This window comes from Paenibacillus sp. FSL H7-0442, from assembly GCF_038593105.1.
Classification (GTDB): Bacteria; Bacillota; Bacilli; order Paenibacillales; family Paenibacillaceae; genus Paenibacillus; species Paenibacillus polymyxa_D.
In genome coordinates, this window is the sequence record NZ_CP151963.1 from 531,027 (window position 1) to 992,399 (window position 461,373).

415 protein-coding genes, 1 tRNA gene, 3 rRNA genes, 5 pseudogenes and 3 riboswitches (2 of these 427 running past the window's edge) are annotated in these 461,373 nt (G+C 45.4%); of the genes and pseudogenes, 291 read left to right on the top strand and 133 right to left on the bottom strand.

What is annotated here, in order from left to right; all coding sequences use genetic code 11:
• Positions 1-1,080, top strand: partial view of an NAD(P)H-hydrate dehydratase gene (locus MHH57_RS02340; protein ID WP_342434785.1) — the 3' portion only. Its footprint begins 525 nt before the window's first position; the window shows 1,080 of its 1,605 coding nt (coding positions 526-1,605); its start codon lies beyond the left edge, outside the window; it ends in the stop codon at positions 1,078-1,080.
• On the opposite strand, the gene MHH57_RS02345 is transcribed toward MHH57_RS02340, so the two are convergent.
• Complete coding sequence (locus MHH57_RS02345; protein ID WP_165148014.1) at positions 1,064-1,558, bottom strand: hypothetical protein; 495 nt, start codon at positions 1,556-1,558, stop codon at positions 1,064-1,066. The two genes, MHH57_RS02340 and MHH57_RS02345, sit on opposite strands and share 17 nt — an antisense overlap.
• 170 nt (positions 1,559-1,728) lie before the next feature.
• On the opposite strand from MHH57_RS02345, the gene MHH57_RS02350 reads away from it, so the two are divergent.
• Complete coding sequence (locus tag MHH57_RS02350) at positions 1,729-2,565, top strand: HAD hydrolase-like protein (RefSeq protein WP_029517887.1); 837 nt, start codon at positions 1,729-1,731, stop codon at positions 2,563-2,565.
• Between the two features lie 183 nt (positions 2,566-2,748).
• Here MHH57_RS02350 and MHH57_RS02355 read toward each other — a convergent pair whose 3' ends face one another.
• The 3 genes from MHH57_RS02355 to MHH57_RS02365 form a co-directional block, all read right to left on the bottom strand.
• A complete protein-coding gene (locus tag MHH57_RS02355; RefSeq protein ID WP_342434786.1) occupies positions 2,749-4,500 on the bottom strand; it encodes a methyl-accepting chemotaxis protein in 1,752 nt (583 codons plus the stop codon).
• 166 nt (positions 4,501-4,666) lie between these two features.
• Positions 4,667-5,698: a ribonucleotide-diphosphate reductase subunit beta gene (locus MHH57_RS02360; protein WP_029517885.1), complete on the bottom strand. Its 1,032-nt coding sequence runs from the start codon at positions 5,696-5,698 to the stop codon at positions 4,667-4,669.
• A gap of 20 nt (positions 5,699-5,718) precedes the next feature.
• Positions 5,719-8,052: a ribonucleoside-diphosphate reductase subunit alpha gene (locus MHH57_RS02365; RefSeq protein WP_029517884.1), complete on the bottom strand. Its 2,334-nt coding sequence runs from the start codon at positions 8,050-8,052 to the stop codon at positions 5,719-5,721.
• Between the two features lie 526 nt (positions 8,053-8,578).
• Between MHH57_RS02365 and MHH57_RS02370 the strand changes: the two genes are divergently transcribed.
• Together MHH57_RS02370 and MHH57_RS02375 are read left to right on the top strand one after the other, a co-directional pair.
• Positions 8,579-8,926 carry an MTH1187 family thiamine-binding protein gene (locus MHH57_RS02370; protein WP_013308518.1) on the top strand — a complete coding sequence of 116 codons (348 nt, stop codon included), beginning with the start codon at positions 8,579-8,581 and terminating at the stop codon, positions 8,924-8,926.
• A gap of 73 nt (positions 8,927-8,999) precedes the next feature.
• Positions 9,000-9,071: transfer RNA gene (locus MHH57_RS02375), tRNA-Thr, on the top strand.
• Positions 9,072-9,164: 93 nt separating this feature from the next.
• On the opposite strand, the pseudogene MHH57_RS02380 reads toward MHH57_RS02375, so the two are convergent.
• Together MHH57_RS02380 and MHH57_RS02385 are read right to left on the bottom strand one after the other, a co-directional pair.
• Positions 9,165-9,353: pseudogene (locus MHH57_RS02380) on the bottom strand (integrase); the annotation flags it as partial.
• 225 nt (positions 9,354-9,578) lie between these two features.
• Positions 9,579-10,574, bottom strand: coding sequence for a YiiG family protein (locus tag MHH57_RS02385; RefSeq protein ID WP_342434787.1), 996 nt, complete (start codon positions 10,572-10,574; stop codon positions 9,579-9,581).
• A 919-nt stretch (positions 10,575-11,493) separates the two neighbouring features.
• Here MHH57_RS02385 and MHH57_RS02390 point away from each other — a divergent pair.
• Positions 11,494-12,915: a transcriptional regulator gene (locus tag MHH57_RS02390; protein WP_340953987.1), complete on the top strand. Its 1,422-nt coding sequence runs from the start codon at positions 11,494-11,496 to the stop codon at positions 12,913-12,915.
• A gap of 182 nt (positions 12,916-13,097) precedes the next feature.
• On the opposite strand, the gene MHH57_RS02395 is transcribed toward MHH57_RS02390, so the two are convergent.
• Positions 13,098-13,616: a DUF3231 family protein gene (locus tag MHH57_RS02395; RefSeq protein WP_029516021.1), complete on the bottom strand. Its 519-nt coding sequence runs from the start codon at positions 13,614-13,616 to the stop codon at positions 13,098-13,100.
• Positions 13,617-13,770: 154 nt separating this feature from the next.
• Here MHH57_RS02395 and MHH57_RS02400 point away from each other — a divergent pair, with 154 nt between their 5' ends.
• The 4 genes and pseudogenes from MHH57_RS02400 (at position 13,771) to MHH57_RS02415 (ending at position 16,005) form a co-directional block, all read left to right on the top strand.
• Positions 13,771-14,019 carry a WGxxGxxG family protein gene (locus MHH57_RS02400; protein ID WP_029516020.1) on the top strand — a complete coding sequence of 83 codons (249 nt, stop codon included), beginning with the start codon at positions 13,771-13,773 and terminating at the stop codon, positions 14,017-14,019.
• A 542-nt stretch (positions 14,020-14,561) separates the two neighbouring features.
• A pseudogene (locus MHH57_RS02405) lies at positions 14,562-14,645 on the top strand (glycosyltransferase); the annotation flags it as partial.
• Between the two features lie 223 nt (positions 14,646-14,868).
• On the top strand, positions 14,869-15,750 hold the full coding sequence (locus MHH57_RS02410; protein WP_342434788.1) for a glycosyltransferase family 2 protein: 882 nt from the start codon (positions 14,869-14,871) through the stop codon (positions 15,748-15,750).
• 147 nt (positions 15,751-15,897) lie between these two features.
• Positions 15,898-16,005 (top strand): hypothetical protein, encoded by a 108-nt coding sequence (locus MHH57_RS02415; protein WP_023986758.1) that lies wholly within the window; start codon positions 15,898-15,900, stop codon positions 16,003-16,005.
• 220 nt (positions 16,006-16,225) lie between these two features.
• Here the strand turns inward: MHH57_RS02415 and MHH57_RS02420 are convergent, their stop codons facing one another.
• Entirely contained in the window at positions 16,226-16,867 is a 642-nt protein-coding gene (locus MHH57_RS02420; RefSeq protein WP_069010792.1) for a hypothetical protein, read from the bottom strand.
• Positions 16,868-17,288: 421 nt separating this feature from the next.
• Between MHH57_RS02420 and MHH57_RS02425 the strand changes: the two genes are divergently transcribed.
• Positions 17,289-18,344, top strand: coding sequence for an acyltransferase family protein (locus MHH57_RS02425; protein ID WP_342434789.1), 1,056 nt, complete (start codon positions 17,289-17,291; stop codon positions 18,342-18,344).
• A gap of 129 nt (positions 18,345-18,473) precedes the next feature.
• On the opposite strand, the gene MHH57_RS02430 is transcribed toward MHH57_RS02425, so the two are convergent.
• Positions 18,474-19,508, bottom strand: coding sequence for an SPRY domain-containing protein (locus tag MHH57_RS02430; protein ID WP_342434790.1), 1,035 nt, complete (start codon positions 19,506-19,508; stop codon positions 18,474-18,476).
• Positions 19,509-19,734: 226 nt separating this feature from the next.
• Here MHH57_RS02430 and MHH57_RS02435 point away from each other — a divergent pair, with 226 nt between their 5' ends.
• A complete protein-coding gene (locus MHH57_RS02435; protein WP_039270320.1) occupies positions 19,735-20,550 on the top strand; it encodes a DUF2935 domain-containing protein in 816 nt (271 codons plus the stop codon).
• Positions 20,551-20,684: 134 nt separating this feature from the next.
• On the opposite strand, the gene MHH57_RS02440 is transcribed toward MHH57_RS02435, so the two are convergent.
• The 3 genes from MHH57_RS02440 to MHH57_RS02450 form a co-directional block, all read right to left on the bottom strand.
• Entirely contained in the window at positions 20,685-21,584 is a 900-nt protein-coding gene (locus MHH57_RS02440) for an alpha/beta fold hydrolase (RefSeq protein WP_342434791.1), read from the bottom strand.
• A 147-nt stretch (positions 21,585-21,731) separates the two neighbouring features.
• Positions 21,732-22,097 carry a cupin domain-containing protein gene (locus MHH57_RS02445; protein WP_039270324.1) on the bottom strand — a complete coding sequence of 122 codons (366 nt, stop codon included), beginning with the start codon at positions 22,095-22,097 and terminating at the stop codon, positions 21,732-21,734.
• Between the two features lie 109 nt (positions 22,098-22,206).
• Entirely contained in the window at positions 22,207-22,749 is a 543-nt protein-coding gene (locus MHH57_RS02450) for a GNAT family protein (RefSeq protein WP_080658582.1), read from the bottom strand.
• Positions 22,750-22,925: 176 nt separating this feature from the next.
• On the opposite strand from MHH57_RS02450, the gene MHH57_RS02455 reads away from it, so the two are divergent.
• Positions 22,926-23,780 carry an aminoglycoside 6-adenylyltransferase gene (locus MHH57_RS02455; RefSeq protein WP_029516010.1) on the top strand — a complete coding sequence of 285 codons (855 nt, stop codon included), beginning with the start codon at positions 22,926-22,928 and terminating at the stop codon, positions 23,778-23,780.
• Complete coding sequence (locus MHH57_RS02460; protein WP_029516009.1) at positions 23,764-24,357, top strand: dienelactone hydrolase family protein; 594 nt, start codon at positions 23,764-23,766, stop codon at positions 24,355-24,357. Before MHH57_RS02455 ends, MHH57_RS02460 begins: the two co-directional genes overlap by 17 nt.
• 322 nt (positions 24,358-24,679) lie before the next feature.
• Here MHH57_RS02460 and MHH57_RS02465 read toward each other — a convergent pair whose 3' ends face one another.
• The gene (locus MHH57_RS02465; protein ID WP_029516008.1) at positions 24,680-25,369 is read right to left on the bottom strand and encodes a winged helix-turn-helix domain-containing protein; all 690 of its coding nucleotides are present in this window, start codon (positions 25,367-25,369) and stop codon (positions 24,680-24,682) included.
• Positions 25,370-25,467: 98 nt separating this feature from the next.
• Between MHH57_RS02465 and MHH57_RS02470 the strand changes: the two genes are divergently transcribed.
• The 3 genes from MHH57_RS02470 (at position 25,468) to MHH57_RS02480 (ending at position 29,407) form a co-directional block, all read left to right on the top strand.
• Positions 25,468-26,106 (top strand): flavin reductase family protein, encoded by a 639-nt coding sequence (locus MHH57_RS02470; RefSeq protein ID WP_165148038.1) that lies wholly within the window; start codon positions 25,468-25,470, stop codon positions 26,104-26,106.
• Positions 26,107-26,259: 153 nt separating this feature from the next.
• The gene (locus MHH57_RS02475) at positions 26,260-27,552 is read left to right on the top strand and encodes a homocysteine synthase (protein WP_165148041.1); all 1,293 of its coding nucleotides are present in this window, start codon (positions 26,260-26,262) and stop codon (positions 27,550-27,552) included.
• 190 nt (positions 27,553-27,742) lie between these two features.
• Positions 27,743-29,407, top strand: coding sequence for a CoA-disulfide reductase (locus MHH57_RS02480; protein WP_029516004.1), 1,665 nt, complete (start codon positions 27,743-27,745; stop codon positions 29,405-29,407).
• Here MHH57_RS02480 and MHH57_RS02485 read toward each other — a convergent pair.
• The gene (locus MHH57_RS02485) at positions 29,392-29,760 is read right to left on the bottom strand and encodes a VOC family protein (RefSeq protein WP_029516003.1); all 369 of its coding nucleotides are present in this window, start codon (positions 29,758-29,760) and stop codon (positions 29,392-29,394) included. The two genes, MHH57_RS02480 and MHH57_RS02485, sit on opposite strands and share 16 nt — an antisense overlap.
• Positions 29,761-29,924: 164 nt before the next feature.
• Here MHH57_RS02485 and MHH57_RS02490 point away from each other — a divergent pair, with 164 nt between their 5' ends.
• The 7 genes from MHH57_RS02490 to MHH57_RS02520 all read left to right on the top strand — a co-directional run bounded on the left by MHH57_RS02490 (position 29,925) and on the right by MHH57_RS02520 (position 36,319).
• Complete coding sequence (locus MHH57_RS02490) at positions 29,925-30,230, top strand: hypothetical protein (RefSeq protein ID WP_238794843.1); 306 nt, start codon at positions 29,925-29,927, stop codon at positions 30,228-30,230.
• A gap of 340 nt (positions 30,231-30,570) precedes the next feature.
• A complete protein-coding gene (locus MHH57_RS02495) occupies positions 30,571-30,693 on the top strand; it encodes a hypothetical protein (protein ID WP_342434792.1) in 123 nt (40 codons plus the stop codon).
• A gap of 98 nt (positions 30,694-30,791) precedes the next feature.
• Positions 30,792-31,100 carry a hypothetical protein gene (locus MHH57_RS02500; RefSeq protein WP_029516002.1) on the top strand — a complete coding sequence of 103 codons (309 nt, stop codon included), beginning with the start codon at positions 30,792-30,794 and terminating at the stop codon, positions 31,098-31,100.
• A 729-nt stretch (positions 31,101-31,829) separates the two neighbouring features.
• Positions 31,830-33,332 (top strand): HD domain-containing phosphohydrolase, encoded by a 1,503-nt coding sequence (locus tag MHH57_RS02505; protein WP_342425589.1) that lies wholly within the window; start codon positions 31,830-31,832, stop codon positions 33,330-33,332.
• Between the two features lie 175 nt (positions 33,333-33,507).
• Positions 33,508-34,953, top strand: a complete 1,446-nt coding sequence (locus MHH57_RS02510; protein WP_340954006.1) for an ATP-binding protein — start codon at positions 33,508-33,510, stop codon at positions 34,951-34,953.
• 46 nt (positions 34,954-34,999) lie between these two features.
• Positions 35,000-35,719 (top strand): NAD(P)H-binding protein, encoded by a 720-nt coding sequence (locus MHH57_RS02515; RefSeq protein WP_342425590.1) that lies wholly within the window; start codon positions 35,000-35,002, stop codon positions 35,717-35,719.
• Positions 35,720-35,938: 219 nt separating this feature from the next.
• A complete protein-coding gene (locus MHH57_RS02520) occupies positions 35,939-36,319 on the top strand; it encodes a RidA family protein (protein WP_013308546.1) in 381 nt (126 codons plus the stop codon).
• Positions 36,320-36,480: 161 nt separating this feature from the next.
• On the opposite strand, the gene MHH57_RS02525 is transcribed toward MHH57_RS02520, so the two are convergent.
• The gene (locus MHH57_RS02525) at positions 36,481-37,236 is read right to left on the bottom strand and encodes a tryptophan-rich sensory protein (RefSeq protein ID WP_029515996.1); all 756 of its coding nucleotides are present in this window, start codon (positions 37,234-37,236) and stop codon (positions 36,481-36,483) included.
• 242 nt (positions 37,237-37,478) lie between these two features.
• On the opposite strand from MHH57_RS02525, the gene MHH57_RS02530 reads away from it, so the two are divergent.
• The 3 genes from MHH57_RS02530 to MHH57_RS02540 all read left to right on the top strand — a co-directional run bounded on the left by MHH57_RS02530 (position 37,479) and on the right by MHH57_RS02540 (position 40,502).
• The gene (locus MHH57_RS02530) at positions 37,479-38,429 is read left to right on the top strand and encodes a bile acid:sodium symporter family protein (RefSeq protein WP_029515995.1); all 951 of its coding nucleotides are present in this window, start codon (positions 37,479-37,481) and stop codon (positions 38,427-38,429) included.
• 247 nt (positions 38,430-38,676) lie between these two features.
• Positions 38,677-39,801, top strand: coding sequence for an NADH-dependent flavin oxidoreductase (locus MHH57_RS02535; RefSeq protein ID WP_342427869.1), 1,125 nt, complete (start codon positions 38,677-38,679; stop codon positions 39,799-39,801).
• Positions 39,802-39,914: 113 nt separating this feature from the next.
• Positions 39,915-40,502, top strand: coding sequence for a GNAT family N-acetyltransferase (locus MHH57_RS02540; RefSeq protein ID WP_342434793.1), 588 nt, complete (start codon positions 39,915-39,917; stop codon positions 40,500-40,502).
• Here MHH57_RS02540 and MHH57_RS02545 read toward each other — a convergent pair.
• Both MHH57_RS02545 and MHH57_RS02550 read right to left on the bottom strand, forming a co-directional pair.
• The gene (locus MHH57_RS02545) at positions 40,432-42,090 is read right to left on the bottom strand and encodes a response regulator (RefSeq protein ID WP_029515992.1); all 1,659 of its coding nucleotides are present in this window, start codon (positions 42,088-42,090) and stop codon (positions 40,432-40,434) included. The genes MHH57_RS02540 and MHH57_RS02545 overlap by 71 nt on opposite strands.
• 7 nt (positions 42,091-42,097) lie before the next feature.
• Positions 42,098-43,912, bottom strand: a complete 1,815-nt coding sequence (locus MHH57_RS02550) for a histidine kinase (RefSeq protein ID WP_342434794.1) — start codon at positions 43,910-43,912, stop codon at positions 42,098-42,100.
• Between the two features lie 207 nt (positions 43,913-44,119).
• Here MHH57_RS02550 and MHH57_RS02555 point away from each other — a divergent pair, with 207 nt between their 5' ends.
• The 3 genes from MHH57_RS02555 (at position 44,120) to MHH57_RS02565 (ending at position 47,355) form a co-directional block, all read left to right on the top strand.
• Entirely contained in the window at positions 44,120-45,001 is an 882-nt protein-coding gene (locus tag MHH57_RS02555; protein WP_029515990.1) for a sugar ABC transporter permease, read from the top strand.
• A complete protein-coding gene (locus MHH57_RS02560) occupies positions 45,002-45,838 on the top strand; it encodes a carbohydrate ABC transporter permease (protein WP_029515989.1) in 837 nt (278 codons plus the stop codon). It abuts the gene before it with no gap.
• A gap of 221 nt (positions 45,839-46,059) precedes the next feature.
• Positions 46,060-47,355: an ABC transporter substrate-binding protein gene (locus tag MHH57_RS02565; RefSeq protein WP_165148071.1), complete on the top strand. Its 1,296-nt coding sequence runs from the start codon at positions 46,060-46,062 to the stop codon at positions 47,353-47,355.
• 82 nt (positions 47,356-47,437) lie between these two features.
• Here the strand turns inward: MHH57_RS02565 and MHH57_RS02570 are convergent, their stop codons facing one another.
• Positions 47,438-47,977 (bottom strand): dihydrofolate reductase family protein, encoded by a 540-nt coding sequence (locus tag MHH57_RS02570; protein ID WP_029515987.1) that lies wholly within the window; start codon positions 47,975-47,977, stop codon positions 47,438-47,440.
• A gap of 108 nt (positions 47,978-48,085) precedes the next feature.
• On the opposite strand from MHH57_RS02570, the gene MHH57_RS02575 reads away from it, so the two are divergent.
• The 9 genes from MHH57_RS02575 (at position 48,086) to MHH57_RS02615 (ending at position 58,359) form a co-directional block, all read left to right on the top strand.
• Positions 48,086-49,039 (top strand): YafY family protein, encoded by a 954-nt coding sequence (locus MHH57_RS02575; RefSeq protein WP_069010808.1) that lies wholly within the window; start codon positions 48,086-48,088, stop codon positions 49,037-49,039.
• A 157-nt stretch (positions 49,040-49,196) separates the two neighbouring features.
• Positions 49,197-52,322 carry a DEAD/DEAH box helicase gene (locus tag MHH57_RS02580; protein ID WP_342434795.1) on the top strand — a complete coding sequence of 1,042 codons (3,126 nt, stop codon included), beginning with the start codon at positions 49,197-49,199 and terminating at the stop codon, positions 52,320-52,322.
• Positions 52,323-52,342: 20 nt separating this feature from the next.
• Positions 52,343-53,068 (top strand): hypothetical protein, encoded by a 726-nt coding sequence (locus tag MHH57_RS02585; RefSeq protein WP_029515984.1) that lies wholly within the window; start codon positions 52,343-52,345, stop codon positions 53,066-53,068.
• 151 nt (positions 53,069-53,219) lie between these two features.
• On the top strand, positions 53,220-54,125 hold the full coding sequence (locus tag MHH57_RS02590; RefSeq protein WP_029515983.1) for a M15 family metallopeptidase: 906 nt from the start codon (positions 53,220-53,222) through the stop codon (positions 54,123-54,125).
• Between the two features lie 90 nt (positions 54,126-54,215).
• Positions 54,216-54,773 (top strand): hypothetical protein, encoded by a 558-nt coding sequence (locus MHH57_RS02595; protein ID WP_256026046.1) that lies wholly within the window; start codon positions 54,216-54,218, stop codon positions 54,771-54,773.
• The gene (locus MHH57_RS02600) at positions 54,773-55,111 is read left to right on the top strand and encodes a hypothetical protein (protein WP_069010810.1); all 339 of its coding nucleotides are present in this window, start codon (positions 54,773-54,775) and stop codon (positions 55,109-55,111) included. Before MHH57_RS02595 ends, MHH57_RS02600 begins: the two co-directional genes overlap by 1 nt.
• A 1-nt stretch (position 55,112) precedes the next feature.
• Positions 55,113-56,546, top strand: a complete 1,434-nt coding sequence (locus MHH57_RS02605) for a glutathionylspermidine synthase family protein (RefSeq protein WP_049816912.1) — start codon at positions 55,113-55,115, stop codon at positions 56,544-56,546.
• Between the two features lie 96 nt (positions 56,547-56,642).
• Positions 56,643-57,056, top strand: coding sequence for a DUF350 domain-containing protein (locus tag MHH57_RS02610; RefSeq protein ID WP_029515979.1), 414 nt, complete (start codon positions 56,643-56,645; stop codon positions 57,054-57,056).
• A gap of 226 nt (positions 57,057-57,282) precedes the next feature.
• Positions 57,283-58,359: a Gfo/Idh/MocA family oxidoreductase gene (locus MHH57_RS02615; RefSeq protein ID WP_342434796.1), complete on the top strand. Its 1,077-nt coding sequence runs from the start codon at positions 57,283-57,285 to the stop codon at positions 58,357-58,359.
• 215 nt (positions 58,360-58,574) lie between these two features.
• On the opposite strand, the gene MHH57_RS02620 is transcribed toward MHH57_RS02615, so the two are convergent.
• The gene (locus MHH57_RS02620; protein ID WP_069010813.1) at positions 58,575-60,044 is read right to left on the bottom strand and encodes an MFS transporter; all 1,470 of its coding nucleotides are present in this window, start codon (positions 60,042-60,044) and stop codon (positions 58,575-58,577) included.
• 164 nt (positions 60,045-60,208) lie between these two features.
• Between MHH57_RS02620 and MHH57_RS02625 the strand changes: the two genes are divergently transcribed.
• A complete protein-coding gene (locus tag MHH57_RS02625) occupies positions 60,209-60,634 on the top strand; it encodes a MarR family transcriptional regulator (RefSeq protein WP_029515975.1) in 426 nt (141 codons plus the stop codon).
• 94 nt (positions 60,635-60,728) lie between these two features.
• Here the strand turns inward: MHH57_RS02625 and MHH57_RS02630 are convergent, their stop codons facing one another.
• Positions 60,729-61,307: a TetR/AcrR family transcriptional regulator gene (locus tag MHH57_RS02630; protein ID WP_029515974.1), complete on the bottom strand. Its 579-nt coding sequence runs from the start codon at positions 61,305-61,307 to the stop codon at positions 60,729-60,731.
• Positions 61,308-61,495: 188 nt separating this feature from the next.
• Here MHH57_RS02630 and MHH57_RS02635 point away from each other — a divergent pair, with 188 nt between their 5' ends.
• On the top strand, positions 61,496-62,719 hold the full coding sequence (locus MHH57_RS02635) for an MFS transporter (protein WP_029515973.1): 1,224 nt from the start codon (positions 61,496-61,498) through the stop codon (positions 62,717-62,719).
• A gap of 17 nt (positions 62,720-62,736) precedes the next feature.
• Here the strand turns inward: MHH57_RS02635 and MHH57_RS02640 are convergent, their stop codons facing one another.
• Positions 62,737-63,165 (bottom strand): DUF3995 domain-containing protein, encoded by a 429-nt coding sequence (locus tag MHH57_RS02640; protein WP_029515972.1) that lies wholly within the window; start codon positions 63,163-63,165, stop codon positions 62,737-62,739.
• Positions 63,166-63,177: 12 nt separating this feature from the next.
• Positions 63,178-63,741 carry a TetR/AcrR family transcriptional regulator gene (locus MHH57_RS02645; protein ID WP_165148092.1) on the bottom strand — a complete coding sequence of 188 codons (564 nt, stop codon included), beginning with the start codon at positions 63,739-63,741 and terminating at the stop codon, positions 63,178-63,180.
• Between the two features lie 504 nt (positions 63,742-64,245).
• Between MHH57_RS02645 and thrS the strand changes: the two genes are divergently transcribed.
• The gene (thrS, locus tag MHH57_RS02650; protein ID WP_029515969.1) at positions 64,246-66,159 is read left to right on the top strand and encodes a threonine--tRNA ligase; all 1,914 of its coding nucleotides are present in this window, start codon (positions 64,246-64,248) and stop codon (positions 66,157-66,159) included.
• A gap of 154 nt (positions 66,160-66,313) precedes the next feature.
• Here thrS and MHH57_RS02655 read toward each other — a convergent pair whose 3' ends face one another.
• Positions 66,314-67,114 (bottom strand): GTP pyrophosphokinase family protein, encoded by an 801-nt coding sequence (locus MHH57_RS02655; RefSeq protein WP_029515968.1) that lies wholly within the window; start codon positions 67,112-67,114, stop codon positions 66,314-66,316.
• A gap of 277 nt (positions 67,115-67,391) precedes the next feature.
• On the opposite strand from MHH57_RS02655, the gene MHH57_RS02660 reads away from it, so the two are divergent.
• From MHH57_RS02660 to MHH57_RS02670, 3 genes are read left to right on the top strand one after another with little or no spacing between them, the layout of a single operon-like run.
• Positions 67,392-67,853: an S-ribosylhomocysteine lyase gene (locus MHH57_RS02660; protein WP_029515967.1), complete on the top strand. Its 462-nt coding sequence runs from the start codon at positions 67,392-67,394 to the stop codon at positions 67,851-67,853.
• Positions 67,854-67,858: 5 nt separating this feature from the next.
• Positions 67,859-68,629 carry an SDR family NAD(P)-dependent oxidoreductase gene (locus MHH57_RS02665; RefSeq protein ID WP_029515966.1) on the top strand — a complete coding sequence of 257 codons (771 nt, stop codon included), beginning with the start codon at positions 67,859-67,861 and terminating at the stop codon, positions 68,627-68,629.
• 29 nt (positions 68,630-68,658) lie between these two features.
• Positions 68,659-69,543 carry a MetQ/NlpA family ABC transporter substrate-binding protein gene (locus MHH57_RS02670; RefSeq protein ID WP_029515965.1) on the top strand — a complete coding sequence of 295 codons (885 nt, stop codon included), beginning with the start codon at positions 68,659-68,661 and terminating at the stop codon, positions 69,541-69,543.
• 40 nt (positions 69,544-69,583) lie between these two features.
• Here the strand turns inward: MHH57_RS02670 and MHH57_RS02675 are convergent, their stop codons facing one another.
• A complete protein-coding gene (locus tag MHH57_RS02675) occupies positions 69,584-70,423 on the bottom strand; it encodes an AraC family transcriptional regulator (protein ID WP_165148101.1) in 840 nt (279 codons plus the stop codon).
• A gap of 239 nt (positions 70,424-70,662) precedes the next feature.
• Here MHH57_RS02675 and MHH57_RS02680 point away from each other — a divergent pair, with 239 nt between their 5' ends.
• The 6 genes from MHH57_RS02680 to MHH57_RS02705 all read left to right on the top strand — a co-directional run bounded on the left by MHH57_RS02680 (position 70,663) and on the right by MHH57_RS02705 (position 80,014).
• Positions 70,663-72,846, top strand: a complete 2,184-nt coding sequence (locus MHH57_RS02680; protein ID WP_342434797.1) for an alpha-galactosidase — start codon at positions 70,663-70,665, stop codon at positions 72,844-72,846.
• A 121-nt stretch (positions 72,847-72,967) separates the two neighbouring features.
• Positions 72,968-74,752, top strand: a complete 1,785-nt coding sequence (locus MHH57_RS02685) for a sensor histidine kinase (protein ID WP_341038627.1) — start codon at positions 72,968-72,970, stop codon at positions 74,750-74,752.
• Entirely contained in the window at positions 74,745-76,295 is a 1,551-nt protein-coding gene (locus tag MHH57_RS02690) for a response regulator transcription factor (RefSeq protein WP_342434798.1), read from the top strand. The genes MHH57_RS02685 and MHH57_RS02690 overlap by 8 nt, the downstream gene beginning before the upstream one ends.
• Positions 76,296-76,382: 87 nt before the next feature.
• Positions 76,383-77,339: a sugar ABC transporter permease gene (locus tag MHH57_RS02695; protein ID WP_029515960.1), complete on the top strand. Its 957-nt coding sequence runs from the start codon at positions 76,383-76,385 to the stop codon at positions 77,337-77,339.
• Positions 77,340-77,353: 14 nt separating this feature from the next.
• Entirely contained in the window at positions 77,354-78,292 is a 939-nt protein-coding gene (locus tag MHH57_RS02700) for a carbohydrate ABC transporter permease (protein ID WP_342434799.1), read from the top strand.
• 42 nt (positions 78,293-78,334) lie between these two features.
• Positions 78,335-80,014 carry an ABC transporter substrate-binding protein gene (locus MHH57_RS02705; protein ID WP_342434800.1) on the top strand — a complete coding sequence of 560 codons (1,680 nt, stop codon included), beginning with the start codon at positions 78,335-78,337 and terminating at the stop codon, positions 80,012-80,014.
• A 258-nt stretch (positions 80,015-80,272) separates the two neighbouring features.
• On the opposite strand, the gene MHH57_RS02710 is transcribed toward MHH57_RS02705, so the two are convergent.
• Positions 80,273-82,195, bottom strand: a complete 1,923-nt coding sequence (locus MHH57_RS02710) for a glycosyl hydrolase (protein ID WP_342434801.1) — start codon at positions 82,193-82,195, stop codon at positions 80,273-80,275.
• A gap of 449 nt (positions 82,196-82,644) precedes the next feature.
• Here MHH57_RS02710 and MHH57_RS02715 point away from each other — a divergent pair, with 449 nt between their 5' ends.
• On the top strand, positions 82,645-83,439 hold the full coding sequence (locus tag MHH57_RS02715; protein WP_029515956.1) for a GNAT family N-acetyltransferase: 795 nt from the start codon (positions 82,645-82,647) through the stop codon (positions 83,437-83,439).
• A gap of 99 nt (positions 83,440-83,538) precedes the next feature.
• Here the strand turns inward: MHH57_RS02715 and MHH57_RS02720 are convergent, their stop codons facing one another.
• On the bottom strand, positions 83,539-84,432 hold the full coding sequence (locus MHH57_RS02720) for an AraC family transcriptional regulator (protein ID WP_342434802.1): 894 nt from the start codon (positions 84,430-84,432) through the stop codon (positions 83,539-83,541).
• Positions 84,433-84,589: 157 nt separating this feature from the next.
• Between MHH57_RS02720 and MHH57_RS02725 the strand changes: the two genes are divergently transcribed.
• From MHH57_RS02725 to MHH57_RS02735, 3 genes and pseudogenes are all read left to right on the top strand, one after another.
• Positions 84,590-85,198, top strand: a complete 609-nt coding sequence (locus MHH57_RS02725) for a DMT family transporter (RefSeq protein ID WP_342434803.1) — start codon at positions 84,590-84,592, stop codon at positions 85,196-85,198.
• The gene (locus MHH57_RS02730; protein ID WP_342434804.1) at positions 85,177-85,494 is read left to right on the top strand and encodes a DMT family transporter; all 318 of its coding nucleotides are present in this window, start codon (positions 85,177-85,179) and stop codon (positions 85,492-85,494) included. The genes MHH57_RS02725 and MHH57_RS02730 overlap by 22 nt, the downstream gene beginning before the upstream one ends.
• Positions 85,461-85,731: pseudogene (locus MHH57_RS02735) on the top strand (tRNA-binding protein). The gene MHH57_RS02730 and the pseudogene MHH57_RS02735 overlap by 34 nt, the downstream one beginning before the upstream one ends.
• Before the next feature lie 179 nt (positions 85,732-85,910).
• Here the strand turns inward: MHH57_RS02735 and MHH57_RS02740 are convergent.
• Positions 85,911-88,337 carry a UvrD-helicase domain-containing protein gene (locus MHH57_RS02740; protein WP_340884241.1) on the bottom strand — a complete coding sequence of 809 codons (2,427 nt, stop codon included), beginning with the start codon at positions 88,335-88,337 and terminating at the stop codon, positions 85,911-85,913.
• 310 nt (positions 88,338-88,647) lie between these two features.
• Between MHH57_RS02740 and MHH57_RS02745 the strand changes: the two genes are divergently transcribed.
• Positions 88,648-89,499 (top strand): zinc ribbon domain-containing protein, encoded by an 852-nt coding sequence (locus tag MHH57_RS02745; RefSeq protein WP_029515952.1) that lies wholly within the window; start codon positions 88,648-88,650, stop codon positions 89,497-89,499.
• 65 nt (positions 89,500-89,564) lie between these two features.
• Positions 89,565-90,353, top strand: a complete 789-nt coding sequence (locus tag MHH57_RS02750; RefSeq protein ID WP_029515951.1) for a TrmB family transcriptional regulator — start codon at positions 89,565-89,567, stop codon at positions 90,351-90,353.
• A gap of 7 nt (positions 90,354-90,360) precedes the next feature.
• On the opposite strand, the gene MHH57_RS02755 is transcribed toward MHH57_RS02750, so the two are convergent.
• Positions 90,361-90,993, bottom strand: a complete 633-nt coding sequence (locus MHH57_RS02755; RefSeq protein ID WP_029515950.1) for an NUDIX domain-containing protein — start codon at positions 90,991-90,993, stop codon at positions 90,361-90,363.
• A gap of 172 nt (positions 90,994-91,165) precedes the next feature.
• On the opposite strand from MHH57_RS02755, the gene MHH57_RS02760 reads away from it, so the two are divergent.
• Positions 91,166-91,459, top strand: coding sequence for a hypothetical protein (locus tag MHH57_RS02760; RefSeq protein WP_029515949.1), 294 nt, complete (start codon positions 91,166-91,168; stop codon positions 91,457-91,459).
• Positions 91,460-91,537: 78 nt separating this feature from the next.
• Positions 91,538-92,239 carry a histidine phosphatase family protein gene (locus MHH57_RS02765; protein ID WP_029515948.1) on the top strand — a complete coding sequence of 234 codons (702 nt, stop codon included), beginning with the start codon at positions 91,538-91,540 and terminating at the stop codon, positions 92,237-92,239.
• A gap of 82 nt (positions 92,240-92,321) precedes the next feature.
• Here MHH57_RS02765 and mscL read toward each other — a convergent pair whose 3' ends face one another.
• Positions 92,322-92,816, bottom strand: coding sequence for a large conductance mechanosensitive channel protein MscL (mscL, locus tag MHH57_RS02770; protein WP_029515947.1), 495 nt, complete (start codon positions 92,814-92,816; stop codon positions 92,322-92,324).
• Between the two features lie 151 nt (positions 92,817-92,967).
• Here mscL and MHH57_RS02775 point away from each other — a divergent pair, with 151 nt between their 5' ends.
• Both MHH57_RS02775 and MHH57_RS02780 read left to right on the top strand, forming a co-directional pair.
• Positions 92,968-93,411 carry a carboxymuconolactone decarboxylase family protein gene (locus MHH57_RS02775; protein ID WP_039270408.1) on the top strand — a complete coding sequence of 148 codons (444 nt, stop codon included), beginning with the start codon at positions 92,968-92,970 and terminating at the stop codon, positions 93,409-93,411.
• A gap of 18 nt (positions 93,412-93,429) precedes the next feature.
• Positions 93,430-94,383: a sigma-70 family RNA polymerase sigma factor gene (locus tag MHH57_RS02780; RefSeq protein ID WP_318627617.1), complete on the top strand. Its 954-nt coding sequence runs from the start codon at positions 93,430-93,432 to the stop codon at positions 94,381-94,383.
• Between the two features lie 184 nt (positions 94,384-94,567).
• Here MHH57_RS02780 and MHH57_RS02785 read toward each other — a convergent pair whose 3' ends face one another.
• The 5 genes from MHH57_RS02785 to MHH57_RS02805 form a co-directional block, all read right to left on the bottom strand.
• A complete protein-coding gene (locus tag MHH57_RS02785; protein ID WP_029515944.1) occupies positions 94,568-94,906 on the bottom strand; it encodes a hypothetical protein in 339 nt (112 codons plus the stop codon).
• Positions 94,907-95,164: 258 nt separating this feature from the next.
• Positions 95,165-95,848 carry an MOSC domain-containing protein gene (locus MHH57_RS02790; protein ID WP_039270413.1) on the bottom strand — a complete coding sequence of 228 codons (684 nt, stop codon included), beginning with the start codon at positions 95,846-95,848 and terminating at the stop codon, positions 95,165-95,167.
• A 554-nt stretch (positions 95,849-96,402) separates the two neighbouring features.
• Entirely contained in the window at positions 96,403-96,684 is a 282-nt protein-coding gene (locus MHH57_RS02795; RefSeq protein ID WP_029515942.1) for a hypothetical protein, read from the bottom strand.
• Positions 96,685-96,714: 30 nt separating this feature from the next.
• Positions 96,715-97,866: a glycosyltransferase gene (locus MHH57_RS02800; RefSeq protein WP_342425604.1), complete on the bottom strand. Its 1,152-nt coding sequence runs from the start codon at positions 97,864-97,866 to the stop codon at positions 96,715-96,717.
• 44 nt (positions 97,867-97,910) lie between these two features.
• The gene (locus MHH57_RS02805) at positions 97,911-98,948 is read right to left on the bottom strand and encodes a serine hydrolase (RefSeq protein ID WP_342425605.1); all 1,038 of its coding nucleotides are present in this window, start codon (positions 98,946-98,948) and stop codon (positions 97,911-97,913) included.
• A 364-nt stretch (positions 98,949-99,312) separates the two neighbouring features.
• Between MHH57_RS02805 and MHH57_RS02810 the strand changes: the two genes are divergently transcribed.
• The 3 genes from MHH57_RS02810 (at position 99,313) to MHH57_RS02820 (ending at position 101,490) form a co-directional block, all read left to right on the top strand.
• A complete protein-coding gene (locus tag MHH57_RS02810) occupies positions 99,313-99,501 on the top strand; it encodes a hypothetical protein (protein WP_007428354.1) in 189 nt (62 codons plus the stop codon).
• Positions 99,502-99,606: 105 nt separating this feature from the next.
• Positions 99,607-100,389: a type I methionyl aminopeptidase gene (gene map / locus MHH57_RS02815; RefSeq protein WP_238794841.1), complete on the top strand. Its 783-nt coding sequence runs from the start codon at positions 99,607-99,609 to the stop codon at positions 100,387-100,389.
• 588 nt (positions 100,390-100,977) lie between these two features.
• Positions 100,978-101,490: a GNAT family N-acetyltransferase gene (locus MHH57_RS02820; RefSeq protein ID WP_165148151.1), complete on the top strand. Its 513-nt coding sequence runs from the start codon at positions 100,978-100,980 to the stop codon at positions 101,488-101,490.
• Here the strand turns inward: MHH57_RS02820 and MHH57_RS02825 are convergent.
• Entirely contained in the window at positions 101,479-102,738 is a 1,260-nt protein-coding gene (locus tag MHH57_RS02825; protein WP_342434805.1) for a DUF438 domain-containing protein, read from the bottom strand. The genes MHH57_RS02820 and MHH57_RS02825 overlap by 12 nt on opposite strands.
• A 14-nt stretch (positions 102,739-102,752) precedes the next feature.
• The gene (locus MHH57_RS02830) at positions 102,753-102,980 is read right to left on the bottom strand and encodes a DUF1858 domain-containing protein (RefSeq protein WP_342434806.1); all 228 of its coding nucleotides are present in this window, start codon (positions 102,978-102,980) and stop codon (positions 102,753-102,755) included.
• Positions 102,981-103,215: 235 nt separating this feature from the next.
• Here MHH57_RS02830 and MHH57_RS02835 point away from each other — a divergent pair, with 235 nt between their 5' ends.
• Genes MHH57_RS02835 through MHH57_RS02855 form a run of 5 tightly spaced genes read left to right on the top strand, consistent with a single transcriptional unit; the run spans position 103,216 to position 107,572 of the window.
• Complete coding sequence (locus tag MHH57_RS02835) at positions 103,216-103,935, top strand: hypothetical protein (protein WP_029515935.1); 720 nt, start codon at positions 103,216-103,218, stop codon at positions 103,933-103,935.
• A gap of 41 nt (positions 103,936-103,976) precedes the next feature.
• A complete protein-coding gene (locus MHH57_RS02840; protein ID WP_039270421.1) occupies positions 103,977-104,378 on the top strand; it encodes a GntR family transcriptional regulator in 402 nt (133 codons plus the stop codon).
• A 41-nt stretch (positions 104,379-104,419) separates the two neighbouring features.
• On the top strand, positions 104,420-105,355 hold the full coding sequence (locus MHH57_RS02845; protein WP_185156356.1) for an ABC transporter ATP-binding protein: 936 nt from the start codon (positions 104,420-104,422) through the stop codon (positions 105,353-105,355).
• A 2-nt stretch (positions 105,356-105,357) separates the two neighbouring features.
• On the top strand, positions 105,358-106,260 hold the full coding sequence (locus tag MHH57_RS02850) for an ATP-binding cassette domain-containing protein (protein ID WP_029515932.1): 903 nt from the start codon (positions 105,358-105,360) through the stop codon (positions 106,258-106,260).
• Positions 106,253-107,572, top strand: coding sequence for an ABC transporter permease (locus tag MHH57_RS02855; protein WP_342434807.1), 1,320 nt, complete (start codon positions 106,253-106,255; stop codon positions 107,570-107,572). The genes MHH57_RS02850 and MHH57_RS02855 overlap by 8 nt, the downstream gene beginning before the upstream one ends.
• Positions 107,573-108,116: 544 nt before the next feature.
• Here the strand turns inward: MHH57_RS02855 and MHH57_RS02860 are convergent.
• Together MHH57_RS02860 and MHH57_RS02865 are read right to left on the bottom strand one after the other, a co-directional pair.
• Positions 108,117-109,124 (bottom strand): hypothetical protein, encoded by a 1,008-nt coding sequence (locus tag MHH57_RS02860; RefSeq protein WP_341071608.1) that lies wholly within the window; start codon positions 109,122-109,124, stop codon positions 108,117-108,119.
• 1,141 nt (positions 109,125-110,265) lie between these two features.
• Complete coding sequence (locus MHH57_RS02865) at positions 110,266-111,276, bottom strand: LacI family DNA-binding transcriptional regulator (protein ID WP_029515929.1); 1,011 nt, start codon at positions 111,274-111,276, stop codon at positions 110,266-110,268.
• Between the two features lie 1,300 nt (positions 111,277-112,576).
• Here MHH57_RS02865 and MHH57_RS02870 point away from each other — a divergent pair.
• The gene (locus MHH57_RS02870; RefSeq protein ID WP_342434808.1) at positions 112,577-116,389 is read left to right on the top strand and encodes a GH32 C-terminal domain-containing protein; all 3,813 of its coding nucleotides are present in this window, start codon (positions 112,577-112,579) and stop codon (positions 116,387-116,389) included.
• Between the two features lie 1,364 nt (positions 116,390-117,753).
• Here the strand turns inward: MHH57_RS02870 and MHH57_RS02875 are convergent.
• Both MHH57_RS02875 and MHH57_RS02880 read right to left on the bottom strand, forming a co-directional pair.
• Entirely contained in the window at positions 117,754-118,749 is a 996-nt protein-coding gene (locus MHH57_RS02875; protein ID WP_029515926.1) for a carbohydrate kinase, read from the bottom strand.
• Between the two features lie 22 nt (positions 118,750-118,771).
• Positions 118,772-119,806, bottom strand: a complete 1,035-nt coding sequence (locus MHH57_RS02880; RefSeq protein WP_029515925.1) for a LacI family DNA-binding transcriptional regulator — start codon at positions 119,804-119,806, stop codon at positions 118,772-118,774.
• A gap of 506 nt (positions 119,807-120,312) precedes the next feature.
• Here MHH57_RS02880 and MHH57_RS02885 point away from each other — a divergent pair.
• From MHH57_RS02885 to MHH57_RS02910, 6 genes are all read left to right on the top strand, one after another.
• Positions 120,313-121,197 carry an ABC transporter permease subunit gene (locus MHH57_RS02885; protein ID WP_230584986.1) on the top strand — a complete coding sequence of 295 codons (885 nt, stop codon included), beginning with the start codon at positions 120,313-120,315 and terminating at the stop codon, positions 121,195-121,197.
• Positions 121,198-121,211: 14 nt separating this feature from the next.
• Entirely contained in the window at positions 121,212-122,093 is an 882-nt protein-coding gene (locus tag MHH57_RS02890) for a carbohydrate ABC transporter permease (protein WP_029515923.1), read from the top strand.
• Positions 122,094-122,111: 18 nt separating this feature from the next.
• Positions 122,112-123,731, top strand: coding sequence for an ABC transporter substrate-binding protein (locus MHH57_RS02895; RefSeq protein WP_029515922.1), 1,620 nt, complete (start codon positions 122,112-122,114; stop codon positions 123,729-123,731).
• A 97-nt stretch (positions 123,732-123,828) separates the two neighbouring features.
• A complete protein-coding gene (locus MHH57_RS02900) occupies positions 123,829-125,400 on the top strand; it encodes a glycoside hydrolase family 32 protein (protein ID WP_081317544.1) in 1,572 nt (523 codons plus the stop codon).
• A 629-nt stretch (positions 125,401-126,029) separates the two neighbouring features.
• Entirely contained in the window at positions 126,030-126,218 is a 189-nt protein-coding gene (locus MHH57_RS02905; protein WP_141695469.1) for a hypothetical protein, read from the top strand.
• Positions 126,219-126,353: 135 nt separating this feature from the next.
• The gene (locus MHH57_RS02910; RefSeq protein ID WP_069010904.1) at positions 126,354-126,605 is read left to right on the top strand and encodes a hypothetical protein; all 252 of its coding nucleotides are present in this window, start codon (positions 126,354-126,356) and stop codon (positions 126,603-126,605) included.
• Positions 126,606-127,567: 962 nt separating this feature from the next.
• Here MHH57_RS02910 and MHH57_RS02915 read toward each other — a convergent pair.
• The 5 genes from MHH57_RS02915 to aiiA all read right to left on the bottom strand — a co-directional run bounded on the left by MHH57_RS02915 (position 127,568) and on the right by aiiA (position 132,088).
• Complete coding sequence (locus MHH57_RS02915; protein WP_069010905.1) at positions 127,568-128,179, bottom strand: TetR/AcrR family transcriptional regulator; 612 nt, start codon at positions 128,177-128,179, stop codon at positions 127,568-127,570.
• A 158-nt stretch (positions 128,180-128,337) separates the two neighbouring features.
• On the bottom strand, positions 128,338-128,529 hold the full coding sequence (locus MHH57_RS02920) for a hypothetical protein (RefSeq protein ID WP_069010906.1): 192 nt from the start codon (positions 128,527-128,529) through the stop codon (positions 128,338-128,340).
• Positions 128,530-128,558: 29 nt separating this feature from the next.
• Positions 128,559-129,947: an Asp-tRNA(Asn)/Glu-tRNA(Gln) amidotransferase GatCAB subunit A gene (locus MHH57_RS02925; protein ID WP_069010907.1), complete on the bottom strand. Its 1,389-nt coding sequence runs from the start codon at positions 129,945-129,947 to the stop codon at positions 128,559-128,561.
• Between the two features lie 45 nt (positions 129,948-129,992).
• Complete coding sequence (locus tag MHH57_RS02930) at positions 129,993-131,315, bottom strand: MFS transporter (protein ID WP_069010908.1); 1,323 nt, start codon at positions 131,313-131,315, stop codon at positions 129,993-129,995.
• A gap of 14 nt (positions 131,316-131,329) precedes the next feature.
• The gene (aiiA, locus tag MHH57_RS02935; protein ID WP_342435158.1) at positions 131,330-132,088 is read right to left on the bottom strand and encodes an N-acyl homoserine lactonase AiiA; all 759 of its coding nucleotides are present in this window, start codon (positions 132,086-132,088) and stop codon (positions 131,330-131,332) included.
• Positions 132,089-133,184: 1,096 nt separating this feature from the next.
• Here aiiA and MHH57_RS02940 point away from each other — a divergent pair.
• The 3 genes from MHH57_RS02940 (at position 133,185) to MHH57_RS02950 (ending at position 136,355) form a co-directional block, all read left to right on the top strand.
• Positions 133,185-134,342: a serine hydrolase domain-containing protein gene (locus MHH57_RS02940; protein ID WP_069010911.1), complete on the top strand. Its 1,158-nt coding sequence runs from the start codon at positions 133,185-133,187 to the stop codon at positions 134,340-134,342.
• Positions 134,343-134,417: 75 nt separating this feature from the next.
• Entirely contained in the window at positions 134,418-135,752 is a 1,335-nt protein-coding gene (locus tag MHH57_RS02945; protein ID WP_069010912.1) for an erythromycin esterase family protein, read from the top strand.
• Positions 135,753-136,076: 324 nt separating this feature from the next.
• A complete protein-coding gene (locus tag MHH57_RS02950; protein WP_080658578.1) occupies positions 136,077-136,355 on the top strand; it encodes a 3'-5' exonuclease in 279 nt (92 codons plus the stop codon).
• A 460-nt stretch (positions 136,356-136,815) separates the two neighbouring features.
• Here the strand turns inward: MHH57_RS02950 and MHH57_RS02955 are convergent, their stop codons facing one another.
• Positions 136,816-137,388, bottom strand: coding sequence for a DinB family protein (locus tag MHH57_RS02955; protein ID WP_165148181.1), 573 nt, complete (start codon positions 137,386-137,388; stop codon positions 136,816-136,818).
• 452 nt (positions 137,389-137,840) lie between these two features.
• Entirely contained in the window at positions 137,841-138,002 is a 162-nt protein-coding gene (locus MHH57_RS02960; RefSeq protein ID WP_250273189.1) for a hypothetical protein, read from the bottom strand.
• Between the two features lie 129 nt (positions 138,003-138,131).
• On the opposite strand from MHH57_RS02960, the gene MHH57_RS02965 reads away from it, so the two are divergent.
• The 4 genes from MHH57_RS02965 (at position 138,132) to MHH57_RS02980 (ending at position 143,120) form a co-directional block, all read left to right on the top strand.
• Positions 138,132-139,115, top strand: a complete 984-nt coding sequence (locus MHH57_RS02965) for a LacI family DNA-binding transcriptional regulator (protein WP_029515909.1) — start codon at positions 138,132-138,134, stop codon at positions 139,113-139,115.
• A 199-nt stretch (positions 139,116-139,314) separates the two neighbouring features.
• Positions 139,315-140,550 carry an MFS transporter gene (locus tag MHH57_RS02970; RefSeq protein WP_029515908.1) on the top strand — a complete coding sequence of 412 codons (1,236 nt, stop codon included), beginning with the start codon at positions 139,315-139,317 and terminating at the stop codon, positions 140,548-140,550.
• A gap of 11 nt (positions 140,551-140,561) precedes the next feature.
• Entirely contained in the window at positions 140,562-142,043 is a 1,482-nt protein-coding gene (locus tag MHH57_RS02975) for a sucrose-6-phosphate hydrolase (RefSeq protein WP_340954108.1), read from the top strand.
• 651 nt (positions 142,044-142,694) lie between these two features.
• Positions 142,695-143,120 carry a MarR family transcriptional regulator gene (locus MHH57_RS02980; RefSeq protein ID WP_039270457.1) on the top strand — a complete coding sequence of 142 codons (426 nt, stop codon included), beginning with the start codon at positions 142,695-142,697 and terminating at the stop codon, positions 143,118-143,120.
• 271 nt (positions 143,121-143,391) lie between these two features.
• On the opposite strand, the gene MHH57_RS02985 is transcribed toward MHH57_RS02980, so the two are convergent.
• Entirely contained in the window at positions 143,392-144,366 is a 975-nt protein-coding gene (locus MHH57_RS02985; protein ID WP_029515905.1) for a bile acid:sodium symporter family protein, read from the bottom strand.
• A gap of 115 nt (positions 144,367-144,481) precedes the next feature.
• Positions 144,482-145,363: a helix-turn-helix domain-containing protein gene (locus tag MHH57_RS02990; RefSeq protein ID WP_165178908.1), complete on the bottom strand. Its 882-nt coding sequence runs from the start codon at positions 145,361-145,363 to the stop codon at positions 144,482-144,484.
• Between the two features lie 136 nt (positions 145,364-145,499).
• Here MHH57_RS02990 and MHH57_RS02995 point away from each other — a divergent pair, with 136 nt between their 5' ends.
• The 3 genes from MHH57_RS02995 to MHH57_RS03005 are packed head-to-tail and all read left to right on the top strand — an operon-like array spanning position 145,500 to position 152,514.
• On the top strand, positions 145,500-148,856 hold the full coding sequence (locus MHH57_RS02995; RefSeq protein ID WP_342434809.1) for a DUF5107 domain-containing protein: 3,357 nt from the start codon (positions 145,500-145,502) through the stop codon (positions 148,854-148,856).
• A complete protein-coding gene (locus tag MHH57_RS03000) occupies positions 148,849-150,135 on the top strand; it encodes a cellulase-like family protein (RefSeq protein WP_342434810.1) in 1,287 nt (428 codons plus the stop codon). The genes MHH57_RS02995 and MHH57_RS03000 overlap by 8 nt, the downstream gene beginning before the upstream one ends.
• Positions 150,136-150,156: 21 nt before the next feature.
• A complete protein-coding gene (locus tag MHH57_RS03005) occupies positions 150,157-152,514 on the top strand; it encodes a beta-galactosidase (protein WP_342434811.1) in 2,358 nt (785 codons plus the stop codon).
• A 113-nt stretch (positions 152,515-152,627) separates the two neighbouring features.
• On the opposite strand, the gene MHH57_RS03010 is transcribed toward MHH57_RS03005, so the two are convergent.
• Positions 152,628-153,611, bottom strand: coding sequence for a glycoside hydrolase family 5 protein (locus MHH57_RS03010; protein ID WP_029515900.1), 984 nt, complete (start codon positions 153,609-153,611; stop codon positions 152,628-152,630).
• 475 nt (positions 153,612-154,086) lie between these two features.
• Here MHH57_RS03010 and MHH57_RS03015 point away from each other — a divergent pair, with 475 nt between their 5' ends.
• From MHH57_RS03015 to MHH57_RS03050, 8 genes and pseudogenes are all read left to right on the top strand, one after another.
• Complete coding sequence (locus tag MHH57_RS03015) at positions 154,087-154,653, top strand: 5'-nucleotidase (protein ID WP_029515899.1); 567 nt, start codon at positions 154,087-154,089, stop codon at positions 154,651-154,653.
• A 121-nt stretch (positions 154,654-154,774) separates the two neighbouring features.
• Positions 154,775-155,569 (top strand): Nif3-like dinuclear metal center hexameric protein, encoded by a 795-nt coding sequence (locus MHH57_RS03020; protein WP_069010920.1) that lies wholly within the window; start codon positions 154,775-154,777, stop codon positions 155,567-155,569.
• A 79-nt stretch (positions 155,570-155,648) separates the two neighbouring features.
• On the top strand, positions 155,649-158,003 hold the full coding sequence (locus MHH57_RS03025) for a glycoside hydrolase family 2 TIM barrel-domain containing protein (protein WP_342434812.1): 2,355 nt from the start codon (positions 155,649-155,651) through the stop codon (positions 158,001-158,003).
• A gap of 193 nt (positions 158,004-158,196) precedes the next feature.
• The gene (locus MHH57_RS03030; protein WP_209949381.1) at positions 158,197-158,853 is read left to right on the top strand and encodes a metalloregulator ArsR/SmtB family transcription factor; all 657 of its coding nucleotides are present in this window, start codon (positions 158,197-158,199) and stop codon (positions 158,851-158,853) included.
• Between the two features lie 5 nt (positions 158,854-158,858).
• Positions 158,859-160,142, top strand: coding sequence for an MFS transporter (locus MHH57_RS03035; protein WP_069010922.1), 1,284 nt, complete (start codon positions 158,859-158,861; stop codon positions 160,140-160,142).
• A 141-nt stretch (positions 160,143-160,283) separates the two neighbouring features.
• A protein-coding gene (locus tag MHH57_RS03040) for an IS1182 family transposase (protein WP_342434813.1) occupies positions 160,284-161,644 on the top strand; the annotation gives its coding sequence in 2 pieces (ribosomal slippage) (positions 160,284-160,854 and positions 160,854-161,644; 1,362 coding nt in all).
• A 263-nt stretch (positions 161,645-161,907) separates the two neighbouring features.
• A pseudogene (locus tag MHH57_RS03045) lies at positions 161,908-162,060 on the top strand (MFS transporter); the annotation flags it as partial.
• Between the two features lie 183 nt (positions 162,061-162,243).
• Complete coding sequence (locus MHH57_RS03050; protein WP_280921448.1) at positions 162,244-162,813, top strand: sugar O-acetyltransferase; 570 nt, start codon at positions 162,244-162,246, stop codon at positions 162,811-162,813.
• Between the two features lie 116 nt (positions 162,814-162,929).
• On the opposite strand, the gene MHH57_RS03055 is transcribed toward MHH57_RS03050, so the two are convergent.
• Complete coding sequence (locus MHH57_RS03055; RefSeq protein ID WP_336077950.1) at positions 162,930-163,481, bottom strand: XRE family transcriptional regulator; 552 nt, start codon at positions 163,479-163,481, stop codon at positions 162,930-162,932.
• Positions 163,482-163,594: 113 nt separating this feature from the next.
• On the opposite strand from MHH57_RS03055, the gene MHH57_RS03060 reads away from it, so the two are divergent.
• The 7 genes from MHH57_RS03060 (at position 163,595) to MHH57_RS03090 (ending at position 173,483) form a co-directional block, all read left to right on the top strand.
• Positions 163,595-164,176: a LysE family transporter gene (locus tag MHH57_RS03060; RefSeq protein ID WP_341162351.1), complete on the top strand. Its 582-nt coding sequence runs from the start codon at positions 163,595-163,597 to the stop codon at positions 164,174-164,176.
• 272 nt (positions 164,177-164,448) lie between these two features.
• Complete coding sequence (treC, locus tag MHH57_RS03065) at positions 164,449-166,188, top strand: alpha,alpha-phosphotrehalase (protein ID WP_342419432.1); 1,740 nt, start codon at positions 164,449-164,451, stop codon at positions 166,186-166,188.
• A 90-nt stretch (positions 166,189-166,278) separates the two neighbouring features.
• Positions 166,279-168,237: a PTS system trehalose-specific EIIBC component gene (gene treP, locus MHH57_RS03070; RefSeq protein ID WP_342434814.1), complete on the top strand. Its 1,959-nt coding sequence runs from the start codon at positions 166,279-166,281 to the stop codon at positions 168,235-168,237.
• A 76-nt stretch (positions 168,238-168,313) separates the two neighbouring features.
• The gene (treR, locus tag MHH57_RS03075; protein WP_342434815.1) at positions 168,314-169,063 is read left to right on the top strand and encodes a trehalose operon repressor; all 750 of its coding nucleotides are present in this window, start codon (positions 168,314-168,316) and stop codon (positions 169,061-169,063) included.
• Between the two features lie 210 nt (positions 169,064-169,273).
• The gene (locus MHH57_RS03080) at positions 169,274-170,014 is read left to right on the top strand and encodes a LytTR family DNA-binding domain-containing protein (RefSeq protein ID WP_341163729.1); all 741 of its coding nucleotides are present in this window, start codon (positions 169,274-169,276) and stop codon (positions 170,012-170,014) included.
• Between the two features lies 1 nt (position 170,015).
• The gene (locus tag MHH57_RS03085) at positions 170,016-171,317 is read left to right on the top strand and encodes an ATP-binding protein (RefSeq protein ID WP_341162347.1); all 1,302 of its coding nucleotides are present in this window, start codon (positions 170,016-170,018) and stop codon (positions 171,315-171,317) included.
• Positions 171,318-171,440: 123 nt separating this feature from the next.
• Complete coding sequence (locus MHH57_RS03090; RefSeq protein ID WP_342434816.1) at positions 171,441-173,483, top strand: serine hydrolase domain-containing protein; 2,043 nt, start codon at positions 171,441-171,443, stop codon at positions 173,481-173,483.
• Positions 173,484-173,595: 112 nt separating this feature from the next.
• Here the strand turns inward: MHH57_RS03090 and MHH57_RS03095 are convergent, their stop codons facing one another.
• From MHH57_RS03095 to MHH57_RS03105, 3 genes are read right to left on the bottom strand one after another with little or no spacing between them, the layout of a single operon-like run.
• A complete protein-coding gene (locus MHH57_RS03095; protein WP_342419436.1) occupies positions 173,596-174,795 on the bottom strand; it encodes a Ger(x)C family spore germination protein in 1,200 nt (399 codons plus the stop codon).
• Positions 174,788-175,891, bottom strand: coding sequence for a GerAB/ArcD/ProY family transporter (locus tag MHH57_RS03100; protein WP_342419437.1), 1,104 nt, complete (start codon positions 175,889-175,891; stop codon positions 174,788-174,790). Before MHH57_RS03100 ends, MHH57_RS03095 begins: the two co-directional genes overlap by 8 nt.
• Before the next feature lie 24 nt (positions 175,892-175,915).
• A complete protein-coding gene (locus tag MHH57_RS03105; RefSeq protein WP_342419438.1) occupies positions 175,916-177,595 on the bottom strand; it encodes a spore germination protein in 1,680 nt (559 codons plus the stop codon).
• A gap of 406 nt (positions 177,596-178,001) precedes the next feature.
• On the opposite strand from MHH57_RS03105, the gene nirB reads away from it, so the two are divergent.
• Both nirB and nirD read left to right on the top strand, forming a co-directional pair.
• Positions 178,002-180,431 carry a nitrite reductase large subunit NirB gene (gene nirB / locus MHH57_RS03110; protein WP_342434817.1) on the top strand — a complete coding sequence of 810 codons (2,430 nt, stop codon included), beginning with the start codon at positions 178,002-178,004 and terminating at the stop codon, positions 180,429-180,431.
• 39 nt (positions 180,432-180,470) lie between these two features.
• Positions 180,471-180,800, top strand: coding sequence for a nitrite reductase small subunit NirD (nirD, locus tag MHH57_RS03115; protein WP_342434818.1), 330 nt, complete (start codon positions 180,471-180,473; stop codon positions 180,798-180,800).
• A 68-nt stretch (positions 180,801-180,868) separates the two neighbouring features.
• Here nirD and MHH57_RS03120 read toward each other — a convergent pair whose 3' ends face one another.
• From MHH57_RS03120 to MHH57_RS03130, 3 genes are all read right to left on the bottom strand, one after another.
• Positions 180,869-182,215 carry an exosporium glycoprotein BclB-related protein gene (locus tag MHH57_RS03120; protein WP_340931285.1) on the bottom strand — a complete coding sequence of 449 codons (1,347 nt, stop codon included), beginning with the start codon at positions 182,213-182,215 and terminating at the stop codon, positions 180,869-180,871.
• Between the two features lie 234 nt (positions 182,216-182,449).
• Positions 182,450-186,346 carry an immunoglobulin-like domain-containing protein gene (locus MHH57_RS03125; protein ID WP_340931286.1) on the bottom strand — a complete coding sequence of 1,299 codons (3,897 nt, stop codon included), beginning with the start codon at positions 186,344-186,346 and terminating at the stop codon, positions 182,450-182,452.
• 48 nt (positions 186,347-186,394) lie between these two features.
• A complete protein-coding gene (locus MHH57_RS03130) occupies positions 186,395-186,736 on the bottom strand; it encodes a tail fiber protein (RefSeq protein WP_029515877.1) in 342 nt (113 codons plus the stop codon).
• Between the two features lie 247 nt (positions 186,737-186,983).
• On the opposite strand from MHH57_RS03130, the gene MHH57_RS03135 reads away from it, so the two are divergent.
• From MHH57_RS03135 to MHH57_RS03145, 3 genes are read left to right on the top strand one after another with little or no spacing between them, the layout of a single operon-like run.
• Positions 186,984-188,684, top strand: coding sequence for a spore germination protein (locus MHH57_RS03135; RefSeq protein ID WP_029515876.1), 1,701 nt, complete (start codon positions 186,984-186,986; stop codon positions 188,682-188,684).
• Positions 188,685-188,706: 22 nt separating this feature from the next.
• Positions 188,707-189,801, top strand: coding sequence for a GerAB/ArcD/ProY family transporter (locus MHH57_RS03140; protein WP_029515875.1), 1,095 nt, complete (start codon positions 188,707-188,709; stop codon positions 189,799-189,801).
• Positions 189,798-190,997: a Ger(x)C family spore germination protein gene (locus MHH57_RS03145; RefSeq protein WP_029515874.1), complete on the top strand. Its 1,200-nt coding sequence runs from the start codon at positions 189,798-189,800 to the stop codon at positions 190,995-190,997. The genes MHH57_RS03140 and MHH57_RS03145 overlap by 4 nt, the downstream gene beginning before the upstream one ends.
• A 68-nt stretch (positions 190,998-191,065) precedes the next feature.
• Here the strand turns inward: MHH57_RS03145 and MHH57_RS03150 are convergent, their stop codons facing one another.
• Positions 191,066-191,614, bottom strand: coding sequence for a PadR family transcriptional regulator (locus MHH57_RS03150; protein WP_069010937.1), 549 nt, complete (start codon positions 191,612-191,614; stop codon positions 191,066-191,068).
• Between the two features lie 166 nt (positions 191,615-191,780).
• On the opposite strand from MHH57_RS03150, the gene MHH57_RS03155 reads away from it, so the two are divergent.
• On the top strand, positions 191,781-192,272 hold the full coding sequence (locus tag MHH57_RS03155) for a phenolic acid decarboxylase (protein ID WP_029515872.1): 492 nt from the start codon (positions 191,781-191,783) through the stop codon (positions 192,270-192,272).
• Between the two features lie 103 nt (positions 192,273-192,375).
• Here the strand turns inward: MHH57_RS03155 and MHH57_RS03160 are convergent, their stop codons facing one another.
• The 3 genes from MHH57_RS03160 to MHH57_RS03170 form a co-directional block, all read right to left on the bottom strand.
• A complete protein-coding gene (locus MHH57_RS03160; RefSeq protein WP_029515871.1) occupies positions 192,376-192,822 on the bottom strand; it encodes a hypothetical protein in 447 nt (148 codons plus the stop codon).
• A gap of 270 nt (positions 192,823-193,092) precedes the next feature.
• Entirely contained in the window at positions 193,093-193,482 is a 390-nt protein-coding gene (locus tag MHH57_RS03165; RefSeq protein WP_029515870.1) for a winged helix-turn-helix transcriptional regulator, read from the bottom strand.
• 195 nt (positions 193,483-193,677) lie between these two features.
• Positions 193,678-195,021, bottom strand: a complete 1,344-nt coding sequence (locus tag MHH57_RS03170) for a glycoside hydrolase family 30 protein (RefSeq protein ID WP_342434819.1) — start codon at positions 195,019-195,021, stop codon at positions 193,678-193,680.
• A 210-nt stretch (positions 195,022-195,231) separates the two neighbouring features.
• Between MHH57_RS03170 and MHH57_RS03175 the strand changes: the two genes are divergently transcribed.
• The 7 genes from MHH57_RS03175 (at position 195,232) to MHH57_RS03205 (ending at position 201,048) form a co-directional block, all read left to right on the top strand.
• A complete protein-coding gene (locus tag MHH57_RS03175) occupies positions 195,232-195,912 on the top strand; it encodes a response regulator transcription factor (protein ID WP_061831262.1) in 681 nt (226 codons plus the stop codon).
• Positions 195,909-197,678 (top strand): HAMP domain-containing sensor histidine kinase, encoded by a 1,770-nt coding sequence (locus MHH57_RS03180; protein WP_340954120.1) that lies wholly within the window; start codon positions 195,909-195,911, stop codon positions 197,676-197,678. The genes MHH57_RS03175 and MHH57_RS03180 overlap by 4 nt, the downstream gene beginning before the upstream one ends.
• 23 nt (positions 197,679-197,701) lie before the next feature.
• Entirely contained in the window at positions 197,702-198,211 is a 510-nt protein-coding gene (pssA, locus tag MHH57_RS03185; RefSeq protein WP_029515866.1) for a CDP-diacylglycerol--serine O-phosphatidyltransferase, read from the top strand.
• Between the two features lie 22 nt (positions 198,212-198,233).
• Positions 198,234-198,728, top strand: a complete 495-nt coding sequence (locus MHH57_RS03190; protein ID WP_029515865.1) for a DedA family protein — start codon at positions 198,234-198,236, stop codon at positions 198,726-198,728.
• 90 nt (positions 198,729-198,818) lie between these two features.
• Positions 198,819-199,235 carry a phosphate-starvation-inducible protein PsiE gene (gene psiE / locus MHH57_RS03195; RefSeq protein WP_029515864.1) on the top strand — a complete coding sequence of 139 codons (417 nt, stop codon included), beginning with the start codon at positions 198,819-198,821 and terminating at the stop codon, positions 199,233-199,235.
• Positions 199,236-199,291: 56 nt separating this feature from the next.
• On the top strand, positions 199,292-200,299 hold the full coding sequence (locus MHH57_RS03200) for an AI-2E family transporter (protein WP_029515863.1): 1,008 nt from the start codon (positions 199,292-199,294) through the stop codon (positions 200,297-200,299).
• 188 nt (positions 200,300-200,487) lie between these two features.
• Positions 200,488-201,048, top strand: a complete 561-nt coding sequence (locus MHH57_RS03205; RefSeq protein ID WP_029515862.1) for an NADPH-dependent FMN reductase — start codon at positions 200,488-200,490, stop codon at positions 201,046-201,048.
• A gap of 87 nt (positions 201,049-201,135) precedes the next feature.
• Here the strand turns inward: MHH57_RS03205 and MHH57_RS03210 are convergent, their stop codons facing one another.
• Positions 201,136-201,330, bottom strand: a complete 195-nt coding sequence (locus tag MHH57_RS03210; protein WP_230585007.1) for a hypothetical protein — start codon at positions 201,328-201,330, stop codon at positions 201,136-201,138.
• 264 nt (positions 201,331-201,594) lie between these two features.
• Here MHH57_RS03210 and MHH57_RS03215 point away from each other — a divergent pair, with 264 nt between their 5' ends.
• From MHH57_RS03215 to MHH57_RS03225, 3 genes are read left to right on the top strand one after another with little or no spacing between them, the layout of a single operon-like run.
• Positions 201,595-202,767, top strand: a complete 1,173-nt coding sequence (locus MHH57_RS03215) for a radical SAM protein (protein WP_342434820.1) — start codon at positions 201,595-201,597, stop codon at positions 202,765-202,767.
• Positions 202,768-202,792: 25 nt separating this feature from the next.
• Positions 202,793-203,794, top strand: coding sequence for a radical SAM protein (locus tag MHH57_RS03220; protein ID WP_165148288.1), 1,002 nt, complete (start codon positions 202,793-202,795; stop codon positions 203,792-203,794).
• An 18-nt stretch (positions 203,795-203,812) separates the two neighbouring features.
• Positions 203,813-204,802 (top strand): AsnC family transcriptional regulator, encoded by a 990-nt coding sequence (locus MHH57_RS03225; RefSeq protein WP_340954134.1) that lies wholly within the window; start codon positions 203,813-203,815, stop codon positions 204,800-204,802.
• A gap of 180 nt (positions 204,803-204,982) precedes the next feature.
• Here the strand turns inward: MHH57_RS03225 and MHH57_RS03230 are convergent.
• A pseudogene (locus MHH57_RS03230) lies at positions 204,983-205,153 on the bottom strand (MFS transporter); the annotation flags it as partial.
• Between the two features lie 366 nt (positions 205,154-205,519).
• Between MHH57_RS03230 and MHH57_RS03235 the strand changes: the two are divergent.
• The 3 genes from MHH57_RS03235 to MHH57_RS03245 all read left to right on the top strand — a co-directional run bounded on the left by MHH57_RS03235 (position 205,520) and on the right by MHH57_RS03245 (position 207,653).
• Positions 205,520-205,891, top strand: coding sequence for an MmcQ/YjbR family DNA-binding protein (locus MHH57_RS03235; RefSeq protein WP_029515857.1), 372 nt, complete (start codon positions 205,520-205,522; stop codon positions 205,889-205,891).
• A 129-nt stretch (positions 205,892-206,020) separates the two neighbouring features.
• A complete protein-coding gene (locus tag MHH57_RS03240) occupies positions 206,021-206,647 on the top strand; it encodes a nitroreductase family protein (RefSeq protein ID WP_029515856.1) in 627 nt (208 codons plus the stop codon).
• A gap of 55 nt (positions 206,648-206,702) precedes the next feature.
• On the top strand, positions 206,703-207,653 hold the full coding sequence (locus MHH57_RS03245) for a ring-cleaving dioxygenase (protein WP_318627595.1): 951 nt from the start codon (positions 206,703-206,705) through the stop codon (positions 207,651-207,653).
• A 93-nt stretch (positions 207,654-207,746) separates the two neighbouring features.
• Here MHH57_RS03245 and MHH57_RS03250 read toward each other — a convergent pair whose 3' ends face one another.
• A complete protein-coding gene (locus tag MHH57_RS03250) occupies positions 207,747-211,112 on the bottom strand; it encodes an SNF2 helicase associated domain-containing protein (RefSeq protein ID WP_342434821.1) in 3,366 nt (1,121 codons plus the stop codon).
• Between the two features lie 309 nt (positions 211,113-211,421).
• On the opposite strand from MHH57_RS03250, the gene MHH57_RS03255 reads away from it, so the two are divergent.
• From MHH57_RS03255 to MHH57_RS03270, 4 genes are all read left to right on the top strand, one after another.
• A complete protein-coding gene (locus MHH57_RS03255) occupies positions 211,422-211,769 on the top strand; it encodes a hypothetical protein (protein WP_342434822.1) in 348 nt (115 codons plus the stop codon).
• A gap of 20 nt (positions 211,770-211,789) precedes the next feature.
• On the top strand, positions 211,790-213,067 hold the full coding sequence (locus MHH57_RS03260) for a hypothetical protein (RefSeq protein ID WP_069010945.1): 1,278 nt from the start codon (positions 211,790-211,792) through the stop codon (positions 213,065-213,067).
• Between the two features lie 62 nt (positions 213,068-213,129).
• Positions 213,130-213,402, top strand: coding sequence for a hypothetical protein (locus tag MHH57_RS03265; protein WP_029515851.1), 273 nt, complete (start codon positions 213,130-213,132; stop codon positions 213,400-213,402).
• A 75-nt stretch (positions 213,403-213,477) separates the two neighbouring features.
• Positions 213,478-214,566, top strand: coding sequence for a site-2 protease family protein (locus tag MHH57_RS03270; RefSeq protein WP_029515850.1), 1,089 nt, complete (start codon positions 213,478-213,480; stop codon positions 214,564-214,566).
• A gap of 153 nt (positions 214,567-214,719) precedes the next feature.
• Here the strand turns inward: MHH57_RS03270 and MHH57_RS03275 are convergent, their stop codons facing one another.
• Entirely contained in the window at positions 214,720-215,640 is a 921-nt protein-coding gene (locus MHH57_RS03275) for an AraC family transcriptional regulator (RefSeq protein ID WP_209949407.1), read from the bottom strand.
• A 295-nt stretch (positions 215,641-215,935) separates the two neighbouring features.
• Here MHH57_RS03275 and MHH57_RS03280 point away from each other — a divergent pair, with 295 nt between their 5' ends.
• The 7 genes from MHH57_RS03280 (at position 215,936) to MHH57_RS03310 (ending at position 224,186) form a co-directional block, all read left to right on the top strand.
• Entirely contained in the window at positions 215,936-217,942 is a 2,007-nt protein-coding gene (locus MHH57_RS03280; RefSeq protein WP_342434823.1) for a beta-galactosidase, read from the top strand.
• A 3-nt stretch (positions 217,943-217,945) separates the two neighbouring features.
• Entirely contained in the window at positions 217,946-218,131 is a 186-nt protein-coding gene (locus MHH57_RS03285) for a hypothetical protein (protein WP_342434824.1), read from the top strand.
• Positions 218,076-219,875 carry a histidine kinase gene (locus MHH57_RS03290; protein ID WP_029515847.1) on the top strand — a complete coding sequence of 600 codons (1,800 nt, stop codon included), beginning with the start codon at positions 218,076-218,078 and terminating at the stop codon, positions 219,873-219,875. Before MHH57_RS03285 ends, MHH57_RS03290 begins: the two co-directional genes overlap by 56 nt.
• Positions 219,872-220,939 carry a response regulator gene (locus MHH57_RS03295; RefSeq protein WP_341038686.1) on the top strand — a complete coding sequence of 356 codons (1,068 nt, stop codon included), beginning with the start codon at positions 219,872-219,874 and terminating at the stop codon, positions 220,937-220,939. Before MHH57_RS03290 ends, MHH57_RS03295 begins: the two co-directional genes overlap by 4 nt.
• Positions 220,940-221,158: 219 nt before the next feature.
• The gene (locus MHH57_RS03300) at positions 221,159-222,439 is read left to right on the top strand and encodes an extracellular solute-binding protein (RefSeq protein WP_069010949.1); all 1,281 of its coding nucleotides are present in this window, start codon (positions 221,159-221,161) and stop codon (positions 222,437-222,439) included.
• 38 nt (positions 222,440-222,477) lie between these two features.
• On the top strand, positions 222,478-223,362 hold the full coding sequence (locus tag MHH57_RS03305) for a sugar ABC transporter permease (RefSeq protein ID WP_029515844.1): 885 nt from the start codon (positions 222,478-222,480) through the stop codon (positions 223,360-223,362).
• Complete coding sequence (locus MHH57_RS03310; protein WP_029515843.1) at positions 223,359-224,186, top strand: carbohydrate ABC transporter permease; 828 nt, start codon at positions 223,359-223,361, stop codon at positions 224,184-224,186. The genes MHH57_RS03305 and MHH57_RS03310 overlap by 4 nt, the downstream gene beginning before the upstream one ends.
• Before the next feature lie 111 nt (positions 224,187-224,297).
• On the opposite strand, the gene MHH57_RS03315 is transcribed toward MHH57_RS03310, so the two are convergent.
• Positions 224,298-224,696: a hypothetical protein gene (locus MHH57_RS03315; protein WP_029515842.1), complete on the bottom strand. Its 399-nt coding sequence runs from the start codon at positions 224,694-224,696 to the stop codon at positions 224,298-224,300.
• Positions 224,697-224,869: 173 nt separating this feature from the next.
• Here MHH57_RS03315 and MHH57_RS03320 point away from each other — a divergent pair, with 173 nt between their 5' ends.
• Entirely contained in the window at positions 224,870-225,916 is a 1,047-nt protein-coding gene (locus MHH57_RS03320; protein WP_318627591.1) for a hypothetical protein, read from the top strand.
• A 283-nt stretch (positions 225,917-226,199) separates the two neighbouring features.
• Here MHH57_RS03320 and MHH57_RS03325 read toward each other — a convergent pair whose 3' ends face one another.
• The gene (locus MHH57_RS03325) at positions 226,200-229,499 is read right to left on the bottom strand and encodes a DUF5695 domain-containing protein (RefSeq protein WP_342434825.1); all 3,300 of its coding nucleotides are present in this window, start codon (positions 229,497-229,499) and stop codon (positions 226,200-226,202) included.
• Positions 229,500-229,650: 151 nt separating this feature from the next.
• Here MHH57_RS03325 and MHH57_RS03330 point away from each other — a divergent pair, with 151 nt between their 5' ends.
• Entirely contained in the window at positions 229,651-230,289 is a 639-nt protein-coding gene (locus MHH57_RS03330) for a pentapeptide repeat-containing protein (protein ID WP_029515839.1), read from the top strand.
• Between the two features lie 47 nt (positions 230,290-230,336).
• Here the strand turns inward: MHH57_RS03330 and MHH57_RS03335 are convergent, their stop codons facing one another.
• The 3 genes from MHH57_RS03335 to MHH57_RS03345 form a co-directional block, all read right to left on the bottom strand.
• Positions 230,337-231,965 (bottom strand): GMC family oxidoreductase, encoded by a 1,629-nt coding sequence (locus MHH57_RS03335; protein WP_029515838.1) that lies wholly within the window; start codon positions 231,963-231,965, stop codon positions 230,337-230,339.
• Positions 231,966-232,079: 114 nt separating this feature from the next.
• Positions 232,080-232,508: a DUF1259 domain-containing protein gene (locus MHH57_RS03340; RefSeq protein WP_039270545.1), complete on the bottom strand. Its 429-nt coding sequence runs from the start codon at positions 232,506-232,508 to the stop codon at positions 232,080-232,082.
• A 122-nt stretch (positions 232,509-232,630) separates the two neighbouring features.
• Positions 232,631-234,169 (bottom strand): PLP-dependent aminotransferase family protein, encoded by a 1,539-nt coding sequence (locus tag MHH57_RS03345; protein WP_069010954.1) that lies wholly within the window; start codon positions 234,167-234,169, stop codon positions 232,631-232,633.
• A 115-nt stretch (positions 234,170-234,284) separates the two neighbouring features.
• On the opposite strand from MHH57_RS03345, the gene MHH57_RS03350 reads away from it, so the two are divergent.
• The 8 genes from MHH57_RS03350 (at position 234,285) to MHH57_RS03385 (ending at position 240,883) form a co-directional block, all read left to right on the top strand.
• Positions 234,285-234,896: a pyridoxamine 5'-phosphate oxidase family protein gene (locus MHH57_RS03350; protein WP_069010955.1), complete on the top strand. Its 612-nt coding sequence runs from the start codon at positions 234,285-234,287 to the stop codon at positions 234,894-234,896.
• Between the two features lie 199 nt (positions 234,897-235,095).
• Positions 235,096-235,680 (top strand): TetR/AcrR family transcriptional regulator, encoded by a 585-nt coding sequence (locus MHH57_RS03355; RefSeq protein WP_069010956.1) that lies wholly within the window; start codon positions 235,096-235,098, stop codon positions 235,678-235,680.
• A gap of 114 nt (positions 235,681-235,794) precedes the next feature.
• On the top strand, positions 235,795-235,896 hold the full coding sequence (locus MHH57_RS03360) for a hypothetical protein (RefSeq protein WP_014599460.1): 102 nt from the start codon (positions 235,795-235,797) through the stop codon (positions 235,894-235,896).
• A 350-nt stretch (positions 235,897-236,246) separates the two neighbouring features.
• Positions 236,247-236,702 (top strand): MerR family transcriptional regulator, encoded by a 456-nt coding sequence (locus MHH57_RS03365; RefSeq protein ID WP_250243108.1) that lies wholly within the window; start codon positions 236,247-236,249, stop codon positions 236,700-236,702.
• Between the two features lie 40 nt (positions 236,703-236,742).
• Entirely contained in the window at positions 236,743-237,954 is a 1,212-nt protein-coding gene (locus tag MHH57_RS03370; protein WP_307352386.1) for an MFS transporter, read from the top strand.
• 27 nt (positions 237,955-237,981) lie between these two features.
• On the top strand, positions 237,982-238,410 hold the full coding sequence (locus MHH57_RS03375; protein ID WP_307352388.1) for a universal stress protein: 429 nt from the start codon (positions 237,982-237,984) through the stop codon (positions 238,408-238,410).
• 42 nt (positions 238,411-238,452) lie between these two features.
• Positions 238,453-239,871, top strand: coding sequence for an aldehyde dehydrogenase family protein (locus tag MHH57_RS03380; RefSeq protein WP_342434826.1), 1,419 nt, complete (start codon positions 238,453-238,455; stop codon positions 239,869-239,871).
• Between the two features lie 556 nt (positions 239,872-240,427).
• Positions 240,428-240,883: a DinB family protein gene (locus MHH57_RS03385; protein WP_342425638.1), complete on the top strand. Its 456-nt coding sequence runs from the start codon at positions 240,428-240,430 to the stop codon at positions 240,881-240,883.
• Between the two features lie 256 nt (positions 240,884-241,139).
• On the opposite strand, the gene MHH57_RS03390 is transcribed toward MHH57_RS03385, so the two are convergent.
• The 4 genes from MHH57_RS03390 to MHH57_RS03405 form a co-directional block, all read right to left on the bottom strand.
• Positions 241,140-241,934 (bottom strand): SDR family oxidoreductase, encoded by a 795-nt coding sequence (locus MHH57_RS03390; RefSeq protein WP_165148345.1) that lies wholly within the window; start codon positions 241,932-241,934, stop codon positions 241,140-241,142.
• Between the two features lie 84 nt (positions 241,935-242,018).
• The gene (locus MHH57_RS03395; protein ID WP_342434827.1) at positions 242,019-242,345 is read right to left on the bottom strand and encodes a DUF1330 domain-containing protein; all 327 of its coding nucleotides are present in this window, start codon (positions 242,343-242,345) and stop codon (positions 242,019-242,021) included.
• 116 nt (positions 242,346-242,461) lie between these two features.
• Positions 242,462-242,812 carry a nuclear transport factor 2 family protein gene (locus MHH57_RS03400; protein ID WP_069012151.1) on the bottom strand — a complete coding sequence of 117 codons (351 nt, stop codon included), beginning with the start codon at positions 242,810-242,812 and terminating at the stop codon, positions 242,462-242,464.
• Positions 242,813-242,900: 88 nt separating this feature from the next.
• Positions 242,901-243,812: a YafY family protein gene (locus tag MHH57_RS03405; RefSeq protein ID WP_342434828.1), complete on the bottom strand. Its 912-nt coding sequence runs from the start codon at positions 243,810-243,812 to the stop codon at positions 242,901-242,903.
• A gap of 177 nt (positions 243,813-243,989) precedes the next feature.
• On the opposite strand from MHH57_RS03405, the gene MHH57_RS03410 reads away from it, so the two are divergent.
• The gene (locus tag MHH57_RS03410) at positions 243,990-244,160 is read left to right on the top strand and encodes a hypothetical protein (protein ID WP_342434829.1); all 171 of its coding nucleotides are present in this window, start codon (positions 243,990-243,992) and stop codon (positions 244,158-244,160) included.
• Positions 244,161-244,174: 14 nt separating this feature from the next.
• Entirely contained in the window at positions 244,175-244,741 is a 567-nt protein-coding gene (locus tag MHH57_RS03415; protein ID WP_340954151.1) for an NAD(P)H-dependent oxidoreductase, read from the top strand.
• A 143-nt stretch (positions 244,742-244,884) separates the two neighbouring features.
• Here MHH57_RS03415 and MHH57_RS03420 read toward each other — a convergent pair whose 3' ends face one another.
• The 3 genes from MHH57_RS03420 to MHH57_RS03430 form a co-directional block, all read right to left on the bottom strand.
• Entirely contained in the window at positions 244,885-245,250 is a 366-nt protein-coding gene (locus tag MHH57_RS03420; RefSeq protein ID WP_342434830.1) for a hypothetical protein, read from the bottom strand.
• Between the two features lie 144 nt (positions 245,251-245,394).
• A complete protein-coding gene (locus MHH57_RS03425; protein ID WP_342434831.1) occupies positions 245,395-245,901 on the bottom strand; it encodes a hypothetical protein in 507 nt (168 codons plus the stop codon).
• A gap of 385 nt (positions 245,902-246,286) precedes the next feature.
• Positions 246,287-246,751, bottom strand: a complete 465-nt coding sequence (locus tag MHH57_RS03430; RefSeq protein ID WP_029515828.1) for an AbrB/MazE/SpoVT family DNA-binding domain-containing protein — start codon at positions 246,749-246,751, stop codon at positions 246,287-246,289.
• Between the two features lie 572 nt (positions 246,752-247,323).
• Between MHH57_RS03430 and MHH57_RS03435 the strand changes: the two genes are divergently transcribed.
• Positions 247,324-247,695 (top strand): MerR family transcriptional regulator, encoded by a 372-nt coding sequence (locus MHH57_RS03435; protein WP_029515827.1) that lies wholly within the window; start codon positions 247,324-247,326, stop codon positions 247,693-247,695.
• Positions 247,696-247,960: 265 nt separating this feature from the next.
• Positions 247,961-248,725, top strand: a complete 765-nt coding sequence (locus MHH57_RS03440; RefSeq protein WP_165148360.1) for a MerR family transcriptional regulator — start codon at positions 247,961-247,963, stop codon at positions 248,723-248,725.
• Between the two features lie 96 nt (positions 248,726-248,821).
• Here MHH57_RS03440 and MHH57_RS03445 read toward each other — a convergent pair whose 3' ends face one another.
• Positions 248,822-249,298 carry a hypothetical protein gene (locus tag MHH57_RS03445; RefSeq protein ID WP_069012145.1) on the bottom strand — a complete coding sequence of 159 codons (477 nt, stop codon included), beginning with the start codon at positions 249,296-249,298 and terminating at the stop codon, positions 248,822-248,824.
• Positions 249,299-249,388: 90 nt separating this feature from the next.
• Positions 249,389-249,868, bottom strand: coding sequence for a GAF domain-containing protein (locus MHH57_RS03450; RefSeq protein WP_029515824.1), 480 nt, complete (start codon positions 249,866-249,868; stop codon positions 249,389-249,391).
• A 272-nt stretch (positions 249,869-250,140) separates the two neighbouring features.
• On the opposite strand from MHH57_RS03450, the gene MHH57_RS03455 reads away from it, so the two are divergent.
• From MHH57_RS03455 to MHH57_RS03490, 8 genes are all read left to right on the top strand, one after another.
• Entirely contained in the window at positions 250,141-250,446 is a 306-nt protein-coding gene (locus MHH57_RS03455) for a hypothetical protein (protein ID WP_029515823.1), read from the top strand.
• Between the two features lie 224 nt (positions 250,447-250,670).
• Positions 250,671-251,267 carry a GNAT family N-acetyltransferase gene (locus MHH57_RS03460; RefSeq protein WP_029515822.1) on the top strand — a complete coding sequence of 199 codons (597 nt, stop codon included), beginning with the start codon at positions 250,671-250,673 and terminating at the stop codon, positions 251,265-251,267.
• A complete protein-coding gene (locus tag MHH57_RS03465) occupies positions 251,251-252,009 on the top strand; it encodes an energy-coupling factor transporter transmembrane component T (protein ID WP_029515821.1) in 759 nt (252 codons plus the stop codon). The genes MHH57_RS03460 and MHH57_RS03465 overlap by 17 nt, the downstream gene beginning before the upstream one ends.
• Positions 252,010-252,165: 156 nt before the next feature.
• The gene (locus MHH57_RS03470) at positions 252,166-252,753 is read left to right on the top strand and encodes an ECF transporter S component (RefSeq protein ID WP_029515820.1); all 588 of its coding nucleotides are present in this window, start codon (positions 252,166-252,168) and stop codon (positions 252,751-252,753) included.
• A gap of 60 nt (positions 252,754-252,813) precedes the next feature.
• Positions 252,814-254,373, top strand: a complete 1,560-nt coding sequence (locus MHH57_RS03475; RefSeq protein ID WP_069012142.1) for an ABC transporter ATP-binding protein — start codon at positions 252,814-252,816, stop codon at positions 254,371-254,373.
• Positions 254,374-254,545: 172 nt separating this feature from the next.
• Positions 254,546-256,060 carry an MDR family MFS transporter gene (locus MHH57_RS03480; protein ID WP_069012141.1) on the top strand — a complete coding sequence of 505 codons (1,515 nt, stop codon included), beginning with the start codon at positions 254,546-254,548 and terminating at the stop codon, positions 256,058-256,060.
• A gap of 610 nt (positions 256,061-256,670) precedes the next feature.
• The gene (locus MHH57_RS03485; protein ID WP_342434832.1) at positions 256,671-258,170 is read left to right on the top strand and encodes a glycoside hydrolase family 68 protein; all 1,500 of its coding nucleotides are present in this window, start codon (positions 256,671-256,673) and stop codon (positions 258,168-258,170) included.
• Between the two features lie 106 nt (positions 258,171-258,276).
• Positions 258,277-259,869, top strand: a complete 1,593-nt coding sequence (locus tag MHH57_RS03490; protein WP_165178973.1) for a glycoside hydrolase family 32 protein — start codon at positions 258,277-258,279, stop codon at positions 259,867-259,869.
• 176 nt (positions 259,870-260,045) lie between these two features.
• Here the strand turns inward: MHH57_RS03490 and MHH57_RS03495 are convergent, their stop codons facing one another.
• Positions 260,046-260,510, bottom strand: a complete 465-nt coding sequence (locus MHH57_RS03495; RefSeq protein WP_013369372.1) for a MarR family transcriptional regulator — start codon at positions 260,508-260,510, stop codon at positions 260,046-260,048.
• Between the two features lie 289 nt (positions 260,511-260,799).
• Between MHH57_RS03495 and MHH57_RS03500 the strand changes: the two genes are divergently transcribed.
• The 3 genes from MHH57_RS03500 (at position 260,800) to MHH57_RS03510 (ending at position 263,122) form a co-directional block, all read left to right on the top strand.
• Positions 260,800-261,234, top strand: a complete 435-nt coding sequence (locus MHH57_RS03500) for a hypothetical protein (RefSeq protein WP_103046978.1) — start codon at positions 260,800-260,802, stop codon at positions 261,232-261,234.
• A gap of 86 nt (positions 261,235-261,320) precedes the next feature.
• Positions 261,321-261,536, top strand: a complete 216-nt coding sequence (locus MHH57_RS03505) for a spore coat protein (protein WP_342434833.1) — start codon at positions 261,321-261,323, stop codon at positions 261,534-261,536.
• Positions 261,537-261,781: 245 nt separating this feature from the next.
• Positions 261,782-263,122 carry an amino acid permease gene (locus MHH57_RS03510; RefSeq protein ID WP_342434834.1) on the top strand — a complete coding sequence of 447 codons (1,341 nt, stop codon included), beginning with the start codon at positions 261,782-261,784 and terminating at the stop codon, positions 263,120-263,122.
• 20 nt (positions 263,123-263,142) lie between these two features.
• Here the strand turns inward: MHH57_RS03510 and MHH57_RS03515 are convergent, their stop codons facing one another.
• Positions 263,143-263,775 (bottom strand): LysE family transporter, encoded by a 633-nt coding sequence (locus tag MHH57_RS03515; protein ID WP_029515810.1) that lies wholly within the window; start codon positions 263,773-263,775, stop codon positions 263,143-263,145.
• 303 nt (positions 263,776-264,078) lie between these two features.
• Here MHH57_RS03515 and MHH57_RS03520 point away from each other — a divergent pair, with 303 nt between their 5' ends.
• The 6 genes from MHH57_RS03520 to MHH57_RS03545 all read left to right on the top strand — a co-directional run bounded on the left by MHH57_RS03520 (position 264,079) and on the right by MHH57_RS03545 (position 271,635).
• The gene (locus MHH57_RS03520; RefSeq protein ID WP_245231471.1) at positions 264,079-265,050 is read left to right on the top strand and encodes an SIS domain-containing protein; all 972 of its coding nucleotides are present in this window, start codon (positions 264,079-264,081) and stop codon (positions 265,048-265,050) included.
• A gap of 28 nt (positions 265,051-265,078) precedes the next feature.
• Positions 265,079-265,891, top strand: a complete 813-nt coding sequence (locus tag MHH57_RS03525) for a PfkB family carbohydrate kinase (RefSeq protein ID WP_029515808.1) — start codon at positions 265,079-265,081, stop codon at positions 265,889-265,891.
• A 95-nt stretch (positions 265,892-265,986) separates the two neighbouring features.
• Positions 265,987-266,700 (top strand): GntR family transcriptional regulator, encoded by a 714-nt coding sequence (locus MHH57_RS03530; protein ID WP_069012137.1) that lies wholly within the window; start codon positions 265,987-265,989, stop codon positions 266,698-266,700.
• Positions 266,701-266,835: 135 nt separating this feature from the next.
• A complete protein-coding gene (locus MHH57_RS03535; RefSeq protein ID WP_069012136.1) occupies positions 266,836-268,419 on the top strand; it encodes an amidohydrolase family protein in 1,584 nt (527 codons plus the stop codon).
• Positions 268,420-268,421: 2 nt separating this feature from the next.
• The gene (locus MHH57_RS03540; RefSeq protein ID WP_069012135.1) at positions 268,422-269,852 is read left to right on the top strand and encodes a YfcC family protein; all 1,431 of its coding nucleotides are present in this window, start codon (positions 268,422-268,424) and stop codon (positions 269,850-269,852) included.
• Between the two features lie 112 nt (positions 269,853-269,964).
• Entirely contained in the window at positions 269,965-271,635 is a 1,671-nt protein-coding gene (locus MHH57_RS03545) for a ribonuclease J (protein WP_069012134.1), read from the top strand.
• A gap of 157 nt (positions 271,636-271,792) precedes the next feature.
• Here the strand turns inward: MHH57_RS03545 and MHH57_RS03550 are convergent, their stop codons facing one another.
• A complete protein-coding gene (locus MHH57_RS03550) occupies positions 271,793-273,052 on the bottom strand; it encodes an NAD(P)/FAD-dependent oxidoreductase (RefSeq protein WP_176715743.1) in 1,260 nt (419 codons plus the stop codon).
• Positions 273,053-273,343: 291 nt separating this feature from the next.
• Between MHH57_RS03550 and MHH57_RS03555 the strand changes: the two genes are divergently transcribed.
• The 3 genes from MHH57_RS03555 to nadE all read left to right on the top strand — a co-directional run bounded on the left by MHH57_RS03555 (position 273,344) and on the right by nadE (position 276,570).
• Complete coding sequence (locus MHH57_RS03555; protein WP_039270619.1) at positions 273,344-275,083, top strand: ATP-binding protein; 1,740 nt, start codon at positions 273,344-273,346, stop codon at positions 275,081-275,083.
• A gap of 141 nt (positions 275,084-275,224) precedes the next feature.
• Positions 275,225-275,659, top strand: a complete 435-nt coding sequence (locus tag MHH57_RS03560) for a BrxA/BrxB family bacilliredoxin (RefSeq protein WP_029515801.1) — start codon at positions 275,225-275,227, stop codon at positions 275,657-275,659.
• A 101-nt stretch (positions 275,660-275,760) separates the two neighbouring features.
• Positions 275,761-276,570: an ammonia-dependent NAD(+) synthetase gene (gene nadE / locus MHH57_RS03565; RefSeq protein ID WP_025722646.1), complete on the top strand. Its 810-nt coding sequence runs from the start codon at positions 275,761-275,763 to the stop codon at positions 276,568-276,570.
• Positions 276,571-276,684: 114 nt separating this feature from the next.
• On the opposite strand, the gene MHH57_RS03570 is transcribed toward nadE, so the two are convergent.
• Complete coding sequence (locus MHH57_RS03570) at positions 276,685-277,512, bottom strand: alpha/beta hydrolase (RefSeq protein ID WP_029515800.1); 828 nt, start codon at positions 277,510-277,512, stop codon at positions 276,685-276,687.
• Between the two features lie 184 nt (positions 277,513-277,696).
• On the opposite strand from MHH57_RS03570, the gene acpS reads away from it, so the two are divergent.
• Entirely contained in the window at positions 277,697-278,101 is a 405-nt protein-coding gene (acpS, locus tag MHH57_RS03575) for a holo-ACP synthase (protein WP_029515799.1), read from the top strand.
• Between the two features lie 4 nt (positions 278,102-278,105).
• On the top strand, positions 278,106-279,338 hold the full coding sequence (gene mutY, locus MHH57_RS03580) for an A/G-specific adenine glycosylase (protein ID WP_069012132.1): 1,233 nt from the start codon (positions 278,106-278,108) through the stop codon (positions 279,336-279,338).
• Between the two features lie 250 nt (positions 279,339-279,588).
• Here mutY and MHH57_RS03585 read toward each other — a convergent pair whose 3' ends face one another.
• Entirely contained in the window at positions 279,589-280,482 is an 894-nt protein-coding gene (locus tag MHH57_RS03585; protein WP_165148399.1) for a TetR/AcrR family transcriptional regulator, read from the bottom strand.
• A gap of 125 nt (positions 280,483-280,607) precedes the next feature.
• On the opposite strand from MHH57_RS03585, the gene MHH57_RS03590 reads away from it, so the two are divergent.
• A complete protein-coding gene (locus tag MHH57_RS03590) occupies positions 280,608-281,186 on the top strand; it encodes a hydrolase (RefSeq protein WP_029515795.1) in 579 nt (192 codons plus the stop codon).
• A 94-nt stretch (positions 281,187-281,280) separates the two neighbouring features.
• On the opposite strand, the gene MHH57_RS03595 is transcribed toward MHH57_RS03590, so the two are convergent.
• Positions 281,281-281,505 (bottom strand): hypothetical protein, encoded by a 225-nt coding sequence (locus tag MHH57_RS03595; protein WP_141695485.1) that lies wholly within the window; start codon positions 281,503-281,505, stop codon positions 281,281-281,283.
• Positions 281,506-281,862: 357 nt separating this feature from the next.
• Positions 281,863-282,504: a TetR/AcrR family transcriptional regulator gene (locus tag MHH57_RS03600; protein ID WP_029515793.1), complete on the bottom strand. Its 642-nt coding sequence runs from the start codon at positions 282,502-282,504 to the stop codon at positions 281,863-281,865.
• A 230-nt stretch (positions 282,505-282,734) separates the two neighbouring features.
• Between MHH57_RS03600 and MHH57_RS03605 the strand changes: the two genes are divergently transcribed.
• Positions 282,735-283,622, top strand: coding sequence for an NAD(P)H-binding protein (locus MHH57_RS03605; protein ID WP_069011272.1), 888 nt, complete (start codon positions 282,735-282,737; stop codon positions 283,620-283,622).
• Between the two features lie 451 nt (positions 283,623-284,073).
• Here the strand turns inward: MHH57_RS03605 and MHH57_RS03610 are convergent, their stop codons facing one another.
• A complete protein-coding gene (locus tag MHH57_RS03610; protein ID WP_318627576.1) occupies positions 284,074-284,481 on the bottom strand; it encodes a MerR family transcriptional regulator in 408 nt (135 codons plus the stop codon).
• Between the two features lie 229 nt (positions 284,482-284,710).
• Here MHH57_RS03610 and MHH57_RS03615 point away from each other — a divergent pair, with 229 nt between their 5' ends.
• The gene (locus tag MHH57_RS03615; protein WP_318627575.1) at positions 284,711-285,655 is read left to right on the top strand and encodes an MBL fold metallo-hydrolase; all 945 of its coding nucleotides are present in this window, start codon (positions 284,711-284,713) and stop codon (positions 285,653-285,655) included.
• A 285-nt stretch (positions 285,656-285,940) separates the two neighbouring features.
• Here MHH57_RS03615 and MHH57_RS03620 read toward each other — a convergent pair whose 3' ends face one another.
• The gene (locus tag MHH57_RS03620) at positions 285,941-286,762 is read right to left on the bottom strand and encodes an AraC family transcriptional regulator (RefSeq protein WP_342434835.1); all 822 of its coding nucleotides are present in this window, start codon (positions 286,760-286,762) and stop codon (positions 285,941-285,943) included.
• A 174-nt stretch (positions 286,763-286,936) separates the two neighbouring features.
• Here MHH57_RS03620 and MHH57_RS03625 point away from each other — a divergent pair, with 174 nt between their 5' ends.
• Complete coding sequence (locus MHH57_RS03625) at positions 286,937-289,129, top strand: alpha-galactosidase (RefSeq protein ID WP_342434836.1); 2,193 nt, start codon at positions 286,937-286,939, stop codon at positions 289,127-289,129.
• A gap of 24 nt (positions 289,130-289,153) precedes the next feature.
• Positions 289,154-290,587: a PTS transporter subunit EIIC gene (locus tag MHH57_RS03630; protein WP_342434837.1), complete on the top strand. Its 1,434-nt coding sequence runs from the start codon at positions 289,154-289,156 to the stop codon at positions 290,585-290,587.
• Between the two features lie 179 nt (positions 290,588-290,766).
• Here MHH57_RS03630 and MHH57_RS03635 read toward each other — a convergent pair whose 3' ends face one another.
• Together MHH57_RS03635 and MHH57_RS03640 are read right to left on the bottom strand one after the other, a co-directional pair.
• Positions 290,767-291,258: a DinB family protein gene (locus MHH57_RS03635; RefSeq protein ID WP_029515787.1), complete on the bottom strand. Its 492-nt coding sequence runs from the start codon at positions 291,256-291,258 to the stop codon at positions 290,767-290,769.
• Positions 291,259-291,391: 133 nt separating this feature from the next.
• Complete coding sequence (locus MHH57_RS03640) at positions 291,392-292,006, bottom strand: superoxide dismutase (RefSeq protein WP_029515786.1); 615 nt, start codon at positions 292,004-292,006, stop codon at positions 291,392-291,394.
• 520 nt (positions 292,007-292,526) lie between these two features.
• Between MHH57_RS03640 and MHH57_RS03645 the strand changes: the two genes are divergently transcribed.
• From MHH57_RS03645 to MHH57_RS03675, 7 genes are all read left to right on the top strand, one after another.
• Complete coding sequence (locus tag MHH57_RS03645) at positions 292,527-292,952, top strand: GNAT family N-acetyltransferase (RefSeq protein ID WP_029515785.1); 426 nt, start codon at positions 292,527-292,529, stop codon at positions 292,950-292,952.
• A gap of 131 nt (positions 292,953-293,083) precedes the next feature.
• The gene (gene lepB / locus MHH57_RS03650) at positions 293,084-293,668 is read left to right on the top strand and encodes a signal peptidase I (protein WP_029515784.1); all 585 of its coding nucleotides are present in this window, start codon (positions 293,084-293,086) and stop codon (positions 293,666-293,668) included.
• Positions 293,669-293,706: 38 nt separating this feature from the next.
• The gene (gene rnhA, locus MHH57_RS03655) at positions 293,707-294,144 is read left to right on the top strand and encodes a ribonuclease HI (RefSeq protein WP_023986996.1); all 438 of its coding nucleotides are present in this window, start codon (positions 293,707-293,709) and stop codon (positions 294,142-294,144) included.
• A gap of 95 nt (positions 294,145-294,239) precedes the next feature.
• Positions 294,240-295,988, top strand: coding sequence for a tRNA epoxyqueuosine(34) reductase QueG (gene queG / locus MHH57_RS03660; protein ID WP_069011278.1), 1,749 nt, complete (start codon positions 294,240-294,242; stop codon positions 295,986-295,988).
• A gap of 107 nt (positions 295,989-296,095) precedes the next feature.
• Positions 296,096-296,350 carry a YneF family protein gene (locus tag MHH57_RS03665; protein WP_013308742.1) on the top strand — a complete coding sequence of 85 codons (255 nt, stop codon included), beginning with the start codon at positions 296,096-296,098 and terminating at the stop codon, positions 296,348-296,350.
• A 54-nt stretch (positions 296,351-296,404) separates the two neighbouring features.
• Positions 296,405-296,998 carry a GTP cyclohydrolase I FolE gene (folE, locus tag MHH57_RS03670; protein ID WP_013308743.1) on the top strand — a complete coding sequence of 198 codons (594 nt, stop codon included), beginning with the start codon at positions 296,405-296,407 and terminating at the stop codon, positions 296,996-296,998.
• 162 nt (positions 296,999-297,160) lie between these two features.
• Positions 297,161-298,006 carry a lipoate--protein ligase family protein gene (locus MHH57_RS03675; protein WP_341038725.1) on the top strand — a complete coding sequence of 282 codons (846 nt, stop codon included), beginning with the start codon at positions 297,161-297,163 and terminating at the stop codon, positions 298,004-298,006.
• Positions 298,007-298,210: 204 nt separating this feature from the next.
• On the opposite strand, the gene MHH57_RS03680 is transcribed toward MHH57_RS03675, so the two are convergent.
• Both MHH57_RS03680 and MHH57_RS03685 read right to left on the bottom strand, forming a co-directional pair.
• The gene (locus MHH57_RS03680; protein ID WP_342434838.1) at positions 298,211-299,590 is read right to left on the bottom strand and encodes a Fe-Mn family superoxide dismutase; all 1,380 of its coding nucleotides are present in this window, start codon (positions 299,588-299,590) and stop codon (positions 298,211-298,213) included.
• Between the two features lie 256 nt (positions 299,591-299,846).
• A complete protein-coding gene (locus MHH57_RS03685; RefSeq protein WP_029515779.1) occupies positions 299,847-300,884 on the bottom strand; it encodes an alpha/beta hydrolase in 1,038 nt (345 codons plus the stop codon).
• A gap of 300 nt (positions 300,885-301,184) precedes the next feature.
• On the opposite strand from MHH57_RS03685, the gene MHH57_RS03690 reads away from it, so the two are divergent.
• Positions 301,185-301,928 (top strand): IclR family transcriptional regulator, encoded by a 744-nt coding sequence (locus tag MHH57_RS03690; RefSeq protein ID WP_039270658.1) that lies wholly within the window; start codon positions 301,185-301,187, stop codon positions 301,926-301,928.
• Between the two features lie 155 nt (positions 301,929-302,083).
• Positions 302,084-302,196: riboswitch (TPP riboswitch) on the top strand.
• A 187-nt stretch (positions 302,197-302,383) separates the two neighbouring features.
• Positions 302,384-304,228 carry a phosphomethylpyrimidine synthase ThiC gene (gene thiC, locus MHH57_RS03695; RefSeq protein ID WP_069011280.1) on the top strand — a complete coding sequence of 615 codons (1,845 nt, stop codon included), beginning with the start codon at positions 302,384-302,386 and terminating at the stop codon, positions 304,226-304,228.
• A 122-nt stretch (positions 304,229-304,350) separates the two neighbouring features.
• Here thiC and MHH57_RS03700 read toward each other — a convergent pair whose 3' ends face one another.
• Positions 304,351-304,503 (bottom strand): hypothetical protein, encoded by a 153-nt coding sequence (locus MHH57_RS03700; protein WP_010348453.1) that lies wholly within the window; start codon positions 304,501-304,503, stop codon positions 304,351-304,353.
• A 508-nt stretch (positions 304,504-305,011) separates the two neighbouring features.
• Between MHH57_RS03700 and MHH57_RS03705 the strand changes: the two genes are divergently transcribed.
• The 3 genes from MHH57_RS03705 to MHH57_RS03715 all read left to right on the top strand — a co-directional run bounded on the left by MHH57_RS03705 (position 305,012) and on the right by MHH57_RS03715 (position 307,203).
• Complete coding sequence (locus tag MHH57_RS03705; protein WP_342434839.1) at positions 305,012-305,848, top strand: YitT family protein; 837 nt, start codon at positions 305,012-305,014, stop codon at positions 305,846-305,848.
• 324 nt (positions 305,849-306,172) lie between these two features.
• Positions 306,173-306,811: an SdpI family protein gene (locus tag MHH57_RS03710; protein ID WP_029515775.1), complete on the top strand. Its 639-nt coding sequence runs from the start codon at positions 306,173-306,175 to the stop codon at positions 306,809-306,811.
• Between the two features lie 44 nt (positions 306,812-306,855).
• Positions 306,856-307,203, top strand: coding sequence for a DUF1648 domain-containing protein (locus MHH57_RS03715; RefSeq protein ID WP_322251841.1), 348 nt, complete (start codon positions 306,856-306,858; stop codon positions 307,201-307,203).
• Positions 307,204-307,276: 73 nt separating this feature from the next.
• On the opposite strand, the gene acnA is transcribed toward MHH57_RS03715, so the two are convergent.
• Complete coding sequence (gene acnA / locus MHH57_RS03720; RefSeq protein ID WP_029515773.1) at positions 307,277-309,988, bottom strand: aconitate hydratase AcnA; 2,712 nt, start codon at positions 309,986-309,988, stop codon at positions 307,277-307,279.
• A 420-nt stretch (positions 309,989-310,408) separates the two neighbouring features.
• On the opposite strand from acnA, the gene MHH57_RS03725 reads away from it, so the two are divergent.
• The 14 genes from MHH57_RS03725 to MHH57_RS03790 all read left to right on the top strand — a co-directional run bounded on the left by MHH57_RS03725 (position 310,409) and on the right by MHH57_RS03790 (position 325,092).
• Positions 310,409-311,404 carry an amidase domain-containing protein gene (locus MHH57_RS03725; RefSeq protein ID WP_029515772.1) on the top strand — a complete coding sequence of 332 codons (996 nt, stop codon included), beginning with the start codon at positions 310,409-310,411 and terminating at the stop codon, positions 311,402-311,404.
• Positions 311,405-311,477: 73 nt separating this feature from the next.
• Positions 311,478-312,566 carry a D-alanine--D-alanine ligase gene (locus tag MHH57_RS03730; RefSeq protein ID WP_039270664.1) on the top strand — a complete coding sequence of 363 codons (1,089 nt, stop codon included), beginning with the start codon at positions 311,478-311,480 and terminating at the stop codon, positions 312,564-312,566.
• Between the two features lie 101 nt (positions 312,567-312,667).
• The gene (locus MHH57_RS03735) at positions 312,668-312,991 is read left to right on the top strand and encodes a hypothetical protein (RefSeq protein WP_013308754.1); all 324 of its coding nucleotides are present in this window, start codon (positions 312,668-312,670) and stop codon (positions 312,989-312,991) included.
• Between the two features lie 139 nt (positions 312,992-313,130).
• Complete coding sequence (gene uvsE / locus MHH57_RS03740; protein ID WP_069011284.1) at positions 313,131-314,132, top strand: UV DNA damage repair endonuclease UvsE; 1,002 nt, start codon at positions 313,131-313,133, stop codon at positions 314,130-314,132.
• A 174-nt stretch (positions 314,133-314,306) separates the two neighbouring features.
• Positions 314,307-315,173: an inositol monophosphatase family protein gene (locus tag MHH57_RS03745; protein WP_013308756.1), complete on the top strand. Its 867-nt coding sequence runs from the start codon at positions 314,307-314,309 to the stop codon at positions 315,171-315,173.
• Positions 315,174-315,212: 39 nt separating this feature from the next.
• On the top strand, positions 315,213-315,455 hold the full coding sequence (locus MHH57_RS03750) for a hypothetical protein (RefSeq protein ID WP_029515768.1): 243 nt from the start codon (positions 315,213-315,215) through the stop codon (positions 315,453-315,455).
• Between the two features lie 124 nt (positions 315,456-315,579).
• Positions 315,580-317,310: a histidine kinase gene (locus MHH57_RS03755; RefSeq protein ID WP_209018226.1), complete on the top strand. Its 1,731-nt coding sequence runs from the start codon at positions 315,580-315,582 to the stop codon at positions 317,308-317,310.
• Positions 317,288-318,847, top strand: a complete 1,560-nt coding sequence (locus tag MHH57_RS03760) for a response regulator (protein ID WP_340931313.1) — start codon at positions 317,288-317,290, stop codon at positions 318,845-318,847. Before MHH57_RS03755 ends, MHH57_RS03760 begins: the two co-directional genes overlap by 23 nt.
• 175 nt (positions 318,848-319,022) lie before the next feature.
• The gene (locus MHH57_RS03765; RefSeq protein ID WP_029515765.1) at positions 319,023-320,315 is read left to right on the top strand and encodes an extracellular solute-binding protein; all 1,293 of its coding nucleotides are present in this window, start codon (positions 319,023-319,025) and stop codon (positions 320,313-320,315) included.
• A 238-nt stretch (positions 320,316-320,553) separates the two neighbouring features.
• Positions 320,554-321,462, top strand: a complete 909-nt coding sequence (locus tag MHH57_RS03770; RefSeq protein WP_023987015.1) for a sugar ABC transporter permease — start codon at positions 320,554-320,556, stop codon at positions 321,460-321,462.
• 5 nt (positions 321,463-321,467) lie between these two features.
• On the top strand, positions 321,468-322,307 hold the full coding sequence (locus MHH57_RS03775; protein WP_013308762.1) for a carbohydrate ABC transporter permease: 840 nt from the start codon (positions 321,468-321,470) through the stop codon (positions 322,305-322,307).
• A gap of 113 nt (positions 322,308-322,420) precedes the next feature.
• Positions 322,421-323,533 carry a rhamnogalacturonan acetylesterase gene (locus MHH57_RS03780; protein WP_342435159.1) on the top strand — a complete coding sequence of 371 codons (1,113 nt, stop codon included), beginning with the start codon at positions 322,421-322,423 and terminating at the stop codon, positions 323,531-323,533.
• A gap of 72 nt (positions 323,534-323,605) precedes the next feature.
• On the top strand, positions 323,606-324,640 hold the full coding sequence (locus MHH57_RS03785) for a glycoside hydrolase family 88 protein (protein ID WP_342435160.1): 1,035 nt from the start codon (positions 323,606-323,608) through the stop codon (positions 324,638-324,640).
• A gap of 50 nt (positions 324,641-324,690) precedes the next feature.
• Entirely contained in the window at positions 324,691-325,092 is a 402-nt protein-coding gene (locus tag MHH57_RS03790) for a sensory rhodopsin transducer (RefSeq protein WP_342434840.1), read from the top strand.
• Positions 325,093-325,185: 93 nt separating this feature from the next.
• Here the strand turns inward: MHH57_RS03790 and MHH57_RS03795 are convergent, their stop codons facing one another.
• The 3 genes from MHH57_RS03795 to MHH57_RS03805 form a co-directional block, all read right to left on the bottom strand.
• Positions 325,186-326,145: a DMT family transporter gene (locus tag MHH57_RS03795; protein WP_029515760.1), complete on the bottom strand. Its 960-nt coding sequence runs from the start codon at positions 326,143-326,145 to the stop codon at positions 325,186-325,188.
• Positions 326,146-326,352: 207 nt separating this feature from the next.
• Entirely contained in the window at positions 326,353-327,669 is a 1,317-nt protein-coding gene (locus tag MHH57_RS03800; protein ID WP_274386683.1) for a glutamate-1-semialdehyde 2,1-aminomutase, read from the bottom strand.
• An 83-nt stretch (positions 327,670-327,752) separates the two neighbouring features.
• Positions 327,753-328,874: an LCP family protein gene (locus MHH57_RS03805; protein WP_340931315.1), complete on the bottom strand. Its 1,122-nt coding sequence runs from the start codon at positions 328,872-328,874 to the stop codon at positions 327,753-327,755.
• Between the two features lie 103 nt (positions 328,875-328,977).
• On the opposite strand from MHH57_RS03805, the gene MHH57_RS03810 reads away from it, so the two are divergent.
• From MHH57_RS03810 to bcp, 4 genes are read left to right on the top strand one after another with little or no spacing between them, the layout of a single operon-like run.
• Complete coding sequence (locus tag MHH57_RS03810) at positions 328,978-330,018, top strand: ABC transporter ATP-binding protein (protein WP_029515757.1); 1,041 nt, start codon at positions 328,978-328,980, stop codon at positions 330,016-330,018.
• The gene (locus tag MHH57_RS03815) at positions 330,011-330,805 is read left to right on the top strand and encodes an ABC-2 family transporter protein (protein ID WP_025718034.1); all 795 of its coding nucleotides are present in this window, start codon (positions 330,011-330,013) and stop codon (positions 330,803-330,805) included. Before MHH57_RS03810 ends, MHH57_RS03815 begins: the two co-directional genes overlap by 8 nt.
• A 4-nt stretch (positions 330,806-330,809) precedes the next feature.
• Positions 330,810-331,598: an ABC-2 family transporter protein gene (locus MHH57_RS03820; RefSeq protein ID WP_025718032.1), complete on the top strand. Its 789-nt coding sequence runs from the start codon at positions 330,810-330,812 to the stop codon at positions 331,596-331,598.
• Positions 331,599-331,640: 42 nt separating this feature from the next.
• Complete coding sequence (gene bcp, locus MHH57_RS03825) at positions 331,641-332,117, top strand: thioredoxin-dependent thiol peroxidase (RefSeq protein WP_029515756.1); 477 nt, start codon at positions 331,641-331,643, stop codon at positions 332,115-332,117.
• Between the two features lie 68 nt (positions 332,118-332,185).
• On the opposite strand, the gene MHH57_RS03830 is transcribed toward bcp, so the two are convergent.
• Genes MHH57_RS03830 through MHH57_RS03850 form a run of 5 tightly spaced genes read right to left on the bottom strand, consistent with a single transcriptional unit; the run spans position 332,186 to position 337,446 of the window.
• Positions 332,186-333,301 carry an endospore germination permease gene (locus tag MHH57_RS03830; RefSeq protein ID WP_342434841.1) on the bottom strand — a complete coding sequence of 372 codons (1,116 nt, stop codon included), beginning with the start codon at positions 333,299-333,301 and terminating at the stop codon, positions 332,186-332,188.
• Between the two features lie 17 nt (positions 333,302-333,318).
• Positions 333,319-333,555, bottom strand: coding sequence for a hypothetical protein (locus MHH57_RS03835; protein WP_029515754.1), 237 nt, complete (start codon positions 333,553-333,555; stop codon positions 333,319-333,321).
• Between the two features lie 29 nt (positions 333,556-333,584).
• The gene (locus tag MHH57_RS03840; RefSeq protein ID WP_029515753.1) at positions 333,585-334,694 is read right to left on the bottom strand and encodes an endospore germination permease; all 1,110 of its coding nucleotides are present in this window, start codon (positions 334,692-334,694) and stop codon (positions 333,585-333,587) included.
• Positions 334,695-334,699: 5 nt separating this feature from the next.
• Positions 334,700-335,908 (bottom strand): Ger(x)C family spore germination protein, encoded by a 1,209-nt coding sequence (locus MHH57_RS03845; protein WP_029515752.1) that lies wholly within the window; start codon positions 335,906-335,908, stop codon positions 334,700-334,702.
• Positions 335,905-337,446: a spore germination protein gene (locus tag MHH57_RS03850; RefSeq protein ID WP_029515751.1), complete on the bottom strand. Its 1,542-nt coding sequence runs from the start codon at positions 337,444-337,446 to the stop codon at positions 335,905-335,907. The genes MHH57_RS03845 and MHH57_RS03850 overlap by 4 nt, the downstream gene beginning before the upstream one ends.
• Before the next feature lie 195 nt (positions 337,447-337,641).
• Here MHH57_RS03850 and MHH57_RS03855 point away from each other — a divergent pair, with 195 nt between their 5' ends.
• Positions 337,642-337,875, top strand: coding sequence for a hypothetical protein (locus MHH57_RS03855; protein WP_029515750.1), 234 nt, complete (start codon positions 337,642-337,644; stop codon positions 337,873-337,875).
• Between the two features lie 6 nt (positions 337,876-337,881).
• Here MHH57_RS03855 and MHH57_RS03860 read toward each other — a convergent pair whose 3' ends face one another.
• Entirely contained in the window at positions 337,882-338,538 is a 657-nt protein-coding gene (locus MHH57_RS03860; RefSeq protein ID WP_342434842.1) for a DedA family protein, read from the bottom strand.
• A 145-nt stretch (positions 338,539-338,683) separates the two neighbouring features.
• Here MHH57_RS03860 and guaA point away from each other — a divergent pair, with 145 nt between their 5' ends.
• Together guaA and MHH57_RS03870 are read left to right on the top strand one after the other, a co-directional pair.
• Positions 338,684-340,222, top strand: a complete 1,539-nt coding sequence (guaA, locus tag MHH57_RS03865; RefSeq protein WP_013308777.1) for a glutamine-hydrolyzing GMP synthase — start codon at positions 338,684-338,686, stop codon at positions 340,220-340,222.
• A gap of 394 nt (positions 340,223-340,616) precedes the next feature.
• Positions 340,617-341,234, top strand: a complete 618-nt coding sequence (locus MHH57_RS03870; RefSeq protein WP_322251831.1) for a Type 1 glutamine amidotransferase-like domain-containing protein — start codon at positions 340,617-340,619, stop codon at positions 341,232-341,234.
• Between the two features lie 145 nt (positions 341,235-341,379).
• Here MHH57_RS03870 and MHH57_RS03875 read toward each other — a convergent pair whose 3' ends face one another.
• Entirely contained in the window at positions 341,380-342,510 is a 1,131-nt protein-coding gene (locus MHH57_RS03875) for a Gfo/Idh/MocA family oxidoreductase (protein ID WP_039270697.1), read from the bottom strand.
• 130 nt (positions 342,511-342,640) lie between these two features.
• On the opposite strand from MHH57_RS03875, the gene MHH57_RS03880 reads away from it, so the two are divergent.
• The 12 genes from MHH57_RS03880 to MHH57_RS03935 all read left to right on the top strand — a co-directional run bounded on the left by MHH57_RS03880 (position 342,641) and on the right by MHH57_RS03935 (position 357,033).
• Positions 342,641-343,486 (top strand): LysR family transcriptional regulator, encoded by an 846-nt coding sequence (locus tag MHH57_RS03880; RefSeq protein WP_069011293.1) that lies wholly within the window; start codon positions 342,641-342,643, stop codon positions 343,484-343,486.
• Between the two features lie 21 nt (positions 343,487-343,507).
• On the top strand, positions 343,508-344,179 hold the full coding sequence (locus tag MHH57_RS03885; RefSeq protein ID WP_342434843.1) for an SGNH/GDSL hydrolase family protein: 672 nt from the start codon (positions 343,508-343,510) through the stop codon (positions 344,177-344,179).
• A 153-nt stretch (positions 344,180-344,332) separates the two neighbouring features.
• Positions 344,333-344,803: a MarR family transcriptional regulator gene (locus tag MHH57_RS03890; RefSeq protein ID WP_341038743.1), complete on the top strand. Its 471-nt coding sequence runs from the start codon at positions 344,333-344,335 to the stop codon at positions 344,801-344,803.
• 19 nt (positions 344,804-344,822) lie between these two features.
• Positions 344,823-345,761: an NADP-dependent oxidoreductase gene (locus tag MHH57_RS03895; RefSeq protein WP_341038746.1), complete on the top strand. Its 939-nt coding sequence runs from the start codon at positions 344,823-344,825 to the stop codon at positions 345,759-345,761.
• Between the two features lie 40 nt (positions 345,762-345,801).
• Positions 345,802-346,191, top strand: a complete 390-nt coding sequence (locus tag MHH57_RS03900; RefSeq protein WP_220027006.1) for a nuclear transport factor 2 family protein — start codon at positions 345,802-345,804, stop codon at positions 346,189-346,191.
• A gap of 222 nt (positions 346,192-346,413) precedes the next feature.
• Positions 346,414-347,784, top strand: coding sequence for an NCS2 family permease (locus MHH57_RS03905; protein WP_165150799.1), 1,371 nt, complete (start codon positions 346,414-346,416; stop codon positions 347,782-347,784).
• A gap of 446 nt (positions 347,785-348,230) precedes the next feature.
• Positions 348,231-349,786: ribosomal RNA gene (locus tag MHH57_RS03910) — 16S ribosomal RNA — on the top strand.
• 342 nt (positions 349,787-350,128) lie between these two features.
• Positions 350,129-353,058 (top strand): 23S ribosomal RNA (locus tag MHH57_RS03915).
• Positions 353,059-353,210: 152 nt separating this feature from the next.
• Positions 353,211-353,327 (top strand): 5S ribosomal RNA (rrf, locus tag MHH57_RS03920).
• Together the 16S, 23S and 5S rRNA genes form the textbook arrangement of a ribosomal RNA operon.
• 212 nt (positions 353,328-353,539) lie before the next feature.
• Positions 353,540-354,532 (top strand): ketoacyl-ACP synthase III, encoded by a 993-nt coding sequence (locus MHH57_RS03925; protein ID WP_342434844.1) that lies wholly within the window; start codon positions 353,540-353,542, stop codon positions 354,530-354,532.
• 129 nt (positions 354,533-354,661) lie between these two features.
• Entirely contained in the window at positions 354,662-356,797 is a 2,136-nt protein-coding gene (locus MHH57_RS03930; RefSeq protein WP_340954258.1) for a DNA topoisomerase III, read from the top strand.
• Positions 356,798-356,895: 98 nt separating this feature from the next.
• Positions 356,896-357,033, top strand: a complete 138-nt coding sequence (locus MHH57_RS03935) for a hypothetical protein (RefSeq protein WP_016819760.1) — start codon at positions 356,896-356,898, stop codon at positions 357,031-357,033.
• Positions 357,034-357,214: 181 nt separating this feature from the next.
• Here MHH57_RS03935 and MHH57_RS03940 read toward each other — a convergent pair whose 3' ends face one another.
• Together MHH57_RS03940 and MHH57_RS03945 are read right to left on the bottom strand one after the other, a co-directional pair.
• Entirely contained in the window at positions 357,215-358,375 is a 1,161-nt protein-coding gene (locus MHH57_RS03940; protein ID WP_342434845.1) for a type II asparaginase, read from the bottom strand.
• 413 nt (positions 358,376-358,788) lie between these two features.
• The gene (locus MHH57_RS03945) at positions 358,789-358,917 is read right to left on the bottom strand and encodes a DUF4023 family protein (RefSeq protein ID WP_013308788.1); all 129 of its coding nucleotides are present in this window, start codon (positions 358,915-358,917) and stop codon (positions 358,789-358,791) included.
• Positions 358,918-359,111: 194 nt separating this feature from the next.
• Between MHH57_RS03945 and MHH57_RS03950 the strand changes: the two genes are divergently transcribed.
• From MHH57_RS03950 to purF, 11 genes are all read left to right on the top strand, one after another.
• Complete coding sequence (locus tag MHH57_RS03950; RefSeq protein ID WP_342434846.1) at positions 359,112-359,375, top strand: DUF1294 domain-containing protein; 264 nt, start codon at positions 359,112-359,114, stop codon at positions 359,373-359,375.
• Positions 359,376-359,522: 147 nt separating this feature from the next.
• Complete coding sequence (locus MHH57_RS03955) at positions 359,523-359,957, top strand: universal stress protein (RefSeq protein WP_061832065.1); 435 nt, start codon at positions 359,523-359,525, stop codon at positions 359,955-359,957.
• Between the two features lie 350 nt (positions 359,958-360,307).
• Positions 360,308-360,409: riboswitch (purine riboswitch) on the top strand.
• Between the two features lie 148 nt (positions 360,410-360,557).
• Positions 360,558-361,043, top strand: coding sequence for a 5-(carboxyamino)imidazole ribonucleotide mutase (purE, locus tag MHH57_RS03960; protein ID WP_014279837.1), 486 nt, complete (start codon positions 360,558-360,560; stop codon positions 361,041-361,043).
• Positions 361,040-362,215, top strand: a complete 1,176-nt coding sequence (gene purK / locus MHH57_RS03965; RefSeq protein WP_165150836.1) for a 5-(carboxyamino)imidazole ribonucleotide synthase — start codon at positions 361,040-361,042, stop codon at positions 362,213-362,215. Before purE ends, purK begins: the two co-directional genes overlap by 4 nt.
• A 2-nt stretch (positions 362,216-362,217) precedes the next feature.
• Complete coding sequence (gene purB / locus MHH57_RS03970) at positions 362,218-363,516, top strand: adenylosuccinate lyase (RefSeq protein ID WP_340884366.1); 1,299 nt, start codon at positions 362,218-362,220, stop codon at positions 363,514-363,516.
• A gap of 390 nt (positions 363,517-363,906) precedes the next feature.
• Positions 363,907-364,098 (top strand): hypothetical protein, encoded by a 192-nt coding sequence (locus MHH57_RS03975; protein ID WP_342434847.1) that lies wholly within the window; start codon positions 363,907-363,909, stop codon positions 364,096-364,098.
• A gap of 140 nt (positions 364,099-364,238) precedes the next feature.
• Positions 364,239-365,120, top strand: coding sequence for a phosphoribosylaminoimidazolesuccinocarboxamide synthase (locus MHH57_RS03980; protein WP_039272357.1), 882 nt, complete (start codon positions 364,239-364,241; stop codon positions 365,118-365,120).
• 58 nt (positions 365,121-365,178) lie between these two features.
• Positions 365,179-365,424 carry a phosphoribosylformylglycinamidine synthase subunit PurS gene (gene purS, locus MHH57_RS03985; RefSeq protein ID WP_007428837.1) on the top strand — a complete coding sequence of 82 codons (246 nt, stop codon included), beginning with the start codon at positions 365,179-365,181 and terminating at the stop codon, positions 365,422-365,424.
• A gap of 4 nt (positions 365,425-365,428) precedes the next feature.
• Positions 365,429-366,118 (top strand): phosphoribosylformylglycinamidine synthase subunit PurQ, encoded by a 690-nt coding sequence (gene purQ / locus MHH57_RS03990; RefSeq protein ID WP_039272358.1) that lies wholly within the window; start codon positions 365,429-365,431, stop codon positions 366,116-366,118.
• Positions 366,096-368,339 (top strand): phosphoribosylformylglycinamidine synthase subunit PurL, encoded by a 2,244-nt coding sequence (gene purL, locus MHH57_RS03995; protein ID WP_039272360.1) that lies wholly within the window; start codon positions 366,096-366,098, stop codon positions 368,337-368,339. Before purQ ends, purL begins: the two co-directional genes overlap by 23 nt.
• Entirely contained in the window at positions 368,324-369,805 is a 1,482-nt protein-coding gene (gene purF / locus MHH57_RS04000) for an amidophosphoribosyltransferase (RefSeq protein WP_029516033.1), read from the top strand. The genes purL and purF overlap by 16 nt, the downstream gene beginning before the upstream one ends.
• Before the next feature lie 300 nt (positions 369,806-370,105).
• Here purF and MHH57_RS04005 read toward each other — a convergent pair whose 3' ends face one another.
• Positions 370,106-370,276 (bottom strand): hypothetical protein, encoded by a 171-nt coding sequence (locus MHH57_RS04005; RefSeq protein WP_342434848.1) that lies wholly within the window; start codon positions 370,274-370,276, stop codon positions 370,106-370,108.
• Between the two features lie 246 nt (positions 370,277-370,522).
• Between MHH57_RS04005 and purM the strand changes: the two genes are divergently transcribed.
• The 15 genes from purM to MHH57_RS04080 all read left to right on the top strand — a co-directional run bounded on the left by purM (position 370,523) and on the right by MHH57_RS04080 (position 385,390).
• Positions 370,523-371,563, top strand: coding sequence for a phosphoribosylformylglycinamidine cyclo-ligase (purM, locus tag MHH57_RS04010; protein ID WP_209950368.1), 1,041 nt, complete (start codon positions 370,523-370,525; stop codon positions 371,561-371,563).
• The gene (gene purN / locus MHH57_RS04015; RefSeq protein ID WP_209950367.1) at positions 371,563-372,177 is read left to right on the top strand and encodes a phosphoribosylglycinamide formyltransferase; all 615 of its coding nucleotides are present in this window, start codon (positions 371,563-371,565) and stop codon (positions 372,175-372,177) included. Before purM ends, purN begins: the two co-directional genes overlap by 1 nt.
• A 130-nt stretch (positions 372,178-372,307) precedes the next feature.
• Entirely contained in the window at positions 372,308-373,855 is a 1,548-nt protein-coding gene (gene purH, locus MHH57_RS04020) for a bifunctional phosphoribosylaminoimidazolecarboxamide formyltransferase/IMP cyclohydrolase (protein ID WP_209950366.1), read from the top strand.
• A gap of 71 nt (positions 373,856-373,926) precedes the next feature.
• The gene (purD, locus tag MHH57_RS04025) at positions 373,927-375,192 is read left to right on the top strand and encodes a phosphoribosylamine--glycine ligase (protein WP_342434849.1); all 1,266 of its coding nucleotides are present in this window, start codon (positions 373,927-373,929) and stop codon (positions 375,190-375,192) included.
• 150 nt (positions 375,193-375,342) lie between these two features.
• A protein-coding gene (locus tag MHH57_RS04030; RefSeq protein ID WP_241113430.1) for an IS1182 family transposase occupies positions 375,343-376,703 on the top strand; the annotation gives its coding sequence in 2 pieces (ribosomal slippage) (positions 375,343-375,910 and positions 375,910-376,703; 1,362 coding nt in all).
• Positions 376,704-377,203: 500 nt separating this feature from the next.
• Positions 377,204-377,659: a DinB family protein gene (locus MHH57_RS04035; RefSeq protein ID WP_340884372.1), complete on the top strand. Its 456-nt coding sequence runs from the start codon at positions 377,204-377,206 to the stop codon at positions 377,657-377,659.
• Positions 377,660-378,004: 345 nt separating this feature from the next.
• Positions 378,005-378,415, top strand: a complete 411-nt coding sequence (locus MHH57_RS04040) for a haloacid dehalogenase (RefSeq protein WP_318628208.1) — start codon at positions 378,005-378,007, stop codon at positions 378,413-378,415.
• A gap of 175 nt (positions 378,416-378,590) precedes the next feature.
• Positions 378,591-379,337, top strand: coding sequence for an SDR family oxidoreductase (locus MHH57_RS04045; RefSeq protein ID WP_165149917.1), 747 nt, complete (start codon positions 378,591-378,593; stop codon positions 379,335-379,337).
• Between the two features lie 160 nt (positions 379,338-379,497).
• Positions 379,498-379,845 carry a winged helix-turn-helix transcriptional regulator gene (locus MHH57_RS04050; protein WP_019685981.1) on the top strand — a complete coding sequence of 116 codons (348 nt, stop codon included), beginning with the start codon at positions 379,498-379,500 and terminating at the stop codon, positions 379,843-379,845.
• A 512-nt stretch (positions 379,846-380,357) separates the two neighbouring features.
• Positions 380,358-381,035 carry a TetR family transcriptional regulator gene (locus MHH57_RS04055; protein ID WP_342434850.1) on the top strand — a complete coding sequence of 226 codons (678 nt, stop codon included), beginning with the start codon at positions 380,358-380,360 and terminating at the stop codon, positions 381,033-381,035.
• 99 nt (positions 381,036-381,134) lie between these two features.
• Positions 381,135-381,992 carry a transporter substrate-binding domain-containing protein gene (locus MHH57_RS04060; RefSeq protein ID WP_342434851.1) on the top strand — a complete coding sequence of 286 codons (858 nt, stop codon included), beginning with the start codon at positions 381,135-381,137 and terminating at the stop codon, positions 381,990-381,992.
• 85 nt (positions 381,993-382,077) lie between these two features.
• Positions 382,078-382,725 (top strand): amino acid ABC transporter permease, encoded by a 648-nt coding sequence (locus MHH57_RS04065; RefSeq protein WP_029517154.1) that lies wholly within the window; start codon positions 382,078-382,080, stop codon positions 382,723-382,725.
• A gap of 14 nt (positions 382,726-382,739) precedes the next feature.
• A complete protein-coding gene (locus MHH57_RS04070; protein WP_080710711.1) occupies positions 382,740-383,489 on the top strand; it encodes an amino acid ABC transporter ATP-binding protein in 750 nt (249 codons plus the stop codon).
• 53 nt (positions 383,490-383,542) lie between these two features.
• Positions 383,543-383,968: an OsmC family protein gene (locus tag MHH57_RS04075; RefSeq protein WP_029517152.1), complete on the top strand. Its 426-nt coding sequence runs from the start codon at positions 383,543-383,545 to the stop codon at positions 383,966-383,968.
• 183 nt (positions 383,969-384,151) lie between these two features.
• Positions 384,152-385,390: a serine hydrolase gene (locus MHH57_RS04080; RefSeq protein WP_039272374.1), complete on the top strand. Its 1,239-nt coding sequence runs from the start codon at positions 384,152-384,154 to the stop codon at positions 385,388-385,390.
• Positions 385,391-385,453: 63 nt separating this feature from the next.
• Here the strand turns inward: MHH57_RS04080 and MHH57_RS04085 are convergent, their stop codons facing one another.
• From MHH57_RS04085 to MHH57_RS04105, 5 genes are all read right to left on the bottom strand, one after another.
• Positions 385,454-386,431 carry an iron chelate uptake ABC transporter family permease subunit gene (locus MHH57_RS04085; RefSeq protein ID WP_342434852.1) on the bottom strand — a complete coding sequence of 326 codons (978 nt, stop codon included), beginning with the start codon at positions 386,429-386,431 and terminating at the stop codon, positions 385,454-385,456.
• Positions 386,428-387,432, bottom strand: a complete 1,005-nt coding sequence (locus MHH57_RS04090; RefSeq protein WP_342434853.1) for an iron ABC transporter permease — start codon at positions 387,430-387,432, stop codon at positions 386,428-386,430. The genes MHH57_RS04085 and MHH57_RS04090 overlap by 4 nt, the downstream gene beginning before the upstream one ends.
• On the bottom strand, positions 387,429-388,409 hold the full coding sequence (locus MHH57_RS04095) for a Fe(3+) dicitrate ABC transporter substrate-binding protein (protein ID WP_165149929.1): 981 nt from the start codon (positions 388,407-388,409) through the stop codon (positions 387,429-387,431). Before MHH57_RS04095 ends, MHH57_RS04090 begins: the two co-directional genes overlap by 4 nt.
• A 200-nt stretch (positions 388,410-388,609) precedes the next feature.
• Entirely contained in the window at positions 388,610-389,338 is a 729-nt protein-coding gene (locus MHH57_RS04100) for a response regulator (RefSeq protein ID WP_165149931.1), read from the bottom strand.
• The gene (locus MHH57_RS04105; RefSeq protein WP_340931352.1) at positions 389,331-391,004 is read right to left on the bottom strand and encodes a sensor histidine kinase; all 1,674 of its coding nucleotides are present in this window, start codon (positions 391,002-391,004) and stop codon (positions 389,331-389,333) included. Before MHH57_RS04105 ends, MHH57_RS04100 begins: the two co-directional genes overlap by 8 nt.
• Before the next feature lie 161 nt (positions 391,005-391,165).
• Between MHH57_RS04105 and MHH57_RS04110 the strand changes: the two genes are divergently transcribed.
• Both MHH57_RS04110 and MHH57_RS04115 read left to right on the top strand, forming a co-directional pair.
• On the top strand, positions 391,166-391,459 hold the full coding sequence (locus tag MHH57_RS04110; protein ID WP_029517143.1) for a putative quinol monooxygenase: 294 nt from the start codon (positions 391,166-391,168) through the stop codon (positions 391,457-391,459).
• Positions 391,460-391,503: 44 nt separating this feature from the next.
• Entirely contained in the window at positions 391,504-392,328 is an 825-nt protein-coding gene (locus tag MHH57_RS04115; RefSeq protein WP_318628212.1) for an aldo/keto reductase, read from the top strand.
• Positions 392,329-392,419: 91 nt separating this feature from the next.
• On the opposite strand, the gene MHH57_RS04120 is transcribed toward MHH57_RS04115, so the two are convergent.
• Together MHH57_RS04120 and MHH57_RS04125 are read right to left on the bottom strand one after the other, a co-directional pair.
• Positions 392,420-393,073 carry an SdpI family protein gene (locus MHH57_RS04120; RefSeq protein ID WP_318628213.1) on the bottom strand — a complete coding sequence of 218 codons (654 nt, stop codon included), beginning with the start codon at positions 393,071-393,073 and terminating at the stop codon, positions 392,420-392,422.
• The gene (locus MHH57_RS04125; RefSeq protein ID WP_029517140.1) at positions 393,070-393,381 is read right to left on the bottom strand and encodes an autorepressor SdpR family transcription factor; all 312 of its coding nucleotides are present in this window, start codon (positions 393,379-393,381) and stop codon (positions 393,070-393,072) included. The genes MHH57_RS04120 and MHH57_RS04125 overlap by 4 nt, the downstream gene beginning before the upstream one ends.
• A gap of 212 nt (positions 393,382-393,593) precedes the next feature.
• Here MHH57_RS04125 and MHH57_RS04130 point away from each other — a divergent pair, with 212 nt between their 5' ends.
• The 10 genes from MHH57_RS04130 to MHH57_RS04175 all read left to right on the top strand — a co-directional run bounded on the left by MHH57_RS04130 (position 393,594) and on the right by MHH57_RS04175 (position 403,886).
• Positions 393,594-394,205 (top strand): alpha/beta hydrolase, encoded by a 612-nt coding sequence (locus MHH57_RS04130; protein ID WP_318628214.1) that lies wholly within the window; start codon positions 393,594-393,596, stop codon positions 394,203-394,205.
• A gap of 72 nt (positions 394,206-394,277) precedes the next feature.
• Positions 394,278-394,502: a small acid-soluble spore protein Tlp gene (gene tlp, locus MHH57_RS04135; protein ID WP_025721177.1), complete on the top strand. Its 225-nt coding sequence runs from the start codon at positions 394,278-394,280 to the stop codon at positions 394,500-394,502.
• Between the two features lie 240 nt (positions 394,503-394,742).
• The gene (locus tag MHH57_RS04140) at positions 394,743-396,035 is read left to right on the top strand and encodes an ABC transporter substrate-binding protein (protein WP_342434854.1); all 1,293 of its coding nucleotides are present in this window, start codon (positions 394,743-394,745) and stop codon (positions 396,033-396,035) included.
• Between the two features lie 27 nt (positions 396,036-396,062).
• Entirely contained in the window at positions 396,063-397,025 is a 963-nt protein-coding gene (locus MHH57_RS04145) for a sugar ABC transporter permease (RefSeq protein WP_029517137.1), read from the top strand.
• A 3-nt stretch (positions 397,026-397,028) separates the two neighbouring features.
• Complete coding sequence (locus tag MHH57_RS04150; RefSeq protein ID WP_029517136.1) at positions 397,029-397,868, top strand: carbohydrate ABC transporter permease; 840 nt, start codon at positions 397,029-397,031, stop codon at positions 397,866-397,868.
• A gap of 210 nt (positions 397,869-398,078) precedes the next feature.
• Positions 398,079-399,365, top strand: a complete 1,287-nt coding sequence (gene ilvA / locus MHH57_RS04155; protein WP_039272546.1) for a threonine ammonia-lyase IlvA — start codon at positions 398,079-398,081, stop codon at positions 399,363-399,365.
• 222 nt (positions 399,366-399,587) lie between these two features.
• Positions 399,588-400,562, top strand: coding sequence for a glycoside hydrolase family 43 protein (locus MHH57_RS04160; RefSeq protein ID WP_342425667.1), 975 nt, complete (start codon positions 399,588-399,590; stop codon positions 400,560-400,562).
• Between the two features lie 201 nt (positions 400,563-400,763).
• On the top strand, positions 400,764-401,849 hold the full coding sequence (locus MHH57_RS04165; RefSeq protein WP_318628218.1) for an iron ABC transporter permease: 1,086 nt from the start codon (positions 400,764-400,766) through the stop codon (positions 401,847-401,849).
• Positions 401,849-402,874: an iron ABC transporter permease gene (locus tag MHH57_RS04170; RefSeq protein WP_340931360.1), complete on the top strand. Its 1,026-nt coding sequence runs from the start codon at positions 401,849-401,851 to the stop codon at positions 402,872-402,874. Before MHH57_RS04165 ends, MHH57_RS04170 begins: the two co-directional genes overlap by 1 nt.
• Before the next feature lie 64 nt (positions 402,875-402,938).
• Positions 402,939-403,886: an ABC transporter substrate-binding protein gene (locus tag MHH57_RS04175; protein WP_341071677.1), complete on the top strand. Its 948-nt coding sequence runs from the start codon at positions 402,939-402,941 to the stop codon at positions 403,884-403,886.
• A gap of 161 nt (positions 403,887-404,047) precedes the next feature.
• On the opposite strand, the gene MHH57_RS04180 is transcribed toward MHH57_RS04175, so the two are convergent.
• Positions 404,048-404,479, bottom strand: a complete 432-nt coding sequence (locus MHH57_RS04180) for a hypothetical protein (protein ID WP_340954302.1) — start codon at positions 404,477-404,479, stop codon at positions 404,048-404,050.
• A gap of 197 nt (positions 404,480-404,676) precedes the next feature.
• On the opposite strand from MHH57_RS04180, the gene MHH57_RS04185 reads away from it, so the two are divergent.
• The 3 genes from MHH57_RS04185 (at position 404,677) to MHH57_RS04195 (ending at position 406,956) form a co-directional block, all read left to right on the top strand.
• Positions 404,677-404,976, top strand: coding sequence for a hypothetical protein (locus tag MHH57_RS04185; RefSeq protein ID WP_029517129.1), 300 nt, complete (start codon positions 404,677-404,679; stop codon positions 404,974-404,976).
• A gap of 271 nt (positions 404,977-405,247) precedes the next feature.
• Positions 405,248-406,072 carry an alpha/beta fold hydrolase gene (locus MHH57_RS04190; protein WP_029517128.1) on the top strand — a complete coding sequence of 275 codons (825 nt, stop codon included), beginning with the start codon at positions 405,248-405,250 and terminating at the stop codon, positions 406,070-406,072.
• 92 nt (positions 406,073-406,164) lie between these two features.
• Positions 406,165-406,956: a class III extradiol ring-cleavage dioxygenase gene (locus MHH57_RS04195; protein ID WP_029517127.1), complete on the top strand. Its 792-nt coding sequence runs from the start codon at positions 406,165-406,167 to the stop codon at positions 406,954-406,956.
• 72 nt (positions 406,957-407,028) lie between these two features.
• On the opposite strand, the gene MHH57_RS04200 is transcribed toward MHH57_RS04195, so the two are convergent.
• Both MHH57_RS04200 and MHH57_RS04205 read right to left on the bottom strand, forming a co-directional pair.
• On the bottom strand, positions 407,029-407,952 hold the full coding sequence (locus MHH57_RS04200; RefSeq protein ID WP_029517126.1) for a hypothetical protein: 924 nt from the start codon (positions 407,950-407,952) through the stop codon (positions 407,029-407,031).
• A gap of 215 nt (positions 407,953-408,167) precedes the next feature.
• Complete coding sequence (locus MHH57_RS04205) at positions 408,168-408,686, bottom strand: DoxX family membrane protein (RefSeq protein WP_029517125.1); 519 nt, start codon at positions 408,684-408,686, stop codon at positions 408,168-408,170.
• Between the two features lie 248 nt (positions 408,687-408,934).
• Here MHH57_RS04205 and MHH57_RS04210 point away from each other — a divergent pair, with 248 nt between their 5' ends.
• The 3 genes from MHH57_RS04210 to MHH57_RS04220 all read left to right on the top strand — a co-directional run bounded on the left by MHH57_RS04210 (position 408,935) and on the right by MHH57_RS04220 (position 411,835).
• A complete protein-coding gene (locus MHH57_RS04210) occupies positions 408,935-410,029 on the top strand; it encodes a DUF3048 domain-containing protein (protein ID WP_165149957.1) in 1,095 nt (364 codons plus the stop codon).
• 188 nt (positions 410,030-410,217) lie between these two features.
• Positions 410,218-410,832, top strand: a complete 615-nt coding sequence (locus MHH57_RS04215) for a DUF47 family protein (RefSeq protein WP_007428879.1) — start codon at positions 410,218-410,220, stop codon at positions 410,830-410,832.
• A gap of 13 nt (positions 410,833-410,845) precedes the next feature.
• A complete protein-coding gene (locus tag MHH57_RS04220) occupies positions 410,846-411,835 on the top strand; it encodes an inorganic phosphate transporter (RefSeq protein ID WP_029517123.1) in 990 nt (329 codons plus the stop codon).
• A gap of 32 nt (positions 411,836-411,867) precedes the next feature.
• Here the strand turns inward: MHH57_RS04220 and MHH57_RS04225 are convergent, their stop codons facing one another.
• The gene (locus MHH57_RS04225; RefSeq protein ID WP_155271710.1) at positions 411,868-412,011 is read right to left on the bottom strand and encodes a hypothetical protein; all 144 of its coding nucleotides are present in this window, start codon (positions 412,009-412,011) and stop codon (positions 411,868-411,870) included.
• Between the two features lie 63 nt (positions 412,012-412,074).
• Between MHH57_RS04225 and MHH57_RS04230 the strand changes: the two genes are divergently transcribed.
• The 3 genes from MHH57_RS04230 (at position 412,075) to corA (ending at position 415,777) form a co-directional block, all read left to right on the top strand.
• A complete protein-coding gene (locus MHH57_RS04230) occupies positions 412,075-413,523 on the top strand; it encodes an amino acid ABC transporter substrate-binding protein/permease (protein ID WP_029517122.1) in 1,449 nt (482 codons plus the stop codon).
• Positions 413,516-414,244 (top strand): amino acid ABC transporter ATP-binding protein, encoded by a 729-nt coding sequence (locus MHH57_RS04235; RefSeq protein ID WP_029517121.1) that lies wholly within the window; start codon positions 413,516-413,518, stop codon positions 414,242-414,244. Before MHH57_RS04230 ends, MHH57_RS04235 begins: the two co-directional genes overlap by 8 nt.
• A 573-nt stretch (positions 414,245-414,817) precedes the next feature.
• Positions 414,818-415,777 carry a magnesium/cobalt transporter CorA gene (gene corA / locus MHH57_RS04240; RefSeq protein ID WP_069012880.1) on the top strand — a complete coding sequence of 320 codons (960 nt, stop codon included), beginning with the start codon at positions 414,818-414,820 and terminating at the stop codon, positions 415,775-415,777.
• Positions 415,778-415,783: 6 nt separating this feature from the next.
• Here the strand turns inward: corA and MHH57_RS04245 are convergent, their stop codons facing one another.
• Entirely contained in the window at positions 415,784-416,299 is a 516-nt protein-coding gene (locus tag MHH57_RS04245) for a tyrosine protein kinase (protein WP_342434855.1), read from the bottom strand.
• A 226-nt stretch (positions 416,300-416,525) separates the two neighbouring features.
• Here MHH57_RS04245 and MHH57_RS04250 point away from each other — a divergent pair, with 226 nt between their 5' ends.
• From MHH57_RS04250 to MHH57_RS04280, 7 genes are all read left to right on the top strand, one after another.
• The gene (locus MHH57_RS04250) at positions 416,526-416,816 is read left to right on the top strand and encodes a YerC/YecD family TrpR-related protein (RefSeq protein ID WP_007428885.1); all 291 of its coding nucleotides are present in this window, start codon (positions 416,526-416,528) and stop codon (positions 416,814-416,816) included.
• Positions 416,816-417,604: a CbiX/SirB N-terminal domain-containing protein gene (locus MHH57_RS04255; protein WP_069012882.1), complete on the top strand. Its 789-nt coding sequence runs from the start codon at positions 416,816-416,818 to the stop codon at positions 417,602-417,604. Before MHH57_RS04250 ends, MHH57_RS04255 begins: the two co-directional genes overlap by 1 nt.
• A 173-nt stretch (positions 417,605-417,777) precedes the next feature.
• The gene (locus MHH57_RS04260; protein ID WP_013308843.1) at positions 417,778-418,659 is read left to right on the top strand and encodes a diacylglycerol kinase; all 882 of its coding nucleotides are present in this window, start codon (positions 417,778-417,780) and stop codon (positions 418,657-418,659) included.
• A 221-nt stretch (positions 418,660-418,880) separates the two neighbouring features.
• Positions 418,881-420,596, top strand: coding sequence for a 23S rRNA (uracil(1939)-C(5))-methyltransferase RlmD (rlmD, locus tag MHH57_RS04265; RefSeq protein ID WP_342434856.1), 1,716 nt, complete (start codon positions 418,881-418,883; stop codon positions 420,594-420,596).
• Positions 420,597-420,609: 13 nt separating this feature from the next.
• Positions 420,610-420,906: an N-6 DNA methylase gene (locus MHH57_RS04270; RefSeq protein WP_245249115.1), complete on the top strand. Its 297-nt coding sequence runs from the start codon at positions 420,610-420,612 to the stop codon at positions 420,904-420,906.
• A 359-nt stretch (positions 420,907-421,265) separates the two neighbouring features.
• On the top strand, positions 421,266-422,255 hold the full coding sequence (locus MHH57_RS04275) for a tRNA-dihydrouridine synthase (RefSeq protein WP_209949973.1): 990 nt from the start codon (positions 421,266-421,268) through the stop codon (positions 422,253-422,255).
• Between the two features lie 53 nt (positions 422,256-422,308).
• On the top strand, positions 422,309-422,878 hold the full coding sequence (locus MHH57_RS04280; protein WP_342434857.1) for a hypothetical protein: 570 nt from the start codon (positions 422,309-422,311) through the stop codon (positions 422,876-422,878).
• 194 nt (positions 422,879-423,072) lie between these two features.
• Here the strand turns inward: MHH57_RS04280 and MHH57_RS04285 are convergent, their stop codons facing one another.
• Entirely contained in the window at positions 423,073-424,500 is a 1,428-nt protein-coding gene (locus MHH57_RS04285; protein ID WP_342434858.1) for an aminotransferase class I/II-fold pyridoxal phosphate-dependent enzyme, read from the bottom strand.
• A 190-nt stretch (positions 424,501-424,690) separates the two neighbouring features.
• Complete coding sequence (locus MHH57_RS04290; protein ID WP_342419529.1) at positions 424,691-425,647, bottom strand: AraC family transcriptional regulator; 957 nt, start codon at positions 425,645-425,647, stop codon at positions 424,691-424,693.
• 203 nt (positions 425,648-425,850) lie between these two features.
• On the opposite strand from MHH57_RS04290, the gene MHH57_RS04295 reads away from it, so the two are divergent.
• From MHH57_RS04295 to MHH57_RS04305, 3 genes are all read left to right on the top strand, one after another.
• Positions 425,851-426,870 carry a glycoside hydrolase family 88 protein gene (locus tag MHH57_RS04295; protein WP_039272416.1) on the top strand — a complete coding sequence of 340 codons (1,020 nt, stop codon included), beginning with the start codon at positions 425,851-425,853 and terminating at the stop codon, positions 426,868-426,870.
• Between the two features lie 12 nt (positions 426,871-426,882).
• Positions 426,883-429,057: a 1,3-beta-galactosyl-N-acetylhexosamine phosphorylase gene (gene gnpA / locus MHH57_RS04300; RefSeq protein WP_342434859.1), complete on the top strand. Its 2,175-nt coding sequence runs from the start codon at positions 426,883-426,885 to the stop codon at positions 429,055-429,057.
• 158 nt (positions 429,058-429,215) lie between these two features.
• Positions 429,216-429,587, top strand: coding sequence for a hypothetical protein (locus tag MHH57_RS04305; RefSeq protein WP_238437976.1), 372 nt, complete (start codon positions 429,216-429,218; stop codon positions 429,585-429,587).
• A gap of 91 nt (positions 429,588-429,678) precedes the next feature.
• Here the strand turns inward: MHH57_RS04305 and MHH57_RS04310 are convergent, their stop codons facing one another.
• Complete coding sequence (locus MHH57_RS04310) at positions 429,679-430,617, bottom strand: YafY family protein (protein ID WP_342434860.1); 939 nt, start codon at positions 430,615-430,617, stop codon at positions 429,679-429,681.
• A 142-nt stretch (positions 430,618-430,759) separates the two neighbouring features.
• On the opposite strand from MHH57_RS04310, the gene MHH57_RS04315 reads away from it, so the two are divergent.
• A complete protein-coding gene (locus tag MHH57_RS04315; protein WP_342434861.1) occupies positions 430,760-431,206 on the top strand; it encodes a VOC family protein in 447 nt (148 codons plus the stop codon).
• Between the two features lie 118 nt (positions 431,207-431,324).
• Positions 431,325-432,803 (top strand): YdiU family protein, encoded by a 1,479-nt coding sequence (locus MHH57_RS04320; RefSeq protein WP_342434862.1) that lies wholly within the window; start codon positions 431,325-431,327, stop codon positions 432,801-432,803.
• 103 nt (positions 432,804-432,906) lie between these two features.
• On the opposite strand, the gene MHH57_RS04325 is transcribed toward MHH57_RS04320, so the two are convergent.
• The 6 genes from MHH57_RS04325 to MHH57_RS04350 form a co-directional block, all read right to left on the bottom strand.
• On the bottom strand, positions 432,907-433,323 hold the full coding sequence (locus MHH57_RS04325) for a DUF4280 domain-containing protein (RefSeq protein WP_029517103.1): 417 nt from the start codon (positions 433,321-433,323) through the stop codon (positions 432,907-432,909).
• Between the two features lie 5 nt (positions 433,324-433,328).
• On the bottom strand, positions 433,329-433,859 hold the full coding sequence (locus MHH57_RS04330; RefSeq protein ID WP_176715766.1) for a hypothetical protein: 531 nt from the start codon (positions 433,857-433,859) through the stop codon (positions 433,329-433,331).
• On the bottom strand, positions 433,856-435,118 hold the full coding sequence (locus MHH57_RS04335; RefSeq protein WP_029517101.1) for a pentapeptide repeat-containing protein: 1,263 nt from the start codon (positions 435,116-435,118) through the stop codon (positions 433,856-433,858). The genes MHH57_RS04330 and MHH57_RS04335 overlap by 4 nt, the downstream gene beginning before the upstream one ends.
• A gap of 12 nt (positions 435,119-435,130) precedes the next feature.
• Positions 435,131-436,546, bottom strand: coding sequence for a phage baseplate assembly protein V (locus MHH57_RS04340; protein WP_341038786.1), 1,416 nt, complete (start codon positions 436,544-436,546; stop codon positions 435,131-435,133).
• A complete protein-coding gene (locus MHH57_RS04345) occupies positions 436,543-437,223 on the bottom strand; it encodes a hypothetical protein (protein WP_318628227.1) in 681 nt (226 codons plus the stop codon). Before MHH57_RS04345 ends, MHH57_RS04340 begins: the two co-directional genes overlap by 4 nt.
• Before the next feature lie 165 nt (positions 437,224-437,388).
• Positions 437,389-438,264, bottom strand: a complete 876-nt coding sequence (locus MHH57_RS04350) for an SDR family NAD(P)-dependent oxidoreductase (protein WP_340954341.1) — start codon at positions 438,262-438,264, stop codon at positions 437,389-437,391.
• A gap of 197 nt (positions 438,265-438,461) precedes the next feature.
• Between MHH57_RS04350 and MHH57_RS04355 the strand changes: the two genes are divergently transcribed.
• The 3 genes from MHH57_RS04355 to MHH57_RS04365 all read left to right on the top strand — a co-directional run bounded on the left by MHH57_RS04355 (position 438,462) and on the right by MHH57_RS04365 (position 441,186).
• Entirely contained in the window at positions 438,462-438,929 is a 468-nt protein-coding gene (locus tag MHH57_RS04355; protein WP_029517097.1) for a MarR family transcriptional regulator, read from the top strand.
• A gap of 48 nt (positions 438,930-438,977) precedes the next feature.
• On the top strand, positions 438,978-439,424 hold the full coding sequence (locus MHH57_RS04360; RefSeq protein WP_342434863.1) for a GNAT family N-acetyltransferase: 447 nt from the start codon (positions 438,978-438,980) through the stop codon (positions 439,422-439,424).
• A 382-nt stretch (positions 439,425-439,806) separates the two neighbouring features.
• Positions 439,807-441,186: an amino acid permease gene (locus tag MHH57_RS04365; protein WP_061831603.1), complete on the top strand. Its 1,380-nt coding sequence runs from the start codon at positions 439,807-439,809 to the stop codon at positions 441,184-441,186.
• Positions 441,187-441,766: 580 nt separating this feature from the next.
• Here MHH57_RS04365 and MHH57_RS04370 read toward each other — a convergent pair.
• The gene (locus MHH57_RS04370) at positions 441,767-442,807 is read right to left on the bottom strand and encodes an NAD(P)-dependent alcohol dehydrogenase (RefSeq protein WP_250267495.1); all 1,041 of its coding nucleotides are present in this window, start codon (positions 442,805-442,807) and stop codon (positions 441,767-441,769) included.
• Between the two features lie 339 nt (positions 442,808-443,146).
• Here MHH57_RS04370 and MHH57_RS04375 point away from each other — a divergent pair, with 339 nt between their 5' ends.
• The 4 genes from MHH57_RS04375 (at position 443,147) to MHH57_RS04390 (ending at position 448,990) form a co-directional block, all read left to right on the top strand.
• A complete protein-coding gene (locus MHH57_RS04375; protein WP_029517092.1) occupies positions 443,147-443,563 on the top strand; it encodes a MerR family transcriptional regulator in 417 nt (138 codons plus the stop codon).
• A gap of 384 nt (positions 443,564-443,947) precedes the next feature.
• On the top strand, positions 443,948-444,874 hold the full coding sequence (locus MHH57_RS04380; protein ID WP_029517091.1) for a hypothetical protein: 927 nt from the start codon (positions 443,948-443,950) through the stop codon (positions 444,872-444,874).
• Positions 444,875-445,010: 136 nt separating this feature from the next.
• Complete coding sequence (locus MHH57_RS04385) at positions 445,011-445,718, top strand: hypothetical protein (protein ID WP_029517090.1); 708 nt, start codon at positions 445,011-445,013, stop codon at positions 445,716-445,718.
• A gap of 422 nt (positions 445,719-446,140) precedes the next feature.
• Complete coding sequence (locus MHH57_RS04390; protein WP_342434864.1) at positions 446,141-448,990, top strand: S-layer homology domain-containing protein; 2,850 nt, start codon at positions 446,141-446,143, stop codon at positions 448,988-448,990.
• A gap of 100 nt (positions 448,991-449,090) precedes the next feature.
• On the opposite strand, the gene MHH57_RS04395 is transcribed toward MHH57_RS04390, so the two are convergent.
• Positions 449,091-449,765 carry an NAD(P)H-dependent oxidoreductase gene (locus tag MHH57_RS04395; RefSeq protein ID WP_209949987.1) on the bottom strand — a complete coding sequence of 225 codons (675 nt, stop codon included), beginning with the start codon at positions 449,763-449,765 and terminating at the stop codon, positions 449,091-449,093.
• 144 nt (positions 449,766-449,909) lie between these two features.
• Here MHH57_RS04395 and MHH57_RS04400 point away from each other — a divergent pair, with 144 nt between their 5' ends.
• Both MHH57_RS04400 and MHH57_RS04405 read left to right on the top strand, forming a co-directional pair.
• Positions 449,910-450,302 carry a helix-turn-helix domain-containing protein gene (locus tag MHH57_RS04400; RefSeq protein ID WP_068938572.1) on the top strand — a complete coding sequence of 131 codons (393 nt, stop codon included), beginning with the start codon at positions 449,910-449,912 and terminating at the stop codon, positions 450,300-450,302.
• Between the two features lie 193 nt (positions 450,303-450,495).
• On the top strand, positions 450,496-451,488 hold the full coding sequence (locus MHH57_RS04405) for an iron-hydroxamate ABC transporter substrate-binding protein (protein ID WP_081317626.1): 993 nt from the start codon (positions 450,496-450,498) through the stop codon (positions 451,486-451,488).
• Positions 451,489-451,604: 116 nt separating this feature from the next.
• Here MHH57_RS04405 and MHH57_RS04410 read toward each other — a convergent pair whose 3' ends face one another.
• The 3 genes from MHH57_RS04410 to MHH57_RS04420 all read right to left on the bottom strand — a co-directional run bounded on the left by MHH57_RS04410 (position 451,605) and on the right by MHH57_RS04420 (position 454,819).
• Positions 451,605-453,107 carry a stalk domain-containing protein gene (locus tag MHH57_RS04410; RefSeq protein WP_209949988.1) on the bottom strand — a complete coding sequence of 501 codons (1,503 nt, stop codon included), beginning with the start codon at positions 453,105-453,107 and terminating at the stop codon, positions 451,605-451,607.
• 213 nt (positions 453,108-453,320) lie between these two features.
• Positions 453,321-453,956 carry a cyclodeaminase/cyclohydrolase family protein gene (locus tag MHH57_RS04415; RefSeq protein ID WP_069012904.1) on the bottom strand — a complete coding sequence of 212 codons (636 nt, stop codon included), beginning with the start codon at positions 453,954-453,956 and terminating at the stop codon, positions 453,321-453,323.
• Positions 453,953-454,819: a bifunctional 5,10-methylenetetrahydrofolate dehydrogenase/5,10-methenyltetrahydrofolate cyclohydrolase gene (locus MHH57_RS04420; protein WP_029517626.1), complete on the bottom strand. Its 867-nt coding sequence runs from the start codon at positions 454,817-454,819 to the stop codon at positions 453,953-453,955. Before MHH57_RS04420 ends, MHH57_RS04415 begins: the two co-directional genes overlap by 4 nt.
• Positions 454,820-454,932: 113 nt before the next feature.
• A riboswitch (ZMP/ZTP riboswitch) is annotated at positions 454,933-455,017 on the bottom strand.
• A gap of 213 nt (positions 455,018-455,230) precedes the next feature.
• Between MHH57_RS04420 and MHH57_RS04425 the strand changes: the two genes are divergently transcribed.
• The 7 genes from MHH57_RS04425 to MHH57_RS04455 all read left to right on the top strand — a co-directional run.
• Positions 455,231-456,292 (top strand): fatty acid desaturase, encoded by a 1,062-nt coding sequence (locus MHH57_RS04425; protein WP_029517625.1) that lies wholly within the window; start codon positions 455,231-455,233, stop codon positions 456,290-456,292.
• A gap of 68 nt (positions 456,293-456,360) precedes the next feature.
• Positions 456,361-457,494, top strand: coding sequence for a sensor histidine kinase (locus tag MHH57_RS04430; protein ID WP_029517624.1), 1,134 nt, complete (start codon positions 456,361-456,363; stop codon positions 457,492-457,494).
• Positions 457,491-458,090: a response regulator transcription factor gene (locus MHH57_RS04435; protein WP_029517623.1), complete on the top strand. Its 600-nt coding sequence runs from the start codon at positions 457,491-457,493 to the stop codon at positions 458,088-458,090. The genes MHH57_RS04430 and MHH57_RS04435 overlap by 4 nt, the downstream gene beginning before the upstream one ends.
• Before the next feature lie 145 nt (positions 458,091-458,235).
• Positions 458,236-458,856, top strand: coding sequence for a deoxynucleoside kinase (locus MHH57_RS04440; RefSeq protein ID WP_029517622.1), 621 nt, complete (start codon positions 458,236-458,238; stop codon positions 458,854-458,856).
• The gene (locus MHH57_RS04445; protein WP_013308920.1) at positions 458,856-459,497 is read left to right on the top strand and encodes a deoxynucleoside kinase; all 642 of its coding nucleotides are present in this window, start codon (positions 458,856-458,858) and stop codon (positions 459,495-459,497) included. Before MHH57_RS04440 ends, MHH57_RS04445 begins: the two co-directional genes overlap by 1 nt.
• Before the next feature lie 197 nt (positions 459,498-459,694).
• Positions 459,695-460,696 carry a Gfo/Idh/MocA family oxidoreductase gene (locus MHH57_RS04450; RefSeq protein ID WP_029517621.1) on the top strand — a complete coding sequence of 334 codons (1,002 nt, stop codon included), beginning with the start codon at positions 459,695-459,697 and terminating at the stop codon, positions 460,694-460,696.
• A 248-nt stretch (positions 460,697-460,944) separates the two neighbouring features.
• Positions 460,945-461,373, top strand: the start of a protein-coding gene (locus MHH57_RS04455; protein WP_342434865.1) for a metallophosphoesterase family protein. 1,005 nt of this gene lie beyond the right edge of the window; the window shows 429 of its 1,434 coding nt (coding positions 1-429); its start codon is at positions 460,945-460,947; its stop codon lies beyond the right edge, outside the window.

Genomic DNA, 461,373 nt, shown 5'->3' on the forward strand with positions numbered 1-461,373 from the left:
GTACCGCTGGTGTCGGTAGACGTGCCTAGCGGCCTTGACGCCGACACAGGTGCACTGCACGAGCCGTGCATTCGTGCGCGCGTCACCGTATGCCTCGCCTACTTGAAGCGTGGGCTCGTCCAATATCCAGGCGCCGGGACCGCAGGCGATGTGGTGGTACGCTACATCGGTATTCCACCCGGCCTTGCCCGTGAGTGCGGCGTGCAGCTGCAGCTCTTGACCCGTGACACGCTGCGCGCTGCGCTGGACGTGGATGTAAGCCGCAGCCGCGTGCCGGATGGACACAAGGGCACCTACGGCCACGTTCTGGTCGCGGCTGGAAGCCTGCGCATGAGCGGCGCGGGCTTGCTGGCCGCACGTGCCGCCCTGCGCATCGGCAGCGGCCTTGTCACGTGGGCGGTGCCCGAAGCGCTGCTGCCGCGCGTCATTGGCGCCGCGCCGGAACTAATGCTCGCTGCCGCAGCAGCAGGCGGAGACGGCGAATGGAACGCCGACTCCGCAGACGAGCTGCTACAGCTCGCGCAGGCACGTGATGTGCTGGCCGTCGGCCCCGGCCTCGGCCGCTTTGCAGGGGACACCGGCTGGCTACGCCGCCTGTGGGAGGAATACGGCGGTCCGCTCCTACTTGATGCGGACGCCTTGAACATCCTCGCCTCGGCGGGGCCTGAGCTAGAGGCTTGGAAGCCGAGAAGTGCGGCAGTCGTACTGACGCCGCACCCCGGTGAAATGGCTCGTCTGCTGGGCATACCGACAGCAGAGGTGCAGCGTGACCGTATCACCCATGCCCGGGAGTACGCCCGAACACGTGGGGTCACGCTGGTGCTCAAAGGAGCGCGCACCGTCATCGCTTGTCCCGACGGAGCGGCCTACGTCAATACCACAGGCCATGTTGGGATGGCGACAGGCGGTGCGGGCGATGTGCTAACAGGCATCATCGCAGGTTTGCTGGCTCAGGGCTTGAATGCTTCGCAGGCAGCAGCTTTTGGCGTGTATTTGCATGGTGCGGCTGGAGAAACAGCCGCACGTCATCGCCAGCATCCTGCCTCTGTGATCGCTGGGGACATTATTGAAGCCCTATAGGCCATAGCAGCAGTGGCAGGAGGAAGGCCAGCATGATCTGTAATCCATATTCACGGTTCAGCCAGTGCCTTCCTCCATAATACAGCAGTGTAATCCCTGCACCTGCTATGCCGTTGCTCCATGAAATGCCCGTTCCGGCAGGCGACATCAAAGAACCTAGCAGGAGAAAGACACTGAATCCTGCAGCGAGGTATAGGGTGAGCTGCTCGGGCTTGCGAAGCCAGGGTAAAAGATCGCATAGCGCATCAGCGACAAGAGCGGCAGGAAGGGCAAAACCATAGGCCCACAGCTGCGCGGTCAGTTCACCACTATTGCCTGCTATAGTCAGAGGAACCCCTATTACTTCCTCTGTCAGATAGCAGTAGACCCATAAGAGACCAAAAACCAATCCTCCACAGGCCAGTTTATTCAGCGCATAACAACCAAGCTCCATCCGCCAAGGCATTTTGGAATTAAATTCATTCCAAGGCTGTCTCATGTTGCGACTCCTCCTCTGATCACACTCGGTATTCACAACCAATCAAGGAATTTATTTTCAATTACAATCCGCTTACCGTTTACGACATTTCAGTTTACGTTAGCTGTGTATCATGTTCCTAAGCAAAATAAAGATTGCGGATAGCCGCGGTACGGAAAGGCGGGGATTGCATGATACAGGCGGTTATTTTTAATCTCGAAAGTACATTGTTAGACCCCGGAGGACGAGGCTTAACCCAGGGAATGCGTGATATTTTCAGATGGAAAGGTATACAGGTAACTGAAGAACAGGTATCTCATGGGCGAGGAATGCCGATCCGGGATCATATTGCGAATGTGCTGGGACTTTCAGAGGTTCGGAAAAAATGGCTGGAGTGCTTTGGTGCGCATCCTGGCAGAGTGGATATTGAGCATATTTATCTTGAGCTTGTCCCTGTTCTCCGCTCCTTGATCCAAGGGGCTGAGCCTGCTATCGGTATAGATAGGGCGCTGCAGGAGTTGCAGGATCGTCGCATTCAGTCAGGTGCCACTGCATCCTGTCCAATGGAGATGCTCAGTCACGTATTTACGCCTGCGCAGTCACCCTATACGCTGGATTGTATGGTTGCCCCTTGTGAAGTTTCGCAGGGGAGACCTTATCCGTGGATGATCTATGAAATTGCACATCGCTTGCAGGTATTTCCGCTGAGCGATATTGTGAAAGTAGGAGATACAGCAGCCGATATGCAAGAAGGACGGAACGCCGGTGTATGGACGATTGGTGTCTTGAACCATAACGAAAGCGTGACGACCGTAGCTCAAACGACCAGCCATGAAGCGGAAGACAGAGTGGCTGAGGAACGGCGCAGACAGAGTGTATATGGTTTGAAAAGAGCAGGAGCCCACATCGTGATGAACTCGGTCGCTGACTTGCCGCGTATTCTGCGTGAAATCGAAATGCTCCAGCATACGGGAGGCTATCCTTCTTACACAAAACAGGTGAAAACAGCGGCGCTACCTCCATCATAAGAACGGGTATGATTCTGGGTTGCTTGAATACACACTTCTAGGTTATATGTATGCACCTACTCGGATAAAGGTGAACTCTGCTCGGCTTTCAAAACATAATAATGGAGCATTCGCTACGTTAGCGAATGCTCCATTTTAGTTTACTTTTTTTGTTTAGTTGAATCGAATCCAGCATCATATTTACTATTCAGCGTTTTTTACCCGGAACTGGTCGGCATGACGCTGCAGATTGTTTGATAGTGTGGTGAGATTGCGGGCTACTTCGGATAGTTCTTTTACCGCTAGGGCCTGTTTCTGAGCGCTTGCTGATACATCTTCTGTCATTCCGGCAGTCTGCTGTGCCGCGCTGGCTGTGTGATTTAAATGTTGATCTACGCTGTGACGTACCTCTTGCATCTCTGCCGTCAACTGAGCCAGATGTGCAGCTAACTCCTCAACTTCCCGTGAAACCTGGGTGACTTTGTCAACAGACTGTAGACATGCTGAAATTTGGGTTTCTTGTTCATTGACGGTCTTTATGTTTTCATCAAATTGATCACCCATTTGCTCAATTTGCTCAACAAAGCTGCTTAAGATTTCGTCGATTTCACGAATCGATATGGCGGATTGTTGGGCAAGTTGCCCCATTTCATGAGCGACCACAGAAAAACCCTTGCCAGCTTCGCCTGCACGTGAGGCTTCAATAGATGCATTGAAGGACAAAATCTGCGTCTGCTTTACGATGCCCTGTACCTGTTGACCGATGTTAGCTGCCTCGCGGGATTTTTCGGTTAACGCGTGGGACATGCGTTGCATCTGCTTGATACGCAGGGCGCTTTCTCGTCCTTTTTCTAATAACAGTTCATGCTCACTGGCTACCTGATTGCGAACCTCATTGAGATGATGGGCTGTATCCGTGAATTGCTGCACATGGCTTCCGACTTCATCCAGCGTTTGTCCTAATCGGTCAGATTGTTGAACTGATTCCACCGCTTGTTCTGCTTGGTTAATAGAGACATCGGCAATTTGCTGGAGCGTACGGGACAGTTCCTCAGTCTGATGGAGTGTCCCCTCCGTTGTCACGACGATATTCTTCGAAGCATGCTGGAGTGTACTTGAACTGCTTTGAATATCCACAATCATATTCGACATGGCTTCCACCATTTTGTTCGTCAATCCGCTGATTTCGCCTAACTGATCATAGGTTACTTGAGGCGATGTAACCGTAAGGTTGCCGTCGGCTACTTGCTCCAGTGTATTTTTAATAAATCTCACCTGACGCAGTATCCGCCGGGTTACCAGCATCATAGCCGTAATGGAGATGATCAGAATGATGGAGACAACAGGAATAACTAATCGGTAGGCCTCGGGCAAGGTATGTTCGTATACTTCAGTCACAGAGGACAGGGATCTATCGATTCCCAAATAACTAATGATGGTTCCATCTGTATCCTTAATGGGAGTAAAGGAGGAAAACATCGTCCCCCACTCAGGGTCCGTTGTAATATCTGTAGTCACTGTTTCCCCTTGTTTCAATTTCTCTTCCGTTTCTTTAAGGGTAAAACTTACAGGAGTTCCGAATGGACTGTAGTCTTTGTCGTCCCATGCGGCTCCATCTACCGTAATTTTCCACTCATTGCCCACACGGTTGTACATATAGATGTACAGGATTCCAGTTTGCAGCCTGAGCGTATTTAACTCGTTACGAAGTTGTTTATACTCGCTACTTTGCTCCGATGAATCCGTATTTAAGCTCTTGACTGCGGATTTGTCCAATAACTGGGCCGTGTTCTTTGCCAGCGTTTCATTATTTAGCTGCATGGTTGATAGAGAAGCATTCTGGATAGATTGATTGGTCGTCCACAGAACAATGACGCCAATCACTATTAAAGGAATGAGCAAGATGAAGTAGAGTTTGGATTGTAATCCCATTCTTTTTTTAACGCTTCTTTTCATAATATGCTCCTTACTATGTTTTTTTTACCTTCATATATATCGTGTACAAATAGGAAAATATGAATAGTTATTCAGATGTTTCATGATTTTTTTTGCGTATTTGCGTAAATTCTCATGAAAAAAGCCTTAGCCCGGTAAGTACCGAGCTAAGGCTGTATCTTATGACTTACAAATCGTCAAATCCGTTGTCATCTCCGACCTTGCCATAATTGCGTGATTTTGCTTCAAAGAAGTCCGTTTTTGTCGCATTCAGCGCTTCATCTGAGAATGGTTTAATCCAAGGCATACAGTTTACATCTACGCCTTCGTACGCTTTGTCCATACCAAGCAATCTCAGGCGCATATTTGCCATGTATTTGATGTAATCGCTCAGCTCGTTCAGGTCGATGCCGCGAACCTCTTTGAGCGTATAATGCGCCCAATTCGTTTCCAGCTCCACAGCGCGGTCAATCATACGATAGACATAGTCCGTATTTTCCTTGGTATTCAGCTCAGGGAAATCAGACAACAGCTGCTTAAACACTTCGGCAAAGAAGTAGCAATGCTGATTTTCATCACGCTGAATATACGAGATCATTTGGCTGGTTGCCATCATTTTCTGATCACGGGCCAAATTGTAGAAGAAAGCAAACGTACTATAAAAGAAAATGCCTTCCAGAATCAAATCGGCTACCATCGCTTGGAAAAAGGTTTGCGGGTTCTGCTCATCGCGGAACTCCTGGTAAATGTCCGAGATGAATGTGTTACGCTCCAGCAGGACAGGATCGTTTTTCCAGTATTCAAAAATTTCCTTCTGTTCCTGATCTGACACCAAAGAAGACAGAACGTAGGAGTAGGACTGGTTATGCACCACTTCCTGCTGCCCGATAATCGCTGAAATAGCTTCCAGTGACGAGTCGGTAAAATAGCGTTTTACATCCCCGACAAACATCGTTTGCATCGAATCCAGTACAGCCAGCAGGCCGATGTTAATTTTAAAGGTGCGCTGTTCTTCGGCATCCAGCACAGGGAACTGGGACGCGTCCTTGGACATCGGAATTTCATCTGGAATCCAGTGGTTCAGCAGTAGCACTTTATACAATTTGTACATATGTGGCATCCGAATATCGTTCCAATTCAAAATACCGGAGCTTTCGCCTTCAATAATACGGGTAGAGCGATTTGGCGCTTCCGTGTTAAAAATCTTCTGTAACTGCATGAGAGCTTCTCTCCTTTAGTTTAGGATGCGCAGCTATCACATTCTTCAATCGTCAGTGCGCGGCTGCGTACATAATAGGTCGATTTCATACCTGATTTCCAGGCATGGATGTGCAGCTCTAAAAATTCAGTTGCTTTAATATCAGGCCGTACATACAGGTTAAAGCTTTGGCCCTGGTCAATATGACGCTGACGTGCAGAAGCCATGTTGATCGAAGCGTGTTGATCCAGCAAGAAAGCCGTCTTGTAGTACCAGATAGTTTTTTCGTTCAAGTCAGGTGCAGGGTTAGCAATCTTGTAAGTTGTTTTCTCTTCATAGGAAAGCAGCTCATACAATGGATCAATGCTGGCGGTAGAGCCTGCAATAATAGACGTGGAACCGTTAGGCGCGATGGCGAACAGCCATGCGTTGCGGACACCGTTTTGTTGGACTTCTTCTGCAAGCTCACTCCACTCGGAGGTAGTGACAAATTTGCCTTCGCGTGTACCATCTGTATAGCCACGGGAAGTGAAATAGTGCCCGGTAGACCAGTCAGAGCCCTCGAATTTGGCATAACGGCCTTTTTCTTTCGCTAGCTCCATGCTGGATTTGACGGCCAGGTAGTTAATTTTTTCATACAAATGATCGTTATAGGTTACCGCTTCATCGGATTCCCAACGGATACCTTCCAGTGCGAGTAGATGATGCAGTCCGAATGTACCCAGACCGACAGCGCGATATTGGCTGTTCGTATATTGTGCTTGCAGTACTTCAATGTTGTTGATATCAATAACATTATCCAGCATACGTACCTGAATCGGCACGAGGCGATCCAGCACACCTGCCGGAACCGCACGAGCCAGATGGATGGAGTTCAGGTTGCACACCACAAAGTCGCCAGGAATTTTGGAAATAACGATGCGTGTTTGTCCGTCCTTGGTGACCAATTCTTCTTTTTCCACTACAGTTGCAGATTGGTTTTGCATAATTTCCGTACACAGGTTGGAGGAATACACCATACCATGGGCGCGGTTCGGGTTGGCCCGGTTTACCGTATCACGGTAGAACATGTAAGGCGTACCTGTTTCTAGTTGTGACTTCATCAGGCGCTTCATGATGTCGATAGCAGGCACCGTAATACGAGAGAGAATCGGATGCTGCGACGCCTCTTCGTATTTCTCGCGGAAGGTACCTGAACCGAAGGTTTCATCATAAAAATCTTCCAGTCCCAGTGGACGACCGTTGTCATCTTTCCAGCCCATTACTTTCTTCACTTCATGCGGACAGAACAGATTCCATTCGCCCCGTGCTTCGACCCGCTCCATGAACAGATCGGGCAGACATACGCCATGGAACACGTCATGTGCACGCATCCGCTCGTCACCGTTGTTCAGCTTCAGGTCAAGGAATGCGAGGATGTCCTTATGGAATACGTCCAGATATACGGCAATTGCACCTTTGCGAGTACCCAATTGGTCTACGCTAACAGCTGTATTGTTCAACTGGCGAATCCACGGAATGACGCCGGAACTTGTATTTTTATGTCCACGGATATCGGAGCCACGCGCCCGTACTTTACCAAGGTATACGCCGATGCCGCCGCCCATTTTGCTAAGACGGGCTACATCCGTATTGGAGTCGAAAATACCTTCCAATGAGTCGTCTACGGTGTCGATAAAGCAGCTGGAGAGCTGTCCGGCCACCTTTTTTCCGGCATTGGACATAGTTGGTGTAGCTGCTGTCATGTACATGTTGCTCATCGCCCAGTACGCTTCTTTGACCAGCTCCATCCGCTTGTCGGCAGGCTCTTGGTGCATCAGGTACATCGCGATGATCATGTAGCGTTCTTGAGGCAGTTCCATTACGCGTCCGTCAAAATCGTTGGCCAAATAGCGCTCAGACAGTGTTAACAGCCCGATATAATCGAACAACAGGTCATTTTTCGGCAAAATGGAATCGCCCAACTCATCAATCTGCTCCTTGGTATAGTAGTCGAGCAGTTCTTGACGGTAAATTCCTTTTTGGACCAAATCAGTGATCAGTGGATAAAAAGCGCCGTAAGGCTCGTCCGCATAGGATTTGTAACGGCGGTGAGTAGCCGCTTTTTTATACAAGGAAGTGAGCAAAGCACGTGCAGCGGCAAATTTCCAGTCCGGTTCTTCCTTACTAACCAATTCAAGGGCAGCCATTGCAAACGCGTTGCTAATGTCATCCCCCGTGACTTCGTCCCGGCGCAGCTTGCTAGTTACACCGCGAATGAGTCGATCCTTATCCAGCTTGTCCAGTCCGCTGAGTACACGGTCGGCATATACGGAGATGCGTATTTCGTCAAAAGCCAACTGGCGATTGTTTGGTTTGGTTACGAGTTGTGGCATAGGATTAATTCCTCGCTTTCCTGATTTGGAATCATACTTGGGAATAGGCATGAAAATGATCATGATGAGAAGATAATGGCGAAAAAAGCGATGGTCAGACAGCATTTGGGGGCTGTATGTAATCCAATAACATAGAAATAGCGATGTACCTGCCAATGAAGGGGGAAAAGATGGTTCCCGTACGATTTATCGGCTACATCACTATATTTAGACGTGTTATGAATATTTAACCCAACATATTGTGTGTAAAAACTTAAAATTTCAAATAAGTGCAAGGAGTATTATAGCAACATTCGAAGCCATACGTAAAGGAAAAGGAATGGAAAATCAAAATATACAGAGAAGTCGCGGGCTGTATTTGAATTGAGACAGTTTGAACGGTACAATGAATGATAAAGATGTTTCCTACAGAAACAAGCAGCATACATATGAACTTTTTTTGTGAAATAAGGCTGCTCGCTCTATCGGACTGAAATTTTAGATTTTTAAAGAAGCGACGATTTTAATTTTAGGGAGGAACCTGGCGATGGCTATTGCAGAAGTGACAGTGATCCCGATTGGAACGGGGAGTACAAGCCTGAGCGACTACGTTGCTCAGATGCAAAAAGTGTTGAAGACGCAAAAAGGAATTACCTATGAGCTTACCTCCATGAGTACGATTATTGAAGGTTCGTTGGACGATGTATTCACCGCCATTGCTGCGCTGCACGAAGCACCATTCCTGTCAGGAGCGAAGCGTGTTTCCACCTCGGTCAAAATTGATGATCGCCGTGACAAACCTTCCTCCAGTCACCAAAAGCTCCGTTCCGTCGCAGAGAAACTATCTGGCACCGCGACAGGAAATGTTACCGAACTAAATCCAAATCCTAGTTGAAAAAGTTGATGTAAGTGATTGATTTTTATGTAACTAAGAGTATAATAGTTTTTGTTGTCAGTTACACTGACCTGCTGGTGTAGCTCAGGGGTAGAGCAACGCACTCGTAATGCGTAGGCCGGGGGTTCAATTCCCTTCACCAGCATAGCTATAAACTCAAGCACAGCGCGGCTTCCAAGCTTTTTGGAGGTCGCGCTTTTTTGTTGGAGCGAGCATTTTTCTAACATTCTTCTAACCTTTAGTCTAGTAAAGTGGGTTCTTTAATACTTATGCTGTCTCCTGTAATTGAATCGCCAATGTTTTTTAACACTGCTTCTTGGAGATTCGGAAGAACATGTGAATAGGTATCCAGAGTTACATTGATAGACGAATGTCCAAGTCGCTCTTGAACGATCTTCGGATGAATACCAGCTTTGAGAAGTAAGGTTGGTTATTTTTACACTTTCAGGATTATGCGGTTTCAGAAATTAAAGCAGCATTTAAATCTTATTGTTAATGTGCCGGATAAGCTTTTAACCACCATCATAGCATTCACCCTCAAGTTACCATTGGAGGATTTTAAAGCAAAAGCTCTGCTAACCTTATGGTTGGCAGAGCTTGTTCGTTACCGGAACTCCGTATTTGTTTTCGCAGCCCCTATCGTTAGATACGCTTAATTTATTTCATTATATCGTTCGACTGCCTTGCTTAGCTTATAATTGAAATTCTCAGATGTGCCATCCGTAGTGTTCAGGAACTGGCCGTTCAGGTCAGAATCAGATACAGGTTCCTTCTTATTGATGCGTTCAATAATTTTCGAAGCAGCCGCTTTTGCCTCAGTGGCTGAATCAACATAGTTCCTGATACTGAAGCTGTTAATCCCTTCTTTTTGAACTCGATTCTTATCTTTTGAGATTGTCATGAGCGCACTTAGATCTGCGGTCATAATGTCGTATTTGGCTTTAAACTTCGTCATATCAAGCTGCAGCACATTGTCGGCGGTGATACCCTGCTCATCCATTTCAATGGCCGTAGCCTCGGCATCTATCATGAACTTCAAGGCATCATACCTGATCTGCTGGTCTGAATCTTTGAGTTTTTGCAGTTCAGCCAGACGCTGCTCGTTACCCAATTTTTGCATAGCCGTGAAGTATTGTTTGGAGACAGTCTCGTAAGCGAGATTGGCACTTACCAGCTTGGTATGCAGCTGTTTTCCTTTTGCGAAGTCATCATCCACGTAGCCTTTTGTATCATAGTAGGCTTTCATCTCGTCCAGGACGGACAACAGATCATTGATGACCGGTGTCAGTTTGATCACTACGGGATCTGCGTTCGCAAAAGCAGGTTGGCTTGCGGTATAGCCGTTCGCTTTATCAATAACTTCCCGCTCAGTTTCAGCAACGTCAAGCATGATGAAGCTGAAGTTCTTTTCGATTACAGGCTGTGTATCCACTCCGAACTTCTCGAAATAATGAACCAGAACCTCATTGATTCTGCCTGTCATCAAGTTATTCAGCCTCACATACGTATTGTATTTTTCGATTTCTTTGCTCTCGCCGGACGTAACGCCTGCAGTCGCTTGATTCACGGTGGATGTAATGGCAGAACAAGCGGACAACATTGCACCCAACATGATAATGGAAATAAAGAATAATGATAGCTTTCTCAAAATAGTGATTCCTCCGACTGAGTAATTTAACGTGCTCTTCTTTTGTAAGATGTCTGAATAGGAGAGAACAACTGACCTTTTCCGGGCGATTAAATTCCCTCTTCGCCGCATACCAATGTTAATTGTAAAACAATCTATTCAATTTTAAATTTATTTGGTGAATAGGTCTTGAGACTTGAGTAGCATAATTTTATAAATTTCTTTGTTGTTGACGATTGCTCTGCCAACTTCCTAAATGCTTATATTCCTCTGGTCTCAGTGGTGGTTTCCCCATTGGAAATATTCCTGAAATATGATGTCCCTTATTTCTTTACTAACCATAATCGTACTCCTCTCCTTCACATAAAAGATGATACCTTTGTTTACCTAGACGAACTCATTTTAGTACAATTTTGCTACATATTGGAATATCCTACCCGTTAGCTTAACGTCGCCGTTCAGACTAGTCTGCAACTTTTCAGTAGGCTGCTGTAATATGCCAGCTATGAAGGATCTGGAGATAAAGACAGGGAGGCGGATAATTCTACACTACAGGATATCGTCCTCTGGAGGACTGGAATCGCAATCAGAAGATATCATGCACGCAGGAGACGGAGAAGGGTACTTTAGAGAGCATTAGGCATCAATGCGTATGCCGGGGGTTCAATTCCCTTCACCAGCATTCTATGAAACTCAAGCACAGCGCGACTTCCAAGCTTTTTGGAGGTCGCGCTTTTTTGTGACTTTGGACAATCTTCTACGCTGAGGTCTTTTTAGTAGGATTATTATGCTAAATATAATTAGTTTTTTTGCTTTGTTTCATGCTAAAGGCCGAATTCTTACATTAGTTGCATAGTATATTGACAGATGGTCAATTTTGGTGAAAAATGAAGTTAGTTTTTAAAAAATATGGAATATTTAAGCGGAAGGTGGCTATGGCATGAAGCATACACCTACGATACGAACAGAATTAGACAAATACTTAAAACAAGAGAGCATGAGTCTAACGCAATTCGGGCATATAGCAGGCATGAATAGGGGAATAGTAAGCGCTATTGTGACGGGGAATAAGTCTATGTCTGTTAACCAGCTTGACCTAATTACTGAAGCTATGGGTTTACCGGAGGGCTACTTTTACGATTTATTCATAGAAAACTACATCATCGACACCCCACCGAATATGAGGCGAATCGAGCCGTTTTTGTTTCGCTGTGCGGAGTTGGACAAGTTAGGCGCGATCCGTCAAGTGGTGGGAACCATCATGGACAATCTACTCTATTCACCCAAACTATTTGAGATTGCAGAAATGTTATTAGCGCAGGGACGAAATGATGCTGCATTGCTGCTCTATGAGGGCGTAGCTGAAGCCGAGAAGTACCAACATTCTGAACGTTTAGCCATCTGTCAATATCGCATATTCACGATTCAGATTGGAGATGATCAAAGCCGAAATATCAAGGCAGCTATACTGTTTGAGCCTTATGTCGAGCGACTAGATGAATTAGATCAGCTTGACGCATTGAAGGATTTGGCTAACGTATATAGGTCTTTACGTAAATGGGACAAGGTTGATGAACTAGCCCGAAAAATGAGAGATAAAGCGGAAATCCAATATACTTTGAAACATGAACAGAAGAGTCGAGAGCGTAATGAATCTACTAAGAAGCTAACTCGTCCCTTGTTTGTATACATTTCTTATGCCGATTTATTGTGTGCGAGTGTCTGTGAAGCTCAAGGCAACTATCAACAAGCTCTAGAATATACATACACCTACGCTAATCTAGATTGGGTTAAAGAGACTGACGACGATACTCAACACTGGATTAGCTTGTTCAAAAGTTGGGCAGAAGGTAATACTTACGTATATAAACTGTTGTCAGGAGATATAAGTGTGCTTCAAGATTATGTTGAATATATTGCAGCAACATCCGCCACTAACGAGAATGAGAAAATCTCAAAACTGTTGAATGTTATAATTTCAGCAAACCAATATAGTATAGATGTAGAAGGTATACTTCAGCAATTTGAAGCCGAAATAAATGCTTTTGCACAACAGCAACTATCATCAGATGATATGTATACCCAACAAGTGATACCGGCTTATATCGCGTGGTTTGGTTACGAGTTATCTTATTATTATTTACATCGAGGTTCTTACATTGATGGTTTTAAACATTTGATGTATTCATTAGTAAGTTATCATACACTAAATAATGAGACTTGTTTTATAAACTGTTTGGGTTTGTTTTTACATTTTCGGGATTATGCGACTCCTGAAACCAAAGCAGCATTTTTAAATTTTATGGAAAAGGTGTGGATGACCAATGTTGAAAAAAATGGTACTGCTAATCATCGCGGCTAGCTTTTTGTTTATTGTTACTGTGCCGGATCAAGCCCTTAACCACCACAATAGTATTCAGCCTTACGTTACCATCGGAGGTGCTTAACGTAACAAAACCAATCCCCGCTAACCTTAACTGGTCGGCGGGGATTTTTGTTGAACAATCTAAGGGGAACAGTGTGTTGAGGAATCGTACTGGAAATTTAGGCTTTAACTGGTTCAGGTCTTTTTAATTGAAGAGGGGGAGGTATTAGCCAACCCTTTTCTTTATTCATTTTTAAAATACGAACTCCCAAAGCAGTTTTAGTTAGATGATATTTCGCAAATAAAGCCCCGATGTCTTCTCTAATGGATTGACCCATAGCTTGGCTGCAAGATGTCAATCCTACAGAGGTATCTAATGCGATTTTAGCTGCGATTTCGGGATCAGTAAACCTTGCACCAACCGGGATATCCTCAAGTTTCACAGGGGGTCTTTCAGGCAAAATAGGAGCTGGGGCAATCCCATTATCAGTAAGCATTGCGTCGCATTCTTGGATTTCCAGTTTAGCTTGATCAATAAGATCATCCAGTATTTTTTTGAGCTCTTTGTCTCCTGCGTGGTTTAAACATGCTTGGTAAAATGAAACGCTGCCTTTCGCTAACGCTGAAAACTGCCACACACTATAAACTTCTCCGTAATGCATGGGCTCGTCTTTTGGATTCCCGCTTAGGATACCCATTATAAAAACCACTCCTTTTTTAATTTTAATGATGTACAAATTTATGATTCCCAGTAGTGAAGATTTAATGTGTGTATAAGAAATAAGTTCAATTGGCATGCTAAATACATTAAAAAATTGATTGCAAACACAAATTTAAGGGAGTGGTTTAGGTATGTTGAAAAAAATGAAGATAATGGCTGTTGTTGCATTAATGATTTCAAGCTTTGGAGCGGCAGTAGCATTTGCTGAAAACAGTCAAAACAATATGGGCACAAACGACAATGGTAGAACACAAATGCTAACTACTACTAATAATAATGATAACGATAATAATAATAATTGGGGGTGGCTTGGTCTGTTGGGGTTAATTGGATTGGCAGGTTTAAAACGTCGCGAGCCTGAAAACCACAGTAAAAGATAATCGTAAACAACAACTCAAAAACAACTAAACAATCCCCGCTAACCATACTTGGTCAGCGGGGATTGTTTACTTTTAGATTCAACACACCGATCACCGAATAGCTATTAAGATTAACTAATCTTATTTTTCCGTGATCAATGTGAATTTAGAGTAAATGAAAGGACTCTGCTAATATATTGCCATAAGAGTCTTTATTTGATTACTCACTTACTTAAAGCGTCAGGGTATCTTTACTGTTTTATGGAGTAGTGGGTAATGCAGTTTCCTTCTCTTCATTATTTTTTTGAAGATCAATTACTAAGTATAGTACAAAAACAGGTATGGCAATCGAAGCTCCTTTTAATATATCCTCTATTGATTGTGATCTAACTGTAATAAATATTAGATACGACAAAGCAAGCGTGCCAAAAGTAATAAAGGAAGTGACGACATTTTTAAAATTTAAGAATTCTAATAACCATCGTACCAGTACTTTGAAAGGATATAATATAAGAATTAGTGCAAACAAGCCCATGAATACTTCTATCATATATTCCATTCCAACCGACAAAAACGAGATCCATATGATTCATTTAGCGGACATTCTGACAGAAGGCATTGTCAAACAGTTTCCTGAAAAATTTTAAGTGAGCGCTATAGACGCTGCAAAGCAGATTAGCTTTCTATAAATACCCCAAAGGGTGGCTATGGAAAGCTTTTTTTACCGAGAAGCCGCCTCAAAATATATTTCAATACATATACTTGGAGCATGAACATTCGAAGAAATAGTTTTCGAGAAAAATAGGGAAGTTGGCTTTTATGCAAAATAATATTTTCTAATTTTAAAATGTAGAATGGAGGGAACTTCTTGTGCCACGAGCTTCAGTTATACTTCCAGTTTATAACACTGTGTCCTTTGTTTGGGAAGCAATCCACAGTATATTAGCTCAAACCTATTCCGATTTTGAATTGATTATTATTGATGATGGCTCAACAGATGGATCCGCTTTTGTTATTTCACAAATAACAGATCCTAGAGTGGTTAAAATATTCCATAGTACCAATCAAGGTTTGGTTGCTACTTTAAACGAGGGATTCAATAGGGCAACTGGTGAATATATCGTTCGTATGGATAGCGATGATATTTCTACGCCAGATCGATTGGATGTGCAAATATCATTCATGGATCAAAATCCCTTAATTGATGTATGTGGTGCTGCTTTTACTACTTCTAGTGGAGGGGCACTTAAGGTGAATCCGGCTAGTCATGAAGAAATTAGAACATGGTTGTTATTTCATTGCTGTATCTGCCATCCTGCTACAATATTACGCAATAGCATGATACATCGGCTAAACATTCAATATGATAGTAGTTATCCTCATGCCGAAGACTACGAACTGTGGAACCGATTAGCCTGTCAGGTACAAATAGCAAACCTCCCCATAAGCTTATTATATTATCGTCAACATAAAGGACAAGTGTCCATTCAGCACAGAGCCATACAAGACGACACCGCTCGGAGAATTCGTCAAAGACAGTTTAGCCAGTTGGGCTTGGAATTATCAGATGAAGAGAATCAGATGATGCTGAATATTCTTGAGTTTAAAATTAATCCCTATGATTATAATTGCTACACTAAAGCTGTGGGATTTGCAAATTGGGTGTTAGATCAAAACCGTAAGTATCAGATTTACAATCAGGAACTATTAAGCATGGCTTTTTCGCGGTGTATATCTCATCTTCCATATTAACAAAGATATCAGCACGCGATCGGAAAGTATCCTAATATTCCGCTGGCATGCGTAAATGGAGTGTTTTTTATGTTTACCTGAATGCCCGGTCATAAAACATATTTACACATATATTAAGATGAAGACAAATAAAGGAGGGCTAAAGCTATGAGCGGATGTGCAGGTGCAGCTGTTTGCGGTGTGTGGACTTCTACAGCGGCTATTTTGGTGCTCTATATCCTCTTGGTTATCATCCTTAAATCATGTTGGGTTTAATTTTGCGAAAAGAATTGTATGATAATGACCCATCAATCAAGTTGAACGACCTTCTTTCATTCTGTCCGAAATTAGATTAGATAAAAAGCTCTGCTAACCTTATGGGTCGGCAGAGCTTTTTGCATTTGAACAATTTCCTAATCACTTTATTTAGCCGGATAGAGTCTCTATCGTTGTGTATTTAGTTGAATACTCGCTTAAGGGCTTGCATGATTAAAATTTATTGATTTTCTTTCGTGAGAAAAGAAGCTGCTAACAGTGTAGTATTCGTATAGCCACCTGAAATATTTTCATATGAAAAATTAGCGATAGGAACTCCAATAACTGTAGCAACGTCTCCTTCAAAAATTTCCCCACTTGCTCCCGGATAAACTGCCATTACTGTATTATCATTTTCATCACTAATATAAACGATAGCCGTTGTTCCTATAGGAATGTTATCTTCTTCTATATCTATTACATCGCCGCTTATTTTTACAAATTTGTTTAAGTATAAGTTCAAATTTTTATTTAAGTGTTTTGTTGTTACGGATTTGTCTACTAGATTAATGACTTTGCTTTTATCTGTGGAAGGAAATAAGTCACTGTTTTTAGCAATGAAGTCATAAGACGTTTGTTCCATAGAAGCTTGATCTTCTGTTAACATGGGGGTTCCATCTTTCATGAATTCAGCAAATAAATATTGTTTATCTGTGACCTGATTTGTAGAAGCTTGCTGAGCAGTATTTTCATTGCTTGCTGTTTGTTCAGTAGCAAAGGATGTACTTGAAGACCCAGACCTTGTCGTTGCTTCTTTGAAATTGCTTCCACAAGCTGTTAGAGCTACAGAAAGTAGAGCAATGAATAGAGCTTTTTTTAACATGACGAATTCTCCTGTGAGTGTCCTCATCGGTTGAGGTAGTTGCTCATTTTATCTTGTTACCTTTATTATCGAATATTAATGTTGAATACATAATACTTTTAAGTTTTAACAAAAAGGATATAAACAGTGGCTCAATCTATTTAAAGGCATTTTTTTTAGTATAGGATATCGGACGCACTTTATTGCTAAAAATTGTATAAATGACTCATTCTATCAAATTAGGCAATGTCACAAAGCCGGGGGTTATCCCCTTCACCAATAACTTACAAACTCAGGCATAGCGTGGTCTATAGGCTTTTGGATCCGCATTTTTTTGTATAAAAATGGAGGGTGTAATGGTGTTTAAAAAAAAAATATTTTATATTTTTTTGTTTGTGCTAATATATCTCTATTCAATTACAACTAGAAAAGAGGATATTGTGTGCACCATGACAAGGAATTAAAGCTTGCAGAAACAAATATTGCAAAAGGTATTGCTGTAATACTACTTTTGATCCATCACCTCTTCGCTTTTCCTGATAGATTAAAGTATGACTATGTTTCATTATTTAGTTTATTTCATGAAAGAGGGGAATTTTATGTAGGACATTTTGGTCAAATAGCAATATCTATTTTTTTGTTTCTAAGTGGTTATGGATTATATAAGAGCAATATTCAAAATCCACACCATTTAATGCAGAAAAGCTTTACAAGATTAAGTAAAATAATGATAAATTACTGGGTTGTCTTTTTGCTTTTTATTCCAGTAGGTCTATACTTCTTTGGAAATTCTGATAGATTTCAAAATAATTCAGTAATGGATTTTTTGCGGAATTTTATAGCCCTATCCAGTTCATATAATGGTGAGTGGTGGTTTTTATATGATTATATTTTGTTGCTATTAATTTTTCCGGTCACCTTCCAAGCCTTTCAACGTAATGCATGGGTAACTTTACTCATTTCCGGCCTTGTTTTTTATAATTCATATTCACAAGGAAATTATTACAGTATTATGTATTGGCAGTTGCCGTTTATGATAGGGTTGTTCTTTGCTAAATATAAATTGTATTCATGGATGAATAAGATTTATAACTCCATTATATTTAACAACATACTGTTTGATATTATAATAATTGTAGTGCTATTTCATTTTCGTACCACGAGTCAATTATTTGAGAAGACAACGATTGATATGATCATAGCTCCTGTACTTATCCTCGTTAGTATTCATTTAATGAATAAATTAAAACTAGCCAGACCTTTCGCTTACTTAGGTAAAAATTCAATGAATATTTGGTTAACCCACACCTTTTTTTGTTATTACTATTTTCAAAGTATTGTTTTCTTCCCCAAGGTATCTATCTTGATCTTGTTGTGGCTAACGTTGTTAACGGTACTTACATCAATTGTAGTTAACAGCATCATTAGTCTCATTAATAACAAAGTGTACACTAAAAATATTGATCTAAGTACAAACAAAGTTGGGGGCCAAATGTAGGTGTGCAAAGCTTTGGTCTAGGAAAATTGTATCATCCAGTATAGCAATGTAGGCGTGATTTCGAGATTAGGGTAATGGTGAAAAAAGGACTTCATTGGCATGTTAGCCGTATGAAGTCCTTCATCATGTTTATTTCGTTGAATATTCGCTTACTTCAAATGTGAGAATTTTATTGAAGATTACGTAGTCTTTGCGATTACTGAATGGACCTTTGTTGTTATTATGTTTGTCAATGGCAAAGAAAGAAGCACCTCTACCAGCATCTTTAGCGTCATACCATGCGATGAAGGCATTGAGTTCTTTTTTACTCAAATCGAATTCTTTATCAAATCCATTGTCCATCGTTACAGTCAGAATGGCGCGGTCACCAGTTGGTTGGGAGGCCCCATCTGTATCCGACGGATCGGGCTTAGTGGACGGATCCGGTGTAGTAGACGGATCGGGCTTAGTGGATGGATCCGGTGTAGTAGACGGATCGGGCTTAGTGGATGGATCCGGTGTAGTAGACGGATCGGGCTTAGTGGATGGATCCGGTGTTGTAGACGGGTCAGGCTTTGTAGATGGATCAGGCGTTGTAGATGTACCCGAATCTTGATAAGGTAAAAAACCTTCAGGAATAGGATATTTAAACTCACTAGCTCCGAAATTAGCCTCAAAAGCTATTTTCTGACCAGTTCCACTTAAAACCACAGGGAAAATCTGTGACCCCTCTAGTTCAGATGGTTTAATGGAATTAGCTCCGCGTGAAACCCCATTAGCGTACCAAACTATTTTATCGTTATCTAAGTCCAATGCAATGCCGATAACGTAATCAACTCCAAAACCATAATTGTAGGCTAGCTTTACTGGTGATTTGATGTTATTCCAAATTTCACCACTAGCCCCATAATATGCTTGATATTGTTTGTCCGATTCACCTGTTATTCCTACGAATGAAGCAACATTGTTGACCTTCACTTCCCAATACCATTTCCCATTTGTTTTCCCCACTGTCGCTCTGTCGCTTGTTGAAATCCCATCAAGAGTAGTTACTACAGACCCGTTTTTCCAAGTCACATTTGTAGTCTCAGCTTTTGTAACGGTAGGGAACAATGAGAACACCGAAGCTCCAATGAGAAGGGCTAACACTATTGTTCCTAGTTTTTTGAATATAATATTGTTCATGACTTCCTCCTAAATATATGTAATAACAAGTGAATTATAGAACTAGATTGGGAGAAATGTCCAAACATTAAATGATATAAATTCAAATATGAGTATTATTATGGAATTTAATTTGTTAACTTCAGAATTAGACTAATATGAGGCGTGGGATTCGATAATCATAATAACCTGGCATATCCCATATGACTAAGTAAGTGCTTTTTGCTCACATAGAGGAGGGATATGATTGGATGCATTCGTAGCGCGCTCATTAGATGAAATACGATTTTGGTCGAGGATTATGAAGGAGCATTCCTTTTTTCTGGGGTTAGGTTTTAGAGCGGAAGATACTCAACTTAAAACAGAAGCCAATCAGTTTTACGCTATTTTCGAGGATATCGAGAAAAGGTCGCATGAATTTAATAACAAGACAGATCCTTATACAATCAAAGAGTTTAATACGGAAGTTCAGAATGCGGCGACGAATATTTGGGCATTTAAGAGGATGGTACTGGGCCTTATATTACAATGCAAGCTTCCTGGACAAACCAATTTTCCTTTACTGGTAGATCACGTAAGTCGGGAAGCAAATTATTTCAGAAACCGTTTAGGAGAACTGAATTCAGGAACACTTGAACCCTTACCTGATGCTATTATTGACGAAAATGTATTTTTCTTAAAAATCATGGCCGATCACGCAAAATTTATAGGCCATTTACTTGATCCATCCGAACGTAAACTGGTTGAACAAGCTAGGGAGTTTAGTAATGATTTTGATATGCTAATGTTTCAAGCGATTGACCTAAGTCATATGCGACCACAGTCACAAACCGTTCCACTCCTGAGTCAATTTGTTGATGAGAACCGTGTCTCTGTGAAGTCCTTGCGTGATTTTAAGAAAACAGCGCGTGATTTAATCGACGAGTGCCGAATAAAAAGCATTATCCATCCTTTATTAGCCGATCATGTATTTCGTGAAGCTGAGAGGTTCCTTTTTATTCTCGATATGTTTGATCAATCCTTATCAGGTGTTAAGGTGAATAAGAGAGAAATCATGCACTGAGAGAGCCCAGCCAAAAGAACACAGTTTCTGTAAAATATCCAGTGGAAATAAAGCTTTAGACTGAACAAAAAATCAAACAGCGGCGGACCAAGACTTGAAAGATAAAGTCTTAGACAGCCGCTGTTGTCATCCAACTAACGTGTATGAGCATATAGAAAATCCAATATGTCAGCATTAAGTCCCCTATGGAAATGTTCGCGATCAAAGCCGGGAGGGTCTTGCGATGGGAGAAAGGCTGGAGTCCTCATCGATTTCGGGAAGGGACTCAGAAAGGAGAAATGTCCGGCGTTTTTTACTGTTTTGTATTGTACCTTCTTAGGGTCCAGCACGCCATCCAATATTATACGCGCGTGTAAAGAAGGAGTGTACTGATCCTTCTCTGCATCCATCATTAAGATAGGTAGATTAACCGTACGCAAGCTATCTTCAGCTCGAAACCAGACCGACGCTGGCGCTAGTAAAACGAGGCATTTTACTCGGTAATCTGGTGTAACCTCTATAAGCTGGGGCTTTCCGTCCGAGGTCTCGTGAGGAAAAGAAGTCGGCACGCCACCTGCCGCTGCTAATACCGTATAACCACCCATGGAATGTCCAATGAGCGACACAGCATTCTGTATCAAATTGTCCTTGAAAAGCATACTATCGAAAAACCAATCGGTGGCCATATTAAGATGTCTAGGTCTATAGATAAGATTCTGGGCAGTCCCTTCCAGACTATTATCATTTCGATTGTTAAATGGATGCTCTGGAATGCCGACAATAAAACCATTACGTGCTAAATACTGCGCCAAAATCCGATACACAAACGGTGTACTGCCAGTACCGTGAGAGATGATAACCAAAGGGAACCTTCCTTCCGATGGCCCTGCCTCTCTCGCCAACTCTAACTGGTATGGACCCAATCGCTCTATTTGTTCGGGTTCGTTCGTTGGATACATTACCATCATGGGAAATGTAATGCCTAGAGAGGAATCCTTTATTTCTACTTCTCGCCATCCTGCATAACTATTCTTAAATTCTGCGTTTCTTATCATCCACTATACTCTTCCTTTCTCGAAATTTTTGTTTAACTATCCCCCCTGCCCGTTGCTTAATGCAATAATAGACAGCTACGGAGTGCATACGCCCCATCTCCGATCAGCTTCAATTTTTCTTGTTCACTTCTAATTATTGCTATATATTCAAATCCAAGTATCATTGGCTGCCGTTAATTCTGACTCTGCTCCTCCAGTATTTACCACTCCCCTCGGCTCTACTAGCATGATATGGCACTCCTCATGGGCGAAAGGTTTATGTTCGACCCCCTTAGGTACAATAAACATCTCTCCCTGAGAAACTTGTACCCGTCCATCTCTAAAATCAATGAACATCTCACCTTCAAGTACAATAAAGACCTCGTCGGTATCCTGATGATCATGCCATACAAAATCCCCAACTATTTTCACCAATTTAAATTGATAGTCATTCATTTCACCAATAACTTTCGGAGACCAATGATCACTAAACTTAGATAACTTTTCATTCAGTTTGATGGATTGATACTTCATAATAACCTCCTTGGAATTTCCCGAAATTCAATTACAATAATAAGAATATTGAAATTTGGTACTTTTATCTACCACCTACAATGGTTAAATGATTGTTCACTCTGAAAAACTAGATATCCTCAGATGGATTTATAATCGCCAAAACCTGGTGATCCTCCCATTTTCCGTTGATCTTTACGTTGCTTCGAGAGATGCCTTCTTTGTGAAAGCCAGCCTTCTCAAGCACACGTATGGATCCTGGATTCTGGGGAGAGGCTTCCCCGAAGATCCGGTGAAACTTTAGCTCATCGAAGGCATAGTGAACCACTTGCTTCACCGCCTCCGTCGTATAACCCTTTCCGTTATATGCTTGGTCTAGACTGTATCCGATCATACAGCTCTGAAGCGGTCCTCTCACCACAAAAGATAGGCTTATGCTGCCTATAATCCGGTCGTCCTCCTTGTGGCATACCACGAAGGAATATTTCCGGTCTTCCATCATGTCGGCCTTGCTTTTAATAATCGTCTGGAGCTGGTGCTCCTCCGTATAGTACTTCTCTTGGTTGTTTGGCGAAAACTTCTCAAAGAATTCTCGATTGCGCTTGTACATTGCTGCCAACTCTGCGGCGTCCGTCTCCTCAGAGAACCGGATGTATACTCGCTGCTCCGACATCTGCACCATCCTTCCAAACTGTAATATTGAAAGAATTATATCACAGGATGAAGATTGGGAAATTGATTTGATGAATGGTGTATATCAGGCAGCATTCCTTTGAATGTTAACTAAAAATATATACCGTAATTATTGGATTGGATATAATGTTTTCTAAAAAAGGAGGATATATTGTAATGAATAATGCTTACGAAGTGCTTGAGGAGCGTATATCCGAATGGGGAATCTCTAATGAGGAAATTATTGCGGTTTATATCGTTGGGTCCCGGGCAAGAGAGGACAAGCCTTTTGATGAGTTTTCTGACTTGGATGTAGTCGTCTTTTCAACGAATCCAGATTACTATCTTCAAAATGATCAATGGTTACTAAACATCGGCAAAGTTTGGACCAGCTTTATGTTTCGAACGGCAAAAGGGGATCCGGAAAAACTCGTTCTCTTTGACCAAGGGGCTGAGGTTGATTTTCTATTCCGTCATATTTCTGATCTGGATCATATAATCAAAAATGGACGTATTCCTGAAGGATTTCAGCGGGGGGTCAGGATGCTGCTCGATAAGACGGGGAATGGAAATCAAATCATTTCTCAAACCACAACGATCCCGGATACTCCTCTAATATCTGAAGGTGCTTATCTACAGGTTGTTAACATGTATTGCTTCGCCTCTCTATATGTGGCTAAACAAATTTTGCGTAATGATCTGTGGGTAGCTAAGCAAAGAGATATGGACTGTAAACAATTATTGCTGCAAATGATAGAGTGGCATGCAAAAGCTGTACATGGATCGGAATATGATACTTGGCATGCAGGGAAATTCATGAATGAATGGGCTGATCAAGATGTTGTTACTGATTTGAAGAAATCTTTTGGGAAATACGATCCCAATCATAGTTGGGAAGCATTGGTCGTATCCTTAAAGTTGTTCAAACGATTATCCTCGGAAGTGGCAGCTAAGTATAAATACGCGTATCCGGATGAATTATTTTCCCATATTCAAAACTGGTTAGGGGGACAATATGATAAGCATAGATAAAAAGTCGAGCACCCTAATTGTTGTACTGCATGAGATTTATGGGATTAACAAGCATATACAAAATTTTTGTAGCCTATTATCAGATCAGGGTTATGATGTCATTTGTCCAAATTTACTAGGCAAAGAAACGCCTTATGACTATTCGCAAGAGGAAAGTGCCTATACCAATTTTATAGAAAATATAGGATTTGAACGCTCTTTCTATCATATCGAAAGTTTATTATTAAGTATTCGAGCTCGCTATAAAAAGGTATTTATCGTCGGCTTTAGCATAGGGGCAACGGTTGCCTGGCTGTGTAGTAAAGAAAAGTATGTTGATGGAATTGTAGGATACTATGGCTCTCGTATTAGGAATTATTTAGAAATAACTCCACATTGTCCAACACTGCTTTTTTTCCCACAGGAAGAACCATCATTTAATGTGGATGAGCTCATTTCAATTTTAGATAACCGTAATATCCGGGTACATAAATTCAGCGGACAGCACGGATTCAGTGATCCGTACTCTCCCCGATATAACGTACATTCGGCTCAGCAATCATTTAACGAAACGGTAGAGTTCTTCAAGAGAGGTTGATCAATGAACAGCTTCATCCAGCCCACACCTGTTTCATTACTCTGGGGAAACGCACAGTCTTGATATGCGGATTAGTCATATGTATACACATCATTGACTATGAAAAGGAGACGTATGTGGCTGTGGCTACCTTTTTTTCATAATACCATTCAACCTTCTCCGGCAGATGGGGCAAAAGCGGCGGATCAGAGCGGGAAAGCTTCTTAATTTATCCTGCTTACTACGACAGGAGTTAACTTTCAGGACTCCGCCATTGCTATTGCCCAATTCAAACAGTCTGCTTGATTTGAGGTAATGCGAAAAATAAAAGGACTCTGATGATCTAGTCGACCTCTATCGAAAATATCTCTTTAAAACCTCTTTTACCCTCGGCTGTAATACGTATCGCTCGGGTTGTAGGCAGACGCTCGATCCAATGTAATTCGAATAATCTGTCCAGAATAGCACTTCCTAAAGCACCGGCAAGGTGATGGCGTCGTTCACTCCAATCCAGGCATTTATGTGAGAAAGAGCGGCGCTTTTGTCTTGTTTTTGTAAGGTCAATCTGAAAGTCAGTGAAGAAAGTCTCTCCTTGGTCCGTAATATGAAGCCCGTCCTGATCCTCGGAAAGAATCCCCTTTTGCATGAAAAAATTCATGAGCTGTACGCCTAATTGACCCGCAACATGATCGTAGCAAGTTCTTGCCAACCGTATGGCCTCGTTTTCGGAGGCTTGTTTGAATGACTTGATTGGAACAGGTGGAGCTATGGATAAAAATGACTCCATCACCCGGGCAACTTCGGGGTCTTGAATGCCATAGTAACGGTGACGCCCTTGTTTTTCCACAGTAACGACGTGTGCCTCGGTCATTTTAGCCAGATGGAAGCTGGCCGTTTGCGGTTTGATGCCTGCCATATGGGCCAATTCACTTGCCGTGTGGAATCTGCCGTCTAATAAAGCGGTGAGTATAGCTGCACGAGAAGGCTCGCTAACAAGAGAAGCAATCATAGCTACATTTGACTTGGTACTCATGGCACGGTTATCCCCCTTTGTAATCCATACTTCGATGAAGGTTGAAATATTTATATTTTACAATAGGGAGGTAGATCTGAATAGAAGGAGAAGAGATAATGAACCCAACAAATCAGATGAATGAGATGAATCATACCCCAAACGTTAAAACGATTAACCCTAGCATTTTATATTACGGAACCCCTGTGATTTTACTCAATACGGTGAATGAGGATGGAACGACCAATATTAGCCCGATTTCCTCCTCGTGGGCATTAGGAGATTGTGTGGTACTAGGCATTGGAACAGGTGGCAAAGCATTAGAAAATATGGAGCGGCATCCCGAATGTGTAATCAATGTTCCGGGACCTTCCATGTGGGAAAATGTAGAACGTTTGGCTCCTTATACAGGTAAGAATCCTGTTCCAGCGGAAAAAAAGGAACATGGATTTATGTACCATAAAGATAAGTATGAGATCAGCGGACTCACTTCGATTGAGTCGAATAGGGTCAAGCCTGCCCGAATTAGGGAGTGCCCTATTCAAATTGAAGCCAAGGTGAGGGATGTAAGAATTCCTGACCATTCTCCTTATTTTGCTATCGTCGAAACTCAAGCCATACAGGTGCATGTTCATCAGGATATCATCCTCGGCGAGAACCATATTGATCCGACAAAGTGGAGTCCGCTCATCTATAATTTCCGCCATTATTTTGGTCTGGGTGAGCATTTGGGCAAAACCTTTCGATCCGAAACCTGATGCTTTAAATAAAATGATAATATCCTACCTGAATAATGAGAATTATCTTCCCAAATCGTTCTTTTTGTGCGAGAATAATTGAAAAATCATCCATGACTACGCATACAGGAAGAGACGATTCATACAGCACGTATAACAAGGGAGGAAATAATCATGTCAGAAGAACGCAAGCTGTCATTCGAAACTCTCGCTGTCCATGCCGGACAAGAGATTGATCCTACTACCTTTTCCCGCGCCGTTCCGTTGTACCAAACCACTTCATATGGATTTCGGGATGCCGAGCATGCGGCTGATTTGTTCTCGCTGAAAGAATTCGGCAACATTTATACGCGTCTGATGAATCCGACCACGGATGTGTTCGAGCAACGGATTGCCGCACTGGAAGGCGGGGCTGGCGCGTTGGCCACAGCTTCGGGAATGGCGGCGATTTCCTTCTCCATTCTGAACATTGCGGGAGCTGGAGATGAAATTGTATCAGCCTCCAGCCTGTATGGCGGTACATATAATCTGTTTTCTACCACACTGCCCAAATTGGGTATTAAGGTGCATTTTGTCGATTCGGATGATCCAGAGAATTTCCGCCATGCCATTACGGATAAAACGAAGGCCATCTTTGCCGAAACGATTGGCAATCCACAGGGCAATGTGCTGGATGTGGAAGCAGTAGCGGCGATTGCGCACGAATATGGTATTCCGCTGATTGTGGATAACACGTTCCCAAGTCCTTACTTATTGCGTCCTATTGAATACGGAGCGGACATTGTCGTGCATTCGGCAACGAAGTTTATTGGCGGACACGGTACGTCTATTGGTGGGGTGATCGTGGACAGCGGCAAGTTTGACTGGAAAGCGAATGGTCGTTTCCCGGGGCTGACTGAGCCGGACCCGAGCTACCACGGAGTTGTTTACACCGAGGCGGTGGGACCTATCGCATATATTATCAAGGCACGGGTGCAATTGCTACGGGACTTGGGAGCTGCCATTTCTCCGTTCAATTCATGGCTGCTGCTTCAAGGCTTGGAGACACTTCATCTGCGGCTGGAAAGACATAGTCAAAATGCCTTGAAGGTAGCGCAATATCTCGAAGGCCACAAGGATGTGGAGTGGGTAAGCTACACCGGGTTGCCGAGCCACCCGTCCTACGCATTAGCTCAAAAGTATTTGCCGAAAGGACAAGGAGCAATCCTGACCTTTGGTATTAAAGGTGGAAGCCAGGCGGGAAGCAAGCTAATTGCGAATGTAAAGCTATTTTCTCATTTGGCGAATGTAGGTGATTCCAAGTCTTTGATTATTCATCCGGCAAGCACAACGCACCAGCAGTTGAATGAGGAAGAACAGGTTGCTGCCGGAGTCAAACCGGAGCTGTTACGCCTATCTGTCGGGACAGAAGCAATAGACGATATATTGTATGATCTGGAGCAGGCGATCGCGGCCAGCCAGCAGTAGTAGCAGTAGACTCTTCTTAGACTAAGTGTGACAGAGCATTCGTGTAGCATCGCAAGTGATTTTTCGACCCAGATCGGTATTCGTTCAGGGTTGATCAGGCGGGGGGCAACCTCCGTCTTTTTTTGCGTGTTGACAACATACCCCCATAGGTATATATTATACCCCATAGGGTATATAAGGAGGGGAAGAAGTGGGTAGAAAAATAGTTATTATTGGCGGGGTAGCAGGTGGAGCTTCTGCTGCTGCGAGATTGCGTAGATGGAATGAGGAAGACGAGATTACTCTGTTTGAACGCGGAGAGCATGTTTCTTTTGCGAACTGTGGCCTTCCCTACTATATTGGCGGGGTAATCCCTGCGCGAGAGAAGCTGTTTCTCCAAACACCTCAAGGGATAAGAGACCGTTTTAATATAGATGTGCGGGTACTGAAAGAAGTGATACAAATAGACCGGGAGCAGAAGCTCGTCCATTTCCGCGATATGGTTACAGGGGAAACAGATGAGCAGCCATATGATATTGTGGTATTGTCGCCGGGAGCCAAACCGATGATACCGGACATTCCCGGATTACATGAAGCTATGAATCTATTTACATTAAGAAATATTCATGATACGGACGTTATTAAGGCATATGTAGATGAAAGACATCCAAAGCATGTCACGGTGATCGGGGCCGGATTTATTGGGCTGGAGATGGCCGAGAATTTGCGAGAGCGTGGACTTGCAGTAACTATTATTGATATGGGACAACAATTATTGAATCCGCTGGACCCTGAAATGGCTAAATTGGTAGAACAGCATATGAGACTGAACGGGGTGGAGGTGCGTTTAGAGGAAGGAGTCACGGCTTTTGAAGAGCAGGGTGCACAACTTCGTTTGACCTCCGGGGGTGTGCTTCAGACGGACATGGTTATTCTGGCGATCGGTGTTGTTCCTGAAAATGAGTTGGCCAAGCAAAGCGGATTGGAACTTGGTTTTCGCGGCGCCATCCAGGTTAACGCCCAACTGCAAACCAGCGATCCGGCCATTTATGCGGTGGGGGATGCCATCCAGGTCAAGGACCGCAATCATGGGTTTGCAACGATGGTATCGCTAGCTTGGGGAGCCAATCGTCAGGGGCGCTTGGCAGCGGATCATATTAACGGTCAGACAATTTCTTATGATGGGGCGCTCGGAACATCCGTCATTAAGACCTTTGCATTGACTTCAGCATCTACAGGTAATAATGAAAAAACATTACAGCGGCTGGGTGTTCCTTATCAGGCTGTTCATATTCATCCCGGTTCGCATGCTGGTTATTATCCTGGCGCATCACCCATCGCTATGAAGCTGCTCTTTAATCCCGAGAATGGGATGATCTATGGGGCGCAGGCTGTTGGAGCTGATGGAGCAGACAAAAGAATTGATGTCATTGCGACGGCTATTCGTGGTCATTTGAACGTCCGAGAACTGGCTGATATTGAACTTGCTTACGCACCTCCCTATTCTTCAGCAAAAGACCCTGTGAATATGGCTGGCTACGTGGCTTCGAATATCATGGATGGGCTGGTCCAAACGATACAGTGGCATGAAGTTGATGATTTTCACCGAAAGGGTGGTCTTATTATTGATGTTAGGGATGCAGTGGAGCTACAGGCAGGAGCCATTCCAGGTTCGATTCATATTCCTCTGGCCGAGATTAGAGAGCGGATGGCGGAAATCCCTAGTGATCTGGAGATCGCGGTATCCTGCCAAGTTGGTCTGCGAGGCTATATTGCGGCCCGAATTTTGATCCAATACGGTTATCGGGTGAGGAACGTTGATGGTGGCTATAAGACGTATTCGGTTATGGCTGAACGTGATCATCTCTTAAAATAGTTCATCACCCATCCAATCTGGTTGAGGTGATCTGTTACTTCGCCGTGCAGCGCACCAAAGAAAGTATCTTGTAGCTCCACGGTAACGGTACCCTTTTCTGCTAGTGCGTGGTAAGCCTGCTTAAGCTCGTCCTCACTTTCACAGTCGAGAATGATTTGTACATGCTGTGCTTTCAGCGGCTTACCGTAGGAATCCGAAAAATGGATATGACTGCTACCCAGGTGAAGTTCAGCGTGCAAGAGTCTGCCTTCCTGCTTGTTTAGCACTTTGATTTTTCCGCCTAAAACCGATTGGTAATAGTCAATTGACTGCTGCACGTCGTTTACAATGACAAAAGGGCTTGCACTTCTCATGGAATCATTTCCTTTCCTGTCTTTAATGTAGGATTGCTACTGTACATTATTTACGTTATTCGCAGAGTTTACCCCTTTTCTGATCAAATTATGGCTTGGTTCACTGTGTGACGTCTGTTACAATAGAAGAGGCATATACGAATGGATAGAAAAGAGGTTGAACAGTGGGCACTTCAGTGATTTGGGAAGCAGTTATATATTGGGTAATCTTGGTTATTTCCGCTCTGTGCGTGATCGCAGTATCTGGTAGTCGGAAGACGGCAAGCACGATTATTTTGGCGCCCGTTGTTTTATTCTGTACCATATTTATGATGCAGGGCTCGGTGTTTACTGCCATGCAGCACCCGACGATGGGGTCTAATGTGGGTTTGGGTATGGCATTTCTGACAACATGGGTAGTCAGCGGAATATTGTTTGCTGTAGCGCTTGTAATTGCTTTTATTAAATATAGCAAGAAGAACAAGGCGTAATTTAGCCCTAACCTCATATGAATAAAGGCTTTCGGTGATGTGCCGAAAGCCCTTTTTGTATTCCTTTTTAACCATGCAGGATGTCGCCGCTTATCTGCGTCTTCTCATAAGCAACACAACGATCAGCACGACGATGATCACGATCAATAGGAATTTCATATTCGATAACCTCCTTGGTCTGTCTCATATTTGGTATTAACCATTTTTAGTTAGTATGCACCGATGGATCTCAAGCAAGTATCTATTGTCGAGTTCTTGGGGAAATTTAGAATGTGGGATCAAAAAGAGGTTTACAGGCTTAGCTGGAAAGTGTATACATAAAGTAAGGGAGGCGATTGCCATGAGTGATCGTGCATTTCATTTGTTCTATATTATTTTCTTAACGGTTCTGGCACTTGGAAGTGTTGGTGGAGTCGCTTGGTGGCTGCGCTCTGTCGGTCGTCAAGAGAAGGAAAAAGGCTGAATTCAACATGGGAATACAAGCCCAGTGCATCTTCCAGTAGGAGGGTGCATTTTTATGTGTTATAATGGGAACATATGTTCTTTTTAGGAGGGAAGACGATGTTGCCAGATTTGGAACGAAAGCTGCTACGTATTTTGTATAATTATTTCGCCCAGCATCGCCACATGCCTACAATGGCGGAATTGACCGTAAAAACGGGCAAGCGAGACGCTGAAATTACAGTCGCCTTGCGACATATGGAACAGGAGCGCTACATCACTTGGGAAAACAATTCGGGTACCCAACATGTTGTTTTACTGGAAGGATGGGAGCGTCCCTCGACCCAAAGGCGCACTCAAGCCGAAACAAGACGTTCCACTACGCAAACGATGCCGACCGATGGTACAGAATATTGGACGAATTATTAAAAGGTATATAAAACTGGAGAATTAATGAGTTTTTAAGGTGCATATCATTTAGTTTTAAGAAAGCGAGACTATAATGACCCTATTAACCCCTTTTTGATCAAGCTATAGGCCCTGTCGATGTATCGACGGGGTCATTTTTTTGTTCATGATACGGTTTCCGTAAAATGAAAAATCCCCCGGGGATCATCCGGAGGATGGGTGCAGTTTGCATGTACTGCACAGCTTGCCCAAACTTCATCGTTTGATGGCATAATATATATTCAACCCCTGCTACCTTGCAATATATGGTCAGCATGTTCATAAGGGGCAGTGTGATTCCACTGTTCATTTTCCAAACGACAAAAGCCCTACCTCTCTTTCGTCCTTGCGGCTCCGATGACCGCGCCAGTGTGAATGTGAAAATCTTCGGCAAAAGCTCAAAATTCTACATTAGGGTTATACATAAAATTTGGAGAAGCTCCATACGGTGATTAGGAGTAATAGCTTGTTGCGTGGAATCTTATGGGGTTAATACATACTTTAATAGTATAGCAGGAATATATCTAAAACACAAGGTGTGTTTGGTTTCTTAATTAAGAATAGTATGATTTCCCATCTATAAATTGCAGACTAAAAGTCGTCTTCGTATTGTAAAATGCTCAAGCAAGAAGGTAAACTTTTGATGGTTGGACTCCGATATTGAATACACAAGATATTTTAGAGTGTACGGATGAAAAGAGGGGTAGCAATTTGCCGACCTATAAGCGCTTTATTCAGCATGTTATCCTGAACTATATTATAGGTTCGTTTATCGCTGTATTGTTGGTAGGTATGATTTTTGTATTTTCCACCTTAAATGTAGCCCACCATGAAATTTGGGGTCTTGTTAAAATTATTGCATTTTCCAGTGTTATTATGATTGCTTGTGAAACCATAGTGTTTCGAGTCCATTTGAGACCGGTTCATCGTTTTTTTCTAGGTAACCAGGAAACACTCAAGGATGTAGAAGCGGTGTATATCCGGGTTCATCATCTGCCTAATTTGTCAGTTTTACGTATTGTAGGACCGCATTTGTTAGGCTTCTCTATCCCGGCAACCGTCATTGCGTTATGGATGATACATACTGGACAACTTACTTTTCCCTTTTATTATGTAGGAATCGCCTGTATAGGAGCTTGTCTGGTCGCTTCCATGCACGCACTGGTTGAATTTTTCCTGACCATGAGAGCAATCAAACCACTGCTGGAGGAAATTCGGGATCGAACCTACCAGCAATATGGATTGAGCCTGTCCCTGCGAGGACGAGTCCTGCTATCGCTTCGGCATAAATTTCAGTTAAGTGCGACGCTCATTGGTGCTTTTCCTTTATTTTTATTTTGTTTAGCTACACAGATTCGCTTGGAACGTTTGGAGGCGGCGAATTCTAGTTCCTATTGGGCATGGGCGGGTGCGATTTTAATCTTTGGTGTAGCCTTTGCTTATCTGGGAGGCAGGTTGCTGACCCGTGAGATCGAACAGCCGATCCACCACCTGCTGGAAAAAATGAATGAAGTGAAGGAAGGCCGCCTGAACAGTAATGCCAGCGATTTGTATTCGGACGAATTTGCGGAGCTGGTCGAAGGATTTAACATGATGATTGAGGGCCTAAAGGAACGGGAAGAAAAGAACGGTCAGCTATTGGACAGTTACTTCGCCACCTTGGCGGCAGCACTGGATGCACGAGATGCCTATACCGCAGGACATTCTTTGCGTGTAGCTGAATACTCTGTACTCATTGGGCGCAAGGGAGGTTTGAATGAGGCGGACCTCGATTTGCTGCGCAAAACAGCCTTGCTGCATGATATCGGTAAAATCGGCGTGGCTGACGCTGTGCTACTCAAGGACGGCAAGCTGACGGACGAGGAGTTTGATCAGATTAAAATGCACCCGGTTATGGGGGAGAGCATTCTCCGGCAAGTTGAACCGGCTTATGCTATGGCCCCTTATTTGCCTGGCGTGCGCTCGCACCATGAACGTTATGATGGCAAAGGATATCCTGACCAGCTCGCTGGGGAAGATATCCCCTTATTTGGACGAATCATTGCTGTAGCGGATGCTTATGATGCAATGACGTCTAATCGCCCCTATCGGCAAGGTATGAAGGAAGAGAAGGCGGTTATGATATTGGAGGAGGGAAAGGGAACCCAATGGGACCCTTATTTTGCCGAATTATTTGTCAAGGAGTGGCGCCGGAACAAAGGCATCACAAGCTGATTCTATAGGTATCAGCACATTAGAGCGAGCCATTGAGGTTCGCTTTTTTATATAGGGAGCTAAGCATCTTTTGACATGTCGAAAGATGGGGCTTCATGTTATGATGTACAAGAAAGGCAAACGCGGTTAACATAGGCCTGGCATCCAATTTTTTGCGCTATGGGAGTGTGAGTCCATGCAATTTTCAATGATGTTTTTAATGAATTTAGGGATGCTGATTGCCGTTGCCTATGTGGCGAACGTGATTTATAAATATGGTTTGAGTCGTACCTCTTCGCGGTTCAAATATGTCAGCTCCGTGCTGCTAGTGATATTTGGCGGATGGGTCAGCTCTTGCTTTGGTTTTAACTTTAGTGAAACGGTTATTTTTGATCTGCGTTTTGTACCGCTGATTATCGCGGCATTGGTGTATCCCCGCTCCTATACGCTTATTATTATTGGGGTCGCAATCGGACTTACGAGATTTACCTTCGGTTTGCATATGGCGGCGTGGGTCGGCTTTTTGAATATGAGCATTCTGGGCGTCCTGTGCGCCGGATTGAACTACTGGATGCGGCGTTCCACCTGGCGTCTGATTATCAAGGCATCGGTGACCATTTTAGCGGTTAATATCGTAAATACGTTAAATATAGCCTGCCTGGGCGTCATTCCCTGGCGCTATTATGTAGCGGAGGTTGTTCCTCTGACACTGCCAATCGGCATCGTCCTCAGTTTTCTATTTGCTCTGATTTTACGGGACTTTCAGATGGAGCAACAGCGGAATCATCAGATTAAGCAGGCGAATGAGTTGTTATCAGAGCAGCGAGATGAGTTGCAGAAGACAAAGGTCATTCTAGAGGAACGTGCCAAGCAACTGATGATGGCTTCCCAATATAAATCGGATTTTATGGCAACGATGTCGCATGAGTTACGTACACCTCTTAACAGCATTATTAACCTGGCGCAGATTATCAACGAGCAGGGAAAGGAACTGGATGAGGACGAGTTATACCAGTACAGCGATCTCATCTATGCCTCGGGGCATGATTTGCTCCAACTGATCAACGACATTCTGGACTTGTCCAAGGTCGAGGCTGGACACATGGAAATCGTAAGTGAGCCGGTCAATGTGCGTGAAATTGCGCAGGTGATGATGATGCAGTTTGAAGTCACTGCGAAGGATAAAAACCTGGAATTCAGCTTAAAGGAGCATGAGCCTATACCGAATGAAATTCGGTCCGATTCCAAACGAGTACAGCAAATTTTGCGTAATCTGTTGTCCAATGCCTTTAAGTTCACTCATGAAGGACGTGTATTGCTGGAAATCAGTACACAACATCTGGATCGAAAGGGACAGGAGGGAGATTGGGTTGTATTTGCTGTAAAAGATACGGGCATCGGCATTTCCAAGCTTCAGCAACACGTTATTTTTGAGGCATTCCAGCAGGCGAACGGTTCCATTAATCGTAAATATGGAGGAACTGGGTTGGGATTGTCCATCAGCCGTGATTTTTCCCGCTTGTTGGGCGGGTTTATCCGTCTGGAGAGTGAGGAGGGCAAGGGAAGTACATTTTCCCTGTACCTACCGATGTGTCCGTCCAAAAGCAAGGAGGCGGACGAACAACCCTTTAAATTAACCTAATCGCAATTGTAGGAGCAGGAGCGTTATGGCACAAAGGAGGTCTATCATGGAACGTAAAGCGGTCGTTGTGGGTGCAACAGGGCTTGTCGGGGGTTATGTTGTACGAGAGCTGCTGGTGCAAAAGGAATACAACCGCGTCATGGTTATGGGCAGACGTCCGTTGGACATCAAGCATCCCAAGCTGGAGCAGGCGCTTATCGATTGGGAACAGCCACAGAAAGCGGCGTTCGCCTTCGAGGGGGTGGATGATGTTTTTTGTTGCCTTGGGACAACGATGAAAAAGGCTGGCTCCAAGGAGCAGTTCCGTCAGGTGGATGTGGACTATCCAGTGCTAGCTGCCCAGTTGGGCAAAGAGGCTGGTGCTGTACAGATGCTAGCTATCTCAGCGATGGGGGCCGATCCAGATTCACGCGTGTTTTATAACCGCACCAAGGGTGAGGCTGAAGAGGCACTTGCCGCTATCGGGCTGTCTGCGCTGCATTTGTTCCGTCCGTCGCTGATCTTGGGAGCGAGACCTGAACGACGTTTGGGCGAAGCCGCTGCCGCTGTTGTCATGAAGGCGCTGGACGGCTTGATGACAGGCAAGCTGGCTTCCTACCGTGCCATCCCGGCTTCAGTCATCGCACGAGCCATGGTACGGATCGCTCTTGCGCAGGCGAGCGGTGTACATATTTATCCGAACGACATTATTCGGGTCATCGGTGCGGAACTAACATCCGATGTTGAGGAAACTAGTTCAGGAACGGGTACGGATGTAAACGTGTAAAACCACGTCTAGGATTAAAAATGACAATAACGCCGCTGCTGCCCGATGATTCGGACAGCAGCGGCGTTATTTGTGTTTTATGGGTGGTCTGTATGTTGCGGCACATCGATCGTAATCTCTAATTCATCAAGTGCGTTAATCCGTCGCACGGAATAGTGGCTTTGGACTTCACATGCTATAATACGGTGAACCAGTATCAGGAAGGAGAATCCAACCCATATGAAAAAAACAATTGCTACTGAAAAAGCACCTGGTGCTATCGGCCCTTATAGCCAAGCGGTAGAGGCAGGCGGGTTTATTTACACTTCGGGACAGCTTGGACTGAATCCGGCAACAGGTGAGTTTGGTAAGGATGTACAGGAGCAGGCACGCCTGTCCTTGAGCAACGTACAAGCCATTCTGGAAGCGGCAGGCAGCAACATGAACCAGGTTGTGAAAGCGACTGTATTCCTGAAGGACATGAACGATTTTGTCAGCGTCAATGAGGTGTACAGTTCTTTCTTTGAGCAACCCTATCCAGCACGCAGTGCGGTGGAGGTAGCCCGTCTGCCTAAGGATGCACTGGTGGAGATTGAAGTCATTGCATTGAAGGGCGAATAGTCTGTACCCGGTGTAGATCACTCAACAAGCAAGCTTATAGATTTGATCAAAGTCTATACCTAATCATATTGGATAAAATGAATAAACAAAGCAAGCGAGCTTGGGCTAGATGATTCAGACCCGAACTCGCTTGTTTTTGCTAGTAGATATCAATAGTTTCTTTAATCCCGGTCTCGATTACGGGCAAAGAATAGCCATAGGGCGTACACCAGAATGATTGCTGCCAAGATCAATGCAGCCAGCCGTACATTTTCATGGTTCGGATGCTCGACGGCGATGGCGACATAGGCCCATACAAATACGAGAGGATAAATGCTGTCACGATAAGGAAAGCTGACCATGATCGCCAATATGGTGCCGATGAGCAGGATAATGATCGCCCATGTCGTATCACTGAGTCCCCAGCCACTCCATTCATTCTTTTCCAGTGCCACTGCAATATTGATAATAGTAGCAACGGATACCCAACCGAGGTTGAGGCTGAACGGTAGCTTGACGAACCACATTTCTCCGCGGGTTGGCTGAGGTGTGCGGGTACGTACATACACGACGCCCAAGGAAAGCAAGTATAAAATAATAACGATGACGCACAGTTCTACGTATACATACTGCCAGAGGAAAATCCAGATGATATTGAAAAGACAGCCTAGAATAAAAAAAATACCGATGGATTGAACGCTTGTCTTGGCTTGCCCTGTAGGTGTAGCTTGATACACAACAAAGCAGGCGAGCAGCACGTAGATGACCGACCAGATGGAAAAAGCGTAACCCGCTGGGGTGATCAAGGTAGGGTACATGTTGGATACAGCAGCAGTACTTCTGCCACCGATAGGAAGTGTAGAAGCCAGAAAGTTAATGAAAACGACAGCAATAAATACAATAATATTCCACCATTTATACGGATGGCTTCGTGACATTGGGATATCTCCTCCTCAACGAATGATGATCCAAAATGACTGACTGGTCACAATCTTCTACTATGAATATACCCACTTTACTTTCGAATATGTCGGAACGGTAAAAGTTTCTTGATCCCGGCATAATCATAAAAAGTGGTATGTATATGCAGTCATATGTAGTACAATGATAAAAATTTTAAGCACTATATAAGCTGTATTTCCTCAAATTCAACTTATATAGAAGTAAGGAGATAAGTTGAATGAATAGATTGGAGAAAGTAGGGAAATTTGTAGGAGGGACCTTTTCCATCTGGGTACTTTTATTTGCATGCTTGGGATTTTTCTTTCCTGCGGCGTTTACAGGGTTGAAAGGATACATACAGTTATTTCTGGGCATTGTCATGTTCGGGATGGGGCTAACTTTATCTGCGGCTGACTTTCGCGAAGTATTCCGGCGTCCAGTGGATGTGGCTATTGGTGTGGTCGGGCATTATCTGATTATGCCGTTTCTGGCCTTTGGATTGGCATTAGTATTGCAGCTGCCACCGGATATTGCGGTAGGTGTCATTTTGGTAGGCTGTTGCCCGAGTGGAACTGCGTCCAACGTAATGACGCTTTTATCCAAAGGCGACGTGGCGTTGGGGGTATCGATTGCTTCGGTGTCGACGCTGATTGCTCCACTGGCTACCCCAGCCATGATTAACCTGCTTGCGGGACGTTGGATGAATATTGATGCGAAGTCGCTGATCATGGATATTCTGATCGTGGTTATTGTCCCGATTGTGCTGGGTGTTATCGTCAAATCGCTATTTCGCAAGCAGGCAGAAGCCAGTGTCCAGGCGCTGCCGCTCATATCAACACTGGTGATTATGCTCATCGTGGCTATTGTGATTGCAGGCAGTAAAGGCAAGATTTTGGAGACAGGTCCGATTATTTTTGGTGTGGTTATTTTGCATAACGGAATCGGGTTCCTGCTTGGATATTGGTTTGCCAAGCTGTTCGGCATGGATCTTTCCAAGCGTAAAGCTGTTACGCTGGAAACGGGAATGCAGAATTCCGGACTGGGTGCTGCGCTGGCAGCAGCTCATTTTAACCCGATTGCTGCTGTACCGAGTGCGATTTTTAGCGTGTGGCATAATATTTCCGGCTCGTTGCTCGCGACTTGGTTTTCCCGCCGGGAGGAGAAGAAAAGCACAACCGGGAAGCATTAAGCTTTGTTAGTGGCTTGTGCCAAGTGGCTACGGTTCAGCTTTTTCGAACAGTTTAGGGATGGTCAGAAAGGATAGATTTGACTTTATAGTTGCGGATCATTATACTGTGGTTATTATAACCACTGTATTTAAGTAAGCAACAGTAGTTTGAGTCGTTATGGAGGAAAACTACATCGAATTCGTATTTGGCTTCATGCTCAACAGCCTTATATTATCTGATCTGATTTAACTGAAGGAGAGAGAAAGAATGAACCCAAAATATAATTCTCTATTTGAAGCTTTTACCCTGCCATCCGGTGTTACGTTGAAGAACCGTATTACCATGGCACCTATGACTAACTTTGCTTCCCACGAAAATGGTGAAGTGAGTGACGAGGAACTGGCATACTACCGTGAACGCTCAGGGGGTGTGGGCGCAGTTATTACCGCTTGTGTGTATGTAACTCCAGATGGTAAAGGATTTGTTAATGAGTTTGGTGCGGACAAGGATGAAATGATTCCTAGCCTGCGCCGTCTGGCAGATACGATTCATCAGGAGGGCGCGAAAGCGATCCTGCAAATTTATCATGGTGGCCGTCTGTGTCCACCGGATCAGATTCCAGACGGACAACCGATTAGTGCAAGCGCAGTAGCTGAGGAAAAAGAAGGCGCACCTGTGCCGCGTGAAATGACATCCGACGATATCCACCGCGTCATCCGCGCCTATGGCGAAGCAACTCGCCGCGCGATTGAAGCAGGCTATGATGGTGTGGAGCTGCACGGAGCGAACGGTTACCTGGTGCAGCAGTTCTTCTCCCCGCATTCCAACATTCGTACTGATGAATGGGGAGGAAGCCTTGAGAAACGATTGACCTTCCCGCTGGCGGTTGTTCACGAAGTGAAAAAAGTGATCGCAGAGCATGCGAAGCGTCCATTTATTTTCGGTTACCGCTTGTCTCCTGAGGAAGGACACACGCCAGGCATCACGCTGGATGATACGATGGTGCTTGTAGACCGTCTGGCGGATCAAGGGCTGGATTACCTGCACATTTCCGTAAATCATTTCTTCGGTGGTTCGTTCCGTGACCGTAGTGACGAACGGTCACGTACCGTTCTCATCCATGAGAAGGTAGGTAACCGTGTGCCGATTATGGGAGTCGGATCACTGAATACACCGGACGAGGCGCTTGCAGCACTGGAGACAGGTGTACCGCTTGTATCGCTGGGACGTCCGCTTTTGATGGAGCCGCAATGGGTTCAGAAGGTGCAAAACGGCACAGAAGATACCATTCGCACGACCTTATCCAAGCAAGCTCAGCAGGAGCTAGTCATTCCTGACTATTTGTGGGGTGTGTTGACGACCCTTCCAGGCTGGATGCCTGTTACAGACTAAATTTTGAATGATGGAGGTACCCTAGGCTGCTCTCATGCACCTAGGGTATTTTCCTATCTCGTGACCGCGAACACAACAATGATAGGAATAACTGAGAAAGAAGGAAACTGACAATGTTGCATGAAGCTAATGGCGCCATTTTGATGAAGTCCACCCATCCGGGGCTACAGATTCGACTGTTACAAGTAAATGATGCAGAACGTTTATTAGAGATCAGACGTGAAAATTTCGATTTTTTCAAACCGTTCGAGCCAGAACGGCCTGAAATTTACTTTACCCTGGAAGAACAGGCGCGTCTGATTTCCAACGGTTTGGAAGCGGCACAAGCCGGACAGGGATATACGTTTGGACTTTTTTTGCCGGAAAATAATAAGCTGATTGGCAGAATAGAGCTGTCGGGTGTCGCTAGAGGCCCCTTTCAAAACGCCAATCTGGGCTACTTTGTAGATCCTGCTTACCACGGACAAGGCTATGCTACTTCCGCAGTGAAGGATATTGTACGCTACGCCCTGAATGAGTTGGAATTACACCGTATTCAAGCTGGAGTGATGCCAAGAAATACGCCTTCCAATCGAGTGATGGAAAAGGCAGGATTTCGCCGCGAAGGGCTAGCTCTCAACTACTTGAAGATTAATGGTGTGTGGGAAGATCACGTGCTGTATGCGATAACGGCTGAGGATTTGCAGAATGGCGTCTTCTGAACTCGCCAGGCGTGACACCCTCCAGTTTTTTGAACACCTTGCCAAAATATTTTTCATCCTGATAACCGACCATACCGGCAATATGATGAAGGCGCAGCTTGTCATTCAGCAGTAATAGCTTTGCCTTGCCCATCCTGATCTGGCACAAATAGTCCGACAGATTAACCCCGTACTCCTGCTTGAATTTACGAGAAATATATTCCCGACTGAGGTAAAAGCGGCTCGCCATATCCTGTAGAGAAATGTCCTCGTCGTAGTGTGCATCCAGATAGCGGGCAATATCACGGATGGTCGGGTTGTTTGGACTATGGCTTGGTGTAAGTGCCTGACCGGCTGCCAGCAGTCGGTTTTCGACCTGTCTTTGCCATAAGGGCAACGAAAGCATGCCGCGGTTGTCGACCGGCAAGGCATGAATGGAGCCGGACTCATCTGCCATCTCCTCGCCATCGGTATCTCCAGGTCTGTCATTCAACCAGCGGGCCAGCATCCAGTCCAGCTCTTGATTCCAACTGGCTAGCTGCTCTGCTGTAACCGAAGGCAACTCGGCTACGGCTGCTATCCAGCGGCCTACCGCTATAGACACACGACTGGCATTACAGCTGAGCGCACTAAGCCGTAGTTCCTCTTCCATGTCAGGTAACTGGGGAAGACGAATGCTCTGCCGTGTCTGGGTACTCTGGTGCATCCAGTCGGCTTGCAACACATCCCGTTTCCACAACGCTTGCCTTGCCTCTTGGTAGGCAGTGGCTGCCGCTATGGGAAAGGCACCAAAAGAGCCAACCCCGATGTGCATGTAGCACCGCAAAGCGGTTTTGATTCCTGTATGAATATCCTGCAAGAGCTTTGACCAACGAGATGGATCGCCCCAATATAGCAGAATAATTTCGTCCATACGCTCCAGATGACGGAATGCAACTCCGGTTTGAGAAGATCCGAGAAATTCGTTGCAGATGTTAGTGAGGGAAAAGCTCAAAAGCGCACGCCGCGTTTTATATTTGTCCAGTATATCGGCATCCAGCTGAGTAGTACTCATCACAGCTGCATTACATATCTGAATAGCTGCGGGAAGACGTAGCTCCTCGCGTAAGGGCGTAATGGAAAGAGGGGTATTCGCTATCCCGGAAACGATTTCAGTCAGGAGCTTATCAGTATAGTGTGGCCTCATCCGATTGACTTCCATGGCCTGCATCGTCTGCCTGTTCCGGTCTTGCTCTGCTGTCCGCCAGGCTTGAGTGGCTTTTTTTACAGCCTCGTTAATCTCCACTGGATCCACGGGCTTAAGAATATAGTCCATGCCTCCCCGGCGGATGACCTGTCGAACCAAGTCAAAATCATCATAGCCACTGACCACCACGACTCTGGTTGCTGGGGAATTGACTTGAATCCACTCCATCAGTGCTATCCCATCCTTGCCGGGCATCCGCATATCCGTGAGTACAACGGGTGGGGAAAGGGCGGTAATGACCTCAATCGCCTGATCGCCCGACTCGGCTTCAATCACCTCGCTCACACCGCAAGCTTCCCAATGTACGAGCATCCGTATGGCATGGCGCACATGCTTCTCATCATCCACAATCAGGACTTTCATTGACAGATCACTCTCCCTTAATATGAATCTCCGTATGGGCTTCAGTGCGAATTTCGAGTGTGTACCGGACACCATGAGGCAGAATGTTGTCTACGCACAGGGTGTTAGAACCATCCTCCGAGTGAAGCTGAATACGCAATAGAACATTACGAAGGCCAATGGAGTCCTGCTCGCTAGTGTCTGGCTCCTCGTAGGCTTTTAGCGGACGTTTTAACATATGCTGGAGTTGCTCCAACTCGGCTTGTGGAATGTTAGTTCCGTTATTTTCCACTGTTATTTTCACAATGCCTTTCCGGATTCGGCTGCCTGTAATGCGAATTTCACCGGGCCCCAGCCGGGGATCGGCACCGTGCTTAAAGTAGTTTTCCACCAAGGGTTGGAGAATCATTTTAGGCACCCGATCATTCAGGACCTCATCCTCCCACTGGTAAGTGACTTCTAATTGCTCACCGAAGCGTTCCTTTTGCAAATCAAGATATTGTTTTACATGTTCGGCTTCTTCCTTAAGTGTAACGACCGTATGGTCCCTCATATTATAGCGCAGCATTTTGGCAAGGGAAGAGAGCAGCGAATAAATTCGCGGCACCTCATGCTGTAGAGCCAGGGTTCCAATAGACTGTAGCGTATTATATAAAAAGTGAGGATTAATCTGTGCCTGAAGCGCTTTCAATTGATGTGTCTTGTTAGCCAGCTCCAGCTTGTATTCCCGCAAAATGAGGTTATTGATGGTATCCATCATCTGTCTGAAACGGCGCGACAGTATTCCGATTTCATCGTTACTCATGGCCCGAATGTCTACATCCAGTTGACCGGACTGAATCTGGTTTATGTAACGAGTCAGTCGCTTAATAGGTGCCGTGATTTTTATCGAAATCCATAACGTGGCAACAATGGCAAGTAGCAATGCTGCGCCTGTAATGACCGCATTGATCTGAGTCAGGCGGGTAGCCCGTAAATACAGCGTACGATGTGGAATTTTCTTGACGAGTGTCCAGCCTGACAAGTTGGCATCCAGCTTGCCGTACACGTGCAGTGCTGTATCATCCTCAATCACTCCGTGCTCGCCTTCTTTAGAAATTCGATTGAGCAGGTCAGATTCCTTCCAGTGTGTTCCAATTGATGCTTCTTTTCCGCTATATATGATCGTTCCGTTTCGATCGATCAAAAACAGCTCCTCTGTATCCGCATCATACAATTGACGGCAAATACTGCGCAGCGGCTCCAGATCAACATCTATAGCCAGTACCCCAAGCGTCTCTGAGGCAGGAATGTTCCGAATCGCCCGATGAAGTGTAAATACTTGCTGCTCTGTGCTGTGCTCCGCATAGGAAACCGCCGAAAAGCCGTACAAATGCTTCATATGCGTGGGCTGTATGAACAGTCCGGAAGGCCCATAATGAATAAAACCGGTAAAGGGCTCCAGCCGGAATTCCCGTAGAGGAACCGTGCTGGTAATCAGCGTAGATTGCCCGGCCTCAAAAGAATGCAAATACACCTGGTCAATGCCTGACGTAGCATTCATCATCGTTTGCAGAGTGGTGTATATTTCAGCGACGGCCCGGTAATCATCCGGAATTTTGGCCAGATTACGCAGAAAATGAGGGTCATTATAGACTCCGATGGACGCGCGATTCAAACCCTGTAAATAGTTATCCAAATTCGTAATTCCCTGAAAAATAAGCCGCTCATTTTCTTGTGTGGCCTGCTCCCGCAAGGAGTGCTTGGTGAGAACGAAGGTCATGGTCATCGACAGCAGTAGCGGCAGGGTGACCGCAATGAGCAAAAACCAGATTAGGCGAGAACGAATACTGTAAAATTTCATGCAGTGAGCTCCTTTCACAATTCAAGGCGAGCCAGAGGTCAATATTTTCCCCCTTAATGGTTCACGATCCTACGTGTTCTCGAGAGCGCTTATTCGACATAATGAACATGTGAATCGCATATCCTTACGGCCCAAACATCATACTGCTGAAAGAAAGCCGTAAAGGAGCGTTCCAGACACCAATAGACAACATAAGGGGGGATCGGTTTGAATCGCGCCAAGTCGTCGCAATGGCTACAGCAATGGATTTTTGTAGGGCCGTCGACGTTATTTTTCGTTATCATTATTGTAATCCCTTTCATGCTCGGAATGTACTATTCTTTTACAGAGTGGAATGGAGTAGCCAATCAGGCAAAGTGGGTCGGGCTGGATAATTTCAGTCACATTTTATGGAATGATGACAAATTTGGGACAGCGTTCTGGTTTACGGTCCGTTTTACGGTGGTAGGAGTGGTGGCTGCGAATATTTTTGGCTTTCTGCTGGCGTATTTTCTAACCAAACCGTTGAAAACAAAAAATGTACTAAGGACCATCTTTTTTATGCCCAATGTGATCGGAGGTCTGTTGCTGGGCTTTATCTGGCAGTTTATTTTCGTCAAGGGATTTGCAGCAATCGGAGAGAGCACGAACTTGTCCTTCTTCAATCTGTCCTGGTTGGGAGATGAGATCACGGCCTTCTGGGGCATTGTAATCGTGTTTATCTGGCAAACTGCCGGGTATTTGATGGTGATTTATATCTCTTCCCTAACCAATGTGCCCCGCGATATGCTAGAAGCAGCCGAAATTGACGGAGCTAGTCGGATGCAAATTTTGCGGTCGATTATACTTCCTTTAATCATGCCTGCCGTTACGGTTTGTCTTTTCCTGGCGATATCATGGTCATTCAAAATGTTCGATCTTAATTTGTCACTGACCAAAGGCGGTCCCTTCGGGTCCACAGAGTCGGTTGCACTCAATATTTACAATGAAGCGTTTGTGAATAATCGTTATGGGCTGGGAACAGCTAAAGCACTCATTTTCTTTATCATTGTTGCTCTGGTTACGAGCCTTCAGGTACGACTGACGAAAAGTCGGGAGGTGGAAGCGTAAATGGAAACAAGCAAGCGCTACCGCTTTGGAACATGGGCGACCGAGATAGTGATGATCCTCGTCGCATTGTTATTCCTCGTCCCGTTTTACTTTTTATTCGTGAATTCGGTCAAAAGCTTTGGTGACCTGCTCACCGATTCTGCGGCCTGGCCACAAACCTTTGTATGGAGCAACTACGCTAGAGCGTGGAGCATCACACGTTTTCCCGAAGCTTTATGGAATTCATTCGTGGTTACGGTAGTTAGTAATCTGCTGCTCGTACTGATCAGCTCAATGGCAGCTTACCGAATGGTCCGGCGTCCGACGCGTTATAATCGAGTGTTGTTCAGCCTGTTCGTAGCTGCTATGGTTATTCCTTTTCAATCGGTGATGATTCCTTTGGTCAAGGTTGTAAGTACACTGGATTTAATGAACAGTATAAGTGGTCTGGTCATCTGTTATCTGGGATTCGGAGCTCCAATGTCGATCTTTCTCTTTCATGGATTCGTCAAAGGTGTGCCAGTCGAGGTGGAAGAAGCAGCTACGGTGGACGGCTGTACGCCTTACGGAGTGTTTTTCCGAATTGTGTATCCGTTGATGCTGCCGATGATGGTAACTGTTATTATTTTAAATACGCTCTGGATTTGGAATGATTATCTCCTGCCTTCTCTGGTACTGCAAAAGGCTGAGCTGCGCACGATTCCGATTGCGACCTATGCCTTTTTCGGACAATACACAAAGCAGTGGGATTTGGCTTTGCCTGCTCTGGTGCTGGGCATCTTGCCAGTCATCGCATTCTTTCTGGCTATGCAAAAATATATTATACAAGGTATTATGGCGGGTTCGGTCAAGGGTTGAGTGTGGGATGAGCTGAAAATGTACACGGTGTGCCACTCCGCAAACGAGGGTGCTTACCATCGCTGTTAGCCTCCAGATTTCCCTGAATAAACGAATAAAGGTGGGAATCTAGAGACAAAGGCGAGCGCTATCGCTTGTTCAGCACCATTCCGTTAGCTCCGTTTCCACATGAATTTTTCGAGTTCATCTGGTATGAATTTAGAATAGAAAGGAACATCAAAATGAAAACGCATACTTTTAAAAAGAAAGCTCAAGCATTAATCTTGCTTCTCGCGGCCTTTGCCCTGGTTTTGGCAGGTTGTAACAGCAGTGGCGGACAAAACGCAGGCAAAGAGGAAGTGAAGGAAAAAACCATTCACATTTTTCAATTCAAGGTAGAGATTGCAGAAGCGCTGAACCGCATGAAGGCGGAATACGAAGCGTCTCATCCAGGGATCAAGCTCGATATTCAGACCGTGGGCGGGGGCAGTGATTACGGAGCGGCTTTAAAGGCGAAGTTTGCTTCCGGGGAGCAGCCGGATATTTTTAACGTCGGCGGTTACCGCGAGCTGGATACGTGGCTGGAATATTTGGAGGACCTGTCTGACCAGCCTTGGGTTGGGGATGTGGTCGATGTCGCCAAAGAGCCGATGACCAAAGACGGCAAGCTGTATGGTCAGCCGATGAATCTGGAAGGATACGGCTTTATTTATAACAAGGATTTGTTCAAGAAGGCGGGGATTACGGAGACCCCTAAAACATTGTCCGAACTGGAGGGAGCTGCACAAAAGCTCCAAGCCGCTGGGATTACTCCATTTTCTAATGGATATCAGGAGTTTTGGGTGCTGGGCAATCATTTGCTGAACGTGGCATTTGCCAATCAGCCAGACCCTTCGGCCTTCGTTAAGGGACTGAATGATGGAACTGCAAAGATTCCGGGCAACGCTGTATTTGCCGAGTGGGTTAAGTTGTTCGATCTGACACTGAAGTATGGGAATACGAAGCCGCTCACGACTGATTACAACACGCAGGTAACGAACTTCGCCACTGGAAAGGCTGCCATGATGCAGCAAGGAAACTGGACTCAGGTCCAAATTGACGGAATTAATCCGAAGCTGAATCTGGGGATTTTGCCTATGCCGATTGGTGAAGACGCAACAGCCGGAGATAAGCTGTTTGTAGGTGTCGCCAACAACTGGGTGGTTAATAAAAATTCGTCTGTCAAACCCGAGGCGAAAGAGTTCTTAAACTGGATGGTAACATCCGAGCAGGGTAAAAAGTATATCACCAAGGAATTCAAGTTTATTCCAGCGTTCAAGAGCATCGAAGGGGCAGAGGCTGATATGGGCCAATTGGGTGCTGAAGTGGTGAAGTACAGTAAGGAAAACAAACTGCTGGGCTGGTTCTTTAGCCGCTATCCTGAAGGAGCACAGCAAGAATTCGGAAGTCAGATGCAAGCCTATGTGGCAGGTAAATCGGATGCTGGGAAGCTATTCGATGATTTCCAGAAAACATGGGAAAATTTGAAGACTAAATAAGAACAAAAGCACGCGATAAAGCCTTCGTATGTCAGGGAAATTGCATGATCCTGAACATACGAAGGCTTTTTTGCAAAATTAATTATATATGGTAATGGAGAAGAACAATATCCCCGCGGCGTTCTATTTCTTGGAGTTCAAACGTACTTGGTAGTGTTCCCTCTGGAAATAACGGTATTCCTTGTCCAAGCACTTTGGGAATGATCGCAATGATAGCTTTCTCCAGCAGTCCAGCTTGTAAGAAGGCCTGGACTAACTGGCCTCCACCGACTAGCCATACCGCACCTTCCGATTGTCCTTGTAGACGTGGAACCAGTTCAGTCAGAGCTTCGTCCGTAAATGTAATATGTGGCGCCTGCTGTTGCTCCGTTAATGCTCGTGTGAGCACATAGCATGGCTTTCCAGCATAAGGGAAATCATCTGAGAGCTTCAATACTTCCTCATACGTCAGTCTGCCCATCAGCACCGTACCAACGGTATCGTAAAAGTCGGCATATCCATTGTCCCCACCATCCCCTTTAACATCATACAGCCAGTCCACCGAACCGTCCGGCAAAGCGATATACCCGTCGAGACTCATGGCAATATACAGCACAACTGCGTTTGATTTCAAATCCTTCATAGTGTTCATTCACTCCTTTCTATATCCTAATGTTACAATGTATTTATGACATCGTATGTCGTAGTTAAACGGTCATTTTAAATTAATTTTTGATTAGAGGGGTACCTTATGAACGAACGCAGAATTGCTCTTATGAGGATACTGGATTCCCGAAAAAAATATACGGCGCGTGAGCTGGCTGAACGTTTTGGTGTCTCCGTCAGGACGATACAGAGAGATCTCGACTATTTGCAGCAGACCGGATTACCCCTTTATACCGAAATGGGTCCTCATGGCGGGTATCGGGCACTTCCCAATCGGCTTCTTCCTCCCCTTCATCTTGCTCGTGACGAGGCCTTGGGTCTTTTTCTCATGCTGCAACTGTTGGAGAACATTCCAGATATCCCTTTTGGCTCAGTTCGTGAGCATTTATCCGAGCACTACTATGCCGAACTTCCACAGGATGTGCAGGACAGTATCGATCAATTAAAGGAGTACATTTCTTTTCGTATGCTACCCACTCACGCAGAGTCACCCTACACCTCAATCATTTTGGAGGCTGCGCTGAATAAGCGCCGGGTGAACATGCATTACCGCTCCGCTTCCGGGGCAAAGTGGACTCAGGTATATCCGATTGGACTGTATTTTGATCACGGATATTGGTACATGCCAGCACATAGCAGAGACCGCATCATTTTGTATCGTTCAGATCGGGTGATCACAATAACGATGCTGGACGACACCTTGGACACCCTTCCTACACTTCAGGAATGGTTGGCTTCGGAGGATTCCCGTATAGGAATTCCGTCCAAAATAAAATTTACCGCATTGGGTGTCAGGCTGGCCGGATCAGATGCCCTCTTCCAAAATGTTTCCCATCAGGAAGGGCAGGCTCAGGAATGGCAGGGATATATTCCGGTCGAAGAGTTTAGATATGTATCCCGACTTTTGCTAAAATACGGGCCAGAGGCCGAGGTCGTATTTCCCAAAGAACTGCGTGTACAGGTCAAGCAACTGTTGCAAGACAGCCTGAACCCTTATCTGAAGGATGCAAAAGCAGATGATGAAGAAAAAGACAATTAATCCTGTAAATTGATTCTCTTATTTATAGTTAACCACATGAATATTTAAGGTTATTGACTTATGACTTTCCATTTATTTTTGTGATAAAGTTTTGAAAAGAGCCCGTTTTCGTATATGATGAAGAGTAATAATTCAAAAGGCTGGACGGGAGACAGATATGAATCAACCGCTTTATGGGATATGGCTCGGAGATGTGTTTTTTTGCTTTTCTGGTGAGACGTCTGAACCACGTATCGATGCGTGGAGCAGTGTAATTCGCAGGCTGACGCTAAAGGGAGACCTTCGGCCGTTTCGGCAGGCTGCGTTGCGCCTTGCCGAGGTACGAATACCGAACACTGCTCGTGTGGAAACCGCGGGCAGAGGTGGCAAAAGACGTTCCATGCTGGGGCGTACATTGGAGGGCTTGGCGCTGGAACCGCGCGAGACGATGGCACTGCTGACCCGCATGGACGAGAAGGGCTGTGCGGCATCGGGCATTACGCTGGGCGAGGAAATGCAATATTGGCAAAAAGCCGCTTATTTTGCGCTAGAGCTGATGCAGCGGGGCGAAATTACGCCATCGCTTACAGAGGCGCGTCCATCGGGACCGCGTCGTCGCGGTCCGGAAGCGGCTGTCGGGGTGTGGATTCCTCGTCTGTATCAAGAGGAGGACATACGCCGCTTTCATGAGCTGGCTGCTGCAATGCCGGCTGTTTGTATGGCGGCTCCTGCCGTTTTCGCGGGTAAGGAGCCTGAAACACGCGAGGATGCAGCCGGAATCGTGCTGTACTCCTTCTTGTGTGCGGTCATCCATGCGGAAACGACCGCGGTGTTGGCAGTATCAGACCGTGAGCTGGGACGATATCGTGCAGAGTATCGGCGCGGAGGATCGCCGCTGACAGAGCTATGGTGGAACAGTCTGCTGACAGGTTCCCGCCCGGTGGCGATTCAGGGAACGCCCGCGGAGATGGAGGAGCTGGTTCTCCAAGCGTCCTCTCTTAAGGGAAGCGCAATGCCTGTCACGGAGCGGGAAGACAAGGAGCCGATAGAAGGGCAACTGCGGTTGTGCCTTCGTTTGGAGCCTTCGCTGGAAGAGAGTGTGAAGGAATGGCGCATTACCTTTTGGGCAGAAAGCGATGCTGAGCCGGGGTTGCGACTGCCTGCTCTGGCACTGTGGGCGCATCCTGAACGCGATCTGGTTCGCGGCGGAATTGTATATCGTCAAGTGCAGGCGCAACTGCTAATGAGGCTCGGACAGGCTGCTGAAGCGGCACCTATATTGCAAGAAGCGTTGAACCGCCCTTATCCCGAAGGGCTGACACTGGAGCCGGAGATGTTCTTCCGCTTCCTGACGGAAGCCGTTCCCGCATTACAAAAGAACGGTATTACCGTGCAAATGCCTTCACGCTGGAGCCGGGAGGGCCGAAGACGTGCAGGCTTGCGGCTCAAAATGCGTTCGACAGAGCAGGGTGCCAAGCCGGATGGTGTGATTGCCGATACATCGACTGTCGGCATTAACCGCATGATTTCGTTTGATGCCGAGGCTGTGCTGGGTGATACAACTTTGACGATGGAGGAACTGGAAAGCATTGTCGCCGCTAATTTGCCGTATGTACGTCTCGGAGGGGAATGGATCGAGGTCGATCCTAAGGAAATTCGTCAGGTGCTGCGCTTTATCAAGCGCGGTGAGAACGGTGAGATGAGCTTGTCCGAATGGATGCATCTGGCCGCAGAAAATGAAAGTGCAGGCGAGGCCTCATGGAAAGGCTTGTCCATCTTTGGCGCGGAATCCGCCGGATTGCTTGCGTCTTTGGCTGAGGGCGGCGTACTTCGTTCGGTAGAGCCGCGACCTGTGCCAGAGACGCTGCACGGCGCATTACGGCCCTATCAAGAGCGCGGCTTTCAATGGCTGGCCGCGATGCGTGGATTAGGTTTTGGCGTCTGCCTTGCGGACGATATGGGGCTTGGTAAAACGATTCAGGTCATCACCTGCCTACTCGACGGTGGCATCGGCGCAGATGATCAACGTCCGGCGTTGATCATCTGTCCAACGTCCTTGCTCGGCAACTGGCAGCGCGAGTTGAAACGCTTTTCACCGGATTTGTCACTGTATATTCACCATGGAAACCAGCGACTCCACGGCGAGCTGTTTCAGGAAAGTGTACGTGAGTATGATATCGTCCTCACTACCTATCATTTGGCGGGACGGGACGGTAGCGATTTATCTGCGGTATACTGGTCCTCCATCGTGTTGGATGAAGCGCAATATATAAAAAATGCACGAACAAAGCAAGCACAAAGCGTCATGAAGCTGTCTGCTCCACATCGGATTGCCATGACGGGTACCCCGGTAGAGAATCGGCTGAGCGAGCTGTGGTCTATTTTTCAATTCCTGAACCCAGGTTACCTCGGTACGGCGTCTTCATTCCGCCAACGGTACAGTCTGGCGGGAGAGGAGCGGGGGTCTGCGTTGCGTGAGCTTCATCGCCTCGTCTCCCCGTTCATGCTGCGTCGACTCAAAAGCGACCCAGATATACGCAAGGATTTGCCGGAGAAGCTGGAGTTGAAATCCTACTGTGTACTGACACCAGAGCAGGCCGGATTGTATCGGGGCGTAGTGGATCAATTATTGGGAACACTGGATGGGCAGATCGGTATAGCTCGCAAAGGGCTTGTTCTGTCTTCACTGACCAAGTTGAAGCAGATTTGTGACCATCCGGGTCTGATCATTCCGGGTCGGGCTGATAGTGGTAAAACGCAAAACTCGGGCAAAATGGAGCGACTGCTGGAATTGGTAGAGACGATTCGCGAGAACGGCGAATCGGCGCTGATATTCACCCAATATGTGTCGATGGGAGAATTGCTGGTCTCCCGTTTGGCCAAAATCTTCGGGGAAGAGCCGTATTTTCTACATGGAGGACTGGCGAAAACCAGACGGGATGAAATGGTTCACAACTTCCAGCAGGGAGAAGGGCCGAATATATTCGTACTTTCCCTGCGTGCAGGTGGTGTGGGCCTGAACCTGACACGTGCCAGCCATGTCATTCACTATGACCGCTGGTGGAATCCTGCAGTAGAAAATCAGGCGACAGACCGCGTATTCCGTATTGGTCAAAGCCGCAATGTACAAGTGCACAAGCTGATTTGTCAAGGTACACTGGAGGAGCGAATCGACGAGCTGATCGAGAGCAAAAAGGCACTTTCCGAGCAGGTTGTCGGCTCCGGTGAACATTGGCTCACCGAAATGTCTGATGATGAATTGCGCGGTCTGATAGCGTTGCAAAATGATGTATGGATTGAGTGAGCAGAGAAAGGATGAAGGCGATGACGAGGCCGCGAGTGAAGCTGAAAGTAACTGACGGTCAATGGATAGCGGAATTAGACAGAAATGGCTTGGAAGGCGAATCAACGGGTGTACCTTCCGCACATGCTGTCCAATGGATGGGTCCAGCGCCTGTACTAAACCCCGAACAGCGAAAGGCATGGCTGGAGCAGCTAAAAGCAGATCCTTTGGACATCTACCGCTTTTTGCAAGGGAAAACCTGTCTATCGCTGGATGAGATCGTTCAGCTAGCAGCTGAGACAGCCACTTCCAGCATGGAGGATGGCGTGGGTGTAGTCGACGATGTGAAGAAGGCTCTTCAGACCGGGATGGAAAGCGAGCCGCAGACCTGTCTGGAATTGATCGGAATGACGCGGGAAGAGCTGCTGGAGTACGTATTCAGTGCTTGGGCCGGAGAGTTATCTCATGTGCAGGGGACATCCCCCGCGCTTGAGTCTACCTCGCGGCCGGAAGGCGGACGCAGTGGATCGGCTGCGATTAGCGAATGGATTGCCGAGTCAGCGGCAGAAGGAGCATTACATCGTCCCGGTGCAGGTTTTCATGCGATTGAGATTCATCTGCCGCAGAAGCTTGTTCCTAAGAAGGAAGCGGATATTACGGCTTTGCTGCCGGGTTTACCCCGTGCGGAAGAGGCATTGAAACTCATACGTGAACGGGTAGCCGAGCGGGCCCGAGCTGCAATTCCGCAAAAACGTCATACTCCGTAACAATTCGGGTATATACTTCCTTTTTCGAGTCTATTCGCCTTCATCGAACGGGATAACGGCTTCGAAGAGTGTCCAAAGTTCAGTTACAATGGGGGAACGGAAAAGTCACTGCAAGTCATGTATCAATTGCAATATTGGAGGAGATACCAGCATGAAACGACATATACAACAGACGCGCACATCTCAGCGATGGACCAAAGCGCTCATTCCAGGGCTGATCCTGCCAGGGCTATTACTGGCAGCCTGCCAGCAGGGAGGATCAGGTGGACAGGAAAGCGAGCCGTTAAAGTCATCTACAGCGGTACAGGAGAATGTGCAGCCTTCCACCCAGCCGGATGCGGGCAATGGCAGCACTAGTGCTGGACAAGCCTCTGCGGGTACAGAAAGTGGACAAGCCGACCCAGTGATGGCGTTGCGGAGCCAGAGTGCGCTGCAAGCCACGGTTAAGGAAGAGGATGGAACCGCGATTGTCACCAATGCGACTTCGGATACAGTCGTTGTGAACAAAAAGCGCAGCTTGCCTGTGGGCTATGTCCCAGACGACCTGGTGGAGCCGCAGGTGCAATTTTCCTTCGAGGGACCGCACGAAAAGCGGCATTTGCGTAAGGAAGCGGCAGAGGCACTGGAGAAGCTGTTCGACGGTGCGAAAAAGGACGGCATCGAGCTGCGTGCGGTATCGGGATACCGTTCCTATAAGCGTCAGGTGTCTATTTTCGACAACAATGTAAAGACAAAGGGACAGGAATATGCCTCTAAAGTCAGCGCTGTACCGGGTACGAGTGAGCATCAGACGGGATTGTCCATTGATGTATCCAGCCCAAGCGTAGGTAATGCGCTGGAGCAATCCTTCGGAGCTTCCAAGGAAGGCGAATGGTTGGAACAACATGCACCGGAATACGGATTTATTATTCGTTATATGAAGGGTAAGGAAGATGTGACCGGCTACGTGTACGAGCCTTGGCATATCCGTTATGTGGGAATAGACATTGCGGAGGATGTAGCCAAGCAGGGGATGACGCTGGAGGAATATTTCGACGAGAACAATATCAAGCTGTAGCAGCTAAAATCAAGCCGTAATCCTAGGGATTGCGGCTTTTTGTCGTGTTTTTCTTCCAAATTGAACCTTTTCAAGGTAGAATCTCGTATAGTGATCAACGACAGAAGCGCTTTGATTTGTTGCAAACCTCATGACAGAAGCGTACAGGAAGGGAAGGGAATCATCATTTATTATTCATTAACGTATCGCGAATGGTCGGAAGACACTCAAAAGGAACTGCGCAGCCTGACACGGGAATCCGTATCGGGAGATGAGCTGTTTCTACGCAAGCTTGTAGACGCTACGCGTCTCCATGACAAACTATGGTCGCATATCTCGAATGAAAGTGAGGGACATACGGATCATTCCGTCTATGTGACTGAATTTACAGGGGAACGTGCAAAGCCTTACGGTGCGTCTATCACAGACCTCGTGCTTGCCAGTGAGGGAGGTTACACTTCCACATACAGTGCAGTGTACTGGATATGGCATGAACCTGCATTCCGTAGTATGGATCAGCGGGAAGGTTCGGTATTTACTTTGGAGTTGGCCCAACGGCTATTAGATCACTATACAGTACTGGGTGGCAAAACATATGAATTTATATATTCGGTACTGGACCCTCAGCTGAAAAAGGTGCATCTGTTTGTGAAGGAGGTCGATCTGTGATGGAGCATTCTTGGGAAAAAATGAAATCCAAGCCCGGCTCTCGTACACGGATGGCGGCCTTTGCCCTGATGTTGGCTGTCCCGGCCGCTCTGACGGGTTGCGGTGACGACGAGTATTATGACTGCGATGAGCTTCCTATATCGGAACAAACGGCGTGTCGGGATTCAGGCAGCAGTGGGTATTACTATGGCGGATCGACTTATTATAGTGGAGGCTCCTCATACCATAGCAGTCGTTCTTCTTCCAGCTCATACCGCAAAAGCTCATCCTCATCTTCCAGCTCACACAGCGGTTTTGGCAGCAGCGGCTCACGCAGCGGCTTTTTCTCTGGGGGTTAAGATGAGCATGCGCACGATTCGGCAATTGCCTTATGAACATGATGAGCTTTTTAAGGGTGAAATCAGCCGTATCATCCCGTATCACCGCATGTATGGCAAGTCCTATTGCGTGCCGGCCTTAACGGTATATCGGGAAAGCGAGCTGGCAGAGCTTCAGGTTGCTTCTGAGGCGGTACATCGTATTTATCGCAAGGTTCAGCAATTCGTTCAGCGCTATATGCCGGATGAATACCTGGTGGAACGGTTGGGGATTCATCCGGGCTTGCTGCGTGCTGCACGTATGGAGGCCGAGCCGGATGGGATAACCCGCCAGGACTGGATTGTGGGGGAAGCGGGTATCAAGTGCATTGAGAATAACACCGATACCCCAACCGGAATTCCCGAGGTGGCTTATCTCGAAGGAAAGCTGCTAGAGGTGCTGAGTAAGGGAGGAATGTCGGAGGATGACAATGCACTACATGGACCCTCAACTGGAATGGACGAGGCGATTCAGTCTGCCTTGACGGAGCTCATTCATTTTTATAGCCGCAAGGGATTAGGGACAAAGGTGTATTTCACTTGCTATGACTGGCACATCGAGGATCAGACGAACACCAAATATATTATGCGTTTATGTGAACAAGCCGGATTCGAAGTCGTTTATGCTCCTTTGGAAGAACTGGAGATTATCCCGAATGAAGGATTGTATCACCGGGGAGAGCAAATCCGCATTCTCTATCGCCTGTATCCGCTGGAGTATCTAATTGATGACCGGGAGGAGAATACGGGGCTTGAGGTGGGGCAGGCGCTAATGGATATGGTGGCAGACGGGAAAATAGGATTAATCAACCCACCGCAGCATATCATTACCCAGAGCAAAGGGTTCACCGCAACCGTATGGTCACTGTATGAGCGCAATGAGCAGACACCAGAGTTCTGTGGTTTTCGTTTGTTTGACGATCGCGAGCTGGAGGTGATACGAACCTACCTGCTGCCTACGTATTTTGAACCCTCGGTGTTTATGCAAAATAAAGAGCCCTATGTGGCCAAAGGTATATGGGGTCGGGAGGGTAAAGGGACGCACTTGATTGAACATACCGAAGACGAGGAGAGACTAGAAGGCGTCTTGGGAAAGGTTCAAAATGCGAAGACCGACCATCCTGATCTGCTTCACCAAGCTGATGCCCCACGAACGCCTGAGCAGGAGGAAGCCGCACATGTTGCCGCTTATTATGAAGGACAGCCTAAGATTTATCAGCGGCTGTGGCCGATGCAGACCGCAGAGGTACAGACCGAGGAAGGGCTATTTCACGGCTATGTGTTAACAGGCATATTTGTAATTGGGGGGCGTTTTGCGGGTGTCCTGCCGCGAATCGGTGAAAAGGTAACAGGTGATATGGCCTACTATTGCGCCGCCGCCGTTGCCACCGTACATCCTAATCCGCCGGTAGTATAAGCTAAATTGAAAAATATACAATATTCGAACATATCTGTTTCATTTTCACAAGTGAGGATTTTGCAAAATCCTGAAGTATCATAAGGAGGAAAAAAATTGGACTCTCATATCAGTTTGGGCAACGCACTGGGCAATGTAGGTATCGGCCTGCTTATCCTGTTTGCCATCTTAATCGTAGGTTATTTTGTGTTCAGCTTACTGACACGTTATAACGATAATCAAGAAATCGCACACGGCAATGAGGCGGCAGGCATCTATATGGGGGCAAAGCTGCTAGGTCTGTGTATCATCGTGGGGATGGTGTCGTACAGCAGTCATTCATGGCTCGATATGCTGGCCTGGTCGGCTGTGGGCATTGTAGTGCTGTGTCTCGTCTATGTGATTTTTGATCTGGTGACGCCGCGTACCAAGGTGTGCGAGGAAATTGCCAAGGGCAATGTGGCTCTGGCACAGCTGCTGCGTTCAATCATCGTCGGGGTTTCTTTTGTGGTAGGTACATTTTTGATGTAGTCGATATAGAGAAGGAATACCAAGGATCTGCAACACCGGACAACGGAGCTGCAGATCCTTTTTTTATGAGACATTGTATTCACTACCGGCATCAGACTGTTGAATTAAGGGTTGCAACGATCACTTCCTGTGGGGACTATTCTACAAAGCAACGGGTGATACTGCATAGCAAAAGGAATTTGCTACAGAGTTCAAACCAAATTGAAGAGAAGGGAGTTCTGAACCTATGAGTACCACCACCTTCCCAACCAAACAAATTCGGATGGGTATCATTGGCCTGGGTCTTATCGCTGAATATCACATGAGATCACTGCACACCATCTCGGGGGTATCTATTGTGGCCGTTAGTGATGTGAATCCCCATCGCCTTCAAGCCATCGGAGAACAATTGCAACTGCCTACTTCCAAGCGGTACGCCCATTATGAAGCATTAATCCGTGACCCAGAGGTAGATGCGATTCTGTCGCTGACACCCAATGATGTGCATTTTGACATTATTCGTATTGCGCTGGAAAAACACAAAGCTGTACTGGCAGAAAAACCATTGACTCTCACATGGGAGGAAGCGGATCGGTTGAAAAAGCTATATACAGCGAATCCGGTGCCTGTGCTGGTTCACTATAAGCATCGCTACGGCGCGGCCTTCCAATATACCAAGCAACTGCTGGATGAGCAAAAGCTGGGTAAAATCTATAACATTCAATTCCGTTATCTAATGGATGCATTTGCGCCGTATCGTCAGCATCCGTATACATGGCGTCACAATTTGGCCAAGGCTGGTTCTGGAGTAGTGGGGGATACAGCCTCACATATCATTGATCTGGCCCGTTTTCTGGTGGGTGAATTTAAAAGTGTCGCAGCGCTGCTACATACCATTACACCCGAGCGGCTCGATCCGATCACGGGCCTGCCTGTAAAAGTGGATGTGGAAGATCTCGCTGCCTTTCATGGCATCGTAGGCGACAATACCGTGGGAACCTTTATCACACATAAAAATGCCATCGGCATACGGCACGATATCGAAGTCGATATCTATGGAGAACTGGGTACGCTGCACGCCAGCCTCAGTAATCCGGAAAGTATCCGCATTGTGCTGCGTGACCTAGAACACCCGGATGCCGAATACGAGACTTGGACTGTCCCTGCAATCTATAATCATACGGCCTATGAAGATTTTGTTGAGCTGGCAAGGGGAGAGTCTGTGGATCGTGCCCCCTTATTCGAGGACGGCTACAAAAACCAGTGGGTACTTGAGAAAATACTGCAATCATGGAAAGAGAATGGACGTTTAGTAGAAGTGTAGGGACCCGCAAGAGGGTTCCTTGGAAAGAGCAGCCATCTTGCGGTTTAGCAATTCAATTACCTGTAAAGACATCTTTTTCATCATTTTCGCATCGCAACGCTTATAGGGCCTTCGCCTTCACACTCCTTTACCATCAATTTTGTTCCGCATGCATAGTAATGTTTCATGTGAGCTCCACCCTTGTATCCCATTTTTAAAATTGTAAATATTACCTTTTATCCCTTTTCTTGCTGCGTTCTTACCCGTCTAGCCCCAATCAGCCGCCAGCCTGTTAACAATGCCGCCACAAGACAGATGGACGCAGACGTCATAAAGACTACATGCATGCCTGCCAGAAAAATTTCTGGATGACCCGGGACCAAGCCGGTGACCCGATAACCAGCCTCTTTACTCATAATATAAAAGAGGATTGATGTGGCCAAGGTGATCCCCACAACCATACCGACGTTGCGAACCAGCGAATTGACGCTACCGGCTGAGCCGAGCTGTGTGCGGGGTACCGTGGACATAATCAGCGAGTTGTTCGGCGATTGGAATAAACCACTGCCAATGCCCAGCATGGCAATCCACAGACCCACGAGCGGGATGGAGCTGCCTGCATGCAGTTGGGCCAATCCAATCTGGGCAATGACCATAACGACCAGCCCGGCGAATGTGAGCAGTTCAGACCCGATTTTATCGGAAAGCGCACCGCTGAGTGGGGCCACAATAACCATAGAGATGGGGAACAACATCAGCAGGAACCCGGCATGAAAAGGCGACAAGTTCAGCATATTCTGCGCATAAAAAGGTGAAATGATGTTAAAGCAAAAGTTAGCGACGAACACCAGAAAAGCACACAAAATACTGAGCGAAAATAACGGATTTTTGAATAGCGCGAGCTGTAGCAGTGGCTGTGGACGGCGAAATTCCAATCGAATAAACATGGCAAAAGCAACTACAGCCACCACCAGCGAAGCAACGATACGTTTGTCACCATACCCGACCTGTTGTCCCAGCAACAATCCGACGAACAAAGTGAGAATAAAAATAGCAAATACCAAGCTACCGGGAACGTCAATTTTATCTTTCAACTTGATCAAATCCTTCGGCAGAAGCTTCCAGCCAAGAAAGACAGCGACCAACCCTATCGGTACATTGACCCAGAAAATGTACTGCCAGCCGAGTGAGGAGACAATAATACCGCCCAAGCTTGGCCCGGCGATACTACCTAGAGAAACGAAGGTTCCAATGAGGCCAAGTGCTTTGCCCCGTTCATTGGAGGGGAAGACATCTGTCACAATCCCCTGGCTGTTTGCCATGGTCATGGACGCCCCAATCGCCTGAATAATGCGGGAAATCAGCAGCATAGAGAGTGAAGAGCTAAGACCACACAATAGGGAGCCAAGAATGAATACGACTGTGCCGATTTTAAATATTTTGATTTTACCGACGATATCTCCAAGCTTGCCAAAAAATAAAATAGCGGTACATATCGCCATTAAATAGGCGGTTGTCACCCATTCAATCTGTGCTACGGGTAAATGTAATGTGCGAGACAACACAGGAAGAGCGATATTGACGATGCTTCCATCCAATGTGGACATAAATGTAAACAGATTCAAAACAATTAAAATCAGCCAACGTTTCTTCTGGACTTCGATATTCTCTTGATAGGTTGTAGCCGTTGTAGCAGTTGAACTCATCATTACACCTCGTTATCGTTGACAATTTTCATTTAGTTGCACGCGCAACTAAATGAACGGTTCTAGTGTACAGCAAATTAGTTGCGTGTGCAACAATATTATTGTAAACTTTGCTTTGGTCCCAACTGGGGATGTGTCATTTTTAAGCCAATGAGGTGTATTTGATGAGAAAAAAACAACCGATTGGAAAGCTAATTTCCCACCTGTACCGTCGTAATCAAAAAATATTGTCCAAAAAACTGACTCCTTACGGAATCGGCAGTGGAGGACAACACAGCTTTTTAAAGCTCATTTTGCAGCGGCCGGGCATTACACAAGAGCAGTTGACGAATGAACTTAAATTTGACAAGGCAACCACGGCGCGCTCTGTGAAACAATTGGAGGAATCAGGCTATATTGAACGGAAAACAGACCCAAATGACCGCCGTTCCCATCTTTTGTCTCCTACAGCCAAGGCGCTAGAATTTTCCCCTGTCCTACAAGGAATATTGGACGAGTCCAATGTCAGCCTTGTCCACAATCTATCCGAAGAGGAAGAGGACCTTCTGATCGACCTGCTGCAAAAAATTAGTATAGACCCTGACGAATAAACAAATCAGGAACTAGCCAGAGGATCGTGGCAGGTAAAAGAAAAAGCAGCCCTCACAGAGGATACTCTGTGAGGGCTGCTTGATGCCACGTCATTCAGTCCAAACCAATTCCTTTGAACGCATTCATGACTAATTGTCGTACATAGGAGTCGTCTAATGGATAACCGGTTACCAACAATCGATAAAAAACGGGCCCATAAATGAGATCGATACATAATTCAATATCGAGATCCTCCTTCAATTCTCCGCGCTCCATTCCGCGCTCAATAAGAAGCCTGGCCTCAAGTCGCCGAGGGTGGAAATATCGGGTCCGGTATGCCTCTGACAATCCTGAATCAAGTTGCCCTTCGCCTATTAACTCCGTAATGATTTTACCCTCTCGACTTATTAAGAACCGCACTAAATTTGTGGCATGAATGAGAATATCATCTAATACAGAGCCCGTGTCGGGCACGGGCAATCTTGCTATGGTGGCTGACAGGAAACCATCCATCACTACGGCAGCTTTGTTAGGCCACCATTTATAAATGGTGGCTTTGCTAACTTTCGCTCGTTCAGCAATTTTTTCTACCGTAACCGCCCCAAAGCCTTGCTCCAACAGTAAATCATAGGAAGCGTTAAGGATAGATTTATGCGTCTCGACATTACGTGGACGTCCTCTTTTGCTCTGCACTGGAATGCTCACCTTCTTAATAGATATAAGTAACCACAAAAAATAAACTATACGTTCAGTATATCAAATACCATATAAAAATAAAAAGTTGATTTTGCCTATTTACAAAACGAAACGTTCAGTATATTATTTAACTATCGAATTAATGAACTATACGTTTAGTATTTAAATTAATGAGGAGGATTATCATGCAAAGAGAACAACAAGCCTTAGAAAGTAACCGTATCTCAAATTGGATGATGTTTTTGTTAGCAGCCGCATGCGGCCTTATTGTTGCCAACCTGTACTATGCTCAAACCCTTGTAGGACCTATTCATATTGCTATGGGTCTTTCTTCTACAGCCGCGGGCTTCATTGTCACCTTGACTCAAATCGGCTATGTGGTGGGATTGCTATTTATCGTACCGCTCAGCGACATTATCGAAAATCGACGGCTCATGGTCGTATCGCTAATCATTACAGTCTGTGCATTGGTTGTTGCCGCTTTTGCTACCAATGCCCCGTTGTTCCTGACCGCATCCTTGTTCATTGGAATTGGATCTGTGGTAGCCCAAATACTGGTGCCGTACGCCACCTATTTAGCATCCGAAGAGCAACGCGGCCGCGTTGTTGGGAATGTCATGAGCGGACTCTTGCTAGGCATTATGTTCGCACGGCCAGTAGCAAGCTTTATCACCAGCATCTGGGGGTGGCAAGCCGTATTTATTTTGTCAGCCATTGTCTTGACGCTGTTGACGATTCTGCTCTCGCGAGCTCTTCCAGAACGCAAGCCTGTGCCTACGGTATCTTACAGTAAATTGATTTTCTCGTTAGGTACTCTTCTAAAACAAACGCCTGCATTGCGTCGCCGTGCCCTCTATCAAGCCTGCCTATTTGGTGCATTCAGCCTATTTTGGACTGTTGTTCCTCTACGTTTGGCGGATGATTTCGGAATGTCCCAACAAGGGATTGCATTGTTTGCTTTAGTAGGCGTAGGTGGTGCGGTAGCTGCTCCGATTGCCGGGAGATTGGCGGATAAAGGCTGGAGTAAAGTATTAACCGGGTTAGCTATGATCATTGCAGCCTTGTCTTTTTTACTCATCTATCTTTTTCAAAGTCATTCGACGGTTGCACTCGTACTTCTCTTTATTTCAGCGATTACACTGGATATGGCTGTATCGGGAAATCTTGTACTTGGACAGCGTGTGATTTACTCCTTGGGAAGTGAAGCGAGAGGGCGTTTGAATGGATTATTCATGTCTATTTTTTTCATAGGCGGAGCGATTGGATCATCATTAGGTGGTTGGTCGTATGCGTTAGGAGGTTGGAATTTCAGTGCTCTGATTGGAGTCGTCCTGCCTGTGCTGGCTTTGCTGTACTTTTTCACTGAGAAAGAAACGAGTGGAGATGTGCGAAAGAAACAAACCACCTGATAGAGGTCAGCTTTAAGTTATGCCGTACGCAAAAACATAATGATTAAAATGGCTGTTCCCAAGAGAAAGCAAAGGGGCGAATAGAGCACACTGTCCCATTTTGCAAAAACGGTTCCTTTCTTTCTCTTGCAGAACCCTACCCATTTGAAATCTCCTATAGAACGTAAAATAAATACGCACGACAACAAGCCTGCACCGTAGGAATGAAAGGACCTGAAAAACAGGAATTGTGTAACTCCACCTAGTTCTAGGACGAACCAAGCGGCTAAAGCTAGTAAAATGGCAACGGTCGATGTCCCTATTTTGGAGGGTTTAAAGAGTAAATCCGTTCCCGTGCTTGGGATCGCTGCCTTAGCGCCTTTTTGTCCGCCGAATACCCAATATAAATGCATGCCGCTCAGTACCCATAGAATTCCGCCAACTGCCCATGTAAGTAATTCCAACATCCCACATCCTCCTTAATTGGGTTCATTCGAAATCCACTCTGTCCAAATCATGTGAATATGCTGTTGAATGGCTTCGTCACTTAATGTCTCTTGCTTGTGACGCTCATACCAGCCTAAGTAGTAATGGTACAACATCCATGATCTCTGAAAGGCTTTCTCTGCCTGCATTCCCTTCTGTATTAAAAGCTCTTTCATAAACTCCATTCTCATCTGTTCAACTTCATCGAGCAAGGAACGGTAACTATCATCCTTCAATGACAGTTTTCGCAGATAAAACAGAAAATCTCCTCGTTTCGTCTTCCCGAACATCTGGGTTAACAACTCTTTGATCCGCTCATCTGCAGCAGCATGGATGATGGACGCTGCAATCACCTGTTGTGTCGTCTGTTCCTTCCATGTCTCCACAATCTGTCTAATGTAGCTGCTGCGATTGTTAAAATACCAATAAAAACTGCTCTTACTGCACCCCAAAGAAACGGCCATTTTTTCAACTACGAGTTGATCAATTCCACCCTGTTCAAAACGTTCGATTCCTTTCCGAATCCATTGTTCTTCTGTGACAATAATTCTAGGCATCTCTCCTTCTCCCTTTCTGTACGGTGTCGTCTAGATAAGTGTATATTATAGTGTTTTCAGAGCTGTGTAAATATGGATACATAAACGCCCACTTGAAATACCTGCGAATTTGATCTATAATGCTGTAGCATATAGTGATATTCAAGGCATTGACCAAAGACATGATTTCCTTGAAGGGCCGTTCAGAGAGAAAAGACGAGGCTGAGAGCTTTTCCGGCAACCGCATGTGAAGTTACCCCTTTGTAGCCGTGACGTTGAACATGTAGCTGTGCAATCTGACAGTAACATCAGTAAGCGCCCACCGCTTTATCCCCGTTAACGGATACCAATGGAGGGTCACGTATGTCGTGTATAAGCATGTTCCGATGAACATAAATGTACGCATAGGAGCGGGCCGAACTAGGGTGGAACCACGAGCTGAACGCACTCGTCCCTTGAGGGAGAGAGGCGTTTTTTTGCGTTCAATTTTTGATATAGCACACAATTTGAATGGAGGCTTTAATCGTGAGTATTCAAGTGAAATTGCCGGATGGAGCCGTACGCGAGTACGAGCAGGGCGTAACGATCGCCGATGTGGCGGGTTCGATCAGCTCCGGGCTGAAAAAGAACGCCGTAGCAGGTAAAGTGAATGGGAAGGCTGTAGACCTGAACACCGTTTTGGACCAGAACGTTGACCTTGAAATCATTACGCTGGACGGTGCAGACGGTCTGGAAATTTATCGCCACAGTACAGCGCATTTGCTGGCACAGGCGCTCAAACGCATTTACGGTGAGAAAAATGTGAAGCTGGGTATCGGTCCGGTCATCGACAGCGGCTTCTACTATGACATTGATATCGAAAACCCCTTGTCCGTTGACGACTTGGCCAAGATTGAGAAGGAAATGACGAAGATCGCACAGGAAAATCTGCCGATTACACGTCGTGTGGTCAGCCGTGAGGAAGCCACTCGTATTTTTGGAGAGTTGGAAGACCCACTGAAGCTGGAACTGATTCGTGATTTGCCGGAAGAAGCGGAAATTACGATCTATGACCAAGGCGAATTTTTTGACCTGTGTCGTGGCCCGCATTTGCCATCTACTGGCCGCATCAAAGCTTTTAAACTGTTGAGTGTAGCGGGTGCATACTGGAGAGGCGATTCCAACAACAAGATGCTGCAACGTATCTACGGAACAGCATTCCCGAAAAAAGCACAACTGGATGAGCACCTGCATTTGCTGGAGGAAGCAAAAAAACGTGACCATCGCAAGTTGGGTAAAGAGTTGGAACTGTTCATGTTCTCCGAAGAAGCACCGGGTATGCCGTTCTACCTGCCTAAAGGTATGGTTGTCCGCACTGCATTGGAAGATTACTCCCGTGACATTCAACGTCTGCATGGCTATGAGGAAGTACGTACACCGCTGATGATGAACAACCGGCTGTGGGAACAATCGGGACACTATGAGCATTACAAGGAAAACATGTACTTCTCCGAAGTGGATGAAACTACATTTGCTCTGAAACCGATGAACTGCCCAGGGCATATGCTTGTGTTTAAAAATGAGCTTCATTCTTATCGCGATCTGCCAATTCGTATAGCCGAATTTGGACAAGTGCATCGCCATGAGCTGTCCGGTGCGTTGAACGGTATGATGCGTGTTCGTACATTCTGTCAGGATGATGCGCATATTTTTGTCACACCAGGTCAGATTGAACAAGAGATTTCAGACGTAATTAAGCTGATTAACGAAATGTATAGTGTGTTTGGCTTTGACTTCACAGTGGAATTGTCCACACGTCCAGATGACTTTATGGGCGAGCCAGCACTGTGGGATCAAGCGGAACAAGCTCTGCAAAACGTGCTGGATCACCTGGGCATCAACTACCGTATTAATGCGGGAGATGGAGCATTTTACGGTCCAAAAATTGACTTCCACATTCTCGATGCGCTCAAACGCAGCTGGCAGTGCGGAACGATCCAATTGGACTTCCAAATGCCTGAAAAATTCGACCTCACTTATGTGGGCGAGGACAACCAAAAGCACCGCCCAGTCGTTATTCACCGTGCCATCTACGGTTCAATTGACCGCTTCATGGGCATCCTGACTGAGCATTTTACAGGTGCATTCCCATTATGGTTGGCTCCTGTTCATGCGAAGCTGTTGCCAGTATCCGAGAACTATATCGAGACTGCTAATGAGATACAGGATGCGTTGCTGAAAGCGGGTCTGCGCGTCGAAGTGGATACTCGCAATGAGAAGCTTGGTTATAAAATCCGCGAGGCGCAACTAGAGAAGGTTCCATATATGTTCGTTATCGGGGAAAATGAAAAAACAACCGGTACTGTAGCGGTTCGTAAACGCGGCGAAGGCGATCTGGGATCACTCAGCATTGCGGACATCGTTGAGAAAATCAGCACAGAAATCCGTGAGAAACAGTAATATTTGATCGAAAAAATGTGTAAAAGAGCCATCAAAACCATGATGAACGTGGTTTTGATGGCTCTTTTTTTGTACATTACAGAATTCAGCGTAAGACTGAACCAACGTTTTTGCAGCCTCGACGGAATTCTTAAGTTATCTTACACACAAAAACTTAGCAGGTTTGTGGCCGTGAAGTGGCGTGATCTGCGGGGAGGGAGAGTGTCTTCATGGACGACTCTTCGGATGGTTTCTCCGGGGTTTCTTCCGCATCCTGTTCCTCGCTAAGCGATAAAATTTCGCCGCGCAACTTCAGCATTTTCTGATCCAGCTCGTAGGTTGCACGTGCGGCTTCGGTCAATCCATTAACGACATGTTCAGGCACTTTCTTATCGAACTTATAATACAAAATATGCTCCATACTGGCCCAGAAATCCATAGCCAATGTACGCAATTGAATTTCAACCTTGATCCAACGTGTGCCCTCAAACAGGATCAGTGGAATTTCCACAATGACATGCAGGCTCTGATAGCCGTTGGGCTTAGGATGGGCTATATAGTCCTTGACCTCCAGAATACGAATGTCTTCCCGAGTGTGTAGATGATCCATCAGACGATAAATATCTTTCACAAAGGCGCATACCACACGCATCCCCGCGATATCATGAATTTCACGCAATATATTGTCCAAGGTCACTTCATGCCCTTTGCGCCGAACCTTTTCCACGATGCTGTGGGGCTCTTTGATTCGGGTTTTAATATGTTCAATCGGGCTAAAACCGTCTAACAGTTTCCATTCCGTCTGGATCAGCTTAATTTTATTCTTTAATTCTTCCAGAGCCAGCTGATAAAGGACGGGAATCTTTCTCCACTCCTCTAGTTGCTTGGCGTCAACACTGTTTTGATCCAGCTGTAGCTGAAATTCCTGCAAGGGTAATGGGACAGCATTCAGGTGCTTCCAATCCGGTTCATTCACAGAGCATTCTCCTAAATGAGGCTTATGATGTCCTCGATCTTTTTCGTAAAAATGCATTATCGTATACATTGTACACTATGTCAAAACCTACAGGCAAAGGAGAGACGGACAAAGAAAAAAAGAAATACGACAAGAATTATAGTGGTAAAACCGAGTAATCCGATGTATAATTACAAAAATGCTGATTTGGAGCATTTAATTCTTTGAAAAAAATCACAAATGTAGAGTATCCATCATTAGATTAAAAATATAAATTACAGAAAAGAGGAAAAGAAAAATGGCAAAAGTAGAAAGTTTTCAATTAGATCACACGATTGTAAAGGCTCCTTATGTAAGAGCAGCGGGAGTAGAGCATGACGAAAAAGGAAGCACAGTACAAAAGTATGACTTGAGATTTTTGCAACCCAATGAAGATGCACTTCCGACAGCAGCTGTACATACGCTGGAGCACTTATTAGCCACGTATCTGAGAGATGAAATCAAAGGAATTATTGATATCTCTCCTATGGGATGCAGAACGGGGTTCTACTTGATTTTATGGAATGAACATGAGCCTGAGGAAATTGCACTCGCTTTGGAAAAAACCTTGAAAAGAATTCTGGAAACGACAGAGGTCCCGGCTGTTACTGCTTTGGAATGTGGGAACTACAAGGACCACTCCCTTTTCTCTGCGCAGGAATATGTGAAAATTGTATTGGAAGCAGGCATTAGCCGCGATCCTTTCGAAAGAGTATTGTAAAATCTATGATTTCGATTGACCTATCTCATCAGACAGCGGTAGTGACAGGCGGTAAGTCAGGCATAGGCAAGGGAATTGTAGAGCTTTTCATTCAAAGCGGAGCTAAAGTGATTTCTGCTGATATCTCTTATGAAGAGCCGTATAGAGTGGTCAATCCACAGTTGGTTGAAACTCAATTGGACATATCCAAACCGGATGATATCGAAAGATGGTGCGATTTACTAATCAGCGAAGCGGGAGTTCCTGATATATTGGTGAACTGCGCGGGTACTTCTACGATGGATTATGTCATTGATAGTGAGTTGGCTGATTGGGAGAAAGTATTTTCGATCAATTCAACCGGATTATACGTAACGTCCAAGCGTTTTGCCAAAGAAATGGTGGCTGCTCGTAAAGCAGGACGAATTATTCAAATGGCTTCGCAGGCTGGAAAAAATGGATATCGGGCGATGGGCGGATATTGTGCTTCCAAACATGCGGTTCTCGGCTTGACCAAGGTGATGGCCATTGAGCTTGCCCGGCAAAATATTTTGGTAAATGCGGTCTGCCCTGGCATTGTAGAAACGCCGATGAAGCATCGTGAACGGATTGAAGGAGGCGTCATTCGCGGAATGACCGCTCAAGAAATATACGAAGAAGATTGTTCACAGGTCCCTTTGGGGAGAACGGCCGAGGTGGAGGATGTTGCCAATGTAGTGCTGTTTCTGGCAAGTCCGCTCTCTGCATACATGACAGGACAAGCGATTAATGTTACAGGTGGAATGACGATGCACTAGCATACTAGCATGATCTGGGGGAAAACAACATGAGAAAATCGTTCGTTTTACTATTAGGGATTAGTTTATTATTAATTGCCGCAGGATGTGGTACTAAAAGTTCGGACAGCAATGGCTCCGGCGCCGCTTCCGGTTCGGAAACGCAAAAAGTAGTCATCGGATCCATGGGCTCTGACGCCCAGATATGGAAGCATATTGCCCAGTCCCAGGCCGCCAAGGATGCCAAGCTGGACATTGAAGTGAAAGAAATTAACGGTGGAATCGAAACGAACAATGCAACCAAAGAAGGCGAAGTAGACGTGAATGCATTCCAATCATGGGCGTACCTGGTTAGCTATAACAAAGAGAGCAAAGCCGATTTGAAGGCGATAGCCACAACCTATCTGGAGCCGATGGGGATTTATTCGCAAAAATTCAAAAGCATCGATGAAGTGACTGACGGGGCTCTGGTAGCTTTGGCAGATAACCCGGCCAATACGGCAAGAGGTTTGAAGTTATTGGAAGCCTCCGGTTTGATCAAGCTTAAGGCTGACTTTAATGATGCCTTGGGTACAGTCAATGATATTACTAGCAATCCTAAAAACCTGAAATTTGAACTCATTGATGACAAAACAGGCCCACGAGTGATTCAAGATGTAGGCTTGGTGCTGATTGGGAATACGATTGCTTTAGAAGGGGGCCTGAATGTACTGAAAGATTCCTTGTTCCATGAGGAAATCAGTCAGGCAACCAAAAATAATATTAACGTTCTGGTGACTTCATCTGATAAGGCAAATAACAAAGGGCTGCAAAAGTTAGCGGATCTCTATCATAACGAGGATACTCAAAAATTCATTAAAGATGAATTTGGCGGTACCAAAGTAGAAGTTAAAGAGCCGGTTTCTTATTTGGAAGGACAAACTACAACAAAATAAACTTATGAGGTCAGCCAGTTTTTCGGGTTGACCTCTTTTGTTAGTAGTCGGCTTGAGTTTGAGCATGGGTTTCGATTCGATAGTGTTTGGGGGAGAATCCCTTTATCTTTTTAAAAATTTTCGAGAAGAGTAAAGGATCGTTATAGCCGACTGAACGGGAAATATCACCGATCGAAAGTTCAGCGTTTCCCATCATTTCACATGCTTTGTTGATCCTATAGCGAACCAAATAATCCTGAATGCTTGTGTTCACTTGTTGTTTGAATAACGAACATAAATAGCTCCGATTGAGTCCGATAAAATTTGCAATGTGCTCAATGGTAATCTTCTGAGCATAATTCATTTCGATAAAATCCTTCACTTTTTCCACGTAAATTTCCGCCCGGCTTTCCTTTTGTTCAGGAGGTGTTACCGGGCCGAACTCTATAAGCTCCGATAACATTAGGCATAGCAGACCGGTCAGTCTGGTTTCCCGAGCTTTATGGCATCCACTTGATTCGTTCATGAGTTGCAAATACTGATAAATCAAATGGTCTCCTTCAAAGTTGAGGATTGGACGCGTCATCGTTAGGCCTGCTTGCTTGAGGAGTGTTTCTGCCAGTACCCCGTTAAAACCAAACCAGCAATAAGACCAAGGATTCACCACATCGGCTTGATAATAAGTGATGACTTGGGGGCAGATTAGAAACCACTGTCCTTTCCGCAAGCGATAACTGAACCCGCCAACCTCGAAGGTACCCTCTCCGTCCAAAACATAATGGAGCAAATAGTGATCTCTTATCGCAGGTCCAAAAAAGTGACTGGGTATGCATTTCTCTATACCAAACTGAGTTAGATACAATTCAGAGTGCTGTTTACTACGTGGCAAATACTCTATCACGGTAAAATCTCCTTATGTAAATTATCAAGCATTATAACATAAATAGTGAGCACCATGCCATGTACTTCATATCTAAAATTAATATATCATTTCTGTAGAACCTGCTGCTATATTGTTGGATCTTATCAAGCTTTACACCATATGAGCTTAGTTGATGCCTGCTACATAAAGATTCTTCTAAGTGCCTTTTTGGTGTGGATCTCCGATGATTATTATCTAAGAGAGGGGTTATTTTCCCAATGGGTATCATTGTTCAAGAGCAAACGGGGCTGTTTCATCTACAGTCGTCGGGCATGAGTTATATTATTCAGGTTGTGGATGGATTTCCTGTGCATGTATACTGGGGAGATAGGCTGAAGCATCGCGAATCAACGGCCGATCTATTGCCTCACACTTCTGCGACGGCTGGATTGGATCGGCTTCCGCAAGAGTATCCGCAGTATGGGAGTGGAGACTTCCGTACCCCGGCGTATCAGGTAGAACTTGAGGATGGAACTCGTATTACGGAGTTGAAGTACGATGGTTACCGTATCATGAAGGGAAAGCCATCATTAAGCGGGCTTCCGGCCGTATATACCGAGAATGAAGACGAAGCGGATACGCTGGAACTGGAATTAAAAGATGCCTTTTCAGGTCTTAAAGTGGTTCTTCTTTACACCGTTTTCGCGGATCGAAACGTAATCGCTCGTTCGGCTCGTTTGAGTAATGCGGGGGAAAAGAATCTTAGGCTCCTTCGTGCACTAAGTGCCAGTGTCGATTTTTCGGGTAAAAGCGATTTGGAATTCATGTATCTTTCGGGAGCATGGGCTCGGGAAGGGAATATTACCCGCAAACCAATTCTTCAAGGTGAAACCCGAATTGATAGTAAAAGGGGCATGAGCAGCCATCAACTCAACCCTTTTACTGCATTGGTCACTCGGGAGACAACGGAAAGCTATGGCGAGGCATTCGGCTTTAGCCTTGTGTATAGCGGGGGCTTTGAGGCGGGAGCAGAAATGGATTCATTTGGCTCCACACGGTTTAACATCGGCGTGAACTCCTTTGACTTTTCGTGGTTACTGAGCCCAGGGGGGAGTTTCCAAACGCCAGAAGCCGTTATGGTTTACTCCGGTCAAGGCCTGGGAGATATGTCGCGGACGTATCATCGCTTGTATCGGACTCGACTTTGCCGAGGGAAATATCGGGACGAAGAAAGACCTATTCTGGTCAACAACTGGGAAGCTACCTATTTTGACTTCAATGCAGATAAGTTGGTATCGATCGCGAAAGAGGGGGCTGAGCTAGGCATCGAACTATTTGTCTTAGATGACGGTTGGTTCGGAAAACGAGATTCCGACAATTCGTCTCTTGGCGATTGGTACGAGGATCGTCGGAAGCTGCCAGACGGACTTGCGGATGTCGCGAAACGTATCAATCAGCTGGGTCTTGAGTTCGGGCTCTGGTTTGAGCCAGAGATGATCTCTCCAGACAGTGAGTTGTACCGGGAGCATCCGGACTGGTGTCTTCACGTTCCGGGACGGAGGCGCAGCGAAGCCAGATGGCAACTAGTGCTGGACTATACTCGCAAGGAAGTGCGCGATTTCATCTACGATTCGCTGGCTGCCATTTTCTCCAGCGTGCCGGTTTCTTACGTGAAATGGGATATGAACCGCTGCCTGACGGAAATCGGTTCCGCTGCTCTGCCGCCGGAACGCCAATCCGAGACTGCCCATCGCTATGTTCTTGGATTGTATGAGTTATTGGAGCGCGTCACCACTGAATTTCCGCATATTCTTTTCGAGAGCTGTTCAAGTGGCGGAGGACGCTTTGATCCAGGCATGCTTTACTACATGCCTCAAGTCTGGACTAGTGATAATACCGATGCGGCGGAACGCCTGAAGATTCAATATGGAACTAGCCTTGTCTATCCTGTAAGCGCAACCGGGGCGCATGTCTCGGCAGTTCCGAACCATCAAGTTGGACGCATAACGCCCCTTGATTTTCGAGGTGATGTAGCCATGTCCGGGAATTTTGGATATGAGCTTGATCTCACGAAATTCACCGATGAGGAAAAAGAGACGGTCAAACGCCAAATCGCAGTCTACAAGCAGATTCGTGGTTTAGTACAGAAGGGTGACTTGTATCGCCTAAAGAGTCCGTTTGAAAATAACGAGTCGGCTTGGATGTTTGTTTCTGAAGACCAAGAGGATGCCATCGTCTACTATTTCCAAGTGATGGCTGTCCCGAACGCGCCTTGGCGAGCCCTCCGCCTTGACGGACTTAATCCAGAACTCGAATATGAAGTTCAGTCAGGAAATAGCGGGCAAAAGTCTATCCATGGGGGGGATAGGCTTATGAAGTTGGGGCTTCCTCTTGTCTACAGACAGAAAGACTATGAAAGTGGATGGTTCAGGCTCCGGGCAATAAGGTCCGGCAAGGTCTAAAGGATCAGTACAACAGTAAACTGCCAAAAGAGAAAAAACAATCGATTAGGTTATGCCCCTTTTTATATGAAAAGGGGCATTTTGCGCGTAGCAGCCGCACTGATCTGAGAGGGGGGAAGCCTTGTTTTTTATACGAATGATGAATGACATGAAACTGAGGAAGAAGATGACACTTACATTCATTTCGGTAGCCGTTCTTCCCTTGCTGTTATGCGGCCTGTTTTTGACTGGGAAGCTTCGAGATATTGTCATTAAGGACGCCTTTATGCAAGTATCCAACAATGTTGAAAGGGTGCAAAATCGTACAGAAGAACTGATTAATGTGCCACTGGACATCTCGTACCGGCTAACCAATGACAATCGGATGAAGAGGGTGGCCAGTCAAAAGTACGAAAGCGATATCGAAGTCATCCATGCATACCGGGAGTATACGGATATTCGTGATTACCTCCAGTTGTACAAAGAGATATCCGGCATCCGTGTCTATGTCTCTAATCCAAGAGCACTTAACAACTGGGAATTTATCCAGCCGGACGATAGCATCACAACCGCAGATTGGTACAAGGAGGCCATAGAGCAGAAAGGCTTGGCCGGATGGAATTTAATCGAGGATGAGAGGGACGGTTCCAATTATCTCAGTCTAATTCGTTCATTTTCAGTGGATTCACTAGGGCGGAAAGGGGTTCTGGTCATGAATGTAAACAAGCGCCAATTAAATTCAATCCTAGAGCAGGAATCGTTCCCTACCTTGATCGTGGATAACCGAAATCAGATCGTTGCGTCCAATGAAGCAGAGTTGTTCGGGAAGAATCTTTCTGAAATTCATGCCGACGAAAATATACTTTTCAATCAGGAAGGAAGTTACAACACGTTTATCAACGGAAAAGCATCAAAAGTGGTTATCGCAAATTTAATTCCACAGAACAGCTGGAATGGGCTTCGGGTCATTTCTATCTTTTCCGTTTCAGAGATCACCCGCGATGCCAATCAAGTGATATGGCTTGGCGGAATCGTGATCACGGCCAGCCTGATGTTTGCAGTCTTACTTATCTATGCTTCTGCTTCGCTATTATCCAGAAGGCTTCTCCGCTTGAGCAAACATATGACCAAAGTTGGCGCGGGCTCATGGGAAACATTTCTCCATATCGACGGAAAAGATGAAGTCGGTATACTATCAAGGCAATTTAACGCGCTCGTCAGCAGCGTGAACAATTTGGTGCAGGAGGTCCAAGAAACGAATCGTCAGAAAAATCTCGTAGAGCAAAGACAAAACGAGATCAAATTTAAAATGCTGGCCAGCCAGATTAACCCGCACTTTCTCTTCAATTCGTTGGAGTCCATCAGAATGGAGGCCCACATTCGCAAACAGGACGATATTGCTGAGGCAGTATGGCAGCTGAGCACGTTGCTTCGCAGCAGTCTGGAGGCTGGTAATGATAAGATTCCGCTACGCAAAGAACTTGAGCGGGTTAGCTGTTATCTTGATCTTCAAAAGTTTCGATATGAAGACCGTTTGAATTATCGTTTAACGGTTGATCCGAATTTGGAGGAGATGTTGGTCCCGCCGTTGATTATTCAACCTTTGGTGGAGAATTCTATTGTGCATGGCCTGGATAACCGAGCAGAAGGAGCTGTCATTGAAGTGAAAGTAAAGGAAATCCTGGAGGGGGTCCGAGTTATGGTACGTGATAACGGGGCCGGTTTCACGGCCGATCGTCTCGCTCTTGTACGGGAAGAGCTTGCTGCATCCCTACATGAACAGGAGGTCCAGCGGATTGGATTGCGAAACGTAAACGATCGTCTCGTCTTACTGTATGGGGCTTCTAGTGCCTTAAAAATCGAGAGCGAGCCTGGGAAAGGCACTTGTATTCAGTTTTTCATTCCTGGAGGGAATCCAAATGATTAAGGTAGTGATCGTTGATGATGAACCGAAGCTTCGTCAAGGCCTTCAAACGCTGATTCCATGGGAAAGTCTCGGATTTACCGTTATTGCTGCGGCAGCTAATGGAAAAGAAGCATTGAAAGTCATTGAGGAAAAGACTCCCGATGTCGTAATTGTCGATATCCGCATGCCGGTTATGGATGGTTTACAGTTGATTGAGCACTTGACATCTGACGGTCATCATTTGCATTTTATGATTCTCAGTGGATATGCCGACTTCGAGTATGCCAAACAAGCGATCAAATACGGGGTTGTCGGCTATCTCCTTAAACCGGTGGACGTCGCTGAAATGTCGGCCAACTTAAAGCGGATACGCGAGCGGATTGAAGAGGAGCGACTTCAAGGAGAGTGGCGTGAGAGGGAGATTATGAGTCGTGATTTTTGCCTGCATAGCCTGCTCATCCCGCAAGAGAAAACTGAGGATCCTGCCAAATTGAGAAGTAAGGCAAAAGAAGCGGATTTGTTGTGGACCAGCTATGAAGTCGTAGTCGTCTACCCGCGTGTTTCTGAAGTGGATCGTGCCGATGTGGTAAATCGGCTTTCGATTGAGTTAAAACCAAAGATAGAAGGGCAGATGATGGGGCTTGTAACTGTGATTCCCCCGTATACGGTTCTTCTGCTCAACGAGCTGCTGCGCGGGAGAAAACGACGTGAAAGTCTGTATAACGAGATTCGTAACGCCGTGGGTAATGGACGGTTCGTTGCTGCAACCGGAGGGGGAGTGTCTGTTCCCCAAGATATTTGCAAATCTTTTTTTAAGGCCCAGAAAGCAGTAAAACAAGCTTTTTTCAGCGAGAAGAACCGACTGATAGATCCGTATCCTCTCTTTTCGTCCTCGCTGGATTCTCCCCGATTGTCCGTCAATAAAGCCGAAGAAATGATGGAGGATTTCATCTTCCGCCTGTATTACAGTCTGGAGGTAGGAAACCAGGCTATAGTACTATCGTTGTTGAAAGAGGCGGCAGCATTTTTTCTCAAACAGGGGCAAGATGAGAAATCTGTTAAAGAATCCTTCTTCTTTCTGTCCAATGCAGTCATTCACAAGCTGACCGCGGGTTTCTGCATTGAGTTGAAAGAGACGGAAGCAGTTTCCCGCTTTTTGAATGGGATATACCAGCATGATAACCTAGATGATCTTTTGGAAGAGACCCACCGTTTCCTACTAGCATTGGGAAAAGACTCCGAACACCGTGGAAAGGAGCAGGAATTCAAGAAAATGATCGACTTCATTCATAGGCATTATGCGGACAATCTGAGGCTGGAAACGCTAGCCGGACTACTAAACTACAGTACCGCCTATTTAGGCCAGCTTTTCAAGAACAAGACTGGGGAGTACTTCAACACCTATCTGGACCGAGTCCGCATCCAAAAGGCCAAGGAGCTGCTGGATCAGGGAATGAAAGTATACGAAGTCGCTGAAAGCGTGGGCTATACAAGCGTCAACTACTTTTACAGCAAATTCAAAAGGTACGAAGGCCGTTCACCGTCGGAATATAGAAATCCATAATTTGTGTATGATTTTTTCCGAAATCCGTTGTATGGGCGCGGACTCCTCTCTGTTTTATGATGGATTTTAAGAGAGGGGATGAAAAAAATGAAAGCGGTAACAGTGGTTTCGGAAAAGGCATACAAAAAGACGGAGAGGAATGCTTGGAAGGTATTTAAAAGCCAGAGGTATCTTTACTACATGTCCATTCCGTTTGTTATTTGGGTTTTTGTCTTCCAGTATTTGCCGCTATGGGGCTGGACAATGGCCTTTCAAAAATATAAACCCGGTTTGAGTTTTTTTGAGCAAAAGTGGGTGGGCTTGGAGCATTTTCGTACTTTGTTCCGAGATGATCATTTCTACCAAGTGCTGCGGAACACGCTGGCTATGAGTCTTATGGGACTGATCGCCGGTTTTATCGTGCCGGTTGTCTTTGCTTTACTGCTCAACGAGGTTCGTATCCAGGTTATAAAACGATTTGTTCAGACGGTATCTTATCTGCCGCACTTTGTTTCATGGGTGGTTGCTGCAGGCATTGTCACCAAAATGCTTTCAGCGGATGGCGGTGTCGTGAATGATATGTTCATGGGTCTAGGCATCATCGAACAGCCGATCCAGTTTATGGCCCAAGGTAAATTATTTTGGTGGGTTGTAACCTTCGGAGACATCTGGAAGGAAACAGGTTGGAACGCCATTATTTATCTGGCTGCCATCGCCGGTATTGGTCCTGAATTATACGAGGCTGCGCGGGTCGACGGCGCTAGCCGATTCCGGCAAATGTGGCATATCACGCTGCCAGGGATCCGGCCGACCATTATCATCCTCCTGATTATGTCTATTGGTCATTTGCTCGGTACGGGATTCGAGAAACAATTTTTGCTGGGCAATCACCTGGTCATTGATTACTCTGAAGTACTTGATTTGTATGCGCTTAATTATGGTCTGGCGATGGGACGTTACTCTTTCGGAACGGCAATTAATATCTTTAATTCGGTGATAAGCCTGATCCTATTGTTTGCGGCTAACGGAATCTTTAAGCGCTATACCAACGAGAGTATTATGTAGGGAGGATAAAGGACATGGAGGCTGTCAAAAGCAGTACGCCAGTCGGCCGATTAAACAACTGGCTTAAGGCGAAATCACCACAAGATCGAATCTTAGAAGTCGTTGTTTATCTTTTCATGATTGTGGTAACCGTTCTAACAATCTATCCGTTCTTAAATGTACTGGCTATCTCTTTTAATGATTCGGTAGATACCATTAGAGGGGGAATCACCATCTGGCCAAGACAATTTACGTTGAAGAATTACGATTTGATTTTCACCTATGAGGGGTTAATCACTGGATTCAAGATATCCTTTCTGCGGACCGTCATTGGCACCGTAGCGGGCTTGGCCAGCGGGTCGATGCTTGCGTATACGCTTGCACGAAGTGATTTTCAAGCTCGAAGGTTCATCTCAATCTTTCTTGCCGTCACCATGTATGTTTCCGGGGGATTAATCCCAGGTTTTATCTTGATGAAGGAATTGCATTTAATTGATACATTTGCCGTCTATATTTTACCCGGCCTTGTAAGTGCGTTTAATGTCTTCATTATTCGTTCCTTCATTGATGGTCTGCCTTATGCGTTGCAAGAATCAGCTAAGCTAGATGGTGCCAACGATTTCATGATATACTGGCGCGTTATTCTTCCTCTTTGCAAACCAGCATTAGCGACCGTAGCGCTCTTCTTGGCAGTAGGGCAATGGAACTCTTGGTTCGATACTTATCTGTTTAATGGGTCTAACGAATCGTTGACGACCCTGCAATATGAATTGATGAAAATTTTGCAGAGTACTACAACGAGCGCAACCAATTCTCAGGATGCTGCCAATATGGCTGAGCGTATGGCACAAGTGTCTCCGGAATCGGTCAAAATGGCAATCACCATCATTGTTACAGTCCCGATTCTTATCGTCTATCCTTTTCTACAAAAGTATTTTGTTAAAGGTATGACGCTTGGAGCGGTAAAAAGCTAAAACGAAGCAGCAAACATTCATTATACAGGGAGGTTTCGCTCCATGAAGTCAAGAAAAAACAGAATGATCGTATCTTTCGTAATGTCACTGACTTTAGTGGCGACCCTTGCAGGGTGCAGCGGTAATAATCCGTCCGAGGCTACCAAGGCCGTAACAACGGGTGACATCACGCTTACTTATTTCTCGGAAGACTCCAGCACAAACTGGAATAGCATGAAGGATGAAGTCGGTAAGGTCATCGCTGAAAAAACTGGAGTAACCCTTGATGCTGAATTCGCTGTCGGTGACCCGGTCCAAAAGATTTCATTGATTGCTGCCACAGGAAACTATCCTGATTTAATCGCTGCTAAGGCGGATGTTGGCAAACTTGTCGATGCTGGCGCAATCATTGATCTGACGGATTTGATCGACAAGCATGCACCAAACATCAAAAAAATGCTGGGTGACAAGCTTGTTCGAACAAAGTACAGTTTGGACGACCCATCAATCTATGTGATTCCAACTTGGTCTGCTGTCGAAGAGAAAAAAATCAAACCCGACGTAGGATTTAAACTCCAACACCGTGTCGTCAAGGAAGCGGGATACCCAGACATTCGTACGGTACAGGATTTTGAAAAAGTCATTAAGGACTATCTAACCAAGCATCCGACGGATGAAAATGGCAACAAAAATATCGGACTGTCCCTAAATGCGGACGATTGGCATATGTACCAGGTAACGAACTCAGGATTCCAAACAACAGGGGGACCAGACGATGGTGAATACTACATCGATCAAAAAACACACCAAGCGACTTATCATTTCCGTCGACCGGAAGAAAAAGAATATTTTCGCTGGTTGAATCACATGAATGCCATTGGATTACTTGATCCGGAAAGCTTTGTGCAGAAGACTGACCAGTTTAAGGCGAAAGTGGCTTCAGGCCGCGTACTGGGTCTGGCCGATCCAGAATGGGACTATGGCGACGGACAAAATGCGCTGAAGGCGGAAGGCAAATTCGATCAGACTTACGGTCATTATCCAGTCACCATGGGCAAGGAGTACAAGGATACCAATTTCTGGCTTCCTGGCTTTGATGGGGGATACGGAATCTCAATCTCTAGCAAATGCAAGGATCCGGTACGCGCTATCCAGTTTCTCGACTTTCTAGCATCGGAAGAGGGGCAAGTCCTGAATAACTGGGGAATTGAAGGAAAGCATTACACGATGAAAGACGGCAAACGGACGATTACTCCGGCTGTACTTGAACGGATAAACAATGACAATGCGGCTTTCCAAAAAGAGTCTGGAATCGGTCTATATTGGAACTTGTCGGTCCATTATGGTGATGGCATCGAAGACTCAACTGGCAACTATTTCACTCGTAGTTATCCAGAACTGCTGACAGCGACTTACAACAAGTCGGAGAAGGAAGTTCTGAAGGCCTATAAGATCGAACACTGGAAAGATCTATTTCCGAAGGAAGAAGAATTCCAGCCGAGAGCATACGGAGCAGCATATACAATGTCTCTTCCCAATGACGATCCGGTTGTTATTCTTGGAGCCAAGATGAAGGATATTACATGGAAACGAATTCCGGAAGCTGTCATGACTAAACCGGAAAACTTCGACAAGGTTTGGGATGCCTATATGGCAGAACTAGAGAAAGCTGGAGTGCAAGAAATGGAACAATCCTTTACCAAGCATATCCAAGACCGAATTAAGCTGTGGTCCACGAACTAACTCGTTTCGCATAAAAGAACGGGGCCGTTTCCACTTTCCTGCCGGAGAGGAGACGGTCCTTTTTCATAATGGTCTCTTGGTTAGAAAAGTAGCTACATTAACGAAACGGGAGAATAAAATATGGAGCATTTGAGGTACAAATAAACAGCGGCTACCCTGGTTATTTTCAGAGGCGGCCGCTGTTTGTTAGAGGAAGACTACTTCGTTACTTTACGACGCTGGATGGGACGGTATAGTTACGGATACGTTTAAAGTAATTTACTCCGCTTCATTCTTGGACGAAGTAAATAGGTCTTGGGGAAGCTCATCCCTCGTGATCACGTAATCGCTGTTGAACACTTTTATGAGATGATCCAGGGAGTTATATTGTCCGTTGCGGATGAAGTCGCCTGTCCATGTGGTGAAAAAGAGCCAATGCGCTGAATATGTTTGAAGTAATTCAGGATCGCCAATCGGGCCGTTTTCGGACAGACCAACCAGCTTCTTGCCTTGCACGAGATTCACCAAGCTGTCATACTTGCCGATACTTGGGCTATAATTAGCCGCCTGGTTGTAGATATCCACACTTACAATATCGACGACATCGTCTCCCGGATACCACTCGGGGCTCTCAGAGTTCCATACCCAGATCAGGTTGTTCAGGTGATGGTAGTTTGTTAGGCGGTCGTACATGATATGGTACAGTTGCTTGGCGGAGTCTGGCCCTTGGGCGCCCCACCAGAACCATTTGCCCTCCGCCTCGTGCAGCGGTCTCCACAGCACCGGAACGTGAGCGTCTTGGAGACGTTTCAACTGAGCAGCAATAGCATCGATATCCCTTAGGATAAGCTGATACTCTTCCGACTCGGGATGAGTGAGCGCATATTGAACGTCGAATGTAGTAGCGTCCTTGTAAAACCCGCGCCACCATTCTTTGCCGGGAATATCATGCAGTCCCTTAGGAGCATTCCAGTGCCATGCGAATGTGACAATTCCACCTTCTTTGGCCCATTGAATCGCCTTTTCCACTTCAGTTGAGGTGGCGCCATGTTCGATGCGAGAGGGGGAATAATCCATCATGTCCGTTGATAACATCGCAGGATACTTTCCAGTTTGGTCTTTAATCCACTGGGCATCCTCAAGAGTGTGCTGACCGGAAAGAATATTGCTGCCGTAACTATCGACGAGATAACCCATAAGTGCCTTGGTTTCCGCAGTCGCATTCGGGTTTACTGGCTTTTTCTCAATCTGATGCAATTTCGGGGGGGACACTGCTGACAGCTTGACGTAGTCGATATGATATTGGTCCGAATCGACATTGAACTGTATGGTATTGTTTCCCGCACTCAGCATCAGTTTACCGCCAGATACCTCTGTGTAGCTTGCTGTTGTCGGGAGTGATGTTTCGCTGGTCTGGCCATTGACCACCAATTGAGTCTTTTTGTCTCCATTGGGGTTACTGTAACCGATTGCAAGATTGTAAAGCCCGCTTGAGGCTGCGTTATAGGCAAAGGTTAACGACCCTGTGCCTTTAAAGGCTGCGTAACCGGTACCGGAATAACCCGTATCAGCAGCTTCGATGCTGACCTCACCAGTAATGGCTCCTTCTTCGGCTTCCATTTTGCTTATGGCAGCAGGCAGATTGGCGAATTCAACCTTCACATACTCGATCCCGTAATATCCCCAGCCTCTTGAAAAAGTCAGCTCGTTTGTGCCAGCATTCAGCATGATCTTAGTTACCATTTTCTCGTTCACCGCCGCACCTTTCGGAGGAGCAGCCAGCGTTACGTTTTCAGCCATTGTGCCATTGACCTTGATGCTGGTATCCTTGGAGCCGGTGTCCGCCGGAATGTAGTAGCCGAGGCTCAGCCTATAAAGACCTGCTGTAGGCACGTTCACTTTAAACGTAGCCGTCCCGTCAGACTTTCCTGAGTTTGGGTCATAGTCATAAAAGAAGGATACATAGCCATCGCCTTTATAAAGCGTATCGCCGGTATAGGGTATATCCCGTTTTTCTACCCCGTAACCTTGAAGAATTGCATTTTTGGAGCTGACGACTATAGGAAAGGGGCTACCGTCAGTGACCAAGTGAGCTGATTCTGCTTTTGCTAGGCTTGGAATTAAACTGAGAGATACCAACAAAAAGGATAAGAGAACAAAACTGAGAATACTGAGAAACCTTTTTTTCCATGGGTCTGGCATATGACTCACTCCTTGAATTAGATGTTAACGCCTTAGTTAATCTGCAACGCATCGTACAGAAAACGCTTTCATAAGTGTGTACATATTAAGTACACTTTGAAGTAATCGATGACAGGTGATTAAGGACCAGCTTGCACTTTTAAACATTCCTTCTTCATTTGTATGCGTTTTCAATATTTGTCATTAATTTTTTCGGTGCCTCACCTCTCTTTAATTTCATCATAAATTAGACGCGAGGCAGGAACCATACAATGAATTTCGGGAAAAATCATCCTTAAATTATGGATTTTTATACTCGGGCGGCAAACAATTTATCTTTATAGAAATGTATAACCCAATATTTTTTAAGGCTATATGGAATAAGCGGGAAGAATAGTTTCAATTTGTGGTATCATGCCAGTAGGTATTCCACGCATAGGAAAAGTATGACTAATGAAAGGGACTAATAAATGATTTCTCATCGATTGCTTACCTACGAAACAATTAGTCAATTAACTGACCAGATTAATAGAGACCAACACTTGTTATTCTATAGCTATTTAAGTCAACGTAAGGAGCAGGCTAAATTTGTTGGTCAATATATAGACGACAAGCTGACGGCGGTCTTAGCATACTTTTGGGGGCTATCCTTCCCTGCTTTTTCTTTCCATTGCATAAATCGCGAGAAACTTAACTTTCCAGCTCTTATTACTTTTACTGAGGAAATCATTCAACTTAAGAAAAATACTGTTTGTGGTACAATCCTCTGTAATCGTGACCTTCAACTTTTTCGATCTCATGGTCTTATAATGGGTAACCCACAACGTTTTTTAACAATGAAGCATATGGATCAATCGAAACTGCTCGATTCAAACTGGACTGAGCTAGTTAAGGAAAATGACCTTTCAGATATAGTGGATTTATTACGAAATGGCGGCATGAAATTTTTTACGAGGAGCGAACTCGAACAATATCCTTTCCTTGGGATAAAGGAATGTGGTCATTTTATTGCCGTGGGCGGCTTCCACTTTTATGATTCTAAACTCGTTGAGCTCGGAAACATATACACAAGCCCTACCCACAGAGGGAAAGGCCTAGCAAAGCACTTGACGAGCCAACTTACAAAACTGGGCAGATCACTTTCATCAGATATCTACCTGGGAGTACTGAAGGAGAACCAAGCCGCTGTATATCTTTACGAGGGCTTAGGCTATGAGATCACGGCTGAGCAAACTATTGTTGATTTTAAGCTATCTATTGATTGACGAATTAGGCCGCTGTCGCGCGCCGATTGAGAAGTACAACGGAATATAGGTGACTGTTGGTATTAGAGCGGTATCACGCAACCAGAAAAGAAATAGCCCTTAATCCTTGATTTCATTTCTAAATTTCCGGAAATCTTTAGGTGTTCTTTCATGATGTTTTTTAAAAGATTGAATGAAGTGATTTACATGATTGAACCCCACTCTGTGGGCTATTTCAGTTATTGTAGAATCTGTTGAAATTAATAACTCGCTGCTTTTCTTGATACGGTACTTAATTAAATAGTCGTAAGGTGTCATATGAATGGTTCTCTTAAAACTACGAGTGCATTCCGAAATACTTAAATGTGCTACTTCAGCAATTTCTTGCAGTGTTATATTTTCTGAATAGTTTTGATGGATAAAGCTGAGCATCAATTGAAGTCTTTCCTGTTGCAGTTTCATGTGTTTAGGTGCTTCCTCCGAAGAAAGCGAAATGTTAGAAATTATGATGAACCATAATTGTACTGTTTTAATAGAAACCTCATATTCCCACCCCCAGTTTTTTTTTATATCAAATTTCTCTTTCATATCCCAAAGCATTTGCAGTATTTGAATTTGCCATTCAACATCTCCTTTGATTACTAATGACAATAAGAGAGAGTTTGTATAAGGCAGTACATAGTTTTTTTCCATCGCACTATCTGCATAAAAGGCCAGCAGCTTCTCCGGGAAATTAAAACTGACATATTGGCCGTTATGTGTAAGGTGCGTAGTAACGTGAAGAACACCTTTATTAATTAAAATGGCCTGACCTGTTTCTAATTCATGATCAATCCCGTTAACTTGGATTACTAGCTTCCCTTTGGTAACCAAAGTGATTTGTAGTTCCTCATGCCAATGTAGATCGTTAAATCCTCTACCTTCAGGACTACTTGCATGAATAGTATGGGTGTACATGATGTATGGAAATGAAACATCGGGATATAGAATGGTCTCATGCAATTGTTTTTCCATTTTAGCGAGGTCCTTTCTGATGACGATATTTCTATATAAATTAAAGATATAGTTACACAAAATAAATAAAAGTGGTGATATTATTATACCAGATCTTCGGCTTATCATTACAATCCTGTGCACAGGCGATTGGATAAGACCTCTTGGAGGCGTACATGTGAAAATAAATCAATCGTCGTTACCGTTTCATCCGTATATTTTGCTTTTAATCAGCATACTGTCTGTCTCTATCTCATCCATCATGATCAAATCTTCAGATACTCCAACCTCTGTGGCTGGGATGTACAGATTGTATATGTCAGTACTCATAATGCTTCCTTTTGTACCTTGGAAAATGTTCCGTACCTTAGAAATGAACAAAAAAGATTGGATTACCGTTTTCATAGCCGGTCTTTTTCTCGGGTTACATTTCTTACTCTGGATGGAATCTTTAGTATATACCTCAGTTGCGAGCTCCATGGTCATCTTATCTTTACAGCCTTTATTTGTAATGATGGGTTCATACTTTATGTTCAGAGACCGAACCAACATATTAACCATACTTTGTTTGATCGCCGCTCTTGTCGGTTCAATCATTATTGCTTGGGGAGACATAGGGATTTCGAGAGAGGCATTGATCGGAGATGGATTATCTTTATTGGGAACAATTTTGGTTTCAGCATATATGTTGGCAGGACAGAAAGTAAGTCACAAAATAAATGCAAATTTATATAGTGTTATTGTTTTTTTATTGGTGGCAGCGTCATGCTGGTCTACAATTTGTTGAATCATTATTCCTTGATTGAATATGACTCGTCGGAATGGATGTATTTCTTGTTACTTGCAGTAATCCCAACTATTTTTGGACAATATATTTTTAATCTGTTGTTGAAATCAATGGGTGCAACTACGGTCTCCGTTGGTATTATTGGAGAGCCTGTTCTTGCCATAATTCTCGCCTACTTATTCTTGGGAGAAATAATCTCTGCATTTCAATTCATAGGTGGAATCATGACTTTATTCGGTATGGGAATGTATTTTTGGGCAAAATCTTTAAAGTATACTACAGTTGCAAAATATTAAATTTGAAATTGATTTTGGCAAGATATCGGTGTAAAAACTTCGAGTGCGCAAATTACAGAAAGATATGTGGCTGAAGATATTATAGGGGAACAAATTATAGGTGTAGTCAACTTTCCACCTCGACGGATAGCAGGCTTTAACTCAGAGGTATTGGTTCTTGGAGGAATACCCGAAAAGGGGGATGTGATTCTATTGAAACCAGATATCAAACTACCTGATGGAACACCTATTGGGTGATAGAACGCTTGGATAATCTAACAGGACATGATCGTTCAATAGCAAGTTAAAACAGATAGTGGCAGGCTAGGGCTTTATTTTTAAGTCCTAGTCTGCCACTTTTTTATTTGGTCTGTCCAAATTTTATTTGATTTATTATTGGTCTGCACAATTCTCCATACCAGCTATACGCCGTATCCCTATCTGGCTGGGATGCTGCGTGTCCCCTCTGTCATCGGGGAGGCGCAGAGCGGGCACACTGGCGGCGTGCTTGTGCTAGCCGCGCTTGTACGGCGTCCGCTTGTTGTGTCGCGACGCATCCACGCTTTGCAAGCGCCGTCGGTACATTTCCACACGGGCACGCTGATGCGTGGCTCCGCCGGAGACCCTGCCACCGACGAGGTTGTCCGTGCCGTAGCGCTGCCTGGTCCCGGCCTGCTGCTCACGCGGGTCGCTGTGCCAGACGCTGGCGATCCAGCGCCAGCACGGCTGCCATACCCGGAAGCACCCTTCGCTTGGCCAAAGCTACTGCGGCGTGTTTCTGGCTTGGAAGCCTCAGGGGTGACCCCATAGGCTTCCAGCAGGAAGCGTGACACGGCGGCAGGCTTGCCATGATTAGAGGCGGGGGAGGTGATGTATAGCAACTCCTTCGCCCGGGTGACGGCCACGTAAGCGAGGCGGCGCTCTTCTTCAAGCGCTGCATCGTTATCCACAGCTGTAGTTGGGGCGGCGCCTGCCCGCCGATCCTCCGGCAGCTCGCTGTGCAGCGCCGAGCTGTGCGGCAGAATGCCTTCGCTGGCTCCGATCCAATATACGCAAGGGAATTCCAATCCCTTGGCGCGGTGGATCGTCATGAGCCGAACAGCATCGCTGTCTTCCTCTCTGCGCAGCGATTCCATTTGGCGGTGACGCTCGGAAAGCTCGTCCGCAAAGCTGACGAACGCCTCCACAGTGTCAAACCGCTTGGCTGCCGTTTCGAGCTCCTCCAGACTTTCTTGCATCGTTTCCTTATAATGAGTCCACGCGCCCGTATCTCCACTTTCCAAATATTTGTCATAAAAGACGCGCCGCATTTCTTGAATGGCATAGGCAGGTTTCATGGTAGTGAGACTGCGAATCAGACGAATACGCTCTTTCACTTGTTCACGCTGAAAATCACGTAGTCGATCCCAGCGGCTGAGATGAATCAGCGGGTATTTTTTAGCCTGCTGTTTCTCCTCGCGCATAATCCATTCCATCCCAGCCTCACGCGAGACGTACAGCGGCCCAAGGGTGCTCGGAATGGATTCCATACGTCGGGGATTTAGCGACAAGCGCAGGTGATCCATTAAAGGACGAATCAGGGACTGGTCATAAAATACAGCCCCTGCTCCGTACTGAATAAATGGGACATCCCGCATAATTAATTGCTCAAAAATAGATCGGCTTCCGCTGGCTGTCCGGTGCAAAATAGCGATATCCCGGTAGCGAAGACGACCTTCTTCTACCTGCCCGAGCAGATGAGTAACAATATGTCCCGCCTCTTCCTCAGGCCCAGATGGGGTGGCAAACTGTGGCGGCAAGCCCTCACGCCCGGCAGCCGCAAGACGTTTGGAGCGTCGATGAACATTTTTGGCGACAATGTTAGAGCCCAGCCCCAAAATCCGCGCATCGCTGCGATAATTAATATCCAGAGTAATGACCTTTGCATCCTTATAGACCTTGTCAAACTCCAGAATAGATTCCTGGCGTGCCCCATTAAAGGTATAGATCGTCTGGTCATCATCCCCCACAACCATCAGATTGCGATGTCGGGCAGCCAACCGCTGCACCATCTCATATTGGAGGGCATTCGTATCCTGAAATTCATCGACCATGATATGTGAAAAACGTCGCTGAAGCGGCTGAAGCACATCCGGGTCACGCAGTAGTGCGGAGGCACGCAGCAGAATATCGTCAAAATCCATTTTATTGCGCTCCTGTTTCCACGCTTCATAAGCGAGCATGGCACGCTTGGCATCCGATTCCTCGCGCACGGTTTCCGGCAGCTCGTCCGCGCTGCGGCCTTCCGCTTTCCAGGCGGAGAGGGCAGACAGCAGGCTTTCCGGCTGGAAAGCTTCGCTGAGCCCAAGCTGCCGCAGCATCATTTTCATGACGGTATGCTGGGCCTGCGTTTCACCGAACACTTCATCTTGCACGCCGCGATGACGCAGCATCGCCAAAGCGAATGAGTGAAACGTGCGTGCCTGAACTGCACGTGCAGCGGCAGGGCGCACACCGGGTAAACCCGCGATGCGCAGTTTCATCTCGGCAGCTGCCTTGCTGGTGAAGGTCACCAGCAGAATGGACGATGCAGGAACATCCCGCATCGCCATCAGGTAGCCTGCGCGGGCAGCCAGCACTGTGGTTTTGCCGCAGCCAGCCCCTGCAAGGGTCAGTAGGGGACCTTTGCCGTGGCGGACGGCCTGAATCTGCGGGCGGTTCAGGTGAATGCCGGCGTTCTCTAAAGCACGAAAATAGGCCGAGTCTTGGTCGGTATCGGGTACCAGCGTCATACTGGTATCCATGGAAGCACGACGTGCCTGAGGGCTCGACGTTGAATAAGGAACCCCGATGGGTCGGGGGTAAAAAGAAGGATTTGGGTCCATAATCCTGAAACCCCTTTCGTTCTTAAAATCTTCCATTTTCACAAATGGGGGTAGTTTTTGGTATGATAGAGTTCTAGTCAGCTTTAGCTGACGATAAGAACAAGGCGATGGACTAAAATAATGCTGAAATTCATGCGGATCTTGCCGAAGCGTCAGAACATCAATACGTTGACGCCAATGCCTATAGCCTTCAAACAGGCGATATGACCGCATTCCATTATACAGGAGTTCGAGGTTTGCCAACAGAAAAAAACTTTGGGATATACGGACGGTACAGTGAAATCCGGCTGGATATGGGGAGGAAATAACGATGAAGCTGATTCAACGTATAAAGGAAGGCGCTAATCGCGCAACAGAAAAGGCGCAGCATGCTGTCGAGATTAGTAAGATCAATTCACAAATTACAACGATCCAGCAGGAAATGGATGTTCATTTCTTGCGAATGGGTCAAATCTTTTACGAAGGTTATCGCGCATCCGACATGTCGGTGGCAGAAACCGAGATGACACAGCTATCCACTGCTTGTGATGAGCTTCAGGATGAAATTGACGAGCTGCGCAGTAGAATTGCAGAATTGAAGAACGCTCATTTATGCACCTGTGGAGCGGTTGTGCCTCTGGATGCGAACTTTTGCCCTAAATGCGGACGCAAGCTCAATGAAGGACAGGCTGCTTCCAAACAAGTAGCTGCTGTGCGTGAAGAGGTGCCAACGGACGTCTATTCTTTTGATCTGCGCAAGCCAGAGGTAGCGAAGGATGCTGCGCCTGCATACACGGAGTATGCAGAACATGAAGTAGTCGATCGACATGAACAGGAACAGGATGAGCGGTATGAAACACACGAACCAGCGGGACTAGACCGCGATTATACAGTGTCTGATTTTACACCGGAGGAAAAAGCGGCATTCGACGCTGAGTGGGAGCGCCGTCGTCAGGAAGATCTGGAAAAAGAACACCGTCGTCTTGAAGAATTGGCACGTGAGCGTGAGCGTCAGGAGGAGCTGGACGAGCGGATTCGATATTGGAAGGCCAACAACTCCGGGGCTGAGAAACCGGCAACGCCGTCTGCACAAGTACGTGAAAATGTAAAATGCCAAATCTGCACCGCAGAACTACCCAAAGGGTCCAAGTGGTGCCCGCGTTGCGGAGCTGAACAGATTTAACGCAGCCGAACAGGCTGCTGCAGGACACAGACATAACGCCGGGCAGCATAGGGGGAACAGAATATATGGAGCGTTTGCTGCATCATCTGCGGAATCTGGGTTTTACGGAAATGGAAGCCAAGGTTATGGTCGAGCTTTCGAGGCAAAATGCGGCTTCCGGCTATGAAGTGGCTAAGCGTCTGGGTGCATCACGCTCCAACGTGTACGCGGCTTTACAGCGTTTGGCCGGGCAGGGATACCTCAGAACCAGTGCGGGAGAGCCTGTACGTTACAGCATGCTGCCACCGGCTGAATTAACCCGGATGATCGAAGGACAAATGCAGGAGTCTCTACGTGCAGTGGAGAAAGAAATGCCACGAACAGAACCAACCAAGCCGACCTTTTATAATGCGGAAGGCGATCGGAAGGTACTGGAAAGTCTGACCCGTGAGTTGGAACGGGCAGAGCATGAGATTGTGTTGGACTTGTGGCGCGAGGAAGCCGAACTGCTGCGGACAGAGTTGGAGAAAGCCGAGAGTCGAGGTGTGCGTCTGCTCTGGTCCTGCGATAACGGAGAAAGCATGATGGGACCGTGGTTACCGCTTAGGTCTGGTACAGACGGACAGGAACCAGCAGGGCGTAAGTTTTCTTTTGTTATTGATCGGCGTTGGTGCATGCTGGGGATGCGGGGAGAGAATTGCCCGACACAGGCGCTTATTACCGAGCATCCGGTAATGACAGGCCTGCTGCTTAATCATTTTGCTCAGGATCTTATTCTGTATGAGCTGGAGCATGATATGGGCAGAGAACTGTCGACCCGGTATGGTTGGCGGTATGAAGGCATTATCGGCAAATATATGTCAGCTGGAGAATAGCTAAAGATTACCGGGTAGGAAGTTCCATCAGTGCCCGGCATATAGATGTAATATAGCCCGCTTTATGAGGCACGAATTGATCCGATGTGATCAGGCGGCGAGTTTTTTCTGGGTTCGGCCCTGACGTAATGCCTTGGGCTTCGATAAAGGGAATATAGCCTTCAAAAAGGGCCAGTGCTTGGTCAAGATCCGCTTCGTACAGTCCGGCTACTTCTTCTTGCTGGAGATGATAAGCTTCCAATGGCTGGTTCGATAGCAGTCCAAACACCGAGCTAACCTCCCGATCCCAAAAAGAGGTGCCCTGGGCGGTACCTTTGCTTTCATACCGAACGGTCATCAGCGGTGTTAATGAGGTAAAGGGAACATGAATGCCCAGTTCTTCCTCCAGCTCGCGAGCCGCCTGAGACATATCTTCGCCTGCCGTCAAATGACCGGCTGCTGTAATATCGTAGCATCCGGGGAAGGTATCCTTCGTATCCTGACGCTGTTGGAATAGCAAGCGACGGCCTGTAGAAGTGTCTCGTGCTAGCCAGCAGTGAAAGGTATGGTGCCAGTATCCCTTGGCATGTGCGTCTCGTCGGGAGGCTGTGCCAAGGGGGTTGTCTTCATCGTCGTAGATATCCAGAAGCTCGCTATTCATCGTGGTTCCTCCTATAGTAAGCAGAAATCAAAGGTCTACTTTACAGTATAACGTGTTTTCTGTCCTAACGATATGAAGGCGGGTGTGGAATGTGGAGTGGCATTTGGGGTATGCTGGGAACATAAGGATTTGAAACATCACATAGATTTATGATTGAAAGGAGCGATTTTACATGGAATGTATAGTACATTTTCGAGTCATGCATCCGGAGGAACCCAAGGAACTTCGCGGGTTGATTATGCTGGAAAGCGGGGGCAAGCCGGGGATTGATCAAATCACGGATATGTTCAAAAATATGGGCTATGATGTCCGCCCAGACAATCCGGAGGAATTGATTTTTAAACCAGTCGATGTCAGAGCCAATTATACATATATCCGGGTTATTGAGCTGGATACGGGTGAGGAAGTCTACCAGGAAGATAGGGATTTGCGCGCGATTTTGGAAACTTTGCTGAATAAACGTTAAACGTTAAAGACCAGGAGAACTAATCGATGAAATGAGATAAAGCGATCCTGTCGCCATTCATAGGAACGGAGAACAATGATGAGATTGTATATTATCCGACACGCAGACCCCGATTACCCCAACAACACCATAACGCCGGAGGGGCATTTGGAAGCCCAGGCACTAGCCAAGCGGCTTTCCAGTCACGGACTGGATCGAATTTATGCCTCTCCTTTGGGGAGGGCTTTGGATACGATGCGCTACACCGCCGACTCTCTGGGTATGACTCATGAAGTAGAACACTGGACGCAGGAGCTGGCTCTAAAGCTGGAGGAAACCCCATACGGCCGTCTTTCCCATTGGGATTTGCCTGGTGAAGTGATCCGTTCCGAGTTGCCCCTGCCGACTCATGACTCTTGGCAGGAGATTTCCTATTATCAGGGAACGCAAAGCCCTGAAACCTTCGAGCGGCTGAAGCTTCATTCCGATGAGTTCCTGAAACGGCAAGGCTTTGAGCGGGTGGAGGGCAGGTACCGGATTCTGAAGCACACTGAAGATCAGGTGGCGGTATTTTGTCATGGCGGCTTCGGGCTGACCTGGCTTGCTCATCTGTTGGAGTTGCCATTGGCCTTGGTCTGGTCCGGTTTTTGGATGCCGCCTAGCTCCGTAACCACGATCTTGTTTGATGAGCGCTCCCAAGAATGGGCAGTTCCCCGTTGCATCGGCTTCGGTGATGTTTCCCATCTGTACGCTGAGGGCTTGCCCGTTAGACCCCGTGGCATTATCACCAATTTCAACTAATTGAATTTTCCATACATGCCAAAACGGCTTAAGACGATAGAGCGTCTTAAGCCGTTTATTGTAGTCATATAAGTGGGTTGAGTCAGCGTGCTTCCACGTACCCTTCCAGCTTGGAAGTGCAATGTGCGCAACGGGTAGCGGCTACAGGAATTTCGGATAGGCAATGTGGACATTCCTTGATCGTTTTTTCCTGAGGAGGTTTTTCTTCCTCTTTGCGTTTCAGCATGTTAATCCCTTTGACCAGCATGAACACACAGAAGGCCACGATCAGAAAGTCCAGCAGGACGTTAATGAACTGACCATAGGCGAGGACCGCGATCCCTGCTTCTTTGGCCTGTGCCAAAGTCTTGCGTGTACCGTCACCATTTAAAGGATCAGCAGCTTGTAAAGCTACATACAAATCTGGAAAATTCATACCTCCCAGAAGCTTACCAATCGGAGGCATAATAATATCGTTTACCACAGAAGTGACAATTTTGCCAAACGCTCCACCGATGATAACACCGACCGCGAGGTCAATCACGTTACCCCGTACAGCGAATTCCTTAAATTCTTTTATAATACCTTTTCCGCTCATGTGAGTGCTCACCTTCTTTGCATAAAATCATTTATCTATAATACATGCTATGTCAATTGAGGGCAATTCCCAATTGATGTATTGCACTTTGTCACAAAATCACATGTTCATTTGTCTTCTATATGTAAACCAATAATGGAGGCGATGTATCGTGAGTTTAAGATTCAATCACAGAACAGTGAGTCCTAGTACGTTCAAGGCGATGATGGAGATGGAGAAATATATTTCCGGTCGTTTTACAGACAAAGTATTGTACGAACTACTGAAAATTAGAGTATCCCAAATCAATGGATGTTCCTATTGTCTGGATATGCATGCGAAGGATCTGCTCAAGCTGGGGGATTATGCTGACCACATTTTGCAGCTAGCCTTATGGCGGGAGGTTCCTTTGTTCACGGAAAAAGAACGTGTTATGCTTGAATTAGCCGAAGCGGTTACTCGTATCTCAGAACAAGGGGTACCTACAGATTTGTATAATCGGGTCAGAGAGCATTTTACCGAGGAAGAATACGTAGATTTGATAACCGCAGTTAACGTGATTAACAGTTGGAACCGGATTGCAATTGCAACGGGCATGTATCCGGGCATTCTTTAATGAACAGGGGGCTATGCTTTGTCTGGCAAAGAACATAGAATTGAACAAGAATCGGTGGATGTAAGTCTGGAAGAGCTGTATCAGAAATATCGCAAATATTCTTTTGCCATTGCTTATCGCATGCTTGGAACGGTTACAGATGCCGAGGATGTCGTTCAAGACTGCTTTGTCGAGCTGAAGGATAAGCCCCTGGATAATATACACAATCCCAAAGCCTATGTGGCCAAAATGACGATGAATCGGTGCCTGAATCTACTGAACTCTGCACGTAAGCAAAGAGAGACATATGTAGGACAGTGGCTGCCGGAGCCGTTGGGTGAAAGCGCAGATCTCCCTGCGGATTGGTTAGAGCGTAAAGATATGATATCTTACGCTTTTCTGGTTTTGCTGGAGCAGCTAAAGCCGATAGAGCGGGCTGTTTTTGTGCTGAGGGAAGCTTTTCAATATGATTACAAAGATATTGCGGAATTGCTGGGGAAGACGGAGAGCAACTGTCGTCAGTTGTTCAGTCGCTCCCGTCGTATTCTATCTTCCGGAGAATCTGCTTTTGAGGCTCAGTCCAGTCGCAATGTGAATAACTCATCCCGAATAAAACTACTAGAACGTTTTACAACAGCTTTTCTTGCCTACGATGTGACTGCTATGCTGGAACTACTGGCTGAACAACCTGTATTTGTGTCAGATGGCGGAGGTAATGTGCATACGGTGATGAGGCCGATGGTTGTACGCAAAGGTGTTCTTGCCCTGTTGACTTCTCGTCGGGTATTAACCGTTTTACGAGAAAGAGATGTGTGCCATACCGTCATCAATGGCGAGGTCCAGCTGGCATTTCTGGAAGACGGAAAAGTGAGAGAAACCTTATGTCTCATACTGACACCGGACGGGGAGCATATTCAGAATTTTTATTTAATGGTTAATCCAGATAAGCTGGGACACATCCATATAGACGAGGATTTTGCAAAAATCCCATAAGCGACTTCCAATGACTAAGATATAGATCGAAATGGTTTAGTTCGTCTATATCTTGCACTCCGGAGCGACTGGAATCGAATTTTTCAAAGTCCTGATAGGACAGAAGAAGCTAGTGTAAAAAAATGAACTGCCCAAACATAAAAAACCTTGATTCCTTGCTTAGGATCAAGGTTTTTTGCTGTTTTCATAACTGCCGGGCTTGATGAAGAGCCAGATCGCCTATCCAGGGAAGCTTGAGCCACTTTCCTTGTCCCGCACGAATTAACAAGATAATCCACAAGGCAAGGCCTGCCAGCGTTAGCAGGGAAGCGAAGAAAGGACCGAGTAGGGGGATGAATCCTACCAGCACATGTCCGATCATGAGGGCTACAAAAAGAAGTATGGATTGCAGTGCGTGAAATAATACGAATCGGCTTTTCTTTTCCAGCATGACAAAGGCCAGCGCGCCAATAAAGGCGAACAAATAGCACAGGACAGCTGCTATATTTTCATCCAATCCTGTGGAAGACTTATAGACTGACATGTCAGGCATATCCTCCTTTATAAAAGATTCAAGCTAAGTCTCCGTACTATACAAGCTATGAGGACAGGATTGAAGGATATGCCCGATCACGGTAAAAAAATTGGCTCTACACAAAGGATAAGCGGTCAAGCGAATGGATATACTCGAATTTGGCGATAACCTTTGGACTGCGCTTCTGTCGCATCGCCCACAAGCTTCGCAGATTCGATGTTCGACTGCAGCCAGACGAGCTTGCAGACTCATTGAACCACTTCCATCTTACGAATTGCCTGATAGTCTTTCCCGAGAATCCGTTTCGGTTCCCGCCAAACGTTTTAGAAACGTATTTCTCCAGTTTAAGGACAATTCTTCCACTTCGAGAATTTGCTTAATACCCTCGATATGATTCTTCTCTTGATGCATAATTCGATTGGCAAATGAAACCGTAATTGCTTTCGGATGGCGATGAAGGAGGGATAGTCCGTCGGCTTTAGAGGCAACTCCCTCTTCCAAAACGCGGAAGTAGAATCCCGTGTGGCCTGTTTGCTGTACCTTCAAGGGCATGTCCGGTACGCCGTACTTGATGGACAACTTGTAGCAAGGCTGTCTCGGTTGGCTAACTTGAACGATAGCTTTGCCAAGCTTAAAGACGTCTCCAATGCAAACGTCGGATTCTAGCAAACCCTTTATCGTTAAATTTTCCCCGAACGCGCCGTAATCGAGCGGTCTCCGCAATTCATTTTCCCAGAACGGATAGTGCTCGTAGGGATAGACGCATACAGCTTTCTCTTTACCCCCGTGATGAACTAGATCGCCCTGCCCATCCCCTTCGAAGTTTAGATAAGATAAATACAAATATTCATCTGTGGCCGACTTGAATATCCCCGTAGAAACGTCCTTCTGATTAAACTGGATCTGCTTGGGCATGCCGACATTAAGTGAAAGGATTTTAATAGATGCCATTCGGATCACCCCTACTCCAAATTTTGGTCAACGAGTTTTGCTAGATGCTTCTATATACCGCGTTCCTGCATATGTTCGCCCGCCTGAAGCGAGAATTTCTATGATGACTACGCCTTATTACATTTCGGTAATTCCTCTTTTGACTCTGTTCGTCCCCGTTTCCATTTTACACTCCTCTATGCGCTATTTGCGAATTTTCGATGAGTCTCCGTTAATGGGATAGAGTCCTTTTTGGGCAACTCATCGTTCCGGGAGCGATTTCTCGTTCGAACATACCCGATCTCGGTAAAAAAATGAATTAGAGAATGTGTATAAAAATACGAAAAAGGCTGAACGAAAAGAATTCGTTCAGCCTTTTAAACGGTTATGCACATGTTTTGCACATGTTGTATACACTTTATCCACCACATATTAATATTTATCCACAGAAATAACATTATTTATACACAAGTTGTGCACAATCTGTAGATAATATTACGATAATTCATACTTTGCACACAGTTTGTCCACAAACTATCAACATATTGGGTGTAATTGTGGATATACTTTCGTAATTATCGGTCACCAGTTTTTAAATGGCGGCGTGGATGTGTGATTTTACCCATTTTATTCTTGTCATCCTCTTTGGGGATAAGTCGTTCATCGGTACGTCCCTCGTGATGGTTATCAAAGGCATATTCGGTCATTTTCCACTCGGAAGTACCCAAAACTACATCAGCGGGAAAATGCTGGCCTCTGTGCAAATGCTGCTCATGTCCATCCTCATCAATATAAACACCGTCCACTTCTACCTTATCACCCGTTAGTGGGAGTAAATCCTTTCCTTTGCGTTCCATTGGTATCCCCTCCGTCTGGCTTATTCTCCGTTAATTTGTCCGGACGGAGGTTCTTTTATCCACAAGCTGATGCAAAATATCCTCGGCAATTTGGTCTGCGGGATGAGGTTTGCGAAGTAGCTTAATCGCCTGCGTCATCTCTCCAGCAAGAGAGGGGATGGAAATCAGGTCGAGACAATGCTGAATCAGCTCCTCCGTAGTGCGAGCAATCCGGGCAGCTCCTTTTTGCTGCAAATATAGAGCATTATTTAGCTCCTGACCGGGTACGGGCTTGAACACAAGAATAGGCAAACCGGATGCAATGCTTTCTGAGAGTGTAATGCCGCCCGGCTTCGTAATCACCAGATTGCTCGCACGCATAAGTGCTGGAACAAAGTCCACGAATCCATAGGTGTAAATGTCCGGGTAGTCTGCATACAGCGCATCCAATTCTGCCTTCAGTTGCTGGTTACGACCGCAGACGATGAGTAGCCGCAACTGAGGAAGCTGGCTTAATTGCTGACAGATATCCATTATGCCGGATAGCACACCATAGGCGCCAGCCATAATGAGTAGCGTAGTAGTCTCAGCCTGTAGGGGTGGGATTAGCTGTTCTTGAACAGGCGCTTCGTCGGCAGACATGTTATAAAAAGAAGCGTGGATCGGAATGCCCGTCGCGGCAATGCGTTCGATCGGTATTCCCCGCTGGGCAGCTTCCTGCTGCATATCCTCAGTGGCTACATAGTAGCGGTCAATATCGGGATGCAGCCAGCGCCCATGCAGATCGAAATCCGTAACCACGTTGACAATCGGCAAATGCATTCCCATTTTGCGACGTAACGCCGGAAGCGCGAGCTGCGGGAATGTATGTACTACGAGGTCGGGCAACTCCTTTTTCAGTGTGAGCGTAAGTTGACGCATTCCGAATGAATGCAACACATGGCCGAAGGCCGATGTAGCCTGCATACCGCGCGTGATGTTATAGACCCATCCGTAAAGCTGTGGAATGGTTTTGAAGCTTTGCATATATACAAATTTGGTCAGACTGTTCAACCAGGGATGAGATTCAGCCATTAGGTCAAGTAGTCGTACCTCGCAGTGTCCGAGTCTTCGCAAACTGTCCTTAATTGCCCGGGCGGCCTGTACATGGCCTTCCCCGTAACTGGCGTACAATATTAGAATTTTTGGTGGTGAGACTTCCATGATTGTTTAGCCCCCTATATTCAATAAGCACATTGAAGCTCATTTCAGGAACGTTCCAAGTTGAGGGAGGATACGGCTGGCAAAACGTAACGCTCCAGTAGTGTTCGCGGATTTTTCCAACGGCTCACCTTGCTGTCTGCTGTAAATACCGCGACTGCGTTCGCTTCTGGCACAAGATAAATTTGCTGTCCTCCATGTCCGTGTGCACACGCGTAGTTGATGCCGTGGAGTCGTCCTGTCCACCATTGGAATCCGTAATCCCCGAATTCTGGATAGCCTTCGACCTGTCGCTGTGTCGCCTGATGCAGCCAATCGGCCGGTATCAATTCTTTTTCGTTCCAGCTGCCTTGATGAAGGCAGCAGTCGCCGAATTTAGCCATGTCACGCGATGTCAGATATAGCCCGATATGTCCCATGGTGTAGCCCTCTGGATCTTGTGCCCAACCACTTCTCCCAAAACCTAAGGGTTCGAACAGATGCTGGAGAGCGTACGTATAGGCGTCAATCCCACAACAATGGGTCAGTAGCACGGACAACAAGTGCGAATCAACACTGCGATATTGGAATACACCGAGTTGATCCTCCTGTACAGGTAAGCGCAGGGCAAAGGACGGCCAGCTTTTGCTGCGATGAAAACGGTGGATAAAAGCTTCTCCGAGCTTTTTGCCTGTCTGCCAATACAAGCCGGATGTCATGGTCAACAGATGGCGAATCGTAATCTGCTCTAGCAGTGTTTCCTTCCGCCTAGGTAAATACTCAGGCAACAGCTTATGTACAGCCGTCTCTGGCCCGGGCATATCACCGCGAGCCATAGCTATGCCGATGAGCGTGGAAGTGAAGCTTTTGGTCGCGGATCGCAAATCGTTCAGAGAGCTTGCTTCATGACCGTTGTAATAGCGTTCCCAGATCAGTTTACCGTGGCGCAGCAGCAGGAAGCTGTGCATTTTAGGAAACTTGGCTTGAACTTCACGGTCTGCCTGATCAAGTAAGGAGGCATTGATGCCCTCCTCTTCACAAGTTCCTATGTTCAGGGCAGACATACGGGCAACAGGTGCAGTGAACAGCGGAGCATAGCGGCTCATCCTTTTCCCTCCTTGTTATGTTTATTTATTTTACCCCAAACACATACACTCCAAAAACCGATAAATAAGGTATACCCTCTGTGCAACAGCTGATGTAGTACCCCAAATGACATGATGCGTAAAAGATAGGTAAAATCAATGTAAATTTACTGGAAAGCTGAAAGCTGTATCTGAATATGTTATAATGGGGTAGTGATTCAGCCAAAAGAAAATCGGTTAATACAAGTGTCAGGTACATGCCTGCCTAAGGCGTTCCCGACCTAAGCTGCAATTAGACATACTACTTCACTGCATAAGGACATCAATACTTTTCGGCATTCTCTTCAACGGAGCACTTATTTTCAACGTTTTGGGAGGGAGTTACATGGCAACGAAAGGTCACAATGAAGTAAAGGAAAGTCTGCGGGAAATGACTCGAATTTTCCGGCCTAAGGATCCCAAAAAATTTGTAAAGGAATATGTGCGAAAATACCGGATTACAGGAGGGTATGAGGAAGAGTTGACCATGGTGGTGGAAAACGAACTCGGTCGCATAAATTCTTCAGTATCTTAAAGGGTTCGATTACCCGAAAAACTAGAAATACGACTTTTATAAACCGTCTATCCACAGAGGAGACGGTTTTTTTGTGTCTGCCCTGCATACAATGGGATAGGTTTAGTGTATTTGTATGCTCAAAGGAGGCGGATTCCAATAGAGATAGCGATACGAACACCGGAGGAAATCGGCTACATGAGGGAGGCCGGGCGTATTTTAGCAGATTGTCATCGTACGCTGGAAAGTCGTATTCTTCCGGGAATCACAACGCTTGAAATCGACGCTTGGGTGGAGCAGTTTTTAAACAAGCGCGGAGCCACGCCTGAACAAAAGGGCTATAAAGGTTTCCCTTATGCCACCTGCGCTTCGGTCAATGAGGTGGTGTGCCATGGTTTTCCCTCGGAGCGGGTGCTTCATGATGGGGATATTGTGACCATCGACATTGTGGTTAACAAGAACGGTTGGCTGGCTGACCGAGGATGGACCTATGCGGTAGGTAACATTAGCCGCCCGGTAGCGAGACTGTTGCGGCAGACCCATAAGGCACTGATGGGCGGTATAGAGGTTGCCCGCCCGGGGAGGACATTGGGGGATATCGGGCATGCTGTGGAAAAAGCGGCAGGCTGGCGGCGGTTCGGCAACGTCAAGCCTCTGATCGGGCATGGCATTGGCCGCCAAATGCATGAGCCGCCAGAGGTTCTGCACTACGGTCGTCCCAAAACGGGATTACCCCTGCGCGAAGGGATGGTGATTACCATCGAGCCGGTATTTACCCTAGGAACCGAGGGGGCCGTGCTCTGGGGGGACGATGGCTGGACCATCAGCACAGCAGACGGCAGTTGGGGAGCCCAATACGAGCACACGATTGCGATTACAAAGAACGGCCCTTATATTTTGACCTCGTAAAAGCGAGTTGTGCCATAGGGAGTCAATGTGCGGGTCCTTTGCATAAGGCTCTCTAGGTAAGTTTTTTTCAGGATGATGCATTCATCGGAAACAGCCATCACAATTCCCGCCACTTTGCCGTCCAGTCCTGGAAAAAAGCAGATACAGAGAATAAGCGCGAGAATTGCAAAGCTACAGAAAACAGCCTACCGATAAAGATAGGTTTGGTAGCATCACGATAATACGTATGGACGAGCTGAATGTCATCCATGCCGTTCGGTGCTTGTTAATAATAAGTCCCTGATATATGTTACGGACAGCTACCCATATGTATAGTAAAGTAAGAACCTGAAATACGTTCTTGGTAGGTTCGATCAATTCGGGGACACACCAAATACATATTGAAAGACCAGATTGCCTACGGGCGTCAACCCGATACTCCAGCCTATGATCAATACAGCTACAGCCACGAACGTACATAAAATGAAACAATTTTATTCAAGTCGAATCCTTCAGGAATGAATAGCAGTGAACATTTTTATTATAGATCAAGATTCGGATCGTCGGTATATGGAAAGTATAATATTGGAAACTAGGAGTGGAACTCACATGATCATCAGGGAAGCAACGATATCAGATGCCGAGGGCATCGCCAAGGTGCACGTAGATTGCTGGAGGACGACGTACAAAGAAATAATGCCTGCCCAGGTTCTGGAACAGCTTTCCTATGAGCAAAGAACAAAACTGTGGAATGCGAATCTATCCAGTGAAGACGGTCATCGGGTATATGTTGCTGAAAATGAGAAGGGGGAAATCATCGGATTTGTGAGTGGGGGTCCGGAAAAGTCAGGTGAATATCCCCCGTATGGGGGAGAAATAACGGCAATTTACGTTTTGAGTGAATACCATAGTTTAGGCTTGGGGAAGAGACTATTTTTACGTCTGCTTCAACATTTCAATAGTATGGATATTCACTCTGTGATCGTATGGGTGCTAGCAGATAATCCAGCATGTACCTTTTATGAAAGGTTGGGAGCCAAACTTATAGTAGAACAACATATTATAAGTTTGGGTGGCAAAAATCTGAACATGGTGGCTTACGGTTGGATACTATTCGGATAGAATACGCTTTTGTCCTTCCAAGGCACGAATGGGTGCGATATTTTGCGTAAATTCCAACGTTCCCAGATAGCGGCCCTCTGCATCATGGATGGCAAAATAACGAATGTAGACAAATTTATCCTTGATTGGAATCCAAAAATCTTCAACATCCTTGCGGCCTGCCTTAAAATCTTCCAGCAGCTTCTCAACGACATGCACGCTTTGGGGTGGGTGGCAATTCTGTACGGTACGACCAATGACGGCTTTCGTGCGCGCGAAGATTCGTTCCTTACCATGGGAAAAATAGCGAACAACATCATTTTCATCGATAAAGGTCAGGTCAACAGGTAGATGGTTCAACAGCAGTTCCAATTGTTGTACGGATACAATCCCTGTCTCGAATCGCACGAAGCCTTGCGGTGTTCCTGATGTGCCTTCCGTTTGCTCAAGGGCTTCTGCAGGCTCCTCTGCCCGTTCGGGTATCCATTCGCGTTCGGGGGCGGTCAGGCAGAATCCAATTTCCTCGCTTTCCCGGGCTATTTTCAGCCATTCATCCTCTGTCAGCTTACTGAGTGCCATCGGCAGCAAAATATTCTCTTCCTTGAATATCATTTCATTTACTTCACTCATGATATGGGCAAGCGCCTTCCCAATCTGTTCACGATCCCCGTTATATTCGGCGAGCAGACTCTTCGCTTCCTTAATCGCGGCACGAATGCCGTCGTCCACACCCCACATGACTTTGGTCGGGCCAAAAATTCCATAGCGTTCTAGATAAGGAAAGACCAAATTTTCTTTACGACTGTAGTGCTTGTCGAGGTCCATTAGCAGACTTAAATCCTCAAGCAGCTTGTAAATAACCTTGGGACTGTCCTCCTTTTGAAATTGCTCTGCATGCAATGCCAACTTAAAGTTGACCAGTCGTTCGATCTCCCGATTTTCCAGCTTGAATGTGTGGACAGGATGTCCCGGTTGTTCCTCCGGTCCTGAAGGACGGTGAATATCCTCAATGGAGCCCTTGAAGATCGAAGTATGCACGGAACAGAGCCGCTGAACTTCCGATACGGGAATTCCCTCCTCGGTCATCAGTGCGTGCTCCATAGCTGAAATTTCCGCCACACTTACTCCGCCAACAGCCTCTGCAAAACGCGCTTTCACCTCTTCGACGCTTTTCCCGGCATGTAATTCTTTTATAATTTCCTTCAGTGTTCGTTGACGTTCCGTTAATTCCTGTGCTGTATGTTCACGGTTGTTAATTAGCTCGCTCATGATCGTTAGCTCCTTTATTTTTGAATGGTAAAACCATATTGCAAAAACGTGCGTTCCACGGTTCCCATAGCTACTTTTTTCAATGCAATACCTTTGGACAATGTCATAAAACGACCTGCGGTTTGTAACATGCCAGGCTTGGCGATATCATGAAAACCCAGCTCTACCATAATGTCCTTCACTTCGGGATAACGGTTAACAAGGTTAAAAATCGGTTCATCCCAGTGCAGTATCTTATCCATTTGTTCATCCCCTTGATTGAGAACGTTTATCATTTACAGAGTATCATAGGTCCTGACGAGCTATTGTGATTGTACGCACAATTTACATTCAGGTATTGACAGTTGTAATTCATGGTTTATATACTGTGTATAAAGATATATACAGTAATAACACTGATTACTTTAATAATAACTTCGTATGAAGAGAGAACGAGGTCGTCATTACAGGCAGTGCAGAAGGGATCAGGATAAGAAAATGACAATCATCAAGCAGGCATGGAAGATTACCCGGCAGGATTTTCGCAACAATCCATATGTTATGCTGTGGACATTGCTGTTTATTGCGTATTTGGGATTTACCATGAGTTTTGCTGTAAGTGTGCATTGGGATGAACGTGGAAACTTGAGTCCGGTAGCCGATTTTATCATGCTGGTGTTGATTCCGTTTCTCGGATACATTTATAACCGCCGTGCATTTAAATATCTTCAGGAAGATTCCTATACGCATATGCTAGCCTTTTTCCGCACCTTGCCTATACCGATGAATGCGGTGATTATGAGTCGAATTCAACAGGCGCTTTTGGCGTTTGTTGTGAATAGTGTGATATTTTTCACTCTCTTGTTTACGTTGTCAGCTACGTTTCGGGTATATGCCAGTACAGGTTTCTTTGTATCGTTTGCACTTACCTGGATAGGCTACGGAATGCTGATTCAAGCCATTTATATTCATTTGGAATTTCTTAAAAAAGGTAAATCCTACTTTTGGCTATCCATTGTCATCATGCTAATTTGTGGGATAGTTACGATTATAGTTCGAGTATGTGGGGCCAATCTGGTATCGATAACGGCATTTTACAGCAAGGAATGGCAGCTGTTGTCTCCGGTGATGTGGGGAGCGCTGCTGGCAGGAGCTCTGGGTATGTGGATGTCCTACAGGGTGACACAGCGTAAGCTTATGAAACGGGATTTAACTTAGCGGTATGTGTACAAAGATAGATAAAAAGGGGGGAGAAGCAGGTGAATATACCAGTGCAAATTGATGAGAATAGCGCGGAACCGCTGTATGCGCAGATTGAAAAGCAACTTCGCTCACTCATCGTAACCGGACAGATTGCAGCGGGAACGCTGCTTCCCTCCATTCGGGAGTTCGCAGGGACGCTCCGCTGCAGCGTCATCACCGTCCGGCGGGTCTATCAGGATTTGGAGAACGAAGGTTTGCTTCGTACCCGGCAGGGAACGGGCACCTTCGTAGCTCTGGTCGAAGACGATAAGCGCTCAGGTTACCGCCTTAAAGCAGTGACCGAGGCGTTGGAAACGGCGATTGACACAGGCATCGCTGTACAGATGACAGAACAGGAATTGTTGGAGCTTTTCGCAGAAATGGTGAAGAGAAGGTATGAAGTCCAAGTGAAGGAGTGACGCCCGTGAAAAACGATGTAAACCATCATGTGGAAGTTCCTATGGGGATACAGATAAAAACACCCATTATTGAGATGAGCCAAGTCTATAAAACTCGAGGTAACCGGGAAATTGGACCGATTAATCTAACCATTGAACCGGGATATGTAGTCGCTTTGGCTGGACATAACGGATCGGGCAAAAGTACATTGATTCATCTGCTGACTCAGCTTATCCACCCGGATTCCGGTGAAATACGTTGGTTCGGTCAAGCGTATCCGGACGGCATGCCGGCAGATACACGACAATGGGTTGGGTATATGTCAGAGCAGCCGACCCGTGAGGAAGATCGACTCACAGCAGAAGCAGCAGCGGCGTTTCGAGCCTTGTGGTATCCCGGCTGGGATGAAACACGTTTTCAGCGTCTGATGGAACGATTTCAGGTTCCTCAGCATACGAAATTATCGCGCATGTCCAAGGGAGAGCGCCGTAAGTTTGAACTGGCTGCAGCCTTGGCGCCTCACCCTCGTTTGTTGCTGCTGGATGAGCCTTCGTCGGGTTTAGACCCTTTTGCCTGGAAAATCATGCTGGAGGAACTGCGGGATTGTATGGAGAACGGCAAAACGACGGTCATTATTGCCACTCATATCATAGACGAGATTAAGCGTTTGGCGGATTATATTGTCCTGATGCATGATGGCAGGCTGCTCGGCAAGCTGGAAAAAGACCATTTGCTCGAAAATAGCAAAGAAATGTGGTTTGAAGGCACACCGGAGGAGGCATCGGAACTTCCGGGTGTTGTAGAGATGGAGAGCGAAGGCGGATTGCAGCGAATTGTAACGTTGGCAGCCGGAGAGACCAGCGCCATCTTGGAACAAGCGGGCATCCGCCCCATCCGTGTGCGGCGTTTGGAACTGGATGATATTTTAGTACATTGGTCTGCGGGACAACTATCAGAAGATGCGGAGACATACACGCAGAAAAAAGGAGCGGAGTAATCATGAACATGCTGGAATTGAAAGAGGTCGTGAAGCAATATGGGAACCACACGGCGGTGAACGGAATTTCGCTGAATGTGAACGGTGGGGAGATTTACGGACTACTGGGAGGCAATGGAGCAGGCAAAACGACAACGATGCGCATGGTGCTCGGTCTGATTTACCCTGATGGAGGTAACATTCAATATGAGGGCAAGCCCTACAGCAAGGAGCTTCAGCGGACGATGGGCTATTTGCCCGAGGAGCGAGGGTTGTACCCCAAGGTGAAGGTGAGCGAGCAAATTAACTATTTGGGCAGGTTGCGCGGAATGTCGGCTAAGGAGGCGGACAAAAGTCTACGCTACTGGCTGGAGCGCTTTGGAGTGCCCGAATATTACGACAAGCGGATTGAGGAGCTATCCAAGGGAAATCAGCAGAAAATGGGCTTTATTGCCGCCGTTGTGCATCGCCCGACGCTGCTCATTTTGGATGAGGCCTTTAGTGGGCTTGATCCGGTAAACGTTGAATTGCTTAAGGATACGGTAAAAGAGCTGCGGGACGATGGGGCTGCGATTTTATTCTCGACCCACCGCATGGAGCATGTGGAGGAACTGTGCCGCCATATTACGATTTTGCATCGCTCAAATACAGTTGTGCAGGGAAGTGTGCAGGAGATTAAGGGCCGTTACCCGCGTGAAAAAGTTCGTCTCATCACTACAGGTGAAGTGAACGGACTGGAACAGCTGCCCGGCGTGCGCCGTGTAGAGCCTATGGATCGCGGCTGGATGCTGCATATTGAGCAGCCGAATGCGGCGAAGTTGGTATTACAAACGGCGTTGGAGCAAACGGATGTAGAGCATTTTGAGATCAAGGAACCTACGCTGAACGAGATTTTCATAAGAGAGGTGGGTGATTCCCATGAATAGACTGGGTACGGTAATCGGTTTTACGTTTCGTCAGAAGGCGAGAACCAAATCTTTTATCATTACAACGCTGGTACTGGCCTTGCTCATTACGCTTGGTATGAATCTGCCATATTTGATTTCTTTGTTTAAAGCAGATGGGACAGGAGGTTCGGGCACGACGGCAGCCGAGCATCATCGCTTGGGACTGATTGCCGGGAGCCGGATAGAAGTGGCGAATCAACTGGAGAAATTCACCAAGGAGCAATCCAACCCGGCAGCCATCTGGAAGCGTTATGACAACGTACAAACACCAGCCATGCAGCAAGCCTTGAAAAATGGGGAGCTGCAAGGTTACGTACAGTTCACGGAGCCTACCGACAAGGGAGACACGTTTCCTAAAGTGGAATATGTCTCTGTAGAAAAAGAGCCATCTCCTGCTGTAATTACATTGTTGCAGACGGGACTTCAGGAAGCTAAAGTCAAGGCCATTATGGGCAGCAATGCATTGACCAGCGATCAAATTCGCGAAATTAGCACACCTGTAATGGTGGATAGCAGGGAAGTAGACGGTCCGTCTGAGGCAGGGGGAGCCGTGGGGACAGAGAAAAAAGAGACCTCTATGATTAACTATGGTTTGGTCTACGTACTGATGATTTTATTCTTCACCTCCTCCATGATGACGGGGAATATGATTGCTGCAGAGGTGACATCGGAAAAAAGCTCACGTATCATGGAGATTCTCATCACAAGCGTCTCACCGTTGACCCAGATGTTCGGAAAAATTATCGGCATTTTCCTGGTCGGCCTGCTGCAAATTGCTGTCTTTGCAGCCGTTGTATGTGCCAACCTTATGCTGCCGCATAATAATGTCATTCTTAGCTCAGCGGGGCTGGATCTGTCGCAACTGAATATCGCGGTGTTGGGTTATGGTCTGGTATTCTACATCCTCGGCTACTTTCTCTACGCAGTACTGTTCGCCGCGGTGGGCTCCATTGTTAGCCGTACCGAGGAGTTGGGACAGGCGATCATGCCGATTACCGTGCTGTCACTAGCAGCCTTTTATATCGGTATCTTCAATATCGCCGCATCTGATACGATTTTCGTAAAGGTTGCCGGGTACATCCCATTTTTCTCGCCAACCGTCATGCTGTTGCGGATTGGTCTGGAACGGGCGAGCCTGCTGGAAATCTGGCTGTCACTTGGTATTCTGGTCGCCTCCATTTTGCTGTTCGGTTGGCTGGCCGCCAAGATCTACCGTACGGGTGTCTTAATGTATGGTAAACGTCCTTCGTTCAAAGAGTTAAGAAAAGCTATGAAGGCTTACAAGATTTAAATTTTTAGCAATACATGTGAGTGTGTGGTGTCATAATTAATGAGAATGTATTCATAATTAATGAGAAAAAAATTTCATAATTGATGAGAAATGAATATTTATACACTAGTATACATCGGTGGAGTTATTGTATGGTGTCCGAATATAAGAAGATGGCGAAGAAATAAACTATTTGAGGGGAATGATTTAAAATGACAAAAGAAAAGGATTAGTACTGTAAAAATAAAGTAATAGACTGGAGTCGTTGACTTAACAACGTTTTCGAATTGAAGAACCGTCAACTTTTGAGAAATAAGTTTTAGACTAATCCATTAAATGAAACAGCGGCAGAACAAGACCTGATAAATAAGGTCTTAGACTGCCGCTGTTGTTGTTAAACTAACGTTTCCCGTTAGTCTAACATTACATATTTAACTATTTATAAAGTTTTTTAAATCATTTTCTATAAAGTGATTTGGTTTCCATCCTTTTATTAGCTTATCTACTAAAAATGTATCTACCGCACTCAATGAAATTCCTAATAAAGTGCCAGCTCCTGAGCCACCTACTGTATTAAGTAAACCTGCACCTGTAAACAGCCCAACCTGATTGTTTTAGATGGTAATTTCTCAGCCCAAGTATTTGCATTATTAGCATTAAAGTATTCCTGTATTAAATTAGCTTCTGGGGGTAAATCACCAATAAACTCCTTGAATTTTCTACTATTTTCATATATAGATATATACTCTGAAAAAGTCTTTTCCCCGGAATTCAAAACTCCTCTAACATTTCCAGTTTTCAGTACAAAATTATTAAATGTTTCTATACTATTACTTCCACTAACGATTTTGTTATAAAGGGAATCAAATCTGTTCGCAATTAAGATAGAAGATGATGGGCTTAATTGGAAATCCGATGAGTGCTTTGACCATACTTCAAAGCTAGAAAAAGTCGAAAAATAACTTCCTAGAAATGAGAGAGGGTCAATTATCTCTTTACTAATATTATGTTCTAATTCATATCTTTTTAAAAGAGCATCATCTTCTATGATGTGTAATTTTAACTTAATATCTTTTGGAAGTTTCTTTAAAAGTAAAGGATTGGTCTTTATAAGGGAATTTTCTAAGTAATTTATGATTTGTTCTTCAGATTCCATTTCTTCTGCATACTTTTTTGTTGTTTCAAAATAAATATCATCTCTACTCATTAATCTGTAAAGTTTTCTTGCCAAAGGTAAGTCTGTAAAATGCCCATTAGGACTATTCAACCCACCTTTTTCCCACAAGTAATCTAAGTATGGGTCTACATCATCTTCATCCATTGAGGTAAACATTATTTCTGTTTTATCATCGTGGTGGAAAGTTCTAGTAACTGGTACAACCCAGAAATAAACTAATTCAATATTTTCTTTGTGTTCTTCTAAAAATGGAATAAATTCAGCAGGATGGACTTGTGAAAACAAACGATTTAACAGATTCTCATTGACGATTATTTTTACCTTATCATAAAAAATTGCTTTCTCTGCTATTGTCCCTAAATCGCAATCACTAGAAACACATATACTTTCAAACATTACAGCAACCTCCATATAATCCACATGGTATAATCTACCATTACTAATCTGCTGCATTAATTCAAGTACATTTATTCACAATCCATATAGTAATTTTAACATAAAGACTCAATAATAAATCACTCCCCCCTTATGAGGGATCAATATTTTTTACAATGCTACAAACATACTAGTTATTGAAATCTCATGGTTAACCTATCTGTCCGTTAGCTTAATGAAGCATCGTCAGTCTCTCTATTTTCTCAGTCTACAACTTTATTTGCTGAGTCTAACACTTTATTTTTTAGTCTAGAACGTTATTTTCTCCTGACAATTAAAATGCGCTGATGTTATTGAGTATTGTGGTACTACTGATTCTTTGGGATGGCTAATGAGTACAACAGGTTCAATACTAAAAGAAGCCAGGAGAATGATGGGCTCGGAGTCTTAAGTAGGATAAGAAAGTAAATAATATGTAATTTCTCCGAATAGGTAGGTTCAATTGCGAACCTACCTTTTTTCATTGAATACAGTTATAGCTATTTCTATAAATAAAAAAATTATTTGTATTATGCGACATAAGGACAATTTATTTTTAAATATATCTTTTAAGAAAATCTAATATAAACGTATTATTTATATCAGATTCATTTAAGTATAAACTGCTACTTATAAGCCTAACTTTACGCAAATGCAATAATTAGAAAGGAGATAGGGCTGAATTGTGAAGAGGTTTTTCGTCTTTTTAAAAATGAGATCTACGCTAAATGCTTCTCTTAACTCATTTTAATTTAGTTACCAAAATACCTTCTACAGTTCGGGCGCTTACTCATCTGAAAAATTCATTACACATCAAAACTTAATTAACGCGAAAAACATAACTTATTTGGAGGAATATCATTGAAAATCAAAGTGCTGATTCAATTTCTTATTTATTTATGTCTATATTGTAATGATAGAAGTACACTATGGTTATTAACTATAAGGAGCAAAAAAATAAAACATAAGAATGTGAGAAAGATTAATTTTTTAGTTTTGCTATCTCTCTCATTCATACTACCTTGGTATCTGAAAATCTTATTCATCTTACCTTGCTTAAAAATAACAGTGTATATGCTCTGAATAAAAATGGTTCCCTGTATCTTTGTTACATACAACTTGATTAGGAAGACTTCGTGGAGCCTCTATGAACGATGCATGTCTCAAGATGAATGGTCTCATTCCGTCGATCCGGCTGCTCCAATCGAGCCAACAAGGACTCAACGACGCGTGTACCGAGTCCGTACGGATAAGTATGTACGGTCGTGAGCGGAGGATCGATAATCTTGGCATTAGCAATATCGTCAAAACCTGTTACCTCGATTTGTCCAGGAACATCGATGTGCAGCTCCTTTAGCGCACGAATAACCGAAATTCCAATATCATCGTTGGCACAAACAAATGCTGTCGGAAGCTTTGGAAGCTGCTTCAACTGTTCAAGCATCCACTCAACAGATAGATAAGGATTGTTGTCCTCAAGCTTGATGCTGAACGTCTCTCCAGATGAAGCGCGATGCATCCGGAGGGCTTGATCGTAACCAAGCCAACGCTCATAGAAGCTTCGACAGTGATTGTGGTCTCCGATAAATCCAATCTCCGAATGGCCGCGTCCAATGAGAGAACGAGTAAGATTGTATGTCGTGCGGTGATTCTCCATCAAGAGGATGTCGAATTTGTGTGGAGAGTTCAACGACTCTGGCAAAAAATCGATAAATACCGTTGGAATGCCCGTGTTTAGAATAGTTTCAATATAGGCTTCTTGGAAGATCTCAATACAAACAATTCCGTTCACATTTGATTGGTTAATATTGGAGGGCAGTGTGCATGAATGGATATCCTCAGGATTGACAAGAGATAAGATCAGATTAAAGCCTTCAGCGCGCAGGGAGGTTTCCATTCCTTTAATCGTTTCAGAGTAGAAGCTGATGGCGTTAATGTCCCCTCGTGTAAGAAGAGCAATATTGCCTCCATTCATAAAACTGTAGTTTTTGTATTTCATCTCCGCTGCTTTTTGGATTACTCTCTTTTTTGTGCCCTCTGGAATTTGCGGATGGTTGTTGAGGGCTTTGGATATGGTATTTCGAGACAGCCCCATTGCATCCGCGATGTCTTGAACCGTTACTTTCTCAGCCATAATAAGCTCCTTTTTATCCTGCTTCATAAAATCTTAAATGATAAACAAAAATTTATTCAAATGTAAATGTGAATGTGGTTTTTAGCTTGAAAACAATTCTTTGATCTTGCATACTTCTAATAAACATTCCCCTCTTATACTACACTACTCTTTGCCTTTTTTGTAGTAAGAGTTAGATAAAAAAGATTCTATACTATTAGGATAAATCGGTGTTCTTCTAAGAAAAGAAAGAGAGCTAGACCCCTTCTCGTGAGGGTTTGCTATCAAGGAAATATATAAACTTAAACAAGTAACAGAGTGAGTGGGATTTTCATTGCTTTTTATTTTTGAAAGCGCTATACTTTTGGTTATATAAATTAATGTTTATAAATATTGATTATAAATGTAAACTTGATGAACAATTAAATGCACAAGTATAAGTATTTTGAGGGTAAGGATGGAGGTAAACTAAAATGAGCTCTGTATAACCGGCTGTGATTTTATTGAGCTTTTCCGCCGGATAGCCAAATTACAGATTCGCTACACAACTCCTAAGACGGGGTCGAAAATTACAAACACTGAGTATTCTGCGGCGGGTCTTGCCGTTCCCGTTGGCTGGGAAACCGATGTCAATGCAGCAGTTTATAGCGAGATTTAAATGGGGTGCTGCGTAAGGATTCCTACTGCTTGTAATATATCGTAGGTACGGGGAGGCGGTGTTAGTGTTTATTCGGAAGGTGGAATTATACATATACTTGTATATCCGAAGAGTGGACAAATGCTGACCGGACGGCATTCTGAAGATGAATTCGTTAACATAGGGACGCCTTGAAGGCCATTGAAGCCAGATGAGAAAAAGGACCACGAGCTGCCGTTGAACCATATCGCATTAGATATGGAAGCCTTCTATATTGCTGGTCCATAAACCCGTGTCATTTTACTTTTGTCAACTCACAAAATTTTTTGGGCGGCGTTATGCAGCTGCTGCTGATTTTCCCGCTGAACCGGTAGGTTGTGCTCCGGAACCTGAACGGTTATTTCAATTTAAGTGCCATCTTGGAGCATAAGGATGAGTATAGTGTTCCACCGGGCTCGGATATTATTGAAAATTAACAAAAAGGGAAAGAGAGAGGGGAGTCGGAGTTTGAACATTCCCAATAGTCTCGTTCAAATCCTAAAATAGAAATCACAAGTTCAAGCTCTATATATTTTATAACAAATTTAATATGCTATCCCGGCCAGTTACTGTGCTGTAACTGGCCGCCTTCTACTTTTTTGGTAGAAGATGATTATTCCGTAGAGTAGAAATGGAGGGTAATCGATGAAAAAGAAATTCAAAGCTGTGCTGCACATCCTCATGGTGATGGCTATTATTATGACTTCATCTGGAGTTTACGCCGCTAGTCCTGATACCGGCTGGGCTGCACGGGCGGAAGGTAACACAGGAAAATCGGAAAAGGAGGGTCTTTCTATTTTTGAAAACGTTATAAATCTAAATACAAATTTGACAGGATGGCAGGTAAAAGGAAATGGCAAGTGGGGAGATGCCGCAGAAGGGCTCCTGCTGACATCTGATCCGCAGGAGGACGTGATGGCCATCTCAGAAACAATAGCAGATGATTTCCTGTATGAAGCCGATGTTATGATCAAGGATATGCAAGCGGATGCTTCTTTGCTCTTCCGTTCCAATGAAGACGGATTGAATTCGTATATGCTTCAAATTGCACCGCAGTCCGGTATTATCCGTTTAAAAGATGCGGGCAGTGGAGCAGGTAAATTAAATGAAGAGCATCCGGTTTCGCTCAAGAAAGGGGAGATCTATCATCTCAAGGTAAAAGCTGAAGGGGCCTCGCTGAAAGTATATTGGGGAACTCAATATAAGCCTGTGATTGATGTTCAAGACAGTTCATACCGATCTGGCCGCCTTGGACTTCACGTCTGGGATGGGTCAGCCTTGTTCCAAAACATAACCGTTAGCGATCTGAAAGGGAATCTGGGTTTGGTACTTGTGAAAAAAGGACAGTGGCAGCCTGACCTCAGCGGCCAAAAAGGAACGTCTGTGAACCAGAGCAAGGCTCAGCAAATCTATAGCAGGCAAGCTGCTGACTTTGTATATGAAGGAACAATCGTTTTCCGCTCCGATGCTGCTGCCGCTCTAGCTTTCCGGTCCTCTACCGATGGAACACGTGGATATGAAGCTACTCTGGTGAAGGAAGGAGAGCAGGTCCGCGTATCGCTGACGAAAGCGGATGGAACTGCAATTGCAGGCTCAGAGCGACCTTATCCGAGCTTAGCGGGGGCGAAGCATTATGTGGAAGTAAAGGCAATGGGTAACCGGATTCAAGTTTTCGTGGACGGTTATACTCCACCAGCAATCGATGTAACGGATCATTCGTATTCAACAGGAAACGCCGGTCTTGTTGTGAAAAAGGGAAGCGCTTACTTTCAGGATGCTTATGTCACGGAGTCTAATAATTATTATACTGAAACCTATCGTCCCCAGTATCATTATACACCGATCCGTGGGTACGCCAGTGACCCGAACGGGTTGGTCTATTTCGAAGGTGAATACCATCTTTTCCATCAGGATGGAGGCACATGGGCCCATGCCGTCAGCAAGGATATGCTGAGCTGGAAACGTCTGCCGATTGCACTTCCGTGGAATGATTACGGGCATATCTGGTCCGGATCTGCTGTGGCGGATGTAACGAATACTTCAGGCTTATTTACGGATTCGGGCGGCAAAGGTCTGATCGCCTATTATACTTCCTATAACCCAGATGGTCCTAATGGCAACCAGCGCATTGGCCTTGCTTACAGCAAGGATCAGGGGCGTACGTGGCATTATGCCAAGAATCGTCCGATCGTGGTTGAGAACCCCGGCAAGAACGGGGAAGAACCGGGGGGATGGGATTTCCGCGACCCTAAGGTGATTCGCGATGACGAGCATAATCGCTGGGTCATGGTAGTGTCCGGTGGTGATCATATCCGGTTCTTTACATCGGCTAATTTGCTGGACTGGACGTTGACCGACAATTGGGGTTATGGAGATTATGTTCGTGGCGGTGTGTGGGAATGCCCTGACCTGTTCCCACTGGTCGTGCAGGAAACGTCAGAGAAGAAGTGGGTTCTCATGATCAGTACAGGGGCGAATTCGGCAACAGGAGGATCGGATTCTGAATATTTTGTGGGAAGTCTGACTGCAGAGGGGAAATTCGTAAATGACAATCCGGCAGGAAAGGTGCTGAGAACGGATTTTGGCAAGGAGTATTATGCATCCATGTCTTTCTCGGACATGACGGATGGGCGCAGAGTGATGTTGGCGTGGATGTCCAACTGGGATTATCCGTTCGCTTTTCCGACTTCGGGCTGGAAGGGGGGACTGACTGTTCCGAGAGAGGTTGCTCTGGTCATGACCCCCGACGGACTCCGTCTCGCCCAGGGTCCGATCAAGGAGATGGAACATCTGCGCAGCAGGCTGTTCTCTGTAACTGACAAGATGATCAATCCATCTTCTCCAAACCTGCTGAAGGGACTTGTTTCTGGAGCATATGAGATTGAAGCCGAACTGGAGATTCCGGCTGGAAGTAACGTAACAGAGTTTGGTTTTAATCTACGTGAAGGTGCGAATCAGAAGACTGTGGTGGGTTATAAGCCAGGCGAAAGTAAATTGTTCGTGGATCGCTCTGCTTCCGGAGCTACGGATTTCTCCAATCTGTTTACCACAAGACATGAAACGGGGATGAAAGCCGAGAACAAGCGGATCCAGATGCGGATTTTGGTGGATGAATCCTCTGTTGAGGTCTTCGCTAATGGAGGCAAGGTGGTTTTCTCCGAGGTCATATTTCCTGATCCGGCCAGTAGGGAGATGAGCTTCTATAATCAGGGTGGCAATGTGAAGATTGTTTCTCTGTCGGTAAACAAGCTTGGATCAGTGTGGAATTCGGATAACGATTCGCCACTACGGATTGCAATGGACACGGGTGACCGTGAACTAGGGATAGGGCAAAGCGAAACGCTGCGGGCGGCAGTGGAGAATGGGCCTGGCAATGGTGTTCACCCGCTGGAGTGGAAATCCAGTAATGCCAAGGTGGTAGGCATAAAGGGAGCCGGCGCTTCTCAGGCAACTCTTATGGCCAAAAAAGAGGGCGAGTCCGTCATTACTGTATCCACCCCGAATGGAAAGGCATCCGCCAGCCTTCTTGTAAAAGTCTCTGGCGGCGAGTTTCATACCAGTCTCAGCGGCTGGACCCCAGATCCGTCAATGGCTTCATGGGTACTCAGCAAGGATGGAATTCGTGGAAGATACTCAAGCGACGCGAATTATATGGCCCAGGAGCAGGCTGGGGATTTTACTTATGAAGCTGAACTGAAGCTTGGCACGTCCGGCGGGGCTGGTTCACTTCTGTTCCGTGCAAGCGAGGATGGGCACAGCGGCTACTACCTGAATCTAGATCCTAACATGAAGTCTATTCGCCTGTTCTACAAAATAGATGGACGATTCGAGGAACGACAGGTTCTGGCGAAAGTCCCGGCCTTCATCCAGCGAGGCCAAACCTATAAAATAAAGATTCAAGCGGAAGGCCCGCATATCGTGGTACATATGGGAGGACTGAAAATAATGGATCTGAAGGATGGGACCTTTGCCGAAGGTCATTTCGGACTTCATGTCTTTGGCGGCTCTGTCTCTTATCAGAATGTAAATGTGACAGGAGGGAAACCGGCCAAGTTGAGGGTATCAAGCCTCGTGAACGTAGCATTCCAAAAATCCATATATACAGCCCGCCTGGCAAATGGCGAAGCAGTTAGTGTACAGGATGCAAATGAAGCCTCGGATCAAAAATGGGTGTTTGTGCCGACCGGAGATGATGCAGGTTCCTATTCCATCCGAACGACCTCCGGACAGGCGCTGGATCTGGACGCGGAGCACAATAAAATTCAGCTCTATTCTTATTTGGGCTACAATAATCAGCGGTGGATTGTCCACAAAAATAGGGATGGTTCGGTTGTCATTATCTCAGTTTATCATAATAGGGCTTTGACCATATCCGAGGATGGTTCAAAGCTTACGTTAGAGACTCCTCCAACGGATGAAATGCGACGAAATAGGTGGAAAGTAAGCTCTGATTTTTAGTTCTATCCTGTAGAAAAGCCCCTTCGCTTGGCGTAGAGGGGCTTTTGGCAAAAGGCGGATTTGTTATTGTGTTCATGCAGCTTCAGCTTACTTCTGTCAGGTTAGGAAAATCAATTTCTTGCTGGCCAGGAAAGCGTCGAGCTTCTTTCGCTTTTCGTATCGCCAGCGAGTGATAGAGACTGAGTGATAGAGACATATGAACAAGACCCGTTGAGATGTCCATGCTGCAAGCACCAGATGTTGCTTGTGGTGATTTGGCATGCCGATTTGGACGGATTTATTATTATGTGCAACGAGAATATAAAAAATCAAAAGAAATGGTGGATAATAAATGATGATAAACCACGAGGCCAAGGGAGCGAATAGGATAAAATGAAATGGATTTGTAGGAGCCAAGGGAAAAGAGCTTTAGGTATGGATAGACTTTGTGTGGAATGTGGGACGGAATCGAATAAACCAAACATAACTTAATGATGGGGACATTATTAATGAATATGGATGATGAGAAATTACTGTAGTGCTTTCAGAATGAGACTTTTCCCCTTGTAAGAAACAATTTTTAGACAGGGGAATGATGTACTTTGAAAATTTCAGATCGAGTATTAAGGCTTTATCTAAATCACACTTACTTGGATTTGTGGCGGGGGCCTTACGGCGGTAAAAAGCACTATGACTAAGACGAAAGCCTCCAAGTGGGGAGTATTATTCTTCTGATGACCATACCTTTGATTATCAGGGCAAAGCTAACCCTCAGGACCATCCGGCAATTTTAAGTCACTTTATCGATTGGGAGTGGTTTTTCTTAGGTTGTGGGAACGATAGAGTCAATGGTTCTTCGGTCTTTGATGAAAGTGTTGAGTTCATTATTTTAGAGTTATAACAAATGGGTAAAAAGAAGCCCATTATCGTCGATACCTTTATGGAACCAGCATTTTTAAGAGGAATTTCGCCTACAACCAGGTTTTCTTTGTGTTTGCCGAAGATGGACTAATTCGATCAGAGTATTTAGATCGAGATCACCTGAGAGGCATGGAGGATTTATTTCCTGTTTTATTTGATCCACAATGTACAAGAAGTGAAACACTAAATACAGTTGTTAAAGCTTCAAATCACTACCTACAATAAGCACAGCAATGTGAATTAAAATGTTTTATGAAAACATCTGAGTCAAATAAAAATGGAATATTATCGGCAATCGAAAATATTTTGGTCTGTCTTAAATACAAGGAGCTACTACATAGGATAGTAGTAGTTTCCTTTTGATTAAACTCCCTTGATATGATTTAGTTTCCTCACTTCACTTTCCAAGGAATAACTAAAAAGGTGCCAGCGACCCTAGGATCGTCGGGACACCTTTGCTGTTCTTACAGTTCGATTTTTGTTTCACCCTGTTGCTCTATAAAATGCTTAACTTCTTCCAACGATGGCAAGGCTGCAATCGCTCCAACTTTAGTGCACACGATAGCGCCGACTTGATTGGCAAGTGTTATAAATTCCTGCTGTTGCTCCCAATCGGAGGTAAATGCCTTGGGCTGACTCAGCTGGCTGATTTGATACAGCATAGCTCCGACGAAGGCATCACCGGCACCGGTAGAATCGATCGATTTAACAGTAATACTGCTGATTAGCGAACGGGAGGTACCGCTTGAGATGAGAGTACCTTCTTTCCCCAAGGTAACTGCCACCGTTTTGGCTCCCAACCCATGCAAAAGATCCAATGAAGCATTGCGGTCAGTCAGCCCCGTAATGATATTTAATTCCTCTTCGCTTACCTTTACGAAATCCGCATTGTGTATTCCTCTTCTGGACAATGTTATAAACTCCTCCAGCCTATCTTTCCAGAGGTCCCCCCGGTAATTGGGATCAAAGGAGGTAAATTGCCCATTGGCTTTCGCTTCGTCCAATAAAGACAAATACGCTTCCCGGAAAGGATCGGCGAGCAAGGCCGTTGCCGAGCCAAAATGCAGAATGGCAGCCTGTCGAGTCCATTCTCTATCAATGTCCTGCAGAGACAGCTGACGGTCAGCTCCGCGGTTGAATACGAAATCTCGTTCGCCGTTAGCGGCAAGGGAAACAAAGGCCAGTGTAGTCGGTGTTTCCGGATCAAAAAGAAGCATGGAAGTATCCACATGCTGCTCCTCCAGCGTTTGCTTCAGGTAGATACCGAAGGGATCAGCACCGATTTTCCCCAAGAATGACGCTTTTCCTCCGAGTTTGGCTACGGCTGCGCTTACATTTGCCGGAGCACCGCCAGCCTGCTTGGAGAAATGCTGACCCTTGGCAAGATTAACATCAATATCCGTGCAGAAAAAATCAATGAGCAACTCGCCCACACAAAGAACCGTTCTGTCATTTTTCACTTTGATTCACCTCTTGGTAGATTTAGTTTAGAACAGGGGTCGAGTCCCGGTATACGATATCCGTTGCAACATGAGTCACTCGGTATGGCATGGTATTGTCTTTGATTCTGGACAATAACATTTCGGCTGAAATAATACCCATCTGACTACTGTAAATATGCACGGTTGTAAGATGAGGCTCGACAACCCGGGATTCCGAAGCATCATCGAACCCGCAGACAGCAACATCTTCTGGGACTTTAATCCCTTTGTTTTTTAAAGATTTGATCACGTTGATGGCAATGAAATCATTGGCGCAAATAAAGACGGAGGGACACTCCCTCAGAGCATCCAACTGCTGTTCCATCCAGTTCTCCTCTATAAAGAAGTTGCGGTCAGGCGCTACAATGCTATGGGCAGGATCTACGGCGATTCCTGCTTCTGCTAAGGCCCTATTAAATCCGGTCCAGCGTTCATTGAAGCTTTTGCAGTGATTGTAATCGCCTACAAAACCGAAGCTTTCATAGCCATGATCGATTAATTTCCGGGTAACACAGTATGTGCTGTGTTCATTTTCCATTAATACCAGATCCGCCTTCAATTCTGGATACATCATATCCGCAGCGCAATCAATAAAAATGGTTGGGATGCAAAGATCTGTGATCAGCTTGCTGTATTCCTTGCTGAACATTTCGATGCAGAAAATGCCAGCCACATTCGAAGGTTCAAAATTGCCGGGTAGGGTCATCGAATTGATATCATTCTCACGGACAAAATAAATGGATAAAGTATAGCCCTGTTTGCTGATTTCCTTCTCCAGTCCGCTGATCAACAAAGATCCAAAGTGTGAGCTATTAGGAAGATTACAGGTCAAAAGTGCGATATTGCCTTGTTTTTCAGAAGCTGTTTCCATATAAGAAAATTGTTTGTATTTAAGCTCCATTGCTTTTTTGACCACCTTGTCCCTAGTAACGGTGGGAATACTCTCCACTCCATTAAGCGCCTTGGATGCAGTGTTTCTGGAAATTCCCAAGGCATCAGCGATATCTTGTATCGTAACCTTTGACTTTCTCGTCATATTGTTCACCTTATTCTCCGAATTAAGATTCTTCATATTTCTAAATATATAGTATTTTCATGTTTTTAACAATGTATTTATTCAAATGAACAATAATGGTTTACGTTTGTTTATTTATATTGTGTATTTTTGATGTATTTTTGCTAAAAACATTATAATTATCTTGAAATACGCTTTTTGAATGAATTTTTCACCCGAATTATATTGACTAATTAAATGTACATCTGATAAATTGTAAGAGTGAAATATGTTCAAATGTAAATTGTAAGCCCATTCATTTTGGGAATGTGTAAAATTCTCGTTCTGTTGGAGGTGTGGATATTACAAGCAAGTATTTGAAAAACATCTTGGTTAATTATGTCAGAGAGATGACATAACATGGCTTATATTTTGTGTCGTATAACAAGCCGTGAACAGTAGGAGGGAAAATATTGGCAAATTCGATCGTTCAAAAAAGGGGATTAAAGGCTTCAGAAACAAAAAAAAGAAACCATTGGTTAAGCTATATGCTTCGAAATTATATATTGTATTTGTTTCTGCTTCCGTCCATAATTCTTACCGTCATTTTCAAGTATGTTCCCATGTACGGCTCGATCATTGCGTTTAAAAATTTCAGCCCAAGAAAAGGCATCCTCGGCAGCGAATGGGTTGGATTTGAACATTTTCAGCGGTTTCTTTCATCACCAAATTTTTATGACATATTAATGAATACGCTTAAATTAAGCGCTTACGGTCTTATTCTCGGCTTCCCAGTACCCATCATTCTGGCCTTAATGCTAAATCTGGTCAGAGGAGCGAAGTTCAAGAAGAATATTCAGCTTATTGTATACGCACCTAACTTCATCTCGGTTGTTGTTGTTGCCGGTATGCTGTTTGTTTTTCTATCGCCAGCTGGAATAGTGAACGCTTTGGTAACAACCTTCACCGGCAAGCCGATTGCTTTTATGACTGATCCTGCCTATTTCCGAACGGTATATATTTTGTCTGGTATATGGCAAACAGCGGGCTGGTCCTCTATCATTTATGTGGCCACCTTAGCCAATGTGGACCCGCAGTTGCATGACGCTGCAACAATTGATGGTGCTTCATTGATGAAGAGAATCTTCCACATTGATCTGCCAGCTCTTAAACCCGTCATGGCCGTCCTGTTCATTCTCGCTGCAGGAGGTATTATGTCGATCGGCTATGAAAAGGCTTACCTAATGCAGACGGCTCTGAACACACCTACCTCGGAAATCATCGCGACTTACGTATACAAGGTGGGGTTGCAATCCGGCGATTATGCTTATTCTACGGCAATCGGGTTGTTCAATTCCGTAATTAATGTATTCCTGTTGATTTTCGTAAATACCGTCGTCAAGAAGCTGAACGAAGGAGAAGGGCTGTATTAAAGAAGGAGGTATTTATGGATATTCATTACACCGGGAAGGACCGGATTCTGCTCATCATCAATTATATTCTACTTGGTTTGTTTGTTCTCGCTATTCTGTTACCGCTGGTTTATGTGGTGCTTTCGTCCTTTTTAACTCCAAATACCCTGATTACCAAAGGGTTTGCCATTACATCATCAGACTGGACACTCACGGGATATGCCAAAATCCTAAGCAACAGTGCCATGATCCGCGGTTTTTTTAATGCTATTTTTTATTCAGCAGCCTTTGCGTTCGCAACCGTATTATTTTCCGTCTTCGCGGCTTACCCGCTTGCGGTTGAAGAGTTGGTAGGGAAACGGTCCATTATGATCTTTTTCCTGATAACGATGTTTTTCGGTGGCGGTCTGATTCCTACCTATCTGGTGATTAAGGATTTAGGCATGTTGAATACGGTCTGGGCCATTATTCTGCCCGGCTCGATCAGCGTATTCAATATTATTCTGGCAAAGACTTATTTCCAGGGACTTCCGAAAGAACTGTTCCAGGCGGCGAGTATAGACGGAGCTTCCGAGCTCAGTATTTTCTTTAAAATCGTCCTGCCGCTTTCCAAGCCTATTATTTTTGTTCTAGCTTTATACGCTTTTGTCGGACAGTGGAATTCTTATTTCGACGCCATGATTTATCTGGATGATCCGAAGCTGTTTCCGCTTCAACTAGTACTGCGCTCCATTTTGATACAGAATCAGGTTCAGCCCGGCATGATTGCCGATGCGATGGCACAAGCGGAGCTTAAGAAATTGTCTGAAATGATTAAGTACTCTGCCATTGTCATATCAAGTTTGCCTTTGATTGTCATGTATCCATTCTTCCAGAAGTATTTCGAAAAGGGTGTCATGGTAGGTTCGATCAAATAACAAATCGGGGGAATAGAGATGAAAAAAACATTACTAACCTTGTCTGTGTTGGCACTTTCTACTTCACTGCTTGCCGGATGCGGCGGTTCGGGCAATAATTCTGCGGCATCCGAAGATTACAAGCTGGAAAATGTTACTCTGCCGCTTAAAGAGAAAGTTACTTTGCATTTTATGACTCAAAGCTCGCCGCTGGCACCTTCCGATCCAAATGAAAAGTTGATTTATAAAAGACTGGAAGAAAAAACAGGGGTGCATATCGATTTTACCAACTTCACCTCCGATTCCTTCATTGAAAAAAGAAACCTTGCTGTTGCCAGTGGAGATCTTCCAGATGCCATACTGGATGCCGGATATTCCGATTACGATTTGTTGAACCTCGGAAAGGATGGAACTATTATCCCTTTAGAGGATTTGATTCAAAAATATATGCCCAATCTGCAGAAGGTATTAAAGGAAGCGCCTGAGTACAGATCCATGATAACCGCACAGGACGGGCACATTTATGCCTTTCCTTGGATTGAAGAACTGGGTTCTGAGAAGGAGAGCATTCATTCTGTAAACGACATGCCATGGATCAATGTGGAGTGGCTGAAAAAGCTGGGACTTAAAATGCCAAAAACCACCGAGGATTTAAAAAAAGTTCTGCTCGCATTTAAAAATGGCGACCCTAACGGAAATGGCCAAGCGGATGAAATCCCGCTGTCCTTTATGCTCAATAACGGCAATGAGGACCTGAATTTTCTGTTCGGATCATTCGGTCTTGGGGACAACGGCGATCATACGGTAGTGACCAATGAGGGGAAAGTGGTCTTCACTGCCGATCAGGACGGTTACAAAGAGGGGATTAAATATCTTAATGAGCTGTATAAACTGAACCTGATCGACGAGGAATCATTCGAGCAGGATTATAACACGTATCTAGCCAAAGGTCAGAGTGAAAGATATGGCCTCTACTTCCAATGGGATAAGGCGAATATTTCAGGAGACAACGATAAATATGAACTGATGAATCCGCTCGCCGGACCAAGCGGTGAAGTCAATGTGACCCGCACGAACAATCTCGGCTTTGACCGGGGGAGAATGGTGATTACCAGTGACAACCAAAATCTCGAGCTTACGGCAAAATGGATTGACCAGCTGTATGATCCTATCCAGTCCGTGCAAGACAACTGGGGTACCTACGGCGACAAAACTCAGCAGAACATTTTTGAATACGATGAAGCGAGTCATATGCTGAAGCATCTTCCGCTTAAGGGAACGGCCCCTGTCGAGCTACGGCAAAAAACGAACATCGGTGGTCCATTAGCAATTCTTGACGAGTATTACGGAACGGTTACGACTAAGCCCGATGATGCAGTGGGACGGCTTAAGCTCATGAAGGAAAGACTCGTTCCTTATATGAAGGCTGACCATAATTTCCCGAAAGTCTTCTTCTCTCTGGAGGATCAGAAGCAGATCTCCACATTGGAAACCGATTTGTTTGCTTACGTTAACCGCAAGCGGGCGGAATGGATCAAGACGGGTAAAGTGGAAGAAGAATGGGCCGAATATAAAGCCGAGCTGTCCAGACTGGGGCTAGATAAATGGCTGGAAATCAAACAGAAAGGCTATGACAGATATCTCAAAGATCAAAGCTGAAACATTTAAATGGTAGTATTTCAAATTCATTTGCAAACGAGCAACTCAAATTATTATGTTAAATACCTTATCAACAATCAAGAGGAGAGCGGATACTATGAAAGAATTAAACCTAACGGACGACTATAGCGGCAGAAAGAGAAAAAGTAACTATAGTGAGACGTACAGGCCTCAATTTCATTATTCACCGGAGAAAAATTGGATGAACGATCCCAACGGCATGGTTTACTTTGAAGGAGAATACCACCTGTTCTACCAGCATACGCCCCATGATACGCAGCCTGATTTTGGCAACATGCATTGGGGGCATGCGGTAAGCAAGGATCTAGTGCATTGGACTGAGCTTCCACCAGCGATTCCACCTGGGGAGGACGGAGCGATCTTCTCGGGGAGTGCGGTGGTGGATAAGAACAATACCAGCGGATTTTTCAAAGAGGAAGGATCAGGATTGGTGGCCATTTATACAAATGAGGGCAACAAGGCTCAGCCTGGAAAACCGCAGGTGCAAAGCATTGCTTACAGCAAGGATAAAGGTCGAACCTGGACAAAATATGAAGGTAACCCGGTTTTATTTCCAACGGACACGCTAGACTTTCGTGATCCGAAGGTGATTTGGCATGATGAATCATCAATGTGGATCATGGTTCTTGCCGTAAGGGACCGTGTAGAATTTTACACATCTCCAAACCTGAAAGAATGGTCTTTTGCAAGCGAATTCGGTTCCGACATTCCACATATACACCGAGGGATATTTGAATGTCCTGATATATTTCGAATCCAAGTGGATGAGGATCCTAATACCACGAAGTGGATTCTGATGCTAAGCGTCGGGGATAGAAATGGTGTGAATCCAGACGATCCGGAACCACCGGCAGGCGGTTCTGGCATGATGTATTTTGTAGGCAACTTTGACGGTAAGTCGTTCACGCCAGATGAAGCGTTGGAATCCATCGATACTATCAAATGGGTAGACTATGGATCAGACTTTTACGCGGCCGTGTCCTGGAATGGCATTTCGAACGAAGACGGACGAAAGATTTGGATCGGCTGGATGAATAATTGGCGTTATGCTACCACGCTTCCTTCAAAGGAATGGCGTGGCAAGACATCAATTCCCCGGGAGCTACAGCTAAGGACTTATCCCGAGGGACTTCGCCTAATCCAAACACCCATAAATGAATTAAGTCAGCTAAGAAAACCGATTTTGTCTCTACAAGACTTGACGATTAAGCCAGATATGAACGTGTTGTCTGATATTTCCGCAGCCAAGGCAGAAATTATTGCAGAATTTGAAATCGGTACTGCTATGGAATTCGGGTTTAAAGTACGGAAGTCCGCCAATCAGGAGACGATCATCGGATATAATATCTCGAATGAGGAATTGTTCGTCGATCGGACGAAGTCGAGCGCCACTGATTTTCATTCAGATTTCACAGCAATACACAAGGCCACTATGAAGCCAGAGCATGAGAGGATACAGTTGAGCATTTATCTGGATTGGTCAAGTGTCGAAGTCTTCGGCAATCATGGAAAAACAATCATTTCAGACATGATTTTCCCGGACTTCGAAAGTAAGGGACTAGAACTCTACGCCATTGGTGGAGAACTGAGGGTCGTGTCGCTTCAGATCAATGATCTGGTAAGCATTTGGGGAAATGAGAATGTTTAGACAGTAGTTATGATTATCATTCCAATTGAAACGTTCTTACAACAGAACCCGTTAAGCAGCGGCTTGATTCGACGAAATGGTTACAGCCCGATTGCTTATATCCGTATCTAAACTGGTCTCCAAAACTAATTAAAGTATTATCTTATGCCTGGACACGTAACCTCCCGTCGGCTCACAACCGTACCGGGGGTTCGTATCCTTAGAAGTTAGCAGAAATCGAAAGACTAACACGGAGAATTTCATAATATAGTTTTACAGTGGTAAGAGGGCGTAAGAATCTTTCCTTGCATCTTACCTATAATAATATGATGATTGACAATAAGATCATATTCTTTTCCCAAGGGGGTACCTAGTTCTTGTTCTCAGTTTGGGACAAGAACTTGCAGTGGTTATGAAGTCGCCAATTTGGCGGCTTTTTGTTTTACAGATAAATGATATTGTCTCGTGTTAAGACAAGGGCAATTAAGCGTTTGAATTAAAATAATGGGGCTGGGTATGCTAAATTAGCAAATATGGAATTTCTTGATTTTCATGAAAGGGTGAGACCGTCATCATTCTGCAAAAGGTACTAACTTATCTTATTAAACCGGATATATGGTTAGGAACTTTTTTCCCATTTGCTCTTCCGTTTGGAGTATCAAGAGTATTTCAATGGTTGCATACAGGGAACGGGAGAAATTTACACTGGTTCAGCTTTGATCAAAAAAAGTTTCATGAAACAAGAAATACCTCAACTAGTCGTTCCTTTTACAGCAGATCTAAATCAAAATTTGCTGGTGATGAAAGAAATCATCGGGCATAACTCAGAGAGCCTCTGAAAAGAAATATTACTAAAGTTGAAACTGAAAGAAACCATCTGGCTAGACGTGAAGTTGAACTGTTGAAAGAGATAGATACTCTTAGAACGCAAAGAACAGAATACAGAAGAAAACTAAGAGCTAGATCCAAAGAGTTTGGGGCAGTTTTACAGTTCAGTCACAATTCCTAAGTTATTAACCCTTCTCGATGAAAGGCCTAAGCTTAGCAATGTGTTTGCATTCTATCAGTTAGATAAACTCAATAGAAGGTACAATAAACTAAAATTAGCAGCTAGAGAGGTATTAAAACAGGAAAGAATAAAAAGACTACGTGATGAAGCTTATAAGGAGAAAATGGCTGCTGGCTATAAAAAAGTTAACGGATATATCGTAAGTGATGAGAGATGACTGGTACCTCTATGATCCAAACAATATTGTATACCTCATAACAGACTCAAAAATTAAATTAATTGAAGATTTACCAGCTACTGCATCTTTGTATTTAATGATGGAACTGCATATGTTTTTTATATCCATTAACCGGCATTTTTTTGCCCTTTTTTGTATCTTTAGGGTTACTCGATGGTAAAATAATGTATACAAGTGGATGTATTTTTATGCATTTAAACAATGTGGATATTCTCATTAATTATGACACCACACAGTGAGTAACGGTAATAATTGAGACTGATTTGGTTGATAACCGAGACATTTTTGGGTATATGTTTGAGACATTTTTAAACCAGTAGAAACAAAGCCCCTTGTTTCTATTGGTTTTTTGTGTTTCTATTTACTCTATATATCCTATAAATGTTAACATATGGTATTATCGATATCGAATCCAAATTACGATCATAATTGATACTTTTCGTAAAGGTGGTTTGGTTATGGATTGGAGAAGTTGGACGTGGAGTTTGGAAGATGAGTTAATAAAATCCCCAAGTGTTGTACAAATCTCTTCAACTGCAATTTTGGAATACATAAGATGAAAACCTGCTTGTTCTCCATGGATTCTCAGGCTACTAAGCCTGCTGCTACGAAGCCTACAGGAAGTAGACGAAAGAGCGCTGCTGATGATAAGAAGACCGAATAAGGAGAGCGTGCCATGGAAGTCCGATCCGGACAATTCGCGTAGCAGCCATTGGCAGAAAAAAAGGGTTGTCCCATAAGTCATAAAAATGACTAGGGACGTCCTGTTCTCCAATTGTAAAACAATAAGAAACCGTTCCTGGGTAAAATGGAGGTACCACCCGACCATTTGAAAGGATATGGTTTCTTTGTACATTCAATATACCATTATGAGATAAAAAGAGGAGTTACGCAGGACTATTCCTCATCCATGTTATGTGGCTTTGTGGCCAGCCCCTCAATTAATGTCTATTAGCTCTTAAACCTTCAATAAATATGCGGTGTAATCCATCAAGAACTCGTTGGCTTGTAAAGCCCTCATCTTGGAGATGGTAATCGATATTGTGAAGCACGGCCAGCAGGGCTTCAATAGTATATGAAATGTCCACCCCGGATACGTCTCCCTGTTCAACGGCCTCATTTAGCAGATTTCTGCTTATATTGCGCATCCATTGACATAACGGGGATTGTAACGGACGATGCCCGGTTGAGGCCCGGCTGACCTCACAGAGCCAAGGAACTTTCGCCTCTAAAAAAGAGACATATCTTACGATTACATGGTAAAGCCGGTCCAAGGCAGCGGTTTCTGGGGATTGATCAAGAAATGCTTGAACTTCATCAAACAAAGGTTGGTATTCTTCATACGCGATCTCCTGACATATGTCGCCCTTATCCGAGTAGCGGCGGTATAGGCTTGCTTGTCCTACTCCAGCAGTCTTCGCAATCTGATGCATATTGACATTGTCAACGCCTTTTTTGATGAAAAGTTCTCTAGCCGCCGCCAAAATTCGTCTTCGGTTTAACTCCTCTCTGGGAATTTTCAGAGAGACAGATTGCGATTCTGAATTCACCATAAACATCTCCCTTCATCATTAATTTAACTGTTATTTAACACGAAAAACGGACAATATGTCCGTTTTTCGTGTATAGGACATGTTGTCCGTCTTCATAATTATAATACATTTCGTGAAAAATTAAAAATACATTCATTTGGGTGACCGATGAGCTTTTTTTATCTCTTGGTATAGTGCTTTTTGTAAATTGGAGGCAAATGCGGTTCAATGCCCGATAGGTCCAGTTCCTTTAAACTTGCGATCGTATGAATAAACTGCTCGTATGCTTTTTTCTTGTCGCTCGTCGTATCTGTTCCGGTTTCGGTTGATGCTCTCCTGCTAACTTCAGAGTTAAGTTGCTTTTGATCCATAGATTACCCTCCATCAAATATAGTCAGGCTTACAAATCCGGATGTCTCTTGTGCCAGTCTGTATTCATTTCATAAGTATTGCCGATACCTAGTACTGTCGCTTCTTCGAAGGGGCGGCCAATCAATTGCATATTAATCGGCAGACCGGAAGGTGAGAAGCCGCAAGGCATGCTCAAGCTAGGCAAGCCAGTCAAATTGGTCGGAACCGTAAATGAGTTCAATCTGAATACACTAGCTTCATCATCTGCACGCGGCGCAGTGATCGGTGTTGCCGGCGTCAACAAGATGTCGATTCCGGACAATGCATTCAAAAAATCATTGACAATTAGTTGCCGGGCCCGCTGAGACTGAAGGTAAATGGAAGCCGGAATATCTCTACTGCTTTCAAGAAACATTCGGACGTCCGGTCCATACTGTTCCAATTCTGTCTCAAGCCACTTCTCGTGGTACGAGTACATTTCCGTCATCATAATGGCCATCGTCGCACTTCTAACATGTTTGATCAGGGGCAGGCTAACTTCGATGATTTCTGCTCCCAGTTCTCGGAATTTATTGATAGCGGCCTTCATCGCAGCTTCCACTTCTGGCATCAAATCCTCGTAATAGTAGCTTGTCGGCAATCCGATACGCACACCCCTGAGACCATTCGGATACATCTTGATACCTGGCGCAGGCAGATCGACAGTCGATTCATCCTTTGGATCGAAGCCAGACATCACATCCAAGCACAGGGACGCATCCATGACACAGCGGGTCAACGGACCCGAGTGGTCCAATGACCAGGCCATTGGAATGATACCATACCGACTGACCCGACCGTACGTCGGCTTCATCCCTACGACACCGCACAAAGCAGCGGGTATGCGGATCGAACCTCCGGTATCCGAGCCTGTGCCCAGATAAGTAAGTCCAGCCGCTAAGGCAGAAGCCGAGCCGCCGCTTGAACCTCCCGTTACAAGTTCAGTGTTCCACGGATTGAGACAAGGACCGAAGTGTGGGCTAGTTGTTGTCAATCCCGCAGCGAACTCGTGAGTCTGTACTTTGCCTAGCAGAACTGTTCCAGCCTCATGTAGCTTAGCTGCAACCGTCGAATCGTAATCGGGGACGAAGCTGTTCAATATTTTTGAACCGGCAGTTGTTCGGATCCCTTTAGTGTAATATAGATCCTTATGAACGATGGGAATCCCGTGAAGGGGCCCTTTGTACCGACCATGCATAATATCGCGTTCCGATTGCTTCGCTTGTTCAAACGCCAGTTCGGACGTTTGGGTAACGAAAACGTTCAGTTTCGGATTCAAACGTTCGATGCGGTGAAGCGCATGTTCTGTAATCTCTACCGGGGATATTTTCCTTGTACGGATCCTCTCGGCCAGCTCATGAATAGCAGCAAAGGACAGTTGGAAATTTAATTTACTCATCTATTCATCCTCCGTATCTTTCGGACATGTCGTAAGTCTACTAAACTAATTACCATAGCTTCCGCTAGGATTTGCTTTTCTTGCGAATAAGTATGTCAGGATTGCCAACAGGGAAATGGTAAAATAAACAACAGAAAAAGGCATCTTTAGATCAATCAGTCGGCCGACCAGCGCAGGGCCGAATGCTCCGCCTAGGAGATAGGCCAGTGTGAAAATACCCATCCCCACACCCAGCTCAGCCGAACGGAGTGTCGTCGAAACTAAATTGCTGCTAGAGGTGAGGACACCGTTGAATCCAATCATAAGGATAATGATCAATAAAGCGTCGATCCATGGCGGCAAATGTACGGATACCCCCAGTAGTATAAATCCGCTGATGACGAGACTTTGCGATATGACAAGCACACGGGAGCTTCCGAAACGATCTGTCCAACTTCCGATCCGGGATCCGAGCAAGGCTGCACAGGCGGCACCGGGAAGCATCAGCAGACCGATTTTACTAGTTGGTAAATGAAAGGAGTTCTTCATCATGACAGGAAGAGTAAAGGTTAACCCCGTGTTGCATACGAAGGTAAGGAATCCAATCCCTAGAATTCGTCGGTAAGGAGCATTTTTCATGAAAGATGCATCGATAAATGGATGTTCTTTTTTCTGAATATGAGTACCGAACCATAGAAGAACTGCTGCTCCTGCAATGAGCATAAACCAATAGTTCGTAACCCCTAGCAATACCAACGCCAGTCCCGCGGAGAACAAAACAGCTCCGAGAAAATCGAATGAACCGCGGTCGTGTTTCTTGTCAGGAACATACTTGAATATCAAAGGGATAACAAATAGGCTCAGACTGGACACGATGAACAAAGCACGCCAGCCAAAGTATTGCTCTACGAAACCGCCGAACACAGGCCCGAAGCCGGAAGCAAAGGCAATTGTGGCGGATAAGGTTCCCAGCACCCGTCCCTTGACTGTAGGCTTAAAATACAGGGTTACTGCCGCATAAGACAGGGGAGAGATGGATGAGGCCCCTGCTGCCTGCAGTAGTCTTCCAATGATGACTTGCAAGTATGAAGCTGCAAAAAAGCCGATCATAGAGCCGAAAGCTAAAAGGATTAAACCAATGACATACAGCTGGCGAAAGGAAAAGGACTCCGTTAACTTGCCGTAAGTACCGGCGCCGATAGCCATCAAAATGCTGTAACCGACCATAACCCAGCTCACCTGCGAGGAGGTCAGGGCAAAGTCAGCGGAAATCGAAGGTATAGACAAATTAAACATGGTCATATTGATGTTTCCGAAAATAATGAGCAAGCAAAGTGTCCCCATTAACTTCCGCTCATTGCCGGATAAAGCCATTGATTGAGTATCCATAGCCTGTCTCTCCATTACAGGAAGTCAGGAAAGGTGCGGCATTTTTGCGCCTGATCTCTATCGTGTCCCAAGAAAACATAGGACGGCCGAACATCCTGAATTAACTCCTGCATGCGAGTAATCGATTTGGCAGCCATCTCTTGATCGAATGTCAAGAACGGTACGCTATTCTCGAAGTTCTCCCGAGTATAAGCAACATCAATTGTCAGTAGCACTGGACCCGACTTTTCCGTTGTGACAAGGACTGATTGATGGCCAGGGGAATGACCCGGAGTGAATAAAATTTGAACCCCCGGAATCAATTCATGGTCACCCTCAATGATTTGATATTGTAAATCGGGCAGCCTGCACTCTAATGGAGAGTAATCCTCATTGTTTATGGCCGCATCATACTCTGCCCTTTGAATAAGGATCGGCGTATTGCGGAAATGCCCGTTTCCCCCAGAATGATCCAAGTGTAAATGGGAGCTAATGACCATTTGAATATCGTCAGGTCGATAACCGACACGCTTTAACACATTTACGATCGAGTCGTCGTCAGACATGTTGGGGACGACGCGCCCTTCACGTCTAGTCCCCTTGTAGTAATCGGGATTGTTGATAAAAGCGTCGGGCATTCCCGTATCGATGAGTATCGGCCCGCTGGTCGTTTCCAATAGAAAAGACCACACAGGCATTCCGACTAATTTCCCGGGGGCAAGGGTTCGATTAACTGCCGATTGATCTAGGAAACATTCACCTACAGGTAAAAAATACAACTTTTTGATATTCATCCCAGTTTCACCCTTCATATTATAAATTCGGACAGTTTGTCCGTTTTGTTTTGATTATATCGGACAAATTGTCCGATGTCAATTTGTCATCGGCGGTTGGGCATCGGCAAAAGCCTTACACCTGCAACAATACGCCAAGCTAAAGAATGTCGCCTAGGTGGAGTGCAAAGAAACAACGGGGCTGCGTTTGTACCAAATGCTAACGAGAGCACGACAGGAGATTACTGTTGTAATCTATAAAAACAAGGATATGCTGAATGCCTGTTTGAAGATAATGGGCTTAAAATGATTGATTGTAGTCAGGAGATAACAATGTTTCGGTTCAGCCATCAATCCGGCGGTAGAGGAGAACATCCGGTTTGAAGTGTTGAGAAATGAATCGGGATTTGAAATTAAGGTTTTTGATCGATTGGTAAAGTTAGATAAGGAACCTTTTTCGACTGTAGATCAAGGGGACTGACCCCATAACGTGAGACAAATCAAAACACCTTCAAGAGAATCAAGCCATGTCGTAAGATATGGAGATAACCTTGGAGGTGTTTTTACGTTGGCAACGAGAGTGAGTTACCCCCTAGAAAAATGCAAGCGATTGAATTGAGATTGGCAAGAGTTCCGGTAAGAGAGGTTATGGAGCAACTGGGAATACGAATAAGACACAGCCAAATCACCAGCTTCACTGACAGCGACATCTGGATTGAGATATTCACTCCGAATAATATTAGGATTTTTAATAGTGTGACATTTTGACACTACTGTATGTGACAGAAAAATACTTAGAATCATAGAGGCAGTTTAACACATTAACAATAAACGAGGAGGGGAGATTTTCATTGTGTATGATAAAAAAATAAAGAGGCGTGAAAGGGGAAACAGGTATGACCTATTTATGAAAAACAAACCAGTAACAAGAGTGTTTTAAGGAAAAGAAGTAATTTCTAGGGTTAACATACATGTGAAAAAAAAGGAATTTACCGTTTGTTAGGACACAATAGCGTTTGTGAAAATAATAATGAGTAAAGATAATTGCAAATCCACTCTTGCCCTAAAACAGCAAATAACTGCCGATACAATATGAATAGAGGAGAAGAATATCTTTATGAAAAAGCATTGTCAAATTGCATCTACAGGTTTAGTCCTTTTAATGGCTGGAAGTTCTCTGTTATACACAACACCAACCTCAATTGTAAAAGCGGAGTCCATTCAAAATGTATCTAGTCCGTTACAAACAAGCACTCAAAGTGAACGTAATTCCGTCAAAGAGGCAATGCGGGATACATTGCAACTTGGATATCCTGGGATACTTGCTAAAACTTCTGAGGGTGGAAAAACATGGAGTTATGCCGCTGGGTTAGCGGACCTGAGCACCAAGAAACCAATGAAAACAGATTTTCGCTTTCGCATTGGTAGTGTAACGAAGACATTCATTGCAACAGTTCTACTTCAATTATCTGAAGAGAACCGCTTGAATCTAGACGACTCCATTGAAAAATGGTTACCTGGTGTCATTCAAGGAAACGGATATGATGGTAACCAAATTACTATCCGGCAGATATTGAATCATACAAGTGGTATCGCTGACTATGTAAATTCAAAAGACTTTGATTATACGGATACAAAAAAATCGTATACGGCTGAAGAATTCGTAAAGATGGGGATTTCTCTTCCCCCAGACTTTGCCCCAGGAAAGGGTTGGTCTTATTCAAACACAGGATACGTAATACTGGGGATCCTTATTGAAAAAGTAACTGGAAACAGCTATGCGGAAGAGGTTGAAAATCGGATTATTGAACCGCTTGATTTGTCAAATACATTCCTACCTGGCAATTCAAGCGTGATTCCAGGCACCAAGCATGCCCGTGGCTATTTCCAACTAGACGGAGCAAGTGAGCTAAAAGACGTTACTTATATTAACCCAGGTAGCTCGGATGGAGATATGATTTCTACTGCTGACGATTTAAACAAATTCTTCTCTTACTTACTCAGTGGTAAATTACTGAAGGAACAGCAACTAAAACAAATGCTTACTACAGTTCCTACAGATAGAGAAGGAACCGGATATGGTCTTGGGATCTTTGAAACTAAGCTTCCAAACGGTGTCTCGATATGGGGACACAAAGGTAGAGTTCTAGGGTTTACCACTTTTGCTGGTGGCACACTTGGAGGCAAGCATACATTGGTCGTCAATTTGAACAGCTTTAAAGCTGATAGTCCTGATCCATTTAAAAATATTTTACTTGCTGAATTTAGCAAGTAGGAAAAAAAAATGGTTTAAACTGGGCTCCTTAGAGCATGTCAAAAAACTAACAAGTAAGTATTTTAGGAGGGTATTATGAAAAAGAAAATGATTATTGCACTTGGTGTTTTTGCTATAATACTGACTAATTTTGTAGGAAGTACTTATGCAGACTCGAAAACAGGAGTTTCTGTTACAGCTCCCTACAATACAAATCAAATAACGGAATGGTTAGAAATGCATGCAAAGCCTTTAAAAACAACTAATCCAACTGCATCTTTTAATGATTTAAAACCACTTAAGAATATGGTAGGTTCAGCTTCAATTGTAGGTTTAGGTGAAGCTACGCATGGGGCTCATGAAGTTTTTACAATGAAACAACGCATTGTTAATTATTTAGTATCTGAAAAGGGATTCATCAACTTAGTTTTAGAAGAGGGATGGGACAGAGCTCTGGAGCTTGATCGATATGTTCTTACTGGTAAGGGAAACCCAAGCCAACATCTATCACCTGTATTTAACACAAAAGAAATGTTAGATCTACTTAGTTGGATTCGACAATATAATGCTAATCCAGAACATAAATCTAAAGTGCGTATCATTGGGATGGACATTCAATCAGTAAACGAGAATGTTTATAATAATATAATAGAATATATAAAAAGAAACAATTCAGATCTTGTGCCTAGAGTAGAAGAGAAGATAAAAGGTCTCATTCCTGTAACAAAGGATATGACTACTTTTGAGGGCCTTACAAAAGAAGAAAAAGAAAAGTATATTTCAGATGCTAAACAAATCAGTGCTTTATTAGAACAAAATAAAAGTTATCTGAACGGAAAATCCAAAGAGTTCGCATGGATAAAACAAAATGCTCGTATTATTGAACAGTTTACTACAATGTTAGGAGGAACATCCCCTGATAAACCATCGGATTTTTATTTGAAACATGATATTGCAATGTATGAAAATGCGAAGTGGACTGAAGAACATTTAGGGAAAACCATAGTTTGGGGACATAATGGACACGTTTCGAAAACAAATATGATTCCATTTATATACCCTAAAGTAGCTGGGCAGCATTTAGCAGAATATTATGGAAAACGGTATGTATCTATTGGAACATCAGTTTATAAAGGACAATATAATGTTTATAATAATGATGGTGAATTTGGCCCATATGGAATATTAAAATCAGATGATCCAAACAGTTATAATTACATTTTTGGACAGGTCAAAAAAGATCAATTTTTTATTGATTTACGTAAGGCGAACGGAGTGACAAAAACTTGGTTAAACGAACAACATCAAATTTTCGCTGGAATAACTAAAGAAGGCCCTGCTATACCAAAAACTGTTGATATATCATTAGGTAAAACGTTTGATATACTTGTTCAAATTCAAAAAGTGAGTCCATCTCAACTACATCAATAAATTTGTAATAATGTGGCTTAACGAAGTGTTGTATTGATGATAGTGTTAAGTGTCAATAGAGGTGTTTAAAAATGTCAGCTAGGTTATTCCATTAAAAGATCATTAGATGGAATAAATGTTTTCGAATTAGAGACGATGTTGGGTAGAAGCACATTATTATCAAGTTAACAAAATAAATCCGAATTGAAACAGCCTCTATCCTGCAGGTTCAATCTGACTGAGCACAACTTGCACGAGTCTGTTCATTTGTATCGGGTCTGCCCAAGGGCAGACTCTTTTTTGTACAAGAAAAAGTCCATCTTATAATCGTCAGCTTGTTTTTTTGTGAAAATAAGAGAAACAACTAGCAGCAATACAAAAAGCTCGAACCGTTCAGTTAGCCAAAGAAAATCAGAATATATCATTTTAGATGTGAAAACCACCGGTTTAGATGGCGACTCTGAGATCGTAGAGATTGCAATTATTGATCTTGACGAAAATCCTCTTTTTGAAACGTTAATCAAGCCGGTATCCCTCATTCCAGAAGAAGCGACCGCCATCCACGGAATCACAAACGAAATGGTTGAAAATGCTCCAAGCTCATCGCTAAAAGAAGAGTTGTAAAAGAGGATGCTAAAAATACGGGTTGAAGGAATACCTGAAGAGATTGATCAGTTTTTGGAGCACTTCGAGGACTATTACAGAGTGCTGAAGCGTTCAAAGGCTTATCAGAACAGAAACAGTGAATATGTTCGTGTTTATGTTGATGTAAGCAGTCCAAACGATCAGCCTCTAAAAGCTTAGAGGAAACAAATAGCCACGCCTTAGAGAAAGACCATTATTACTCCACACACTTTGCGGTTTGTACCATTTTCGCTGGTATTACCCCATTTTAACGTACATATTTTTATATATTGATAAAAGAATCAAAATTACAAATGTTGGATTTCGGTATACAACTTTATTGTCCGAAGAAAATAAAGTTTTAGACTGATCCGATAAATGCAACAGCGGCAGATAAGGACGCGAAAATAAATTCCTAGACTGGCCGCTGTTGTGGTCAACATTCAACTATCGTGTCCTGTTAGCCTAATAACTCTGCAGTTTGTAAGAAAGCGTCCAGCCGCTCCTTTTGAAGAAGATGATGACGGTAATGCATCTCCACCATCGTGAACCATTCGACCGCGTTTAACGCGCCGAAGGCTACGGCCGGATGAGTCGCCTTTCGCTGCAGCCGCTCTGGGTCTATGTTCTGTAGCGACGCCCCAATCTCATGCATGCGGCGCCTTGCTTCCTCCAGCTTGGCGACAAGCTGCTCCTTGCTTTCTGGCTGTGGGGGCGTATATTGCAAGTCGGCCGGTACTTGAATGCGAACCGGTGGGAAGCTCCCTTGCTCAAACACGGCATGACCGGCCTCCGTCTTCCCGTCGCCCTCCTCGTTGCCGCCACCGAGCGCCATGCACTGCTCCGCAAGACGGAGCTGCAAGTTCAGCGTGGAATGAGGCAGATGCAGGTACATTTGCCCAAGCGACCATTCGTTCTCGCTTGGCTTGCGACACAGTTCCGCCAGACTATACTTGTCCAGCTCCCGAACATAATGCTTCGAAATCTCGTCGAACCTTACCAAAGTATCCTTAATCCCTATGTTCTTGTTCATCAAGACCATCTCCTCGAATACTGAATTACTCTCATCATATGAGAGGGTTCAAGAAAAAAGCATATTCGTAGTTTATACCTTTAATACTTTATTTTCCAGTCTAAGACTATATTTTCTAATTACACGGGCGCAGTCGCTAGCGCGCCGATCGCAAAGCTGGACTTCATTCCGGAAGAGATGGGGAGCGCAACTGCAGTCGCGCATGCGGGCCGCGCGTCGCCAGTCTATAACTTATCTCAGTCTAGTTCTTTATTGTTTAGTCTAAAACATTATTATTCGCTAACAATTGACAATGAAGAAGTAGTATAACTTCGAGTCAATGAGTTCTCACTAATTATGAAGATGATCGTTGAATTATCATCTGACATGCATCTGAGGAAATGAGACTGCTTAGACTTTAGTTTACCATTATCATTAAAATTGAAATTGAAATGAATTTACGACAGAGCCTATTAAGCAGTGGCACGATTCGACGAAATGGTTACAGCCGCAGGCAATACGGTGTAAGCTTCTTCAGGAGGATTTTTGCTCATTTCTATGATGTAATAATCAACAAATTCGCTATCATATCCTTGTTTTTTAGCGTCTTCTTTGACCAGTTCTTCTGTCGCCAAGGAGATTCTTAGAGGGAGACAAATCTGAAGAATAATCCATAAGAATGCTCAAGCATGTTTTTTAACATTTAACCATGTTAAAATGAAAAAAATTAGAGATATGGCATGAAGAGAAGGCAGGGAGAATCAATGAAACCAAAACTTAACGATGTTGCACAATTAGCTGGAGTTTCACCGACTACGGTTTCTCGCGTACTTAATAATCGTGGCTATATCAGTCAAGAAACGAAGGATCAAGTTCATAAAGCGATGCAAGAGCTAAATTACTTTCCAAATGATGTGGCTCGGTCATTATTTAGTAAACGAACAAATCTGATTGGATTAATCATTCCAACTACAAGCAACCCATTTTTCGGAGAGCTGACTTTTCATATAGAGAATATTTGTGCGTCATTAGGCTATAAGCTGTTGCTTTGTAACAGTTTGAATCAGCTGGATAAAGAGGAATCATATGTGGATATGCTTATGCGAAATCAAGTTGACGGTATTATCGTTGGTACACACAATCGGGGTATCGTAAATTATGAACAGAAGAACATTGCCGTCATTGCGATCGATCGCTTCCTATCCGATTCAATCCCAGTTGTAGGATCGGATAATTATATGGGTGGAAAACTGGCGTCAGAACTACTTATTGAAAAAGGGTGCAAGCATATCTTACACATAAATGGCCCTGTTGAATTGGAAACACCAGCAAGCTTAAGAAGAAAAGCATATGAAGATGTGATGGAGCAGTATGGTCGAAAGGCAATTACCTATGAAGTACATGATCCCTTCCACCAACAGAATCACGACGAACCGATTAAACGCTTGCTCGATGAACATCCTGAAGTAGATGGATTGTTTGCGAGTAATGACTTGGTGGCTGCGTCTTTTATTGCTAAAGCAAGAAGAAGAGGAAAACGTGTTCCTGAAGATATTCGCGTAATTGGATATGACGGAACAGAAACAACCCGCAATCTTCTCCCTGAATTAACGACAATTCAGCAACCAATACAGGAGATTGCGAGATCTTCCATAGAGTTACTTATTAAAGAAATTGAAGGTGGATTCAGTGATGTCCCGCGAGAAACCTATCTACCAGTGAAACTGATTGAAGCTAGTACGGCTTAATACAATTTCCATAGTTTTCAGCATTGTGATAGAAGGTGGAGCTATCCTTATTAGAGTAATTGAAATCAAAGAGGAAAGCTCTTTTTCTTTCGAAAATATGTCAAGCGGTTGACATATGAAAGCGGTTGACATATAATCGATCTGTAAATACGAAAGTGCTTTCATTTACATTAAATGTTCAACTTGAGGAGCGTTCGATATGAGAAAGTCAAAGAGCATGTACTGGAAACTAAGTGCCTATTTCTTCTTTTTCTTCTTTACTTGGTCAGCAAGTTATTCATTGTTCTCCATCTGGCTAGGGCAAGAAATCAGTCTGAATGGTGCTGAAACAGGTGTTATCTTTACTGTAAACGCTATCTTTGCGCTATGTATGCAACCGCTTTATGGCTATATATCTGATAAAATCGGATTAAAGAAGCATATTTTATTTCTAATCAGTTCTTTGCTCTTATTTGTTGGTCCTTTCTATATCTTTATCTATGGGCCGTTACTTCAATACAATGTATTTCTCGGTGCCATTGCAGGTGGATTATACTTGGGTATTTCTTTTTTGGCAGGGATTGGAGCCATCGAATCTTATGTCGAGAAAGTCAGCCGAAAATATGACTTTGAATACGGAAAATCTCGTATGTGGGGCTCGCTAGGTTGGGCAGCAGCAACGTTTTTCGCTGGTCAGCTCTTTAATATCAACCCTAACATTAACTTCTGGATTGCATCAGTATCTGCTGTCGTTCTGTTTATCATTATGATGACAATTAAAGTTGAAATGACAGATTCCGAGATGGAGCGAGCAGAATCCGTTAACTTTAAGCAAATCGGCCATTTGTTTGCAAATAAGCATTTGTGGTTCTTCATTTTATATGTTCTTGGTGTTACCTGTATTTACAATGTGTATGACCAGCAGTTCCCGAATTACTTTTCATCGACGTTCTCAACGGTTGCATTAGGCAATCAAGTTTACGGTTACTTAAATTCCCTACAAGTGTTCTTGGAAGCAGGCATGATGTTCTTAGCGCCTTTCATTGTCAACAAAATTGGAGCAAAAAAGGGTCTAATATTGGCAGGGTTCTTGATGGCGTTCCGGATCATGGGTTCAGGCTTAGTTATTGGACCTTATGGAATCTCAGCTATGAAATTGATTCACGCATTGGAACTGCCAATCATGCTGATCTCCGTATTTAAGTACTTGGCTGCAAATTTCGATACGCGTCTGTCTTCGATCTTGTATCTGGTGGGATTCCAGTTTATGAGTCAGGTAGGAGCTTCGATCTTCTCGCCAATCGCCGGTATGTCTTATGACATTAGAGGTTTTGCAAATACGTACGTGATTATGGGTGTTTTCGTATTTGTCTTTACAACAATCTCAATCTTTACCTTAAAGAAAGAACCGAAAAAGCTGGATCCCAAGCCTAACAAGCATATTGAAACAGCATAGGAGGAAGAAAGATGAACACATATAATAACAATACGAAGCAAGCTGAGGAAGCATTGAAACAGGCAGAAGCGAAAATGAACAAGCGGTACCGATTAGGTTATCATATTATGGCACCAGCAAACTGGATTAACGACCCAAATGGATTAATTCAATTCAAAGGTGAATATCACGCCTTCTATCAGCATCATCCTTATGATGAGAACTGGGGCCCAATGCATTGGGGCCACGTGAAGAGTAAAGACCTTGTACATTGGGAGCATTGTCCGATTGCATTAGCGCCTGGAGATGCGTGTGACCTTGATGGTTGCTTCTCAGGAAGCGCAGTAGATAATAACGGCGAACTGACATTGATCTATACTGGTCATCACTATATTGATCAACCCAACAATATCTTTTTCCAAAATCAAAATGTGGCAGTAAGCACAGATGGCATTCATTTTACAAAACTAAGGCAGAATCCCGTAATCGCTGAACCTCCGACTGATAGCTCACAGCATTTCCGTGATCCGAAGGTATGGAAGCATGAGGATACATGGTACATGATCCTAGGTAACAGCACGAAAGAAGATCTGCCGCGTGTTATTCTATATACATCTCCTGATCTTAGGACTTGGACCTATCATGGTGTGCTTCTGCAGGGAGATAAGAATATGGGCTTCATGTGGGAGTGCCCTGATTTTTTTGAACTGAACGGTAAGCATATATTTATGTTCTCCCCACAAGGTATTGATGCGCAAGGAGATAAGTACAATAACTTGTTCCAGACGGGATATTATGTTGGCGAATATAATTATGATAGTAATGAATATAAGCATGGAGAGTTCATCGAGTTGGATACTGGTCATGACTTCTATGCTGTTCAAACTTTTCTAGATGATCAAGGTCGCCGCATAGCGCTTGGTTGGATGGATATGTGGGAATCGGATATGCCGACGAAAGCAGACGGCTGGTGTGGAGCAATGACGATCCCACGTTTAATTACGTTGGGTGACAATAATAAAGTACTGATGACTCCAGTTGAAGAAATGAAGTTACTTCGTCAAAGTAAACATGTTTTGTATCAATATGGCGCTATTTCTGGAAGTTACTTCAAGGAAGTTGAAGAAGACTTGCTTGAAGTTAAGGTAGTGTTCGACCTCACGAAGTCAAGTGCAGACCTGGTAGGCTTGAAGTTTCGTGGAACAGGTCGAGAAGAAACGGTTATCACATATTCTATTCCGGAGCAGAAACTAATGCTTAATTGTTCTAAATCAGGTAAAAAGACAGATGGAGTACGTCAAACAGCCTTCAATGCTGAGGGACAGCTGACATTGCATGTATATCTGGATCGTTCATCCATTGAAATGTTTGCGAATGAAGGGCAAGCTACGATGACAAGTCGCATCTATCCGGGTGAGAAATTGCTAGGCATAGAAATCATAACAGAGGGTGGAGAGGCGCTAGTAAATGGGCTGACATATTGGAAATTGAAAGATATATGGCAAGCTGAATAACTCAATGAAAAGATTGCAGTTCATATTATGTATACAGTAAAAGGATATGGAATCTATATATATCTTGATAGAGTGGTTGAAGGGGGAAATTCCCAAGGGACTGGTTCGAGAAGTCTTCAGGGTTCAGGCCAAGAGTTTTATTTGCAAAGTTCACCTTATTAAGTTGCTTTGAAACAAAAACAATTAAAAATAACACTAACAAGACGACACTGGATATGCAGTGTCGTCTTTTTGAAAGGCTACATGTGAAAATTGGTTGTCTGACTTCCTTTTGCTACGATCTACGTTGTTCTTCCATTTCGTCATGATGTTGTTACCGCTCACTTTGAAAATGCTATTCCTTTACATTCAACAGGTCGATTATGGTTAGATATCACCATGATTGACCTGTTTTTTGCTATCTTCACTTTCTCACATTATATAAGCTTAATTGCAGCAATGTATGTACATAGGAAGATAGTTAGGGTGGACTACTGTCAATAAAATCGACACTCTGAAACGAGAATCATTATGCTGCATTTGCATGCTGGTTCGGTGACGACGGATTGTAATATTCAAAATAGGTTATGGGTTTTGACCATTCCATTTAAGCTTGTTACAATAGGATAAACTTACTGGAAATACTTCAATATAGAATGGTGTGGTCTAAACTTGCAACATGAAAACGAACTTTTGGATGTATGGTTGTCTTTGTCTCACATCCATTCCACTTTAAATGATAAGTTAGAACAAGCCCTGCTACAAAATTATGATTTATCTTTGAAGGAGTTTTATGTTTTGGGTTTTATATCCAATTCCGAGGAAAAAAAATTACGACTGCAGCAACTTCAAGAATTGGTGGGATTAAGTCAAAGTGCGACATCGAGACTCGTAGTGAGAATGGAAGCCAAAAACTGCGGGGCTTTACAAAGACATACATGCGAGGATGATCGACGAGGTGTGTATACTCGGATTACGGAATTTGGTGAAAATAAATTCCAGCGTGCACTTCAAACCTTTAATCAGGTGTTACAATCAGAACTTCAGAAAGATGGAGTGAAGTCACAATTTCAAAATCTTACGCAAAAGCTGTTTTAGACTTTGCGACCTGTGTATATCGTTCTTAGTTTCCTTAGGGTAATATATGGCTTGAACGTTGTGCCGCGAAAGGCTCTTTACGGAAGCTAAGTTTATTACCCTACACGATTCAATAGTAATGTTATGAAGTGGAAAGTGACCATTTACATGATTGTGCATGCATATTTAAATTAGACTTTCAACCATGTACGTATAGAAACGCCCTTCCGAAACTAACTCCTCCTCATAAGGAGGAGTTTTATCATCTGGAACCACCGCTAACCCCCTTTGCTTAAGAAACAGAGGCCGTATTGCGCTTTTCCTTGGCGTTGCCGCGGTCGCGACGACTCAGCAGAAACCCGACCAGAGATGCTGTGGATTGTTGGAAAATCATCCCCAGTACAACCGGCAATGCTACCGGGGCCGGGAAATAGGTGATGGCAAGCACGGCTCCCGCGCTAATATTGCGCATGCCGCCGTTAAAGACAAGCGCCGTACGGTCTGCATTATTCCACCGCATCAGTCCTGATATCAGATAACCGATTGCATATCCAGTGGAAGCAAGGACGATTATGGATAGGCATACTCCGACAAGCTTAAGATTAAAATCGACCAGATAAGGCGCAATGACAGATCCGTTAATCATGACGACAAGAGCCATAGCCAGCTTGGAGAACGGTCCTAGCCGTGGTCCCCATACCTGCTTGATCTTCCCTTTGGTCCATTCGTTCAACACCATGCCGATTAGCGAAGGAACGACAATCATCCAGAATAGGCTCTGCATCATCGCCCAGGTATCGAGCTGCACATCCGCTCCGATCAGTAGGGACATGATGCCCGGCACGGCAAATGGGGCCAAAATCGTATCAATTAAAATGATCGCCAATGTCAGCGCTGTATTGCCTTTATAGATGTTGACCCACACGAAGCTGGAAATGCCCGTAGGGATAGCTGCACCAAGAATAAGTCCAGTAATCGTGTAAGGATCATCACTGAAGGCCAGATGTCCCAGCATCATGGCGAGAAGCGGCATGGCCAGGTGAAGAATAAACAGACAGGCGATCAGCGGACCAGGATGCTTGATCACATGGACAAAATCCTTAAACCCCATACTGATGCTGCCCGCGAAGGTCATGAATGCAAACAGCCAGGGAGAGAGTTCGGTATATTCTGACAACGGCGTACCGATTAGGACGCCAATTAGAATGCTGATTGGTGTAATTAGCGGCATAGCTGCATTTAGTCTACGATTCAACGTGAGGAGCATACAAAACTTCCTTTTTTAACCTTAAGTATAGACCTTGCACCCATGATTCGTAAATGATCTGTGACCTTGCGGTAGCCCGATAGAAGCAAATTTGAACGCTCCTGATGAACATAGATCAACCCTTCAAATTATTTCGGTATTTCAAAGGAGAGCAGCCCATTATTTTTTTGAATAGCCTGGAAAAGTAGTAAGGGTCCCTAAAACCGAGTTGTATGCTAATTTCTTTAATAGAAGCATTCGTCAAATCCAAAAGCTGACTGGCCCTCTGTATCTTCATTCTTAAATAGTAATCGACAGGAGAGTAGCCGGTGGATTGTTTGAATATCAAGTTCAGATGCTGCTTGGATACCTGAACATGCCGACTAAGCTCCTCAAGTGAAACGGTGGATTCCAATTGTTCACTCATATAGCGTGTTGCTTTATCCACATGACTCTGGTACGTACTGTCTTCCTTGCGAAATGCAACGGATACAACAAAACTCAGCAGATAACGGACAGTTTGCGATACTTGGACTAAATGTATAATGGAGTATGACTTGTTCAGTAAAAGGTCGTAACACTGATGAAATAGCTCCAGTAGTTTGACTTCATCACTGGCGGCCATCGAAACATACGTTTTAAAAGGCTCAAATAATGCCATAAAGTCATCCACTTGGTCCCCTTTAAGATGAAACCAGTAAATCGTCCAAGGATCTCCATCGTCAGCCCCATAAGCATGCGGCATGTCCCTAGGAATGTACGCAAAGCTTCGCTCCGCCATGTCAATCGTTAGGCCATCCTTTGTTCGTATCCAACCTTTTCCGCTGGCACAGTAGATGAATATATGAGAGTCACAACCGTGCATTCTTTCACGAAAATGATGGCGGGCATGGCTGAAGCAGCCTATGTCCGTAATATATAGATTTCTTGTAAGCGGATTCATATTTAATTTATCCAGCATATAGGGTGGAAGGACATATAACTTTTCACCCTCAAATCCATCAGCTTTCTTATTCATAATCTATCCATCTCCCAGCCGTAAGCGGCTCTAATGATGAAATACGTATATAATCCATCATAAACAGTGGATTGTCAATTGTCTGTAATGTCGCTTACTTGTAAGCTCTGAATATAAGGGCGACTATGAGGGAGTGATGGAATTGAGCATTTTCGATGCTAAGGCACGCGTGTGGGAGGAAACCGTGCAGATCCCTACGTATGGAATTGGCAAACCCGACAAAAATCCAATGTTTCTGGAGAAACGTGTCTACCAGGGAAGCTCTGGTCGAGTGTACCCGCATCCAGTAATTGATAAAATTGAGGATGAGAAGAAACTTGAAAATTACCAAATGGTTTTTCTGGAAAATAAGTATTTGCGCATTGAGATCATGCCTGAGCTGGGAGGCCGCATTTATCGTGCGGTCGACAAGACCAACGGTTACGATTTTGTTTATTATAACAGGGTCATCAAACCAGCGCTTGTGGGCTTATTGGGGCCGTGGATATCTGGAGGGATTGAGTTCAACTGGCCGCAGCATCACCGTCCCAACACTTATGGACCCGTTGAATACAAGTTGGAAGAACATGACGACGGAAGCGCAACGGTATGGGTGAGCGAAATTGATCGTATGTTCGGCACGAAAGTAACAGCTGGTTTTACACTACAACCAGATAAAGCATACCTTAAAGTTGAGACCCAGCTATACAACCGGACTGACGAGCCTCAAACGTTTCTATGGTGGGCCAATCCAGCCGTAGCGGTACATGAGCACACACAATCCGTTTTTCCTCCAGACGTATCAGCCGTGTTCGACCATGGAAAGCGTGATGTATCCCGTTTCCCGATCGCTACAGGCACTTATTATAAAATGGATTATTCTGAAGGTGTAGATATCTCCCGATACAAAAATATCCCTGTCCCCACTTCATATATGGCCTATAAATCGGATTACAATTTCATAGGTGGTTACGACCATATGAAACAAGCCGGGCTTTTGCATGTGGCCAACCATCATATCTCTCCTGGAAAAAAGCAATGGACATGGGGAAATGGCGAATTCGGCCAAGCATGGGACCGGAATCTAACAGACGAAGATGGTCCCTACATCGAGTTGATGACGGGGGTATATACCGATAACCAACCAGATTTCACTTGGCTTCAGCCGTATGAAGAAAAATCGTTCTCGCAGTATTTTATGCCTTACAAACATATTGGTATGGTCAAAAACGCTTCAATTGACGCAGCCGTTAATCTGGAATTAAATTGCAGCGAAGGGACAGCACAGATTGGAGTCTATGTAACTTCCTCATTTCGTGAGGCTGTTGTGGAATTAAGTAGTCAGCGGAAAGTTTATATTAAAGAAACCTTAGATCTGACACCTAATAAGGCCTTTATACAGAAGACAGTTATTTTGGCTGAGGATGAGGATTATGAACTATGCTTAACCGTCAAAGACGCGACCGGAAGGGAGCTGATTAGCTACCAGCCGAAGAAAAAGGAAGTTGAACAGATGCCGGCTGCCGCCGCCCCCCTGCCAGAACCGGAGGAATTAAGAACGAACGAAGAATTGTATTTAGCGGGACAACATTTGGAGCAATACCGTCATGCTACCTTTGAACCCGAGGCGTACTATCTTGAGGGCCTGAAAAGAGATAAAAATGACAGCCGCATAAATGTGGCATATGGTACGTTGCTTCTTCGTAGAGGGTTGTATTCAGAAAGTGAAGAGTGCTTTCGTAAAGCCATCTCGCGGGTAACCTGGCGTAACTCTAATCCCTATGACGGTGAGGCCTACTACCAGCTTGGTTTGTCGCTAAAACACCAAGAGCGGTTGGATGAGGCGTTCGCTGCATTTTATAAATCAGTATGGAGTGCAGCATGGCAAGACAGCGGATATTTCTCGCTGGCACAGATTGCGACAGAACAAGGGAACTATGAAGAAGCATTGGAGCTCGTGGAGCGTTCAATCATCCGCAATGCTCACAATTACAAAGCACGCAACCTGAAGTCGGCTATTCTTCGTAAGCTCGGCAGCTACGAAGCAGCAATAACCTTTTCCAAGGAAACGATGAAGCTCGATATCGCCGATTTTGGAGCTTACCGTGAGCAAGCATTATCTTTAGAGGCTCTCGGGTTACGAGATGATGCTAAAACGGTCTTCGCGGAGCTGGAAAAATGGATGCGTGGAGATGTGCATAATTATATAGCGGTAGCATCGGACTATGCGGCGGCGGGACTTTATGAGGATGCAGCATGTGTGCTGGAAGAAGCTCCAGAGCAGGCGAAAACATACCCTATGCTGTATTACGTTCAGGCCTTCTGCTATGCTAAAATCGGCAAGCATGAGCAGGTGAACAATGCTCTCGCTCAGGCCGCAGATGCAGTACCCGACTACTGCTTTCCTAATAGTCTGTTGGAGTTGGATGTGTTACAATTTGCAATTCGAACGAGACCGGGGGACGGAAAGGCGCATTATTACTTAGGTAATTTACTCTATGATAAGAAACGGCATCGGGATGCCATTTCCAGCTGGGAAGCGTCTCGTTCCATTGACGATACTTACCCCGTTGTTCACCGTAATCTTGCTCTTGGATATTTTAACAAACAAGGCCAAGTAGAGAAGGCTCGCCATTCGTTAGAGCAGGCCTTTGCGTGCAATACTTCAGACGCGCGTGTTCTTTATGAGCTTGACCAGCTGTATAAGAAGCTGAACATCAGGCCCAACGACAGATTGAACCTAATGGAGAGTTATCCGGGAATCATAAAGCTTCGCGATGATCTGTTTTTGGAATATGTAACCGTTCACAATGCGATGAAGCAGCATAAAATAGCGTTGTCCTTGCTGACAGGGCGAATATTTCACCCATGGGAAGGCGGAGAGGGGAAGGTAACTGGACAGTATAGGCTTGCCAAGGTAGAGCTTGCGAAGTCCGACCTGAGGTCTGGGCGGATTGAACAGGCTGTAAAAGGGCTGCGGGAGGCTTTAGTGTATCCAGAGAATCTTGGCGAAGGTAAGCTAGAGGGTTCCCAAGATAACGATATCTATTATTATTTGGGCTGCGCGTATGAGCTATTGAAATTAACAGATGAGGCAAGGCAGGCCTTTTCCACGGCCTCTCAAGGACTGGGGGAACCCATTGATGCCATGTATTATAACGATCAACAGCCAGATATGATATTTTATCAAGGATTGGCCTGGAAGAAACTTGGTTATGCGAAGGAAGGCATGCGTCGATTCAACAAGCTCATTGATTACGCCGAAAGGCACTTGTTCGAACCCGTGAAAATGGATTATTTCGCGGTCTCGTTACCCGACTTTCTCATCTTTGAAGATGACCTGAATATTCGTAATCAGGTTCATTGTACTTATATGAAGGCACTTGGTTTGCTTGGATTAGGGCGACAGGACGAAGCTATCTTGCATTTTGAATCGGTGCTTAAGCTGGAAGCTAACCATCAAGGAGCATTGAACCATATGGACTGGAGCTGGGAGGGGGAATCAAATGAGTAATCTCATGAGAAATGTACCGCGCAAATTGACGATCACCATGTGGGACTTTTCTTGGTATACAATGACGCAGGAAGGTGAGCCCTACAGCGATCTTGAGGCCCGTTTTAAAGAAGCGGTCGAAAGAGGCTACAATACGATCCGAATATGTGCTATGCCATTCATGTTGTTTACAGCGGATGGCAAACGTCCTGGACCCTTGGAGTTTGCTAACCTTGGGGAAGTAGGCCAGCGTACGCGTTGGTATAACTGTCGTGGCGGCGCAGTGCTGGACGGGCATGCTCATTTACTTGAACTGTTTAAACAAGCAAAGGCTCATAACTGTTACATTATGTTATCCTCTTGGGAATATCAGCAGAGTCCCAGCTTTCTGGCTCATGCTGAGCTTAGAGATGAATTAGCTGCATTACCTCCTAAGGAGAGATTCATGGCCATTGCAAAATCAATGGATCAGTTGATCCGTTTCGTCACAGCAGAAGGCTATAGGAACCAGATCATCTATACAGAGTTGCATAACGAAGTGGAATTTGGGCAGTTAAACGCTGTTGGGACGTCTGAAGGCATAGCCGAAACGAATGTACCAGCGCTTATTGAAGCCATGCAGCCCTATGTAGAAGAAGCGATTGAATATCTTCGCCAATGTCATCCCGATATTATGATGACGGCAAGCTATACGTTAAATGAAGCCTACCCTAAAGCTTACGTCGCGCGCAATATGCAGGTTGCCCATTTTCATCTTTATATTAAAGGGGTACTCAATGAGCTTATGGAAGCGGCAGCGCTTTATGATGAGTTGGCGCCGTTCCCCAATCCATTCGTACAATCCCTATTAAGAGAAGATGCTCCTCCATTTGCAAAGTGGACCCTGCCTCCGGAGCAGAATTGGCGGATGGAAGGCAATCCAGTCGGCATGAGGCTTATTTATTTACACGACTGGGTAGATCCCGACCAATGGGATTTATTTTTGTACGATCGGTATGGAGACCATAAAATTGCCATGTTGCAGAAGGCCGACACCCGCTTGGAAGAAATTCATGAATGGACTCGTCATTCCGGTATTCCAATAGTCATAGGAGAAGGTTATGTAGGCTACACGCCGCTGTATGCCCAATTTGAAGAAGGCCCAGTCGGCAAATTTATCGCTGAATATGTGTTGCGAAAAGGAATGGCACTTGGGTTCTGGGGAATGACCCTCTGCTCTAACTGTGCTCCCCATCATCCATTCTGGAATGATATCGCTTGGCAGCGCAAATGGAATCAATTTATCTTGAATTCAGATTAACGAGTGAGGGGAGTGAACTCCATGAGAAACTATCGGGTTACAGTCAAAGACGATCAAAAGCATATTGTTAAAGGACATATCAAACTTGGCGGCACCAATCCAAAAGGAGAGGAAATCGGATTCACCAACTATTTTATGAAGAAGGACGGAGAGCCCTTTTTCGGTATTTGTGGTGAATTCCATTATGCCCGTTATGATGAACGCTATTGGGAAGACGAAATCATTAAAATAAAAATGGGCGGCGTAAACATCATTGCCACTTATATTTTTTGGAACCTACATGAAGAATTTGAAGGTATTTTTAATTGGAGTGGGAACAAGAATCTTCGTCGTTTCATCGAGTTGTGCGGCAAACATCAGGTATACTCCATTATTCGGATCGGACCCTTCAATCATGGGGAAATTCGAAACGGCGGTATGCCGGATTGGTTATTTGGTCGACCATTTGAGGTTCGCTCTAATGATGAGGGGTATCTGTTCTATACGAGAAGATTGTATAACGAAATCGGTACCCAGGTTAAAGGGCTGCTATATAAGGAAGGGGGGCCGATTATCGGTACCCAAATCGAAAACGAACATCATCATTCATCTGCCCAGTGGGCATGGACTGTAGGAATTAATGATATGTGGTTAAACAGCGGAAGTGACGGTAACTCGCATATGTTAAAACTTAAAGAAATAGCTCTGGAAGCGGGGATTGATACTCCGATCTATACGTGCACAGGATGGGGAGGAGCAACAACTCCTGTCCCTGATATGCTGCCATTATGGGGCGGGTATGCCTATTGGCCATGGATCTACTACCAAGAGGGGCGTTTGGAAGGGATGGACGAGCATCCTGCGACACCGGAATACATTTTCCGAGACAAGCATAATAACAAGATTCCAAAGAGCTACAATTTTGAGCCTCAATATGCCCCTGAAGACTATCCGTACGCTTGCTGTGAAATGGGTGGCGGCATGGTTCAGTTTTATAAATATCGGTTCGCCTTTCCCTACCGTAGTGTTCCAGCGATGACTGTCATGAAGGTTGCAGAAGGCTGTAACCTGATCGGATACTACATGTATCATGGGGGTTCCAATCCTCGAGGTGAGGTTAACCCGTTCACAAATGATCTAGCCACCCCTAAAATATCTTATGATTTCAACGCCATGATCGGCGAATTCGGTCAAGTAAGAGAGTCATATCAAAGAACAAAGCTGCAACATTACTTTTTTTCAACGTTCCAAAAGCAATTCTCTCTAACAAAGACTATTCTGCCAGGGGATACGTCCCAGATGGACCCTTATGATGTGGAAACGTTACGATATGCAGTGCGATCCAGTGCCGGATCGGGGTACCTATTTCTAAATAATTTCCAAGACCATGTCGAAAATGACGACCTGTGCGATTTTAATGTGAGCATTGAGCTGCCCGAGGAAACGATTGTAATCCCTAGTCAAGGTGAACTAACGTTAGGACGTGATAGTTTTGCCATATTGCCATTTAACTTCAATTTAGATGGAATGAAGCTCAAATATGCTACGGCACAGCTGATAACAAGGATAGAAGAAGATGGAGAAGTGTATTATTTTTTCTTTGTACCAGAGGGCATGAAAGGAACGTATGCAATGGAGTCAAAAGGCATGATCAGTGCCACAATCGACAAAGGTTCGATAGAGCAATTCGATGGGAACACGATCATTAAGGTTGCTGAAGAGGAGGATAGTCTCATCCATCTGGTATCTGAAAGTGGCAAAAAAGTTGCCATCTACACGATGACTGATGAGCAAAGTCTTACATTTTGGAAGGTAAACATGCAAGGCCGGGACAGAGTCATTTTGACCAATGCCAATGTACTTGTATATGAGGGCGATCTAAGGCTGGAATCGACGGATCAAGAAATGGTATCCCTGAGTGTATTCCCTGATTTCGACGCCTCGATCACATCTATTACTGGTGGAGAGCTGCTAGACATAACAGAAAACAATGTATTTAAAACGTATCGTTTAAAGGCTCCTAAGCGAGAAATTCATTTCAATTTGAAAAAAATAAATGACGATAAACTTACTATTGATTTTGAGATAGATGCCTTTCACGGAATTAAGGAAGCTCTGCTGCGTATCGATTATACTGGAGATATCGGTTATGCTTTTATGGATGGCGAACTGATCAACGATAATTTCTGCAACCATACGACCTGGGAAATAGGCTTGAAAGCATTTGAGCATCGGCTCATCGAGCAAGGGTTGTACGTATATGTTTCCCCAATACGAAAAGGTAAGGTTCTCAACAGCAATACGACTATGGCTGGCTGGAAAGAGACGGCAAAGGAACGTATCGTAGATATCCGCGCAGTCAGCATCGTGCCTGTGTATGAAATTCGACTCACCGTATAACCCAGGAAGTGTAAGTTCAGAGACGCACAGTGGGTACTTTTAGTATAAAGTATAAAAATGTAAAAGCTCATGGTCGTTCAACCATGAGCCTTTTTTACTTTCTGATAGTACGTTTAGTAGATACCAGCCTTTTTCGATGTTTCTTTGATCCCGTTGCTTCCGTTAACTACAGTTTTCCCCCAATCCGTCAGATTGCCATTAGGTCCTGTTACAAGATCAAGGTAGGAAAGATTGGAACTATTACCATACCAGGACCAGGCTAACCAGCCTACTCCTTTGGATTGACCGTATCTCATGATTTCTGTCTCGTCGACGTCTGCTCCCTGGTGGTAACCGCCAAATTCGCCAATAATCAGAGCGAGTCCTTGATTCAGAACGTTATCAATATTGGTTCGAACAGTTTGAACATCTTTACCAGCGAACTCATACATATGGATGGAAAATACCGTATTCTTCAAAGAATCAGCTGCGAATACAGATTTACCAAAGTCATTGATAGATTGAGGATATTGTCCCCATCCGGCACAATCGACGATGAGTGTATTTTTGATACCTGCGTTTCTCAGCTTGGGAATCGCTTGCTTGTATCCATCAGCCCAACCACTTCCATTCCAAGAACCATACCATTCGTTTGCAATGTTTACGATAACCCGGTCTTCCTTGCCGATCAGAGCATCCTTTATGCTAATCCAGTAGTTCACAGCTGCATCCAAAGACGCGTAGTCGTCTTTGCCTGTAGCATCATGAACTTCAAGCACAGCAATCATTTTATGGTTGGAGACGAGAGAAATAATATCTTTCACGGAATTAATATCATCCTTGGTGTACTGGTTTCCGTTAGAAAGGACAATTCGGACGGTATTAGCACCTGTCTGGGCAATTGCCGGGATCGCTGTATAAAGATCGTTTTTGTACCATGTGTGAGCATGATTGACGCCTCTCATAACAAATGGCTTGCCTGTAGAATCATACAATTTGGTACCGCTTACATAAAATCCTGAAGCAGCTTCTACCTTGGAGAAAACTCCTCCTAAACCAATCATGATGAGCAAGCCGATCATTCCAGACAATAGTGATTTTCTTAACAATACCTTCATTTTTATTCCTCCCTAAATATATTATTCAACTTCCTGCTATACAGAGATGAAGTTAGGTATGTAAGTGTGTAAATAGCAGTAAGCTAAACACAAAATTAAGCGCTTTCAAATATGAAAAAAGTTATTTTTGTTATTCTATCATTTGTGTTTTTGTTATTCAATCGGTTATTTTGGTTATTTTTTTGTGTTTTTGAAGTATAAACACATGGATGTATTATTTAAGTGCTATTTTCTGTGGTTTCATTGTATTTATTGTTTATGTTTGTTTAAAATTTAGTTTATATTGATAAAAATAACCTAACTATATTTCTGTGATATTCCGAATTTGTGTAGGTTGACCTAACGTTTTTCTTGGTTAATTATTTTGAACAAAGGTGAGATCTATCGGACAGCAATACCTAAGCTTCACCGCGATATTAAATTATAGTATGATATTCTTGTGAAAAATTTTACCAGAGTGAATAGGGGCAAGCTGATGAGAAAACCAATCATTGCAGTCGATATGGACGATACCATCTGTCATCTCGTCAAACGAGCCATATACCATAACAATAGTGAATTTCCCACTCATCCGCTTCGTTATGAAGAAATGTTAGATTGGAACACCGATCATCTACGTCATCCCAAAAGCACGCATGATGTATTTTATGGGCGACCGGGTTTGTTTGAGGAACTTGAACTGTTTGACGATTATGTTGTAGAAGAAATGGAGAAGCTTTGCAATGCTTTTGATGTCATTATTGTGACAGCGGCAGAGCCCAAGACCGTCGTAGAGAAATGGAATTGGCTTCAAAGACATATGCCATTCATTCCGATCGAGAACTTTTTCCCATGTAAACGAAAGAACCTGATTAACTATGATCTCCTGATTGATGATGGCCCTCATAATTTAGTACCTGCGCTAAAGGAGGGGAAAAAGGTGCTTTGTATTCCTCATCCATGGAATCTGAGAGCAAGAGAGCAATATGAATTCCCCGTCATGACATCCTGGCAAGGAGCAAAAGAACGAATCGACTCCATTTTAGGAGTTCTGTATAAATAATAGAATTATTCGTAAAACAGCTGGCTCCTCTGGAACTGGCTGTTTTGCTAGAAAGAATAGCGCCTATGGCTGAAATAAAATGGTACAATTGCTATGCATTATCCATGAGGAGGGAACGTGTATGACCATGACTATGGGTCTGATTGTGAATCATCTGACCAAGGGAATAAGCCTACCCCACACCACCGTAGATCTGCTGGACCCAGGATCTGTAGATACTGAGGTGCAAGGAATTGTAACCGCTTTCTCCGCTTCACAGTACGTGATAGAACAAGCTATTTCTCTAGGTGCAAATTTTATCATTACACATGAAGGCATTTTTTATAGTCATCAGAGGATGCATGAGTGTCTACTACATGATCCGGTTTTTTCGCAAAAATCTCGCCTCATTGCCGATGCAGGTATAGGCATTTATCGGTTTCATGACACCATACATCGTTATCAACCGGATGGAGTGATGGTTGGGCTTCTTCAGGCGCTTGGCTGGCACAACTACATGGTAAAACAGCAGCCGACGGCCGCCATTTTGACTATTCCCGCTATGAAAGTTAAGGAGATCGCTGAATATATCAAAGCCAAACTACATATTCGTTATGTACGGGTGGCTGGCGAGGTTTCCATGCCATGTGAACGAGTGGGAATTTCAGTAGGATACAGGGGAGGTGGCGATCTAGCCATTCCATTATTTCTAAATGAAAATGTAGATGTAGTCATCGCCGGTGAAGGCCCAGAATGGGAAACACCAGAATATGTTAAAGATGCTGTCTATCAAGGGCACAGTAGAGCACTTATCATGCTGGGACATGCTGAAAGTGAAGCACCTGGGATGAAGTATCTCGCAGATGTGCTTTCCGCCCAATTTCCGATGCTTCCCGTACACTTTATTGAAGATCACCCGGTGTTTCAAATATTGTAATGAGAACACGTTTTTTGTGATGGTCATCCAGCACTGCTGTTATATCCGTTCATCCACTTTATGAAATGGAGGCGAGATCATGGGAAGCAGAGTGATTATGCCGTTCAAAACAGACTGGAGATTTATAGAAGGAAATTACGCGGGTGCTGAGAAAATGGACTACAACGATGAGCATTGGCGGCTCCTTCATGTCCCTCATGATTGGAGCATTGAAAAGTCCTTTGATCCACATATGCTGTATGGTGGCAATCAGGCTTATTTGCCAAGATGGTCTGTCGGATGGTACAGAAAGCATTTTAATGTGAAGCCCTCCTCTCCAAAACAGCGCGTATACATACAATTTGATGGCATTCACAGTAACAGTGAGGTTTGGATCAATGGGCATTTTGTGGGCAAGCGACCCTATGGATATGTTAGCTTTCAATATGATTTGACTCCATATATTCGGTGGGATGAGGAAAATGTGATTGCCGTCAAAGTGGACAATACGATTCTTTCACCTGACAGATGGTATTCGGGGGCCGGTATTTATCGTAATGTTTGGCTGATTTGTACGGATTATATTCATATAACCGAATGGGGGACTTACATTACCACACCTGAAATTTCGCCAGATGAAGCCAAGGTGACTGTCAGAATCCAGGTCACTAATCAACACGCGCATGCCGTAGAGTGTACGATTATGACTGAAATGCTGGACCCACAGGGACAGATCCAAGGAAAAGTGGAAAACCGAGTTACTCTTTCGAGCTGTGAAACGGGGGAAATAGAGCAAAAAACGCGAGTTTTAGAGCCAGAACTATGGTCACCGGACAACCCAGTGCTCTACGAAGCCCAGACGACGATCTATTGCGACAATACAGAGGTGGATCGTTATTGTACCTCTTTTGGCATAAGAGAAGTGAAGCTGGATACACAAAAAGGTTTATTTTTGAATGGGCACAGCTTAAAGCTAAAGGGAGTGTGCATTCACCATGATTTAGGCTGTCTGGGGGCTGCTTACCATGATACAGCCATGAAAAGAAGGCTGCAAAAGCTGAAGGAAATGGGCTGTAACTCGATCCGTTTTGCTCATAACCCGATGGCGCCCGAATTATTAGATTTATGTGACCAGATGGGGTTCTTGGTGGTTGATGAGGCTTTTGATAAGTGGAAATCTCTTTTCTATGAGCATTTATATGATGAGTGGTGGGAAAAAGATCTGGAGGCAATGTTGCTCAGAGACAGGAACCATCCCAGTGTTTTCATGTGGAGCGTTGGGAATGAAGTGGAAAACCAAGGGCAGCCATCCATGCTAAAAATGTTGGAGCAGCTCGTGGGTTTCTGCCATGAAAAAGACCCAACCCGATCGGTTACATATGCGCTTGAGCCGCATAATACACCGATCAGCTTGCGTGAGGGTTCGATTGAGGCCAAAGTGGAGCATACTAAGCAGCTGGCACAACGAGTGGATGTTCTGGGGTTAAACTATCAGGAGCAGTGGTATGAGCACTATAGGGCGGCCATGCCGGATATGCTTATCCTTGGAACCGAGACGTTTCCATACTATCGGGGCAAGGATAACCGGGTTAAAGGTTATTTGCTTATGAATCCCTGGTTTGATGTCGCTAATCATGATTATGTGATCGGTCAATTTGTTTGGAGTGGAATTGACTATTTGGGAGAAACGAGCTATCCCTCCAAAGGGTGGTCTTCGGGCCTGATTGATACTTGCGGATTCCGCAAACCAGTATCTTATCTCCAACAAAGCTTATGGTCTAATCAGCCTGTTGTGCACATAGCCGCATTTAACGAACATATGAAATCGGAATTTAATCCGACATGGACAATGCACTGGAAATCTCCGGCCATGGAAGATCACTGGACATTTCCTGACTACGGTGGAAAATTGATACGGTTGGTTATCTTCACCAATTGTGAGAGTGTGGAATTGATCGTGAATGATGAATTATACGGTGAGAGGAAGCTAGTGGATTACCCTAATCATTTAATCCTATGGGAGCTTCCCTATACACCGGGCAAAATCCGAGCTGTGGGTCGTAATGGAAACGAGAAGGTTTGTGAGCATGAACTGACTACTGCCGGGACTCCTTATGCTCTAAAGTTGGAGGCCGATCGGACGGTTCTACCTGCTGATGGGCATGAGATATCTCATGTGGAAGTAACCGTCATAGACCCAAACGGGATCACTGTACCTAACCAGGATGTTGAATTAACCTTTAAACTGCATGGTGATGGCCGCATCCTTGGAATAGACAATGGGGACCTCACCAGTGATGAACCCTACAAGGGGAATGAGAGACGAACACACAGAGGAAGGTGTCTTGTGGTTGTACAATCTGGGAATGTGGCTGGTGAGCTGTTGCTTCAAGCATCAGCAGATGGAGGGTTACTGGGAGGAACCAGGCTGAAAGTGGAACAAGAATATAAATGACAATTCAAGGTTGATTCAGTAAAGACATTGTATTTTAGCTTACGTATTATTGTTACTCTTGACCAGCTTCTGGGCTGGTCTTTTTTATTTTTATATATAGGTAGGTTTCAGAATTGACATAAAAATAAGAAAGTTTTATAATTTCGGTATTAAAGAAATTAATTGAATAGTTTAATGAATGGGGTGTTTAATAGTGAACGAACGAGATTTCAAAGATGGGCTTTTCACCGAATACGCACGGATCGGAAAATGCTTGTCCAGCCCGAAAAGGTTGGAAATTCTTGATATTCTCATACAAGGACCCAAATCAGTTGAAGTTCTATCTAAAATGACTTCGATGTCCGTTGCCAATGTTTCTCAGCATCTACAAACTCTATATCAAGCTAAGTTGGTTCAATCCAAAAAGCAGGGAAACTTTGTGTATTATGAACTTTCTGATTCATCTGTTTTGCACTTTTTAAATTCACTGTATGACCTGTCTGAAAAGCAGTTAATTGAAGTTCAGCACATTAAGGAGCAATTTTTGGGTCAATTCTCGGATGTTGAAGGAGTCACAATGGAAGAATTGGCAATGCGGATGGAAAAAGGAGAGGTCACACTTCTTGATGTACGGCCGCGAGATGAATATGAAACTGCTCATATACCGGGGGCTGTTTCCGTTCCAATTGAAGAATTAGCGGAGCAGTTATCTTTGTTGCCAGCCGACTCGAAGATTGTGGCTTATTGCAGAGGCCCGTATTGCTTAATGGCGGTTAGAGCTATTGCATTGTTGCAGGCTCGTGGTTTCGAAGCTAGACACTTGGATAAGAGTGTTCATGATTGGAACGACTTTATCAGGGGAGGAAGTTAGCCTTAATGAATTTGACGAATGCTTCGCAGAAGAGGCAAGCGCTTATCAATTCCTATGCGGAATCTTCAGATAAGCAAAGAAAACTGTATCGTCGTACGCTTATCACCGTTATTTTCTCTCAAATTTTTGGAGGCGCCGGACTTGCTGCCGGAGTAACCGTTGGTGCGTTGTTGGCGCAAGATATGCTGGGTACGGATAAATTTACGGGGATTCCTGCGGCACTATTTACACTTGGTTCAGCGGCTGCAGCGCTCCTCGTTGGTCGGTTTTCCCAAAGATTCGGCCGACGAATGGGGCTGGGACTCGGTTTTATTGCAGGGGGAGTTGGGGCGATCGGTGTCGTTGTTGCAGCCCTTATGAATAGTATTACCCTGCTTCTAGTCTCCCTTCTTGTTTATGGATCGGGAACGGCTACAAATCTGCAGGCTCGTTATGCCGGTACAGATCTCGCAAGTTCAAAGCAGAGGGCAACAGCTGCGAGTATGGCTATGGTCTTTACAACGATCGGAGCGGTAGCCGGTCCCAACTTAGTTAACGTTACCGGAGAGTTTGCGTTATCCATTGGAGTTCCCAGTTTAGCGGGACCTTTTCTTTTAGCGGCGGTAGCCTATACATTAGCAGGCATAATATTATTGCTACTTCTTCATCCTGACCCTTTATTGGTGGCCAAAGCAGTTGCGAATCAGGCGGCACAAGGAAGCCAGTCGTCTTCTGATCTTGAGGCTACTCGTGATGGTAGAAAAGGAATTATTCTTGGCGCTTTAATCATGATAATAACTCAAATTGTCATGGTTGCGATTATGACGATGACTCCCGTACATATGAAGCACCATGGACATGGACTCGGCGAAGTAGGATTAGTCATCGGTTTTCATATTGGTGCTATGTATCTTCCGTCTCTAGTTACGGGTATTCTTGTCGATAAGATTGGTCGTATAGCGATGGCGATGGCTTCAGCTGTAACGCTACTTCTCGCTGGCGTAGTAGCTGCGTTGGCTCCCACTGATTCGATGGTTTTGCTTATTGTGGCGCTTTCTCTTTTAGGGATAGGGTGGAATTTTGGACTGATTAGTGGAACCGCTTTGATTGTAGATTCGACGACAATATCTAATCAAGCTAAGGTACAGGGATCGGTGGACGTACTTATTGCTTTGGCAGGAGCTTCGGGAGGAGCACTGTCCGGGATGATCGTAGCAAATTCAAGCTATTCCATACTTTCTTATGCGGGAGGAATTCTGGCGCTGGCGTTACTTCCTATCATGTTATGGATGCGTTCAAAGAGAGCATAGACTAGCAAAAAACGACCTTATGGTCGTTTTTCAGGCTGTCGAGAAAGTCTCGACAGCCTATTTTATGTTAATTTTGTTTAAGACGACACCGCGTTAATGTTGTATAATATAGGTAACTATTGTAGAACGGATGGTGTTGATATGCTACGCTCCAACCGCGAAAAACAACAATCCTACGAATTTGTTTCCATCGAAGATCTGGTTCCTCAAGATCACTTGCTCCGCAAAGTAGATAAGTATATCGATTTTTCGTTTATCGATGATAAAGTTCGACCACTGTATTGTGCAGACAACGGGCGTCCTGCCATTGATCCTACCGTATTGTTTAAAATGATCTTTCTCGGTTATTTCTATGGCATTCGCTCAGAACGGCAACTCGAGCGAGAAATTCAGACGAACCTAGCTTATCGTTGGTTTCTGGGGTTGGGCTTAACGGATAAAGTTCCGGACCATACGACGATGAGCTGGAATCGTCGCACTCGCTTTAAAGACACCACGATCTTTCAAGATATCTTCGATGAAATTGTGCTGCAGGCGATCTCTCACCGAATGGTGGGTGGGCGTGTTCTCGTCACCGATTCCACACACGTCAAAGCCAATGCTAACAGGCACCAGTACACCAAAGAACAAGTGTTGCAGAATACTAAAGACTATATGGACGAGCTGAACGAAGCGGTGAAGGATGACCGGAGAAACCACGGAAAAAAGCCTTAAAATCCCGAGAGGAAGTGAACGAAGAAAAAGAAATTAAAGTGAGCAAAACAGACCCGGACAGCGGCTATATGATCCGTGATGGCAAGCCCGAAGGCTTCTTCTATCTGGACCACCGCACGGTGGATATGAAGTACAATCTGATTACGGACGTGCATGTGACACCGGGGAATGTACATGATTCTGTCCCCTATTTGTCCCGTTTGGATCGCCAAAGAGAACGTTTTGGTTTTCAAGTAGAAGCTGTTGCACTAGATTCAGGTTATTTAACAACGCCGATTTGCCGAGGTTTGCAGAACCGAAAGATTTTTGCCGTGATTGCTCACCGAAGATTCCATCCCAGACAAGGACTGTTTCCGAAATGGAAGTTTGAATACGATGCCAAACGCAATGCGTATAGATGCCCAGCCCAACAGGAACTGCCCTACCGAACGACGGACCGTAAGGGATACCGGCAGTATGCCTCTGACCCAGCTCAGTGCCAGCATTGCCCACTGCTAAGTCAGTGTACCCAGTCTCGAAACCACCGCAAAGTGGTGACTCGGCATGTCTGGGAAGACAGCAAAGAGTGGGTACGGAGCAACCGGCTGAGCCCATCTGGTAAAAAGCTGTACCGCAAACGAAAAGAGACGATTGAGCGAAGCTTCGCGGATGCCAAAGAGCTCCATGGGTTTCGCTATTGCCGTTTGCGCGGTCTTCCAAACGTCAGGGAACAAGCCCTTATGACGGCAGCCGTGCAGAACATGAAGAAGATGGCGATCCACCTAGCTCGCCTGGAGAAACAGGGGTAACCCCCCCTGCTTCTCCAGAGACCAGAGCATTATGATGTGAAAAAGAAACCCACGTCTCAAAATGACGGGGTTTCTCGACAATCTGAAAAAACGACCTTATGGTCGTTTTTTTGTGTTTACCTAACTGTCGGGGGGAAGCAGCCATAGTTCTCTTTTTGACAAATAGTTTGGATACGAATAGAATGACTAATTATGATATAACTTATTAAAACATTAATAAAAAGTGGTGATAAGTAGATATGTAAATGCCAGTAGAATCATCCATGAATCCTCGGGTAATTCGTAATATCTTGTTTTTGTTGTTCGCTTTACCGGGTGTAGCTTTTGCTTCCTGGGTATCTCGAACGCCTACTATACGGGGTAATTTACATGTCTCGACTGCCGAAATGGGAATCATTATTTTTGGATTAGCTGCATTTCTTTAGCGGGACTACTTATAGATCCCCCAGGCTTAGGGTTTTTAGGTGAACATGTTGGAACTTCTGCATGCCTTGATTGTAGTGCTTGTTGGCGTTATGGTCGCTGGTTTGATATCGGGTGCAGCCCAACCCATTGGAGTGAAAGAAAAAATCAGATTAAAAAATAAAGGGGATTGTCGCATGACTATGAAAACGGAAAAACAAAAGATGATAGATGGAGAACTGTATGTAGCTGCTGATCCTCAATTAACGAGTGAAAGAGAGTATGCGAGAAGATGTGTCCGTCTCTTTAATCAGACGACAGAGACGGATCGTGAGTACCGTGAAAAGTTACTTAAGGAGCTTTTCGGATCAACTGGTGAAAATATAGGCATGGAACCCAACATACGTTGTGACTACGGATACAACATCCATGTTGGAAATAATTTCTATGCCAACTTTGACTGTACCATTTTGGATGTTTGCGAAGTGCGCATTGGAGATAATTGTTTCCTGGCTCCAGGAGTTCATATTTACACAGCAACTCACCCCATAGATCCGTTTGAACGAATCGCTGGCCCAGAGTATGGAAAGCCTGTTAAGATTGGCAACAATGTATGGATCGGCGGGAGAGCAGTGATCAATCCTGGTGTTACGATAGGTAATAATGTCGTCGTGGCATCAGGTGCAATAGTAACCAAGGATATTCCAGATCATGTGGTTGTAGCTGGAAATCCAGCGCGAATAATTAAACAAATTGAAATCTCCTAAACAGCATACAGGCAAAGCATTTAATATTTGTTCCGATGATCCTATTAAAATAGCTCTTTATTTTAATAGGATCATTTAATTTAAAGACTAGTATGCTTATGGTCTTCAAGATTGAACTATACAGAGTAATAAATAATCATATTCATCCGAACTAGTGTTTCTCCTAGATTATAGTAAATGTGTGGGCGGTCTGCTTTAAAGCGGATCGAATCTCCAGCTTTAACCGTGTACATTTCTTCGCTGATTTTTACCACCATCTCACCCTCAAATACCGTAATAAATTCTTCTGTACCTTCACGGTGCGGCGCTGAACTCAGTTCCCCGCCTGCTTCAATCTCTACGGTGTAAACCTCAAAATTTCTACTTCCTTCATAGGGGAAAAACGGATATAACCTATAGTGATTATTTTCTTCAAGCACTTGTACTTTGCTTTTAGGAACGACTACCGCATCTGCAGGTGGTTCATTAATCAGAGCAGTGAAAGAGATTTTCAAGCCGTTCGCAATTTTCCATACGGTTGTAATCGAGGGATTAGATTCTCCGCGCTCAATCTGACCGAGCATCGTTTTACTGATCCCCGTCAGATCAGCTAATTTATCTAAACTTAATTTTCTTTCATTTCTTAGATGTTTCAAATTTTTACTTAAAATCAGATTAATATTCTCCATAATTCTTCGCTCCTATTGTGCTTTATAAAGAACATATTGTACAATCATAAAGTACAAATGTACGTCTCAACGTACATTTCATTCAATTATAACATACGGGAGTTGATTGTTGCATGCCGTTTATTCCGTTCCTTTCTTATGCACTTGTTAGCAGCTTTACGCCAGGTCCCAACAATATTATGTCTTTAGACAGTGCCAGGCGGTTGGGTTTGAAAAAAGCATTCCCATTCTTGCTGGGAGTAACAGCAGGCTGTTTCGCTATTATGCTGTTAGCCTGCTATTTTAATCTTGCTTTGTATCATTTTTTGCCACGAGTTAAGATCTGGATGAATGTCCTCGGCAGTCTGTACATGCTCTATCTGGCGGTGAAAATTGCAAAGAGCAAATCCTCTACGGACGATAATGATCACAATGAGGGATATTCCTTCAAATCAGGACTGTTGCTGCAATTTATCAATTTAAAAATCATTTTGTATGGTATTACGGTCATTTCAACGTTTGTAATGCCTTATGATGTATCATATATAGAGCTTATTACGATTTCATTACTCCTGACCTGTATTGGTTTTGTAGCTGTAGTGAGCTGGGCGATTTTTGGCGCTGTGTTTCAACGTTTCTTGAATAAGCATGAGCGTTCCTTCAATATCATAATGTCCTTATTGCTCCTTTATAGTGCACTATCGATATGGATGTAAATGAGCACCCTATTCATCAAAGAAAAGAAAGGTTCCTGACTATAGGCAGGGGCCTTTTTTCGTGTGAATTGAGCTTATTCTACGAGTCATAACATACAATCGAACAGAATGGATGAGTCTCCTGATCATTTAGCTGCAAAACGGGTATTACCTTAATAGATAAAGCTGTTGACAACTTGTATATACATGACTTAATCTTGTATATACAAGATGTTGAAAGCGTTATATTGTTTTTTACGCTACTTCATTTCGCAAGAAAGGAATGAGCATGAATGGAAGCAATGAACAAGACTTTAATTCCTCAAGATAAAGACTGGTGGCGTAAATCAGTAGTCTATCAGGTTTATCCCAAAAGTTTTAACGATACGACGGGCAAAGGAACCGGTGATATAAGAGGACTGACGCAAAAGCTGGATTATTTAAAAAAACTGGGTGTTGATATTGTCTGGTTGCAGCCTGTATATGTCTCACCACAACGTGATAACGGGTATGATGTAGCCGATTATTGCCAGATTAATCCCGATTATGGAACAATGCAGGATTTTGAAGAATTGAGCGAGGGAATCCGGGCACGTGGGATGTACTTAATGATCGACATCGTGGTTAACCATTCTTCCACAGAACATGCCTGGTTTCAGGAGGCACGGCTTTCTAAGGATAGTGAGTATAGGGACTACTATATCTGGCGTGATCCAGCACCCGATGGTGGACCACCAAACAATTGGGTTTCCAAATTTGGTGGACCTGCTTGGCAATATGACGAGACAACAGGCCAATATTTCCTGACACTATTTGATAAGACTCAGGCGGATCTAAACTGGGAAAATCCCAAAGTCCGTCAGGAAGTTGTCAATCTGCTGGAATTTTGGGCTGAGAAGGGAGTCAGTGGTTTCCGGCTCGATGTCATCAACTTGATCTCCAAAGATCAACAATTCTCGAATGATGATGGGAGCACGGTTCCTGGCGACGGACGTAAATATTATACGGACGGTCCACATGTGCATGAATACATTCATGAGTTACATGAGAAAGTATTTGCCAAACAAAATAGCGTCACTGTGGGTGAGATGTCCTCTACCTCCCTAGAGCACTGCATCCGTTATTCCAATCCAGAGAGAAAAGAATTGTCCATGACCTTTAATTTTCATCATTTGAAGGTGGATTACCCAAATGGACAGAAGTGGGAACTCATGCCATATGATTTTGAAATGCTGAAAAAGCTATTCTCGGATTGGCAAACGGGCATGCAACAGGGTGGCGGCTGGAGTGCATTGTTTTTTAATAATCATGATCAGCCAAGGGCAATCTCTCGCTTTTTGGATGATGGACAATACCATGCGGAAAGCGCCAAGCTGCTGGCAACCACGCTACATGGTCTTCAAGGTACACCTTATATATTTCAAGGTGAGGAAATTGGGATGGCCAACCCGCAGTGGGCAGACATTGAAGAGTTTCGGGATGTTGAATCTCTGAATATGTATCGTATTTTACAGGAGCAAGGCAAAAGTGCAGAAGAAGCATTGAATATCATTCGAGAGCGGTCTCGTGATAATTCGAGAACACCGATGCAGTGGGATGGCACTCGCAATGCGGGCTTCACTACAGGCACTCCTTGGATTAAAGTAGATGAACGATATCCACAGATTAATGTTCAGGCTCAGTTAGAGGACCCGAATTCTATTTACCACCATTATCGTAAGCTGATTCATCTGCGTAAGACGGTGCAGGTCCTTACCGATGGGAGTTATCAACGTTTGGACGAAGCTCATCCTCAGGTCTACGCCTATCAACGTAGCAATGAAGAGGAGACTTTGATTGTCATCTCTAATTTTAGCGAACAGGATACGCAATTCCGTATACCAGATTCATTTTATTCACGATTAAAAAATCAAGCGTTGGATGCGGCTGAGCTCTTAATTGGTAATACCCAGCACGCACCAGAGCTAAAACAAGTGATCTCTTTAACCCCATATGCTTCATATATGTGGATTGTTCGTAGACTTAGTGAATAGTATGGAGACATCTAGTAGCACCCCGGGCACGTTATTTTGATAACCGGGGTTGCTACTTTAAAATGAGCAAACGTTAAGGGAGTGGGCTAAATGGCGATTGAAAGATCACAGGTAGAAGACATTATAAAAGCCGTTGGTGGCAAAGACAACATAGAGGCCTCTACGCATTGCGTAACTCGTCTGCGATTTGCCCTTTATGATGATAAGCTGGTTGATAAAGATGCACTTGAACAAAATGATCTGGTCAAAGGCCAATTTTCTTCACAAGGACAATATCAGGTCGTGATTGGCCCAGGTCTGGTGGATAAAGTATATGACGAAATGATCTCCATTACAGGAGGTAGTCGGGCTTCTAAAGATGATGTCAAAAATGCGGCAAGCAAAAAACAAAATCCAATTCAGCGTGCCATCAAGACGCTGGCAGATATATTTATCCCCATCTTGCCCGCAATCGTGACTGCAGGCTTATTGCTTGGAATAAATAATATTTTGACAGGCAAGGGAATTTTCTTCGAAGGTATGGCTCTGGTTCAGGTCTATCCTCAATGGACTGACTTTGCTGCTATCATTAACACCATTGCCAGTACCGCTTTTGCATTTCTACCTGCCTTAATTGGATGGTCAGCCGTTGTCCGGTTTGGTGGCAGTCCTTTACTCGGGATTGTACTGGGTCTGATTCTGGTTCATCCAGATCTATTAAGTGCATACGGTTATGCGGATGCCGTTACCAAAGGAACCGTTCCGGTTTGGAATTTGTTTGGGTGGGAAGTGAACAAGATTGGTTATCAAGGACAGGTTTTACCTGTTTTAGTATCCGCTTACGTGCTTGCACAAATTGAAAAATTCCTAAATAAAAAGATAGCGGATTCATTTAAGCTGTTACTCGTGGCACCGATTACATTATTAATAACGGGATTTCTTGCTTTTACAGTGATCGGTCCGGTTACTTTTATGATTGGTAATGCTATTACGTCTGGTCTTGTATACGTTTTCGATTTGGCGCCTGCGCTGGGTGGCCTGATTTATGGAGGCTTTTACTCTTTGCTCGTGATAACGGGAATGCACCATACTTTCCTGGCGGTGGATGTGCAATTAATTGGTACGCAGGGTGGAACGTTCCTCTGGCCGATGCTGGCACTGTCCAATATCGCTCAGGGTGCCGGAGCATTGGCAATGATGCTGGTATTGAAGGAGCAAAAGGGAAAAGGGTTGGCTCTTACCTCTTCTGTGTCTGCTTTTCTGGGTGTAACCGAGCCTGCCATATTCGGGGTGAATATCCGATATAAATATCCATTCGTATTTGGGATGATCGGGTCCGGTATTGCAGGTATACTGCTCACCGTAAATCATGTGATGGCTTCTTCCATTGGTGTGGGCGGGATTCCAGGCTTCTTGTCTATTTTCCCAAACAACTGGGGTGTATTCTTCATCGGGATGGCGATCGTGTTAATTGTGCCATTTGCTTTAACTTTAATGTATGGCAAGTTGTTAACTAAGCGCCGTCAGGCTGCACCAGCCAATGATTCCGTACAAAAAGACTCGCTTCCGCAAAATACCGCAATAGATGTGCTTGAAGTGAGGACTCCCGTACGAGGACGTGTTGTACCGCTGGAACAAGTTCCTGACCCGGCTTTTGCCGAACGGCAGATGGGGCAAGGTATTGCAGTGGAACCGAAGGATGGCAAGATTCTTGCCCCATTCAGGGGAAAAGTTATTCATATCATGATGAAAAGCAAGCATGCCTTGATTTTGGAGCATTCGACAGGTGTACAGATTCTGGTACATGTGGGGATCAATACGGTGTCACTGAAGGGTGAGGGATTCACCATGCATGTGGAGACCAATCAAACCGTGGAGCAAGGACAACTACTGATGGAATTTGACCGTGATCTGATTCAGAAATCCGGATATCCCGTCATTACACCAGTCATTGTCCCGGATGGTCAGAGTATGATTGAATCGGTTGAAGAACTGCCAGGTGAGGCAGACGATTTGCAGTATACCTTAATGAGAATTCATTTGAATTCTTCATCAGGTCATAGGAATTAATTCAGATTCAATTCGCACAGTCTATTATAGTGAACAGGGAAGTGAAAGAATGCTACAATGAACGTGGTGATGAAAATTGACAAAGAATATATTTTTGCAAATTTATCAGGAGTACTCGGGACGAATCCAGACAGGCGAATTGGCTCCAGGCACTAAAATGCCGTCTGAAAATGAACTGGCCCGAGAGTATAACACTTCTCGTGAAACCGTACGTAAAGCACTTCACTTGCTTGCACAAAATGGGTATATCCATAAAATAAAAGCTAAAGGATCTTTTGTTCTGGATATTGGACGGATGGATTTTCCTATAGGAGGACTGGTCAGTTTCAAGGAAATGTCTGAACGAATTGGGCGTACATCACGTACCATTGTACATGAAAATCAGCTAATTCCAGTTCCAGATGACATAGCCAATCATCTTGAGATTGACAAAGACAAGTATTTGGTCTGGAAAGTTATTCGTGCGCGTGAGATTGAAGGTGAATGCGTCATACTGGATAAAGATTACTTTCGATCAGACATTGTACCTGTGCTTACCGAGGAAATTAGTCGTGGGTCCATCTACGAATATTTGGAGGGAGAGCTCCATCTTCAAATTAGTTATGCCAAAAAGGTCGTTTCCGTAGAAAATGCAGACGAAGAAGATCATAGGCTGATGGACCTTCAGAACTACACTCATGTGGTCGTAGTACGTAACTATGTTTATCTGGAAGACACCACGTTGTTCCAGTATACCGAGTCAAGGCATCGGCTAGACAAATTCCAATTTATCGACTTTGCCAGACGTTCCCACGGTGAAGACAAGAGAGCAGATTTTTTAAAATAACGATCAATAAAATAGTTAAGAAACCCCGTCTTTTAAGACGAGGGTTTCTTTTTTACCTTGGATGCAACTGCTGAGCAGCTTGTATACTGGCATTTGAGGGATTTGAATTTGCGTTTTATCCAAAAGCTGTTTATTGAATATTAAAAGGTTATATACTGTTTAGAATACAATTCCATGATCAATGCAATGGGAACGAGGTGTATGTTATTTATGTATAGAGTGGCTATCTGCGATGATGAGCACAAGCAGAGAGAACTTGTTAAAAATATGCTGATTACTTTGTCGATAAAGACCAGTATAGAATTTAAAGTTGAATTATTCGACTCCGGAGAACAGCTGGTATCTCATTATCAAAACCATGAGTCTCCATTCCATATCTTAATATTGGATGTTGAAATGAATGGCATGAACGGAATTCAAACCGCCCAAAAAATAAGGAGTTTAAATCACCTGGATGAACAGATTATTTTTTTAACGAACTACCCTGAATATATGGTGGAAAGTTTTGACGTAGTCACATTTCAGTATTTAATAAAACCGATTGCTCCCCATATCTTTGAGGAAAAAATGATAAAGCTGTGTCAATATTTTCAATCTCTAGATAAAAAATTCGTTATCATCAAGTCAGCTTATGAGGAAGTGCTTTTAAAATATGATGATATCATTAGTATTGAAGTGGTCAAAAGCTTAACCATAAAAAACAAACTGCATTTTGTAACCTCTACTCAAACCTATGATAGCAAAGGGATTCTTTCGGACTATGCTTCAGCATTAAAAGAACACAATTTTCTACAGATTCATCGTTCGATTATTATAAACTTAATTCATGTGAAAAAATTTGCTGGCGGTGATGTTTTGATGTCAAATGATGTGAAGTTACCTATTGGGCGTTCTAAAATAAAAGAAGTTAAAGATTTATATACCAAATTTATGATCATGAAGATGCATTAATATGATGGAATATAACTCCCTGCTTCTTAATCTTTGCGTTGTCCTTGTTATGTGCTTCCAAGTGAATTTTTACTTTAACTCGGTTTTTGATAAGTCCAATCGAAAGCCGAACAGATTCGTATACTTCATTATTTTTGGGTTGCTGGATTCCTTATATTTAAGTGTTTATTTGACTCCTGCGGTATCTTCGATTTTAGCATTACTTGTCATATTTAGTTTAGCGCAATCGTATACAGTGGAAATAAAGACAAAGATCATTTTTTCTATCCTTTATGCTGTATTGATAACCATCGTTAATTTTATATCTCTTTATATTTTATATGCTGTAGGCTCCGTTAAAATTAGCAACTTTAGCCATTTGAGTGGACAAGATCACTTGATATTCTCTAAGGTTATGTTACTCAGCTGCATTATCATGTTTGCTGTCATTCAGATTATACGTCTATTTGCCAAACGCAGAACCTTCCCTTTGCAGCATCGTTACTATATTTTATTTCTAATCGTTCCCATCATAAGTTTATACCAGGTCAATGTTTTATCTGTTTATAGTGAAAAGAATATGTATTATTTTGGTTCTATTATTGGCTTTATTTCCTTAAATGTTTTTATCATATATATTTTTGATAATGTCATTGAAAAATTTCAATTAATGCATGAAAATGCTCAATTACAACATCAGATGGACTACCAAGATGCTAACTACGAAAAAACGGTTCACAGCTTCAAAAATATAAAAAGAATCATTCATGATACACACCAACAGTTTTTGTATATTGAAGAATGTATCAAGAGAAATGAATTGGCTGAGGCGAGTGAACATATTAAGGTTACATTAAATAAAATCGAAGGAGCATATCAAAGAGTGAATACCGGTAATCTGGTTATAGATGCCCTTGTCACGAACAGCCTTAATATTGCTCTGGCCAATGGCATCAAGGTAGATACCCAGCTTAACTTGTATTCACAGAAAGTAAATATTGAACGTTATGACTTATGTGTCGCTCTGGGCAATATGCTGGATAATGCCATAGAAGCATCTAAAAGGGTCAGGATTGCGGATGATAGGTACATTCTTATTAAAATACATTCCAATGAGTCCGCGCTGTTCATTCACATCCTTAATCATGTGGAGAATGAAGTTGCCCATTTGCATAGTCAAAAATCAAACCCGGATGTTCATGGCATTGGCTTAACCAATATATCTAGAATATGTGACAAATACGGTGGGAATATGACCATTGAAACGAAAAATAAAGTATTCGATAATATGGTTTTATTGCCATTTTATAAGGACATTCCTTAGACATCATGTTGTTTAGGGATTGTTTTTTTCGTTTAAGGGTGTTTTTTTATATAGAATCCTCGTTCATTGTATGATCAGGTCAGTAATAAAGCCTGGTGAAGCTATAAGAGGAGGAAATATGGAATGAAGAAAATAATAGCTGTGTTCGTTTCTGCTATGCTTTTTGTACTGCCGATGACGAATACTTTTGCTCAAGGCACTGCTGAACCCATCAAGGAAAAGGCTCGCAGTCTAGCCTCGGAGCTGGTATCCAAATACGGTGCTAGCGGTGTGCAGTATGCCATTATGGACCAAGGAAACATTGTATTATCGGATAGCGTGGGTGTAAAGAATAAAGCAACCAACGAGCCGATCACCAAAGATACGATGTTCGGTATAGGCTCTACAAGCAAAATGTATGTATCTGCTGCAACGATGATGCTGGTCGATGCCCATAAGGTAGATATTGATCAGCCGCTAACAACATACATTAAGGACTTTAAAATGTCTGATGAAAGATACAAACAAATTACACCCCGTATGCTGTTAAATCATTCGTCAGGTCTTTACGGTGCTCACTATAAAAATAGTATGTTATTTAATGACAATGATACAGAAAATCATGATGAGCTCTTGCTAAGGTTGCAATCAGAAACTTTAAAATCAAACCCTGGCGAATATTCCGTATATACCAATGATGGATTTCAATTGCTTGAAATATTGGTTGAGCGGGTGAGCGGTCTAAGTTACACCGATTTCCTGGCAAAGCATATTAGTACACCTTTAGGTTTGAAATCTACCAAAACACCTCTCGATCAATTTGATAGACAAAAGCTGTCCAAAACTTATTTTCCTGCGGTTGAGGGGGCTTTACCGGTTGAAAATGCCAATGTCATCGGGACAGGGGGCTTATACTCCACCGCAGAAGAGGTGGCTATGTTTTCAGAAGTATTAACGGGGAACAGACCCGATATTCTATCTGTACAATCGGCGAAGTCCATGAAAAGTCATGAATATCGAAATGGAATATGGGTACCTGAAGAGACAAACAGCTTTAATTATGGACTTGGTTGGGATGCGGTTCAGTTGGCACCGTTTAGTGATTACGGAATAACTGCGTTATCCAAGGGTGGGGATACTGTTTTGTATCACTCTACTTTGATCACCATACCAGAGCATCATATTTCTATGGCTGTGCTTTCATCTGGAGGGTCTTCCATCTTAGATAGTATTTTTGCTTCTAACATTTTATTGGAAGTTTTAAAAGATAAGGGCATCATTAAAGACATCATACCGGAGAAAACATTTGAGCCTCCTGTAAAAGTGGAAATGCCATCTGATTTACTTTCTTATTCGGGATTATACGGTTCTGTGGGTACAACCATCAATGTAGAGATTAAAAACGGTGAGTTTGATTTACCTGCTTTCTTGGATGGATTCGTCCCGGCGCAACAATATGTGTATACAGGCAATGGACAATTCAAAAGCAATGATGGCAGTGTAGCCATAAGCTTTGACAAACAAAAAAACGGAAAAACGTATATTAAGGCTAACCTATATTTAAACTTTCCGGGATTAGGTCAAATGGTTATGGTGACTTATGAATATCAAAAGCTAGATGCCAATCCTGTAAATCCCATAGTTAAAAAGGCATGGGAAAACAGAAACGGGAAAAATTATTATGCTTTGGATGAAAAGATATCTTCCATATTTTATCTGGCCCCCTCATTTATAACGAAAAAAATATCCTTTGATCATGATGGATACGCAAGTGGTACTAAAATTGTGGATGAGAATAAAGCAGTAAATGCCGTTGAGATTCCTGTTATGAGTGGAAGAGATGCATTTGACCTGAATTTTTATACCAAGGATGGTTCGGAGTATTTAACCATAGATGGACAATCCTATATCAGTGAAGATGCTGTTAAACCTATCTTGGGAGGAAAGTCAGTGTACACCATACCATCTAATGGCCAAGCCACGTGGTATAAAATAGATAAAAACTCAGCCAATAAAACGATGACCGTTGATTTTCCAACAAGCGGAGGGTTCGCTGTCTATGATGAAAACGGAGCGGTTGTACAATTTTCAACTGCTAGCAATAACAATTCGGTTGTACTGCCCAAAGGTGGCTTGATTGTTTTGGGTGGCAATGCAGGGGATGTATTTAAAATCAATTTGAAATAAGCGTGTAGCCGCTTCTGGAAATTCAGGAACGACCGTTGCAGCGTTGGAGGTTAAGTAGATAACCGCGAATCTTAAGTCGAATTGGCCTTTATATAAGGCCAATTCGACTTTTTCATTCAGCAGATGAGCCTAAATCCGTAATGGATAATTTTATATCAAAGGTTACGGGTATTTTGCTGAATTTGTAATCCCAATCATCCTTTACTTTTTTCCACACCTGCGGTTTCTCAATATGCAAATGGTCACCAAAACCGGCAACATCGACTTTATATTCTGACTGTAATTTGTGCATAAGAGACTTAATCCTGCGAGTCACTTGTTTTTCAAACTCTTTCTCAGCCTCCTTCATGTTTTGTGTCTCAGTCGGGTCCGCTTTATCATCCCAGTTTTCGATTAAACGTCCTTTGGATTCAATTTTTACGTGAAACGAGATATCGTTGCCTTCGGTTACTTTAGTTGTTATTTTGCTTTTTACCGATTTGATTTCGTAAGTGATAGCTTCATTCCGCTTGTCATATGTTTTTACAGCTCCGCCCTTAACATCACCTGTAATCCATCCAATACTCTCCACGTCTTGTTGGTCCAAACTGCCTATCCAGTGACCGGTATCTCCTTTAATAATACCAGCACCTGAAAATTCCAATTCCCCATCGGATTCAGTGATGTTTTGCAATATATAGCTTTTTTTGGAATGCATCATCCCATCCAATTCAGACAAATTGACCCCCCTCATTACCTTGCTGGTTCTGAAATGGTTACGAAGCATATACAGAATATGAATGGATGGGACTTCTTCCTTATATTTGGTGACTAAAGTACTAGCTGCTCGTCCCTTGCTTAAAAAGACCAAACAACTCGGGCGAATATCATTATCACGAAGCGCAAAATCCATCAATTGCTGCATCGTCTGTTCTTTCGCCAAATCGGTGGCAACCACCATGACCTTTAGATGGTGGCCAATAACGGGGCGATCCAAACGGAGAGAGAGTTGGCGGAAGATTTCAAGCAAAGAATCTCCTGTGCCAGTTATGTTGTTATAGTTTGGCTCTTGTCCCCCTCCTCCGCCTTGTTGGTTTGGGCTTCCAGATGATTTTTTGGGGACGATTTGTACGCTGGCCGTAATTTTATTTTTCTTGAAGTAACGGCTGCCTTTCTTCTCCAGATCTTGTTCCAATGGAGTGAGCTCCCCCTTATCCAGAGAAATTCCTGTATATATGCTAAGTTCCTCTACTTCTTTGCTGCTCCAACAACCGACTTGAGTCACCAGAAGAATAAAGGCAAGCAGTACAGATAGGATAGGTCGTCTACACATTTTGCTTCATTCCCTTCTTCCTGATCATGAACACAATGGAGAGAAATACCGGAATCAAAATAAATAATATGATTCCTATATATCCGATCGCATCGCCCAGGCTAAACACTTCCATCATACGAACAGGAGTCATTGTGGAGATAAAGATTAGCGGGATTAAACCGAAAACCGCATAACGATATTTAAAACCAAACACCTGTGAAACACCTAAGGATGCATTGAAGAAAAAACTGCAGGAATTACAAAACATTTGCATCATCCAGATCACTAGCAGTGGAAACTCTAGACGTTCAAAAAGAAATCCGGGGATTTCAAAACTGCGCATCAAATTAATGGTAGGCCAAGTACTTGTCACAGTGGAATCTACCGATAGCCCGCCGATCACCATAACTACGGTCAAAAAGTACAAAATTAAAGGGATACTGATCCCCACTACCATGGCCTTAAATGCTTTCTCGGGGTGCTGCATAAAAGCGACCAGTGTCATGACGACTTCACATCCACTGAAAACAAGGATAGTTGATTTCAGCCCCTTGATGACGGGTAAAACCCCTTCACTCAATACGGGACGAAGATGATCAATTTCAAAAATCCTTAAGCTAAAGAGAAAACAAAAAAGCAGAAAGAAAAGACTGATTGGAAGTACAATCTGGTACAGTCGCACGATGGGATTAATGCCTCCAAAAACTAAATAACTCCCTACCCAGATAAATGGAATCACAATCGCCCAGATGGGTGTGCCTTCGAGCAGAAAAAACATGGTCACTTCAGCTAACACACGTATTTCAAAGCCGGCGATGATTATAAAGTATATAATTAATAGCACGCTTAAGATTCCTCCCGGAACAGTGCCTACAATTCTTCTGGAGTATTGATATATGGTGTTTCCGGGAAACTGTTGACTTAATTTCACCATGACCCAGACGACGAATATGACAATACCTCCACCGATGAGGACTGAAAGCCATGCATCAGGAGTCTGTACTTGTTCAGTTACACCCCTCGGCAGTGTCAAAATTCCTGCGCCCAATACGGTATTGGTCAGGAATACAGCCGCCTGCTTCGTTGTGATCTTGTCATCAGAGCGTCTAAACACAGTGGCTCCTCCTTCGTCTTGGCATCATGGTCTACGTTTGCGTTGCTGCGTTTTCATCATAACAGGTCTTCGTTTCATCAGAGATATAGGAGCCCGGATGTACACATCCTTCCAATCGCTTGGTCGCATGGGAGAAAAGGGAGTTACATACGGTACGCCAAAGCTTTTCAACTTCGTCAGATGGATACAAATCAACAGAAAGAACAATATGGTTCCGAGCATGCCCAGGAGTGCTGCGAAGAGCATTCCAACAAAACGCAAAAGACGCAAGGTAATGCCCGCACTGTATGTCGGTATCGAAAACGAAGAGATGGCAGTAACCGCAACCACAATCACCAGGAAGGGGCTAACAATGCCCGCATTTACAGCAGCGTCGCCGATGACCAAGCCTCCCACAATGCCCATCGCAGGACCAATGGGTTTGGGCAATCGGATACCGGCTTCCCGCAGAATTTCGATCGAAATTTCCAGAATCATGACTTCAATGACGGAAGGAAAAGGGACACCTTGACGGGTCTGAATGATGCTAATGACCAGCTTGGTCGGAATCAAACCGGGATGAAACGAAATAAAAGAGATATACAAAGCAGGACCCATCAGCGCTATGAAAGCTCCAAAAAATCGCAGCAAACGTAAAAGTGAACCTGGAATCCAGCGTTCATAATAATCCTCGGGAGATTGAAGCAGCATACTGAAGGTCACCGGGACAATAAGTGCAAAGGGAGTCCCGTCCAGAAGAATGGCTATTCTTCCTTCCAGTAATGCATTAATGACACGGTCGGGTCGCTCTGTGTTGTGAACCTGCTGGAACGGACTTAAATAATTGTCTTCAATGAGTTGCTCCACATAACCGGATTCAGCCAAAAAATCCATGTCTATTTTTGATATTCTGCGCTTTACTTCTTCAAGAAGATCCGGATTCACAATATCCTTGATGTACGCGACAACCAGATCCTTTTTGATTCGGCTTCCAACCTGGAATTTCTTTATTTCCAGATTTTTATTTAAGCCCTGGCGTCGAAGCATCGAAGTATTTTCACTTAATACTTCCGTAAAACCGATTCTAGGACCCCGAAGTAATGCTTCAGAGGTTGGTTCATTGACGGAGCGAATAGCGCCATTAGGCGAACCCACTAGTAGTGCTTCCTTCATTCCTTCAATTAATAAGGCGGTATGACCTAAAAGGATGAACTCGTACAGTTCCTCCATACTGGTAACTTCACTAATTTGCGTAAGTGGCATCAAGCTATCTTTTATAAAAGAGGTACTTATACTTTCCTGTTGGTCCTGCTGGCCCTGCTGGCCCTCAAACATCAAGACCTCCAATACCTGATTGCTCATAAGCTTTTCATCCTGCATACCTTCTATGAAGACTAATACGGACCGAGCATGAAATTTCTTCAACATAAACTCACGAAAATGCACATCACTATTTTCGCCTATAGACTCTCGGATCGAATCTAAATCGGAATCGTAATTCCCTGTAATTTTGGAGCTTGGTTCATGCTGTTGATCAGCATCGCCTTCGTTATGTTCGTCGGAAAGCGGACGATCAGAAGAATGTTTGGATTTTGCCCCCTTACTGCCGACAAACGAATAAATCGATGTGTTTATATAATAAATTCCTAAAGGAATAACCAACGCGAGGCCTGCTTGAAAGAGTGTACTCCAGCTTGGAATATAAGAAATAATTTTAGACCACATGATGATCACCTCCATACGATTCAATTCTAAGATACAAGTTGTCCCTAAAGTATTCCTTATAAAGGTTGTATTTACACATGAACTGGAAAGATTCGTTCGATGACCAGAGCAAATGATCATCAACTACACTATTTTTAAATCTAATCATTACGGCAGATCTCACACGAAACACTTCTGTTGTTGTTATAGAGCTATCTAGCACTGAGAGCCAGTGTAGAGAATGGAGCAAAATCCCTTGAAACGGAATAGGGAAATCCCTAAATATTCTTAATTTTAACTACATTGTGATTCTAGTCACATATAGCTCTATCTGCTGTATTAAAATAGAAGCATAAACAATATTCATTAGAAACGTAGAGATGTCGTCGGATAGGAAGTAGCGTCGAATGAATGGAGGAACCGGTATATGATAAACAGTAAAAAGAAGCTTGTGGTTATAGGGAACGGGATGGCTGGTATCAATACGGTCGAACAAATTTTAAAATTAACAGATAAATATGAAATTACAGTCCTGGGAAGTGAGCCGCATCCGAACTATAACAGGATCATGCTCTCTTATGTGTTGGAAGGTAGTAAAACAATAGATGATATCATACTGAACGATTTGCAATGGTATGCGGATCAAGGGATTACTTTATATACAGGAAAAATGGTTAAAAGTATCGACGGTGAGAACAAGAAGATTCTCACCGAAGACGGACTGGAAATTGATTACGATGTGGCTTTGGTGGCTACTGGTTCACAATCGTTTATTCTGCCTATTCCGGGTAAAGAATTACCGGGAGTTATTGGTTTCCGAGATATCGCCGATTGCTCGGCAATGCTGGAAGCGGCAAAGACCTATAAAAAGGCCGCTGTCATTGGTGGAGGTCTGTTGGGGCTGGAGGCAGCTAAAGGCCTGGTCAATCTGGGGATGGATGTTACGGTCGTTCATTTAATGGAAGATTTGATGGAACGTCAGCTAGACCGGGAAGCCTCTGCGATGCTAAAAGCAGAACTAGAACGCCAAGGAATCAAGTTTGCTATGCAAATGCAAACTTCGGAGGTGTACGGTCAAGATCGCGTACAAGGATTGCGGTTTTCAGACGGAAGCGAGCTGGAAGCGGATTTGGTCGTTATGGCGGTTGGGATCAAGCCTAATATTCAGGTAGCTGTGCAAAGTGGTATGGAAACGAACCGTGGTATTGTAGTCGATGATTTGATGAGAACCTCTGTGCCGGATGTATATGCTGTAGGGGAATGTGTTGAACACCGCGGAATCTGTTATGGTCTGGTAGCTCCGCTGTTTGAGCAGGGAAGTGTCATTGCCAAACATTTGGCAGGCGCGGAAACTGAAGGTTATATGGGATCGGTGGTTTCCACCAAGCTCAAAATTTCAGGGGTGGATGTTTTCTCAGCTGGCGAATTCATAACCCAGCCTGAACATACGGTGATTGTTGCAAAAGATGAGTGGAAGCGGACCTACAAAAAAGTGCTGCTTCGTGAAAATAAGATTGTTGGAACTGTACTGTTTGGCGATGTGAGCGAATCTGCTAGCCTGCAAAAATATGTGCGTCAGCAAACATTGATGACAGATGAAATATATGGACAGCTCATGGGTACTGGATGCAGCAATCACGGGTCGAAAACATCATCCGCTGAAACGATGGCCGATGATGAAATTGTGTGTGGCTGTAACGGTGTTACTAAAAAGGCCATTGTTGATGCAATTAATGACAATGGGCTGACTACAGTCGATGAAATTAAAGCATGTACCGGAGCAACTCGTTCTTGTGGAGGATGTAAGCCGGTCGTGGAGCAGATTCTACAATATGTTCTTGGAGACAGCTTCAAGACGTCAGCCAAGCAAGGAATATGTAGCTGCACAACATTGAGCCGGGACGAGATTGTGGAAGCGATCAAAACCAAAGGGCTGACAACAACGCGTGAAGTTATGAATGTACTGGGTTGGCATAATGATGAAGGTTGCTCCAAATGCCGGCCGGCGCTGAATTACTATCTGGGAATGATTAACCCGGACACCTATGAAAATGAGGGGGATTCCCGTTTTGTAAATGAGCGATTGCACGCGAACATTCAAAAGGATGGAACGTTTACAGTTGTTCCTAGAATGTACGGCGGTGTAACGACCCCAGAAGATTTGAAGAAGATAGCAGATGTTTCTCTTAAATACAACGTTAAGGTCGTTAAAGTAACAGGAGGACAGCGGCTTGATTTGATCGGTGTCCGTAAAGAGGATCTGCCTAAAGTATGGGAAGAACTCGATATGCCGTCGGGGTATGCCTACGCGAAGTCACTTCGTACGGTTAAAACCTGTGTTGGATCGCAATTTTGCCGGTTTGGCACACAGGACTCGATGGGAATGGGAGAAGTGTTGGAACGGAAATTCGAACGACTGGACTTCCCGGCAAAATTCAAATTAGCGGTTAATGGATGTCCACGCAACTGTGCGGAATCATGTACCAAAGATATCGGAATCGTAGGTAATGATGGGGGCTGGGAGATCTTTATCGGTGGTAATGGCGGTATTAAAGCACGGTTGGCTGATTCACTCTGTAAAGTGAAAACCGACGCCGAGTTGATTGATATTGTAGGTAGCGTAATGCAACTCTACCGCGAAACAGGACAATACCTGGAACGTACTTCGGAGTGGGTGGAACGGATCGGTCTGGAAGAGATTCAGAAAGCAGTCGTTCAGGATACAGCTAATCGCCAAGCTTTAGTAGAACGTATCGAATTTGCACTGCAACAGGCCGAAGACCCTTGGAAAAAGATCATCAATGATGAGGATTCACGCAAGAATTTATTCGAGGTTGTCACCCCGTCTATTGTGTAATTGTATCTAAAATGCCTGAGGAAGGGAGCAATCAAGCAAATGATCAAAAATGCCGAATGGCTTATCGTCGGTCACAGTAAGGATTTTCCGATCAGAATAGGACGTACCATCCACATCAAAGGTGTCGAAATTGCTGTTTTTCGCACTTCGGAGAATGAGCTTTATGCCGTTGAAAATATCAATCCTCATCCCAAAAGAGGTCCTCTTACAGAGGCGATAGTATCTGGTCATTATATCTATGATCCTTTATATGACTGGAAAATTGACCTGCAGACAGGCATCGTTCAAGAGCCTGATCACGGACAAGTTAAAACGTTCGCTGTTTGTGAAGAGGGAGAAGAAGTAAAAATATCGCTCGAAACGGTTTAGTTCATCTGATGGAATACAAATAAAAAGGGCTCAACAGGACAATCCTGTTGGGCCCTTTTCGGCTTGGATCAGGTAATGGTAATGCCTGCACTCGCATAACCCACCACGGTGTTGAGGAGGGAGGCTCCTGTAGCCGTTGCTGAGAAGACCATAAGTAGACGGGTCTGCGCGGTTACGGGTATAGCCAATTCGGTAGTAATACCACTAGAGATCGTTCCCAAAGCAACAATGTCAGTCAGTGGGGGAGTCAATATAACGGTAGCTCCGGGAATCGCTGTGAAGGAATTATTAGGTGTTGGGGAACTAAACAACTGGGCAGTAATGCTAACGGATGATGCTAAGAGGGTCAGAGCAGCTGTTGTACTGAAGTAACCAGCAATAGAGGTAATTACGCCATCCCGTGGTACGGAAAAAGCAAAGTTAATAAGCGGTCCTACAAGCGTACCTGTGAGGTCAATGGTATCGCCTACGAGGCCAATACCTGTAGCTGAGCTTCCGAAGCCGATCAAACTTGTGGTTCCTACCAGCCCACCAAGAACAGTTGTCAGTGTAGCAGGCCCTCCGGAAGCAAACGGGATGATGGCTCCCGAGCCGGTGGCTCCGGTAATCCCTGTAACGCCCGTAACACCCGTGGCCCCAGCGGGTCCGACAGCGCCAACCGCGCCCGGTAGACCATCGGCTCCCGTAGCACCCGTAGCGCCGACTGGTCCGGCAGGGCCTTCCGGTCCAGCGGCCCCGATAGGCCCAGCGGGCCCAGCGGCGCCCACAGGTCCAGTCGCTCCAACAGGTCCCGCAGGCCCGTCAAGGCCCACAGGTCCGGCCGCTCCGATAGGTCCGGGAGCCCCTTGTGGCCCTGGTCCACCTGCTGGTCCAGGCGCACCGCCGGGTCCCACCGGTCCTGGAGGTCCTGGAGGCCCTGGAACCCCTGGAGGCCCTGGGGGTCCTTGTGCACCGGGCTCCCCTGACAAGTATGTTTCACCTAATACGTTGCTAACCATCGTTCCAGCGATTCTGATCGCGTTGATTAAGCTGTCCTTAAGAGCAGGATCGAGGGATTCTTGTAAAACGATGGACAATAGCGCATCCAGCAATTGTTGCAGTGCAGTACCTACGCCGATCGGCGAGAAAGGTGTAGCTTCTAACGCAACAATAGCAAGCTCCAGCGCTGCCAGTAAGTCTGCCTTGGCCCCGCCGCGAAGCCTTAAGCTTTTCGCCAGAGACAACAGACGTCTTAAAACCTGTTGCAAGGAAGATACATTAGCCGCAGAAGGGTTTGCGAACACAATGGGGATAATCGCGGTCATTTCATTAATCAGCCTGAGAAGATCTTCGATACTTCTATTTACTCTTGTTGGTTTACAGTCTTCATCTTTTTTTGATGCACCACTGAACCTGAACGGTTTTTTATGTTTCATGCTCAAATATCTCCTCCTGATCGTTCTTCCTACAGTAGAGGTGACAGGTGGTTCATCGCCCCGTTTCGCAGATACTCATAATATATTTTCTGAAGCGAAAAGGGTGAATGACCAAGCAAAAATGATTGTTGAAGGCTCCTACATAAAATACACATAAAAAATACGGCCCCCCGAAAAGCTTGGAGGCCGCGTTGTATTGGCTATACTCATCTGATCTATGAAACTTGAAAATTCTTATTTAAGCATACGTACTAACAGTTCAGCCATCTCACCTCTGCTGATAGCCGCTTTTGGCTTGAGCGTTCCATCTGGATAACCGCTGATCCAGCCGGAGGATACTGCATTTTGGAATGCTGTGGAGGCCCACGCTGAAATCTGCTGCTCATCCTTGTAGGATTGCAGTGCAGTAGTGCTGGAAATGGATGTCTGATTCTGCATCGCGTGTGACAGGATCACCATCGCCTGTTCACGGGTAAGGCTTTCATCAGGTCCGAAAGTTTGAGCGGTTAGCCCTTGAATCCATCCCTGACGGTAAGCAGAATCCACAGCTGATCCAGCCCAGTGTCCCTTCATATCTGTAAATGAGGTAGAAGGGCTCTCATCTCCAGCAGTTCCCAATGCTCTGGTCAGTATGGCTACAAATTCTGCACGGCTTACAGCGCGCTCAGGACGTATGTTGCCGTCTTTATAGCCTTGTATCCAGCCTTTGTCTGCAAGAGATTGCAAGGACTTCGCAGCCCAATGGCCTTGTACATCTGGCCATACTTGAGCTAGCTCTTGCGAATCTGACGAATTGATTGGGGCATTTTGCACACGGGTATGACCGGTTTGAGGCTTTGCATCTGTGGCGATGGCAAAGGTACCTAACCCGGTCGTATTCAGACTCACACCCGACAAAATCCCTTTTGAATCCATTACAGCAGTACCTTTTAGAATCTCACGCTCGCCATTCTCATGAATAACAAGAATGGAGAACTGGGGCTCTGCATTGTGTAACTCACCTAAGGATTCGTTATCCAGCGGTAGAATGATGGTCGATGTCCCTGTCCCTGTCATATTGGCTTTGATGTCTGTAACCGGACCCATCAGCGTCAGGCTGGATTGTTGCTCAGCCCAATCACGGATCTGCTGTGCACGCTGTACATCTACCTGCTGGAATGACAATGTAACGTCCTGCTGACCTGAGGCCATGCTGGTTAAGGTGTCACTGGATATCCTCAGTGTTCCATATCGGGATATTACCGATGCACCCATCTTATCCCACTTATTCAGTAAAGAATGAGGAAGGAGAACACGACTCATTTGTTTTTCCTGCTCCAAACGAATGTCTGCGTATGCTTTGCCCTCACGAAGTGCTTGCTGTATCTGCTCATCCAGAAATGCCGGCGAAGGAACAAAGAGGGAGAACTCTTTCCCTTGTTCGGAAAATCCGATCTGTGGCACGAAAGTAGATAGATCCTCAGTCTTATCTTTGTTAGATTTGCCTGTATTCGCAATTACCTTGGCAGGAACGGTGACTTCTATGGCTTGCGTCAAAGCATGAGAACCATCACTTACCCTCATAACATCCAGCATGATAGTTACAACGGAAGGAGTACCTGCTTGAACAATAGTTCCGTCTGTACGCACGATGTCTGGCTGGCTACTGCTGCTGATGGTCACACGGAAACCATCAGGTACAACAGGCAACCTGAGCAATGTATCACTTGTTGTAGGAGGTGTTATGCTTGTGATGGAATCGGCAACGCGCTGCGCGGTTAACCCTTGCGGATACACTAGCCCTGACGGAGCGCTCTTCATGCCATTTACGTTCTGTAGCACATAGTAGGTGGCTCCTTCAGGAACGGGTATAAATGTATATCTACCCTCTCCGGAAGCAATTCCTTCCGCTATAAGCTCCTGCTGAGCATTGTACAGCTCAAGCCGTGCGTTCGGTAAGGCGCCTGTAACGATCACAGAGGCTATATCCTCATTGCCTGCTGCGGCTGTAACAGCACGAGGCAGCACGTTTATATGGCGTTCTGCAGGCTCTGCCGTCCAACCCCCGTTGTCGCTATAAGCATAGTTCAATACATATACACCAGGTACATTTGTATCAACATTCCCGCTACCTGAAAGCTCAGGGAGCAGGATATTGCCGTAAACACTGTCCAGTACGCTGGCTCCTGGATCAGTGAAGCTGTCGCCGGTTTCCAGAACAATTGGATTACTGCCGTTCAATCGTACGTAAGGTGTATTCGGCAATGCCTTCAGCACTGTGATCGTGAATGTTCTTTGTACAGAAGCTGCACCTTTAGAAATAATGGCAATTAATTGTACATTCGCATCACCGTCTGTATATTTAGGCCGATTCACCTGACCACTATTGCTGAGGATATCCGGTTGATCCGAAGACCAGTCAATCTGGGTGTCAAATGCTCCTGTACGAGGCAGAGCAATGGAATCCTTAATCCCTTGCGGATAATCCAAATTTAGTGTATTTGCTGCCAAATTTACGGCTTCATCAGCACTTACGGGCAGTGCGGGCACGAGCAGGCTGAATGTTTTTCGCAGCTCAACCCCGCCTCGTGACACAACTGCTTCCAGCGTGATGGTCTGATCGCCTTGCACATAGCTTGGGAATGTTACATGCCCCGTATGATCCAGGAACTGGGGCTGAGTCGATGACCATGACACCTGAACACCATTCAATGCGTCTTTTGGCAAATATACGTCTCCGGTTACTGTAGTCATTGGCAACTCAAGCGCCCTGTATGCTGCGTCAACGGCTTCTGTATCGCTCATGGGCAGACGGAATACATGCGCAGTAAAATTCTTTGTTTTCGTTAAGCCTGCAAGTTGCAGGGTAGCCGTTAGGATAACGTCAGTATCTCCACTACTATAAGAGGGTCTGGTGAGTGTTCCATCTGATGCAATGACAAGAGGTTTGGACGAGGACCATTCGATCTGCGTACCACCATAACCGGATAATGGGAGAGATATATTTTCTGTCAGCGCAGACAAATCGCCAAGCGAGAGGGCACCTGCTGCTTGATCCAATGTATCATGTGCAGTTATCTTCGGTACGGTAACTTCGAAAGTTTGAGTATCCGAGGCGGTTCCTTTTGCAATCGTAGCTGTCAGTTTTACTTTTCGGTCACCCAGATCGTACCGCGGGCGTGTGACAGCCCCCTCATTCGTAATGACGTCAGGAGTATCCGAACTCCAGCTCACCGTCGTATCATTCAATCCAGTGAGGGGTAGTGTCAGATTTTGAGATACCGAATCAGCTGTATCTCCAGATGCAAAGCCTAAAGCAAGAGCGGCTTTTGCCTGTGCAACTCTCTCGGCATCGGTAAGTATAATCACTTTAACCTCTGAGGGAGTGCTCTCCCCTTTAGCATTCACAGCCTGAACCGTATAAATTGCTTCACCTGGCGGCAAGGCTGAAGTGTCTATGAATTGGGTTAAGCTGCCTGTATAGAGCGTTACGCTATCTCGTATGACTTTGTATGATGTTGCATAAGGAACAGCATCCCAGCTTAACTCCACTGTATTTCCATTTTTGGTTCCTGCAAAATGGCCCGGAGCCTGTGGAATAGGCAATTGCTCCCCATAAGCTGCGAATTCCATGATGGAAGTCCATTGATTGTTTCTTGCATTTCCTTGATCAATAGTTAATCGCAAGTATCGTGTAGTTACAGGGGCAATGCTCTTTTCAACATTAGAGCTTCCATTATTCTGTACGGTATCAACAGTCACCCAATTAATTCCGTTGCTGCTTGTCTGCAATCGGAAACTGTATGGATCACGTTGATCGTTCCATCCATAATGGACACCCATACCTGTAACAACGTATCGATCTACGATATACCAATCTCTCAAGTCTACCTGGATCCATTTCTCACCGTTGCTAGCTTGATACCAGCGGCTTGTTGGCTCGATTGACCCATCTACCGCTCTGGAGGGATCATAGGGTTGCGTGTAACCGCTTGAGCTTACAGGCTTGTGCAACACTACATTTTCCCAACCGGCAGCATGTGCCTCATTCGTCCCTATGAGCAGGAACGCACCGCCGATGAATGGCAGCAATGGAACCAGCAACCGATAGGGTTTCAATTTGTTGCGTGTGAAGTTATTGCCTTCGAGCACGCTATCACCTCTTCTTTATTAAATAGCACACTATTGAGCGTATTCATCTTATGGGCGGGACGGGTATGCCCCTTCGGTTGCGATGTAGTAGTTTACATTTGGCAACGGGGAAGCTCCGCGCAAGTCAGGCAATGCAAATGTGCTCATTCCATCGCCGCCAAAATTAGTGCCCAGCAGGCTAAATAATGCTGAATTCTGAGCAATGCTCAAGATCTGGCCCTCGCATTTTAGCCAACCTTTAGGAGCGAACATGTACGGGTACACCGTAATTTCCCCAATATAAGGCTCATAACCTGCATGTGCCTGTTTGGGACTGATTGCCGTTCCACCTAACAAAATGACCGCTAACAAACTCAACACAGCGGTTTTCTTCCAAAAATGATTCTTCATACCTACAACTCCTTTTTAGATTCGAATAATGGACCACGAATTCAACAAATTTGTGACATTAGTCATAGAATGAATAGATATTATCATGGATTTCTACATTTGACACTACAGTTCATCTATCAAATTCACCTTTTTATTCCTTTTGTGAGCAAAGAAATTTATTCCATCCCACCTATCGTCCATGCATCTTTTTTCTAATCCAGGTAAATCTATATACAAATCCTATGGAAGTAAAGGAGGAAAGAACGTGTGGCAGGTCATCGGAACTCATATACCCAAATGGAACGTATGGATAGAAGCTGTCTTTTTGTTCATCATACCTTTGATTATTTTTCTGACGGTACGACAAATTAAAGCGATGGATGGTCGAGAGAGCAGACGTATGGAACGATTAAAGCTTCTAGAAGAAGAAGACCGTTCGGAGCAGGCAGATCGCAACCCGTCTGTAAGTGAGGCAGAGAAGGAAAAGGGAACCTTTACCGAAGATTATGAGGCGAATATAGAAAAAGTCAGACAAGCCGTCGCGGATATGGCAGATGTGAACGAACGATCTATTTTCCTGGGAAAACTGAACGCTGTAGGTACACTTTTTTTTGTGGATGGATTAACAGACAAGGTTGGCATGGATCAGAACATTTTAAAGCCACTGATGGATTGGGGCAGTTCAGGACAAGGCGGGGAGGATCTTCCGAGAGGAAAAGAGCTTCGGGATATGTTTATTCGTCAGGTCATGCTGGTATCGGAGACAGAGTATACGTTAGAGGTGCAGTTCTCCTTGCAAAAGGTGCTGTTCGGTTCTGTCATACTTATAATTCAGGGCATACCCGGCGCTTTTGTGCTGGGTACACCCAAAGGGAATACACGAGGGGTGGAGGACCCGATATCGGAATCGGTGCTGCGAGGACCGCGAGTCGGTTTTACCGAGACCCTCAGCGATAATACGGCAATGCTGCGCAGACATGGAGAAAGTACGGAACTGGCCATGTCGTCCTTCAAAGTTGGAAAAAGAGTGGAGAAGCAGTTGATGGTGGTGTATTTCAGAGACATTGCCGACCCGGAGCTTGTGGATGAGGTGAAGCGGCGGGTCCAAACCATTGATATGGATGAGGTATTGGAGTCGGGCTATGTGGAGCAGCTTATTGAGGATAATTTTCTTAGCCCCTTTCTGCAAATTCAAAATACGGAGAGACCGGATCGGGTCATGGCTGCATTGCTGGAGGGACGTGTGGCGATTCTGCTGGACGGTACACCTTTTGCGCTTCTTATGCCTGTAACGTATGGGATGATGCTCCAGTCCCCCGAAGATTATTATGAACGATGGATACCGGGTTCGCTTATACGATTCCTTCGTTTTATGGCAACTTTCATATCGTTGTTCGCCCCGGCGCTCTATATCTCCTTTATCTCGTTTCATCCCGGATTGATTCCAACCAAGCTGGTCATTTCCATTATCAGTGCGAGACAAGGGGTTCCGTTTTCGACGCTGGTTGAGGCCCTGATTATGGAGATTTCTATCGAAATTTTACGTGAGGCGGGACTTCGGCTCCCCAAACCCATCGGTCCAGCGATGGGCATCGTTGGCGGTTTGATTATTGGACAGGCCGCTGTTAACGCCGGGATTGTAAGCCCGATTCTCGTAATTGTGGTGGCCGTTACAGCGATTTCTTCCTTTTCAGCCCCTGTATACAGCGCTGGGATTTCCATGCGTGTCATGCGCTTTGGAGCCATGTTTACGGCGGCCACCTTCGGGTTGTATGGCGTAATCATGTTTTTCCTAATGCTGAGTATTCATATGGTTAAATTACACAGCTTCGGTGTGCCGTTCCTGAGTCTAACGGTCCCCCGTTCGTTGAAGGACTGGAAAGATTACTTCATACGAGCACCGCTGCAATTTATGAAAAATAGACCCATTCTTTTGAAGCATAAAGACCCTAAGCGACAAGGATGAGCTCAACACAGGAGGGAGCAAGATGGCCCGTGGGAAAAAAGCGGATAAAATTACAACGTTGCAGACAACGGCAATTGTGGTTTCCTTTATGCTGGCTGCCGGGTTGCTTACCCTTCCCAGAGTAGCAACTGAAGTTGCAAAAACACCGGATGCGTGGATATCTGTCATTTTAGCAGGGGGGGGCACTTTCCTGCTCGGATGGATTATGATCAAACTAAGTTCAAGGTTTCCAGAAAGTACCTTTTACCAGTATGTTCAGCGGATAACAGGCAAAGTCATTGGCAAAGGGATTGGTATGCTGATTGTTATTTATTTTGTTTGTATAGCCGCATTTGAAATCCGATCTGTGGAGGAAGTAACGTCGTTCTTTCTGCTTGAAGGCACTCCGGCGTGGGCAATTTCAGCACCTTTTATGTGGCTCTCTCTGTACCTATGCATGGGAGGAGTAAGCTCGTTAGGGAAAATATGCCAATTAATATTCCCGATTACGACGGCTATCTTTTTGTTGATATGCTTGCTGAGTTTAAATATTTTCGAATTGAATAATTTGCGTCCTGTCTTGTCGGAGGGGGTGATGCCAGTGGTTAGAACGCTCAAGACTACAATCCTGACATTAACGGGGACAGAGTCCTTGCTGATTATTTTTTGTCGGATGGAAAAACCCGAGAAAGCAACCAAGGCAATCGGACTGGCGATCGGGATCGCGGTCGCTTTTTATACAGCAACGCTGATCCTGTGCATTGGCGCTTTTTCGTTCGAAGGAGTCTTGAGCAGAACCTGGCCATTTTTAGATTTGGCTCGCAGTTTTGAAGTGGAGTACCTGTTATTGGAACGGTTCGAATCCTTGTTGTTGACCATTTGGATCATGCAAATTTTTTCCACATTTAGTATTGCTTTTTATTGCGCTTCGCTCGGAGTTTCTCAAATTTTGAATAGCTCTTATTCCAAGACGCTGTTCATTTTGCTTCCGATCATCTACTTCCTATCCCAAATTCCCAAAAATCTGAATGAGTTATTTTCTTTTGGAACGATCCTGGGGAATGGAGCTTTTGTTTTATTCGCTCTGCTTCCACTGCCACTTCTGCTTATTTCTCGCTGGAGGAAGGTGCGGTCATGATGAGGGCACGGTCGGGATTACTCGGAATGACCGCACTCCTAGTATGTTGTACACTTTCAGGTTGTTGGAGCAGCTCGCCGGTGGAGGATCTAAATCTGATGACAGGTATTGCTATGGATGTAGAGGCAGAATCTTCGCAAGAAGAGCAAATTAATCGAAAAGGAGGAGATTATCCAAAAAAAGAGTTAATCACTGGAACCTTCCAATTTGTCATCCCAGAGGAAAGCGGAGGCTCCAATAGCTCCTCCCCGCAAGCTAAAAAATTTTTTAATATTACGGAAACGGGGGATTCCGTTTTTGAAATGCTCAGAGAAATTTCATTGCGGACCAATCGACCTCCCATCGGGCAACATTTGAAAACGATTATTATCAGCTCCAGTCTGCTTCGCAAGATTCCGTTGTATGAGCTGCTGGACTTTTTCTTGGGGGATAATGACATTCGGCCCAGCGTACAGCTACTGATTAGTACAGACAAGGCGGGGAATGCGCTTCAGGAGAAAATTCCTGGTCAGATTCCTGCTTATATATTAAAGGATATATTCCAAAACCGTAAACGGAACGCGCGGTTGATAAAGCCCATGGCTTTGGCTAAAGTGATCGGACCCATGAAGGGTGAAAGAAGCTTTATATTACCTAATGTCATTACGGCGGAGAATGAAATCAAGCTCGCAGGTGCGGGAATCATCAAGGGAAAGACACAAACCTACGGTGGTTATCTGAATGAGTCGGAGGTCGAGGGTCTTATGTGGATCAAAGGCCAATTGGATGGAGGCGTGCTGAAAAGCAGCGATCCGAAAACCGGTAAAAATATAGCATATGAGATCAAAGCGGTGAAAAGCAAGATCAAGGCCATCGTTCAGGGGGATGACATTTCCTTTCAGGTAAAAATGACCTCAGAGGGACGCATTTCGGAGGTGCATATAAAGAATGAAAATTTGCGTAGCAACAATGTGCTTGGACAAGAAGAGAGTCTCTTTCAGGAGAAAGTGAATTCATTAGCTGAACAAACGTTAGCTAAAATGCAAAAGCTGAAGGTTGACGTCGGAGGTTTCGGAGAGGCCTTGAGGATTCAGCATCCTAAAGTTTGGCGTAAGGTCAAAGAGGATTGGGATACCACTTTTAGTACCATTCCTGTACGGTTTAGCACAGATATCCATATTGAAGATTACGGCTCTTCGATTACGACGGCAGACTAGTTTGCACGTACTTATTTTAGAAAAACCTTCAATACCACGAATCTACGTGACGTTGAAGGTTTTTTAGGCTATTCAAACAGGGACAGTGTTTCTTCCAGCCACGTAATATAGCTTTCTTCCCGATTAATGGCACGGCTCAGCACCAGATAATGCCCGAATTGGTTAGAGCCGGGGGATTGAAGATTCTCGTCCAGCTGTTGGAGGGATTTTTTACTTTCGTACAGATACTCCAGCTTTTCTTTACGTTTGGCAATCTGGTCCTCGAACAATCGCTTGTTCTCTTCCTTGGGGATGGCCGCTGAGAAATACAGCATAAGCATAAACTCATCTTTTTCCGTTTCCGGTAACTCCTTGGGGCTTAGCAGCCATTCGGTCAGCTCTTGGGTTCCTTTGGGGGTAATGCAGTACAATTTTTTTTCCAGCTTGGCTCCTGTAATGGAGGTCCGATATTCAATGAGTCCCTCTTCGGTCAGCCTTTTGAGCTCGGGATAAATCTGACTGTGCTTGGCGCTCCAAAATTGTCCGATTTCCTGCTTGAATTGGCTCGTAATATCGTAGCCGCTCATTTCCTCTTTGTGAACCAGGCCCAAAATGGCATATTTTAAAGTGCGTTTCAACGTAGCTCTCCTCGTAAAACGGTATTTGACACTAGTATACCACAGTGCTACAATTTATATGTAGTTAAAAACATGTTTATATTTACATGTTTGAATTGAATATTTATTATCTTTGGTATCCCATTCAATTCATGAAAAATTATAATTTAGGAAAGAAGGATGCAAGATGGACAAGTTTATCGGCAGCCACATGATTTACACCTATGAGAATGGTTGGGAGTATGAAATATATATTAAAAATGAAGATACGATCGATTATCGCATTCATAGTGGTATGGTAGGTGGCCGCTGGGTACGTGATCAGAAGGTCAATCTGGCGAAACTGGTGGAAAACGTGTATAAAGTATCGTGGACCGAACCGACAGGCACTGACGTGTCTCTGAATTTTATGCCTGAAGAAAAACGTATGCACGGCATTATTTTCTTCCCTAAATGGGTTCATGAGCATCCGGAAATCACTGTGCGCTACCAAAACGATTTTATTCCGCTAATGGAAGAATCGCGTGAAAAGTATGAAACGTATCCAAAGTATGTGGTGCCTGAATTTGCAGATATTACATTCATCGAAAATGCGGGTGTGAACAACGAACAATTAATTTCCCAAGCACCTTATGAAGGAATGACAGACGATATTCGTGCAGGTAAGCTGCAAGTGTGATCAACTCTGTGCTGAAAGTGTAAAAGCCTGGCCTGTGATAAACAGTCTCAGGCTTTTTTGCATGAACTGGAAAGTAGATTGCTAATGGAGTGGTGGACGATATTTAGAATGAATAGTAGACCAGGCCATGCTCGATGAGATACGAACGACTAATCCGAGGGGGGAGGATGGTCGCTAATGGGGAGAGAATGTGCAGGTTCGCATGGGCAGTCAGATCGGATAAGGCAGATAGAGCCAGCTCTGTTTTATCAGGCCCCCAGTGATCAGCGTGGTGCTGAATATATTGCTCAGCCTCGGTTAAGGACAGACCCTTGAGTGAGGTAAACACGGAAGCCCAGCGGACGAGGTCAAAGGCGCCTTTAATTTCAGGTAACTCATATTCTGCCAGACCTTGAGCGCCGTTACACGACATAGTAAGCAAGCCACAGCAATGGTGTTGATAGGGTTTCGAGTCAGGAAATTGACGATAATCGTATTGAATCATTTCCATGGAACCAATGCGTAATTGGGTCGCTTGGGACGTTGTGGGCTGGGCAAGCGTCATGCTCATGCTAGAATGGCCTCCTTCTCGAGTTCACTGTAAATAGGGATGGAAGAATCATACGTCACAGCGGATGTAATGTAAATCACGAATACAAGTGTAAAATGAGGATATGTAGCGGAAAACGATCTTTAATGCCAATGGAAACGGATACTTGCATCCATATCTTTTATTATCTTGGAGAATGTCTTTATATCACAAAAAAACAACCCCGGATCTTCCCAGGGTCGCCTCTACGAGAAATATAGTTTAGCATTTCGCAAAATGCTTGTTTGCTGGTCACACGGGTGTGACGTCTTGAACCGCTTCTTCTTCTTTCCAAATCACGTTCTCGCGATAGTTTGATCCCCAATCGTACATTGCTCTCAGTACCGGAATCAGGCTTTCGCCATGCTCTGTCAGTGAATATTCCACATGCGGAGGGACGACAGGATAGACTTTACGTAGAATGAGTTTATCTTCTTCCAGCTCGCGCAATTGGTTAGTCAGCATTTTTTGCGTAATATGGGGAATCAGCTTCTTCAATTCACCAAACCGCTTGGTGCCTTCCATACCGAGATGCCACAAAATAATCAGCTTCCATTTTCCACCGATGACCGCGAGAGTCAATTCCTTATCACAATTAATCAGCTTCAAATCAATCCGGTCTTTTACAGTAGTGATATTCATCGACCTCCTGTCCATAGTTATTCCAAGTATACTATTTATAGTTACTATACGCAAAAGGATATACATCCATTTTGGAAACTATGCATACGTATATGGATACAGATCGACTGGACAGTGAAGCATGATGATTACGCAGGACCGGAAAACAGGAACGTAATATTCCTAATATATGCATAATTCCAGAAACCTGCGGCGTTAAGAAGGAATCACGATCGTATTAAAGGACTCTGGCTCCAGCTCCAAGCGGTGTGTTGTTTTTCCGAGAGACAGATTCAGTACACGTGATTCCTTGAACGGATTGGCGATGACTAGCACTCTTTGCCCGTCTGTATTTTGAAAAGCAACTGCATTTCCAGTCCATGAGCCACGAAGTCCGATGCGTCGGGCACCCGGTAATACAAAATGAGAAAAATGCTTCATAACATAATACTCTGGATTCAGGACAGGTTTTCGATCCGTTGGATCAACGGTAATCATCGAATTTTGCTCCCAGCCCCATGTGCTCTTGCCTTTCGGTTCCAAAACCATATTCCAGTAAATATAAGCATTCACACCATTGGTGAAGTAGTGTTGGTACAGATTATATACATATTTGGCGTAGTCCCATGAGTTCTCTCCGTTACCGCATTCATTTTCGGTTTGCATGTAACGAAGCTCAGGATAACTGGCAACGGTGCGCTGAATGGCATTTTTGCCTGCCCACTGGTAGCCTACACCTTTAATATATTTGTAGGCCTGGGGGTCACTTAACACGGTATGGGCATACTCATCGAATCCGGTCGAAGTCTTTTTCATTAATTCCTCCCACGGATCGGGTGCGTTAATGGTGCCCAGCCAAATTTCCGTATCCAGTCCGTGTTCCTCAAAAGTAGGACCCAAATAGTCGCGAATAAATTCACGCAGTTGCTCTCCGGTCCATACACAGGAAGGAAACTTCTGATCGGCAATGACTTCATTTTGAACATGAATCTGATGGATCGTAATCCCTGCCTCCCGGTAAGCCTGAACAAATTTGACAAAGTACAATGCATACGCTTTCAAAATATCCTTTTCCCAGCGCAGCGTGCCGTAATTGTAGGCTTTCGGTGATTTCATCCATGTCGGCGGACTCCAGGGTGAAGCGAACAACTTTAAGTCCGGATTGAGTTGTAACGCTTCTCGAATAAAAGGAATGAGATACTGCTGATCGCGCTCGATGGAAAAATGCTTCATCTCCACGTCGCCGTCTGTTTCATTGTGGCTATACCATTCCAGCGCGTAGTCACTCGCTCCAATAGGAAGTCGGCATATCGTGAATTTGTGCTCGCCCTCTGGGTGAAAGAGAGAATGAAGCACCCGATCTCGGTCGTCCTTTTCCAAATGATTCAGGGCCACATAACCTAATTCATTAAAACAGCCACCAAAGCCTTCTACAAGCTGATATGTTTCTCCTGTAAGGATTAGGTTGGCACTCTCTTGGGTATCGGTCAAATGGTGAGCTTGGGATTGCCAAGCTTTAGCTTTGGAAGTGGAAAACCACTGAATGGTTTGATTGCTCATGTGTTACCCTCCTGTCAGGCTTTTTGTATCTCAACTTATTATAGGGTAGGATCTTAGAGGAAGAGATGGTCTGAGCGATGACAAATTTGCCCTAATCCAAGGTGAAATTTGCGGATGAGAACTTTTGCTGATAAGAAGTGTCAAGAACACATAAAGAACACATGTCTTTGATATACTGGTGTCCTAGAATGACCGAAAGAGGGAAGTCGATTGAAGAAAAGAGTTCTTCTTGTCGAGGATGAAATACGTATTCGTGAAGTGATTGCGGATTATTTTAAACAAAATAATTGGGAAGTCTATGAAGCAGGCAATGGAAAAGATGCACTTATCTGGTTTGATTCGGTGCAGCCTGACCTGATTATACTCGATATTATGATGCCGGAACTGGATGGTTGGGAGGTGTGCCGCCAGGTGCGCAGCCGTTCAGGTGTGCCGATCATTTTGTTGACAGCCAAATCCGGTGATGATGATAAAATATTAGGCTTTGAACTAGGAGCCGATGATTACGTGACCAAACCTTTCAGCCCCAAGGTGCTGATCGCCCGCGCCAACGCGCTGATGAAACGGGTGGAAGGACATGTGCAGCCAGAGTCGCATATCTTGCGGTTCGGTAGTGCCATTCTCAACACGATGGCTCATCGGCTTGAGGTGGATCAGGCGGAAGTCGAGCTGACGCCGAAGGAGTATGAGCTGCTGCGGCTGCTTATACATAATAAAGGCATCGTTATTTCACGGGATGCGATACTGAACCGAGTATGGGGCATCGACTTTGAAGGAGATACACGAGTTGTCGATACGCATATCAAAAAGCTGAGAAGCAAGCTGGGACGTGAATCACGCCATATCCGCACGGTTTTTGGTACAGGCTACAGGTTTGAGGAGGAAGAATGAACAAACGGGGAGTTACCTTTAAGTTGTTCATTATGACGGTTGTGTTTTTCCTGTGTTTTTACGGTATGGTGATTTTAAGTCAATTGTTGTTTTTTGAAAATTTTTATCAGAAACAGAAGATTGGGCGTGTGGAAAGTCGTTTGCAAAGCTTCGGTCAAAGTTATGTCCAGGAGGCTTGGGGATCGGGCAGGGTTTCGCGTGAGGCAGCTCGTTTTATGCTTCAGAATAAAAACCAGTTGGCGATTGTAACGCTGGACGGCAAAGTAAAGCTGGATGATGCGTTTCATATCAATGTAAGAAAAGCAGATGGTAAAATCGTTAAAATATCGCTGTCTCTGTTTATGAGTGAGTATGGAGATGAGCTGAGAGCTGCCCGGATTCAGCCTGGCGATACGGTAACGGTTGAAGGTGAGGGATTGGGAACGGAAGGCATATCCTCCGCCAATTTAATTTATCCAACCGGCATACAGAAGCTTGGCTTCAAAAGTATAGGATCAACTTTGGAAGAGGCAAGCACAGGTGGCAGTGTAAGGTTTTCCGGTACGGTGACAGAGATTGTACTGCCGGATCTGAAAACATGGAGTCAGCGACAAGGTTTACTGTTTAGTGCGCTGGAGGAATGGTTCCCTTTATCACAGTCGCATCTGGAGAAGCTTAAGAATTTCGAAGTGTTGGAGGAAGATTGGACGGAACCTTGGACAGGGGTACGCAATGCAGTTATAGTCCATCCTGTTCGTCAGAGCACAGGCGAGATCGACCTCCTGTTCACTGTGACATCGTTGCAGGAAATCAGTGAGACGAATGAGGCTTTGCGCTGGTTTTATCTGTACTTAGGGATCGGAGGATTTGCACTCATTCTAATTTTGTCTCTGTTCTATTCTCGGATGGTGACCCGTCCGCTCATTGCTTTGAATAATACCGCCAAGCGGATGGCTAAGCTCGATTTTACAGCCCATACACCAATCCGGCAGAATGATGAACTGGGCAGCTTGTCCTACAGCATGTATACCCTGTCCCAGAACCTGGACACCGCTTTGCGCGAGCTTCAGGAGGCCAATCAGCAATTAGTGGAGGATATGGAACAGAAGCAGAGGATGGAGGCTGTGCAACAAGACTTTTTTGCCAACGCTTCTCATGAACTGAAAACTCCGCTGAGTATCATTAAAGGCTTCGCAGAAGGATTACAAGATGGGGTTAGCGCCGGGAAGCAGGATCATTATATGAAAGTCATTGTAGAGGAAGCGGACAAAATGGAGCGATTGGTCAAAGATATGCTGGACCTCGCCAAATTGGAATCGGGTACTCTCAAGCTTCGCAAGATGACCTTTATCTTGAGTGAGCTGGTGGAGGAGGTCGTGGACAAGCTATTCCATTTGTTGAAGGAGAAAAAGCTGGAAGTAGTCATTATCCCCGCCAATGAGATGCCGATCCATGCCGATGTAGGATGGATGGAACAGGTGATTATCAATTTTGTTGTCAATGCCATACGACATGCTGAGGAAGGAAGCTCAATCACGATTCGTATCGAAGGTGATGGGGAAATCAGTTCCTTTTCCATTGAAAATAAAGGTGAGACCATTCCTGATGATCAACTGGAGCAGATATGGGATCGCTTTTACCGGGCTGAGCTGTCCCGAAGCCGCCAGACAGGTGGGACAGGGCTCGGGCTGTCGATCGTCAAACGAATTTTGGATTTGCACGAATTCCACTTTAAGGTGGAGAATACCAAGGACGGCGTCCGTTTTGTTGTTATATTCGGAGGCTAAGCTATGGCAAAGGAGTTAAGAGTATGAAATGGAATTGGTTGCCCTCACTATGCACGATTGCAAACCTGGGGGCAGGGGTCTTATCCCTGTATTTCACGATTCATGAGCAATACATGACCGCCTTTATTCTCGTGGTGGTGGCTGCTTTGTGGGATGTATTAGACGGTTTACTGGCAAGGCTGCTGCATTGTTCCAGTGATTTTGGCAAACAGCTCGATTCGCTGGCGGATGTGGTCTCATTTGGGGTTGCCCCTGCTTTCTTGATCTTGTTATACAAGCTGGGAGATACCCATTGGGTAGGACCACTTGTGGCTGTTTTGTTTGTCATATGTGGTGCGGTAAGATTGGCAAGATTCAACCTAATGGCTTTTAGTAAAGGCTTTGTGGGTATGCCGATTACGGCGGCGGGAGTGATTTTGTCCTTTATGTTTTTATGGAGTGAGCATTTGAAGCCGGGGTTGTTGCTTGCGTTAATGGTAGTGCTGTCGTTCCTGATGGTTAGCCGTATTCCCTTCCCGTCCTTCAAAAAATAATCGGTCAGGAGGTGGCGCTCCTATGGAATGGGCCATCAGCATGATTACACAATACGGATATATCGCTATTTTTGCTCTTCTTGCTCTTGGGATTATTGGCCTACCGGTTCCAGATGAAATTATTATGGTGTTTGTCGGCTATTTATCTTCTATTATGGTACTGAATTATTCGGTGTCTATCTTAGTCAGCTTCATCGGTGCAATGACAGGGATGATGATCAGCTACACGCTAGGCAAAAAGCTGGGCCAGCCCTTGGTGGATAAGCACGGCAAGTGGGTTGGATTGACACCGAAGCGATTTGCAAGAGTTAAGGGGTGGTTTGCGCGCTTTGGGTTGTGGACCATTTTGTTTGGTTATTTTATCCCAGGAGTCAGACATGCAACAAGCTATTTGTCAGGGCTTAGTGCGATGCCTGTCCGAAAATATATGCTGGTGGCAAGCGCAGGTTCTCTGATATGGACGCTTATTTTTATCTCCATTGGTTATATTGCAGGGGCGAATATAAACTTTCATTAAGGTGACCCCAAAAGTAATGTAGCATTTTTCACGTATACCACCGATAATATAAATAAAGATGATATTGTACAACCAGTGAGGGGATCTGTATTGAATGCATTAATGAAGTATATTGAGAAGTTACCTGGTTTTCTGCAAATGATCTTAAATATCTCGCTATTTCTGGTCGGGCTGATTTTAAGCTTCTTACTTCTAAAAGAAACATGGTCCATTTTTTCTTATGTTTTTTTGTACACAGAGGCCGACAAAAATTACTATGAATTCACGGAAGAGCTGCTTGTATTTTTCTTGTATTTTGAATTCATAGCATTAATAGTTAAGTACTTTAAAACCAATTTTCATTTTCCATTACGTTATTTCATCTATATTGGGATTACGGCCGTCATCAGGCTCATTATTGTGGACCATGATGATGCTAAAAATACATTCTGGTGGTCCATTGCTATTCTAGTCATGGTAGGTTCTCTATTGATCGCTAACAGTAAATTGTTAAAAAGAGAAAGTTAATGCCGGGAAAGATTGCAAAGGGTGACAGTCAAGTGGGAGAGAGGGAATAAAGACGAATGGTAAGAAACTGGATGAATCATGCGGGCGTCAGGCGGATAGCCGTCCTTGCGATAATCGTTTTGCTGTTGTTTATGTTAAGAAGCATGATGAATATTATGTTGTTAACACTGCTGCTTACGATCTTGATTGGCAGTATATATAACGGAGTGAATAAGCTGGTCAAGCGGTTTGTCAATGTACCGTCAATGGTCGTACTGCTACTGGTGTATGGTCTGCTGATCCTGATTATGGTGTGGGGCGTTTACCGAATGGTGCCGCTAATCATTGTACAGGTCAAGCAGGTGTATCTCATGATTCAGCAAGCGTATATGTATCCTGATCGTAATCAATGGAACGAAACGATTATCGAATTTATGGACACACTGAATGTTCAGCGGCTATTTGAGCCTGGCCTGAGTGCAGTAATGAAGGTCAGTCAATTGGGAACACAGCTTCTGGTGTCAATTATTTTGAGCTTGTTCTTCCTGATGGAAAAATCCTATATTACACGCTTTACAGCTACGTTTGTAGATAGCAAGCTGGGCTGGTTTTTCAAGGAAGTGGGTCATTTTGGCCGTATGTTTCTGGGTACGTTCGGGAAGGTATTGGAGGCTCAACTGCTGATTTCACTTATTAACTGTATATTGACCACGATTGCGCTCTGGATTATGGGCTTCCCTAATCTGCTCGGTCTTGCGCTCATCATTTTCGTACTGGGATTGGTTCCGGTGGCAGGTGTGTTTATCTCACTGGCACCGCTCGGCCTGATCGCTTTCAGTGTCGGTGGCATTCAATATGTAATTTATCTGGTTATATTGATCGTGGTGATTCATGCGATTGAGGCCTATTTCTTAAATCCGAAGCTGATGTCATCCAAAACGAATTTACCGATTTTCTTTACCTTTGTCGTACTTATTTTCTCTGAGCATCTGATTGGAATTTGGGGCTTGATTGTAGGTATTCCGTTGTTTGTTTTCTTCCTTGATCTGATTGGGATAAAACGCAAGCAAGAGAAGGATACTTGATTCAGCAATACAGATTCCGCCCTAGTATAGTGACTATTGATATATCACAAATGCCTGCGAAACCGCAGGCATTTTTTTATTGCCCTTTTGTTCACAGGAAAAATCGCTGACGCTCATCCACTTTTTAATTCTCTTGTTAGCTATAGTACACTGAATATGCAAGATCAGATCAAGTTCGGAGAAATGAGATGATACGGTTGGAACAGAAAATTAAGGTATTGGCTATATCGGGTAGCCTTCGTCAAAAGTCCTCCAATACAGCACTTATGAAGGCTACTATGGGGCTGGCTTCTGAAAATATGATGTTCACAGTCTATGATGGGTTGGAAGATCTCCCGCATTTTAACCCTGACTTGGATGTAGATGAGGGGCCAGCTTCCGTAAGAGGGCTACGGGAACAATTGAAACAAGTGGATGGAGTGCTGATCTGTACACCGGAATATGGAAATGGGGTACCGGGTGCTTTGAAAAATGCCTTGGATTGGCTTGTATCTTCAGGTGAATTTGTAAATAAACCAACAGCGGTCATTAGCGCGTCACCGTCTCCTATGGGCGGCCATCTGGCGCATGCCTCGCTGCTGCTCACATTGCAAATGATCAACGCAGAGATTGTGGAGAATGGAAAGGTCATTATTCCGCATATCACATTAAAGCTGAACTCAGAAGGCATCATTACAAACGCTGAAACTAGACAGGAAATGGAGGCATTACTTCAAGGGCTTGAGCAAGCATGCAGAGGACAGGTATAGGAAAATCCAAAGCAGATCCTTCATCATAGAAGGATCTGCTTATTTGAATGGCCACCTACTACATATTCAACGGCAGGAATTCACCAGTTATCTAATATTAGTTGTGTCCAGCAAACGCTCATAGACCTTTAATCGGGCATACACCGTTTCAAGTATCGGATATGACATATTACGATTAGCCAATGCCAGAAGTGTTCCGCTCATGCTGGCAACAAATATATACTTTTGCCAAATTTCACGCTGAATGTCATGGCTGTGTGTAACCGTGAAACCTGCTAGCACTTTTTCAGCTGTAAGAAAAAATCATTTCGGCCACGACCTTTTTGATACCCGCAGCATTACGGGTAAACGTACCTAAAAGCGATACTCATATCGCTACTTCGGAAGCATAAGCTCTAATAAGACGCCGTCAGACGTTTCTTCTTATTGCAGACCCAAGCATTAATGCGGCGCGAGAGCAAGATAATAGCGCATATCCTTATTCTCACAAGTTATCTTAAGATAAAAAGAACTGGTATCTAATTATAGGGAGATGAGGGAACGGAAATGATTAATGTAACGAAACTACTTACCGGTATGAAGGGAGAAGGCGATGACCTTCGTTATACCATTAAGCCGGGCCACAAACCTCATGGCGTTTCTGCGGGCAGAGGGCCTGTCGTCGTATGGAATTCGACACGGGCTTGCAACTTAACCTGTAAACATTGTTATGCGAATGCCTGTCCTGCCCATGATCCCGATGAAATGTCGACGGAGGAAGCTAAGGTATTTATTGATAATCTGGCCGCCTTCCAGGTGCCGGTACTGCTTTTTTCCGGTGGAGAGCCTCTGATCCGCAAAGATATTTATGAGCTGATTTCTTATGCGTCAAGCAAAGGGCTTCGGCCGGTAGTATCGACCAATGGCACATTGATTACCATGGACAGAGCGAAGATGCTAAAAGAAGCAGGGGTTAAATATGTCGGTGTAAGCCTGGATGGGCTGGAAGAGCGCCATGATGAATTTCGCGGGCGAAAAGGAGCCTTTAAGCAGGCGCTTCAGGGTATCCGAAACTGCTTGGTCATCGGCCAGAAGGTAGGGGTCCGGTTCACGATCAGCAGACATACATATGAAGACTTGGATGGTGTCCTTGATTTGATCGAGCGGGAAAATATTCCTCGGGCCTGCTTCTACCATCTCGTCTATTCCGGCCGCGGGAGCGCCCTGCAGCAAGAGGATGTTACCCATGAACAATCCCGGCATGCTCTTGACCGGATTATGGCTAAAACGGTGGACCTGCATGGCAAAGGCAAACCGGTGGAATTGCTCACCGTTGATAACCATGCGGATGGCGTTTACTTATACCAGCGGATGATGGAGCGCGACCCGGAGCGCGCAGCTGAACTGCTTGGCTTGCTTCAGAGAAACGGCGGCAACCGTTCCGGAATAGCCATCGGCTGCGTGGATTGGCACGGCAACGTCTATCCCGATCAGTTCACGAGAGATATCGAAATCGGTAATATCCGCAAGCAGAAATTCAGCGAGATTTGGCGTGATGCCGCTCATCCGCTAATGGTCGGCCTGCGCGACCGTAAACCGCTGCTAAAGGGACGCTGCAGAGAATGCAATTGGCTGGATATCTGTAACGGGAATTTCCGGGCCCGGGCTTCGGTAAGCGGTGATTTCTGGGCGGAGGACCCATCCTGTTATTTAAATGGCCGTGAAATTGGAATCGTATAACACTGGAAAGGAAGGCTGAATACGCATGCTCGTTTCCTGGAATGTGACCAAGAAATGCAATTTATACTGCGAACACTGCTATCGCGACTCGGGGCCGACATCGTCTGTAGAAGACCAGCTAACCACGGAGGAAGGCATCCGGCTCATTGATCAGATCAAGCAGGCTGGATTCAAGCTTCTCATATTCAGCGGCGGCGAGCCCTTGATCCGTGAAGATCTCTGCGAATTGATCGAGTATGCCTCGTCTATCGGCCTTCGTCCCGCACTTGGCAGCAACGGCACGCTTCTGACCGCCGCCAAAGCTGCGGAGCTGAAAAAAGCAGGGCTGGGGGGCATTGCGATCAGCATAGACAGCGCCACGCCTGAGTATCACAACCGGTTCAGGAATGCGCCAGAAGGCTGGCAGCAAGCATTGGAGGGCATTCGTTATGCCCGGGAAGCCGGGCTGAGAGTGCAGATTAACATGACGCTGACCGAGGGAAATATGGATGACTTCGTGCAGGTTGCCCAGCTTGCCGAGGAGCTTCATGTGTCCTCTCTGCACCCATTCTTTCTCGTCCCGACCGGACGGGCCGTCCATATCGAAGAAGACGGGCTGAAGCGGGAACGGTATTACTCGGTTCTGCGCAGTGTTCTGTCCAAACAGAAGTCAACATCCCTTGAAATCAAACCGACATGCGCTCCCCAGTTCATGCCGCTTGCCAAGAGCATGGGGCTGGAAATGCGGTACACGCGCGGTTGTCTGGCCGGGGTCTCCTATTGTTCTGTGCTGCCGAATGGCGAGGTGCATATTTGTCCGTACCTGCCGGTCAAGGTGGGGAATGTTCGCGAGCAGCCTTTTGATGAAATATGGCGGGATAATCCGGTGTTTCGGGATTTAAGGGACTTCAAGAAATATGAAGGAGAATGCGGCTCCTGCCCCGATGTGGGCATTTGTGGCGGCTGCCGGGCGAGATCGTACTATTACAGCGGCGGCAATTTCATGGCCGAAGAGCCGTGGTGTTACAAAAGATCGGCGGCGCTGTAAGCTGGGGAGGTGGGAATAGTGGACCTGGATTCGAACGACCGGAAGCTGCTGAATCGGCTGCAAATCGGGCTTCCTCTGGTCAGACGCCCTTGGAATGCCATTGCGGAGGAACTGGAATTACGCCAGGAAGATGTGCTTCAAAGGCTTGAAAGGCTGAAGAAAGAGGGATTCATCCGGCGGATCGGCGGGGTGTTTAATCCGGCGGGACTGGGATTTAGAGGCTGTTTGTATGCGATGGCAGTCAGGGAGGAGCTTTTTTACCAGACCGCTGCTGTCATCAACAGGTATAGAGGCGTAACCCATAACTACCGCCGGCGCAGCAGGCTCAATATGTGGTTCACGCTGACTTCCCGGACCGAGGAAGAACGGGGGGCTATTCTTGAAACGATCCGTGAAGCGGCGGGAGGGCCGCTGCTATATGAGTTTCCCTCCGAGCAATTATTCAAACTAAAGGTCTTTCTGAATATGGAAGAAACGGCTGATGCATCAGCCATTACACCCAGCCCGAACTTGAATGGAGTCGCAACCTCCAAACAGGAACCATGCAAAATAGAAATAACGGATGTGCAGCTGATCCGCGAACTGCAGGGAGATCTTCCGTTGTCAACTGAACCGTATACCGAGATTGCCAATAAGACAGGTTGCAGCTTGGAAGAGGTGTTTCTGCGCTTGCAGGCACTGCAGGCAGGAGGAGCACTCAAACGAATCGGAGCCGTTCTAAAGCATAGGGAAGCGGGATTTTCAGCAAATGGCCTGTTCATCTGCGTACTTCCTGAGGAGCATATACCTGAGGCAGGAAAAAGGCTGGCCGATTATTCGGAAGTCAGCCACTGCTACAAGCGCCGGACGCACCCCGATTGGCCGTATAATTTATACGCCATGATTCATGGACCCGATGAAGCGTCTGTTCGGAAAGTTGCGGAGCAATTTGTTCGGCGGGAAGACATCAAGGATTACGATATTCTGTTCAGCACGGAAGAATTGAAGAAAACGAGCTTTTCGATCTAAAGCGCTTCTTATATTCACACGGATGCCGTCTCTTCAAGGACAGCGTCCGTTTTTCGTGTTGACAGGTTAACGCTCTTTGACTATATTGAGTTTATTCGTAATGCTTACAATTTTACATAGATCGGAAGTACCGAGCGTGCAGTCTGAAAGCATCGGCAAAGGCCCCGCTAATCTTAATGAACTGACCCCTAGATCCTGTGCAATTTGTGGCAGTAATCCAGCAGGCAGGCTTTCTGTAAGAATGCAGATGAATCCCGCCATGGCTAAAGCCAGCAACCCGACCCACGGGAGACGTTTGGAAGACGACACATTTGCACCGCCTTTTCTTATAAGAGCAGTGTTTGAGTTCACGAAAAAAATCTCCTTTATTTATTTTTTGCCGCTTAAAAAAGCTTTCGCTTCCGTATAAGCTTATATAAATAAAACACTTTTTTACATGGATGATTAAAGGGGGATGAAGTGAATTAAGAGGAAAATAGGCGCTACCTTATTGCGCCTAACAGTAGTCATTATTATTTTTCGCGAACCAGTTATCCTGTCCCATATAGAGCCAATCCGAACAGTGTGTGCGACGGTATCCGTAGTGGTTCACCTTTAGCACAGTTCCCCTAAATGTAGCACGGACTTAGTGTATATGTAGCGTATGAAGGTGATATAATAGGGCGCAAATAGGTAGGTTCGTAGAACAAATAACTCGGAACAGAGGAGAGAAGGCTGGTGTTTGAGCAAATTGTAGCATATGGTTTGAGCCAAAAAGAGGCCGTTAAGGATTACCCGTTTGGTGCTGATCCCCTGGTACTCAAAGTAGGGGGCAAGATGTTTGCTCTCCTGACTGAAAAGGATGGTATTAGCCATGTATCCTTGAAATGTGATCCAGTCATTGCGGTAAATTTGCGTGAACAAAACAAGGCGATTAAGCCAGGCTATCATTTAAATAAAAAGCATTGGAATACGATTGAGGTTGATGCTACCTTCCCACTGGAGGATTTGTACAGCATGATCGACCATTCGTATGAGCTGGTCTTCAAGAGCTTAACCAAAGCGCAACGTGAAGCGATTACGATGAGAATACGGGCAACGGATCTGTAAAGGGCTGAGTGAAGCCCTTTTTTTGTATCCAAAAATACTTATAGTTTTACTTGACAGAAATCACAAATAGATATATTCTTAATTTAAAGATAATTTATTTGAAAATAATATCAAGGAGTGGAACTTAACATGAGCGAACTGGTGAATATTATTCAAGAGAGAAGATCAGCTTCTAAATTTATTCCTGATGTTACTATAGATGCAAAAGAACTAGAAGAAATATTTCAGTTGGTGAAGTTTGCTCCATCGGCTTTTAATTTACAGCATGCGCGTTATATCGTAGTGCAGGATGCGGATACCAAACAAAGACTGCATGATGAGGCAAGTAAGCAGTATAAAATATTAACGGCTTCGGCGACCATTGTAGTGTTGGGGGATACAGAAGCTTATACCAAGGTAGCTGACCTCAACGAAGGATTCCTGAACTTAGGTGTCCTGAGCAAGCAGGAATATGATAGTACAGTGGAATCGGTAACTCAGTTTTATCGCGAACGGGGGCCTGTCTTCCAGAGAGAAGAAGCGATCCGTAATGCCAGCCTGTCGGCTATGCAATTTATGCTGATTGCCAAGGACAAAGGCTGGGATACTTGCCCGATGATCGGTTTTGATCCGGCGAAGGTGCAGGAAGTATTGAATATTCCAGAGCAATTTGTACCCGTGATGATGATTACCTTGGGTAAAGAGGACGAATCGGGTCAGCGGGCACGGGGATACCGCAAGCCGGTTGGACAATTTGTCAGCTACAATGGATTTTGAAATTTGTAAATCATTTGTGTAAATAAATCAACATGTTAATGAAGGAGTGATAAAGATGTCATTGAAAACCGCTGGAATTCACCATATCACGTCCTTTGCAGGCGACCCGCAGGGCAACGTTGATTTTTACGCAGGCGTACTTGGTCTGCGATTGATTAAAAAGACGATCAACTTTGATGCTCCAGAAGTATACCATTTGTACTTTGGTAATGAAGAGGGCAGCCCGGGAACAATCATTACTTTTTTTCCAGCTCCGGGTACACGCAAGGGTAAGATTGGAGGCGGACAGGTTGGGATTACGACGTATGTCGTGCCATCCGGTGCTTTGGAATACTGGGAAAACCGTCTGCACAGCTTGAAGGTATCTTTCACGAAGGCTAATCGTTTTGGCGAGTCATTCATCCAGTTCCGAGACAACGAGGGCTTACATCTGGAGTTGGTGGAGCGGGAAGGTGGCCCGTTGAACACGTGGACAGCCGGGGGTGTGCCTACGGATAAAGCGATCAAGGGCTTTGGCGGGGCGGTACTGTACAGTGCGGATTCCAAACATACGCAAGGGGTGTTGGAGAACGTCCTGGGGATGACTCTCATCGGAGAAGACGCAAATGCAGGCTACATCCGCTATCAGACGACAGGTGATCTGGGCAACCTGATCGATATTCCGGTCAAAGATGTCCCGTGGGGGAATGGCGGTGCCGGTACGGTTCACCATATTGCCTGGCGCGCGCAGGATGATACGGAGCATCAAGCGTGGAACGAATGGGTTCACCAGCAGGGTTTTGGGACTAGTGGCATTGTAGATCGCCAATACTTCAATGCCGTATACTTCCGCGAGCAAGGCGGTATTCTATTCGAGATCGCAACCGATCCGCCCGGATTTACGGTGGATGAGGAATTGAATGAGTTGGGGCACAAGCTGATGCTGCCTGAATGGTATGAGCCTCAGCGCACCCAGATTGAGTCTAACCTGGTTCCCATTGAACCTAGAGTATTAAAACAGGATTAATCTGCTCGATCCAAACAATCATATTAAAAGCAAAAAGGTCCAATACGGGAAGATTTCTACCGTGATTGGACCTTTTTGTGCATGTGGAATTAGCTAGATCATGAGCAGTTCGCGAATCTCCAGCTCGGTCAGTGCCGAAAGGGTTTCTTGCCCCGGCTGAATGACCTGGTCGATCATGTTTTTCTTTTTTTGTTGCAGTTCATACATTTTATCCTCTACCGTACCTTGGGCGACGAGACGAATAACCTGCACGACTTTTTTCTGGCCCATTCGGTGTGCGCGGTTGGTAGCCTGCTCCTCTACAGCGGGATTCCACCATAGATCATACAGTATGACTGTATCTGCGCCGGTGAGGTTCAGGCCAGTACCTCCTGCCTTTAGGGAAATCAGGAACAGCTCGCGTTCTCCTTCGTTGAAGCGACTGCACAGTTCGACTCGTTCCATAGCGGGAGTCTGCCCATCCAGGTAAAAGTAGGGCACTCCTTCTCGAGCAAGCTCGCGTCCGATCATTTGAAGCATCGTGGTGAACTGTGAAAAAATGAGCATCCGTTTCCCGGAGCTGAGACATTCCGTAATGATCTCCAACAGCTGTTCAAATTTGGCGGAGCTTCCCGTATATCCTTCGATGAACAAGCCAGGATGACAGCAGAGCTGACGAAGCCGGGTTAGACCTGCGAGAATTTTGATCCGATTTTTCTGAAATCCTTCCTCGTTGAGATGCTTTAACGTTTCATGCTGGAGCTTGGCCAGATAGGCCGTATACAGCTTTTTCTGATCTGGCAGAAGCCGGGATACCTGCACGGATTCGATTTTTTCCGGCAGCTCCTTGAGGACATCACTCTTGAGACGGCGCAGCAAAAAAGGACGAACCCGCTTGGCAATCACATTTCGAGGCAGGTTGTGAAACGCTCTTTTCCCGCCGGGAAATAACGCAGGAAATACAACGTCAAAGATGGACCACAGCTCTTCCAACGTATTTTCTACTGGCGTTCCTGTCAGGGCAAAACGGTAACGAGCTTTTACATCCTTAACAGCCTGTGCCGTCTGGGTGGCATGATTTTTGAAAGCCTGTGCCTCGTCCAGAATGAGCGTATGAAACGATGGCTTGCTGTACACATCTGCATCGCGTCGTAGCAGCGGGTAGGACGTAATGACGACGTCATAACTGGCGGCATCCCGTATGATCCGGCCGCGTTCTTCCGGGCTGCCATCTGCGATAGTAACGCGGATATGTGGAGCAAACTTCTCCAGCTCATTCCGCCAGTTGTACACCAGTGATGCAGGGGACACGATCATGGCTGGAAGCTGCTGGTTGCGGATTTCCGGCAATACTGAGACAAGGAAGGCGATACTTTGCAGCGTTTTACCCAGCCCCATATCATCTGCCAAAATGCCCCCAAAACGGTAATGCGCCAATGTCTTAAGCCATTGAAAGCCGTAAACCTGATAATCTCTTAAGATTGGGGCAAGCATGTCTGGAACTGGAAAGTCGAGATGGTCTGGGTTGCGTATATTTTCCAGTAGCTGGCGAAAGGTTTTACCCAAAGTCAGGTTTTTCCCATGATCGTGAGGATCAATTAAGTACAGTCCTTGCGTGACGGGAACACGAATTTGGGCTGCATCCAGATCACTTTTGCGGATACCTGTTTCATTCATGAACCGAATCAATTCCTTGTATTCCTCTGTTTCCAGCGGCAGCAAGGCACCATTCGGCAGACGGTGATATTTCTGTTTTTCCTCTAACGATTTGAGCAGTTTGCGAATTTCCGGTTCCGGTATGCCCTCCATATCAAATTTAAATTCAAGCCAATCTGTACGTTCATCCCACTCCGCGCGTATCCTTGGGGTAGGCAGAGTATTGTTTATTTTTGCTTTGACTGCACCTGTAGCATAGACGTCCAGCAGCTTTTCCAGTTGCGGAACCGTATGGTACAAAAAATCATACTCTGCATCTTCATCTTCCATAAAATATCCGCTGTCTGTTCTGGCAAAGGAGCTATGCTCCATCAGCTCCAAAATCCGTTGCTCCTGTTCTCCATCACGTATCAGAATTCGGTCGTTACCAGGCGTTCGTGCATCTGTTTCCAGCGGGTTGATGATGATATCCCCATATTGGAACTCCAGCCCTGCCAGCAGCTTGTCTCTTACTCGGTCCAGATACAGCTTGGCCTTCAATGGCTGCTGTGTGACCCGATCTGAGACGGAACGTGTTATATGAACACGTCCGAGCTTCATTAACCCGGGTACAACCTTGTCCATAAAAGATTCCATCTGCTCTGGCGCGATCTGAACTTTTCGCCTGTGATGTACTTCTACCATCCGTTTTAGCTCGGACAAACGCCGTAAGGGGTCGGCTTTCTGTTTGACAAGCTTGCCATCGGCAATGACGACACCATAGTCTTCCATGATGGTCAAGTCATCCAATCCTTGTATGCTTAGCTGGTAGCCTTCGGTTTCGGCCTCAGCCTCATCAAATTCAAATTGCAGCGGAAGCATCAGGTCGGACTGGGGAATACCCTCGTTCATGTTTCCGTGAATTTCAAAGTAGACGCCCTGTGCTGCTGTCAGCAAGGGGAGCAGCTTTTCCCAAGCCGCAGGCGGGATGAGGAGCATTCGCTCGCCGCTCATATGACTACTGGAAGATGAATACGTGCCTGAGGTTTCCCGAATCATACGCTCATGGTGGCACACCTGGGATAATTGCTGGAGAATAGCGTCATGTTCAGGTCGGAAGCGGTACAGCTCAGGCTCGTATGAGAAGCTTTTCGTGAACATGTAGCTATCCCCACGGTCGATACTCTGCAGAAACGGACGGATTTTCTGGACGATATATAATCGTTTGGGACCGGCCTTCATTTCCACACCAAACATATATTTTTGGTAACCGTAGGCAAAAGGTCGGATCACGAACTGAAAATCCAAGACCGCGCGAGTATCCAGTAGGGTTGGTGTGCTGCGAAGCGGTCGCTTGCGGCCAAATAGCTTTAACATGCTGTCGGTCAGCTGGAGATCGCCTTGTGTGATGTCAGAGGATCGTGCTGTTCTAGCAGTGTGATCATATGAAGCATCTGTAGATGTGTACATCCCGTCTGAATCCATGCTTCCTGCTGTATCTGGGGCAGTACCGGGATGAAGTCTGGAGGCATAGGAGCGCACAGACAGACTCTTTCCACGGCGTATATCATGGGCGTTAAGGAGAACAGCTGCGATATGTTTACAATATCGACCGGTGTTCTGAAATGTGCTACAGGTGCATTCTGCTCGGATACTTCCATTGGATCGGATCATCGCCGCAACAGCATAAAAGCTGCTTCCTTTGACCGTAGCTTCGTATACCCCTTCATCATGATCTATTTGTGTAAAGGCCACTCTTTTGGCCCGGTAATAGGCATCCCCGTCGTCATAAGCGGCTTGACTGCATAGTTGTCTGATGGCTCGTCGGGTAAGTTCAAAACTCATGGTTCGTAATCCTTTCCTGGGTTATTCCGTTTTCTTACATGATAACAGAACAGACAGGAGGATGGACATGTGGGGAATGTAATTGAAAAATATGGATGATATTATACGAGAAATAAAACTTATCAGCTAAGAACGGAAGGTTTCCACACCGATTTGATACCGTAGACTTAACCCTATCCCATGTCTTATGGCGTATTGATTGTCTTTGGAAAGAAAAGGTACAATTTATAAAAGGGATTTTGTGGATATAAAATGGATGTTACGCATATGAAAGGGATGATTAGGATCAGTCACCGATATCTAAAAGGAATGATGGTGTTGATAGCCCTTATTTTAATACTGGGAGGATGCCACAAGGTGAATAAAGACGAAGATGCTGAACTGATCAGTAAGGCGAAAGCTACGGCTGTTCAATATTTGAAGGAAAAATACGAACTAGACGTTGAAATCACATATGCAAAAAAATTTCCTCCTTATGTAACAAACAAGGTAGATATAAGTGGCAATGTAATAGGTCATGCAGAAGAGGATTTTACGATTTCTGTAAACTATGAAAATCAGGAAACTTCGAATTTTGCTATAAGTCCCGAGCTAAAAAAGGTGCTTATTGAAAATGGGACTTATCCAGGCTTTCAAGATAAAAAGAAAAATCACTAGATCAGAGGAGTGTAAATAGTATGAGTTCACTTCAAGTAAGTGACGAAACTTATAAAATAATGTCTGAAATGGCCTATAAAAAAATGAAAAAAGGTGCTGAACCATCAGAAGAACTCCCCGGCTGGAAAGTGTTAGACACGCTCGATCGCGAGGATTCGGGACTTGCCGCTGTCACATTTTACAACGAAGAAACGGAACAGGCCGTTATCGCCTATCGTGGGACGGAAACGGATGATCCACAGGATCTGTATAACGATGTGACTCTTGCACTTCCTGAAATTAACCGCAAAATTCACGGTAGCTTGAATATTCATTCAGATGAATATAATGAAAAAATGAAAAAAATGGACGACGCTTTAGGGTTCACGGCGTTTAACAACTGGATGGGAGAGAAAGAAAAAAGCGTAGATAAGGCTTTGTTCGGCAGCTCGAACCAGTTCTATCAGGCAGAGGACTATGCGAAGGATATACAAAACAAGTACAAAAACTACAACTTCTCGCTAACTGGACATTCGCTGGGAGGAGGGAATGCACAATATGTAGCTGCTTATACAGGGTTAAATGCGGTTACATTCTGTGCGCCTTCGGTCATTTCCAGTCTGACACCGGAGTACAGAGAGAAAGCAGAAAATGGTGAGTTTGACCATCAAATTACGAATTTTCTGCATCCCAGTGATATGATAGCTAGCTTTATTGGGGGAGGGTACGATCTTCACGTAGGAGCTTCCTACCATATTGACAATAATTATCAAACAGCTAATGAAGGCTTAGGACTAAAAGAGAGAGTGGACAACACGTTGGGTGGGCCTTCCTATCACTCACTCAATCATTATAAGTTTGATAAGAATGGCTATGTATCCAACCCGCTATATGATCCTGTAACAGGCGAACGAATCGCGGAATCTCCGCGTATTCCATCTGACTTTAACCTAATGGAAACGGTGGATGGCTGGATACATCAATTAGGACAGACCTTAACTCAATTCCAAAAGGCAGCGCTGGTAACGGCGGCAACATCTGCTTCAGCAGGTACGATTCAAGTCATGCCGGAGCATCTACTCGCTGTAGCTGAAAAATGGAAGGCGAATGCACAACAATGTGATGCAGATTTCCAACGTGTCAGAGCCAGGCTTTCACGCTATTTGCACAGTAGTCAGAGTCGGCGGTTGCAGCCGATTGTAACACAGCTTGACTCCTCCATGATGGAATTTAGTCAGTGGCATTTACGGACGACTAATGAATTTCTTTACAATCTCGAGTACAAAATAGAGCAGTTTATCCAGGCAGATATTAGCTAATAACGCTAATAACAAGGTACTAACGATATAGAAAAATGAATACATAGGAGGTGGCCAGTAATTTGAACGGACAATTACGGGTCGAACTGGAAGAGCTATTGCTTGCCGAAAAGGAGCTGACCTGGCTACTCGCCAAACTTCGCACAGATGAACAAGCGGCACGTGTATTATATGGGCGTCTGCATGAATGGACTGGGCATTCGGCCAATGCTATCAGAGACCAAATTGAAGCTTTTTTTGTCGGGTTAACGAACAGAATTCATACTTTAGAGCAACAAAAGGCAGAGTTAATTCAGTATGTTGAATTGATGAAACGTACAGACGCTGTACAGTAATGAAGGTAGAGAAGTTTTTACAAGCTGCACATAGCAGGATACAATGGAAGTGTTAGAGAAAGGAGACGGATACTTTTGCAAAATGAAGAGAAAAAGACCGATTCCAAATCCGGCTCATCCAAATGGTACCTTGGTAGTGCAGCAGCATTGCTTCTTCTGAAAGGCAAGTCGTTACTTGCCCTTTTAAAATTCAGTAAATTTGGCGGTGCGCTGATATCTATGGCGATAACGATTAGCACATATGCGATCATTTACCCGTGGGGATTTGCGGTCGGCTTCGTGTTGCTGTTGTTTGTACATGAGCTGGGACATGTATTGGCCGCCAAGCGCAAGGGGCTTCCCGTATCAGCACCATTATTTATTCCTTTTCTCGGTGCGCTGATCACCATGAAACGTCAACCTTTGGATGCGCAGACAGAGGCTTATGTGGCCATGGGCGGCCCGTTACTGGGGACGATTGGGGCTATGGCAGTATACGCAGGAGCCTATGCAACAGACAGTCCCCTGTTGTATGCGCTCTCGTATGTCGGCTTTTTCCTGAACCTGATCAACCTGCTGCCGATTCATCCGCTCGACGGAGGACGGATTTCCACGGCAGTGACGCGTTGGCTGTGGCTGGTGGGTCTATTGGGTGGAATTGTAGTCGTAGTATATTTAAAATCCTTTTTATTTTTCTTGATATGGGCGTTCTTTGCCTACGATTTGTACAAAAAATATGTTAAACGCAATAAAGAAGAGGCTAAGGTCCAATCCTTTTTGCAAAAGCCACTGGTGAACGTACAGCATCTGTATGAACAAGGATATCCGCTGCCTGGACCGGAGCACACGCGCAGATTATCTTTTAATACCTACTCGGATTTAGAGGGGCAGCAATATGTGACGGTGTATATGGAAAGTCTGGATGTGGAGCAGACACTTCTGCTGCCACAGCAGTGTCTTGTCCAGGATGTATGGCTGAACGGTGTGGAACATATACCGACGCCGGATGCGTACCAGCTCAGATTGCTGTGTGGGATTGATTATATTCCGTTTGAAAATGATAAGTATTACGAAGTACCCGCATCATCGCGCTGGAAATTCGGCATCGGTTACTTGGCTTTGGCCGTATTCCTGATGGGGATGATGTATGTGGTGCACCAGCATATAGGGGATATTAGGCTGTGATCCGAATGATGAGAGCTTGGTGAAGATTTTAGATCATTAAGGCAACGGTACAGCTTGTAGAAAATAGAGACAAAAGAGCGCGACAGCCGCAATATTCGGTGTCACGCTCTTTTTTTGGGTTGAATAACACGGTGGAGCCTTTGCTATCCGTCCTTATATCTTAATCCTTTGTTCATTAGTAATCGGTTTTAACGTTTGGCGGTATTTAAGTGGGCTGGTGCCTGTCCAGCGCTTGAACTGTCTGCTGAAATGAGCCAGACTGGAGTATCCGAGCAGGGAAGCTACCTTGTTGAGTGGTAGATTGGGCTGCTGGATCAACACCTTAGCTTCATGCAACTTGGTCTCCGATAGATAGTGACGTGGTGAATAGCCGTATACCTTGCGGAACACTTCCTGGGCATAGCCAGGACTGATCCCGAGAGAAGCCGCCACATCTTCAAGTCGGAACGCTTGCTCGCCAGATTCATCTTCCCGATAAGGCTTAAACCTCGATTGAATAGCTTCCATGATGGCCTTGGCATATTGAACGGATGAAGGCGCAATTCTGGGCTCCAAACTGGTAGATATCATTTGCGAGAATATCCCGAATAGCTCAAATAAGGCAATCTGCATGCGAAAACGGTCTGCTGTCGTATATTCTCCGCTTTCCCGCACCATGCCAATCCAGCTATGGACAACCTTTTGCAGCTTGGCATTCGTTTCAGTACCCGCCGGAAAAAAGAGCTGATTGCTTTTAATCATTTCCTGACGGAATAATGGATCATCGACATTAAAATGAGAGCTAAAATAGTACATGCCGTTTGGGGAAACACACTGACTCACATGTTTAAAACCCGGCGGAATGATTAAAATATCACCTTCTCCAACCGAATATACGTTATTTTCCATAATCGTTTCCTGACGACCTTCTAAAATGAGTGCAATTTCAAAACCGATATGAGATTCCTCCGGCATGCACCAATCCGCTTGGACCCGGTGAATATGGGCGCCAAAAAATTTCACATTCCAGTCAATAATGGGCAGCCATTGGCAATCATGAAATAGAGATGGATCAACATCAGGATTTAATATCATCAGATCACCTTCGATTAGGGCAAATTTTACACCGCTTAGACAATCTCATTGTATCTAACATTTAACTATAATAAAAGAGCGCTTACAAATACTATTGTATAAGCTTTTATATAAAAGAAAGTGCTTATATATAGACATTTTGAAAGTGATGCGGATTATGTTGACATATCTGTTTCAATTATCAGTACTCTATTTGTACTAGCCCGTATATGGAATGCACTTAGTGCTCCGATCTTCGGAGTGGCTGGAATCGAATTTTGCAAAATCCTGATGAACCTAATTGGAGGACGACTTGATGAAAAAGCTACTGTACGGTGTTGCCTATTATGATGAATATATGCCATATGACCGTTTGGACCAGGATATCCAAATGATGAAGGATGCGGGCATCAACGTGGTGCGGATTGCGGAATCCACCTGGAGTACGCATGAACCGCAAAATGGCGTGTTTGATTTTACTTCTGTGGATCGGGTGCTGGACGCCATGCATAAGGCGGGCATTGAAGCCATTGTGGGGACGCCCACCTATGCCGTACCCACGTGGCTGGTGAAGGAGCATCCCGATGTATTGGCGACAACGCCTCAAGGTCCGGGCAAATATGGGGCTCGCCAGATTATGGACATTACGAACCCGGTGTACCTGTTCCATGCCGAGCGAATCATACGCAAGCTAATCGGACGGGTGAGTCAGCATCCGGCGGTCATTGGCTTTCAGACGGATAATGAGACCAAGCATTACAACACGAGCGGGCCCAATGTGCAATTGCAATTTGTGAAATATCTGCGGGAGCGGTTCGAATCGCTGGAGGAGCTAAACCGCAAATTTGGTCTGGACTACTGGAGTAATCGTATCAATAGCTGGGAGGACTTTCCTTCGGTGGTCGGAACGATTAATGGAAGTTTGGGCGCAGCATTTTCCCAATTCCAGCGTAAGCTGGTGACGGATTTCCTGGCATGGCAGGTCGCGCTGGTGAATGAATATAAGCGGGAAGACCAATTTGTTACACAAAACTTTGATTTTGAATGGAGAGGTCATTCCTTTGGTGTTCAGCCAGACGTGGATCACTTTGCGGCATCGCAAGCCTTTGATGTGACTGGGGTGGATATTTACCATCCATCACAGGATGACCTGACTGGAATTGAAATTTCTTTTGGTGGCGATGTGGCGCGTTCGACGAAAAATAACAACTATCTGGTGCTGGAAACGGAGGCGCAGGCTTTTACCCACTGGGTTCCCTATCCGGGGCAATTGCGTCTGCAAGCGTTCAGCCATCTGGCTTCTGGGGCCAATATGGTAGCTTACTGGCACTGGCATTCCATTCATAATTCCTTCGAAACCTACTGGAAGGGTCTGCTTAGCCATGATTTTGAACCGAATCCTGTGTATGAGGAAGCACAGACCATAGGGGAGGATTTTGCCAGATTGTCTCCGCATTTGGTTAACCTGAAAAAGAAAAATAAAACGGCGATCCTGGTCAGCAACGAAGCGTTGACGTCGATTGACTGGTTTAAATTTAATATGAGCAGCCCGTTGAATTACAATGACATCGTACGCCGTTTGTATGACGAGTTGTATAAACTGAATATCGGGACGGATATCGTTCATCCAGGTACAGAATCGTTTGACGACTATGATCTCTTGATCGTCCCGGTTCTTTATTCTGCCCCAGACGCACTACTGGAGAAGCTGAACCGATATGTTGAAAAAGGTGGTCATGTAGTATACACATTCCGAAGCGGATTTACCGACGAGCATGTGCAGGTGAGAACGTCCCGGCAGCCGGGCGTGATTAGCGAAGCCTGCGGCATTCATTACAGCTTGTTCGTGGAGCCAAAGAAGGTGACGCTCAAAGATAATCCTTTTGAGGTCGCACCAGAGGACAATCAGGTAGATACGTGGATGGAGCTGATTACCCCGATGACTGCCGAAGTATTGGCCTATTACGATCACCCGCATTGGGGCAAATATGCCGCGATTACGCAAAACCGCCATGGTCGGGGAACAGCGACCTACATCGGCTGTATCGTCAGCTCGGCGGTCATCCGCGAACTATTCAGCTCTGTAGCCAAAAAGGCAGGAGTATGGGGACTGGATCAGGAAACGTCTTATCCGATCATTGTTAAATCTGGCACGAATGAGTTGGGACGGACAATCCGGTACTATTTTAACTATTCCGAACAAGCAGGCTCGGTAGTGTATCCGTATGGAGACGGCAAGGAGTTAATCGGGGAGCGTACAGTTACCCAAGGACAAACGCTTTCATTAGAGCCTTGGGGTGTTATAATTATCGAAGAAGCGTAAATGATGATTAATGAGCTGAAACTGACTTACGAATCATTTCATATAGGTATTCTCCGGGAGTATCCGGTAAATGAAGCGCCCCTGCGAATTGCGGGGCGTTTTCGCATATGGCTGAATAGAGGAGTGCATCGCTATGCCAACCCGAGCAGTCCGCTGGTTCCGGGCGCTGACGGCCCCGTATCGACGTAGCATTCAGCTCAAGCTGATCTTAACGATGGTTGTTCTATCTGTGCTGCCGGTCATTGCTGTCACAGTGCTGGCTGCGGAGAAAAGCAGAGCGTCTATGGAAACCGAAGTGGTAGAGACGAACATGTCCAATATGAAATGGACGGGAATTTATATCAGCGACCAGCTAGATCGTCTGAATCATCTGATTTACAGCATTCAGATCAGTCCTGATCTGAGCGATTATTTGAATGAGCGCGAGCCTGACAATCTTTCAAGCCAATTTAATGCCCAGCGAAAAATGCTGAATACGATGGCGAATGTGTATTATTCGGCCGGAAGTCATGTGATCGGCATCCAGCTTTATTCGAAGCAATCGCAAACCTTGTTTACCTTCAATAGCATGCAAAATGAAATTACGACGGTGAGCGGTATTCCCCCACAGTATGCCGAGATGTGGCAAGCGAATAAGGATTATTTGATTCGCCCAAGCTCTACTGACCCGGAACGCTTTACTCTGACGCGCAGTATTCGGCGTTTTGAAGACCAAAAGCAGACGGGAGCTATTTCTTTGGATGTATTGTGGTCTCAATTCGATCAGACGCTGGGCCTGCTGGGACGAGGGGATCAGCATCAAGTGTTGATTACAGATGCAGATGGCAGGGTTATGTATCCAGCACAGGCTCTTCAGTCGCCTCCTCCTGCAGGAGTGCTGACAGCTCTGCGTGACGTTAAGCCGGGCCCCGGGATGATTCAAACTGCTGAACATTATGTGTTCTATAATGATCTGGATGTAGTTGGGCTGAAGCTGGTCAAAATCGTACCCACTTCCTCCATTAACCACAGCGCCTTTTCAACGATGCTGTATGGTATCATCGTCGGCGTGATTTCAATCCTGGTTTCCATCTGCATTGCCGTTTTCATCGCATGGCGGACTGCACGTCCGATTGTTCATTTGGCACGTTCCGTACAGGAGCTGGATATGATCAAAGGGCCGGTTGGACAGCCAAGTACACGTCCGGATGAGATAGGACTGCTGGAAAGAAGTCTGCATGGGATGGCAGGCCGAATCCGCGAGCATATCCAGACAGAATACAGTATCAATTTGCAAAAAAAGACGGCTGAATTGAAAGCGCTCCAGGCACAGATTCATCCACATTTTCTGCAAAATACACTGCAAATGATCGGGAGTATGGTATTTTCTCAAAAGCCAGAGGACACCTATGAAGTTATTCGGTCGCTGAGTGAGATGTTCCGTTACGTGGTACGGGAGCCTCAGGATTTGGCCTCTTTACGCGCAGAGCTCGACCATGTAGGGCATTATATGCGCATCCAACAACGTCGATTTCCCCAAAGATTAGTGTTTCAGGTGGAGACGGAAGAACAGGCGATGGATATTCGTCTGCCTAAGCTATCGCTTCAGCCATTGTTAGAAAACGCGTTTCAGCACGGTCTTGACCGTAAGGCAGGGGCATGGCGAATGGGAATTCGAGTGGAGATTATGAGAGAAGATGTGTGTATTACGGTTTGCGATAATGGAAACGGCATGACCCCGGACAAGCTGGAAAAAGTACGGGCAAAGCTGGAAAACGCGTCGGAGGAACCGATCTGGGCGCAGGGTAGTCATATCGGATTGAGCAATGTGTCTTCACGCATACGGATGAATTTTGGAGTGCACTACGGAGTGATGATAGATAGTGAGCAGGGTGTTGGTACACGTGTTACCATCCGCATTCCATTCATCTCAGCAGAGGAGGGAAAAGTATGATCAGAGTATTAATTGTGGACGATGAGCCGTGGAATCGCGATATTCTGAAGACATTTGGCACATGGGAAAAACTCGGAATGTTGGTAGTGGGTGAGGCTGAGGACGGAGACGAGGCGTTCAGACTAGTCGGGGAGTTAGCTCCCCATATTGTGATTACGGATATGCACATGCCGGGTGCGGACGGAGTGGAGCTGCTGCAAGCGCTAAATAACCATTGTCCTGATGTAAAAATCATTGTCGTGAGCGGATATGATGACTTTGCGTATGCCAAACATGCCATCCGTTACAAGGCCGTCGATTATTTGTTAAAGCCAGTCAATCCTGCCGAGCTGAATGCAGTGTTGCTCAAATGCAAAAACGATCTGGAGGTCAAGGCTGCTGAACAGCAGCAAGAAGCGACGGAGCTGGATTATGAGTTTTTTCACAAGCTGACCCGGTATAAGCAACTGCTGCGTCTTTATTTTAATGAGTTGAACTGTGACGGGGTGAACCTAACCTGCAGACAGGTTATGCAGGAGCTGGAGAGTTATGGAGCGCCGAGTCCACCTATGCTGGGCAGGCTGGTGCAGGAGCTTCTTTCCCTGCTGAAAGAGCTGGCAGCGGATAACGGGCTGGATACTTCTACGGCAAAGGCAGGATTTCTACTGTCGCAGGATGCCGTATCCTCTGTAGAACATGCGCTGGAATTCGTATCGTCGTGCTATGTTCAGGAACTGGATCAGCTCATTCGGCAGCGGAAATACAAAAACAAGCTGAATTTAGAAGAGGTACGGCGATATATCGACAGTCACTTTGCTGGGCCGATTACACTGGAGCAGTTGGCGAAAAACTTTTTTGTGAGCAAGGAGTATATGAGCAAGGTATTTAAGCAGGAGTATGGTCAAAATGTAACGGACTATATTGTAGCGCGAAGAATGGAAAAGGCGCGAGAATGGCTGGTCAATAAACAGGTTTCAATTAAAGCAGTTGCGGAGATGGCAGGATATGAGGATGTGTCTTATTTCTATCGGGTATTTAAAAAGCATTTTGGCATGGCACCCGGTGAAATGAGGAAGGAAGTTTAAAAAAGTCCAATCCAATAAGCTAAGGGTGTCCAATGGCAGAAGTGACCTCCCATTCTATAATGAAAGCGTATACAAAACAAGTTGTACAAAGGAATTTGGCCTTTAGGAAGTTCGCACAGAGCTGAATAGAGGTTGAAGACCGGCGGCATAGCTGCTTTGAATAACAACTGATTTGCCGGTGGGTAGCAGTTATTTTCAAAATAGGGGAGGTCATTTTTTATGAAAATGTGGAAAGGTGTATTGAGCACAATGCTGGTTGGCACGTTATTGGCCGGGTGTGGAGCGAATTCTTCAGGCAGTGACAGCAGCGGTTCCGGTGGAGACGGCAAAACGGTGAATCTCAAAATGTTTATTGCTCAGCCCCGTTTGAAGGAGCACTACGATAAATACATTAATGCGTTCGTAGCGAAAGAGAAGAAAGATAAAAATATCGACGTTACGGTTCAACTGGAGATGCCGCCTGCGGACAACGCTGCACAAATTTTGAAGACAAGACTCGCATCCAACGATGCGCCGGACGTATTTGCATTGCACGCGGTGAATGAAATCCCTCCGTTTTATAAAGCGGGCTATTTGGAGGATTTGTCCGGTCAGCCTTTTGTTAACAAATTGATGGATAGTGTGAAGCCTTCGGTAACAACCAAAGACGGAAAGGTCGTAGCGGTTCCTTTGGAGACGATCTCATGGGGCTACTTGTACAATAAAAAGATATTTAAGGATTTGGATTTGCAGCCGCCGGGAACGTTAACCGAAATGAAGGCAGTGGTCGAGAAGCTGAAAGCGAATAATGTGAAACCGTTCCTGTTGTCCTACAAGGAATCCTGGATTCCACAGCTGTTCGTGCCGCTGACAGCGGGTGCGATGATGAACACACAGAATAAGGATTTTATCGACCGGATGAATCAGGATAAAGGCTCTTTTTCCGAAATGAAGAGCATGTTCGATATTATTGATCTGGTGAATAGCAACGGTACGGACAAGGCGCTGGAAATCGGTGGGGATGATGGATCGGCTGCGTTTGCCTCGGGTAAAGCGGCGATGTGGATTCAGGGACCGTGGTTTGCAGAAACGATTTTAAAATCGGATCCGAAGATGGATTTTGGGGTAGCACCGCTGCCGATCAATGACGATCCCAATGCGACACTGATTAATTTGTCCACTTCGACTTCGCTGGCTGTATCCTCTACAAGCAAGAATAAGGAGGTTGCGCTCGATTTTGTTAACTATGTGCTGGATGACAAGGATTCCAGTGCGTTCTATGAAGCATTGAAATTTAACCCGATCTCCAAAGTGCATACGTTTAAAAGCTATCCTTGGGTTAATGACGCTACCGAATACGTAAAAGCAGGCAAGTCGTACCAAGATCCATCGATCCCGCAAGCGGTCAAGGACGAGGCAGGCAAATCGCTACAATCCTATTATGCGGGTCAGCTCTCGCAGGATGATGTCATTAAGGCGCTGGATAAGGCATGGAAATCGTATAACAAAGTGAACAAGTAACGGTAACCTACAGAATTACACCAGGAGGGAGAGACTCCATGCCTTTTAAAATCTATAAAAAATACGTCATGCTACTGGCGTTTACAGCCCCGGCGCTGATCTTTTATGCCATCTTCCTGCTCATTCCAACGATCAGCGGCATGTACTACAGCTTTACAGACTGGAACGGATTGAATCCCAATTACAGCTTTATCGGCTTGGGGAACTTTGTGGAATCGTTGAAAGAAGACCCCGATTTTCTCAATTCCCTTTGGTTTACCCTTAAATACGTATTCGTCATGATTGTGCTGCAAAATGTACTGGCGCTGGCACTGGCAGTGTTGATTGAGTCGCGTACACGTACCAAAGGATTTTTCCGGACGATATTTTTTATGCCCAATATGATCAGTACCATTATTAGCGCATTTATGTGGACATTCGTTTTTTCCTCCGTGCTGCCACAGATCGCCGAAAAGACGGCTATCGCCTTTTTGGGCCAATCGTGGCTGGGCGATCCGAAAGTATCTTTCTTCGCTATTATTATCGTGTCGCTCTGGAATGGTGTCGGTTATATGATGATCATCTATCTGGCTGCGCTTCAAGGCGTGCCACAAAGCTTGAAGGAAGCTGCGATTATTGACGGGGCGAACGCATTTCAGACATTGCGAAGTGTGACGATGCCGATGATTACTCATGCGATTACGATCTGTTTCTTCCTGACGCTGAATGGTGCCTTCAAGGTGTATGAGGTCGTATACGGCTTGACTGGCGGGGGTCCGGGACGCAGTACACAGGTGATTACGATGAACATTTATGAGGAGGCGTTCTCCAACAACTTCCGTTATGGTTATGCGAGCGCCAAATCTGTTATTTTGTTCGCGATTGTTCTCATTTTCACCCTGATTCAGCTGCGTGTCATGAAGAAGAGGGAGGTGGAGGCATGAGGTTGAAGAAAGCCAATTCCTTGCTGATTACGCTGATTTTGTGCGTGGGCGCAGTCGTGTCCTTCTTCCCGATCTACATGGCGGTAATTAATTCGTTTAAAACACAGGGTGAGATGTTTGCATCCTTTACAGCGCTGCCGACAAAGCTTCATTTTGAAAATTACAGTCAGGCTTTTCATCAGACTCATTTGCTAAACAGCGCTCTGAATTCCACGATTATTTCTTTTATCGGCATTGGTGGCATTGTGATCTGTTCGGCGCTGGCAGGCTACAAGCTGTCTCGTACACAGGGGAAACTGAGCAGTGCGATTTTCTTCCTGTTTGTCGCGTCGATGCTGGTGCCGTTTCACTCCATTATGATACCGCTTACACGAATGGCAAAAGATTTGTCCGTTCAGGGTAGTACGTACGGTTTGGCCCTGATCTATATCGGCTTGGGTGTGAATATGGCGATCTTTTTGTATCATGGATTTGTCAAATCCATCCCGCGTGAGCTGGAAGAATCCGCGCAAATGGACGGTTGTAATGAGTTTCAGACGTTCTTTCGCATTATATTTCCTTTGCTGCTGCCGATTACAGTTACTATCGCGATTTTGGATTTTTTGTGGATTTGGAATGACTTTTTGCTTCCATTGTTGATGCTGACGGATGTGAACCATTACACCCTGATTCTCTCGACCAATATGCTGTTTGGAGAGTACAACAAGGAATGGTCACTTATCCTGGCCGCACTCGTGCTGACCTCCATCCCGGTTATCCTGATCTATGCATTCTTTCAGAAATTCATTATGGAAGGAATCGCGGAGGGAGCGGTTAAGGGATAAGGTGGAGATGTGGGTAGGCGGATCATACTTCCCATCATCCCCATGACATAAATACCAAAGCCTTCCTATAATTAAGGAAGGCTTTGGTTTTGGAACGACGCACATCCAACGTTACTTCGAGAAAATACTTATAATAAAAAATAAAAGCGAAATGATGATCAAAGTTAGATATATACTAGAAACCCGTTTTCCGATTGTAGCTCCAAACTCTTTAGGATTTTTATATCCAATGATTAAACTGGGAATAAAAAAAATACTGGATAGATAAATGGTGTAGTGAAACCTAGTATTATCGACAGGATTGGACCATGCGGACAATCCAAAAAAGGAAAGCAACTGGTCTCCCAATATGTAATCGCCAAATTCAAAAGAAACAGCCATGCCAAGAAGAGATAACAGCAGTGAAAGTGATCCCCAGCCTACTTTTTTTCTGTTTTTTCTCAACAATTCAAAGATAATTAGTAAAATTGCAATTGCTTGTATGCTGTATGTTAACATGATTGAAAACATAAAGTACCTCCTTGAACATCAGAATCAAATGATAAGATGTCAATTTCGGAAATAAGTGTACCATTTTATGGTATGTTTTCATATGCCTTTCAATACAGCGATCGTAAGATCAAATGGAACGCGAAGCGGCCTTAGCCATACAATATTTCATCTGAATGTAAAAGGAGATGATTATGTTGGCTACCTTCTCGGCCGCGCTTCAAGTAAAAAAGCGGATGGCCAAGCGAGTCTTAAAAATGTCCGGTGTCCACGGCATTGGCGTAGGATACAGGGACCCTGCCCATCCCAAAAAGGGAGCCGCTGTCATTGTGTACACGGACCGTTTAGCGTCGGCCTCTACTGGACTCCTGTCGGCCACCGCATTAGGAAAGAAAACGAACGTTCCAGTCCGAATTGTAAAGACTGGAAAGATCAGAGCCAATGCTACGGACTACAGAATGCGCATACGCCCGGTCATCGCCGGCTACAGTGTCGGGACGATTGAAGGCTCCGGTACAACCGGACTCATCGTTGCCCCAACTGGAGCGCCGGCTACACGTTATCTTTTTAGCAACAACCATGTCCTCAATCCCTCCAATACAGACAATCGGGAGGCTACAATTCAGCCAGGCGGAGCCGATGGGGGGACGGTTGCTCAGGATCGTATAGGACGGCTATATCGTTACGTACGCTTGAATCCCACCGGAACGAACCTGATTGATGGGGCGCTTTCGCTTCCGACCCGTAACAACCTGCTCAATCCGCGTTATGCCACAGTAGGAGCGATTCCGGGTCATGTGACCGCTTATCGCATAGGGGATAGGTTGAAGAAGGTAGGGCGTACGACCGGGCGGGTCAATGGCACGGTAGAGTCCGTCTATACGGACCTGCAAATCAATTATGGTGGAGAGTTGGGCTTACTGACCTTCGAAGATCAGACGGTTATTAGAGGTACGACTCCTGTATCACTACCCGGGGATTCTGGCTCTGTATGGCTCAGACAGTCTGATAATTATGCAGCTGCGGTTAATTATGCAGGCACGGCAGATGGTCGCTTATCCATAGCCTTTCCAGTGCAGTGGGCCATGCAGGTATTCAACACACGGGTAGCCCGCCCCAACGGGGCAGGCAGGGTGCTGAGGGTAGATACAGGATCTTCCCCTCGCTCCTATACTAGACAACTCACCAGTGAGGAACTGGCTCGCTTAAGACCAAGAACGACACGCATTAGACGGAGCTAAACGCCCTCCCGATGGAAAAATTGCCGCTGATCGTCCCGGTAAGGCGTCAATTTAAATGCTTTCCATAGGGCGGATCACTTCGGAAGCATCACCTCCCCGGATTTCACCCCTGATTACAGAATTAATATAAGAAATCCGGGGTGGAGGCAATGAGAAGCACCAGCAGAAGTAATTCACGATCCCAATCATTTACGACGCAAATGATTCACGACACAGATGATTCACGGTACAAATCATTCACAATCTAAAACGTTAATGGCATGAAATGAATGCATAATGCATTCTAATCTGCCCCCTCAGCATATGCTTGGACTCCCACATCAGGGGCTGTAATGATGCTACTTGCCGAGGCCAAGCCCCGGATTTCCTGAGCGGTCAGGGCTCTGTTGTAAATGATCAGTTCATCTACTGCGCCGTTCAGATAGGGATCATCAAACTGGGATTTTCCAATATAGTTCCGGTCTGTCAGTCCAAGGCTGGAAGGATTCAGCGTCATGTTCGTGTTACGCGTCCCCTCTACACCGTCCACATACATCGTTCCAGTATTGCCTGACAAAGTCACGGCGACATGCTTCCAAACCCCTGTTGCTAGCTCCGGCGCATTCAACTGTTGTTCCTTTCCGTTCCCCGAGATAGTGATAGCGAAGCGCATACCAGTTCCCTCGGCCTTAGGTGTCAAAAACATATACCGATCCGTGCCTGCTCCAAAATCAAACAGGCGTGCCCAGCCGTTATGCGTGTTCACCCGTACCCACGCGGCAATGGTAAAGTCATTGAGGCTGCTAACGATACCACCGGGCAGGCTAGCATAGGCGTCTGTACTGTTAAAGTGCAGGGCATTGCCTTTCCGTCCGGCTCCCCACGAGCCTCCATTTACACTGGCCTGCTGTCCATAACCTGACGAATCGGCTGCGGTAGATCCGGCCGTTTCGTCAAATTCATAACGGGCTATGATGTCTCCAGCGGGAGACGGATTACCTGTACTCGACTGAATACGGATATCATAGTTGGCTGCCGTACCGATATTCAGTCTGACCGTGATCGCAGAGCTGTTAGCAGCCGTGACTGATCCGGTTTTTGTGCCGTCTACGAGCACGTCATACGTACCTGCCGCGAGTCCGGTCAAGCTCATAACGGTAGTATGAGTCGTGCCTGGGGTCATATTTTTCAGTGTCAGGCGCATGTTGTTCTTGGACTTGGACACGATGGCCAAGCTATATTGATCCCGGTTCAACTCCAGACTCAGCTTCTGGGTGATCAGATGCAGACGTTGGAATACGCCGTCTTTTGGAGTAACCGTATAGCTGTTATTGCTTTCTGTAACGTCACAGCCATAACCGAACAAACCGAATATGGGATCGACAGCAACATCCGAGCTTAGAATTTTAATGGCTCCAAACAGCCCTAGATCGGCTTCCCCGGACATGCCACGCCATCCGTTAAAGAGAGGGCCGCCGTCCAGACCGAGTGCGCCATAATTGCCTTTGCCCGCCTGATATGTCCACGATACCGCCCCGATATTGGCAGGATCAGAGCTGATCTGTCCCGAGTTAATCGCCCCGATGTTCGCCAGCTTGGCGGCATAGGATAGACGCTGATCCACTTCAGGCTTGGACGAATAACGACGTGTCCAGTCATCCATCGCATAGCCGGCCAGTGAGGTCGTGTACTGGAAGTTCCACCAATTCTCTCCGGTAATGGTGACCGGATTGGCGTAATAGTACCAGACAGGCATATGACCGCGTGCAGCACGCGTTTTGGCGTTGATTTTGCTCATCATCGTCGTGTTGTTGTTCATTTTGGCGAGTGTATATACGGCTTCTTCGCCTGTATTGTCATAGTTATACTCAGAGCCATAAGGATAGGTGGTATTCTTGAAATTGTTGTACTTGGTAGCCATTTTGGCAATCAGGTCGTTAGCCTCGGTGGTCAAGCCTTCTTCCTGAAGCGCTTTAATAATATCAGGTGTAGTTAGCTCACCCATGAGTCCCGTGTTCCAGTTATAGGCAACAGGGCCTTCATACAACGCTTTAAAAATATGATAAGCACGTAGCAAATATGTGTTTTTGCTATTGCGATAGCTGATCAGGTTGGGATACAGCTTGGCAAGTTTATACATGCTAAAAAACGTATTATAAATGTGCGGATAGGCATAGCCCCGGTACGTTGGTGTCGTATTAGGCTGCGGCATCAGGAAATCAGGAACCAGATAATCGCTATGATGGCCTTCCATCAAATTCGTCCAGATGGCCACTTCCAAATAATCATCGACTGCCTTGATCTCAGATGCCACGGGCTTCTGAACGTTTTTCTCCGCCAGAAACTGACCGTGAGTTAGCCCCCAATCGTCACCCCAGCCCCAGTAACCAGCAAAGCTGTTGCGTTTGGCCTTGTACTGCATCATCCAGTCATCAAAGACCTTATCCCTCAGGTCGCCCGGAACGTTCCATTGGGTGCTGTTGACCATGAAGGTAGAGTGACGCTGAAGTGCAGCTTCGATTGGCTCGATGGCATAGAACTGGAGAACGGTTTTTTCGCCGTTACCATAGTTAACCGTAATATTGTTATGTCCCAGTCGTCCCAGTGTAAGTTCATATATTTTATGGTTTGTAGGGGCTGTTTCCAGATAGCTGATGGTCGTTTCCGACGGATATTGCGCGGTGACAGAGGTAATGGATTTGCTGGTATGCAGATCGAATTTAGCCTTGAGATTGGTTGGGAAGATCATACCCGGAACCACGGTCACATCCACATGTCCCTCACTGTACAGCCTGTCCTTTACGGCCTGCTCGTCCGCTACCTTGTAAAATTTAAAAGCATACGTTTTGCTTTCACCAGGAGCCAGCGACAGACTGGTGCTTCCAAGATAGCCACGGTTGGTGCTCTTGATGACATTGGAGTGGATATAGAACACATTCAGTCCTTCAGACCAGCCCCCTTGCTCCATAGCCCATGTGCTGCCGGGATGCTCCTCAGTTCTCCAATGGTCCTGATATTCGAGACCAGCCCCCGTTGAGGCATCAGGGATTAGTAGTACATACGGTCCGATGCCGCTAGGTCGTCCAGCGGTAATAAAGGAACTGTTATGGCCTACAAAGGAGTGTGAGAGTACTCTGGTTTCATAAATTTGTTCATTATTGCCACCCGACCAGTACTCGTTAAACGGAAGTGGCAGTCCCCAATCTCCGATCTCCAGCGTTTGATTAGAGCTGTTCGTTACTTTCATTTGCCAGTGCAAATAATCGTTAACCAACGAATAAGTTTCATGTAAAATGAAATTACGTATTCCCTGATGGTTTGATGAATTCTGATAGGCTACCTGGACACTGTTTCCAGAAGAGGTGATCTGGCGCGCATCAGCAGAATTGCTTGTCCATGCCCGAGTCCACGCTCCGTTGCCGAGACGATAGGTGAACATGAGTTCACCCAGCCATTGATGATCCGACGTATTCTGTTTAGGTGCGTTGGAGCTGTTCATAACATAGTTGGTATTAAAAGTGTCCCCTACCAGTCGCAAGGAAGAGAGATCCCCGTAATCTCCGACAGAGATGGAGAACACTTGATTAGATAGCTGTACTGCCATGTTATCAACCTCCTAACAAAGGTTCGTGAGCGTGCTCACTACGTTAATATATGTGTGAGAAATACTTTTGCTACCCTATGTATGAGAATTGATAGAAAATAGATTCATATAGATATCCTAGAGGGCTCTCAATCGTGGAGGTAGAGATATAATGAAAAATAAAATGGAGTTGCCAAAGATTCCTGCGGATTTACCCGTATTAAATGAAGAAATGCGCTCCATACGATCCAAAGACGAACTCAGTATAGGGTCTGTAGAGGATATCATTTTGGACAATATGGAAGCGGTTAAGGTTTCATTAGAGAAGATGACTTTTAAAAATGTAACGATCATGGAATCGTCATTGCCGGAAAGTGAATGGACAGACGTTATTTTTGATAAATGCGATCTATCGAATGTTAATTTTTCAGGTTCCTTTATCCATCGGGTAGAGTTCAGAAACTGCAAATTGCTCGGAACGGATTTTTCGAGAAGCAGGTTCCAAAACGTTCGTTTTTCGGATTGTTTAGGGGATTATTCGATGTTCCGTTTTGCTAATTTCAAGCAAGTTGGTTTTGAGGATTGTTCTTTGATAAGTGCAGATCTGTATCATTTAACACTACAAAAAACCTCTTTTGCCCGTTGCAATCTGGATCAAGCCACCCTGTCGGGGTCCAAGCTCAAGGGAATTGATCTCAGTGATTGCGAATTTGATGGATTACAAGTAGAGATAGAAGACTTGAATGGCTGCATCATCTCACCGCATCAGGCTTCATCCTTTGTGGGCCTTTTGGGGCTAGTAATTAAATAAGGGGATATATTCGAGTCATCCGCCGCAAATGACGAACGAGTCTCAGGCTACTCTTCATATTCTTCATATCGTTGCCGTCTTAACTTTCGAGCGCGTATATTTTTATCCAGCAGCTTTAATTGTCGTGCTATGGTATATCCTATCAGGTATGCAGCAGCGGATGTGTTGCCATCGACCGTGAAGGGGATGATGGAAGCATCGGCAACGATTAAATTTTTGACTCCATGCACGTTACCTCTGCGATCCACGACGCCTCCTCTATTTAATGGGGCCATGCGAAGAGAGCCTTGCTGGTGATGATTATGGCCAAAATTTTGCTTGATAAACTCCTCCAGGTTAGAGTCGTTGTCAATAACGTCAAGCGTAGGAGAAACGAGCTGATATGATGGATCAATGGCCGTCAGCTCTGCCGCTATGTTTTTGACATAATTTTTATATATGTTTTTCACCGCTTCCATGTCCTCGGGATTCGAGAGAAAGCCTTCATCTGCAAGCACGATTTTCAGAGGGTCGTTGTTTTGCAGTTTGATCGATCCCCGGCTTGCAGGGCGTAAGTAAATCAAACCTAAGGTAAGCATGCCTTCCGAACCTATACCTAGCATTTGAACCGCCCGACGATGGTCCTCCGTTCCATTGGGATCAGGCAAGAAGGCTCCACCCGTATATAGAGCACTTGGATCATTAGAAGGCAGTGCGCGATCCTTGGGATTGGTTGAGAAGGAGGCAAAGTTCAGAGTATGGTTACGCAGGCGTTTGCCTACATTGGGATTATTAAATACTACATGAATCCCTTTGTCTTTAAGCGATTTTTCAGGTCCGATTCCGGATAGCATTAATAACTGGGCGCTGTTAATGCCTGCTGAGACGATAACCTTCTTCCGCGCATAAGCTCGTGTACATATTCCTTCACGGAGGAATTCCACTCCTACAGCGCGCTTGTTAGTAAAAAGAACGCGCAAAGTTGTTGATTTAAAGAAAACCCTCAACTTCCGGCCGTTTACGCCCTGTCCGGAAGAAGTCATGATGCCTGGCGAGAGAAAAGCGGTTGAAGAGCTTTCCCTGTGTCCATTTGGTTTTTGGAACAACTGCCATCGGGTAAAGGGACCAAGGGGAGTTTTAGGATCGTTATAATCGAGGATTTCCGGAAAACCTGTAGCACGTTCAATGGCCAAGGTTAGTTTTTGCGCCATAGACGTGGGATTTACAGGAGCTTGCCTGATATCAATCCGTCCGCTATATCCGTGAACCCTTGGATTATTCGTTTCTCCATTATATTTTTCTAGTTTTTTGAATCGGCGAATGGCTCTTCTAGGTGACCATAATGGGCCTAAAAGTTTTTCCCATTCTCTAAATACAGCCGAAGTAGGCCGTACATACTGCTCGCCGTTAATTGAAGAGCCACCGCCTAGCAGCCGTCCTGTGGTCCATTCGAATGACCGATCGTCTACTCCATTTTGTGGAATGCCTTCCCCTTGCCAAAAGTATTCAGGGAAAAATTGTTCCTCCAGCTCCGGGGCAAAGGTAGAGTCCCTAATGGGTTTATCTTTATCGTTATTTTCCCCTGCTTCCAGCACAAGAACCGATGTTTGCTTATCATCCGTAAGGGTTTTCGCTATTACAGCACCCGCAGGACCTGTTCCTACGACAATATAATCAAAGATTAATTTGTTTTTCATAAAGCTCTCCTTTTAGATAAATGGGCTAATGTAGAATATTAATCTGTTTTGTCCTATGTTCCGCCCATAACAAAAAAAGACCCGCCAAAGCGGATCTTTGCATTTATTGATAGCTTACTTTTTCTTAATAACCGGCCGTACAGGCTTCGTTGTCAAGACATTAAGCGCGTCACGCACTTCTGTGGCGAAAACAAGCGGTTTTTCTACTTTTTCGAAGTGGATGTACCAGAGATTGGGGTTATCAAATAGCCAGTGATTGTGCAGTGCCGTCACTTTGATATCATGTTTACGAAGTCGAGAAATAAACGGATTAATTTCTGCGGTCAAAATCACGGTTTCACCAAGACATAAACCTTTTCCGTTACGGCCAATACTTTCGAAAGAAAAAGCTTGGGGTATGGCAAGAAAGGATCTGGCCCTTTTCCCTAAAATGATCGGCTTGATGTTATTTCTGACTGTAGATGCAGTACAAACTCCGTTGATGATTTGAGGTGTTGCTTTTAATATAGCTGCAAACTGTCTACAAAGCGGACTAATTGCCATTTCTCTCACTCCAATTCTTTTAAGTTACTAGCATCATATGAAAAAGTAAGGGAATGGAAAGGGCAATTCTTCTTTATCGTTAGTCTAATTTGCTATATACAAAGCGCGAATGGAGTACCTTTTTAAAGCCTCAGCTTTGCTCCGTGATACTCATGTTTGATACTGTCCCATGCCTGGCGCAGACGGTTAAACCCTTCAATAATTTGTTGCTCCGATAGATGGGCAAAGATAAAGCAAGCTGATGGAGGTCCCGGTGTCAGTTGGTAATCAGCGGCATCACGCCATGTGACTCCGTAAAATCGTGCTGTCTGCATCAAATGATGATACTGGGCAGAATCATGCTTCCAGATGGCATAGGCATGTAGTCCGCAATTGTTCTGATGCCAGTGAAACAGTTCATTCAACTGCTGTATTTCCCGCTGGAACACGTCGTAGCGAGACCTGTATATGCGAGTCATCCGACGCACATGGCGAACGTAGTCGCCGCGCATCATAAAACGTGCCAGTGCGCGCTGTTCCAAGCGGGCAGGCGGCAGGGGATCGTATAGTCGTTTGGCAGCTGTCAGCGCTTGGGCTAATTCAACGGGCAGGATTGCAAACCCGAGCCGAAGGCTGCTGAACATGCTTTTGGAAAAGGAACCGACATAGATGACACATTCTGCGCAATCCAGTGCTTTTAACGGTTCAATGGGTCGTCCTGCCCAGCGGAATTCACTGTCATAATCGTCCTCAATGATCCACGCTCCCTTGGATGCTGCCCATTGCAAAATATGTTGACGTCGTGTTAATGGCAAAACTGCCCCGGTTGGAAACTGTCGTCCAGGTGTAACAAACAGCAATTTGGAATCCCAATCCTGTGGGACAATTCCGTGTTGATCCATTTCGGCAGCGAGTATCTGTCCGCCTGAGGCAGTAACTGCACGGTAGATGCCGGAATAACAAGGATTCTCCAATACAATTCGATCTTGTTCATGAATAAGCAACTGACTTAATAACGTGATTACTTCCATGGAACCACTGCATAATACGACTTGATCCGGGCTGGCCGTAATTCCGCGTGTTCTGCCAACATGATGGCAAATCGCTTCACGTAGCCATTCATCACCGCTCACTGGCGCAGTAGTTTCGTCAGCCGAGGGCTTTTGCAGATCTTTTCCAGCGGCAGTCAGTGCGCTTTTCCATGCGATCTGTGAATTGCCCTCCAATACAACTTCTCCTGCCTGAAAAGAAATCAAAGGCTGTTGTGCACGGTCTCTATCTGTAGCAGAAACAGGAGACGACTGTAAGTTTCGTTCCCTTTCGATCTGCATGATTCGTTGTCCCCATGCTGACAGCGTAGGGGATTTTTGCTTGGAAACGGGTGGATTCTGATTCTGCAGGCCGATTTGAGATGGGTTTGGTAGCACCGCTGTCTGTTGCATAACAAAGGTTCCTCTGCCTACTGCCGAGTCTACATATCCTTCTGCCAGCAGCATATCGTATGCTTCTTTAACACTCCCTCGCGAAATTCCATACATCACAGCCAGATCACGAGTGGAAGGCAGACGCGTACCACTCGCAAGGGAACCATTGAGGATTCCCTCACGAAGAGCATGATACAATGCCAAGTATTTTAGATGATATTTTTGAAGCGCGCGCTGATATGCAATCGTAATATCCATACTCTTCTCCTTCGATTGGGCCACTCACTTTCGTTCATATTGGGTCTTTTTATGAATCCATTTTCAACATAATCTGAAATGTATCATTGGTCAATAGATGGAGGGAGAGTTCTCTATGAGAAGGAAAGAATTTGCGGTGGCAGAACTAGAGGAAATAGAGCAGTTTCTAAGCGAGGTCAGTTTCGGATTTTTAGGCATGAACAGCGAGGATGGTTTTCCGCGTGTGGTTCCCTTGAATTTCGCTTATGGAAATGGCGTTTTTTATATTCATGGCAGCCGTGCTGGAGAAAAGATGGAACAGATGAAAGAGGATAATCGGGTTACTTTTTCAGCCGCCAAAGAATATGCGCTCATTCCATCTTATTTTACGGATGAACATATGGCATGTCCGGCGACTTCATTTTTTAAAAGCATTACCGTTCGTGGTCATGCGGAGCATGTAGTGGATTTGGAAGAAAAAGCATCGGCCTTTTCCATTTTTATGAGTAAGCTGCAACCGGAAGGCGGGTATGACACGATTGATGCTAGCGATTCTCGGTATGCTTCACGTTTGAAAGGGGTCGCTCTGATCAAAATTGTACCGGAGGATTGGACCGCCAAGTTTAAATTCGGTCAAAATGTCAAAGATCAGGAACGTCAGCAAATTATCGACGGCTTGCAACAACGGGGGCTGGATGATGATCTGACGACGATTGAGATGATGCGCAAATATTGTCCTCATCACTGAGCGTAATAAATCCTGCTCGCTCGCCATCAGATTGGTTAATTATACCTTGTAGGGAGATGCCCTTGATTTTCCGAAACTTTCAGTCCTTCCGTATTAGGACTTTTGAAGGAAAGGTATATATCATCCTCAAGCCCGTTGTTCTTACTGCAAAGGAACTTTATAATACGATAGATTTGTGGCGTAAGGGGGCAAGACCGTGATGGGAGCAGGAGTCAGAAGTCGGGAGAGTCGACGGTTGTTACTGGAAGCAGGGGCTGAAGAGTTCGCTCAGACGGGGTTTTATCAGACAAAGGTAAGTTCGATCGCGGCACGCGCAGGATTGACGCAGCCGGATTTTTATATTCATTTTGAAAGCAAGGAACAGATGTATGATGAGCTTGTGGAGAGCTTTCGTACTTTGGTGAATGAAACGGTTCAAAGCATGAAGATAGGTCCGGATCAAAGCGAAGCTGAAATTTTGCAACGGGGACAAGTGTTTCTGGAGGCTATTTTTCGCGTGTTGTCTAACAATCCGGCGATCACCCGTGTCGGATTTTACCAGGCGGCAGACTCGGTGCGCATTAAGGCGGAAATGGCCGAGCATATCAAAAAGCATCTGCTGGCTGCGCAACGATGGGGCTCGTGCCGTGAGGAACTGGACCCTGAACTGATAGCAGAATGCGTGATCGGCTTGATTGAACGGCTGACGTTAACGAAATTGTTGCCTGGACGTGAAAGTCCGTCTGTACTTGCCAAGCAGGCACGAAACCTCCTCTATCACGGCATGCTCGGGTCCGAAGAATAACAGGACTATACAATACCAAACCTAGATTTGGGCGGCAGGCGCGGCATTTGTCCCTATCATGAATGATGGCATAAGCATAAGATGCTCTTGTAAACCATGAAGGGAGGAATCACCATGTCTGGAGTAGGCGCTGGTTATGGAGCTTTTACATCTACAGGAGCGATTCTGGTACTTTTCATTCTGCTCGTTATTATTTCCAAAGCATTCGTCATCTAATTCGTAGCTCATGAATCTGATTTCGGGCGATTTGTTGTAATCGACAGAGGGAGGAGGAACTTAAGATGGGTGAAGTAGAAAGAGGTTGCGGTGGTGGCGGCTACAACATGTTTACTTCCACTGGTGTTATTCTGGTACTCTTCATTTTGCTGGTTATCATCACACGTACCATTTTCATCTAAAGCTATATTCATGGGCTTGAGCGCCGATGCTTCGGGTCTATGACCGTGCTAGTCAAAACAGGAACCGTCTCCAATAGAGGCGGTTTCTTTTTATATCAAAGTTTACGTTGACGTTAACGTTATATAGGCGTAGTATTTATATATAATCTTTTTCATAAGGTGGGTGTCATGGTTACGTATAAAATTGATGAGGTCGCCAAGCAAAGTGGTCTGACGAAGCGAACTATTCGTTATTATGAGGAGATCGGATTATTGCCCTCCCCGCAACGCAGTGAAGGAAATATGCGCCTGTATACGCAGGAGGATGTGGATTTACTAAAAAAAATAGTGAGTGCCAAGGAAGTACTTGGATTCTCCTTGCAAGAGCTTCAGCGTTACATGTCCGCAGCGGAAATGCTCAAGGGTCAGCGGGAGGAATATCGCGAGCGAACGGAGCATTTGCAACCGAACGAGCGACGGGCCATGTTGGAGGATATGGAAGGTACACTGAACGAACAGTTGGAATTAATGGAGGGAAAAATCAACAGCATCCGTTTGCTCCAGACTGAGTTGGAGGAGTTGCGGGTCAGGGTTCGTGAACGCAAAATCCTTTTGGATGAGGAACTTGATCGCGACCCATCATAGCAAGAACATTTACATTCAGATGTGGAGGTAACATCATATTATGAGTTCACAACATGCATTACCTGAAGAGTTAAAAGAACGCTCAGGCTTGCTGTCTCAGCCCAAAGCGGTATGGGCGGTCGCCTTTGCCTGTGTTATTTCATTTATGGGTCTGGGATTGGTCGATCCGATTCTTCCGGCCATTGCTGATCAGCTTCATGCTACGAAAAGCCAAGTGTCGTTGCTGTTCACCAGCTATAATCTGGTAACAGGCGTCGCGATGCTGATTACAGGCGTCGTATCTAGTCGATTGGGTGTCAAATGGACACTACTAACAGGGATTTTGTTTATTATTGTGTTTGCCGGACTGGGCGGCACGGCCAATACAGTTGGCGGAATTGTGGGTTACCGTGCAGGCTGGGGTTTGGGGAACGCTTTGTTTATCGCAACAGCATTGTCTGCGATTGTTGGTCTGTCCACTTCTGGAACAGCTAAAGCAATTATTTTGTATGAAGCGGCATTGGGACTCGGGATTTCAGTGGGTCCGTTGCTGGGCGGTGAGTTAGGTTCCATTTCCTGGCGCGGTCCCTTTTTCGGTGTAGCCGGACTGATGGTAGTGGGATTTTTGTTCATTACGTTTATGCTGCCTTCGATTCCAAAGCCCAAAAAACGCGGTTCCATTGCCGATCCGTTCAAAGCGCTTAGTTATCCGGCTTTGCTCACGCTCGGCATTGTAGCATTGTTATATAACTTTGGATTTTTTACGTTGATGGCGTATTCTCCATATGTAATGCATCTGGACGAGCATGGTTTGGGTTATGTGTTTTTTGGCTGGGGAATTATGCTGGCCTTTACCTCGGTGTTTGTAGCACCGAAGATTCAAGCACGCTTGAGCGTGGTATCTTCCATTAGTATCATGCTGACGCTGTTTGCCATTGATTTAGGTGTTATGGCGATTGGGACGGTAGCCGGTTCGCCAACGACTGTCATTGTCGCCGTCATTGTAGCTGGTATTTTCCTGGGGATTAACAATACATTGATTACAACTGCTGTTATGCAGGCTGCTCCAGTGGAGCGCTCGACAGCATCTGCGGCCTACAGCTTCATGCGGTTTTTGGGCGGGGCCATTTCGCCGTGGCTTGCAGGGAAGCTGTCAGAGTGGTACTCAGCAGAAACCCCGTTTTATTTTGGAGCATTGATGGTACTGATTGGTGTAGCTGTGCTGGTCGTACGTCGTCGACATATGCAGGATATTCAGGTAGATGCACACTAACATTGAACTTCTGGGGAGGAAAAGAGGATGAGCAAATTCAAACAGATTCTGGTTGCGATTGATGGTTCGGAACATGCTATGAAGGCGTTGGAGACCGCCAAAACGTTGTCCAAGCAGCTTCAGGGGAACCCGCATCTGACTGTATTGCATGTAAACCCGGCTTTATCCATGAATGAGCCCCCGATTGGGGTTGATGTGGATGAGCGGATCGAAGAGGAAGGTCGTCATATCCTGGAACCTGCATCCGACTATTTAAAGGACGCGGACATCCCTTGCCGTATGTTGGCGGGTCATGGTAATCCGGCGAGTGTCATTTGTGAAATTGCAGATCAGGAAAAGGTGGATCTGATCATTATGGGAACACGGGGAAAAGGACTGGTTTCTGAAATGATACTGGGCAGCGTGAGCCATCATGTGATTCAGCATGCACCTTGTCCGGTGCTGACGGTAAAATAGATGGTAAAAGAGACGTTAATATAGAGAAAAGGAGGATAAAGCATGCAGCAGCATTTATTTATTGATGGAGAATGGAAGGCAGCTTCATCGTACACGACGTTGAAATCACCGTACTCCGGGGAAATCATTGCTGAGGTGGCAGAAGCCACGCCAGAGGATACCAAGGCTGCTATTCAGGCGGCCTCTGATGCACGCTCGGAGATGCGGGCCATGCCAGCGCACCAGCGATCATCCATTTTGGAGAAGCTGGCTGATCTGCTGGAAGAGCGGCGTGAGGATGCAGCGCGCATCATTGCACGCGAAGCGTCAAAACCATGGAAAGCTGCGCTGGCGGAGGTTGACCGGACGGTGCAAACCTACAAGTTCGCAGCTGAAGAAGCCAAACGGATTCACGGGGAAACCATTCCGCTGGATGCCGCACCGGGTGGCGAGGGCCGTATGGCCTACACGCTCAAAGAACCTGTAGGAGTAGTAGGAGCTATTACACCGTTTAACTTCCCGATGAATCTGGTTGCTCATAAAGTGGGTCCCGCGCTGGCAGCAGGCAATACGGTCGTATTAAAGCCTGCGGAGCAGACGCCGTTGTCGGCTTACTTGATTGCGGAGCTGCTGGAACAGGCCGGATTGCCTGCGGGCGCTCTTAACGTGATCAGCGGCGATGGCAAAACCATTGGCGACGTACTTGTCACTGATCCGCGCGTCAGCTATATCACCTTTACCGGTAGCCCGGCGGTCGGTACAGAAATTCGCTCCAAGGCTGGCTTGAAGCGGGTGACGCTGGAGCTGGGTTCCAACGCTGCCGTTATTATCGACCGTGATACGGATGTGGACGCGGTCATCGACCGTTGTGTGAGTGGAGCCTTTGCCAATCAAGGGCAGGTGTGCATATCAGTTCAACGTATTTACGTTGTCGATGAACTGTATGATACCTTTGTATCCCGATTTATAGAAGCAACTCAACGTTTAAAAATGGGAGATCCGCTAGAGCCGGACACGGATGTATCCGCGCTTATTTCAGCCAAGGATGTCGAACGTGTCCGTGAGTGGCTGGAAGAAGCGGTTCAAGCAGGTGCGAGAATCGCTCTGGGTGGCCAAGCCAAGGGAGGTATTTTGGAGCCGACGGTTTTGCTTAATGTGGACCCGACTTCCAAGGTATCCTGTCGTGAGGTGTTTGCTCCGCTTGTGCTGATTCATTCTGTTGGCTCTATAGATGAAGCCGTAAACCATGTGAATGATTCGATCTATGGCCTGCAGGCGGGAATTTACACACGTAATATCACGACCGCGCTGGATGCAGCAGACAAGCTTGAGGTTGGCGGCGTGGTGATCAATGACATTCCAAGCTTCCGTGTCGACCATATGCCATATGGTGGTGTGAAGCAAAGTGGCACCGGACGCGAAGGCGTAAAGTATGCCATGGAAGAAATGCTCGAGACAAAGCTGATCGTTATTAAACGGTAAGTAGTTATATAAAAGCCTATCTGATGGACATAGATAATACGTTTTGCGTATGTCTGTTCATTAGATAGGCTTTTTTGGCACCTTCTTCGTGATTGTCAGATGAAAATAAAGTGTTTTCTTATTGCTTAGATTAAGATAAGGCTCCTTTAAATCACTACTGCTACCCGCGTATGTTCTTTAATTAATATTTAAAAATGGAATATAATGAAGGATGGTCGTAGCCCCAAAAAGACAATAACAAAATAGACCTAGCCAAATGATTTTTTAAAAAAGGCAGTGCCTGAGAAGGGTTATGAAATTAAAGTATCAAAGATCTTTCAAGGCTAAACGTAAAATGAGGATGGTGCAGCAACCAGAGTAGGCTTAATCTCCCATGAGTGCTTCCCAAAAGGGAGCGACAAGCCACTAAACCCTTTGAAAATGCACGTTTCTCCTTGGAAGTTTACAGCAACAAGGAATTCACCCCAAAAAAGGTTGTTTTAGTTCATTCAAATGATTAAACTAACGGTTAACAGTAGGTTCAAGTAATCGATGAGATGAAGAGGGGGAAACCGAAATGAAGACGATCAAGTGCATGATGGACCACCTGTACTGGGCGGACGGACGCATCTTGGACGCGCTCGAGGAGAGTGAGACGAAGAACAAGGACCTTCTGAAGCTGGTTCGGCACGTCGCGGTCGCGGAACGAGTCTGGCTGTCCCGATTGCCGGACAAGGGCAGCGCGCAATATTCGTTGTGGGAGGAAGCTGAAGACCTGTCGGCGATCCGGACGATGTTCGAAGAAAACGCCGAACAATATCGTGTCTATATCGAAGGGCTCGAGGAATCCGAGTTGGATGAGATGATCGACTATGCGAACCAGAGCGGGGTTCCGTTCCGAACGTCCGTCCGGGACAGCCTGTTGCAGGTCCTCTTACATGGACAATATCACCGGGGACAGATCAACCGGGCACTTCGGATCGAATCGGCAGAGCCTGCCCAAGTCGATTACATCACGTTCGCGAGGCTCTGAAAAGTTCCGCAATGAGAAGGAATGGAAACGCAGTAAAACCGAAATATCCTACTGCACAAGAAATGGCAAAGGTAACTCAGGATGAACTTAGGCAAACTCTAATTGCGATTGGAGCAAAATCGGCTGCTACAAAGCCTCCACGGTTTTAGCAGAGCTGTTTAGGATCAAAGAGAGCCCACACCCTTATAAATTGGAAAATTAATTTGCTTCCAAATACGGTTATGGGCTTATTGATAAAGCGTATTTAGCTTGAGTTTTAGACCGTTGGTACTGTTCCGCCGTCAATATTATATTCACTTCCTGTAATAGAAGCGGCCCGGTCAGATACCAGAAAAGCAACAAGCTCAGCGACTTCTTCTGGTAGTCCTGGACGACCAATTGGAATTCCTCCCAACGAGTCCATCAGTTGCTTTAATGCACTTTCTCGGTCACCTGTCGTCTCAGCAATCCGATCAATCAAACTTTGTGCTGCCTTCGTTTCGATAAAGCCTGGCGCAACTGTATTAATACGAATGCCTTGAGGCGAAAACTGCTTGGCTAACCCTTTGCTGTAAGTAGTTAAAGCTGCTTTGGCTGCAGCATAAGCCAATGTTGCATCATATAGCGGCAAGCGACGTTGAATGGATGAAATATGAATAATAACACCGGCTTCCTTTTCAACCATAGCCGGCAGCAGTCCACGGTCTAAACGGACAGCAGCAAACAGATTGGCGTTAAAAGTTTGCTGCCAATGCTCGTCTGTCAAGATAAGGGCTCCCCCGGATGGGGCTGACGAGCCTCCAACATTGTTGACAAGAATATCTACACCGCCTAGGCGCTCAAGAACGCTGGTTACCACTTTATCTACACCTTCAGGCGTACTAATATCGGCTGGAATAAATAGATCCGGATTTTCTAAATTAACTGGAGTAGTTCGAGCCGTAGTAATTACAGTAGCACCTGCAGCCGTAAGTCTCTTAGCAATAGCCTCTCCCATTCCTTTGGTACCGCCTGTGACCAAGGCCTTTTTACCTTTAAACTCACTTACAATGTTTTCTAATTGAAAACTCATGCGAATAATTCCTCCTGATTTTCACAATGTGGTTGAGAACTACCTCTAGGTATCTTCACTCCGAGTTCACTTGTTTTGCGAACCTTACACACTATCGACAATGATACCTCGGTACCGCCCTCCGCGCAGTCGATGCTTTAGGGCTTTTTGATAGGCTGGACTAAAGTACCAAGCTTGTGCTTCCTTAAAAGTGGGGAATTCCAGGATGGCCAACCCTTCAATATCGGGTCCTTCGAGGACCAGGTATGCGCCATACATTGCTAGGGGTTTGACGGAATGTCCCGCCAAACCTGCCGGTGCCAACTGAGAATAGAGTTGGAGTTCAGTTTGATCGGTACTCTGTTCACGTATAAAAACAACATAAGCGGACATATACGGTTTTCCCTTTCTTGTTTTTTCAGGATTTTGCAAAATTCGATTCCAGTCGCTCCGAAGTGCAAGATATAGACGAACTAAACCATCTCGATCTATATCTCGTTCATTGGAAGTCGCTTATGGGATTTTTACAAAATCCTCTTTTAATTACTTTATGGGAGTGTAATAATCAGTTCTTTAATTTTATTGTTGTTTACTAGAAATTGATGTTTAAGTAGGAGTGGGTCGGGAAGATTCGATTTATCAAAGTCTCCGTCTACTTTCGCAGTTACGACGACGGTATTATTTGTGTCATCCATATCCATGATCTCGAAGGTGACATTCGGCTCCAATATTTCTGCTTCACACCATGATTTTATGGCTTCCATACCTTTGATTTCGCGATGATTATCCAAGATCAACGCATCTTTATCGAAAGCGGAAGTAAATGTTTCAAGCCGGGATTTGTTCGCTGATGTAAAGTAAGTTTCTACTGCTGGTGGCATGGGTCTATGTGGATTCATTGATTCTTCAACCTCCTATGGTGAGTATGTTGTGAGCGATAACTTCAAACTCATCATAGCAGTGATAATATGACTACATGGTGTCATATTATAGAGGATCATTTAAATTTCTTTTCATCGTTTCTAAATGAGACAATATTCTTGTACGTACTTGTTCGGGGCTAACCTTTATAAGGAGGGGACCAAAGGACAGCAGATAACTGTCCAGCCAATTGCCTACGGGAAATTGTGCCGTGACGGTATAAGAGCCGTCTTCCTTCTGAGTAATTGTTTTCTCGGCAAATTCATCGTATACGCGGTAAGCACCTTGAGCAGAAATGTGAAGAGTTACTTCAATGGTATCAAGCAAATTGTTCATTTTTGTATCTGTAGATGCTACGACCGTTCTTGGCTCATAACTAATTTCGGTAACTGCAATCTCTTTCATTCGGCTAATCTTAAATACACGATGACTTTCGGTATTTAAACAGTAACCTTCCACATACCAGGATTTATCTTTAAACAATAGCTTGGCAGGTTCGACGCTACGATAACTCTGTTCCCCGGCGACGTTATAATAGCGGAACTTTATAACATGGTTTGTAATTATTGCGTTGCGAATGAGTGTAAATAGCTGTCTTTGACTGTTTTGGCTTCCCCATGGCGAAAAATCTACCTCGATCCAGTTACCCATGTCTTTTTTAAAAAGCCTACTCAATTTGTTCAGCACTTCTTCTACCTGTGGGATGGTAGCGGTGGCCACACTCTGAAGGGCCATTAAGATATCATCTTGTTCCTGCTCGGACAGTAAAGAGGTGTTAAAGACATAACCCTCCATCAATGATATTCCGCCACCCTTGCCTCTACTGCTGTAGATGGGAATCCCAGCTGCGCTTAAGACATCTATGTCCCGATAAATGGTTCGTGTGGAAACCTCAAAATGTTCTGCCAATTCATCAGCAGTCACTTTTTTCTTATGGAGTAACATATAAATAATTTCAAAATGTCTGCTTAGTGGCATACGCTTCACCTCTCTAGGAGCATACACCTAATAACATGGCATTATAAAGTCATATTAAGTGATTGTTTGACACCACACCCTAATGGACATCAACTGTGGGACCAATCTTTTATATAAAGTTGAACAAAAAGCACTTGCAAAGTAAAAAGGAATAAACTATACTGAGACCAATCATTAGTGATTGATCAATCACTAACTAAATTAACAAGCAATGGAGGTGCTATTCATGAGCAGGATACCGCTCAAGGTTACTCAAACGTATCTTTATCGGAACTATGGATTGAGCATATTCAGTTAGTTGAAGGTGTACAAAATTTAGTAATTGATCAATCACTTACTTTGAAGTAAATGGAGGAAAACCAATGAAACATCTTATTATTTACGCACATCCATCTGAGGGAAGTTTTAATCATGCGATTTTGAACACAGCAGTCGAGGGGCTAAAGCAAAAAGGACATGATGTGGTTGTTCGTGATCTATATGCAATCAATTTTCAACCTGTGGTTAGCAGTAGCGAGGTCATTGGAGACATTGGAGAAGATGTTGTACGGGAGCAGGAGTATTTGCAATGGTCAGAGGTAATCACCTTTATTTATCCTATTTGGTGGACGGGGATGCCAGCTATTATGAAGGGATATATTGACCGCGTATTCTCCTACGGATTTGCTTATAAATATGTAAATGGAGTGCAGATGGGACTGCTCAAGGGAAAGAAGGCTATTATTCTCAATACGCAGGGAAAATCACGTGCGGAATATGCCAGCATTGGTATGGATCAAGCACTTCGCTTGACGTCCGACAAAGGCATATTTGAATATTGTGGACTTGATGTCATGTATCATCTATTTTTTGAGTCGGTACCCCAATCTGATGAAGATACGCGTAAAGAGTGGCTTAACCAGATTGCAGACATGGCTAGCAGATCCTAATATTTATGTTCAGAGCCAGTGGCTAACCCAAAAGGCAACGCGTGCATTTGCAGGCGACGCCTTTTGGTTGGTCCAACATTGAATGTGTTCCAATCGACAACTCGCTTATGACAAGTGGCAATTGCTACAATAAGGGTTGAATATTAGTTTTTCCGATTTTTCCGATTGGCGCTACGAGATCCACTGGAAGGCCACTGTGATCCACTACCTTGACCATGTTGAGGCCACCACTGTGGTCCGCCGCTCTGACCGCCGCCTTGACCATGAGGAAGCCAATGCGATCCACCGCCTTGGCTTCCACCCTGACCACCGCTTTGTCCTGGAACAGAAGGCATGCTTGGATAAGGGCCTTGAGCCTGACTGATTTGAGTAACATCAATATAAGACTTTGTGCCATTAGGATATAGCACTAACATAGATTTGTTAGCGGGATCTACGCTTTTTACAAAAGCAACGATCTGTTGACCGTTCACAGTAAATATTCCCCATAAATTAACAAAATTGCTCACTTCAGTAGTGGTCGCGAAATGTGGTTGTTACGGCCCCATCGAACGATGAGAAGAATGTTTTGACAAGGCATCATATGTGCAAACGTACTCGTTGGAATGGGCAATGTTGCTACAAATCGAGATAATGCATCTTAGAGAATTTAGTTAATCAATTGAAACAATTTGCCATGCGCCATCTTTATCTTTTTCAAAGTAGAAGGTATATCGTATATCGGGTGAATATCCTTCTTCATTATTCAGCCGTTCCCCTACAACGGGTATCAATGTCCGATTATTTTCTTTTATAGCTCCAGCAATACCAGTAAACTTCACCGGATGATCGAAGAGGTAATCGTGACCTGTTCCAACGTCTGGACCGAGCGTAGCATGGAATTGTTCCAAATCTTTTGACACGAAGGCAGCTATTACTGCTTTGAGTTTTGTTATCATGGCATCTTCAATTAGAGGATCTTTAACATCATTCCATTTGATCTCGTCTAAGCTTTGCAGGGCGGCTGGTTGATCTGTTCCTTCTTTGACTACCGTTTCTGAGGTTTTTGGTACTGTTTCATTGGTAGATGTATCTGTTGTTTCCTGCTTTCCACAACCAGCAAACACACTTACACTTACGGAAAGTATAAGAATAGAAAAAATTTGAGCAGGTTTGTTCATATTAGGTTCACACATCCTTTCTCTATCTATAAAACGAATACTATTTTTTTATGAGGAGAAGATGTAATGAAATGACGAAAAACTGACGAAAAGAAAAAGTATAGGATGTTTTACTACAGAAAAATGAATAAATAAATGAAATGACCTTCTCTAATTAAAGAAGGCCATTTTTTAATTCAGGAACCAATATTAAATGTAGCACTGCCTTTTGCTATAGGCGTTCTCGCTTGTAAGTCATTCAGTGGGTCTTTATACCTGGTTTGGAATTTTCGCATGGACGTTTTTGCATTTTGTCGGTTAGCTATGATGCTGCGTATCACGGTTCAAAAGTAGCTGTACATGATGAAATCACTGGTGTATATCTATGTAGGGTATCAAGCTGTGGTTATAGCATTTTTTTGAGCTGGGATATACGGGCTTGGGAAACCTCAAGTATTTTGGCATATTCGTGCTGTGCTGCATTGGGGTGCTTTTGCATTAATTCTTTTAGACTTTCGATCATCTGTTGTGTCGATCGCCGCAGACGTTTGGACTCTTTATTAGATCGTTGTGAGTTGGATAAAGCTGATTTGGCTGGTCTTAGGACTGGGCTGAAATTTACCCCCTTCTTTAAACTCTCAATACATTCCCCGCAAATAAAGCTGTCTCTAAAATAAGTTAATTGTTCTGTTGAACCACACATTTTACACGTCACCCCAGTATATTTTCGAAAGGCGAGAATACCAGTTTCCTCATCTGCAAAAATCTCAACAGGATCACCCACATTATAATCCATGGAAATTCGCATTTCTTTGGGAATAACGATACGGCCTAACGCATCTAGGGGACGTGTCATACCTGTACTTTTCAAATGATAACCTCCTTTTTTATATCCTTATAATACTAAATAGTTATGATAAAAAAGAATAGGCTTAGAGAAGCAATCGCATATATTTAGTAAACTGTTGAAAAGTATACAAGTAATTACCAATATGTGTTTATTTATTGAGGGGTGTGTGAGGGTAATTATAAAGAATTACCGATATATATTCATAAATAATATTCTAGTTGGCAATAAAATTTTTAGTAATACCGGATAAGGAGCAAGCTGTGGTGGCAATCGATTCCCATGCTGTATGAGGTGGCGTTTGGTGTGTAGAATTGGATGCAATATAAGGCGGTGCGGGTATGAACTCGATTAGCACGTGAAGGTCTTCAGACCGACCAGATTGTGGACGATATTATCAGCCATGTTGACGATTTTGGTTACGAGGCACAAATGCCCACGTTCTATTTTCTGTCCGGACTGACGGGCAATAAGAAGGTTGCCTCGCTGCTGTAAGGTAGTAGGAATCTTAATTTTGCACTCTTTACTATGAAAACTTATACTTATCGTTAAAGCTGACTTGAAGAGAAAATATAAGAATGAGGAGGGGAATAACCATGTACTCCATTAAAGAAGTTCAAATCAAGAGCGGATTGCCCGCATCTACCCTTCGTTATTATGAAAAAGAAGGCATATTACCTGATGTCGGTCGGGATGAAGGGGGAAGAAGGGTATATACCGAAAAACAAATCGATTGGATCAGGTTCCTTATGGCTATGAAAGATACAGGGATGACCATTGAAGAAATTAAGGCATACCTTGAGCTAAATGTAAAAGGAGAAGCCACAATCCAAGAGAGAAGAGATTTCCTTGTAGCCCACAAAAAGAAGGTGGAGGAACATGTGGCACAAACGCAGCACAATTTGGAGAAAATTATTCAAAAGATAGCTTTTTATGATCGTGTGGTTATGGGAAAAAGCCTCTCTTAGGTATCGTTTGATCTGTAAATAGTGGTTAAGTCAAATCGAATATATGGAGCCCCCAGCATATTTGAAAATGCTCGTTGGTGGGCTTTTTTTTGCATAGTTATCTAAAGATGCCGATTGTAGGTCGCAAGTATGAAAAATGGTTGGTAAATGAGCGGTTCACAATGCGCTTATAGGGTAAAAGTGTAGTACCAAGGTGGGCAAGTGGGGGCGTTGACTCTCACGCCACGTGAGACTGTAGACTGTCAAGCAAGGGAGGTGAAGCGGAATGGCTTATACGGTGAAGGAAGTATCTAATCTGTCGGGAATCAGCGTACGAACCTTGCATTATTATGATGAAATAGGATTGCTGAAACCGCATCATATTGGAAATAATGGATATCGCTATTACGAACAGGAACAACTGTTGAGGCTTCAGCAAATCATGGTATATAGGGAACTGGATTTGCCTTTATCTGAAATTGGAAATATGCTGGAGCAAACCAAGGAACAAAAGGCCGAGGTTTTGCAAGAGCATCGAGCCAAGGTCGAGGCCAAAGTCTTCCGCTTGCATACTCTCCTACAAACCATCGACGAAACGGTGGCTCATTTGAAAGGGGAACAAGCAATGAAACCAGAGCAAATGTACCAAGGGTTTAACCCGGAAAAGCAGGAAATGTATGAACATGATTTGACAGACCGTTATGGTCAAGAGGCTCAGAAAACAATTCAGGAGAGCAAGACGGCGACGGAGAACTGGAGCAAAGAGGATTATTTGGATTCGCAGGCAGAGGCTGACCAGATTCATCGACGGCTGGCTGAAGCCATGAATAAAGGATTGAAGCATAACAGTGAAGAAGTACAGGCGCTGATCCGCCGTCATCTTCAATGGGTAAGCCGATTTTATACTCCTACCGCAGAAATTTATAGCGGGCTGGGAGACTTGTATGTCGAGCATGAGGATTTCAATAAAATGTATGAAGGCTATCGCCCCGGGTTGGCTGAGTATTTGCGAGACGGAATGAAGGTGCTGGCAGAACGGGAATTAAACTAGCAACAGCTGAGAAAGGGCTTAAATGATATGAAAAAGAGGTGAACAACAAGCCGATCTGACGGCCTGCTGTTCACCCTTTTTTTTGTGTAAAACAGCTTACATGCTGCTTGGTACTGTTCTCATGCCTTGCTGACTGCTGTTTCCGAACTGCTGCATGTTACCACTGCCTGCAAAATGCTGTCCGGTCGTCCCCATATGCTGCGGAAAGCTGTGATTCATGTGGCTTCCTGCACTAAAGGTGGATGGTTGCATACTACGGGAAGCATAGTTATCGCCAAATCCAGGCTGAGTCATTTGGCTACTCGAGCGGATAGTGTTTTCCAGCTGACTACACAGTTGAATAACTTGTTGGTATTGTTGCATAGCTTTTTGGTGGTCCTGGATTGCGGTTTGGATCATTTGAGCTGCATTACGTTCACGTTGCATCAGGTTTTCAAGGCTGGATGCATTTTGTTGCTCTTGTTGCAGCAACTGCTGATACATGGCGGTTCCTTGCTGTGTTTGTTGTGCCAATTGCTGAATAATTTGTTCACATTGATGAAGTTGTTGTTGTGGAGCCATGTTGTTGAACATTGATCATCAATCTCCTTCGCCGGATAGTTTTGGGTTTCAGACCCTCCTATATTGTGGCGAAGGAAGACGATATATATGCGCTATTTTTGGTTATAGGCTGGCTAACAGAATAGCCGTAAATTCCTCTAGGAATACACGATCTTCGTGATCAAAACGACCTTTAAGTGGGCTGTCAATGTCCAGCACTCCTATCAGCTCCCCATTCTTGACAAGGGGAATAACGATTTCACTATTGGAAGCAGCGTCACAGGCAATATGTCCTGGAAACGCATGTACATCATCTATAACAAGCGTTCGTTGTTCTGCTGCTGCGGTACCGCATACGCCACGTCCCAACGGAATCCGTATACATGCAGGTAAGCCCTGGAAAGGACCAAGTACAAGCTCAGTGCCATCATAAAGATAGAAACCGCTCCAGTTAATATTTGGAAGGAAGTGACCGAGTAATGCTGAAGCATTTGCCAGATTAGCAATGGTATTGGATTCATCATGAATCAGTGCCCGGAGTTGCCCGAGAACGGATTCGAATTGTTCATGACGTGTGCCTTCGTAAGGTATAGTTTGAAACATGTAGAGTTCACGCTCCTAACATTAAATTTTCACATGAAGTGCTGTATAAATAGCCAAAAATAGGTAATTATGCAATTCGCTTTTACCATTGGTTAATTAATTTAAGATATAACGATTGTGTATATTCAGTCAAGTGGAAAACTATACGTTTTAGCGGGGCAAACAATATCGAAAGTAATTCAGCAAGGGTTGCCCTCATCTGTTTCCAGCTTATCCACTATGGGTAAAAACAGTGTAACATGGTTGGCTTAGGCCAGAGAGGAGTTACAATTATGCATGCAGATGTTCAGAACTTGTTTATCCGTATACAGATGCTTTCTTATGCACATCAGAACGATCTCACGATAAGAGATATTCAACCTGTGTTGGAAGAGCGCGGTTACCGTGTAGGAGAACGTGAGGTCAAGCAGGAGCTTGAAAACCTGACGCAGGAAAACTTTCTGACACCGCATGATGATATGTACAGCATTACCGGTGCAGGGATCGATGAATTACAGGAAATTCAGTCGATGCTGGACGTACTGTACAAGGATGTTGTGAAGAAAGCGACACGCACCACTACCCGTGTCTCTTCTTAAAAGGCTTAGATGCTCAATACTTTTGATTCGGAAGACAAGCTCTCAAACGGTTTAATCTCTTATAAAATAGAAGATGCCCTTCTAATTCCTAATCCTAGGAACAGAAGGGCATCTTCTATATATATAAGCTTCTCAGCTTTAAATAAGGTTGTGTTTGTTGAAGGTGTGTGCTTAAATGTAGCGTATATTTATTGTCATTTTAAATGCTGGAAGGATGATTGAACATGTGTGCATATGCATGTAAGGGGCATATACCACCGCAGGAAAGTTCGCGTCTTCGGCTGCGAAGGATGGAAAGCGGGGATGCGGCTACGATGTTCGCTTGCTGGTCTGACCCGGAGGTTCACCGTTATATGAACCTTTCTGGTATGTCAGGGCGTGAGGACGCAGAGGATATGATTGAGCTGTTGAATGAGCTGGCGAAGACGGAGGATGCGCTGCGCTGGGGAATAGAGCTGAAGGAGAACGGGAAGTTGATTGGAAGCTGTGGTTTTAATTATTGGCAGACAGAGGGAGCTTATAAAGCTGAGATTGGTTATGAGATAGCCAAGCCTTATTGGCGACAGGGTTACATGACCGAGGCGCTAAGCTTGGTGCTGTCATTCGGGTATAACACGATTCGGTTGAATCGGATCGAAGCGCTGGTGGACCCGCGCAATACAGGCTCGCAAGCTCTGCTGTCCTCGATGGGCTGGACACAGGAAGGACTGTTGCGGCAGGTACAGCATACATCTACAGGCTTTAAGGATATGCTGATGTATTCTTTACTGCATGAAGAATGGCTCAGACTGGAGGCACAACGAAATGCTGTTTCAGTATAACGGCGGTTCATCACCACTGCACAGACTAGGGCCGTTAAGTAAGCTAATATGGGTGGGATGCTTTAGCCTCCTGTCGATGGTTTGGGATTCGACGCTGCGGGAAGCAGTTCTCTTGGCTGTACTGATTGCTGTGGCTGGCTTGGGCGCACGTTTGACCTTAGCACGCCAGCTTCGGGCTATGTCATTCCTGATTGGGTTAGGCATCCCATATTTTATATTGTCTATCCTAGCGATTCGAGAAGGACATCCCGTGGCTTCATGGGGACCCATTGTCATTACAGCAGAGGGACTGGACATCGCAGGGGCGTTAACGTTGCGGATTTTTGTGTTGTTTTTGGCGTCTTATATCTATCTCTCGACGACCGATCCCCGAGATTTTGTGCAGGCATTGAATCTGCGCTTGCGTGTTCCTTATCGGTTTGCGTTCGGTATTTCAGTGGCACTGACGTTTCTCCCCTTATTGGAAGAAGAAGGGCGAACCATTATGGCAGCACGGCGTGTTCGTGGACAGGAACCACCACGAGGGTGGAGCCATCGGTTATCATGGTGGAGCGGGTATGCGGCTGCCGTGTTGGTGAATGCTGTAAGACGGGTTCAGCAGACGGCGCTGGCTATGGAGGGCAAAGGTTTCGGTGCTTATGCGGAACGGACTTATCTTCGTACACTGAAGAATGGGCGTTTAGGCAACTTATGTGCTGTGACTGCTGTAGTAGCTACGGCTGTTTTAGGGTGGAGCTTATAAAGTGAAGCCTCTTATTTTTAGTCTTATTGTCAACCTATGAAATATAATTAGGTTGACAATAAGACTGCAGATGAATACATTTATACAGTAGCAGCTTGTATAAGGATCAGAGCTGCAATCTTATAGATTAGATAGGGAGAGGAGTCAAGAATACATATGAAGGAATCTCGTATGTTTGCAAAGTTTACAACGCTGGATATCGTACTCATGGCGATGCTGGCCACGTTGAACGGCGTCATGACCGTGTATTTGTCGCTCATTAACAAAACATTAAACAGTCTGGGAGGGCCTATCGCAACTTCCACTATTGTCGGTCTGTACATGATATACGGTTTGTTGGCCTATTATATTATTCGTAAGCCGGGTACGGCGGTTATTGCTTATGCTTTTGGTGCGGTAGTGCAGTCTTTTATGGGCTCTGCCTATGGAATTGCTTCTATTATTGCGGCGGCTGTCTGCTATATGATTGCGGCTGAGTTGGTATTTGCCTTGTTGCGGTATCGGCGCTGGAACGCAGTTTCGCTGATGCTAGTGGGTGGGGCTATGGTTCCGCTGTGGTTTATTGTGGCAGCCAATATGTTTGGCTATATGCATTGGGGGTGGAAGGTGCTGACGATTGCACTGGTCGTTCGTATCCTGAGCGGCATTGTCCTGTGTGGTCTGCTGACGAAAGTGCTGGGCGATGCCTTAAATCGTACGGGACTGTTAAAACGGTTTGAACTAGGACGCGCTTCACGTGCATAGCCGTGGGTGGCTATGCATGTGGTTATATCTTCAACAATGGGGATCGAGGATATTTCAGTTATGAATGAACATAGCGATTATAATTCGAACAGTAAAATAGCCGTATCCTTGAAGAATTTTGGCTATCGGTATGATGATCAGGTGGAGCCAGCGTTACATGGCCTGACACTGGACATTGCGGTGGGCGAGCATGTAGCCATTGTCGGAGCCAGCGGAAGTGGAAAGTCTACGCTATGCCAGCTGCTTCATGGCGGGTTATCCCGTTCTGGCGAGGGCGAACGAACGGGTGAGTTGACCGTGTACGGGATGGACCCCGATACCGCTGATTTGGCTACTGTCGCCACCACTGTCGGCGTCGTGCTTCAGGACCCGGATGCCCAGCTGGTGCAGGGAATCGTCGAAGACGAGATTGCTTTTGGGCCGGAGAACCTGCGCGTGCCTCCGGCAGAAATAGCGCAGCGCATTGCCGCTGCGCTGGAGGCCGTCGGCCTAGCTCCCGAGCGCGACTCCTTCGTGCGGCGCCTCTCGGGAGGCCAGCGCCAACGCACCGCGATTGCTGCGGTACTGGCGTTGGAAGCGCCGCTGGTCGTGTTCGACGACGCAGCTGCGCAGTTAGACCCGCCGGCTGTCTGCGACTTCGTCCTGTTATGTCGGCGGCTCCATGCCGAAGGCCGGACGGTAGTTACCGCGTCCGGCCGCATAGACGATGGCGCGCGGGCAGCGCAGCGCATCATCGTCCTGAAGGGCGGGACCGTGCAGCTGCAGGGTCCGCCCGAAACGCTGCTGCGCGAACATGGTGCGCAGCTGGCCGCCTTGGGGCTGCTCCCCTCTTCCGCAGAGAGGGGAGACGTGCCGCGTGAGCCGGGCGCGAAGCCCGGGTCAGCGGCGGACCGCGCTGGACAGCCGTTGCTGGAGGTGAAGGGATTGCCCTTCACCTACCCCCGCAGCCAGCGCCCGGCGCTCAAGGGCGTGAGTCTTGCCCTTGCGCCTGGCGAACGAGCCGTGCTGTTGGGCGAGAACGGCTCAGGTAAAACCACGCTCGGCAAGCTGCTCATGGGCCTACTCCCCGCACCGAAGGGGTGCATGTGGTGGGAGGGGCAGGATATGGCGAAGCTGCCCATTCACCAGCTGGCTACCGAAATCGGCTATGTGTTCCAGCAGCCAGAGCATCAGTTTGCAGCTGCAACGGTGTGGGAAGAGTGCTTGTACAGCGTTCGCGCCAAGCTTGGTTTACGGACCCGGGAGCCAGTTCCCGCCGCATATGTGGAACGGGCGCATCACTTGCTGGCTGCCGCCAGGCTGGAGCACAGACTGGATGCCTCCCCGTATCTGCTAAGTGGAGGCGAAAAAAGGCTCTTGAGCGTTGCAGCACAGTTTATCTTGCCCAAAAAGCTCTACATTCTGGATGAGCCTACCGCAGGAACGGATTACGAAGGGGCGAATATTCTGCTCCGTATGTGCACAGAGCAGTCTACCGAAGGCGCGGCATTCCTGATCATCACCCACGATATACAGGTAGCTGAACGCTTTGCCAGCCATGTTCTTCGTATGGAAGAGGGGTATCTCTATAAAACGGAAAATAGCTGGAATGATCATACGATTACAGTTGACAAAAATTAAGGATATGTAGACAATAATATATATACATCGTACAAAACAGGCGGCCTATATAGGCCGCCTGTTTACGATTATACAGTGCGGGTAATCATCCATCTGAGAGGGAAAACTGCACAGATACAACACAGTTTTTATAAGGAAAGGATTTGTGATTTGCTTGGGAGACGATAAACCTATGAAGCGCGGACTCGTGCTGACAGGTGTTCTATTGGCCACTTTTTTGGCCGCAATTGAAGGAACGGTTATCGGTCCAGCGGGACCGACGATTGTTAGTGAACTGGGCAGCGTGAATTTGCTCAGCTGGATTTTTACGGCATATTTACTGACGATGGCTGTGACCACACCTATTTTCGGAAAGCTTAGCGATTTGTTTGGCCGAAAACCCATTTTTTTAATCGGCTGTTCGTTGTTTGTACTTGGCTCTTTACTTTGTATGATAGCTGGTACTATGGAGCAGCTTATTATCTACCGGGCCATTCAGGGGATTGGTGCGGGTGGTGTCATTCCTGTTACCTTTACCATCATCGGTGATATATACAAAATGGAGGAACGTGGCAAAGTCCAAGGCATGATCAGCTCAGTATGGGGAATTTCTTCCCTGATCGGGCCACTCTTGGGCGGTTATGTGGTCACCTATTTTGGTTGGGAGTGGATTTTCGGCTTTAACGTTCCTTTTGGATTGCTGGCTATGTACTTCATCGCCCGTTACTTGCGTGAACAGGTAAGCAAGCGTACCGCACGTATCGACGTACCCGGAGCGGTTACCTTTACCATCGGGATGACGGCTCTCTTGCTCGTATTGGCACTGGGCGGACAGTATATCGGTTGGGCTTCTCCTGAATTGCTGGCCTTGGCTGCCGTAGCCATTTTGTTCCTGATTCTGTTTTTGGTTATAGAAAAACGCGCTCAGGAACCGATGGTGCCACTAAAGTTATTTCGGATACGGGATATCGCTTTTTCCTGTGCCGCAGCCCTGTTAGTCAGCACCCTGCTGATCGGATTGACTAGCTATCTTCCACTATGGATTCAAGGTGTATACGGTGGGGATGCCGCTTCATCTGGTCTCGCATTGGCTCCAATGTCCATAGGCTGGCTATTTGGCTCTATGATCGGAGGACGCATTTTGCTGACGCTGGGCTCGCGTCGAACCTCATTGATTGGACTGACCCTGATTGTATTGGGAGCCTTCGTCATGACCTTGATGGGCCAAACGGCTCCTATCTGGCTGCTCTTCCTGTCTACATTGTTGTATGGACTGGGATTCGGTTTCTCGATAACTGTGTTTACGATTATTGCCCAGTCCTCGGTCGGGTTCCAGTTGCGTGGCGCGTCTACAGCTTTGAATACATTCCTGCGCACGTTGGGGCAAACGATCGGGGTTGCTGCCTTCGGTTCATGGCTGAATTATCGCATTGCTGCCCAGACAGCAGAAGGACAGCTTACACAGCAAGGGGTTACGCAGGAGGATATTAACGGTCTGCTTGCACCTCATGCTTCACAGAGTCTAAGTGACAAGGTTGCCGGATTGCTTCGTTCTGTACTGGAAAACAGTCTGCATTCCCTGTTCGTTATCATGGTCGTTATTGCAGTGATTAGCTGGTTTGTCGTGCTCGGACTGCGGAACCGTCCGCCGGGTACGGAAGAAGAGGCAGATCAGCGCGTAAAGACACCACAAAGAGAACACGCATAAAAAATAATATAAATCTTTCATTATAAAAGAGATAGCCCGGACCTTTGAATAAAAGTCCGGGCTATCTCTTTATTCAAAGGTCTCTCCTCCTAATGATTCAACAAAAAAACACCTCGCATAGGACCAATAAATTTCCCAGCATACAAAAAGGAAATAAAAATCCCCTTGAGACTGCGATATATTCATATGGTATAGGTAACAAAATAGTAAAAAAGTCTTAAGAAATTGTAACAAAAAATTTGTTTCTGGATGGAGCTGTAGGGTACTAAGGAACTATTTTTTTGAACCCGCTTACAAATTGGGCTTTGTATGATTTATTTTAGAATGATTTTGCATGTGAATGAAGCAACCAAGCTAGCAATATGAAACACGGAAAAAAATCAAGCAGCAAATTTTTCTGAATGTAATAAGAATGAAAAAAAAGGGATTTTCAGAAAATTACTAGGAAAATATGAGGATGAAATTCATAGAGTAACCTGTTTTCTTATCTCACATAATAGGGCTTTTCAGTCTATATCAATCGTTTGACATACCATATAAAATGGCCCTATCAACCAAAAAGTTGGTTTTCAAATCTAGAAGCATAATTAGATTAAGGGAGATGGAGTACTTGAAGTTTAACAAATGGTTCAGTAAAGCAGCCACTGCAACAGTAGCAACTACCTTGCTGTTAGGAGGCGGCGTTCAGGCTTTTGCCGAGGAAAATGATGCATCTGATCTCAAAACAGACAATGCATTTACGCAAATTACGCGTAATGACATGCTGAATATTTTCAAACAGCAAGGCAAAGAGAAATATGAGGTTCCGTCCTTCGATGCGTCTACAATTAAGAATATTCCTTCTGCTATTGGTCGCGACAGCTCAGGCAAGCTGACTGATTTTGATGTCTGGGACTCTTGGCCGTTACAAAATGCCGATGGCACAGTAGCCAATTACAAAGGGTATAATATCGTTTTTGGATTGGCAGGCGATCCTAAAAGAGCAGAGGATACATTTATATATCTGTTCTATCAAAAAGCGGGTAATACCTCGCTGAGCGGCTGGAAAAATGCCGGAAGAGTATTTAAAGACAATGATAAATTACTTGCCAACGATCCGATTCTAAAAAATCAGTCAGAAGAATGGTCCGGTTCTGCTACGTTAACCTCTGATGGACAAGTACGTTTATTTTATACCAGCAGACAGCCCTTTGAGCCAAATAACCAACTATACGGCAAACAAACCTTGAGCACGGCTCAAATTAATGTCTCTCAGCCTGATGACAAGACACTGAAAGTAGATGGAGTCGAGGATTTGAAATCGATCTATGACGGTGGAGATGGGAAAACCTATCAAAATGTACAGCAAAGCGTCGGAATAGATATGGACAACCATACGTTTAGAGACCCTCACTATGTCGAGGATCAAGGCCACAAATATATTATATTTGAAGCCAACACAGGAACAGAAACCGGCTACCAAGGCGAAGATTCGCTTCAAAACCCAGCTTATTATGGCGGCAATAAGAAATTCTTCACGGAAGAGCAACAAAATTTGTTGCAAAGTCCCAAGAAAAAGGGAGCTGAGCTGGCTAACGGCGCACTGGGCATCGTTGAATTGAATGATGATTATACGTTGAAAAATGTAATGCCTCCTTTGATTGCTTCCAATTTGGTAACAGATGAAATTGAACGGGCAAATGTGTTCAAAATGAACGGTTTGTGGTATTTATTTACGAGTACGAGAGGTTCCAAGGTGACTGTAGATGCGATCGGTGACGATGATATTTACATGCTGGGTTATGTTTCTACTTCCTTGACAGGGCCTTATAAACCCTTGAATGGAACCGGTCTCGTTCTTCATCAGGATCTGGATCGTGATGATATTACCTGGACGTATGCCCATTTTGCTATCCCGCAAGGCAAAGGCAATAACGTAGTCGTGTCGAGTTATATGACCAATCGTGGGCTTTTCCCGGATCACAAATCTACTTTCGCGCCAAGCTTCCTGCTGAATATTAAAGGCTCGAAAACGTCTGTTGTGAAAAACGGTATTTTGGAGCAAGGGCAAATCACGATTGATCCAGAAAAGGACAAAAAAGAACCCCAAAATGAGTATGGCAAGAAATAAGTAGGTATAAGCAGTATGTCCGAAGGCGGCGGCTTGGTAGCAACCCGATCTGTCGTCCATCGGACGATACATAACGGTGCAATGAGAGGTAAGGAGGATCGTCATAATGAGAAAAAAAGCTCCCAAGAGCATTTGGATACGATCCGTTGTAATCATCACAGGCTTAACTATATTTATAGCTATGGGTTGGAGTATGTACCAACAGGATGCAGGCAAACCCCAAAAATCTGCTGCAACTCCCAAAAATCAAGCGAATCAAAGTAAGCAAACAACACCGACCTACCGGTCAGCCTATCATTTTACCGTTCCGGATAAGTGGAAGAATGATCCTCAACGGCCTATTTATATGGATGGAAAATATCATTATTACTATTTATATAATCGTGATTATCCCAAAAAGAACGGTACAGAATGGCGACATGCCACATCAACCGATCTGGTTCATTGGAAAGATGAAGGGGTGGCGATTCCAAAATATACGAACCCGAATGGAGATCCTTGGTCCGGTTCGGTCGTGATCGATGATAATAATACCGCAGGTTTTGGAAAAGGCACGCTGGTAGCCATTGTGACACAGCCCTCCGCAGATGGCGGAAAGCAGGAACAATTTTTGTGGTACAGTAAGGACAAAGGCAAGACGTTTACTTCTTACCGCAACAAGCCTGTGATGTCCAACCCCGGTACAAAGGACTTCAGAGATCCCAAAATCATCCGAGATACTCAACGTAATCAATGGGTGATGGTCATGGCAGAGGGAACGAAGATTGGTTTTTATGAGTCTGATAATTTAAAGAATTGGCGGTATACGAGCGGCTTTCAAACGGAAAATATTGGGCTTGTGGAATGTCCTGACCTTTACCGGATGCGTGCGGATGATGGAACCTATCAATGGATTCTAGGTGTGAGCGCCAATAGCAAATCAACAGGCGGACCCAACACGTATGCCTATTGGACGGGAGATTTTAATGGAGAAGCATTTCTCCCTAATCACAGTGAACCTGAGTGGCTGGATTATGGGTTTGACTGGTATGGTGCAGTTACGTTCGAGGAAGGAAAAGACAAAGATAAATATAGTCACCGTTATGCTCTGGCCTGGATGAATAATTGGGATTATGCCAATAACACGCCTACCCTAAAGGAAGGCTTTAATGGAATGGATTCGATTGTTCGCCAAATTCGACTGAAACATACGGCAGATGCTGGATATCGTTTGGTTTCACAGCCGGTACCCAATTTGGAGCGATTCCAAACATCCAAAAAATCATTAGGAACGATTAAAGTAGAGGGTGCTCACCGGCTTCCGGTAGCAGGCGATGCCTATCAGTTAGAGGCGGATGTATCTTGGTCCACGATTAAAAATGTAGGATTGAGGCTTCGAGAGTCGACGGATGGCAAGCGTCATGTCGATGTGGGTGTCTCAGTAGACGGTCAATACTCCTACGTAAATAGAGCCAACACCGGGCAGCCGGATCAGAGTGGAAAATATGTGGAGAGCAAGGCGCCTTTTGATACTAATAAGAAAAAGGTTCACCTGAACATTCTCGTCGATAAAACCAGTATTGAAGTGTTTGTCGATGGTGGAGAAGTAGCTTATTCCTCTTTAATATTTCCACGGTTAGAGGATCAGAGAATCACTCTGTTTTCCGATGGCGGTCCAGCAATTTTTAATAATGTAGTAGTCAAACATTTTAGTCGATAGCAGGTACTTATGCTGCTCGTAAGCTTGGGCATATTTCGCTCTATCCAGGTATATAAAAAGTCCACCCATGAATATAAGGGTGGACTTTTCTCTGTAAATCTAAATTTTCGTTTTAGCACAGCTATAAGATTGTTCGTTTATTCACAAACGATTAGTTGCTAAAATTACTATTCATTCTATTTGTGATAAGGTGACAAGTTATCAGCGCTACGGCCCAATTTTTTGAGCAAGCCGATGAGTTGATCTCTTTCGGTTTCACTGATTCCGCTAAAGGCACGTTCAATCTGACGTGTATAATCAGGATAAATTTCGTCCATGACACGTTGTCCTTCGTCCGTCAATTCTGCATATATAATCCGACGATCTTGGTCGCACGGGTGACGGTGCAAATAACCGCGGCTTTCCAGCTTGTCAATAACATAAGTGACATTTCCGCTTTGCAGAAGCAGCTTTGCTCCAATTTGTTGGATTGGCTGCGCGCCCTTGTGATATAAAACTTCCATCACGGCGAAGGCCGTTGGGTTGAAGCCCACCGTTTTGATGCCAGCAACCGCATGTTCGTTTACACTTTTGAATGACTTGGCAAACACGCTATACAAATGCATGGATTGCTGTGTCACCAATGTTCGGTAATCTATCATCTTCATTCCGCCTTTATGTATGGATTTGGGCATCCTTTGACCGCTCGGCTCGGATGACCGGGCAACCATACCCTTGTTACTAGCATAAAGGGATTTACGTAGCGAAAACATGCGATTTGTCACAGTAGCTGCTTTTTTAACTATTTAATTTCAAAGCTTTAAAGTAAATTTTTGAAAAATAAAGGTTTTGAATGTAAAAATACTGTTCCGCTTGGTTATATTAAAAATAACATACCTAGCTTGATGAACCCCAATTAACCAAATAGCTACTTCAGAGGAGATGAAACACATGGATACAGGTTCTTTCCGTTTTCAATTTCGTGATCCGCAGCAAGCTGCCCAAGCCTGTGAAACATTAAAGGAAATTGGATACTCCGCCAGCACAAATGGTGACACAGGTCTCAGTGTTCATATTGAGAACCAGGATGTGCTGTCTGCATTGGAAATTTGCCAAGCCTATGAAGGAAGCATGATTGAGGTAGGGACTCTTTTCTCTAAACCGGATGAATATCCCGGTTTGCAAGGAAATATAGGTGTACAACATCCAGGTTATAGCCCGGAAGATTGGATTATCCCGGCACACACGATCAACGAAGACTGGAGCGAAGCTTATAAAAATGGCTCCTCTCAAACGTACACTAATACGATGGAGGAGCACAACGTCAGCTCTGATCAACAACCTGAAGACGAAGTGGATGGATTTTCTGGAAGCATCCATATCTGATTTTGTCCTAAAAGTCATGATTAGAATTTGAGTCTTCACTGCTCAGCTCCTATTAGGATAAAGCTCCTATAAGACCATTAATTATTGTGGCTTTGAAGGAGCTTTTTTTGTGTGAGAAAAACTCAGTTAGAGCTTTACCAGAATTGAAATTCTGTAGGATATGTAGCAAAGCTGTTAATCTTCATGAACAAATTTTTAATTATATGAAGAACAATGGTTACTATAACGCTTATGATCCGGATCAGCAAATACAAATGGATATTCAAAATGCAGACAAAGCACTTTCTTTGTCTAAATTTTGATAATTAATTAACGCAATAAAAGAATTATTTATTTAGTCCCAAATGAAGTCTCTGGTTTTATGTAGAAAAAGTATCAGCAAACCTTAAACGAGTTTGCTGGTGCTTTTTTATTATATAAATAGTCACGCTAATCCTAGAAATCACAAATAACGAAATGAATTGCTGTCCACATGAAATATGGTGAAGAAGGCAAACATAATATCGGAGAACTAGGTCTCAATATCAGGAATAGGGTGATTTTCATTATGGGCAAGTCTTCAGCTGTTAAGCAAAAAGATCAAAAACTAAAATGGTGGCAACTTAGCTTATTAGGCGTTGCAGGTACCATTGGTACAGGATATTTCCTCGGGTCCGGCTTAGCGATTTCCATCGGTGGCCCAGCCGTACTCATTGCATACTTTTTGGCAGCGGTGGGAACGTATGTGGTGTTTGACGCCCTTTCGCGCATGACGGCAGATCATCCAGAACAGGGCTCTTTCCGTTCCTATGCCCAAAAAGCATTTGGTAATTGGGCAGGCTTCGGTAGTGGCTGGGTGTATTGGTTCTCAGAATTGCTTATCAATGGGAGCCAACTAACGGCGCTATCTATATTCTCACGCTTCTGGTTTCCTCAGGTACCGATGTGGATTTTTGCGGCAGGCTTCGGGATTTTAGGGCTTGTGATTGTTTTTTTTGGTAACAAGGGTTTTGATCGAGTTGAAAATGTATTGGCTATTATTAAAATGGCAGCTATTGTTATGTTTCTGGTCTTGGCCGTTGCTCTTTTGGCAGGCTGGATCGGAGGAGGAAAATATAATCCAAAGTTCCCCATCAGTTACAAAGACTTTTTTCCTACCGGCGGTATGGGATTATGGTCATCTTTTATTTTTGCCTTTTATGCATACGGAGGTATTGAAGTGCTCGGAATAATGTCTAATCGGCTTCAAAAACCGGAGGATGCACCTAAAGCAGGAAAAGTAATGTTGATGACGCTCGTTGTAGTATATGTGCTTTCGATTGGTCTGGCTGTGTCTATGGTACCCTTAAGTGCCTTTAACCCGAAAGAAAGTCCATTTGTGCTTGCGCTGAGCAGCGATCATCTGGTTTTTGTACCTCATTTATTTAATGGAGTGCTTATTATTGCAGGGTTCTCAACAATGACAGCGTCCCTATATGCAGAGACATCTATGATGATTACACTTGCACAGGAGGGAGATGCGCCCACATTGTTTTCACGGAAGTGGAAGGGCAAATATCCTCTGTATGCACTTAGTTTGATCTCCGTTGGATTAATCTCAGCCATCGTAATGTCGTTGCTGCTGCCGGGAAAAGTGTATGAATATATTACAACAGCTGCAGGGTTAATGCTGTTGTATAACTGGTGCTTTATTTTGCTGTCTTCAGGTAAGTTACTGGAATCGAGCACATCTAGCAACATTAAACGCTGGGTTGGATTATTGTTGATAGCTATGGCTGTGGTCGGATCCTTTTTTCATAAGCTTAGCCGTCCTGGGGTTTACATCAGCTTACTTCTGGTCTTGTTCATTGCAATATGTGACCTCATTGTACAATGGGTTCGCCGAAAGCACGCCAAGGAATCTCGTTAACTTTGTCAGGGAGTTAATCGTCAGTGTAAAAAAAGTAATTGAAATGCCTGTACACCAAAATAAAAACCAAAACCGATAAGAGATAATCCAGACATCCAAGAGATGGTTTTAAGTAATCCGGTTTTTAGAAACCTCCGGAAAATACTTGAAGCGGCTGCCATGGTTACGTCCCAGAGTAACACACCTAATACAATCGCTCCGCTAAAGATCATTAGCTGTTGTACTGGATATGTATTAGCGACGTTGGCCAGTATGGACCCGTAAATGCCAAGCCAGAAAAGGATGGAGAGAGGATTAAATAATGACATCAGGAAGCCTGCCAAAAATGAATTGGTTAAGGTATTGCCATTTCCCCTTAATTCAGATTCTGAAATCACACCTGCATTTTTGATGCTTTCAACACCTGTATACACAAGTACGAAAAAACCAAATAACCATAAAAAAGCTTTAACAAACGGGGCATTGAGAAGGTGGATCATTCCCAAATAGACAAGCAGCATATAGATTATATCTGCGGTTATTGCCCCAAGCCCGATAAACCAAGCATGCCAAAATCCATTCTTAATACCTCGATCCAACTGTGCAGCATTAATCGGCCCAATGGGGGCCGAAAGTGACAGACCGAGAAAAATATAACTGATAAATGTATTAATGGTGTTTTCCTCCTTGATTTTTTATGGGCTGTTATGTACTTGTCTACTTTAGTTTATTCGGACAAACCCATGGGTAAGACCAATTTTTTGCGTATTTTGTAGGTGTAATCTCGTTATGACCAAACACTCAATAAATCAAATCCCAATAGGAGCTCTAATTCTTCGACAAAAGGATTAGAGCTTTTTGAATGCAGAGTATTAAAAGTTCATTGAATAAATGGGCTTGACACTTTTGGTGAAAGCGCTTATATTTATCCCATAAACAATACGTTATATAACGTTATATAAAAAGGAGAGGTAAAAATGATGAATGTACAACAGACGGTTCAGACGATTTATGAACAATCAAGTGGAGAGATTTCTGAGGTTTATTTAGTAGCTTGCGGGGGCTCATTAGTCGATATGTATCCCTCAAAATATTTCTTGGATAGTGAAGCAAAGAAGCTGGTAGCAGGCATGTATACAGCAAATGAGTTTGTGCACGCGCTGCCAAGACGATTAGGTAAAAACTCAGTTGTCATCGTGTGTTCCCATGGAGGAAACACGCCGGAATCGGTTGCGGCTGCTAAATCAGCCAAAGAGAAAGGCGCTTACACCATCGGCTTAACCCACAATAGTGAAGCGACACTGCTCAATTACTCTGATTATTCATTCCTCTACGAGTGGGGAGATGAGAGCGATGTCAAAAATAACCCGATGGCTATTATTTTGGAGCTTACTGTTGAGCTGCTTCAAGTCGCTGATGGCTATATGCATTATCAAGCTTTCCAGAACGGCTTGGGAGCAATCAATGGAATTATTAACAGGGCCAAAATACAAGTCGAACCGCGTGCCACTGTATTCGCTGACAAATACCGCAATGAAGATCTCTTCTATATCCTGACCAGCGGAGCTTCTTATGGACATGCCTACGGATTTGCTATCTGTTCTCTAATGGAAATGCAATGGCTTCATGCGGCTTCAATCCATTCCGGTGAATTTTTCCACGGTCCGTTTGAAGTAACGGATAAAGAAACTCCATTTATTCTGATGATCAACGAAGGACGCACACGGGCATTGGATGAGCGGGCACAGACTTTCCTGAATCAATATGCCGAGAAAGTAGAAGTAATCGATGCGAAGGAGCTTGGAATCGGAACCATTGCTGACGAGGTTGTCGAGTTCTTTAACCCGGTTTTATTTTATAGCATTGTATGTGTTTATCGTGAAGCACTCGCAAATGTACGCAATCACCCACTGGAAACTCGCCGTTATATGGGCAAAGTAGCTTACTAAGCGCACTTACCAACAGGAGGAAACCATCATGAAAGTTCTAGGCATTGGCGATAATGTGGTAGATAAATATGTTCATCTGCGCATGATGTATCCTGGCGGCAATGCGCTTAATTTCAGTGTGTTTGCCAAAAAAGCGGGAGTAGATGCAGCCTTTATTGGAGTATTCGGGGATGATAACGAAGCACAGCATGTAGAACACATTCTCCGTGAGCTGGAAATCGACATTTCACGGTGCAGATATCACAGCGGTGAGAACGGCTGCGCACGTGTAACCCTGGAAGACGGGGACAGAGTATTTCTGGGCAGCAATGAGGGAGGAGTTACACGTCTCCACCCGCTGAAGCTGAGTGAAGATGACAAGGCCTATGTTGGCGGGTTCGACCTTATTCACACGGGCTTGTACAGTCATACAGGGCACTTGCTGCCTGAATTGGAGACGTTGGGAATCCCTCTTTCTTTTGACTTTTCAGATGATTTCGTAGATGAACAGGTCGAGAGATATATTGCGTACGCCGATTTTGCATTCTTCTCTTGCAGCCATATGACGGATGAAGAGACACAGAACTATATCCGCTCCAATCGAAAAAAAGAGGGGCAAATTCTGGTAGCCACACGCGGCGGAGATAGATCTATTGCCTATGATGGTACCAAGTTCTATTTTCAAACGCCTGATTCCGTGGACGCTGTGGATACGATGGGGGCAGGAGACTCCTATATCACCGCCTTTTTACTGAGTTTTTTGAAAAAGGGTAATATTCAGGACGCTATGGCAGAAGGATCGAGGGTTGCCGCCCAGAGCTGTCTGGTAGAAGGTTCATTCGGATACGGCGTCCGTTACTAATTATTTTTTTCAAATATCTTCACTTGTAAGAATATGTAACATTTGATACTCTAAGTGGGAGTAATATAACGTTATATGACAAGTGAGGGTACATTATGTTGAATTCAGATCAAGCAGAGCCATTATATATTCAATTACAAAAAGCGGTCAAAACTGCTATTCATAATGGAACATATACGCAGGGAAGTCGTATACCGACCGAAACTGAGCTAAGCGAGACCTACAATGTAAGTCGAATTACCGTAAGAAAAGCGATTGCCGAATTGGTTCATGAAGGTTATCTGACCAAACGTCAAGGAAAAGGAACCTTTGTCAATGTACCCAAAATTGGGCGGAAGATTGAACATGTGATCAGCTTTACGGCTGCCTGCAAATCCAACGGCCTCTCTTCACACAGTGTGGTCACAGAACGTGAAATCAGAGAAGCAGATGAGGAAATTGCACATCAGTTGCAGCTGCCACAAGGAGAAAAAGTGTTATATATTCAGCGCCAAAGATACGCCGGTGATCGACCGCTCATGCTGGAGAATAATTTTTACCCTTATGACCGATTTTCTTTTCTAATGGAAGAGCAGTTAGAGGGCTCTGTATATGAGCTATTGCGTCATAAATACAGCATCGATCCTAACCAACCGGGAGAGACGATATTACAAATCGCTTTGGCGGATGAATACCAGGCAAAGCTGCTAGAGACAGCCATCGGACAGGCGTTGTTCTACATGCATACGATTATTTATGATCAGCATGGAAGCCCCGTTCATGTAGGTAAGCAGTACATCATTGGGGACCGTTATCAATTCTCAATATAAATCCGTTGCCTGTTACGTAATGTTATTCAGGTACGGCGCAGCTTCTGCTTCCACTCCATGAGAGAAGCAGAAGCAATGTTATAACGTTATATTACGTTATGTTATGAAGCGGATAAATAATGAGGAGGTGAAACTGTGCAAGGGAAGAAGGACACATTAGCGGACAAGGTTCTACTGTCAAATGCTATTTTTAATGGCTTAGAAAATGAAGCTTCGCCTGGGTTTATTGCACTGCGGGGAGAATGTATTGCAGCAGTGGGGCGTCCCGAGGAAGCACAAGCTTGGATAGGAACTGAAACGGTTGTCTGTGATTTGGGTGATGCTTTTATCATGCCAGGAGTTCATGACAATCATGTATTTTTTACCGGATATATGTCGATGCATCGGGGCGTGGATTTGACTCATGCAGCCTCGATTGGAGAAGCAGTGGAATCCATGCTGCAAGCGGCAAACAATCTTCCGCCAGGGAAAGATGTAACCGCTTACGGTTGGAGCGAGGAAAGATGGGGCAAGCTGCCGGAACAAAGCTTGTTGGACGAGATGTTCCCTGATCGGGCGGTAATTGCCATTAACCTAAATAAAAGCTACTGCTGGATGAACCGACTGGCTCAGGAGAAATATCAATTTTTGCCGGATCAATGCAGTGCTGAGGCACGCGCTTTGCTACTCCAAGCCATGATGCAGGATCGCAGCCTTGTCAAACAAGAGTTTGTGGAGTTTTGCCGCCTGCTGGCTGCACGAGGAGTTACTTCCATAAAGGATATTGGCTTTGACCGACATAGCGAGCTACTGCCGATTCTAGAAGAATTGAAAGAAGCAGGAGAACTGCCACTCCGATTTCATTTTTCGCTTGAACCCGTTGTTGAACCGTTGGATGTTGGCACCGGTATCAAGTATAAAGCACTTTATAATGGAGACCTTATTCGTTTCCAAGGATACAAGCTGATGCTTGACGGCGTTGTAGCCGATCATACAGGGGATATGTTGGAGCCTTACGCAGATATGCCTGAAGTCACGAATTTAAGAACGGTTGATTATGAAAAAATTGAAGCCTCAGTTCTGGAAGCAGACAGCCAAGGTATCAAATGCTGCCTAACTGCAGAAGGGGATGCTGCAATTCGCCAGGCAGTATCGATGATTGAAAAATGCCGCGAACAACAAGGTAATCACCTTATTAGACATTCGATCAGTGATCTAGAGTATCCTCATCCAGATGATCTGATTAGAATGGGCGAGAACGAAATTTTTGCCGAAGTCTACGCCCAAATCCTGCTACTGAATCCTTCTTACGAGGATGCTTATATGTCTGCTGTGGTAGGTAAAGACAATGAAAACCGCTTTTATAATTATAAATCCATGCTGGAGGCTAACGTGCCAATAACCATTGGGACTGATCTGCCTTTATTTATCACTAGTGTCCCTGATTCACTGTATGCAGCCTCTCACCGATTATTCCCGGATGGCTCGCCTGCAGGAGGCTGGTATCCTGACCAAGGGATGCCGCCATCCGAAGTTTTAAGGGCATGGACCATTAATGGAGCCAAACATTGTTATATGGAAGAGGTTACAGGTACGCTGGAGGCTGGAAAATATGCTGACATCGCCGTTTTTGATCGCGACCTCCTTAACGCATCCGCTAGCGACATCAGGGATGCCCAAGTGATATTGACCATTATGGGAGGGAAGGTTACGTATAACCATTCTTGGAATGAGGGATAAACATGAACATCAAGAATAAGAAATGGAAATTATCCTTACCCCATAGCTATACTTTAATATTTTTGATTATTATTACGGTCGCTGCGTTGACATGGATTGTACCCAGCGGACAGTTTGAGCGTCATGAAGTGACAGTGAACGGTGTGACCAAAACGGCAATCGTTTCGGGAACCTATCACACTGTACCCAAAACGGGTGAGAATGGTGATTTAAGACAGGGAATCCCCCAAATCCTTAGCGCCCCGATTGAAGGGATTATCAATGCCGCCGATGTGGTCTCTTTTGTCCTTATTGTAGGCGGCTCCTTCGGGATTATACTGCAGACGGGAGCCATCGATCGTGCCCTGACAGCCCTTGCCAGACGTCTGAAGAATAAGGGGATTTTGCTTATTCCAATTGCCATGGTTATATTCAGTCTCGGAGGCTCTACCTTTGGGATGAGCGAAGAAATTATTCCGCTTTATGCAATTTTTATTCCGTTAATGTTTGCCCTAGGCTTCGATTCTATGACTGCTATTCTCATTCTATTTCTGGGAACGCAAATTGGCTATGTTGGTTCGACTGTGAATCCATTTTCAGTATTGATTGCCCAGGGAATCGCAGGAGTGGAGGGGAATCCTCAGCTCTGGCTGAGATTTATTGAATGGCTTGTATTTACTATGATTTCTATTGCCTTTACGATGTGGTATGCGCACCGGGTTAAGAGAAATCCGGAGAAATCCATTGTTTTTCAGAGTGATATTATAAATCGCGAGCAATTTATAAAAGAGAATACAGGTGAGGACGTCGTCTTCACGTTTCGGGACAAATTAATTATAGGTGGATTTATTGTAACGCTGGGAGCCATTGTCTGGGGAATTTTGGCCAAAGGCTGGTATATGACTGAAATCGGCGCCCTTTTCTTCGCACTCGGTCTTTTTGTCGGGGTAGTCACCAAAATGAGCCAGAAGGAGATAGCTGAGAATTTTGTAAAAGGGTGTGGAGAATTCATCTATGCTGCAGTGATTATAGGTCTCGCTCGCGGAATTCTGATCATCGCCGAGCAGGGTATGATCATTGATACCGTATTGAATGCACTCGCAGGCATCCTGGAAGGATTGCCAAATTACTTGTTCACAACCATTATGTTGGTTGCACATAATATTATTACTTTCCTGGTCCCATCTTCTTCGGGGGAAGCAGCACTAACTATGCCTGTACTTGCACCGCTTGGAGATCTTGTAGGCATCAATCGTGAAGCCGTCGTCACAGCGTACCAGTTTGGTAACGGGTTAACCAATCTCATTTCACCGACAGGTGGAGTTCTGCTAGCAGGATTGGCCATTGCCCGGATCAGCTTTGGACAGTGGCTGAAGGTAATCTTCAAGCTATTCCCCATCCTGTGGTTAGTTGCTGCTATTTTCGCTGCTATTTCGGCTGCGGTGGGTATCTAATATATCAAGTGAGAACCCCTGTCTTTTAGAGACAAGGGTTTCTTTTTGTGTATAAGTTTACGTGGAAAATGAATAATATGGATAGCATTTTTCTAAGGAGGAAATAAACTTGATGTTTGATGATAATAGATTACTCATTGCTGCTCTAGGCGGTGTGAATGAAATCGGGAAAAACATGTATTTCATCCAATACGATCAGGATATCGTCGTAATTGATTGTGGTTCGAAGTTTCCTGATGAGAACTTGCCTGGTATTGACCTTATTGTGCCCGATGTCACCTATCTGCTGGAAAATCAGGATAAAGTCAGAGCGCTCATTGTGACTCATGGGCATGAGGATCACATCGGAGGTATTCCCTATCTGCTCAAGCAGATTAACATGCCCGTTTATGGGACAAAGCTCACCATCGAATTAATTAAGATTAAGTTAAGGGAACATAACCTTTTGCGTGATGCCGAGCTTCATCTTATAGATGCGGATTCAACCGTTCAAGCGGGAACGATTCAGGCATCCTTTTTCACCACGGTTCACAGTATCCCGGATTGCCTGGGTGTCTTTTTTCAGACACCGGAAGGAAATGTGGTCCATACCGGCGATTTCAAATTCGATATGTCTCCCGTAAGCGGACCTTTTCCCGATCTTCATCGAATGGCTGAAATAGGAAAGAAGGGGGTGAAAGTGCTGCTCTCCGAAAGTACAAATGCGGAAAGGCCAGGATTTACCCCTTCAGAACGTTTGGTTGGCGGGCATATTCTAGATGCATTTGCCAGAGCCAAACAGCAGGTGTTTATCTCCACGTTCGCTTCTAATGTTAACCGTGTCCAGCAAGTCATTGACGCGGCTGTGGAAACAGGCAGGAAACTGGTTTTACTCGGACGCAGTATGATAAATGTGGTGTCAGTGGCCAAGGAGCTGGGCTTCTTGCATATGCCTGAGGATTTGCTGATTGAGGCGGGAGAAACAGAGCGGTTTCCCGCAGAAGAAATTGCAGTTTTATGTACCGGAAGCCAGGGAGAGCCGATGGCCGCATTGTCACGTTTAGCCAATTCCCTGCATCCCAAAATCGAAATTTTGCCTGGTGATACGGTCATCATTGCTGCGGGAGCCATACCGGGGAATGAGCGAAACCTATCCCAGGTCATTGACAACCTGTATGTGCTGGGTGCCCAGGTTATTTATGGATCAGGCAGCTCTACAGGAATGCACGTATCCGGTCATGGTAGCCAGGAAGAACTGAAATTAATGATGACTTTGATGAAACCACAGTATTTGATTCCTATACATGGTGAATTCAGAATGCTGTATCAGCATCGTCAACTAGCGGAGTCTGTGGGGATTCCGATGGAGAATGTATTTATCGTCCATAACGGTGACACGATTCAAATTGAAGAGGGAAGGGCATCCCTGGGCCCTAAAGTACCAGCCGGCAATAGCTTGGTAGACGGGTTGGTAACCGGTGACGTAGGTAATATTGTCCTGCGTGACCGTAAAAAACTTTCTTCAGACGGAATGCTGATTATTGTGATGACGTTGAGTAAAAATGAGAAGCAAATGCTCGCAGCGCCAGAGGTCATTTCAAGAGGCTTTGTATATGTTAAGGATTCCGAAGAGCTCATGAGTCAGATCCACGACACGATTATGTCCACAGTGAACGAGCTAACAGAAATCGAAATGAGTCAGTGGGGACTGATTAAGCAGATGTTAAAAGATGATGTTGGTCGGTTCATTTACAATCAGACGAAGAGAAGACCCATGATTTTACCTATCATTATTGAGGTTTAAGATAGCGGCAAATGTCAAAACAAGATGGATATTGTTCTTTACGCCATTTACAAAAAAAGACTTAAATCAGAAATACAACTGATTTAAGTCTTTTTCATTTCCTTTTCCTATCTCCCCCAAAAAATGAGGATGCAGTGGTGGTATGCAGCGCAGCGTCTTAATCGCTTACGGCCGCTTGTGTCCCTGCTGTATGCCCTGTCGTAAACGCCGCTGTAATATTATAACCACCTGTGTAACCGTGAATATCGAGAATCTCACCGCAGAAGAACAATCCAGGCATCAGCTTGGACTCCATCGTTTTCGGATTAATTTCCTTCAAATTCACACCGCCCCCGGTAACAAATGCTTCCTTCAGAGAGAGCGTACCGTTCACACGGATTGGAAACGCCTTAATGCGATGAGCAAGTTCTTGCCATTGCTGCTTGGGAATATGATCATAGGTCAAGTCCTCACGCAGTTCGGCTTGCTGGAGCAACAATGGAATCAAGCGTTCCGGTAAATAAGGCTTAAGCACGTTTTTGATCGCTTTTTTAGCATCGACCGATGCCAACTCCAGCGTCTCACGGTAGACTTCATCGGCATGTTTATGAGGCTGCAAATCGAGAGTCAATAACACCGTGTTTACCTTATCTTTTTTCATTCCCTTGACGACAAATTGACTGCACCGCAAAGCAGTTGGGCCAGATAGACCGAAATGTGTAAAAATCATATCTCCTTCATGGACGACAACTTTCTTTTGCTTCGCATTCCATACGGTCAGACTGATGTCGCGTAAGGATAGTCCCTGAAGCTCTTTCGTCTGGATGAACGTTTCGCCTGAGGTCAATGGCACCTCTGTTGGATACAGCTCCGTAATGGTATGCCCCGCTTGTTCTGCCCATGCATAGCCGTCACCTTCCGAGCCGGTATGCGGGACGGACTTGCCACCGACGGCTACAATGACATTACGGCTATGTAGGATTTCACCGGAACGCAGCCGTACCCCAGCTGTATGACCTTCTTTGTAAATAACCTCTTGAACAGGACGACTTGTCCGAATTTCGACTCCTTGAGAGCGTACCTTGTTAATCAAAGCATCGACTACTGTTTTGGCTTTGTCCGTCACTGGAAACATACGCCCATTGTCTTCTTCCTTTAAGGCTATACCCAGCTGTTCAAAAAAGGCGATGATATCCCGATTGCCAAAAGTCGCCAGTGCACTGTGCAGAAAACGGCCATTGCCGGGGATGTGCCGAATGAGTTCGTCCAGCTCTTTGGCATTCGTGACATTGCAACGGCCTCCACCAGAGATCCCCAGCTTTCGCCCGAGTTTATTTCCTTTTTCAAGTAAAAGCACCTTGGCGCCCTCACTGCTGGCAGCGGCAGCAGCCATTAATCCGGCTGAGCCGCCTCCGATCACAATAACGTCGTAAGTCATAAACCTCTTCCTTTTCGTCGACAAATTTTCAAAAAATTCAGAACGGCGTAACCAATTTTTCATCATATCGCAATACCGTCATTTTAGATAACCTAAGGGCACGGTAAACGTGTATATTTTTCAATTTACAGGATTTTAAAACGCGTAAAAACGATCTTCTTATATACATCTGGTATTTAGCAGATTTTGTCGTTCTATACCGGAATTTTAACACATATATTGTAATATATTGTAGCCTGTGCTTTAATTCAACTAACGGCGTCAAGGAAAGATGATGAGGGGGAGAAGTCCTTGTTAATTGCGTTGAAGGAAAGTGTGCTCCAAGTTCTCCTTGCCGTTATATCGGCGGGTTTTTTCTCTATATTAACGGATTATGGGGATAAGAAAAAGGTTTGGGGCGGCAATCTGCTTCCTGGACCCACTCAAGGAATACTGTATTTGTGTTGCTTACCAGCCATATTGCTATGTACACTCTTTCAATATCAGTCTCCGTATGGTCTACCTTCTAATCTCGGTATTATTCCCCTTGCTGTTGGCATCATGTACGGTAGACGTCGCACTGCCTTTGTGCTCGCTGCTTCCGCACTGATGGGTGTCCTGATTATAGCCCAGTCGACAGAAATGTCCCCAATGTATGTGGGCACTGGTTTTATCCTTTTTCCTTTTATGCTCCTGCATGTCAAGTTTTTTCAAAGAGGAACATTGCTGGACAAAAAGCTCCTGATCTCTGCATATGTTGTGGCTGATATGCTGTTTAAGGCGATATTTCCGCTACTGTGGGGCAAACAGGATGTTTCTGTATACATTCCTGACTTACTTACAACGTTTTGGAATATGGGTGCAGGGGTGCTGGCAAGTTTTACGGTCGTGAGTCTAATGCATAATGCCTTTGAGAAACTGACGCTTCGGCGTGATGTGACTGAGTTTACGAGCAAATACTTAATTGAAGTGGATAAGCTGCGTCAAGTTATGGATTTGATGCCGTTATCTCTTGTTACTCTGGACAGCGAAGAACGAGTTATACATATGAACAAAACGATGCTGGAACTCTATCGAAACTACGATCCCTACATTACACTGCCTGAGATAGTGGGTCGTCCATTGAGCACGTTATATGGTTTTGACACTTTACCTGTGGTTAACGAACGAGTTGCGAAAGCATTGGAAGGAGAGGCGGGTGCTGATTTTATAAATGTTACTCCCAAAGTATTCTTCTCCAGTTTCCTTCCTATTCGGGATAAACATGTAAACCAAACGACAGGCGTCATTATCGCCCTGCAAGATATTACAGAGCTTGAGACGCTGCGCAGTGAGCTGGGCAATTTCGAGAGGCTCAGCCTGGTTGGACAGATGGCAGCGGGCATTACTCATGAAATACGTAATCCGATGGCGGTTGTGCGTGGTTTTTTACAGCTTATGCGTGAGAAAAGCCCAGAATCCCTCAACCATTATTACCGCATTGTGATGGAGGAACTTGACCGGGCGAACGGGATTATTAACGATTTTCTTTCACTGGCCCAGAATCGAATTGTCGAGAAGGAGCAATGTCATCTGCATGATATTATTCGCGAACTGACGCCTTTATTGTGGGCAGATGCGAATCTGAGGGGGCAGACGATTGATCTAAAGCTGGAGGATCATGTGACGATGCTGCATTTGAACCCTAAGGAAATAAAGCAATTGCTGCTTAATTTATCGCGTAATGCGATGGAAGCCATGGGGGAAAAGGGAGTGCTGACCATTTCTACTCATGAGGAAGGGGATTTCGTGGAACTGGAAGTAAAGGATACAGGGCCTGGAATTTCGCAAAAACAGCTTGAAAAGCTGTTCCAACCTTTTTACACCACCAAAACGAAAGGTACAGGTCTGGGTCTGGCCTTATGTCAAAGTATAGTGGAGCGTCATCACGGTACGATTGCCGTAGATTCGGTGGAGGGAATGGGCACGCAGTTTAAAGTTCGATTGCGCAGAACCGTCCCGACTTACCGGGATCATTCTGAGCCTCCTGTCATGAGTCCGATACAGAAATAATCGTTCAAAAATATAGCCGGATTTTTGCAAATTACGTGAAAAAGATTGTATAATGAAATTTAGATGTCCATGCCTTTACTACGGCAAAGGATGAAATTAGAAACGTACTATACATGATTTTCGGAAAAGGAGTGAAAGAATATGTCTATGTCTTTCGATCAATATATGAGAGATTCAGTTCAGCCGATGCGCGATGAACTGACGAATCTTGGGATTCAGGAACTGCGTACCTCTGAAGATGTGGAGGCCAAGCTGCCTAATAGTAAAGGAACAGTGCTGGTGGTTGTGAACTCGGTATGTGGTTGTGCCGCAGGCCAATGCCGCCCGGGTGTGGGTGAAGCACTGAAGCATGATATTACGCCAGATCATCTGTATTCGGTTTTTGCCGGACAGGACAAGGAAGCAACGGCAAAGGCTCGCGAATTTTTCGCACCTTACCCACCGTCTTCCCCTTCTATCGCGCTGTTGAAAGACGGCGAGCTGGTTCACTTCATCGAGCGTCATCAGGTGGAGGATCGTTCGGCAGATCAGATTGCTGCTGATTTGACCAGTGCATTTGATCGTTTTTGCCGGTAAGACTGCTCAAGCTATGCCCCGCATTTTTCGCCTGCGAAACTTGCCGGGGCTTTTGCATGTTGGCTTGTGAAGGAAATTCCTAAAAAAGAGGTGCTTATCTGATGAGTTTGCAGGAACAGATTATTGCTGAATTGGGAGTACAGCCTACGATTAACGTAGAGGCAGAGGTCCGTAAGCGTGTGGATTTCCTCAAGTCGTATGTAACGAAAACGGGAAGCAAAGGGCTGTTGATCGCCATCAGTGGCGGGATTGACAGTGCCGTAGCAGCTGCTTTGTGCAAGCGCGCTACAGATGAATTGACGCAGGAACAAGGAGACGAATACAAAACGTTGGGTGTATTCCAGCCATACGGCCAACAGGAAGATATCGAGCATAGCTACGCGGTTGCCAAAGCGTTCGACCTGAAATATGCCGGGGAAACGAACATTAAGGAAGCCGTGGACAAGGTTGCCGTGGAAGTGGAGCATACGTTAAAGGATATTGGTCTTGAGCGTTCGATTACTCCGCAAGTGAGAGGGAATGTAAAGGCAAGAACACGGATGGTGGTTCAGTACGCACTTGCGAATGAGCTGAATTTGCTCGTCGTTGGCACAGATCACGCTTCCGAAGCCATCACAGGCTTTTATACCAAATGGGGCGATGGTGCGGTCGATATTACGCCACTTAGCACGCTGAACAAACGTCAGGTGCGCTTGCTCGCCAGCTATCTCGGAGTTCCGCAGGCCATTTTGGACAAAGCGCCTACAGCTGGATTGTGGGAAGGCCAGACGGATGAAAAAGAACTGGGGATCTCCTACGAAGCAAACAGTGACTATCTGGAAGGCAAGGAAATTGACCCGGCGGCACGCGAAAAGCTGGAAAGCTTCTTTACACGTACTGCGCATAAGCGGACAAGCATCCCGGGAGTCTAAGCATTAATCATTATGTAATTTTAAAATGCTCAAGCGAGGATTTTGCAAAATTCTGAAGTAAATAAATGCGGCGATCCGCCCGGCGGATCGCCGTTTGTATTGAAGGGGTAATAATTAATTGGCGATCCACTCAATGAAGCGGCGGGTTTCGGTAATCGCCTGATCCAGTGGAAGACTGCCTCCCTGGAATGGATGAACGGTATTAAAGGTATGATTGCCGCCTTGAATTTGTACCCATTCGATGTCGGGACGAACGGATGTGAGCAGGGCAGAGCCTTCTCGTAGACGTTTGGAATCTTCGGTTCCCTGGATCAGTACAGCTGGGAGCTGGCTGTTGGCAAGTCTGTCTACAATGGCAAAACGCTGGCGATTTTGTTCCAGGTCTTCCAGAATGATAGCATCCAGCGGGAGCTGTTGCCCGGTTCTGGCGTTCTCCACATAGCTGCGTCCCTTGGCGCGCATTTCTTCTTTTTGCGGTAAAGTAAACAGATCAAGATCTGTCACGCCATTCCATGAAATGACGCCAGCAATCTCGCCGGGATGATCTAGAGCATATACAAAGCAGCTTCCCGCGCCTCGGCTATGACCTAACAGAAACAACGGCAATTCTCTGAACTCATGACGGGCTCTCAGATTGGATAGCAATAGTTCCAAATCCTCTTGTTCGCGGCTATAGGTGTTGCGTGCGAACTTTTCCAGCTCGGTAAAATTCTCCAGATCCTCACCTATGCCATTATGTGAAAAGTTGAAGGTCACAACATGGTTATCCATACTCAATGCTTCTGCTATATAGGGGAACATGCCCCAATCCTTAAATCCTTTGTAGCCATGAGCGATGATGAGCAGGCTTTTGGCTGTATTTTTAGAGGGAAACCAGGAAGCCCGGATCACCGCATCTGTTCCTGCTTCGGTACCTGCTTCAACAATAATGGTTTCTGACATCCTATCCTTCCTTTCTACGGGGATTTTTTTAAAATGGGCATATCAGCTGAATTTCAAACATTCATCTATAGCCTTTCTTATTTTAACATATTTTGGTGCTGTTTTTACGCCTTTGTGACTCGCCAGGGTGTGGACGCACTGTTACAATAGATCCAGTAAAGTATAAAGGACGGAGAATACCCAAATGATCTACGGAATTGGACATGATGTGCTGGAAATAAGCCGTATGGCTCATATTTTGGCAGGTAAATATGCAGATGCGTTTTTGAATCGAGTGCTGACCCCGGCAGAACGCGAGCTTGCTGTGGAACGCAAGGGTAGACTAACGGAGTTCGTAGCAGGGCGCTTTGCTGCCAAGGAAGCGATAACCAAAGCCTTCGGTTGCGGAATTGGGCAAATCATCGGGTTTGGCGATATGGATATTTTACCGGAACCTGGGGGGAAGCCAGTAGTTTATTTGTCTTCATCCGCGTGGGATCGACTGAGATTGCCGAATACAGGTGACTCAAATTACAGCATTCACTTGAGTATTACACATCAGCCTAACATTGCCTCTGCTTTTGTGATTGTCGAATATAAGGAGACGTGATGTGATGACTACAAATACATTGGAACAAAAGCGTTATTTCAGCTTTGAACTGTTGAATTGGTATACGCGTAACAAACGCGATTTGCCGTGGCGACGTCATCGGAATCCTTTTTATATCTGGATCTCGGAAATTATGCTTCAGCAGACGCGTGTCGATACGGTCATTCCGTATTTTAATCGCTTTATTGCACGCTTTCCTACGATTGAAGCGCTGGCGGAAGCACCCGAGGAGGATGTGCTTAAGCTATGGGAAGGACTGGGCTATTATTCACGGGCTCGGAATTTACAAACTGCGGCAAAACAAGTAGTTGAGCTTCACGGAGGGCAGGTGCCAGATGATACACAAGCTGTTGCTGCACTGAAAGGAGTAGGCCCGTATACGACGGGGGCGATTATGAGTATCGCCTTCAATCGACCAGAGCCTGCTGTGGACGGGAATGTGATGCGTGTGCTGTCGCGTTATTTTCTCATTGAAGAGGATATTATGAAGGGCAGCACGCGGGCGCATATGGAAAGTCTGGTACGGGAGCTGATTCCCGAAGGAAGAGCTTCTGATTTTAATCAGGCTCTAATGGAGCTGGGCGCACTGGTCTGTACGCCGAAGTCGCCTCATTGTCTGACCTGCCCGGTCATGGAGCATTGCTCGGGCAGGCTGGCAGGTCGCGAGGAGACACTGCCAGTCAAGACCAAGGCAAAGCCGCCGCGGCTGGAGCCGCGCTCCGTCGCTCTCATCGAGGGCAGCGGAGCGAACACCGGCCGTCTGCTCGTACGGCAGCGCCCGGCCAAGGGCCTGTTGGCCCGCATGTGGGAGCTGCCGCATGAGCTTGCCGGACCGGAGGGGTACAACGGTCCGGTGCCAGATGAGCCAGCCATGGACCATCTGGCGGCTCATTTGCTGGCAGAGGGCGTGCTTGCGCGCCCGGTGCGGTTTGTACGTGAGGCGGAGCACACGTTCAGCCACATTCACTGGAACCTGCGTGTGTTCCAGTGTGAGGAGGTCGCCGCCCCTGCCGGGGAGGCGGGAGGCCCCCCGCTGGCTGCCGAGCAGCGGGCCAGCTACAGCACCGGAGCGAAGCCAGGTGCGTTAATTGCGCTGGCTGAGCAGGCGGAGCACGCGCATAATGCGCTGCCAGCGGGGTACCGCTGGATCAGCGAAGCGGATATGGCCACCTTGGCGTTTCCCAAGGTGTTCCTCGATCTGATCACCGAGTATTATGCGAAGCAAAAAGAGAACTGATGTTAATGAAATAACTGTCAGTAAAAGACAAAGTGTTTAATTTATCCTATAAAATGGAAACGGCGACAACTAAGGACGAGAAAATAAAGTCCTAGACTGTCGCTGTTTCCCTTGAACTAACGTTTCCCGTTAGCGGAATGCTCGCTAACCGTAACAACATTAGACGTACCTTTCTCGCGTATTGTTCTCTCCACCCCTAGAGTCTTCGCTCTTGTCCCCAATGGGGTTAGATTTGATTTCACATAACAAGCTATCTCCCCCTACCTGAATAAATAATATTCCTTAACTGGATGACCTGACTTTTAAGCTCTTTCTCTCTCTCCAAAAAGTAGAGCGAAGCTTGCAGCAACGGGAAGTTCGGTTCCGCTTTACGAGTTTCGTTCTGGATAAAATGGTAAACCTCTTTCAACTCCGAACGATGTTTTGCGCCGGATGGAAGAACATTAAGGGCCGAATCCATCTCCCGGAACAGCTCGGTAAGGAACTGCTCTCTCTCCCCTTGGCGGTCCTCGAGCCCCCAGCTTAAATACCTCTCGAACGAAGCCTGTTTCAGCAGAGGCTTCAGGTTAGAGGCCATCATATGCTTAACGAGCACATTGAGCTTATCCAAAATGAACCTTGCCGTTTCCTCAAGCGATAGAGACTTTTCTTCATAAACGATCCAAAATAAGTACTCCTTCAGAATCGCACGATAGATGGAAACCAAATCCCACAGGAACGGATAAATTTCTTCGCCATAAACCTGTATCAAGCACTCTTTATGCCATCGGATGAGCCGCCCTCTAACCTTGTGTCTAAGCGGCTGGAACTTGGGATCCTGTTGGATGGGGAGCTCCGTGAATTCGATCAGAATATGCTTGTATTCCATAAAATAACGGAATCGCAGAATGATCTGCTGCAGAAACTGCTCTTCTGGCGAGAGTTCGGGAAAGCGTTTCAGTTCATCGACTTGATCAAAATAGGCGTTATGGCATTGATCAAACACCTCGCTGAAGAGGTCTTCCTTGGAAGGGAAATATTTATAGACTGATCCTTTGGCAATACCGCAATCCTCGGCAATATCCTGTATCGTCGTCGAAAGAAACCCATGTTCCTTAAAAAGCTTCATCGCCGATTTTAAAACCTCTTCCCTTGTCACACTCATAAGAAAAATCTCCCCCTTGACTATTCATGAATGATAGTACAAAATACGGAACATGAAGTCAAATGACTATATGTTCGCGTAATTAGACATACGGTCAAATCGAAGAGATGAGGAGAACATACAGAATGGAACGATTATGGGATCCACAAAAAACAGCGTTGGTTGTTATTGACTTGCAAAAGTGGATAGGAAATCAATACGCCCCTTATTCTGCTGAGCAGGTAGTGTCTAACGCCGCAGCCTTGGCAGATACTTTCCGTGAGCAAAGCTCAATGGTTGCACTGGTCCGGGTATCTAGTAAAGATTTGAAGGATATCCCGCGTCCTAAGTTGGATTCGCCTGGACCACCCCTGAATCTGCCTGAAGGATGGGATCAAATCGTCCCGGAAATGCGGGTCACCGAGACAGACCATATCATCACGAAGAAGCAATGGGGGGCTTTTTACGGAACGGAGCTCGACCTTCAGTTGCGCCGCCGAGGAATTGATACCATCGTCTTATGCGGCATCGCTACTGAGTTGGGCGTTGATACGACTGCGCGGGAAGCGTTTATGCATGGGTATCAGCTGATTTTGGCGATTGATGCTATGACTGGATTTTCCGAAACCGGGCATGATTACGTAAAAAATTTCATTTTTCCACGCATCGGGCGTACCCGGACAACACAGGAAATCCTCTCTGCCCTTTCAGGCAACTGTTTATAGTTGAAAAAATGACTTTCCCATTTCCCGTGTATTATTTGACCGAATACACGAAGAACGCCACAGCTTGAAACTCGCTTTGCGTTTGCTGGGAATCTCATCTGGCCATACTTAAAGGACGATTATGTGTTCCCAGGGTGCACATATTGGCTGACGGCATGGGATACGACCTGCTGCACCAAATATACAAAGTAACCGCTGAATGATATAGAGCGAACGGCTCGTCGCAATTGGCACGCGCTTCTTGTATAGCAACCAGCATGAGTTCCGCAGTGCCCAATGGGACGAGTACGCCTAGTGGCGCAGCGCTAATGCTAATCATAATTGCCAGTGGAATTGGTGGTGCTCTTTTAAACGGTCTTTTCCAATCATGAGCTGCGCTTTTATTGTCTTTCGTAAGGCCATACGATTTATCGAAAGCTTTAAACTATCCTGCCCGTTAGTTAAACAAAGGCAGCCGATCACTATGATCGGCTGCCTTCTTGTCTTTTATGAGCTATCGTTTTCCGTTAGCATAATGACTTACTGTGATACGGTTCACCGTGCTGTTTGTAACGGCAAGTTTAATGGTCATCTACACGGAGGGCCTTCTTAGCGTTATAAGCTACAAACTTTACAACGATTACTCAGATAACGGACGACAGCATCAATAAGAGCAAGTCGGGAGAAACGAACGCGTTCACGAAATGGTTTGTAAAATACGAATGATTTCTTTTTCGATAACGGAATCGTCAACAGTATCCAGATACTCAGGACTAATCACTTGATACTGTTTCATCTTATAAAATTCCATAACGGCTTGTTTCAAGGTGAGATCATACCATTGAATACTAAAGGTCGGTTCCATAATGCGCCGAAGCGTAGCATCGTCTTGAACTAAGGACAGCGCAACGTGCATTCTGTTAAAAATCTTTTTATCCATACCGGATTGAAAAAAAGATTGTAAATTTTTAATTCTATTTTGTTGAGCAACGGAAATATTTTCAAAAAGTCGTGGATAAAATTCCTTAAGGTCTTGCAGGAACAAATCGGATAAATAAATAACACCTATTAACGATTCCAGAAACGTTTTTTGAAAGCGATCAATATATGAAACGGAATCATCATATACAACGGTGTCAGCCTGCTGCAAGTACTGAATTCCATACTCTACAACCTGTTCGATGATTTCATCTTTGGATGAAAAATGCTTGTAAAGCGTCACTTTACTAATATCCATATGTTTTGCGATATCGTCAATTTTCAGTTGGCTGAATCTGGTTCTTCTAATTACAGGTTTGATTTTATTAAGATATTGATCTGCGCTCATGGGTTTTCTCACGATTGAAGCCTCCTCTACCGCTCGTCAAATCATATTATATCAAAATAGAGGTATCAATAAACAATGTTTAAAAAGATTATTAAATTAACTAATTTTATTAAATTAGTTTACTTAGTTTATTTATCCGATGTATAATCTCTCTTGTAATGAATATCCAATCAAGGAAGGGATAACGGTCCCAATAAGCGATATCCATTTCTCGAAATCACATTAAAAAAGGAGATTACACAATGAAAATCACAGTTCTCGGCTCACTCGGCAATATTAACCGCAACTACCTCCCATCCCTAATCGCAGACGGCCACGATGTTACCGTCATCACAAGCTCCAAAGATCGTATCGCCGACATCAAAGCGCTCGGTGCCAAACCAGCGGTCGGCTCAAACCTCGACGTCGAATTCCTCGCGCAGGCTTTTGCAGGTAGCGACGTCGTCTACCTCATGATATCAGGTATCAATTATGCCTCTGGCACCGACATGTGGCAGACCGCCATTGATCTTTCTGAAAATTATAAGGCCGCTGTGCTAAAATCAGGCGTAAAAAACGTCGTCAACCTCAGCTCAGTCGGCGCCGACAACCCAAACGCCGGCATTCTCTACAGCTATCATTTTGCAGAAGAAGCGCTAAACTCGCTTGAAGACGTGAACGTTGTCCACATCCGCCCTGTCGGCTTTTACAGCAATCTTTTTGCCGACATGCAAAGCCTAAAAACCCAGCAGACCATCTTCAGCCCAATTTCAGTTGACATCCCACAAGGCTGGGTCAGCCCCGTTGATATCGCGGACGTCGCTTACGCCCTGATTTCTCACACCCCATCGGGTAAAAGTGCGAAGTTCATTGTTAGTGACTGGGCCACAGGTAACGACTGGCTCAATGCCCTTGCTGAGAATGGTATCGAGGCCAAATACCAACAAATCACCGTTGAAGCTCTTGCTGAGAATATGAAAAAAATCGGCTTCCACGAAAACACTGCCAATGCCTTTGCCCAAATGAACCGCGCCTGCGAGAACGCCGACGAGTTCTACGTCAGCCTCCGTGCCACCGACTACCACCTCGGTAAAGTCAAGGTCGAAGACTTTGCAAAAGTTTTTGCAGATGTGTATATTAAATCTGTTTAAACAGCGAGAATATTGTTTAACCTGCGGATGAGAACGCGCCTAAGTGCGCTATTTCTTTCGATAACTTGAGACCTCGAATAGGGTTTACTATGACTTGGTTTTGACATATAAAGAACAAAGCTCGCTGAAGTGACAGCGAGCTTTGTTCTTTATTGATGAATGCGCACAAAAAAATAACCTTACCTGTGATAAGGTTCATATCGATTGACTTTAAACTAATCTGCTCGTTAGCTTAATGAAATAGCGTCAGTCTAATGTAGTGTAGTGCTTAGGAGAAAGAAAATAAGCCCCTCACTTTGATTTGGAGGTTAAATCATTTCCAATTAATAAAGGGATAGGCTCTCTTTGGCATTAAATAAGGCGTGGTAAAAGCCAATTCATTGAGCTATCGTTTCCCGTTAGTTCAATCAATTCTGTTGCCATCGTATATGCTGGTGATGAACCAAGTTTCCTACATTACTATATCGTCTTTCATAAGTTTTTGGTACAGGGCTATCTTCTCGTTGGCAAGGGAAATCATGCGCTCAAGTTCCTGTCGCTTGGATTCCAGTTCCATCAGATGCTTCTCAAGAATTTCTATCCGTATGTGTAAGGCAGGAGTAAAATTAGCAAGTTCTTCCCCTTGTTGAATTTTATCCAGTACACATCCGTCACGAGTAAATTCCGTGATCTCCTCAAGCGACAATCCCAATTTTTTCAATCTAATTAAACATTGTATATATGAAACCTCACTTTCGGTATAAATACGTGTCCTTCCATTTCTTCGATTTGGTTCCTGTAGCACTCCAATTTTTTCATAATAGCGAATCGTATAAGGAGTTAACCCCGTTCTTTCTGATACTTGGCTTATAGTAAGCATTGTTTTATATGTCACTCCTTTTTTCTAAACCAAAATTTAAAACTATTATACATCTTTAAGTCAATTTGAAGTCGATATTTGCACCTCTAACTTCATTTCAAAGTTTGTGCTTGATTTCTAGTTGACTCTAACTTGTAAGCTAAAGTTGCTATTGATATACATGAAAACAAAAAACAACCTAAAGATAAAAGGAAATGGTGTCAAACTTATTTTGATGGAGGTATAAACAATGAACAACAAATATTTCACGATTCAACAAGCAGCGGAAGGTATCTGGGGTGCTATTTCGGTACCTGGTAGTGGTTCTCTGGGGAATGCGGCAATTATTGACCTTGGGGATTTGACCGTTGTTGTGGACACAACCAACCTACCGCATTCTGGTGCTTTGTTACGTCAATCCGCAGAGCAATTAACGAATAAACCAATTAAATATGTGATCAATACTCATTTCCATGGAGATCATGTCAACGGCAATCAGGAATTCATGGAAAGTGATTTTATATCTACCGTTTGGACAAGAGATTTGCTATCTGAAATGGGTAAAGTGAATATTGATCTAATGCAACAAAACATTCAGAAGTTAATAAATAGCCTGCATCAAGTACATTCACAAGAAAAAAATCCGCACATGTTAACCGAAATCGGTTATGATCTTTCTGTGCAGAGAGCTCTATATAATGCTATCCCTTCCCTTCGTAGAGTGATACCCACGATAACTTTTGACGATAAACTAGTTATAAAAGGAGCAAAACGCACTGTCGAAGTTTTATCCTACGGAGGCGGCCATTCTTTAAGCGATGCCGTTGTTTACGTGCCTGAAGAACGAACCTTAATTGCTGGTGATTTAATAACCAACAAGACGATTCCGGTCATGCCATACGGTAATCCATACGCTTGGATACGCATCCTAAAACGCATTCAAAGAGATCTGAAGGTAGATACTGTTATTCCCGGGCATGGAGATGTGTCCACTCCAGATAAAATTCTAGATGTCATTCGCTTTTTAGAAAAAACGATCGCTTATGTGTCTGAAGCTGCGACGAGCGGAAAACCAGAGTCTTACTGGTTAAATGAAGGTGTACTAAATGGTTATGAAGATTGGCATCTAGCTCAGTATTTCAGATGGAATTTTCGCTGGCTCTTCAATACAATGCTTGTTCAAAATAATAGATGAGACACAACTAGAACTCCCTTTAACTCCACCAAATTCAAAAGGCCAGTTCTGAATGTCAAACCGGCGGTACGTTTGGGTATTTTCAAATGTAATTGGCAGTCTACTTGTTAGGTTAACCTGCTCGTTAGCTTAATGAAGCAACGTCAGTCTAATACTTTATTTTTCAGTCTAGAACTTTATTTTCTTTTGACAATAGCGGCAGTATGGACATGAGGTTGATCCATGCTGCCGCTATTTTTCTGTTTTCTGGGAGGAATATGCCTAACTTACTTGCGAGCGAAGGTGTTATTTTTGGTGATTTTTTCGGTATTCGGATGGAGTTACCTTGTTGACCGTTTTGAACATTTTGGAGAATAGGAGTACATCTTTATACCCTACAGACCGAGCAATATCTCCGATTTTAAGGGAAGTATTTCTTAATAGGGAGCACGATTTTTCCATCCTCAAATGTAATAAAAATTCCTGCGGTGACTTATTTAGTTGCTGTTTAAATAAACGATGTAAATACGAACGGTCAATTGAAATGTACTTGGCAATATCACTTACGGTAATGAAGTGTGAATAGTTTTGTTGAATGAAGAGAAGCGCTTCTTTAATATACCGCTGCTGTCTTACCTCAGGGTTGACTTCCTGATTAGGGTAAAGTTCAAACATCAGATACAGAAATTCATACAGCTTGGATGCAAGCAACAGGTCCTTGTTGGTTTTCAGCGTAGAAGAAACCACGATGCTCTCCATACAGCGGGCAAGGCTGCCCTCCGTTTCAAACCGGAAAATGGGATTGTCCCTATGGATACAGGTCCGGCTTAGATATTCTTTTGCTTGCACCCCATTAAAACCAATCCAGGCATATTCCCATGGGTCGAGCTCATCCGCTTCGTAGTAAATTAAAACCTTCGGTTCAATAAAGAAAGCATCGTTTTTCTCCAAATGATAGATTTTATCGTTGACTTTAAAGATCCCTTTTCCTTTTAAAATAAAATGCACCATATACCCGCTTCGAATGGCTGGACCATAAGAGTGTTTGCTGGTACAGCTCTCTTTGCCACATGTGTATAGATTGAGATCCAGATTGTTATAGGAATGATTGGAAAAATGCGAACTCATTTGGTTTCACCCCTTAATTCATCTCTGCATATTATCACACTGTTTCATATAGAGTCTACATTATTCCATATAATTATTAAAACTATTCAATTATTATTAGAATGTAAACGATAAGCAAACAACATAATTTATAATTTTGGGAAATCGTACTATTAGCGCTATAAGGGGGTTGCTATGGCTATATACATCGATAAAGAGAAGCTTCTATTCCATTTACAAGGTAGCAATACAAGTTATGTCATGCAGGTTATACGAGGTGGTTATTTATCCCATTTGTATTGGGGAAAGAAAATTCAGAACTATCGGGGGAGCAATAGAATCATCTTTATGGATAGAGGATTTTCGCCCAATCCCGATGGCGAGGATCGAGCCTTTTCACTGGATACCATCCCGCAAGAATATCCGTCATTTGGGAATAGCGATTTCAGGATTCCTGCGTATCAGATTCAATTGGAGAATGGTTCTACCGTGACCGATTTCCGGTATAAAGAACATCGGGTTTTCCAAGGCAAACCAAAATTGAAAGGGCTTCCTTCTACGTATGCAGAGGATGATGGCGAAGTAGCAACACTGGAAATCGTCCTTGAAGACCCATTAATTGATGTAAAGGTTGTACTATCCTATAGCCTATATCAAAAGCGGGATGTCATTACCCGTTCAGTCCGTTTCGAGAATGAAGGTCGGCAACAGCTAAAACTGCTTAGAGCGTTAAGTGCTAGTGTGGATTTCCGTGATGATGAATACGAGCTCATTACCTTGTACGGTGCGCATAATAATGAGAAAAATATAGCAAGGCGAAAAATTGTACCCGGAATTCAAATGGTAGACAGCTGCCGTGGAGCTAGCAGCCCTCAACAGGCACCCTTTATGGCACTTGTAAGAAAAGGGACAGATGAAGAACAGGGTGAAGTGTACGCCTTTAATCTGGTGTATAGCGGGAACTTTACGGCCCAGACTCAGGTAGATTCCTATCGGAACACAAGAATCACGATGGGGATTAATCCTTTTGATTTTACATGGCTGCTTGAACCAGAGGAATCGTTCCAAACGCCAGAAGTGGTCATGGTATACACCGAAAATGGCTTGGGCGGTATGTCGAGAATTTATCATGATTTATACAGGAACAGATTATGCCGTGGGCCTTTTCGTGACAAGGAGCGGCCGATCCTGATTAATAACTGGGAAGCTACCTACTTTAACTTTGATGCCAACAAGATTGAGCAGTTGGCGAAGGAAGCTCAAAGTGTGGGAGTGGAGCTGTTTGTATTGGATGATGGGTGGTTTGGAAAACGAGATGATGACAATACTTCATTAGGCGATTGGGTGGTGGATCGTCGCAAACTTCCAGATGGATTGCCGGATCTTGCAAACCGCATTCGAAATCTGGGTATGGAGTTTGGTTTGTGGTTTGAACCTGAAATGGTATCCATAGACAGCGACTTATACAGAAAGCATCCCGATTGGTGTATCCATGTCCCTGATCGTCCGTATACGTTGGGAAGAAATCAGCTTATGTTGGATTTATCGAGGAAGGAAGTGTGTGAATACGTTATTAAATCGGTTTCCGATATTTTATCGGATGTTCCAATTACTTATGTAAAATGGGACATGAATCGTCACATGACGGATGTGGGTTCGGCAGCCTTGCCACCTGAGAGACAAAGGGAGACTGCGCATCGTTATATCCTGGGACTCTATAATATTATGGAAGAGCTTACATCAAAGTTCCCCAATGTCTTATTCGAGAGCTGTTCTAGTGGAGGAGGCCGTTTTGATGCCGGCATGCTCTATTACATGCCTCAGACCTGGACGAGCGATAATACGGATGCCATTTGCCGACTGAAAATTCAATGGGGAACAAGTCTTGTCTACCCGCCAATTACCATGGGGGCACACGTTTCCACAGTACCCAACCATCAAGTGGGTAGAATAACTCCCTTGGAGACAAGAGGTTATGTCGCCATGGCCGGGAATTTAGGATATGAGCTGGATTTGACGACATTAACCGTTGAAGAAAAAGAAGTGGTGAAAAAACAGATAGCTATATATAAAGAAATGAGATCGCTCATTCAGTTTGGAAATTTTTACAGAATGATTAATCCGTTTGATGAAAATGAAGCCGCATGGAGCTTTGTGTCAGAGGATCAAACGGAAATGGCGGCCAGCTATTTCAAGGTTTTATCCCAACCCGCTGCCGCGATTAAAACGTTAAAATTCAAAGGTTTGAATCCAGACTACGTTTATAGAAATGTAGAAACCGGTGAGCTGTTCGGCGGTGATGAATTAATGCATGTTGGCATAACGCTTGCCAGGGTGAAGCAGGACTTTTTAGGCATGTTCTGGAGATTTGTTAAAGAAGAGATCTGATTCAGCTAGAGGAGGGTTTACTAGATGGAAGCAAAAGAAAAGCGGTATAAGCACATTTCTCAAGAAATTTTAAAATATATCGGTGGTGAAGAGAACATTATCGGTGTGGCCCATTGTGCCACAAGATTAAGAATTGTACTTGAGGACAATGAAAAAGCGGAATTAAAGAAGATTGAAGATATTGATCTGGTTAAAGGTGTTTTCATAGCGGGGGATCAACTGCAGATCATTTTTGGAGCAGGGTTGGTCAATAATATATATGCCGTGTTCTCCAAACTGACCGGAACAGAAGATATGTCATTAAGTGATGTCAAAACGAAGTCCGCACAAAAGCAAAATCCTTTTCAAAAAGCCATTAAATCGCTGTCAGATGTTTTCATTGAGATCATGCCGGGAATTCTCGCCGCCGCATTGTTAATGGGGATAACCGGGCTGTTAGGTCAGAAGGGGTTATTTGGTCCTAAATCGATTGTGGAGATGTATCCAATTTTTCAAGGGATTAATCGCTTTGTTCAAATCGTTTCCACGGGTATTTTCACCATCCTGCCGCTGCTTGTTGTTTATTCTGCAACCAAGAGATATGGCGGTCGTCCTATTCTGGGGCTTGTGCTGGGTGCGATTATGCTGCATCCGGCCCTGGCGGATGCCTTTGAGGTAGCTAAAGGGAGTCAAAATCCGGAATCGATCAGTCTTTTCGGCCTTCCCGTACAGTTGGTTGGATTTCAGGGTGGTATTATTATTGCTCTAATGATGGGATACGTGGTAGCCAAGTTGGATCAGTTTTTTAACAAAAAGGTTCCAGACATGATTAAATTATTTTTGGCTCCGTTGCTGACGGTCTTTGTTTCTTCCCTGCTATTGTTTACGATTATCGGCCCTCTTGGGCGAGAGTTGGCCAGTCTAGTCACCGTTTCGCTGCTTTGGATGACGCAAAATCTTGGAATATTCGGTTTTATGTTTTTTGCAGGCATTCAGCAGATCATTGTTATTACAGGTTTACATCATGTTATGGGTGCGGTAGAAGCGCAGCTGTTAACCGATACAGGCAGAAATTTTATCAACCCATTGGCATCAGTAGCTTTGATGGCTCAAGGGGGCGCCGTTTTGGGGTATATTCTTTTGAATCGCAAAGACACTAAAGTTAAAGAAATGGGTTACTCTGCATTCGGGTCTGTACTTTTTGGAATCTCGGAACCCGCGATCTTTGGGGTCACTTTAAAGTATAAGTTCCCCTTAGTTGCTGGATGCCTCGGAGGAATGGTTGCGGGAGCATATGTATATTTAAGTAAACTGACAGCCATAGGATTCGGAACCACGGCTCTTCCGGGCTTTGCAATTGCAGCGTCGGATAATCACGGTCATATCAATTATCTTATCGCTCATCTTATTGCCCTGTTATGTGGAGCATTATTTACATTGGCTTACGGTGCTATCAAGAGCAAGAGGTCACGAGCCTGAACCAAAAGAACATTAGCAGGTTGAAAAAATTAAGCTTTTATGAAAACGGTTAAAGGAGAGAATATTTGTGGAATGGACAAGAGAGCATAGATGAAAAATTAAAAGGGCCGTCCTCCGTCGTTATAAACGACCGAGGATGGCCCTAACTTTACATAGGTATGCATGTACATTCGTTAAAGCTAATCGATGCCACCATCGCTTTCAATCAGCCCTTTGCCGATTACATTGGCCGAAACCGGAGGCTTGCCGAGCTCCCGAGACCATATGGACAACTGCCCAATATGGTGGATTTGGTGGGCAATGACATGGCGCATCACCTCGCCCCAGGCATCCATTACAATTCTGCCGTCCGGGAGGTGATCTTCAAACCTTTTCCGTTCCAGACCATCATGCCAGGCGAGCACGAACGGCTCGACATTGAGTCGAAACTTCGCATCCAGCTCACGGACCTTGTCGAGCGTATCATACAGAGAGAAGTCCTCCTGAAAGTCGGGTTTGCCCTGAATCGTTTGAATCCAGCTCCACTCCACATCAACGATATGAAAGAGTGTCTTTAGAATGCCGCCGACTCCGCCGACGCGTTGTTTCAGTAATTCCTCCTGCGACACCTCTTCACACCAGCGGTACCATTGTTCCCGAATCATCCAGTTGTAACGAAAAAAAGTCTGCATCCATCAACCTCCAGAGCCATATTTGAGAATCATCTCCACCAGTTTACCATGGAATGCCAAAAGGGCTGTCTCATTCGTAGAAAATCTACTTTTGAGACAGCCCTTATTATAGGATAAGAATGTTGCTACTTGCTTATTTCTTTGCAGCCGCGTAACGTTTGTTGACTTCATCCCAGTTGATTACATTGTAGAAAGCTGAAATGTAGTCTGGGCGTTTGTTTTGATATTTCAGGTAGTAAGCATGCTCCCAAACGTCCAGTCCAAGTACCGGAGTCAGACCTTCAAACAGCGGGCTATCTTGGTTTGGAGTGCTAGTGATCGCCAGTTTGCCGTCTTTGCCGACAACCAACCAAGCCCAGCCGCTACCAAAACGAGTTGTAGCTGCTTTAGTGAAGTCTTCTTTAAATTTGTCATAGCCGCCCAGTTCATTGTTGATTGCTTCAGCAATTGCACCTGTTGGCTGTCCGCCACCGTTAGGACCGATAACTTCCCAGAACAGGCTGTGGTTGTGATGTCCACCACCGTTATTGCGAACCGCAGTGCGGATGCTTTCTGGAACGCTGTCCAGATTAGAGATCAGATCCTCCAGGCTTTTGCTTTGCAGTTCGGGAGCGCTCTCCAGAGCTGCGTTCAAGTTTGTAACATATGTGTTATGGTGACGATCATGGTGAATTTCCATTGTCTGTGCATCAATGTGCGGTTCCAGTGCGTCTTTTGCGTAAGGAAGTTCTGGTAATTGAAATGCCATAGTAAATCCCTCCTGGTTATATGGTTGGGTAAGTGTTCCTATGTAATAATACCCTCGACAGTTATATTAAACCGCATTCAGCCTATTTAATCAACATTTTTGTTTGTAAAATAGCAAACTGGGCAATACGGCCTGGTAGATAGCATGTCCAAAAACCCGCTTAGAATACACAATACATAGGTAATAAGAGGTAAATTGTGAACATTAAAATGTAAACGCTTTATATACAGCGCTTACATGAGAAAAAGGGATGTATTCCGTCAAAAAGTATGGTTTAATGGTCAAGGAAGCAGAAATTTCGGCTTTTTTGTCGTCTGCTATAATCTGTCATGTCTATGACATGACGAACTTGAGGGCATACACCCTTTTCCTGTTCTTCATTTCATATATAGCAGATCGTATGCATTTTTATCATAATGCCTTGTGATTAACACCATGATAAGAAATTTAAGGATTTATGTAAAAATGACGGTGCTGTCTCAATTTTTTTATTATGCTTACGAAAAGGGAGATATTACTTATGCACGTTCGTTCCTTTCAATTAAGTGATGTGAACTCAGTAACGGAACTCATGCAAATTGCCTTGTCAGAGGAGTGCTACAAAGAGACGGTGAAAGCATTTGCCCGTCAGCTTTCGTGGGATTCCGGTTTGATTATCGTTGCAGAAGAAGAGGGAGAGATCGTGGGTGCTTTGATCGGCACGATCGATCAGAATGATGGTTGTTACTATCGTATCGCTATTCACCCGGATCGTCGTCGGATGGGAATCGGCAAATCGCTTGTGGAGTCCATGGAGCAGCGTTTTCAGCAACGTAAGGTTAGCCGTATTTGGGTAGCAGGGGACAAGCATAACAGTGTGGCCATGCCTTTGTACGAAGCGATGGGCTATGGAGCAAGCCAGATTTTACAGGCTTTTCAGAAGCTGAGTATTTTGGCGCCTCATTAATTGGAAATCGAAATAAAGAGAATTGAATAACATTAAGTATAATATTTACATTTAGAGCATATCTGAGTAACCGTTGCAATCGGGTACGGGATATGCTTTTCTATTTATAACAGGGTTGAGGAGGTTTAATTATGGACGCTTTGGCTCCTTCGTCAGGCCCGCCTCCCTCGCCGGAAACGTCCAAACAAGCAGGTCGCTCTGGTTACATACGCGATTGGTTAGTCACTCTTCTGATCGCTATGGTCGTCTTGCTGCTTCTGAACCTGTTTGTATTTAACTTGTCCACGGTTAGAGGACATTCGATGCAGCCGACGCTAATGGAAAGCCAGCATTTGTTCGTTAACAAGCTGGTTTATAATTTTCATGATCCGGGCAGGGGGGACATTGTGATTTTAAAAGATCCCGATTCCAAGCTGTCGAGCCCAAGATTTTTAGTGAAAAGAGTCATAGGTATTCCCGGAGATGTAATCCGAGTTGAACATAATCATTTGTATGTGAACGGTGAACTGCTAAATGAACCTTACACCAACTCTGACGTGGAGGATGGTGATTATGGTCCTTTTACGGTGGAACCGGGGCACTTTTTTGTCATGGGAGATAATCGCCATACTGCAGCAAGCAAGGATAGCCGCTATTTTGGCAGCATTAAATCTCAAGATTTACTGGGACGTGCAGAATTTATATTTTGGCCGATATCTGAGTGGAAGTGGCTATAGAGCAACTAAAGTCTGAAATCAAGGAAAGGAAGAGGATGATGAAAGAAGTGATGGTATATACCGACGGTGCTTGTTCGGGAAATCCGGGTCCTGGGGGCTGGGGGATCGTTCTGCTGTATGGGGAGCATCGTAAGGAGCTGTCAGGTGCCGAGAAAATGACGACAAACAACCGTATGGAGATTAAGTCCGTGATTGAAGCACTGAAGCTGCTCAAGGAGCCTTGCCATGTGAAAGTACATAGTGACTCTGCCTATGTCGTCAATTGCTTCAAACAGGGCTGGATTAAGAACTGGCTTCGTAATGGCTGGCGCAACAGTAAAAATCAGCCAGTGGAGAATAAGGAATTATGGGAAGAGCTGTGGGAACTGATGGGTAAGCATGAGGTTGAATATGTGAAGGTTAAGGGGCACAGTGACAACGAACTGAATAATCGTTGTGATTTTCTAGCGACCAGTGCTGTTAAAAATTTACGGTAGCATCTGCTGCTATTTTCTGTTGAAATTTGAGATATGAGAATTTTGCAAATTCTCATATCTGTAATGATAAAAAGTGGAAGAGAGGTGAGTATCGGATGCAACGCGGATTGACTCAGGCGGCTGCCGGAACCGCTTCGACTTGGGCTTCGCTCAAGCAGGAAATTATTGAGGCGGCTCCAGGGCTGGGTATCGACTCCATCGGGTTCGCATCCGCCGACCCCTTTCTGTCTCTGAAAGCTATATTGGAAGAGCATCGTGCGAAAGGCTATGAATCCGGCTTTGAGGAGCCAGATATTGATAAGCGGATCTACCCGGAGCTGTATGGCTCACAGCCTGCATCTCTGATTGCTATTGCAGTGGCGTATCCTTCCAAAATGAAGGACCCGCCGAAGTCGGACAAGGGGAAGTACCGTGGTATTTTGGCGCGTTCAGCCTGGGGGAAAGATTATCATCTGGTACTACGCGAAGCGATGGAAAAGCTTGAGGCTTTTATAAGCGAGCGGGTGCCTGATGCCATTATGAAAAACATGGTGGATACCGGAGAACTGTCGGATCGAGCCGTTGCGGAACGCGCAGGGATTGGTTTTAGCGGCAAAAATACGATGATGATTTCACCGACACTGGGATCATGGATTTATCTGGGGGAGCTGTTGACGAACATTCCTTTCCAGCCAGATGAACCGGTTACGGATGGTTGCGGAGAGTGCACCAAATGTTTGGATGCCTGTCCTACGGGCGCGCTTGTAGGTCCTGGACAGCTGAATGCCCAGCGGTGTGTGTCCTTTTTGACGCAAACCAAGGGCTTTTTGGACGAGGAGTTTATGCTGAAAATAGGGAATCGGCTGTATGGATGTGATACGTGCCAAATCGTATGTCCCAAAAATCGAGGCCTTAACTGGGATCATCATCCCGAGCTTACACCCGATCCTGAAATTGTGAAGCCGTTGCTGCTGCCGTTATTGGATTTGAGCAATCGCGAATTTAAAGACCGATTTGGTCAAAGTGCGGCGGCCTGGCGGGGGAAGAAGCCGATTCAACGCAATGCAGTCATTGGTCTTGGCAATTTCAAGGATGTTAGCGCGGTGCCCAAATTGACGGAGGTTTTATTGGATGATCCGCGTCCCGAGCTGCGAGGCACGGCGGCGTGGGCTTTGAGTCGAATAGGAGGGGAAAACGCTATGACAGCGATCAAGCAAGCATCAGAGAAGGAACAACATGAGCAAGTACGCGAAATGATCGCACAGGCGCATTCCAAGCTAGAGGAACAAGAGCAGGCAGAAGAGCTAAAGGCATCTGAATTATCAAAATCAGAAGTAACGGCCGGGGATTCACAGAGTCCAACCACCATTTATTATGATGAGATGGAGACACCTGTGGGCACGTTAACGCTGTGCGCTACGGATCGGGGGCTGTGCCGAATAGACTATGGCGTTTTTCATGCGAAGGAAGCACTGCTTCAGCAATGGGCCCGAACATGGATTGGGGAATATGTCTATGTGCAGGAGCCGGAAAAGCTGCGCGAAGCTGCGGACCAACTGCGTGAGTATTTTGCCGGAGAACGGCGGGAATTTAGTATAGCTTATGATTTGAGAGGGACTCCTTTTCAAGAGCAGGTGTGGCGTGCACTGCAAAATATTCCGTACGGACAAAGTGTGTCCTACAAAGATATTGCGGAATCGATCGGACGAGCCAAGGCAGTACGTGCTGTGGGTGGAGCCAATAACAAAAATCCGTTACCCATTCTGTTTCCATGTCACCGAGTATCGGGTGCTAACGGAAGTTTGGTCGGTTATGCTGGAGGCTTGCCAGTCAAGACGAAGTTGCTGGATTTGGAGAAACAATAAGGACATATGTTTGCAAAAAGTGATTTGCTAGCTGTCCCATGTTTTGCTATGATAGGTTCGTGTGTAATTCAAGATGTTTCATATAAATATACAGAGGTGACGACTTCGTGGTGTGGAATATTGTCATTCCGATTATTACCCTGATTGCTGGTTTGGTTGGGGGATTTTTCATCGGTGCTTATTATCTTCGTAAACAGCTTGAAAAGATGCAAAACGACCCTGAAACGCTGCAAAAAATGGCTAAACAGATGGGTTACAACCTGAATGGGAAACAAATGCAAAAAGCCCAGCAGATGATGAAGAACCAACAGTTCTCCAAAAATCAGCCTGGTCCGCGTAAAAATCAGGGCCGTCGGAAATAATGAGCAACGTGAGTACGGATGCCGCATGAGGTTGCTGCATAGAGGAGGATTACTGTGGCTGGCGTAAAAGATTATATTAACCGCAAAGCTGCGGATAACCGGGATAAAATCGAGTACCATGTGGAGCAGATTTTACAACTGATCGGTGAGGACCCCAAGCGTGAAGGGTTGTTGGAAACACCGGCACGCGTTGCGCGCATGTATGAGGAAATATTTGCGGGTTATGAGGTTGATCCCCGGGATGCGCTGGGTGTGACATTTGACGAGAATCACGAGGAGCTTGTGATCGTGAAGGACATCGTCTATTACAGCCAGTGTGAGCACCATATGGCTCCTTTCTTCGGAAAAGTGCATATCGGCTATGTACCCAGCGGCAAAATTGTAGGATTGAGCAAGCTTGCACGCCTGGTAGAGGCAGTGACCCGCCGATTGCAGGTACAGGAGCGTATTACTTCACAGATCGCTGATATTTTAAATGAAGCGGTCTCCGCTCACGGGGTTATGGTAGTCGTAGAAGGCGAGCACCTGTGCATGTGTGCAAGAGGTGTCAAAAAGCCTGGTAGCAAAACAGTAACGTCTGCGGTACGCGGTACGTTTCGTGATGATGCAGCGCAGCGCGCAGAGTTTCTGTCGCTGCTTAAGGATTGATCGAACATCGCAAGACGTTTATGTGATGAACAAAAAAGGGTGGTTTACGCATAGGCGTAGCCACCTTTTTTTGTTAACATCAGATATAAACGACGGGATAGCCGCCTTAAAATTACGATTAGCCTATGGATAACAGTTATTTTTATAGATAGGGGATAACGTATGGAGAATGTACATAGATCAACAGAAAAAACAACAGCTTTGCCTGAGTTGCAGTGGTTTGAAGCACCACTTGCGGACACTCAGGAGGACGTTTTGTCTCCGCTGGCTTGGGAGGAGCTGGCCTGTCGGCAAGTAGGGAAAGGAGCTGCACCCATTTTGCATCTTTGGCGGCATCCGTCAGCGCTTGTGATCGGTCACCGGGACCGCAGGCTCTCTTACGCCCCACAAGCGATGGAGCGAGTGCGCAACGCGGGAACTTCGGTATGCGTACGCCCCTCAGGTGGAGCAGCCGTCATGCTGGACAGGGGGGTGCTGAACCTGTCCTTGATCCTGCCGAATCCACAGCGGGCCATCAGCCTGCATGAAGATTTTCGGCTCATGGCAGGGCTAATTGCCGATGCGCTGGTTCCGTGGTCTGGCGAGGCGCAGACCGGAGAAATCCCCGGGTCCTTCTGTCCCGGGGATTACGATGTCAGCGTCCGGGGCCGCAAGTTTTGCGGCATTGCACAGCGACGTCAAGCCAAGGCGTATATCATCACAGCCTTCGTGATGATTGAGGGCAGCGGTGCAGAGCGTGCACAGGCGGTACAGCAATTCTATACAGAGGCAGCCGGAGATACGTCGACAGGCGTGCAGCAGCAGGATTACCCCCGGGTGAATCCAGCAACGATGGGTAGCCTGGCAGAGCTGGCTGGAGTGCCGTCTGTTGAGGCGTACACGGCATCTTTGCGCCGTGTCGTCGAGAGCCAGACAGCCATTTCACCTGCCGATAGCTGGCTGGTACAACCGGAAGGATGGACCGAACAAATGGCAGCGCTCAGAGAGCGATACGATTTGCAGGTGTAGTTTGTCTTTAGCTTAGAAGCCTATTAGTGCGTGTTCAAAAAGTCGGCTTTTCAGGACCGAGAAAGTTGGATGAAGCTAGGGACTGAGTAGCGGAGCGTAGACAGATCTACGTGAGCAACGGAAGGCCCGGCTGAATTCAAGATTCGACGTCGAATCCGCTTCTTGAATAGCTTCGTTATGGAAAGACGACTTTTTGAACAACCTCTAGAAGGGTTGCCATCTCAGCTTGGAGGCTTGATCGTAGCGTGCTTCCACTTCAGGCCAGTTAACGACATGCCACCAATCCTCAATGTATTTGTTGCGCTCGTTTTGATGCTTTAAGTAATATGCGTGTTCCCACACATCTATCGCCAGCAGCGGAATGGACTCCCATTGAGTCAGATTCTGGTGCTTTTCGGCCTGCAAAATTTCAAGCCGTCCCGCGCGCGGACTCCATACCAGGATCGCCCAGCCGCCACCCTCGACCTTTTCGGCTGCCGAACTGAATTGTTTTTTGAATGCATCGTAGCTGCCAAAATCTTTTTTAATCTGTTCAGCCAGCGGTCCGCTTGGGTTTCCACCGCCTTGAGGACTCATGATCGTCCAAAAAAGAGTATGCAGATAATGGCCTGCGCCGTTGAATGCCAGTTCGCGTTCCCAATGTTTTACGAGATCAAAATTACCTGTTTTTCGGGCTTCTTCCAGCTTCTTTTCCGCTTTATTCAGGTCATTCACATAGCTCAAATGATGCTTGTCATGGTGAATGCGCATCGTTTTTTCATCAATATACGGTTCAAGCGCATTATAGGGGTAAGGGAGCGGTGGGAGTCGATGTCCTCCAATAGGAACCGACCGGCCGATTGAGGTTTTTTCCGTTGCCGAAGGTTGAGCCTGGCTGGATTTGACGCCTTTAGTCGTCCATGTGCCTTCTCCCCTTATGCCTGCCTGACGTTCTCGAAACGCTTCCTCTGGGTAATTCTCACCCTCTGTCGCTACATGATACAACCCAGCAGCCCTTGCGATGGAGCCAGGTTCTTGAAAGGGGGTTGTCGAGATCAGGAAATATTGGCTTTCATGTGCCGCGTGTAATACAACTCCAGCGGATTTTGGCTGCTGACGCAATGCATGACTGTGCTCGCTCAGCAGACCGAGCTGCCGTACATACTCCTGTGACTGGCGGTTTGCGGTTTGTAGCAAATCGTCCAATCGACGATTTAATTCTTGTGAGTCAGGCTGAGCGTTTAATGCTGACTCTGACGATGGCATCTTTACAGATGATGATGCGTCTAATCCCCTTGACTGTTTTGGAGGTTCAGTGAATTCGTGTGTATGTGCTTGTGGGGCAGCCGACAGCTGTTTCCATTCCTGATGCCACGCTTGATCTGCCGGATCAAGTGCGCTCCGTTGCTCTTCAAGCAACTCTATGGCGGTGCGTTCCGTCTGTTCGAATACAGTCCGCCAATCATCCAGCAGCCGTACATAAGTAGGCTCCAGTTCCTCGGTAGCGGATTTAATCACTTCCACATGCCAACTTTCCTGCTGCTTCCAATGCCGAATTTCCTCCAGCACACGTAAGGGCAGGAAAGACCCATAAGTACTCAGCATCGTTTTATACCTCCCGTATCCCACTATGGCTATCCGGCGGATCTGGCAGATCTGCCCTGGATGCATACGTACCCAGTATATTCGCTGTCCTATCGGGAATATGTCTATGAACTCGCTTAATTTGGTCACATCTGTTACGTAGAACAAGAATACCATGGTAAACGAAAAAGAAGCCCAGCTACGGCACGGGTTAGTGTCCGTAGGCAGGCTTCTTCAAGGTGAAGAATTAAATACAGTTTTTTTGAAAAATAATTCTTTACTTTGTAGTCGTTTGTTTGTGGGCATCAGCGATCGTTTTCTTGTCCTCCAGCTCCTGTACACTGCTTAGAAACGTCGATACCCGCCGTAGATATTCACGGGGATGCTCTCTGAAAATAAGCTCATGTATTCCGTTTTTGACAATCCATACACTGGAAAGTGGGTTGGTTTGATTGGCAGCGAGCTTTTCCGCAATAGGATAAGGAGCCTTTTCATCCTGTGTACCATGCACAAACATGATCGGGAACGGATAGTTTTCCTTTTTAACCTCCTGATATGGAATCTGATGCAAGCTGGTGCCGTTCAAGACTGGAAACAGCAACTCCAGAATTTCCAAAGACGGATGTCTTGGCAGGTTAATTTGATTGTGAATGTTATGGTACAGCGTATCCGGCTCCAACAGGAAAGTGCTGTCCAAAATCATTGCGTCCACATCCTTGGTTTGCAAGCCCGCCTGAAGAGCGGTTCCTGCCCCCATGGAGAAGCCCCATACGATAATCTCCGACGAGCCGCGTTGCTTCGCAAGCTGGATCGCTCCGAGAAGCTGCTGGGATTCCGCTTTGCCTCCGGTTGCGACTGATTTGCTGTTTTGTGACGCGAATCCATAATCGAACATGACCACATTAAAGTTCAAACTGTGGGCATAATGCGCCAGATCATACATGGGAATCCAGCTTTCTTCGCGGTTAGCTCCATAACCATGGCTGAAAATAATCGTTTTCCGCGATTGATCCGCCGGGATATACCAGCCTTGTACCATGCGGCTACCATCCTTGGCAGGGAAGCTGACTTCCTCATAAGGCATGTTTTTGGCCTGCATCGGATTAGAGTACAGCGGCGCGACGGTAGGATTCGTAAGTACCCATGCGATGTAAGCATGCAAGGCAATAAAACAAAACAACAGAAAAAAAACGACCGACAGCAGCAGAGCAATCACAACGTGCTTGAACCGCAGCAGACGGGGATTAAAGAGTGGGGTGGACGGCTCCTGAACAGCGGTCTGTAGCTGAGAGTTGCGCTGGGATGTAGAAATCATGTAAGAGCCTCCTTATATAAAATTGATCTTCGTTTCAATAGAATTTAGGTATAATTCCACTTGAAAATGATAGTGTATATCCGTATAGATACCTATTATCGTATGATGGGGGTTATCCAAAGTCAACGCCTGAACCGGAAAAGTAAAAATGATGCAAAGAATTGTCGATGTTTGTTCTCGTTCTGTAATATGGTTGTCACAAAAACATCGGTTTACAGTAGCCGCGACTATTCTATATAATTTATGTAACCATGTTTCATAGTGTGAAACGAATATGGATACAAGAGGAGCGGTTCACGAATGGAAGACCGTAAATTAACCGTTCGCGCTGTAGAGCGTGCACTTGATATATTGCTGTGTTTTACCGCAGATTCGGATCTTGGCCTAACGGAGATTGCCTCCAAAATTGGTCTACATAAAAGCACGGTTCATCGGCTGCTGACTACGTTGGAGGATCGGGGCTTTGTCGTTCGGAATGCCGAAACGGAAAAATATCGACTTGGCTTCCGCATTTGGGAGCTATCCACACATTTGTCCCAAAGTGACGAGCCGGCGGTGTTGTTACAGCCTGCAATGGAAGGACTGCGTGACCGTCTGGGCGAAACGGTCAGCTTGTACTTACGGGACGGCAGCATGCGTATTCGCATACAAGCCGTGCAGAGCAATCAGGCGATCCGCAGGGTTGCGCCTGTGGGTGCGCGTATGCCGCTGGCTGTAGGAGCCTCCAGTAAGGTGCTGGCTGCCTTTATGCCGCCGCAGGAGCTGGAAGCCCTGCTAAGCGGGAATGAATGGCCGCCCTCGGTAGACGCGGAGGTCTATAAAGCCCAGCTGCAGGACATTCGCGAGAAGGGCTATGCGACCAGCTATGAAGAACGGGAGCCAGGGGCCGCTGCTGTGGCAGCACCAATTGTGAACCGGAAGGGACAGGTCACTGCGGCTTTATCTGTATCCGGTCCGGTCAGTCGGCTTGCACCCGAGACGCTACATGACTTTGCTCCGATTTTGATCGAAGCGGCGAAGGAAATGGGGCTTATGCTTCCGTAACAAGAATGAATGCAGTTGAAGCAAGCAAAGTGATTTGATGAGGAGCGTCTTCTTGCTAAATGAAACCTAGAAGGGTTGCCAAAGCCATAAATTTGAAGTAGTCTGATAAGGATGGCGGGATGTCTGTTATGTCCGCCTCATGTGAATAGAAGTATCGCAGTTACTGGGGGAGCCTGTAATGCCGGGCTGAGATGGAATCGTGTAAGATTCCGGACCCTTTGCACCTGATCTGGATCATACCAGCGTAGGGAAGTAATCGGCCATTGAAATGTATACGCAGCTGCTGTCTACGGTGACGCATTGGAATAGGATTATTCCACATGTGCACGGTCTGGATAGCTGCCTCGTTAGATTAGCCGGTTCCCTCGGGAACCGGCTTTTTTGCATAGATCAGCGCCACCCTGGGAATGGTTCCGGATCGGTGTGTCATTTCATCGAAACAGGAGGAATGGACAATGAAGCCGACAGAAGTAGAAGGAACAAAAGGAACAGAATTTAAATCAGCAGAAGTAAGGTTGGCAGGAACAAGGGAAGTTGGGGTAGAGAAGACAAACGGGGAGCAAGCCAGTGGGGTAACGCCCTTTCCAGGGAGCCGTAAGGTATATATTCAAGGCTCGCGGCCGGACATTGCCGTCCCAGAGCGGGAAATTGCTCTTCATCCTACACATACGCCGCAGGGCACGGAGCATCATGAGCCATTGCGTGTGTACGATACGAGCGGTCCCATGACTGACGAAGCCTATCAGGTCGATATCCGTCAGGGCCTGCCTCCATTACGGCGAGCTTGGGCACTGGAACGGGGCGATGTGGAGGCTTACGAGGGACGCGCCGTCAAACCGGAGGATAATGGACTGAAACCTGGCTCCAAACGGGAGACAGTTGAATTTCCCGGCGTGACCAACCGTCCGCTTCGTGCTTCGCAAGGTCGTACAGTGACGCAAATGCATTATGCACGGCAAGGGATCATTACGCCCGAAATGGAATTTGCGGCGATCCGCGAAGGGGTGGAGCCTGAGTTTGTACGGCAGGAATTGGCGGCTGGACGAGCCATTTTGCCTTCGAATATCAATCACCCGGAAAGTGAGCCGATGGTCATTGGGCGTCATTTTCACGTGAAGATCAATGCGAACATTGGTAATTCTGCGGTTACCTCCTCGATTGAGGAGGAAGTGGAGAAAATGACCTGGGCTGTGCGTTGGGGCTCGGATACAGTTATGGACCTATCCACAGGCCGTAATATCCATACCACACGTGAATGGATCATTCGGAATTCTCCTGTACCGATTGGAACTGTGCCGCTGTATCAGGCACTTGAAAAGGTGAACGGCGAAGCAGAAGCGCTGACGTGGGAGTTGTATCGCGATACGCTGATCGAGCAGGCGGAGCAGGGAGTGGACTATTTTACAATTCATGCGGGTGTATTGCTGCGGTATATACCGATGACGGCGAATAGAATGACGGGAATTGTGTCCCGTGGCGGGTCGATCATGGCAGCCTGGTGCCTTGCGCACCATCAGGAGAATTTTTTGTATACACATTTTGAAGAAATCTGCGAAATTATGAAAGCCTATGATGTGGCCTTTTCTCTCGGGGATGGTCTACGTCCAGGTAGTATCTATGATGCGAATGATGAAGCACAGTTTGCAGAGCTGGAAACGTTGGGCGAGCTAACGCAAATCGCATGGAAGCATGATGTTCAGGTCATGATTGAGGGGCCGGGACATGTCCCTATGCATAAAATCAAAGAGAATGTGGATTTACAAATGGAGATTTGTAAGGAAGCTCCTTTCTATACCTTGGGACCGCTCACGACGGATATTGCCCCCGGATATGATCATATTACCTCAGCCATCGGGGCGGCGATGATCGGTTGGTTCGGGACGTCCATGCTGTGCTATGTTACGCCTAAGGAGCATTTGGGTCTTCCGAATAAGGATGATGTCCGTGAGGGTGTCATTACCTACAAAATTGCGGCACATGCTGCCGATCTGGCGAAGGGCCATCCACGGGCGCAGCAGCGGGATGATGCTTTGTCCAAGGCACGCTTTGAGTTCCGCTGGCGGGATCAGTTCAATCTGTCGCTTGATCCCGAGCGGGCCTTGTCCTACCATGATGAAACGCTACCAGCAGAGGGAGCCAAGGAAGCACATTTTTGCTCGATGTGCGGCCCAAAATTTTGTAGTATGCGCATCACGCAGGACATTCGCGCCTATGCAGCGGATAAGGGGCTGAACACCGAAGAAGCAGTGGCCGCTGGGATGCGTGAGAAGGCAGAGCAGTATCGGGATGGCGGTCAGTAAAACGAATGTGTGAGTTTAGGAACGCATGAATCAAAAAAAGCCGTGGTTCTCTACAGTCGATGTAGGAAACTACGGCTTTTTGGCTTATGTAAAGCGAGTCATGCAACCGGATAAACGGCGCCTTATTTTTTACCCATTTTTTCATTCAAAATGTCCTGAAAGCTGAGCTTCTTCTCCGAGCTATCTTCTTTCTTCTGCATACTCACCGCGTTGGCACGTTGGTATTGGTGGTGAAAGGGCATCAGGGTGTGGACGGTTAAGTTCATTGTATTCATGTAGATCATTCCTCCAATTCCATATTGTCAAATTCAGATTGAGTTGCTTAGGACGTCTGTATAGGACTATTTGTATGTACTTGATGTCGCAATGCTATGTAGGTTGCTTGGTTATGTTTCAATCATTATACCCACATTTTTTCAAAGTAAAACGCTTTTGACATAAAACAGGAAGATGGTCATGTGTGTTCAAAATGCCGATTAGGAGGATGGTCGTTTTAGGGGAAAATGTGCCTAGGTCTAAAACAAGGGCTTGAGGCCCGTTTTCTTAGTTTAGTAGTCGGGATTGTGTTTTTTTGTCGAATAACCTTGTAAAAGGAGGGTTTTGCGGACTCCTCAAGTCAGGATTGAGGCAGTCTGGTGGCGAATTAAAGTGTCAAAGTTGTATTGACTTTATGTTTGGTAGTAGATACCATGAACTGGTTGTCAGCGTATTTTGACAACAAGAGTCAGCCAATCGATCTGGCGATTCATCCTTTGAAATGTTAGAGAGAGGATTAGAGCATATATGAAAAAATGTATTGCAGACATCGCATTTATTATTCTGGGTGCGTTTTTTTTCGCGCTAGCTGTTAATCTGTTTGTGATCCCGAATGAGTTTGGTGAGGGAGGTGTTACAGGGGTCACAATCATCCTGTACTACCTGTTTCAGTGGTCTCCCTCGATCGCTAATCTGGTGATTAATGGCTTGCTGCTGATTGTCGGATATAAATTTTTAGACAAGAGAACGACCTTGTACACTATCATTGCGGTCGCTTTTAACTCGCTGTTTTTACATTTAACAGTCAACTGGCGGATTGATTCGCATGAGCCGACGATTAATGCCGTTTTTGCCGGAGTTTTGGTGGGGGTCGGCATTGGCTTAATCGTACGGGTAGGTGGCACAACGGCGGGAACGGTCATTTTAGCTCGGATTGCCAACAAGTATCTGGATTGGAATATCAGTTATGGCCTGCTGTTTTTTGATTTGATTGTCGCATTCTCTTCCTATTTTATTATTGGCCCGGAAAAATTGATGCTAACTATTGTTATTTTGTACGTTGGTACGAAGGTGATGGACTTCATGATCGAAGGACTGAACCCCAAAAAAGCGGTCATGATTATTTCGGAGCACCAAGATAAAATTGCCGAGATGGTCATTACGAAAATGGATCGTGGAGTTACTGTCCTGTCAGGCCACGGTTATTACACTAAAAATCCAAAAGAAGTGCTGTATATCGTCATTAGTAAACAAGAGGTATCGGCGCTTAAAAAGATAGTGAAAGCCATCGACACAGCAGCGTTTATCACCATTCATGACGTGCGGGACGTGTTCGGAGAAGGTTTTCTGGATATTTCGAAGTAACTGGTGGTGTGAAGATAAGGTTATAGGAGAATAGGGTAGGAAGTCGGTCCTGAGGGATCGGCTTTTTTGCTTTGAGATGTTTATTTTAATAATCGAAATAGAGTAGATAGATAATAACTTCTTTTCGAAACAGAAGAAAAGCTATTTTTTGTAAAAAAATATTGTGAATGTGACTTTGATCTCTTATTTTTTTGAAAAATATGCATTATGATTTGACAATAATATATATTTTATTAAAATATATTCATTTTTTATAATGAAGTATTATAAATACACTTACTTCTAAAATCAACTGAGAAACAGTTCCAAGTGAGGTTGTTTTGAGTGGAGAATAACTATGATTTAAAAAAAGAATTTAAAAAGCCGTGGATTCAGATTTCTATTTTATTTATTATATTGCATTTTATAAATTCATTTATTATATTGCCTTCAATGAACCCGCTAAAGCTCCCTTTAGCTTTTTTTATTGTGTCATCAGGAGCGATGATTATCTCTTTTCTTATTGTTGTCTTGTATCCAAAATTCTCGAAACATAGAGAACAATTTTCTGAAAATAATTTGGTTCCATATCGTAAAATATGTTCCAGTGTGTTTGTTGTTCTAAATTTTATTTTTCTTTTTTTAATGTTACTGTATTCAAATGCTATTTACTTCAGTCCCTTAAATATAGTTTTATTGGTTTCAGCGATATCGCACTTAACAGTAGGTATCACATTCACTAAATTAACACCTAACCGTTTAATTGGTTTGAAGTTCCCATGGCTGCTTTCGAATGAAAAGGCATGGAAGAAGACGCATCGTATCTCTGCTTATATTTGGATAGCCTTTGGCTTAATCGGGATCGCTATAGGATTAGGACAAGAAGTTAATGTGTATATGGTGCTCGCTTCTTGTTTACCGACGATGATTAGTTTTGTTACTTCTCTCTTTCTAAGCCATAGGTATAAAAATATAGACTGCTGATATCTGTATAATGCGGATCGATTTAGCATATTAGGGGGATTTCCATGAGAAGTAAATTAAATTTTTCTAATGTATTGTCTTTTCTTATTTCTGTTTTGCCTTTCATTATCTACCTTTTCATGTATCCGAGAATGCCTAGGAATGTAGCAATCCACTACAATTTCAATGATGTGGCTGACCGTTTTGTTGACAAATCCTCCCCTGAGGTATGGTTGTTGTGTGGAATCAGCCTCATATCTTTTATGATTATGCTTATGCTCCAACCCTATTTCAGTCGTCAGTTCAAGAGCGAAGAAGGCTCTGCAATCATGGAAAGCCTGCCTGGTCTCTTCACACTCCTTATAACCCTAGTGTTCTCAGTTCTCGGCATATGTTTCCTTTTAAAGGCTTAAATCATATAAAAAATCCCCTCTCAATGTGCAGTTTCCACTGCATTTGGAGGGGATTTTGTTATTTATACGCTCTTTACTCTTGAATCATTTGACGCAATACGGTTTGCAGAATACCACCGTTGTGGTAGTAGTCGATGTCGACGGTGCTGTCCAAACGAGCAATTACTGGGAATTCGAACTTCGTGCCATCCTCGCGTTTAGCCACAACCGTAAGCTCTTGACCAGGCTTCACGTCATTGTTAATGCCGAGAATGTCGAAGGTTTCACGACCATTGAGGCCCAAGCTGGACCAGCCATAGCCTTCCTGGAATTGCAGAGGCAGTACACCCATGCCGACCAGGTTACTGCGGTGAATCCGCTCGAAGCTTTCGGCAATGACAGCCTTAACGCCCAGCAGAAGCGTACCTTTGGCCGCCCAGTCACGAGAGCTGCCTGTGCCGTATTCCTTACCAGCGATGACGATCAGGTTCTGATCGGCTGCCTGATATTTCATGGACGCATCATAGATGGACATTTCCTCATCCGTTGGCAAGTATTTGGTCACGCCGCCTTCAGTACCTGGAGCCACATTGTTGCGGATACGGATGTTGGCGAATGTACCGCGCATCATGACCTCGTGGTTACCGCGACGGGAGCCGTAGGAGTTGAAATCCTTGCGTTCCACGCCATGCTCCTTCAAGTACAGTCCTGCCGGGCTGGAAGGAGCAATGTTGCCTGCTGGTGAGATATGGTCCGTCGTGACCGAATCATTCAACAGGGCAAGCACACGGGCATTACGGATTTCCTTGATATCCTGCACGCCATCCTGAAGTTTTTCAAAGAATGGTGGATTTTGAATATAAGTTGATTTTTCATCCCATTCATACAGTTCGCCTTCAGGAACCGGAATGGAGTTCCATTTTTCATTGGCAGTAAATACATTTTCATATTTGCGACGGAACATATCCGGGCTGAGAGACAGGCTGATGGCTTCCTTGATTTCCTCGGAAGTGGGCCAAATGTCTTTCAGGTAGACAGGCTGATTGTCCTGATCGTAACCGAGCGGATCATTCACCAAATCAATGTTCACTGTACCTGCCAGCGCATAAGCGACAACCAGTGGCGGTGAGCCGAGATAGTTGGCTTTGACCTGCGCATGCACACGGCCTTCAAAGTTCCGGTTACCGGAAATAACTGCGCCAACCGTTAAATCATGGTCTGTGATAGCTTGACTCACTTCGTCAGGAAGTGGGCCGGAGTTACCGATACAGGTTGCGCAGCCGTAGCCTGCTACATGGAAGCCGAGGGCTTCGAGCGGTCCGATTAATCCCGCTTTTTGCAGGTATTCCGTCACGACGAGGGAGCCTGGCGTCAAGCTTGTTTTAACATAGCCTGGCTTTTTGAGCCCACGCTGCACTGCCTTTTTGGCCAGCAAGCCCGCACCGAGCATAACGCTTGGATTGGAGGTATTCGTGCAGCTTGTGATAGCCGCAATAACGACTGCTCCTGTACCTAACTCGCTGGTGGAGCCGTCCGGATGGGTCAGCGGAATCTTCTGTGCGATTTTTTCATCGCTCAGTCCATAGCCGCCCTTGTCCACTGGGGTACGAATAATGCCTTCAAACGTTTCTTTCATGCGGCCAAGCTCAACACGGTCCTGCGGACGTTTGGGTCCGGCGAGACTCGGTACAACCGAGGCTAGATCCAGCTCAATGGTATCGCTGAACACAGGGTCCGGTGTATCGGATGTGCGGAACATGCCTTGGGCCTTGTAATATTCCTCTACGAGGCTTACTTGCTCATCGGAACGTCCAGTGCTGCGCAGGTAGGCCAGTGTTTCCGCATCGACCGGGAAGAAACCAATCGTTGCGCCGTATTCCGGTGCCATGTTGGCAACTGTCGCACGGTCAGCCAAGCTGATGTTAGCCAGACCAGGCCCGTAAAACTCTACGAATTTGCCGACTACGCCTTTTTTACGCAGCATTTGTGTAACAGTGAGCGCCAGATCGGTGGCGGTAGAGCCTTCCGTCAGACTGCCTGTCAGCTTGAAGCCAATCACATCGGGAGTGACAAAATACAGCGGTTGCCCCAGCATACCCGCCTCTGCCTCAATCCCGCCGACACCCCAGCCAACAACACCAAGGCCGTTAATCATCGTGGTATGGGAGTCTGTTCCTACGAGGGAATCTGGAAAGACGACCGTTTCACCGTCAATGGTTTTGGTAGCCGCAACGGAGGCGAGATATTCCAGATTGACCTGATGGACGATACCTGTGGATGGCGGAACGGCGCGGAAGTTGTTGAACGCCGTTTGCGCCCAGCGCAGAAAACGGTACCGCTCCTCGTTACGTTCAAACTCTACATTAATGTTGTAATCCAGCGCATCACTGGTACCGAAAGCATCGACCATGACCGAGTGGTCGATAACGAGATCGACGGGAACGAGCGGATTGATTTGCTTCGGGTCCCCGCCTGCTTTTTTCACCGTATCACGCATAGCTGCCAAATCGACAACCACGGGGACACCGGTAAAATCCTGTAGCACGATGCGTGCAGGAATGAACGGAATCTCCTTGTTGGTGTCCCGATCCTCAGCCCAGCCTGTCAGCTGCTGTACATGTTCTTCAGTGATGGCGCGTCCGTCAAATTGGCGAACCGCGGCTTCCAGCAACACTTTAATGGAGAAAGGCAGCTTGGCGATACCGCTTTTTCCTTGTTCCTCCAGTGCCTTAAGACTGTAGTAGCGATAAGGCTTCCCGTTAACTTCCAGACTACGGGCGATGGAGAATTGATCTTTTCCTGACATAAGTATTACCTCCTTGAAGTGAATGCTTGGGGGAAAATAGGGATGTCGTTTTTTCGACGTCTTGCCCAGTTGGTTTAAATTGGTTGCGTTCTCAATTACATCTTCAGTGCTTCTTAACGTGTTAGAGGTTGTGATGAATGCAATTTGTTTCATTAGATGAAACGTGATTTCAAAATGATTGCTTTTGGATTAAGTATACCGTTTTCAGACAGTTCCGTAAAGTTTTTTTGGCCTAAATGATGCGTTGCAGATTGGAAAATAAAACGTCCCGCTCCCTCGCGTTTCGATGTTCATACCAAGCTTTAGAGATTCATACTTATAGATAGAGAGCATTTCAGACCAGAGAGGCAAGAAAGGAAGTTATACATCATTCCGGTTATCCCCGGAAAAGGATAGCGGGACGAATATGGAGGGATTGGGATGGGGGAGCGGGAATGGAAACAGGCCCTTTTTGCTTACGTGAATCAATACAATCGCAGTGAAGTGAATGGTGTACCGCAGCCGGATGAGTATCTGGAGGTGGGGCAGCGGATGGAACGAGCAGCACGTGCAGCCAGATTGGAGCAGTGGTACAACGAACGGGATGCTGTTCCCCTACGCAGCGAGACACGCGCCAAGCCGCTACGAATGGTGCAGGATACGCCGGATGAGGCTGTGGTAGATGTACAACTGCATGTCCGACTCTTTTATGAGAAGGGCGGGATGACTCACCGGGAGGATCGGATTGAACGGGAGCGTCTGACGTTCACACGCGAGGGTGAAGCCTGGCAGGTAGCGAGAATTGAGCGAGATCCGGCAGAAAGGAAGCCAGCGGGGGGAGAGGTTCCTTTTGAACAGGCTTCGTTTAATCAGGGAGGGAGTTTGCCGCTGCTGAATCGCGGTGTGCTGGGCTTTGGTACGTCCGCACGTCCCAGCCGATATCGCCGTGAAGAAGCAGCGGCTTATGCAGATCAGTGGTGGGATAGCTTTAACCCAGAGTTTGAAGGTTTTGATGTGGATTGCACCAATTATATCTCGCAATGCCTCTTTGCAGGGGGCGCACCGATCCACTATACTGGTAAAAGAGAATCGGGCTGGTGGTATAAAGGACGGGTCGCCGGACGTGAGCTGTGGAGCTACAGTTGGGCAGTTTCCAACAGTCTGGAGCGGTATTTGGGCTCCAGCTCATGGGGTTTGACTGCTGAGCAGGTGAGTCGACCGGAGCAGCTCATGCTGGGGGACGTCATTTTTTACGATTGGGATGGTGACGGAACCTTTCAGCACAGCACGGTGGTAACGGCCTTTGATGCGGGCGGCATGCCGCTAGTCAATGCGCATACGGTAAGCTCCAGACATCGTTATTGGGACTATAAAAATTCGTATGCGTGGACCGACAACACGGTATATCGCTTTTATCACATCGCCGACTATTTTTAAATGAGATGATGGATAACAGGTATAGTGACGCAAATCAGTCATAATGACGAAAGTAGGAAAGCGGAGGATAGGCATGGCAAATCAAAAATTGACCGTAGGGCTGGTGTACGGTGGCAAATCGGGCGAACATGAGGTTTCGCTGCAAACGGCGTATGCGGTAATGAACGCATTTAACTATGAGAAATACGAGATTATTCCTTTTTATATTACGAAGGCTGGCGATTGGCGTAGAGGGGCGCTATTAAGCGCTCCTCTGGCTTCTGTAGAGCAATTGAAGCTGGAACGTGCAGAGGGCGGTACCAAGGCGGCATTAGATACGTTGTTCGGCAAGCTGTACGGAGAGCAGACGCTGGATGTGCTGTTTCCGTTGCTGCACGGCACCTTTGGCGAGGACGGAACGATTCAGGGTCTGTTCGAAATGGCGGATATGCCTTATGTCGGTGCAGGAGTGTTGGCTTCGGCAGCAGGTATGGATAAAGGCGTCATGAAGAAGCTGTTTGAGCATGCAGGATTGCCGCAAGTGAAATACTGTTATTTTAATAGTACACAGTGGGCCCAAACCAGTCATGATCTGGTACGTAATATGGAAACCGAGCTAGGTTATCCTTGCTTTGTCAAACCGGCCAATCTGGGATCAAGTGTCGGTATTTCCAAAGCCAGCAACCGAGAAGAGCTGGAAAAGGCTGTAGATCTGGCTTTGCAATTTGACCTGAAGGTGATTGTCGAGGAGTACGTCGATGCCCGTGAGATTGAGGTCAGCGTACTTGGCAATGACGAGCCGATTGCCTCGGTACCGGGTGAAATTGTATCGTCGAGTGATTATTATGATTATGCTGCCAAATATACGGATGGCCAATCGGAAATGCTTATTCCGGCACCGTTGGATGAGGAAGTGGCAGATCGTATTCGTGAAGCCGCATTACAAGCATTCCGCGCGCTGGAAGGCTGCGGGATTTCCCGTGCCGATTTCTTCGTCAGACGCTCGGACGGACATATTCTTATTAATGAAGTGAATACGATGCCTGGTTTTACACCGTTCAGTATGTATCCATTATTGTGGAGAGAAACCGGCGTATCCTATGCAAGTCTGCTGGACCGCATGATTGCTCTTGCACTGGAGCGTTATGAGCGCAGGTCCGCATTGCACTACGAGAACTCATAAAAGAAACAAAGGGGAGCTGATCACTCTCCTTTTTGTTCATATATATGGCACTTACTTGAGCATTTCACTAAACCCTTAATGATGAAAGGTGGCGGCTACACATGGGCTTTCAAACTGAATTTAACTCCGTATGCAAATTCAAGAGCGAACAAGAACTTTACGAACTGCTGGAATACGGACGTGGCAAAATGGTTAAATCCGGGCTGCGCGTGTTTCCGACAGGCCAGAAGGTCATCGCTTACAGCGTGGACAACGTGGCAGTAGCCATCGTGCAGATTGTGGGCTGTATCGCCGAAATTAATTTCCAGGGCGATGAAGTGACCGAAGTTGAAATGATCCTCATTCGTAAGCTGAATGATGAGGAATCAAGAATTCAGACCGCATTGGCGGATGAAATGTTTTTTGGAGCACAGCAGCAATCCTAGCTGTTTGCTTCTTGCAATTTGTGCGATAACACCGAATCAGCATGTGCTTTTCCGGGTATGATCAGTAGAAAAGGGTTTTAGGTCACAGAACGAAAGCGGCCTTACCATCTACTGCGAACTACTGAAAGGAAGACACCCTATGATCGTAAGGTTAGGTTATGTAGCCATGTCGGTTACCGTGCAAAATGCATCCCCCTCTAAAACCATGACGATGGCCAGCTTTAACAAGATTGGAGACCGAGAAGCTGCGATCCGCAAGCTAGAACGGATAGCAGCTGAAAATCTCCATAATACATTGAGGCTGCTGCGCCATAATCGCGCGAGTGATATCCAGGTCTATCGTTTCTCATCCAAGCTGATTCCGCTCGCGACCCATCAGGATCTGCGGGATTGGAACCCGTTTCAGGCGCTTGCTGCTGACTTTGCAGAGGTTGGGAACTATGTCAAGGCGAATAGGATGAGGGTATCGTTTCACCCCGATCATTTTACAGTGTTAAGCACTCCCCGTCCTGAGGTGTTGGAGAGCTCCATTAATGACTTGAAGTACCACAAAGCGATGCTGGAGGCCATGGGGCTCGGTGCCGAAGCCAAGAACAACATTCATATTGGTGGTGCATACGGAGATAAGGTGACCTCAGGCCAGCGTTTTGTAGAGCAGGTTAGTGCTCTGGATCTTTCGTTAAGAGAACGGTTGACGCTGGAAAATGATGATAAAACATTCAATGCGGTGGAAACACTGGAAGCTTGCAAAATAACGGGCTTGCCGATGGTTCTCGATATTCATCATCAATGGGTCAATAACGAGGGTGAGAAGCCGTGGGAGCTATGGCCGGACATATTGAATACCTGGAAAGGGGAATTGGCCCAAGCCGGATCTTCTACTGATCATCCATTGCCGCCAAAAATTCATGCCTCCAGTCCCAAAAGTGAAAAAGACCCTCGTGGTCATGCAGACGGTGTTCTGGTGGAGCCGTTGCTGACCTTTCTGCGCAATATTGCTGGATATACGGATCGGATTGATGTCATGCTTGAAGCCAAGCTTAAGGATGAAGCGTTATTCGGATTGATGAATGAACTGCGCCTTCAGGAAGATAATGGGGTCAAAGTGCTGGATGGGGCTTCCGTAGAAATTATGCCTTAGAAAGTAGTATTTTGCGGATAAATCTCTCATTTGGGGAAACTTTATGCAGTTTATTGTGTATACTAGAATGTGTAAACTAGCAAACTTGTACTGAAACAGAGATGGTTAAGAGACTGTGCTGTAGGCCAGCTTCGTAAACCACGTAACAATGATATAGAAAGTAGAGTGAACACGTTGAACGAACATGAAAACGAAAAGGTTCCCTATATCGTATCAGGAAAAAGCTATACTGCCGTGGCTATTAACGCGGCATCCAAAGCCGGGGAATGGATTAAGAGCAGGCTGGGAACTGTTGAACATTTGAATACCAAACAGTCTCCTACGGATCTAGTGACCGAGGTAGATAAAGGTGCAGAACAGATGATTCGCAGACTGATTCTGACCCATTTTCCCGATCATGCGATTTTGGGTGAAGAGGGTGTAGAGCCGGGAGCCGAAGCTTCGGCCCGCGCACTAGAGGCTGCCCGTGAAGAGGAATATTTATGGATTATTGATCCGGTAGATGGCACGACCAATTTTGTACACAGTCTGCCGTATTACAGTGTGTCCATTGCCTTGGCCCATCGTGGAGAGGTGATTGTCGGGGTTATTTATGATCCGTCCCGTGATGAAATGTTTGTAGCGGAAAAAGGAAAAGGCGCATATGTACATGGTAATCGCATGCAAGCCTCAAGAGAAGAAACACTGGGAGATAGTCTGGTGTGCATCGGCTTCCCGCCAGATCGTACGTATGCACAACCGCTAAATATGAAAATCACGCAGGTTCTTACACCTCAGGTACGCGGCATTCGGGCGCTGGGCTCGGCAGCATTGCATCTGGCTTATGTGGCGTCGGGACGGTTATCGGCCTATTGCGAAATTGGTTTGAATGCGTGGGATGTAGCAGCGGGCGCTTTGCTGGTGCAGGAATCAGGCGGTACCATTACCGATACATTGGGCAGACCTTATGACCTGAGTGTACGGCATATTGCAGCTACGAATACAGCTATTCATTCTCAACTTATTCAAGTGCTGAAAGAAGCAGACGCAACCGGGTTATAATTCTACGTAGGGACCATCACCCTAAAGGAGGAAATCGCGATGAGTCAATCCGAAGAATTGGAACGCCAGCTCAGTGAACTGCTGACGGAAGGCGAAATTCGTGAGAATGAGGCCCAAAAGCGGGAACGGCTCAGCCCTAAATATGAGGTGCGGGTTCAGACTCATATCGATCCCATTGTTGAGGAAACGCGTAAATACCGGAGTATGGCACGGGAACTTGATGACCGATACGACGAATATATGAGCAAGGCGGACAAATCGAAACCAACCGATCAACGCTAAGCAAATGCAAATACCTCTTGCCGAATGACCAAGGCATGGGGTATTTTGTATGTTATAAAGGAGGCGACAATCACTGATTACCTACTTTAAAAGCGCTTACAAAAATGCTGGAATCCATCATAAAATGGTACTGCTGATCACGGTGCTTATGCTGGTTAATTTTGCAGTTGTTGCAGTCATACTTAAGTACGTATTTCACATTTATGATAATCAAATGTACAAAAAAACATCCGAAGTACTCAATATTTCTTCAATCGGTATAGAAAATGAGCTGAAGGATGTGGAAAAAGTTACTTTCAAGGTAACAACGGACGAGCAGCTTCAACGTTATTTGCTGCAATTGGAAAAAGAGAAATCCCCTTATGCCAAAATGGTGCTGCGTAAAAAAATAACGAATAGGCTTGTCGCCTTTGCCGGCTCTGAAACCTATGTCTATTCTATGATGGTCATCGACAAAGAGGGACAGGTCATGAGTGCGGGCAACCGCGAAGGTATTCCCCAAGAGCTTCGATCCACCCTGTCGGAGCTGGCAGACGAACATGACGGTTCCAATGCATGGTATGCCGCAGGTCATTCCTCCTTGCTGGCAGCTCGGCAGTTCAAATCCTTTACCGATTCCAATTTTACGCTGAATGGGCTCGGAACGCTTGCGATTCGTGTACGAATTGACCGGATTGTAGCGGACCGTGTGCAAACCTCCGGTCGTGACGGACAACTGATGATTACAGATGGAAGGCGGATGATTTATCCCGAAACACCACTTTTGAGTGAGAGTGATATTCAGGCCGAGCTGGGCCGGAAGCAGCCTTACGGGATTGCGACCTACTCAGGAGGAACCTTTTTCGCTGCTCAAATCAAATCTTCTTATACGGATTGGACGTATTTGCATATGACCCCCTTCGATGATATGTTTCGCAGCATTACGATTATCAAAGAAGTTGTAAGCGCTATTTTTGTCATTATGCTTCTTATCGCATTGGCTCTGGGGGCTAGATTGTCAGGGAGCATTACCAAACCGATCGTTCAATTAATCCAGAACATGCGTAAAATAGAAAAAGGCGATCTCGACCGTTTGGAAGAGGAAGCACTTGGTGCGGTCCCCCTTTCCACACAGGATGAGGTAGGCTTGCTTCATCGAACGTACAAGAAAATGATTCGCCGCATTCGTGAGCTCATTAATGAGAATGTTGCCAAGCAGCTATTACTGCGGGAAACAGAGCTAAAGGCGCTCCAGGCCCAGATTAATCCACATTTTTTATACAATACATTAGAGTCCGTGAACTGGCTCGCCAAGGCCAATAAACAGGACCGGATTTCAGAGATGGTGGAAGCACTTGCTTTTCTACTGCGCAGTGCGGTCAGTTTTGAGGAGCAGCTGATTCCGCTTCGAAAAGAGCTGGATATTGTAAGGAGCTACGTAACGATCCAAAAAACACGTTTTGATGAACGTCTCGTTTTCCATCTGGATATTCCGGAAGAACTGATGGATGCACAAATTCCGAAGCTAACGCTTCAGCCCTTGGTGGAGAATGCCATTCATTATGCGCTGGAGCCGCGAATTGAACCCTGTCAGATTGCTATTATTGCGAGAGAAAGCGAGGGTGCTCTATTTCTGCGAGTTGAAGATGACGGACCGGGAATGACGCCGGATTTCTTGGAAAAGCTGCGAAGCGGGCAGGTTACGACTCGTGGGCAGGGCATTGGACTTACGAATATTCAGGAACGGATTAACCTGACATTTGGTACACCTTGGGGGATAGAGCTGCATAGCGAGTCAGGAACAGGAACGTCGATTCATGTCTGTATTCCATATGTGAAAGGGGATCAGGGTCGTGTACAAGGTGCTACTGGTTGATGATGAGCGTATGATTTTGGAAGGCATATCACAGGTGGTTGATTGGGGGAAAGCGGGCACGAGATTGGTTGGCACGGCACGTAACGGGATTGAGGCTTATGATCAGATTCAAGCCAGCCCACCTGATTTTGTGATTAGCGACATCTCTATGCCAGGACTAGACGGTATCGGACTGGTTGCCAAAACGACGGAGCATTTTCCAGACGTCCGTTTCATTCTGTTGTCTGGCTACAAAGATTTTGATTATGCCTGTCGGGCCATGCAATACGGGGTGAAGCACTACTTGTTGAAGCCATGCAATGAGCGGCAAATTCATGAGGCTCTGACCGAGTTGGGACAGGAGCGGGAGGAGCAGGAAGAACGCAAGCAGTTTGTAAACCGGATGAAGCTAGATTTTCAGCGTATGCTGCCTCATGTGAAGGAACACTTTTTGAAGGAGTTTATTTCCTATAAAACTTACGGTAGCCGCGATATCGCATTTTATGAGCGGTTATTCGGAATTGAATTGCAAGATAAGCAGGTTCGAATGCTGCTGCTGCGGGTGGAGGAATCCCATGAGCCGGAGCATCTGTTTGCATTGCAAAATATAGCGGCAGATTTGATGGATGATGTCTTGCTCAGTACGACCATGCAGGGGCAATTGCTCATCGTGCTGGAAAGCGAGGATGATACGTCACGGTTTATGAAACAGATTGAAGCGGTACGTGCGACATTTCATCGCTTTTACAAACTGGAGGTAACGGTCGCAGTTAGTGAGTCGGATAGTATGCAGCATTCACGGGGGATGTACCGGGAGACACTGCATTGTATGAATCACCGTTTTTACACCGGGGAGGGCAGTCTGATTACGAAAGAGGATTTAGCGACTGAGGATACCCGGGAGATGGCAGATTTGGAGCTGGACGAGGAAAAGTTCGGTCTGCTGATCAAGGCTGGAAATACGGTGGAGGTTGCACAGGAAGTGGATCGGTTATTCGGTATTTTGTCCCGGATGAAGCTGGAAATCTCTGTGACCCGCTCTTATGTGCTTCAGCTCTATGCCGCTATGATCCGTATATGCCCTGAAGAAGAGCGTGCGGCGTTTACGAGCCGAATGGTGGTGCTGGCAGAGCAAAAAACGCTGGCATGTCTCAAATCTTTTGTACAGGAAGCTGCCGAACGAATGACCGCAATCTATTATAAAAGTAATGTGTATCGCCAATCTTCTACCGTTGATAAAATGATCACTATTATTGAGCAAAACTACAGAAAATCCGATTTGTCGCTGAACGGAGTGGCAGGCCAAATGCTGTATATGAATTCCGACTACTTAGGGAAGATTTTCAAAAAGGTGACTGGGGAAAACTTCTCACACTACGTCAATCGTTATCGGATCGAACGTGCGGCTGAGCATATTCGAGAGACAGGAGATGTAAAGGTGTTTGAGCTGGCCGAATGGTTCGGCTTTGGCGGGAACGCGCAATATTTTAGCCAGGTGTTCAAAAAATGGGCAGGTATGACGCCTTCCGAGTACATTAAATCACACGAGAGGGGATGAGCTGATGGAGTCCCACTGTTTTTTAAACCCAGGAAACCTGATTTGTGTATTCCAATGCTTCTCAGCTTTTGGGAAAATAACAACAGGAGCTAATGTAAACGCTATCAAAAATGCGTAAATACGTTGTCACTTGTAATTTGGCTCCTTTCTAGAACAGCGAAAAGGGGAGAGATAGGTGGGCAAAAAGGGATGGTTTCTGATTATAGCTATGCTGCTCGTTTTGACGACAGCATGTAGCGGAGCGGACGGCGGCGGCAATTCGGGCACAAGTGCAGACGGGAAAGTAAAGTTACGTATCGCTTGGTGGGGATCGGATACGCGTCATGAATACACGCAGAAGGTCGTTGATTTGTATAAGCAGAAAAATCCTAATGTAACGATCGATGTGGAATATGCCTCTTTTGATGACTATTGGAAAAAGCTCGCCCCACAGGCTGCGGCTAATCAGTTACCGGATATCGTGCAAATGGACATTTCGTACATTAGCCAATATGCAAAAAATGGTCAACTGGAGGATCTCGCGCCTTACTTAAATCAAAAAATTCAGGTCGCTGACGTGAACGAAAATGTACTCAGTACCGGCGTAATAGCAGGAAAGCAATATGGTATTCCAACAGGTGTCAATGTTCTGGGTTTCCAGTATGATCCGGCGCTGCTCAAAAAAGCGGGCATAGACAAAATTCCTGACAACTGGACATGGGATCAATACAAAGAAATGGCTTTAAAGGCAGCTTCCAATAAAGTATACTTTGACAGCTCAATGGCTGCCGATATTTTCTTCCACTATTATTTGCGTACGCAAGGAAAGACTCTCTACAATGCGGAAGGGACAGGATTGGGGTATGACGATGATAAGCTGTTTGTTGACTTCTTCAGCGGATTGGCTGATCTGATTAAGAAGGGAGCGACCCCGCCTCCTGAAATTATGAACCAGACCAAGGGGATTCTTGAGGAATCCGATATCGTAAAAGGAACAGGCATCGGTATTTGGCAGTGGTCCAATCAGTATGTAGGTTTACAGCAGGTTGTTAACCGCCCCATGGCACTGGCACCAATGTTTGGGCCGAATATGGAAAAAGGCGTATACATGCAGCCTACGATGTACTGGACGGTTGCTTCCCGTTCACAGGTGAAGGATGAGGCCGCAAAGTTTATTGATTTCTGGATGAATGATGTGGAAGCGAATAAATTGATTAAAGGCGAACGTGGCGTACCGATTTCCTCCAAAATCAAGGAAGCTGTTGCGCCAGAGTTAAGCGAGCCTACGAAGCAGGTGTTTGAATTTGTAGCTTCCATGGAGCCGAAGGCTTCTCCAATGAGCCCGCCGCCGCCAGTCGGATCGCCGGAAGTGATTGCGACTCTGACCGATTATATTGAGCAGGTCAATTTTGGACAGATGACACCAGAAGACGCAGCGGCCAAATTCCGGGCTGATGCGAATACTATCCTTGCGAATAACAAGCAATAATGAGCGCAATGTGACCTTTAGGATATCTGACACTGTTTTAGCATAAGATCGATATGATCGAAGGAACGTTTCGTTAAGTTAACCGTGCGTAGTCCAAAGCATGATTGCGCACGGTTGATTCGACGAACCAACTGCATAAGCACCCTTTGCAGACATCACAATATTATTCACATAACAACGAATTATTAATATTATAAAGTTTTGCTAATTCTTTAAAATGCAACAGAAGGGAGGCTTGATGAGCTTGCGAAATCATCAGAGCTTGAAAGCCAATATGACCGGATATGCGTTTATCAGCCCGTTTATTGTGGGCTTTCTGGCGTTTACGTTAATTCCAATGTTTATTTCGCTGTATCTGTCCTTTACCACCTACAACCTGTTCACCCCGCCCAAATGGATTGGTCTGGGTAACTTCGAAAAAATGTTCACAGGCGACCCGAAATACTGGAATTCGATCAGGGTCACGTTTACGTATGTATTGGTCGGTGTACCGTTGCGACTGATTTTCGCGCTGTTTGTGGCTATGATTTTGAATACCAAGTCGCGTATGGTCGGCACCTATCGGACAATGTACTATCTGCCGTCGATTATCGGAGGTAGCGTTGCGGTATCCATTATGTGGCGGAACATTTTCAGTAATAACGGCATAGTGAACAGCCTGCTTTCGACCTTAGGGGCGACTCCGGTGAAGTGGTTTGGTGATCCGGATGCTTCGCTTACGATGCTAATCACCTTGTCCGTATGGCAATTTGGCTCCTCCATGCTGATTTTTCTGGCAGGTTTGAAGAACATTCCTGTTGAATTGTACGAGGCGTCCAGTGTAGATGGCGCTAAGCCAGTACGAAAATTTTTCAGTATTACGCTGCCGTTGCTTAGCCCCATTATTCTATTTAATCTGATTATGCAGACGATCAGTGCCTTTATGACCTTCGTCCCGGCTTATGTTATTTCTAAGGGCGAAGGAGGCCCGATGGATGGAACGATGCTGCATTCACTGTATCTGTTCCGGCAGGCGTTTATGTTCAGCAATATGGGATATGCGGCAGCCATGGCTTGGGTCATGCTCATTATGATTGGGATACTGACAGCGATTTTATTTATAACCTCCAGATACTGGGTATTTTATGAAACGGAAAAGGGGCGCTGATACCGATGGCATGGAAAACGGTCAAATGGCCAATTTATCACATACTGGTTGCTGCACTGGCGCTCCTGATGCTGTATCCCGTGTTTTGGATGCTGTTCAGCTCGTTTAAAGAAAGTCGGACGATATTCGTCACGGCATCCTCGCTTTTCCCTACAGAATGGATCTGGCAAAACTATGTAACAGGCTGGAAAGGAACGACTGGCTACAACTTTGGCACGTACATTCTGAACTCGCTCACGATCGTGGTGATTTCAACGATTGGAGCCGTGCTTTCCTCCTCATTGATCGCATTTGGCTTTGCGCGCTTGAAATTCAAAGGACGTAACTTGTGGTTTGCTTTGATGATGGTGACGCTTATGCTACCAGGGGATGTGGTACTGGTACCGCAATATATTATTTTCACCAAGCTCGGTTGGATCAATACGATCTTACCGTTGGTGGTACCCTCCTTTTTCGGGATGCCGTTCTTCATCTTTCTGATGGTGCAGTTTATACGAACGATTCCAGGAGAGTTGGATGAAGCGGCGACGATTGATGGATGCGGCAAGTTCCGGCTGTATTTTAGAATTATTTTACCCTTACTCAAGTCGTCGTTGGCTACAGCGGCAATCTTCTCTTTCTACTGGAAGTGGGAGGATTTGCTAGGTCCGGTACTGTATCTGAATTCGCCGGAGAAATATACCGTATCTATTGCACTCAAGATGTTCCTCGACAGCGAGTCGGCTTCCAACTGGGGAGGAATGTTCGCGATGTCTATCCTAAGCCTGCTTCCAGTTATCGCTGTATTCTTCGCATTCCAGAAGCAAATTGTAGAAGGAATGAGTACAAGTGGTTTGAAGGGATAAGATCCAAAATCCATAGCGTGAGGATATGAGGCTTACGAGTGGAAATGGAAGGTATCCGGGTTTATACAATTGAATGGTTGGGATTTGAGGGCGATGGCTGAGAGGTGAGTAAATTGTGGAAGTTTGATTTTGGTCCGGGGGAACCTGCGGATGGCTACAAGGGAGTGTCTCCGGATTGCGTATATACAACTGAACAGGGCTATGGCTTCGAGACTACGGAGCATGTGTACGGTCGAAAAAGGCAGTGTGCAGCTAAGGATGCACGCACGCAGCTACGAAGCAGCTTTTGTATTCCACTGAACGCTGCATTTGTTGCAGATGTGCCAGACGGGATGTATCTCGTCACTATACTGGTCGGCGATTCGCAGGCGGAAACGCTCACGCGACTCAAGGCTGGTGAAGGCAAGCACATGCTTCCCCCGGTACAGACGCTGCCGGGCCAGTTCACCGAAGCCCTGTTTGCGGTGCCAGTCCGGGGTGGCAAGCTGCGCCTCACCGTATCAGGCACCGCGCCACGGCTCAATGCGCTGGAGATTGCGCCAGCGCCACAGACCCTCCGGCTATTCCTAGCCGGAGATTCCACGGTTACGGATCAGGACGCATCCGGTTATCCGTATACTGGCTGGGGCCAGGCTTTGCCCGCCCTGTTCAAGCATGATGTCTGCGTGGATAATCATGCCGTATCGGGAAGAAGCTCCAAAAGCTTTGTGGACGAAGGACGGCTGGGTGCCATTTTGGGCGAAATAAAGGCAGGAGACTTCCTGTTCATCCAGTTCGGCCATAATGATCAGAAGCCTGACCCGGAGCGGGCTACAGAGCCTTTTACAACCTACAAGGAGCGTCTTCGCCTCTACATCGACGGCGCAAGAAGCCATGGGGCAACCCCGGTACTGGTCACGCCCGTACATCGTCGCTATTTTAATGAGGATGGTACGCTATCTGACACACATGGTGACTATGTAACAGCGGTTCGTGAGCTGGCGGAAGAAGCGAATGTACCGTTGATTGATTTGTCTGCCCGCACGCAGGAGCTATATGAGCAGCTGGGCCCAGAAGAGAGTAAAGAGCTTTTTATGTGGCTGCTGCCTGGTGAATACATGAACTTTTCCGGCGGCTTAGAGGATAACACACATTTTCATGAGAATGGCGCGGTTCGTATTGCAGACATGGTGGTGGATGCTGTGAGGGAGCTGGATCTGCAACCGCTACGCATGTATTTACGTTGAAGGACGACCTAATCATATACGGGCGTCAAGGAGGTAACTCACGTGAAACTTACCAAAGGGGGAGACGTGGAAATGCCTGCATTGATATTTGATGAAGAACAGGTTAAGCAGGTGATCGACCGGGTAGTAGAACGCACATTTCAAATGCACTACAGCTGGGATTGGCCGGGTGGAGTAGCCTTTTACGGAGTATGCGAAGCGTATGAAGCGACAGGGAACGAAAAGTATTTGATCCAGCTGAAAGAATGGGTTGACGAAAATATCGAGGATGGGCTTCCATCTCTCTCGGTGAACGGCGTTTCTGTCGGGCACTGTTTGTTGACGCTTCATCAGGCTACAGGTGAGCAAAAATACCTTGATATTGCCATCGAGATGGCAGAATTTTTGGCCAAAAAAGCGGAGCGGTTTGCCGACGGCATTTTCCAGCATACGGTAAACTCACTTCACGATGTATTTCCGCAGCAAGCATGGGTGGATACGATGTTTATGGCCGGTTATTATTTGCTGCGCATCGGTCATCTGTTGGGCAACAAGGAGTATTGGGAGGATGGGGTTCGTCAATATCACGGGCACGAAGAATTTTTGCAGGACCCGGATACGAATCTGTATTATCACGGCTGGGATCATGCAAATCAAAGCCGGATGTCAGGAATATATTGGGCGCGTGGCAATTCATGGGCAGCTCTCACGATGGCAAAAGCGCTGAAATTTGTGGAGGTGCAGCATCCATCTTATATGATCATCGATGGCTCGCTGCGTGACCAGCTCAATGCACTGGTGCGGCTGCAATCCCCCGAAGGGCTGTGGCATACGGTGCTGAACGATGATACCTCTTATCTGGAAACCTCGGGCTCGGCAGGAATCGCGACTGCCTTGCTTATGCAAGGGCGGTTGTTTAACAAATACACACAAAAGGCGATCGATGGTATTCTTTCCTGCATTAAGGAGGACGGCACAGTAACGGGGGTATCCGCTGGAACTGCTGTGATGAACGATATTGACGGCTATCGAAACGTCCCCTACAAACGCATTCAGGGCTGGGGTCAGGGATTGGCGCTTGCTTTTCTGGCGCAAGTGTTGCGTACCAAGGAAAATCCGTACGGCTAGAAGAAGGGGCAAATCGCCAAAAAGTATTATGGGTAAAGGAGGCTAATAGTATGGGAGAAGCTGAACTTTCTCAGGAAAAGGCTACTAATCAGCCGCGAGGCAGCCTGTTCTGGGTCATCCCAGATGGGTATATTCCACCGGAAAGTCGGGGAGAGCTGCTCAGTCATGAGAGTATATGCGTGCTGAATTGTGGGAGCCGTGTGGCAAATCTGAGTATAGACATCTATTTTGAAGACCGCGAGCCATTGGAGGGATTGATCGAGGTGGTGGAAGGAAGACGAACCCGTCATATCCGAACAGCCTCGTTGGAGAAATCCGGCGAACGGATTCCCACAGGCATTCCTTACGCAATTACGGTCACTAGCGATGTGCCCATCATCGTACAATATAGCAGATTGGACACGACACAGCCGGAATTGGCGTTAATGAGTGTCATGGCGTACCCTATTTAATCCGACGAAGACTAAGAAGTGAAAAAAGAAATCTCCCGGCTGGAATTGTGCAGCTGGGAGATTTCTTTTTTTGCAGGCAATGAGTGTTTATTTTTAGCCCGTTTTTTGTGATTTTGCCGAAGTTGTTTTGATCGGCGTGAAGTTTTTTCGCCCTCCAAAATTGGTACCCAGCACGCCGATAATGATCATCACAGCCCCAACAATGTGATAGTAGGCGAGCTGCTCCTTCAAAATGTAAGCACCGGCAATCATGGAAATGAGGGTGGATAAATTACCGATCACACTCATTTTGGAGGCTTCGATCCACTTCAAGGCAAAGCTCGATAACAGTGAGGTGACGAGGGTAGACAGAATGCCCAGATAAATCAGTGCCATCCAATAACCAGGCTTCACCAGTGGAGCGGTATAGGCGCTCATGGAGCCGTCTATGGCATGATATCCCAGTGCCACCACGTTAAAAACGATACATCCCAAAATAGAGGTAACGTAGGTCAATTCCATGGGGCTGTACTTTTGTGTTAAGGGCCGTGCCAGTACATTATAACCGGATAGGCATATCGCAGAGAGCACGAGCAGAAGAATACCGCCATAGCTATTGGACGCTAGCGGTGCTCCGCTTTTCATTACAAATATAAAAACCACACCAAAGACAGAGAGCAGTAAGGAAATCTTTTGGACTACTGTTGTACGCTCTTTAATAAAATAAGAAGCTAACAGCAACGTAAAGATGGGAACGGTTGCTTGAATAATTCCACCTTCCGATGAAGAAGTGCTCATCAGCCCGAAGGCTTGCAGTGGAAAATACACTAATGGCGAGAGCAGCGCCAGTGGTAAAATGCGCAGAATGTCACGCAATTTGATGTTGAGCTTAATCCAACCAAGCAGCACTGGAACGGTCAAAGCGATAAAAGACAGCGCAAAGCGGTGGGCGATCACATCCAGCGGGCTCGCCTCTGTGACCGTCAATTTTACAAATAAAAATGAAAATCCAAGTATAGCTGCATAGCTGAGAGCTGCCAGATAGGCGGCTCCATTTCTGGAACGACTGTGCATAATAAACCTCCGTAATCATGACCTTAACCTGTTGTTCTCTCAATATACCCGGAGGGCATAACATGATACAATCCATAAAATCTACAACTGTACGGGTACAGTTATAAAATAAAAAAAGCCGGAACGAAGTCCCAGAGGTCGAATACCCTTCCCTAAGACTACTTCCAGCTCTTATTAAAATTCATATTCTATCACTTACTGCTGGGTTTACTTCCCTTGTGACATCGCACGGAACGAATCGTCCGCCGCTTCCAGCGTAGCATCTACATCTTCGTCCGTATGCGCTGTTGTGAGGAACCAGGCTTCGTACTTGGATGGTGCCAGATGAATACCGCGATCCAGCATGTGACGGAAGAAGGATGCAAACGCTTCGCTATCCGTATCCTGCGCCTGCGCGTAGTTCGTGATCGGATGATCACAGAAATGCGTCGAGAACGCTCCACGAATACGGTTGATCGTCAATGGCACGCCATAGCGTTCGGCAGAGGACTGAATACCGTCCGTCAGCCTCACAGCCAGACGTTCCATCTCTTCATACACGCCTTCTCCTTGAAGGACTTCAAGGCAGGCGATGCCTGACGAGATGGACGCCGGGTTGCCTGCCATCGTACCCGCCTGATAAGCCGGGCCGAGTGGGGCAACCTGCTCCATGATCTGTTTGCTGCCACCGTAGGCACCAATTGGCAGACCACCACCCATGATTTTGCCCAGCGCGGTCAAATCTGGCTGAATCGCATCATGGTTGTCCAAACCTGCATACGTTTGGGTAGAGCCGAAGTGGAATCGGAATGCGGTAATGACCTCGTCATAAATGACGAGTGAGCCGTTCGCACGCGCCATGGAGCACAACCCTTCCAAATAACCGGGCTGCGGCATGACCATGCCGAAATTACCGACAATGGGCTCGACCATGACTGCCGCCACATCGTCGCTCCAGCGCTCCAAAGCTTGGCGCAACGCGTCGAGGTCATTGAATGGCACAGTAATGACCTCGCTCGCAATGTTGGTTGTAATGCCTGCACTGTCAGGTATGCCCAGCGTGGAGGGTCCGGAGCCAGCAGCTACAAGTACCAGATCCGAGTGACCATGGTAGCAGCCGGCAAATTTGATGATCTTGTTCCGCCCAGTATAAGCCCGTGCCACACGAATCGTCGTCATGACTGCTTCTGTGCCGGAATTCACAAACCGGACCTTGTCCATAGAAGGAATGGCTTCCTTCAGCATCTTGGCCAGTTTGATTTCCAATACCGTTGAGGTTCCGTATAATACGCCGTTCGCGGCCGCTTCGCTGATCGCCTTGGTAATATGGGGGTGAGCATGTCCGGTAATAATAGGGCCGTAGGCCGCCAAATAATCGATATACCGATTATCATCCTCGTCCCAGAAATGAGCGCCTTGAGCGCGTTTCATGAATACTGGAGCACCGCCGCCCACAGCTTTAAAGGAACGTGAAGGGCTGTTAACGCCCCCGACAATATGCTCCAGGGCTTCTTTATATAGTGCTTCGGAGTTTTCCCGTTTCATCATCAAAAACTTCCTTTCCGTTCATTAAAATAGGGTATACACACGCCAAAGGGCAGCGTTCACGGCTGCCCCTGCATACATCATTATAGCTCTTTTTGACCTGTCTTTGTTGTTGATTGTTTGGAAGCATTCTCATCACTGGCTTTACTGCCCCCTGTAAAAGAAGCTTTATCCGTCTTGGTAGACGATGCACTGTCTGGCTGTTTTGTTTCGGTCTGATCCTTATTTTGTTCCTGTGTTTGTGTGGGTGGATTATTAAAAATATCCTGCACATACGTTTTCAGTTCTTCCGGATCGCGGACAGTAAGAACTGCCGCGCCGCCCACATTCTCTTCTCCGAGCATCTTCATCGGTGGAACCTGTTCGCTGCCTGCGAAGTTGCTTTGGTACCCCACATTCGCCAGCTTCCACATATCGTTAACACTGAGATTCGTGTCAATGAACGGGTTAACCTGCTCTAAAATGTTCGGCAGGTTGGCGATGGAAGTCGTGGTCTGCATTTTCTGGGCTACGGCCTCCAAAAATGCGCGTTGCCGTCCTGATCGGGAGAAGTCGGACATCGCATCGTGGCGGAACCGCACATATTGAAGCGCCGTGTTGCCATCCAGATGCTGCATACCCTTTTTCAAATCAATGTCGTACTGATGTTTATCTGCATTACTTGTATAATGCATATCCTTTTCCACTTCAAAATCAATCCCGCCTACGGCATCCACCAGTTTGATAAAACCCTGGAAATCCGTGTACACATAATATTGCACCGGAATGCCTAACAGATCGCCAGCCGTCTTCATGGCTGTGTTGGGTCCGTGAGTAATGGCGGTATTAATTCGATTTTTTCCGTAACCGGGAATATCCACGTACGTATCACGCAAAATAGAGAACAGGTGGATTTTTTTCTTGACGGGGTCCAGTGACACGACCATCATGCTGTCTGATCGGGGGACTTCCCCTTTCTGGATACCGCGCCCATCGACACCCATTAGCAAAATATTGACCATATCGGTACCTTCCCACTTGGGCGGTTCTGGCGTACGAACCTGATCGACCTGCTTTACATTTTTGAAGGGGGAGTTAGCACCCTCTTTATGCAGATTATCCAGCTGATTATAAATAGATGTAAAATAGTACACGGCAAAGCCGACAATCGCGACGATTACCACGGCTAGAACCGACCATATCGTCCTTTTGGTTCTGCTTGTCATGGATGCTCTCCCTTTCGCTTTTCAGTTCATTACATTATAATTTCTTTTTGGAGCACAATCAATTTAACTATGGATTTTACAAATCCTGATTGAGAGGTATAACATGCTGGCAATAGATGTGCAGGATCTGCGCAAAACATTTAAGGTTCAAAAAAATCGCGAGGGCTTAAAAGGCGCCTTCCTTGATTTATTTGCCCGCGAATACAACGAGGTAGCCGCGGTCAAAGATATATCTTTCCGTATTCCGCAAGGAGAAATATGCGGTTATATCGGTGAGAATGGCGCCGGAAAGTCCACCACGATTAAGATGCTGACAGGCATTCTCGTGCCGACATCGGGACATCTCAAGGTGGGCGGTTATGTCCCCTATGAGGAACGTGAGAAATTTGTAGGCAACATTGGTGTTGTTTTCGGTCAGCGCAGCCAGCTTTGGTGGGACATCGGTGTGATCGAGTCTTTTCAACTACTGCGGAAAGTATATCAGGTTCCGGCTACTGACTTCAAACGCAGGCTGGATGAGCTGGTGGAGAGACTGCAATTGCAGGATCTGCTAAGCCGCCCGGTACGCAAGCTTAGTCTCGGGCAACGGATGCGCTGTGAGTTGGTAGCAGCCTTGCTGCACAATCCGTCTATTGTTTTTCTGGACGAGCCGACCATTGGGCTTGACATTATGGTGAAGTCCGAAATCCGCGAGTTTCTGAAGGACATGAACCGGGATCACGGTACGACTATTTTGCTGACGACCCATGATTTGCAGGATATTGAAGCGCTGTGCTCGCGCGTCATTATGCTGGATGATGGGAATATCATTTATGATGGTGGTCTTGAGGATCTGAAGGCGCGTTGGGGTACAGGTCGAGAAGTACGGTTCCAGTTCGGCACATCGACCCAATTGGAGCAATTACAGGCATGGACTGCTGATATGCCATTGGCTTGGACGGTGGATAATGATTTGGCTGCCAAGGTATGGATTCCTCTTCATATTAATGTATCGGATGTGCTCGCTTGCGTAGTCGGTCGCACGGACATTACGGATATCAAAATCATTGAAACCAACACGGATGATATCGTCCGCAGTATCTATCAGTCTGGCTCGGCGGAACGCCAGGGCAATCCGGTAGTGGAGGCCAAAGTTCATGCTTAGCGTATACACCGATTTTATTCGTATTCGATTTCTCACGATGCTGGCTTATCGTGTGAACTATTATTCAGGAATCCTTATTTATTGCATGAATATTGGCGTGTATTATTTCACATACAAAGCGATATATGGCGATGCGGGTAGCATTGGAGGCTTTACCGCTGCTCAGATGACGACGTATGTAGCCGTATCGTGGATGGCGAGAGCCTTTTATTTTAACAATCTGGATCGTGAGATATCGACGGATATTCGTGATGGAAGCATTGCAATTCAGATGATCCGACCTTATAACTATGTACTTGTTAAATTTATGCAAGGACTCGGCGAGGGAATGTTCCGTTTTCTGTTGTTTATGATTCCAGGTATGGCGATTGCGTTGCTGCTATTTCCGGTGAAACTTCCCACGGATCCGGTAGCCTGGGTTGGTTTTCTGGTCATGCTGTTTTTCAGCTTTATGATCAACACTCAGATCAATATTATTACGGGATTAACGGCCTTTTTTATCGAAAATAATGAGGGCATGATGCGTATGAAGCGCGTAGTTGTAGATCTGTTTTCTGGATTGATTTTGCCAATTAGTTTGTTCCCAGGCTGGCTGGCGACAATCGCCCAATGGATGCCGTTTCAGGCAATTACCTATTTGCCGGGCTCTGTATTTACGGGACGTGTAAAAGGCGTTGGCATTTGGAATGTACTGGGTATCCAAATCATTTGGCTGGTCGTTCTGCTCGTGCCGATGATCATCATTTGGCGACTGGCGCGCAGACGTCTGTTCGTGCAGGGAGGGTAAGCCGATGATGTACTATTTGGGTCTCATTAGCGAATATTTAAAAAATTACATGAAGTCACGGCTCACCTATCGGGCCGACTTTTGGGTAGAAGTTATTTCAGATCTGTTGTTTCAGGCCACGAATCTTATTTTTATCCTGGTTATTTTTATGCACACAGACAGTTTGGGTGGCTGGAGTGAAAATGAAGTCGTGTTCGTTTATGGATTTTTTATGGTTCCTTACGGACTATTCAGCTGTTTCGTCAACCTTTGGAACTTTAGCGAGCGTTATATTGTAAAAGGTGAACTCGACCGGGTAATGACCCGTCCTGCGTATAATCTGTTCCAGATTTTCCTTGAAAATGTGGACCCGCCCGCACTGGTCGGCTCAGTGATCGGTCTGATTATTATGGGGATCAGCGGGGCACAGATGGACTTGGCTATGGAGTGGTGGTTCATACCGGCGCTGATCATTTTGAGCCTAAGTGCCGTGGCGATCTATACGGGGATATACACCATATTGACTTCCCTTTCGTTTTTTTCGGATGCGCCGACAGGAATTATTCCGCTCATGTACAATATTCAGGGCTACGGACGTTATCCAGTAACGATCTATAACCGAGCCATTCAGGTTGTGCTGACTTGGATACTACCGTTTGCTTTTGTTGGCGTATATCCAGCCTCCCTGTTCCTTCACCGAGAGGACATGCGCCATATGGCGCTCTTAACTCCTGTGATGGGAATTGTCTTTCTGACCTTGGGCTTACTGGCATGGAACTGGGGAATTCGCCGCTACAGAGGGGCAGGCTCATAGGTCAGGTTATATAAGAACCCCCACAAGATAGGAGATGATGAGATGTCCGCGGCATTTACCGTTATTGGACAAGCGGCACCGGATTTTGAATTGCCTGGCAGTGAGGGAAAGCATGTTAAGCTGTCAGATTATCGAGGCAGTAGGGTGTTGATATATTTCTATCCCAAGGACTTGACCTCTAGCTGCTCGACACAGGCTTGTGATTTTCGGGATAAACATACGGAGTTTGAAGGTTTGAACACGGTGATTCTGGGGATAAGCCCTGATCCACTCAAGCAGCATGACAAGTTTATTGCCAAGTACGGACTCCCTTTTCAGTTGTTATCTGATGAAGAGCATCAGGTCGCTGAGACGTATGGTGTATGGCAGCAAAAACAGATGTACGGCAAGCAGTACATGGGCATTGTTCGGTCTACGTTCCTTATTGATGAAAATGGTATCTTAGTTCACGAATGGCGTGGTTTAAGAGTAAAAGGGCACATTGATGCTGCGCTGGCATACATTCAGGATATGGCGTAAGTGAAGAACAAAAAAACCTTTTGGAATCGGATTATGCTTCTTTAAGCATCGGTTTCAAAAGGTTTTTGTTAATTTTTGGATACGTCCTGTCGATGCTTCCACTTTTGCTTGCAGAAATAAACACCCCATAAAACAAGCGGAATGATCAAGCCGTTTGTATAATGCCAGGTAGACATGGGATAAACAAGAGTTCTTACATAATAAAACACATTTGGGGTTATCAAAATGGTCATACCAAACACAAGCGCTCCTGCGGGGATGACAAAGGGGCGGATATTAGAAATTCGGAATAGCTGGGTTGTTCCGAAAGTAAACGCGTAAAAGAAAAGGACACCTTTGAAATAGGCAGCAAGTGCCCAGGTTAAAGTTACTAACGATTCGACTCGTGTAATATAATTGAGCTCGTTAATCTTTGTTGTGAGAGCAGAAGAAATGTATGGACTATAATTGGTCACAAAGGGACCAACGACAAGGAGAGAGAGAAGCAGAAACACGCTAATCAGGAATCCGCCTATAAGAGAGGCGAGCAACATGTCCTTTTTAAAATGGGCTTTTTTGTTTACATAAGGAAAAACCATGAGCATAATAGACATTTCGGCAAAAGGCATAGCCACGCCTGGAACCATTCCTTTAGCAACAGGAGCTAACCCGTTTTCCAAAACAGGCCGTACATTAGAAAGCTGAATTTGTGGCAGGAGTGCAAGGATCAGACCGGAGAAGATTAATATATATGCTGGTAATAGCATCTCGCTAACACGACCGAAAACTTCAATTCCCATTAGCGCAGTAAGCACCATTAGGGAAATTCCCATAACGAGCATGACATGCAGAGGGGTTTGTACAAATAACTGGGTAGTCAGGTAATCGCCTACCTCTCTAGCAATAAGAGCGGTGTTCATTAAAAAATAAAACAAATACCAGCAGGAGACAATGGTTCCGAATACAGGCCCGAAAATTTTACGGATCGCTTCAATAAGTGTAAGGCCCGGGTAGAGTTCATGGACACGAAGGAGCACGTAAATAATAATTAAACCTAACGGTATGGACAGTATAGAGCTGATCCAGGCATCCTGATGAGCAATATGCGTAATCATAGTCGGATAAATTAAGAGCATATCCCCGATTAAACACATAAACATAAGGACAGTCACTTGCCGAACACTGATACGTTCTTTTTTTGACATTTGTGGCTGCCTCCCTTCTAAAAGCCAAATACATGTGAAATAAAAGCGTTAACAGGGTTATAGATGATCTCTATCAGAATCAGCGGACTTGGCGTAACCTCTAATTTGGCAGCAAGAATACTAAGCCATGTGCCTAATCCGAGCATAACGATGTACACGAACATATCCTTAAAGCGATGCTTTCGGTACAAGCCTGGCAAATCTTTGGCAGCGATGGCTAAGCCGATACAGATAATGATAGTGGTAATCAGCATGTCGATGCTCCTTCCTTTGAGGGTGAGGCTCAACCAGATCCCAGGCTATGATTGCCTTTCGATCTCAACTTGTATACGACAAGCAGCAGTAAAGGCAGGACAACGGAATCCGTCAAATCCCAATAAATCCAAGCGTGGACGATCGTATCCAGATAATAAGTAATGTTGGGTGCCGACACGATAATCAGACCAAACAGGATCATAAAGCTAGGGCCAAGAAAGGTCCGTACATTGTCTAATCGCAGTAGCTGAGTCATTCCTAAGGTAAAGGCATAGAAGTGTAAAATGGTTTTAACAAAGGTAGTGATAATCCAGGCTATGCTCATCATGGATTCAACTCTCTGTAAGAAATTTCCTATGTTGATTTTTTTAGATAGCGTATAAGAGGTATACACACTATGTTCGGTTACAAAAGGGCCCAGAACCATGAGAGAAACCAAGAGTAGTACGCTTAACAGAACGCTGGCAGTAAGTCCGGCTAGCAAAACCGATTTTTTTAGACCCGGTTTTTTGTTCACATAGGGAAAAATCATGAGTAAAAAAGCTAATTCTCCGAATGGGTAGGACAGTGCAAATAGGCTGCCTTCCATAATCTTGGGAATACCTTGCTCCAGCATAGGCTTAAGCTGCTGACTTTCACATTGGGGAAGCAAGCACAGGATTAAAAACAAAGTGAAAGCCAAGCATAATGGTAATAAGATTTGAGCCGTACGAGCAATAGGCTCTAATCCCATATACATCCCCCACATAAGCGCAAGAATTAAGAGTAAATTGATAACAGGCAGAGGCGTCATAACATAAGTCTGGCTGTTCATAAAATCCCCGACCTCTCTTAAATAAATCGCGGAATTCATTAATAAATGGAACAAATACCATATCGAGATGAGGGAGCCTAGCCACGGTCCCAAAATTCTCTGGCAGAGTTGAATAAAGGTGAGATCAGGATATAGCTGATGTACCCGCAGGAGTAGCAGTAATACAGCCAATCCTGCTGGGATACTTAGGAATGAGCTGATCCAGGCATCCTGCTTGGATATGCTTGTAATGAGGGAGGGATACACCAATACGCAGTCTCCGATAATACTCAAAAATACGAGTACGGCTATATTTCTGATGCTGATACGCCCTTTCTCCTCCACCCAGCTCACTCCTTCATTTGTTTTTGGAATGATTCAAACAAGGAACCAATTTTTTTAATCTTTGTCTGTGCCTTATATTCAATCTGTAAGTCCATAAATGGATTTTCTTTTTCTTCTTTTAGTCTTTTCCAAAGCTCGGGTTTGGACTGGTGAATCAGTTGACCAAAGCCGAAAATGTCTGACTTAAACTCATGCCGAACGGTCTCTACGGAATGTTTCATAATTTCAACAATTTTTTCATTGCTTGCGGCTTCAATTTCTTTAATATCGTCCATACTGTCTAGCTTCATATGCTGGCAGTTGACTTCTCGTACTGTGCTGTTGTTGGTAACTGATATAGAGATAACAGGTTCTCCATCACGAATGATTACTTTTTTTTGAGTGTCGCTACTCAAGGTTAATAGGGCAATGTTACCCCCACCCTGACAATCGGTGTGCCCCGTTGTAGACTCCACTTTATCCCTGATGTAACTGAGCCCTTTACTGTCAAGTTCATTGATCCATCCCAGCAATCGGTCTTTTTTGAATACACCATTACCCGAAAACCGCAATATGGTTTCAGGCGATATACTTTTGGTGGCATCCATACCTTTTTCATTGGTCGACTCTATATCTCCCACAGCTTCCAATGCGGGCAGAGTGGACTGGATGTCGGGATTAACCAGATCGCTAAGAAGTTGATCCATGGTTACTTTGGTAGCAGGAGCCCAGGTTTTGGTTAAGGTATCTAACGAAGCAAATAATTTATTTGCCGGCAACTTTTCCATTGGAGTGGGGATCTTTAACATCGTAGAAGCCTTGTTATTCTTGGCTATCGCAATATAAAAGTCACTTCTTGTGAAAGGCTCTCGCATCATGGCTTCAATCGCATCAGCAATTCCCTTTCTCGCATACTCCTCACCTAAAATCAGCATACGAATATGAGATAAGTAAATGGCGCGCGGACTTGTATTCGTCATTTTTTCAATGGCCTCTTGAATCGTGGGTGCAGTGGCCTGATAAGTAACGACTGGAGGGCCTGCACTTGGTGAAGATTTGGAAGCTACAGCAGAAGGAATGACCACCTGAGCGGTTACCTGATACTGGTCTCCTTCCATATCCACACCGATCCCAATAGCTATGCCCAGCTCATTTAATTCTTGGCGATCCCAGCAACCACCTAACAGTAATGCAATCAGGCCCCAGACGAAGAACAAATGTATGGTCTGCTTCATGGTTGATCCCTTCTGGTTTTTGATTTATTACCGATCCGTCTTTTTTTCGTTTTTTGGCGGATCGTATTTTGGATAGAGATGGATTGAGGACGCTTCGTCATATGAGGCCAAGGCAAGCGAAACAGCGTATCTTTCATATCGCTTTCCACATAGGGGCCAAACGGACTCATGTAAGATACTCCAAACGATCTCAGACTGGTCAAGTGCAGCAAAACTACGATTAACCCCATCAATATTCCAAGAAGCCCAAAGGCTGCGGCTAGCATCATTAAGGCGAAGCGTATAATACGAACCGCTATCGACAGGCCGTTTTCTGGAATAACATAGCTGGAGATGGCGGTGATTGACACGATAATGACCATAGCCGCCGAGACAACCCCCGCATCCACGGCTGCTTGCCCAATGACCAATGTGCCTACAATAGATACAGCCTGTCCGACTGTCCTCGGAATTCGGACTCCTGCTTCACGCAAAATTTCATAAGTAATTTCCATGAGCATCGCCTCGACAAAGGCTGGAAACGGTACGCCTTCCCTTTGTGCAGCGAGACTGACCAATAAGTTTGTAGGAATCATCTCTTGATGAAAGGTAGTTACCGCGATATAAACTGCCGGTGCAAGCAAAGCGATAAAAAAGGAAAAGAAACGCAGCAAACGCAGCAACGTGCTGATATCAGCACGTTGGTAATAATCCTCTGCCGACTGGAAAAATTGCACGAATAGCGCAGGAATCAACAGAACAAAGGGTGTCCCGTCCACCAAGATAGCAATCCGCCCCTCCAACAGGCTGGCAGCGACCGAATCCGGACGCTCGCTGTTATAAATGGTGGGAAACGGAGTGAAGGATTCATCCTGAATTTCCTCTTCGATGTAACCCCCTTCCAAAATTCCGTCAATATCAATTCGGTCCAAACGTTCTCTCAGTTCCTGAATAACCCCTTCGTCAGCAATTCCTTTGATATACATCACGGACACATTGGTATGAGTGACTTGACCGATCTGTCTTGTTTCCATCCACAGGCGCGGATCGCGGATTCGCCTACGAATTAGAGCGGTATTGGTACGTAAATTTTCGGTAAAAGCCTCCATTGGACCCCGTACGACACTTTGGGATTGGGGTTCGCTAACACTGCGATCCTCCCAACCGACCGCATCAATCCATATGCCCTTGGCGTATCCGTCCAGCAAAATGATAATACCGCCAGATAGCATCTGGTTGAATAAGGCATCCATTTCGTCCACACTACCTGAGTTACCTGCAATCAAAACTTGATTCTTCAAATAGTCGAATGGTTCTGCGCCCTCCGGTACATGATGTTCATTTACTCGCATCAATGAACGGAGAACGGAATCATGGAGCAATTGAGTATTGACCAGACCATCAATATAAAATAGAGCTGCTGGCCATTTTTGCATCCATAATAGCTCTTTAATGATTACATCTCCGCTGTTTCCAAAGGAGCTTTCGATATGATTCACATTATCCTTCAAGTTAGAGGACACATGAGTAAGTGGACAACTTTTATTCTGATTTGGCATACGTAAAATCCTCCGATATTGGAGTTTGTTGGCTTAGTATGCTCTGAATATATGAATTTATGCCTTGCGATTATAGAAACGAATGCAGTCTGACATTCGCGATTTGCTCCGGTGAAGGGAGGACTGGTATGTCTTTTGTTGCTGGGGATTTTACTTATGGATTAAGCGGTAGTTGGCTTGCGGGGTAGGGGCCATTTGTCTGGATACATTATTAATACGGGAGACCCCATTGTATTTACAGGGTCCATTGTTGGGCATGCTGACGGCGTAGAGTCAAGGAATCATCGGAGTTCTATGCTTGGTGCAGGGGTGGCGATTGAAATGATGGAGCCGCGTACGTTGGGTTTGGCTGGAGGTGCGGGGTTTATTGTGATATCTATCGTGATTTTGATGTATTATGCAAGGACTCGTAGCCGCAAGGCAGCATGAGTGTGATTACTTCGTGTCATCCTTGTTGCTGGTTTTCACCGACTTTTCGGATTTGCGTAGCGAGGTAAATAGGAAGCTTCTCCACCGGTAAATAATATACAGCAGGATTATGAACCCAACGACTCCCGCAATTCGCAGTGCATACAGCTCTACCAAATGGAAAATGGCATCCCATTGGGGACCAAACAGCTTGCCGATGCTTAGAAAGAGGATGACCCAGAATAAAGCGCCGCTGTAAGCATATAAGACAAATTTACGGAAAGAAAGAACAATAATTCCGGCAAAATAACCGGTAAAATGCCTGACACCGGGGATGAAATATCCAAGGAAAATAAGCCAGTATCCATATCGTTGAAACCATTTTTGTGTTTTCTGAAGCTTGTCCGGCGATAACAAAACCCATTTACCATATTTCTGAATAAAGGGGAGTCCAGCCCACTTTCCGATAAAGTAGGTAATAGTCATACCGATGGTCGTGCCCAAAAAAGCTAGCAGCATCAGTTTACCGAAATCCAGGGTACCGGCATAGGAGAGATATCCCGCATAAGCCATGGTGGTTTCCCCGGGAAATGGTAAAGCAATAAACTCAAGCAGCAAGCCGAAAAAAAGGACGCCGTAGCCGTATTCTTCGAACAATTGCGCGATCCACTTCAGCACATCCATCGTTTACACTCCTACGAACAGATTGAGTATTTTAGAATCAATTCATTTTAACAATCTTTTCATGCCCACTCAACTCCGGTTGATTTCTTGACGTCTTGTTTTATCGTTGCGTATAATGAAACGAACAATTGAGGGAGGCACGGTAATGAATAAGCCTAATGAAATCGTTGTAGTTCTTGATTTTGGAGGACAATACAACCAGTTAATCGCAAGAAGAATTCGGGATCTCGGCGTATATAGCGAGCTCCTTCCATACAATACGCCTGCGGAGAAGCTGAGAGAGCTGGCGCCAAAAGGGATTGTTTTCTCAGGCGGACCTTCCAGCGTATATACAGACAATGCTCCTCAGGTGGATCGGGCAATTTATGACCTGGGCATTCCTATCTTTGGTATTTGTTATGGCATGCAGCTGATGGCTCACCAACTGGATGGTAAGGTAGAACGTGCGGGCAAGCGTGAGTATGGCAAAGCAGACGTGCAATTCAATCAGGATGCCCGCTTGGCTAAAGGACTGGATTCTCGTCAAACCGTATGGATGAGCCATGGGGATCACGTAACAGATCTGCCAACCGGCTTTACACTGGATGCAGGAACAGAGAGTGCGCCGATTGCCGCGATGAGTAACCTGGAGCGGAATCTGTATGCGGTGCAATTCCATCCAGAGGTACGTCATTCCGTTCAAGGTAACGAGATGATCAGCAACTTCCTATATGAAGTGTGCGGTTGTGAAGGCAACTGGACGATGGAGTCGTTCATTGAAGATCAGATTCGCGAGATTCGTCAACAGGTAGGCGACAAAAAAGTATTGTGTGCTTTAAGTGGTGGCGTGGATTCTTCCGTTGTAGCGATGCTTATTCACAAAGCGATCGGTGACCAACTGACGTGTATGTTCATAGACCATGGATTGCTGCGCAAGGGTGAAGCCGAAAGTGTAATGGAGACGTTCGTTGGTAAATTTGATATGAAAGTTGTCAAAATTGACGCACGTGAGCGCTTCTTGTCCAAGCTGGCAGGAGTCGATGATCCGGAACAAAAACGTAAAATCATTGGTAACGAGTTTATCTATGTGTTCGAGGAAGAATCTTCTCAATTTGACGATTTTACTTTCCTGGCACAAGGTACGCTGTATACGGATATTGTAGAGAGCGGAACTGCAACGGCACAGACCATTAAATCCCATCATAATGTGGGTGGTTTGCCGGAGAACATGAAGTTCAAGCTGATCGAGCCGTTGAATGCCCTGTTCAAGGACGAAGTGCGTAAAGTCGGCGAAGAATGTGGACTGCCAGCTGAGATTGTATGGCGTCAACCATTCCCAGGTCCGGGTCTTGCCATTCGTGTACTGGGCGAAGTGACAGAGGACAAGCTAACCATTGTTCGTGAGTCGGATTACATTTTGCGTGAGGAGATTGCTAAAGCCGGTCTGGACCGGGAAATCTGGCAATACTTCACCGCTTTGCCGAATATGAAGAGTGTTGGCGTTATGGGCGATGCTCGTACGTATTCTTACACCGTAGGTATTCGTGCAGTAACCTCCATCGACGGTATGACTGCTGACTGGGCGCGTATCCCTTGGGATGTGCTGGAGAAAATCTCCGTTCGTATCGTAAACGAAGTGGATAACGTGAATCGTATCGTGTACGATATTACTTCCAAACCACCAGCTACGATTGAGTGGGAATAAGCGTGGAGACTTCCGCGCCGTAACCATGAATCCTTTAAGATTTACCAATACAACATCAGGACTCCTCCGTATCGGCGAAGTATCGCTATGCGGTTGGAGTCTTTTTTACGGGGGCAAGCAAGGACGGGATATGAAGTCATTTGTGGTTGCAAAACGGAATATGAAGCTAAAAAAAGGAGATATTATTCAATGGTAATGTATCTCTTTTTTTATATGGTTTTATTAGATTCAAGCTATAAATAGCTTAAATCAAGTATGAAATTAAACGTTCACCTCTTTTTCATGTCATGCTCTAATGGTGTCATGTTTTGATACTAATATATTTTATAATGTACCTAGGTTAAATTGTTACATATCTCGTTTCATTAAACGTTGTTCTAAGGAGAATAAAGAGATGAAAAAATTATTTCTGTCGTCCTCATTTAAGGATGTTGCACCATGCTTAGTCCATTTCGCTGGTGAAAACTTAGAAGGAAAAAAAGTCACCTTCATCCCAACCGCGAGTATTCCAGAGAAAGTTAAGTTTTATGTGAATTCAGGGAAAAAAGCATTAGAGAATTTAGGATTAGTCGTGGATGAAATCGAAATCAGCACAGCACCATTGAATGAAATAGAGAGTAAAATTAGAGAAAATGACTATATTTATATTACCGGAGGCAACACATTTTATTTACTTCAAGAGTTAAGAAGAACCGGGGCTGACAAAATCATTGCTGATGAAGTTAATGCAGGGAAGTTATACATAGGCGAATCGGCAGGTTCGATGATTTTATCACCGAATATCGAATATGCCCAACTTATGGACAATGTGCAGGAGGCGCCTGCTTTGGATTCCTTTGTTGCGCTCGGGACCATTGAATTCTATCCAGTCCCCCACCATACGAACATCCTGTTTAAAAAAGCGGTGGAGAACATCATTGAGGAATATGGCAGCCAATTAAATTTATATCCAATCAGCAACGCGGAAGTTATTTTGGTTGAAGGTGACAGGATAAAAGTTGAGAACACATGACTTCATTAAAAAAAGGTAATTTTTCTGGAGGGAAGTCCACTGCATTACCACCATCGAGTGGAGTAGGGTTTTAACTGATTACAATATAAAGAACATTCAATTCCACATCATCGTGGTACTGAATGTTCTTTTTTATAATTCTACCTTACCATACAATCTTTTTCCCGGTTGCAGCCGATTCCTCGATGCGATCCAGTAGCTGATGCAGCTTTAAGGCATGGTTGAAATCAGGAGCGAGACGGGTGCCCGTCAAAATATCCTCGGCAAATACATGATGAGCCTTGGCTACATTCAGGGTTACCCCTTGTTTTGGAAAATCCAGTCCGCCATCAGGCTCAGCAGTTACACTTATTTGTTCAAACGCCCCATTAGGACCATGACTCTGCGTACTGCTTGGATCGTACGCAAGTTTTTCGAGTGTCAGATTCCCAAATTGAACATGCCCAAGCGTAGGATTCTGTGTCAAACGCAAAATGCCCTTTTTCCCCTGAATCTCTATCTCAAACTTAGAATTCACTCCGCCCTGAATGTGAACGGATATCGGCGCCCCCTTGTCCAATAGTCCGTGAATCAGAATCTGATCGGCTGTATCCTTGGAAATGACTTCACCCGTTTCCTGAATAGTGGCTTCATTATAGCGAGATGATGTGATGGCCGATAGCTCGCGGAATTCGCCAACGATGTATTGCAGCGCATCCAGAGAATGCCCGCCGTTAATCGTTAGTAGATTAGCGCCATTGGCTCTGTTCAGCAAATAAGCAGTGTCCTGATTTACTTGTCCACCTTTGCCGGAAGTAGCTACTTGCATATGGCAGGATAGAATTTCACCAATCTCTCCGCTCTCCACCAACTTTTTCATCGTTTGCACTTCAAGATCTTGCCGTGCCTGCAAGCCGACGGTATGATGAATGCCTGCCAGTGCCGCCGCCTTGACCATTTCAGCAGCTTCCGCAGTGTTTGCCCCCAAGGGCCATTCACAAAAAATATGCTTTCTCTCATGAATTGCCGCCATCACCGCCTCATAATGATGGGGAACTTTTACGCTCACCACGACCATGTCTACATCCTCGGAAGCTGCGAGCTTTTTGGCATCATCAAAAGCCAGTGCCGCACCTACTTCTTCTGCACTTTGTCGTGCACTCTCCATACGGGAGGTACCGACGGCAGTGATATCCAGGTTTGAGTGCTTGAGCAACGCCGGAATATGCGTTTGACTAGCCCATTTATTATTCATCGAACCTCCTACGATACCTGCACGAATCTTCTTTATTACCATGTTGCCATACCTCCTAATTTTTAAATGAGGGTGGAAAGTAGCGTCCAAGGTCAATATAATACACCTAACTCATAAATAATAATGCTTGTTTATGATATAGGTATCATTTTATTTGATGGGAGGTGAAGGGATGGATATTGAAAATATGCAGGCATTTGTTTCGGTGGCAGAGCTGAGAAGCCTGACAGAAGCTGCCCAAAAGCTGAATCATCTGCAATCGAATATGACGGCTAAAATAAAGAAGCTGGAGGCCCATTACGGCACAGCGTTATTTTACCGAAAGCCCCGGGGTATGGAGCTGACACCTGCAGGAGAAATCTTATATGCTCAGTTCAAGCAAATGTTGTTGCTGTGGCAAGACACGGAGATGAAAATGAGACCGCAGGAGGAAAAGCTGCGCATCGGTACGATGCAGTCCATTGTTGCGGGGGAAACAACAAGGGCGCTTACGAAGGTATACGAGCTGTACCCGCAGGCCTCGGTTACATTAAAAACCGGAACCACCACGGGAATGGAACGATTGATTCTCGACGGCGAACTCGATATTGCTTTTGTTACAGGGTATCCCGCTAACCCGTATATTCATTATCAAAAATTATGCCGTGAAGAACTGGTACTGGTGGGGAAAGGCATACATGAAGGCTCGGATCTTAAACAGGTACTCCAAGGAGCGTCTATTATCATATTGTCGGATGGCTGCCTGTACCTCACGTATTTAGAGAAGATGTATCAGGACATGCAATTGACCCATGGCGAGGTTGTGGAGGTTGGTGTGTTTGAAACGATGGTACAATTTTCCTTGATGGGAATGGGAATCACCCTTATGTCCAAAAGGCTGGCGCGGCAATTCAAAGTAACATCCTATTTGCCCGCTCCCCCAACCTTTGGCTACATGGATACATATTTAATAACCCGGCCAAATCACGAAATGACAGCGATTGAACATAAATTTATCGAAATCAATAATACGATCTAATAGAGTAGGAGTGGAATTAGATTGACAAATAATCAGGGCAAGTACCAAGGTAGCCATGCCGTATTCCTGGGCGATAGTATTACGTTTGGATATGAATTACGTGATGGAGAAAAGCCATACCCCCACCTCGTGAGTGATGTATTAGGATTCCAAACTTTTGAGAATCATGGCATATCCGGCAGCAGTGTAGCCAGCGGTGGCTTTGAACCGATGTGTGAGCGTTATGAGAAAATGAACCCTCATGCGGACGTGATCTTTTTTATGGGGGGAAGAAACGATTTTTCGATGGGAGAAATATCGTTCGGTAGCTTGGATACGCCATCGACAGAAACGCGTACGTTTTATGGTGCGCTCAAGCATATTGCCGAAGGATTAATTAACCGTTACCCGGACAAGCTGATCGTCTTTTTGACCCCGCCTCACGGATCAAGTGATACCGTTCCTGAGCATCTGCCTAATGCTATCACAGGTCAAGTCTATAGCGCGTATGCACAGGCCGTGAGAGAAGTGGCCTCACTGTATTCTTTCCCGTGCTGCGATCTGTGGAATATCGCTGGAATTCAACCACTGTTGCCTGTGCATAAACAGATGTACTTTACAGGGGGAAATGGTATCCCTGACGGCCTGCACCCGAATCAGGCAGGCCACGAGCGGATGGCGGCTCGTATTATCGGATTTATGAATACACTGTAATGTATGGACTATTTCATCGTTTCATCGAATGACCTTAACTACAATTCAAGAATGCTCAGGCTATTTGTTTAGCTTGAGTATTCTTGAATTGTAGGATTTGTCTATATAGACTTGTCTCAGGACTTGTTTATTTTTAGTGAGGGTGTATAATACTTGATGTATCAATTGATAGGTCAAGTATTAGGAGGATGGTTTGTCATCGAACATTGCTCTGAAAAAAGTCAGTTGTTTTATCGCATGCATCTTTTGTGTAAAGAAATGAATAACGCTTTTGAAGCACAGTTAAAAACCAGTTTTACCAAGGTTGAAATTTTGTATCATATTGACCATCGTCAGGAACTAAGCCAGCTAGAGCTCCAACATCTGCTCGTTCTGGATGGTGCAGCAGTGACTCGACATCTACGAAGGCTGGAAGAGGAAGGTCTGATTTTACGTAGTAAAAAAGAGCAGGATAAGCGTGTGACCTATATACGTTTGACCGAATTAGGGGTTCAAGAGCTGCAAGTTTTGTCAGAGCAAAGACAAGCCTTCCAGGAAAAGCTGCTATGTAAGTTTACAGATGAGGAAATTGTGGCTTTGACAGATGTACTACAGCGTATGTCTAACAATGTGAAGAATATATAAATGTGAGGAGGAAATGAATATGAAAGCCATCGTTATAGATCAGTATGGAAGCAAGGATGAATTGAAAGAAAGAGAAGTGCCTACTCCTACACCACTGGCTCATCAGGTTGTAGTCAAAGTGGCGGCTACCTCCATCAACCCAATTGACTGGAAGTTGCGTGAAGGTTACTTAAAACAAATGATGGATTGGGAGTTCCCGATTATTTTAGGCTGGGATGTAGCCGGCACTATTTCGGAAGTAGGCAGCGAGGTCACCGATTGGAAAGTGGGAGATGAAGTGTTTGCACGCCCGGACACCACACGGTTCGGTACTTATGCCGAGTATACCTTGGTGGATGATCACCTGTTGGCGCGTAAACCTGCCTCAATTTCTTGGGAGGAAGCCGCTTCTGTACCTTTGGCGGGGTTGACTGCTTGGCAGGCGCTTTTTACACATGGTCAACTGACCAAAGGGGAAAAAGTATTAATCCACGCAGGTGCAGGTGGCGTAGGCATGTTTGCTATCCAGTTTGCCAAACAAGCCGGAGCCTATGTCATTACTACAGCCAGTGAGCGTAATCATGAATTGCTTGCTTCATTGGGAGCCGACCAAATCATTGACTATCACACAACTCGTTTTGAGGAAGTTTTATCTGATGTGGACGTGGTGTTCGATACGATGGGCGGGGATGTTCAGAAGAATAGCTTTAAGGTAATGAAAAGGGGCACTGGACGGATCATATCCATTGTGAGCAATTTTGACGAAGAGCTGGTAAAGGAGTACAACGTAACGGTCAAAAATATATGGCTGGAGCCCAACGGACAGCAACTGCAGGAAATTGCCGACCTGTTGGAGCAAAAGAAAGTAAGATCGGTAGTGGGAGCGACGTTTCCTTTTTCGCAAAAAGGCTTATATGATGCACACGCTTTAAGCGAAACCCACCATGCTGTTGGAAAAATTGCAATAACCTTCTCATAAGGATGAATACACATATACAGCACGAATGGAATTGCGCACGATGAAGATTTTAGAAGATTATTTTCACTACTATGATTTAGCAAAAGATGACGAGAAGAGTAGAGAGCGATTAATTAGCCTTTTTTCTGAGAAGATTGAGTTTGTATTGAATGGTGATCGAAAACAAGGTATGAACAGTTGGAAAAGCTTCTTGAATATGTTCTTTGAGGGATCGCTCGAAATCAAGCATATGTATGAAGGTTGGAAACCTGTACCCAGAGAACCTGATACCTATCAAACCAAATGGGCAGTGTGTGGTAAAAAAGCAACAGGCGAAGTTTATACACTTACTGGAGTGGACAAGGCCCGGCTGGATGCGGAAGGTAAGATCGTTTATCTGGAGAATATCCCAGACACAGCGAATGCATTTGATAAGTACAAAAACATCTGATTCCCTTAAATGATAACCCGTTAGCTGCATAATAGCTTGCGGGTTTTATATTTTCCGAACAATACATATATGTTTAATTTGTAACATTCGCTTTTTCTGTTGACAAGCAGTAGGTGAGAGCCTAAAATAACGAATGTAATAATATAGCGCATTGAATGCGAATATTACTTCAAACGAACGACAACAATACGAGTATGCTTTGCGTAGGAGGAATTACGACTCATGGAGCGTTTCTTTAAATTAAAGGAACATGGCACGAACGTCCGCACAGAAATTATAGCGGGGATTACTACTTTTATGACCATGGCTTATATTTTGGTGGTCAACAATACCTTTTTAGGTCCGACTGGAGCAGGTATGCCCAGTGAAGCTGTCTTTTTTGCGACGGCCGTAGGTGCAGGTTTGGTTACCATCCTGATGGGGTTATTCGTTAATGTGCCGATCGGCATGGCGCCGGGTATGGGCTTGAATGCTTATTTTATGACTGTAGTCCTGAGTTCTAATGGCATGATTACTTGGCAAGCGGCACTTGGCGCTGTATTTATATCCGGTATCGTCTTTCTGATTTTAACCGTGACACGAGTAAGACAGATGCTGCTTGTTGCGGTTCCGGAAAATTTAAAGACAGCTATTACAGTGGGTATCGGCTTGTTTATTACGATTGTCGGCTTCAAGCTTTGTAATCTGGTTATGGTGAGTATCGTTCCAGGGACAGATGTTGGTCAACCGGTTCCGGGTCATGCTTTTAATTTAATTTTGGGAAGTCTGGTACATCAAAAGGATGCACTGCTGGCCCTAATCGGATTGCTTATTATCGCAGTACTGATGGTCGTTCGGGTTAAAGGTGCATTGCTGATTGGGATCGTAGCTACTACATTAATCGGTATTCCGATGGGAGTAACGAATCTGAGTAGCTTGACAACAGGCAACTGGATTCCTGATTTCAGTAATTTGGCTGTAGGCCAGTTAGACTTGAAAGCAGCTTTGCATATTGGTCTGTTTGATATCATTTTCATTTTCACATTTGTAGAGTTGTTTGATACGTTCGGTACCTTGGTAGGTACGGCTACTCGCGCGGGTATAATGAAAGATAAGAAAAAAGGCGAGAAAATTATCGGTAAAGCGATGCTGGTGGATGCTGTTGGCGTAAGTACCGGTGCTGTATTGGGTACAAGTACGATTACAGCATTCGTAGAAAGCTCCGCAGGGGTAGAAGAAGGCGGACGTACCGGACTGACTGCTGTAACGACAGGTGTTCTGTTCTTGTTGGCCCTGTTTATTGCACCGTTGGCTCTGGTTGTGCCTTCTGCCGCTACTGCTCCAGCTCTGATTATTGTTGGGGTCCTAATGATGAGTCAGGTTCGCAACATCGACTGGGATAACTTTCTGTTGGCGTTTCCTGCATTTTTGACTATCGTGCTGATGCCTTTCACAGGTGGAATCGCGAATGGTATTTCTGCTGGTATCCTGTCTTACGTTGTACTGGCTGTATTCAGTAATCTATTTACCAGCAATAAAGTTAAAATTCACTGGCTCATGTGGGTGCTTGCTATTATTGTAGTAATCCGCTTTGCCTTTATGGGCTCAGAATAATCAGTAGATATAGAACAAAGAACCTCTTCCTGTTGCTTAAGGGAAGAGGTTCTTTGTTTGTAGTTAGACGCAGATAGATACAACGGAGCTATTATATAGAAGGAAAATGAATAATATATAAAGTATTATGAATTTCACATAATAAATGCTTGCAAACGGGATGTGTATATGGTATATTCTAATTCCGGCCAAGAAATACAATATTGCGAGCGAGTGTTACAAAAAACGTTTTAAAAAAATGCTTGCTAAGTTGGTTCGGACATGATATGATATAAGAGTTGATGAAGCGACGTGCTGAATTAACAAAATGAATGTTTGATCTTTGAAAACTGAACAACGAGTGAGTAAAACGATTTTGTTCGCAAAATCAAACAAGAGATATTTTTTATCTCGTCAGTTTCAAAATGAGCTTATCGCTCTTTCTATAAACCAGCTTCGGTTGGTCTTTAATGGAGAGTTTGATCCTGGCTCAGGACGAACGCTGGCGGCGTGCCTAATACATGCAAGTCGAGCGGGGTTATTTAGAAGCTTGCTTCTAAATAACCTAGCGGCGGACGGGTGAGTAACACGTAGGCAACCTGCCCACAAGACAGGGATAACTACCGGAAACGGTAGCTAATACCCGATACATCCTTTTCCTGCATGGGAGAGGGAGGAAAGACGGAGCAATCTGTCACTTGTGGATGGGCCTGCGGCGCATTAGCTAGTTGGTGGGGTAAAGGCCTACCAAGGCGACGATGCGTAGCCGACCTGAGAGGGTGATCGGCCACACTGGGACTGAGACACGGCCCAGACTCCTACGGGAGGCAGCAGTAGGGAATCTTCCGCAATGGGCGAAAGCCTGACGGAGCAACGCCGCGTGAGTGATGAAGGTTTTCGGATCGTAAAGCTCTGTTGCCAGGGAAGAACGTCTTGTAGAGTAACTGCTACAAGAGTGACGGTACCTGAGAAGAAAGCCCCGGCTAACTACGTGCCAGCAGCCGCGGTAATACGTAGGGGGCAAGCGTTGTCCGGAATTATTGGGCGTAAAGCGCGCGCAGGCGGCTCTTTAAGTCTGGTGTTTAATCCCGAGGCTCAACTTCGGGTCGCACTGGAAACTGGGGAGCTTGAGTGCAGAAGAGGAGAGTGGAATTCCACGTGTAGCGGTGAAATGCGTAGAGATGTGGAGGAACACCAGTGGCGAAGGCGACTCTCTGGGCTGTAACTGACGCTGAGGCGCGAAAGCGTGGGGAGCAAACAGGATTAGATACCCTGGTAGTCCACGCCGTAAACGATGAATGCTAGGTGTTAGGGGTTTCGATACCCTTGGTGCCGAAGTTAACACATTAAGCATTCCGCCTGGGGAGTACGGTCGCAAGACTGAAACTCAAAGGAATTGACGGGGACCCGCACAAGCAGTGGAGTATGTGGTTTAATTCGAAGCAACGCGAAGAACCTTACCAGGTCTTGACATCCCTCTGACCGGTCTAGAGATAGACCTTTCCTTCGGGACAGAGGAGACAGGTGGTGCATGGTTGTCGTCAGCTCGTGTCGTGAGATGTTGGGTTAAGTCCCGCAACGAGCGCAACCCTTATGCTTAGTTGCCAGCAGGTCAAGCTGGGCACTCTAAGCAGACTGCCGGTGACAAACCGGAGGAAGGTGGGGATGACGTCAAATCATCATGCCCCTTATGACCTGGGCTACACACGTACTACAATGGCCGGTACAACGGGAAGCGAAATCGCGAGGTGGAGCCAATCCTAGAAAAGCCGGTCTCAGTTCGGATTGTAGGCTGCAACTCGCCTACATGAAGTCGGAATTGCTAGTAATCGCGGATCAGCATGCCGCGGTGAATACGTTCCCGGGTCTTGTACACACCGCCCGTCACACCACGAGAGTTTACAACACCCGAAGTCGGTGGGGTAACCCGCAAGGGAGCCAGCCGCCGAAGGTGGGGTAGATGATTGGGGTGAAGTCGTAACAAGGTAGCCGTATCGGAAGGTGCGGCTGGATCACCTCCTTTCTATGGAGAATCGTTTCCTGCGATGGAAACATTCAAATTAGCAGGTACATGTACCTGCGACCGGATATTCAATTCGGTTCATCACATTCGTGTGAATGAAATGAATATCCTGAACTTACTCACTCGTTGCTCAGTTTTGAGAGCTCAAACTCTCAAAAAAAGCTGGTTGTTTACAGCTTTGCACCTTGAAAACTGGATACCGAAACGAAATTGCGTTTTAGAATATTCCTTTAAGCTGATCTTGTGTAAACAAGTGAAATAAAGGTAGCTGCCTTGAATTTCATTCACACGTAAGTGTTGAACCGAAATTCAAAGCAAATCGTATTTACGATGTAAATACTAGGTTAAGCTACAAAGAGCACACGGAGGATGCCTAGGCGCCAGGAGCCGACGAAGGACGTGGCGAACAACGATAAAGCCTCGGGGAGCTGTAAGCAAGCTTTGATCCGGGGATGTCCGAATGGGGAAACCCGGCTGTCTTCATCGACAGTCACTTTCTGCTGAATACATAGGCAGAATAGAGGCAGACCAGGGGAACTGAAACATCTAAGTACCCTGAGGAAGAGAAAACAATAGTGATTCCGTCAGTAGCGGCGAGCGAACGCGGATTAGCCCAAACCAAGGAGCTTGCTCCTTGGGGTTGTGGGACGTCTCACATGGAGTTACAAAGGAACCGGTTAGATGAAGAGGTCTGGAAAGGCCCGCCAGAGAAGGTAAAAGCCCTGTAGTTCAAAACTTGTTCTCTCCGAGACGGATCCCGAGTAGTGCGGGGCACGTGAAACCCCGTATGAATCCGGCAGGACCATCTGCCAAGGCTAAATACTCCCTGGCGACCGATAGTGAAGCAGTACCGTGAGGGAAAGGTGAAAAGCACCCCGGAAGGGGAGTGAAATAGATCCTGAAACCGTGTGCTTACAAGAAGTCAGAGCCCGATCTATGGGTGATGGCGTGCCTTTTGTAGAATGAACCGGCGAGTTACGTTCCCGTGCAAGGTTAAGGTGAAGAGCTGAAGCCGCAGCGAAAGCGAGTCTGAATAGGGCGAATTGAGTACGTGGACGTAGACCCGAAACCGGGTGATCTACCCCTGTCCAGGGTGAAGGTGCGGTAACACGCACTGGAGGCCCGAACCCACGCATGTTGAAAAATGCGGGGATGAGGTGGGGGTAGCGGAGAAATTCCAATCGAACCCGGAGATAGCTGGTTCTCCCCGAAATAGCTTTAGGGCTAGCCTCGGAAAGAAGAATCGTGGAGGTAGAGCACTGATTGGGTGCGGGGCCCGCAAGGGTTACCAAGCTCAGTCAAACTCCGAATGCCATAGATTTAGTTCCGGGAGTCAGACAGTGAGTGCTAAGATCCATTGTCGAAAGGGAAACAGCCCAGACCATCAGCTAAGGTCCCCAAGTGTGTGTTAAGTGGGAAAGGATGTGGAGTTGCACAGACAACCAGGATGTTGGCTTAGAAGCAGCCACCATTGAAAGAGTGCGTAATAGCTCACTGGTCGAGTGACTCTGCGCCGAAAATGTAACGGGGCTAAACACACCACCGAAGCTATGGCTTGATGCATTGCATCAGGGGTAGGGGAGCGTTGAATGCGGGTTGAAGGTGTACCGTAAGGAGCGCTGGACTGCATTCAAGTGAGAATGCCGGTATGAGTAACGAAAAGATCTGTGAGAATCAGATCCGCCGAAAGCCTAAGGGTTCCTGAGGAAGGTTCGTCCGCTCAGGGTAAGTCGGGACCTAAGGCGAGGCCGATAGGCGTAGTCGAAGGACAACAGGTCGAAATTCCTGTACCACCGTAATCCGCTATGAGCGATGGGGTGACGCAGTAGGGTAGTGACGCGGACGGATGGATGTCCGTCTAAGCAGTGAGGCTGATGTGTAGGCAAATCCGCACATCGTTAAGGCTGGGCTGTGATGGGGAGCGAAAATTGTAGTAGCGAAGGTCATGATCTCAGACTGCCAAGAAAAGCCTCTAGCCAGGAGAAGGTGCCCGTACCGCAAACCGACACAGGTAGGCGAGAAGAGAATTCTAAGGCGCGCGGAAGAACTCTCGTTAAGGAACTCGGCAAAATGACCCCGTAACTTCGGGAGAAGGGGTGCCTCGGTAGGGTGAATAGCCCGAGGGGGCCGCAGTGAAAAGGCCCAAGCGACTGTTTAGCAAAAACACAGGTCTGTGCGAAGCCGCAAGGCGAAGTATACGGGCTGACGCCTGCCCGGTGCTGGAAGGTTAAGGGGAGTGGTAAGCTCGCAAGAGCGAAGCTATGAACCGAAGCCCCAGTAAACGGCGGCCGTAACTATAACGGTCCTAAGGTAGCGAAATTCCTTGTCAGGTAAATTCTGACCCGCACGAATGGCGTAACGACTTGGGCGCTGTCTCAACGAGAGATCCGGTGAAATTTTAATACCTGTGAAGATGCAGGTTACCCGCGACAAGACGGAAAGACCCCATGGAGCTTTACTGCAGCTTGATATTGAATTTGGGTACGATCTGTACAGGATAGGTGGGAGCCGTCGAACTTTGAGCGCCAGCTTGAAGGGAGGCATCCTTGGGATACCACCCTGATCGTATCTAGGTTCTAACTTGGTACCGTAAACCGGTGCGAGGACAGTGTCAGGTGGGCAGTTTGACTGGGGCGGTCGCCTCCTAAAGAGTAACGGAGGCGCCCCAAGGTTCCCTCAGAATGGTTGGAAATCATTCGAAGAGTGCAAAGGCAGAAGGGAGCTTGACTGCGAGACCTACAAGTCGAGCAGGGACGAAAGTCGGGCTTAGTGATCCGGTGGTACCGCATGGAAGGGCCATCGCTCAACGGATAAAAGCTACCCTGGGGATAACAGGCTTATCTCCCCCAAGAGTCCACATCGACGGGGAGGTTTGGCACCTCGATGTCGGCTCATCGCATCCTGGGGCTGAAGTAGGTCCCAAGGGTTGGGCTGTTCGCCCATTAAAGCGGTACGCGAGCTGGGTTCAGAACGTCGTGAGACAGTTCGGTCCCTATCTGTCGTGGGCGTAGGAAATTTGAGAGGAGCTGTCCTTAGTACGAGAGGACCGGGATGGACGTACCGCTGGTGTACCAGTTGTTCCGCCAGGAGCACCGCTGGGTAGCTATGTACGGAAGGGATAAGCGCTGAAAGCATCTAAGCGTGAAGCCCCCCTCAAGATGAGATTTCCCAGTATGTAAGACCCCTTGAAGACGACGAGGTAGATAGGTTGGGGGTGGAAGTGCAGTAATGCATGGAGCTGACCAATACTAATCGGTCGAGGGCTTATCCTAAAGATAAAACGCAAATGAGTTTCGGATCCAGTTTTCAGGGTGTAACCTTGAAGGTATGTACAAGTGACATACGACAAGCGCATGGCTATTCATTCACACGATAAGTGGTGAACCGAATAACCGTACGGAAGAATTTGCGTAGCAAATTCATGTTTGGTGGCGATAGCGGAGGGGTTCCACACGTACCCATCCCGAACACGACCGTTAAGCCCTCCAGCGCCGATGGTACTTGGACCGCAGGGTCCTGGGAGAGTAGGACGTCGCCAAGCAACAAGCAAAAGAGACTATGATCTTCATAAGATCATGGTCTTTTTTTGCGTTAAAAGGCAGTGGGATTTTATTTAAATTGAGCTTGTTATAAGTTTAACTGGATAAGTGGATATTAACTAGTAATAAGAAGACGGTTTTAAAATAATTTAGTACCAGGTATTAGTATCTGGTGTTATAATGTGAATAAGGATTACAAAGGAGAGTGATCAGATTGTTGAATTCAAAAGCTAAGCTTACGGCCTTTGGCACTTATGTACCTGAACGGATTTTGACGAACGCTGACTTGGAGAAGCTTGTGGATACCAGTAACGAGTGGATTGTACAGAGAACGGGTATGCATGAAAGACGCATTGCGGCTGAAGATCAATATGTATCTGATTTATGCATACAAGCTATTACACGTATGATTAACCTGTATGACGTAAATATAAACGATGTTGAGATGATCATTGTAGCGACGAGTACACCTGATTACTACTTTCCGAGCACGGCTTCACGTATTCAGGCTCATTTTGATATTCCGAATACAGGGTCAATGGATATTAGTGCAGCATGTGCAGGTTTTTCCTATGGACTTCATTTGGCAAATGGCCTTATTACGGGTGGTCTGCATCGTAAGGTGCTGGTAGTGGGAGCCGAAACGTTGTCCAAAATTACAGATTATACGGATCGGACGACGTGTATACTTTTTGGAGATGGTGCAGGGGTTGCGCTTGTTGAATATGACGAGGATGAAGGATCATTTTTAACTTCAGATATAGGTACTTATGGGCATGGGGGAGCACATCTTTACCGTGTGGGACTATCTGATCATTTAAATGGAGAGAAGCTGCAAGACCATGGATTTATTGCGCAGAATGGACGTGAGGTTTATAAATGGGCTGTTCGCTCTGTTCCAACTGGAATCGAACGATTATTGGATAAGGCAAATATGAAGAAGGAGGATCTTGACTGGTTTGTACCTCATAGCGCTAATTTGAGAATGATCGAGTCCATATGTGAAAGAAGTACAGTACCTTTGGAAAAAACGCTGACAAGCGTAGAATTGTATGGTAATACATCGGCGGCATCCATCCCGTTGGCTTTGCAGTGTGGTTTGGATGATGGACGTTTACGGTATGGACAACATGTGTTGTTATATGGATTTGGCGGAGGCCTCACCTATGCGGGTCTGCTATTAAAATGGAGTGTGCCTGATTTGTAAGTTATCTTAACCCATGTAGAAGTAATAGCAATAGTATGTACGATCATGTTAATAAGAGCCGTTGGTATTAGAATTTATCGTAAGATGGCAGGATGGTATAATTAACACTATGAGAGAAAGGAGCGTAACATGAAGGTATTGGTATTGGCAGAAAAACCGTCCGTGGCCAGAGAGATTGCACGTGTGATGGGTAGCCGCGAGAAGCATAAAAGTTATATAGAAGGACCCCAGTACGTGGTGACGTGGGCACTGGGACATTTGGTCGGCTTAGCAGAGCCGGAGGATTACGATTCTAAGTATGCGACCTGGAATTTGGAGGACCTGCCTATTCTTCCGAAGAGTTCAAAGTTAAAGGTGCTGCGCGAAAGTAATCATCAGTTCAAAGCTGTGCAGCAACTCATGAAGCGGCAGGACATTGGAGAGCTTATCGTGGCAACAGATGCTGCTCGCGAAGGAGAATTGTTGGCACGCTGGATCATCCAAATGGCAAACTGGAAAAAGCCCTTCCGGCGCTTATGGATCTCTTCGCAGACGGACAAGGCGATTAAAGCAGGTTTCGCAAAGCTATTGCCTGGTCAGCAGTTTGATCGTTTATATGAATCGGCTCGCTGTAGAGCTGAAGCAGACTGGATGATTGGTCTCAATGTAACTCGCGCGTTGACTTGTCGTTATAACGCCCAACTTTCGGCGGGAAGAGTCCAAACACCAACGCTGGGGATGATTATGGAGCGTGAGAAAGAAATTACCGAATTCCGTTCTCAGGAATATGATACTTTGACGGCGGACTTCGGCGATTTTCAGGCAACTTGGCGGGCAGAAAACGGGGATTCACGCATGTTTGACCGTACTCAAGCAGAGACTTTGCGCCGTAGGCTTGAGGGGGCCAAAGGCACAGTTGCCAGTGTTAAAAAGAGTGAAAAGAACGAGCCTCACCCGCTGGCGTATGATTTAACGGAGCTGCAAAGAGATGCTAACCAACGTTACGGCTTTTCGGCCAAACAGACGTCCAATCTGCTTCAGCGTCTGTATGAGCAGCATAAGCTGGTGACCTATCCACGTACGGACAGCCGTTATCTGACATCCGATATGGTGGATACCCTTAAGGAAAGGCTCAGTAGTGTAGCAGTAGGTCCGTATGCTTCCTTGGCACGCCCGCTATTGCGTAACAACCTGCCGATCACAAAGCGAATTGTGGATGACAGTAAAGTTACGGATCATCATGCGATTATTCCTACTGAGCAGACATTATTACTTAATCAGTTAAGCCCGGAAGAACGTAAGCTGTATGATCTGATTGCACGACGGTTTATCAGTCTATTCTATCCACCTGCACGTTATGATGCTGTAGCCGTATCAGTTACGGTGGAGCAGGAGACGTTTCACGTAAAAGGCACAACGGTAAAAGATAGCGGATGGCGTGCTGTATATGACGCGAACCATTATGATATGGATGATGAAGAAGCAGAGGATCGGGAAAACAATGGACGGGGCGTTATTTTACCTGAGCTGCAAAAAGGAGATTCCGTCCGGTTACAGCGTTGTCTTGTACGAGCTGGGCGAACGATGCCGCCGAAGCGGTATACGGAAGCAGCCCTGCTCGCTCAGATGGAAAAGCATGGACTGGGTACTCCTGCTACTCGTGCCGATCTGATTGAAAAGCTTGTCAGCTCGGATACGATTGAGCGTCAGGGGAACGTGATGCATCCAACCGGGAAAGGTAAGCAACTGATTGAACTGGCAGCTCCACAGCTTCGAACGCCTGAGCTGACGGCACGTTGGGAAGCGGAGCTGGAACGGATTGCTCGTGGTCAAGGACAACCGGAACCGTTTTTGAATTCTATTCGTGCTATGGCGAAAGAACTGGTTTCCACTGTGAAAAATAGCAGTGCGGAGTACAAGCCTCATAATGTGACGAATAGTCATTGTCCAGATTGTGGTACAAAGCTATTGGAGAAGAAGGGTAAGAAAGGCAAGTTCCTTGTATGTCCAAGTGCGGATTGCGGTTACCGTCGTTCAGGGGAAAAACGTTTGTCCAATCGACGTTGCCCGCAGTGTCATAAGAAAATGGAAATGAAAGAGGGCAAAGCAGGATTGTATGTAAGATGCCTGCCCTGCGGCATTACCGAGACGTTGGATAAGGACAAGCAACGGGTAAACAAACGGGAACAGCAAAAGCTAGTAAGACAATTTGAAAAGCAGGAATCTTTTGGCTCCAGTTTGGGTGATTTGCTAAAAGCTGCGATGGAACAAAAGCAGGGCAAATGACAGATGACCATAAGCGCTGCAGTCAACATAATCAGTAGGTGCATGTCGGTATAAAAACGATCACTCCTTGGCATGGTAATCCGAGGAGGTGAGTATTTATGCCCAAACATAAACCGCTTAAAATCAATAATCAGCAAAATAAATCAAGCATACTGGAGGAGGAAATTGCTGCTCATCCAGAGAAGCAAGCGAAATATCCTCCAAGCTTGAATGGGATTCCCAAACAGCAGTCTTGATGCTGCGTGGGAGGGACGATGGATTACTGTATAGAACCAAGACGATTGGATATTAGATGAAGTAGTTATTAATGCTAGACTTGTCTTGCAAAAAAAAGCAGCAGTTACGGTGATCAACCGTAATCGCTGCTTCTTTTTCATAATAAGGATGTTGTATTTATTTGATTTGGGATAAATGTTCTTAGTATTCATTAAAGAAGGATTGAATTTGGTTAACATCGTGTGTTTGGGTCAAAGCAAGCATGAGCAAAATCCGTGCTTTTTGCGGATTGAGTGAATCGGTTGATACAAAGTTCGATGCCGCGTCTTTTGTTGACGGGGATACCACTCCACTTCCCACGCGGCTGGAGCGGGCAATGATTACTCCTTTTTTACCTGCGGCCTCTGCGCCTTCTGAGGAGGTCTTGGACAAGGAACCATTACCGGAACCAGCTACGACAATCCCCTTGGCACCAGCTGCTACGGCTGCATCATACAGATAGCGACCATTGTTTTGATATTCGTATAAAATATCTACTTGTGGCAGTTGAGTCAGGTTAGAGATGTCGAATACAGAAGAAGTCGTATGCTTGTGTGTGGATTTGTTGTAGTAGTACACTTGATCACCCACAACAGCTCCAAGGTATCCCTGCTCTACAGACTTGAACGTATCGACTGCTGTTGTGTTTGTTTTGGTAATGTATCTTGCTGCACCGATACGGTCGTTCAACAGGACGAGTACACCCTGACCTTTAGAGGCCGAAGCCCCGGCGACTTTCACTGCATTATAGAGGTTGAAGGGACCATCGGCACTGATCGCAGTAGCTGGACGCATAGAGCCAACGACAACCACAGGCTTATCGCTTTTGATAACAAGATTGAGGAAATAAGCTGTTTCTTCTAATGTATCTGTACCATGTGTAATGACAATGCCATCTACATCGTCTTTGGCAAGCAGTTCATTGGTGCGTTTGGCAAGTTTTAAGAGGATCTCATTATTAACGTCGGGGCTACCTACATTAACAACTTGCTCACCACTGACATTTGCAATACTTTTCATCTCAGGAACGGCATTGATCAAGGTTTCCACACCCAACGCGCCTGCTTTGTAGCCGGTTGTATCCGTGTTGACGGCAGATGATCCTGCAATGGTCCCTCCTGTGGCAAGTATTTTAATATTGGGTAAATGATTGGTTTGAGGATTTCCGGATTTGTCCGACGTTGTAGTAGTAGAAGTAGGGGCAGTTGTACTGGTTGTAGCTGCTGTCGCAGCGTTGGCGGTAAATCCACCACTCCATAAGGTACTTCCGAGAATAAAGCTAGCCAACAGGGGAATCATCGTCATTTTTTTCATGTTAGTCATATAAAGCTCCTCTCCAATCTTAAACCTAATATTAATGATAGATTAACTGACAAATATTTTGTCGAATTACGTTAATATCACGAATTATAGGGTGTAAAATTGTTTTTAGTCAACAGTTATGTTAGAAAATATGACTTTAGAACTTATTTATTATAAATGTAATCGCTTTATTACGTGTGGTAGGTGTATGTAGTAAGATGAACAGTCGGTTGTTTAAGGTAAAGACCACGGCTTGAATAAAAAATATTTGCAAAAACAAAACAACAAGCAGAAATCCGTAAGAGGTCCGCTTGTTGTTTTTGTTGAAGGGTGAACAACTGAGTTTACCTTTAACGTCATTCAATGAGAAGGACAAGGTGAAGTTGATATTTTACGTTAATAACATGGTTCTAAGCTGAATACAGATCCCATGATCAGGGGTTTTTGCTATGCTGTTTTGTCGGCAAGCTGGCGCTGGGAGTTCCTTTTCCTCGTTTGCGGTTGCGTTCTGCCTTTTTTGCATTTTCTCGCAGCTTTTCAACGTATTCATGGGTGCTTTCCATGGCAGTTCCTCCTTTAAGACGAAATAGATGCACTCGGGGATCGCCCTTATGCCACCTTACTATTTCCGCAAAAGCGCTATCCAAGTCAGGGGAGGCGTTGTTTCTGTAAAAGGGGTGGGGTTATAATGAGGGGGAGAACGCTATATAAGGCCTAATACCTGAACTTGGTACGGTGTGCAAAAGGAGGAGAGACATTGCAGACAGGCTTGTTGGTATGGCTGCTGTTTATCAATGCAGTAGGCTATCTGGTAATGTCGGAAGATAAAAAGAGAGCACGTAAACATCGTGATCGTGTACCTGAACGGACGCTGTTTTTCCTGGCCCTGATCGGGGGAGCCTTAGGCGTGCTAATAGCCATGTACCGTAAACGCCATAAAACACGGCATATGAGTTTCAGATTAGGTATTCCTGCGTTGCTATTCATGAACGCATTGTTGTATAGTTATTTTTTAAGGTAAGGCGAGGAGTTTAGCTTCTCATAGGGGAGTTTAATGATGAGTGAGAAGACTATTCCAGCCATCCAGTGATGTCATGGAATGAACAACCATAGGAATACATATTTCAGGCTTTGAATCAATAAACTGAATTAGGAAGAGGTGCATATTATGATATTTTCAAAAGTATTGCTTGCTTATGACGGTTCGGATGCATCCAACAAGGCTTTGTTAAAGGCGGCTGAATTGGTCAAGGCATCACCCTCCTCGAAGCTTGAGGTGGTAACGGCATTCGATTTTCCTCGGATCTTTATGGGCGAAGGTTTGGCTCCAATTCCGGCTTCAATAAATAAAGAATATTACGATTTGGCCGAACAAACTACGGATGAAGTTAAAAAACGACTTGCTGAGCAGGGTGTAGATGCCAAGGTGGAACTGATTCAAGGTTCTCCAGCCGAAGTCATTTTGGATTATGCCAATGAGAATGGCTTCGATGCGATTGTGATCGGCAGCCGTGGCTTGGGCGGTATTCGTGAATTTGTATTAGGTAGTGTGAGTCACAATGTGGTGCAGCATGCGCGCATTCCTGTGCTGGTCGTAAAATAACTGAATAAAAAAGTGAAAGTCGGTTTACTGCCTGTATAGGGAGTGCCGACTTTTATTTTTGTCAGTGGAATGCGGTACGCTCGCTGTTATCAGGATAGGTAATAGATAGCTAAACGTAATACAATAGTCCTGACCTGTGGGTATATAAGGGTGTTGATTTTGTTAAACACGAACATTCTATTGCATGATTATTGTAATGTTCGTTTTCAAGTTGACATAAGGTGTAGGGAATTGTTAAACTAGGAAGTGTATTGTCGATAAAAAATGAACTTTAGGTACAATTTAATAAGGTACACATGTTTGAGCCGAAACAAACCACGATCATACTTGTAAAGAATATCGATTGGGATGGAATAGGCACAATGCTAACTCGTATAATGCCGGGGATATGGCCCGGAAGTTTCTACCTGGAAACCTTAAATTTCCGGACTACGGGAGACATACGGCTGAAGCCGCATCGGATGCGGTGGAAGAGGCTTGCTTTTGGCATGCCTTTAAGAGGCTCTGTCGTTTGTTTTTTCGTAGTCCGGTGTCTTGAAAATAACGTTATTTTCGAGTGCCGGATTTTTGGCGCTTATTGATAAACAGGGAGTGAAGGACATGTCAGTGCAGGTCGCTGTCATTATGGGCAGCACATCAGACTGGGACACCATGCAGCATGCATGTGCTGTGCTGGACGAGCTTGAAATCGGATATGAGAAAAAGGTAGTTTCAGCCCATCGTACACCGGATTTAATGTTTCGTTTTGCAGAAGAGGCCGCCGGGCGTGGATTAAAGGTCATTATTGCTGGAGCGGGTGGGGCAGCGCATTTGCCAGGGATGGTGGCTGCGAAGACATCCTTGCCAGTCATTGGTGTGCCTGTCCAGTCGAAGGCTCTGAATGGTCTAGACTCCTTGCTCTCCATTGTGCAGATGCCGGGTGGTATTCCGGTTGCCACTGTGGCAATCGGTAAGGCAGGCGCTACGAATGCAGGGCTGCTGGCCGCACAAATATTAGGCGCTTTTGACGAAAAGATAAGTCAGCGGGTTGTGGCAAGACGCGACCGTATCCGTGATGAGGTGCTGGAAGGCAGTGACTCACTATGAATGAGGCATGTGAATCTGCAGGTCGCATCCGTCCTCCAGGTACAACGATTGGACTTCTAGGAGGCGGACAGCTGGGCAGAATGCTTGTGCTAGCAGGGACAAACCTAGGATATCGTTTTGTGACGCTGGACCCTGCACCTGATAGCCCGTGTGGACAGGTGTCAGAACAAATCCGTGCTGCCTATGATGATGAGCTTGCGGCCAGAGAGTTGGCTGGTCGGTGCGATGTGATCACGTATGAGTTTGAAAATGTGGACGCAGATGTGGCTGCACTTTTGGAACAGGAATCCAGCGTGCCGCAAGGCAGCAGTCTTTTGTACACAACACAGCATCGTCTTCGTGAAAAGCGTTCTATTGAAGCTGCTGGTGTCCCTGTCGCTCCGTATCGTGAAATTAGTAGTCCTGCGGATATGGCCCAAGCGGTAGCTGAACTGGGTGTACCGTGTGTGCTCAAGACAGCAGTCGGTGGTTATGATGGCAAGGGACAAGTGGTCATTCGCCAACCGGAGGAGGCCTTAGCTGCCTACGAACAATTGGCAGGAGACGGTGCGGAACTGGTATTGGAACAGTTCATTCGTTTTCGCTGCGAAATCTCGGTGATTGTAGCTCGCAGCACGAACGGTGAAGCTAAAGCCTTTCCACCTGCGGAAAACATTCACGTGAACAACATTTTGCACACGTCGATTGTACCTGCGCGCGTGCCAGAACCTGTTCAGGAGGAAGCGCGAAAGTTAGCGCTGGCTGTGGCAGAGTCGCTGGGTGCGGTGGGACTGCTCGCTGTGGAGATGTTTGTCACCGAAGACGGACAATTGTACGTTAATGAGTTGGCACCACGACCGCATAACTCCGGTCATTACACGATGGAGGCATGCGCCACGTCGCAATTCGAGCAGCACATACGTGCGATTTGCGGTTTACCCTTGGGCAGCACGAAGCTGCTGACTTCCGTCGTGATGGTCAATGTGCTAGGTGAGCATTTGGAGGATGTGGTTCGGCGGTTTGTGCAATCGGATGTTGAAGCTGAAAGGTTGGATGTTGTACCCAAGCTGCATTTGTATGGAAAAAGTGAAGCCAAGCCAGGCCGAAAGATGGGACATATTAATCTACTGTGCCAGGATGCGGAACAAGCGCTGGAATGGATTGAACAAACCAATATTTGGGGGGATAAATAGTCATGATCGAACGCTATAGCAGACCGGAAATGAGAGCGATTTGGACGGAAGAAAATAAATTTAAAGCGTGGCTGGAAGTAGAGCTGTGTGCCTGTGAAGCTTGGGCGGAATTAGGGGTTATTCCAAAAGAGGATACTGTGGCTCTACGTAAGAATGCAAGTTTTGATATTGAACGGATATATGAAATTGAGCAGGAGACAAGACATGATGTTATTGCTTTTACTCGCACGGTGTCTGAAAGTCTTGGAGATGAGCGCAAATGGGTACATTACGGTCTAACCTCTACAGACGTAGTTGATACGGCACTGGGCTACCTGTTAAAGCAGGCGAATGAAATCCTGGAACGCGATATCTTGAATTTTATTGAAATTTTGAAGGAAAAGGCATTGGCTTACAAGCATACACCAATGATGGGACGTACACATGGAGTGCATGCCGAGCCGACCACATTCGGACTGAAGATGGGATTGTGGTACGAGGAAATGAAGCGCAATCTGGAACGCTTTCGTTTTGCCGCTGACCAAGTACAATACGGTAAAATGTCCGGTGCAGTTGGGACATACGCCAACATTGACCCGTCTGTAGAAGAATTTGTATGCCGCAAGCTGGGTACCAAGCCTGCACCGATTTCTACACAGACGCTACAGCGCGACCGTCATGCCGAATACATGGCAACGTTAGCGTTGATCGCCACATCGTTGGACAAATTTGCTACAGAAGTCCGTGCTCTGCAAAAGAGTGAATTCCGTGAGGTGGAGGAAGCCTTTGCCAAGGGTCAAAAAGGATCTTCCGCGATGCCGCATAAACGCAATCCGATCGGAAGTGAAAACATCTCCGGTCTGGCACGTGTGATTCGCGGGCATATGGTATCGGCGTATGAGAACGTAACCCTATGGCATGAACGCGACATTTCGCATTCTTCCGTAGAACGCATTATTCTGCCGGATGCCACGATGCTGTTGAACTACATGCTGAACCGCTTTGGCAATATCGTGAAAAATCTGACGGTCTTCCCTGAAAATATGAAGCGCAATATGGCGCGTACGTACGGCGTACCGTTCTCCGGTCGTATTATGACGAAGCTGATCGATAAAGGTTTTAGTCGTGAAAAAGCCTACGATACCGTGCAGCCGCGTGCTATGCAGGCGTGGGAAGAGCAACGCCAGTTCCGCGATATCGTCGAGGCCACCCCGGAAATTACTGCCGTGCTCAGCGCAGACGAAATCGAGGATGCTTTTAACCCAGCCTGGCATCTGAAGAACGTGGATACGATCTTCAAAAAGCTGGGATTAGGGGAGTAGGAGGGAAGGTTGCTGCGTGGTGAGGCCGCTCTGCGAACGGATCATTCTTCCGATTGCTGTTGCCCCTGGATTCCTGAATTGGAAAACCTGCAAAGGTTGAAATCCAGAGGCAAAGGCAAGCGCTAACGCTTCTCCAGAACGATTCCGTCCGCTCCGCTGCTTCCAGTACCAACCTTCGTATGGGAGCAGAACTTGGGAAGGTGCGGCACATAAGATGCCGCACCACCCCAAGAGCGATGGAAAAGCGTGTTCCACTGCTTTTGCTATCGCTGAGCAACGTTCTCGGGAGGGCTGCCGAATTTGCGCAGCAAACAGCCCGCTGCCCTCCCGAGAACGCGTAGGCTCAAGAAGTGAAGCCTTGAGCCACCGTATCCGTGCGCAGCGTAACACATGCGCACAACAGGCGAAGCCAGAATGCTCGCTGCACGGCATGCCGTGCTACGGCCACGGGCCGAATGGTATTGCGGCGGCATACGCGTAAAAACGCTATTTTGTACCGACGTAAAAGCGTTGCTGGATGACAGCTTGTGTCAACAAGCCTTAATCCAGCGGAACGCGCTCACACCACCCCAGCTCCAGTAACCCGCTATCCCCTGCTCACTACGCCAACCCTTGCGGGAGTCCCGAGGGCAGCAGCCCTGGGGGTTCTCCCTGAGGGGAGGATTTAGGAGGGGCAAAGGTTGATTTAGGAGGGGCAACTTCTATGAAAGAGGTGTAATGAAATGTCATTGTCTACTGCCGAAGGTCTGATCCATGCGCCGCTCTTGTACAAAGGCAAGGTGCGTGAACTGTATGATCTCGGAGAACATTTTCTGATTGTCGTGACAGACCGAATTTCGGCTTTTGATTATGTGTTAGAGCCACCCGTGCCCGAAAAGGGAAATGTGCTGAATAAGCTCAGCGCTTTCTGGTTTGAGCAGACGAAAGACTTGTTGGAAAACCATGTCGTGCACACTGATGTGAACAAGCTCGGGCATGTGATCGACGAACAGAATAAAGCGTTGCTGAAGGACCGGATCATGGTCACGCTGAAGGCTGAACGCATCGACATTGAGTGTGTGGTGCGAGGATATATTACCGGAGGCGGCTGGCGTCAGTATGAACAAAACGGTGAGGTGAATGGCATTCCATTGCCAGAGGGGCTACGTAAAAATGAACGCTTTCCCAAGCCTTTATTTACACCGGCTGCAAAAAATGATGTTGGACACGACGAGGACATTTCCCTTCACCAAATGAAAGAACTGGTCGGGGTTGAACTAACAGGTGAGCTTGAGGAAAAGAGTTTGGCGTTGTACGAATTTGCACGTGCTTTCTGCGAAAAGCGGGGGATTATTTTAGCCGATTGCAAGTTTGAGTTTGGTCTTGTTAACGGGAAGGTTATTTTGATTGACGAAATTTTCACTCCGGACTCATCCCGATTCTGGGCACAGGAAAAGTATGAGCTGGATGTGGAAATTGACAGCATGGACAAGGAGCCGGTACGAAGTTATTTGGCATCATCCGGTTGGGACAAGAACAGCAAGCCCGATCCGTTGCCAGCTGAGGTCGTAAAAGAAACAACTGCAAGATATACGGATATTTGGCGGCGTCTGACGGCACAGTAAATAGTAATCATAATTAAACCAATAGGATTCACTCATTCGGAGGAGGAACTGAAGGAACATGATGAAAGCAACAGTCTATGTCACGATTAAGCAAAGCGTTTTGGACCCGCAGGGGGTTGCGGTGCAAGGCGCACTGCATTCTATGGGTTTCGGAGAAGTGGACAGCGTCAGAATTGGCAAGTATATGGAACTGAATCTGGATACAACAGACCGCGAGAGTGCTGAAAAGCGCGTCATCGAGATGTGTGAAAAGCTGTTGGCCAACACGGTCATTGAAGACTACCGCTACGAACTGGAGGGCTAATTCCATGAAATTTGCAGTTCTGGTTTTTCCGGGCTCCAACTGTGATATTGACTGCTATAAGGCGATAGAAGACACGGTCGGTGAACCTGTCGATTATGTATGGCATACTGCGACGGATCTGTCGTCTTATGATTGTATTCTTGTTCCTGGCGGCTTCTCTTACGGGGATTATCTACGCTGCGGTGCGATTTCCCGGTTTGCACCGGTGATGAAGGAAGTTGCGAAAGCGGCTGCCGAGGGCAAATATATTTTGGGTATTTGCAACGGTTTTCAAATTCTGACCGAAGCCGGTCTGTTGCCAGGGGCTTTACGCCGTAATCTGTCGATGAAATTCCTATGCCGGGATACGGTGTTGCAGGTTGCGAATAACCAAACACCTTTTACTAAAGATTACGCTGCTGGTGAAAAGATCGTCATTCCGATCGCACACGGCGAAGGCAACTATTACTGTGATGATGAGACGCTGGCTCGCTTGCAGGCGAATAACCAGATCGTATTTACGTATAAAGATAATCCAAACGGTTCCATGACGGATATCGCAGGGATTTGTAATGAACAAGGAAACGTGCTGGGCATGATGCCTCACCCTGAACGCGCGGTGGACGCATTGCTCGGAACGGATGACGGCAAACGTATGTTTACATCTATTTTGAACGCATGGAGGGATCGACATGGCGCAGCAAGTGTCCGCTAAGGAACCAACGGCAGAGCAGGTTGCCGAGCATAAACTGTACCAGCAGATGGGTGTGTCGGATAGCGAATATGCGTTGATCTGTGAATTCATGGGACGTCAGCCGAATTATACGGAGATTGGTGTATTCAGTGTCATGTGGTCAGAGCATTGTGCTTACAAAAACTCCAAGCCGTTATTGCGTCGTTTTCCAACGAGCGGTCCACGAGTGCTGATGGGACCCGGCGAGGGCGCAGGCATTGTAGATATCGGTGATAACCAAGCGGTTGTATTTAAAATCGAAAGCCATAACCATCCGTCGGCTGTGGAGCCTTTTCAAGGGGCAGCGACTGGGGTAGGCGGTATCATCCGTGATATTTTCTCCATGGGTGCAAGACCCGTTGCGGTGTTGAACTCTCTGCGTTTTGGCAAGCTGGAGAGCGACCGTGTGAAATATTTGTTCGAGCATGTGGTATCTGGTATTGCGGGCTACGGGAACTGTATCGGTATTCCGACTGTAGGTGGCGAGGTTGTATTTGATGAAAGCTACGAAGGCAACCCGCTCGTTAATGCAATGTGTGTCGGACTGATTGACCATGATAAAATCCAGCGTGGTGTTGCTAAAGGGGTCGGTAACCCGGTGTTCTATGTGGGCCCACCGACAGGTCGTGATGGGATTCACGGAGCGACATTCGCATCGGTTGAGCTGACAGAAGAATCTGAAGCGAACCGGACTGCGGTTCAAGTAGGCGATCCTTTTATGGAGAAGCTGGTTATGGAATCATGTCTGGAACTGATCGATAGTGGTATTGTGCTGGGTATTCAGGATATGGGTGCCGCAGGACTCACCTGCTCCAGCGCGGAGATGGCGAGTAAGGCTGGCAACGGCCTGGAGCTGTATCTGGATCAGGTACCGCAGCGTGAAGAGGGTATGACACCTTATGAAATGATGCTGTCCGAATCACAAGAACGGATGCTGTTCGTAGTAGAGCCTAAGGATGAAGCACAGGCACTGGAAATTTTCGAGCGCTGGGGCGTTATTTGTGCCAAGGTCGGTAAAGTGACGGATGACGGTCGTTTGCGTTTGTTCCATCACAATGAAGTGGTCGGAGATATGCCAGTGACGGCACTGGTTGATGAATGCCCGATTTATGACAAGCCTTCCGAAATCCCCGCTTATTATGAGCAAAATGCTGCTATTGACACACTTCGTTATGCAGAAGTGACAGATTTGAACGGTGCGCTGAAAAAGGTGCTGTCTTCACCAAGTGTAGCCAGTAAGAAATGGGTATACGAGCAGTATGACTACATGGTTCGCACGAGTACAGCCGTTCGTCCGGGATCGGATGCAGCTGTAGTAACCGTGCGTGGAACTCGTAAGGGTCTCGCCATGACGACAGATTGTAACGGACGTTATGTATACCTGGATCCAGAGGTAGGCGGACGGATTGCAGTTAGCGAAGCAGCACGTAACATTGTATGTTCTGGCGGCGAGCCTTTGGCGATTACAGATAACCTGAACTTCGGTAACCCTGAAAAGCCGGATATTTTCTGGCAAATGGAAAAAGCCGTAGATGGTATGGCTGAAGCTTGCCGTGTACTGGATACACCTGTTATCGGGGGTAATGTCAGCTTGTACAACGAAAATACCAAAGGCTCCATCTATCCGACGCCTGTTGTTGGTATGGTAGGTCTGGTACATGATACAGATCATATTACGACACAAGGCTTCAAAGCCGAGGGTGATGTGATTTTCTTGGTGGGGGAAACGAAGGCCGAGCTGGGAGGTAGCGAGTTCCAAGCTGTCGTACACGGTGTATCCGAGGGACGCCCTCCTGAGCTGGATTTGAACGTAGAGAAAAAGCTGCTGACTGCGGTACTGGGAGCGATTCAGGGCGGATTGGTACAATCTGCGCATGATTTGGCAGAGGGCGGATTGGCTGTAGCGCTTGCGGAATCCGGGATTAGCGGCGGATTGGGAGCACAGGTCAACGTAGAAACGACTTTGCGTCCTGACCATGCCTTGTTTAGCGAAAGCCAGTCCCGTATTTTGTTATCTGCATCGCCGGATAAAGCGTCTGCGCTGGAAGCACATCTACGTGGTTTGGAAGTGCCAGTTACCGTATTAGGAAAAGTTGAAGGATCACAATTGACAGTTGAGGTGAACGGACAACCCGCTTTGAACGAGGCAGTCGCCAGTTTGAAGCAAATCTGGGAGGATGTCATTCCATGTCTGATGAAATAACAGCACGGACGTTGTGGACTGGAGATTATTATAATGAAGGCTCTGGTAAAGAGGGGCTGTTTGATAAATTAAAAGAGGAATGCGGCGTATTCGGTGTGTATAGACACTCCGATGCCGCTTCCCTAGCATATTACGGATTGCATGCACTCCAGCATCGTGGGGAGGAAAGTGCAGGCATCTGTGTGAGCAGTGGTGACGAGTTCCATTATCATCGTGGTATGGGTCTTGTAAAAGAAGTATTCAATAAAGATTTGATGGCTTCGCTGACAGGCGATATTGCCATAGGACATGTGCGCTACTCGACAAGTGGAGACAGTAAGCTGACGAATGCACAGCCTTTGGTGTTCAAGTATCGTGATGGCGATTTGGCAGTAGCCACGAACGGGAATATCGTGAATGCTTTGCAAATCCGGCATGAGCTGGAGCAGGGCGGGTCTATTTTTCAAACGACCAGCGATACAGAAGTAGTAGCACATTTGATCGCACGATCGTCCAAGGATTTGGTGGAGGCCGCTAAGGATGCATTGAAGCGTATTGTCGGCGGGTTTGCTTTCCTTATTATGACCAACGACAAGCTGCTCGTGGCTTCCGACCCCAATGGTCTGCGTCCAATCACGATGGGCAGACTGGGAGATGCTTATCTGTTCGCATCCGAGTCTTGTGCCCTGGAAACGATTGGGGCAGAGTTGCTGCGCGATATCGAACCGGGTGAGCTGTTGGTGTTGGACAAAAATGGACTGCATGAAGATCGTTACACGGAAGAAAAGCACCGTAAAGCGCTATGTGCGATGGAATATATTTATTTTGCCCGGCCTGACAGTGACTTGAATGGTTCTAATCTTCATGCTGCACGCAAAAGAATGGGCAGCCAGATGGCGCTGGAAGCTTTTGTTGATGCAGATTTGGTTACCGGTGTACCGGACTCCAGTATTTCGGCTGCGATTGGTTATGCAGAGCAGACAGGTATTCCTTATGAGCTGGGCATGATTAAAAATAAATACACTGGACGTACCTTCATTCAGCCGAGTCAGGAGCTGCGCGAGCAGGGTGTGAAAATGAAGCTGAGCGCTGTACGCCGCGTTGTTGAAGGTAAACGAGTCATTATGATCGACGATTCTATCGTCCGGGGCACTACATCCCGTCGAATCGTGAATATGCTGCGTGATGCGGGAGCGTTGGAGGTACATGTACGTATTACCTCGCCGCCTTTCAAAAACCCGTGCTTCTACGGTATTGACACGCCGGATCGCCGGGAACTGATTGCTTCATCTAAAACCGTCGAGGAAATTCGTGAGGAAATTAACGCCGATTCGCTTTACTTTATGAGCGCCGAGGGTTTGATTGCCGCTGTAGGTGGATATAACGAACAGGATTACAAAGGCGGCTTGTGCCTAGCTTGTTTCGATAATGATTACCCGACTCAGGTAGATTTCAAAGGCGAAGAGAAGTTCGGATGTAGTTGTTAGTATAGGGAACAAAAGAGGTACTAGCGCCATATAATGCGGTTCTGAGGGGGCTACTCCGCGTGTGGAAGGTTCTTACGATCGCTGTTGCCGCTGGATTCCTGGATTGAAATAATCCCTTACAGGGTTGGAATCCAGCTGCAAAGGCGAACGCTTTCGCTTCTCCAGAATCCTTCCACCCGCTGCGTTTCTCAGGTATGCAGCATTATTGCAGCAGTGCCTGTACCTCTTTGGTTCCCACCAAGAAGAGGATAGGTAAGGCAGTTAAAAACTCATGGCATAACTATTTCATGCCATGAGTTTTTAGCGGAGCGGTGACTCGTAAAAAGTCACCCTGCTCTTGTAAGGTTGAGCCGCGAAGCGAAGCTCAATAGCAGGCAAGGCAAAGCTGCCTGCCTCAAAGGGCAAAGAAGTAAGCCGCCCGTTGGCGCTGCTCACTTCTTTGCCCGGCACGTCCCCGCCTTTGCGAAGCAAACAGCCCGGGACGTGCCCCCGCCGCCGTGAAGGCGGCAACGCACCAAAGCGTGTCCTTGTGAATTACGGGAATGCCCCGCAATTCACAAAGGAAAGCACGCGACTCACAGCACGAACCATACACCAAGCAGCACCCAACCCTACGCATCTGACCGACTCTTGAGAGGTCCAGGGGGAGCAGCCCCATGGAATCCTCTCTGTTAGGGAGGACTTAGGAGGGTCAATCATTTGAAGGAGTGTTCATGAATGTCCGAAGCATACAAAAATGCAGGGGTAGATATCGCTGCCGGTAATGAAGCAGTAGAACGGATGAAAAAGCACGTTAAACGTACCTTCCGTCCCGAAGTGCTGACGGACTTGGGCGGATTCGGTGCGTTGTTCGGCCTGAATAAGGATAAGTACGAGGAGCCTGTACTCGTTTCCGGTACCGATGGTGTCGGCACGAAGCTGAAGCTTGCTTTCGCAATGGATCGTCATGACACCATTGGTATCGACGCGGTTGCGATGTGTGTAAACGACATTGTCGTCGGGGGCGCGGAGCCACTCTTTTTTCTGGATTACCTCGCTTGTGACAAGGTTGTGCCCGAGAAAATTGAAGCTATAGTCGCTGGAATCGCAGAGGGATGCCATCAATCGGGCTGTGCGCTGGTCGGCGGTGAAACCGCAGAAATGCCAGGGATGTATAGCGAGGGTGAATATGATATTGCCGGATTCACGGTAGGGATTGTAGATAAAAGTAAAATCATCAACGGCAGCTCCGTTGCCCCTGGAGATACCGTTATTGGGCTGGCCTCCAGTGGAGTTCACAGTAATGGCTTCTCACTGGTTCGCAAGCTGTTATTGGAACAGCAGGGCTATGATTTGCATGATGAAATCGAAGGCTTAAACGGCAAACTGGGCGATGTACTGCTGGAGCCGACGAAAATTTACGTGAAATCCGTTTTGGCATTGCTGGACAAGGTAAAAGTAAAAGGTATGGCGCATATCACAGGTGGTGGTTTTATTGAAAATATCCCAAGAGTGTTACCGGATCACGTCAATGTGGATATTGAATACGGCACTTGGCCGATTTTGCCGATCTTCCAGCTCATGCAGGAAAAAGGTGCAATCTCCAACAGAGACATGTTCACAACCTTTAATATGGGGATTGGCATGGTAATCGTTGTAGGCGAAGAGCATGCACAGACTGCACTGGAAGTTCTGAAGGAACAGGGCGAAGCTGCCTATGTGATCGGAAAAGTAACGGAAGGCAGTTCTATCGTGACCTTTACGGGAGCCGAGGTGTAATGAACGAGTACCGGATTGCTGTTTTTGCATCAGGCGAAGGGACGAATTTTCAGTCATTGGTGGATGCCGCTGCGCGAGGAGAACTGGGCGATGCCTCGGTAGAATTGCTCATCTGTGACAAGCCTGCGGCTCCTGCCGTAGCTAGAGCACAGAAAGCTGGAGTTGCGTGCCATACCTTTCGACCCAAGGAATATCCTTCTCGAGAAGACTATGAGCGTGAACTGGTGGCTTTACTGGAGCAGAAATCAATTGATCTCATCGTGTTAGCTGGCTACATGCGTTTGCTATCCAGCGTCATGGTCGATGCCTACGCAGGAAAAATCATTAATATTCATCCGTCACTACTTCCGGCATTTCCAGGGAAAGATGCTGTTGGACAGGCATTGACCTATGGTGTCAAGGTAAGTGGCGTCACCGTTCATTTTGTGGACGGGGGCATGGATACGGGAGCTATTATTGCCCAGCGTGTCGTGGAGGTTAGCGACCATGATACTGCGGAATCCTTATCCGCAGCCATTCAATCCGTAGAACGTCAGCTATATCCAGAAGTAGTTGGAAAATTAGCCCAAGGCAAAATCCAATTAAATGGTCGCAAAGTGATTTCACTTCTCTAAGAATGATTGTAATTTGTCATATCATTGTTATATCAAGGATGCTGTACAGGCATTTTCCGATATTTCTCGGGAAATAAAATGATAAAAGAGAATTTTGCAAAATTCTGAAAGAGCTAAAGGAGGAGACAGGGTGAGTATTAAAAGAGCGCTCGTCAGCGTATCGGATAAGCGAGGGATCGTGGAATTTTGCCGCGAGTTGTCCAAATTGGGTGTGGAGATCGTTTCGACAGGGGGAACGAGCAGCTTGTTGTCGAAGGAGGGCATTCCTGTCATCGGCATTTCCGAGGTAACGGGTTTTCCTGAAATTATGGATGGACGTGTTAAAACACTCCACCCTGCGGTACACAGCGGCTTGCTGGCTGTTCGGGATAATGAAGAGCATCAGCGTCAGATGAAAGAGCTTGGATTGGGTTATATTGATCTGGTCGTTGTGAATCTGTATCCTTTTGCGGAAACGATTGCCAAACCCGGTGTAACTTATGAGGACGCGATTGAAAATATCGACATCGGCGGGCCAACGATGCTTCGTTCTGCGGCAAAAAATCATGCTTTTGTCAGTGTGGTGGTTGATGCTGATGACTATAGCACAGTGTTGGAGGAAATTCGTAAGGATGGCGATACGGAGCTGAATACCCGTAAGCGTTTGGCTGCAAAAGTGTTCCGCCATACGGCGTCATACGACGCTTTGATATCCGATTATTTGTCGAATGTGACAGGTGAGCCGTTGCCTGAGCGTTACACTGTAACCTATGAAAAAATCCAGGATTTGCGTTATGGCGAAAATCCGCATCAGCAGGCGGCATTTTACCGTGAGCCATTGGCGGCAAAGGGTACACTGACAACAGCGAAACAACTTCACGGCAAAGAGCTGTCTTACAATAACATCAATGATGCTAATGCAGCTTTGCAAATTGTCAAAGAATTCAGCGAACCTACAGTAGTAGCAGTTAAGCATATGAATCCTTGCGGTGTGGGAATTGGCGGCAGTATTTATGAAGCGTACAGCAAGGCGTATGCAGCTGATCCAACCTCGATTTTTGGCGGCATCGTAGCGGCTAACCGGATTATTGATGGTGATACAGCAAATAAGCTGAGTGAGATCTTTTTGGAAATTGTACTGGCACCGGGATTTACGAAAGAAGCATTGGAGATTTTAACGAAAAAGAAAAATATTCGTTTGCTTGATTTGGGTGAGCTTTCCCGGTCTGAACAGGTGGAAAGCCGCTTCGTCGTGACTTCCATTGAAGGTGGCATGGTCGTTCAGCAAAATGACATTCACGCTGTAGACTCGGATGCACTTACAGTTGTAACGGAGCGGGCACCATCCGAGGAAGAACTGAAACAGCTTTTGTTTAGCTGGAAAGTGGTTAAGCATGTGAAATCCAACGCCATCGTACTGGCGGCAGATAATATGACCATTGGCGTAGGCGCTGGACAAATGAACCGTGTCGGTGCGGCCAAGATTGCTATCGAGCAGGCTGGTGACAAAGCAAAAGGTGCCGTACTGGCATCCGATGCATTTTTCCCGATGGGCGATACGTTGGAGTTGGCAGCTAAAGCAGGCATCACAGCAGTTATTCAGCCGGGCGGCTCCATCAAAGACGAAGAGTCCATCAAGGTTGCTAACGAATACGGCATTGCCATGGTCTTTACAGGCGTACGTCATTTCAAGCACTAACTTGTATGAGTTGAGGATGCAGCAGCATTTTCACCTGAACAATCTTAATGGGAGCGGGAGGAATCACCTGAATGGATATTTTGGTTATCGGAGGGGGCGGCCGCGAACATGCAATTGTGTGGTCGCTGAAGAAAAGCCCCAAGGCCGGACAAATCTATTGCGCACCAGGCAATGCTGGTATCGGACAGTTAGCGGAGTGTGTGCCGATTCCGGTGAGTGACTTTGACGCGCTGACAGAACTGGCGGAATCCAAAAAGGTCGGACTTGTCGTGGTTGGCCCCGATGATCCGCTGGCAGATGGCATTGTGGATGCTTTTGAAGCGAAAGGCATTCCCGTATTCGGACCGCGTAAAAATGCAGCGGAAATTGAAGGTAGCAAAGTCTTCATGAAGGATTTGCTCCATAAATATCATATTCCGACAGCAACCTATCGTAAGTTTTATACTTACGAGGAAGCACATGCATACTTGAAGGAGCAACCGATCCCGATCGTCATTAAGGCAGACGGACTGGCGGCAGGCAAAGGGGTAACGGTCGCTTACTCGATGGAGGAAGCGGAAAAGGCTCTCTCTGACATTATGGTGACCAAGGTGTTTGGTGAAGCCGGGGCACAAGTCGTGATTGAGGAGTTTCTGGCTGGTCAGGAAATGTCGATTCTCTCCTTTGTCGATGGTGAAACGGTTCGTCCGATGGCCGCGGCGCAAGACCACAAGCCTATTTTTGATAATGACAAAGGGCCAAATACAGGCGGCATGGGTACGTATTCTCCATTGCCTCACATAGCCAATTCCATTATTGAGGAAGCTATTGAGACGATTATTAAGCCGACGGCCAAGGCCATGGTTGCTGAAGGGCGTCCATTCCGAGGTGTATTATTTGCCGGATTGATGATTTCGCCGGACGGCAAGCCGAAGACCATTGAGTTTAATGCACGTTTCGGTGATCCGGAAACTCAAGTGGTTCTGCCTCGTTTGAAATCCGATCTGCTCGATATTTTTCTCGCTGCTGTAAATGGCACGCTGGATCAGGTGGAGATTGAGTGGAAGGATGAAGCGGCGGTGTGCGTGGTGCTGGCATCCGGAGGTTATCCTGCAGCTTACGCCAAAGGCGTACCTATCCACGGATTGGAACAGGTAGACGAAGCTATTGTATTCCATGCTGGAACGGGCATCAACGAACAGGGTGAGTGGGTAACGAACGGAGGACGCGTACTAGGCGTGGTTGGCTTGGGGCGTGACATTGCCGAGGCACGTGACAAAGCTTACGAACAGGCGGATCGTATTACCTTTGAAGGTAAACAAAACCGTACGGATATTGCGGCAAAAGCATTGCTGTAGCAGCAACATATAGGATAAAGAGAACCTCTGTGGAGGTTCTCAGGCTGTCGAGAAAGTCTCGACAGCCTATTTTATGTTAATTTTGTTTAAGACGACACCGCGTTAATGTTGTATAATATAGGTAACTATTGTAGAACGGATGGTGTTGATATGCTACGCTCCAACCGCGAAAAACAACAATCCTACGAATTTGTTTCCATCGAAGATCTGGTTCCTCAAGATCACTTGCTCCGCAAAGTAGATAAGTATATCGATTTTTCGTTTATCGATGATAAAGTTCGACCACTGTATTGTGCAGACAACGGGCGTCCTGCCATTGATCCTACCGTATTGTTTAAAATGATCTTTCTCGGTTATTTCTATGGCATTCGCTCAGAACGGCAACTCGAGCGAGAAATTCAGACGAACCTAGCTTATCGTTGGTTTCTGGGGTTGGGCTTAACGGATAAAGTTCCGGACCATACGACGATTAGCTGGAATCGTCGCACTCGCTTTAAAGACACCACGATCTTTCAAGATATCTTCGATGAAATTGTGCTGCAGGCGATCTCTCACCGAATGGTGGGTGGGCGTGTTCTCGTCACCGATTCCACACACGTCAAAGCCAATGCTAACAGGCACCAGTACACCAAAGAACAAGTGTTGCAGAATACTAAAGACTATATGGACGAGCTGAACGAAGCGGTGAAGGATGACCGGAGAAACCACGGAAAAAAGCCTTAAAATCCCGAGAGGAAGTGAATGAAGAAAAAGAAATTAAAGTGAGCAAAACAGACCCGGACAGCGGCTATATGATCCGTGATGGCAAGCCCGAAGGCTTCTTCTATCTGGACCACCGCACGGTGGATATGAAGTACAATCTGATTACGGACGTGCATGTGACACCGGGGAATGTACATGATTCTGTCCCCTATTTGTCCCGTTTGGATCGCCAAAGAGAACGTTTTGGTTTTCAAGTAGAAGCTGTTGCACTAGATTCAGGTTATTTAACAACGCCGATTTGCCGAGGTTTGCAGAACCGAAAGATTTTTGCCGTGATTGCTCACCGAAGATTCCATCCCAGACAAGGACTGTTTCCGAAATGGAAGTTTGAATACGATGCCAAACGCAATGCGTATAGATGCCCAGCCCAACAGGAACTGCCCTACCGAACGACGGACCGTAAGGGATACCGGCAGTATGCCTCTGACCCAGCTCAGTGCCAGCATTGCCCACTGCTAAGTCAGTGTACCCAGTCTCGAAACCACCGCAAAGTGGTGACTCGGCATGTCTGGGAAGACAGCAAAGAGTGGGTACGGAGCAACCGGCTGAGCCCATCTGGTAAAAAGCTGTACCGCAAACGAAAAGAGACGATTGAGCGAAGCTTCGCGGATGCCAAAGAGCTCCATGGGTTTCGCTATTGCCGTTTGCGCGGTCTTCCAAACGTCAGGGAACAAGCCCTTATGACGGCAGCCGTGCAGAACATGAAGAAGATGGCGATCCACCTAGATCGCCTGGAGAAACAGGGGTAACCCCCCTGCTTCTCCAGAGACCAGAGCATTATGATGTAAAAAAGAAACCCACGTCTCAAAATGACGGGGTTTCTCGACAATCTGAGAACCTCTGTGGAGGTTCTCTTTTTGTTTAAAGAAAATAAAGTTGTAGACTGAGCAAATAAAGCGTTTTCTTAGTGCTTGGATTAATATAAGGCTCCTTTAGAAGCACTACATGCTACCCGCGTATGTTCTTTAAATAATATTTGGCGCTGGAGCTTCCTTTTTTATTGAACTCCCATGAAAGTTAAAGCAGCTAAAAACCCGAAAAAGACAATAACAAAATAGACCTAGCCAAATGATTTTTTTAAAAAAAGGCACTGCCTGAGAAGAGTTATGAAATTAAAGTATCAAAGATTTTTCAAGGCTGAACGTAAAAATGAGGCTGGTGTAAAGGTTGTTTTAGTTCATTTAAATGCTTAAACTAACGGTTAATAGTAGGTTCAAGTAATCGATGAGACGAAGAGGGGGAAACCGAAATGAAGACGATCAAGTGCATGATGGACCACCTGTACTGGGCGGACGGACGCATCCTGGACGCGCTCGAGAAGAGTGAGACGAAGAACAAGGACCTTCTGAAGCTGGTTCGGCACGTCGCGGTCGCGGAACGAGTCTGGCTGTCCCGATTGCCGGGCAAGGGCAGCGCCCAATATTCGTTGTGGGAGGAAGCAGAAGACCTGACGGCGATCCGGACGATGTTCGAAGAAAACGCCGAGCAATATCGCGTCTATATCGAAGGACTTGAGGAATCCGAGTTGGACGAGATGATCGACTATGTGAATCAGAGCGGGGTTCCGTTCCAAACGTCCGTCCGGGACATCCTGTCACAGGTCCTCTTACATGGGCAATATCACCGGGGACAGATCAACCGGGCGCTTCGGATCGAATCAGTAGAGCCTGTCCAAGTCGATTACATCACGTTCGCGAGGCTCTAACAGGGCCTAATAATCACCATTATTCGGAATGGGATTGGCATTGAACGAGGGGTACGATAGCTCAACAAATTGCTTTTACCATATAAGAGCAACATGCTAATGTATATTAGCAGACGATGATGTTTTATAAGTGATAAGAACCTACACTGCCTTATTTAGGATCAAAGAGAGCCCATACCCTTATAAATTGGAAAATTCATTTGCTTCCAAATACGGTTATGGGCTTATTTACTTTTCATAAGCACTACACCACATTAGACTGCCGGTACTTGTTTAAGCTAACGGGCAGGATAGTTCAAATACGTGGTATCATGTGGTGAGTAATTAATGGAGCCCTCTTTTACAATGTTGAGAATGAGGGAAATCGTGGTCGGCTTGGAATGGGAAGGTTTGTATAGAGAATTGTTGGGAGATGGAAACCAATTGCTTATGGAAGGCGCAATGGATGTCTGTCATCGCTTATCAAAGACCCATCGAATGTTCGTAATCACGTATGGTATCACTCACACGCAAATCAAACGCTTGAAGCAGTCTGGGCTATATAAGTTTTTCGAGGATATCTTTGATTCGCAAAGCATTGGTTATCAAAAACCGAAGGGAGAATTTTTCAATTACGTCATAAGTCATATTTCAGATGGTGGTCTTCAGTCGGGCATTGACACCTGTTGGGTCAACAGAACCGGACAAAGAAGTCCGGCAGAAATTAAAAGCACATATACAATCTCAAACTTAATGGAGCTCACTTCCATCTGTTAGGCTGTAAAAACAAACGCTTGTGCCGCCTCAATTATCACTTTTTGGTGACTATATCACAAAAAAGTGGGTACTGTTTTTCTTGTAACTTTTCCCCCATACTATCGTTCATAGGAGGTTCATGAAGCAGACAGAGCATCCTATACCATATAAATCATTATAAAAGGAGTGTAATAGAATGGGGAAATTTGACGGGAAGGTAGCAGTTGTAACCGGAGGTACAAGCGGCATCGGTCTCGCGTCGGCACAACAGTTCGTAAAAGAAGGGGCTTACGTTTTTATCACGGGACGCAGACAACGTGAACTGGATGAAGCAGTAAAGCAGATCGGAAAGAATGTTACAGGTGTCCGAGGTGACATATCTAAATCGGAAGATCTAGATATATTATTTGAAACAGTTAAGCGAGAAAAGGGACACTTGGACATTCTCTTTGCAAATGCCGGACTAGGGTCATTGCTTCCATTAGGAGAAATTACAGAAGCACAATACTACAAGACTTTCGATGTCAACGTGAAAGGAACCATCTTTACAGTACAAAAGGCATTAGCTTTGTTTCCAAATAAAAGAGGTTCGATTATTCTAACGGGATCCACTGCTGGCTCGACGGGGATGCCAGCGTTTAGTATCTATGGTGCATCCAAGGCAGCGATCAGACAGCTCGTCCGCAGCTGGATTCTTGATATGAGAGGGACCGAAATTCGTATAAACATCCTTAGTCCGGGAACAATCGTAACGCCGGCGTACGATGAGTTATTTGGCTCTGAACTAGATCATTTACTGGAACAGGCAAAAAATGATATTCCGCTCGGCAGAGTGGGGCAGGTTGAAGAGATCTCCAATGCTGTCATGTTCCTAGCCTCTAATGAAAGCAGCTATATGAACGGCGTTGAATTATTCGTAGATGGCGGAGTAGCTCAAGTTTAACCAGGACATAGTAATTTTCAAACGACAAAGATTTTTAAATCAACTTAAAGGCGATTGTATTATCCCCTCCATGTAACGTTCAATTTTTCCTTCAGTGATCCTTGAAGGATCAAGCGATACATGAAGGGGATATTCTTAGATCGGGAGATGGTGTATTGATATGAAAACATTTTTCTGTGAACTGGAAGTTACACTAGAGGTTATCGGAGGAAAGTGGAAGGGGCTTGTTCTGTACTATTTAATAAAAGGACCTAAACGGACGGGAGAGCTTAAGCGACTCGTTCATAATATATCGCAAAAGATGCTGATTCAAACTCTTCGGGAACTGGAAACAGACGGATTAATTCGCAGAAAGATGTACAATCAGGTACCGCCTAAGGTGGAATATTCAACGACGGAACTGGGTCAATCACTTGAACCCATTTTGAGATCGCTTTGTGATTGGGGGGGGAATTACGCAGAGCAATCCTTCGCTCCGGGCGAGATTGAGATTTTGTATCTGGATTAACTGTCGGGGGACAAGAGCATAGTCCCATTTGAAGTCGCTATTTTAGCGGCTTTTTTGTTTTATCGTTTTACGTTGATGTTTTCGAGTGATGAGCAATATTCTAGTACAGGTTACTTCGTAATTAACAAGGTGCACTACAAAACTAAGGACACAAAACTTGTCTCAGAGATTTATAAGTACGTCTTGGATTATGGCAAAAGCATCATGCCCCAGCTGTTGCCAGGAGTCTGAGCAAACAAGTAAGCGGTTGAGGCTAATGACAGAACCCATTACGCTAACGAGAAACGTTAGTTTAATAAAACAGCGGTAGTCTGAGACTGCCGCTGTCTTTTTTGTTGGCGCCAGTCTAATACTTATTTTATGGGATCTGTCGGTTTTTAAAATTTAAAAGCCGCTTGGAGCAGCAAAACTTTATTTTCTTCTGACACTTTTTTCTTTGACAAAAGTATACTTATCCTATAGGATTAAAAATACAAAACTGACTGACTGATCAATCGGGAGGAGGAAACCCATTGCAGCCACGAAAGGCGAAGCAGTCCGAGACCGTCTCAAATGACCAACCTGCTGAGCATGCGGGGGAAGAAACAGACCGCAGAACACAGCTTCTTTACATTGCATTGAAGCGGTTCGCCGAGCAGGGTTACCATCAAACGAAGATTTCAGATATCGTGGTAGAGGCGGGAGTAGCCCAAGGCACGTTTTATTGGCATTTTAAAAGTAAAGAGGCACTGGCGCTGGAGATTATCGCTACCGGTCGTGAACAACTGCTATCAGCGATTGGACAGGGATATCGCCGTGATGCGGGAACGCTGGCTGATATGGTTAAGGCATCGGAGGCGCTGTTTGTTCGGTTATTTGATTTTGCATTGGAAAACCGCTATCTGATGGGTTTGCTGCTGATCGGCAGCGGTGTCGTTGAACCGGTGCGCCAGAGTATCCGAGAGACAAGGGCCGCGATGGAGCTGGCATTCCGGCGCAATATGGAAAGAGCGATCGAGCTGAACATGTTGCCTGCTGAATTGGATGTCGAATTAAGAGCGGCACTACTCATGAGTATGATCGAAGGTGTCATTACACGCTGGCTATTCGGTTCAGAGGGAACACATGACCACATCACACAGATAACTGCTAAAAGATTGGCAGCAGAGGCGGCTAATTTTGAGTTTTATGGACTATTAGGTCAAAGCTAGAGGGTCAACATCGCATGAATGGGTAGTTGGCAACAAATAATATAGCCAAATCACATATATGAACTCAATCATTTACATCCAGACAGGAGAGAAGGATACATGAAAACATGTAAAAAAGGGTTCTTGGTAACTACACTCATGGCTCTGGCATTGTTCAGCCTTGTGCTAAGCGCTTGTGGTACTAAGCCAGAAGCTTCTAATACTAGCAATGGAGCGGGTAGCAGTAATGTGGCAGCGAGTAACCAGCTCGAAGCAATCAAAAAGGCTGGTGTAATGAAGGTAGGCATGATGGGCACCTATCCGCCGTACAATTTCTTGAACGATAACAAGGAATTGGACGGATTTGATGTGGATATCGCCAAAGAATTGGCGAAGCGAATTGGAGTGAAACCGGAGTTCACGGCACAAGAATTCTCGGGACTGGTTCCAAGTTTGCAAAAGAAAAAATTCGATGCAGTGATTAGTCAGGTGACGATTACAGAGGATCGTAAGAAGGCTATTGACTTCACAGAGCCTTATATCACAAACAATGTAAACATTATCGTAAACAGCAAAACGAATGATATTACCAAGCTGGAGGACTTTAAAGGCAAAACCATTGGTGTCGGCCTGGGAACGAATGATGAATCTTATCTGCGGAATGAGGTACTGCCGAAGGTAGGCGATTTTGAGATTAAAACATATGATGATGTCATTACTTCCTTAAAGGATCTAAACTCTGGTCGTATTGACGCAACAATCAACAATCTGTATGCTCTCAAGCCTATTATTGATAAAAACGGTTTCCAAATTAAAGCCGTAGGCGAGCCGATTAAATCGGATCAAGCGGGTGTAGCCATTAACCAGAAAACTCCTGAGCTCAAAGAAGCCTTGAACAAGGCTTTGAAGGAAATGAAGGAAGACGGCACTTACAAAACAATTTTCAAAAAATGGTTTGGCGAGGAGCCAAAAGAATAACGTAAGCCTGTTAGAGGCGTCTGGCTCCAGTCTTGGCTTTCATGCTGACATGGGGCCACTCGTCTGAAAGAAGGGAATATAACCAATGCTTGAATTAATGTGGGAGAACGTCCCTTTTTTATTAAAGGGTGCTTATTATACGCTATATATTACGATTGTCTCTATGTTTTTTGGCCTAATCATTGGTTTGGTTGTTGCTGTGGCCCGGTTGAAGGGGAATCGACCCGTTCGATGGCTGGCGCGCATGTATGTATCGATCATTCGGGGAACGCCGGTTTTGGTGCAGATTGCGGTCATTTATTATGGACTGGATGATTATGGAATATCATTCGGATCGCTGACGGCTGCTTGTTTAGCACTTAGTATTAATACAGGGGCGTACTTGTCGGAGACGTTCCGTGGAGCTATTTTAGCCGTACCCCAGGGACAGACTGAGGCAGCTTATGCGACGGGAATGTCGCCCGGTCAAACGATGTGGCGTATTATTCTTCCTCAGGCGGTACGCATTGCAATTGCACCGATGGGGAATACATTTGTGGGTATGCTTAAAGAAACATCGCTGGTGTCGGTGATCGGGGTCAGTGAATTGATGCGACAGGCCCAGCTTTTACAAGCACAGTATTTGCGCTACATGCCGTTTCTGCTCGAAATTGGCCTGATGTACTGGATTATGAGCATTGGATTCTCCGCTATACTGGAGCGGGTGGAAAAGCGTCTGGCTCGAGCTTATTAAGGTGGAGATGATAGATGATGATAACAACAAACGGATTAGGTAAACGATTCGGACAGGTAGAGGTTCTGAAAAGCATTGATTTTCAGGTTGCCGCTCGTGAAATCGTCGTATTACTCGGCCCGAGCGGTTCAGGTAAAAGTACCTTGCTGCGGTGCCTGAACGGTCTAGAAGAGCTGTCTTCCGGCAAGTTTGAGGTAAATGGGATTGAGGTCGATGCTACAGCTCCCGTTCGTGTCCGCCAAGCAGCCATTCGTGATATTCGCAAACAGACGGGGATGGTGTTCCAGCAATTCAATCTGTATCCGCACAAAACCGCCATCGGCAATGTCATTGAAGGACTGCTGACCGTAAAAAAAATGCCGCGCGACAAGGCTATGTCCATCGGACAACGGTTGTTGGAGCGGGTGGGGTTATCGGACAAGCAGGATGTACATCCTTCACGTCTGTCCGGTGGACAGCAGCAACGGGTAGCCATTGCGCGTGCGCTGGCGATGGACCCGGCAATTATGCTGTTCGACGAGCCGACATCGGCGCTTGATCCCGAGCTGGTAGGGGAAGTGCTGGGTGTTATGCGAGAATTGGCTCAAGACGGGATGACGATGGTCGTGGTTACCCATGAGATGAAATTTGCTCGTGAGGTGGCGGACAAGGTCGTATTTATGGCAGATGGTATCATTTTGGAGGAGGCAGCGCCACAGGCGTTTTTTGATACTCCCCAGCATGAGAGAACACAGAAATTTTTACGCCAAATCAGTGAATTTTAAAATAAGTCGAAGAAGAATTATAGATTATTAAAATGGAAAGAAGGCCTTTAAACATGAAAGTATCTACAACTTGGCACGGCAAACGCGCGTTTACTTCGGAGGGACCATCCGGTTATTCGGTAGGGATGGATGCTACGGCGGCTTATGGCGGTGATGGTAAAGGAATGACACCCATGGAACTGCTGTTGGCAGGTCTGGCAGGATGTATGGGTATCGATATCACAATGATTTTGGATCGTTTCTTGTCGGACATTACTCGCATTGATATTGACGCAGAAGGTACGCGCAAGGAAGAAACGCCGACAGGCTTTACAGCGATTGATCTGACATTCCACGTAGATGGAGATATTCCGGATTACCGCGTATGGAAAGCAATTCAGATGGGTAAGGAAAAATATTGTGCCGTATCCGATTCCTTAAAAGCGGAAATTCGAATGCACCTCATTTTGAATGGAACTGAAGTACCCTATCCAGCATAAGTGTTGAAGAATAGTGAAAGAGAGTCAGCCTGTGTTATGTACAGGAGGCTCTCTTTTTTGTGTTATTTGAAAATATGACACGTAATGAAACTTTTTGTACTGTATTTTCGTTTAAAATAGAAATTGAAATATAAAAATGGGAAAATAAACCTATGTATGAAATGCATACAGGGGGAGGTTATAGTGAAACGAAAGTGCCTTATCATAATAGCAACTATTGTGGCTACAGTGCTCATCGTTATGGGTGTGACAACAGGATTACTATCTTTCATGCAGAATCAAGTGGCTAATCCTCCAAATACTGTCCGACCCACAACTGCGATTGTAGCCGAGGTTCAGGGTGAAACGAAGGAACAGGATGCTGCTCGGTGTTTGCTTCATTTTGTGGAGACGAATGCAGAAAAGGTTTCGATTACGATTCTGAGAGATGGAAAAAAGCTGGCAGGCCAAGAAGAGAACCGGATGATGCCTTTGGCGAGCACTGTCAAAACGATCATTGCGATTGAATATGCCAAGCAAGCGGCGGTGGGTCAGATTAACCCGGATAAGAGAGTGAAGCTGATTTCGCTGGAAAGGTTTTATTTGCCGGGTTTGGATGGTGGTGCTCACGCGGCGTGGCTACAGGATATGGAAGCTAAAGGGCGGATACAGAATGAAACTGTATCTGTACGTGAGGTTGCCAAGGGGATGATTCAATTCAGTTCCAACGCCAATGCGGAGTATTTAATGGACAAACTGGGGTTGGAAGCGATCAATCGGACGAGAGCCAACTTGGGTTTGCAAAATCATGATCCTATTTATCCTTTTGTATCCTCAATTCTGATTCCTTACGAACGTATGAAGGAGAGCCAAGGTGAGAATTGGAATAATACAAAGAATAATATTTCTGCCAAAGAAGCCATCCAGGCGATGTCTGACACGGAGTTTCGCCGATATGCCCGTGTGATTCATAACAAGCTGCGCCGTGATGTGAGTGGTTCTTACAAGAGAAACGCAGATATTAAGACCTGGTATGATCAGGATTATGACCGTATCAATACGGATCGTTTTATAGCTTCAACGACAGCCGATTATGCCTTTTTAATGAGTAAGCTGAACCGCCGTCAAGGGTTCACAAAAGTTGAGCAAAAGTTATTGTCCGAGGTCATGGAGAAACCTCTTATGGTTCTTCCTGAAAACCAGCAATTTCTGAAACATACTGGGCAAAAAGGTGGCTCCACAGCTTACGTTTTGACACTGGCCATGTATGCGACAGATAAGGAAGGGCATTTGACAGAGCTAGCTGTCTTTTTTAACGATTTGGATCCTAACACAAATGCCAGCTTGCCTGAAATGATAAATGATTTTAAAAAGAGATTACTACATGATAAATCGTTTACAAAAGAAATTAATCAGCGTATCGGTGTACAGGTGAGAAGGTAACGCAGCTAAACGCTACGGTATAATACAGCGTTTAGCTGCGATGCGCAACTCCTTATCCTCATCCTATCCGCTGCCTTTCTGTTTGCGTTCCCGTAGTAATAGATACAAAAAATATGGCGCGCCAATGACGGCTGTCACGATGCCAGCGGGAATTTCGAGCGGCGGCTTCAGACCCCGTCCGAGCGCGTCGGCGAGGACGAGAATCAGCGCGCCGATCATCGCCGAGCCGGGCAATAGATAGCGGTGGCGATTGCCAAATAACCGTCGTGCCAGATGCGGTGCCAGCAGTCCGATAAATCCGATGGAGCCGATGGCAGCGACACAGGAGGCAGCCAAGGCGACTGACACGGCTAGCAGTCCTGTACGCACACGCTTCACGCTAAGTCCCAGCCCAGCAGAGCTTTCCTCATCTAGGCTCATAATATCCAGCTTGCGCTGTAGTGCATAGGCGAGAGGTAGTAACACGATTAACCACGGCAGTAGCCCATACACTTCGTCCCAGCCTTTGCCCCACAGACTTCCAGCTAGCCAAGTGAGCGTGTCGCTGGCTTCGAGTGGATACTTGACCAGTATATAGTCGGTCGCAGCCTGAAAAATAGCGCCCACCGCCAGTCCGGTCAAGGCTAGCATGTTGGGACGCATGCCTCCCTTCATCGAAAGCTGTACGAGCAACAGTGCTGCTAGCCCGGCACCGACAAAGGCGGCTACAGGCAACAGCGCCACTGGGGATGAGGGGAGCAGTACGATGACGAGAACCGCCGCAAAGCCAGCCCCCTTGGATACACCTACCACATCTGGCGAGGCTAGCGGGTTGCGGATCATACCTTGCAGCAGAACACCGGCTACTGCAAGGCCAGCACCGGCCATGATGGCCAGCAGGCCACGAGGCAGTCGGTAATGGTGAACGATGAACCAGGAAGAGGCATTTCGGTCAGTCAGAGCGGCGATCAGCTCAGCGGGTGTAATGTAGGTGCTGCCCACGCCGATAGCTACAAAGGAAACACCCAGCATTAACACGAGTAAAATCCACAGCTTTTTCATCGTGAAGCCCTCCCGTTCTTGTGCGCCAGATATAAAAAGAATGGCGCGCCCACCAGCGCGGTTACGATACCAACGGGCGATTCATAAGGAAAGGCAATAAATCGTCCAAGCACGTCTGCATATGTCAGCAGCAGAGCTCCGCAGATTGCAGACAGGGGGATGACCCGTTTGTAATTATCGCCTGTAAACACCTTGATGATATTCGGCACCATCAGGCCCACAAAGCCGATAGACCCGGCTACTGCTACAGCAGAGCCTGCCAGCATAATAACTGAGGCTGAGGCCAGTAAGCGGACAAGACGTACGTTTTGTCCCAACCCCTGTGCGACCTCCGTCCCGAGGCTCAGCACAGATAGCGAAGGGGCTAGCGCCAGTGCAAGAATCATACCCACGGCAAACCATGGTAGCACCAGACGCGTGTCGGCCCATGTGGACCCGTCGATGGCTCCGGCGAGCCAATACAGCACATCAGATATTTGCTCGTTAAACACGAGCAGTCCCTGGGTGATGGAGGCCAGCAGCAGATGCACGGCCATCCCGGCTAGGGCCAGCTTGACCGGCGTCATGCCCGCCGTTCCGGCCAGCGCATATACGAAGGAGCCGCCTGTGATGGCCCCGGCAAAAGCAAAATAAATGCTGCCGGACGATCCGATATTCGGCAGCAGCACGACGAACAGCACGACAGCCAGCGAAGCGCCTGAGCTGACCCCGAATACCTGCGGCGAAGCCAGCGGGTTGCGTGTGATGGCCTGCATCAGGGCTCCTGCCACGGCAAGCCCGGCCCCGACGATTAGGCCAATAACGGCACGCGGTAGGCGTACCGTCAAGACAATGAGCTGATCCTTGGACGGGTGCTCGGTGAACAGCGCAGTCAGCATGGTGGGGATGTCCATCCTGACTGGGCCAATCGCCACGCTGAGCAGCAATCCAGCCAGCAACGCAGCGATAAGTGCAAAGAAGACCGGCTTATTCAGCCGGTCGCGTGAGGCTTGTCCGATCAATGGGAGCCGTCTCCTTTACTTTGCGCGGGATACAGAAGCGAAATGGCTTGCTCCAGTATTTTCTCGGCTGAGCCGAGTCCACGGTACCGGGTCCATAGTGCCCGGTTTACTTCGTAAACTTCCCCTTTTTTGACGGCTGTAATGTTTTGCCAAAGCGGGTTTTGCTTCCATTCCGCAATCAGCTTCTCGTCGGCTTCCACCAAAAAGATCACATCAGGATCCGCTTGTGAAATCTGTTCCAGCGTCAGCTTGACGGTAGGTTCGCTTGTATTTTGAAGGGCGTTGTGGATACCTGCTTGCTCCAGCAGTTGTCCATCAAAGGATGAAGCGCCGTGAGCCGATAGTGAATCAGAACGGAATACCCCTAGCAATACGCTGCGTGGCTCACCCGCTTGGATGCCTTCTTTCAACTTTTTCATTGTAGCTTTATGCGCCGCGAGAATTTGCTCGCCTTTTTCCTTCTCACCCAACGCATCGGCGATGACACTGAAGGATGCCAGGTTTTGTTCATAGGAGGAATTTCGGCTCTTTAGAACAATGGTCGGAGCAATCTCGCTTAGTTCTTTGTATATGCTTTTATGACGATTCAGATCGGCAATAATCAAATCCGGCTTCAAGGAGCTGATCGTCTCCAGGTTGGGCTGTTTGCGCGTGCCTACTGGTGTGAAGTTTATTTTCTTGCCGAGCAGCCCCTCAATATCATCGTCATTTTCCTGAGCTATGCCGACAGGTGTTACGCCCAGTTGGGTTGTAGCATCGACAAAAGAGAATTCCAAGGTTACGATTCTTTTGGGTGTACCTGTAACTTTGGTTTCTCCCATCTCATGTTTAATCATTCGAGTGTCGCCTGTTGCTTGAGGTGCTGCTGCGCTGTTATCTTGTGACTGGCTTCCACATCCCGCCATAATGACCGTCAGTAGTGCCAGGATCACTGCAAGCAGCATGCCTGTGCGCAGTGGTTGTTTCGGTGTTGCCATATATTATCCCCCGTTCCAAGTATGCTTACCAGAGAAACTGATAATCATTATCAATCAACTAACTGATGATCATTCTAGCAATCGGGAAGGAGGACGTAAATAATGTGGTCATTTAAACCGTTTTGATCGATTAAATGAATTAAATTCATTAAAATTACGAATAAGAGGAGAGGGAAGTACCGACATCAGAGATGGATGGTTTATGCATCCCCCCGTTGTCGGCGATAGATACGCTCCGGTCTGCCAACGGTTCCGTACACCTGATCGTGGTGCGCATCGCCACTTTCCACTAAGTACTCCAGATACCTTCTGGCTGTAGAACGGCTCATACCCAGCTCAATTCCCACTGTACCTGTAGTCACCTCACCCCGTCGATTCAGGAGATCTAACACTTTGTCGCAAGTCACTTTATCGATGCCTTTGGCCCATAGATCTCCAACTACGTTCCCTGCCATCCGACCGGTGCCCGCGCTTTGAAGCAAACTGTCAATTTCCGATTGCTCCACCGTGGATTGTTCTTCCTGCCATGTTGTGACTTGTCGCCGAAACCGGGCGTATTCCTTCAAGGTAGCACGCAATCTCTCAAATACAAGCGGCTTCACGATAAAATCAAACACACCTGCACGAACGGCTTGTACCACTGTTTCAGCTTCTTTGGCGGCAGTCAGCATAACAACATCTGTACCCGGATAGTGTTGCTTGATGAACGATAGCAGGGTTAGACCATCCGTATCAGGAAAATAAACATCCAGCACGACTAGAGGAGGACGGAGTACGTCCAGTTGAAGTTTTGCCTCAAATTCGTTCGTCGCGATTGCACATACGGTGAACCCATCCACCTTTTCAATAAATCGGCGGTTAATCTCCGCAATTCGCGGATCATCTTCAATAATAAGAACCTCAATGTCCGATAAAACCCGCTCATTCATGGGCGTAATCTCCTTTTGCATCATTACTCGTATCAGTTCTTTGTAAAGGAATGTATAACTCAAAAATACTTCCACCACCAGGCCGTTCGTGTACTTCTATAGAGCCGCCCATTCGTTCAGTGTACTCCAGCACGAGAGCAAGGCCATATCCATGTCCAGCTTCTGCTTTGGTCGAAGCTCCTCTGACAAACAGCTTTTCTTGGATATCGTCCGAAATTCCCGATCCGTTATCTGCAACTTCGACGATGATGGCTTCAGTCGTTTCTTCAAGCCGGAACCAGACCTGTCCGTCAGAGATGGAGGACATCGCAACAGCTTCCATGGCATTGTCCAGCAGGTTTCCGACTACGGAAGCGAGAAAGGACCACTCCAACGTAGGAGACTGGGTTGAGAATGCTCCTTTAATATCAGAATGGAGTAAGATCCCTTTTTCCAGCGCCTGTTTCTTCTTGCCGATCAGTAGGCTGGCGATGATTGAATCGGGCAGGAGAGCAGTGGCAATCGGCCTGTGTACACGATATTCCTCTGATTCCTGGGTGATAAAGTCCACCGCTTCGTCATAACACTCCAACTGAATCAGGCCGGATATGAGATACAGCCGATTGGCGTATTCGTGTGTTTGTGATCGCAGTACTTCCGCATAATCTTTGACCTCTGTCAACTGTTGTGTCATTCGGAGCAGTTCGGTCTTGTCACGCAGACTGGCAACTGTTCCCATGATGCGACCGGAACGATCCTGGATCGGCACACGGCTGACGACTACAGTTCGCTGCTGGACCTCAATTTCCTTATTCCATATGTACTGTCCCTGATCTGGCCCCATCGTTGAATGCTCTACTGTGTAATCGGCAACAAGCATATCAACCAGTACATCCGGAACACCAGTCAAGTGACGAAGGTCGCATCCGTAGATAGAGGTTTCCGGTGGGAGTCCGATCAAACGAGCTGCCTGTGGATTGGCAAGTGTGATTTGTCCGTTACTATTTACCGCGATAATCCCTTCGCCGATGGACTCAATAATGGCTTGCTTTTCCTGGTACAACCGTCCGATCTCCACTGGATCCAGTCCATGCAGTGCGCGGCGTACCCGTTGCGCTATAATCAGGCTTCCCAATATGCCGATCATCAGAGCACCCACCATTAACCAGAGCCATGCATATGTGTATGTACGAATATTTTGCTGCACATCTGTCATTAAAAAACCTACAGAGACGAGCCCGATGGCCTTACCTTGCTGATCATAAACGGCTGTTTTGGCGCGTATTGACGGTCCAAGAGAGCCCGTCGATTCAGTGATCAAGGACTGCCCTTGCAGTACCTTATCATTCATGGGGTCTATCATAGGCGTGCCGATGCGCTCCGGGTTTACATGCCACTGCCGGATGAGATGACGATCAGCAATAGTAATAAAATCAGCTCCGCTGCTGGCTTGGACGGGCTTTATGGCCTCGTTGATACGCGAACGCAATTGCGTCGTCTCGGTCCGCTCCAGAGCGTCTCTGACCTGCGCATCTACGGCGAGGGTATTGGCGACGGTTAGCGCCCTTTTTCCGATTTCATCATATAGAGCGGAGGTGATCATATATCGAAAGGATAATCCCAACAGCCCGGTAACTACCAGTACTAAAAGGGATATAAATACTATAAGTTTTGTCTGAAAACGCACATGCCTTCACCGCCGTTAAACAAAATATAGGAGGAACGAATCAGCCGATAATCTCCTCCATACGATCCATTTTACTGCATTACAGAAACGCCCGCACTTTTATTCTATCGAAAGAATGGTCTATAATAGAAATAGTTACATAATACGAGGAGGAACATAATATGATTATTATTCATGCCGATATGAAAGTTTTACCTGAGAAAAGAGAAACTTTTTTGCAACAAACCAAAGGGCTGATCAGCGCATCCCAAGCTGAAGAAGGCAATGTACGTTACACGTTAATGCAGGATCTGAATGATCCCAACGCATTTACGATGGTTGAAGAGTGGAAAGATGCTGCTGCTGTAGATTTCCATAATAATTCTGCCCATTTCCAGGCATTTGTTGCCGCCGCTAAAGAATTGTTGGCTGCTCCGCTTCAAGTGAATGCTTTTCAGGATGCAACTAAACTGTAACCATCCCGTTGGATAATTCATAATCAGGAACAGGAGGAATAGACATGGGGAACATTGCAGATACAACTGTACTGAATAACGGAGTTCAGATGCCTTGGCTTGGTTTTGGTACCTACAAGGCGGAAGGTAATGAGGTCTACGAAGCGGTCAAAACAGCTATTGAGGTCGGTTACCGTCACATTGATACAGCGGCGATCTACGGCAACGAGGAACTGGTTGGACAAGCCATTCGTGATAGTGGAGCGGCTAGAGAAAATCTGTTTGTAACCACCAAGCTATGGAATCAGGATCAGGGCTACGATTCAACACTGCGTGCCTTTGAGGAAAGTCGTAAACGGCTGGGTCTGGATATCATTGATCTGTATCTCATTCATTGGCCTGGTAAGGATAAGTACAAGGAAACTTGGAAAGCATTTGAACGCTTGTATGAAGAAGGAAGCGTACGCGCTATCGGCGTTAGTAACTTCCAAGTTCACCATCTCGAAGACCTCCTCCAAGATAGCAACATGGTTCCTGTCATCAATCAAGTGGAGCTTCACCCACGTCTGACACAACAAGAGCTGCATCAATACTGCCGGGAGCACCAGATTCAGCTAGAATCGTGGAGCCCGCTGATGAAGGGGAAATTAACCGAGCAAGCGGACATCGTTGAGATTGCTGCCAAATACGGTAAAACCTCTTCGCAGGTCATTTTGCGTTGGCATCTGGATCGGGGGATTGTGACGATTCCCAAATCGGTAACCGCGCATCGTATTCGCGAAAATGCTGATTTATTCGATTTTGAACTAACGACTGAGGATATTGACCGAATTAATGGTCTTCATCTGGATGAGCGTGTAGGCACCCATCCCGATAAGCTGTTGTTTTAAATAAATATTCACTTGTAAAAAGAACCTCCCATTCTGCGTTTATCGCGGTTTGGGAGGTTCCTTTTTTAGGTTCAGGTGTGGCTTTGTCTATTTACTTGCTTAGCTTACGATACAACAAGTAAGAATAGAGTACAGGAGAGATAACGGATATGATCAGTACGGTTAGGAAAATGACTACTCCCGCCATTCCACCGATCCATGCCGCCACCAACGCTGAAGCACCGCCAAGCATCATCATAGGCCCCCCGAAACGGTGCGTTTTACGCCATACCTCGGGGTTAGACAGAGTCCACGGCGTGCGGATACCGAACGTATAGTTCGGCTGTACCTGAGTCATATAATTCCCCATCACCATCAGCATCAGGCCTATTAACCCTAAAATTATAGCATTCATTTGCAGTCGTATATTCAGGTTATACAGCAGCATTCCCCATCCAGCTACAGCGAGAACTACAGAAACACCTGCACGCGTAACTTCATAGGCTTTTGAAAATTTCTCATAATTAGCTCTGTTGGGGTCCATGTGGCGTGCCAATCGAATGACCAGCGGGACTAGGCCCAACAACACGAGCATGATAATAGAACCACTTTTGCTCGTATATCCGTCTGCTGTATTGTTAAAGTTAATATGCGAGGCTAGAACATTGGGAAGCCGGTCGTACAGCAGTATAGCGCCTATGGCGGGTGATAAGGCAATCAAAGTTGTCAAAACATCCGTCAAGCTCCAAGGTGTTCGAAATTTCATTCAGATTCCTCCCCATCCTTAATATGATTCACATTTTTCCTGGCAGGGGTGTCGGAGTGGGCTATACTGAACATCCAACCGATGACATCCGCCACAACCGTTGTATGCAGGGTGTATATAATGTTTTGCCCCTGTCGTTCATCCAGCACCAGCCCAGCCTGCTTTAGGATATTGAGATGGTGGGAGATGCTGGGTTTGCTAATTTGAAAATGTTCAGCTACTTCGCCTGCGCTCATGCTTTTTTCCTTTAAAAGCTGCAAGATTGTACGCCGGGTCGGATCAGCCAAAGCTTTGAAGGCATCGTTCAAAATACATTTCCTCCTTTAGATATTTAGATAATATTCTAAATATCTAACACCATAGTAAAATACAGCTATACTACATGTCAATGGAACAAGACATCATTTTAGAAAAAATTAACGAGGTCAATTATGTTTGTATAAAGTAGTGAAATGGGCTATAATCAATTTATACAAAAATAAGATTCTTAATTTAAAGTTAATTAGAGGAGGGAATAGATATGAAACACGTCTTTCGTAAAGGAAATGATCCGCAAGCCCCGGTTATTTTGCTGTTGCATGGTACAGGCGGGAATGAACAAGACCTAATACCTTTGGCTGAGATGGTAGCACCGGGAGCTTCTGTGTTAGGCGTAAGAGGAAATGTGCTGGAAAATGGGATGCCACGTTTCTTTCGCCGTTTGGCAGAAGGAGTGTTCGACATTGAGGATCTCGTATTTCGTACCAAAGAACTGAGCGAATTTGTGGACACAGCTGCAGAGCAATACGATTTTGACCGTAATAACGTGGTGGCTCTGGGCTATTCCAATGGTGCAAACATAGCCGCCAGCATGCTCTTTCACGATGCAAAAGCGTTACGCGGAGCTATTTTGCACCATGCAATGGTGCCGTTGCGTGGGCTGGACTTGCCTGAATTGAACGGTGTCCCTGTATTTCTGTCTTCCGGTGAAAATGACCCGATTGTTCCGACTTTGGAATCCCGGGAGCTGCAAGCATTATTGGAGGGAGCCGGAGCGCAGGTGGAAGCATATTGGGAACGCAATGGTCATCAATTGACCCGTACAGAAGCTGCCGCCGCAGGCCAATGGTTTGGAAAGCATTTTAATGTATAAAATAACTCGATAACGATCAAGCTACGGTTTAGCGCTCCCGTGAGCGATTCTATATTAGGAGGCGTCAAACCAATGGCAAAACCGGATAATCGAGCCGATAATGTTGAACACTTGCAACAAAGTATTCAGAACACACAGCAGAACCTGCGTGAAGCTGAAGGATATCTAAATGAATTTTCCTCTGAAATCAGCAACGAGGAGCGTCAGCAGATCGAAGAAAAAAATAATCGTCGTAAAGAAAGTATTAGATCATTTCGCGAAGAAGTGAAGGACGAAGCAGCTCATTCCCAAGAGTAGTAAAAATAGAGAGGCCCAACTTCGAGTTTTAATTCGGGTGGGGCCTCTTTTTTATGCAAAAATCATCATAACTGCATTCATTTCAATTGCCCCCTATAATGCAGTGGAGACGCTAATCTTCGTTGAAAATAAAAATTTTATAAATAATGTTGTTGTAAACTAATTTGTATTGATGTTAAATAATAAAAGAAAGCGCAATCATTTATGAATTAGGATTTCATCATGCGAAGGGGGAAGGATATGCTGCTGCGAAGAAAAAGCATGGCTTTGATACTTATGGCGGTGGTTTTGATGGCTGGACTGCTGCAAGGCTGTTCTTTCAAGACCGATGAAAAGGAAGGGCCGGGAACAGAACTTGTATTATGGACGTTCAATGAACTGCATGAGAAGTTTTTTCTGCAAATGGCTGACCAATGGAACCAACAGCACCCTGATGAATTGATTAATTTGAAAGCGAATACATTTCCTTATGACAACCATCACAGCAAGCTGTCGATTGCGCTGCAATCGGGGGTGGGAGCGCCGGATATCGCGGATATCGAGGTGAACAAGATCGGTAATTTCCTCAAAGGGATACCGCAACTGGTCCCGCTCAATCCGGTGATTGACCCCGAGATCAATAACATTGTACCTTCCAGAGTACAGATTTACGGCAAAGACGGTAAATATTACGGCATTGACTTCCACGTTGGAGCCGAAGTGATGTATTACAATAAAGAGATTATGGACCAGGCGGGGGTAAACCCGGATTCCATCGTCACCTGGGCAGACTATGCTGCTGCAGGCAAGCAAGTACTTGCGAAAACAGGCAAGCCAATGGCGACCTTAGAAACGAATGACCTGTGGAGCTATTGGCCGATGATCTCCCAGCAAAATTCAGATTTTCTGGATGACAAGGGCGAGTTGACGTTGGATAACGAAACCAATATTAAAACACTTGAGTTTCTTCAACAGATGGTAAAAGACAAAGTCGCTATTCCCTCACCGGGCGGCGGGCATCATATGGAGGAATACTACGGGTTTATGAACAAAGGCGGGGCTGCTTCGGTATGGATGCCGATGTGGTACATGGGGCGTTTTACGGATTACATGCCTGACCTGAAAGGTAAAATTATCATCAGACCCATGCCGGCGTGGGAAAAAGGCGGCTATCGCTCAGCGGGTATGGGCGGAACCGGAACGGTAGTCACGAACCAATCAGAGCACCAGGATCTGGCGATGCGTTTTCTAGCCTTTGCCAAGCTGTCCAAGCAAGGGAATGTGGGGATTTGGAAGCAGCTAGGGTTTGATCCCATCCGCAGTGAAGTGTGGACAATGCCGGAAGCCAAAGCCAAAAACAAATTTACGGAGTATTTCGGAACAAATATTTTTGACACGCTGATCGAAGTCAAAGATGAGATCAATGCGGTGCATATTGGACCGAAAACGCCTGACATCGCCAGTGCTGTACGCAATAAAATACTTTATCGGACACTACAGAGTGGCGAAGATCCAGCCACGGTGCTGCATGAGCTAGCAGATGAACTGAGATAGACCCCAACAGGAAAGGGAGTGAGATTCATGGCAACGCCCGTTCATACGAACGCTAATGTACCGACAGGTCAGCCGCCAAAAACTCAGCGTCCGGCCAGAAGCCAATGGAGCCGATTTATTCATTCCAGTCGTACGGCACCGTATGTGTTTGTCCTTCCATTTTTACTGTCCTTTGCGTTATTTTTTGCCTATCCGGTCATCTCGACGGTCATTATGAGCTTCCAGGAAGTCCTGCCAGGGATAACAACTTATGTTGGACTGGAAAATTATAAGGACTTAATCAATCCTACGTTTGGAAAGGCGATATTGAATAGCGTCCTGTACACGCTGCTTACACTGGTCGTGCTGATTCCTCTGCCGCTGGTATTGGCAGTATTGCTGAATTCGCCTAAAATGCCGGGCAGAGGGTTGTTTCGCTCCGTGATGTTTATACCTGCACTAACCTCGGTGGTGGTAGCAGGAACGATCTTCCGCCTCATGTTCGGGGAATTGGATGGTTCGCTGATGAACTCCCTGTTGGGGGTCTTCGGTCTGGAGCCGTATAAATGGCTAATGAACGCCAACACCGGCTTTTTAGCGTTGATCGTGCTGGCCTTGTGGAGATGGTTGGGCGTAAATATGCTGTACTACATGTCGGGACTCCAGAACATTCCCCCCGAGTTGTATGAAGCTGCGCAGATTGATGGAGCCAGTCGATTCGATTCATTTTGGCGGATTACGATTCCTATGCTGAAACCAGTGACGATCTACGTATTTACGATTAGCATTTATGCGGGGTTGTCCATGTTCACGGAAAGCTACATGTTGTGGAACGGAAATAACTCCCCGAACGATATTGGTTTAACGATTGTTGGCTATCTCTATCGCCAAGGTCTGGAGCAGAACAGTATGGGCTTCGGAGCTGCGGTGGGCATTGTATTGCTCGTATTTACACTCGTGCTGAACCTGATCCAGCTCAAATTTTTCGGCATGTTCCGGAAGGAGGATTAAGCGATGGCTCAGAAACAAAAAGGCTCATTATCCGCATTGCTCGTTGTCCTGTTCATTCTGTTTGCCGGGTTTGCCCTGTTTCCGCTATTTGCCGTGACGCTTGCCTCGTTCAAGCCATCTACGGAGCTGTTGCGCTACGGCTTGAATCTTAAGCTGGAGTGGGACATCATGTCCTTGAAAAACTATGCGTTCATCTTTCAGGGGACGACGGATTATTTTCAATGGTACTGGAACAGTATTGTTATTACCGTCTTGTTTACGGTGTTATGTCTGATATTGTCCGCGATGGTGGGCTATGGTCTGGAGATGTACCGTTTTAGATTGAAAAATGTGATTTTCACACTGGTGCTGGTTGTAATGATGATTCCGGTAGAAATTATCATGCTGCCGCTCTACAAGCTAATGATCGGCATGAAGCTGATTAATACAGTATGGGGTGTAATTCTACCCTTCGTCGTCGCGCCGATCCCAATCTTTTTCTTCCGTCAATATTTGAGTGGAGTACCCAAGGATTTTATGGATGCTGCGCGGGTTGACGGCTGCTCAGAATATGGCATTTTCGTACGCATTATGATGCCTCTAATGGCGCCTGCATTTGCGGCAATGGCTATTTTGCAGGCGATGAACAGTTGGAATAACTTCCTGTGGCCGATGATTGTATTGCGGACCAACGACATGCTGACACTGCCCATTGGACTGTCCAGTCTGCTGACGCCATATGGCAACAATTATGATGTGCTGATTGCGGGCTCCGTTTTGGCTATTTTACCGATTCTGGTCGTGTTTCTATTCTTCCAGCGTTACTTTATTGAAGGAATGACGGCAGGTGGAGTAAAAGGGTAATCGGAAAGGTATTCAATGGAGCGATTGAATACAAGAAATGTGCAACGTCAGAAAAGGCTGATCGGGCATTGATCCCGGTCTGCCTTTTTTTAGATTCGATTGATTTTCATTCTCATTTTCATGCTATCATCTGCACAAGCTATGGGTAACGTGGTATGATATTTGAAAGATTTCAAATACAGAAATATTCAGGCGGAGCGTGGAGAACCTATGGAACCAACAGAAACCCAGAAAACTGACCCGGCCATGGCGTCAACCGTTGGCATGGAGGATATTGTACGGGCGCATCATATGCTGCGTGAGGTGATTGTACGTACACCTTTACAGAGGGATGCCGTCCTATCGGCCAAATATAACTGTAATGTGTATCTGAAAAGAGAGGATCTCCAAGTCGTGCGGTCCTTTAAAATCCGTGGTGCTTACAACATGATTCGTAGCTTGACTCCCGGACAAATGGAAAAAGGCATCGTGTGTGCGAGTGCAGGGAATCATGCGCAAGGTGTGGCTTTTTCATGTAATGCACTTGGTATCCACGGTAAAATATTTATGCCGAGTACAACGCCTAATCAGAAAGTGAAGCAGGTTCGTCGCTTTGGGGGAAACAGTGTAGAGGTCATTTTGACTGGAGATACGTTTGACGATGCCTATGATGAGGCCATGAAGGTGTGTAGCGAGCAGGCAATGACCTTCATCCATCCGTTTGATCAGCCGAAAATTATTGCGGGCAATGGTACGATTGCGATGGAAGTGATGGAGAGTCTAGATACACCTATGGACTATGTGTTCGTAACGATTGGCGGCGGCGGTTTGGCGGCAGGCGTAGGTACGTATGTTAAAACCGTGAGTCCATCCACCAAGGTAATTGGTGTGGAACCCCTTGGCGCGGCGTCGATGACGGAAGCGATGCGTTTACACAAGGTGGTTACACTGGATCAAATAGACAAGTTTGTTGACGGAGCTGCGGTGAAGCGTGTGGGTCAGCTGACATACGATATTTGTAAACATACCTTGGACGATATTGTGAAGGTACCGGAAGGTAAAGCATGTACCGCGATTCTGGAGCTGTATAATGAAAATGCGATTGTTGTGGAGCCTGCGGGTTCACTGCCTGTTGCAGCACTTGATCTGTACCGCGAGCAGATTCAAGGCAAAACGGTTGTCTGTATCGTCAGCGGTGGTAACAACGATATAGATCGAATGCAGGAGATTAAGGAACGGTCCCTAATTTACGAAGGACTGAAGCATTATTTTATGGTGAATTTCCCGCAAAGAGCTGGGGCACTGCGTGAGTTTCTACAGGATGTGCTTGGACCGGACGACGATATTACTAGGTTTGAATATACGAAAAAGAATGATAAGGAAAATGGACCAGCTCTGGTCGGCATTGAGCTGTTCCACAAGGAAGACTATTTTCCTTTAATTGAACGAATGAACCGCAAGGGGCTTAAATATACGGAACTGAATAAAAACGAAAATCTATTTAATATGCTAATTTGAAAAGGAGCCTGCGGGCTCCTTTTTTTGTATCAGGATTTTGCAAAATCCTCGTATGTAAAGCGTTATGCGTAGTTTATAAATTTCTTTTTATTTGAAATAAAGCGTTTACAAAACAGAATGTGATAGGTTAATATATGGGTAACTTCATAAGTATAAACACTAATGTAATAGGTGTGTCACCTGAATTTCATTATAAGATACTCATTCGGAGGTGCGAAAGAAATGTTGAAAGCATGGAAAAAATCAGTACGGAGTAAATTGACCCGAACGGCGTTTGCTGCTGTAACCTCGGCTGCTTTGTTACTTTCAGTGATGCCATCTGCATCCGCAGAGCACTGGGCGTTAACTGGTGATGTGGCAGTACATGATCCGTCCATTACGAAAGAAGGCAACGCTTGGTATATTTTCTCCACAGGGCAGGGGATACAGGTTCAAAGATCGGACGACGGACGCAATTTTTACAGATTGCCGCAAATATTCCTGTCGTCGCCATCATGGTGGAAATCGTATGTACCTAAGCAAAAGCCTAACGATGTGTGGGCACCGGACGCTCAGAAGTACAATGGACGTGTCTGGGTTTACTATTCCATTTCTACTTTTGGGTCACGCACTTCGGCCATTGGATTAACTTCAGCAACAAGCATTGGCGCGGGAAGCTGGAGAGATGATGGACTCGTGCTGCGTACGACGGATGCCAACGATTATAATGCGATTGACCCGAATCTCGTCATTGACGCTTCCGGTAACCCGTGGCTTTCCTTTGGTTCATGGAATTCAGGCTTGAAAGTGACTCGATTGGACAAGAATACGATGAAGCCTACGGGGCAGATCTATTCTATCGCCAAGCGTACGGCGGGTGGTTTGGAAGCGCCACATGTTACATACCGTGATGGGTATTATTATCTGTTTGCTTCCATTGATAACTGCTGCAAAGGCGTAGACAGTAATTATAAGATTATTTACGGGCGCTCTACTAGTATTACCGGACCGTATGTGGACAAGAGCGGCAAAAGCCTGATGGACGGCGGCGGAACGATACTGGATGCGGGGAATGACCGTTGGAAGGGACCTGGCGGCCAATCCGTCTATAATAACAGTGTCATTGCGCGTCATGCCTATGATGCCACTGATAAAGGAAATCCAAAACTTCTGATTAGTGATTTGAAATGGGATTCGGCAGGCTGGCCTACGTACTAAAGAGAGGACCGTTTGGAGTCACCTATGTAGTAAAATCATATAGATATATTCAAAAACTGTTCCTCTTATGGGGAACAGTTTTTGGCTTGCAATGTCATAGAAACATGCTATTATGTATCAAGTTGATAATAATTATCATTATCGTTATCATTTTGGAAAACGTAATGATTTTTTCAGGTACGGAGGGAGTGACCTCATCAAATGCAGTCTAAAGACAGCATGGACAAACATACAGCTCGGACAGAGAGGGCAGTTCCTGAAGTAGTCATAACAGCACGTCCAGTACTTCGAGCGGGTAGGATTCGGCAGGCGTTGTTGTTCACAGCTTCGGCTGTATTGTTGGGTTTGGCCATATTCGCCGCCATTTCTCTCGGAGCCAAGGACTTGACCGTAAGCACCGTGTGGTCGGCAGTATTTCACTATGATCGTTCGCTGATGACACATCAGATCATTCATGAGTTGAGATTGCCGCGTGTACTCGGTGCAGCTGTTATTGGAGCTGCGCTGGCGGTTGCAGGTTCTCTGATTCAGGGCATTACGCGCAACCCGCTGGGAGATACAGGTGTGCTGGGCATTAACGCAGGAGCGATGTTTGTAGTTGCAGTGAGTTTTGCCTTTTTTCCCGATCTTCCTTATGGGACGTTAATAGTATTGTCGTTCCTGGGGGCGCTGATGAGTACCTTACTGGTATTTGGTCTGGGAGCATCTGCGCCTGGTGGATTGACACCTATGAGACTGACGGTGTCTGGAGCTGTGACGGCTGCCCTGTTAGGTTCCATGACTTCGGGGATTGCGATTTATTTTGATTTAAGTCAGGATTTAGCCTTCTGGTATGCGGGTGGTGTAGCCGGGATCAAATGGTCGCAGCTTGAGATTCTTGCACCGATTTTGCTTATTGTGATCGCCTGGTCTATGGGGCTGGCACGTTCTATTTCGCTGATTTCGATGGGCGATGAGGTGGCGTTAAACCTTGGGTTGAATCTCAGGCGCATTCGGCTTTTGGGTCTGCTGACCGTAGTGGTACTGGCGGGACTCTCTGTATCGGCTGCTGGAGCCATCGGCTTTGTAGGTTTGGTTATCCCACATATCGCTCGCAAGCTAATCGGTGTGGATTATCGCCAGATCGTGCCGCTGTCTGCGTTATTGGGAGCCGTGTTACTGGTGCTGGCAGATTTGGGAGCGAGAATGGCAAATCCGCCAGAGGAGCTAGCTATTGGAATTATGGTGTCTTTTATCGGAGTACCCTTTTTCCTCTTTCTCGCCCGTAAGGAAAGGAGGGATTTATAGTGAGTCGCTCTTTAGGGATTGGGGACACGAGAACGAAAAAGGCTTGGCTCGTTTGTTTGGTATTGGCGGGAATCAGCTTTGCCGTCCTTGTTTTGGGTTTGAATACCGGAACGATTCGTATTCCACCGCTACGCGTGCTGGATACGTTGTTTGGCGGTGGCAGCGGACGTGATCATATCGTTCTGTTCGAGTATCGTCTGCCTCGTATTGCTGTAACGGTGCTGGCTGGAGCGGGACTAGGCGCAGCCGGGGCGGTCATGCAAGGCTTGTCGCGGAACGCACTTGCTGATCCGGGAGTGCTCGGTCTTCATGCAGGGGCTGCGTTGGGACTGGTAATGTTCGTTAGCTTTTTTCGCGACTTGGACGGTTCGGCCGCCGTCCTGATCCCCTTGTTTACCTTTGCAGGAGGTGTCATTGCGGCGATGCTGATTGTTTTGTTGTCCTATAGCCGTAACAGAGGAATCGTGCCAGTGCGTCTGATTTTGTCCGGTATCGGTGTAGCCTCGGGCCTTAGCGCTATAACGCTGTATTGGTCCTTACGGCTGGATGAGGATACATACGCATTTACCGCACGTTGGTTGGCTGGCAGCGTTTGGGGCCGGGACTGGATACATGCAGCAGCTTTGCTGCCTTGGTTAGTCATTGTATTACCCTACGTTCTGTCGCAGACGCGCAGTCTGAATAACCTGTCGTTGGGTGACGAGACCGCGGCTGGAATCGGTACAAGTGTGAAGCGCCAGCGCCTATTACTGCTAGGCGCAGCTGTGGCTCTATCTAGTGCCAGTGTATCTATGGCCGGAGGCATCGGCTTTATCGGGCTGATTGCGCCTCATCTGGCTCGCCGTCTGGTTGGGCCGATGTACCAGCATTTGCTGCCAGTAGCCTGTTTGGTCGGGGTCGTCATTCTGGTCACCGCCGACACGATTGGGCGTTCGGTGTTTCAGCCAAATGCGATTCCCGCAGGTGTGGTGGTTGCTGTGGTAGGAGCTCCGTATTTTCTATTCTTGTTGTCCCGAACAAAATGACAGAAGAAGCCTTCTATAATGATCATTATAATGTAGAGCTTCTATAGCATAGGAGAGAATAAACATGAGAAAACACAAATTTGAGGGTTCAGGTTTTAAACGTTCATGGGTAGTCACAACTCTTGTTGTATGCATGATCATGCTATCTGCTTGCGGACAAGCAGCCGACAAACAGACTGCCGATACGAAAGCGGCGGACAGTGCGCAGACAACCATTAGTGCGGATTCGCGTATTGCTTCGATGTCAATTCATTTGACGAACAACTTGCTGGCATTGGGCATTACTCCGGCTGGTTCGGTCATTGGCGGAGATGTGAAGGATTTTCTACCGCATGTAAAAGATCGTCTTCAAAGTACCCGTAAGCTAGGTGTTGTCACTGATCCGGATATGGAAGCGGTACTGGAGCTTCAACCTGATCATATTTTCTTAGACAAAAAATATTCGGGAACCGATGTGGCCAAGTTTGAAAAAATTGCGCCGACCGACGTTTTTGATCTGGATGAAGGCACATGGAAAGATCAATTGAAAAAAATAGCCGTTATGGTCAAACATGAAGCACAGGCAGACGCATTTCTAAAAGACTATGATACACAGAGGGAACGAGTCAAAAAGCTGATTCATTCAAAAATTGGGGACGGAACGGTTATGGCTGTACGTGTGACGGCGAAAGAGGTTCGTGTTATGGGGATGAAGCGTCCGGTAGGACCGCTGTTATATCAGGATTTGGGCTTGAAGCCAGCCAAAGGTGTAGAAAAGATCAACAAGGCTTATCAGGTGGTTTCCCAAGAGGTTTTACCGGATTATGATGCCGATGCGATTCTTGTTATCATCAGTAAAGGCGCGGATGCCCAAAAGGTATACAAGCAGCTGAAAGGAAACACAGTATGGCAAGGTCTCAAAGCGGTGAAGCAAGGGCATGTCTACATGTTGGACGGACAGCCTTGGCTGGACTATTCCGCAATGGGACACAAAATTGCTCTGGATAATGCAGAACAACTATTTTCCAAATAAGTTCTAAAATATATCAAGCCGTATTCCTCCATGCAGCTTCTTGCAGGCCAGGAATACGGCTTTTTGGCGCACACCCCAGCTGTAAGTCGATTGCCTGATCGAAATGAAAAGGAGCTGCTATGACCCAAAATGGGGCAGCTCCATATAATGAAAATTGCGGGCTATGAACGTTTTTTACGCAGAAAAATTGGTTTGAGTCCAATAAAGCCGATGGCGGCGAGAATTAAATTTACCCAAGGTGAGATCCTGAATACTGGCAGTACACTGCGCAGCGCTAGTCCGGCGACAAGAATCACGACAACTAACACAACATACATCAAGATGGATTTAAGATTCATCTGGGGCTTTACGGGGACGGGGTTTGGATGTTGTATCTCCTCGCCTTCTTCGGGACGATCCATAAAATTCATCAGGGCTTCAACGAGTAGAATGGCTCCTGCGGCGATGATGATAAGAGTGGATAGGCTGATTTCTTCAAAGGGTTTGAGATCTCCGCCTGTAAAGGTGACAAACCATCCGATAATCGCCTGTGTCAAAAAAAACATGGACAAGGCAACCCATGCAATAAGCGTATAATTTTTTGCTTTATTCATTGCTTCCTCCTGCTTTATGAGCGTATTCCAAGCTGATGGAACCGCCATTTCGTAACAAAGACAGTATACGTGAGGAAGCGTCGGATGGCAAAAGACTTTATCTATAGCATGTATATTACCGTTGCATTCTCCTCAAACTGGATAGAGGGTGAGCACGTGGAGCAACCTGAATATAAACGTTGAGAGGATGTGGCATCATGAAACTGGAGAACCAGGCAGATTATTTAGTCCAAAAACGACTGGGAAACGCTTCGAATGGGAATAGCGGGGCGGCCTCGTCTACAAATGTGAGTCACCGGAGCGTTCAAGGAACATCTCCAACGTACCGTATAGTGGACGATATCGAAGTGGCTGAGGATACAGAATTTGCAGGTGAGCTAGGTGCACAGAACTACCGCAGCCTGTGGCATGAGGATGAACATAACGGCGACTCTTGTAAACTGCAGTGGGAAGGACGAACGGAGACCCACCAAATGTTCAGGAACAGCTACGAATAACGAATGTCACTTTAAATGTAGTGGATTCACTCACATAAGTGTAGTATAGCGTTCTCCGGAATCGCATCGGGGAGCGCTATTTGTTTACTTTTTTAACGATGTGAACTGACAGGTTGACAAGGAAGCAGGGCGATGATAGACTGACTTTACTATAAAACTTATTAAACTTATCGGAATTAAAGTGAATAAATATCCTGGATGGATATTCCACGTTACTATATGAGTTCGAATTCATAAATGTGTAGTGAAGCTTGAAACAGGGGGAATCAGGATGGAACGGCAAATTGGAATTCGTTTTGAACATGAAGAGCTGGCCGCAACAATTCATTATCCAAACCGTACAAATGAGGGAGAGCGTCAGAGACGAGTTCCCCTCGTTGTTATATGTCACGGTTTTGTAGGCAATCGTATCGGCGTAGATCGATTATTCGTCAAGACTGCGCGTGAACTGGCCGAAGGGGGATATTTTGTCCTGCGCTTTGATTTTGCCGGTTGTGGGGAGAGCACAGGTGAATACGGCAAGCAGGGGCTTGAGTCCATGATTAATCAGACACGTACCGTATTGGATTACGCCGTCAATTGTGCGGACATTGACCCGACCAAGGTGACGCTGATCGGTCACAGTCTGGGGGGCGCGGTTGCTCTTCTCACAGCCGTACGGGACAAGAGAGTACAAAATCTGGTCCTTTGGTCAGCAGTGGGCTATCCGTTCAATGACATCGTCAAAATTACGGAGCGAAGCGTGTACGATGAGTCTGTTAAAACTGGTCATGCCGATTATTTGGGCTATAAGTTTACGCCTGCTTACTTTGAGTCGTTAGCTCAATTTCAGCCGTTCCAGGAGGCCGTTAAATTTAACGGGGATGTGCTCGTCATTCATGGAACCTCGGATGATATTATTCCTGTCGATTATGCATTTCTGTTTCAAAAGATATTCTGGATGCGTCCAGAGGGACGCTGTGATAAAGAGATTATTTTCCAGGGAGATCACACTTTCTCGTCAGGTAAAGAGCGGCAACGGCTCATTGATCGGACGCTTGAATGGCTGGATGAACAGGAAAATATTCAACGTGATTGGCAGCACTGGATGATCTGATTTCAGTGTGTAACGGATTGTATTGGAAATTGCGCCTCCGCCGGAGTAAAATGGAAGAGTAACACTATACTGGCGTGTGGAGGTTGGCAGCGATGACATTACCCTCAATTTTTGTTGCGCATGGTTCACCGACACTGGCTGTAGAAAATAACGCATATACCAGCTTTCTTGCAAAGCTGGGCGCGAGCCTGCCCCGACCCAAAGGAATTGTCATTTTTTCCGCGCATTGGGATAGCCCCGATCAATGTATTGGCGCGGATGATCAGCATGCAGCGTTGCACGATTTCTATGGCTTTCCTGAAGAAATGTACTCAATCGATTACCCTGCACCAGGCGATCCAAAGCTGTATGAGGAGATAGAGCATCTGTTCAGTCAGCATAACTTGTTCCACCAGCCGGTTCGGAACCGGGGACTGGATCATGGAGCATGGGTGGTTTTGCGGCATATATATCCTGATGCGGACATACCGGTCGTACCGTTATCTATTGATTCTCGGCGCGCTCCTCAAGAGCAATACGAGATTGGACGGATGCTGGCGCCGTTGCGAGAACAAGGGATTTTGATTATCGGTAGCGGCGGATTGGTCCACAACTTGCGGACACTCAAGCAGACGAGTGAGCCAGCCGATTGGGCCGTTCAATATGATGACTGGATTGCACAGCAGCTTCAAGACTGGAATTTACGTCACTTATTCCAATATGACAAGAAGGCTCCATATGCCAAACAAGCGGTACCTTCTTATGGAATAGAGCATTTTTCACCTTTGTTTTATGCGATGGGGGCTGCGGATCAGGAGCGCTCCGCGCATAAGCTTTTTCAGTCGTATGTCCTTGGCTCGCTGAGTCTCAATTGTTGGGCTTTTGGTCAAGAAAGTGATACGTAAATGTAAAAAAGAACTTCCGAATCCACATGCTGTGTGGGAATGGAAGTTCTTTTGTGTTTTTTGCGTCTTCGATTAATTAGAAGGCACGTTCTTTTTTAGCCAAGTGGATACCTGCGAAGTACGTTGATCTCCATTTTGATCCAACAGTGTCATAAATGCTTTCAGCTTTTGAATATAGGTGCTCTTCGAATCCATATTACGTTGAACGAACCATTGATACCCTTTTTTGGCATACGGATGAATCTTCCCGGTATCATGATCGAATAATGGCGTATTGTTCGTGCCGTAGAAAGTATAGAAAAAGTACAGATCGTGCAATTTTTTTATAGCTTGTGTACGATTGGAATGTGGATATTGGTTTAAAAACAATTCCTGTGCCAGCACTCGTCCGGCTAACTGTTGATAGCCGATACGGAGCGCGGCATCTTTGGTAGCAGCCTGTCCGGATTCCATCGACATGATGTCAATATAGCTGCGGATATCTGCCGTGGTGTGCTTCCCGAATACTTTATATTTTTCATAGTTGATGATTGGGTAATACATGCCTTCTGCGGTTTCAAGTTTGTAGCCGGCATCTCTTGTTTGAGTTAGCAACTTTTTCAGGTTCGCATCGCTTGTACGGCTGATTACATTTGTGAACGAATCACCGGGTTTATAGATTTGATTTATTTTGGTTTGAACAGAGGTCGGGTATAGGGTCTGTGCATAGGAATCCAATTGCTGGTTCTGTGCATTTTCCAGATGAAGCACCATGAGGGTAGCTTGAGAAGCTGGAATGGATTGAATATGCTTTTGCAAATAAGTGAATGCCTGAGATAGCTTGCCGGGTTGGCCTAGTAGCTGCTCGAAGGTCTTGGAGATATGTTGTACACTTTCTGCCTGAGATGTCGTAGTAGACGTCGCCGCTTGGGCTGATGCCGTATATCCCGATCCCATAGTCTGCACTGTGAAAGTTACTGCTGCGAGCATGAGATAGGCTTTGGTGATTTTTTTCATGATATAACCCTCCATTACGTTCTTTGATGTAACTGTAGTGTATAGGGTAAATGTATCGTGAGCATTCCATGTTGTATCCAACTTGTAAACGTTTGGGGAGGATAATGAATCCGATAAAAGAGTCCGAGTTAGGAGGAGCTAAAATCCTCCTTGTGAGCATAACAGCGCAAAAAAATAACCATTATCCCGGAGGATAACGGTTATTTGGGGGATGTTTAAGCGATTTTTCGACTAGGGTCCGCTGGAAAGGTATCTTTATTTTTACCAAACAGTCCACGCAGGAAGGGCAGTACCCAACGGTCAAAGCCAATTCTTCCGGCATTTGCGCCAGCAACTACGAGGAAGATTTCAAACAGCAGGTAGATTGCATTGGTGCTTACTGTACCCGAGAACAGGAACGAGAAGTTCATAACCATGGCCATCAAAGCAGCCAGTGTAGTCAATGTACCGAGAAGCAGGCCAACCCCGACCAAGAACTCACCCAACGGGATCAGGACGTTGAACAAACCTACATTCGGCAGGGCAAAGGCTTCGAGGAACGATCCCCACCAGCCTTGTACAGCGGGATGGTCTCCACCTGTTTTAGCAATGGCCCCCGAGATAAATCCGCCTGCATCGAATCCACCTGTCAGCTTTTCAAGTCCGTGAGTCATCCATTCATAACCTAGATAAACCCGTACGACAGTCAGCAACCACATTGCGACTTTGTTCTCACGTAACCAGCTATTAAACATTCAAACCACTCCTCTTTCTTAATCTATAATGTTGGTTGTATTTCATTTTGTTGGGATGATCATCTTTGCTACACCTTTATTGTAGTAGGTTCAGTTACAGTTATTTGTGATAAAAATCACAAAGTCTGAATATTTTTAAAATTTTAATGTCTTCAGATAAGTATTCTATAGAGAGGTCATGCTTCAATCAAGACAAAAACAGGAAATAAAGCTTATAATGAGAAAAATAACGAAGTGGAGGGATGAACTTGTCCGGGCCCATTTCCCAACGAAATCATTGGTTGCGTGTAATGGCCTCAGCTCTGTTATGCATGACGCTGATGTCTTGTTCTGCTATGTCCAATACGGGAGATACTGAACCCGTTCCTCAACCGACCAAGCATAAAACAGAGAAGGAGGCGCTTGAACCGCCGAAGGAGCAGTCTACTCCGGCATTTACAGCTCCGCTTACCGGTCTTCCGGTGGAGCAGCCAGTTTTGGAGCGACCGCTCGCTGTCATGATTAACAATGCTCCAGCAGCACGTCCGCAGGCAGGACTTAGTCAGGCAGATATGGTATATGAAGTTCTTGCAGAAGGCGGAATTACCCGTCTGGTCGCTTTTTTCCAAAGTCATGGCGGAGATGTAAAGGTTGGTCCGGTCCGTAGCATTCGTCCGTATTTGATTGAGCTGGGCGAAACTTATGGTGCGTTGCCGATACACGCAGGGGGAAGCACAGATGCCTATGCGATTTTACAGCAGCAGCGGAAGGAACATTTAGATGAGATTTCAAATGGAGGGGCATACTTCTGGCGAAGCAAAGATCGTCGTCCTCCGCATAATCTATACACGGACGTGAATAGACTGCGCAAAGGAAGCGATAGTAAAGGGTATGCTACGCATACGGACGTTCCAGTATATACTTACCTTAAATCCGGCGAAACCCCAGTTATGGTGGACGAGACTGCAACATCTTTACAAATCCGGTTTTTGCTTAAAAGCTACCGGGTATCTTATACCTATGATCCAGCGGATCAACAATATAAGCGTTTTGTGAACGAAAAGTCACATGTGGATCAAAATAATAACCAACAGCTCTCAGCAGCCAATGTCATTGTGATGAGCACCAGGCATCGAACGTTGGATGATGTAGGCAGATTAAGTGTTGAACTGGACGGCAGCGGAGAGGCCATGGTGTTTCAACAAGGACAGTTAATACAGGCTGAGTGGCAACATACGCCAGGTGATGCGATTCGTTTTATGAAGAATGGGGTTGAAATTCCGTTAACGCCAGGTACATCCTATATACATGTGGTGCCTGCAGATACACCACTAAAGGAACATGTAACCATAGAAGTGAATTAGAAAACGAATTACACCTTTTTAGGAAAAAATTGTCGGATAATGAGCTTATATGTCGGGCACTGTATACGTATATCATGAAATTTGCTTTTACAAACATTACAAAAACATTGATGAGTGTGATAAGATAGCAAAGGTTGTCTATTGCAGTCGAAACAGGTTGCGGATATTTTCGTAAAGGGGTAATCGTTATGAGATTGAAGAAAAAGGATATATTCTTCGAGACGTTGGAAAATATGGCAGATACGATCGTGCAAGCAGCCGATTATTTTGCCCAACATACTTCAAATCTTCAAGATGTGACTTTGTTTACAAATGAAATGAAGAAGTATGAAAATAAGTGTGATGATTACACACACACGATTATTACTGAACTGAACAAGACCTTCATTACGCCGTTGGAACGCGACGACATCATGGAACTGACAACAACCATGGATGATGTGTTGGACGGTCTTGAAGCGACGGCTTCCCGTTTTTATATGTACAACATTACGGAGCCGGACGAGTATATTGTGCAGTTCGCTGATATTCTGCGTCAATCAGCTTACGAAATTCAGAAAGCTGTACATCTGCTTTCACAGAAAAAATTGCTGGCCATTCGTGAATACACTATTCGTCTGAATGATTTGGAAAATCAGGGGGATGAATTGTTGCGTATTTGCATCAAAAACCTGTTTGCAACTGTAACTGACCCTATTGAACTGATTAAACGCAAAGAATTGTACGAACGCCTTGAAACGACAACGGATTCATGCGAGGATGTTGCAAATATGCTGGAATCCATCATTATGCGTAACTCGTAAGGAGTCCTTTTACATGGATACAAGTTTACTGGTATTGGGTATTGTTATTTTTCTTGCTCTGGCATTTGATTTTATTAATGGGTTTCATGATACGGCGAACGCGATTGCAACTTCGGTATCGACCCGTGCATTGACCCCGCGACGTGCGATTATTATGGCTGCGGTCATGAACTTTCTCGGGGCAATATTGTTTACAGGGGTTGCGAAGACGATTGGTGGAAGTGTGGCTGATCCAACCAAGCTTACGAATGGAATTGATATCGTCATTGCGACGCTGATCGCTGCGATTATCTGGAACCTCTTAACCTGGTGGTTCGGTATTCCTTCATCCTCTTCTCATGCATTGATTGGTGCATTGGCTGGAGCGGTGTATGTAGGTGCAGGATCGGAAAAATTAAACTGGAGCGGCTTCATCGGGATTGTCGAAGGACTTATTTTCTCCCCGTTGATTGCTTTTGTTGTCGGTTACATCGTGATGATGATTTTAAAATACATCTTCGCTCATCGTAGTCCGCATACGGTGAACAAAGGGTTCCGTACAATGCAGGTCATTACAGCAGCGCTTCAGTCGTTCACGCATGGTACGAATGATGCTCAAAAGGCGATGGGGATTATTACATTCGCACTCGTTTCGTCGGGGTATCAGGACCATTTGGAAGTACCCATGTGGGTAAAAATTTCAGCCGCAACAGCCATGGCGCTAGGTACATCTATCGGGGGCTGGAAAATCATCAAGACGATGGGAACCAAGATTTTTAAAATCGAGCCAATTAACGGATTTGCAGCCGACATTTCGGGAGCCTCTGTTATTTTCACAGCTACATTGCTTCATTTGCCCGTAAGTACCACTCATGCCATTACTTCGGCTATTTTGGGTGTGGGTTCTGCGAAGCGTTTTTCCGCTGTGCGTTGGTCGCTGGCCGGTCGAATTATTATTACTTGGGTGATAACGATACCGATTGCTGCGCTGTTATCTGGATTGATTTTCAAAATTCTTTTCTAGTTCGTTATTATTTCTTGAAAAATAGGTACACACTATAGAACACACAATAAGCTTCCGTCCGCTTTTTGCGGCAGGGGCTTATTGGCATTCTGGGGCAAAACGGCTTCTTCAAAGTTTACACCTCCAGATAGTTCCATGAAACGTTTTTCAAAAATACCTGACATCAAAGTAGTCAATTTTTAATAACTCCTGTAAAATAAACAGAAAACTTTGAACCGTTCAACTGACTGGAGGAAATTATGCAAAAATCTAGAAAACTAATAGCACTTATCATTTGTTTGTTTTTTGTGGTTGCCCTGGCCGGTAATTTCGGTGTAGTGGCACATGCAGAAAATAAAACAAAGTATGATATCGGCACGGATACAACGTTCGCGCCTTTTGAGTTTGAAGATGTAGATGGTAAATTCGTCGGAATTGATATGGATTTGCTGGCAGCTATTGCCAAGGATCAGAATTTTGAATATACCATTAAGCCTCTTGGCTTTAACGCGGCAGTGCAGGCCCTTGAAACGAATCAAGTGGATGGTGTCATTGCCGGGATGAGTATTACCGATGAACGCAAGCGGAAATTTGATTTTTCTGAGCCTTATTTTGATTCAGGCGTCGTCATGGCGGTCCGTAAGGATAATGATACGGTTAAACGCTATGAGGACTTGAAAGGGCAGCGTGTCGCTGTCAAAACAGGCACGGAAGGTTATACATTCGCAGAGTCCATTAAGGCCAAATACGGCTTTACTACAGTACCGTTCGACGATTCTTCTCAAATGTATGATGAAGTTAAAACAGGTAATTCGGTTGCCTGCTTTGATGACTATCCGGTACTGGCATACGGTGTAAACCAGAATAACGGCCTTAAGCTGGTAACAGATAAGGAAAAAGGTGCTTCTTACGGGTTTGCTGTTAACCAAGGCAAAAACAAGGAGTTGCTGGAGAAATTTAATGCAGGGCTTGTTAATCTGCGTAATAGCGGGGAATACGATAAGATTTTGGCTAAATACCTTGGCGAATCGGGCAAAGGTGTGGCGCCTGTAGAGACCAGCCGCTGGGGGCTGATTTCCGCTTCGCTGCCTTCGCTGATTAAAGGCATGGGAAATACGTTGTTGTACACACTTGTATCTTTACTCGTAGCCTTTATCCTAGGTTTGGTGTTTGGCTTTATGAAAGTAAGCCATAACAAGGTGTTCCGTGGTATTGCAACTGTTTTCGTCGATATATTCCGCGGTATTCCGCTGATCGTGCTTGCTTTCTTTATTTACTTTGGTATTCCACAGGCACTGGACTTCAAAATGCCACTTTTTGTTGCGGCTGTATTGACGCTATCCCTGAATGCGGGTGCGTATGTAACTGAGATTATCCGTGGTGGTATTCAGTCCATTGATCCGGGACAAATGGAAGCAGCCCGTTCGCTTGGTCTACCCTATCGGACGGCTATGCTTAAAATCATTTTGCCACAAGCTGTGAAAATCATGATCCCGTCGTTTATCAATCAGTTGGTTATTACGTTGAAGGATACGTCCATTTTGTCTGTTATCGGTCTGGTCGAATTGACCCAATCGGGTAAGATCATTATTGCGCGGACATTCCAATCCTTTGATATTTGGCTGGTAGTAGCGGTGATGTATCTTATCGTCATTACAGTCCTGACCAAAATTTCCAACCGTCTTGAAGGGAGAGTTCGCCGTGGGTAAAATTATCGTTAAAAACCTGAAAAAAAGCTATGGTAGTAATCAAGTGCTAAAAGGCATCGACATGCAAGTACGTGAAGGCGAAGTTGTGTGTGTCATTGGCCCGTCTGGTTCGGGGAAAAGTACGTTTTTGCGTTGTATGAACATGCTTGAAGAAATTACCGCAGGTGAGGTCATTGTCGATGACTACAACTTGAGTGACAAAAACGTGGACATTAACAAAGTCCGTGAAAATATAGGTATGGTATTTCAACATTTTAATCTGTTTCCGCATATGACCGTACTTAAGAACATTATGTTCGCGCCGACTGAACTGGGGAAACAGTCCAAGGCAGAGGCCCGGGAAACGGCCATGAAGCTGCTGGATCGTGTGGGGTTGGCCGATAAGGCAGATGCACTGCCAGGGCAGCTTTCCGGCGGTCAGAAGCAGCGTGTGGCGATTGCACGTGCGCTGGCCATGAACCCGGACATTATGCTGTTCGACGAACCGACCTCGGCGCTCGATCCTGAAATGGTGGGCGAAGTGCTTGGCGTAATGAATGATCTGGCGCGTGAAGGCATGACGATGATGATCGTAACGCATGAGATGGGTTTTGCACGCGAAGTAAGCGACCGTGTTGTGTTTATGGACGGTGGTTACATCGTAGAAGAAGGAACGCCACAAGAGGTATTTGGTAATCCGAAAAACGAGCGGACCATTAGTTTCTTAGAAAAAGTATTGTAAGAGGATTAAAAGTGAGGCAGGGTTTGTGGATGTAGGCGGGGATCTCGTTGTAAGACGCTCCGCGTTCCATTTGATCTTTCGATCGCTGTTGCCCCTGAATTTTTTTGGATTGTATAACACATGAAAAGGTTAAAATACAGGGGCAAAGGCGAACGCTCCGCTTCTCCAGATTCAAATGGACCGCTACGCTACGGCTCGCTGATTGCCCTTTTCGTGCCATGAGCCTGCCTCACTTTTGAATGAGTGGGTGCAGGGGAAGAGGGCGCGACGCAGCTCGGTGCTTGCTGCGCCGAGGGGGATATAGCGAGGTAAGCATCCGACCGCTTTGTGGCTTATGATGTTTATTTTCATAAGTGAGAATTTTGCAAAATTCTGAAGTGGAAGGCTTGCTTTGAAGATAAGAACTGCTCTGCACGAGGATAAAGGATATCTTGGGACGGCTTGTTGACCCGGAGATATCCTTTTCTTATTTAGTGTATGGGAATGTAGAGCGTGAGATTTGTATAATGCTGATTGGCTTATATAAAATATAAATGACATATCAGACGGAAGTGTAAGCGAGGGGGACGTACGGTGATACGTACATTGGCTATAGGTCATGATCATCAGGTAACAGTGGGAAAACCATTGGATCAGATCGTCATGGAGGATTACATATGGATGTGGGTAGATTTTAGCGAGCCTACAGATCGCGAGACGGAGCTGCTGACGAGTTATTTTCATTTTCACCCATTGGCTGTGGAGGATTGTATGCATGTTCTGCAACGTCCCAAATTGGATTATTACGAGGATGTGCAGTTTCTGGTCGTGCATGCGCTTGATGCAGATACGTTAGCTGCGGAAGAAGTGGATATGTTTATTAGCAGTCGTTTTTTGGTTACATATCACCATCATGAGTTAGAGGAGCTGGATCAAGCCTGGGAGCGGATTGTCCAGCATGCGAATGAACGCAAAATATGGTCGCGAGGACCGCTGGCTGCAGCCTACACGGTGATGGACAAGCTGGTAGATAACTATTTTCCGAGCCTTTTTATGATTGAGGACGAATTGGCTGAGCTGGAGGGCTTGGGCGGTCGCGAATCCGTAGAGGAATTAATGAAGCAGGTGTTTGACCTGCGTGGCAGGCTGCTCAAGCTGCGCCGTACCATCGTACCTATGCGTGATCTGATGTACCGAGTTTTGAATTCACAGCATGTGCAGGGCCAAGGAGATCATATGGCTTATTTTACCGATATATATGATCATTTATTGAAGTTGACAGACATGCTGGAGGCCGACCGCGAGATGACAGCCGACCTGAGAGACAGTTATATATCGCTCAATTCCAACCGCATGAATTCAATTATGAAGACGCTAACCGTAATTACGACCGTTTTTATGCCCTTGACGCTGATTGCAGGAATCTATGGTATGAATTTTTCGAATATGCCCGAGTTGGGCTGGAAATATGGATATTTTGGCGTACTGTTCTTCATGTTTTTGTTGAGTGTTGCCATGGTGGTCTGGTTTATGCGCCGAGGCTGGTTCAAATAGTATAGTCTACTTTCTTGTGCGTTTGCGCGGACGTCTGCGCGGGGTAGTGCTACTTTTGCGCTGTGTCTTTTTCCGGCGTCGGCGTGGTGGTGTATATTCATCCAGTTCCTCAGTAATTTGTGTTGTAGATTTTTTGCTTGCGTTTTTGTTGAATGCTGGGAGCGAGCCCATAATCAGTTTTGCCATCGGAGCAAATTGCTGTACGCTAGACATGATCTTTTGTACCTTGCCGACCGTAGCAACAATCCCGTCAATACCGCCCATACGGTCAATAATACCTTTAATATCGTTGAGATTACCAAGATTGCCAAGGCCGCCTAGCAGTCCTCCTTTGGCAGGGGCGTGGTCTGGTGTAACCACGGCAGAGTCTGTTATACTCGCTGGCGCCTCGTAAGGAACCAGTGCGGAGGAATCGACTTGCGGAACCTCGCTGTATGGATCGAGTCCAGGATAAGGAGATGAACTATACGGATCGGAAATGGCACGCGTTTGCGCCCTCCGATGATAGTAATGTCCAGGCATGAGATCACATTCCTTTGCAGGTTGATACTCTACTGTATGTTACAAACGCACAGTGGGTTTAGGCGCGTGTCCCGAAATCAGGTATAAAAGCGGATTTGGGCATTCGTACGGTATGTTTCTATGATCATAATGTTGTTCTGTAATGCGTGAAACCGTTAATGCTTGAAAAACTGACTATTCCTCAGGTACAATGAGGAGAGATCGTAACCTTGGGAGATGATAATCCATGCAGCTTAAAAAGCTTAATGATAAAAGTATTGATCAATTGTTCGAAGCTATTTTAACTCTTAAAAATTTGGAAGAATGCTATGTGTTTTTTGATGATCTGTGCACGATTAACGAAATTCAATCCCTCTCCCAACGTCTGGAGGTTGCCCGTATGCTAGGCAAAGGCAGCACATATAATCAGATTGAAGCAGAGACAGGAGCCAGTACAGCTACCATTTCACGTGTTAAACGTTGCCTGAACTACGGTAATGACGGGTACAAAATGACTCTGGAACGTCTGGGACGCTAATGCGGAGCCCTGGGATACTGGTCATCAGCCATGGCTCTAGGGAGCCATATTGGGTAGAACAGGTGGATCAGGCAGTTGCAAAGCTTCATTTGCCGGAAGAAATACCGGTAGAGGTTTCATTTTTGGAAACGGTTAAAGAAAGATTGATTCAAAATGGTATTGACCGTCTGGAAGCCTTGGGTGTAACAGATATATTGGTTATTCCTTTGTTTGTGTCATCAGGTAGTACGCATGTAGATGAGATTAGCTATGCGCTGGGTGTCAAAGATGCGCCGGACAAAGAAACAGATTTGGAGCCGTTTCGATTGAAAGCGCGAGTGCATTTTGGTAGCCCGCTGGATGACGGAGAAGATGTTGCTCACATGGTGTGGGACAAGGTTCGCCCGCTATCAGCCGACCCTGCGAGAGAGGTTATTTTACTCGTAGGTCACGGCAGTGTGCATAACGGCTTTTTTCAGCGCTGGGAGCAGGGGATTTCTTCGTTGGCCCGTACGGTGCAAAACGTGAGTGGTATCATCACGGACTACGCTTTGCTAAATCCCGAGAGTGTGTACGACAAGGCAGCGTACTGGAATCAGGAGCGGGGTCATGATGTTATTGTGGCGCCGTTATTTTTGAGTTCGGGATATTTTACAAGTCGTATGATTCCTAAACGCTTGCAGGGGCTCGAATACCGTTATTCGGGAGATCCTTTATTGCCGCATCCTTTGCTCACAAGCTGGATGGACAGGCAAATTCATGAATTATTGCAAAGCATGCAGAAGCAAGCGAGGTCAAGTAATAGATAGTCTGGTTCGGCTATAACGTCATTTCAGCCTTAAATTTCCTTATTTGGGCAAAGTCTGGCTTCTTTTATTGTAAAAGAGGTCTTTTTCCAGTATGATGATATTTTGTACAGACTGAATATGATGAACTGCGATGTGAATATAAATATCATTAAATATACGGGTGGCGTAACGGAATGAAAAGAGCTAGATTAATCTATAATCCGACCTCTGGGCGTGAGGAAATGAAGCGTCGTCTTGCGGATGTTTTGCAGCGCCTGGATGAAGGTGGTATTGAAGCCTCTTGCCATGCAACTACGGGTGAAGGGGACGCAACACGTGCCGCAATAGAGGCCATTGAGCGTGGGTATGACATGATTATCGCCGCTGGTGGCGACGGTACATTGTATGAGGTCATTAACGGGATGGCTGAAAGAGAAAACCGCCCGCCCCTAGGTGTGTTTCCTCTGGGGACGACGAATGATTTCGCCAGAGCACTGGGCATCCCCAAGCACTGGGAGGATTATTGCGACCTCGTTATTCGTCAAAATCCGAAGCCACTGGATATCGGAAAAGCGAACGACCGCTACTTTATCAACATTGCAGGCGGGGGAACTTTAACCGAGCTTACGTATGAAGTTCCGAGCAAGCTCAAAACGATGATTGGCCAGTTGGCGTACTATTTTAAAGGTATGGAGAAAATGGTCAGCCTTGCTCCACAGGAGCTGATCATCAAGGCATCGGGTCAGGAAGTGATCCACGACGAATTTATGCTTTTCCTGATTGCGAATACGAATTCGGTGGGCGGGTTTGAAAAGCTTGCTCCTGGGGCGACAATAGATGATGGACTGCTTGACGTCATCGCTGTGCGGAAATGCAATCTGGCGGAAATGATCCGATTGGTAACACTCGCGCTACGTGGTGAGCATTTGCAGGACAAGAAGATTGTTTATTTCAAAACAGATTACATGGAAGTGACCTCACCCGGCTATGTCCAGCTTAATCTGGATGGCGAACTGGGGGGCACTTTGCCAGCGACCTTCCGGAATTTACCTCATCATTTGAATGTTTTCCGGTGAGGAATGATGAGGAAATATTTCTGCTTCCGGACGGCAACGCAATATAGTATATGGAATGCAGAGTAGGTAGTTGTTTTTTTGTGTGAGCATATTGGTTCTTGCCGTTCTCCGTGGGGAGTAACGGCATTTTCGAGTTGATGTTTGTATGTTTAGATGACCATTCTAATTAGACGTCCGAAGGAAAATACCGCATAAAAGAAGATCAGAAAGAAGTGACAATCATGACGAATAACCGTAGCGGACGTGGAAAAAGCCGCCGGAATGCAGCAACAGTAACTCCTGTTCAAGGAAAGCAGTACAAAAAGACTATGAAGGCGACAAGAGAGAGCGAACCGGAACAGTCTCAAGTCAGAGCTGAAAATGGGCTACTTCAAGCCGAAATCAAACATAAAAATGGAAATGTGAATGAAAATATGAATGATTCGGATCGGAAGAAGAGAAAGAACGGACGAGATACTCGTCGTTCTTCCAACGGTAGACGAAGTCATGATGCTTCCAATCGTAACCGGTCTAGTGTAGAGCGTAGCGATCTGCCTGTACAAAAGAACGATGAGGCCGTGATAGACATCATCGGCATGAACCACGATGGCGAGGGTGTAGGACGTGTCGAGGGTTTTACGCTGTTCGTTCCGGGTGCATTGCCAGGTGAAAAGGTACGAGTAAAGGTGTTGAAAACGAAAAAGCAGTACGGCTATGCCAAGCTGCTGGATATTGCGCAGGCTAGCCCTGACCGGATTGCAGCTCCGTGCGCCATCTACGATCAATGCGGTGGCTGCCAGATCCAGCATATGAGCTACGAAGCGCAGCTCAGCTGGAAACGCCAGCATGTCGTGGACGTGCTGGAGCGTATCGGGAAGCTGAGTGTGACTAGTGACGACGGCACGTCCGTTGATTTGTCGAGTGTACATGGCGTAGTCGTGCATCCTACACTCGGTATGAGTGAGCCTTGGCGATATCGCAACAAAGCCCAGGTGCCGATTGGTGTCACCGAAGGCGGGCTTGTCGGCGGTTTCTATGCACGTGGCAGCCATCGCATTGTGGATATGAATACCTGTCTCATTCAGGATGAGCGTAATGACGAAGTTGTCGCACGTGTGAAAGAGATTGGCCGAATGCTGGGCATCAGTGCATATAATGAAGAAACCGGACGTGGGCTACTGCGCCATGTCGTTGTAAAGACCGCTTTTCGCACGGGTGAAATGATGCTGGTGCTCGTCACGAATGGACGAGATATTCCGCATGCAGATGCGTGGATGGGCAGTATCCGTGAGCATATTCCCCACGTGGCAAGCATATGCCAGAACGTGAATACAAAGCGAACGAACGTTATTTTTGGCGACGAGACTCGTGTACTGTGGGGACGTGACGTGATCTATGACTACATTGGAAACGTCCAGTTTGCGATTTCTGCGAGATCCTTTTATCAGGTGAATCCCGTACAAACGGAAGTGCTGTATGGCAAAACCGTCGAATATGCCGGGCTCACAGGCAAAGAAACGGTGATTGATGCGTATTGCGGCATCGGTACGATTTCTCTGTTCCTCGCTCAGCATGCAGACCAGGTGTATGGGGTGGAGATCGTCAAAGAAGCCATCGACGATGCACGAAGTAATGCGCTATTGAACGAAATGCGTAATGTGAAATTTGAGGTAGGCGCGTCCGAAGACGTCATTCCTGCGTGGAAAGAGCAAGGCATCACCGCCGACGTTATCGTCGTCGATCCGCCCCGTAAGGGCTGTGATCCACGCCTGCTCGACACCATTCTGGAGATGAAGCCAGAACGTGTGGTGTACGTATCCTGTAACCCAAGCACACTGGCGCGGGATTTAAAGATACTGGAGGATGGCGGGTATAAAACAGTGGAAGTACAGCCTGTAGATATGTTTCCGCATACGGTTCATGTGGAGAGTGTTGCGCTGTTGGTCAGAAAAGATTAATAGTTGAGGTGTATTGGCGTTTGAAAAAGGTAAAAATCAAAACAAACTTACTGATAAAAACATCAATAAGATTATCGAAACGTACCGAAATCGTGTAGATGTTGATAAATATGCTCACGTGGTATCACTTGAAGAAATCAAAGAAAACGAGTTTAACTTAAATATTCCTCGCTACGTGGATACGTTTGAAGAAGAGCAAGTCATTAACCTTGCCGAAGTGAGTAAGCTTTTAGAGCAAGATAAACAAGAAATCGCTGAACTTGAAGCCAAAATCAATGAACAGCTGAAAATTTTGGGTATTCATGTGTAGAAATTGACGAAGTGGGCCAAGGATATTATTTCCTGGCTTTTTTTAGCTATTTCGCATGGGAACGGCATAGGCTGGGGGAAGTAATGCCGTGCAGTATTTCTATGAACTGCGGCGCAGTACGTTATAGAAGATGGCAAGGAGGGGCGGGCGCTCTTCCTTTTTTTGCGAGTCTTTTGGGGAGTATGCTCCTCTATTGAGTATGATATACTCATTTAGATGTCTATGCTTAACATATACTGCCGTTTGAACTACGTTGCTTAAACATGATATATGTGAAGAAGAAGCAAGGACATGAACAGATTAGCTTTACCATTTTGGGACCAAAGATTTGTCCTGGTATTTATAGAGGAGTTTTTGATATGACGAATAATTTTTGGCGTGAGTTGCCACGACCCTTTTTTATACTGGCACCGATGGAAGATGTGACGGATGTTGTGTTTCGCCATGTCGTAAGTGAAGCAGCCAGACCGGATGTGTTTTTTACGGAGTTTGCGAATACAGAGAGTTATTGTCACCCGGAGGGGAACAAAAGTGTACGCGGGCGTTTGACTTTTACAGAGGATGAACAGCCCATGGTGGCCCATATCTGGGGAGATAAGCCGGAATATTTCCGTGAAATGAGCATCGGTATGGCGAAAGAAGGCTTCAAAGGCATCGATATTAATATGGGTTGTCCTGTAGCGAATGTAGCCGAGAATGGGAAGGGAAGCGGCCTGATCTGCCATCCCGAAATCGCAGCGGATATCATTCAGGCCGCCAAAGCCGGGGGATTGCCCGTGAGTGTAAAAACAAGGCTCGGTTTCACTGCCGTAGACGAATGGCGCGACTGGTTAACCCATATTTTGAAACAAGACATTGTGAATTTGTCCATTCATCTGCGGACAAGAGAGGAAATGAGCAAAGTAGACGCTCACTGGGAACTAATTCCGGAGATTAAGAAACTTCGTGATGAGGTGGCACCAGATACACTGCTGACCATTAACGGAGATATTCCGGACCGTCAGACCGGCTTGAAGCTCGCTGAGCAATATGGTGTGGATGGCATTATGATTGGGCGTGGTATTTTCCAGAATCCATTTGCGTTTGAGAAGGAGCCGAAGGAACACAGCAGTGAGGAATTGCTTGAACTGCTGCGGCTTCATCTAGATCTCCATGATCATTATTCAGCGCAGGAGCCACGTTCGTTCAGCCCTCTCGCCCGCTTCTTCAAAATATATGTCCGTGGATTCCGAGGGGCAAGTGAACTCAGAAACAGCTTAATGAACGCCAAATCAACAAGTGAAGTGCGTACATTGCTTGATGAGTTTGGAAGCAAGGATCATGATGAGGTAGAGGAACGTGGAAATTAAATTGCCAAGTTGAGGGGCGGCTGTTAGTAGGCATTGAAAACATAGGAGGATATATGTCCTGGAGTAAATTGAAGCAACAACTGGAGAGCTTCCGCTGTCCTGCGTTAGACGGAAGGGTCGAATACCGAGCGACCAGTTACCGTTATCTGCCTGATAAGTCTGGAATTTGTTATATAACTGTAGATAAGAAGAACATACTCAATATGAATGATATCACTAGTCCGATCAAATGGTATCAGACGGAGTTGGAAATCAAGAATGATCCAGATATCCAAGTTCCTATCAGCAATGAAGAAATTGAAACGGTCAGAAAAGATACTAATGGGAACGTTCCGGAGGATCGTCTACAAGTAATTGCAAGAGGTAGAAAAATATCAGAACATGCAAAGGATCTTTTATCAGCACAGGCCTCATTAAGCAAATCTAATTTTAATGTTGTAGCTAATAAATTTTTAACTGCTTCTATAGAGGAAAGCTTAGAGAGTAATGATATCTTATTGAATATTCTAGCTTTAGTGGACAGACGAGTTGGAAAAAAGCGAATATTAAACATGACCGAGAAGATGAAGTTAAAGCATCCCATTGTGCAGTATTTTTATGAACTACGGCGTAATACGTTATGAAAATAAATAACTTTCATTGATGGGGGCAAGTCGTTTTAGGGTTGAGTGCTGTTCATTGTTGCTGCATTGCACAATGGCAAATAATTTGGATGTCTGGGAAAACAGCAAAGAGGGGCGGCGTGCCCCTCTTATTTGTGTGATGCTGAATATTTTCGCTTATTTACAGAAATCGTAGCAATTAGTTTCAAAATTTTTCATCGCAAAAAAACTTTTCTCTCATTCAATGATCTTGCTATATTCGATAAAAGCTGAACTGTATTTCTTATCTCATCTTCCGTAGTGTCCGGGTGAATTGCGCAGATTCTGAGAACCGTTTTTCCATTGAGTTGTGTCGTAAGCACTGTGGCGTACCCGTTCGTCACCATTTCTTGGGAGATCCTTTTATTGAGTGGATCTAATTCCTGGTCGGATAGCCCAGGTGGTGCATATCGAAAATTAACAATCGCTAATTGTGCGGGGCATACAATTTCCCAATGATTATGTTTTTTGATTTCATCTTCAGCCCATTCTGCGAGTTGAACTCCATGCTCTATAACTTCACCGACAGCATTCGTGCCTAAAGCTTGCAGTGTCACCCATAGTTTCAGACTTCGAGCAGGCCGGGTTAACTCTGGACCCAAATCCCAATAATTAATATATTCTTCATTAGTCTCGGCATCCTTCAAATATTCTGGGCGTGTGCTGAAGCAGTTTTTGAGTTGCTGCTTATCTTTGGCTAAAACCACGCTACAGGAATAGGTCTGCATTAACCATTTATGTGCATCCCAGGTGATACTATCTGAACGCGATATCCCGCTCAAAAGAGACTTATATTTCGAAGAAGCCAAAATTGACGCACCGTAAGCTCCATCCACGTGCAACCAAATATTATGTTTTTCACATAGGTCAGCAATTTCGTTTAGTGGGTCAATGCTTCCTGTATTGGTTGTGCCTGCCGTGGCAATGATCGCAAAAGGTTTCATGCCAGCCGTCTGATCATCCATTATTTTTTTCTCTAAGGCTGAAACATCTATACAAAAATTTTTATCACTTGGAACCTTTCTGATTTGATCACTACGGAATCCGAGGATGCGTAGCCCTTTGGCGACCGATGAATGAGTTTGATCTGAAACATAAGCAGTTCCAATGGCATATTCCTGCTCGGATAACCTTGCATTGCGTGCAGCCGCTAAAGCGGTCAAATTCGACAGTGACCCGCCCGACAGAAATAAGCCTCCAGCAGTATTGGGATATCCTGCTTGGTCACACATCCATCGGATCACTTCCCCCTCTAAAAGGCTTGCGCTCGAACTCAGCATCCAGCTTCCGGCGTGGGTATTATAAGCGCTAGTCATGATATCTCCTAACCACGAGTAAAGAGACATTGGACCAGGAACCAATGCGAAAAAGCGAGGGTGTTGCATGAAGGTTTGGTGAGGATAGACGTTTTTTCTCATTTCATCGACGACCTCTTGTATCGGTCTTCCTTCTTTCGGAAAACCAATTCCCCTTAAATGAGCTATTGTATCCCCATCTGCAGTGTTGATTACTTTTTGAGATCGAATGTTATTGTTTTCTGCTATAAATGAATGTATGAACTGCTCAATAATCTCACCTAATTGTTGATTTAGTTCTTGATTCATCATAAGCATCTCCTTTGTTTAAACTTCAACCAAAGTATAATATAACATCTGTTGTCATATTGTGAGATTCACCGATTTCATCATTACGTTTATTTTTAGGCTCCACATGCAGACTATATTTATATGGCTCAGGTTTAATCCATATTCATGAGGTTGAGTTCGTTTTATCAAGTTTATTTCTGCTGTTATGCTAAACCCATCCCGTAAACTCCAGTATAGACGCTTTCGCAGATTGCGCTTCAGATTGTGCCCCTTTACGCCATTCTTTTGGCGGCTTTCCCATAAGCCTGGAGAAGCAACGGTTGAAGCTGGAAATGGAGTGAAAACCGACTTGTTCGGAGATCGAAAGAATAGAATCCTCCGTGCTTTTTAACTGCTTGCAAGCCTCTTCGATTCGGGTGCTGTTTAGGAAATCGAGAGGCGACGTCCCCATAATTTCATGGAATTTTCTTCGAAAATGAGTTGTACTTAAATGGCACAGGTCGGCCAAAAAATCCATCGTAATGGGGTTCATATAGTTTTTCGTGATGTATTCCAAAACCGGAGAAATGACAAAATCGTTTTTCAGGCTATGCTCTGTTTCTTGATCTGCCAACAGTTCATTCCTGGAATGAATTCTAAGGAGTTCTATGTAAAGGGATAGCAATAAGCCATAGGCACTTTCCTGATAGTAAGGATTCTGCTGTTTTAATTCTTCTACGATCGAAGTTGCAAGTGTATAAACCTTGGGATACTGCTCCTTATTCAATATACAGTTTTTTCCCTTCACCACCCACAAATTTGGTTCGAAGTTGCTGTAAGCACTTTTAAATGAATGTTGAAAGAGATCCTCTGGTGAAAAAAAGATATAAGACCACAGACTGGCTGTATTTGGCGAACTATACGTGGTATGAGGAAGATACCTGGGGATGAAGGTCACATCGCCGGCTTTGAAGGGTACAGATTCTCCTTTGATCTCCATGACGCCGCTATCTGAATAGCATATACCAATCTCCAAATGGTTATGGAAATGGAGATGCTCACTTTTAATATCAGAAATCTTCCAACGTTCACCGCTTAATAGCAAGACAGGGAAATTTATGGGCAAGCTATAGTGTCGATATTCTATAACGGGCTTCTTTTTTCTGGGCATATTCAATACCCCCATGACTTTGGTTTTAACCAGCAGATATACATCAGGATTTTGTAAAATCCTCACATAAATGATTGGAAATGCGCAGTTTTGTTGCGAATATGCTTAGATGGAGACTATTTTACTGCGTACAATGGAATAAGTAAAGCGTTTTCAAATTAGTGACGAACAGCTCTCAAGCGCCTTTGGGGGCGTGTGCAAAAGAGAGGAGAACATAGATGCTTCAATTAACTTATGACAAGGAAGAGGTATTAAGAGTCATCGACAAAGTCGTCAGAAAAACCATGGCGATGGATTTGACGTGGGACTGGCCTTGCGGTGTGGCTTATTATGGTGTATCCAGAGCCTATACGAAAACAGGAAATAAAGAGTATTTGAATATGCTTGTGCAGTGGGCAGATGAATATATCGAGTTGGGTCTGCCGCACTGGACGGTTAACACATGTGCTATGGGCCATATGCTGATCACGTTGTATGAAGAAACAGGAGATCCAAAATATTGGGATATTGTGATGAGCAAGGTGGATTACATCCAAAACAATGCTCTCCGGTTCGGAGACCATGTTTTGCAGCATACGGTATCCGTGGCTAATGATTTTCCAGAACAGGCATGGGCGGACACATTGTTTATGGCGGCATTTTTTCTGCTCCGTGTAGGAACCAAATTAAAGGATGAGGCCATGATCCAGGACGCCTTAAATCAATATTACTGGCATATCAAATACCTGCAAGACCCGAGTAGCGGTCTCTGGTACCATGGCTACAATAATGTCAAGCAGGATCACATGTCCGGATTTTTCTGGGGGAGAGCGAATGCTTGGGGAGCATATACCATGTCGCAAGTCAAAATTCATTTAAAAGACTGGTACTTGTATCCGCAATGCATGGACGTAGAGTGTTCGCTTCGGGATCAACTGGCGGCACTAAAGGGTGTTCAAACGGAGAATGGTTTGTGGCGGACGGTACTGGATGACGAGGAGTCCTATGAAGAAGTGTCGGCATCTTGCGGTATCGCGGCGGCCATGATCAATAACGGTAATCCGCTGCATACCAAATACGTGCAAAAGGCATTGGAGGGCATCTTGAACCATATCAGCGAGGACGGACGGGTACTAGGTGTGTCGGGCGGCACAGCGGTTATGAAAGATCGGGATGGGTATCGCAATATTCCAAAAGACTGGATTCAGGGCTGGGGTCAAGGCCTGGCATTGGCCTTTCTATCCGATATGTTGAATTAGGAGGGAACCAAGTTGTCCAAACAAACAACGGGGGGCTTTACACTACCGGGAGAATCTGGTTATGAGGCGCTGACCCTGAAATTAGCTGAACGGTGGGGTGCCGATGTCATCCGTGATAGTGACGGCACGCAATTGTCCGATGAGATTATAAATGCTGGGTACGGCATATATTCGACAATCTGTATCATCAGAGATCATAATGAGTGGGCGTCCCACCATCTGGATAAGCTGCAGCAGTGTTTTTTAATTACAAATCCAAAGGTAGCTGTACAAGATTATGTATCCATCTATCTGATGGAGGATTTTTTTGCTGAACAGTTCAAAGTGAATGATTCCAAAGAGGCGTTTAACTATTGGCAGGTTTTTGACAGAACGACCGGAGAGGAAGTTCCAAGAGAACAGTGGAATTATGAAAGGGAATCCGGAAACGTGGTCATTACCGGAATTGCTCCTTGGCATAAATACACGGTGAGCTTCATGGTCTACCGGATCTGGGAAGAGATTTCCATGTACAATCACACCACGAATCATTGGGACAAAGAGCATTTGATGCAGATAGATCCTATCTATGCAGAAACGCAACAGTATCTGCTGGATTGGATGGAAGATTGGTGTCTCCATCATAAGGAAACCACGGTTGTTCGGTTTACTTCCTTATTTTATAATTTCGCCTGGATCTGGGGCAGCGATGAGCGCAATCGCCATCTGTTCTCTGACTGGGGTTCATACGATTTTACGGTAAGTTCAAGAGCGCTTGATCTGTTTGCCAAGAAATACGGGTATTCGATGACTGCCGAGGATTTTGTGAATGGCGGGAAATACCGCGTCAGTCATATCCCGGCTGAGCAGCGCAAGCTGGATTGGATGGCATTTATCAATGATTTTGTAATCGAATTTGGCAAGAAATTAATTGATATTGTGCATAAGCACGACAAGCTGGCCTATGTGTTTTATGATGACAGTTGGGTTGGTATGGAGCCCTATAATGACCGTTTCCAAGAGCTTGGTTTTGACGGATTGATCAAATGTGTGTTCTCAGGTTATGAGGCGAGGCTGTGTTCAGGTGTGAAAGTGAATACGCATGAGATTCGGCTGCATCCATACTTATTTCCGGTTGGCTTAGGCGGGCTTCCTACCTTTATGGAGGGGGGCGACCCCACGCTGGATGCCAAAAAGTATTGGATTAATATCCGGCGCGCCTTGCTGCGGGAGCCTATTGACCGGATTGGATTGGGCGGATATTTGCACCTTGTAGAGCCTTACCCGGATTTTTGCGATTACATCGAAAAGATTGCCAATGAATTCAGAGAAATTAAAGAACTGCACCACGAAGGCAAACCCTATCATATGAAGACGAAGGTAGCTATTCTGCATAGCTGGGGAAAATTGAGATCGTGGACCTTGTCCGGACATTTCCATGAAACGTATATGCATGATTTGATTCATGTCAATGAAGCTTTATCTGGATTGCCGATTGAAGTGCAGTTCATTGACTTTGAAGATATCCGTCAGGGAATTCTACAGGATTGTGATGTAGTGATCAATGCCGGCTCTGCTGGTTCAGCATGGAGTGGTGGGGAGTACTGGAATGACAACAAGTGTGTGGACTTACTGACCCAATGGGTTTACGAAGGTGGTATCTTTATTGGCATCAATCAGCCTTCGGCGGTAGAAGGTCACGACAGCTTTTTTAGAATGGCGCATGTTCTCGGACTGGATGAGGATACAGGCTCCAGGGTAGGTCATGGAAGATGGACATATGAGGTTAGGGATGAGTATGGTTTGGTGCCTGAGGGGGCAAGTATAACGCCAAAGAATAGCATTTATCTTACGGATGGGTCAGCTGCGGTAGTGGAGGAAGCAAGTGGTATGATAACACTGTCTACACATGCCTTCGGTAAAGGAAAGGGAATTTACCTTCCTTCATTCGAATTCAGCTGGGAAAACACAAGGTTGTTGCTGAATATGATTCGCTTTGCAGGTAATGAGTTACATGAAACGAAGTACATTACGGATAACCTATATACAGAGTGTGCTTATTATCCAGAAAGTAAAATGTTGGTGGTTATTAACAATAGCGATCAACTTCAAAGAACGACGGTTGATACGGAATATGGCAAACAAACGATGGAATTAGATCCGTATGACACCATGATCACTCGTATTGGCTTAACAAAATCGGTATAGAAACGGAAAATAATAAGAGTAGCGGTGTCAAGCCCTCCTTTATTTAAGGAAGGGCTCTTTGTTTTAGCACCTCCAGAAAATCCAGCCAATTTACCGGGGATTTTGTCCATTCAAAAGTATCTACTCCATCATTAACTATAAGTAAAACAATGAAGGAGATGATTTCTTTGAGAAAGGCAACCTTAATGAAAATTAAAAATGCGGAAGCCAAGTTGGGAAGAAAGTTAAAAAAAAGAAGTCACGTGGTTATGAATCTTAAAAAAGCCATTCGTGTAACTCAACTTGGAGATGGATTTGCGCGTTTCACTTTCGCTGCGGTTACTATCCCCCCAAATAGCTTTAGAAGCACTACGATTAACGGTAACGCCTACAATCTGATTAGCGGTTCATGGATTTTCTCTGGAAATCAGCAAGGGTTTCTTCTCGATAACTATTCTGCGGCGGAAGACAGATGGTTCTTTACTGCATGGAATCCAACCGGATTCACAAGAACGGTCTCCTATGCTGTTATCGCCAAACGGAAGCCATAATTCAAATGTCATCGTTAGCAAGGAAAAGGAGCTTGATCCTTCTTTTCCTTGCTAAAAGGTAGAGGAAATGTTGAACAAACCTTCGATGATCTTATAATTTTTGATAGTGGTTCAAGAGATGCTCAACTTTTTCTTTAATAATCTGTTTTAAAGATTCAGGCTTCACAGATCGTACATAATGACCATATCTCATAAAATAATGAGCGATAAACTCTTCTTCTCCAGGATTATAGAATCCCTTAATGACTGTCTTATCACCATTTTCTATTTTCATAGAGGGATAATGTTCTTTATAGAAAATGTCCTTCGCTTGTTCTACAATCTCTACTTCAAAGTCAATGCTCTTCTCGGATTGATACATTTCTAATGAACGATTAAGGAGCTCATCTATAGAAAAGTCAGAATTGCTCTCCTCTTCTTCTATTAAGGTTATTCGATCACATCTGAAAACTCTATATTTATTCGTATTTAACTCTATGCCAGTAGCATACCATTGACCAAACTTAGCGGAAATTTTGAAAAATTGAATATAGTAACTTTTTTTCTGATTATTTTTTACATATTTAACTTTACAGGTACTCTCATTAAGAATGCTTGTTAGAATTTTATCTAAATAACGACTAATATGAGTATGCTGATATACTTCAAATTGTAAGACCTTTTTCATTTTATGAATCTGGTCTATTTGTGTTTTAGAAAGACAGTGTTCAAACTTTTCATTGAGTTTATTAATACTTAAATGAAAGGGGGTGGATTGATAAGCTTCTAACGTCAACATTGCAAAGTACAGAGCATATACTTCATCCATCGTGAAAATAATGGGAGATAACAACCTATTTTTTAAGATACCATATCGCCCATGTCTGCCATGTTCCGAAAAAATAGGCATACCTAATTGTTCTAATGAATGAATATCACGTAGAGCTGTACTTTTTGAAATATGGTATTTATCCATCAGGTCATTTAAATTAAAGAACTCTCGACTGTTTAAGTATCTGATCATATCATTTAACCTTTCTGATTTCTTCATCTAAACCTCCTTATAAAGGTGTCATGTTTTGATACCTTTTTATATGATAATAAGCTTAAGGGAATATATCAAATTCATAAGATATCTACCTGAGGATTTTACAAAATCCTGACTAAGATTATATATAAAGGAGATTGATATCATGAGTGCAACACTGGAAGTAGCTATTTTCTTATCCATGAACGGAAAGGCAAAGGAAGCTATACATTTTTACAAAAAACACTTCAACGCAGAGGAATTGTTTCTGGTTACCTATCAAGACATGGCCCAACGTGACAGTTCCATACAGATTACGGATGAAAATGAAAATTATATTTCTCATTCTGTCTTATCCATCGGAAAAACAAAAGTAATGATAGCAGAAGATACAATGAATCCCAGTGAAAAATATACAGTTGGTAATAACACTTCATTATGTATTCAAAGTGCTGACTTAGAAGAAATTAAACATTTTTATCATAGCTTAATTACAGATAATCGCGTGAAAATTATCGTGCCTTTATCTAATAATATGTTTAGCCAAGCCTACGGTATTATTGAAGACCCGTTCGGTATTCAAATACAATTAATGTTTGATAATCGATTATAATAAAAAGGTTGTTAAAAGCTAAAAAGCACAATAGCATGGTGAAAAGTGGATAATAATTGGACAGAAGTAAAAACTAAAAGGGGAAAATCCAAGATACCACAGCAGAAAAGGAGACACTATGACGGAGAAAAAAGAAATAGCAGATAAAATAGGGTGGAACTTCGACAACAGTTACTCTCGTCTGCCGGAATCCATGTTTACAAAGCTCAACCTGACTCCTGTCCGCTCACCAAAGCTGATTATACTTAATCATCCGTTGGCAGCATCACTGGGGTTGAACGGCACGGCGCTGCAAAGGAATGATGGCGTAGCGGAGCTGGCCGGCAACCAAATTCCTGAAGGGGCTACGCCTCTTGCTCAAGCTTACGCAGGACATCAATTCGGGCATTTTAACATGTTAGGAGACGGTCGTGCTCTGCTGCTTGGCGAACAGATCAATCCCTTGGGTGAACGGGTTGATATTCAGCTCAAGGGCTCTGGCAGAACGCCATACTCCCGTGGTGGTGACGGGCGTGCGGCACTTGGCCCGATGCTTCGTGAATACATCATTAGTGAGGCGATGCATGCGCTAGGTATTGCTACCACCCGCAGCTTGGCGGTGGTATCCACAGGTGAGACGATCATCCGGGAAACCGAGCAGCCCGGTGCCATTCTGACCCGTGTGGCTGCCAGTCATCTTCGCGTCGGAACCTTTCAATACGTCTCAGCATGGGGCACGTCCGAAGATCTCCGTGCTCTGGCTGATTATACATTGGAAAGACACTACCCGGAAGTTGCCAATGACGAAAACCGTTACCTTTCACTGCTTCAGGAAGTGATTAAGCGTCAGGCCGAGCTGATTGCCAAATGGCAGCTGGTTGGTTTTATTCACGGGGTGATGAACACCGACAATATGACCCTTAGCGGAGAAACCATTGATTATGGTCCTTGCGCCTTCATGGATACCTATGATCCTGAGACGGTATTCAGTTCCATCGACAGGCAGGGACGCTATGCTTATGCCAATCAGCCGCATATTGCTGCGTGGAATCTCGCGAGATTTGCTGAGACGCTCTTGCCACTGCTGCATGACAACAGGGAGCAGGCTGTCACACTGGCTGAGGATGCAATTTCAGATTTTGTAAAAATATTTCACCATCATTGGCTTGCAGGAATGCGAGCGAAGCTAGGGATCTTTAACGAAGAGCAGGAGGATGAATCTCTTATTGAGGATCTTCTGAATATCATGCAGAAGCATCGTGCTGACTACACCAATACCTTCCGTGCCCTAACTTTGGACAAGCTGGAGGATACGGTTCTGTTCAGCACTGAGGAATTCACCCAGTGGCACGAGCAGTGGCAGGCGAGACTGGGCAGACAGCAGGAATCCCAAGATTCATCGCATCAGCTGATGCGCAGCAGCAATCCTGCAATCATCCCGCGCAATCATCGGGTAGAAGAAGCACTGGAAGCTGCGGTGGAACGAGAAGACTACCGGGTGATGGAGCAGCTTCTTGAAGTTCTTTCGAACCCTTATGCTTACTCTACCGAACAGGAAATGTACTCTACATTGCCAGAGGAATCCAACTGCTCATACCGAACCTTTTGTGGTACCTGATGCGGGCGAACGATTTGAAGATAACTTATATCATGCGTTGGTGGTGAAGATAGCCAATCTCTCACCAACGCATTTTGTTTTTATTTTGGTAGGCTGCAACTGATTAATCCAGCTCTTGACCGTCATTTTCGATTTGTATGTGCCCGCAATAAAGACATTGATGCGTACAGTTCTGTGTAAGAGCAGGCTGGCCTTCGATGCGCATGTCGCTTTTTCCGTTCAGCCAAGGCATCGTAAGAACAGGAATACATGGAGCCTTTTTCACCCCATAAATATCGACCATCTCACTGGCTTGCACAGCCGGATTCAGCGGACTGGAGCAATTTCCAAAAGATTTTATGTTCACTCCAGGCACATAATCTCCAATATTCATCTGGGCTTTATTTTTGACATACACCCCGTGGCTAAAAGGGCGCTTCAAACGCGTAGGCTGTGTACCGTAACTACAGCTTAAAATCGCACCTGCCACGACATAGCTTTTTTTCGCACCTGACCCAGGCTGCACACTTGCTTCTTCCATACGGATTATTCCTCCTTTGTGGACATCTCCACTTTTTGCACACGAACACCTGTAAATGGACGACGCAGCAGACTTTCCGCTACCGCGAGATTGATATAGATATGAGCTTCCAACAAGCCGGCGATCCGAAATATAGACGATTGGATTTTTCCGTGTTTAAGTACCAACTGCTTCAAGGTATGGTCAGGATACCACTCGGTTTGTGAGGAAAGACAATCCACCACAGGTGGACGCAATATCCAGTACACATCCTGCCTGGCCTTCTGAAAATCGGTAAGTATAGCGACCTTCCATTCCAGCTCCGGCATATATTTTTCCAACAGGACTTTCATGGAGTCTGAAACCAGTGGCAAAGGGAACTCCAGAAAATCCGGATATACGGTTCGTGGATCTGTATGTACTGCTAAAAACAGGGGAGTGTCCTCCGCCTGAATGGTATGACCCGAAAGGAGTTCTTCCACCTGCAAGGGAGACAGGGGCGCAGTCTCTACCCGATGCTTTACGCGCTCGTCCACCATGAGTCGAAAATATCTCATTTACCCCCACTCTCCTTACTCACTGTATCTGTTACCTGTGTAGCCAGGGGTGCTTCTACAGCAGCAAGACCAATGGCTTCGCTTAGTTGGATATCTGTAAAGATTGCCCGGTGTAGCTTTGCCCCTGTAAAATTAGCTTTTACTAAACATGCACCTATAAACGAAGCGCCAGTAACATCGGCTCCTACAAAGCAGGCACCTGTTAGATCCGCGCCGTTAAATAAAGCTCTTTGCAGCGCGGCATCTTGGAAAGTAGCTCCTTGAAGCTGTGCATGTTGAAAACGAGCTCCCTGTAAATTAGCTCTTGTAAAATCCACTCCATCCAATCCTAGCGGTTCCCAATCCAGCCAAGCATCCGATCCATATTCGCTATTGCTTATAACTTCGTCCAGCACAGCCTCTTGCAGGGAACAGCCACGGAAATCGGCTCCGTGAAGCAGGCTGTGCGAAAAGTCGGTTCCATCTAGCTGAGCTTCTTGCCATACCGTGCCTACGAGGATACAGTGATGCAATCGGCTTTGTTGCATCCCGATCTGGCGAAAGACTGTATAACGAAAATCCAAGGAACTGTAATCCCCATCCGACAATTGCACTTGAGACAGTGCTTGGTAGCTGTAGGCCGATCCTTCTTTTTCCTCCAGCCAAGACTTTATGATGTTAGCATCCACGGGTCTTCGATCTTCCCGGTACACGGAGACACTATGATCCATATACTCTCCGACGCGAATCTCAAAAGCTTCTTCACGATCCAACGCCTCAAACTCTGGTAGGTGGACTGCTTGCTTCATAGCCTGACGAACCAGACTAACGATCATCGTATGAAGATATCCCGCTGCTTCCAGCATGATCTGCTCTAATTCAAGTTCGGAAAGGGAGACTTGCTGGTTCAAGGTTTCAGCCCCAAGTTGTTCATGTAATTGAGTCCAATAGAGAAAAATCCAACTTGCATCGTATTCCAACTGAACGGGCTCAGCATCAAGCATCCATAAGGCATCCGTAGCTTCAACAAGATAAACGGGCTTCTGTTCAAGCCATGTGGTGCGCAGCATGGAGTAGGTGATGTAACCGATATGACCTTTACGACCTGTGAGTTGCTTTTGCCGAACCAGCTCACAAAAGGCGCGAAAATGTTCTACTATATGCTGTAATCGTTGTGTTTGTGTTGATTTACATTTCAACGCCCATTCTTTGCGAATGAGAGACCAAGCCTGTAGAAGAGCTGCTTGTTGCTGATCTAACACATCTGTTTGCTTTTCCATTGCTAATCATCCTTAATTTGACTTCACTTCGCTGCCTTTCATATCCGCTGACCCGCTTAATTCAATATGACTGCCGTTACAATCCATACGGAGCTGACTACCTGCGGACAGACTCATCGTCTTTCCCGCAGACAGGCTGAGATTGCCTCCCGCCGAAATATTCACTTGCTTGCTGCTGGTGATATGAATGCCTTCTTTATCATCCAGTTTGATGTAAATAGCGCCGTCCTTGGCTGTAACGACCAGTTCATCCGGTCCCAGTCGAATTTCCTTGCCATGCGGGGTACGCCATATTTTCATTTGCGGATTGGAAAAATGGTTATGCGTACTCTTGCGATCTGCCCGTCTCACCGCACTACCTGCCACGCCGTCTTCTTCCCGACTACCGGGGAAATAGAGAGAAACGGAATCGCCTTTTTCTGGCATGACGTACCAGCCAATATGGCCACCGCCACTGTACACAGTAGAATAGTTGAACCAGTGTGCTTTGCTTGCGTCTTGTTGTTCATCACAATCCAGATGAATGCGTACCTGATCCTGACGTACGTCCAGTACAACACCGCTTAATGAGGCTCCTGCCAGCTTATCCTGGTAGTAGCTTTTTTGCCGAAATCCCTGGTAAGAACCCAACACATACTGATGCCGCAGCAGTCCTTGACTCATGGCGGTGTAGGCTTCCATGACATACAAGTTATGCCCCTGAAAATTCAACTGAGCGCCCAAGTCGAGTACCTCATCTGTTTCTACCTCATAAAAAATAAAATCGTGTTCACTCAGTTTGGTCTGTTCATTCTCCTGAAAATAACGAAAAGGAAGCAATTGCTTACGTACGGTATAACGGGTATGATCCAGTATCGCCTGTGCAGGGCTGTCCTCAATACCAAAATAAAATTTGGGACTGTCAAAACGGGCTACAGGCATCAGACTCGTATGATAACGGGAGGCTATGCGTCTTAAAAAAGCCCAGTCTGTCTCCTGATACTGAATGGCAAGCCGCCCGATGGCTTCTCCGCCAGTAGCCCCGTCGATCACATCCAGTCCTTCATAGTCCTTACCTATGTGCTCCAGCATTTGAGGAATCGTCATTTTCGTATACTGAAAAGAGCGGGTACGCTGCTTGATGTCCATCCGGTACGTATGGGAAATAGCTTCCACTTCCAGATAGTACACACCTCGCACGACTTTTACCTCGACCGAGAGGGCAATCCCACTAAATAGCGGTTTGCTTACGCCAGACTCATCTTGTTGACTGACTTCAATGATGGTATTTTTTTCTGTCGTTTCCACGTAACTGTCTTGCAAGTCTTCGGGGATAACACCTGTAAAATAAAGCCGAGTATGCTCGTTAACTTTTTTCGTTAAGGTGAGCTCTTCTAAGTCCATTTGTTCATAAGGGTGAATGTGAATTTGATCGTATCCCAGACTCATGGTGTAGTCATTCCTTTCTCATTTGTAGAATAGGTGGAGGGTGGAAGGACAGAAAGGGATTGAACCCAGTATTCTGCTACAGGTAACCAGATTTCGAGATCTACCTCCAGACAGCTAAAGGAACCTATGACAACTCGTCCATTGTGGATGAAGAATAGCATTTCGTTGTATAGATTACCGTCGATCCCCGCCGCCACAAAACGAATCTGCCCAACTGAAAGTCCGGAACCGTTGATAACCATTTCGGTACCTAACCAGTTGCGAATCGGTTGTACAGACCGTAAAATATCCGCCATTTGCTCTACAAAATCGGGCAGCTCTTCCGCTTCCAGAGCGGTATTTGTAGGATTAAAGGTGATATTGATAGTCTCCTCAGATGAGGTATAAATGACCTTTGGTCGATGCTCTGAAGGATATTTGATTATAGCTTGCTCCATTGGCATAGGAGTAAAGGACTTGGGAATGTAGAAACCAATTTCTCCGTGTAGTATTGTAATGGGCTCCAATGCGAGATAATCGTTTTCAATATGAAGTAGCTTTGTTTCTTCAAACATGGAACCGTCCTGTTCCGATTTCTGAGTTTGAGCTGGAATGGATTTCACATTATCGTTATTAGCTGTCTTCCGATCCACCATTTTAGCTTTGAGGCTAAGTATATGCTCGTCTAGATAGTTCATAGGAAGCCCCCTTTTAGGAAAAATACACGTTTGTACTTGAATATGTAAAGATGGGAGGAGATATTTAAGTACAGAACCAGCATATGTATTTATCGGTTAAAAGAGAGATTTAGTTTACAAAATGAACCATTCGTTGGAGGGCATTATTTGATAATAGCTCCTATTTCATGCCATAACCCCTTTTTGCCGTAACAATTCGGTAGTAGTACTCCAAAGTAGGCGTTGCATCTTGCTATCCCCACCAGGATATGTCGGCACAATCGGCTTACCAGTGCCAACATTAAAATATCCACCTGTCACTTCTCGATATTGAGATTCTGTTGCTAAACGAATAATAATTTCTGCTCCTCTTCGTGGGTCTCCGATGTGCAAAGCGTTCAATATTTTTGCAAGTACTGAAGAAAATCCTAACTCACGGCCAAGGCCGGTAACGTTAAATCCTGGATTAAGTGCGTTAACTACGATTCCGGTTCCATACAACTGACGTCCAAGTTCTTCTGTAAACATGATATTAAGAAGTTTAGTCTTTCCGTATATCTTAGATGAACCTCTTGCGGTAAATGCAGATATATCTGTTAAATCCTCCGGTAATTTTAATTCGCCATGGTTGCGTGACGCTTCAGAAGCCACATTGACGATCCTAGCATTTGTGGATTCCATGAGTGAATTGAGTAGGGTATGCGTTAACAGCCACGGGGCAAGATAGTTTACGGCTATCATTTCTGCCAAACCCTCTGAGGTTATTCGCTGTTCAAATCCATGTAATCCAGCATTGTTCACTAATACATCAATCTTTGGATAATTAGCTTTAATTTCATCACCAATACGCCTGACATCTTTCATAAGAGACAAGTCCCCGAAAAAAAAGTCTACCTTTGTACTTGGCGCCAGATCTTTTAGAACATTTTTAGTCGTTTCAGCACGCTTTTCATTTCTGGCTGTTAAGACTAGATGCGCTCCGCGTTGGGCTAATTCAATTGCTACTAATTGTCCAAGACCGTTAGTAGCACCAGTGATTACAATAGTCGGGTATGTCGACATATACATCATCCTCCTAATTCTCGATCCAATTACATTCTTATTCATGCTTACGCTTTAAGGTTGTAGATGCTTTATACTGTAGATCTTCTGCTTGACACTTATCAAAGCCGAAAATATGATTGATATATATCAAGTATATGTATTTTGATTGATATATGTCAAATATATTCAAACTCATTCAAATAAGGTGGAGACATATGGATCATAAAACTCAACATTCAAATTCTACAAGAGAGCAATTAGAACTGAATCTTGGTGAACAACTTAATGCACTTATAAGCGCGTCACATGCACTCAATGTAAGAACAGCGGCACTTTTCGATCCATCATTACAACCTGCGGCTTTTCTGATCGTACGCTGCCTTCTTTCGTACGGTCCGGCAAGCGCTACATTTTTGGCGGAATCCACCGCTATGGATCGAAGCTCTGTCAGCCGACTTGTTACTCAGCTTAAACACTTGAATTATGTAAAAAGTGAAACTCACCCTGAGGATCGTCGGGGAGTGTTAATATCCCTGACAGCTAATGGTCGTGAAAAAGCCCTAGAAGCTTTAAAAGAAAAAGAAAATGAGTTTTATCAACGTATTTCAACATGGGAGAATTCCAAACTTGAAGCGTTTATTGGTATGCTGAATTGTTTTAACGGTCAAGATTGCGAGGAGTAATGATTCGACATAAAGCATCGGATGATGAAAATAGGGGGCTTTCAAAAAGTGAAAGAAAAAAATGTTAGGGAAATTAGGGCAACTGATTATCATGATATTTATTTGTTAAACCAAGACTTTAATCCCAATCTATATCTATTTCCTGAAGTAAAAGTAAAAGAGAAGATTGAAATGATTATAAAGGAATCAAAAGATGTAATCTTTGTTTATGAAGAAAACAACGAGGTATTAGGATATATTCATGGAAGCCCACATGAATTACTTTTTTCTGAATCTTTGGTGAATATACTAGGATTTGTTGTTAAAGAAAAGTATAGAAATCAAGGTGTAGGTAGCATGTTGATTGAGCGTCTTGAACAGTGGGGAAAGTCCCATGGATTTTCCGGGATCAAACTGTTATCTCACCCAAGTCGGATACAGGCTCACAGGTTCTATGAACGACGTGGCTATATGTTTACCAAGGATCAGAAAAATTTTATAAAAAGTCTCAAATAAATACATAGGCTTAATATCGTGATATTTATCATTGAAAAACTAGTTATGTTTAGCACTCTAATGCATCGCATTAAATTGACCATTGTTCAGAAAACATGAATCACCTTCCTTTCCATTTCATGCCTAAATATGTCTGCGAATTAGCAGTTGTATTTAGGCGTTTTTTGTCATACAATGCATCTAATGCTACGGACTCGGTCTTAGAAACAGTAAGGTTTGGACGGTAAATAGGACGTGGTTTCCTTGTATATTTAAGAATCGTGGAACTACTTTGTAGTCGTTCACTCACGACCACGTCAGTCTGAAAAATTAATAATGTTTGGGGGCAGTTTTCCGGATCATTAGCGTTTGATGATGAACATATACGAAGGGGAGCGTTCTTTTGGAATCGAAACAATTAACGAGAGGGCTAAAGCCACGGCACGTTGAGTTGATTGCGCTTGGAGGCACGATTGGCGTCGGTTTGTTTATGGGGTCGGCAAGTACGATAAAATGGGCAGGTCCCTCAGTACTGTTGGCTTATCTCTTAGCTGGGATTATTATGTTTTTTGTCATGCGGATCATGGGGGAAATGCTGATTCTTGAACCGGTGACAGGCTCATTCGCTACATTTGCTCATAAATATATCAGCCCTTTAGCCGGTTTCTTGACCGCCTGGAGCTATTGGTTTTTATGGGTTACCGTAGGGATGGCAGAAGTCACTGCGATTGGGGTATATGTGGGCTACTGGTTCCCGGATATCCCGCAATGGTTGCCGGCTTTGGCAGGTGTAATTATTATTGCATTGGCCAATTTGGCGGCTGTGAAATTTTATGGGGAATTTGAGTTTTGGTTTGCGATGATTAAAATTGTCGCCATTATCTTCATGCTAGTAGTGGGTACGGGGATGATCTTCTTTGGCCTCGGTAACGGTGGACAACCGATAGGTCTATCCAATCTGTACAGCCAGGGCGGCTTCTTTGCAGGTGGTTTGAAAGGGTTTCTATTTGCACTCTGCATTGTAACAGCGGCTTACCAAGGGATAGAGATGGTGGGTATTACGGCAGGTGAAGCAGAAAATCCGAAAATGACACTGCGAAAAGCCATTAAAAACATCATCTGGCGTATTCTGATTTTCTACGTGGGTGCAATCTTTGTCATTGTTACGATTTATCCTTGGAACCAAATAGGCGAGATCGGTAGTCCATTTGTTCTGACTTTTGCTAAGGTAGGAATTGTGGCTGCTGCGGGTATCATTAACTTTGTTGTACTTACAGCTGCGATGTCTGGTTGTAACAGTGGTATTTACAGTGCGGGCAGAATGTTATATACATTGGCTAAGAACGGACAAGCTCCTAAGTTCTTTGGGAAAGTTTCTCCAAGCGGCGTCCCTAGAAATAGTATAATAACGACCATTTCCTTGCTACTGGTAGGGGTGTTATTTAACTATTTAATGCCTGATTCCAAACTGTTTCTGTATATTTACAGCGCCAGTGTTCTTCCAGGCATGGTACCGTGGTTTGCATTAGCCATCAGTCAATTTAAATTCAGGAAAAAATGGAAGGATGAAATGAAGGATCACACCTTTAAATCTCGTTTTTTTCCAATCAGTAATTACATCACCATTGTCTTTTTGTTGCTTGTGATCGTTGGAATGTGGTTTAATCCAGACACACGCTTGTCGTTGATTGTCGGGGCAACATTCATGGCGATCGTCATTGTTGGATATTTTGTCTTTGGCATAGGAAAGCGGCAGAGAATTGAAGAATTAGAGGAAAACTAAAAGATTGCTAAATACGTAACATTTGCCGAGCGCAATTCAGATGACCTGAGTTCGCTCGGCTTTTCTTTTACATGACGAGGGAGGGGCTATGGAAAGGTTGTTACTGAGGTATAGAACCGTGTGGTTATCCAGTTCGCACTACAAGTGTAAATACAAATACAAAAAAAGTGAGAACGAAAATGGAGAAGTTGATTATTGCTATACTCTTACGATTGGCCTTAAACTCTGTAATTCCCGAAAATAAAAATATAAACCCTAGAAAAAATTGCGTGATTTTGTATGAGTCCCTATAGGTGTCCGGGTATGCGAGTGATAAAGAGGAAGAGATCATAACAACTAATGCAAATATTAAAGTGAGGATTTTGTAAATATCCATTTTCTTAAACATAGATAAGTTCCACCTTCCTATTTATTCCTAATGTATTATATTCTAAGGGTGGAATCTTTGGATTACAAATAAATGCAAAAAGAGGAAATGGACAATAGGATGGTACACAGAATAAAGTGAAGGTGTCCCAAGTAATACTTTGGGGACACCTTCAAAATTAAAATCACTTGTATAACTTATGATTTACATAGCTTACATTGTGCTAATGTCAATCACGAATCTATACTTCACATCAGAAGCTAACACTCGTTTGTAGGCTTCGTCAATCTGGTCGGCCGAAATTACTTCAATTTTAGGAACAATATTGTGTTTTGCACAAAAATCCAACATTTCCTGTGTCTCACGGATGCCTCCTATCATTGAACCAGCAAATGAACGGCGATGTCCGATAAGGGACATCACATTTAGTGACAACGGCTCCCCAGGGGCACCGACATTCACCAAAGTTCCGTCTAGATTGAGTAGTGCAAAATAAGCATCCATATCGATGGCAGCACTTACCGTGTTAATGATCAAATCAAAGTGCCCAGCAAGTTTTTCAAATGTTTCTGGTTCGCTTGTAGCATAATAGTGGTCCGCACCAAATTGCAAGCCATCATCTTTTTTCTTTAATGTTTGGGATAGAACGGTTACCTCAGCACCCATAGCATGTGCAATCTTGATAGCCATATGACCAAGGCCTCCCATTCCCACAACGGCCACTTTTTTATCTGGACCAGCACCCCAGCGGTTCAACGGTGAATAAGTCGTAATACCTGCACAAAGTAATGGAGCAGCCACGTCAAGCTCAATGTTATCTGGAATTTTCACTACAAAATCCTCAGTTACGACAATGTGGGTAGAATATCCGCCTTGTGTAGGCTCGCCGTATTTGTCAACACCAGCATAGGTAGGGACATTTCCTTTAAGGCAGTATTGTTCCTCTCCTTTACGACAGTTCTCACATTCGCCACAGGAATCAACCATACAGCCAACCCCTACCCGGTCACCAACGCTGTACTTTGTAACCTCAGATCCTACCTCCGTGACAATCCCTGCAATTTCATGTCCAGGTACGAGAGGGTAGTTCACTGGGCCCCATTCGCCGTGAGCAGTGTGGATGTCAGAATGGCATATGCCGGCATATTTAATTTCAATCAGAACATCGTGTGAATCAAGATCCCGTCGTTTAATTTCAGCCGATCGAAACGGTTTGTCTGGGCCATCGACAGCTCGTGCTTTAGCAGTTATCATAAATAGCCTCCAATTATTTTTATTTTTCAAGAGAATGCAGTTATATCGGTATAAATTGAAAACTAGCTGAAGTCGGTTGAAGTTCCCCTTCATTCATTTCCATTTATACTTTTTCTCTTGCAAATCAATGTTAATCCTTATAGTTAACTCTAAGTCAAGCGAAGTTTATAAGCCTCTATTCAGTAATGTTGTTTTCTTGCTAATTATATTTCGTTAGATAGCATCTGATTCTACTTTTCCTATAAGGGGACTTTGACATTCTACAAATAACTTGATAGAATCCCTCTTATATCATAGAGTTAACTCGAAGTCTATGTCATTAAGAATAGGAGATACATGATGAAGACGTATTCTATCAGCGAAGTTGCAAAAGAATTGAATCTTACAGCATACGCTTTGCGTTACTACGACAAAGAGGGACTTATGCCTTTTGTAGAACGGACATCTAGCGGAACAAGATTATTTAAAGAATCCGATATCGACGCTTTAAAAATAATTGAATGTCTAAAATCCACCGGGATGCCGATCAAAGAAATTAAAAATTTCATTGATTGGTGTTCTGGTGGGGATTCCACACTACAACAAAGATATGACATGTTTATGGAACGAAAAGCTACTGTAGAAGCACAAATGGAAGAACTTAAAAAAACAATGGAAGTTATTGAACATAAATGCTCATATTACAAAACTGCATTGGATGCCGGAACGGAAAATATTCATAAAAACAATAAAATAGGGAGTCTCATTACCAACTAATAGATAAGCATCTGTAATTCATCCATTTCTATATGAATTACAGGTGCTTTCGTTTGAAATATTCGATTTACTACAACCTACTGATTTAAAACAGCACGATCGGTTTTAGAAAACTAGGAACCAAATATGATGTAACTTGAACAGGCAGGAGTAGTACCGAGGATCAAGTATTCCGAAAGTCAACGGGCAATTTGCCCATTATGTAGGTTGAGAGCCACGACTTTAGTTCAGAAAACAACGAATTACTATAGAATCATCGAAGATAATCAGGAGTATGGTCCAGTATTCTCTCATTTTTATTTTTGATAAGATTAATTCCATATTATTGAAGTCTACTATCCAAACCACGAAAGAATGATACATAAGGAAATGAGGAAGATACTGATGAAGGCAAAAGCGTATATTATTTTGTTGACTGCTGTAATAAGTTTAACTGCTATGCTGACCGCATGCGGTGACTCCAAGAAGCAAATTGAAGGTGAATCTACGACTGGAGCAGCAACGGCAACCACTACGACTACCCAGAATGCCAAGGCGGACAATGCGGAACAGGCTGGTGTGGATGGTGTTGTGAGCAATACTACAGACCAAGCTACAAAAAGTAATGGAAAGACGTATTCCGACGTGGCTAAAGAAGCAACGAAACCCGATCAGCCAGCAGGACAAATAGGGTTAAATACGACGCAGGAGCAGCTTCTTACCTTTGCCGATCGTTATGGACTGGTACGAGTGCAGGATCATCCGATTCGGCGGGTTTCCGATCCAACTGGGAAACATGTAAACATTGCAAATTACAGTGATTCTGTCGTGAATTTATATACAGAAGAACCCATCCACCTGAATACAGATGAATTTATTCATGAAGCTTATAATTTTTTTACAGAGGGAGTTGCTCCAGGTGAGTCCTACAAGAAGTGGGAGGAAACCTCTAATACTGAAAGAGGACTCGTCAAAATGCTCTATTTGTCACGAGAGGGACTTCATATTTTAGAAGAAGCGATGAAGACGCATGATTATTCTAGTCCATCGGTCCAAAATACGCTGGGATTTTTTAAGGTTGCCTCGAAATTTGAGTCTATGATGCCTGTTGCCCAGACACCTACAGACATCAGCTTGTACGATATGTACGATCAACGCGTTAAGCCCGAGTGGAAGAAACTAAGTGACATTAAAAACCCTGCCGCGAATGAAAAAGCCTTCGCTGCGGCCTATCAAAAAGCAAGAGATGAGACCAATAATCTTATGGGGCTATTAAACATTATGGTGTCTACAGAAATGGAAAAACGTCTCAAAGCTGCAACCGATCAGTAAAACACAGGCAAATAGTAAATTATCAAGGACATAATTTATCCACACTTTCTTCTAATATTTAACTGTCGATAGATTTATTGAAAAGCTATAATGCTAATGATGATTTGAGTGTACTTGGAGAAAAGAGGTTGAGGGTATGAAGTTGAAAAAATGGCCGTTAGTATTCATGATAGGTATTCTCATGCTGTTATCCGTAGGCTGGAACAGTGGAGTATCTTATGCGAAATATTATTACGAATACACTTGGGATCAGTACAAGGGGACTGAAATCAAGACGTACAGGCTGACACCAGTAGCTGGAAGAGCCGGATTCATGGATCAGGAAAAGGCCTTAGCTGCTATTGGCAAAACCCCGAATGTGTATGGAAAGTTCAGTGGCTATAGAACAGAGAAAACAACTGAAATTGCAACCAAGAGTGTAACAGATGAGGTTTATAAATATGCAGTTGTTGATTTTATTAGCGACAAGGAGCCAGAAACTGTAGAATACGTTAATCCAAAAGGTGGAGTTCCTCATACATGGAACGGAACCGATGAGATTCGAATTTTTATGAGAGGGTCTGAGGCAGCTTCTTTGGCAGAGCTGTTTTATGAGGGAACTCCAAGTGAAGGACGCTATCATTTTAATGCTGACGATGTCTACTTAGTTACATTCTGGTCCAACACAGTAAAATCAATCACTGGAATGTCTGCTGAAGCGCTAGTTGAGGAAGGCCCCCCTGCGTTTATAAATCGAGAGTTGGTTGGTCAAATAAAAGGCAAAGATCCTGCTGCCTATCCACAAAATGGGGCTTTAAACGGCTACTTTTATGTTTATAAGGGTTCTGAGTTTAAAGAGAATTAAAACAGCAGACAGGATTTTATAAGTATATATGTACACGAGAACGAGATAACATTTTGTATTCTTCAAGCGAATGCGGATACAGATGTTATCTCTTTTTTTATTTGTATACGGGATCAACATAGTAACACAAAAAGATGATAAATATTTAATTACCAATGAAAACCATTGTTTAGTGATAGGGAATTACGGCTTAAAAAAAGATGGTGAATAAACAGGATAGTAGATTGCCAAAACTACTTTTTTTACTGGCTTTATTCAATCCTAGGGAGATTATTCCGATAATTCAAGTATATACAGTTTGGTGTTAACAGTAATGAAAAACCGATTGAAAACAAGAGAGACTAATTTTCAAAGTTGATATGAAAGTACAGGCGAAAGTGGCTCAGTGCTATCTAGTAAAGGAGGTGTAATGATTCCGAATAATGAATTATGAAAAAAAGTTAAAACAAATTAGGCATTACATGGCTGGTTTACTGGCTGTCTGGTTGTTCTGTATACATAGTGCGCCTGTTTTTGCGGACAGAGCCTTTAACGATATCGAACATTCCTATGCAGCTGATGCGATTGAGGCCATGGCTGCTCAAGGTTATGTTACGGGTTATCAGGATGGGAGCTTTCGACCTTTACATTTTATCTCGCGACAGGAATGGGCAAGCATTTTCGCTAAAACCTTAAAGCGAACATCGAATAACAGAGGCGTAACTTCTTTTCGTGATGTGTCACCATGGGCTCTACCTTATGTACAGGCCTTACAGGAAGAGAGCATTACGAAAGGAATTAGTGATCAATTATTCGGTGCCAAGCACAATATGACTCGTCAGGATATGGCCGTTTGGTATGCCCGCTATTTTGGTGTTACTGAAGATACCCGATCGGCTGGTATATCCAGTTTTGTGGATCAATCTGATATATCAGATTATGCACAAACGAGCGTATGGCTGATGGAACGGCTGGAACTGATCGAGGGAGATACGAATCACTATTTCCATCCTAAAGAGTCTGTGAGACGGCAGGATGCCACGCTGGTTGCTTATCGAATATGGTTAGGCGGTGACGGTCTGAGAGAACGTGCCAAGCGTTTGCTAGGGTCATTAGGAGATGGAACTGCAACGATGCCTCAGACGACCAGCCAACAAGAATCGAAGAAGATCGAGGTCGATGTGACACCGGAAATTAGTCAACAACCTGTGAATTCGGAAGTCGAGGAGCCTAAAAGGCATCGCCCAAGCCCTGATTCACCAGCATCTCCGGTGACACCACCAGAACCGAAGCCGGAACCGTCGGTGACACCGCCGGGACCTAAACCCAAACCACCAGTAATTCCGGTAGATCCACCGGATCATTCTTCGGATTTTCTGGTAGATGAGGTCGTGATCAAGGCGCAGGAGCTGGTAAATCAACCGGAGACATACCCTTCGTATCAGCTATCTTTTCAGCTCTACAATAAAGGGCGACCCGTAAGCATTCCTGCTGCCAGCGTCACAAGTGTTACGTACACATTTAGTGATGGGTTAGGTATTTTTGATGAACAAGGGAAAATTGCACATCCCGAAAATATTCCGGTTGCGGACAGCTTCATTCCTGTAGAAATGAAGGTCACCGTTGCCAAACCTTATCAGGTCCTTACAGCTCAGGCCAAGCTAATCGTGAAAGGGAAGACTCCGCCGGCAGAGCCACCGAACGTAATCAGGTCCGTATACTTGGCTACGTATACCATTTCAGAGGCTGCTACTTTAGATCCTGCTGCTTGGAATATGTCCTACGTATTTCATAATGCTAATGGAGAGGTTATAGCTCCTGGATTGCTGCCCTCAGACTTGATACTTCGGGTAGAGGATTCCAGAGGAATATTTGATGAGGATGGGAAGATTGCCAACCTGCATTTGATTCCGACAGTAAACTCGGTCATTCCATTAAAGATCACGGTTGAGTCGCCATCTCAAGGGGTTCACTTCACATCTGATGCGGAATTAACGGTAGAACCCGGGGGACGCAAAAAGCAATACTTTGCTGTCTCCATCATGCTGCAGGGAAGCGCGACGACGGTAGATCAAATCAAGCAAGCGCGTCAATTGCTGATGGACCACTTTGGTCCCAATATCAAAGTGACGTGGGCGATGGAAAACGGATTTGTTTTTGTAGAAGCAAATCGCCCGCAGCTTAAACAGGTTTTGGCATTCGTCGATCAGTATGGAGATGAAGTCGGAATGTTGGATGGGTATCCGAACCAGTTAAAGTTTCCTATTTGGGAAGCTCGAATGGACGAGTGGATGTATATGTATCGTTACAATGCATTCAATGAGCTGCACCAATCCGGTACAATGGGATCACCATCGGTGTTTGAAAGCATGGATACAGACCAATATCGGAAGTATCTTCCGAAATCATTGACCAGCTTTACGGTAAATCCCGAACAGACTCAATGGCTTAAAGATCACTATCGGATTACTTCCGCGATGGGATGGTCGGCTACACAATATAATGTGAACGGTATGTATGGTGAGGGCTCTCCATTGATGCCTTACTGGTCCCATAAGGACAATCCAATTGTTCCCGCACAGGGACTAGCAGATAATAGCGGTACCGTATTCATGAACTCGGTTACGATTGATCCGATTGGATCACGCTATACGAAAGATTCCTCACGCTGGACTCTTCATCCGCTTGACCCATATGTGACTGAGACGGATGCAGCACCACAACTGTATATAGTACAGCAATATTTGGATAACCCTTATCAACGTATAAATACGGTAAACTACTTGTCCATTATTTTGGACATCAACGCACTTGCCAACACCCATAACATGGCTCCAATATGGGAGAATTTTGTGAACCACTTCCCTGTTGATCGCAAGGTTGAGATTGTAGGCGTGGACGGGCTGAAACAGATTTATGAATCGGTAGCAGGATCCAATAATGATCATACGGAGTTTACGCTCATGTTTAGAGGCTCAGGTATTAAGACGGCTATGGATTCCAATAATTCACCAGCGAATCTGCGCTATTTGTGGACCGAAAATGCCTCACAGCGGATTATTATATCCAAAGAGGATGGAGATGCGGCATGGTCCATTATTGACTTTACCGATTATACCCAAAAGCCGGTTCCGAAGATGGACTACAACTTGGATGGTCACACGGACGTAAGCTATGTCACCGGAAGGAACTTCAAGCTATGTCCAACGGCTCCTTTAACAGCGGATGAAATTCAACGCGTAAAGGATCGTTTGAAGGATATTTACTTTGCAGAAGAAGTGAATTATCAGTAAGTAATTGGAAAAAATTAAGAGCTGAGGTTTTATGAAAAAGGGGTGTCCCCACAGCCATCGAAATGGCTGTGGGGACACCCCTTGTTTTAGAGAAAAGGTTTTACACCCACTCAATAACCTGATCTACAGGTCGCCGAGTTTTGCCACGCGGCTCGTTGAGACGGTAGCCAAATGCCACCATACAAGAAATACCGAAATGCTTGGCATCCATAATGCCTTCTTCGGAGAGGATGCGTTCGATTTCCTGTTTATTAAAACCTTCGATAGGGCAGGAATCAATGCCGATTTGAGCTGCGGCAGTCATCATGTTGCCCAGTGCGATGTAGGTTTGTCGGCAGCCCCACTCGAACAAGGCTCTTTTGTTTTCCTCCAGCGCAAAATCTGATTTTAGGAAGGCGTCATATACTTTCTCTTTGCCTTGCATCACTTCAGCTGGTAATTGCTGCACGTTCTCCATCATACTCTTGATATAATCGGAGGAGGCTACCATATCTTCAGGAAGTCTAGAGAGGATGAGTACAAAATGGCTGGCTGTTGGCAGTTGTTTTTGTGCCCCCCAAGAGTAAGGCAGCAGCTTCTCACGCATAGCTTTACTCTGAACGACAACAAATTTCCAGGGTTCAAAGCCAAACGAGCTTGGAGATAAACGACCGGTTTCAAGAATAAAATCAAAATCGGAATCGCTAATTTTCTTATGACTATCAAATTCCTTCGTTGCATGTCTGAACTCGTATGCAGATAAGATTTGATCTTTAGTAGTAGCTAAGGTTTCCATCGTTATTCCACTCCTTATAGATGTTGATTAAGATTGACGCTTACCAAGTGACATGCTTAATATTAGAATATACATGACCGTTTTTGAAGTACGCACATTAATGTGCTGTAGTATATAAAATGATACTAAGGAGGAGAAAAGCCTATGCGTAATCGGAAAGGCGGCTTTGGGGAATGTACCGCTGGAAATGATCAGGCGTGTCCAGTTGAGTTCACGCTGGACGTGATTGGGGGCAAATGGAAAGGGATTATTTTATATCATCTCATGTATGGGACTAAGCGATTTAGTGATTTTCGGCGGATCTGTCCGGGGATCACCCAGCGTATGCTGACACTCCAATTGCGCGAGCTGGAAGAGGATGGTGTCGTTCACCGTGAAGTATACCAGCAGGTTCCGCCTAAGGTTGAATACTCTCTCACCGAATTCGGGAAAACGCTCATCCCGATTATTAACTTGATGAAAGATTGGGGAGAAGAATATAAAACAAAACAGCGATCACCAGAAAGCAGCCTTCAGCAACCTAGCCCCAATGTGTAGGCTTTTGAATACGGCTCCACGAAAAAGACCTGACCATCATTTTGGCAGGTCTTTTGATTTATTAAGGAGGAATGTACAAAGTTCGTTTTTCAGTTGACAGCAAGGACGACGCTTGATATATTTCTTACGATATTGATAATCATTATCATGTGTATCGGGGAGATCTCTCCACAATATATAGGGGGCTAATCAGTTGAGAAGAAAATCGTATTTTATGATGACAGCTATGTTACTTGTATTGTCTGTATTCATCAGCGCTTGCGGCGGAAATAATAATGGGAGTAATCCGGCTTCATCTTCAGGAGATAAGCAAGAGTCAGCTACTACTGGAGAGACTAGAAGCTTTAATACGGTTAAAGGGGATATTCAAATTCCTGCTAAGCCACAGCGTATTGTAACGGATTTTTACGGTGGAGAACTGCTGTCCGTAGGTGCTAATGTGGTGGGTGTAGAGCCGACAACGTTTCAAAATCCCTTTCTGACCGATTTGCTGAAGGAAAAGGGAACCAAAGAGGTGGGTGATCCGACCAATTTGGAAAAGACGCTGGAACTCAAACCCGATCTGATCGTGGTTATGAAGGGTACGAATTATGAGGCTTTGTCTAAAATTGCACCTACCCTGTATATTCCGTACGGCACGACGACTAATATTTATGATACGGTCAAGTTGTTCGGCGATATCACCGGGGAAAAGGAGAAGGCTGAGCAATTTATTGCTGCATTTGATAAAAAGGCCGCTGAAGGTCGCGCACGTCTTAAAGGTGTGATTGACGAAAAGGCAACTTTCGGTCTGTATGAGCTGACGGACAAGCACGCACTTTGGATCTTTGGCGACAATGCGGGTCGAGGCGGACAAGCTGTCTACAATGCGCTCAAACTGAATATGCCAAAGAAAACTGTGAACTCCAAGGAACAAACGGTGCAGCTTTCGATGGAGGTATTGCCACAGTATGACGCAGATTATATGTTCCTGACTACGTATGATCCCGAGAAAAAGGGTGACGCGCTCAAGCAACTGAAGTCGTCCGCTGTATGGGGGAATCTTCCTGCGGTGAAGAACAATAGAGTGTTCTTTAACGATTTTGATACGTATTATCGCTATGATCCAATCGCTATTACCGGGCAAATTGATATGATCGTAGATATGCTGGTCGAAAGAGAAAAAGAGAATAAAGCTAAACAATAAGCAGATTCTGCGCTATAACAAATTGTTGAAATAGATAAGAGATCGCATATTATACACAGTATATAGCATTAAAAACCAGTCCAACATGAATCATGTTTGGACTGGTTTTTGATTTACTATTTTGTCGTAATTTCAATAGTATCTTCTTTTTGTATCCAATCTACCTTGGCCCCCAGCGTTTCGCTGATCAGCCTTAATGGAAGATAACCAATACCATTCACCATGAAGGGCGGATTGGTAAGCTTTACAGCTTTACCGTTCACTTTTGCTTGGCTGGTTTTGAAATTTATTTCTAGAAAGACAGGGTGATCTTCTACCTTGGACTGATCTATTTTTGCTATTTTGCTGTTGAAATCATAAGCGATCTCGGCCCCCAGTTTATCAAAAACAGAACGAAGGGGAATAAACGCTTGCCCGTTGCGGGTAATGACACCATTACTCAGAGAGACAGGCGAACCATTGAGACGGACAAGAATCGGTTTTTGTACAGGAACTGGTGAACTATACAGAAACTCATAGTCTCCTATACCTAGCTGCGCGTGTTTGTTGACACCCCAGCCCCATAAGGCCCCATCTGCTTTTTGCATGATTACGTGCCGTGGACCTGCTTTGATACTTTGAATATTTTTAGCAAGCAATGTAAAGGGGGCGTTGGATGGTAACTTTTCACCATCTAGAGACGCAACATATACATTCCCAGCTGTGGTGAGGGCGAGTATGGAGCGTTCGGCGAAAAAGGCGTCTTTAACATCTTTTACTCCTGATAATAGCACAGGGGTATTTTCATTGTGATAGGTTGTATTATCTGAGTAACCTGTGACCGTTTCACCCCAGAACCATAACCGTCCTTGTCGATCAATCGCGAGATTGGAACTTCCATTGGTCTTAATTATTTTGATGTCCGATAAGGCTTGAATCTGCGATACGGATAAAGTTTCGGACGGAGTTACATTTTTATCAAATTCTTTGGGCCATGTCCATACAGTACCGTCTTTCTTTAAGGCTATGTTTTTGGAGATAGCAGTAATATCCTTTAATGATGGAACAAGCTCGAAGCCCTGCAAGGACCTTGTATTTTTCCATACACTTCCGTCCTTCTTCAAGAAGATCCAGCGTTCCTCATATTGCGGTCTTTTTTCATAGTAACTATCCAATTCTGTAACATTTTCGATGCCGGATAGGGTTTGAAAAGGAGCAAAGTTGCCACCATTTTCGATTCGATCAGCAGATAATACGGTTCCTTCGGCGTTTAGGGCGAGCACATGATCATTCATAATACGCACGTTTATGATGTTTGGTAGTCCTTCCAGAGAAATGAATTTCACGGATTCAGAAATGTTGTTTCTTGGCACATACCAGGCGGAATGATCTTGTAAGGTAAATATCAGATCGCCTTCCTGGATTATATTCGAAAATGTTCTTACAACGTTTGGCTTATCCTCTACACGAGTCGGTACGGATTGATTATAGCCCCATAACCACAAGCTTCCATCGGATTGAATCAGACTCCCGGAATCATATGAACGAATACGGGACGCCGATTCATCACCGGCCGCCCATGCACTGGAGCTGAACAATAACAGCGCGATCATACTGATTAACAGAGTACGTCTTTTCATGCGTTTTTCCTCATTTCTTCATCAATGTATATAAGGTTAAATAACGCCTTGGGGAATATCTCCTTATCAATAGACGAAGAATATATAGAAAAGTTTTCCACAAATCGTTGGATTCCAATAAAATAGCCTCCAAACCCACGAGCAGAGGCGGGTTTGAGAGGCTATTTTTGAGCATGGAAGCAGAATATGACTTGGGACGGGTTCTTCCAATGGTCAGCCCGTTATTCGGCTGCGCACCATCAATAAGGTTTGTTCTTTGATTTGTCCGATTTCACGGAGGAGTGCGGCTGTTTTAGCTTCGTAGGATTGTTTGACATCCAAATCTTTCAGCGAAGCAAGGTTAATGTCGACGGTAAGCAGGGCAGATTGAGCGGCGGCTTCGAACAGGATCGCGCCGATGCCAAGATCCGAAATCACATTTTTATTGGACACTTCCACAATGTTATAGGCTTGCGACAATCCGTCTCGGCATACTTCCAGCAGGCGCATGGGTACCTCAATGGCAGCGATCACCGCTGTCTGTAAGGAATGGGTACGATAGCGCTTTTCTTCGTCTGTTTCCTTGGGCAAACGCAGGGCAGTCATATACTGTTCAAAGGATTGGATGTCTGCGACCATTAATTCCTCACAATGTGTAGACAATCTTTCCATGCTGCTAATGACGTCCGTGATTTGTTCATGGATGTGCGCGTATTTTTCTCCTTGTGAAAGGTTGGCGGTCATGGAGGTCATAGCCGCGCCTAGTGCCGCAGCCAGTGCGGATACACTTCCTCCGCCAGGGGTAGGAGCTGCACTTGCAGCCTCTTTCAGAAAATGTCCGATGGAATGATTCCACGACAGTTCACTCATGAGTAAACCACCTCTCTGGAGTAGTGTTGCAGATGTATCGCTTTAAGCAAATTTTTGTACAAAATCGCAGTCGTTAAGGTGCCAACACCGCCGGGAACCGGAGAAATAGCATGTACTTTTTCCCCCACGTCTAAAGCGGCATCTCCCACTATTTTTCCCTCTAGCGTCTCATTAATTCCCGCATCTACCAAAATCAGACCGGGATGAACCATATCTTGCGTAATCACATCAGGGCATCCGACTGCCACGAAGGCAATGTCTGCATGGCTCAGATGCTCTGCAATATCACGCGTACCTGCATGACAGGCGGTAACGGTGGCGTTTTCTCTTTGCAACATGTGGAAAAGGGGAAGTCCCACTGTCTGTCCGATGCCCACGAGCGTGACATTTTTGCCTGCCAATGTGTGACCGTAATGCTTGAGCAGCTCGATACAGGCTTGAGGTGTTGCGGGATATAGTCCGGCGTCACCTGTTACAGTAGCCAGCTTGTTATCGGGTGTAATCCCATCAATATCCTTGTAGGGGGCAATGGATTGTTTAATAACGGAGGCGGAAAGATGTTGGGGAAGCGGCAGTTCCAGCATAATGCCATGTACATGGGATGCATCGTTCAGACTGCCGATCAGGTGCAGTAGCTCGGTTTCGCTAACATGACGATCAAACGTATGGAGATGAAATGAGATGCCCAGCTTCTCCGCTATTTTTTGCTTGGTCCGTGCATAGTATGCAGATGCCGGATCACCTTCTACCAATAGGGTTGCCAGATGGGGACGGTGTCCTTGCTGCTTCATTTCTTCTACCTGTGAACGGATCGTTGCATATACTTGCTCAGCTGCTTCTTTGGATTTCATGATAATAGCCATAGTCCGAGCCTCCTCTGAATTTATTGCATAATGGAATCAACAGGGTGTCATGGTCTTGTAAAACGAAAAAAAGTATTTGCACAAGGTCGTCAAGACAGACGAATCCTCTGCAAATACTTCTCCCAGGCGAACGGTACGCTTTTTTTGTATGCTCCCTCGTGGTTCATTCCACTGACTTCGCCAGTCACATACAGCGTTATTATACCTTATATTTTAACAAACAATCATCAGAAAAGAAACCCGCGAACATTTGGAAAACGGGTTATGTTACTTGTCTATATGACAAATGTCATATACACGAACTGACGTTTATGACTACAGCGCCTAGAGCGTTCTCCTTATACTGAGATTAGATCAACATGTACGCCTAACAGGATCAAGGTATAGGCGTCATCTTTAAGGAGGATCATAATGAGTATGACACAACTCCCATTAGCCCAATTGAAAAAAAATATGGCTCCCTACGAGAAAATAAACACGAAATCCAGCGTTCTGCAACTTATCAATACTTTGGGTCCACTGATCCTATTGTGGTATGCTGCTTATCTTAGCCTGTCGGTTTCGTACTGGCTGACGCTTCCCATTGCCATTGTTGCATCGGGGTTTGTGGTACGGACGTTTATTATTTTTCATGATTGTGGTCATCAATCCTTCTTCAAAAGCCGCAAGCTGAACGACATTGTGGGAACGATTACAGGTATTATTACGCTCTGCCCTTATCACCAATGGAAAAATAGTCACGCGATCCACCATGCAACCAGCAGTAATCTGGATAAAAGAGGCACAGGTGACATGTGGGTGCTTACGGTAGAAGAGTACACAGAGGCTTCCACATGGACACGGTTGGCCTATCGCATATACCGAAATCCTTGGGTTATGTTCGGACTAGGTCCGATCTATACTTTTTTGATTTCCTATCGCTTTAATATCAAGACAGCCAAACGCAAGGAAAAAATGAACACTCATGTGACGAATATATCCATCGTTGCATTGTATGCACTGTTGTGCTGGGCTATTGGATGGCAGGCCTTCCTTCTCGTACAGGCACCTATCTTTTTTGTATCCGGTATGTTGGGAATCTGGCTATTCTATGTACAACACCAATTTGAGGATTCTTATTTCGAGCACGATGAAGAGTGGAGTTATATTAATGCAGCCGTAGAAGGCAGTTCTTACTACAAGCTTCCTAAAGTATTGCAATGGATTACGGGCAATATCGGATTTCATCACGTTCATCACCTGAGTCCCAAAGTTCCAAATTATAATTTGGAAAAAGCACATGAAGCGACACCGTTACTTCAAAAGGCGACCACGATCACAGTGAGTAGCAGTCTGCAATCGTTGAAGTTCCGACTTTGGGATGAAAATACGAAAACCTTTTTGACCTTTAAACAAGTGAAGCCGCTCCTCAGCAAACGTGTTGCAGTTACGAAACCCATGCCTACACCTGTTGTAGGCACAGAAAGAAAATAACGTTGAACAAAACCTGGTATGATAAGATAAGGAATATAAGTCATGTGAAGTAGAAGAGGGTGGGCAGGATGCAAAAATGGTATCAGATCTTCCAAAGAAATACAGGGCTTAGCCCTTATGTTTGGGTCGTCTTTTATATCCTGCCCTTTTACTACTTTAGCTCTTCATCTACAGGTCATATTATTTTGGGTACTGCTATTATTTTGGTATTCTTTGCATGTTATGTACTGGCTTTTGTCTCAAAAGGCTGGCTCATATACTTTTGGACCAGTGTACAGATTGCCATATCGATTACCATGACACTGCTGTTCAGCTATATGTACTTTTCCATATTTATCGCCTATTTGATCGGTAATATTAAAAGTAAGGCTGCATTTACGACGCTGTATATTATTTTAATGGTTATTACGATTGGATTGATCAATTATGGTTTTGTTTCTCAGAATCCCGTTTTTATTAAACAGATTCCTTTTATCCTGCTCAATCTGATCGGTGTGATTCTCCTTCCGATTACGAATTTTAATCGCAACAAAAGCGATCGGCTCCAAGTTCAATTGGAGGATGCCAATAAGAAAATATCGGAATTGATTAAGCTGGAGGAACGGCAAAGAATTGCGCGTGACCTGCACGATACCTTAGGTCAGAAGTTGTCACTCATTGGGCTGAAGAGCGATTTGGCGGGCAAACTGATGGATCAGTACCCGGAGCGGGCGCATGTCGAAATTAACGATGTTCGTCTCACGGCAAGAAGCGCGTTAAAAGAGGTACGGGAAATGGTTACTCAAATGCGCGGTATGCGACTAGAGGATGAGCTGCTACGTATTCGGCAGATTTTAAAGGCTGCTCACATTGAATTAACTCTAGAGGGAGACCCGAAGCTGGAGCATACATCATTAATGAATGAAAATGTTCTTAGCATGTGTATGAAAGAAGCCGTAACCAATGTAGTGAAACACAGTGGAGCTACCGCTTGCTCCATCACGATTGAGCCGTCTCGTAAGGAATTAACTCTTCGGATTCAGGATAATGGAGTCGGTATTACGAGAGAAAATGGAACCCTTCGTGGAAACGGCCTGCAAGGTATGAAGGAAAGGCTCGAATTCGTGAACGGATGTATGGAGCTGCGTTCAGATCAGGGAACGACCTTGGTCATTAAAGTGCCCAATATCCCTGAAAAGCCGAACGAGGAGGTGGGGCCATGATTCGAATTGTCATTGCAGAAGACCAACGTATGCTGCTGGGTGCTCTAGCTTCTCTGCTAGACTTGGAAGAGGACATGAAAGTAGTCGGAAAAGCAAGCAACGGGGAAGAAGCTATAGAACTGGTGAAGCTGCATCAACCGGATATATGCATTATGGACATCGAAATGCCGATAAAGAGCGGATTGGATGCGGCTGAAGAACTCAAAGGCTTGAACTGCAAGATGCTGATTTTAACTACGTTTGCCCGCCCTGGGTATTTTGAACGAGCGATCAAGGCGGGGACACACGGTTATCTACTCAAGGACAGTCCCAGTGAAGAGCTGGCTTCCTCCATTCGCAGTATTATGGCAGGTCGGCGTATCTATGCTCCGGAACTGGTCGATGATGCTTATGCCGAAGTCAACCCGCTAACAGAGCGTGAAAAGACCGTCTTGGCGCTCATCGCTGACGGAAAGAACACGAAAGAGATTGCTGGTGAACTGTATTTAACGACAGGGACGGTGCGCAATTATATTTCAGTCATTCTCGATAAGTTGGGTGTCAGTAACCGGATCGAAGCGATTACACGTTTTAATGAAAAAGGTTGGTTTAAATGAGAAACAGAGACGCTATGAAGCAAAATATAGCGCTCTGTTTTTTTGTTTTATCCATAGATTTGGTATGCCTTTAGCGTACTACCTTGTGATACAATAGGATAGTTGTCCACAGGATGGACTGGAGTACAAGGAGGAGCAGAACCGCATGAAACAAGCCCCATTTATAGCCGTTGAAGGGCCCATCGGAGCAGGCAAAACGACGTTAGCTTCGATGCTTTCAACCGAGCTACATTGGCCGATAATCAAAGAGATTGTCGAGGAGAACCCATTTCTCGATAAATTTTATCAGAATATAGATGAGTGGAGTTTCCAGTTGGAAATGTTCTTCCTCTGCAATCGGTATAAGCAGTTGGAGGATACTGGTCTGCAATATATCGAGAAAGCTCAGCCTGTTATTTCTGATTATCATATCTACAAGAATTTGATTTTTGCTGAACGTACGCTTAAGGGTGTGAAGCTCGAAAAATATCGTCAAATCTATCATTTGCTCACAGATGATATGCCTAAGCCGGACATTATCATTTATATCAAAGCAGATTTGGATACCTTGCTGGGGAGAATTCGCAAGCGTGCACGCTCTTTTGAACAGGAGATGGACCCTGCCTATCTGGAGCAATTGATAATAGATTATGATAAAGGCATGCAGTTTCTCGCTGAACAGTCCCCTTCCCCTCGTATATTGACCGTGAACGGGAATGAAATTGATTTTGTAGAAAATCAGGCACAATTTAAACAAATTGTTTCCGATGTAAAGGAGCTTATATAGTGAATAATTACAACATTCCTGCAAATGCCTTGATTACGGTAGCGGGCACAGTGGGTGTAGGTAAATCCACGTTGACCGGTGCTTTGGCCGGACGCCTTGGTTTTAAAACCTCTTTGGAGCAGGTCGATCATAATCCCTATCTGGAGAAGTTTTATCACGATTTCGAAAGATGGAGCTTTCATTTGCAAATTTATTTTCTCGCGGAACGCTTCAAGGAACAAAAGAATATTTTCCTGTCTGGTGGAGGCTTTGTGCAGGATCGTTCTATTTATGAGGACACAGGCATTTTTGCGAAAATGCATGCCGATCAGGGAACGATGAATCCTACCGATTATGAAACGTATACTAGCCTGTTTGAGGCGATGGTGATGACACCGTTTTTCCCTCACCCTGATGTGCTGATCTATCTGGAAGGCAGTTTGCCCTCCATTCTGAGTCGGATTGAGGAGCGCGGTCGCGAGATGGAGATCCAGACCGAGCGTTCTTATTGGGAGCAAATGCATCGCAGATATTCCAATTGGATCAACGAATTTGATGCCTGTCCTGTACTGCGTCTGAACATTGATGAGTATGATGTACATGACCCTGCTTCCATGGATGCTATTTTGGAAGAAGTAGGAAAAGTAATATCAAAAAAATAGAGATATAACCCCAAATAACTGACAGGGACTGTGGTACAATCAGTATAAATTAAGCTGATAGACCGCAGTCTTTTTTTGTCGAATAAACATGTTGAAGCACGAGATATGACTAACGGTATAGTGGACAAGTTTAGGCTGGAATGCGAGAATAGGTACATATGAATTGTAATGACTCACGGGAAGGATGGGATACTGTGATGCGTTTTGGTATTGTTGGAACCAACTGGATAACAGAGAGGTTTATTCAAGCTGCGATGGAGACGGACGAATTTTCCCTGACGGCGGTATACTCACGCACAGAGGATAAGGGCAAAGCTTTTGCTGACAAATATAACAGCCAGCCGGAGGTTTTTACAGACCTGGCGCAAATGGCCGCAAGTGACCAGGTCGATGCCGTATATATTGCCAGCCCCAATTCCTTACATGCGGAGCAGGCGATCTTATGTATGAATCACGGAAAGCACGTGTTGTGTGAGAAACCTTTTGCGTCTAATGCAGCAGAGGTGAAGAGTATGATCGAAGCCGCGCGCAACAACGATGTTCTGCTGATGGAGGCCGTTAAATCCACACTTATGCCTAACTTTAAAATAATAAAGGATCATATGTATAAAATAGGCCGGGTTCGGCGTTATTTTGCAAGCTACTGTCAATACTCCTCCCGCTTTGATGCTTTTAAGCAAGGTAAGGTATTGAATGCGTTTAACCCGGCCTTTTCCAATGGTTCCCTGATGGACCTTGGCGTGTATTGTTTGTATCCTATGGTGACTTTGTTCGGCAAACCTGAGGAGGTTCGGGCGGTTGGTGTGCTTTTATCCTCTGGTGTCGATGGCGAGGGCAGTATCGTGATGAAGTATCCTGATATGGATGCTATCGTCATGTATTCCAAAATTACAGATTCCTATCTGCCTGCTGAAATTCAGGGTGAGAATGGAACGATGGTGATCGACAAAATCAGTCAGCCCTATGAGGTGAAAATTCATTATCGGGACGGCACGATTGAGGATCTGACCAAAGCTCAGACGCGTGAGCCCATGTATTATGAAATTCAGGAATTTATAGATCTGATCAAGATTGGTGAACGCAACAGTTCCATTAACTCTTTGGAGTGTTCACTTACAGTCGCTGAAGTGATGGAGGAGGCAAGACAGCAATTCGGCCTTCGTTATGAAGCAGATTTGAAAAATACTTCTGCACATTAGTCAGTGGAATGATCGAAATTGCAATGCACAAAGGGCTGCCGATTTTGCAAACTTTGCAAATATACGGTTAGCCTTATTTGGCTTTGTAGCCCTAAAAGGGTAAAGCAGTTATCCTTCTCCTCAATCGCTAGGTCACTTAACACCTCGTTTTTACAAATTACTATATTTCCTAAAACAACGTATTAACATTTGATTGATATGATCATATTTATAACTTTTACATATTAACTACACAGAGGAGTGTACACATGTTTAAGAAGTTTCAAAAATGGTCAGCAACATCTATGTCTGTTGCTCTTGCGCTAGGTTTGATTACGGGCATGTCAGCCTTGCCTGTCCATGCTGAGTCATCAGGGAATACAGATCATGGTATTAGTAAAGTTACAGCTACATTTTATGGAGACACAAAAGGTTCCAAAGGATTTACCTGGTATACTTCAAAACTTTCCACGAAGAGCACTGTTCAAGTAATCAAGAAAACGGCTTCTGAAGCTGATTTTACGAGTGCTCTTACATTTGAAGGGACTTCTTCTCCATCGACCAATTCTCCAGAAGAGCTTGTCCATAAAGCTGTAGCTACAGGTCTTCAAGCGGACACAGCTTATTATTATCGTGTGGGTGATGCAGCGCGCGGGATATGGAGCGAAACAGGTACGTTTCAAACGGCTCCTAAGAGC

What these genes read in the sequence shown, in the direction of transcription:
- MHH57_RS02845 (WP_185156356.1), top strand. Translation starts at nt 104,420, where the DNA reads ATGGGGATACAGATAAAAACACCCATTATTGAGATGAGCCAAGTCTAT.
- MHH57_RS02415 (WP_023986758.1), top strand. Translation starts at nt 15,898, where the DNA reads ATGAGCGGATGTGCAGGTGCAGCTGTTTGCGGTGTGTGGACTTCTACA.
- MHH57_RS03390 (WP_165148345.1), bottom strand. Translation starts at nt 241,934, where the DNA reads ATGAGTTTTCAATTAGAAAACATTGTAAGTGAGTTTAAAGGTAAAAAG.
- purE (WP_014279837.1), top strand. Translation starts at nt 360,558, where the DNA reads ATGTCAGTGCAGGTCGCTGTCATTATGGGCAGCACATCAGACTGGGAC.
- MHH57_RS02865 (WP_029515929.1), bottom strand. Translation starts at nt 111,276, where the DNA reads ATGGCTGAGAAAGTAACGGTTCAAGACATCGCGGATGCAATGGGGCTG.
- purS (WP_007428837.1), top strand. Translation starts at nt 365,179, where the DNA reads ATGATGAAAGCAACAGTCTATGTCACGATTAAGCAAAGCGTTTTGGAC.
- treC (WP_342419432.1), top strand. Translation starts at nt 164,449, where the DNA reads ATGGAAGCAATGAACAAGACTTTAATTCCTCAAGATAAAGACTGGTGG.
- MHH57_RS02820 (WP_165148151.1), top strand. Translation starts at nt 100,978, where the DNA reads ATGATCATCAGGGAAGCAACGATATCAGATGCCGAGGGCATCGCCAAG.
- MHH57_RS02450 (WP_080658582.1), bottom strand. Translation starts at nt 22,749, where the DNA reads ATGTCGGAGCAGCGAGTATACATCCGGTTCTCTGAGGAGACGGACGCC.
- MHH57_RS02640 (WP_029515972.1), bottom strand. Translation starts at nt 63,165, where the DNA reads ATGTTGGAATTACTTACATGGGCAGTTGGCGGAATTCTATGGGTACTG.
- MHH57_RS04190 (WP_029517128.1), top strand. Translation starts at nt 405,248, where the DNA reads ATGGAACGGCAAATTGGAATTCGTTTTGAACATGAAGAGCTGGCCGCA.
- MHH57_RS03475 (WP_069012142.1), top strand. Translation starts at nt 252,814, where the DNA reads ATGAATGAACATAGCGATTATAATTCGAACAGTAAAATAGCCGTATCC.
- MHH57_RS02715 (WP_029515956.1), top strand. Translation starts at nt 82,645, where the DNA reads ATGATTTCTCATCGATTGCTTACCTACGAAACAATTAGTCAATTAACT.
- MHH57_RS03090 (WP_342434816.1), top strand. Translation starts at nt 171,441, where the DNA reads ATGAAGAAAATAATAGCTGTGTTCGTTTCTGCTATGCTTTTTGTACTG.
- MHH57_RS04145 (WP_029517137.1), top strand. Translation starts at nt 396,063, where the DNA reads ATGGCAACGCCCGTTCATACGAACGCTAATGTACCGACAGGTCAGCCG.
- aiiA (WP_342435158.1), bottom strand. Translation starts at nt 132,088, where the DNA reads ATGAATATCAAAAAGTTGTATTTTTTACCTGTAGGTGAATGTTTCCTA.
- MHH57_RS02830 (WP_342434806.1), bottom strand. Translation starts at nt 102,980, where the DNA reads ATGGATAAGATACTGCACTGGGATGAACCGATTTTTAACCTTGTTAAC.
- MHH57_RS02510 (WP_340954006.1), top strand. Translation starts at nt 33,508, where the DNA reads ATGCAATTTTCAATGATGTTTTTAATGAATTTAGGGATGCTGATTGCC.
- MHH57_RS04425 (WP_029517625.1), top strand. Translation starts at nt 455,231, where the DNA reads ATGAGTATGACACAACTCCCATTAGCCCAATTGAAAAAAAATATGGCT.
- MHH57_RS04120 (WP_318628213.1), bottom strand. Translation starts at nt 393,073, where the DNA reads ATGAAATTTCGAACACCTTGGAGCTTGACGGATGTTTTGACAACTTTG.
- MHH57_RS03465 (WP_029515821.1), top strand. Translation starts at nt 251,251, where the DNA reads ATGCTGTTTCAGTATAACGGCGGTTCATCACCACTGCACAGACTAGGG.
- MHH57_RS04110 (WP_029517143.1), top strand. Translation starts at nt 391,166, where the DNA reads ATGATTATTATTCATGCCGATATGAAAGTTTTACCTGAGAAAAGAGAA.
- MHH57_RS04215 (WP_007428879.1), top strand. Translation starts at nt 410,218, where the DNA reads ATGAGATTGAAGAAAAAGGATATATTCTTCGAGACGTTGGAAAATATG.
- MHH57_RS04315 (WP_342434861.1), top strand. Translation starts at nt 430,760, where the DNA reads ATGAGTGCAACACTGGAAGTAGCTATTTTCTTATCCATGAACGGAAAG.
- MHH57_RS04335 (WP_029517101.1), bottom strand. Translation starts at nt 435,118, where the DNA reads ATGGAAAAGCAAACAGATGTGTTAGATCAGCAACAAGCAGCTCTTCTA.
- MHH57_RS03620 (WP_342434835.1), bottom strand. Translation starts at nt 286,762, where the DNA reads ATGAGTTCGCATTTTTCCAATCATTCCTATAACAATCTGGATCTCAAT.
- MHH57_RS02880 (WP_029515925.1), bottom strand. Translation starts at nt 119,806, where the DNA reads ATGACGAGAAAGTCAAAGGTTACGATACAAGATATCGCTGATGCCTTG.
- MHH57_RS04100 (WP_165149931.1), bottom strand. Translation starts at nt 389,338, where the DNA reads ATGAATGAGCGGGTTTTATCGGACATTGAGGTTCTTATTATTGAAGAT.
- MHH57_RS03190 (WP_029515865.1), top strand. Translation starts at nt 198,234, where the DNA reads ATGGAATGGGCCATCAGCATGATTACACAATACGGATATATCGCTATT.
- MHH57_RS02350 (WP_029517887.1), top strand. Translation starts at nt 1,729, where the DNA reads ATGATACAGGCGGTTATTTTTAATCTCGAAAGTACATTGTTAGACCCC.
- MHH57_RS02760 (WP_029515949.1), top strand. Translation starts at nt 91,166, where the DNA reads ATGGAATGTATAGTACATTTTCGAGTCATGCATCCGGAGGAACCCAAG.
- MHH57_RS02540 (WP_342434793.1), top strand. Translation starts at nt 39,915, where the DNA reads ATGTTGCATGAAGCTAATGGCGCCATTTTGATGAAGTCCACCCATCCG.
- uvsE (WP_069011284.1), top strand. Translation starts at nt 313,131, where the DNA reads ATGATCGTAAGGTTAGGTTATGTAGCCATGTCGGTTACCGTGCAAAAT.
- MHH57_RS03450 (WP_029515824.1), bottom strand. Translation starts at nt 249,868, where the DNA reads ATGTTTCAAACTATACCTTACGAAGGCACACGTCATGAACAATTCGAA.
- MHH57_RS02800 (WP_342425604.1), bottom strand. Translation starts at nt 97,866, where the DNA reads ATGGAAGTCTCACCACCAAAAATTCTAATATTGTACGCCAGTTACGGG.
- bcp (WP_029515756.1), top strand. Translation starts at nt 331,641, where the DNA reads ATGTCCGCGGCATTTACCGTTATTGGACAAGCGGCACCGGATTTTGAA.
- MHH57_RS04200 (WP_029517126.1), bottom strand. Translation starts at nt 407,952, where the DNA reads ATGAAAAAAATCACCAAAGCCTATCTCATGCTCGCAGCAGTAACTTTC.
- nirB (WP_342434817.1), top strand. Translation starts at nt 178,002, where the DNA reads ATGATAAACAGTAAAAAGAAGCTTGTGGTTATAGGGAACGGGATGGCT.
- guaA (WP_013308777.1), top strand. Translation starts at nt 338,684, where the DNA reads ATGAATAAGCCTAATGAAATCGTTGTAGTTCTTGATTTTGGAGGACAA.
- MHH57_RS03605 (WP_069011272.1), top strand. Translation starts at nt 282,735, where the DNA reads ATGAAAATCACAGTTCTCGGCTCACTCGGCAATATTAACCGCAACTAC.
- MHH57_RS04070 (WP_080710711.1), top strand. Translation starts at nt 382,740, where the DNA reads ATGATGATAACAACAAACGGATTAGGTAAACGATTCGGACAGGTAGAG.
- MHH57_RS03550 (WP_176715743.1), bottom strand. Translation starts at nt 273,052, where the DNA reads ATGACTTACGACGTTATTGTGATCGGAGGCGGCTCAGCCGGATTAATG.
- MHH57_RS03145 (WP_029515874.1), top strand. Translation starts at nt 189,798, where the DNA reads ATGATGAGGGCACGGTCGGGATTACTCGGAATGACCGCACTCCTAGTA.
- MHH57_RS03035 (WP_069010922.1), top strand. Translation starts at nt 158,859, where the DNA reads ATGAATTTGACGAATGCTTCGCAGAAGAGGCAAGCGCTTATCAATTCC.
- MHH57_RS03050 (WP_280921448.1), top strand. Translation starts at nt 162,244, where the DNA reads ATGACTATGAAAACGGAAAAACAAAAGATGATAGATGGAGAACTGTAT.
- MHH57_RS04370 (WP_250267495.1), bottom strand. Translation starts at nt 442,807, where the DNA reads ATGATAACTGCTAAAGCACGAGCTGTCGATGGCCCAGACAAACCGTTT.
- MHH57_RS02445 (WP_039270324.1), bottom strand. Translation starts at nt 22,097, where the DNA reads ATGAAGTATCAATCCATCAAACTGAATGAAAAGTTATCTAAGTTTAGT.
- MHH57_RS03680 (WP_342434838.1), bottom strand. Translation starts at nt 299,590, where the DNA reads ATGCTGAGTACTTATGGGTCTTTCCTGCCCTTACGTGTGCTGGAGGAA.
- MHH57_RS03615 (WP_318627575.1), top strand. Translation starts at nt 284,711, where the DNA reads ATGAACAACAAATATTTCACGATTCAACAAGCAGCGGAAGGTATCTGG.
- MHH57_RS04375 (WP_029517092.1), top strand. Translation starts at nt 443,147, where the DNA reads ATGAAGACGTATTCTATCAGCGAAGTTGCAAAAGAATTGAATCTTACA.
- MHH57_RS04450 (WP_029517621.1), top strand. Translation starts at nt 459,695, where the DNA reads ATGCGTTTTGGTATTGTTGGAACCAACTGGATAACAGAGAGGTTTATT.
- MHH57_RS02660 (WP_029515967.1), top strand. Translation starts at nt 67,392, where the DNA reads ATGGCAAAAGTAGAAAGTTTTCAATTAGATCACACGATTGTAAAGGCT.
- MHH57_RS03495 (WP_013369372.1), bottom strand. Translation starts at nt 260,510, where the DNA reads ATGATAGATTACCGAACATTGGTGACACAGCAATCCATGCATTTGTAT.
- MHH57_RS02525 (WP_029515996.1), bottom strand. Translation starts at nt 37,236, where the DNA reads ATGTCACGAAGCCATCCGTATAAATGGTGGAATATTATTGTATTTATT.
- MHH57_RS03280 (WP_342434823.1), top strand. Translation starts at nt 215,936, where the DNA reads ATGAAAAAGCTACTGTACGGTGTTGCCTATTATGATGAATATATGCCA.
- MHH57_RS04350 (WP_340954341.1), bottom strand. Translation starts at nt 438,264, where the DNA reads ATGTCGACATACCCGACTATTGTAATCACTGGTGCTACTAACGGTCTT.
- MHH57_RS02580 (WP_342434795.1), top strand. Translation starts at nt 49,197, where the DNA reads ATGAATCAACCGCTTTATGGGATATGGCTCGGAGATGTGTTTTTTTGC.
- MHH57_RS03755 (WP_209018226.1), top strand. Translation starts at nt 315,580, where the DNA reads ATGGTACTGCTGATCACGGTGCTTATGCTGGTTAATTTTGCAGTTGTT.
- purB (WP_340884366.1), top strand. Translation starts at nt 362,218, where the DNA reads ATGATCGAACGCTATAGCAGACCGGAAATGAGAGCGATTTGGACGGAA.
- MHH57_RS04075 (WP_029517152.1), top strand. Translation starts at nt 383,543, where the DNA reads ATGAAAGTATCTACAACTTGGCACGGCAAACGCGCGTTTACTTCGGAG.
- MHH57_RS03850 (WP_029515751.1), bottom strand. Translation starts at nt 337,446, where the DNA reads ATGCCAAATCAGAATAAAAGTTGTCCACTTACTCATGTGTCCTCTAAC.
- MHH57_RS02575 (WP_069010808.1), top strand. Translation starts at nt 48,086, where the DNA reads ATGAACGAACGCAGAATTGCTCTTATGAGGATACTGGATTCCCGAAAA.
- MHH57_RS02520 (WP_013308546.1), top strand. Translation starts at nt 35,939, where the DNA reads ATGAAAAAAACAATTGCTACTGAAAAAGCACCTGGTGCTATCGGCCCT.
- MHH57_RS03830 (WP_342434841.1), bottom strand. Translation starts at nt 333,301, where the DNA reads ATGTCAAAAAAAGAACGTATCAGTGTTCGGCAAGTGACTGTCCTTATG.
- MHH57_RS03940 (WP_342434845.1), bottom strand. Translation starts at nt 358,375, where the DNA reads ATGACTAACATGAAAAAAATGACGATGATTCCCCTGTTGGCTAGCTTT.
- MHH57_RS02805 (WP_342425605.1), bottom strand. Translation starts at nt 98,948, where the DNA reads ATGAGCCGCTATGCTCCGCTGTTCACTGCACCTGTTGCCCGTATGTCT.
- MHH57_RS03570 (WP_029515800.1), bottom strand. Translation starts at nt 277,512, where the DNA reads ATGTCAGAAACCATTATTGTTGAAGCAGGTACCGAAGCAGGAACAGAT.
- MHH57_RS02635 (WP_029515973.1), top strand. Translation starts at nt 61,496, where the DNA reads ATGCAAAGAGAACAACAAGCCTTAGAAAGTAACCGTATCTCAAATTGG.
- MHH57_RS04330 (WP_176715766.1), bottom strand. Translation starts at nt 433,859, where the DNA reads ATGAGATATTTTCGACTCATGGTGGACGAGCGCGTAAAGCATCGGGTA.
- MHH57_RS04140 (WP_342434854.1), top strand. Translation starts at nt 394,743, where the DNA reads ATGCTGCTGCGAAGAAAAAGCATGGCTTTGATACTTATGGCGGTGGTT.
- MHH57_RS03415 (WP_340954151.1), top strand. Translation starts at nt 244,175, where the DNA reads ATGAAACATCTTATTATTTACGCACATCCATCTGAGGGAAGTTTTAAT.
- MHH57_RS03900 (WP_220027006.1), top strand. Translation starts at nt 345,802, where the DNA reads ATGAAGATTTTAGAAGATTATTTTCACTACTATGATTTAGCAAAAGAT.
- MHH57_RS02810 (WP_007428354.1), top strand. Translation starts at nt 99,313, where the DNA reads ATGGCAACGAAAGGTCACAATGAAGTAAAGGAAAGTCTGCGGGAAATG.
- MHH57_RS03085 (WP_341162347.1), top strand. Translation starts at nt 170,016, where the DNA reads ATGATGGAATATAACTCCCTGCTTCTTAATCTTTGCGTTGTCCTTGTT.
- MHH57_RS03320 (WP_318627591.1), top strand. Translation starts at nt 224,870, where the DNA reads ATGTTGGCTACCTTCTCGGCCGCGCTTCAAGTAAAAAAGCGGATGGCC.
- MHH57_RS02370 (WP_013308518.1), top strand. Translation starts at nt 8,579, where the DNA reads ATGGCTATTGCAGAAGTGACAGTGATCCCGATTGGAACGGGGAGTACA.
- MHH57_RS02915 (WP_069010905.1), bottom strand. Translation starts at nt 128,179, where the DNA reads ATGGTGAATTCAGAATCGCAATCTGTCTCTCTGAAAATTCCCAGAGAG.
- MHH57_RS03975 (WP_342434847.1), top strand. Translation starts at nt 363,907, where the DNA reads ATGCGCACAACAGGCGAAGCCAGAATGCTCGCTGCACGGCATGCCGTG.
- MHH57_RS04440 (WP_029517622.1), top strand. Translation starts at nt 458,236, where the DNA reads ATGAAACAAGCCCCATTTATAGCCGTTGAAGGGCCCATCGGAGCAGGC.
- MHH57_RS03640 (WP_029515786.1), bottom strand. Translation starts at nt 292,006, where the DNA reads ATGGCATTTCAATTACCAGAACTTCCTTACGCAAAAGACGCACTGGAA.
- rlmD (WP_342434856.1), top strand. Translation starts at nt 418,881, where the DNA reads ATGACGAATAACCGTAGCGGACGTGGAAAAAGCCGCCGGAATGCAGCA.
- MHH57_RS02475 (WP_165148041.1), top strand. Translation starts at nt 26,260, where the DNA reads ATGTCAGAAGAACGCAAGCTGTCATTCGAAACTCTCGCTGTCCATGCC.
- acnA (WP_029515773.1), bottom strand. Translation starts at nt 309,988, where the DNA reads ATGTCAGGAAAAGATCAATTCTCCATCGCCCGTAGTCTGGAAGTTAAC.
- MHH57_RS04205 (WP_029517125.1), bottom strand. Translation starts at nt 408,686, where the DNA reads ATGTTTAATAGCTGGTTACGTGAGAACAAAGTCGCAATGTGGTTGCTG.
- MHH57_RS02730 (WP_342434804.1), top strand. Translation starts at nt 85,177, where the DNA reads ATGCTGGTCTACAATTTGTTGAATCATTATTCCTTGATTGAATATGAC.
- MHH57_RS03595 (WP_141695485.1), bottom strand. Translation starts at nt 281,505, where the DNA reads ATGATTAGCATTAGCGCTGCGCCACTAGGCGTACTCGTCCCATTGGGC.
- MHH57_RS04230 (WP_029517122.1), top strand. Translation starts at nt 412,075, where the DNA reads ATGCAAAAATCTAGAAAACTAATAGCACTTATCATTTGTTTGTTTTTT.
- MHH57_RS03000 (WP_342434810.1), top strand. Translation starts at nt 148,849, where the DNA reads ATGAGTAATCTCATGAGAAATGTACCGCGCAAATTGACGATCACCATG.
- MHH57_RS02600 (WP_069010810.1), top strand. Translation starts at nt 54,773, where the DNA reads ATGGAGCATTCTTGGGAAAAAATGAAATCCAAGCCCGGCTCTCGTACA.
- MHH57_RS03700 (WP_010348453.1), bottom strand. Translation starts at nt 304,503, where the DNA reads ATGAATACAATGAACTTAACCGTCCACACCCTGATGCCCTTTCACCAC.
- MHH57_RS02565 (WP_165148071.1), top strand. Translation starts at nt 46,060, where the DNA reads ATGAAAACGCATACTTTTAAAAAGAAAGCTCAAGCATTAATCTTGCTT.
- MHH57_RS03300 (WP_069010949.1), top strand. Translation starts at nt 221,159, where the DNA reads ATGAAAATGTGGAAAGGTGTATTGAGCACAATGCTGGTTGGCACGTTA.
- MHH57_RS04245 (WP_342434855.1), bottom strand. Translation starts at nt 416,299, where the DNA reads ATGCCTGGACATTACTATCATCGGAGGGCGCAAACGCGTGCCATTTCC.
- MHH57_RS03635 (WP_029515787.1), bottom strand. Translation starts at nt 291,258, where the DNA reads ATGCAGACTTTTTTTCGTTACAACTGGATGATTCGGGAACAATGGTAC.
- MHH57_RS03810 (WP_029515757.1), top strand. Translation starts at nt 328,978, where the DNA reads ATGCTGGCAATAGATGTGCAGGATCTGCGCAAAACATTTAAGGTTCAA.
- MHH57_RS02625 (WP_029515975.1), top strand. Translation starts at nt 60,209, where the DNA reads ATGAGAAAAAAACAACCGATTGGAAAGCTAATTTCCCACCTGTACCGT.
- MHH57_RS02850 (WP_029515932.1), top strand. Translation starts at nt 105,358, where the DNA reads ATGAACATGCTGGAATTGAAAGAGGTCGTGAAGCAATATGGGAACCAC.
- MHH57_RS02470 (WP_165148038.1), top strand. Translation starts at nt 25,468, where the DNA reads ATGAACCCAACAAATCAGATGAATGAGATGAATCATACCCCAAACGTT.
- MHH57_RS04295 (WP_039272416.1), top strand. Translation starts at nt 425,851, where the DNA reads ATGCTTCAATTAACTTATGACAAGGAAGAGGTATTAAGAGTCATCGAC.
- MHH57_RS03370 (WP_307352386.1), top strand. Translation starts at nt 236,743, where the DNA reads ATGAGTTCACAACATGCATTACCTGAAGAGTTAAAAGAACGCTCAGGC.
- MHH57_RS03675 (WP_341038725.1), top strand. Translation starts at nt 297,161, where the DNA reads ATGGAGAATGTACATAGATCAACAGAAAAAACAACAGCTTTGCCTGAG.
- MHH57_RS02705 (WP_342434800.1), top strand. Translation starts at nt 78,335, where the DNA reads ATGAAGTCAAGAAAAAACAGAATGATCGTATCTTTCGTAATGTCACTG.
- MHH57_RS03375 (WP_307352388.1), top strand. Translation starts at nt 237,982, where the DNA reads ATGAGCAAATTCAAACAGATTCTGGTTGCGATTGATGGTTCGGAACAT.
- MHH57_RS03685 (WP_029515779.1), bottom strand. Translation starts at nt 300,884, where the DNA reads ATGATTTCTACATCCCAGCGCAACTCTCAGCTACAGACCGCTGTTCAG.
- MHH57_RS02985 (WP_029515905.1), bottom strand. Translation starts at nt 144,366, where the DNA reads ATGCTCCTCACGTTGAATCGTAGACTAAATGCAGCTATGCCGCTAATT.
- MHH57_RS04085 (WP_342434852.1), bottom strand. Translation starts at nt 386,431, where the DNA reads ATGAAAAAGCTGTGGATTTTACTCGTGTTAATGCTGGGTGTTTCCTTT.
- MHH57_RS02460 (WP_029516009.1), top strand. Translation starts at nt 23,764, where the DNA reads ATGATAAGCATAGATAAAAAGTCGAGCACCCTAATTGTTGTACTGCAT.
- MHH57_RS04305 (WP_238437976.1), top strand. Translation starts at nt 429,216, where the DNA reads ATGATTTCTTTGAGAAAGGCAACCTTAATGAAAATTAAAAATGCGGAA.
- MHH57_RS03440 (WP_165148360.1), top strand. Translation starts at nt 247,961, where the DNA reads ATGGCTTATACGGTGAAGGAAGTATCTAATCTGTCGGGAATCAGCGTA.
- MHH57_RS02570 (WP_029515987.1), bottom strand. Translation starts at nt 47,977, where the DNA reads ATGAAGGATTTGAAATCAAACGCAGTTGTGCTGTATATTGCCATGAGT.
- MHH57_RS03800 (WP_274386683.1), bottom strand. Translation starts at nt 327,669, where the DNA reads ATGAAACGGGAAAACTCCGAAGCACTATATAAAGAAGCCCTGGAGCAT.
- MHH57_RS02545 (WP_029515992.1), bottom strand. Translation starts at nt 42,090, where the DNA reads ATGAAAGTCCTGATTGTGGATGATGAGAAGCATGTGCGCCATGCCATA.
- MHH57_RS04385 (WP_029517090.1), top strand. Translation starts at nt 445,011, where the DNA reads ATGAAGTTGAAAAAATGGCCGTTAGTATTCATGATAGGTATTCTCATG.
- MHH57_RS03010 (WP_029515900.1), bottom strand. Translation starts at nt 153,611, where the DNA reads ATGAAGGTATTGTTAAGAAAATCACTATTGTCTGGAATGATCGGCTTG.
- MHH57_RS02855 (WP_342434807.1), top strand. Translation starts at nt 106,253, where the DNA reads ATGAATAGACTGGGTACGGTAATCGGTTTTACGTTTCGTCAGAAGGCG.
- queG (WP_069011278.1), top strand. Translation starts at nt 294,240, where the DNA reads ATGCAACGCGGATTGACTCAGGCGGCTGCCGGAACCGCTTCGACTTGG.
- MHH57_RS03955 (WP_061832065.1), top strand. Translation starts at nt 359,523, where the DNA reads ATGATATTTTCAAAAGTATTGCTTGCTTATGACGGTTCGGATGCATCC.
- MHH57_RS04260 (WP_013308843.1), top strand. Translation starts at nt 417,778, where the DNA reads ATGAAAAGAGCTAGATTAATCTATAATCCGACCTCTGGGCGTGAGGAA.
- MHH57_RS03525 (WP_029515808.1), top strand. Translation starts at nt 265,079, where the DNA reads ATGAAAGTTCTAGGCATTGGCGATAATGTGGTAGATAAATATGTTCAT.
- MHH57_RS04320 (WP_342434862.1), top strand. Translation starts at nt 431,325, where the DNA reads ATGACGGAGAAAAAAGAAATAGCAGATAAAATAGGGTGGAACTTCGAC.
- MHH57_RS02825 (WP_342434805.1), bottom strand. Translation starts at nt 102,738, where the DNA reads ATGAGCGAGCTAATTAACAACCGTGAACATACAGCACAGGAATTAACG.
- MHH57_RS03020 (WP_069010920.1), top strand. Translation starts at nt 154,775, where the DNA reads ATGACCATGACTATGGGTCTGATTGTGAATCATCTGACCAAGGGAATA.
- MHH57_RS03345 (WP_069010954.1), bottom strand. Translation starts at nt 234,169, where the DNA reads ATGGATATTACGATTGCATATCAGCGCGCGCTTCAAAAATATCATCTA.
- MHH57_RS02720 (WP_342434802.1), bottom strand. Translation starts at nt 84,432, where the DNA reads ATGGAAAAACAATTGCATGAGACCATTCTATATCCCGATGTTTCATTT.
- MHH57_RS02945 (WP_069010912.1), top strand. Translation starts at nt 134,418, where the DNA reads ATGAAAAAGAAAATGATTATTGCACTTGGTGTTTTTGCTATAATACTG.
- MHH57_RS02585 (WP_029515984.1), top strand. Translation starts at nt 52,343, where the DNA reads ATGACGAGGCCGCGAGTGAAGCTGAAAGTAACTGACGGTCAATGGATA.
- MHH57_RS03400 (WP_069012151.1), bottom strand. Translation starts at nt 242,812, where the DNA reads ATGAATCCACATAGACCCATGCCACCAGCAGTAGAAACTTACTTTACA.
- MHH57_RS03540 (WP_069012135.1), top strand. Translation starts at nt 268,422, where the DNA reads ATGAACATCAAGAATAAGAAATGGAAATTATCCTTACCCCATAGCTAT.
- MHH57_RS02495 (WP_342434792.1), top strand. Translation starts at nt 30,571, where the DNA reads ATGAGTGATCGTGCATTTCATTTGTTCTATATTATTTTCTTAACGGTT.
- MHH57_RS02465 (WP_029516008.1), bottom strand. Translation starts at nt 25,369, where the DNA reads ATGAGTACCAAGTCAAATGTAGCTATGATTGCTTCTCTTGTTAGCGAG.
- nirD (WP_342434818.1), top strand. Translation starts at nt 180,471, where the DNA reads ATGATCAAAAATGCCGAATGGCTTATCGTCGGTCACAGTAAGGATTTT.
- MHH57_RS04395 (WP_209949987.1), bottom strand. Translation starts at nt 449,765, where the DNA reads ATGGAAACCTTAGCTACTACTAAAGATCAAATCTTATCTGCATACGAG.
- MHH57_RS03455 (WP_029515823.1), top strand. Translation starts at nt 250,141, where the DNA reads ATGCATGCAGATGTTCAGAACTTGTTTATCCGTATACAGATGCTTTCT.
- MHH57_RS02530 (WP_029515995.1), top strand. Translation starts at nt 37,479, where the DNA reads ATGAATAGATTGGAGAAAGTAGGGAAATTTGTAGGAGGGACCTTTTCC.
- treP (WP_342434814.1), top strand. Translation starts at nt 166,279, where the DNA reads ATGGCGATTGAAAGATCACAGGTAGAAGACATTATAAAAGCCGTTGGT.
- MHH57_RS03875 (WP_039270697.1), bottom strand. Translation starts at nt 342,510, where the DNA reads ATGGTAATAAAGAAGATTCGTGCAGGTATCGTAGGAGGTTCGATGAAT.
- MHH57_RS03240 (WP_029515856.1), top strand. Translation starts at nt 206,021, where the DNA reads ATGAGCGAACTGGTGAATATTATTCAAGAGAGAAGATCAGCTTCTAAA.
- MHH57_RS02440 (WP_342434791.1), bottom strand. Translation starts at nt 21,584, where the DNA reads ATGATAAGAAACGCAGAATTTAAGAATAGTTATGCAGGATGGCGAGAA.
- MHH57_RS03250 (WP_342434821.1), bottom strand. Translation starts at nt 211,112, where the DNA reads ATGAGTTTTGAACTTACCCGACGAGCCATCAGACAACTATGCAGTCAA.
- MHH57_RS04410 (WP_209949988.1), bottom strand. Translation starts at nt 453,107, where the DNA reads ATGAAAAGACGTACTCTGTTAATCAGTATGATCGCGCTGTTATTGTTC.
- MHH57_RS03805 (WP_340931315.1), bottom strand. Translation starts at nt 328,874, where the DNA reads ATGACAAGCAGAACCAAAAGGACGATATGGTCGGTTCTAGCCGTGGTA.
- mutY (WP_069012132.1), top strand. Translation starts at nt 278,106, where the DNA reads ATGACTACAAATACATTGGAACAAAAGCGTTATTTCAGCTTTGAACTG.
- purQ (WP_039272358.1), top strand. Translation starts at nt 365,429, where the DNA reads ATGAAATTTGCAGTTCTGGTTTTTCCGGGCTCCAACTGTGATATTGAC.
- MHH57_RS04050 (WP_019685981.1), top strand. Translation starts at nt 379,498, where the DNA reads ATGAAAACATTTTTCTGTGAACTGGAAGTTACACTAGAGGTTATCGGA.
- MHH57_RS04045 (WP_165149917.1), top strand. Translation starts at nt 378,591, where the DNA reads ATGGGGAAATTTGACGGGAAGGTAGCAGTTGTAACCGGAGGTACAAGC.
- MHH57_RS02795 (WP_029515942.1), bottom strand. Translation starts at nt 96,684, where the DNA reads ATGGAACGCAAAGGAAAGGATTTACTCCCACTAACGGGTGATAAGGTA.
- MHH57_RS03015 (WP_029515899.1), top strand. Translation starts at nt 154,087, where the DNA reads ATGAGAAAACCAATCATTGCAGTCGATATGGACGATACCATCTGTCAT.
- MHH57_RS04060 (WP_342434851.1), top strand. Translation starts at nt 381,135, where the DNA reads ATGAAAACATGTAAAAAAGGGTTCTTGGTAACTACACTCATGGCTCTG.
- MHH57_RS03645 (WP_029515785.1), top strand. Translation starts at nt 292,527, where the DNA reads ATGCACGTTCGTTCCTTTCAATTAAGTGATGTGAACTCAGTAACGGAA.
- MHH57_RS02665 (WP_029515966.1), top strand. Translation starts at nt 67,859, where the DNA reads ATGATTTCGATTGACCTATCTCATCAGACAGCGGTAGTGACAGGCGGT.
- MHH57_RS03835 (WP_029515754.1), bottom strand. Translation starts at nt 333,555, where the DNA reads ATGCTGATTACCACTATCATTATCTGTATCGGCTTAGCCATCGCTGCC.
- MHH57_RS02430 (WP_342434790.1), bottom strand. Translation starts at nt 19,508, where the DNA reads ATGAACAATATTATATTCAAAAAACTAGGAACAATAGTGTTAGCCCTT.
- MHH57_RS03785 (WP_342435160.1), top strand. Translation starts at nt 323,606, where the DNA reads ATGCCTGCATTGATATTTGATGAAGAACAGGTTAAGCAGGTGATCGAC.
- MHH57_RS04130 (WP_318628214.1), top strand. Translation starts at nt 393,594, where the DNA reads ATGAAACACGTCTTTCGTAAAGGAAATGATCCGCAAGCCCCGGTTATT.
- MHH57_RS02860 (WP_341071608.1), bottom strand. Translation starts at nt 109,124, where the DNA reads ATGTTTGAAAGTATATGTGTTTCTAGTGATTGCGATTTAGGGACAATA.
- MHH57_RS03795 (WP_029515760.1), bottom strand. Translation starts at nt 326,145, where the DNA reads ATGCACAGTCGTTCCAGAAATGGAGCCGCCTATCTGGCAGCTCTCAGC.
- MHH57_RS02940 (WP_069010911.1), top strand. Translation starts at nt 133,185, where the DNA reads ATGAAAAAGCATTGTCAAATTGCATCTACAGGTTTAGTCCTTTTAATG.
- purF (WP_029516033.1), top strand. Translation starts at nt 368,324, where the DNA reads ATGTCTGATGAAATAACAGCACGGACGTTGTGGACTGGAGATTATTAT.
- MHH57_RS03690 (WP_039270658.1), top strand. Translation starts at nt 301,185, where the DNA reads ATGGAAGACCGTAAATTAACCGTTCGCGCTGTAGAGCGTGCACTTGAT.
- MHH57_RS03335 (WP_029515838.1), bottom strand. Translation starts at nt 231,965, where the DNA reads ATGAAAAACAAATTAATCTTTGATTATATTGTCGTAGGAACAGGTCCT.
- MHH57_RS04435 (WP_029517623.1), top strand. Translation starts at nt 457,491, where the DNA reads ATGATTCGAATTGTCATTGCAGAAGACCAACGTATGCTGCTGGGTGCT.
- MHH57_RS03310 (WP_029515843.1), top strand. Translation starts at nt 223,359, where the DNA reads ATGAGGTTGAAGAAAGCCAATTCCTTGCTGATTACGCTGATTTTGTGC.
- MHH57_RS02970 (WP_029515908.1), top strand. Translation starts at nt 139,315, where the DNA reads ATGAGAAAGTCAAAGAGCATGTACTGGAAACTAAGTGCCTATTTCTTC.
- MHH57_RS04310 (WP_342434860.1), bottom strand. Translation starts at nt 430,617, where the DNA reads ATGAAGAAATCAGAAAGGTTAAATGATATGATCAGATACTTAAACAGT.
- MHH57_RS03590 (WP_029515795.1), top strand. Translation starts at nt 280,608, where the DNA reads ATGGAACGATTATGGGATCCACAAAAAACAGCGTTGGTTGTTATTGAC.
- MHH57_RS03770 (WP_023987015.1), top strand. Translation starts at nt 320,554, where the DNA reads ATGAGCTTGCGAAATCATCAGAGCTTGAAAGCCAATATGACCGGATAT.
- MHH57_RS02420 (WP_069010792.1), bottom strand. Translation starts at nt 16,867, where the DNA reads ATGTTAAAAAAAGCTCTATTCATTGCTCTACTTTCTGTAGCTCTAACA.
- MHH57_RS03945 (WP_013308788.1), bottom strand. Translation starts at nt 358,917, where the DNA reads ATGGAAAGCACCCATGAATACGTTGAAAAGCTGCGAGAAAATGCAAAA.
- MHH57_RS03705 (WP_342434839.1), top strand. Translation starts at nt 305,012, where the DNA reads ATGAAAAAATGTATTGCAGACATCGCATTTATTATTCTGGGTGCGTTT.
- MHH57_RS03935 (WP_016819760.1), top strand. Translation starts at nt 356,896, where the DNA reads ATGCCCAAACATAAACCGCTTAAAATCAATAATCAGCAAAATAAATCA.
- MHH57_RS03445 (WP_069012145.1), bottom strand. Translation starts at nt 249,298, where the DNA reads ATGTTCAACAACATGGCTCCACAACAACAACTTCATCAATGTGAACAA.
- MHH57_RS02930 (WP_069010908.1), bottom strand. Translation starts at nt 131,315, where the DNA reads ATGGATACTCAATCAATGGCTTTATCCGGCAATGAGCGGAAGTTAATG.
- MHH57_RS02790 (WP_039270413.1), bottom strand. Translation starts at nt 95,848, where the DNA reads ATGGCATCTATTAAAATCCTTTCACTTAATGTCGGCATGCCCAAGCAG.
- MHH57_RS03325 (WP_342434825.1), bottom strand. Translation starts at nt 229,499, where the DNA reads ATGGCAGTACAGCTATCTAATCAAGTGTTCTCCATCTCTGTCGGAGAT.
- MHH57_RS02995 (WP_342434809.1), top strand. Translation starts at nt 145,500, where the DNA reads ATGGAATTGAGCATTTTCGATGCTAAGGCACGCGTGTGGGAGGAAACC.
- MHH57_RS04430 (WP_029517624.1), top strand. Translation starts at nt 456,361, where the DNA reads ATGCAAAAATGGTATCAGATCTTCCAAAGAAATACAGGGCTTAGCCCT.
- MHH57_RS03170 (WP_342434819.1), bottom strand. Translation starts at nt 195,021, where the DNA reads ATGAGCAATCAAACCATTCAGTGGTTTTCCACTTCCAAAGCTAAAGCT.
- MHH57_RS02550 (WP_342434794.1), bottom strand. Translation starts at nt 43,912, where the DNA reads ATGAAATTTTACAGTATTCGTTCTCGCCTAATCTGGTTTTTGCTCATT.
- MHH57_RS03425 (WP_342434831.1), bottom strand. Translation starts at nt 245,901, where the DNA reads ATGAACAAACCTGCTCAAATTTTTTCTATTCTTATACTTTCCGTAAGT.
- MHH57_RS02745 (WP_029515952.1), top strand. Translation starts at nt 88,648, where the DNA reads ATGAAGCTGATTCAACGTATAAAGGAAGGCGCTAATCGCGCAACAGAA.
- MHH57_RS03545 (WP_069012134.1), top strand. Translation starts at nt 269,965, where the DNA reads ATGTTTGATGATAATAGATTACTCATTGCTGCTCTAGGCGGTGTGAAT.
- MHH57_RS02455 (WP_029516010.1), top strand. Translation starts at nt 22,926, where the DNA reads ATGAATAATGCTTACGAAGTGCTTGAGGAGCGTATATCCGAATGGGGA.
- MHH57_RS04095 (WP_165149929.1), bottom strand. Translation starts at nt 388,409, where the DNA reads ATGGCAACACCGAAACAACCACTGCGCACAGGCATGCTGCTTGCAGTG.
- MHH57_RS03285 (WP_342434824.1), top strand. Translation starts at nt 217,946, where the DNA reads ATGATTAATGAGCTGAAACTGACTTACGAATCATTTCATATAGGTATT.
- MHH57_RS02955 (WP_165148181.1), bottom strand. Translation starts at nt 137,388, where the DNA reads ATGAACAAGAACATAGGGATTAAGGATACTTTGGTAAGGTTCGACGAG.
- MHH57_RS03360 (WP_014599460.1), top strand. Translation starts at nt 235,795, where the DNA reads ATGTCTGGAGTAGGCGCTGGTTATGGAGCTTTTACATCTACAGGAGCG.
- MHH57_RS02590 (WP_029515983.1), top strand. Translation starts at nt 53,220, where the DNA reads ATGAAACGACATATACAACAGACGCGCACATCTCAGCGATGGACCAAA.
- MHH57_RS02400 (WP_029516020.1), top strand. Translation starts at nt 13,771, where the DNA reads ATGTTGAAAAAAATGAAGATAATGGCTGTTGTTGCATTAATGATTTCA.
- MHH57_RS03585 (WP_165148399.1), bottom strand. Translation starts at nt 280,482, where the DNA reads ATGAGTGTGACAAGGGAAGAGGTTTTAAAATCGGCGATGAAGCTTTTT.
- MHH57_RS04355 (WP_029517097.1), top strand. Translation starts at nt 438,462, where the DNA reads ATGGATCATAAAACTCAACATTCAAATTCTACAAGAGAGCAATTAGAA.
- mscL (WP_029515947.1), bottom strand. Translation starts at nt 92,816, where the DNA reads ATGAGCGGAAAAGGTATTATAAAAGAATTTAAGGAATTCGCTGTACGG.
- MHH57_RS02615 (WP_342434796.1), top strand. Translation starts at nt 57,283, where the DNA reads ATGAGTACCACCACCTTCCCAACCAAACAAATTCGGATGGGTATCATT.
- MHH57_RS03080 (WP_341163729.1), top strand. Translation starts at nt 169,274, where the DNA reads ATGTATAGAGTGGCTATCTGCGATGATGAGCACAAGCAGAGAGAACTT.
- MHH57_RS02695 (WP_029515960.1), top strand. Translation starts at nt 76,383, where the DNA reads ATGAAAGCGGTAACAGTGGTTTCGGAAAAGGCATACAAAAAGACGGAG.
- MHH57_RS04380 (WP_029517091.1), top strand. Translation starts at nt 443,948, where the DNA reads ATGAAGGCAAAAGCGTATATTATTTTGTTGACTGCTGTAATAAGTTTA.
- MHH57_RS04040 (WP_318628208.1), top strand. Translation starts at nt 378,005, where the DNA reads ATGTTGAGAATGAGGGAAATCGTGGTCGGCTTGGAATGGGAAGGTTTG.
- MHH57_RS03980 (WP_039272357.1), top strand. Translation starts at nt 364,239, where the DNA reads ATGTCATTGTCTACTGCCGAAGGTCTGATCCATGCGCCGCTCTTGTAC.
- MHH57_RS04035 (WP_340884372.1), top strand. Translation starts at nt 377,204, where the DNA reads ATGAAGACGATCAAGTGCATGATGGACCACCTGTACTGGGCGGACGGA.
- tlp (WP_025721177.1), top strand. Translation starts at nt 394,278, where the DNA reads ATGGCAAAACCGGATAATCGAGCCGATAATGTTGAACACTTGCAACAA.
- MHH57_RS02740 (WP_340884241.1), bottom strand. Translation starts at nt 88,337, where the DNA reads ATGGACCCAAATCCTTCTTTTTACCCCCGACCCATCGGGGTTCCTTAT.
- MHH57_RS02920 (WP_069010906.1), bottom strand. Translation starts at nt 128,529, where the DNA reads ATGGATCAAAAGCAACTTAACTCTGAAGTTAGCAGGAGAGCATCAACC.
- MHH57_RS03275 (WP_209949407.1), bottom strand. Translation starts at nt 215,640, where the DNA reads ATGATATTAAATCCTGATGTTGATCCATCTCTATTTCATGATTGCCAA.
- MHH57_RS02355 (WP_342434786.1), bottom strand. Translation starts at nt 4,500, where the DNA reads ATGAAAAGAAGCGTTAAAAAAAGAATGGGATTACAATCCAAACTCTAC.
- MHH57_RS03060 (WP_341162351.1), top strand. Translation starts at nt 163,595, where the DNA reads ATGCCGTTTATTCCGTTCCTTTCTTATGCACTTGTTAGCAGCTTTACG.
- MHH57_RS03870 (WP_322251831.1), top strand. Translation starts at nt 340,617, where the DNA reads ATGAAAAAATTATTTCTGTCGTCCTCATTTAAGGATGTTGCACCATGC.
- MHH57_RS03155 (WP_029515872.1), top strand. Translation starts at nt 191,781, where the DNA reads ATGGACAAGTTTATCGGCAGCCACATGATTTACACCTATGAGAATGGT.
- MHH57_RS03380 (WP_342434826.1), top strand. Translation starts at nt 238,453, where the DNA reads ATGCAGCAGCATTTATTTATTGATGGAGAATGGAAGGCAGCTTCATCG.
- MHH57_RS02895 (WP_029515922.1), top strand. Translation starts at nt 122,112, where the DNA reads ATGAAAAAAACATTACTAACCTTGTCTGTGTTGGCACTTTCTACTTCA.
- MHH57_RS02670 (WP_029515965.1), top strand. Translation starts at nt 68,659, where the DNA reads ATGAGAAAATCGTTCGTTTTACTATTAGGGATTAGTTTATTATTAATT.
- MHH57_RS03120 (WP_340931285.1), bottom strand. Translation starts at nt 182,215, where the DNA reads ATGAAACATAAAAAACCGTTCAGGTTCAGTGGTGCATCAAAAAAAGAT.
- MHH57_RS03630 (WP_342434837.1), top strand. Translation starts at nt 289,154, where the DNA reads ATGGAAGCAAAAGAAAAGCGGTATAAGCACATTTCTCAAGAAATTTTA.
- MHH57_RS02990 (WP_165178908.1), bottom strand. Translation starts at nt 145,363, where the DNA reads ATGAATAAGAAAGCTGATGGATTTGAGGGTGAAAAGTTATATGTCCTT.
- MHH57_RS03160 (WP_029515871.1), bottom strand. Translation starts at nt 192,822, where the DNA reads ATGAGCATGACGCTTGCCCAGCCCACAACGTCCCAAGCGACCCAATTA.
- MHH57_RS03215 (WP_342434820.1), top strand. Translation starts at nt 201,595, where the DNA reads ATGATTAATGTAACGAAACTACTTACCGGTATGAAGGGAGAAGGCGAT.
- MHH57_RS04400 (WP_068938572.1), top strand. Translation starts at nt 449,910, where the DNA reads ATGCGTAATCGGAAAGGCGGCTTTGGGGAATGTACCGCTGGAAATGAT.
- MHH57_RS04175 (WP_341071677.1), top strand. Translation starts at nt 402,939, where the DNA reads ATGAGAAAACACAAATTTGAGGGTTCAGGTTTTAAACGTTCATGGGTA.
- MHH57_RS03365 (WP_250243108.1), top strand. Translation starts at nt 236,247, where the DNA reads ATGGTTACGTATAAAATTGATGAGGTCGCCAAGCAAAGTGGTCTGACG.
- MHH57_RS02360 (WP_029517885.1), bottom strand. Translation starts at nt 5,698, where the DNA reads ATGCAGTTACAGAAGATTTTTAACACGGAAGCGCCAAATCGCTCTACC.
- MHH57_RS02345 (WP_165148014.1), bottom strand. Translation starts at nt 1,558, where the DNA reads ATGAGACAGCCTTGGAATGAATTTAATTCCAAAATGCCTTGGCGGATG.
- MHH57_RS03220 (WP_165148288.1), top strand. Translation starts at nt 202,793, where the DNA reads ATGCTCGTTTCCTGGAATGTGACCAAGAAATGCAATTTATACTGCGAA.
- MHH57_RS03245 (WP_318627595.1), top strand. Translation starts at nt 206,703, where the DNA reads ATGTCATTGAAAACCGCTGGAATTCACCATATCACGTCCTTTGCAGGC.
- MHH57_RS03860 (WP_342434842.1), bottom strand. Translation starts at nt 338,538, where the DNA reads ATGGATGTGCTGAAGTGGATCGCGCAATTGTTCGAAGAATACGGCTAC.
- MHH57_RS03385 (WP_342425638.1), top strand. Translation starts at nt 240,428, where the DNA reads ATGAAGACGATCAAGTGCATGATGGACCACCTGTACTGGGCGGACGGA.
- MHH57_RS03470 (WP_029515820.1), top strand. Translation starts at nt 252,166, where the DNA reads ATGAAGGAATCTCGTATGTTTGCAAAGTTTACAACGCTGGATATCGTA.
- MHH57_RS02700 (WP_342434799.1), top strand. Translation starts at nt 77,354, where the DNA reads ATGGAGGCTGTCAAAAGCAGTACGCCAGTCGGCCGATTAAACAACTGG.
- MHH57_RS04065 (WP_029517154.1), top strand. Translation starts at nt 382,078, where the DNA reads ATGCTTGAATTAATGTGGGAGAACGTCCCTTTTTTATTAAAGGGTGCT.
- acpS (WP_029515799.1), top strand. Translation starts at nt 277,697, where the DNA reads ATGATCTACGGAATTGGACATGATGTGCTGGAAATAAGCCGTATGGCT.
- purK (WP_165150836.1), top strand. Translation starts at nt 361,040, where the DNA reads ATGAATGAGGCATGTGAATCTGCAGGTCGCATCCGTCCTCCAGGTACA.
- MHH57_RS02925 (WP_069010907.1), bottom strand. Translation starts at nt 129,947, where the DNA reads ATGAGTAAATTAAATTTCCAACTGTCCTTTGCTGCTATTCATGAGCTG.
- rnhA (WP_023986996.1), top strand. Translation starts at nt 293,707, where the DNA reads ATGAAAGAAGTGATGGTATATACCGACGGTGCTTGTTCGGGAAATCCG.
- MHH57_RS03355 (WP_069010956.1), top strand. Translation starts at nt 235,096, where the DNA reads ATGGGAGCAGGAGTCAGAAGTCGGGAGAGTCGACGGTTGTTACTGGAA.
- MHH57_RS03055 (WP_336077950.1), bottom strand. Translation starts at nt 163,481, where the DNA reads ATGGAGAATATTAATCTGATTTTAAGTAAAAATTTGAAACATCTAAGA.
- MHH57_RS03500 (WP_103046978.1), top strand. Translation starts at nt 260,800, where the DNA reads ATGGATACAGGTTCTTTCCGTTTTCAATTTCGTGATCCGCAGCAAGCT.
- MHH57_RS04290 (WP_342419529.1), bottom strand. Translation starts at nt 425,647, where the DNA reads ATGGGGGTATTGAATATGCCCAGAAAAAAGAAGCCCGTTATAGAATAT.
- MHH57_RS02390 (WP_340953987.1), top strand. Translation starts at nt 11,494, where the DNA reads ATGAAGCATACACCTACGATACGAACAGAATTAGACAAATACTTAAAA.
- MHH57_RS03315 (WP_029515842.1), bottom strand. Translation starts at nt 224,696, where the DNA reads ATGTTTTCAATCATGTTAACATACAGCATACAAGCAATTGCAATTTTA.
- MHH57_RS02690 (WP_342434798.1), top strand. Translation starts at nt 74,745, where the DNA reads ATGATTAAGGTAGTGATCGTTGATGATGAACCGAAGCTTCGTCAAGGC.
- thiC (WP_069011280.1), top strand. Translation starts at nt 302,384, where the DNA reads ATGAAGCCGACAGAAGTAGAAGGAACAAAAGGAACAGAATTTAAATCA.
- MHH57_RS02395 (WP_029516021.1), bottom strand. Translation starts at nt 13,616, where the DNA reads ATGGGTATCCTAAGCGGGAATCCAAAAGACGAGCCCATGCATTACGGA.
- MHH57_RS04165 (WP_318628218.1), top strand. Translation starts at nt 400,764, where the DNA reads ATGCAGTCTAAAGACAGCATGGACAAACATACAGCTCGGACAGAGAGG.
- MHH57_RS02500 (WP_029516002.1), top strand. Translation starts at nt 30,792, where the DNA reads ATGTTGCCAGATTTGGAACGAAAGCTGCTACGTATTTTGTATAATTAT.
- purD (WP_342434849.1), top strand. Translation starts at nt 373,927, where the DNA reads ATGGATATTTTGGTTATCGGAGGGGGCGGCCGCGAACATGCAATTGTG.
- MHH57_RS03460 (WP_029515822.1), top strand. Translation starts at nt 250,671, where the DNA reads ATGTGTGCATATGCATGTAAGGGGCATATACCACCGCAGGAAAGTTCG.
- MHH57_RS02515 (WP_342425590.1), top strand. Translation starts at nt 35,000, where the DNA reads ATGGAACGTAAAGCGGTCGTTGTGGGTGCAACAGGGCTTGTCGGGGGT.
- MHH57_RS03510 (WP_342434834.1), top strand. Translation starts at nt 261,782, where the DNA reads ATGGGCAAGTCTTCAGCTGTTAAGCAAAAAGATCAAAAACTAAAATGG.
- MHH57_RS03930 (WP_340954258.1), top strand. Translation starts at nt 354,662, where the DNA reads ATGAAGGTATTGGTATTGGCAGAAAAACCGTCCGTGGCCAGAGAGATT.
- MHH57_RS03305 (WP_029515844.1), top strand. Translation starts at nt 222,478, where the DNA reads ATGCCTTTTAAAATCTATAAAAAATACGTCATGCTACTGGCGTTTACA.
- MHH57_RS02485 (WP_029516003.1), bottom strand. Translation starts at nt 29,760, where the DNA reads ATGAGAAGTGCAAGCCCTTTTGTCATTGTAAACGACGTGCAGCAGTCA.
- MHH57_RS03330 (WP_029515839.1), top strand. Translation starts at nt 229,651, where the DNA reads ATGAAAAATAAAATGGAGTTGCCAAAGATTCCTGCGGATTTACCCGTA.
- MHH57_RS04220 (WP_029517123.1), top strand. Translation starts at nt 410,846, where the DNA reads ATGGATACAAGTTTACTGGTATTGGGTATTGTTATTTTTCTTGCTCTG.
- MHH57_RS03200 (WP_029515863.1), top strand. Translation starts at nt 199,292, where the DNA reads ATGGTAAGAAACTGGATGAATCATGCGGGCGTCAGGCGGATAGCCGTC.
- MHH57_RS03180 (WP_340954120.1), top strand. Translation starts at nt 195,909, where the DNA reads ATGAACAAACGGGGAGTTACCTTTAAGTTGTTCATTATGACGGTTGTG.
- MHH57_RS03025 (WP_342434812.1), top strand. Translation starts at nt 155,649, where the DNA reads ATGGGAAGCAGAGTGATTATGCCGTTCAAAACAGACTGGAGATTTATA.
- MHH57_RS04325 (WP_029517103.1), bottom strand. Translation starts at nt 433,323, where the DNA reads ATGGAAGAAGCAAGTGTGCAGCCTGGGTCAGGTGCGAAAAAAAGCTAT.
- MHH57_RS04255 (WP_069012882.1), top strand. Translation starts at nt 416,816, where the DNA reads ATGCGGAGCCCTGGGATACTGGTCATCAGCCATGGCTCTAGGGAGCCA.
- MHH57_RS04185 (WP_029517129.1), top strand. Translation starts at nt 404,677, where the DNA reads ATGAAACTGGAGAACCAGGCAGATTATTTAGTCCAAAAACGACTGGGA.
- MHH57_RS03625 (WP_342434836.1), top strand. Translation starts at nt 286,937, where the DNA reads ATGGCTATATACATCGATAAAGAGAAGCTTCTATTCCATTTACAAGGT.
- MHH57_RS02750 (WP_029515951.1), top strand. Translation starts at nt 89,565, where the DNA reads ATGGAGCGTTTGCTGCATCATCTGCGGAATCTGGGTTTTACGGAAATG.
- MHH57_RS03520 (WP_245231471.1), top strand. Translation starts at nt 264,079, where the DNA reads ATGATGAATGTACAACAGACGGTTCAGACGATTTATGAACAATCAAGT.
- MHH57_RS04150 (WP_029517136.1), top strand. Translation starts at nt 397,029, where the DNA reads ATGGCTCAGAAACAAAAAGGCTCATTATCCGCATTGCTCGTTGTCCTG.
- MHH57_RS02870 (WP_342434808.1), top strand. Translation starts at nt 112,577, where the DNA reads ATGAAAAAGAAATTCAAAGCTGTGCTGCACATCCTCATGGTGATGGCT.
- MHH57_RS03340 (WP_039270545.1), bottom strand. Translation starts at nt 232,508, where the DNA reads ATGGCAATTAGTCCGCTTTGTAGACAGTTTGCAGCTATATTAAAAGCA.
- MHH57_RS03610 (WP_318627576.1), bottom strand. Translation starts at nt 284,481, where the DNA reads ATGCTTACTATAAGCCAAGTATCAGAAAGAACGGGGTTAACTCCTTAT.
- MHH57_RS03295 (WP_341038686.1), top strand. Translation starts at nt 219,872, where the DNA reads ATGATCAGAGTATTAATTGTGGACGATGAGCCGTGGAATCGCGATATT.
- MHH57_RS03255 (WP_342434822.1), top strand. Translation starts at nt 211,422, where the DNA reads ATGATGGTGTTGATAGCCCTTATTTTAATACTGGGAGGATGCCACAAG.
- MHH57_RS02605 (WP_049816912.1), top strand. Translation starts at nt 55,113, where the DNA reads ATGAGCATGCGCACGATTCGGCAATTGCCTTATGAACATGATGAGCTT.
- MHH57_RS03730 (WP_039270664.1), top strand. Translation starts at nt 311,478, where the DNA reads ATGGCAAATCAAAAATTGACCGTAGGGCTGGTGTACGGTGGCAAATCG.
- MHH57_RS02890 (WP_029515923.1), top strand. Translation starts at nt 121,212, where the DNA reads ATGGATATTCATTACACCGGGAAGGACCGGATTCTGCTCATCATCAAT.
- MHH57_RS02710 (WP_342434801.1), bottom strand. Translation starts at nt 82,195, where the DNA reads ATGCCAGACCCATGGAAAAAAAGGTTTCTCAGTATTCTCAGTTTTGTT.
- MHH57_RS03130 (WP_029515877.1), bottom strand. Translation starts at nt 186,736, where the DNA reads ATGAAGAATCATTTTTGGAAGAAAACCGCTGTGTTGAGTTTGTTAGCG.
- purL (WP_039272360.1), top strand. Translation starts at nt 366,096, where the DNA reads ATGGCGCAGCAAGTGTCCGCTAAGGAACCAACGGCAGAGCAGGTTGCC.
- MHH57_RS03480 (WP_069012141.1), top strand. Translation starts at nt 254,546, where the DNA reads ATGAAGCGCGGACTCGTGCTGACAGGTGTTCTATTGGCCACTTTTTTG.
- purN (WP_209950367.1), top strand. Translation starts at nt 371,563, where the DNA reads ATGAACGAGTACCGGATTGCTGTTTTTGCATCAGGCGAAGGGACGAAT.
- MHH57_RS04275 (WP_209949973.1), top strand. Translation starts at nt 421,266, where the DNA reads ATGACGAATAATTTTTGGCGTGAGTTGCCACGACCCTTTTTTATACTG.
- nadE (WP_025722646.1), top strand. Translation starts at nt 275,761, where the DNA reads ATGAGTTTGCAGGAACAGATTATTGCTGAATTGGGAGTACAGCCTACG.
- MHH57_RS04390 (WP_342434864.1), top strand. Translation starts at nt 446,141, where the DNA reads ATGAATTATGAAAAAAAGTTAAAACAAATTAGGCATTACATGGCTGGT.
- purM (WP_209950368.1), top strand. Translation starts at nt 370,523, where the DNA reads ATGTCCGAAGCATACAAAAATGCAGGGGTAGATATCGCTGCCGGTAAT.
- MHH57_RS04420 (WP_029517626.1), bottom strand. Translation starts at nt 454,819, where the DNA reads ATGGCTATTATCATGAAATCCAAAGAAGCAGCTGAGCAAGTATATGCA.
- MHH57_RS03715 (WP_322251841.1), top strand. Translation starts at nt 306,856, where the DNA reads ATGAGAAGTAAATTAAATTTTTCTAATGTATTGTCTTTTCTTATTTCT.
- MHH57_RS02835 (WP_029515935.1), top strand. Translation starts at nt 103,216, where the DNA reads ATGACAATCATCAAGCAGGCATGGAAGATTACCCGGCAGGATTTTCGC.
- MHH57_RS03530 (WP_069012137.1), top strand. Translation starts at nt 265,987, where the DNA reads ATGTTGAATTCAGATCAAGCAGAGCCATTATATATTCAATTACAAAAA.
- MHH57_RS02535 (WP_342427869.1), top strand. Translation starts at nt 38,677, where the DNA reads ATGAACCCAAAATATAATTCTCTATTTGAAGCTTTTACCCTGCCATCC.
- MHH57_RS03560 (WP_029515801.1), top strand. Translation starts at nt 275,225, where the DNA reads ATGTCTATGTCTTTCGATCAATATATGAGAGATTCAGTTCAGCCGATG.
- MHH57_RS02620 (WP_069010813.1), bottom strand. Translation starts at nt 60,044, where the DNA reads ATGAGTTCAACTGCTACAACGGCTACAACCTATCAAGAGAATATCGAA.
- MHH57_RS02975 (WP_340954108.1), top strand. Translation starts at nt 140,562, where the DNA reads ATGAACACATATAATAACAATACGAAGCAAGCTGAGGAAGCATTGAAA.
- MHH57_RS03005 (WP_342434811.1), top strand. Translation starts at nt 150,157, where the DNA reads ATGAGAAACTATCGGGTTACAGTCAAAGACGATCAAAAGCATATTGTT.
- MHH57_RS03350 (WP_069010955.1), top strand. Translation starts at nt 234,285, where the DNA reads ATGAGAAGGAAAGAATTTGCGGTGGCAGAACTAGAGGAAATAGAGCAG.
- MHH57_RS03820 (WP_025718032.1), top strand. Translation starts at nt 330,810, where the DNA reads ATGATGTACTATTTGGGTCTCATTAGCGAATATTTAAAAAATTACATG.
- MHH57_RS03735 (WP_013308754.1), top strand. Translation starts at nt 312,668, where the DNA reads ATGGGCTTTCAAACTGAATTTAACTCCGTATGCAAATTCAAGAGCGAA.
- MHH57_RS04345 (WP_318628227.1), bottom strand. Translation starts at nt 437,223, where the DNA reads ATGAACTATCTAGACGAGCATATACTTAGCCTCAAAGCTAAAATGGTG.
- MHH57_RS03895 (WP_341038746.1), top strand. Translation starts at nt 344,823, where the DNA reads ATGAAAGCCATCGTTATAGATCAGTATGGAAGCAAGGATGAATTGAAA.
- MHH57_RS03815 (WP_025718034.1), top strand. Translation starts at nt 330,011, where the DNA reads ATGCTTAGCGTATACACCGATTTTATTCGTATTCGATTTCTCACGATG.
- MHH57_RS03725 (WP_029515772.1), top strand. Translation starts at nt 310,409, where the DNA reads ATGGGGGAGCGGGAATGGAAACAGGCCCTTTTTGCTTACGTGAATCAA.
- MHH57_RS03105 (WP_342419438.1), bottom strand. Translation starts at nt 177,595, where the DNA reads ATGTGGTCTAAAATTATTTCTTATATTCCAAGCTGGAGTACACTCTTT.
- MHH57_RS03435 (WP_029515827.1), top strand. Translation starts at nt 247,324, where the DNA reads ATGTACTCCATTAAAGAAGTTCAAATCAAGAGCGGATTGCCCGCATCT.
- MHH57_RS04250 (WP_007428885.1), top strand. Translation starts at nt 416,526, where the DNA reads ATGCAGCTTAAAAAGCTTAATGATAAAAGTATTGATCAATTGTTCGAA.
- MHH57_RS03165 (WP_029515870.1), bottom strand. Translation starts at nt 193,482, where the DNA reads ATGAATATCACTACTGTAAAAGACCGGATTGATTTGAAGCTGATTAAT.
- MHH57_RS03260 (WP_069010945.1), top strand. Translation starts at nt 211,790, where the DNA reads ATGAGTTCACTTCAAGTAAGTGACGAAACTTATAAAATAATGTCTGAA.
- MHH57_RS02900 (WP_081317544.1), top strand. Translation starts at nt 123,829, where the DNA reads ATGAAAGAATTAAACCTAACGGACGACTATAGCGGCAGAAAGAGAAAA.
- pssA (WP_029515866.1), top strand. Translation starts at nt 197,702, where the DNA reads ATGAAATGGAATTGGTTGCCCTCACTATGCACGATTGCAAACCTGGGG.
- MHH57_RS03095 (WP_342419436.1), bottom strand. Translation starts at nt 174,795, where the DNA reads ATGTGTAGACGACCTATCCTATCTGTACTGCTTGCCTTTATTCTTCTG.
- MHH57_RS03880 (WP_069011293.1), top strand. Translation starts at nt 342,641, where the DNA reads ATGGATATTGAAAATATGCAGGCATTTGTTTCGGTGGCAGAGCTGAGA.
- MHH57_RS03775 (WP_013308762.1), top strand. Translation starts at nt 321,468, where the DNA reads ATGGCATGGAAAACGGTCAAATGGCCAATTTATCACATACTGGTTGCT.
- MHH57_RS02645 (WP_165148092.1), bottom strand. Translation starts at nt 63,741, where the DNA reads ATGCCTAGAATTATTGTCACAGAAGAACAATGGATTCGGAAAGGAATC.
- MHH57_RS02365 (WP_029517884.1), bottom strand. Translation starts at nt 8,052, where the DNA reads ATGCCACAACTCGTAACCAAACCAAACAATCGCCAGTTGGCTTTTGAC.
- ilvA (WP_039272546.1), top strand. Translation starts at nt 398,079, where the DNA reads ATGGAACCAACAGAAACCCAGAAAACTGACCCGGCCATGGCGTCAACC.
- MHH57_RS04180 (WP_340954302.1), bottom strand. Translation starts at nt 404,479, where the DNA reads ATGAATAAAGCAAAAAATTATACGCTTATTGCATGGGTTGCCTTGTCC.
- MHH57_RS03790 (WP_342434840.1), top strand. Translation starts at nt 324,691, where the DNA reads ATGGGAGAAGCTGAACTTTCTCAGGAAAAGGCTACTAATCAGCCGCGA.
- lepB (WP_029515784.1), top strand. Translation starts at nt 293,084, where the DNA reads ATGGACGCTTTGGCTCCTTCGTCAGGCCCGCCTCCCTCGCCGGAAACG.
- MHH57_RS02680 (WP_342434797.1), top strand. Translation starts at nt 70,663, where the DNA reads ATGGGTATCATTGTTCAAGAGCAAACGGGGCTGTTTCATCTACAGTCG.
- MHH57_RS03290 (WP_029515847.1), top strand. Translation starts at nt 218,076, where the DNA reads ATGCCAACCCGAGCAGTCCGCTGGTTCCGGGCGCTGACGGCCCCGTAT.
- MHH57_RS04415 (WP_069012904.1), bottom strand. Translation starts at nt 453,956, where the DNA reads ATGAGTGAACTGTCGTGGAATCATTCCATCGGACATTTTCTGAAAGAG.
- MHH57_RS04340 (WP_341038786.1), bottom strand. Translation starts at nt 436,546, where the DNA reads ATGAGTCTGGGATACGATCAAATTCACATTCACCCTTATGAACAAATG.
- MHH57_RS04160 (WP_342425667.1), top strand. Translation starts at nt 399,588, where the DNA reads ATGTTGAAAGCATGGAAAAAATCAGTACGGAGTAAATTGACCCGAACG.
- MHH57_RS03750 (WP_029515768.1), top strand. Translation starts at nt 315,213, where the DNA reads ATGAGTCAATCCGAAGAATTGGAACGCCAGCTCAGTGAACTGCTGACG.
- MHH57_RS03845 (WP_029515752.1), bottom strand. Translation starts at nt 335,908, where the DNA reads ATGAAGCAGACCATACATTTGTTCTTCGTCTGGGGCCTGATTGCATTA.
- MHH57_RS03905 (WP_165150799.1), top strand. Translation starts at nt 346,414, where the DNA reads ATGGAGCGTTTCTTTAAATTAAAGGAACATGGCACGAACGTCCGCACA.
- MHH57_RS03405 (WP_342434828.1), bottom strand. Translation starts at nt 243,812, where the DNA reads ATGCCACTAAGCAGACATTTTGAAATTATTTATATGTTACTCCATAAG.
- MHH57_RS02755 (WP_029515950.1), bottom strand. Translation starts at nt 90,993, where the DNA reads ATGAATAGCGAGCTTCTGGATATCTACGACGATGAAGACAACCCCCTT.
- MHH57_RS02765 (WP_029515948.1), top strand. Translation starts at nt 91,538, where the DNA reads ATGAGATTGTATATTATCCGACACGCAGACCCCGATTACCCCAACAAC.
- MHH57_RS03140 (WP_029515875.1), top strand. Translation starts at nt 188,707, where the DNA reads ATGGCCCGTGGGAAAAAAGCGGATAAAATTACAACGTTGCAGACAACG.
- MHH57_RS02885 (WP_230584986.1), top strand. Translation starts at nt 120,313, where the DNA reads ATGCTTCGAAATTATATATTGTATTTGTTTCTGCTTCCGTCCATAATT.
- MHH57_RS04280 (WP_342434857.1), top strand. Translation starts at nt 422,309, where the DNA reads ATGTCCTGGAGTAAATTGAAGCAACAACTGGAGAGCTTCCGCTGTCCT.
- MHH57_RS04195 (WP_029517127.1), top strand. Translation starts at nt 406,165, where the DNA reads ATGACATTACCCTCAATTTTTGTTGCGCATGGTTCACCGACACTGGCT.
- MHH57_RS04115 (WP_318628212.1), top strand. Translation starts at nt 391,504, where the DNA reads ATGGGGAACATTGCAGATACAACTGTACTGAATAACGGAGTTCAGATG.
- MHH57_RS02965 (WP_029515909.1), top strand. Translation starts at nt 138,132, where the DNA reads ATGAAACCAAAACTTAACGATGTTGCACAATTAGCTGGAGTTTCACCG.
- MHH57_RS02560 (WP_029515989.1), top strand. Translation starts at nt 45,002, where the DNA reads ATGGAAACAAGCAAGCGCTACCGCTTTGGAACATGGGCGACCGAGATA.
- MHH57_RS03205 (WP_029515862.1), top strand. Translation starts at nt 200,488, where the DNA reads ATGATACGGTTGGAACAGAAAATTAAGGTATTGGCTATATCGGGTAGC.
- MHH57_RS03490 (WP_165178973.1), top strand. Translation starts at nt 258,277, where the DNA reads ATGAGAAAAAAAGCTCCCAAGAGCATTTGGATACGATCCGTTGTAATC.
- MHH57_RS02785 (WP_029515944.1), bottom strand. Translation starts at nt 94,906, where the DNA reads ATGTCAGTCTATAAGTCTTCCACAGGATTGGATGAAAATATAGCAGCT.
- MHH57_RS04285 (WP_342434858.1), bottom strand. Translation starts at nt 424,500, where the DNA reads ATGAATCAAGAACTAAATCAACAATTAGGTGAGATTATTGAGCAGTTC.